Source organism: Enterobacteriaceae bacterium Kacie_13 (genome assembly GCA_013457415.1).
Taxonomy (GTDB): Bacteria; Pseudomonadota; Gammaproteobacteria; order Enterobacterales; family Enterobacteriaceae; genus Rahnella.
The window spans coordinates 3,113,238-3,574,610 of sequence record CP045665.1 but is presented as its reverse complement, the minus strand read 5'-3'; the positions used below and the strand labels follow the sequence as shown (position 1 = coordinate 3,574,610).

Genomic DNA, 461,373 nt, shown 5'->3' with positions numbered 1-461,373 from the left:
GAATTCGGTCACCCACAGCACGGCATCCAGCGCTCGCCGTCCGCGAAGGTGGCGCAGCTGCTTGAGTGCAGGTAAATCCAGCGCCTGCGCTTCGCCGCACCACAGCAGAACGGCGGCACTGCTTTCCTGCCAGCGCACCTGCGTCAGTCCGGGGGCGATTTTTTCCACCGCATCACGTTCGCCGGTCACCAGCAGCCAGGGCTGTTGGTGTTTCCACTTCCAGCCATAGCGGTGGCGCAGGGTAAAGCGCAGGGATTCAAAGGCTGAGACCCGCTCGTCGTCCTGTTTTTCCGGGGGACGGTTAAAGTCCAGCAGTTGCACGGCGAAGACGTAGCGGGCCAGCAGGAAATAGCTAAGCAGCATGACGCCGGTGCCCCACCAGGCGGTAGTGTACTCAACTGTCTCTTTGCTGGCATTTAGCCACAGCAGGCCGAGTGCCAGCGTAAGCAACACAACCAGCAGCGCGTGAAGACTCTTAATCATGAGGTTTTTGTTCCAGCAGGTGCCACTCAACATCCAGTTGTTTACGCCATAAACGCAGCGCCAGTGGGATGGAGAAACTCAGCAAGGCCGCGACAATCACCAGGCCGCCGCCCAGCCAGGGCAGCATGGCCATCTGTGTGTTGCGCTCAGCAGGCAGTAAAATCAGGGCCAGCATCACGGCAAAAATGCCGCCGAGATAGGCCAACGGGTAACGGGATATCGTATCGGGCGGAGCAGTAACCGGTTCGGCAGGCTGGGTGCTGAGCTGGATAAGGCTGATGGCCTCGTCGGTCTGTGCGGCTACCAGCTGGCCACGCTGGCCTAAATCACATCCCTGCGCTGCCAGACACAGGGCAAGCCAGAATGAGGCCGGACTTTTGGGGCCTAACAGCAGCGACAGGTCATGACGCCCCGGCGCGGGCAGCGCCACGTCGCTTTCATCCATCAACGCCAGCAGAGCGCCGCGTTCCCGGCTCTGTAGACCGGCGTCCCACAGATGGCTCAGACGTTTGGGATCAGTCTGACCGGTAGCCAGATAGCGCGGGAAATCGGCCTCAAGGTCGTGCGCCTGCGTCATCAGCGGGCGGAATAAAAAAACAGGGCGAAAAGGCGGCACTTTCACCACCGGACCGGCAGAGGTTTGGAAAAGCAGGGCGCTGCTGCAGGCGCTGGCGCGGCTTTTACCCTCCACCAGGTGCAGGGCGATCACCAGTCGCGGAACCTTAATGTCCTCATCACACCAGTCATGCAGCAGAGAGGCATCCGGAGCCACGCTCTGCCAGTGGATATTTTCCAGGTTAAGACGCTTATTGAGCTGACTGCTCCAATATTGTTCCACGACGGGAAGTGCCTGTTGTTCATCCGTATTGGCGTAAAACCATATTTCAATGCTGGGCAGGGAGCGTAAAGCGTTATGCAGAGGCGTCAGTGTTTGCGTGAGAATGCTTTTGAGCGGTGATTCACCGATCAACACCGGCTCCGTCAAAATGAGATTCGCTGGCTTAGCCGGTGCCTGTGGTGGCTGGCCTTCCAGACCCAGGGCGCGGCTGGCCACATCTGGCTCAGGCGTCAGGGCGTGAAAGGCGACCAAACGCAGTGAGCGGCGTCCCCAGTATTGCCAGTTGGCATACTTGCGGTCGATGAAAAGGTGTCGCCATTGTACCTGCCGACGGGATTGCAGCGTGCCGCTCAACACAAAGGTCATCACGGCTGACGACAGCAACATGGGCAATAATAACAGCCAGAACCAGAAGCGAGGATCCGCGTAACCCCGTTGCACCGGCCAGGTGAAAAACAGGCCAATAGCTGCAAGAGCGATGCAGATCGCAGGCACCGCCAGCCACCACCACCATGCGGGGAGTCGTGGCACGGCGTGACGAACCATCTCAGGGAGGCGCCAATTCATCACTGCGCCCCGGCGTTGGGTAATGTGGTGTGTAACGTGCAGCCACACTGCGCGGTGCAGCCATCCACAATCACCGCTTTGCTGTTCATTTTCCAGGTCGGGTGCCCCTGATTGACCGGCACCGTACCGTGCTGAGAACAATTCACTGTGTCACCGGCCAACATCACCGGTTTACCGTCAAATAGCGGACCAGAGGCCGAACTGACGTTGCCGCCGTGAGAATGGGGATCGCCTAAACGAATAACGCCGTGCATGAAATATCCTTCCCTGAATGTGTTATTTTTTGCGAAAACCGGCGATTGTCATATCCGGTAGTGAGTAGCCTGTTCTGTTCACTACCGTGGCTCTCCTGGGGCATCATGGATATCATTTTCCCTGCTCCGCTGGAGGCAATCCTAAATCGGGGTTACAGCGCATTTTGTCCCAACCGGTATAGTTTTTGACTGCTGGGACCTTAGTAGGTAAGCCCTGAAAATTCTTTCTATCAGCAAACGTTGATCGATATTCCTGAATTGCATTCAACGAAAGATAGTCTTTCCCCCACTTACCGCCATGAGTATTGGGTTCATCAAATGGCTTGGAGCTCATATAAATATCGCCCCATTTGGTCAGTAAAAAACCCTGATCGTTGATGACAGTAAAGGCGAGAATATCTTCATAATTTGGTGAGGTGTATTCGCCAGCCACCTGGGTAGCACCGAATCTATCTTTCCGAGCGGGAATTCGCTTACCAAATGGGTCTGCGCCACCGCCGGGAGAAAAACGTGCTCCCTCCCATGTCTGCCCATAGTCTTTGGATATGGTAAGGCTTTCGCTTTCGCCATATACAGGGATCACAATGTAGCGCTCTGAAGGATGGATAAACGTCTTGGTATAGATCCGATACCGGTCTGAATTTTCATAAATTATGGTATGGATATTTTTTTCCGTGTCGGTGTATGTAAGTCCCCCTTCACAGTTAAACCCGGTCAGTTCCAGATAACGGTGATCGTCAAAACGGTAGACCACCTGCGTAGGAGGTGATTTTGAAGCCGCATGGCAGGCACTAAGGACGTTGAAGGTAGAAAGCATCATCACTATTCTCATCAGTCTCACTTTCCCTGCTCCGCTGTAGGCAAGCCTAAATCAGGGTTACAGCGCATTTTGTCCCAACCGGTATAGTTTTTTACTACTGGGACCTTAGTAGGTAAGCCCTGAAAATTCTTTCTATCAGCAAACGTTGATCGGTATTCCTGAATTGCATTCAACGAAAGATAGTCTTTCCCCCACTTACCACCATGCGTATTGGATTCATTAAATGGCTTGGAGCTCATATAAATATCTCCCCATTTTGTCTGAATAAAACCTTGGTCGTTAACGACTGTCAGCGAGAGTACGTCTTCGTATATAGGATAAGTATCCTCACCAGCTACAACAGGAAGCCCGGAATCGGTTTTTCTTGCGGGAATACGTTTCCCGTAAGGATCAGCCCCTCCGCCTGGTGAATAACGCGCTCTTTCCCAAGTCTGTCCGTAATCTTTAGAAATAGTGAAAGTACTAAGATCTTCATATTCTGGGATGACGATATAACGCTCTGACGGATGAATATAAGTTTTGGTGTAGACCCGATAACCTGAGTAGCCATCGTAGACATCAGTATTAATATTCCTTTGGGGATCGATATATCTCAGACGACCTTCACAGTTAAACCCGGTCAGTTCCAGGTAGCGATGATCGTCAAAACGGTAAACCACCTGTGTAGGAGGCGATTTTGATGCCGCATGGCAGGCACTAAGGACGCTGAAGGTAGAAAGCATCATCACTATTCTCATCAGTCTCATTTTCCCTGCTCCGCTGGAGGCAAGCCTAAATCGGGGTTACAGCGCATTTTGTCCCAACCTGTGTAGTTTTTGACTGCTGGAACTTTGTTGGGAATGCCCTGGAAGTTTTTTCTGTTAGCGTCAATTGACCAGTGATCTGGCCCAGCAAAGGAGTTCCATGATGTATATTCCTTCCCCCATTTCCCACCGTGTCCGTCAGGGTCATAGGCGTCGAAAGGCTTGGAGCTCATATAAATATCGCCCCATTTGGTCTGTAAAAAACCCTGATCGTTGATGACAGTAAAAGAGATTACGTCTTCATACAGAGGCGAGGTATTTTCGCCTGCAACAACTTCCATTCCATATGCTGTTTTTCTGGCGGGGATTCGCTTACCGTAAGGGTCTGCGCCACCACCCGGTGAAAAACGCGCCCCCTCCCATGTTTTTCCATAATCTTTAGAAACAGTGAAAGTACTCTGATCTTCGTATTCGGGAATTACAATGTAGCGCTCCGAAGGATGAATGAATGTCTTGGTATAGACCCGGTAATTATCAGAGTTTTCATAAATTTGGGTATGGATGCTTTTTTCCGTGTCGGTGTATGTAAGTCCCCCTTCACAGTTAAAACCGGTCAGTTCCAGGTAACGATGATCGTCAAAACGGTAAACCACCTGTGTAGGAGGCGATTTTGATGCCGCATGGCAGGCACTAAGGACGGTGAAGGTAGAAAGCATCATCACTATTCTCATCAGTCTCATTTTCCCTGCTCCGCTGGAGGCAAGCCTAAATCGGGATTACAGCGCATTTTGTCCCAACCTGTGTAGTTTTTGACTGGGGGAACTTTGTTGGGAATGCCCTGGAAATTTTTTCTGTTAGCGTCAATTGACCAGTGATCTGGCCCAGCAAAGGAGTTCCATGATGTATATTCTTTCCCCCATTCCCCACCGTGTCCGTCAGGGTCATAGGCGTCGAAAGGCTTGGAGCTCATATAAATATCGCCCCATTTGGTCTGAATAAAACCTTGGTCGTTAACGACTGTCAGCGAGAGTACGTCTTCGTATATAGGATAAGTATCCTCACCAGCTACAACAGGAAGCCCGGAATCGGTTTTTCTTGCGGGAATACGTTTCCCGTAAGGATCAGCCCCTCCGCCTGGTGAATAACGCGCTCTTTCCCAAGTCTGTCCGTAATCTTTAGAAATAGTGAAAGTACTAAGATCTTCATATTCTGGGATGACGATATAACGCTCTGACGGATGAATATAAGTTTTGGTGTAGACCCGATAACCTGAGTAGCCATCGTAGACATCAGTATTAATATTCCTTTGGGGATCGATATATCTCAGACGACCTTCACAGTTAAACCCGGTCAGTTCTAGGTAACGGTGATCGTCAAAGCGGTAAACCACCTGCGTTGGCGGAGCAGAGGAATTGTTTGCGCTGTGTACACAAGCGGAAATACAGAACAGGCTGACTAATACCAAAAATCCATTTATCTTTTTCATAATATTTTCCTTAAACCAATGGCTTTGGCATAGCCCATTGCAGTTCAGTCACAGGCTCGCTGGTATCAGTACCAATTTGGCCGTAAATATCTTTTGGTGGTGTTTGCCGAGTTTTAGAAGGGGCGTAATCATTGACTACACCGAATTGCCCTTTTGGAGCACCGTGTTCTCTTTCTGGTTTATTCATAAGAGTTTTAAATTCAGGAGGTAATTGGCCATTCCGATAATAATTTGTGACTTCGACTAGTGGGTTTGCTGCCTGCCTCCAGTCTGCTCGCAACAGCAGCCCCTCCCAAATATCCTTATGCTCAAATGCCTGGCATTCCCCAATTGCCAGGTCGTACGCCATGGCTTTTTCAGGCACGTCTTTACTGGTCACAATGGATGAGTGCTGGCTGATTTGAATATCATTTTTGGCATTATTAACAGCCTCTTCTAACTCAGCATCGTTCATTCGTCGGGTGATCTCGACCTGGGTGGCTATCATGTTCCTCATTGGGCCCGTCGCCAGGGCTCGGATAGCCTCTATTTGATAAGCCTCGCTTAATACAGTCAGCTCTGCAGCATCAAAAGTATGCTGATCGCGAATGTAGCCGAGCCCTGCAGGGAGTGGACGGGTTTCATGTATAAATTGCTCGTTAGCCAGCGCCGTTTTTGCGACGTTAGGGTCTAGGCCACTGAGCCTGGTGCGGTAGGGGTCTGCGGGGATATTCGGGTTCTTTTTATGCTCTTCCGCATTATCTTGCCCACCCAGCTTGAACTGGAATGTAGCGGGTAAAATAGGTGCATCAACGGTGATGTTTTTGAAATCGTAGCTGGCATTCTTAGCGCCCATTTGCCCTGAATCACTCATTGCTTTAGAAAATTCAAAGCGTTCCCCGCTGTTGTGCCCGACGTAAACATCTTTGCAAAACACGCGCTGATTAAAGTTGGCACCCAGTTTTGCCCGCAATGGGTCAGAAATACCACTCCAGCCAAAGCCCTGAACTTGCTGCATGGAAACAATGGTGTCATTCGGGCAGAAGTAGTTGTAGACCTTACCGAAATTGTTCCGGCTATAGCGAGCATCACTCCATTGCGCTTTATTTGACAGACACAGACTATCTTTCAGCTTTTGCAGGTCATCAGCAACGTATTGCCCGTTTGGCGTATATTTCGGGTTGGTAGCCATCAGTTGGCAAAAGTTTATAAGCGTCTTTTCGCGCCCGGCCGTCGTTTGTTGATTACCCGGGCTCCAGCTTTCAATAACGCGAAAATCAGTGGAATAAGGTGAGTGATTCAAAATCACGCAATCAGCAGGATGTTCATCTGCCTCCTGAACCCACATATTAGCCAGCATGGTGATAATGGTGCCCTGGCTATGGGCAACAATATTAATTGTATCTGTTTTAGTTTTAGGGTTCGTTCGGATCGCTAGGATCAAATCAGCCAACCGTCTTGCCGCAAAAGCCTGATAGATACGATGCGGGTTGTCATAGATGGGATGGCTCCAGTCGCCGCTATTTGTGATATGGGTTCGTGAAACCCAGCCCGCCAGTCCCATCGTCCAACCCGTACCTCCCGGGCCGAACATGTCAGGGATGTTGGTCGTCGCATTGGCGAAAGTACCACCGCCTTTCGATTTGGCGGGGTCGAGCCAGTTAGCGTAATTATCAATCTTAGAGCTGTGATGGGCTTTTATTTTTTTTGCATCGTTTTCGACGAAAGAATCAAAAGGCAAATCTGCCTCATCCTTTTTATCTCTTAACTCAGCCCTATAACGCTTTTGATCCTCTTCCCAGACATCTTTTTCCACTGGTCGGTATCCCCAGTAGAAGGGAATGATGGGGGAACGGTTAGCCTGCGCAACGCAGGTCTGTTTATCCACAGAGCACTGTTGAGTAAACACGCTGCCGTCCGCATCAGAGATCTGAAACTCTTGCTCTTTCCAGCTATGGGGAAATAGATCTGTGCGGCCTAGTCTGGTATTCAGTCCCTTGCAAATACCCTCATCCTGATTTTGAAAAGCTTCACCAACATCGTTGACACCATGTACCAGAATAACAATGCACGGCAGCGGACGTTTTATCAGACAGTTTTGTTTGACCATCTCGCCTGCGGTGACTGGACGGCAAATATCCCCAACGGATAAAAATCCATCATTACGCAGGCTATCGCTTTGTGAATCACTCATTTTCATCGTCCTTTGATTAGCTCAATCGCTACATTTTCCAGTTCGTTCATCTGTAATAATGATGATTCACCGTTGGCATCCGTTATACCTTCAGTCGTGGAACCATCCTGGCGATGGACACGGAATTTTTGATTTTTCAATACCTGCGTTGGATCATCTTCTGCATGAAGACGGTACTGGATGGCATAATTGCCTTGCTTAAACGACGGCATTGCCTGACTCACGCTTTCGCCGCCTTGATATTCCAGAACCGGCGATTTTTGGGTAATTCGTGTCGGGGCGAGTTGCTCGATAATGCCGTCTTTAATACGGATGCCGGCGCCGCCGCACATCAGCAACAGCTCTTTCTTGGCGTTCAGCACAATGCGGCCGTTGGTACTGGTGATTTGCATATCTTCAAACGAAGTCAGCTCCATCTGGTCCTTTTGCGCCTGTATTTTTACCTTACCGGCGGCTGCGATCAGCTTGATGCCCAGCTTATTCACGAAGACGGAGAACATCTCACCGGCGGCAACAGAGAAACGGCGGAAGACGCTGAAGCTGGCATCCTGACCTGCGGTGGCCACCAGGTTTTTACCGGCAGTGTGTTGCAACGTTTTCGGCGTGGTATGCGCAATCCCTGCATCGCCATAAATCAGTACACCGGGCTGTGCCAGCCTGGTTAAATCTGTTTTCAGTTGCTCTTGTTCAGTGGTTTCAGCCGGAGAGGCCTGGGCCATATCGGCGGTTTGTTTCAGGGTTTTCGCCAGCACCAGCGCTTTTTCCAGTTGAGCAATGGCGGCATCCATATCTAACTGCTGGCCCTGGGCATTGTTTTTAGGCTCAGTGGACACCAAAATCCCTTTACCGCCTCGCACCGCAACGAAAGCGTCCGTGCGTAATTCCACCCCTTCGCCGCGCAGTTTTCTCTCTTTGTCGACCAGATGCCCCAGGCTGAGCTGGCTCTTACCCGAGTGAACCGTACTGAGCTTGATGTGCTCTTTACCGCGTGAGTCGTCCAGGCGCAGTTTATTTCCGCTGGGAGTTCTTATGACGTTGCGTTTGTAATTCGGCAACGCCACATGGTCAGGGTGCCGTGAGTCGTGCAACGCATAGGCGATATAAGGGCGGTCAACGTCGCCGTTCTCGAACGCAATCGCCACGCCGGTGGAATCCAGCAGCGGCATATGGAAGCCGTAGGTATCGCCGGAATAGGGCTTGGCTAAACGTAGCCAGCAGCTCTCAAACCCTTTCTGCCACTCGGTGCGGTCGAAGCCAAACTGGGCGCGGTATAAGCCGTCGGCATTGATGTGCGCATAGGGTTCATCAGGATGGGCGCTGGATATGCGGGCGGGCAGCGTGCCGGTGACGACGGGCCACGGAAGCAAAGCAGGGCGGTAGGCATGTTGCGTATTGCGTGGTACAGCAGTGAAAGTGATGACATAGGCCGTGTCGCGGGCGACGTTTTTAGACTCGGTGGAAACAATCAGCAGGCCGTCCGGCGCTTCCGGCCAGTCCTTACCCGGCGTAGTGATCACCATGCCGGGGCGCAGCGTCATGCAGTTCGATTTGCCCTCAAAGGTGATTTGCTCGGTGAGGTAGCGCTCCTGACGGCGTCTGGCATACCACATGCCCTGTCCGGGTTCGGTGCTGTATTCCTTACCGGGTTCAGGATAATACTCACCCCAGCGATAATCTTCGGCCACCAGGGCCGGATAGTCAGGATTGGTCGCAGCGACCGCCTTCATATCGCTTTGCGCCGCCGGAAAGTAGTCGTCGTTGACCATCACCGTTTTCGGGATGGATTTACGGCTGACCGACATCTCCCAGACCGATTCCAGCCCGCCGTCGAACAGGCCTGCCGGATGACGGTACGGGATGGCGAGTGTTTCAGGCCAGGCATACGAATGGTCGGCCAGCACCATCACGTCACAGTTATTCTCTTCGTCATATTCAAAGAAATACGAGATGCCGCTGTCGGCCAGTCGGCGGGCGATATGGGCGTACTCGCTTTCGCCGAACTGCATCATGAATTTCTTCAGCGGGTACTGATCATTGAGCGCAAAGCGGAAATCCAGCCGGTCCATGTTGTAACGCAGGAAGGTGTTTTCGGTCATGCTGATCACCGAATCGTTCTGGTAAATCGCGTTATTGGTCCCCTGATTTAAGCGCGTCAGACGGTGTTCGAGCGTGGCGACGTAGCGGGTTTCATCGGCAGAGGTGCCGCACTGGCTAAACTGAGTAATGACACCGGGAAGAACGCGCGGTGTGACCGACTCGTAGGGCTTGCCGTCGGGGTACATCAGGAACAGCGCGGAATAGTTGATGATGTGCTGGGCGGGAATGTCTTTCACCGTGCTGGTGAACTCAATCTCATAACGCAGAATGTCGCTGATGGCCTCGGTCCCTGAGAATTTGAGTACCGAAATATCGACACCAGGCTGTTGAGATTCAAGCTTGGTCAACCGCAGCTGATAGTGGTTGTGGATCGGCAATTTACTGCCGGCAAGAATGTATTCCTGAATGCCCATCGTTTAATTCCTTTTGAACGTTAATCCTGATTTACACCGCAATTACCATTACGTAGCGACATCAGCTCGAAACCGGTTGCTTGTATCAGTTGCCCTTCAGGCAGTCACTCAGACGATTATTTAAATAGGTCAGCTACTTTTCAATAGCAATTACAAATGCAATATCTGTAATTAATTGGCATGGTAAAGGTGTTAATGCATGAGTTCGCTGAACAGCAGTTGTATTCAGAACATACATAAACTAACCCCGAAGCCTTTTGAACCAATGCAGCAGAAAGTACCATAAATCAAAGGGGCATTAAAATAGGGTATGTCATCTAAAGGTGTCACTGAATTATTAGTAAGTTCGGGTCGGTATTTTATTAAGATAATTCCTGTGAATGTATTACTAAGATATTTTGTGGGAAAATTCTTAGTAATTAAGTGTGGGGTGGTCGTTTATATCGCTCATTCTTCACCAGCGGCCGATGCCTTAAGTACTCTTTAGTGCTTCATGTTCAATTTCCCCTTTGTAGGAATTATCCTTTTATTACACTTTGGAGAGATTTTAGAGCCGTGTTCCGGATTTACTGAGCAAACTTAAACGATAGGGTTACCGTACTCCTGTTTATCACTTCTGTGCAGTACAAACGATTATCGCAGCGGGGACAGATTTTCAGTCCGTTGAACTCGTAGTTGCACATTACGCAAAGTTAACGTTGCGGCTTTGGGGCACCCAAACCAGAAAAATCGTTCCGTACCGTTGTCTGAGCAGTGTACTCGAATGAGGTTGGCAGGGGCGTCGTTAGAAAGGGTGAGGATGTGAGTAAATGGGGGCATCGCTCCAATGTATTGATATCACCGTGTTCAAGGTCATGCTCGAAAAAGCGGCCTTCCGTGTGAGTGATACGAAATCTCAGAGGGTTTAAGCATTCAGGGCAATAACAGCGCTGCTGTCTTTGCAGGGGAAATATTTCTGCTCTGACCCAAGTACCGTCAGTCTGTGCCAACGGGCTGGATACCTTTGGTGAGGTACGTGTCCCGCATAAAGGTGACGTGGTTGGCCGGGTGACAGAGGGGGCATATGAAGTTTTGAACGTGTTGAAGAGCAGCGCGAAGCCATGCAATGCCTGAATCTGTCCGCACCGGCTCGCCAGGCCTTCGCGCATGCGGTTCTCAACTATCGATACGGTGAAGAACACCACCCCGTCACCGAGTCTCAGCTTCTGACCGCTCGCCGCTGGGAGGACCGGCAAGATGACTTGTGGACCACCTATCAGCGTATCCAGGAAAACATGCTCAAAGGCGGTCTGAGTGGCCGAACCGCTGCCGGTAAACGTGCTCACACACGAGCGGTAAAGGGTATTGATGGTGATATTAAACTTAATCGCGCCTTGTGGGTGATGGCCGAAAACATGCTGCAACTCTCTTCTTAAAGCCCTCGTAACAATGCCCTTTCACTCAGTAATGGATTGATCGTTTTCACCGATCGGTACGATCGGATTGATCTGTACAACCAATTATCTTTTTGTTTCACCTGCCGATAAGATCGCCACGGGTCATTGAGTATTGCAAGTGCTTGTCTCATCAGGATTTTGCACTCGCATACACCCCGCCGACACCAGGCAATATCACAGGGGAGGTCAGGTTGGCCTGGCTTTCGCTGTTCACTCCAAAGTCATGTAAATGACGTAAATCCTCATTATTTCGATCCCTGTCGGAAGGACTTTCTTTGCACATTTTTTGAGATGACGGAATGAATAACGAAAAGAAAATCAGCCACGACATAACGTTTAATCACAACCTGCCAAACCGTGACCAACCGATACGTATCCTGGTGATAAAACTCCGTCACTTTGGCGACGTATTATTGACCACGCCGTTAATCAATACGTTAAAGGCAAATTACCCACAGGCCCTGATTGACGTACTGGTCTATGAAGGCACAGAGGTGATGCTGGCGGGAAATAAGGCGGTTTATCTCACTTATACCGTCGACCGGGCGCTGAAGAAACAAGGCCTAAAGAGACAATACCGGGGAGAGAAAGCGCTGCTGAGCAGTCTGGGTACCGGGCATTACGATCTGATCCTTAATCTGTCGGACCAATGGCGTGCGGCATTTTACTGTTACAGGCTTAAACCCACGTTTAGCATTGGCTTTCGTTATCCCAGACGTAATAACCGTTTATGGCGGTTCTGCCACTCGGCGCTGGTTGATACTGACCTGCAGCCATCGCGCCATACCGTGATGAATAACCTCAGTATTCTTGAGCTGCTCGCGTTACCTGTCATATGCACTGACGTCACGATGTCATACCGACGAATGGATATCGATCACCTTGAATTACTCTGCCGAAAAAGACCACTGACCGACTATATCGTTATCCAGCCGACCGCCCGTTGGGCTTTCAAAAACTGGTCAATAACCTCCTATAGTCAGCTAATTGACCACCTGATGCAGCGTGGAGAAAAGATAGTGATAACCGGCGGGCGTTCTGAAGAGGAAATCAGCAGTATCCGGCAAATTCTAAACGGATGCCTTTACCCTGAGGAGATTATCAATCTGGCGGGTAAGCTGGATATGCCTGAGCTGGCGGTGTTGATTGACCGTGCCAAATTGTTTATCGGCGTGGATTCTGCACCGATGCACATGGCCGCCGCGCTGCAAACGCCCTCTGTCGTACTGTTCGGTCCCAGCAATCTCAAACAGTGGCACCCCTGGCAGGCTCCGCACACCCTGATATGGGCGGGGAATTATCGTCCTCTGCCTTCCCCCGATGACATTAATACCGATACGTCCGAACGCTATCTCGATGCGATCCCGGTCGCCGATGTCATTACTGCCGTTGTGCGGCGTCTGGGCGCGGTTCAACGCCCAGCTATAGCGAACAAATCTCACCACTTTTCACCTGAAATGAGTCAATCATGACCCCACTTGTACCCATTCTTGAATCTCAATTCGGACACGACCGCGCCGGCAGACTGTTTGGTCTGACGGCATTTTTATTGGGCGTGTCGTTACCGGTTTCGAACCCTCTGATGAACCTTGCTTTTGGGTTGGTTCTGCTGTGTGTTTTATGGCGGTGGGATCGACAAAACGTGAAGGCGCTAATCAAGCATCCGCTGGTGTGGTTGCCAGCCCTGATGTTTACGCTGCTGGCATTATCTCTCTTTATACAGCCTCATGCCTATGGCACTGAGATGCTGGGTAAGTACAAAAAGCTGTTATTTGTCCTGCCTCTGGCGCTGTTTTTTCTGCAGGTACCCGCAGCCATAAACAGATCCGTGAACGGATTTTTACTGGCCAATGCAGTGATACTTCTGGTGAGTCTCGCAATGGGTATTTTTCATCTGCAGATAGGCCATTTAAATCCTCTAAACCCCACCGTCTTTAAGCTGCACATTACCCAAAACTTCTTCATGGCGCTGGCGGCGCTGCTTTGGCTGTCGCGAGCTTTTGCTCATCGAGGCATGAAGCGCTGGGGTTATGCCACTCTTGTTGCCCTGGCCAGCTATGACGTCCTGTTTCTGGTACTGGGCCGCACCGGCTATGTCGCGCTGGTCGTTGGGCTGGGCGCATGGCTGCTCTTATCTTTGGGGCTACGCCATCGTCTGGCCGTGATGGCTTTAGGGTTGGGCGTGATTTGCGTACTGGCCTTTGTCCCTAACCGGGCGACGGAAAGGGTCGCACTGGGTGTGGCAGAAATACACGACTGTCTGGTGCTGGCTGATGGAGATGCTTTTGATTCCTGCAAAACATCGATGGGGCAGCGCACGGCCTTTGTTGAGGAATCTCTAAGGTTGATTAAGCAAGCGCCGTGGTTGGGTAATGGGGCGGGAAGCTTCTGGTACGGCAATCCCGAGACCGGTTACAACGTCAATAATCCACACAATCAGTACCTGTTGGAGACGGTGCAATCTGGTTTGGTGGGGCTTGCTCTGTTCTTGCTCTGGATGCTGTATTGCTATCGCGAATCCTGGCGACAGCCGGTACCGGTTCGTAATCTGATGGTCGCAATACTGAGTGCCTATATGGCCTGCCATCTATTCAACTCCTTCTTACTGGACTCCGCCGAAGGCCATCTGTTTATGGTGATTGCCGCCATGCTGGCTGCTAAAGCCATTGGAGCAAAGGCGAATAATTACCCATAAATATTGAAGCAATATAAATCCATTTCATCGAGCGAGGGGCTTCACGGCCTCTCGCTTTTTTATTAGTTGGCATAAACGAATTTCATCCGAGCTGCCTTCTTGGTTTAACTCTTTTGCTTACAGATACGGAAAACACATTATGCAGGCAGAACCCGAAGTATTAACTGACCCTACTGAACTTATCTGCTCGACCAATATCGAGCGGATCGTCACGGGCCGTAACGCCGCGCTGGCACAGACTGAAGCCCTTATCTTCCAGCTTGAAGGCATCTCGGCAACCACCAGCAGCATTGGCGGGGGATTACAAAACTAACAGTCCGTGTAGTTTTGGAAAGAAGATCATCATCAACAATCTGGTGACTCACAATCGCTGGGGCTTCAGTCTGAGCGGTGGCTGGCGACGAGATCAATTGGCCGATTTGGAACGGATGCTGTTTCTGCTGGATAGAAAACCGATCCCTGATAATCGGGGCGACATAAGTACCCGGCTGATGGAACATGTCAGTTTACAGAAAGCATCGCATGTCTACGAGGACGACTACTTTAGTATTCGTTACTTTCAGAAAGGCACGGGGCATATCACCTTTAAAAGACCGGACTTGGTTGATAAGATGAATGACATAGTGGCGAAACATTTTCCTTCCATGCTTCCTTCTCGCACCTAAGTTTGAATCTCTGATTTGCTATGAAATGAGATCGAGGGTACAAATGAGGGTATAAGATTTATCAAATCTAAATTAATTTATATTTATCATGTAAATAACACAATGCATCGATTCCGGTAGTCGCACCATTTCTGCTTTAAGATTCCATCCTGATCAAAAAATCAACTCGTCTCTCACCTCAGATTTCTGTCTATTGTTGTTCCTGTTTTCCCATCAAAATATCGGCTTGGGCAAATCACCTTAACCTCGACGCCAGTCTCCTTTGCAATGATCAATTCACCTTCAAGTCAGGCGATCGCTCCCGTACGTTGCCTGTCTCCCAATCTCCCTTAAACCCATTTGTCCTTCTGTCACTCAATGGCACAATAAGTTAACGATCATTAAATAAATTGCTTGCGCAAACTTCCTACAGTCTCTATTATTTGTTTATCAAACGTTAATTAATAAATAACGTTGACCCGAAACCGGGGTTGCTCAAGCAGGTGACCCACACAAAATTGACTGACAGGACAAAACATCATGAAAACTATCGCAATGACAATCGCCGCTCTGACACTGGCTAGCGCTTCTTTCTCTACTCTGGCAGCAACTGAAGTTCAGTCCGCTCCGGCCGGTCAGCAGACCATCGGTGTGGTAAGCGCAACGTCTAATGGTGATCTTTCAGGTCTGCAATCAGAACTGAATGCGAAAGCAGCTCAGGCGGGTGCAAGTTCATACCGCATCATCGGTGCTTCCGGTAACAACCAGATGTACGGTACGGCTGAGCTGTATAAATAAGCTCAAATGAGTGATTCGAAGAAGTAAGCAGAAGAGGCGGCGATTGCCGCCTTTTTCGTTTTTAGCGGTATTTATGGAAGTAATTGTTTTGGATCTTGCGGTTGATATAGCCGTGAAGTCCGCTGCCGGATTTTGCCATGGCCTTCATCAGGGTCACATCTGTCTGCCCAGGCCGGACGGCGTTATAAATGTAATGCCAGCCATCTTTAAACTTCAGTGTGATTGAATCTTCCGTTATTGCGAAAGCGACGATACCTGAATTTCCTCCCCGATTTTGGTACCTTTCCATATCATCCCTCCCAAATTTATGAAGTCGTTAAGACAAAATTATCATAGTCCTAAAGCGGGTGCGGGTATGTGAGATGAGGTGACTTTTGAAATGTGCTCACTTTTTCCGGTAATGAAATTTCCAAACAAGGTCTGTTATGAACAAACAGTTTCTTCTGATGAGTGCATTAGTGTTGGCTGGTTGCGCGGGTGCTCAGTCAGAACCGGTAAAATCTCTGCCCGTCGGCATGGCAAATCCTGCGGCGGTGTATTGTTATGAAAAAGGCGGGACGTCGGTGCGCGTCCAAACGTCGCAGGGCGAGCGGTCGGATTGTGTTCTGCCGGGCGGGGAGCGTATCGACGAGTGGGATTTATATCGCAGAGATCATAAGTAATTTTTCATTTGGTTTGCGCCATCAATTTGTAGCGTCAGTGGAATATATTGCATAAAAAAGGCCCGCCGTTTCCGGCAGGCCTTTTGTTTATCTTAAAGACGGGTTTTTTACTTCACGCACTTCGCGCAGGTGCTGGCATGGATCTGTTCGAAGAAGTCGTTACCTTTATCATCAACCAGAATGAACGCAGGGAAATCTTCTACTTCGATTTTCCAGATCGCTTCCATGCCTAACTCTGGGTATTCCACGCATTCCAGACTCTTGATACTTTGCTGCGCCAGAACCGCTGCCGGGCCACCGATGCTGCCCAGATAGAAGCCGCCATGTTTTTGGCACGCGTCAGTTACCTGTTTGCTGCGGTTACCTTTTGCCAGCATGATCATGCTGCCGCCGTTAGCCTGGAGCTGATCCACATAGGAATCCATGCGGCCAGCGGTGGTTGGTCCGAGAGAACCGGAGGCATAACCTTCTGGCGTTTTCGCAGGTCCTGCGTAGTAGATCGGGTGATCTTTAATGTACTGCGGCAAGCCTTCGCCGTTATCCAGACGCTCTTTCAGTTTAGCGTGAGCAATATCGCGACCAACAATGATGGTACCGGTCAGGGAAAGACGGGTTGATACCGGATACTCAGACAACTGCGCGAGAATTTCAGGCATCGGACGGTTCAGATCCACCTTCACCACCCCGGCTTCGCCTTGCTGACGCAACGCTTGCGGAATGTACTGGCCCGGATTGTCTTCCAGTTTTTCGATCCAAATGCCGTCGCGGTTGATTTTGGCTTTGATGTTACGGTCTGCGGAGCAGGAAACGCCCATGCCGACCGGGCATGATGCGCCGTGACGTGGCAGGCGTACGACGCGGATGTCGTGTGCAAAGTATTTGCCGCCGAACTGTGCGCCCAGGCCGAGATTATTCGCTTCGACCAGCAACTCTTGTTCCAGATTCACATCGCGGAAAGCCTGACCGTGCTCGTTGCCTTCGGTTGGCAGGCCATCGTAGTAATGTGTGGAGGCCAGTTTAACGGTTTTCAGCGTCGCTTCAGCGGAAGTCCCACCGATCACAAATGCAATATGGTATGGAGGGCAGGCTGCGGTACCGAGCGTGCGCATTTTCTCCACCAGATAGCCTTTCAGCTTCGCCGGAGTGATCAGCGCCTTGGTTTCCTGATACAGATAGGTTTTGTTTGCAGAACCGCCGCCTTTAGCGATACACAGGAATTTGTACTCGTCGCCATCGACACTATAGAGGTCGATTTGCGCCGGCAGGTTGGTGCCGGTGTTCACTTCTTTATACATATCCAGCGCGGCATTCTGTGAGTAGCGCAGGTTGTCTTCGATGAAGGTGTTATAGACGCCTTTCGACAGGCTGGCTTCATCGCCGCCGCCGGTCCAGACGCGCTGGCCTTTTTTACCCATGATGATCGCGGTGCCGGTGTCCTGACAGGTCGGCAGAATGCCTTTTGCGGCGATCTCAGAGTTCCTCAGGAATTGCAGCGCGACGTATTTGTCGTTTTCGCTCGATTCCGGATCGTGAAGAATGGAAGCCACCTGCTGCTGATGCGCAGGGCGCAGCATGAATGAGGCATCGTGGAAGGCATGCTGTGCCAGCAGGGTGAGCGCTTCAGGTTCAACTTTTAACACTTCCTGGCCGTCAAAGTTGCTTACGCAAACATGATCTTTGGTCAGCAGGTAGTATTCGGTCGTGTCTTTGGTTACGGGGAACGGGTCTTGATAATGGAATGGTTTGTTCGACATTGTTTTCTCACTTTATCCGTTATTGCCGCCACTAGCAGGACTTCTCGTTTCGGGTGTATCAGGGACAAATCGGGCGACGTTTATATGCTTTCTCTATGTTGCCAGCCTTATACACGGGCTGGCAACGTGGTTTATATGTTTTCTTCCAGTAAATGCTCTGTTAATGCTTTGTGGGGTGTTTTATCGCCCGTATCAGAACATCATCATCATCCACGGGTAACCAATCAGCAGCAGCGCGGCGAGGAAAATCGCACCGAAGATGGTGCCCAGACGCCAGTAGTCTTTGGTTGGCAGATAGCCGCTGCCGTAGTAAATCGGGCTCGGGCCGGTACCGTATGGCGTGATGATCCCCATGATCCCCAGTGACGTCACCATCAGCAGGCAGAATACCTGCATGTTAATGCCCGGAATGGCAGCACCGATGGTCAGCATAGCCGGTAACAGCGCGGTGGTGTGCGCCGTGGTGCTGGCGAACAGGTAGTGCAGCAGATAAAACGCCAGCAGCAGCACGATAGTCGCGGTACCCGGAGAGATGCCGCCCATGGTGGCCGCGCCTTCTTTGCCCAGCCAGGCGATGAAGCCGGTGCGGGACAGGCCGTCAGCCAGTGCGACCAGCGTGGCGAACCAGGCGAAGGTGTTCCAGGCTGGTTTATTGCTGGTGATATCGTTCCAGTTCAGAACGCCGGTCCACAACATCAGCACGACAACTAACAGTGCTGCCATCGCCGGTTCGATAAAGCTGGCGGCAAAAATCCACATGGCGAGTGCACAACATACGAAGACCAGCAGCAGGATTTCGTGACGGGACATTCTGCCCAGTTTGGCCAGCTCAGCGGTCGCCCAGCGCGGCACTTCATCATTAATTTTTACTTCCGGCGGATAAAACCAGTATGCCAGCAGCGGCATGGTCAGCAGCAACAGCAAACCGACTGGCAGGAAGGCGAAGAACCACGTACCCCAGGAAATGTTGATCCCGGTGATGCTGTTCACGATGCCCAGCGCCAGCAGGTTAGGGGCCAGAGCGGACAGGAACATAGAGCTGGTGATACACGCGGCGGTGATCGCTACCCACATCAGGTATGAACCGATTTTACGGGCGCTCGGGTCATTCGGTTTGGAGCCGTAGAGCGGCGGCAGGTTGGCGATGATCGGGTAGATCGTGCCACCACTACGCGCGGTGTTAGACGGGGTGAACGGCGCCAGCAGTAAATCGGCAAAGGTGATGGCATAACCCAGCGTCAGGCTGCGGCGGCCAAGATATTTCACCAGAATCAGCGCCAGACGGCGGCCGAACTGGGTCTTATCGTAGCCTGCGGCAAACATGAATGCGCCGAAGATGAGCCAGACCGTTGAGTTGCCGAAGCCGCTCACTGCCCATTTAAAGGACTGCGCCGCCATTTTGAATTTAGGGTCAGCGAGTTCCGCCGGGCTGAACAGCAACCACTGGCTGAATAATGCGATGACCACGACGCCGGTCAGGCCAATAACGGCACCCGGTAAAGGTTCGAAGATAAGGCCCACGATCACGCCGACAAAGATGGCAAAGAAGTGCCATGCATGCGGTTCTAAACCGTTGGGGACGGGAGCGAGTAACAACAACACTGCAACCAGCACAGGTAAGAACATGAGAAGAAGGCGGTTTTTCTTGCCCCCTGCCGGTTTGTTCGCCTGCGGTGTAACCGTAGTTTTTGAGATATCTGTCATTTTATTTGTCTACAAGTAGTTGAGAATAGGTTTGTTGATACATAGGTAAGATGATTATGCTTTTTTTAGTTACTCAAGTTTCTTTAGTTATTTAATGGTGGCATTTAAATTGCTCCATTATTGTTATTTGAGTTTAATTACTCTCATTCCCCTTAATGGGGAGATTATGTTTATATAATGCGTTTTTCGTAGTTATTACTGTTGATCTCGATCAAGAAAATACGGAGCTATGTAAATTTAAGAAAAGTATTGAGAGTCGATGTGGGCTTTATTTTAGCTGTGTTTATTCCTGCTGCGGAACAGGGGTATTTCCCGCATCTAAACCAGGTGAAAAAAGGAGTAGTGAAACGGCTTTTGAAATGCCCCTTCAGACTGCATCAAACCACTAAAGCCAGACGCTGTGAGCGTTGTCCTGACGCCAGTTACCCTCGTCTGAATGTAATACTACGGCTTTAAATTACAGGTGAAATGGTTCTTAATTTAAATTAATGTGATCGTTTAATAACATGGTTAACATTAATTTAATAATGCGGGTATTCTATTAATGGATAAATAGTTAATAAACTAACGTTACACCTTTTGAAAGTAAAGATATCGTTATATTACTCCTATGACATCGGCCACAAATAAAATTAATAAAACAAATCCGATAACGAATTCACAGATTATTAAATATTTTCTAAATTTGGAGCTGGATATTATGAGCCATAACCCGCAATTATTAAGCCCGTTCACTCTGCCAAATGGCACCGTGCTGAAAAACCGTGTGCTGATGGCACCGATGACCACCTGTACCGGTTTTTACGACGGCACCGTCACCAGCGAACTGGTGGAGTACTACCGCGCACGTGCAGGCAGCATCGGCACTGTGATCGTCGAGTGCTGCTTTATCGATGACAAAGGGCTGGCGTTCCCCGGTGCGATTGGCATCGATAACGACAGCAAAATTGACGGTCTGGCAAAAATCGCCGACGCCGTGAAATCTCAGGGTTCTAAAGCGGTGTTGCAGATTTATCACGGCGGCCGCATGAGTGAACCCAAACTGATTGGCGGCCAGACGCCGGTCGCACCAAGCGCACTGGCCGCGCCGCGTGAGGGTGCGGCAACGCCGGTCGCGCTGACCGCAGAAGAAGTAGACGGCATGATCGCCAAATTCGGCGAAGGCGTGCGCCGTGCCATTGAAGCGGGTTTCGACGGCGTGGAAATCCACGGCGCTAACACGTACCTTATCCAGCAGTTCTTCTCACCGAACTCCAACCAGCGCGACGACAAATGGGGCGGCAGCCGCGAAAACCGCGCCCGTTTCCCGCTGGCCATTCTCGATATCACTCACAGCATGGCGCAGAAGTACGCCGATTCTTCTTTCATCATTGGATACCGATTCTCGCCGGAAGAGCTGGAAGAGCCAGGCATTCGTTTCGCCGATACGATGTATCTGCTGGAGCAGCTGGCGGCGCGCGGTCTGGATTATCTGCATTTCTCGCTGGGATACTCGCTGCGTCCTTCTATTGTCGATACCACTGATCCGACGCCGCTTATCGACAAATACGTCACGATGCGTTCAGAAACGCTGGCGAAAATCCCGGTGATGGGCGTAGGCGGTATCGTTAATAGAGCCGACGCCGAACTGGCGATGTCCCACGGTTACGACATGATTGCCATCGGGAAAGCGTGCATCGCCTATCCCGACTGGACTGACCGCATTGCTAACGATCAGAAACTCGAACTGTTCATCGACAGCACCCAACGCGAAGCGCTGACCATCCCTGAACCGCTGTGGCGCTTCTCGCTGGTGGACGCGATGATCCGCGATATGAGTATGAGCTCGAAAAAATTTAAAGCCGGCGTGTTCCGGGAAAAAGTGCAGGATCCGGTCAATGAGCTGGCGATTAACGTCAGCCTGGAAACCGACCGTATTACTGATATCGAACTGCAAGCGGAGAGTGACGTTGACGTCGAGTTCACCACCAGTTTCGACATCATCCGTACGCGTATTCTCGATGCTAACAGCCCGCACGTTGATGCGGTAACCGGTGCGACCGAGCAGAGTGAAGCGGTGAAAAAAGCCGTCTCCAAAGCCATCGCCAAATCCTGCAAAGCGCAGTTGCTGGAAGAGGGCGGCAGTCTGTCTGAGCCGCAACGTTATGACGTTGTGGTGGTTGGCAGCGGGGGCGCTGGTCTGGCTGCGGCGATACAGGCATGTGATGAAGGGGCGAAAGTGTTGATCGTGGAAAAAATGTCCACTATTGGCGGTAATACTATCAAAGCCTCTGTTGGCATGAACGCTGCGGATACCCGTTATCAGAAACTAAAAGGCATCGAAGACAGTAAAGAGTTGTTCTATCAGGAAACCCTGAAAGGCGGCCAGTTCAAGAACAACACCGTGCTGCTCAAAGAGTTCGTCGAGCGCGCCCCGCAGGCAGTTGAATGGCTGGCTGAGCACAACATTGAGCTGAGCGACATCACCATCACCGGCGGCATGAGCATCGACCGCACACACCGTCCGGCAGATCGCAGCGCCGTCGGCGGCTTCCTGATAAGCGGTCTGGTGAAGAATCTCAACAAGCGTAATATCGACGTGATGCTCGATACGTCCGTCACCGAAATCCGTTATCACGACGGCGCGGTGCAGGGCGTGGAGTTGCTCAACGACGATAATGATGTGCTGATCGTTAATGCCAAAAGCGTCATTGTGGCAACCGGCGGTTTCAGCGCCAACAGTGAAATGGTGGTGAAATATCGCCCTGAGCTGGATGGCTTCGTGACCACCAACCATAAAGGTGCGACCGGCAGCGGCATCGCGATTTTGCAGAAAATAGGCGCAGGCGCTGTGGATATGGGCGAAATCCAGATCCACCCGACCGTGGAGCAAACCACCTCCTACCTGATTTCCGAAGCCATTCGTGGCGGCGGTGCGATTCTGGTCAGCCAGGCGGGCAAGCGTTTCTTTAATGAAATGGAAACCCGCGACAAAGTGTCGGCAAACATTATCGGCCTGCCGGAGAAATTTGCTTATGTTGTGTTTGACGAGCAGATTCGCCTGAACAACAAAGCAGCGGATGAATACATCGCACGCGGTTTTGTTATCAGTGCTGCATCACCGATGGAACTGGCGGCGAAGCTGGAGATGGAACATCACGCGCTGCTCGCCACGCTGGAAAGTTATAATGTGGCCGTAGATAAACAGGACGACGCCGAGTTTGGCCGTAAAACTGCGCTGCGCCATCCGATCAATCAGGGGCCGTTCTACGCGATCCGCATTGCGCCGGGCGTGCATCACACCATGGGCGGCGTGACGATCAACACCGATACCTGTGTACTGGACACCAACGAGCAGGTCATCCGCGGGGCGTTTGCGGCGGGTGAAGTGGCGGGCGGGATCCACGGTGCGAACCGCATCGGCGGGAATGCCGTTGCAGATATCATCATCTTCGGTATTCTGGCGGGACGTAATGCCGCCATTCACGCACTGCGGTAACGGCTAACAACCTGCGTCGCGCCCTGTGGCGCAGGTTTTCACTTCTTCAGTTCAGGTATTATCTATGACGCCAGACGCCCGTGTTTATGCTTATTCCGCTGTTTTGATGGGTTCCCCCATTCTTCTCAAGCTGTTTGAACATAATGAGGGTCTGGCGTCCCGCGTTTTCCGGCTTATCAAACAGCAGGAAAATATCTTTACGGTGAACCGGCACGATTCCGAGGTCATGGCAGTCAACCATGCGGCGGGCAGCCATGCGGTGGCCGTCAGCCAGCCGGTGTTTAATCTCATCCGCTGCGCGAAAGCTGTCAGTGAGTCGCCGGACAGCAGTTTCAATTTCACCATCGGCCCGCTGGTCAAACGCTGGAAAATCGGCTTTAGCGGTAACAGCGTGCCCGATGCAGATGATCTCCAGGCGCTTCTCCCGCTGACAAACCCTCATGACGTCATTCTCGACGAATCCACGCGCTCGGTTCTCCTACAAAAAGCCGGAATGGAAATTGATCTCGGGGCGATAGCCAAGGGCTATATTGCCGATGTGGTGCGGGATTTTCTGATGCAGGAAAAGGTGGAGAATGCGCTGATCAATCTAGGCGGGAATGTGCAGACGCTGGGCGCAGGCGGGGAAGGGGCATGGGCCATCGGTCTGAAGACGCCATTTTCGGCACCGGATGCGCTGATCGGAGTGATTAATGTGAACGGCAAATCGGTGGTGACGTCCGGCATTTACGAACGTTATTTCGAATGCGAGGGCCGCCGCTACCACCACATTCTCGATCCAAAAACCGGCTACCCGCTGGATAATGAACTGCTCAGCGTCACCGTTATTTCTGATGATTCAATCGACGGCGACATCTACACCACGCTGCTGTACGGCATGGGCGTTGAAAAAAGCCTGCGGTACCTGCGGGATATCCCGGATATCGAGGCCATTTTCGTCACCAAAGATCAGCAGGTGATTTTCTCCTCACAGCGTCAGTTTAGCTTCACGTTGCTGGATAACGCTTTCCGCCCGGTTTACTGACAGTACTGTTTCAGCAATGAATAATGCTCCGCCTGCAAACGGTAACGGTACACCGGTCGTCCGGTCACGCCGTAGTGAATACTGGTGAACAAAATGTGGCTGTCTGCCAGCCAGATCAGGTATTTACGGCAGGAGACGCGCGAGATATTCACCGAGTGCGCCAGCTCATCCGTTGAGAATTCCGTATCAGGATGGGCATCAATCCACAGGCACAGCGTGCGCAGCGTCTGCGGCGTCAGGCCTTTGGGCAGTTTTTTGGTGTCCGCTGTCGCCTGATTGTTACCGTGAATTAACCGGTCAACGTCCGACTGCTCGTAATATTGCTGATTATCCATTAGCGCTTTCTTTTGTTTCCAGCCGGTCAGCGCCTCTTCAAAGCGGGAGAACTGGAACGGTTTGATCAGATAATCCACCACGCCATAGTTGAGTGATTTCTTGATGGTTTTAGCGTCTGCCGCAGATGAAATCACAATCACATCCACCGGACGTCTGGCATTTCGCAGCTCCGGCAGCAAATCCAGCCCGTTATCCTGCTGCATATAGACATCCAGCAGGATCAGGTCGATCGGCAACTGAGTATTCAGCACCATGTCTTTTGCCTGCTGTAACGTCGAAGCCGTTCCGCAGCACGTAAACCCGGCAATCTGGCCCACGTAGCAGCGGTTGAGCTCTGCGACCATGGCGTCATCATCGACTACCAGCACATTGATCATGCAGTTTTCCTCTCACCATCCCACGGAAGTTGAACAAAAAATTGAGTATAAACGTCAGGTTCAGACTCAACGGCAATCGTTCCGCCCAGGTTTTCTAATTGTTGTTTTGCCAGGAATAACCCGACTCCGCGATCAAAGCCTTTCGACGAGACCCCTTTCTCAAAAATAGCCTCAAGGTCATCAGGCGGGATACCGGGACCATCATCGCTGACCACGCAGGCCAGCCAGCCATTCTGATAATGCAGTAACACGCTTACTTCACCGGCCGGTTGTTCCGCCAGCGCATCCAGCGCATTCTCAATCAGATTACCGAGCACGGTAATCAGCGCGGCTACCTGGTTCTCATTAGCGTTATCGGGCAGGAAACTGTCATCGCTGAGCGTCAACAGATGGCGCGTATCCGAAGCGCGGTTAATCTTGCTTAACAGAAAGCCCGCAATCACCGGTGATTTGATTTTCAACAGCAAGGAGCCAATTTCTGCCTGATAGTTATTGGCCGTTTTGAGAATGTAATCTTCAAGCTGCGCATAGCTTTTCATGTGCAGCAATCCAAGGATCACATGCAGCTTATTCATGAATTCGTGTGAGCGTTCACGTAACGAATCGGCGTAGTTTACCATGCCGCTCAGACGCTGCATCAACTGGCTGACCTCGGTCTTATCCCTGAAGGTACAGATTGCCCCAATAATCACGCCATTGCTGCGCACCGGTACGGTATTACTCAGCAGATAACGGCCTTTAAAGTTGATCTCTTCGTCGCGGCGTGGAATGCCGGTGCGTAAGACGTCGCACAGCGCCAGCAGCAGCGGCTGAGATTCACGGTTATCCTCCGGGCGGGTGCTTAACTGCGTGCCGGTTTCCAGAAACATCTGCCGGGCTTCCTGATTGATGAGCGTGACCTGCGCGCTGTCATCAATGGCAATCACCCCTTCCTTGATCGACTGCAACATCGCCTGACGCTGTTCAAACAGCGTCGAGATCTCATAAGGTTCCAGCCCGAAGAGAATGCGTTTGAGCATTTTCACTAAAATCCAGGTACCCAGTCCACCGACCATCATGCCGAACAAAACCGTCCACAAAATGCTCCAGCGACTTTTATCGATCTGCTCGGTCACTTTCACCAGTGAGATGCCGATCGCCACCACACCAATCTGATGATGATCCTCATCATAGATGGGCGTGAACACCCGCAGCGCTTTATCCAGCGTGCCTTTATTGATCGAGACGTTCTCTTTGCCGAGCAGCGCCGGATCGATATCGTTGCCGATAAAGTGATGGCTTATTACGTCCGCGTTTGGATGTGAATAACGGATGCCGTCCATATTGGTCACAACCACGAACAGCAGATCGTTACGTTTTTGTACCGCGCTGGCGATGGGCTGAATAATGCCGCTGTCGGGGGGCAGAGCGAGCGCGTGTTTGATTTCAGGCAAATCCGCCAGCGTGCGCGCCACGGCCAGCGCCTTATCTTTCACGCCGTCGCGGGTGGTGTCACTGACCTGAACGAAATACAGCAGATGCACCACCAGCAGAACCGAAATGATCACGGCGCTGATCATCAGGCTGACAGATGTGCTGAGTTTCATGGGGTGCTTACGCACGGGATGCGGCGAGTCGCTCATTGAAGCCCCGTTAACCATAATTGATGGCTTATGGTCTATGTTTGCGTCCCCGGCGTCTACCCCAATGCGGCATTTATCCCACTGCTTTGACATCCTTTTTCGCTATTGCTTTCACGTTTATCTGTTCACGCGCGAATGTGATACTTTGAACCAGCATATTGCCGGTGAGCGACTTGCTCCGGCAGGAATTCAGATCAGCACAGAGGGTTTATGGCAGTCATTTCCCGAGAGATTATTGAGCAGGCGAAAATCTGGCGCAGGGATTTCCACACCCGCCCCGAACTTGGCCTGAAAGAATACGGCACTGCCAAAACTATCAGCGAACTGTTGTCGTCGTTCGGCCTTGAAGTCCATACCGGGATTGCTGAGACCGGGATTGTCGCGACGCTTCGTAACGGCGAAGGCCCGTCGATGGGACTGCGTGCAGACATCGACGCGCTGCCGATTCAGGAACTCAATGAGTTTGACCACATCTCCCAACACCCCGGCCTGATGCACGCCTGCGGGCACGACGGCCATACCGCCATTCTGCTCGGCGTGGCACGTCATCTGAGTGAGAATCGCCACTTCCACGGTACCGTCCACTTCATCTTCCAGCCTGCGGAAGAGAACGTCGGCGGCGGCGAGATGATGGTCAAAGAAGGGCTCTTTGAGCGCTTCCCGATGCAGGCCGTTTACGCGCTGCACAACTGGCCTGGTCTGCCGGTCGGCGAAATTGCGGTCAGTCAGGGCCCGATGATGGCCTCGCAGGATAATTTCTACATCACACTCACCGGAAAGGGCTGCCACGCGGCGATGCCTGAACTGGGCGCGGATCCGGTGGTGGCGGGCGCACAGTTGATCCTATCGTTACAAAGCCTGATTTCCCGCCGCCTGTCGCCGCTGGAACAGACGGTCATCAGCCTCACGCAATTGCAGGCGGGCGAAGCGATTAACGTCATTCCTGAAACGCTGCACATGTCCGGTACATTGCGCTGCCTGAGCCGGACGACGCGGGAAACGTGCTGGCGGCTGATTGAAGAATACGTTCAGGCCGTACCGCAGCCGTACGGTGTGAAAGGCGAGGTGCGCTGGGAGTTTGGGTATCCGGTGACGCAAAACCATCCGGCGCAGGCGGTGATTTTGCGTGATGCAGCAGAGAATGCTCCGGGGATCACGCAGGTGCATTTCAACAATGCGCCATCAATGGCTGCCGAGGATTTTGCCTATCTGCTCGAAGCCTGCCCTGGCGCATATTTCTGGCTGGGAGCCGATGGCGCCACGCCTTCCGCTTCGCTGCACAGCTCGCGCTATGATTTTAATGACGATATCATTGCGCTGGGCATCGGCGTGTTGACCACGCTGGTAGAACGAGAACTAAAACCCTGATTCACCTGCTTAAGGCGAGCGAAAAAAAAGCCAGATGCAATACGTGTCTGGCCTTTTCAATTACGCTTACAATTGGGGAGCGGGGCAAGTCTTTATAACTCCGCCAGTTCCTGCGCGATATTCATGATTTTATATTGATGTTTACTTATTTCGCTACGGGCTATTTTTTCTTCCATCTGCTGGATGAAATAAAGGATGTCATCCGACTGGGTGACATCCGGCAGATCGGTAATTTTATAATCCCACCATTCAATCGCCTGAAGGCGGTCGATGATTGCTGGCGCAAAGCGGTATTTAATGATCTTAGCCGGAATACCGCCGACGATGGCGTAAGGCGGTACATCAGCGGTGACTACCGCATTGGCCGCAATAATGGCGCCATTCCCAATGGTGATGCCGCCTTTTAATACGGCGTGTTCCCCCACCCAGACATCATGACCTAATGCCGTCGCGGGTGGCATATAATCGAAGCCCGCAATGTTCAGCGTTTCCCCAAATTGCTCCTGCGCCACTTTCGAGAAGAAATCATGATACGTCAGCGGACTGGTAGTAAACCGGTGTATGGGATGTTGCGGCCCCATAACCCGCACGCCTGCCGCCAGGCTGCAAAATCGGCCGGTTTTGAGGTTATTAGGTAATTTACTGCACGCGTAAGAATACGCGCCCATCGAACAGAAACTTTTTCGCGGCATGGAGGCATATTCTTCCACCCAGACATCGGCGGTAAATTTTAACTTTTCCCCTTTTTTAAAAAGGAATAGATTTCTCTTTTTATATATCCCTTTCACCATTTCAGGGAATTTAAGATGGACCTTATGTTGTAAACAATAATCCTCATGTTTTTGAGTCCATCGAAACTGAACGGGGTACTTCATTCCTTATTCCTCAAAAGTTAGACGCCGTCTTTATATTTTCTTGTCAAAATTCTAGCATAAAACAGTCATAAAAATCTGAGAGCGGCGGGAATAACCTGGGGAACGCGAAGAAATAAAGCTAAAGCCCCGGAGGATAAGGTCCGGGGCTGTGATGAACGTTTTAGGCAGGCGGCCTGATCAACCCTGAAATGCCCGACCACGACCGCCAGCCCGGTGGCCTGTTTCTGCAAGGCTGAGGCCGCGCTGGAGGATCCCTGAACCCTCTGAGCCTTCTGTTGCACCATGCCGTCGAGCTGTGCTGGATGTCAGCGCATTAACGGAGGTTTATAGAGATCAAATCTTCCTTCCTGCTATTTCTGCGCGGCGTGCTTGAACAGAACGGCGTCGATACCCGGTTTGTGGCGATAAATGACACCGTGCCTTCCGGGATGAGCGTCGCGCTGATGGATGCAGAAGGGGGATTACGGCGCGGTTGCTTTTTTGATCAGCTTGCCTGTCCGTCTTCAGGAATTTTCTTCTTATCCACATGTCCCAGAGACCGTTCCGGGAAACAGATATCGCGCACCCGTTGTTTTAGCGCCGCCGCCTCCGGGAAACCTCCATCACGCTTGCGTTCCCAGATCAGTTCGTCATCGACTTTGATTTCATAAATTCCCCCGGTGCCCGGCACCAGCGTCACCGATGCCAGATCGGTGCTGAACGAGTTCAGCAGCTCCTGCGCTATCCACGCCGCGCGCAGCAGCCAGTTGCACTGAGAACAATACGTGATGGTAATGGCCGGAAGTTTTTCCATGGTATGACCCTTTTAAGATGGTTTTATCGATGTATTACAAAGCAGATCAGGTGCTGAAAATAACATGATATCAGGCGGTTTACTGCATCTTGCCGGCATCTGCAGTGCCTTAGAGAGCACCGATTGAATTATCCCAAAACGGGGAAAATACTCTACTCACCCCACAGGTTAATCCTCCGGCGGCACTTTGATTGTCGCGTCATTACACTCACTCAGGAAATATTATGTCTGCACTTTTCACGCCGTTTTCGCTGGCGTCTTTAATCATCCACAGGCTGTTGCCCGCCAGAATGTCGCCTTTCAGGTTACTGATGCGGTCGGCGAACATCGTCATATCGCTGGCTGAATAGAGCAGGCCGCTGTTGGTGATGGCGCCGCGGCTTATCAGGCTGACGTCGCCGCCGGATTGCAAACTGCCGTTGTCGCTCTGGATGGTGCTGCCCGCGTTAATCATGAACGCGCCGTTACCACCGGTGAGGGTGGCCTGATTACTAAAACTGCCGGTGCTGCTGAGCGCGACACTTTGTCCCTGCACCGTACCGTTTTGCGTGAAACTGCCGGTGGTACTGGCCTGGAGAGTGTTGCCCGCCGCCAGCGTGCCTTTGGCAGCTATCAGCCCGTCAATCGTGGCCTCGTTATGGTGTAGAACGATGTCGCCATCGCTGGTGAGCACACTGTTTTGCGTGCTGGTAAAAAGGGCTGAGTTGAGCGATATGCTCTGCGCCCCGTTTGCTTCACCCTCTATACGGAGGGAGCTGGCCGTAAGATCCAGTTTCTGTCCGGCCAGCAGTTGCCCACCCTGGTTGAGATGCAGGGAGTTGCCCGTGAAAGTTAGGTCTTGCTGAGCGCTGAGGGTGCCGCTCAGATCAGTATTTTGTGCTGAAATCGCCAACACACCGCCGGACAGTGCCTGCCCGGTGTTATTGAAGATATCCAGATTGAGGGAAAGGTTGCCCTGCGTCTGGATATCTCCGTGATTACTGAGTTGCTTACCGCTGAACGTAGCGTTGCGGTTCGCGGTAATTTTTCCCTGTTGGGTGAAAGTGGAACTGGTGAGCTGCACATCCTGTCCGGCGGTCAGTTGTCCGTGCCACTGGCCGTCCTGACCCGATGTCAGTTGAGTGCCGACGGTCTGTATCAGGCCGCCGCTGGTGACGCTGAGATTACCGTTGCTGGCCAGCGTGGCGTTTTGCAGTTGCATATCACCGATGCTGCTGAGCGTCATCGACTGCGCATGATGGTTGCCAGCAAGCTGCATTTCCTGCGCATTTGCCACCAGTGCGCCGGCAGCTGCGCTGTTGCGCAGCGCCATTTTGCCGCTGGCATCGAGCTGCATATCGCCCTGACGCGCTGGAGAGGAAGGTGACTTTCTGACTGACCGGCGCGTAGTAGCTGCCAGATAGCGACCATTTGGAGAACTCCGCTTTGGGGGCGTCTTCAGGTTTATGCCGATCGTCTTCTGCGCCTAGCCATGGCACGCCCCGGCTGAACGTTGGGTTCAGCGTGGACAATCCGCCCAACATTTTCTGGCTGTGGTTGATGCCCACGTTGAGGTTGCTGAGTTTTCGGCTGCTGCTGGCCAGTGGCGCATCGTTGAGGTAGTTGCGCCCCAGGTTGCGGCTGATGCCTGCTGAGAGGGCAGTTTTGATGTCACCCTTGCGAAACAAAACTCGCGAAAGGTTCATGCGGTGTGTTTGGGAATCACCGGTGGAGCGCCAGCCAAATTCCTGAGAATTCACGGTGCTGAGATAATCGCTATAGCTGTAACTGTAATTGAGCAGCCAGTAGCCATAGGGCAGGCTTACACCAGCCTGCAGACTGCGGGCATCGTGGCTGCTGGAGAAATCGCTGCTTTGCGCGCCGCTGACGAACCACTGATCGGCGATCCCCAACAGATTATTTGCGGTCAGCGAACCGTTCACCTGGCCTGTGCCGGTGCTTTTTTGTCCGCTGTTATCAAACCCGATTCCGGCGCTAAGAGGAAACTCCGGCGTTGCAGTGAGATTAACGATGGAGTAACCGGGCTGTGCGGCGGGGAGAATTTCGATTTGCACCGGCGTCTGGCGCAGGCGGTTGATCTGCTCCATGCCTTGCTCAATATCGCGCAAGTTAAGGATCTTGCCTTTCAGGCCGGGGAACGCCATCGCCAAAATACGATTGCTGCGTTTATCTAACTGAATTTCATCAAGCTTGTCTTCCATTACCATAATATTCAGTTCCCCCCGGGAAAGATCCTGCTCGGGGAGAAAGGCCCGGCTGGTGATATACCCGCGTTCGATAGATGTATCTGATATTTCCTGAACCAGTAAGGTGACTTTTTGAATACCTAAACACTTTCCAATAAAGGGTTTCGTTAACGCCTGTTGATTACTGGCTGATAAATGTGTGGCCTGATGAATATTGATGGTGGAAATAGTAAAGCACGGCTGATCGCCAGAATCGGTGGGTGCGGGTGGCGGCTCCGAAATAGTCTGACCTTTTTCCAGTTCATCACGCTGAATTTGCTGCTGTTGCAATAGATCTCTTTGTTGTTGCTCAATACTTTCCCTGTCTGCCGGGCTGAGCAACGCCGCGTGTATCGGAAGTACCGCCAGGAAAAGACCGCAGCAGGCGAATTTAATATTCACTGCAAATATCCTTATTTACCAATCCATTTATTTTAGTTATGTAGTGATTCACTAATACTGACTTTATATCAGTTAAGTTTTTTTTACACAAAAGCTGTTTTCTTAAAAATAGAGAAAATCCTATTTTTATTTCTAATAAACAGAAAGTATTGAAGAGTTGAATGTATATACAAAATTTATAATTAAAACTAATTATTCAGCTAAGTAAGTTATTAGAGGCGTGATAAATAATTATACGCCACAGACAGACGGGCAGTTCCCGCCGTCGCCGCCTCTTTTCCTTCCAATCCTTTCCAAATCAACGCAAAATCTCTCTCCTCAACCGGCGATAACAAGGGATGCGAGCGTGAATTCAGGTTTGATGGTGTTACACGGTAATCACTCAGAAGCGCTGAGGGATGTGCTGATCACGTGGATGGCGGCGCATCCGCTCCCGCCGCTGGAAAATGAAGTGATTCTGGTGCAAAGCAACGGTATCAATCAGTGGCTGAAACTGGCGCTGGCGCGTGATCCTGACGAAGGCGGCTGCGGTATTGCGGCGGCGCTGGACATCAAACTGCCCGCACGTTTCTTCTGGCAGGTATATCGCGCTGTGCTCGGCAAAGAGCAGGTGCCGGAATCCTCACCGTTCGACCGCCCGCTGCTGACCTGGCGGCTAATTCGCCTTTTGCCTCAGTTACTCACCGAACCGGTTTTTGCGCCGCTGGCGCGTTTCTTAAAAGACGACGGCGACATGCGTAAACTTCACCAGCTGGCGCAGCGTCTGGCGGATTTGTTCGATCAGTATCAGGTGTACCGCGCCGACTGGCTGGAAGACTGGGGCAACGGGCAGGATGTGCTGCGCACCAGCCGTCAGGGCAGTGAGCCGCTGCCGGAAAACCTGCTGTGGCAACCGCAACTGTGGCGCGCGCTGCTGGCCGATGTTGATGAAAACGAACGCAACACCAGCCGTGCCGCACTGCATCAGCGTTTTCTGCAACATGCGCTGACTATCCCGGAAAATGAGCGCCCGGCCGGTCTGCCTGCACGGCTGATCGTCTTTGGCATCTCTTCACTGCCGCAACAATCTCTCGAAGTGCTGGCGGTTCTTGGCCGCTGGACCCACATCTTTATGTGCGTACATAACCCTTGTGAGCATGACTGGAGCGATATCATCGCCGATAAAGATCTGCTGCGTGCTGAACGCATCCGCCAGCTGCGCAAGCCGGGCATGCCGCAGGTGATTGCCGAAGATGAACTTCACCAGCATGCCCATCCGCTGCTGGCGGCATGGGGCAAACAGGGGCGTGATTACATCGGCCTGCTCAATGAATACGACAATCACGAATCCTATGCTGCGCAGCTCGCGCCGGTGATCCCGCGCATCGATCTCTTCACCTCGAACGGTACCGATACGCTTTTACACCAGTTGCAGGAAGATATTTTGCAGCTACGCCCGCTGGCGGAAACCAAAGATCACTGGCCCCTGCTGGATGTGCAGGATGATTCCCTGCGTTTTTACATTACTCACAGCGCCCAGCGCGAAGTGGAAGTACTGCACGACAGGCTGCTGGCCGCGCTGGCAGCGGACCCGACGCTGAAGGCACGCGACATTATCGTGATGGTGCCGGACATCAACGGCTATGCGCCGCATATTCAGGCGGTATTTGGCCTGATGGGGCGCAGCGATCCGCGCTATATCCCGTTCACCGTCGCCGATCAGGGGCCACGTCAAAATAACTCGCTGCTGGGTGCACTGGAACGACTGCTGAATTTGCCGCAGTCGCGGTTAGCGGTCAGCGATTTGCTGGATTTGCTCGACGTGCCGTCGGTGCGCGAGCGGTTTGGTATCGAAGAAGAACAGTTACCACTGCTGCACCGCTGGATAAGCGCCGCCAACGTACGCTGGGGGCTGCATGCTGAACAACGTCAGAGCCTCGGGCTGCCGCTGTCGCCGGAGCAAAACAGCTGGTTCTTCGGCCTGCAACGGATGCTGCTGGGCTATGCCGTCGGCAGCGGTGATGCGTGGGCGAATATCGAACCGCTGGATGAAATCGGCGGGTTGGACGCGGCACTGATTGGCCCGCTGTCGCATCTTTTAAACTGCCTTGATGAAACCTGGCGTCAGCTGTGCGAACCGGCTGCGCCGCCGGTGTGGGGCGAACGCCTGCGCGACATCCTTTCACAGTATTTTGCTGAAGATGATGGTGAAGATGGTTTTATTCTGGTGCGTCTGCATACCGAACTTGAAACCTGGCTGGAAGCCTGCGAAAGCGTGGATTTGCAGGCCGAACTCCCGCTTTCAGTGGTACGCGAACACTGGCTGGCGCAGTTCGACCAGTCCGGCCTGACGCAGCCGTTCTTTGGCGGCGCGGTCACGTTTGCCACGCTGATGCCGATGCGCGCCATTCCGTTCCGCCACGTTTATCTGCTCGGCATGAATGACGGCGATTATCCGCGTAACCGCGTGCCGATGGATTTCGACCTGATGGGACGCGATTACCGTCCGGGTGATCGCTCACGCCGCGAAGATGACCGCTATCTGTTCCTTGAGGCGTTGCTTTCTGCGCGCGAGCGTCTGCACATCAGCTGGGTTGGCCGCAGCATTCATGATAACTCTGAGCGGCCACCGTCAGTGCTGGTGGCACAGCTGCGCGACCATCTGGCGGCAGGCTGGAAACTCAACGACGGCAAAGATTTACTGCACGCGCTGACCGTCGAACATCGTTTGCAACCGTTCAATCGTGATTACTTCACGAAAGACGGCGCACTGTTCAGCTATGCCCACGAATGGCGCGCCGGGCTGGACGCCAGCGCGCTGTTGACGGCATTCGCACCGCTTGAACCGCTGGAACAGGAAGGTGCGCTGACGCTGCGTCAGTTGTCGGATTTCCTGCTCGATCCGGTACGCAGTTTCTTCCGCCAGCGGCTGAACATCTATTTTGAGATAGATGATCCGGGGAGCGAAGATCAGGAGCCTTTCGATGTGAATACGCTGGAAAACTGGCGTTTGCAAGACGAACTGATCCGTGCGCAGAAGCGGGCGCTGGAGGCAGGCGTTTCGCGTCAGGACGTCTTGCGCCAGCAGCTGGATCGCATTGAACGGCGGGGGGAACTGGCTCCGGGCGAATTTGCGGCGGTGCTCAGTGAGGATCTTGCCGAACCGATGGACAAACTTTTCGCCAGCTATCAGCAGGTGCTTGAGGCGTGGCCACTGGCATTGGGCAACGAAGCACTGTCGACTGATATCGGCGGGGTGAATGTCTCCGACTGGCTCGGCGATCTGCGGACGAACCACAACGGGGAGCGTGCGCGTGTGGTGCTCGAAAGCGGTGGTCTGATGACCAAAGAGCGCAGCTACCGGTTCGACAAACTGCTGCCTTACTGGGTGGCGCATTTGGCCGGGCACCTGAACGGTCACCCGATGCACAGCATTATCGTCAGTAAAAATGGCACCGCTGAACTGCCGCCGCTGGAGGTTGCACAGGCTGAAGCGCTGTGGCAAACGTTGGTCGAAGCCTGGCAGCAGGGGCAATTACGACCTCTGCCGCTGGCCGTGAAAACGGCGTTCGTCTGGCTGAAAAAGGATGGCAATGAACATAGTGCCCTGGACAGCGATGCGTGGTTTGCGGCGCGGGATGCTTATGAAAATCACGATCCGGCCAACATGAAATTCGGTGATCGCGACAGCAACCGTTATCTGGCACGCGCATGGCCAGATTTCGTGACGCTCTGGTCCGACGGTGAATTCGCCCGGCTTGCGGGTTCACTGCTGGCACCGCTTCTTAATCATCTTTCCCGCAGTAAGAAAGGAGGCAAGGAATGATGGATCGCACTGTGCCCTCGGCCCTGAATGTGCTGAATTTTCCGCTGACCGGCAGCCGCCTGATTGAAGCCAGCGCCGGTACCGGGAAAACCTTTACCATTGCCGCAATGTATGTGCGGCTGGTGCTCGGCCATGGCGGCGACAACGCTTTCAGTCGTCCGCTGACGCCGCCTGAAATTCTGGTGGTAACCTTCACCGATGCTGCCACCAAAGAGCTGCGCGACCGTATCCGTGCGCGTCTGTCGCAGGCAGCGGAATACTTTTTAGATTTTGGTGGCGCAGCCTCAGGCGGCGACGATTTCTTGCAAACGCTGCGTGCTGAATATTCGCCCGAACAGTGGCCAGGCTGTTCACGCAAGCTGCAACTGGCGGCGGAATGGATGGACGAATCGGCGGTCTCCACCATCCACGGATGGTGTAACCGCATGCTCGGCGAGCACGCGTTCGACAGTGACAGCCTGTTTACCCAGACATTAGAAACCGATCAAACCGAACTGCTGATGGAGGTGGTACGCGACTACTGGCGCAGCTTCTATTTCGCGTTGCCGGAATCCGATATCCGCACGCTGCGCGCAGAGTGGCGGACGCCGGAAGAGTTGCACAGCAAGGTTGCGCCGCTGCTGGAATATGCCGAAGAACTGGGTTGCGACGAAACACCCGCTAAGGTCTTCGAAACGGTCAGCCAGCAGAAAGCGGCAGAGCTGGCGGCGCTGAAACAGGGCTGGCCGGAGTGGACGCAGGAACTACGCACTCTTCTCGAAGGCGCGGTGGCGGCGAAAGCGGTGGATGGTAAAAAGATTCAGGCGCGGTTCTTCAATCCGTGGCTGGAGAAACTGTACACCTGGGCGACGACGGATGAGATCAAACCGGATTTAAACAAAGGCTGGGAGCGGCTTACACGCGCTGGCCTTGAGGAATGCTGGAAGCAGGGCGAGCCGCCCGCGCATCCGGCGCTGACCGCCATGGAAACCCTCAAAGCGCGGCTGGAAAATCTGCCGGATGCCCGCAGCGGTTTGCTTCAACACGCCTGCCGCTGGATAGAAAACCGCTTCGACGCCGAACAGAAAAAGCGTGCCCAGATGGGTTTCAATGATTTGCTGACCCGTCTTGATGCCGCGCTGCGCAGCGACAATGGTGAACGACTGGCGGAGATTATCCGCACTCAGTTCCCGGTAGCGATGATCGACGAATTTCAGGATACAGATCCGCTGCAATATCGCATTTTCGACACCGTTTACCGCGTGGCGCAAAACTCGCCGCAGCAAGGGCTGATCCTGATCGGCGATCCAAAACAGGCGATTTATGCCTTCCGTGGCGCTGACATTTATACCTATCTGCGCGCCCGCCGCGACACCGGCGGACGCCACTACACACTGGCGACTAATTTCCGTTCTACACGCGGGATGGTGGCTGCGGTTAATGAAGTCTTCGGGCTTGCAGAAAATCGTAAATCCGGCGAGGGCGCTTTTCTGTTCCGCCGGGGCGATGAGAATCAGGTGCCGTTCTTGCTGGTGGAAGCCAAAGGGCGCGCCGATACGCTGGTGATTGACGACGCCGAAGCAGCCGCCATGACATTGTGGTATCCGGAAAATCAGGCTGAAGCGCTGCCGAAAACGCAGTACATCCAGGTGATGTCCGACGGCTGTGCGACGGAAATCGTTCGCCTGCTTCGTCTCGGGCAGCAGGGTTTTGCCGGTTTCGGCCAGCCTGGTGAAATGCTGGAACCGGTAATGCCGGGTGATATCGCGGTGCTGGTGAATACCGGCCGTGAAGCCGCGGCTGTCCGTACTGCGCTGTACAAACGTGGCGTGCGCAGCGTTTATCTGTCTGACAAAGAATCAATATTTCAAAGTGCGCAGGCGGGCGAACTGCAGTACTGGCTGGCGGCCTGTGCTGCGCCGGAAAACGATCGTTTGCTACGCGCCGCGCTCGGCACGCCGTCGCTCAATTTAAGCTGGGAAGCGCTCGACAGCCTGAATCAGGACGAGCAGGAGTGGGATCGCTACGTTCGCCAGTTCCAGGAGTACCGTATTTGCTGGCGCAAACAGGGTATTCTGCCAATGCTACGCCGCCTGATGTGGGAGTTCGATGTGCCGCGTCGCCTGCTTGGACGCGGCGATGAACGCGCGCTGACCGATCTGCTGCATCTTTCCGAACTGCTGCAACAGGCCAGCGTGCAGCTCGACGGCGAGCACGCGCTGATCCGCTATCTGGCGGAACAGTGTCAGGATGAACATCAGGGCGGGGATGCGCGTAAGTTGCGGCTGGAAAGCGATGCCGAACTGGTGAAAGTAGTGACGGTGCATAAATCAAAAGGGCTGGAATATCCGCTGGTGTTCCTGCCGTTTGCCTGCGCCTTCCGCGCGGTAAAAAAACAGGACTCTCCGCTGAAATGGCACACGCCGGAGGGTGAGCTGGAAGTGGCATTAAGCGCTACCGACGATCAGCTGGCTCTCGCCGACCGCGAACGGCTGGGCGAAGATCTGCGTAAGTTTTACGTCGCCCTTACCCGCTCGCGTTACGCGTTGTGGCTCGGCATGGCACCGCTGAAAGAGTTTGAAAAGAGTGCTCCCGGCTACCTTATCCATGGAGGAGACGCTATCGAGGCCGACGCGCTGCCTGCCAGTTTACAGGCGCTGGAAACGGCGAATATCCGTGCATGGCCGCTGCCTGTACCGGACGGCGCGGTGTTCCGTAATGAACAGGCGCTGCCTGCGCTTGGTCCGCGCCCGCCGCTGCGCACGCACAAAGCACCGCGCTGGTGGGTCTCGAGTTTCTCCGGCCTGCAAATTGCACCCGCTGGCACCTATATCGCCCCTGAAGTGGTGACGCGGGAGCCGCCGGTTGAAATCGAAAGCGCCGCGCAGGATACCTATCTTGAAAACAAGAACTTAGAGACGACAGGGCTGGAGGATATCGAACCGCCGGCAAACTTGTCTCAGCCGATGACCGGCGCGGATCTGTATGCGTTTCCGCGTGGCCCGGCACCGGGTAATTTCCTGCACGGTTTGCTGGAATGGGCGGGGGACGAAGGATTTGCCGCACTGGCGGCGGAGCCGGAAAAAATCACCGATCAGGTAGCCCGGCGCTGTAATACGCGCGGCTGGGAGAAATGGATTGCACCCCTGACCGCATGGCTGACTTCCCTGCTGACGCAGCCGTTACCGCTGCCGGGCAGGGATGCGTTTACGCTGGCCGGACTGCCGCCTTATCAGGTGGAGATGGAGTTCTGGTTCTCGCTGACGCAGGTATCGACCCGCCGCCTTGATAAGCTGGTATCGCAATACACGCTGGACGGTGCAGAACGCGCACCGTTACTGGCGGAAGATCTTAACGGAATGCTGAAAGGTTTTATCGATCTGGTGTTTGAACACGACGGACGTTATTACGTGCTCGACTACAAATCCAACTGGCTGGGTGGCGACGCCAGCGGCTATGACCATGCATCTATGACACAGTCGATGTTGGATCACCGCTACGATCTGCAATTTACACTGTACCTGTTCGCGCTGCATCGCCTGCTGAAATCCCGTCTGGCGGATTACGATTACGACCGTCATATCGGTGGCGCGGTGTATTTATTCCTGCGCGGCAGCCATGCGGCCGGTAACGGCGTCTGCGTGCAGCGACCGGATAAAGCTTTAATGGATGAACTCGACCTGCTGTTTAGCGGCAATCAGGAGAAACGCGCATGAAAATCAACAGCCGTGAAGATATCACGCACCTGCTGGCAAGCTGGGTCGGGTGCGGCTGGCTGCGGGAGCTGGATCGTGCACTGGTCACGTTTCTGGCGAAAGCGTCACCGGACGCGCATCCGCTGCTTCTGCTGGCGACGGCGCTGACCAGCTATCAGCTCGGTCGCGGCCATGTGTGTCTGGATTTGCAGGCTACCCTTGCCGACAGCGCCTTTTCGCTTTCGCTGCCGCCGGAGGGTGATCATGCTGACGGCGCGGTGATCCGCCCGGCGGCAGTGTTGGAAAATCTCAGCCTGACGGAATGGATGGCGGCGCTGGTGCATCCGCAACTGGTGGGCAACGGAATGGGAAATTCACCGCTGGTGCTTATTGGTCACCGCCTTTATCTGCGCCGTTACTGGCAGTATGAACAGGACGTGCGCGGGGCGATTGAACAACGTCTGGCGCGCAGTCAGCCGGACGCATTGCCGGTGGCACCTCTGCGCGCAACGCTCGATGCGTTGTTTCCTGCTACGGGCAATACCGGTCAGGCTAACTGGCAGAAACTGGCCTGTGCGCTGGCGGCGGGCAGTGCGTTCAGCATTGTGACCGGCGGCCCCGGCACCGGCAAAACCACCACCGTGGTACGCCTGCTGGCGTTGCTGCAAGCGCTGGCGCTGGAAGACAATGGCCAGCCCCTGCGTATCCGTCTGGCGGCACCGACCGGTAAGGCGGCGGCGCGGCTCAATGAATCAATTGCCGGTGCAGTCTCTGTACTGGATCTCACCGCGCTCGGCAACGGCGATGACGTGCGCGACAGCATTAATACTGACGTGGTGACGCTGCACCGCCTGCTCGGCAGCCGTCCGGACACGCGGCACTTCCGCCATCATCCCGGCAATCCGCTGATGCTCGATGTGCTGGTGGTCGACGAAGCATCGATGGTCGATCTGGAAATGATGGCCGCGCTGCTGGCAGCGTTGCCGGAGCAGGCGCGCCTGATTCTGCTCGGCGATAAAGATCAGCTGGCGTCGGTGGAAGCGGGCGCGTTGCTGAGCGAACTGTGCCAGCGTGCGGCGGGGGGGCATTATCTGCCGCAAACCCGTGACTGGCTGGAAAGCGTGACCGGGGAGAACATCCCGGAGGCATTGGTCGATGCACACGGAACGGCGATGGATCAGGCGGTGGTGATGTTGCGTCACAGCTACCGTTTCGATGCGCAAAGCGGCATAGGACGACTGGCGGAAGCGGTCAACGAAGGTGACGTCAAAGCGCTGAAGCAGGTGTGGAAGCAGGGTTACGGCGATCTGGCGCAGCTGACGCTCAGCGCAGCCGACGATCTGGCGCTGCGCGACTGGGTGGTTAATGGTGCAGCCGGGCAGTTTCCTGCCGACACGGCGCGCAACAGCGTCCCGCCGCCGGTTGGTTATCGCCATTATCTGACCGTGGTGAAAAATGAGCGGCCGGAAATTCACGAAACGATCGACGCCTTCAACCGCTGGGCAACCAAAGTGCTGCTGGCCTACAGCCAGTTCCAGCTGCTGTGCGCCTTACGCGGCGGGCGGTGGGGCGTTGAAGGGCTGAATCTGCGTATCGCGGAAATTTTATGGAAAGAAGGGCTGCTGGAGGCTGCGGCAGGCTGGTATCCGGGGCGTCCGGTGCTGGTGACGCGCAATGATTACGGCCAGCGGCTGATGAACGGCGATATCGGAATTACGTTGCAAATCCCACAAACACTGGCGGATGGATCGACGGTGTGGGTATCGCGCGTGGCCTTTCTGGCTGGCGACGGCACTCAGAGTATCCGCTGGGTGATGCCAGGCCGGTTGCAGGCGGTGGAAACCGTGTTCGCAATGACGGTGCATAAATCGCAGGGGTCGGAATTCACCCATACCGCGTTGTTGCTGCCGGAAAATCTCAGTCCTATCCTCACCCGTGAACTGATTTACACCGGCATTACCCGTGCACGTCACTGGTTCAGTTTAGGCTGTGTCGGAGGAATGAATGCGGTGCTGCCTGACGCGGTACAGCGCAGGGTATTGCGGGCCAGCGGATTGATTGAAACCCTGTGATCGCCAGAACGGCCGGATCAGTAATCGTACTGAGGGATGCGGGAGGTTTTAACGGGGGGCCGGGTTTTGGAACCGGGCACTTTGGTGGCTTTGAGCGGATCCCCGGCGACAAATTCCAGCGTCGGAGAATAGTAAAAGGGCAGCCAGCCGCCGTAGCCATTCTCCCACTCCCAGCGAACCGGGCAGGGCCACAGAATGTCTTCGTACATAATGTAATAGGTCCATCGCCCGTGGGGACGACGCGGTTTTGGGGTCTTCATAGGGGCGTCAACTTAACTCAAAATAGTATCGCTAACAATATCAGCTCAACCCCAAATCATGGCCGCCCAGCGGAGTAACAGCAGGCCGCCGCAGATGCACAGCAACACGACGACCATCTTCCAGTGTTTACTCATCATCCTTTTGGTGACCATCGGATCCTCCCTGTATTGAGCTTAGGTGTTATTAAATCCACGTTAACCGGTGATGTGCCGGTCAACGTAGTGAACAACATGTTCCTTTAATTCGGGAACGGTCTGATCGGCGAGCCACTCGAAAGCCACCAGTAGTAAGGCCGTTGCGGCAAGTACAGTCAAAATTATAGCGGCTTTCTTTTGGGCTTCCATGGATCTCATCGTCTTTGCATTGCCTGTTTTTTACTCTATCAGAAAGTGCTGACTCTGAGGAGGTTTCAGGCGTTTGGTTCTGAAAGGGTTTAGGAAATTATACCCGCTCAGACGATGCGAAACTTTGATCCTGTCCCTCCGCGACCGGATCCTTAGGATTTTCTGCATATCGCGCACCCGGCTTAAAACCGTGACGTTTCGCGCACCAGGCGATAATCAGCGCGGCCAGCAACAGAATCAGCATCGCCCACGGGAAAATGCCGATCCCGGCGGTATTAAGCAGAATGCCGCCGGATAAGCCGCCGCCCGCAATCGCCAGATTCCACGACACCACAACCAGCGATTGCGCCATATCGCCCTGTTCGCCGGTAGCGTCTGCGATGGCTGTTTGCAGTAACGTCGCCGCGCCGCCGAAAGTCAGCCCCCAGATGGCGACGCACAGCGTAACCATCAGCGGCGAATGGCCGTCGAGTGCCAGCCCGAGGGAAATCAGCGCAAACAGCGCAAGGCTGGCCAGCAGGGTTTTCCGCAGGCGTTTATCCACCTGCATACCGGTGAAACCGATACCCGCCAGGGCGCCGATGCCGAATACCAGCAGGATCTGATCGGCACGTTCTGCAAGACCGGAGAGGGCAAGGAACGGCACAATGTAGGTATAAAGCAGATTGTGCGTCAGCATCCACAATAAGATCACTGCCAGTATGCTGCGCACGCCCGGCATCATTATCACGTGACGCAGCGACTGACGCTGTCCGGCCGCCTGTCCAGGATAATCTGGGACTTTGCGTATCACCCATACGACCAGCACCAACGTAATAGCGGACATGACGCCAAACGCCATTCGCCAGCCGAGCAAGGTGCCCATCCAGGTGCCGAGCGGTACGCCGACGGACAGCGCCACCGGCGCACCGAGCATCGCCACCGACAGCGCGCGCCCCTGCTGATGCACCGGCACCATGCGTCTCGCGTAGCCTGCCAGTAATCCCCATGCCAGACCGGCAGCCGCACCGGCCATCCAGCGGGCAAACAGCGTCAGGAGATAATTTGTCGAAAAGGTGGTGAGGGTATTAAACACCAGAAAACCGAGGATTGCCGTCAGCAGCGCCGTGCGGCGGTTCCAGCCGCGTGTCACCGCCGCCAGCGGAATGACTGCCATCAGCGAACCCGCGGCGTAAAGGGTGATTAGCTGCCCGGCCATTGCCTGGGAAACGTTAAGTCCCTCGGCAATCTGCGGCAATAACCCGGCGGGCAGCGTTTCGGTCATGATGCCGATAAAACCGGTCATCGCCATCGCCAGCAGGGCGGAAAACGGCAACGGCGAGGCGGACTGGGGTGAATTCATAGTGATTTCTCAATGAAAGAATGTGTCGGGTAACAATAGAGATCTCCCTGGTGCGGAAAAAGTAGGGTAGATTTCCAGAGTATGCGGACGTTGGTGTCCGTAATTGGAGGTGGCGGTGGAAAGTCTGAGCAGTCTGAATGTGTTTGTGCATGTCGCTGAAACCCGCAGTTTCGTCGCGGCAGGGCGGATACTGGGCGTGTCGGCATCGGCGGTGGGTAAAAGCATCGCGCGGATGGAAACCAAGCTGAAGGTGCGTCTTTTTCACCGCAGCACCCGCAGCGTCACGCTGACGGCGGAAGGTGCCCTGTTTCTTGAACGCAGTCGCAGGATTGTCGCGGAGCTGGAAGCTGCGGAAAGCGAGTTGTCGCAGCTGTCGGAAAGCCCGCGAGGCCGACTGCGCATGAGTCTGCCGCTGGTCAGCACGCTGCTGCTGCCGGTGCTCGGTGAGTTTATGCGTCGCTATCCGGACATCGAACTGGATCTGGACTTCACCGATCGAGTGGTCGATGTGGTGGAAGAGGGGTTTGATGCGGTGGTGCGCACCGGGCAGATGGTGGATTCACGGCTGTCGATGCGTAAGCTTGGCACGTTTCATCATTTGCTGGTCGGCTCTCCGGCCTACTTTGCCGGGCACGGTACGCCGCGTGAACCGCAGGATTTACTGACGCATCGCTGCCTGCATTTTCGTTATCCCAACAGCGGTAAACTGGAGCCGTGGCCGATTCCGGCGCATGTGGATGTCGCACTGCCAGTGTCAATGGTATGCAATAACATAGAAACGCGTCTTTGTTTTTCGGTGCAGGGGCTGGGCATCACCTGCCTGCCGGATTTCAGCGTTCGCAAGGAACTGGCACGTGGGCAACTGGTGACCGTACTGGACGAGCATATCAGTCGCAGCGCAGATTTTTATATCCTGTGGCCATCGGGCGGTTATATGACGCCTAAGCTTCGGGTATTTATCGATTTTATCAGCGAAAGACTGTTCCCGGAAAAGGCGGAGCTGGCGCTGGTGTGCCCGAATATATAGAGGGCATCTGAAGGGGGAAAACAAAAAGGCTCACCGTGTTTATGAGCCTTTTGTCGTTATCACCAATTAACGGCTGCCCGGCAGCAGCGACTCGGTGCATTTGAAGACGTCTTCCCGGAATTTGCGTGAGGCCTCATCCAGATCCGTCTGATTAGCGACATCTGCGCGGTTGGCTTCCAGCGCCTGATTGACGGCTACGGTGAAGGCATTTTCCTGGCTGGCATTGAGCACGTTACCCACGCTGCCGAATAACAGGCGCATCGCGGAAATTTGTACCAGAAGTTCACGGTTTACGCGCTCAAGCTGATCGACGCGTTTGGCAAGAATTTCGTCACTCATCGGTATCTCCTTAGTTAAGTGCCGCACACCATAACAAAAGCGCCGCCATGAAAAAACCGCCTTGCGACGGTCTGAACGTTCGGGTGGTGGTTTAGCGTACCATTTGCTGCATCTGGCGGCTGAGCTGCATCAGCTGGGCGTTCAGTGGTACCAGCTGTTGCTGGATCGCGTTGTATTTATCCAGCTGTTTCTGGCTGGCAAATTGCAGCCGGTTGCCGGTAATGGTGACGTTTTTCCCCTGACTTTTGATAAAGTCGGCTTTGGCGACGATAAGATTCAATACCTGCGGCAGCAGATCAAAAACCTGTTCGGTGATTTCAGACGGTTTCACCACCGTTTTCTCGTAAGCCTGATCGTAAACCTTTTTCAGATCATCCGGTTGCTTCAGCGCCGCGCGCTGGGTATCCGCCTGCGTTCTCAGCGTGATAATTTTCTCTTTCCAGTTCAGGCTGCTGTCGGCCATCTTCTTCAGATCATCACGCTGTTCGACCAGCGCATTGACGCTGTTGACGCCGTTCATACCGGCAAATACCGGCACCAGCGAGGAATCCAGCTCCGTGTTCATCTGGTGATGGAACCCGGTGATGATCGCGTAATCTTTGCTGTAATCGCCGAACTGTTTTTTCTCTGCTTCAGACAGCTGCGGCACGGCCAGCACCTGTTTGTCGAGAATGCGCGACTGGAGGAAATCCATAAACGCTTTGCGCTGTGCAGGCTCTTTATCACCACAGCCACTGACGGCAAAAATCATCATCAGTAGCATCAATGGCATCAGGAAAGTGCGGTTGAAATGAGAGGTTCTGATCGCGTATTGCATAGATTCCTTGCTCCTTTTGCTCCATATTCAGAAGATTAACCTTAGCGTAAAAAGCCGAAATTTTAACTAGAAAGCCGCGCTTATCTTAGTTAACGTCACGAAAGCACACACGTAACTCCCTCTTCAGGAAATGTATGATTTTGAACGGTAAGCGATTTTCCACACACCGCACGCTCGGCATACTGGCAATTTTGACACTCGCCGGGTGTACATCGAATAAGAAAAATGATGCGCCGGTGAAAAATCCGCAGGACACCAGGGCGGAGATAGTGCGGCTGATGCCTTCCACTGCGCCGGATCGCAAGGGCTGGGCGACGGACATTGCCGCCGCGTTTTCAGCGCAGGGCATCGCGCCGACCACCGAGAATATCTGCTCGGTGCTGGCGGTAGCGCAGCAGGAATCTAACTTCAACGCAGACGCGCCGGTGCCAGGGCTTGGAAAAATTGCCTGGAAAGAGATCGACCGCCGGGCAGATGCGGTTCATGTACCGAATTTCCTGGTACACACCGCACTGCTGCTGAAATCGCCGAATGGTAAATCCTACAGCGAGCGGCTGGATAACGTGAAAACTGAGAAGCAGCTGAGCGCGATTTTCGATGATTTTATCGATATGGTGCCGATGGGGCAGAAGTTGTTTGGCAATCTGAACCCGGTGCATACTGGCGGCCCGATGCAGGTCAGCATCGCGTTTGCCGAGCAGAATGCCAAAGGCTATCCATATCCGGTGGACGGCTCGATACGTAATGAAGTGTTCAGCCGTCGCGGCGGCGTGTATTTCGGCGTGAAACATCTGCTGGGTTATCCGGCGAATTACTCTCAGCCGCTGTACCGCTTCGCGGACTTCAATGCGGGCTGGTATGCCAGCCGCAACGCCGCGTTCCAGAGTGCGGTCAGTAAGGCCTCGGGCATTCCGCTGGCGCTGGATGGTGACCTCATCAACTACGGCACCGATAAACCGGGTAGCACCGAGCTGGCGGTACGTACCCTGAGCAAACGTCTGGATATCAGCCATTCGGCTATCCGCAAGGCGCTGGAGAAGGGCGAACAGCTGGAGTTCGAAGACACTAAACTCTATAAACAGGTGTTTACGCTGGCGGATAAAACTACCGGGAAGCGTCAGCCACGCGAGATGCTACCGGGGATCACACTGGAAAGTCCGAAGATAACCCGCACGCTGACCACCGCATGGTTCGCCAAACGGGTCGACGGACGCCGCGCCGATTGCGTTAAAAGAGCCACGGCGCGCTGAGATTCATTCCTGTCACGGTGAGAATCGTCTTAATGCCTGTCTGAATCCGGCAGGCTTAATTCTTTTTTAATCAGGCTACAGCCGCCGCCCTGCGTGCCCTGCGGGTTATTCCATTAACAAATATAAAGGCGATAAACAGAATTGCGTTGAAATAAAGGCTTGCTTAATAAATCCTGCTGTGTGTAAATAGCGTCAACGGTTTGTGGTTAAGACCTATTTATGTAAGACATTTAGTAAAGCAGTTCCTGGTTCAAGTGATATAGCAAATCCTTTCTCCGACGAATTTCCTTCTCTGATGCATCCATAAGTATTTCAAATAAAAACAGACCTATATTGCCCTATGGCATCATAAAATAAAAAAGAAGGTATTTCCTATGTCTACTAAAATGACTGGTTTAGTAAAATGGTTCGACGCTGGTAAAGGTTTCGGTTTCATTAGCCCTGCAGACGGCAGCAAAGATGTGTTCGTACACTTCTCTGCAATCCAGAGCAATGATTTCAAAACCCTGGACGAAGGTCAGAACGTAGAGTTCACCATCGAACAAGGCCAGAAAGGCCCTTCAGCGGGTAACGTTGTCGTTCTGTAATGTCGCCTGATATTGAAGGCAAATCACCTGCAATAGCGAAGATGGGTTAAACCCGGAGCAGACAGGAATCGTTGTTTCAATATCGACATTATGAACCACAAAAATAAACCCTGGCCAACGCCGGGGTTTATTATTTAAAAGCTTCCAGAATTATTTCGGGAGCCACAACAGAAAAGCCGGTTTCTTTTTCTCGCCATTTTTATCGAAATGAAAATAGATAATCAGGAAATAAAAAACTCAGCCGTTTTTTCTGTTGTGATAAGGCCGCGCTCAGGCCGCGTAATGTAGGAGTGTACGATGGACGCTTACGCCACAATATGACGGCCGGGAAAGCACCGGCAAATTCCCTTCATACTTCGAGCTGCAGATTCGTTGACTGCACTCAGTCACCCGAATTTGAGTAAGCTCACCGGGATCCCTTCCCTTGCCGCCTTCCTGCAACTCGAATTGTTTTGGGAATTGGCTTACGCATAGAAAACAAACTCAAAAAAAAGCCAAAAAAAAGCCCGCACGCGGCGGGCAAATAACAGGGTTCTACAGGGGTATTACACAGGGACATCACACAACATTTGATGGACTTACGATACCAAATGCTGTGTATGGTTTTGTCATCGCCCGGTAAGGTTACTCCAGCAGATGTAAGGCTTATTTGTCTGCGTAATGACCAATGAGCTGATCGATTTTGGCGTCAGCCATCGCAATTCCCTTCTTAATCAACGACTCCGAACCGATGCTTGCCAGCAAAATAACGACGGCAACCACCAGTAATCCCTTGTACGTCATGTTTCTTCTCTCAGTGAGTGTGAGGCCGAGTGCTGGTTTTCAGGCAGGCATTATGCGGCGATACCTTGTGTATCGCCACGGGTTCAGAATACAGATATCGTTATACAGCGAGATGGCCGACGGTGAAGTACGTCACCAGACCGACGATGATCAGCAGCGCTATGGCCGCAGCGGTATAAAGTATGATGCGCTTTGGGCTGTAAAATGCCATAGATATGTCCTTATCGAAAAGGGCGGAGCGGCGTCAGACGTTACAAAAGCTCCATCATTAGCGCCATCGCGTAGCCAATTGCTACGGAACCTCCGGCCATGATTAACCAAAATGCAGTTGCTTTCATTTCACACTCCTTGTGTCGGGACGGCGTGTCCCATCGATCGGTTTCAAAGTGTAATTATACCAAACATATAAACTACATGGATAATTATGTGCTCTTATTTTAAGCACTTCATCTGAAAAAGACCCGCCGGAAACTGTGAAGCGCCTCGCTAATCCGTTCAAAAAGAGTCACACCCTTTAATTATCGGTTGTGCTTATGCACATCACCCAATGTATTGATAATCTGAATTAATTGTTGTCGTGAGTCTTTGCGAATGATCAAACATTGGGCGAGTGCACAATGGCAATTCACCGTGTTCGCTTCTTTAGTAGTGTTGCAGTTGTTCATTATTTCAACGCTAAGGGAACACCATGAACGGTCATGAAAACAAAGCGGTAAGAAGTGCAAACCGCAAATTCTTTGCCCGCACCATTCCGATGCTTATCCTGATGTTGATTATTAATCAAATCGATCGCACCAACGTCGGTTTTATCAAACACAGTCTGGAAACGGATGTTGGTATCAGCACCGCCGCATTCGGTTTTGGCGCCGGTCTGTTTTTCGTCGGTTACGCGTTGTTCGAAATCCCCAGCAATATGCTGATGGATAAGTACGGCGCCCGCGTCTGGCTGACCCGCATTATGATCACCTGGGGCGCGGTGGTCTTTGCAATGGGCTTCGTCACTACGCCGATGCAGTTTTACGTGCTGCGGTTTTTACTCGGCGTTGCCGAAGCGGGATTCTTTCCGGGGATCTTGTTCTATTTCCGTAAATGGGTGCCTAACGTCTATCGCGGGCGTGCCACGGCGCTGATCCTCACCGGTTCGGCGGCGGCCTATCTGTTATCTGGCCCGGTCACTGGCGGATTGCTGGAATTGCATGATTTTATGGGATTGCCGGGCTGGCAGTGGGTCCTGTTTATCGAAGGCGCACTGTCAGTATTCGTTGGGATCGTCGCCGCCTTTTTTCTGGTTTCTAAGCCAGAGGAAGCCAAATGGCTGACCGTCGAAGAAAAGCAGGCCCTGAGTACCGCGCTGATGGAAGAGGCGAGTTCGCGTGATGTTCATACGCAGGGACAGTCACGCTGGAAACTTATCACCGACGGTAAAATGGCCTATCTGTGCTTTCTGTTCTTTGTCATGTGCATGACCGGCTACACGCTGGTGTTCTGGCAGCCGGAAATCATCGGGCGCATTCCGGGGTTGTCGCCTTTACAGATCGGCCTGCTGAATTCGGTACCCTGGATTTGCGCGATTATCGCCATCAATATCCTTGGCCGCGTCAGCGACCGGTTCCGCGGTAACAGGGAAACCATTCTGGCGCTGGCGCTGATTGTCGCCGCCATCGGCACCTGTTTGTGTACGCTCGGTGGCCCGTGGTTTGGTCTTTTCGCACTGTGTGTGGTGTGCATCGGTACGAAATCCAGCGCAGTGCTGTTCTGGCCTATCCCGCAAAGTCAGCTGCCGTCTTCTATCGTCGCGCCGGGCATTGCGCTGATCAACTCCCTCGGCAATCTCGGCGGTTTCTTCGCGCCAGCGGTATTTGGCTATCTGCAACAGACTACCGGCAGCACGACTGCCGGACTGTATATCCTTAGCGGCGTGTCCGTCTTTGCTGCCATCACGCTGTTTTTCACTAAAACTAACCGCACGCCAACCCAACCTGAATATCACGCCCCGCAGGGACTGGAGCCAAAACGCCATGTCTGATACACCTAAAATTGTCGAAATGCAGGTCATCCCGGTCGCCGGTTACGACAGCATGTTGCTCAACATCGCCGGTGCGCATAATTGTTATTTCACACGCATTCTGCTCGTGCTTAAAGACAGCGAAGGGCACACCGGCGTTGGCGAGTCGCCCGCGACCGGCGTCGTGCTGAAGATCCTTAATGAGGCGATCCCGCATATTGTCGGTCAGGAGATCGGCAAAATGAATCAGCTGGTCAGCGATCTGCATAAACGCGATCTGGAAGAAAACCGCACGCCGCAGCCAGTGCTGCCGGGCTTTCGTCCGTGGGATCTTGAGCGGCACCACAACGCGGTTGCCGTGCTTGAAACGGCGCTGCTGGATCTGATGGGGCAACATCTCAACCAGCCGGTCGCGCAGCTGCTCGGACCGGGCAAACAGCGCGATGAAGTGCCGGTGCTGGGTTATCTGTTTTATATCGCCGACCGGCAGAAAACCGATCTCGCCTACCAGGAAGGGAAAGCGCAGCAGGGGCAGCATCCGTGGTATCACCTGCGACATCAGGAAGCGATGACGCACGAGAAAGTCGTTCAGCTGGCTGAAGCCGCGCAGGATAAATACGGTTTTAAGGATTTCAAACTCAAGGGCGGCGTGCTGGCAGGTGAGGTGGAGATCGATACCGTGCGGGCCCTGAAACAACGTTTTCCACAGGCGCGGATCACTGTCGATCCGAATGCGTCATGGTCGCTGGATCAGGCGATTTCGTTGTGTAAAAACATGCACGGGATTTTGTCTTACGTCGAAGACCCCTGTGGCGCGGAACAGGGATTTTCCGGCAGGGAAACGCTGGCGGAGTTTAAGCGCGCCACCGGATTACCGGTCGCAACCAATATGATCGCCAATGACTGGCGGCAGATGAGCCATGCGTTACAGCTTAACGCTATTGATATTCCGCTGGCAGATCCACATTACTGGTCGATGCGCGGTGCGAATACCATCGGGACGTTATGTAATGCGTGGGGGCTGACGCTCGGCTGCCATTCCAACAATCACTTTGATGTGTCGCTGGCCATGCTGGCACATCTTGGTGCCGCCGCGCCCGGTGACATCACGCCGTTTGACACGCACTGGATCTGGCAGGAAGGGCAGCATCTGACCAAAAATCCGCTGCAAATCAAGGACGGTAAGCTGGCGCTTAACGAACTGCCGGGGCTGGGTGTAGAGCTGGATATGGACGCGGTCGGTATTGCCCATCAGCGCTACAACAATTTGACGCAAAAAGACCGCAATGATGCGATCGCGATGCAGTATCTGATACAGGGATGGAAATTTGACGGTAAGCGCGCGACGCTGGTGCGCTGACTACAGGTAATCGCTACCGGAGGTCAGCGTGCTGTGCGCGCTGGCATCGAGGGTGGTAGACGGCATAGTGCTGCTTTCGCTGGCTTTGCGGCTCAGCTCGGAGGCGACTTCCTGTGCGCTGGAAGGGTAGGCGACGGCGAAACTGTTAAAAGCGGTAAGGTTGAGCATCAGGCTGAAAAGAGCGAGGGTGGTGCGTTTCATGGTCGGGTGTCCGGTGTATTCACATCTGGTCATAAGTGTTGCGCGAACCAGTCACTGAACGAATATGCTTTACTCATAAGAAACGGGAGCTAATTACGCTCCCGTTCATCATTTGTGATGTGCTCAAGTGCTGGTTTACACGTGCTGGAGCGTATTATGACCTGCTTCTGATTTATTCGGTAAGCGAATCGTGGCAGAAAGAACTAATGACACCATCAATAATACGGTGATGATGCTGAAGGTCACCGCGAAACCACCGAACAGCGAAGCCACCAGAGAAGCGAAGATGCTGCCGATACCGAAACCGAGATACAGCAGACCGTAGTTTTTGGTCATGTTGTTCAGGCCGAAGAAATCGCTGACCAGTGACGGATAGACAGTGATAGTCCCGCCGAAGCTGAAGGCGACACAGGCCACCGAGATGAAGAACATGGTTTCATTCATATGGGTGAACAACATCATGCTCATCCCGGCCAGAGAGACAATCTGCGCGATAGAAATCACACGGATACGCTGCATTTTGTCAGACAGTACGCCGAGCACCAGACGACCACTCAGGTTAGCAATTGCGATGACGGTCACGGCGTTGGCTGCGGTCAGTGCGTCGAGTTTCACCAGACTTTGTCCGATATCCTTCGCCACACCAATCACGTACAAGCCGCTCATGCAGGCAGTCAGGAACATCAGCGCCAGCATCCAGTATTGTGGTGCGCGAACCGCTTCGGCCAGCGTGAATTCGCGGCTGTCTTTGCTGTTATCGTTCAGAGAGTTCTCTTCGCGAGTCACATCGGCTGTTTCCTGTTTCGGCGCATCTTTCATCATCAGCGCACCGGTAATTACCATCACCATCGCCACGCCGCCCCAGATCATGAAGGTATTTTGCAAACCTTCCGTCGCCAGCAGATGACCGCAAACGAATTTGAACAGCAGGCTGCCCAGACCGTACGCACCAATAGCGCAGGCGGAGATCATTCCTTTACGCTCAGGGAACCATTTTACACAGTTGGAGAGCGTCAGCAGATAACCTGCACCGTCCGCCAGACCAACCAGCACACCGGCGCTGATATACAGCATGATCACATTGTCGGAATGTGCAGTCAGGAAGAACCCGGCAGCCATCAGTACACCGGCGGCGATGGTGACGTTGCGTACGCCGAAACGTTCCTGCAGTTTTCCGGCGACTGAAGAAGAGATAGCCAGACACAGACTCAGGATCCCGAAGGTGAGTGCGACGCGGCTGACCGGCTCGCCCAGTTTTTCAGAAAGCTGACCGTTGAACAGACTCCAGGTGTACACGGATCCCAGCGCGAGCTGAGTCAGAATAGTACCTGCCAGAGTCAGCCAGCGGGTACGGTTGTAGTTCGGCATGCCAGATTTGTCACTCATAGTGGGTTCTCCCGAGCGAAGTAGATTCAATTAACTGTGGCTATGATAGTCCCCGCGAATATGCGCGGTTCATTTAGGGCGTGAGATGCATGAGTTGCGGAATGAAATGCATTGATGGGGGTATGAGTCGCCATTTTTGGGCTAAAAACGTCTTGAAATTCGACTTAAAACGCCTCTGCAGCCCTTGCGGGACGCGGGTTTTAGTTGATCTGGATCACTGATCGGTTATTTAGTTTTTTGGGGCAGGGGCGTTTGGGAGAAAAGGGGCGAAAATTTGCCCCTGTTATTCGGAACAATTTGAGGGGGATCACACCCCTTGCGCATTCAGCGCCGTGTTGATTGCGGCGGCCACACCGGTCGGATTTTCCCACATCATCGAATGGCCAGCCTGGGGGACAACGGCGGTGTGAATGCCGTGCTGCGGCAGAACCGCGACGTCGGGCTCCGGCAGGGAAAACTCGCCGAATAATACGGTGGCGGGCATTTCAAGCTGATAAAGCTGCTCACGCCACGATGTTGCCTGGCCATTCACCAGCCCGACGGCCTGACGGTGGATTGCCAACGGTGAGGCCACCGCCATCGAACCTGCCCATATTTGATCATTACCCCGTAACGCGATTTCAATCAGACGCGCATGTCCCTCCGTCAGATACTCTTCTTCCTTATATTTTGCGACGGCACGGCTGAACGTGCCGCCACCGGCATCCAGATTCGGCTCGGCGACGATCAGTCGCTGGATGAGATCCGGACGCTGAGACGCGACCATAATCGCAATGCTGCCGCCCATGCTGTGGCCGATGAGATTTACCTGTGGCACGCCGAGATTTTCCAGCCAGGCGATTATGCAGTCAGCGTGAGCCTGCAGGCTGTAGCTGAAATCCTGTGGCTTGTCGCTGAAACCAGAACCGGCTAAATCGAGCAGGAAGGAACGTCGCGGGCGCAGTGATGCATCGGTCGCCACACGGGGAAAATCGCAGGATGATGCACAACCCAGACCGTGTATAAATACAAGCGGAATACCAAGCCCTGATAAATCGTGGAAACGCAGATGGAAGTCCGCTCCGGGTACTTTGAAAGATTTCATCTCAATCCTTTGTTTTTATAAGAGAGTAATGTGCGGATTATAAGCAGGTTTTTTCTTTAGTACTGTATAAAAAACGAGTTATCGGAGAGGTGTTTTCCAACCCATTATTTATGAGAAGTAATTTGGCTTAAGACATTCTGCATATGAATATTTCTTTCGCAGGCTCTTCCTGGCTGCCGGGCAAGTGATAGCATGGCGTTCTTACTCACTTTATGGATGTATCTGATGGTCAGGTTAGGTGGTTGGGTAGCGGTGATGTTGGCGCTGGCGTCATTTTCAGCATCGGCTGTTACGCAGTATCAATGTGTTTTAACCCATCATACGCAATCCGATGATGGCAGCGATGTATCTGAAATCGTGAATAAAAACGCAGCGGTTTATGATGCGGGTAATACGTTCAGCTTTTCACCGGATGGTAGCAAACTGATCACCAGTCCTGAACTGACCGACATTATTGGCAAAGATAATCAGCCGATGAAAGCGGGTGCACAGGATAACCTGATGTATATCCACACGAAAGACAGCTTTGTGGTCGCTACCCAGACGGAAGGCTATGTCTACGGGGATTGCAAACTCAACACCGCCAAATAACTGGCACGCACTTTTAGTCGCAGGTGCGTTGGTTGGATCCGCCACGCACTGCGCTATATCTGCAATAAGCCTGCAATAAATAGAAACACTCCTGCTACTTCATTAGCACACTTCTTATAGTCGCCTGTTGCAGGGCGGGCTATCCTTTCGCACTTTTCCAGACTCCACTCTTTTTCATTTCGCCCGCTTTAAGAAGCAGACAATAAAGGTAGTTGCCCGCTTATGGCCTTACTTAACGACGAAATCCGCGACCATACCGCCGAGTCCGTCCTTTTCGTCCGCCGCGCCGTGATTGCATTTATGGTCGTGTTTCTGTTGTCCGCCGTTCTGGTGCTTAATCTGTATCATTTACAGGTGGGAATGCATGATTTTTATCAGACCCGCTCAAATCAGAACGACATCAAAATGCTGCCGATTGCCCCCAGCCGCGGTCTTATCATGGATCGCAACGGCGTGGTGCTGGCGCAAAATATTACGCTATATCAGTTGCAAATGATCCCCGGCAAAGTCCCAAATTTACAGGCAACGCTTAATGCGCTTAAGCCGATTGTTGACCTGACTCAGGACGATCTCGACAGCTTCCATGACGCGATGATCCACGGGCGTCGCTTTGCGCAGATTCCGCTCAAGCTGGCGCTGACCGATGTGGAGGTCGCACGCTTCTCGGTAAATCAGTTTAATTTCCCCGGCGTGTCGATAAGTACCTATCAGCAACGGCGTTATCCTTACGGCGCGGAGCTGGCGCACGTGGTGGGTTACGTATCTAAGATTAACGATAAAGATGAAAAGCGACTCGATGCCGAGGGGATTTCCGAGAACTACGCGGCAGATCATGATATCGGTAAGCAGGGCGTTGAAAAGTACTACGAAAGTATTTTGCATGGTCGCACCGGTTATCAGGAAGTAGAGGTCGATAATCACGGCCACGTGGTGCGTCTGCTGAAAGAAGTCCCGCCGCAGGCGGGGCAGAATATTTATCTGACGCTGGATCTCGGTTTGCAGCAGTACATCGAGAAGGTGCTGAAAGGCCAGCGTGCGGCGGTGGTAGTGATGGATCCGCGCGACGGTGGCATTAAGGCAATGGTATCGAGCCCGAGTTATGACCCGAATCCGTTTGTGAACGGCATCTCCAGTAAAGAGTACAGCGCGCTGCTGAAGAATCCGGATCTGCCGCTGATCAACCGCGTGACACAAGGGTTGTATCCGCCAGCTTCTACGGTAAAACCGTTTATGGCGACATCGGCGTTGTTCGAAGGGGTCATCACACCACAAACCACTTTCTTCGGCGCGCCGACCTGGACGCTGCCGGGCACGCAGCGACATTACCGCGACTGGCTGAAAACCGGCCACGGTATGCTCAATGTTACCAAAGCCATCGAAGAATCTGCCGATACCTTCTTCTATCAGGTGGCGTTTGAAATGGGCATCGACCGTATTCACACCTGGCTGAGCAAATTCGGCTACGGCAAATCTACCGGCATCGATCTGGACGAGCAGTACAACGGTGTCCTGCCAAGCCGTGAATGGAAAATGAAGGTACATAAGAAAGGCTGGTATCAGGGCGATACGGTATCGGTCGGTATCGGGCAGGGTTATTGGGTGGCGACGCCGATTCAGATGGTGCGGGCGCTGAGTGCGCTGGTGAATAACGGTAAGCTCGAAACGCCGCATCTGCTGTATTCGTCAAAAAGCGGCAAAACGACCACGCCGTATAAAATGCCGCCGACACAGCAAATTGCCGATCCGACATCACCTGTCTGGGGCATCGTCAAAAATGGTATGTTCGGCATGGCGAATTTGCCTAACGGCACCGGCTACAAGTTGTTCCACACTGCGCCTTATCAGATAGCAGCGAAATCAGGGACATCTCAGGTATTCAGCCTGCGTGAGAATCAAATCTATAACGCGAAAATGACGCCAGTTCGCCTGCGTGACCATATCTTCTATACCGCGTTCGCGCCGTATAAACATCCTTCGGTGGTGATGGCGTTGATCCTGGAAAACGGCGGAGGCGATGGCGTTGTCGCCGGGCCGACGGCGCGTGCGATCCTCGATCATATTTTTATTCCGCAACAGGCCACTCAGTGCGATCCGGCCAAAGCGGATAATCCGATCGATTGCGAACAGCCCGTGCCGACGCCAAACTCACTGGGCTTCAGCGAACATTGATCATTTTTATGTCGACTTTTTCACCGGGATTTAGGGGTTAAGTGCACTTTACGGACTTCTCTGAATTCATGGTTCGAGCGCTGATGTGGCGGGGTTCTCCCCGCTTTTCAGCGTGAAGATATTGCTTAAGTAATAAAATTCTTAGTTCAAACTGACTTGTTCAGCATCTACCATCCTCCTCGTGGTTGTATTATTTGCTATTGTTTTGATGAAGCTTTTAAATAAACAACACATGCTAAACAGGATGATGTCTTTATTTTCAGAACATCCGCAATACGTATTTTTGTACTTATTTTGAACCCGGGAAATCTGCTTCGCGTTTGTGTCATCTGTTTTTGTGATGAAAAGCGGAGCATGAAAAATGAGGTCTGTGAATGAAAACGCCAGAAATCCCTACTGACGAGGCGAAGCGCATCCACGCGTTGCGTGCCTACAATCTGCTCGATACCCCGCCGGAAGAACGTTTTGATCGCCTGACCCGTCTCGCTCGAAGATTGTTTGACGTGCCTATCGCGCTGGTGTCGCTGGTAGACGTCAACCGTCAGTGGTTTAAATCCTGCCAGGGGCTGGCGGTTACCGAAACATCGCGAGATGTTTCTTTCTGCGCTCACGCGATTCTGGAAAACGATGTCATGCTGGTGCCCAACACCCTTTGCGACGAACGTTTTTACGATAATCCGTTGGTCACCGGCGATCCTGGTATTCGTTTTTACGCCGGATGCCCGCTGGTTGTTCCCAACGGCAGTTCACTGGGCACTTTGTGCCTGATCGACGTGAAACCACGTGAGATGGGCGATGATGAACGCCAGTTGCTGCGCGACTTAGCCAAAATGGCCGAGCAGGAAATTGGTGCGCTGCAAATGGCGACGATGGATGAACTGACGCTGGTGGCGAATCGTCGTGGATTCGAAGCGCAGGCGCAGCAGACGCTGAATGCGTGCCAGCGTCTGGGCTTGCCGGCCACTATGCTCTTTTTCGATATGAATGATTTTAAAGTGATTAATGATAAATTCGGGCACGCCGAAGGCGACCGGGCGCTGACCGTGTTCGCCGGTATCCTCAGCGGATTGCTGCGCGAAACTGACGTGGTCGGGCGTCTTGGCGGCGATGAGTTTGTTGCGCTGTTGACCAACGTCAGCCATCTTGAAGCGTCGGAAATCATGCAGCGGCTGCACGAAGCGGTGGTCGCGTGGAATTTGCAGGAACAGCGCGGCTACAACATTAAATTTAGCGTTGGGCAAATAGAGTATGACGCGGCGAAACATGCCTCCGTCCACAGCCTGCTGGAAGACTCCGATCAGGCGATGTACAGTCAGAAGCAGCTCATTAAACGCGCGGTGATTAGCCACTGATTTGTTATTGTCATAATATGACGACAAGTGCCTGAATGAGTGTCTCTATTTGGAGACATTTATCGCATTGATTTTAAATGAATTTAATGAAATATGTTCGGGGTGTTGGTTTTTGGCGACACTCTGGGGGTTATTTCAGCGGTTTATCGAGGTTGCAGGCGGAACAATAAAATCACATTTAAATAAAAAATGATAAATTTCAGTGCTATATGTTTTTTATTTAAATGTTGGCATGTATCATGCTAGTATCATGTCAGTTGCTCATTCACCTGATTATGATTGGCTCACGCGAAAGCGTTGATATGCTCATAATGCCCGAATGACGCCTAAGAAACGGTGCCTATCGTTCACCAGACCGATAATCGTTGCGCAAGCACGTTATCAAGCATCGAACGACACGTTGAGTGAGGCACCACCTCTTCCGGTTTGCAGAACATCGGAGTCGATGTTCTGCAATACCACCCCCTCTGTTATCTCCTGTATCTTCTGTTTTTAGCCTTCTCAAAACCTTAAAGACGATTCGCTGCCACACTGGCTGTTCAAACCGTTGTCAGCTAGCATGACTTCATCTGTTGAAAATGAGATGAATGCGTTGAAAAGAGGACGTTTATTCCCCGGTTCCTTACGCCAGCTGGTATTGATGGCTTTCCTGTTAGTCCTGCTGCCTTTACTGGTGCTGGCTTATCAGGCCTATGACAGTCTGGACCAGCTCAGTCGTCAGGCGGCGCGGATCAACCGCACTACGCTAAGCGATGCCCGTCGAAGCGAAGCCATGTCCAGCATCGCGCTGGAAATGGAGCGCAGTTACCGTCAGTACTGTGTCCTCGACGATCCGACGCTTTCCCGCCTTTACCAGAATCAACGCAAACAATATTCGCAATTACTGGATGCCCACTCTTCCGTTTTGCCGGATTTACGTTATTACCAGACGCTGCGCACGTTGCTGACCCAATTGACTTCTCCTGTTTGCCGCAATAACTCGCCGGACGACGATTCCTCAGCGCGGCTGGAAAACTTCTCGCGCACGAACGCTGAAATGGTACAGGCCACCCGTGAAGTGGTGTTTTCACGCGGTTTACAGTTACAGCGAGAAATTGCCGAGCGCGGCCAGTTTTTTGGCTGGCAGGCGCTGGTGCTGTTCCTGCTCAGTGGTGCGCTGGTAGTGCTGTTTACCCGCATGATTATCGGTCCGGTGAAAGGCGTTGAACGCATGATCAACCGGCTGGGCGAGGGGCGAAATCTTGGGGATGTCTCGCGTTTTAAAGGCCCGCGGGAAATTCGCTCGTTGGTACAGCGCATCGTCTGGTTGAGCGAACGACTGGCTTGGCTGGAATCGCAACGTCATGAATTCCTGCGCCACATCTCTCATGAGCTGAAAACACCGCTTGCCAGTATGCGCGAAGGCACCGAACTGCTTGCCGACGAAGTGGCCGGGCCATTGACGCCGGATCAGAAAGAAGTGGTGGCTATCTTAAATAACAGCAGTCGCCATCTTCAGACGCTTATCGAACAATTGCTCGATTACAACCGTAAGCTCGCGGATGCGCCAACGCTCAGCGTGAATGTCGATCTTAAAGCGCTGGTCACCGACGTGGTGGCGGCCAACAGTCTGCCTGCGCGGGCTAAGAAGATCCGCAGTGAAGTGATTATTGATGCGCCACAGTGTCTGGCAGAACCGACGCTGCTGCGCCGGGTGCTGGATAATCTCTACTCCAATGCGGTGCACTACGGAGCCGAATCCGGTACTATTTGGGTGCGCAGCCGGTATGGTGAAGGGCGGGTGATTATCGAGGTGGCGAACTCCGGAGCCCCGATCCCCGACGCCGAGCGCGCGATGATTTTTGAACCTTTTTATCAGGGTAGCCAGCAGAGAAAAGGGGCTGTAAAAGGCAGCGGTCTCGGGTTAAGCATTGCTCAGGACTGTATTCGCCGCATGCATGGAGAGCTGCAACTGGTTGCCGTTGAGGATGCGGACGTTTGTTTCCGTATCGAATTGCCCCTGACGGCTGAGAAGAATAAATAATGACGATATTTGCTGGCGGGTGCGGCCAATGAGCGCATTCACCTTACTGATTAAATCCATTCGCCGATTTTTGTCGATCGCTACCGCGCTGGTACTGGCGGGATGCGTGCAGCACACTGCTGATAATCGCTATTATCAGCAAGTTTCCAGTCATGTTGTTCCTGAAAGCAAAGTGACTGATTTTCGTATTGCGCCCTGTGAGACCCTCTGGGCGCTGGACGATGACGATGCGCTGACCAACTCCCTCTACTGGTTGCGTGCAATGGATTGTGCCGATCGCATGAGCGATGCGCAGGCGCGTTTTCAGGCGCAGCAGATTTCCGCCGCCAGTTGGGATCAGATCTTCAAACAGAGCATCCTGCTATCCAGTACTGAGCCTGATCTTGCGCAGCGCCGTGCCTTGTTGAACAAAGTCAGCCAGAATCGCGGACAGATGCCGGGAGCAATCCGCCCGCTGGTGCAGCTGTGGCGCGAGCGTCAGAATTTGCAGGTGGTACTGGGGGACGAAAAAGCGCGGAATCTCCGCCAGCAGTCAGTAAATGAAGAAAAACTTCAGGTCATGACTTCACAACAGCAGACGCTGGAAAACAGTCTGGCTGATACGCGTCGTAAGCTTGAGAACCTGACCGATATCGAACGTCAGCTCTCCTCGCGCAAACAAATTCAGGGCGACTTACCCGATAACGATCCCGCTACGCTGGCGAAACCGGCTTCTGAATCCTCCGTGAAACCGGCTGAGACTTACACGCCCCCTAAGGATCCGAACGCAAAATGACGCTACGAAAAGCTGCCAGTTTATTGCTGGTCGATGACGATCCCAGCCTGTTAAAGCTGCTGGGCATGCGACTGACCAGTGAAGGTTTCCGTGTCACTACTGCCGAAAGCGGTGCCGAGGCGTTGCGCGTGCTGCACCGTGAACGTATCGATCTGGTGCTGAGTGATTTGCGCATGGATGAAATGGACGGCATGGCGCTGTTCGCGGAGATCCAAAAATTCCAACCGGGTATGCCGGTGATCATTCTTACCGCCCACGGCTCGATCCCGGACGCGGTCGCCGCCACGCAGCAGGGCGTATTCAGTTTCCTCACCAAACCCGTCGATCGCGATGCACTCTATAAAGCCATCGATGAAGCGTTAGCGCAGTCCAGCCCATCGGCCGATGAAAGCTGGCGTGAAGCGATCGTCACCCGCAGCCCGATTATGTTACGCCTGCTGGAACAGGCCAACATGGTCGCGCAGTCTGACGTCAGCGTGCTGATCAACGGCCAGAGCGGCACCGGTAAAGAAGTGCTGGCGCAGGCGATCCACGGTGCCAGCCCGCGCGGCAAGAAAGCGTTTATCGCCATCAACTGTGGTGCACTGCCGGAACAACTGTTGGAATCCGAACTGTTCGGCCATGCTAAAGGTGCATTTACCGGCGCGGTTAGCAGCCGGGAGGGGCTTTTTCAGGCGGCAACCGGCGGAACGTTATTTCTCGATGAAATCGGCGACATGCCGCTGTCATTGCAGGTTAAACTGCTGCGCGTCTTGCAGGAGCGCAAGGTGCGCCCGCTCGGTAGCAATCATGATATTGATGTCGATGTGCGGATTATTTCCGCCACTCACCGTGATTTGCCGAAAGCGATGGAGAAAGGGGAATTTCGCGAAGACCTGTTCTATCGTCTGAATGTCGTCAGTCTGAAATTGCCGACGTTAAGTGAAAGGGCGGAAGATATCCCGCTGCTCGCCAATCATTTGCTGCGGATCTCGGCGCAGCGGCACAAGCCGTTTGTGCGCAGTTTTTCTACCGATGCGCTGAGACGTCTGATGGCGGCCAGCTGGCCGGGGAACGTGCGTCAGCTGGTGAACGTGATTGAGCAATGTGTCGCACTTACCTCTGCGCCGGTGATCAGCGAAGCGCTCGTTCAACAGGCGCTTGAAGGTGAAAACACCGCGCTGCCGACATTTGCCGATGCGCGTAATCAGTTCGAGCTGAATTATTTGCGTAAGCTTTTACAGATAACCAAAGGCAACGTCACGCAGGCGGCGCGTATTGCCGGGCGTAACCGTACCGAGTTCTATAAATTGCTGTCGCGCCACGAACTGGAAGCGACCGATTTTAAAGAGTAAAGACTGTAAAGAATATCAGCGCCATCGGGTACATTCCCGCCCCTGAACTATGATACCTTTAGCCCCTTCGTGTGCCATGCGCCCGCGAAGCCAGATTGTGAACCATGCTGCCGCTCAGGAAGGCGGAGAGCAAACGAATGATTATAAGGGTCCGCCATGAAAAAGATTGATGCGATTATCAAGCCATTCAAACTCGACGACGTCCGTGAAGCACTGGCAGAAGTCGGGATTACCGGGATGACCGTTACCGAAGTGAAAGGGTTTGGCCGTCAGAAAGGTCACACTGAGCTGTACCGTGGTGCTGAATACATGGTCGATTTCCTGCCAAAAGTAAAAATCGAAATTGTTGTGGCTGACGACATCGTGGATACCTGTGTGGAAACTATCATGACGACCGCTCAGACCGGTAAAATCGGCGACGGTAAAATCTTCGTGTTCGACGTAGCGCGCGTGGTACGTATCCGTACCGGCGAACAGGATGAAGAAGCGATCTGATCCGCTGTGCGGTGCAGAACGAAAAAAGGCTGACATCGCGTCAGCCTTTTTGCTTTAAAGCCTTTCAAAGTCAGATCACTTTATGCGGGCCGAAGCACTCATAGTGAATTCTGTCTTCGCTTATGTTCATCGCCAGCAACTGTTTCGCAGCAAACTGCATAAAGCCGACTGGGCCGCACAAGTAAAAATTCATCGACGGCTCGCTCAGTTGCGCGCTGACTTTGCTTAAATCCATCAGCCCCTGATACTGGAAATCTTCGCCCGCAAGATCACTTTCGTGTGGCTGGTTATACCAGACATAGCTTTCCAGCAGCGGCAGTCGCGCCTGGGCATTTTTCACTTCACCGGCAAAGGCGTGAACGGCGCCGTTTTCGGCAGCATGTAGCCACTGCACCGGGGCGGTGTGGCCACGCAGCGCCAGCGTATTGAGCATTCCCAGCATCGGTGTCTGGCCGACACCGGCGGAAATCAGCGCGACCGGCGTGGTTTCGCTGACGTCCAAAAAGAAATCACCGTGCGGCGCGGCGAGGTGAATGGTGTCACCAGGCTGTGCGTGGTTATGCAGAAAGTTCGACACCGCGCCCTGATCTTCACGTTTCACCGCGATGCGATAGGTTTTGCTGTTGGGTGCCTGCGTCAGGGAATACTGACGAATTTCCTGATTCTCCAGCGAGGCGTCGCGGATATACACCGCCAGATATTGTCCCGGCTGGAAGTCCGCTACCGGCTGGCCATCGACCGGTTCGAGCAGGAAAGAGGTGATCAGGCTGCTTTGCGCTAGTTTCTCGGCGATACGGAATTCACGGGTGCCGCTCCAGCCCCCGGTTTTCTCCGCGCTGTCCTGATAGATTTCGGCTTCACGGTTGATGAACACGTTCGCCAGCACGCCGTAGGCTTTGCCCCACGCATCCAGAACTTCCTGACCCGGACTGAACATTTCATCGAGCGTCGCCAGCAGGTGTGTGCCGACAATGTTGTACTGTTCCGGGCGGATTGTGAAACTGGTGTGCTTTTGCGCAATACGTTCAACCGCAGGCAGCAACGCCGCGAGATTTTCGATGTTGGCGGCATAAGCACAGATGGCGTCAAACAGCGCCTGACGCTGATCGCCGTTGCGCTGATTGCTCATGTTGAAGATATCTTTCAACTCGGGATTGTGGGCAAACATGCGGTCATAGAAGTGCGCGGTGAGCTTCGGGCCAGTCGCGGCGAGCAAAGGAATGGTGGATTTAACGGTTGCGATAGTTTGACTGTCAAGCATGGTGAACTCCGTGTCTTTTTAATTGAATGCAATAACATGTATTTTAAATGCATCTTATGTAAACCCACAATTTTTGTAAACACCCCTAAAGGGGTAGGGCTATTATCAGGTGAGGGATGGCTCACAAAGCTGAAATTTGTACATGTTCAGGTGAATAAAACTCCCTTGATTATGGACAGAGGTTCGCAGATCAAAGCCTTGCTGTATCTGGAGCCAATCGTTTGCTTAAAAACCTTAAACTGACCCTATCCGAAGGTCGCTTAAACATTTACACTGTGGCGCAGAACCCGCAAGGGGCGTTTATTTTTAGTTTGTTGAGTCAGGAGATGCGGATGTTAAAGCGTGAAATGAACATTGCCGATTATGATGCTGAGCTGTGGGCAGCAATGGAAAAAGAAGTTGTTCGTCAGGAAGAACATATCGAGCTGATTGCGTCAGAAAACTATACCAGCCCGCGCGTTATGCAGGCTCAGGGCTCGCAGCTGACCAACAAATATGCCGAAGGCTACCCTGGCAAACGTTATTACGGTGGCTGTGAGTACGTCGACATCGTTGAACAACTGGCTATCGACCGTGCAAAAGAATTGTTCGGTGCTGATTTCGCTAACGTTCAGCCACACTCCGGCTCACAGGCGAACTTCGCGGTTTACACTGCGCTGTTGCAACCGGGCGACACCATTCTGGGGATGAACCTTGGTCACGGCGGTCACCTGACGCACGGCTCACCGGCTAACCTGTCCGGTAAACTGTACAACGTGGTGCCTTACGGTATCGACGAAAGTGGCGATATTGACTACGAAGATGTGAAACGTCAGGCCGAAGCACACAAACCAAAAATGATCATCGGCGGCTTCTCCGCGTTCTCCGGTATCGTTGACTGGGCCAAACTACGTGAAATCGCTGACAGCATTGGCGCCTACTTATTCGTCGACATGGCACACGTTGCTGGCCTTATCGCCGCAGGCGTTTACCCTAATCCGCTTCCGCACGCGCACATCGTCACCACAACCACACACAAAACGCTGGCTGGCCCACGCGGTGGTTTGATACTCGCGAAAGGCGGCAGCGAAGAGTTCTACAAAAAACTGAACTCCGCTGTCTTCCCTGGTGGTCAGGGCGGCCCGCTGATGCACGTGATTGCCGGTAAAGCGGTAGCACTGAAAGAAGCGATGGAACCCGAGTTCAAAGTGTACCAACAACAGGTGGCGAAAAACGCACAGGCGATGGTCGCTGTGGTTCTGGAACGTGGTTATAAAGTGGTTTCCGGCGGTACGCACAATCACTTGTTCCTGATGGATCTGGTTGACAAAAACCTGACGGGTAAAGAAGCTGATGCCGCTCTGGGGCGCGCCAACATCACCGTGAACAAAAACAGCGTGCCAAACGATCCGAAAAGCCCGTTTGTGACCTCTGGCGTACGTATCGGTACCCCGGCTGTGACACGTCGCGGTTTCAAAGAAGCTGAAGTCCGTGAACTGGCTGGCTGGATCTGTGACGTGCTGGACAACGTGAACGATGAAGCTACTATCGAACGCGTGAAAAACAAAGTTCTCGACATCTGTGCACGCTTCCCGGTTTACGCATAATATTGCGGTAACCGTCAGGTGCTAAAACCCGCTCCGGCGGGTTTTTTTATACGTATGAATCAGAATTTGTGAGCTGGCATACATTCTTTTGTTATGAAGAGGTTTGCGGATTGCTAGCGATTGTGAGCTCTGTCAAAGTATTGGCCTCACACCGGAGGATCTATGGAATTGCGTTCCACACGCTGGCTGTCACTCAGTTATTTCACCTATTTTTTCAGTTACGGTATTTTTCTTCCCTTCTGGGGGTTATGGCTTAAAGGCGAGGGGATTTCTTCCGAAAATATTGGCCTGCTGCTCGGCGCAGGATTAGTCGCACGCTTCCTTGGTACGTTAATCATTTCTCCTTCTATTAAAGACCCTTCTCATTTAGTCACCGGGCTGCGCATCCTGGCATTACTCACACTGGCCTTCGCCGTTGGCTTCTGGTTCGGCAATGGCTGGGCGTGGCTGATGATCAACATTGCTGGTTTCAGCCTGTTCTTCGGGCCGCTGGTGCCGCTGACCGATGCGCTGGCGGGCACGCTGCAACGTCAGATCAACATGGATTACGGCAAAGTGCGCGTCTGGGGCTCGATTGCGTTTGTAATAGGCTCAGCGCTGACCGGCAAACTGGTGGAGGTCTACGGGCATAATGCGATTTTGTACACGCTGACCGCCGGTGTGGCGGCGATGCTGCTCGGTATGTTATTGCGTCCGAGCGTGAAGCCGGTGGGGGAACCGCGTCAGAGCGGCACACCGACCATCACCTGGAAAGCGCTGCTCGGCGAAACGCCGGTCTGGCGATTCCTGTTATGCGTCACGCTGTTGCAGGGCGCTCACGCGGCCTATTACGGCTTCAGCGCCATCTACTGGCAGGACGTCGGGTATTCATCGACGACTATCGGCTATTTATGGTCGCTGGGTGTGGTGGCGGAAGTGCTGGTCTTTACCTTCAGCAAACAGCTGTTCAGCCGCTGGTCAGCGCGCGATTTGCTGTTGCTGTCGGCGATATGTGGTGTGGCGCGCTGGGGGCTGATGGGCGAATTTACCGCGCTGCCATGGCTGATTGTGATTCAAATCCTGCACTGTGGCACATTCACCGTCTGTCATCTGGCGGGAATGCGCTTTATCGCAGCGCGTCCGCGCGATCAGGTGATCCGTCTCCAGTCGGTGTATTCTGCGCTGGCAATGGGCGGCGGGGTGGCGATTATGACGATGGTATCCGGCTTCCTGTTTGAACATCTGCATGCCGGATTGTTCTGGGTGATGGCGATTCTGGCTGTTCCTGCTATCTTCCTGCGCCCGAACGTCACGCCTTCTGCATCGGTAACACCTGTCAGTTAAGGCGCTTCGAGCAGCGATCGGATACGTTTTCGCTGCTCTTTCGCCAGCGGCAGTTGGGTGTGAATGACCAGCGGATCCGCATCGGTACTCCGGGTGGCATAGGGCGTAACGATCATCGCCACGCCGCTCGGGGCACCGAATTTATAGAAATCCGCCAGCGTCTGATATTTGATATTCAGTGGCAGAAGGGTAGCTTCGCGGATTTGCTGTTCGACCGCTTCTTCCAGCGCCGGATTGTTGTGGGTCAGCAGCAAAATCTGTTTTTCCTGCAACGCATTGCCCTGCATCAGCCACGCGCCAAAAGTGATCGCCACCAGCCCGATTTCATCTTCTGAAAGCTGGATCAAATACTCCTGCTCAAACCCTTCCAGCGCTTCGCGTGTGGTGCGTACCAGACGCGGATACATGCGGTTTACTTCTTCCTGCATCAGATTGTCGATGCCAATCCCGAAATGACAGCGTTCGATCGCTGGTCCGAGATGGGCGAACAGCTGGCCGACCAGACCTTCGTAGCTGCTGAATTTCATGCCTGCAACATCCTGAAAGCGGGCCACCAGATTTTCGATTTGCAACAGCAAACGTTGGTCTTCGGTCGAGCCTGAACTCTGGTAGCTGTGCGTCTTCAGCATGCGTAACATCAGCGTGAAAAACTCACACTCGTTGTCATCCAGCAGTCCGTGACTAAGGGCTTGCAGTTGCATAAAAAGTTCACGTGCCGCCGGATACTCCGCTTTTTCGCGCAGCCAGCGACGCTGTTGTTCAGTGAAACGTAGGCCGCCGGACAGCGCGCTTTGCCATGCCCCGTTTTGCCACAGACAGTATTGCAAGCAGAGGCGTATCAGCTGGCAATCGTGTTCACTCAGCCCTTTCGGCAATAACGAGGCGCAATCTTCGATCATCACACCGAGAATATCGGTGCGCAGCACCACCTTTGGGCAGGGCTGGCCTTCGAACGCAATATGTAACCAGGGAAGAAAATGGCGAGGCACAAAGTCCGGGGAAATGCGCAGTGTGCGTCGTAAACCCTGGAACAGACACAGGCGCTGAGCGAGAGTGTCGCCCTGAATGCGGCACTCTTTTTCACTGTATTGCAGTACGTCCAGATGGTGTATCCGCTGGATCTCGCAGGTAACTTCCGCCAGATCGTCCCACGTCGTGCGCAGATCGACCCGGTTAATTTCGCTGATAATCTCCAGTTGCACAGCCGTCAGCGGCGCGTACAGCATCAGCAACACGTGGCAGCGACGTTGCGAGGCGGAAAGCGCGGGGGCGGGTTGTGGATCCAGAGTCATATCACCTTCTGTAATGGTGTCACTTGAAATTATTAGTCAAGCATAGCAAACCGCCCGCCCGCGACAGGCCGTGGTCACCGGGTTTTACTCCGGCTTACAACTCAGATCACAGATATTTTTGACGACCGCTTAATTGCACAGCAAAATACTGTTACTAAGTAACAATTTAATGATGCTTTACAGGAGAGTGACGTTGCAAAAAACCAGGGAGAGGCGGTCAGGACGCAATATGAGCTGGCTTGCGCTGGCGCTTTTTTGCCTGTCGGGCGCGGCGTCAGCGCATCCGCACAGCTTTATTGATATGCAGACCACGCTGGTGGCTGACGAGACGTCATTAACCGGCCTGAAAATGGTCTGGACGATGGATGAAATCACCTCTGCGGATTTGCTGTATGACGCGCAAAATGCCAAAACCGGTTCGGATATCTGGAAGAAGCTGGCGGCAGAAGTCATGGCACGCGTACTCAGTCAGCATTACTTCACCAACTTTTATCGCGAAGGAAAACCGGTGAAATATCTGGATTTACCGAGCGAGTATCAGCTTTCCCGCAAAGGCGATCAGGCGGTGCTTGAGTTTGTTCTGCCACTCGCCCGGCCTCAGCTACTGACCGGAAAACCGATGGAGTTTATGACGTTTGATCCCTCCTATTTTGTCGACATGACCTATAAAGATAAAACCGCGCTGCACATGCCGCCTGCTCTGGAAAAGCGCTGCACCCTGGCGCTGTTTACGCCCAAGCCAAATGCGTCGCTGCAAAGCTACGCGCTGTCGCTCGATAAAGCTGATGCGCCGCCAGAAAGCATGGATCTCGGTCAGCAGTTCGCTCAGAAGGTCACGCTGGAATGTCATTAATCTCAACGCCGTCGAAAACGGCTACCTGGCGCGATCTGTGGCCGCTGGCAGTCTTTCTTATTTTGCTGGCGGCAGGCGCTTTTCTGCTGATGCACTATTGGCCGCGCATTTTGCTCAGCAGCATTATGTGGCAGCGGGATTTGCATCAGGAGCTGGCGGGGTTATTGCGCCAGGTAAAAGAGAATCCGATGCGGGCGGGCATGACACTGGCGGGCTTTAGTCTGATTTACGGCATTGTCCACGCCATCGGCCCGGGGCATGGAAAAATCGTCATCACCACCTATCTCGCCACGCATCCTTCACGCCTGAAAAGTAGTCTGAAACTGACCTTCGCCTCAGCCATTGTACAGGGGCTGGTAGCGATATTGCTGGTCAGTGTGGTGCTCGGTGTGTTGCAGCTCTCTTCCCGTCAGCTGCATCAGAGCAGTTTCTGGATGGAGCAGGGGAGTTTCATTCTGGTGATCATGCTCGGTCTTTTACTCTGCTGGCGGGCACTGAAACGCGTTAATCAGACAATGAAAAGTCTGCGTCCTGTGCCCGCCATGAAGATTCGTAGTATTTCACTGCCGGGGGCACAGCCGCATGTACATGACGACCATTGCGGTTGTGGGCATCAGCATGTGCCGAGTGATAAACAGTTGCAGGCGGGCGGCGATTTACGCACGCAAATCGCGATCGTGCTGGCTATGGGGTTGCGACCTTGTTCGGGTGCGATCATGGTGCTGTTGTTTGCCAAGGTGATCGGCGTGTACAGCTGGGGGGTGATTTCTGCCATCGCGATGGCTATCGGCACCTCGCTGACGGTGTCCCTTATCGGCGTGTTGGTATTTTACAGCCGGGCGCTGGCGGTGAGGTTGAGTACCCGCCGGACGCCAGCTGTCTGGCAGCGCATCGCCTGGTCACTGCTTGCCTTAGGCGGCGGGATTGTGCTGCTGGTGGTCGGCATTCTGTTGTACAGCACGGCGGGCGGAGAGGCTTCATCGGGGCTGGGCGGCCCGTTCGGTCGCTAAAAAAGGCATAAAAAAAGGACGCCCGCAATGGACGTCCGTTTTTTAACTGATAAGCAGCGGAATTAACGCTTCAGCGCTTCGCTCAGTTCTTCGCGCATGGTATTGAGAATACCTTTAACAACGCGCGGGTTACCGGCAACAATGTTGCCAGAAGAGTAATGGTTATGACCGCCAACGAAGTCAGTCACCACGCCGCCTGATTCACGAACCAGCAGCTCGCCACCGGCGAAATCCCATGGCTTCAGTGCCACTTCGAAGAAACCGTCAACGCGGCCAGCGGCGACATACGCCAGATCCAGTGCAGCAGAACCGGTGCGACGGAAATCTGCACATTCGGTGAACAGTTTGCCAATCACATTGATGTAGCTTTTTGCGTGTTGTTTGGCTTTGAACGGGAAGCCGGTCGCCAGAATGGTGCCGTCGAGGTCTTTGGCGTTGGTGCCGCGCAGACGATAACCGTTCAGCTGTGCGCCCTGACCGCGGGTTGCGGTGAACAGTTCGTTACGCATTGGGTCATAAACTACCGCAACTTCAGTGCGGCCTTTGATGCGCACGGCGATAGAGACAGCGAAATGTGGGAAGCGTTTAACGAAGTTGGTGGTGCCATCCAGCGGGTCGATAATCCATTGTACATCTTTGTCTTCGCCTTCCAGTTCGCCACACTCTTCACTAATGATGGTGTGTTTTGGATAGGATTTGCGAATGACGTCGATAATCATGTGCTCGGCTTCGCGGTCTACATTGGTAACAAAATCATTGGTACCTTTTTGAGTCGCTTCTACAGAATCTGGCGTTTCGTAATGTTTGGCAATCAGGTTACCGGCCTTGCGCGCAGCGCGCACGGCGATGGTGAGCATCGGATGCATGGATATCTTCCAACTAGGATGTTAAAGAACGGGAATACGGGAAACGGCGCGCAGTATAGCAGGGGTTCTGAAAATTAACTACCGTTGTGATAGGCTGTTGTGATTTTCCGCCACGCTCAGAGTTTGTATGCTGCCCAATATCCGTATTGTATTAGTTGAAACCTCCCACACTGGCAATATGGGCTCTACCGCCCGTGCCATGAAAACCATGGGATTATCCAGCCTGTATCTGGTTAATCCGCTGGTAAAACCTGACTCTCAGGCCATCTCTTTGTCTGCCGGTGCCAGTGATGTGATCGGGAATGCGAAGATCGTTGATACGCTGGACGAAGCCCTGGCGGGCTGCAGTCTGGTGATCGGCACCAGCGCCCGTTCGCGTACATTGCCGTGGCCGATGCTCGAACCGCGTGAATGCGGCGAGCACAGCGCCATCGCGGCCCAAACTGCGCCAGTCGCACTGGTGTTTGGTCGTGAACGCGTTGGTCTGACCAACGAAGAGCTGCAAAAGTGTAACTACCACGTCTGCATCCCGGCGAACCCTGAATACAGCTCGCTGAATCTGGCGATGGCTGTGCAGATCATTGCGTATGAAGTGCGCGTGGCACACCTTGCTTTACTGGAAGCTGCGAAGCCGCAGGTAGAGTATGAAGAGTCACCCTATCCGCTGGTCGATGACCTCGAGCGTTTCTATCAGCATCTGGAGCATACGCTGCTGGAAACCGGTTTTATTCGACAGGCGCACCCCGGTCAGGTAATGAGCAAATTACGTCGATTATTTACCCGTGCGCGACCTGAATCTCAGGAGTTAAACATCCTGCGCGGTATCCTGACGTCGATCGAAAAGACTAAGAACGGCAAAGAATAAGCCTCATTTTTTGATAATAAAGGCTATTTTTAGCCTTATTATCATGTGGTTGAGAGTATTCTTCTACATCGTTCTTACAGCTCTGTAATACTTGAGTAAATTACTAGGTTAAATAGTTGACTGTTTTACTCGGGAATGGCAGACTCATTTGCATGTTCCGAACCATCATATTTTAAGTAATTCAACACAGGTAACCATGCTATGAGACTGACATCCAAAGGCCGTTATGCCGTGACCGCTATGCTCGACGTAGCGCTGCATTCACAGGAAGGACCGGTACCACTGGCTGACATTTCTGAGCGCCAGGGCATCTCCCTTTCTTATCTGGAGCAGCTGTTCTCGCGTCTGCGTAAAAACGGTCTGGTTGCCAGCGTTCGTGGTCCGGGCGGTGGTTATCTGTTAGGTAAAGATTCAGCAGATATCGCCGTTGGCGCAGTCATCACGGCCGTTGACGAATCTGTTGACGCAACCCGTTGTCAGGGTAAAGAAGGGTGCCAGAACGGCGAACGCTGTCTGACTCACACCCTGTGGCGTGATCTGAGCGAGCGCATCAGCGGCTTCCTCAACAACATCACGCTGGCAGAGCTGGTCAATAACCAGGAAATCCTGGAAGTGGCCGACCGTCAGAACGGTGAAGTCCGTCGTCAGCCAAATGGCCGTCAGATGGAAACGATCAATGTGAACCTCAGAGCCTAATCACCGTCATCCTTCGAGCTGCCTCGGCGTTGGCTGCCTGCGATTACCCGGTCACATACTTGCGTATGCTCCAGGGGATCCGCTTAGTCGCCGCCTTGATGCAACCCGAATGATTTAGGAAATACTGCGCTCAGTGACATTTTAAAGCCCACGGGAAGTTAATTTCCGCGGGCTTTTTTCATTTACTGACGCCAATTCTTACCGATTAGTGCCCGCAAAACGTCATTTCCCTTTTAACAATCCGCGAAGCCGTTTTAAACTGGCTGTCGTTTTTAATTCTTTCGTTCGATAACGAACGCGCAGTCCGGAGCTTGCCTGCCATGAAATTACCTATCTATCTCGATTATTCCGCCACCACGCCGGTCGATCCGCGTGTTGCGCAGATGATGATGCAGTGTCTGACACTGGACGGTACTTTCGGCAATCCGGCCTCCCGCTCGCACCGCTTTGGCTGGCAGGCGGAAGAGGCAGTGGACGTGGCGCGTAATCAGATAGCTGATCTGATCAATGCCGATCCGCGTGAAATTGTCTTTACCTCTGGCGCGACAGAATCTGACAATCTGGCTATCAAAGGCGCAGCCCATGCGCAGCGTGTGAAAGGCAATCACATCATCACCAGCCAGACCGAGCACAAAGCGGTGCTCGATACCTGCATTCAGCTCGAAAGCGAAGGTTTCGAGGTCACCTATCTGGCTCCGCGTGAAGACGGTGTGATCACGCCAGCGGCGGTTGAAGCGGCGATGCGTCCGGACACGATTCTGGTGTCGATCATGCAGGTGAACAATGAAATCGGTGTAATTCAGGACATCGCTACTCTCGGCGAACTGTGCCGCAGTAGGGGTGTTTTGTTCCATGTCGATGCGACGCAGAGCGTAGGCAAAATTGCCATCGATCTCGGTGAGTTGCCGGTCGATCTGATGTCATTCTCTGCGCATAAAATTTATGGTCCGAAAGGTATCGGCGCGCTGTACGTGCGCCGCAAACCGAAAGTGCGTATCGACGCGCAAATTCACGGCGGTGGCCACGAGCGCGGAATGCGATCCGGCACGCTGCCGGTGCATCAAATTGTCGGCATGGGTGAAGCGTATCGCATTGCCAAAGAAGAAATGACCGCCGAAGTGGCGCGTCTGACTTTACTGCGGGATCGTCTGTGGAAGGGCATTCAGCAGCTGGATCAGGTTCATCTCAATGGATCGCCACAACATGCGGCACCCAACATTCTCAATGTCAGCTTTGCCGCCGTGGAAGGGGAATCTCTGATCATGGCGCTGAAAGATCTGGCGGTGTCCTCCGGCTCGGCTTGTACCTCCGCCAGTCTTGAACCTTCCTACGTTTTGCGTGCCATAGGATTGAGTGAAGAGCTGGCACACGGTTCCATCCGTTTCTCGCTGGGGCGCTGGACCACCGAAGAAGAAATTGATTATGCAATTGCGCTGGTGGTGAAATCAGTCCGCCGCCTGCGTGAGCTGCCACCCGTTTATACGAAATGAAGTCCCCCCTATAAAAGGGCGATTTACCTGTCATCATTGAAGATAAAAACAATCAGGAGTGCTGTTATGAGTTCCGAAGTAACGACCAATGAAGCCATGCCCGTGTTCCTTTCCACTCAGCCCGCCGACGCGCGCTGGGGTGACAAAGCCACATTGAGTACCGATTCTGCGGGCATGACCATTCATCTGAATGGCGGCGACGCGCTGACGGCAATCTCCCGCGCGGCACGTCGTATCGACGGTCAGGGTGTTAAAAATGTCAAACTGGCCGGTGAAGGCTGGGATCTTGAAAACAGCTGGGCATTCTGGCAGGGTTTCCGTGGCCCGAAAGGCACCCGTCACGTTGAATGGGCCGAATTATCAGAAGAAGACGCGAACACGCTAAAACAGCGCCTGAAAATCATCGACTGGGTGCGTAACACCATCAACACCCCCGCAGAAGATTTATCTCCGGAGCAGCTGGCGACCCGTGCTGTGGATCTGATGTGTGAATTTGGTAACGACAAAGTCAGCTACCGCATCACCAAAGGTGAAGATCTTCGTCAGCAAAATTATAACGGTCTGCACATTGTTGGCCGTGGTTCAGACCGCGCCCCGGTTCTGCTGGCGCTGGATTACAACCCGAGCGGCGATGCTGAAGCGCCGGTTTATGCCTGCCTGGTCGGCAAAGGCATCACTTTCGATACCGGCGGTTACAGCCTCAAACCGAGCGGTTCAATGGATTCCATGAAAGCCGACATGGGCGGCGCAGCCACCCTGACCGGTGCGCTGGCGCTGGCTGCAGCCAACGGCCTCAACAAACGCGTGAAGCTATATCTGTGCTGCGCGGACAACATGGTCAGTGGCAATGCGCTGAAACTGGGCGATATCATTCGCTATCGTAATGGCAAAACCGTTGAAGTGATGAACACCGACGCTGAAGGTCGCCTTGTGCTGGCCGATGGCCTGATCGACGCCTCTGCGCAAAATCCTGAACTGCTGATCGACGCGGCAACGCTGACCGGTGCGGCAAAAACGGCGCTCGGAAACGATTACCACGCGCTGTTCAGCTTCGACGATGCGCTGGCTGGCGAACTGCTGGCAAGCGCCAAAGCAGAACACGAACCGTTCTGGCGTCTGCCGCTGGAAGAGTTCCACCGTTCACACCTTCCGTCAAACTTTGCGGAGCTCAACAATATCGCCGGTCCTTCTCACACCGCGGGTGCGAGCACCGCTGCCGCGTTCTTGTCTCACTTTGTGACAGATTACAAAAAAGGCTGGTTGCATATCGACTGTTCCGCCACTTACCGTAAAAGTGCGGCTGACCAGTGGTCTGCCGGCGCCACCGGTCTGGGCGTGCGTACTGTCGCCAACCTGCTGTTAGCAAAAGCTAAATAAATACCCGTCATACTTCGAGCTGCAGATGCGTTGGCTGCGTTCAGTCATCCGAATCACTTACTTGAGTAAGCTCATCGGGATCCGTTCACTTGCCGCCTTCCTGCAACTCGAATTATTTTGGGTATTAGGCAATGTTTCACAACGGGGCGCTCATGGGCGCCCCGTTTTATACCTTTACCGGAGTAAAAAACCATGAGTGTCCCACACGATCATCTCCCTGCCGGTAGCGCAGCGACGAACGGTGAAAACGAACTGGAGCGTCTTCTCCGTCTGTCCGTGACCGCTGCCGCCTGGCGTCCGGCGTTTTACCAGACGCTGCTGGATTCCACCGTGTTTGTTCTGGGCGATGCCGGTCAGGATAATGCGGAAAAACAGGGCAGTGTGGCGATCACTGCAGGCAGCGAACTGAATATCCTGCACTGGGAAAAACAGGACGGTAGTTCGATCATTCCTTTCTTTTCTTCAGTCGACGTTCTGGAAAAAGCCAGCGCAGGCGAAAGCCCGGATGAGCAGGCCTTTGTGGCACTTCCTGCCCGTGTGCTGTTTGAAATGACGCAGGGTGAAGAGTTGTTTCTGAATCCAAAATCTGAATACGGTAAAGAGTTTTACCCAAGCGAAGTCACGCTGCTGCTGAACAACGGCGGCCTGAATGCGCCGTCGGAACTGGTGCTCGATAAAGAAAGCCAGCTTCTGATAGGCCAGCCGGAAGAGTATCCGTCAGCAATGATCGACGCGCTGACGACGTTGTTCACGCAAAAAAAACCGGTCCGCCGGGCGTTCATGGCGCTTATCCACGACAAAACCGTCGACGAGCAGCCGAACTTGTTAATTGGGGTTGAAGCTGACGGTGACGAGCAGGAAATTGAAGCGCTGATCCGTGAAGCGGGAAATGTAGCCGCCGAAACATCACCAGACGACCGTCCTGTGGATTTCTGTATTGTTTCCGAAAAGGAACGCGGTATCAGCCATTATCTGATAAGCCATACGCAACCGTTCTATCAGCGTAAGTGGGGAAGCTGGCTACGTAACATCATTCCTTCGTCCGGGCAGGCGTAAACGGTAAGGGGATCTCTGCGTTAATCCCCTTATTGTCCCCGTTTTGTTTAAGGGGATTAGGCAGTTTGTTCATGATCGTGAATCAATGCCGCATTTTTTTAATTAAATGTTGTGATTCGGGTAGGCAATCTTAACTTCGCTCCCTATAATCACCGCCATTTTACGGCAGGTATAACATTAAATTAACCCGCCCTACCTATAAAAGTCAGACTGAGGTTTTCCATGACTATCCAACGTACTTTCTCCATCATCAAGCCAAACTCCGTTGCTAACAATGATATCGGCGCAATCTACGCACGTTTCGAACGCGCAGGTTTCTCCATCATTGCTTCTAAAATGCTGAAACTGACCAAAGAGCAGGCTGAAGGTTTCTACGCTGAGCACAAAGGTCGTCCATTCTTTGACGGTCTGGTTGAGTTCATGACTTCTGGCCCTATCGTTGTGCAGGTTCTGGAAGGCGAAAACGCAGTTCAGCGTAACCGTGACATCATGGGGGCAACTAACCCTGAAAATGCTCTGGCCGGTACCCTGCGTGCAGACTTCGCTGACAGCTTCACTGCCAACGCCGTTCACGGTTCTGATGCAGTAGAATCTGCACAACGCGAAATCGCTTACTTCTTCGACGAAAGCGAAATCTGCCCGCGTTAAGATTTTCGGGCTTCATTGCCGGAAGACAGGCCGCATATTCGCAAGAATTTTGTCTGCGTCGCCTTCCAAACATGGCAACTCTGCCCTAAAATTTGTACAATGTTGCGCCCCGAATGAGCCAGCCTCTTCGGGGCGCAATTTATTGCAGGCCACCTGATTGCCGCTTATGCGCGCAGACAGTGCAGGTTCTGCACTTCCCTGGCGCCATAACGTGTAACAACGAGGCCATATTTCATTATGTTAGAATCAACAACTCCCGAGCAAATCGTGTCTGAAACCTTCCCTATTTCTGCAGAGGAAGTGAAAACTGTTGCTCCTGCTGCCGCAAAAATTAACCTTCTTGATCTTAACCGCAAACAAATGCGTGAGTTCTTCATCAACATGGGCGAGAAACCGTTCCGTGCTGATCAGGTCATGAAGTGGATGTATCACTATTGCAGCGATGATTTCGAGCAAATGACCGATATCAATAAACCGCTGCGTGACAAGCTGGCGCGCGTGGCTGAAATCCGCGCTCCGGAAGTCGCTTCCGAACAACGTTCTACCGATGGCACCATCAAATGGGCGATTCAGGTCGGCGGGCAACTGGTCGAAACCGTGTATATCCCGGACGGCGACCGCGCCACGCTCTGCGTCTCCTCACAGGTCGGCTGCGCGCTGGAATGTACTTTCTGTTCCACGGCGCAACAGGGCTTTAACCGTAATCTACGCGTGTCCGAGATCATCGGTCAGGTGTGGCGTGCGGCCAAAATTATTGGTGCTGCCAAAGTCACAGGCACTCGTCCCATCACGAATGTAGTTATGATGGGCATGGGCGAGCCCTTGCTGAACCTGACAAACGTCGTTCCGGCGATGGAAATCATGCTGGATGACTTCGGGTTTGGTCTGTCTAAACGCCGCGTGACGCTGTCTACCTCTGGCGTAGTGCCTGCGCTGGATAAGCTGGGCGACATGATTGACGTTGCATTGGCTATCTCCCTGCACGCGCCGAACGACACAATCCGCGATGAGATCGTGCCGATTAACCGCAAGTACAATATCGATACGTTCCTGGCTGCCGTTGAACGCTACATCAGTAAGTCCAACGCCAACCAGGGCCGCGTGACCATTGAGTACGTTATGCTCGACCATATCAACGATGGCACCGAGCACGCGCATGAGCTGGCTGAGCGTCTGAAAAATACGCCGTGTAAAATCAACCTGATCCCGTGGAACCCGTTCCCTGGCGCGCCGTATGGCCGCAGCTCAAACAGCCGTATCGATCGTTTCTCTAAAGTGCTGATGGAGTATGGTTTTACCGTCATCGTGCGTAAAACCCGTGGTGATGATATTGATGCTGCCTGTGGCCAGTTGGCCGGTGACGTCATTGACCGCACAAAACGTACGTTGAAGAAAAAAATGGCGGCTGAGCAGCAGATTTCCGTTAAAGCTGTGTAATCGTCAGAAGGTCAGCGCAGGGCGTGGAGGTATCACTCAAAGCCCTGTGTTTTATTGTCGGTGGCAGAATAAAGGGAATTAAGCATGGCAATGAATGGCAGTATTAAAATACTGATAGCTGCCGGTTTGGCAGCTTCTCTGTTGACGGGGTGTTCAAGCTCTTCGAAAGAGACGCAGGTAGCAACCGGCGCATCACAGACGCGTCTTGAACTGGGAATGGCGTATCTTTCTCAGGGGAATATGGATGCGGCAAAACAGAATCTGCAAAAAGCCGTGGACAGTGCGCCGGATGATTATCGTACTCAGTTGGGTATGGCACTTTTCGAGCAAAAAACCGGCGATCAGAAAGCTGCTGAAAGCCGCTACCAGCAAGCGCTGAAGCTGGCTCCGCAAAATGGAACCGTCTTAAATAATTACGGTGCGTTTTTGTGTAGTTTAGGGCAGTATGTACCGGCACAACAGCAGTTTAGCGCCGCTGCCAATGCGCCTGATTACGGTCAGGTTGCAGACAGTCTCGAAAATGCAGGCTACTGTTTTCTGAAGGCAAATCAGAATGAGGAAGCGCGAGTGTTACTGAGCCGGGCATTAAAAACCGATCCCGATAAAGGCGCACCCTTGCTGACAGAGGCAACCAAAGAATTTGAAGAAGGGAATCGTGCTCAGGCGAAACTTCTACTGGATATCTACCAGCATGTTCTGCCAGCCACGGCTGACAGCATTATGTTACAAATTCGATTCGCTGCGTTAGCGGGCAATCCGGATAGCGTTCAACGCTTCGGTAAGCAGCTTGCGCGAAGTTATCCACAATCCAAACAGTACCAGCAGTTCTTAGCTAATGAATACTGAAGCCTCCCAAGAAAATAAAGTTAAATTGACCGCAGGCCAACGTCTGGGTCAGGCACGTGAAGAGTTAGGGCTCAGCCATCAGGCCGTTGCAGAACGCCTATGTCTGAAAGTCTCTACGATTCGCCAAATTGAAGAAGATGCGACGCCGGCCGATCTCGCGCCGACTTTCCTGCGTGGTTATCTTCGTTCCTATGCCAAACTGGTTCATATCCCGGAAGAAGAACTCTTAAACCTGATTGGTAAGCAAGCCCCGATTAAAGTGCCGAAAGTCGCTTCTATGCAGGGTTTCTCTCTCGGCAAGTCTCGCAAAAAGCGCGATGGCTGGCTGATGGGCTTTACCTGGCTGGTGGTGTTTGTGGTGATTGGCCTGACCGGTGCATGGTGGTGGCAAAACCATCAGGCGCAGCAGGAAGAAATCGCGACAATGGCCGATCAGTCTACGGCTCAACTGAATCAGGATAACGGCCAGGGGCAAACTATTCCTCTGGGCGGTGGTGACAACGCTAATTCTGCACCGACGACAGAAGACACTTCTTCTGCGCCAGACGCAGCAGCGACGACACCACAATCACAGAACTCAATTCCTTTGAACACGGCGCAAACGCCAACGGATAACAGCGCACCGGCTTCCTCCGGAACGCCTGCAGCACAAGTACCTGCTGCGGTATCCACCAGCCAGCCCGCAACGGCTGAGAATGGTCTGCCAACCGGTGATGCACAAACTGCTACCGCAGGTGCGGATCCACAAGCTGTCGCGTTGACATTCAAAGCCGACTGCTGGTTACAGATCGATGACGCATCAGGTAAAACCCTGTTCAGTGGCATCAAAAAAGGCGGCGAAACCCTGAGTGTGAAGGGAACTGCACCTTATAAGCTGAAAATCGGCGCACCGGGTGCAGTGGATATTCAATTCCAGGGCAAGCCGGTTGATTTAAGTCGTTTTGTAAAATCAAGCCGTGTTGCGCGCCTGACTATCGCTGCCGAGTAATCGGCAGCTTGTCGGACTATTGCAACGATGGAGAGTGAAGTAATGCATAACCAAGCACCCATTACCCGTCGCAAATCAACCCGGATTTATGTCGGCAAGGTGCCTGTAGGTGACGGTGCGCCGATTGCTGTGCAATCGATGACCAACACCCGCACCACAGATGTCGCGGCGACGGTCGCCCAGATAAAATCACTGGAACGCGTGGGTGTCGATATTGTCCGCGTTTCTGTGCCTACCATGGATGCCGCCGAGGCGTTCAAGCTTATCAAGCAACAGGTAAATGTTCCGCTCGTTGCTGATATCCATTTTGACTACCGTATCGCGCTGAAAGTGGCGGAGTACGGGGTTGATTGCCTGCGCATTAATCCAGGCAACATCGGTAATGAATCGCGCATCCGCTCCGTGGTGGACTGCGCCCGTCACTACAATATTCCTATCCGCATCGGTGTGAACGGTGGCTCTCTGGAAAAAGATATCCAGGAAAAGTTCGGCGAACCTACGCCGGAAGCGCTACTGGAATCTGCGATGCGTCATGTCGATATTCTCGACAGACTTAACTTTGATCAGTTCAAAGTCAGCGTAAAAGCCTCTGACGTGTTTCTTGCCGTCGAGTCTTATCGTCTGCTGGCGAAGCGTATCGATCAGCCTCTGCATCTGGGTATCACGGAAGCGGGCGGTCTGCGTGCCGGTTCGGTCAAATCCGCTATCGGCCTCGGCTTGCTGCTGTCTGAAGGTATCGGCGATACGCTGCGTATCTCGCTGGCCGCCGATCCGGTCGAAGAAGTGAAGGTCGGCTTTGATATTCTGAAATCGTTGCGCATCCGTTCTCGTGGGATCAACTTTATTGCCTGTCCGACCTGTTCGCGTCAGGAGTTTGATGTCATCGGCACCGTCAATGCGCTAGAACAGCGTCTCGAAGATTTGATCACGCCTATGGATGTTTCCATCATCGGTTGCGTGGTGAACGGTCCGGGCGAAGCGCTGGTTTCCACTATTGGCGTCACTGGCGGCCATAACAAAAGTGGTTTCTACGAAGACGGCGTTCGTCAAAGAGATCGTTTTGATAACGAACAGATGATCGACCAATTAGAAGCAAAGATCCGCGCCAAAGCGGCGATCATGGATGCGAGTAAACGTATCGTTATCAATCATCTTGAAAAGTAACATCGGTTGCGGGCTATTTTTATACCCCACTAATTCGAGCCGCTTCCAGGCGGCTTGAAGAATGACGGGTATAAGCCTGCATTATATTGAACCCGACTGGGGTGATGGCGTCTGTGCGTTGAACCGCAGGCCACAAACCCCCTATAATCGGGTTCATTTTTTATAAAACGATAGAGAACTGACGTGGCAAAGAATATCCAGGCCATTCGCGGCATGAACGACTACCTGCCGGAAGACACGGCGCTGTGGCAACGTATCGAAGGTACTTTGAAACAGGTACTCGGCGGTTACGGCTACAGTGAAATCCGTATGCCGATTGTAGAGCAGACCCCATTGTTTAAACGCGCGATCGGTGAAGTGACCGATGTCGTCGAAAAAGAAATGTACACCTTTGAGGATCGCAACGGTGAAAGCCTGACGCTGCGCCCTGAAGGTACAGCTGGCTGTGTGCGCGCCGGTATCGAACATGGTCTGCTGTACAATCAGGAACAACGTCTGTGGTACATCGGTCCGATGTTCCGCTACGAGCGCCCGCAAAAAGGACGCTATCGTCAGTTTAATCAGCTGGGTGTCGAAGTCTTCGGTCTGCAAGGCCCCGATATTGATGCGGAGCTGATCCTGCTGAGCGCTCGCTGGTGGCGTGCGCTGGGCATTTCCGAGCACGTAACGCTGGAACTGAATTCTATCGGTTCACTGGAAGCCCGCGCGAACTATCGCGATGCACTGGTAGCCTTCCTTGAGCAGCATAAAGACAAGCTGGATGAAGACTGCAAACGCCGGATGTACAGCAATCCGCTGCGTGTTCTGGATTCCAAAAATCCTGAAATTCAGACGTTATTGAACGACGCACCAGAGCTCGGTGACTATCTTGATGATGAATCAAGAGAACACTTTGCAGGTCTGTGTGAACTTTTAGAGCAGTCTGGTATCCCATATACGATTAATCAGCGACTTGTGCGCGGTCTGGATTATTACAACCGCACCGTGTTTGAATGGGTCACCAGCAGCCTGGGTTCACAAGGCACCGTGTGTGCCGGTGGCCGTTACGACGGGCTGGTTGAACAATTAGGCGGACGTGCAACACCTGCAGTTGGTTTCGCGATGGGGCTGGAGCGTCTGGTATTACTGGTTCAGGCTGTAAATCCGGACTTTAAAGCGCCTGCGACGGTGGATGCTTATGTCATTTCTTCTGGTGCGGGTACACAAGGTGCAGCCATGAAACTGGCTGAAACATTGCGTGATGCCATGCCGGAACTGAAAGTGATGACGAATTACGGTGGTGGCAACTTCAAGAAGCAATTCGCCCGTGCTGATAAATGGGGGGCGCGCGTTGCCCTGGTATTAGGCGAAGATGAAGTGGCTAATCAGCAGGTTGTGGTCAAAGACCTGCAAACTGGAACGCAAGAAACGCTGACGCACAGTGAAGTCGCTGAGCGTCTGGCTTCGATGTTGGGTTAAGGAGAAGGACACTGTGGAAGTCTATACCACTGAGAATGAACAGGTTGATGCTGTGCGTCGCTTCTTTGCCGAAAATGGTAAAGCGCTGGCCATTGGCGTTGTTCTGGGTATTGTAGCCCTGGGCGGCTGGCGTTTCTGGCAGAGCCATCAGGACTCTGCCCTGACGGAAGCTTCTGCGTCTTTCCAGAAAGCAAATCAGGCAATGACCAGCAATAATGCGCAAGGCGTGGCCGAGCTCGAGAAGTTTGGTCAGAGCAATGACAACAATTACGGTGTATTTGCCGCTCTGCAACTGGCCGATCACTTTGTCGAAACGAAAGATTTCGCCAATGCTGAAAAGCAGTTAACGCAGGCACAAGGTCAGGCTAAAGAAGACAATTTACGTTCGCTGGTGAATTTACGTCTCGCGCGTGTCCAGATGCAGCAAGGCAAATTTGATGATGCACTCAAAACGTTAGACGGCGTGAAGGGTGAAGGCTGGACTGCAATGCAGCAAGGCATCCGTGGTGATGTTCTGCTCGCAAAAGGCGATGCGAAGGGAGCTCGTGATGCCTTCAGCAAAGGTCTGGAATCTAAACCCTCTCAAACGCTGCAAACAATGCTGCGTATGAAATTGAACAACTTAGCCAGCTAAGGGGAACCCCGATGCAATTGCGTAAAACACTCTTGGTAGGATGGGTTTCTGTTGCCCTGCTGAGTGGCTGTTCATTGTTTAACAGCGAAGAAGATGTCGTCAAAATGTCTCCGTTGCCAAAAGTTGAAAATCAATTTACTCCGACGAAAGTCTGGAGCAAATCTGTAGGCGATGGCGTAGGCGATTTTTACTCCCACCTGCGTCCGGCCTGGCAGGACAGTACCATTTACGCAGCCGACCGTTTCGGCATCGTCAAAGCACTGGATGCTGACAGCGGTAAAGAAAAATGGAGTGTTAACCTGTCTGAAAAAACCGGTTTCTTCTCCAGTAATCGTTCAGCACAACTGTCTGGCGGCCTGACTGTTTCCGGTGGCCATGTGTATGTCGGCAGTGAGAAAGCAGTGGTTTACGCACTGAACACTGAAGACGGTACTGTGGCGTGGCAGACCAAAGTGGCGGGCGAAGCACTGTCCCGTCCTGTGGTCAGCGATGGATTAGTGCTGGTGCATACCGGCAACGGGATGCTGCAGGGTTTAAGCGAGTCTGACGGTACTGTCCAGTGGACCGCTAACCTCGATATGCCAACGCTGTCTCTGCGCGGTGAATCTGCGCCAGCGGTTGCCTTCGGTGCAGCCATTGTCGGCGGTGATAATGGCCGCGTCAGCGCTGTGCTGATGAAAGAAGGTCAGCTGATCTGGCAGCAACGAATTTCACAAACCACCGGGACGACTGAAATCGACCGTCTGAGTGATGTAGATACCACACCGGTTATCGTTGATGGCGTTGTGTATGCGCTGGCTTACAACGGCAATCTGGTGGCGATGGATCTGCGTTCTGGTCAGGTGATGTGGAAACGCGATGTCGGTTCTGTGAATGACATCATTGTTGATTCAGGCCGTATTTATATGGTCGATCAGGATGACCGTGTGATGGCGCTGGATACCCAGGGCGGCGTGAGCCTGTGGCGTCAAAGTGATCTGTTGCATCGCAATCTTACCGCGCCAGTACTGTATAATGGGTATATCGTGGTCGGTGATTCCGAAGGTTATCTGCACTGGATCAACACTACAGACGGTCGTTTTGTCGCTCAGCAGAAAGTCGATAGCGATGGCTTCCTGAGCGCGCCGATTGTGGCAAGCGACAAGCTGGTGGTACAGGCGAAAGGTGGCGAAGTTTACTCCTTTACCCGCTAATATCGCGCCCGGCGTCTGGCCCTGAGATCGTTTGATCACGGGCTTAAAAACGGCTCCTGAATTGCTCAGGGGCCGTTTCGTATTCTGAAAACCGTGCAATTTGAAATTTGAGTTGCGCTGTAACAAATTGAATTATAGCTGTTTGTCCTAATTGTGAAGACAACAGACTATTTGCGTTTAGCTATAAATAAAAACTCTGAGGCTTCAAAATGATACCTGTCGTTGCGCTTGTTGGGCGCCCGAATGTGGGTAAATCCACTTTATTTAACCGTCTGACCAAAACGCGTGACGCGCTGGTTGCGGATTTCCCGGGGCTAACGCGTGACCGCAAGTATGGTCGTGCTGAGATTGAGGGTAATGAATTCATCATCGTGGATACCGGTGGTATCGACGGTACCGAAGACGGTGTTGAAACCCGTATGGCTGGCCAGTCACTTCTGGCTATCGAGGAAGCGGATATCGTCCTGTTCATGGTCGATGCGCGCGCGGGCCTGATGCCTGCCGATCAGGGCATTGCCCAGCACCTTCGCAGCCGCGAAAAAGCGACTTTCCTGGTGGCGAACAAAACGGACGGTATTGACCCCGACAGTGCCGTTGGTGATTTCTACTCACTCGGTTTAGGCGAAGTCTACCCGATCGCAGCCTCGCATGGCCGTGGTGTGGCGCAGCTGATTGAGCACGTACTGGTGCCTTTCGTTGGTGCTAAACCTGAAGAAGTTGAACTGACCGAAGAAGAGGCGAACGCCGCTTACTGGGCAGAGCAGGAAGCCACTGGTGATGAAATCCCTGAAGATGAAGAAGACGATTTCGATCCGCAATCTTTGCCAATCAAACTGGCTATCGTCGGGCGTCCGAACGTAGGTAAGTCCACACTGACTAACCGCATTCTGGGCGAAGAGCGCGTCGTGGTTTACGACATGCCGGGCACCACCCGCGACAGTATTTATATCCCGATGGTGCGCGACGAACGTGAATACGTTTTAATCGACACCGCCGGTGTGCGTAAGCGCGGTAAAGTCACTGAAACCGTTGAGAAATTCTCCGTCATCAAAACCCTGAAGGCGATTGAAGACGCGAACGTCGTAATGCTGGTCATTGATGCCCGCGACGGTATTTCCGATCAGGACCTTTCACTGTTGGGCTTCATCCTCAATAGTGGGCGCTCACTGCTGATTGTGGTGAACAAGTGGGATGGCATGACGGAAGAAGCGCGTGCTCAGGTGAAAGATCAGCTCGATCTGCGCCTCGGCTTTGTCGACTTCGCGCGTATCCACTTCATCTCTGCCCTGCACGGCAGCGGCGTGGGTAACCTGTTCGAATCCGTGATTGAAGCCTACACCTGCGCAACCACGCGCGTCAGCACTTCCATGCTGACCCGTATCATGCAGATGGCCGCTGACGATCACCAGCCACCGCTGGTAAATGGTCGCCGTGTGAAGCTGAAATATGCCCACGCCGGCGGTTATAACCCGCCTATCGTCGTGATCCACGGTAATCAGGTGAAAGATCTGGCTGATTCCTACAAACGCTATCTTATGAACTACTTCCGTCGTTCACTGAAGGTGATGGGGACACCGATCCGCATCCAGTTCAAAGAGGGCGAGAACCCGTATGAAGGTAAGAAAAACACGCTGTCGCCACACCAGCAGCGTAAGCGCAGACGCCTCCTGCAGCACCTGAAAAACAAATCCTAAAAATTAATGGGGTGCATGAAAATGTACCCCATTTTTTTGTCTCACTTTTGTGCGAGGAGCTTGCTGGATGTTTTGGCAGACCTGGAGTTTTGCATTTGGCGTCACTGTGCCTAATTTATTGATTTTGTTGTTGGGCATGGTACTGCGCCGCACTGGCCTGATGGACGATAGTTTTAACGAGAAAGCCAGCCGGTTAGTTTTCAATATTGCATTACCTTGCCTGCTCTTTTTCAGCGTGGCGCAGGGGCATGACTCTTCAGGCTCCAATCTGCCGCTGGCTATTTATGGTGGCGTCGCGACGGTCGTTTCCTTCCTGCTGCTGGAACTGGTGGCGCTGAAGCTGGTGAAAGATCCGCGTGAGCGTGGCATTTTTGTTCAGGGAGGATTTCGCGCGAATACCGGTATTGCGGGTCTGGCTTACGCCTCGCTGGCATTTGGCAGTGAAGGGATTGCGCTCGGTTCGATGTATCTGGCAGTGACGGTGATTCTGTTTAACGTCCTGTCGGTGATCACGCTGACCCGCAGTCTGAAAGGCGGGCAGGGGAAACGTATCGGTATAAAGCCGATTTTATATGGCGTGGTAACCAATCCGCTAATCATCGGTTTGGTGCTCGGGCTGGCCTTCCAGTACAGCCATTTGCCGATGCCGGATACAATTGCCAGCACCGGCGCGTTTATCTCAGGTATGGCGCTGCCGCTGGCGATGCTATGTGCCGGTGCCAGTCTTGACTGGCGGGCAATGTTTCGCAGTTCTCACGTCGCGGCGTGGTCATCGGCTTCGCGCGTGGCGTTCGTCCCTGCGCTGATGACCCTCGGTGCCTGGGCCTTTGGTTTTCGCGGTGCGGCACTCGGCGTTATCTTTCTGTTTTCCTGCACACCGACGGCGGCGGGCAGTTACGTCATGACCCGCGCGATGGGAGGCAACGCGACGCTGGCGGCGAACATTATTGCTGTCACCACGCTGGGATCATTTTTCACCACCGCGCTCGGCCTGTATTTATTACGGACGCTGGGCGTTATTTAGAGGAGAAGCAATATGGATGCACATTGTCCGGTTTGCGACGAGCCGATGAGCTGGGTAAGCGGTCACTTTCGCTGTGACACATGTAATACTGAGTATCAGCAAACAGTATTATGCCCGGATTGTCAGCAACCATTGCAGCAACTGAAAGCCTGCGGTGCGGTCGATTTTATCTGCCAACACGGGCATGGGATGATTTCTAAAAAGCGGGTGATATTTACGTACTCGCCTTACTCAGAAGAGTGATCGTCAGGCTGGGCCTGTTTCCATAAATTCACCAGTTCTTCCGGCGCTTCACTTTCCGGAATGATCACCACCAGACTGGCCGAATGCTCAGCTGACGCGAAGTAAATCTCGATGCGGAAATAGCGCTGGTCTCCATGACCAGCGTTTTCTTTTTCCTGCGCATAGGGCAACGCCTGGTTGATAAGTTGGCAAAGCTGCTGCCGCTTATCATCACTCATGCCCGAAAGCTCCACCCTCCGTGGCCCGCTGAGTTTAGGGATAAACGCGATACCCCCTTCACGGTAAATCTCGATAACCGCACTACTTTCCAGCGAATCTAAAGGTTTCATTTACATCACTCCGACCTGCTCCCAGGCTTCACGGACGGCCTGCGCGACGGCGGCATCAAACCGTTTTTCGGCATGCGAAACCGTCAGTTGGGCGAACGTCACAAAGTCTGCGTTTTTAGGCAACGATTTATCACACACGGTATCGTACCAGGCATAGCCCGCGCGTTCCCAGGCGTTGCCGCCCAGTTTGGTCGCGGCCAGATAAAAGGCCCGGTTCGGGATCCCGGAATTGATGTGAACACCGCCGTTGTCATCGCGCGTATTTACGTAGCTGCTCATGTCGGCAGGCTGCGGATCCTTGCCAAGAAGCGGATCGTCATACGCTGTGCCGGGGTGCGACATTGATCGCAGGCCCGTGCCGTGAATGCCTTTGGCCAGCAAGCCCTCACCGATGATCCAGTCCGCTTTATCGGCAGTTTGTTTCAGGTGAAACTGTTTGACCAGCGAACCAAACACGTCAGACAGCGATTCGTTCAGTGCGCCGGATTGGCCATTATATTCCAGCCCGGTTTCGCTTTCTGTGACGCCGTGTGAAAGCTCATGGCCGACTACGTCAATGGCAATCGTGAACCGGTTGAAGATCTCGCCGTCACCATCACCAAACACCATCTGCTGGCCGTTCCAGAAGGCATTTTGATAACCTTTGTCGTAATGAACGGTGCCGAGCAGCGCCAGACCTTTTCCGTCGAGAGAATTACGCTGGTACGCCTGCCAGAAAAAATCATAGGTGACGCCAAGATAATCATAGGCCTCATCCACGGAAACATCCCCGTTACTTTTCTGTCCCTCTTTACGCACCGATTCCCCCGGCAGCTTCGTGGTATTTTTCGCGTCATAAATATCACGTTCTGCCTGTCCTGCTTTGGCTGTGGCTGTTTTTTGCGGTTTGGCGTAGGCCTGCGCCATCAGGGTATTCACATGCACCAGCGTTTGACGGGCGCATTCCCGCTGAGGTTCTGAGCCGTGTTCGATAATGCGGTTGAGCATATAGGGCGGAATGACGCTGTTGTAACGCCTGGCTGAACTGTGATTCATCGTGAATCTCCTTATCAAGGATCACCCGCAGGTGAAAGAAAAGTGTTCTGAATGTTTGATACTGAAAAGTGGCTAATGAATAGTCGTCATAAATCAGTATAGAACCGCGCCGCGTTCTGCCTGCCGAAGATGAGATTTATCTGTCCTGCTGTTTTTCATACAAATCACGGATCATAAGATTTGTTGATCATACAGTTGATGCACGCGAGGCGTGATTGCGCGGCCGGAGGCTTTTCGCACCGAATCCCGCACCACCAGTTTCCCCTGTAAAAGCTGATTAGTGCAGGGCGCGTCAGGGCGCAGCATACGTCTTTGTAACAGCGCGATGGCTTCGGTTCCCAATTCATCACGCGGTACGTGGACGGCGGTCAGCTGAACGTCGTGGATTTCCGCCAGATTAAAACCGTCGGTACTGAGCACGCTGATATCGCCCGGCACCGAGAAGCCTTTCTTGCTGAGCGCCGCCACGACACCGGACGCCATAAAATCGCCGCCCGCCAAAATCGCCGTTGGCAGCGGTTCACCCGCCGGCAAGGCATCAAGATAGTGGATCATTGCCTGTTCGCTTTCCTGCGCGCCGAAGCCCGAAGTATTTAGCAGGTTAACGCTGTCGCTGAAGGTCTGATGATGACGGGCGAACGCCTGTCTGATGCCGCTCAGACGCAGCTCCATGGTATGACGACGCAGACATTGCAGCGTCACGATATGTTGATGCCCCTGTGCGAACAGATAATCGCAGGCGAAATCGCCCATGGTCTGATGATCGGGGCTGACACTGTCGTGGCGCATAAACCGGTCATGGCAGTTCACCAGCACGCAGGGTTTGCCCATTTCGGCTGCGAGCTGATGGATATGTGGGTCGTCGATACCAACCAGCAGCGCGGCTTCGGTCAGCGGGTCGGTCATTTTGGCGATAAAGAGCGCGGCGTCGGCGTTCTCTTCTTCCATCGCGCAATAGCGTACACGTACTTCATGATGGGCGGTCGCCGCCAGAATCCCCTGAACCACTTTGTAATAGAAAATATCGCTGCGAACATCGAAGGCGCGGGCCGGGGCGAAAATCATGATGTTATTGAGCATCAGGCGTCCGGTGGAAAGCCCGGTAAAAATACCCTGCGATTTGGCACATTCCATCACCCGCGCGCGGGCCCTGATGCTGGTATTATTTTTCCCCGCCAGAACCCGCGAAACGGTGCTGATCGACAGCCCCGTCTGGTCAGCAATTTGCTGGATATTTAACTTTCCTTTCAAACTGTGATCTCCTTCAAAATCGCCTGTGCAAAATTTTTCACCTCAGAAGATGAGCGGCGAATAAGCATTTGCCCGCAGTGATACTGCCTTGCAGTTATAGCGTGAAAGCTTTTGCAAAAAATCACGTTTCGCTCACAGAACCGTCTGCCTACTCTGCCGAAGTACCTTACATAACACATCATCTGCGGCACTGGCCGACGGATGGGAGAACAGGCATGACAATTCAAATCAGCACTGAGAAGACTGCGGTTACAGGGCGCAGGAAAATAAAAGCGTTACGCTGGTGGATGCTGGCGCTGTTTTTGCTCGGCGTGACGGTCAACTACATCACCCGCAACTCGTTGGGATTACTGGCTGCGGAACTTAAAACCAGCCTGAACATGACCACAGAACAATATTCTTATATCGTCGCGGCATTTCAGGCGGCATACACCATTTTTCAGCCGCTGTGCGGCTGGCTGATCGACGTGATCGGCCTGAAGCTCGGTTTCCTGATCTGTGCTTCGGTATGGGCGGTGGTGTGTATGCTGCACGCCGGTGCCGGAAGCTGGATCCAGCTGGCGATTTTGCGCTTCTTTATGGGCAGCGCCGAAGCGGCGGCGACACCGGCCAACGCCAAAGCGATTTCCGACTGGTTCCCGCGTAAGGAGCGTCCGGTCGCCGCAGGCTGGGCGGGCGTGGGTTTCTCGATTGGCGCAATGCTGGCACCGCCGATCATTCTGGTGGCACATCTTTCCTTCGGCTGGCGCGGGGCGTTCCTGTTCTGCGGCGTGCTCTCCATGCTGTGGGTTTTGCTGTGGTGGAAGTTCTACCATTCGCCGGAAACCCATCCAAACCTGAGCAAAGATGAACTGGCGCTGATCCGTCAGGATAATGAACCGCAGCAAACGCGTCTGCCGTTCATTCAGTCGCTGAAAATCGTCTGCAAAAATAAAAAATTCTACGGTATCGCCATTCCGGCTTTTCTGGCTGAACCTGCGTGGGCGGTGTTCAGCTTCTGGGTTCCGCTGTATCTCGCCAACGAACGTGGCATGGATTTAAAACACATCGTGATGTTCGCCTGGCTGCCGTTCCTGGCTGCCGATCTCGGCAGTATCGCCAGCGGTTATCTCACCACGCTTTATCGTAAAGTCTTTGGCTGCACCCGTATTAACTCCATTGTCGCCAGCTCCGTCACCGGCGCATTCATGATGCTGTCGCTGGCGCTGGTGGCGCTCACGCAAAGCCCGTACGCGGCGATTGCGCTTATTTCCATCGGTGGTTTTGGTCATCAGGTGATTTCCTGCATGTTGAGCGCCGTGGTGGTTGAGACTTTCGACAAAAATCAGGTAGCGACGGTAAATGGAATGCGCGGCTCTTCCGCGTGGATCGCCAGTTTTCTTTTTTCTCTGCTGATCGGCGCCGTTGCCGACACTATTGGTTTTAATCCGCTGTTTATCGCGATGGGATTTTTTGATTTGATCGGAGCGGTCTTCCTGATTGCTTTGATCGCTGAACGCCGCAATCCGGCAAAAAGGGAGCATGTATGAAGACGTTGAAATACTGGGAGCTGGCCGGACAAAACGACGCAGGGGTGGAACTGCGTGTTGAAGGTAAGCATCTGTTTTGTCTGCGGGTGCTGGAGCACGGCTTAATCCGTGTGTTTATTCAGCGCAACGGCAAGCTGGCACTGGATCGCACCTGGAGTATCGCGCCGCAAAATGATGTGCCCTGGGAAGGGCGCGACCGTCTGAGTAACGAAGGTTTCTCGCTGCCGGGATATCAGCTGTCCCACGGTGAAAACACCCTGACCGTGACGACCGAAGCGTTGCGCGTGACCGTCCACCAGCCACTGTGGCTGGAGTGGGAATATAAAAACGCGACGGGTGACTGGTTGCCGCTAGTCAGCGATCGTAAAACCGGTGCCTATATGCTCTCGGTAAAAGGCGACGCCTCGGCGCACTATCAGCGGCGTGAGGCGCAGGACGGCGTTTACGGTCTGGGCGAAAAAGCCGGAGATCTCAACCGCAGCGGCCGTCGGTTCGAAATGCGCAATCTGGATGCAATGGGATATAACGCCGCCAGCACCGATCCGTTGTACAAACATATTCCGTTTACGATGACCCGTCGTAATGACGTCAGTTTTGGTCTGTTCTACGACAATCTCAGCAATGTCTGGCTGGATCTCGGCAAGGAGCTGGATAATTACCATCTGCCTTATCGTCGTTTCAGCGCCGAAGCGGGCGATCTCGATTACTACCTCTTTATCGGCCCGACCTCGCTGGAGGTCACCAAAAAACTGGTCAAACTGACCGGTAAAACGATGTTCGGCCCGAAATGGAGCCTGGGTTACAGCGGCTCGACGATGTATTACACCGATGCGCCTGACGCCCAGCAGCAGCTGATGAAGTTCATCACGCTGTGCCAGCAACACGAGATCCCATGCGATTCGTTCCAGCTGTCGTCGGGTTATACGTCGATTGGTAACAAACGCTACGTCTTCAACTGGAACTACGACAAAGTGCCACAGCCGGAAGTGATGTCGCAGGCATTTCTCGACGCAGGGATCCGTCTGGCGGCTAACATCAAACCCTGTCTCTTGCAGGATCACCCGCAGTACCAGCAGGTGGCGGAGCAGGGGCTGTTTATCCGCGACAGCGAAAACAATGTGCCGGAGCGCTCGGTATTCTGGGATGACGAAGGCTCGCACCTCGATTTCACGCATCCGGGTGCGGTGCGCTGGTGGCAGAAAGGTGTCACGCAGCAGTTGCTGGAAAAAGGTATCGGCTCGACCTGGAATGACAACAACGAATACGAAGTCTGGGACAGCGACGCGCGCTGCCACGGATTCGGTAAATCCATCGCCATCAAACATATTCGTCCGGTGATGCCGTTGCTGATGATGCGGGCGTCGTTTGAAGCGCAGCAAAGCTTCGCGCCGGAGACCCGTCCGTATCTGATTTCACGCTCCGGCTGTGCGGGCATGCAGCGCTACGTACAAACGTGGAGCGGCGATAATCGCACCAGCTGGCAGACCCTGCGCTACAACACGCGTATGGGCATCGGCATGAGCCTATCCGGGCTGTACAACGTCGGGCACGACGTTGGCGGGTTCTCCGGTGATAAACCCGATGCCGAACTGTTTGTGCGCTGGGTGCAAAACGGCGTGATGCATCCGCGGTTTACCATTCACTCCTGGAATGACGATCACACCGTCAACGAGCCGTGGATGTACCCTCATGTTACGCCGCTCATCCGCGATGCCATCCGTCTGCGCTACCGTCTGCTGCCCTATTTCTACACTTTGCTGTGGCAGGCGCACGCAGATGATGAACCGATGCTCAGACCAACCTTCCTCGATCACGAGCAGGATAAAAAAACCTTCGCCGAAACCGACGATTTCCTGATGGGCCGGGATTTACTGGTCGCCAGCGTCGTTGAGGAAGGGCAGCGCGAGCGCGCAGTCTATCTTCCGAACAACGGCATCGGCTGGTGTGATTTCTACACCGGAGAATGGTACGCAGGCGGCCAGACGATCATCCGCGATGCGCCGCTCGATCGCCTGCCGCTGCTGGTTCGCGCCGGTGCTGCATTACCGCAGTCTGCCCGTCTGGCATCCGTGGACAGCAACAAGGACATGACCCGCGAGCTGCACGTTTATCCGGCACCGGGTGAGGTGAAATCGAAGGGCATGATGTTCGAGGATGACGGCGAAAGCCACCGCTGGCAGCAAAATCAGGCGTTGTGGCTCAACTGGGAGATTGTCAGCAGCGCGCAACGCGTCGATATCACCATCACTCAGCGCGGTGAATTCAGACCCGCGTGGAGAACCCTGGACATCGTGCTGCCAGAAGGTGAATTGCGTGAAGTGTGGGTGAACGGGGAACGGACAAAAAGTTACTCTCTCTGAGTATAAATTTAGGGGCCTGATTCAGGCCCCTTTCACAGCCCGTTTACGCGCCTTCTTTTCTACCACGATCGATTTCACTTCGCTTTCAATCCAGCCATCGGCCAGCCGTGTTTTCAGCGTATCGCCCGGCGCGGTCTGGCTGGTTTTCTTCAGCAATGCGCCCTGTGACGTAGTCGTCACGCTGTAACCGCGTGCCAGCGTCGCCAGCGGGCTGACGCCTTCGAGCTGCGCGCAGGCTTTGCCGAAACGTTCACGGTGTTCACCCAACTGCTCAGACATCGCCTGTTGCAGACGGTACTGCAACTGCTGAACCCGTTGTTGTGCGCGGTGAATGCGCGGCTGTGGCTGCTGTTGTGTCAGGCGCTGTTGCAGGCGGTCGGTGCGGCGCAGCATCTGGCGCAGCTGATTTTGCATCGCTTCATCCAGACGGCGGCGCAGTTTGAACAGCGCCGTCTGCTGGCGCGCCAGCCGCAAATGGGGATGCTGCTGTTGCAGACGGTGGTTAAGACGGCTAAAGCGCTGCGCGAGTTGAGCGAGGTAATAGTCCATCGCCATTTCCAGACGCTGCTGCTGTGACTGAATCTGACGCAGCAGTTCCAGCTGATTGCGGCTGATAAGTTCTGCGGCAGCAGAAGGCGTCGGTGCGCGCAAATCCGCAACAAAATCGGCAATGGTGACGTCGGTTTCATGGCCGACGGCGCTGACTATCGGAATGCGGCTGGCGAAAATCGCCCGCGCCACGCGTTCGTCGTTAAAGCTCCATAAATCTTCCAGCGAACCGCCGCCGCGCCCGACGATCAGCACATCGACCTCATCACGGCTATTCGCCAGCTGAATCGCCCGGACGATTTGCATTGGCGCATCCACCCCCTGAACTGAGGTGGGATAGATAATCACCGGGAGTGATGGATCGCGACGCTTTAATACGTTTAAAACATCGTGCAACGCCGCACCGCTGGCGGAGGTGATCACCCCGACGCATTTCGCAGGTGAGGGCAGCGCTTGCTTGAACTGGGTATCGAACAGACCTTCAGCCGCCAGTTGCTGTTTGAGCAAATCGAATTTTTGCTGCAACAGACCATCGCCGGCTTCCTGCATACTTTCGGCAATCAGCTGATAATCGCCGCGTGGTTCATATAGCGTAATGGTTGCGCGAACTAAAACCTGCTGGCCGTTTTGCGGGCGGAATGTAGTGCGGCGATTGGTATTGCGAAACATGGCGCATTTGACCTGCGCGCGGTCATCTTTGAGCGTGAAATACCAGTGGCCGGAAGAAGGCTGAGAGAAATTTGAGATCTCACCGGAGAGCCAGACCTGACCCATTTCGTTTTCCAGCAACTGTCGGACCGTCTGATTCAGGCGGCTTACGGTAAAAATAGGAGGCGAAGAAGGTAGCGACATGTGATCCAGATCAAATTCAAAAACAGAGACTTAATCGAACGATACTACATGCCCGCAAAAGGTAATCAAGAAGTTTTTGAAATAGTTCTGGTCGGAATGCCTACTCACCTGTATACTCCCGCTGCAATATTTTATCTTTTCCGCATCCACCTTGGTGAGATATTGCCCATGCTACGTATCGCAAAAGAAGCACTAACGTTCGACGACGTTCTCCTTGTTCCAGCCCACTCCACAGTTCTGCCCAATACTGCCGATCTCGGTACTCAACTGACCGCTAAAATCCGTCTGAATATTCCTATGCTGTCCGCAGCCATGGATACCGTGACTGAAGCGAATCTGGCGATTGCTCTGGCGCAGGAAGGCGGCCTCGGATTCATCCACAAGAACATGTCTATTGAGCGTCAGGCGGAAGAAGTCCGTCGCGTGAAGAAGCATGAAAGCGGCGTTGTTGCTGACCCTAAAACGGTTACGCCACAAACCACTCTGCGTCAGGTTAAAGAACTCACTGAAATTAACGGTTTTGCCGGTTATCCGGTCGTGACCGAAGAGAACGAACTGGTCGGTATTATTACCGGTCGTGACGTGCGCTTCGTGACCGATCTGGAACAGCCTGTCACTGCAGTCATGACGCCGAAAGAACGTCTGGTTACCGTGAAAGAAGGCGAAGCCCGCGAAGTCGTGCTGCAGAAAATGCACGAAAAACGCGTAGAGAAAGCGCTGGTAGTTGACGCGCAGTTCCATCTCCTCGGTATGATCACCGTCAAAGACTTCCAGAAAGCCGAACGTAAACCTAACGCATGTAAGGATGAGCAGGGCAGCCTGCGCGTTGGTGCTGCAGTTGGCGCAGGTGCTGGCAACGAAGAACGTATCGACGCACTGGTTGCGGCGGGCGTAGACGTCCTGCTGATCGACTCCTCTCATGGCCACTCCGAAGGCGTTCTGGAACGTATCCGCGCTACCCGTGCAAAATACCCTGATCTGCAAATCATCGGCGGTAACGTCGCGACGGGCGCAGGTGCTCTGGCACTGGCGAAAGCTGGCGTGAGCGCGGTGAAAGTCGGTATCGGTCCAGGCTCAATCTGTACCACGCGTATTGTGACCGGCGTGGGCGTTCCACAGATCACTGCCGTTTCTGACGCGGTTGAAGCGCTGGAAGGCACCGGTATTCCGGTCATTGCCGACGGCGGTATTCGCTTCTCAGGCGACATCGCTAAAGCTATCGCTGCTGGCGCAAGCTGCGTGATGGTCGGCGGGATGCTGGCTGGGACTGAAGAATCTCCGGGCGAAATCGAACTGTATCAGGGCCGCTCGTTCAAATCCTACCGTGGTATGGGCTCGCTGGGCGCGATGTCCAAAGGCTCTTCAGACCGTTACTTCCAGACAGATAACGCCGCTGACAAACTGGTGCCGGAAGGTATCGAAGGTCGCGTTGCCTACAAAGGCCGTTTGAAAGAGATTGTTCACCAGCAAATGGGCGGTCTGCGCTCCTGTATGGGTCTGACCGGTTGTGCTACCATTGACGACCTCCGCACCAAGGCTGAGTTTGTTCGTATCAGCGGTGCCGGGATTCAGGAAAGCCACGTACATGACGTGACCATTACCAAAGAGTCACCGAACTACCGCATGGGTTCTTAATCCCATAGTCGCTGCTGCGCGTCGGCGAGCCGGCGTTGGAAGCTGGCTCAAAATGCTCATTTACGTCATGTAAACTGCGCTTTTTCGCCAGCTTCCGCCTTGCCTCACCTTAGCTCGCGAGCGCCTGGATCGAGTCACTACACATTTATCCCCAGCCCGATATTTCCGGGCTGATTAATATTCCGTTTTAACGCTTTTATTGCTTTCTGGAAAACGCCCCTCATGAGCGAAAATATTCACAAGCACCGTATCCTTATCCTCGATTTCGGCTCCCAGTACACTCAACTTGTTGCACGCCGCGTGCGCGAACTCGGTGTCTATTGCGAACTCTGGGCCTGGGACGTAACCGAAGCCCAAATCCGCGAATTCAACCCGAACGGGATCATCCTGTCCGGTGGCCCGGAAAGTACCACCGAGCATGACAGCCCGCGTGCGCCAGACTACGTCTTCACGGCCGGTGTGCCGGTTCTGGGCGTGTGCTACGGCATGCAAACCATGGCAATGCAGTTAGGCGGCCATGTTGAAGGTTCTAACGAACGCGAATTTGGTTATGCACAGGTTGAAGTTCAGACTGAAAGCGCGCTGATCCGCGACATTCAGGACGCACTGAGCGAAAACAGCAAGCCACTGCTCGACGTCTGGATGAGCCACGGCGATAAAGTAACGGCTATTCCGTCTGACTTTGTCACCGTTGCCAGCACCGATACCTGTCCATTTGCCATTATGGCGAATGAAGAAAAACGCTTCTACGGCGTACAGTTCCACCCGGAAGTGACGCATACCCGTCAGGGCCTGCGCATTCTTGAACGTTTCGTAATGGACATCTGCCAGTGCGAAGCGTTGTGGACCCCGGCTAAAATCATCGAAGACGCCATTGAGCGCCTGCGCGTACAGATTGGCGACGATCATGTGATCCTCGGCCTGTCCGGTGGTGTTGACTCCTCCGTGACTGCGATGCTGCTACACCGCGCTATCGGCAACCGTCTGACCTGTGTCTTTGTCGATAACGGTTTACTGCGTCTGAATGAAGCCGGTCAGGTGCTGGAAATGTTCGGTGACCGTTTCGGTCTGAACATCGTCCACGTGGCAGCGGAAGAGCGTTTTCTGTCCGCGCTGGCGGGTGTTGATGAGCCGGAAGCGAAACGTAAAATCATTGGCCGCGTGTTTGTTGAAGTCTTCGATGAAGAAGCCTGCAAGCAGGATGCGGTCAAATGGCTGGCGCAGGGCACCATCTATCCTGACGTGATCGAATCCGCTGCCTCTGCCACTGGCAAAGCGCACGTGATCAAATCCCACCACAACGTGGGCGGTCTGCCTAAAGAAATGAAACTCGGTCTGGTCGAGCCACTGAAAGAGTTGTTCAAAGACGAAGTGCGTAAAATTGGTCTGGAACTCGGCCTGCCATACGACATGCTGTACCGTCACCCATTCCCAGGGCCAGGTCTGGGCGTGCGTGTGCTGGGCGAAGTGAAGAAAGAATACTGCGACCTGCTGCGTCGTGCGGATGCTATCTTCATCGAAGAACTGCACAAAGCCGACCTTTACAACAAAGTCAGCCAGGCGTTCACCGTCTTCCTGCCAGTTCGCTCCGTCGGCGTGATGGGCGATGGCCGCAAATATGACTGGGTGGTTTCTCTGCGTGCAGTAGAAACCATCGACTTCATGACCGCGCACTGGGCGCACCTGCCGTACGATTTCCTCGGCCGCTGCTCCAACCGCATCATCAACGAAGTCGACGGTATTTCCCGCGTGGTGTATGACATCAGCGGCAAGCCACCGGCGACGATTGAGTGGGAATAAGTTACAGAGAGATCTAAATCTGTGCTCTGTAAAAACGCCAGTGCGATCGAAAGATCCACTGGCGTTTTTTTATCACTGCATTAGCCAGGCAGCGCCGGTGGCTTTTATTTCTTTTTCTAACTCGCTACCGCGAGTGGCAAAAACGCGTTTGACCGGGAAACCACTTTTTTCCAGCATGTAGGCCAGCGCCGCATATTCACGTGGATATTTCGCCGCGACAGCGCGATCAATATCGACCGGCCCCATCGGGAAAGTGAAGCTCGCCATATCGTAGATGCTTTGGCGGCGCAGCAGTTTCCAGAGACCGTCACGCTTTTCTACCAAATCATAAAAACGGTTATGCCCGACACACCCCACGTTGAGCTTGACGTTCTCGCCGATGATCATGGCATTGGTCTCGACAATCGCTTTCGTCGCCGCCTGATTGAACGTCACCACAGGTGTGCCGATCAGGTGTTTCGTCCGGGCGTCTGACGCGCCCATTTTCATTGAACCATCAATAAATTCACTGGCCAATCCTTCAAACCAGGTGATTTCAATGGTGCCATCAGGATGAAAAAGCTCACGAAGCGCATCCCACTGACCCAGATCACGATGGATCCAGCCGGTCATCAGGTCGGTTATTTGCAGACGATCTTCAAGATAATGTTGCATGGCAAAGTCCTTAAGCAGAAGGCACCTCGTGTGCCGATGGAGCAGAGCATCCTCTTTAACGTTGATAAATTCCAATGTGTTAATATGAATAATCTATCATTTTAAATGATTAATGAGATTGCGATGGAATTACGTCATCTGAGGTATTTTTTGGCGGTTGCCGAAGAGAAGCATTTTGGCCGGGCCGCCGAGAGACTGCACATTGTGCAACCGGCTCTGAGTATGCAGATTCGGGCGCTGGAAGAGGAGCTCGGAGGGCCGCTGTTTGTGCGCACCAGCCGTCGGGTAGAGCTGACTGATGCGGGCCACTTATTGCTCGCCCAGGCGCGCAATACGCTCGCTCAGGTTGAACATGCCAAATTAACGGTCCAGCGCGCTATACGTGGCGAGCTGGGAAGCATACGGGTAGGGTTTGCCGGTAACGCGGTGTTTAGCGGTAAGCTGATGCGTGATCTGCGCGCCTTTCACAAAGCGTATCCCGAGGTGGAATTGATCGTACGGGAACTTCCCCCGCAGCTACAGGCAGACGCGATTCTGGCAGGGCAGTTAGATATTGGTTATGCCCCCGATCACGCTAAATTACACGATCGGGCGCTGGTGTCTGAACGAATCGGTAACTGGGAGAGACGGGTGGCGATGGCTGATGATCATCCTCTGGCCAAAATCCCGCGCCTCAAAGTGGCGATGCTTGCGACAGAACCACTGATTTTCTACGATGCACATGATGCGGATGAATATTTGCTTCACAGGCTGATCGAAATGTTGGGGCATCCGCCGAATATCGCTCATCGTACATCCAGTACCCTGAGTGTTCTGGCACTGGCGGCGGCCGGACTGGGTATTGCGTTAGTGCCTGAGCCTTTAGAGCAGATGCGCATACCGGGACTGGTTTACCGCGTACTGGATGAACCCGATCTGGCCGCCAACCTGATGCTGGTCAGCCGCGCCGGAGAAACCAATGGCGCAGCCTGTACCTTTCTGGCGATGGCGCGAGTGATAAAAGATACCGGGTTAATTTCTCAGGAAGCGCCAGAGAAATAAAAAGGCAGCCATCGGGCTGCCTCTCAAAATACTCACTTAGGTGTCAGGTTCAGTTGGCCTGGAATAACTTTGTGTCGTTTGCCAGACTATCGACCACGACTTTCAGATCATTTGCGGTAACTTTTTGGGTGTCGTTGGACACTTGTTTGCCGAAGCCTTTACGTACCACTTTGAAGACGGGTTTACCCGTGCTGGAGTCGATCAGTTCGCCTTCGAAATACACTTCGGTATCACGGGTACGATGGCCGGTCGCTGTTTCAGTGCCTGCAATCACCAGTGCAACTGGGATCACCTCATAGAATTGCAGACCTTCGGCTGACGTATTCACACCAGTGATGGCACCTTTGAAGATAAGCGTGCGCGGGCCTGCATGGTCGGTCAGCTGCAGACGCTCACCCATGGCCGGTTTCAGGCGACTGTTGGCGTAGTCCAGAACACCCTGCAGTGTTTCCTTACTGATTTGAGGGGTAGGTTGTGGTTCCGGAAAGAATTTGATCGGCTCAAACATCAGGTAAGAATAGTTTGATGTTTTAAAAGAAGGATCAATCCAGCGCAACACAGGCGTGCCTGACGCAGTTTTGGTTTCTTTAAGATTGGAGTAATCACCAAGGAAACCAGAAAATTTTTCGCTCTGAGTGACATGACTGGTACAGCCAGCTAAGAGCAGGGCACCGGTCACAAGTGCAGCCTGCAGCAGTTTTATTTTTTTCATTCGGACCCTCAAAAGTTTAAAGAAGACAACGTATGTATAGCACCGCTGGGGAATTTAACCTCTTAACAACAAAGAAAAATTGATGGAGAACAGAATATTGATATTTGTGAGATGAACTCCTGATAATTCACTTTCATCTCATTTCTTCGATGAATGAAAAAGATAATACTCACCTTTCGGGCTATCCCCCGTGGCGACTACAGTCCAGCCCTTTGATAAATAGAATCCCACCGATTTTTTACTCTTTACTAAACATTTCAGCGAACCGGTGCGGGTGAAGATTTTTTCTGCTGCATACAGTAATGCGCTGCCAGCGCCCGTCCCCTGAAATTGGGGATCGATAAACAAGTTATGCAGAAAATTCTCCTGAGTGAAAATGGAGGCGAAGCCGAGCACATGGCCATCGCGCTCGGCCACCAGAATCGTTTCGCCGATCACGGCGCGGTCAAAATCTTCCAGCTTGTAGTCAGCGTCTTCCAGCCACGTCCAGGTGTCTTTACGTGCGGCCAGATACAGCGTGCGTAAAAAAGGGCGATCGGCTTCTTCGTAAGGGCGAATGTGAAGTGGTGATACCAAAGAGTGAACCCCCTCAAAGATTGTGTGGATATTGTCGACTATAGTGCGCGTCTCACTTAATGATACTGCCAGCGACTATGTATGAGTTCAATTTGGTTTTGTTGCTGTTGCAGCAAATGTGCGTTTATTTAGTTATCGCGTACTTACTCAGTAAAACCCCGCTGTTTATTCCGCTGATGCACGTTACCGTTCGGTTGCCGCACAAACTGTTGTGCTATTTCATGTTCTCGATGTTCTGCATCATGGGCACCTATTTTGGTCTGCATATTCAGGACTCTATCGCCAATACCCGCGCGATCGGTGCGGTACTCGGCGGTTTACTGGGCGGGCCGGTGGTTGGTGTGCTGGTCGGGTTGACCGGCGGATTGCACCGGTATTCTCTGGGCGGAATGACGGCGCTGAGTTGCATGATCTCGACGGTGATGGAAGGACTGCTCGGCGGTATCGTACACCGCGTGCTGATGCGGCGGGGGCGTATCGACCGGTTATTTAATCCGCTGACCGTCGCAGGTGTTACGCTTTTTGCCGAAGTGCTGCAGATGGCGATCATTCTGATGGTCGCCCGTCCCTATGACGAAGCACTGCGGCTGGTGAAAAGTATTGCCACGCCGATGATGGTGACCAATACCATTGGCGCGGCGATGTTCATGCGGATTCTGCTCGACCGGCGGGCGATGTTCGAACGCTACACCACGGCGTTCAGCGCCCGCGCACTGAATATTGCGGCCTGTACCGAGGGCGTGTTGCGGCAGGGGTTTAATCAGGAAAATACGTCGCGGGTAGCGCAGATTATTTATCAGGAGCTGGATATCGGCGCGGTGGCGATCACCGATCGCGAGAAGCTGCTGGCGTTTGTCGGGATCGGCGATGATCACCATCTGCCGGGCTCGCCGATTTTGTCTGAACATTCACACCACGCTATTGAACACAACGAGGTGGTCTACGCTGACGGCAATGAAGTGCCGTATCGCTGCACGCAAAGTCCGTCCTGTAAGCTAGGGTCGACGTTGGTGATCCCGCTGCGCGGCGAGAATCAGGAGGTGATCGGCACGATCAAATTGTACGAAGCCCGCAATAGGCTGTTCAGTTCGATCAACCGCACGCTGGGTGAAGGGATTGCCAGTTTACTGTCGGCGCAGATCCTCGCCGGACAGTATGAGCGCCACAAGCAACTGCTGATCCAGTCGGAAATCAAACTGTTGCACGCACAGGTGAACCCTCACTTTCTGTTTAACGCGCTCAATACCCTGGTGGCGGTGATTCGTCGCGACAGCCAGCAGGCGGGCGAGCTGGTGCAGCATCTTTCTACCTTCTTTCGTAAAAATCTTAAAAGGCCACAGGAAGTGGTGACGCTGGCCGATGAAATCGAGCATGTGGAAGCCTATCTGCATATCGAACGCGCGCGGTTCAGCGACCGACTCAGCGTGACATTTGATTTCCCGGTCGTGCTGCAACAGCTGTTTTTACCGGCTTTTACGCTGCAACCGCTGGTCGAAAATGCTATCAAGCACGGGACGTCGCAATTGCTGGGCGCCGGGCACATCCGGCTTTCTGCCATTGAAGAGGGGGATTGTCTGGTGCTGACCGTCGAGGATAATGCCGGGCTGTATGTGCCGTCAGCTTGCGGAAATGGTCTGGGAATGAGTCTGGTCGATCGCCGCCTGCGCGGACGTTATGGCGATGAATTTGGTTTGCATGTGGAATGCGAGCCGGAACAGTTTACCCGCGTCATTTTACGGTTACCGTTAAGGAGTCAGCATGCTGAAAATATTGATTGTTGATGACGAGCCGCTGGCGCGTGAAAACCTGCGTTTTTTGTTACAGGATGAAGCGGATGTCAGCGTAATCGGCGAATGTGAAAACGCGGTGGAAGCGCTGGGTGCAATCAACCGGCTGCAACCGGACGTGGTGTTTCTCGATATCCATATGCCGCGTATCAGCGGGCTGGAGCTGGTCGGGATGATTGATCCGCAGCGCATGCCACACATTGTATTTCTCACTGCGTATGACGAGTATGCATTACAGGCGTTCGAAGAGAACGTGTTTGATTATCTGCTCAAGCCGGTACAGGCATCGCGGCTGGAGAAAACCCTTAGCCGCCTGCGCAAGCATCTGCCGGAACAAAATATCACTGCGCTGATGGCCGGCGAACCGGATCTGGCGCTGATCCCCTGCTGCGGCCAGAACCGCATTTATCTGCTTTCTTTCGAAGAGGTGATTTTTGTCAGTTCGCGGGTCAGCGGAGTTTTCGTAAACCGCGCCGACGGCAGTGAGTGTTTTACTGAACTGACGCTGCGCACGCTGGAAAATCGTACGCAACTGCTGCGTTGCCACCGGCAGTTTTTGATCAACATAAGCCATCTGCGGGAAATTCGTTTTGACGACAACGGACTGGCGGAGCTGGTGATGAAAAACGAGGTGCGCGTACCGGTCAGCCGTCGTTATCTGAAATCCCTGAAAGCTCAACTCGGGCTCTGAGCCATGCCGTTCACCCCTGCGTTTTTGCCGCTTAAATCACTATACCGCCGCTGACCTAAACAGCAGGCGCGCGTTAAATCCTGCTCTGCTACGTTGCACCGGATTATTCCTTATCCGGAGAACAATAAGATGCAACACGCACTGACTTTTGTCATCGCGACTCTGTGTATCCTGACCATCTGTTACCGGCTTTACGGCGTGTTTTTCGTCCGTAAAGTGCTGAAAGCCGATGATGCTCAGGTCACGCCGTCGCATTTACTGGAAGACGGGAAAGACTACGTCCCGACGAAAAAATGGGTCAACTTTGGCAGCCACTTCGCGGCTATTGCGGCGGCGGGGCCACTGGTCGGCCCTGTACTGGCGGCGCAGTACGGTTATCTGCCTGGCATGTTATGGCTGCTGATCGGTTGCGTGGTCGGCGGCGCGGTACACGATACCGTGGTGTTATTTGCCTCAATGAAACACCGGGGTAAGTCCCTGTCGGAAGTCGCTAAGCGTGAACTCGGGCCGGTAGCAGGCTGGTGTACCGGTCTGGCGATGTTATTTATCATCACTATTACCATGGCCGGTTTGTCGATGGTGGTAGTACATGCCCTTGAGCGTAACCCGTGGGGAACGTTTGCCGTCTTCATGACCATTCCGGTGGCGATTTGCGTCGGCCTTTGGGAACGTCTGACCGGCAGCATGAAAGCCGCTTCGTGGGTAGGCATTATTGCGATTATGGCCTGCGTGGTGATCGGGCCGTATATTCAGGCCTCGGCGTTTGGCGAATGGCTCAGTCTGCGCGCCTCTACCGTCAGCCTTGTCTTACCGATTTATGCGTTCTTCGCGACCGCTCTACCGGTGTGGATGTTACTGACGCCGCGCGGTTATCTCTCCAGCTTCATGAAAATCGGCGTGTTCGGTGCGCTGATCGTCGGCGTGGTGTTCATCAACCCGGAAATTCAGTTCCCGGCGATAACGCAGTTTATCCACGGCGGCGGCCCGGTGCTGGCCGGTCCGGTCTGGCCGTTTATCTCGATCACTATCGCCTGTGGCGCAATATCCGGTTTCCACGCATTTATCGGTTCCGGCACAACGCCGAAGCAGATAGACAAATGGAGTGACATCTTGCCCGTCGGTTTTGGGGCGATGCTAGCGGAGTGCGTGGTCGGCGTAATGGCGCTGATTGCTGCCACCGCGCTGCATCCGGCGGATTATTTTGCGATTAACTCAGCGCCGGAAGTGTTTGCCGGTCTGGGCATGCAGGTGGTGAATCTGCCGACGCTTAGCCAGGAAATCGGCTTAGATCTCAGCGGGCGCACCGGTGGTGCGGTGACGCTGGCGGTGGGCATGGCGGATATCTTCACCCGCATTCCGTGGTTCAGCCATTTATCCTCCTATTTCTTCCAGTTCGTGGTGATGTTCGAGGCGGTATTCATCCTGACGGCGGTCGATTCCGGCACCCGCGTAGCGCGCTATCTGTTGCAGGATTTCTTCGGCGACCTGTGGGCACCGCTGAAACGCACAGACTGGTGGCCGGGCGCGGTGGCATGCAGTATTGTCGCCTGCCTGCTGTGGGGATATCTTCTGAACTCCGGTGATATCAACTCGGTCTGGGCGCTGTTTGGCGTCTCCAACCAGCTGATGGCTTCAATCGGACTGATGATCGGCGCGACCATTATTCTGCGTCTGGCGGATAAACGCCGCTACATGCTGACCTGTCTGATCCCGCTGGCGTACCTGTATGTCACCGTGAACTACGCAGCGTACTGGATGGTGGCTCATGTCTATTTCAATTCGGCGGCCAAAGGCTTCAACATGTTCAACGGTACGATTTCCATCATTATGGTCGCGCTCGGTGCGGTGATTATGGTGGCATCAATCCTGCGATGGATAACACTGTGGCAGGCGCGCAGTGAAGGCGGCGTGGTCGAGGACGTGGCGGCGACGATGTAAATCACCGATGTCTGATAAGTCCTGTCAATGGTCAGGGCTTTTTAGTATCAATTGCTGATTGATCTTCCCGCCGTCCGCACCAATAATGCTCCCTTGACTCGGGGTGCCGCTCTTGCAAAAGAAAGGCTGAGATTTTACCCGTATTACCTGATCTGGATTATGCCAGCGTAGGGAAGTCAGGTATCTCTCCCGATGCCGCCTTCCTGAAAGCCGGTTGGGAGACTTATGAACGTCCGACCTTCCGTATTTCCCGGTGCGATTGCCGCCGGTTCTTTGCAACAACTCCGCCATTCATCACCGCTGGTCCATTGCCTGACCAACGACGTGGTGCAATCTTTTACTGCCAATGTTTTGTTAGCGCTGGGTGCGTCTCCGGCGATGGTGGTTGATCCTGCCGAAGCGGCGCAGTTTAGCGCCATTGCTGATGCCTTACTGGTCAACGTCGGTACGCTGACGCATCCTCACGCCAATGCAATGCTGGCGGCTATTCAGGCGGCGAATCAGGCCGGAAAACCCTGGGTGCTGGATCCGGTGGCCGTTGGTGGCCTGCACTGGCGCACCGAATTTTGTCTCGACATCATCAAACTCAATCCCTCTGCCATTCGCGGCAACGCCTCTGAAATCCGCGCACTCAGCGGTCTGAATGCGTCTGGCCGCGGTGTTGACAGCGGTGATGACTCTCTTTCTGCCTTGCCCGCGGCCCGGCAGCTGGCGCGTGAAACCGGTGCGATTGTCGCTGTCACCGGTGAGAAAGATTATGTGACCGACGGCGATCGCTGTTGGTCGGTACCGGGCGGCCATCCTATGATGACCCGCGTGGTCGGTACCGGCTGTGCGCTGTCGGCGGTGGTGGCTGCTTTCATTTCGTTGCCGGGCGACCGGCTGGATAACGTCGCGGCAGCCTGTCGTGTTATGTCCTGTGCCGGTGAACGCGCCTGCGTAACGGTGAAAGGGCCGGGCAGCTTTACGCCAGAGTTCCTCGATAATTTGTACTTAATGAACGCAGAGTGGTTAACCGGGGAGGCGCGGCTATGAAGCGAATTAATGCGCTGACCATTGCAGGCACTGATCCGAGCGGCGGTGCCGGGATCCAGGCCGATCTCAAAACGTTCTCCGCGCTCGGTGCTTACGGCACCAGCGCGATCACCGCACTGGTGGCACAAAACACTCGCGGTGTTCAGTCGGTTTATAATATCGACCCGGGATTTGTGGCGGCGCAACTGGATTCGGTGCTCAGCGACGTCCGCATCGACAGCACGAAAATCGGTATGCTGGCAAACAGCCAAATTGTGGAAGCGGTCGCGGAGCGGCTTCGGCATTATCAGCCGCCGTTTGTGGTGCTCGATACCGTCATGCTGGCGAAAAGTGGCGATCCATTATTACTGCCGGAAGCGGTCGATGCGGTACGCCAGTTGCTGATCCCGCAGGTGTCGATCATAACGCCTAACCTGCCAGAAGCCGCAGCGTTGCTCGAATGTGCGATAGCGACCAGCGAAGTGGAAATGCGTGAGCAGGGTGAAGCCTTACTGGCAATGGGCTGTGGCGCGGTGTTGATGAAGGGCGGCCATCTGAGTGATGAAGAAAGTCCTGACTGGCTGTTTATGGCGAGTTCCCGTGAGCGTTTTACCGCGCCGCGTGTCAATACCCGCCACACTCACGGAACCGGCTGCACGTTGTCTGCTGCGCTGGCAGCACTGCGCCCGCGTCATAACAACTGGGCGGATACCGTGCGCGAAGCCAAGGCGTATCTGCAACAGGCACTGATGCAGGCCGATTCTTTGGAAGTCGGCCACGGCATCGGCCCGGTGCATCATTTTCATCGCTGGTGGTAGGGCGTTATTGAAATAGATCAGGCACGGCGTTGAGTTTCTCCTAGCGCCTGCTCAGCCTGATGAAACATCGCCAGCGCCCGTTGTAAATGCACGGCGTCGAACGGATTAAGCGGATAGAATTTCTCGTCTTTACGCGGGCGCAGCATCACGCGGATTTTATTGGCTGACATCCTTTCATAGAGATAGCTGGCGATGTCCTGATTCTCTTCATCCTTCCAGGACAGAACCAGTGCAGCATGCTCACCACTGCGACGGCCAATAAACTGTTCGTTCAGCCACAGACCTTCCAGATCGCCATCATTTTGTAATTTTTTGCCGTCAAACCATGGCGAATCTGCCAGCATCCACAGCGACTGTGGTGTGATCTCTTCATGCAGCAGTCGCCACATAGGACGGTTATTGTCCATCTGCCAGCAGGCCATACCAAGATAATCATTCAGCTCGCGCCAGTCATTTTCCAGCCGCTCTTTCAGTTCGGGATCCTGCACGTGCATAAATTGTTGCAGACCGCTGGCCTGTTCGCCCAGCTTGTTATAGGCGACCACTGTCATAGTGCGCGGTGTACGGCGGAAAGTGACCCACAGCAGAATTTTGGGGATACGAAAAGTAATGGCCTGGATGGTCAGCTTGTAACGATTACCGCGAGACATTACCAGTCCGTTCGCGGTACCGCGTTTGTCCTGATAATTACGCACCAGTACCACGCTGTTCTGGCCCATCCATCCGGTGAGGTAATGTTCTTTCTCACTTTCCGCCACGTCGAGATCGCGGGCGATCTGGCTGATTTTTTCTTCATCCAGCTGGGCGAGGGACAGTGACTCTTCGGCACTGTAAAAGCTTTTCTTCAGGGCGGCAGTAGCAGACATAAAAATTTCCACGGTATCGATGTGGTTTACAGCTTACCTGAAGTTGTCATACAAATTTTAGGGTTAACCCGCAAAATTAACCTAAAAGAATTTCAGGGCAGAATGAGTCGGGATAATGCCTTTTACTCAGCATCAAACCAGTCGCTGTTTTGCTCAGCAATCGGCGTGATGGTAGAAATCATTTCCTGCAAATGAATGCGGATGGCTTTTTCAGCAGCGTCCGGGTCATGCGCTTTCAGAGCGTCGAAAATGGCATAGTGTTGCGCGATAAGGTTTTCCGGCGGGGAGACTTTGCTGAGTGTGAGGAACCGCACGCGATCCATGGTCGCTTTAATGTGTTCAACGGTTTCCCAGGCCAGACGACAGTCGATGATCTGCGCAATCGTGCGGTGGAAATCATCATCGAGCAGCAGAAACTCCTGCGTTTGCTGGCTTTTTGCCGCAAGCCGCTGACGCTCAAGATTGTGTTCCAGCAGCGCCAGATCTTTCTCAGTGGCGACCATAGCAGCACGACGAACCACGGCGGTCTCAACGGCTTCGCGGATGAAACGGCCATCGGCGACGCGCTTGGATGAAATCTTCATCACATACGTACCGCGCTGCGGTAAGACCTGAACCAGTCCGGCTTCGGCCAGCTTGATAAAGGCTTCGCGAACCGGCTGGCGAGACACGTTAAAGCGTGTGGAAATCTCTTTCTCCGACAGGAATGCCCCCGGCGCAATGGCACAGGTGACGATGTCCTGACGCAAGGTGCGGTAAATCTGCTGATTCACCGGCACATTACTGAGAAATTCAAAGGCGTCTGTCATGGGCAAAAGTTGTCTTCAGAGTCGGGAGTTCACAATACTAACATGAGTTTTCTCAGGATTTTGAGATTGTTAGCGCAAGGATTCGACAGAGATTTGGGATATTCCATACAAACTAATCCGAATTGATATGCTCGCGGCAGTAAAGCTTTTTATAGGCTGCCGGGGTGATGCCCAGCAGCTTGCGAAACACCCGACGGAAATAGGCTGCATCGTTAAAACCGGTAAGCCGTGCGACATCGGCGACGTTACCGGTATTGGCCAGCAGCAGTTTCTCGGCAGCGGCGACACGGTGTTTATTCAGTGCGTCGGTCAGGGTCATCTGAAACGTCAGACGAAACACGCGTCCGAGATAATCAGCATTGCAGTGCAGCCTTTCCGCCAGCGCCGAAGCCCCCAGCGGCAGATGAAACTGGGTGGTGATGAGTTGCCGCGCCTTGTACGCCAGTGCAACGCCCGGCCCGCCGGGTTCCACATTTTCTGGCCACGCGCGGGCGACTTCCTGCAATAGTAAAATCAGATACAGCGCCAGCGAATGTCCATCTCTTTCCTGCTCATATAAAAATAGTCTGAATAACGTTAAAAGTGTTTCACGATCCCTGACTTTGCAATGCTGTGGAATATTCAGCTGTAAAGAGGGATTATTTTGCCGTGAATCAATTAACGTGCGGTTGCTCTCAATATCGAAGTGCAGCCAGTAAAATTTTAATTCAGGGTCAAACGTCGTTAACCCTTTATGTTCCCTGCCGGGGAATAAAAGCAAACTTTCCCCCTCACGCAGATCAAAGCGCGTATTTTCTTCCTGCAATGACAGGCCGCCACTTACTACATAAATCAGTTCATGCGAGTTGAGCCTGCGTGTCGGATGTGTGCCGATTCCACGTGAAATAAACAACCCGCCGTTTTGCACGTTAACCGGGTAATTCACAGAAAATGAAAACACATCAGTCATTTATAAGGCACTCTGGCAGCAGGTGAAGCATGACTGTAGCACAGGGCGCAGTAGCTGCCCGTATTGCCGGAAGACGTTTTGATCTGCTTCACAGATTTTATGTGTGAGTCGGAATTGTCCCGTTTAACTACTTTATCCTCCTCTTGTTGGCGTCTGACTCCCGTGCCAGATTAAATGTGTACCCTATAAAAAACGGGCTGATATAAAGCAGAATCTTTATATCACTGTATTCCTGACGGCTTATTTATACACATATAAAAGCGAGAAAATAAAATGCCAACAGATTCTCTAAATACCGGCTCAGTACTGGTGAAAGGCGCGGAGGGAATAATTTCTGCGAACGCTAAACTTTCTGTCAGTGAGAAAATAGGTTATGGATTAGGGGATGCCGGTGGCACGATCATTACCTGCCTGATCACCAGCTTCCTGACCTTTTTTTATACCGATGTATTCGGCCTGACGCCGGCGATTGTCGGCACATTATTTATTTCCCTGCGCGTCATTGATGCAATTTCCGATCCGTTGATGGGCATTCTGGCCGACCGTACACAAAGCCGCTGGGGACGTTTTCGTCCGTGGCAGTTGTGGATCGCGCTGCCGATCGGCGTGGTCGGTTTTCTGACGTTCACCGTGCCAGGTGTCAGCGGTGACGCCAAAATTGCATACGCCTTTTTCACCTATTTTCTGCTCTCAGTTTCTTACACCGCAATTAACGTGCCGTATTGCGCGCTGATCAACACCATGACCACCGATCATCGCGAGGTGATTTCCTGCCAGTCATGGCGCTTTGTGTTGTGCGGCGTGGCAGGCTTTATGGTCTCCGTCGGTTTGCCGTGGCTGGTGCAGATTTTCGGCAAAGGCGATGCAGCGCTCGGGTATCAGCAGGGCGTGGGTTTGTTGTGCGCCATCGCTGTGGTGATGTTCCTGTGGTGCTTCTTTACGGTTCGTGAACGCCTGCCGCTGGCGTTGCTCGGCCAGTTCAGTATTCGTCAGCACATTCGCGGGATGCTGAAAAACGATCAACTGCTGCTGATATTGCTGATGTCCTTCCTGCTGATCAACGTGTTCAATCTGCGCGGCGGCGGCTACATGTATTTCATCACTTATGTGCTGAAAGGCACAGCGGGATACGCCTCGATGTTCTTCGGTATGGTGACGCTGGCATCGATTCTGGGGGCGGTGATCGTCAATCAGCTGACCAAAATGATCGACAGCGTCCGTCTCTACATGATCACCAATCTGGTGCTGGCGGTCTTTTCCCTGCTGCTGTGGTTTGTGCCGGTGGGGGAACCATTCCAGACGCTGTGGCTGGGTATAATTTTTGTGCATTGCGTGATCCTCGGATTCACGCTGCCGCTGCACTTTTCCATCATGGCGTTCGCCGACGACTACGGGCACTGGAAAAACGGTATCCGTTCTTCGGGCATGAACTTCGCCTTCAATTTGTTCTTCATCAAGCTGGCCTGGGCGTCAAGTGCCGGGATCATCAGCCTGGTATTCATCCTGGTTTCTTATCAGGCCGGTGCAGACCACCAGACACCGACCTCGCTCGGCGGCATCACGTTGCTTGAAACGCTGCTGCCTGCGGCGATGCATCTGCTGCTGGCGGGGACACTGATGTTCTGCAAGCTCGATAACAAATTGCTGACGCAGATGTCGCATGATCTGGCAGCCAAAATTTAATTACGTTCATTATTTCAGGAGGTTGTATGTCATTTTCTCCGGTTGACTCTTTAGAAGTACCGTTGCAAAAAGTGAATATTTCCGATGCGTTCTGGCTGGAATACCAGCGCCTGGTGAAGGATGTGGTAGTGCCGTATCAGTGGAAAGCGCTGAATGATGATGTGACAGACGCCGAGCCGAGCCATGCGATAGAGAATTTCAGAATTGCCGCCGGGCAGAGTGAAGGGGAGTTCTATGGCATGGTGTTTCAAGACAGCGATGTTGCTAAATGGCTGGAGGCGGTCGGGTATTTGCTGGCAAAAACGCCGGATGCTGAACTGGAAAAAACCGCTGATGCGGTCATTGATCTGGTCGGCGCGGTGCAACAACCTGATGGTTATCTCAATACCTATTTCACTGTCAAAGAACCGCAGCAGCGCTGGACGAATCTGGCAGAGTGCCACGAGCTTTACTGTGCCGGGCACTTGATCGAAGCGGGTGTCGCGTATACACAGGCGACTGGCAAAACCCGTTTGCTGGATATTGTGTGCAAGCTGGCGGACCACATTGCACAGGTGTTTGGCCCCGGTGAGCAGCAGTTGCACGGTTATCCCGGTCATCCGGAAATCGAACTGGCGCTGATGCGTTTATATGAAGCTACCGGTGAAACCCGTTATCTCGAACTAACGCGTTTCTTCGTTGAACAACGTGGTGCAGAGCCGCATTTCTACGATATTGAATACGAAAAACGCGGTAAAACGTCACACTGGAATACTTACGGCCCTGCGTGGATGGTGAAAGACAAAGCCTACAGTCAGGCGCATTTGCCGATAGCGTTACAGACTACGGCTATCGGCCACGCGGTGCGATTTGTGTATCTGTACGCCGGTGTGGCGCATCTGGCGCGGCTGAGTCAGGATCAGGAAAAACGTGAAGTCTGCCAGCAGCTGTGGGAAAACATGACCCAACGGCAGATGTATATCACCGGATCGATTGGCTCGCAAAGCAGCGGCGAAGCGTTTTCATCAGATTACGATTTACCGAACGACACGGCGTATACCGAAACTTGTGCCTCGATCGGTCTGATGATGTTTGCTAACCGCATGCTGCAGATGGAGGCCGACAGTCGTTACAGCGACGTAATGGAGCGCGCGCTTTACAACACCGTGCTGGCCGGTATGGCGCTTGATGGCAAACATTTCTTCTACGTCAATCCACTGGAAGTGCATCCGAAAAGTATTCCGTTCAACCATATTTACGATCACGTCAAACCTGTGCGTCAGCGCTGGTTCGGCTGCGCCTGCTGCCCGCCGAATATCGCGCGGTTGCTGGCATCTCTGGGGCATTATATTTATACCCAGAGACCGGACGGCGTGGACATCAATCTGTATATCGGCAGCGATGTGGAAGCGACGGTCAATGGTAAACCGCTACGGCTTAAACAGTCCGGCGGCTATCCGTGGGCCGAACGGGTGCTGATTGAGGTCAGTACCGATGAGCCGCTGGAAGCCACACTGGCGCTGCGTTTACCGGACTGGTGCGCCAGCCCGCAGGTGATGCTGAATGGCAAACCTCTGGAGCTGGCCAGCCTGACCCGACGCGGCTATTTGCGGCTGACGCAGGAATGGCAGCAGGGCGATCGCATTGAAATGACATTACCGATGCCGGTGACGCGTGTGAAGGGGAATGCGTTGCTGCGCCATGTCGCCGGAAAGGTGGCCATTCAGCGCGGCCCGCTGGTGTATTGTCTCGAACAGGCTGATAACGGCAGTGAACTGCACAACCTCCGGCTGCCAAACGGCGCGCATTTCCGGTTGATCGCCGGAAGCGGACTGTTTGCCGGTAAAACGCTGCTGCAAACTCACGGGGAACGGCGTGTATCGGCTCAGGCCGGTGAGCAGCCGCTTTACCGCTTCAATCCACCCCTCGAAGAGCGCGTACCGCAAACGATGACCTTCGTGCCGTACTTTACCTGGGCAAACCGCGTGGAAGGGGAAATGCGTGTTTGGATCGATGAAGTGTAGAAAAATAGGCGTTCCGATAAAAGCAAACCCGGCGCAGGTGGCCGGGATTGTCATTTTTATATTCGAGTTATGAGTTATGAGAGAGTTTTGTTTCGACTGAATGCTTTGGGGGCTTAATTACAAAAAATACGAGAATGGCGCCCAGCGCCGCGACGCCGCCTGCGAGCATAAAGGCGCTGTCGAAACGGCCAGTATTCTGCACGATAAAGCCAGTGACGACCGGTCCGATAATTCCGGAGACGCTGCCGACCAGATGAATGAATCCGCTGGTGCCACCGACACGGGATTTATGCACGACATCCTGAATAATCGCCCAGTAAATTGCTCCTGTGGTGTACAGGAAGAAAATAGAAACTGACATCAGCACTACTGCGGGCACCACGCTGGTCACGATACCGGCGAGCGCGACGCAGACTGCTGCGGCTAACAAGCTGACCACCAGGATAATTTTACGCGACAGTAATAGGCGGCCGGTAATATTAAAGATCTTATCGGAAATATAACCGCCTAATGCCAGACCGACGAAGCCGACGATCCATGGAATGACGGTAGTTAAACTCATTTCTTTAATATTTAGTCCATGTGCCTGAACCAAATACGCCGGGAACCAGCTCAGGAAGAAGAATAAAATATAGTTGTAGCTGAAGAAGGCGAAAGCCGTGACCAGAATAATAGGCTGTTTTAAATAGTAACCCAGACCATGCGCCGCCTGCGCCAGATCTTCTTCTGCACTTAAATGCTCATTTTTCATGGCATCCACCAAGCGCAATTCTTCGGGGGAGACGCGTTTACTTTTCAGCGGATTATCGGCCACGGTGAAGAACCACACCGCCATCCATACAATACCTATCGCGGCAATGACCATAAATGCCGGACGCCAGCCAAATGAAATAGCCAGATACCCGACGATTGGCCCGGCCACGGCGCCGCCGAGCGGCGAACCGGCGCTGAGAAGCCCCATAGCAGTGGCAGCCTGTTTCTTCGGAAACCAGCCGTTAATCATCTTATTTGCCGAGGCGCATATCGGCCCTTCGGCCATACCGAATAATACCCGCAGAATAAGCATGGAATAAAAGCCGGTTGCGATGGCTGTCATCCCGCAGAATAAAGACCACAGTCCGACGGCTAACCCCATAACGATCGTCGGGCCGAATTTATCTACTGCTAAACCGCCGAGGAAGTTAAATATTGCGTAACCAAAGAAGAAACTGCCAAATATCAGACCGAACTGTTCGGGATTAATGGTCAGTTCTTTTTCAATCATCGGGACAGTAATCGACAGCGCGACGCGGTCGAGGTAATTGATCATGTACACCATAAACAGCAGGAATACGATAATCCAGCGCAGATTCTTAAACATAGGTAAGTGCTCCACTTGGTGTCGTTTTAATAGTGTTGCGTTATTTGTAGGTTGAATCTCAGGTACTCAGTGGCAGGAAGGATGGCGTGCATCCTTCCTGAATTTCCAAAGCTTATAAATTTTGAAACATCAGAACGTCAGTAATACTTTGCAGCAGGCACGCTGATCCTTTTCAAACAGCGTCAGGGCGGCTTCCACCTGACCGGCGGGCATCCAGTGCGTCACCAGTTTTTCCGGCGCGATTTTCCCTTGCTCCATCCATTCAATCACCTGCGGGAAACGATGGCTGTTCAGACGCGATGAGAACAACGAAATTTCTTTACTGGTGATACTTTGCTGCGTGAAGGCGCTAGGTTCGCCTGAGAACCCCATCATGCCGATGCGTGCCGCCGGTGACGCCAGCAAAATGGCCTCCTGCAAAATCGCCGGATGGCAGGCAGCATCGACAATCAGCGTCGGCAGAATACCTTCCGCAGAGAGCACGTCAGCCACGCTGCGTTCAGTATTGTTGATGGTCCAGTCCGCGCCGCTTTCCTGCGCCATCTGTAACCGTTCTTCGATGCGATCAGTAACAATCACTTTTTTCACACCGTAAACACCTTTCAGCACCTGAATCACCGTCAGCCCCATCGGGCCTGCGCCGTAAACCAGCGCGGTGTCCTGCGGCGTCGGTTTTAAGAACGCGGTAATGTTCGCCGCGATCGTAAAGGGTTCGACCATACTGGCGAGTTTGTCAGGGATCGCCGCGGGCACAACATAAGCATTTTTCGCCGGTGCGCAGGCGTAATCGCTGAAGCCGCCGTCGCGGTGTACGCCGATCACCTGCAACTGGGTACAGACGTTGGGGCGACCGATGGAGCAGGGATAACAGTGTCCGCAGCTGACCACCGGATCGATAACCACGCGTTCGCCGATGCGTGATGTTTCGACGCCTTCTCCGACACTGTCGATATGGCCGAAGAACTCATGGCCTATCACGCGCGGATATTTTGCGAAAGGATTGTGGCCGTGATAAATGTGGACATCCGAGCCGCAGATCCCTGCATAACTCACCCGAACTCGTACCTCACCGGCGGCAGGTACCGGCAAGGCACGTTGCTCGATCACCAGTTTTCCCGGTTCTTGTATAACGACGCTGTTCATTATTCGCTCCCTTACCAGTTCCACAAAGTACCGTCTTCCAGACGGGCCACCGGCAAATACGCCGGTTCATACGGATATTTCGCTGCCAGTTTTTCGTCGAACTCGATACCCAGCCCCGGTTTTTCGCCCGGATGCATATAACCATTATCAAACGTCCAGTTATGTGGGAAGACTTCCAGCATCTGCTCGGAATAGCCCATGTATTCCTGCACGCCAAAGTTTGGTACCCACAGGTCGAAGTGCAGGGCGGCCGCCATGCACACCGGCGAGAGATCCGATGGCCCGTGCGAGCCGGTGCGCACCTGATACAAAGAGGCAAAATCGGCGATCCGGCGCATACCGGTAATGCCGCCCGCATGGGTGATGGTGGTACGGATATAATCGATCAGCTGTTCTTCGATGAGTTGTTTGCAATCCCAGATGCTATTGAACACTTCGCCGACCGCAATTGGGGTTACGGTATGCTGGCGGATCAAACGGAAGCATTCCTGATTCTCCGCCGGAGTCGGATCCTCCATCCAGAACAGGCGATAGTCTTCGATGCTTTTACCGAAGCGCGCGGCTTCGACAGGCGTCAGGCGGTGATGCATGTCATGCAGAAGATGTTCGTCAAAACCGAATTTATTACGCACGGCCTCAAACAGCTTTGGCGTGAAATCGAGGTATTTCTCCGTCGACCACAGTTGTTCTTCCGGCCAGTTCCCTTTGGTCGCCGGTTCGTAGGCCAGTCCTTTGCCTTTCGACATCCCATAAGTGGTTTTCATGCCCGGCACACCGCACTGCGCGCGGATCGCCTTAAAGCCAAGTTCTTTGTGTTTGGCGTAATCATCCAGCACTTCATCTACCGAATGGCCGGTGGTGTGACAGTAAACCATTACCCCGGTACGTGATGCGCCGCCAAGCAGTTGGTATAACGGCATATTGGCAGCTTTAGCTTTGATGTCCCACAACGCCGTGTCCACCGCCGAAATCGCTGACATGGTGACCGGCCCGCGACGCCAGTAAGCCCCTTTGTAGAAGAACTGCCAGATATCCTCAATCTGGTGTGCATCGCGCCCGATAAGCTGCGGGCAGACGTGGTCTTTAAGGTAGGAGGCAACAGGCAGCTCGCGGCCATTGAGCGTGGCATCACCGATGCCGGTCAGACCGCTGTCAGTGGTGATTTTCAACGTAACAAAATTGCGACCTGGGCAAGTAACAAAGACTTCAGCATTCACGATTTTCATCGGTTATGACCTTCTGCAGTAAAGTTGGATGCATTTCCTTTGGCTATAAATACGCCAGATGCCAACTACCATACAAGTATGTATATTGGTTTTTGCCGGAGAGGATCACACTTTGTTGCGTGAAAGTTATCCAAAGATAAGGGGGAAGGCGAAGGGGAAACGCAGACAATGCGTTTAGATGAGCCGGAAATTAACCTCAGAATGTCTTAAAAAAAGCCTCCGGTTGGGAGGCTTAGTGCAGGTCAGTCACGTTTTACGTGTTTTTCGATGAGCCTCATGCAAATCTCAAGGGTTTTTAGTTTCTCTTCACGGTTACGGTCAAAATCCTTTTGTGTCGGGCGTCTTGTGGTATTTCGTTGTAATAACATAGTGGCCTCTTCCATTTGTGTGAGTCGACTTAATTAGCTCGCTTTTTGAACTAATTAAAAGTCGATCATACGCTTTTTGATGTGATGTAGTGAAGGCGTTGAAATAAATTATTTCAGGTTTTTTATCCCTGATAAATTTCTCAATTGCATCCGTTAACCCACCAAAAAATCTTAAATAGTTCGCCCGCGATATGATTTTTTGAGGGAACAACTTATCGAATACCGTCTTGCCATTACGTTCATCAGAGGGGATTTCATCCCATGCGGTGTCATAGAAAGTGATGATATGGCCATGAACATCTTCACAAGATTGTCTGATTATTTTCGCCATTATCTGAAAACTATCCTCAGCGGCACTGGAAAAATGCAGGAAAAGAATACGGAAAATTTTTATCTTTTCATGTGGCAGCGCGAAGCGGACATCGTAAAAACTAATATCAGAAAGATGACAACTATTTATAACCTGATGATATTTCATAAGATGAAGGCTTGATTTTTATAGGTGCCGTTTTTATATCACCGCTTTTTAACACTTGAAATTGGCACTTTCTTACTCAGGACGACGCCTTCCAAAATAATTTTGGATTGCATTACCTGATGCAAATCTTAGGAACTCACCTCTCAAAATGACAAAGCCCGCAGAGGTGCGGGCCGTATGAACTGGTTGGGAATCTACCCCAGCAACTCGCAATGAGGTGGCAGGCGACACTCAATGATGTCGGCCAGAACTTCGATGCGGAAGTGTTTACCGGTCAGTGGTTCGCCATCGAGGTTGAAGGTCATATCATGCGGCGCGGTGATTTCCAGCCACGGGAGATGAGCCGAGACGATATTTTTGTTTTCTTCGTTATTAAGCAGGCTGCGCAGGAATGAGGGCAGCAGCTCTTCGGAGGTCAGCAGACGCAGTTGCAGCAGGCCATCATTGATTAGCGCTTCCGGACAGATTTGCTGTCCGCCACCGGCCTGGCGACCGTTACCGATGCCAATGACCAGCGCATCGCCTTCCCAGCTGAAATCCGGGCCTTTGATTTCGCAGCGGTCGGCCTTCAGTGTATCAAGACGTAAAAGTCCGTGGATAAAATACGAGACGCCGCCGAGCGCCGCTTTGAGTTTTTCCGGCGTTTCTGTGGTGATGCGCGTACCAAATCCGCCGGTCGCCATATTGATGAAGTAGTGCTTATCATTCACCCTGGCAAGATCGATCGCTTCTGCCCGGCCCTTTATCGCCAGCAGCAACGCCTGTTCCGGGGCAAGCGGAATACTACAAGCGGTTGCAAAGTCATTGGCCGTTCCCAGCGGGACAATACCCAGAACCGGGCGCGGCTCCTGAAGCTGAGCCAAGGCTCCGGCGATTTCATTGATGGTGCCGTCGCCACCACCGGCAATGACGGTGTCACAGCCAAGCGTAACGGCTTCTGAGACATAGCGTGCGGCATCGCCGTATTCCCAGGTGACGCGGACGGCCAGCTCCACCCCTTCTTTGCGCAGCGCACCGACGGCCACACGCAACTCCTCATTGCCTGCGCCTTTTCCATTCAAAATCAGCAATGCTGTGGTCATGTATGCTCCTTTTCTTTATACATAACTACCATAAATGAAAATGCTCATACTTGGCTATCAGATAAATGATTGAAAAAAGCACCGCATGAATAAAATCATTGGAGTTAGATATATTCAATAAGACTATTATGTTTTTGTGAAACATTATTTTTATTAATAGACAGAAATGAATAATGATTATTTTAACCGAGGGAATATTTGAATGGGTTGATTACAAAAAGAAAAGCCAGCTCAAGGGAGATTGAGCCGGCCAAGGAGGTGGTTCCTAGTGTAGTCCGTTGCTTTATTTTGCATTCGAAGTAAATTGCGAATGCATATTATCCAACCCCAAAAGGAATAGATGTGATCCGTTTCTTATTTTCAACAAAAGCCTATTTGGCGTGCGGATTGCGCGTGTCAGTTTCTTGCAGATTGCGCAACAAGATGGCGAACTCGAGACTGATATCGTCCGGCAGCGCGGCGTAGACAATGTGACCGTTACCAGGCGCGACGTCAGTCGGTTGACCTTTCTTGTTTCGCAGCGCTTCAAGCCGGAACTGAATATTGCCCTGCGGCGTCATCATTTCTACGCTGTCGCCGACGCTGAATTTATTTTTTACGTCAATCTCAGCCCAGCCATCCACACGGTTGCCGGTGAACTCACCGACAAACTGCTGACGGTCGCTGACTGAGAAACCGTACTCGTACGTCTGCTGGGCATCATGCGTATGGCGGCGCAGGAAACCTTCGGTATAACCTCGGTGTGCCAGGCCTTCGAGCGTGGTCAGTAAGGTTGGATCGAAAGGTTTACCGGCAACGGCATCGTCAATGGCGCGACGATACACCTGCGCGGTGCGCGCACAGTAGTAGAAGGATTTGGTGCGGCCTTCAATTTTCAGTGAGTGAACGCCCATTTTTGTGAGGCTCTCGACATGCTGAATGGCGCGCAAATCTTTGGAATTCATAATGTAGGTGCCGTGTTCATCTTCGAACGCACTCATGTATTCGCCCGGACGCAGCGCTTCTTCCAGCATGAACACTTTGTCCGTCGGCTGGCCGATGCCCAGCGTCGGTTCGACAGCCTCGACCTGCTGCACCGGTATCGGTTCGTGCTGATGCACAATGCTGCCGATATCGTTCTCTTTGCCTTCCTGTACTTTGTATTCCCAACGGCAGGCGTTGGTGCAGGTACCCTGATTGGGGTCACGTTTGTTGATGTAACCGGAAAGCAGGCAGCGGCCGGAATAGGCCATGCATAGGGCGCCATGGACGAAGATTTCGAGTTCCATATCCGGCACCTGGGCGCGGATTTCGGCGATCTCTTCGAGCGACAATTCACGTGACAAAATTACCCGCGTCAGCCCCATTTGCTTCCAGAACTTCACCGTCGCCCAGTTCACCGCATTGGCCTGCACTGACAGATGAATATCCATCTGCGGGAATGCTTCGCGCACCATCATGATAAGCCCCGGATCGGACATGATCAGTGCGTCCGGCCCCATGTCTATAACCGGTTGCAGATCACGCAGAAACGTTTTCAGCTTGGCGTTGTGCGGCGCGATATTGACCACCACGTAGAATTTTTTACCCAAGGCATGGGCTTCGTTAATGCCTATTTCCAGATTCTGGTGGTTAAATTCGTTATTACGCACGCGCAGGCTGTAACGGGGTTGTCCGGCGTACACCGCATCTGCGCCGTAAGCGAAGGCATACCGCATATTTTTCAGCGAACCGGCAGGGGAGAGCAGTTCAGGAACAAATGAATCGGGGGTCAACATAGTCAATCTCAGTCTGATCACAAGTCAGGGCCGTCCCGGATGCGGGGCGACGAAAGGCCAGAATTGTAACGTCTGGGTTGAGTAAAAGCAGCCGGTTAGTGTGGGTATTTGGGGTTTTACGGGTTCAGATCAATTTTTGGCTTCTGAGGTTGTCGCAAAGAATACGACAACCTCAGTCAAAGGGATCAGGCAGGTTGCTGAGTGGAATCGCGGATATCGGCCGTTGCCCCATTTTTAACCACCGACTGCACGCCTTTTCTGGCCGCGTTTTCGGTGGTGTACATTTCACTGACGCCAATCACCTGATGATTTTTGGCTTTCAGCACAAAATAAAATTGCCCGTCTTTTGACGGTTTTATCTCGTATTGTTCTTCATGTGGCGCGTTATTTTGCACAGACGTAATGCCATTTTCTGCCGACGCTTTACTGGCATACATTTCACTGGTGAGAATAATCTCTCCGTTCCCGGCCTTCAGGTTAAAGTGAAACTGTCCATTCTTCGCTTTTTTCAGATCATAGTGACCAGTCGCCATAAAGGTTATCTCCAGCAAGGGGGTTATTTTCCACAGCTAAGTGTAGTTAAAGGAGAATCTTTCGCGGCGATAAGGGGAAGTTATGGCATGAAATGTGAACTGGCCGACAGACTTTCAGCAACTTTACAAAACTGAACGGTCGGCCCGGAAAGAACGGCTAGCGCGTCAGGCGAGGTGGCAGGGCTCCGCTTCCCAGCGGTAGCCGACGCCGTAGACGGCGCGGATGAAGGCTTTCTCGCCGTCCAGCGACTCCAGCTTTCGGCGCAGGTTTTTGATATGACTGTCGATGGTGCGGTCGGTGACCACCCGGTAGTCATCGTAGAGATTATTGAGCAGCACTTCGCGGGTAAACACGTAGCCCGGCTTTACCGACAGGGTTTTCAGCAGGCGGAATTCTGCCGGCGTCAGTTCAAGTTCATGCCCCTGGAACGAAGCCTGAAAGCGTGCTTCATCGATATGCAGGCCGTGGTTTTTGGTAATGCTTTCGTCCGGGCGCACGCAGCGGCGCAGGATCACTTTGACGCGCGCCACCACTTCACGCGGGCTGTACGGTTTACAGATGTAATCATCCGCCCCGATTTCGAGCCCCAGCAGGCGATCAATCTCTTCGGTTTTTGCCGTTACCATCATGATCGGCACGTCAGAAAACTGGCGGATATCACGACAGATCGACAGGCCGCTGCTGCCCGGCAGCATCAGATCGAGCAAAATCATCGCGGGCGGGCTGGCTTTGACCTGTGTGACCACGTCGTGGCCGTCAGGCAGCCATTGGGTGATATAACCTGCCGCATCGAGGTAATCGATCAGCAACTGAGCGAGTTTCGGCTCATCTTCTACAATCAAAATTTTCAACGGCGCGGAGCCGGTTGTTACGTAATCGTTCATCAGATTCTCGACCCATGTGGAACAGAAAGCGGCAGGACGACAGTGATACGCACGCCGCCTGCGGGAGAGTGGCTGGCGCTTATCTGCCCACCGTGTGCTTCGACGATATTCTGACAAATCGCCAGACCTAAACCAGAGCCGCCGCTGGCGCGGTTGCGCGAGCCTTCGGTGCGATAAAAGCGCTCAAAAATGCGCATCAGCTGTTCATCACTGATACCGGGCGCGCTGTCCTGAAATGTCAGTATCAGCGATTTCTCGCGGATTTCTCCCAGAATTTCCAGTCCGCCGTGGGGATCAGTATAGCGCAGGCTGTTTTCCATCAAATTATTGAAAAGCTGCGACAGGCGCTGCGGATCGCCGAACACCTGCGCGCTTTCCGGCAATTTGCTGGTCAGCGTTAACTGCTTGCTGTGGAAGCGATCGCGTGAACCGGCTTCCGCCAGCTGCACCAGATGTACGACGTCGGTGTCGACTTTACGGTACGCCAGCGCACCGGCATCGGAAAGGGAAAGCTGGTGCAAATCATCCACCAGCTTGGTGAGGATTGAGACTTCCGACTGCAATGATTCCAGTGAGCCAAGCGTCATTTTACGCACGCCATCCTGCATGGCTTCCAGCTCACCGCGCAGTACCGCCAACGGGGTGCGCAGCTCGTGGGAGATATCGGCCATAAACGCTCGCCGCATCTGCTCGTTTTTTTCCAGCGTCATCGCCAGCTGGTTGAAATCCTGCGCCAGTTTCCCCAGTTCATCTTCGCTGTCGACTTCCACGCGAGTGCTGAAATCTCCGGCGGCCAGCTGATGGGTGCCCTTGACCAGCCGTTTGACCGGCGCGAGCATACCGCGCGATAACAGCCAGGTGACGGCGGCGGCCAGTAGCGCAGTAAAAGCGACAATCATCCAGCTGGTGCGGCTTTGCTGGCGCTCGAAGTTGATGTCGGCATCGCGCGTCAGGCGTTCAGCCGGGGTCGAAATCACCGAACCGATTACTACGCCATTAACGGTCATCACGCGGCGCGGTCCCTGCAAATCAGGCGGCACCGGCTGATCGTATCCGCCAATCCGGCGATCGTGACTGTCGAGGATCCAAAATTTTGTGCGCCATCCCTGCGGCGGCATACGCGGGCTGCTGTTTTGTTCAAAGGAACGCATCAGCTGATAGATCAGACGGTCATTGGTTTCTAAAAACTCCCAGCTGCCGTGCTGTTTGTATTGTTCCTGCAACGTGTCGGCCAGCAGCTCGACGCGCTGTTCGTTACTCTGGCGGATGTAATCAATAAAGCCGCGCTCGAAGCTCATCCGCACGCCCCAGTTCATGGTGATTAACACCAGCGCACAGGTGCAGAAGATGGCCATGAACAGTTTGACGGTAATTCCTAGTTTCATGATTTTCTCATTGGATCGGGAGAGCTGGCCGCAGCGCGACGACGGTCAATAAGGGCATTTTTCTGGGCATCCGCCGGCACGCGCGAAAAGACCCAGGCGGGCAGGGCGATAATCACCGCCATCGCCATATAGCAGTACAGAAACGCGGTATGCATCGCGCCGCTGCCGACGTTCACCTGCTGTTGCGCAAACACGCCGATGAGGATACCTGCGACGCTGACGCCCAGACTCATCGACAGCTGCATGATCATCGACAGCAAACTGTTGCCGCTGCTGGCAAGGCGCGGCGGCAAGTCTTTCAGCGTCAGGGTATTCATCGACGAGAAGCGCAGCGAATTCACCATCCCCTGGAAGAACAGCACAATCGGGATCATCCACACAGCGCCATAAATCGCCACCAGCGGGAAGATAAATGTAATCAGTGCCAGCAACAGCGTGGCGGTTACCAGCGCAGAACGGTAGCCGAGCTGATTGACCAGCCGGACCACCACGCGCTTCATTCCCATGCTCCCGAGCACCATCGGGATCATCATCAGCCCGGCGTGAAAGGGGGTGAAGCCCATGCCGAGTTGCAGAAAGACCGGCGTCATAAACGGCAACATACCGCTGCCGATGCGACCCAGAAAACTGCCGGTCAGGCCGATTTTAAAGGTCGGCGTATGAAACAGGCGCAGGGAGAACAGGGCGGATAGATTACCGCGCGCATGCATCCAGTAGAGGCCGAGTGCGCCAAATCCAACCACGACCAGCAGCAGTAATTTCAGCGGCGTCAGTCCAAGCCCCCGGCTGCCGTCCAGCGCCAGCGTCAGTGTCGCCATACACACCGCCAGCATGATAAACCCGCTGATATCAAAGCGGCGTGTCTGCATTTTGTAATTCGGCATGATCATTAATGTGGCAATACAACCGGCAATGCCGACCGGCAGGTTGATCAAAAAAATCCAGTGCCAGCTGGCGTACTCCACCAGAAAACCGCCGAGCGCCGGGCCGAGCAGCGGACCGACCTGACCGGGCAAAGTCACCATGGTCATGGCCGCCATATATTCACTGCGCGGTACAATTTTCAGCACCGTCAGCCGCCCGACCGGCACCATCATCGCGCCGCCAATCCCCTGAACCACGCGGGACATCACCAGCTCACGCAGGCTGTCAGATTGAGCACAAAGCAGGGAACCCAACGTGAACAGTACAATGGCCGAGAAGAAGACCCATTTGACGCCGACTTTATCCGCCAGCCAGCCACTGGCGGGCAGCATCACCGCCACGGTCAGCACATAAGCCACCACTACCGAATGCATGTGCAGAGGGTTTTCACCGAGGCTATGGGCCATCGATGGCAACGCAGTATTGACGATGGTGGTATCCAGCGCCTGCATAAAAAAGCCAAACGCGACGATCCACAACTGCCAGCGCACAGAAGGCGGCAGTGGTTCGCAGGGCGGTAAAGTCTCGGTATTTTCAGATTTCATCGGGTTATCGCATCAGCACAATCATTGTCGCGGCTTGCAGACGGTCATCCGTCATCAGACCAGACTCACAGTGTAGCCAGAATGCTCCGGCAGAAAATGGAGGAAATAAGGAGAGTCCTTCTCATTCCTCTCAACATTTTTGAAATTACTTATGACAAAAAGGTCGGGCATTAAGCCACTCATTTTATATCAAAATGCTAAGGTTAACCCTGAATCACAAACCGTTCGCACGCGAAGCATGTGTAAATTGACCGTTAAAGGGAGAGAGTGATGAGTAAAAGAGAATTAGGCCGTTCAGGTATTCAGGTGCCAGTGCTGACTTTTGGTGGCAATGTGTTTGGCTGGACAGTCGATCAGCCCGCCTCTTTCAGTCTGCTCGATGCGTTGCTGGATCATAACCTGAATTTTATCGATACCGCCGATGTGTACTCCCGCTGGGTCGATGGCAATCAGGGCGGTGAATCTGAAACAATTATCGGCAACTGGCTGAAGAAAACCGGAAAGCGCGACCAGATTGTTCTGGCGACCAAAGTGGGTAAACCGATGGGCGAAGGCAAAGTCGGCCTGTCGCCACGTTATATCAGAGAGGCGGTGGAGGCGTCGCTGAAACGACTGCAAACGGATTACATCGATCTCTATCAGTCCCATGATGACGATGCAGATACCCCGCTGGCGGAATCGCTGGCCGCGTTTGATGCGTTGATCAAAGAAGGTAAAGTACGCGCCATCGGGGCCTCGAACTACAGCGCGTCGCGCCTGGCCGAAGCGCTGACAGTCAGCAAGGATAACGGGCTGGCACGTTATGAAACGCTGCAACCGCTGTACAACCTGTATGACCGCAAAGTGTATGAAGAAGCGCTGGAAAAAGTCGTCACGGAACACGGCGTTGGTGTCATCAACTTTTATGGGCTGGCGAGTGGTTTCCTGACCGGGAAATACCGGACTAAGGCTGATGCCAGCAAAAGTAAGCGTGGCGAAAGTGTGATTGAGCGTTATCTCGACGAACGCGGTTTGAAAGTGCTGAAAGGGCTGGATCAGGTAGCTGAAAAGCACGGCGTACAGCCGGGGCAGGTGGCGTTAGCATGGCAGATTGCCCGTCCGAGCATCACTTCTCCGATTGTCAGTGCGACCTCTTTGCAACAGCTCAATGAACTGGCGCAAGCCGTGACGCTGAAACTGGATGACGCTGATATTCAGACCCTGAATGACGCCAGCGCCTGGGAATAACGTCGTTTGGAAAATAAAAAACCGCCATGAGAAATCAGGCGGTTTTTTATTTAGTGCTGAAGTGTCGGCAATGTGACGATTAACGGAACAATGTTTGTGCCCAGCGCGCCAGACCAGCGGTAACTGAGCCAAAGTCATTGCCCCCGACCAGCGGAATACCCGGCAACTGCGCCTGTAACGCGGCACGCAGGAGGGGGGAACGCGCGCTGCCGCCAGTCAGATAAATCACGTCTGGCTTAATGTCGCTGCTTGCCAGCGCCAGATTCACCTGTTCCTGAATTCGTTCCAGCGGTTGTGCGATAGCGTCGCTCAATTGTTGCTGGCTGATGGTTTCTGCCAGGCCAGACTCGATGAAGTCCATCGCTGCGGTGACGCTTTCGCGTTCGGAGAGCGCTATTTTGCTCTCTTCCGCCGCGCGCACCAGACGATAGCTCAGACGCTGTTGCTGAACTTTCAGCAGGCGTTTAATGAGATCCGGCTGTGCGGCATCGCGGATTAAATCGCGCAACATACGGCCATTGGCGACGCTGTAGAAATCGATCTGAGCAGGCACATCGTTAGTTGCGACCGCATTCCAGTAAGGGAGTGCCGGAATAGCGATACCCTTTTGGGTTTCGCTGCCCATACCGAACTGTGGCGTCAGCTGTTTGAACGCTGTCATGATATCCAGATCATTACCGCCCACGCGGCAACCACTGTGGCCGAGCAGGCTGTTCTGACGCTCTGCTTTATCGCGCCACTGCGGGCCCATCAGCAATACCGAGCAGTCAGTGGTACCGCCGCCGATATCCACCACCAGCACGGTTTTCTCGTCAGTCAGCGTTGCTTCAAAATCTAGCCCTGCTGCTACTGGTTCGAACTGGAAAGCGATATCGCGAAAACCGGCACGTTCTGCAGCACGTTGCAAAATGCCCTGCGCCTGACGGTTGGCGTCATCCCCACCCATGCCCTGGAAGTTGATCGGGCGACCAATAACGGTCTGCTCGATGGATTGCTGTAACACAGATTCTGCCTGACGTTTGATGTGGAACATCATCGCGCAGACCAGATCTTCGAACAGAGCAATCTGCTGTGGCTTCAGGCCGTTTGCACCCAGGAAAGATTTCGGTGAGCGGACAAAGTACACCTCCTCTGGATCTTCCATATAGGTGGCGAGCGCCTGCAATCCAAACTGTACGCTGTTGGCATTAACCGGAATATCTTCCTCGCGGTTAAAGCTGATACTGCGACGCAGCAGTGCCAGATTTTCATCACTGCCCGTCGGAACTTGTCCGTGGCGGTTCAGCCATTCGCTGACTGCTTCGCGAGTCGGCGCACAAAGCATGGAGGGTAAATAAGGATCGTTATTTTCTAACGCCAGCAGGTGGGCGTTATTGTCGCGCATCACCGCAACTGAGCAATTCGCTGTACCGTAGTCAAATCCAATAAACATCACTGATCCCCATGCCAAAGAAGGGGCGGGACTTTACCGGAGTGAGGGACTTAGAGCAAGACCAAAACGGAGGGATTCTGACCCTTGAAACGCAAGGTGTTTGCGGTGATACCCCCCCCCCAGCCCTCCCCTTTGCAGGGAAGGGAGCAGACCCGGCCGGTTTTGAATTTGCTCTTCCCCTTGTGACAGGGGGAGGCCGGGAGAGGGTATGTCAGACGACGAGATTACTTCAGCAACGCCTGCGCTTTCGCGACAACGTTATCTACAGTAAAGCCGAACTCTTTGAAGAGCTGTTCCGCTGGAGCAGACTCGCCGAAGCTCGTCATGCCGACTACACCGCCTTTGAGGCCAACGTATTTGTACCAGTAATCCGCGATACCGGCTTCCACTGCCAGACGGGCAGTGACGTCTTGCGGCAGTACAGATTCACGATAGGCCGTGTCCTGTTTGTCGTAAACGTCAGTCGACGGCATGGAAACCACGCGCACTTTAGTGCCGCCTGCGGCCAGTTTATCGGCGGCCTCGACGGTGATACCCACTTCAGAACCGGTGGCGATCAGAATCACGTCGGGTATACCTTCGCAATCTTTCAGCACGTAACCGCCGCGCGCCACATTTGCCACCTGTTCCGCGGTACGCGGCTGTTGGGTCAGGTTCTGACGAGAGAAGATCAGTGCGGAAGGACCGTCGTTACGCTCAATGGCGTATTTCCAGGCGATTGCAGATTCAACCTGATCCGCCGGACGCCACAGGCTCATGTTTGGTGTCACGCGCAGGCTGGCCATTTGCTCGACCGGCTGGTGCGTCGGACCGTCTTCGCCAAGGCCGATCGAGTCATGGGTGTAGACGAACACATTACGGATCTTCATTAGTGCCGCCATACGCACCGCATTACGGGCGTATTCGACGAACATCAGGAAGGTCGCCGAGTACGGCAGGAATCCGCCGTGCAGTGCGATACCGTTGGAAATGGCAGTCATGCCGAACTCACGCACGCCATAGTGGATGTAGTTACCGGCTAAGTCATCGCCCAGCGATTTAGAGCCGGACCACATGGTCAGGTTACTTGGCGCAAGGTCAGCAGAACCGCCGAGGAATTCAGGCAGGATTTTACCGAACTCTTCCAGTGTGTTTTGCGAGGCTTTACGGCTGGCAATGTTGGCAGGTTTCGCCTGTAAACCTTCGATGAATTTCTGTGCGTCGGCTTCCCAGTTCTCTGGCAGCTCACCGCTCACGCGGCGCGTAAACTCTTTCGCCAGAGAAGGATAAGCGCTGGCGTAAGCTGCGAACTTATCATCCCAGGCTTTTTCTTTCGCTTTACCCGCTTCTTTGGCATCCCAGGCGGCATAAATATCCTGCGGAATTTCAAAGGCAGGATAGTTCCAGCCGAGCGCCTTACGGGTTGCAGCTACTTCATCCACGCCCAGAGCAGCACCGTGCGCATCGTGCGTACCGGCTTTATTTGGCGAGCCGAAACCGATGACGGTTTTACACAGCAGCAGGGAAGGACGGTCAGTGACTTTGTGGGATTCTTCGATCGCCGCTTTGATGGCGTCAGAGTCCTGACCATCAACACCGCGAATTACATGCCAGCCATAGGCTTCGAAACGTTTGGCCGTGTCATCGGTGAACCAGCCTTCAACGTGGCCGTCGATGGAGATCCCGTTGTCGTCATAAAACGCAGTCAGTTTGCCGAGTTTCATGGTGCCAGCCAGCGAGCAGGCTTCGTGGGAAATCCCTTCCATCATGCAACCGTCACCCATAAAAGCGTAGGTATGGTGGTTGACGATATCGTGGCCTTCCCGGTTGAACTGCGCGGCAAGCGTGCGTTCGGCAATTGCAAAACCGACGGCGTTGGCGATGCCCTGACCCAACGGGCCGGTAGTCGTTTCAACCCCTGGCGTATAGCCGTACTCCGGGTGGCCCGGCGTTTTGGAGTGCAGCTGGCGGAAGTTCTCCAACTCTTTCATCGGCAGGTCATAGCCGGTGAGATGCAGCAGGCTGTAAATCAGCATCGAGCCGTGACCGTTGGACAACACAAAGCGGTCGCGGTCGGCCCAGTGCGGGTTGGTCGGGTTGTGATTCATGTAATCGCGCCACAGAACTTCAGCGATATCCGCCATCCCCATTGGTGCGCCGGGATGGCCGGAATTCGCTTTCTGCACCGCATCCATGCTTAAGGCACGGATAGCATTCGCTAGCTCTCTACGAGAAGGCATATTTTTCTCCGGTGAATGGCCGCGCCCGCAGGCGGCAGCCATTGGAATATCAGTGGGTAAAATTACAGTTGAGCAGACAGTACATCTTCGAGTTTCTTCTGATCGACGGCGAACTGTCGGATACCTTCGGCCAGTTTATCAACGGCCATGGCATCCTGATGATGTTCCCAGAGGAATTCGGCCTGAGTCAGCGGCACTGGCTTTTTGCTGCCTGTGGCGGATGAAGGTTGCAGTTTGCGCTCAACCGGCGCGTCGCTGGCTTTTAGCTCTTCAAGCAGGTTGGGTGAAATGGTCAGGCGGTCACAACCGGCCAGCGCCAGAATCTGTTCCACTTTACGGAAACTCGCACCCATGATGACGGTCTCGTAACCCTGCGCTTTATAGTACTTGTAGATCTCACGAACGGATTTCACGCCCGGATCTTTTTCCACGTCATACGTCGCATTTGGCTCTTTGGCTTTGTACCAGTCATAGATACGGCCAACGAACGGGGAGATCAGATACACACCGGCTTCGGCGCAGGCGCGAGCCTGAGCAAAGGAGAACAGCAGTGTCAGGTTACAGTTGATGCCTTCTTTTTCCAGCTGTTCAGCGGCTTTGATACCTTCCCAGGTGGAAGCCAGTTTGATCAGGATGCGGGATTTATCGATCCCCTGCTCCTGATACAGGTCAATCAGTTTACGCGCCTTAGCCAGGCATTTTTCGCTGTCAAAGGACATACGCGCATCGACTTCGGTCGAGATGCGACCGGGGACGCTTTTCAGAATTTCGACACCAATATTCACCGCCAGTTTGTCCGTGGCGTTGATCACCTGATCTTCTTTGCTGCCGCCTTGTTTGCGGGCATATTCGAGCGCGTCTTTAATCAGGTTTTGATACTGCGGCAGGTCGGCGGCTTTGAGAATTAAGGATGGATTGGTGGTGGCATCCTGCGGTTCGAAATGACGGATGGATTCAATATCACCGCTGTCGGCCACGACAGTCGTTAGCTTTTTGAGGGCGTCTAACTGGTTCATTTCAACATCTCCTTAGCAATAAAAATGACTCGAGAAGAGAAGCGTTCGTCTCTTTTCACAGGGCTACTACCCTGCATCATTCTGTTAACAATTTGAATGCGCTTTCTCTGATTGTTGTAATGGGTCAGAGCAATGGAAAAGCAAAAGCCTACGCAAGGCTGAACTTTCAACCTGTGTTGCGCAAGAGGGAACTTTAAGCGTAGTCGAAATTTGCGAGACGTCTTCCGCGAACGAAAAGTAATCAATGTAACGCGCAAGTTTGGGTCGCGCTTCACCCTCTGTCGTGGCAGGTTATCTATACTGTTGTGCGGGAAAACTGAAAGCGTTGGTGAACCAAATGTTGCGGTTTTCCCGGTCTGTACCCCTACAAAAAATAAGAAACACAAAAAGGACCCTACGATGGACGAACAACTGAAACAAAGTGCGCTCGATTTCCACGAATTCCCGGTGCCCGGGAAAATTCAGGTTTCACCTACCAAACCGCTCGCCACGCAGCGCGATCTGGCGCTGGCGTACTCTCCCGGTGTGGCGGCCCCTTGTCTTGAAATTCAAAAAGACCCGCTGGCGGCCTATAAATACACCGCTAAGGGCAATCTGGTGGCAGTGATTTCCAACGGCACGGCGGTGCTCGGCCTGGGCAATATCGGGGCACTGGCGGGTAAGCCGGTGATGGAAGGCAAGGGCGTGCTGTTTAAGAAATTCGCCGGTATCGACGTGTTTGATATCGAAATAGACGAGCTTGATCCGGACAAACTGATCGACGTGATCGCCGCGCTTGAGCCGACGTTCGGCGGCATCAATCTGGAAGACATCAAAGCGCCCGAATGTTTCTACATTGAGAAAAAACTGCGCGAACGTATGAACATTCCGGTGTTCCATGACGATCAGCACGGCACCGCGATTATTTGTACCGCTGCGGTGCTGAACGGCCTGCGCGTGGTTGGGAAAAATATTTCCGATGTGCGGCTGGTGGTGTCAGGCGCGGGGGCTTCGGCTATTGCCTGCCTCAATTTGCTGGTGGCGCTGGGGCTGAAACGCCACAACATCACGGCCTGCGATTCTCGCGGTGTGATTTATCAGGGGCGCGAAGAGAATATGGCCGAAACTAAAGCGGCCTATGCCATTGAGGATAACGGACAGCGCACACTGGCTGATGCGATCCCGCAGGCGGATATCTTCCTTGGCTGTTCCGGGCCGGGCGTACTGACGCAGGACATGGTGAAAACCATGGCCAAAGATCCGCTGATTCTGGCGCTCGCCAATCCTGAACCGGAAATTCTGCCGCCGCTGGCCAAAGCTGTGCGCCCGGATGCGATTATCTGTACCGGCCGGTCGGATTATCCGAATCAGGTGAATAACGTGCTGTGCTTCCCGTTCATTTTCCGCGGGGCGCTGGACGTTGGCGCGACCACCATCAATGAGGAAATGAAGCTGGCCTGCGTGCATGCGATCGCCGACCTGGCGATGGCCGAACAAAGCGATGTGGTGGCTTCGGCGTATGGGGAAGAGGAGCTGTCTTTTGGGCCTGAGTACATCATTCCTAAGCCCTTCGATCCGCGGCTTATCGTGAAAATCGCCCCGGCAGTCGCAAAAGCGGCGATGGATTCCGGCGTGGCGACGCGGCCCATCGCTGATTTCGATGCCTACGTCGAGAAGTTGTCTGAGTTCGTCTACAAAACCAATCTGTTCATGAAACCGATTTTCTCGCAGGCTAAAAAAGACGCTAAACGCGTGGTAATGGCCGAAGGAGAGGAGGAGCGCGTGTTGCAGGCGACGCAGGAGCTGATTTCCCTCGGGCTGGCGAAACCGATTCTGGTCGGAAGGCCGAGCGTCATTGAAATGCGCATCAAAAAACTCGGTCTGCAACTGGAAGCGGGCAGGGATTTCGAAGTGGTGAACAACGAATCCGATCCGCGCTTTAACGAGTATTGGCGCGAATATTATGAGCGCATGAAGCGCCGTGGCGTCTCACAGGAGCAGGCGCGGCGGGCGGTGATCGGTAACCCGACCCTGATTGCCGCCATCATGCTATTACGCGGCGAAGCCGATGCGATGATTTGCGGTACTGTCGGCACTTACCATGAACATTATGACATTGTCGAAAACGTGTTCGGTTTCCGCGAAGGCACACACGTTGCAGGGGCGATGAATGCGTTGCTGCTGCCGAGCGGGAACACCTTTATCGCCGATACCTATGTCAATGACGATCCGACGGCGGAACAGCTGGCGGAAATCACGTTGATGGCGGCAGAAACGGTGCGACGGTTTGGTATTGAACCGAAAGTTGCGCTGTTATCGCATTCCAGTTTTGGTACTTCGGACAGTCCGGCGGCGCTGAAAATGCGCAAAACCCTGGAACTGGTGAACGCCCGCGAGCCGGATCTGGAAATCGACGGAGAGATGCACGGCGATGCCGCACTGGTGGAAAGCATCCGCCAGGACATCATGCCAGACAGTCCGCTGAAAGGGGCTGCCAATATCCTGATTATGCCAAACATGGAGTCGGCGCGTATCAGTTATAACCTGCTGCGGGTTTCCAGTTCAGAAGGGGTGACCGTTGGGCCGGTGCTGATGGGGGTGTCGAAACCGGTGCATATTCTGACGCCAATTGCCTCGGTCAGACGCATTGTAAATATGGTGGCATTGGCGGTGGTCGAGGCGCAAACCGAGCCACTATAAGTTTTGTTAAATAAGCAAAAGGGCATCCCGCAGGAAGCCAATCAGATTACTAAGTCCAATCACCGCAGTTGAAGACAGGAAGAAGAGTAAAGCGTCCGCGCCATGGATGGCGCGGTGCGAGCCATCAGGGATAATTTCACGGCGTCTTTACGATCTGCCTGTTTTCACCGCTGCTGACAGTTTCTTATCTGACTCAAACATCATTACGTCAATATTTCACTTCGCCGATCCGCTCAAGCGCATCGACGATCAGATCCCAGAAACGCTGATGATCGAGTTTCACTGCGACCTGCGTATGGCAGTCAGGCGGCGGTGGGGCGCGGAAATCGGCAACGGTCATGCCCAGCGTCAGCGTGCCGGTTAACTCGATATCTACCGGCACTTTGCGCACCGTCATCACGTTCGGATCAATCACATAAGCCACGGCGCAGGGGTCATGCACCGGCGGAGAATCAAAACCTTGACGGTCTTTGTAGCTCAGGCCGAAGAAATCGAGCAGCTCGCCTACGAATTTTGCCGGTTGCGTACCGACTGCAGCGATGCGTGCCGCGACTTCCGGCGTCGCCAGTGCCTGATGGGTTAAATCCAGCCCGACCATGGTCAGTGGCCATTTTTCGTTGAAGACGATGTGCGCGGCCTCCGGGTCAATTTTGATATTGAACTCCGCTACTGCGCTCCAGTTACCAACGTGATAACCACCGCCCATCAGCACCACTTCTTTGACGCGCTCGGCAATGCGCGGCTCTTTGCGAACTGCCATCGCAATATTGGTCAAACCGCCGGTTGGCACCAGCGTGATGGTTTTCGGCGGATGCGACATGATCAAATCAATGATCAGATCGATGGCGTGAACCGGTTCGAGGCTAATGGCTGCTTGCGGTAGCACCGGACCGTCAAGGCCAGAATCCCCATGGATTTCGTCGGCGATTTCCACCTGACGCACCAGCGGGCGGGTTGCTCCCGCGGCAAATGGCACTCCGGTAAGATTGATGACCCGCGCCACTGCGAGGGCGTTGCGGGTAACTTTTTCCAGCGTTTGATTACCGACCACCGTGGTGACGGCAAGCAGCTCGATCTCCGGATTACCGTGCGCCAGTAACATTGCAATGGCGTCATCGTGCCCCGGATCGCAATCGAGGATGATCTTTTTGACCATTTTTTATTCCTTTAATGTGTAGGGTAAATCGGTTTGCCTGACCGGATTTAGCGTTTGGCCTGTTGCAGCCATTTATCCAGTTCATTGGCGAATTGCTGACGGTCGCGCTGATTGAGCGCAGGTGGTCCGCCGGTCTGCACGCCGCTGGCGCGCATGGTGTCCATAAAATCACGCATGTTCAGGCGCTCTTTAATAGTCTCCGTTGTGTAACGTTCGCCACGCGGATTGAGCGCGACGCCGCCTTTCTCGATGACTTCGGCTGCCAGCGGGATATCGGCGGTGATCACTAAATCTCCCTGTTCAGTACGCCGAACTATTTCATTATCGGCGACGTCAAAACCGGCCTCCACGCGCAGCGTGCGCAGGAATTTGGACGGCGGTGTACGGATGATTTGGTTCGCGACCAGCGTCACCATCATGCCTGTTCGTTCGGCGGCACGGAAAAGAACCTCTTTTATAACGTTCGGACAGGCATCGGCATCGACCCAAATTTGCATTATCGTTGCTCTCCGTCAGCCAGCCAGTCGCGTACCGGCAGGAAATCGGTGTACAGCGCGGCTTCCGGGCTTCCTGCTTTTGGCTGATAACCGTATTCCCAGCGCACCAGCGGTGGCATCGACATCAGAATCGATTCCGTGCGGCCACCGGTTTGCAGGCCAAACAGCGTGCCACGATCCCATACCAGATTGAATTCCACGTAACGGCCACGGCGGTAGAGCTGGAACTGGCGTTCGCGTTCGCCCCACGGCAGCGCTTTGCGTTTTTCGACAATCGGCAGATAAGCGTCGGTAAAGCCGGTGCCCACTGCCTGCATGAAGTCGAAGCACGTTGAGAAATCCGGGGTGTTCAGATCGTCGAAGAACAGGCCGCCGATACCGCGTGCCTCGTTACGATGTTTGATAAAGAAGTAGTCGTCGCACCACTTTTTGTATTTCGGATAAACGTCATCACCAAACGGCTGGCAAAGCTGCTGTGCCGTCATGTGCCAGTGGCGTGCGTCTTCTTCAAATCCGTAGTAAGGCGTGAGGTCAAATCCACCGCCGAACCACCACACTGGCGCTTCACCGTCTTTTTCAGCCATGAAAAAACGCACGTTGGCATGACTGGTTGGCACGTAAGGATTCAGCGGATGAATGACCAGCGAAACGCCCATCGCCTGGAAGCTGCGTCCTGCCAACTCCGGTCTGTGGGCAGTGGCTGAGGCCGGAAGCGTGGCGCCCGATACATGCGAAAAGTTGACGCCCGCCTGCTCGAAGACTGCGCCGTGGGTTAACACCCGGCTCTGGCCACCACCGCCTTCTTCGCGCACCCACTGATCTTCGGCGAACTGGCCCAGACCGTCGGCGGCAGCCAGTTGCTCAGTGATGTGCTCCTGTAATTTGAGCAGGAAGGTTTTAACTTGCTGGATGTCGGGAATCGATTGGCTCACGGGCAAACTCGCAGACGTTGACTGAAAAGACATTCAGCGCCTTGCGGGCGCTGAATCAAAGAAAAGTGAACGATATTATATACCCAAAATCATTCAAGTTGCAGGAAGGCGGCAAAGGAGCGAATCCCATGAGCTAACTTATGTCAGTGATTCGGGTGAGGGAGAGCAGCCAACGCACCTGAAGCTTGAAGGATGAAGGATGAAGGATGAAGGTTATCGGGGTTTGCGTTCGTTGGCATCGAAATAACTGAAGAAATTGATAATGCCCTGCGAAATCGCCTGCGCTATTTCTTTACGGAATGCCGTGGTGCTCAGCAACTGCTCTTCCTGATGGTTTGTGATGAACGAGGTTTCCACCAGAATTGACGGGATCGACGGTGATTTCAGCACCGCGAACGCCGCCTGTTCAGTCTGCTGGCTGTGCAGGTGGTGGATTGGGCGGATGCGGTCAAGTACGTGGTGGCCGAGCGTCAGGCTGTTTTTGATGGTATCGGTTTGCACCAGATCGAATAAAACCTGTTGCAGGTAATTATTGTCTTCTTTGGCATACTTCGCCCCGGCAACCAGATCGGCGTCGTTCTCTTTTTTCGACATATATCGCGCCATCGCGCTGCTGGCTCCGCGATTGGAGAGTGCAAACACCGAGGCACCGGATGCGCTCGGGCTGGTGTAGCCATCGGCGTGAATCGATACAAACAGATCCGCCTGATGCTGATGTGCCAGCTCGACGCGCTGATACAGCGGAATAAAATGATCGGAATCGCGGGTCAGTTTGACTTCGATGTGGCTCTGCTCACCGAGTATTGCGCGCACGTAATTGGCGATTTCCAGCACTACGTGTTTCTCTTCAGACCCTTCGTGGCCGACTGCCCCGGAATCAATCCCGCCGTGGCCGGGGTCGATCATCACCAGTTTTTTAGAGCCGGGCGGCTTGGGTGCCGGAGCCGATTTGGTGATGTGTTCCTGCTGCGCGGCGCTGGCGGAGCGGGAACCAAAAGCCGCAATGGCTAAACCCAGGCCGGACAACAGAAGCTGGCGGCGGGTAGCGGCGGCAGGCAGAGGCTGGAAATGCAGAAATTTGTTCAGAGGGTTTAACATCAGTCCATTACCGTCAGAATAAGTGCAGAATGCCCTATGTTATAGAGTATCTTTTTTATAGTTTCGATCTGAGAACTATTACTTTTTATGAATTTTGTGTCGCGAATGAATATTTTGCCGCGCAAATATTTCTCAAATTAATGATTAACTCGCTGTTGGGCAGTGAAAATGACCAGACAGATGTGGTTATTAAATGCACAATTTTCTATTTTGATGTTGCGTATCAAGCAGATCGCGCGATAATTACATCATCCCTTTATTACCCGTGGCGACAGTGATGGAAATTCGCGTATACCGTCAAGAAGATTTCGAAGAAGTACTGACCTTATGGGAACGCTGCGATCTGCTGCGTCCGTGGAATGATCCGGAACTGGATATTGAGCGCAAAATTAACCACAGCCCGGAGTTTTTCCTGGTGGCGGAAGTTGGCGGAGAAGTGGTCGGCACGCTGATGGGGGGCTACGATGGCCATCGCGGTTCAGCGGGTTATCTCGGCGTTCATCCTGACTATCGCGGGCGCGGTATTGCCAATGCGCTGGTCAACCGTCTGGAAAAGAAGCTTATCGCGCGCGGCTGTCCGAAAATCAATTTGATGGTGCGCGCTGAAAACGATGCGGTCGTCAGTATGTATGAAAAGCTCGGCTATGAGATTTCAGATACGTTGTTGCTGGGTAAACGGCTGATTGAAGATCAGGAATACTGATCTCCTCGCGCATACAATAAAAAGCCCCGACAGGTGCAGGTGATTCACCGTCGGGGCTTTTTTTACGTCAGGGCATAACCGGCGAGATTATTTGATCACTTTTACGCTTTTGACGTCTACTTCCACAGAGTTCCAGTCTTTATCGACTTTACCTTCGATGCGGATTTTATCTTTTGGCGACACGTCCTGTCCCTGCCAGCGTTTGCCATCAATCTCTACGTTGAGGGTGCCGGTACTGTCGCGGAAAATATATTTGTCATGGTCGATGCGCTGATCGATAAAACCTTCCAGCATCACCCATTGATCGTCTTTCATGGTTTGCGCATCTTTCACCGTGCTCAGTGCGGTTGTTCCGGTGAATCCGCCCTGCGGTGCGGCCTGAGGTTGAGCTTCCTGCGCTGAAGGACCGTTAAAGCCGCCGGTCTGTTGTGCAAAGGCCGTCGCTGAACAAAGTGCGATGAGGGTTGCCAGAGTGATCTTCTTCATCATAATAGGTCTTCCTTAATTAACTGTTTCTGGTGAGTGTCAGCAACTATGGCATCTTTTGATGGGTTGCTGCGTTGAGAACCATTAAAACAGAGTGTTCTTAACGGTTTCTTAAGCTGCCATGATTATTGTTTAATTTCCCTTAATGTGCAGGAATGTTGTCCTCTTTTATGAACCCGGATGATTATAACGACCACGGTATGTTGCGATTGCCGCTGTGGTTCTGGACGATTTTAATTTTACAGGCGCGAACCTGGTTACTGTTTGTGATGGCAGGCGCGTCGCGTCAGCAGGGCAGTGATTTGCTGGCGCTCTTCTACCCTGATACCCGTAGTTTCTGGTCGGGCATTTTGCTCGGCCTGCCGCCCGCGTTGATTTTTTTGCTCAGCGGCCGCCGTCATGTATTTCCGCGTATCTGGCAGGCCGGTTACTGGTTATTGCTGGCGGGCATGTTTGTGACGTTCGCGTTGCAGGCACTCGCGCTGTGGCAAAGTACGGATATGATTTCCGGTGTCGATATCGTTCTGGCGCTGCTCGATGCTGCCGCGCTGGCATACTGGCTGCTGAGCCGCCGTCTGCGAGCCTGTTTCGATGCGGGGCAACGTCTGGTGTGATGCTTTTGAACTTTTACGCTAAGAAAGCACTCGAACTGGCGCTGATTTCGTAAAGCTATAAAACAGCTAAATATCCCATTTTTATGCTGCCGGTTTATCCGTCAGGCCGCACCGGCCAACGGGAACGGGCCGTCAAGGAGTGTACTGAATGACTGTTCGCATACAGGTTCGCCCGCTGTTGCTGGCGCTGCCTCTGATCCTCACCGGCTGTTCGTCAATGTCACACATGTCGATGCCGAGCGTGTCCTGGTCATCTTTCAATCCGCTTAACTGGTTTGGTAGTAGTCTGACCGTGTCCGACAAGGGTGTCGGTGAAATCACCGCCAGTACGCCCCTGACCGAAGAAGCCATTAAAGATGCGCTGGACGGTGACTATACCCTGCGCAGCGGCATGTCGATGAGCAATGGCAAAATGCTGAGCTTCTATCAGGCGATGAATGATAAAGACGTGAAAATGTCGTTAAGCGGCGAGCCTAAGGGCACCGTGCAGCGCGTTGACGTGGTAGATCCTAAAGTCGAAAGTGAATGGGGCGTGAAAATCGGTACGCCGTTTAGCGATCTCTACACTAAAGCCTTTGATGTTTGCGTGAAAGGTGAGAGTGACGATGCCCAAAACATCGAGTGTAAAGCGCCGCAAAGTACGCACGTTACCTACGTGTTCAGCGGTATCTGGCACGGCCCGGATTCTCTGATGCCTGCGGATGATTCGCTCAAAGACTGGAAAGTCAGCAAAATTATCTGGCGCGCTCATCCCGCGGCCGCAGCTGCGCAATAAAACCTGAAATTTGCCTCACTAAATCCTCAATGCCTTGCCTTCGCGCAAGGCATTTTTGTTGACATCCGGTATGATATCGCCGGTCAAATTAACGAGGATGAAAACATGACTCAGGTTCAGAGCGGCATCTTGCCCGAACATTGCCGTTTCGCCATTTACATTGAAGCGAAAGCTCAGGGCGACCTGGATGCGCTCCGGCAGGGCTGCCGGACATTTGTTGCTGCGCTCGAAGAGTTGCAGCAAAAGTTTCCTGATCAACATCTCGGCGCGGTGGTGGCATTTGGTCACGATGTCTGGCGCGACCTTTCCTGCAATCAGGGCGCGGATGAGCTGAAATCTTTCGTGCCGCTCGGCAAAGGGCTGGCACCGGCTACGCAGCGCGATATGTTGCTGCATATTCAGTCCTTGCGCCATGACGTTAACTTTGCGCTGGCGCAGGCGGCGCTAAAAGCCTTTGGGACATCCATTGTGGTGGAAGAGGAAACTCACGGTTTTCGTGCAATCGAAGAGCGCGATCTCAGTGGTTTTGTCGATGGTACAGAAAATCCGAAAGCCGAAGCCCGTGCGCAGGTGGCGATCATTCCTGAAGGTAGCGTTGATGCCGGTGGCAGCTACGTGATGGTTCAGCGCTGGAAACATAATCTGGTGCAGTGGGAACGCTTCTCCGTGCAACAGCAGGAAGAAGTGATTGGCCGCACCAAACTGACCGACGAAGAACTGGATTCAGAAACTCGTCCTGATACTTCACACGTCAGTCGCGTTGATCTGAAAGAAGAGGGCAAAGGCCTGAAAATTCTGCGCCAGAGCCTGCCGTACGGCACCGCCAGCGGCGAGCACGGTTTATACTTCATCAGCTATTGTGCGCGGTTGTGGAACATCGAGAAACAACTGCTGAGCATGTTTGGCGATCTGGATGGTAAACGCGACGCTATGTTGCGCTTCACCCGTCCGGTGACCGGTAGCTATTATTTCGCGCCTTCTCTGACCCGTCTGTTAGCGCTGTAAACTCTCTGTGCGCGTCCTTTCCGGGCGCGCTGTTTTCTCTTCATCCTCTTCCCACGTCTTATTTCTTCTCCGATTGTTAATGCCTTATAGCTTTTCATGCTTGAAAATCACCAAATGGTATATAAAACCGTTACAGCCTGACCCTCAGTTATAAATACACTGTGTGATATTGAGCGGCATTTATCAGCGTCGCATATCGGTTCACTCACCTAAGGCTAAGCATGAAAACTATCGGGTTTGCAGAAACGGGGTTGGGTAAAGCGTGGTTTACAGGCAACGTGCTGAAAGGTTCCGTGATGGCGATATTGCTGGCGAGTGGCACTGCCTCCGCCACCGAATTGCTGAACAGCTCTTATGATGTTTCGCGCGAGCTGTTTGCCGCGCTGAATCCGCCGTTCCAGAAACAGTGGGCCGAGCAAAATAACGGCGATAAACTCGAGATCAAACAGTCACACGCCGGTTCATCTAAACAGGCGCTGGCCATTTTGCAGGGCCTGAAGGCCGACGTGGTCACTTACAATCAGGTGACAGACGTGCAGATCCTCCACGACCGTGGCGATTTAATCCCTGTCGACTGGCAAACCCGTCTCCCGAACAACAGCTCGCCGTTCTATTCCACTATGGCGTTCCTGGTACGTAAGGACAATCCGAAGAACATTCACAGCTGGGATGATTTAACCCGTGCTGATGTGAAGCTGGTTTTCCCGAATCCAAAAACTTCCGGTAACGGGCGTTATACCTATCTGGCCGCGTGGGGTGCTTTCAATCTTGAAGATAAGAAAGATACCGCAAAGACACGCGCCAAAATGGCGAACTTCCTGAAAAACGTTCAGGTCTTTGATACGGGCGGTCGTGGCGCGACTACGACGTTTGTAGAACGTGGTCTGGGCGATGTGTTGATAAGCTTCGAATCCGAAGTGAATAACATCCGCAAACAGTACGGTGACGATAAATACGAAGTGATTGTCCCGCCGGTCGATATCCTGGCTGAATTCCCGGTGGCGTGGGTCGATAAAAATATCGAGAAAAATGGCACTGAAAAAGCGGCCAAAGATTACCTGAATTACCTGTGGAGCCCTCAGGCGCAGAAAATAATCACCAGTTTTAACTACCGCGTGTATGACAAAACGGCGATGGCAGCGGCCAAAGGGCAGTTTCCGGACACCCAACTCTTCAAAGTGGAAGATCAGTTTGGCAGCTGGAAACAGGTCATGGACACTCATTTTAGTACCGGCGGTGAGCTGGATAAACTGTTAGAGCAAGGTCACAAGTAATGTTGTTGTCGAGCAAACGCGTATTACCCGGATTCACCCTGAGTCTCGGCAGCAGCCTGCTGTTCGTGTGCCTGGTGCTGCTCTTACCTCTGAGCGCGCTGGTGATGCAGCTGTCCCAAATGACGCTGTCGCAATATTGGGATGTGATAACCAACGGTCAGGTCGTCGCCGCGTACAAAGTGACGCTGCTGGCGGCGGGCGTCGCCAGCCTTTTCAACTGTGTGTTCGGCATGTTGATGGCCTGGATCCTGACCCGTTATGAATTTCCCGGCAAAAGCCTGATCGACGGCCTGATGGATCTGCCATTTGCTTTGCCGACAGCGGTGGCCGGGCTGACGCTCGCAGGGCTGTTCTCCACTACCGGTTTTTACGGCCAGTGGCTCGCGCATTTTGATATCAAAGTCTCTTACACCTGGCTCGGTATCGCGGTGGCAATGGCATTTACCAGCATCCCGTTTGTGGTACGAACCGTGCAGCCGGTGCTGGAGGAATTAGGCCCGGAATATGAAGAAGCGGCTGAAACGCTGGGCGCATCGCGCTGGCAGAGTTTCCGTCGCGTGGTATTGCCGGAAGTGATGCCTTCACTGATGGCCGGCACGGCCCTGTCATTTACCCGCAGCCTCGGCGAATTCGGCGCGGTGATTTTCATCGCCGGTAATATCGCATGGAAAACCGAAGTGACATCGCTGATGATTTTCATCCGCCTGCAGGAATTTGATTATCCGGCGGCCAGCGCCATTGCCTCAGTAATCCTCGCGGCGTCGCTGATTCTGCTGTTCGCCATTAATACGTTACAGAGCCGCTACGGCCGTCGTCTGGGAGGCCAATAATGTCTGATATTCCGGCTTTTGCAGGCGAGTCCCGCGAGCGTATCGACTGGGTGAAATGGGCGCTGATCGGCACCGGCGTGCTGATTTGTATTCTGCTGCTGGTGATCCCGATGATCAGCATTTTTGTACTGGCGTTGTCCGACGGTATTGCTGCGGTGTGGAAGAATCTGTCGGATTCCGACATGTTGCACTCCATCTGGCTGACTGTACTGATGGCACTTATTACCGTGCCGGTGAATCTGATTTTCGGCACGTTGCTGGCCTGGCTGGTCGCACGCTTTAACTTCCCCGGCCGCCAGCTACTGCTGACGCTCATCGACATCCCGTTTGCGGTTTCACCGGTGGTCGCCGGTTTACTGTATCTGCTGTTCTACGGTACCAACGGGCCGCTGGGTGGCTGGCTGGACGCGCACAATATTCAGTTCATGTTCGCCTGGCCGGGCATGGTCATGGTGACGGTTTTCGTCACCTGTCCTTTTGTTATTCGTGAGCTGGTGCCCGTGATGCTGAGCCAGGGCAGCCATGAAGATGAAGCGGCGGTATTACTCGGCGCCTCAGGCTGGCAGATGTTCCGCCGCGTGACGTTACCGAATATTCGCTGGGCACTGCTGTACGGTGTGGTGTTGACTAACGCCCGTGCTATCGGTGAATTTGGCGCTGTCTCGGTGGTATCTGGGTCGATTCGCGGCGAAACCTATACGCTGCCATTACAAGTTGAATTACTGCATCAGGACTACAACACCGCTGGCGCGTTTACTGCCGCCGCGCTGCTGACCCTGATGGCCATCGTTACACTGTTTTTGAAAAGCGGCCTGCAATGGCGTCTGAAGCGCCACAACGACCGTCTTGAGCGGGAGGAAAGTCATGAGCATTGAAATTAACGGTATCAATAAATATTTTGGCCGCACGAAAGTGCTCAATGATATCTCGCTCGATATTGCTTCCGGAGAGATGGTGGCGCTGCTTGGGCCTTCCGGCTCAGGGAAAACCACGCTGCTGCGCATTATTGCAGGGCTGGAAAATCAGAGCGCCGGGCACCTGAGCTTCCACGGCAAAGACGTCACGCGTCTTCATGCCCGCGATCGTCAGGTCGGGTTTGTGTTCCAGCATTACGCGCTGTTTCGCCATATGACGGTGTTCGACAACATTGCGTTTGGTCTGACGGTGCTGCCGCGTCGTGAGCGTCCGAATGCCGAGGCTATCAGGCAAAAAGTCACCAAATTACTGGAGATGGTGCAGCTGGCACATCTTGCTAACCGTTATCCTGCGCAGCTTTCTGGCGGCCAGAAACAGCGTGTCGCACTGGCGCGTGCGCTCGCCGTTGAACCACAAATACTGCTGCTCGATGAGCCTTTCGGCGCCCTGGATGCGCAGGTGCGCAAAGAATTGCGCCGCTGGCTGCGCCAACTGCATGAAGAACTGAAATTCACCAGCGTTTTCGTAACGCACGATCAGGAAGAAGCGATGGAAGTTGCTGACCGTGTGGTGGTGATGAGTCAAGGTAATATCGAACAGGTCGGGGCTCCGGAAGAAATCTGGCGCGAACCGGCGACCCGTTTCGTACTCGAATTTATGGGTGAAGTGAATAAAATCAGCGGTGACATCCGCGGTTCGCAGCTGTACGTCGGCGCGCATCATTGGCCGCTGGAAAACCCGCCGCTGCATCAGGGGCCGGTCGACCTGTTTCTGCGCCCATGGGAGATGGAAATCACCCCGCAAAGTAATGCGCGCTGCCCGTTGCCGGTAAAAGTGCTGGAAGTCAGTCCGCGCGGGCACTTCTGGCAACTGATCGTGCAGGCCGAAGGTTGGCATAACGAACCGCTGGCGGTGGTGCTCTCACAAACTCATGGTGCCAGTACGCCGCAGCGCGGTGATCGCTTCTATGTCGGTGGCCTCAATGGACGCTTATATGCCGGCTGTCAACAGCTGCAACCCGTTGCGTTAGCGAAGAGCGCCTGATAATTGGATGTTTTTGGGCCGGAAGTAGCAAAACGCTCCTTTCGGTTCACTGCTGTAATCCTCTGTTTAACTCCGTTTTTGTGGTAATTTCTCCGACATCTTGTTTGTTCACTTCGAGTAAAAAATGAAAGCTAGGGTATTCTATGCAAAGAACTGAATACCTCTTTTAAACCTGTAAATTAAGAACCCACTAAATTCTAAAACACCCCAAAATAGGTAGTAAATCCATGTGAGGTACGTTATTAATGGATAATGAGAATGAGTAATAAAACTGACTAATTAACATGCGACTTAATATCCATTTTGATGAATAAATGGGGGTTTTAATTAGCATTAAAACAAGAATTTGCAAGTTTTGTTGTAATATTCCTACTGATTGGTGAGTGAGTTTTAAATTATTGATTTATATCGTTTTTTAATTAAGTTTTAATTGAATTTGGAAATATAAAATAAGTTTGTAATTATTATTTAATAGCTTTTTTGTATGGTTATGTTTTTTAAATAAGTCATAATTATGAGTATAGAATAGTGTTGCTATATTAAAAATAGCTCTCTATACTGCGGTCAATAAATCGGGTTACCTGTTTATGAATTGAAAAGATTTCTAATCTGACAAATGTCAGGGAGCCGTCATGGATGGGGTTAGTATGAATAAGATATTTTCTTTAACGGCACTGTGCTTTATGGTTTTCGCTTCTGCAGGTTGTAGCAACAAGTTGTTGCCCGTGCAGCAGCAGGTGAAGCCAGGGCGTGAAGCGTGCAATAAAGAATTTGTGGCTTTAGGTAAGCTTGATCCAAATGCCTATGCGTTATACACAAAACAATTTGCTGAAATTAATAAGTCTTATGCCACCTTCAAAGCGCAAGGGGATAATCTTAATAAAGATGCAAAAGAAGTCCTTGGTCTTGAAATTGATGCCAAACTTCAACTTGTTTGCGCAAGAGTGAAAAATTCCGCATTCCAGAATATGCAAAAAAGATCAGTTGAATTAAATGCCCTATAATGTTGATATTTTAATTAAAAGAAGTAATTTTGATAAAGTATATATCGGTATTTAACTTCGTGCTTTATGATGCGTTTTATTGTGAGTGCATCCCTTGTGGTTAAGTCGAATTCATCTGCAAAAACATTATCAATATGCTCTGCCACCTTTATTATTGCTGCATATATGATGCTGTTTTTTACGAGTGTTGTTAGTGTTGTTAGTGTTGTTAGTATGGAAGCCTAGAGTTTGTTCCTTGCATAATACAGGTAAGCATTTAATTTATCTCCTAATGAATATTAGCAGGTCGGGTAAATGCTGGGTGGATTTCTTTCGGAATTACTTACTGATATTTATATGGAAATACAACGGGTAGTAATCTCTTTTAAATCTTTTAAATTATGGAAAATATAATGAATAACATTGTTAACAAAATGAAATCTAAAGCAAAAAACACTCTTACCCTGAAAAAGCAACGTGGTATGAGCTTACTGGAAGTTATCATCGTACTGGGCATTATCGGTACTATGGCTGCAGCAGTTGTTATCCTGGCACAGCGTGCATTTACAAGCCAGGATATTACTGATCTGGTTGATAACACTAACTCCGTACGTGTCGCAGCTGGTAACGCCTATCACGATGTCGGTATTTATCCGGAGAAAGCAGGCACTGCACTGTCACTTACCCCATCAACAATTGAAACAAGTAAAGGCGAAACTGCGCCTATGGTTGCGACACTGGTGCAGTTGGGTCAGGTTAGCGCGACAGAAATTAAAAACGGCATGTCTGGTGACTACTTCATGATGCAGGGTGTGAAACTGACGGCTGATGCAGAAGATGGTTCAACTAAAGGTTTCGTATTGGCATTGAATGGTCTGGATGCAGGTTCATGCCGTAGCATACTGACTCAGGTTGGTAACACCTGGGACTTCGTCCAGGTTGCTACAGCTGCAGCTGGTGCAGATCCAACCCTTCCTACGTCACTGGATGGTGATGTTGCAATCACAGCTACCGGTGGTGGCCCAACTGGTGTTATGAAAAGCCTGGCAGCAGCCGGTGGTGTAACAATTTCGCCTGATGCAGCCGCTCAAGCTTGTTCTGATAATGATAACAACGCCGTAATTCTGGGCAGCAAATAAGTAATATCTCCCCTCCCTTCCGGGAGGGGAATTTTAAATCGTGTTTAAAAGGCGGTAATCAGGTGCGAAAGGGAAATTCTGGTTTTTCACTTCTGGAAATAATTATCGTTCTAGCACTGATAGGTATGATGCTTGTAATGCTGGCAAATTATAAGAAGAAACAAATAGATGAAACAAGTCGTCAGATAACTGCTAACGCTATTGTACAAGAAATGTATGGTTTACTGAAGTTTGTTAATGAAGATGAAGTTGCGATGGATAATTCGCCCAACACATTAACTAACCCATTATATACTAAGGATAAAGGCAGCATTGACTCCTACAAGAATGTTTATTATAAACGTGTGAGCAATGCAGGGCTACTGGATACCATGCAGGCATCGGATTATCTTTCTTGGAAAGGTTCGAACTCCAAACGTGCATATTTTACGAGTAAAAGTTGCGATGGAACAACGGCCGACCCGACTAAAGGTCAGGTAAATAGAAACTTTGAAGTTGATTATATACGTTGTAAATTACCCAATATTGCTCTTGTAGGAAATATGCAACTTGAGCGGGTTGATTTAGTAGGCAGCGCTACTGAAGCGCTTGCAATTGATCGTGTTGACTATACGGTGAAATTTGTTCCCGATCGGAAAACTGATTATCTTTATTTTGAAAATTTTAAACCAGCTTTTGATAAGGCATTAGAAAATTATAAATTAACCTATAAACAAGCTGTTGTTCTTGCCAGACCTAAAGGATCTGCGGATAAGGATTGGGTTGTAGTCATCGTCAACAAAGCGGGTAATAAAAGTGCTATAGATTTTGGCGATGTCGCTAACCATACGGGCGATTTGGCTAATCCGCAAGGGCATGACTATGCTATCCGATTCAGTTTTGAAACTGGTATTGGTAAATATGCAAAATCTGATGGCTCTGTTGGTGTAGATAAGCAATGTTGGAATATTAACAAAAGAATGACAGGTCCTTGTATCGAGGCTGATGACTCAGACCATTTGGCTATCTACAGTGGAAGCGGTAGTACTACAAATAAACCAGGCTTATGTTGGGATTCCAAATCGAATAAAAGCCTGCCTTGTTTATCGGTATCGGAAGGAGATAGTACTGGCACCAATGGTGATGATCAGACTATGCACCTGACGACTGAAAAAGATAACAAAACGGTCACTGGAACCTTGATGGCAAACATTATTGTTGAAAATACCGGTAATGTTGATGCTAAAGGTGCCCCCGAATTACTAACCGTGCCCGTGGTTGAATATCGCGCCTTTGGGAATGATTTTTCAGATGCTAAAAAAGACAATGATTACGTAGGTAATGTTGGCAGCGAAAAAGGGACAATGAAAGTGAATGTCCAGAAATGCCCTACTGCACCAGGGGGGCGGAAAATGTATCCAAGGCTGGTAGCCGCGATTTCCTCTGTCTCTGCAGATGTCGGTGAGGACTCGGATAGCAAAGAGAGTGAAAGTAACTTTTCGAATTTGGCACAAAACCGTACCAGTTTAGGTGCAGTAGGCCGGTTAGCCGGCGTAGCCCTACAGGTAAATTTGAATAGTGAAACCACAAACTGGACCGTAAGTGCCACCTCGGCACTTTACGATAACCTGACAGGTGCAGGTATTAACCTGATTAACTCACAATCGGTATCTGTGGTGTTGACGTCATGGTGCAGTACGACTAAACAGTAATTTTTGTAAGCACGGCTGAATGATTCAGCTCTATATGAGAATAAAGTATCCAGGAATATTTATGAACAAAAGGGACGCAAGGATGATGCAAAAAGCGATGGGTTACTGCCTGCTGATGTTTTCGGTATCTGCTGCTGCATCTGAGGCTGGTTTCACTGAAGCGCAAAATCGCGATCCCTTTAGTGAATCCCGGAGCAGTGATGATAAGACAGAATACCCGTCGGTATTGACAGCACCAGATTTTGAAGCGTCAGTAACCAGTGTTAAGCCACAGGTTAAACCAGCGGCAGTTGCTGCTGCTCCGAAGATGACACCTAATACGTTACGTACTCCGGTACAACCGGTTATGTCAACCGGTACTTCTCCAGTACAGAGATATGCATCTGCAGTCTCCAGTTATCCCACGCGGGCGCTGGTTCTGCATGAAAATATTTTACTGAGTCAGGGCTTAAATCAGTGGGCTAAAGATTCAGGTTACAAAATGCTGTGGAATAGTAATAAAGATTACATGATTTACAGCACCATCACCTATACCGGTGCAACGACTGATGACGTACTGGGTGATCTCGGCAAATTATTCGCCTCTGAGAATTATGGTTTGGTCATAAAATTGTACCAAAAAAATAAAGTTCTACTTGTTGACGAGCAATAATAAGCGAAATGAATAAAATGATTATGAAAAATAAAATTGGAATCTTATCGCTGCTTTTCATCATGCAAGGCTGCACGACAATTGACCAAAAATACAACCCTGATACTCTTACTGACAGTAAAGAAGGAAAAGTTACCACTACGGATGATGTAAAAACACGTCCATACCAAAAGTTTGACGGTGCTTTTTTGGGCAAGCAAGTTGACTATAATGCTAAGACCCAGGAGTTGCTGGCCAAAAAGGTAAATATTCAATCCTATGAGCAAATGGATTTGAATACTTTAATGAGCGCGGTTGCCGAACAAACCGGGATCAGTTTCCGTCTGGATTATGCAATGCCGGGTTCCGGCACGGCCAAAATTGACGAAACTAATGATCCAAGAAAGGATACCCGTAGTGTCAATTTTAACGGTAACTTCGAAGAGTTTATGCGTTATATTTCAGCGTTGTATGACGTTACCGCAAAACTGGATGACAACAACGTATTAAAATTAAGTCTGTACAACTCATATATTATTAAAATGGATTTCTATGGGGGAGATACTAAGTCTGAATCCAGTCTCGATATTGCCGGGAATGCCTCTACGTCGAGTGGTGGTTTGAAAGGTAAGGTTGAAACGAAATTCGATTCATCCTATTGGGATGATGTTGATGATATGGCGCAGAAGTATATCTCCAGTGGGGTTTATACAATTTTTAAAGATGCCTCTATCTTGACGTTTGCAGGTCGCCCTTCAGAATATAATGCCTTAAACGAAGTACTTAAGAAATATCAGGTAGATAATAATAAGCAATTCGTCATTACTTATAAAATCTATACCCTGGATAAGAGTAAAATAAAGGAGTTAGGCGCAGGTGCAACAATGCAGTATAAGAGTGGTGGTACGACATTCAATATCGACACCAATAAAGTCCTGACTAATATGGATGGTGGGATGTCCTTTGGCCGTAATTTCTATGCGGGATCTGGTCACACCCTAAATGTGAGCGCACAGATGGATGCGCTGTATGAAATCACTGGTAATAAAGTGATTCAGAGTGGCTCCTTTGTTACGCGTAACGGAATATCAATTCCGCTAAACATGACGCAGACGCAGAATTATGTATCCGGTCGTACTAAAACGACAAACGATTTGACTTCGACTGAGGACACCTCAATTGAAACTTCAGAACTGGTAACCGGCACCAGTTTTATTATCACGCCACGTGTGCAAACCGATGGCCGCATTGAAGTAGTTAGTGGTTTCACTAAGCGGTATTTGAATGAAATGCAGACGTTTGATTCAGTCCAGTTGCCTAAAACAACGACGACTGAAATGTATAATACAACGATGGTTTCAGCTGGCAGTATGTTGATGGTAGGGAAGTATGAAGCACAAGAATCAAGCGATGGCCATAGCTACGTTATGTTAGGTGCTGATGCGACAAATAATGAGTCAAGTGTGACAGTAGTTACTGTAGTAGGTATTGATTATTACCGTGCGCCAACTTCCGCGAAGTGATTTGTCATGATTAAATATCTGTCCGATAATAATTTATTGACTGGTTTGATCTGGGAACCAGAGAATATCGGCCATATGGGTAGAAATTACCAGGTATGGATTAACAAAATTCGCCGCACCCATGGTCAACTGGTTTATACCACACAAGATGGTGGATTACTAAAAGGATATTCAGAAAGGCGTTCGTCTGATTTTGAACCCTTCGCAATTCATGTTAAAAATGAATATGGAGATGGTGTTTATTTCTTCAATGATGGCAAAGATGGTGAGGATGTTTACTATCTTATCATTAGTAACGACCGGATAATAAGCGGGAGCGATAAAGTTGTAAAAAAGAGTTTTTTTGACTCACTGATGCTGGACATAAAGGAAAGTGTTTATTCCGGCCTCGAAATAAAGGAGTTGAAAGAGCAATGGATAGAAAGTATTGCGCTAGTATGTCATCAAAGGCAATCTATTATAAAAAGAAAGCAAAAACTATTTGTTATCGGCGTCGCTGTTGTTGGCATATTTTTGCTGGTATTAATGGCAATATTACTTAATATGATGCTCTCTTAGGTGGTTTTATGAACAAGGGATTGTATTTTTGGAAGTCTAGTTTTGTTCCAAACAAAAAACAAGGAATTATGCTGGGGATTATACTTGTTATCATTCTGGCGGCTACTGCTGGTTGGTATTTTTTAGTCTATACGCCACATAAAAAACACGATCTGGAATTGCAGAATAAAAAAACTGCCTTAGAGCAACAAATTAAACAAGTCAGTACCTTTTACGAAGATCAGTTGAAGGGGGGGAGCATAGATCGCTTTTCTTTGCTGCTTAATGAAATGTACAAAAGCCGACTGGTATTAGGTTTAACCGGTTATAATGAGATTGGTTTCTCATGTAAAACCGATAACTGCACATTTAGTTATGTGATCAAACCTTCTCATGTATTTAATGTACAGAAAAAGATATTTTGGGGTAAGAGCTATTCATCGAGTTTTTCTAATAAGGGTATTAGCTTTTCTGGTATACCTGCAAAGCTGAATGATAATATTGTGTTGCAACATTATAGTAAAGGTAAAAATATCGACGCTGCCGACTGTGGTCAGGTGTTAAGTTATATATATGCTTTCAATTCAATTAATAAAAAATCGGATCAGATTACGATAGTAAAACCTCCTGCATCTTCAGTTCTTGATGTTGAAGAAAAAATTAAAGGCAATACAAAATATTATGGTCTGCTTTTTGGTAGTTGGACTGTAAAAGCCAAGGATGACATTGTTCATTTAATGAGTTTGTTTGAACGTCAGGCTTTCAGAGACAGTTTTATTATTAAAGGCATTGAATTCAAATCGAAAGAAGTGAAGATTTCAGGAGGCTTTGTATGCAAAAGTGGAAATTAATTTTATCGGCTCTATTGGCGTTGAGTTTTGTATCGCAGGTCGCTGATGCAGAAGATAACGTGCCAGCTAATGCTGCCTCTGCAAAGAGTCCTCAGCCAGAGGCTTTACCGACTCCAGTTCAGGATCATATGATTGAAATGATGCAGGATGATTTTTCTTTTGAAAATCAGAAACGCGTCTTATCAAATGAACTGGAGTTGGAACAACTCCGTGCGGCTATCCAAAAAGCGAAGGGGATCAGTACGCCTGTTGCTGAGCCGGTTATTGCCGCAACAACACAAGCCGGCGAAGCTGCGCCTGAATCTGCACCTGATGAAAATAAAATGGAAGAAGCAGTCGCTTTGCCAAAAGTGTTGCTTGTCTCTGAGATCGCCGGTATTTCCCGCGTTGCGGTTTCAGACAACGATGTGGTGAAGTTAGTTAAAATCAATGAAAAGTTTACCATGAATGGGCATCAGTTCCTGGTATATAACACTGGGCAAAATATGCCTTCTGTTAAGGAAGTGACTCAGTGAATCTAGATTTTCTTTATCTGACAAACGAATCCGTTACAGCGGGATCGTGGCGTTTTGTTGAGTATGAAGAAGATCTTATTACTGGCACTATCAACGATAATGAGTACTTACTCACCAGACTAACTTTGCTTGAGAAATTACCCACGTTAGAAAGCGATCTGTACAGATTAAATTCTTTTTATGGATGTAATGTCTGTGGTGTTGCAATTATCGTTGAGGATGATTATTACCGAATTCTAGAACAAACATCGGTTAATAAGAAAAAATTAAACCTTAATGATAACAGCGATATTCAGAACTCATTAGAAAGTATTCTCTTGAGTGCTGTTAACTTAGGTGCCAGTGATCTACATATTACTCGCAATGATAATATTGCCCAAATTGAACTTCGTGTAAATGGTGTGCTCAGTACTTTTATGCAAATGAAAGCTGATAAATGCGATGAGCTGGTTTTTGTACTCTATAATGTCGAGGCTAATACAAAAGATACCACCTGGAACCGGGCTATCCCACAAAGTGCAAATATATTATATACACTGGCCAACAGAAATTATCGCTTTCGTTATGCTCATTTCCCTATTTTTGGTGAAACAGCAGGTTGTTACCATGCTGTATTACGTATCATCCCATCAGGAATACAGAAAGCCGCTGTCGCCAGTTTAGATAAGCTGGGCGTCTCTGACGATGAACTTGCTGATTTGAAGAAAATTCTTAGCAACCCATACGGTGCTTATATTATTGCCGGTACCACCGGGTCAGGTAAGTCTACGACGCTTAAAAATTTGATGGAATGGTTACAGATCAACCGTTATGACGACAAAGGTTGTTTTTTAACGGTCGAAGACCCGGTTGAATATCAAATCTATGGCGCTAAGCAGAGTTCTGTACTCAATGCGGATGGTGGTGGTTTCCATATGGCGATCAAATCAGCGCTGCGCCGTGACCCGGATGTACTGATGGTGGGGGAAATTCGTGACACCATTTCAGCCAATGCTTTAGCGGGAGCCGTTGAAAGTGGTCACTACTGTTTTACTACTGTCCATGCGGGCAATATTGTTTCACTTTTACAGCGTCTGTCAGCTTTAGGTATTACCAGTGATAAGCTTTCTACGCCGGGTTTTGTGGCCGGTTTACAGTGTCAAAAATTGGTTCCAGTTCTTTGCAATAGTTGTAAGACAAGCAAGGATATTCAAATCCTGGGTAAAACATTCACTGTATATGTCCGTCATCATGCCGGGTGTTCTAAATGTAAAGATACAGGGATTTCTGGTCGTCAGCTTGTCCTCGAATATATGCGTCCCGGATATGACGAACTGGAAGCGATTGCTAAACAGGAGTGGCTGCGCGTTTATACAATCTGGCGAGCTAAAAGAAAAACCATGCCTTCAATGAGCGAAGGATTTGAAATCAAAGAAAAGGTGATGGCAAAGGTGATTGCTGGGAACGTCTGCACGTCATGGTTTGACATGGAATTCGGCGAGCTGGAAAGCAGTGATCTGGAGGTGATTCTTGAAAAAATTTAGTAAAGCTAACCGGCTCTATTTATATCAGTTTTGTGCCGATATGATTAATGCTGATCTTCCTTTGTATGAGTCTTTATTGAAGTTGCAAACAGAGGGCAAAGTATTATTAGGAAAATCTTTCAGCGTAAAATTGCAGGTTCTGATTTCAAAAATGAAAGTGGGTATTTCAATCTCATCTGTCTTTCAGGGGTTGATTCCACAGGATGAATTGAGTGTCATACATGCGTCAGAACGCAGCGGCGGTCTGGCTGACGGTTTTCTTACTTTGGTGAGTATCATTAACTATAACGAGTTGTTGAGAAAACAACTCGTTTCTGCAGTGACTTTTCCTCTTATTATGATGGTCATTGCATTAATAGTGATCACTGGGTATGCCCTAAAAGTATTCCCGGCTTTTGAAAAGGTCGTGCCGGTTTCCCATTGGCCACAAATAACCCAAATGTTGTTCGCTTTTGGCAACGCGTTGTATCACGGGCTATGGCTTATGATTTTACTGGGTGCGATAGGGGTATTCTTTTGTCTACGTTTTCTTATGGGAAACCTGACCGGATTATTAAGAAATAAATATTTAGACAGAGTATTGCCTTTTTCTACCTTTAAGCAGATTGCTGCTTCGGTCTTTTTGAATAACTTAGCCAGAATGTTAAAAAATAACATCCCAATTAATGACAGCCTGAATATTATATCCTTGAACTCAAACCGTTGGCAGAAATATCACGTTAACATGATGCTAAGTAAAATGACATCGGGTGCGAATTACGGTGATTCATTAAATACCGGTCTGTTTGGGGCCGAAGAGTTACTTAATATAACACTTTACTCTAGCTTACCCTCATTTAACGAAGTGCTGACTGCAGTTTCCGAGAGATCCAGAACTAAGATCCAGGAATACATAAAAAAAATATCGGGCTTGTTAAAGTCTTTGTCAACGCTAATTCTCGGTGGTTGTGTGATCTGGGTATTCCTTGCACTTTATGCCCTGACCGATGCGCTATCGAAAATGTCACAATATTAATTTTCTATAAGGATATAATTATGAAATCAAAATGTTATCTATATAACAAAGCTATTATTGCAACAACAATAGTATCCCTCTTTCTGACGGGTACTGCTTATGCAGGTAAAGTTAAATCTGATCCTGATCCTGAACCTAAGAGCGGTAGTTTTAAATATGTGGCACCCTTAGGTGGCGGGGATAACCAATGCCCTGGCCCCTATGAATCTATGGCAATAACTTTTGTAAATGAAACTGATGCACTCACTGAAAATCATGGGTCTGCAATGGTTTATAACGTGTTTTATGCTGTAAATGATCAACGTAAATACACAGGTGATCATGCGTATGTTGAACAGGATCAAAATGTTTTTCCGACAGAAAGCCCAAGTTTTCCTGATCCTAATGCTGCAACATTCGTTTCTAGTTGGAAGTCTTACGGTCCAATTGATGGCGTTTATGTTAATCCAACTAACACCCAGCAGAAACCGATTCATGATGGTCTGGATATGGGGTCTCATTTAAGAGAAGTATCATTACTGAACAGTAAAACAAATGAGCTTAGATCTCGTGGTGTATTGAAGGGTGATGAGTCGCTGAAGGTAATGACCGCCTATGCTTTGCGAAGCAATTTCATGGACTGGATTAATCCTGGTAATAATAATGTTACTATTCGACTTCCTGTAAGAAGCTATAAAGCACTAATAATTACTGCGCGGTCAACAAACCCTGTTGAGGCAAAAAAAGTAAATAAAGATGCTTGGAGTGATGGCCAAATTACCCCTTTTTCAGACCAATCAATTTACTTTGACGCTACCCAATCTTCCGCTGAAAATGGTTCAGTGATGAATGTTACGGAGGCTTCACGAGGTGGGTATCATTTTGCTTTGAAAACATTTCCGGCCAGCTCAACATTAAACCTCAGAGCCATAGACGAAATAGTATTTACTTCCGCGGGCCATGGTACTGACAAAAGTACTTCTAATACTGGAGCGACTACCGGTGACCCTGAAAGTGGATGGAAAAACAGTGACATTGAGGTAAAATACCTTAAAGATAAAACCACCGGCAACCCTATTAATTGTAATTAAGTAAGTTTTTATTTCAGGAGTTTGCATGGCTGAGTTTATATTATTTTCCAGTTATCCATTACTGGCTTTGGTCGTCGGGTTAGTTATTGGGAGTTTCCTTAATGTAGTGATTTATCGTCTGCCATTAATGATGATTCCCCTGCCGGAGGATGAACAGGAAATTGGTGCACCGGTCAATCTCTGGTGGCCACCTTCACATTGTCCGCAATGTGAAAAATCTGTTCTGAAACGGGATAATATACCGGTAATCAGCTGGCTGCTATTGAAAGGCAAGTGCCGGTTCTGCCATGCAAACATATCTGTGCAATACCTGATCACCGAGGCGGTGGTCGGGTTGTGGTTTGCGCTGATGTCACTTTATCTGGTGCCTCAGATCAGCGTGACAGCATTTGTTTTCAGTATGGCTTTCTTTTGCATTCTATATTGCCTGGCGGCTATCGATGTCAAAACTCTTTATTTGCCTGACCCTTTGGTATTCCTTTTGCTTTGGGGGGGCATTGTGGCTTCGGTTTTTGGAATCATTCCAGTAAAACCCCAGCAGTCTGTTCTTGCTGTCATTGTTTCCTGGGCCATCATGTACGGTGTAATGGAAATCTATAAAAAGGTTCGTCATCAGGATGGTTTAGGCTACGGCGATGTCAAACTTTATGCGGCAGTTTCCGCCTGGTTGGGGTTGGATTTACTACCAGAACTCATTTTAATTTCAGCTGTGCTGGGCGGATTCTTCTATCTGACTGCCTGGGCGTATTATGAAAAGATACTGCGTGTTTCTCAAAGCCCGCTGATTAAAGAGAATAAGTATATTCCTTTTGGCCCGGCGATTGCTCTGGCTGCCCTGATCCTTTTTCATATTAGCGTCGTGCAATAATGAAGGTCTGGCTGCTGTGTGTATGGGCGCTTTTGGTCGGTTCTTTGCCAGCCTATGGAAGCACTCAGGCCGATAATAACAGCGGTGTTTCACCGCTGCGCTTTAGCCAGCAGTTGTCGTTTGCTTCTCCGCTGGAGATCCCTTTGCGTATTACGTCTGGGTTTGGCCGTCGTTTTCACCCGGTTACAGCCCATTTTGCGCCGCATAATGGTTCGGATTTTTCGGCTCCGCCTTATAGCAAAGTGATGACGATTGAAGATGGCGTGGTGACTAAAATAGCCAGTGATCCTATTTCGGGCCGCTATATCGTCATTACCCATAAAAATGGCTGGGTGAGTGAATACTTACATTTAAATGCATTCAATGTTCATACCGACCAACGGGTACGAAAAGGGGATGTCATTGCCCTGTCCGGGGCTACGGGGAGAACTACCGGGCCTCATTTGCACCTTGAAATAAATTACCGGGGTCAGCTGCTGGACCCAACGCTAGTGCTCAATTCGCCTGCGTCAATGAATGAGCATTCTCAGATGCGATGGGTGAAAAATTCGCCCGACTCTGACAGCGTAAAAATCCCCAAGATTGCCCGCATTATTTTTGTCACCCAGCATGCGGGAAAACCTCGCATTGGTGTGAAAAAGGGTAAGAAGCTTATTTTTGCCAAACCGGGTGATAAAGTTTTCAATGAATTCAAAGTGGTATCCAATGGGTCTCGTTATAGCCTGCAAAAGCTTGATGGCAGATAAGAAACGAGACCTCTCACGCCCGGGTACGCCTGCACGACAACCGTTTGCCAATCACTCTTCCTGCTGTTAATTTCATTCCTATCGCAGATTTAAAGCGACCTGATGGTCGCTTTTTTTATGTCTGCGCCCCGGTATTCTGCGTTTTATTCTTTCCAATAACTCCCGGCTATAAGGCAATCACAGTGAGTACGCTCGAACATTATATCGGTAATACCCCTCTGGTGAAGTTACAGCGCCTGACCTACGGTCTGGACAGCGAAATTTGGGTCAAACTTGAAGGCAATAACCCGGCCGGATCGGTGAAAGATCGTGCCGCCCTGTTCATGATTGAGCAGGCGGAAAAGCGTGGGGAAATTCGTCCGGGCGATACGCTGATTGAAGCGACCAGCGGGAATACGGGTATTGCGCTGGCGATGATTGCTGCGCTGAAAGGCTACAAACTGAAATTGCTGATGCCGGAAAATATGAGCCTTGAACGTCAGGCATCAATGCGTGCATACGGCGCAGAACTGCTATTGGTTAGCCGCGCACAGGGTATGGAAGGCGCACGGGATCTGGCGCTGAACATGGAAAAGCAGGGGCAGGGCAAAGTGCTGGATCAGTTCAACAACCCGGACAATCCACTCGCGCATTTCACCACCACTGGCCCGGAAATCTGGCAGCAGACTCAAGGACGTATCACACATTTTGTATCCAGTATGGGCACGACGGGCACCATCACCGGCGTCAGCCGCTATTTGCGCAGCCAGAGTACGGATGTCACCATCGTCGGCCTGCAACCTTCTGAGGGCAGCAGTATTCCGGGTATTCGCCGCTGGCCGCAGGAATATTTGCCGGGCATTTTCAAACCTGAACTGGTCGATGAAGTGATGGACATGGGCCAGACCGAGGCCGAAGATACCATGCGCGCGCTGGCACGTGAGGAAGGAATTTTCTGCGGCGTCAGCTCCGGCGGTGCCGTGGCGGGTGCATTACGTGTGGCAAAAAGCCACCCCGGAAGCGTTGTCGTTGCGATCGTCTGTGACCGTGGTGACCGCTATCTGTCGACTGGCGTTTTCGATCTCTGATCCTATATTCATCAGTAGAATGTAAAATTAGAGTAAAAGCGGCTGCGCATTGCAGGCTTAGTGGTAAAAATGACCAAAATTTTAGCCAGGCGGAAAAATAATGAAAATTTTGTTAGTCGATGACGATCTCGAGTTAGGCACCATGCTCAGTGAATACCTGATTGCCGAAGGCTTTGATGCCTCGCTGGTGTTGACGGGGAAAGCGGGTGTGGAAGGTGCGATGTCTGGCGAATATACCGCGATGATCCTTGATATTATGTTGCCGGACATGAGCGGTATTGATGTGCTGCGTCAGGTGCGCAAAAACAGCCGCCTGCCGATCATTATGCTGACCGCGAAAGGCGACAATATCGATCGCGTCATCGGTCTGGAAATGGGCGCAGATGATTACATGCCTAAGCCGTGCTATCCGCGTGAACTGGTGGCCCGTCTGCGTGCGGTGCTGCGCCGCGTGGAAGAACAACAGGAATCGCATTCAGATTCCTCATCGGTCAACTACGGCGACCTGACGCTAAATCCGGCTACCCGCAGCAGCGAATGGCGCGGAATACCTTTTGATCTGACCGCCTCCGAGTTCAATCTGCTCGAGTTGCTGTTACGTTCCCCGGAACGCGTGGTGTCGAAAGACGAGCTGTCGGAGAAAGGTCTGGGGCGTCCGCGTGAAGCTTACGACCGCAGTATCGATGTGCATATCAGTAACATCCGTCAGAAACTGGGGTCACTGGATGGTGGCGATATTTTGACTATTGAGACGGTGCGTAGTATTGGCTACCGGATCCGATAAGCGTATGCGCGGAAGGTTGTTCTGGAAAATCCTCTTAGGATTTTGGTTTACCTTTGTTGCCATCACCCAGGGCCTCTGGGTGGTATTTGCCTTTTATAATCCTCATGAACCGCCGGAAAGCGGCATCGCGCGGCGTTTCGTAAAGTTGCAAATCAACTCTGCTGTCTCAATGCTGCACACCGGTGGAATGCCCGCGCTCAATGACATGATGGCCAACTGGCCGGACAGCGACCGCAAACTTTTCTCGGTAACGCCTTCACTGCTGCCCGCGCAAGGCAATACCGTGCAGGATCTGGAACCGGGTAAAATCCCGAATGAAGTGGTGGAATTTGTGCAGGCACCGGACGGGCAAGGGTATCGCCTGCGCTACGACGTTCAGGGACTAATGCACGAATACCGGCCACGGCGGCACAAAGACTTGCTGAATATCCCCCCGCCGCTGTTGTGGCTGGGTGGCCTGGGTGGATTATTATTCAGTGCGGTGCTGGCGTGGAATCTGACGCGCCCGATGCTGCAAATGCGTAAAGCATTTGGACGGGTGGCGCAGGGCGATCTGTCTGTACGGCTGTTTTCCAGCATGGGTAAGCGTCATGACGAGCTTTCTGAAGTGGCGCGTGATTTCGACGCCATGGCCGAGCGTTTACAAGTGCTGGTGAAAGCGCGCGAAGAACTACTGCATGATGTCTCGCATGAGCTGCGTTCGCCGCTGGCACGCTTGCAGCTGGCGATCGGGCTGGCCCGGCAGAATCCGTCGAACGTTGAAACATCACTCAGCCGCATCGAGCATGAAGCCGGGCGCCTGGATAAGATGATCGGCGAACTGCTCGCGCTTTCACGAACCGAAAGCAGCGAAATACCGGACGAAGAATATTTCGACCTGTTTGGGCTGGTCGAAGCGGTAGTTAACGATGCGCGTTATGAAGCGCAATTGCCCGGTGTGGAAATCGCCATGCATCCTGAAATACCGGATGACGCGGATTACACAGTGAAAGGTAACGCGGAGCTCATGCGTCGTGCGGTCGATAACGTGGTGCGTAACGCGCTGCGCTTCTCGGCGCGCGGGCAAACTATTACTGTTTCACTGGCGCATTTCGAAGATTACTTGCAGATTGAAGTGGCCGATCAGGGGCCGGGCGTGGAAGAGGATAAGCTATCGAGCATCTTCGACCCGTTTGTGCGCGTGAAGTCGCCGTTGTCAGGCAAAGGTTACGGTCTGGGGCTGGCGATCACCCGTAAAGTGATGGTCGCACACGATGGCAAAGTGGATGCCCGTAATGCGCAGCCGCACGGGCTGGTGATCACTCTGCAGGTTCCCCACTGGAAGATTCAGTAGCGATCCTCTGAATTCAGGCAATAAAAAACGGCGCATTAGCGCCGTTTTTCTTTATCGCTGAGCGAATTACTTCTTGATACGGATGATTGGGGTTTCGCCCACAGTCACGCTACCAGTCAGTTTAATCAGCTCTTTGATCTCGTCCATGTTAGAGATGACAACCGGAGTCAGGGTAGACTTCGCTTTCTCTTCCAGCAGAGCCAGATCAAACTCGATAATCAAATCACCTTTCTTCACACGTTGGCCTTCTTCAGCGATGCGTTTGAAGCCTTCGCCTTTCAGTTCCACCGTATCGATACCGAAGTGAACAAACAGTTCGATGCCACTGTCGGATTCGATTGAGAAAGCATGGTTAGTTTCAAAGATTTTACCGATAGTGCCGTCAACCGGAGCAACCATTTTGTTGCCAGTTGGTTTGATTGCAATACCGTCGCCGACGATTTTCTCAGCGAAAACAACGTCTGGCACATCTTCAATGTTGACAATTTCACCAGAGATTGGCGCTACGATTTCAATAGTGCCAACGTCTTTTTTATCATCAGAAACCAATGATTTCAGTTTATCGAACAAACCCATGATCTTCTCCTAAGCAATAATTTGGGCAGCTTTACAGCATCGCGCAATTAGCAGAGTGTTTTTTCTTCAATGAACTTGTTAACCAGGTTCATCAACTCTTGCGCCGTAGGTTGAGCCAGAGCCTCATCTGCCAGCGCTTTCACATCTTCGAAGTTTGTATTGCGAATAATTTTCTTGATGCGTGGAATTGAGATAGCACTCATGCTGAACTCGTCTAATCCCATGCCCAATAGAAGAAGTGTAGCACGTTCGTCACCGGCTAGCTCGCCACACATCCCTGTCCATTTACCGGCGGCATGAGATGCGTCAATAACTTGCTTGATTAAGCCAAGTACAGACGGAGACATTGGGTTGTAAAGATGAGAGATCAGCTCGTTACCGCGATCCACAGCCAAAGTATACTGGGTAAGATCGTTTGTACCAATACTGAAGAAATCGACTTCTTTTGCCAGATGGTGAGCAATCACGGCGGCTGCCGGAGTTTCAACCATCACGCCAACTTCGATAGTTTCATCGAATGCCTGGCCTTTCTCGCGCAGCTGAGCTTTCAACAGTTCGAGTTCTGCTTTCAGTTCACGCACTTCTTCAACAGAAATGATCATCGGGAACATGATACGCAGTTTGCCGAAAGCAGAAGCACGCAGGATACCCTTCAGCTGATCATGAAGAATTTCTTTACGGTCCAGACAGATACGGATTGCGCGCCAGCCCAGGAACGGGTTTTCTTCTTTTGGCAGGTTCATGTACGGCAGGTCTTTATCACCGCCAATGTCCATGGTACGCACGATAACCGCTTGTGAACCCATCGCTTCAGCAACGGCTTTATAAGCCTGGAATTGCTCTTCTTCGGTAGGCAGGCTGTCACGATCCATGAACAGGAATTCGGTACGATACAGACCAACACCTTCAGCGCCATTGCGCTCTGCACCGGCGACGTCGCGCACGGTACCAATGTTGGCACAGACTTCAACCTGGTGACCATCCAGCGTAATGGCCGGTAAGTCTTTCAGTTTAGTCAGTTCGTCTTTTTCAGAGATGTACTGGTTCTGAACCGCTTTCAGCTCGTCAATAATATCGGCTGTCGGGTTGACGTAGATTTTATTGTTTACGGCGTCGAGGATCAGATAGTCATCATTTTTGACTTGTTTGGTCACGTCGCTGGTACCCACGATAGCAGGCAGTTCCAGTGAGCGGGCCATGATTGAGGTGTGGGACGTACGTCCACCCAAATCAGTAATGAAGCCGAGCACCTTGTTCAGGTTCAGCTGTGCTGTTTCTGAAGGCGTCAGATCGGTCGCTACCAGAATCACTTCGTCCTGGATGGAGCTCAGATCAACAATTGCCATGTCCAGAATGTTGCGCAGAAGACGTTTACCGATATCACGCACGTCAGCCGCACGTTCTTTCAGGTATTCATCATCAAGCTCTTCCAGGGCCTTCGCCTGGCCTTCAATGACTGAGAAAGCGGCTGCGTCAGCAGAGGCATGCTCGTCTTTGATGAGGGCTATGATTTCCTGCTCAAGCTCTTCGTCTTCCAACAACATGATGTGGCCTTCGAAGATGGCTTCTTTCTCTTCACCGAAGGTCTCACCGGCTTTGGTCTTGATCACTTCCAACTGGGCGGACGCTTTCGCACGGCCAGTGAGGAAACGTTCAACTTCCTGATCAACGTGATCGGGAGAGATTTTTTTCCGGTTGATGACAATTTCATCTTCTTTCAACAGAAGTGCTTTGCCGAAAGCGATACCGGGAGATACTAAAATGCCTGAAATCATAACCCTACCTTTCTCTTGACTGGTTTAAACGATATAAGAGCGGCTTGTTGTTACTCGAGCTCTGCCATCAGTTTTACCAAGTGTTCAACGGCTTTCTGCTCGTCTTCACCTTCAGCTGAGAGGGTCACAACGGTACCTTGGGTCAGGCCCAAAGTTTGCAGTTTAAACAGACTTTTAGCACTGGCGCTTTTACCGTTTGAAGTCACGGTAATGTCAGAAGTGAAACCTTTCGCTTCTTTCACGAATTGTGCCGCAGGGCGAGTGTGCAGACCATTTGGTGCAGTGATAGTAACTTCTTGCTGGAACATTGTTGTTTCCCCAACTTATTAAAGTAATGTTGTGGAGCTAAAGTTTAGCGTATTGGCTTCACTTTGGCCTGAGAGATTCGCGCCTGACTATGGTTCAGGGGCTGGTTCTGATGCAACAGAAAAGAGAAAATACCGCACTCTGCGATAAAACTCTTTGCCCTAGATCTAGGCTTTCCTGTTCTCCCCCCATTATGCCGTCTTTTTCCCTCATGTAACAAATCGGTAAATCGATTCAGCGGGAGGCGGGATGGAAGTGATTAATTTCGCGCACCGAAATAATTGTCCGGTTAAATACTAAAACTGGCGGGTAAAATCAATGACAGAGTGGTGTAAAGTTTGACGTAGCCCACAAAAAAGCACCCCTTAAGGTGCTTTTTTGAGCGTTTTTAGCGATGTAGCATTATTGTTGCAATTCTTTTTCAGTGAATAAATCAGCAAACAATGCGGTACTCAGATAGCGTTCACCGGAAGACGGTAAAATCACGACGATGGTTTTATCAGCAAAGTCCGCTTCTTCGGACAATTTAACCGCAGCGGCTACTGCGGCACCGGAAGAAATCCCGGCCAGAATCCCTTCTTCTTCCATCAGACGGCGCGCCATTTGAATGGATTCGTCATTTGTGATCAATGTCACACGGTCCAGCAGTTCTAAATCAAGGTTGCCCGGAATAAAACCGGCACCGATGCCCTGAATTTTATGCGGGCCTGGTTTCACTTCGTCGCCGTTCAGCGTCTGGGTGATAACAGGGGAGTCGGTAGGCTCAACGGCCACCAGCGTCACGCTGCTTTTTTTGCTTTTCAGATACCGGCCCGCCCCGGTGATGGTGCCGCCGGTACCAACGCCTGCGATTAGCACATCCACATCGCCGTCGGTGTCTTCCCAGATTTCAGGACCGGTGGTTTGTTCGTGGATAGCCGGGTTCGCCGGATTGCTGAACTGCTGAAGAATTAAATAACGTTGCGGATCGCTGGCCTGAATTTCTTCAGCTTTGGCAATCGCGCCTTTCATGCCTTTCGCGCCTTCAGTCAACACCAGATTGGCGCCGAGGGCTTTGAGCAGTTTGCGGCGTTCAACGCTCATGGTTTCCGGCATGGTCAGCGTTAGCTTGTAACCGCGCGCCGCAGCGACGTATGCCAGCGCGATGCCGGTGTTGCCGCTGGTCGGTTCAACCAGTTCGATATCTTTGGTCAGAATGCCGCGTTTTTCGGCATCCCAAATCATGTTGGCACCGATACGGCACTTCACGCTGAAGCTCGGGTTACGCGACTCGACCTTAGCCAGGATGCGACCATTACCGATGCGGTTCAGGCGAACCAGTGGCGTATGGCCGATTGTTAATGAATTGTCTTCATAGATCTTGCTCATAACCCGTCCTTTAACTGTATGAAATATCCACGGTGGGAAGCTTTCAACACTCTGAAATTAGTGGGAATCAGAAAAGCATACGCGAACGGCTTTTCCAGTGAAGTAAGCTTTTGGTATTTGCTATATCGATAGGTTATTAAGAAATAAGTTTGAGGAGCAAAAGTCAAGTTAAGTCAACAGCCGCATCATACGGCTGTTGCGAGAAAAGGCTATAAAAACAAGTGCTGACGGCGATTAGCCACGCGTCGGGTTGATGTCGAGATTATTTCTGACGTACACCGAACGGTAGCGATCGCACCACATTGCCGTCGCGCCACACACTGCAACCGGAAGGATCACCAGATTCAGCACCGGGATCATCGTAAACAGGCTGACCAGTGCACCGAACTGCATATTGTCGATGCGGTTTTTACCCAGCGACCGGCGCATGTCGGCAAAACTGACTTTGTGATTGTCGAAAGGATAGTCGCAGTATTGAATCACGACCATCCAGGCGCTGAACAGAAACCAGAGCACCGGTGCGGCGGTCTGTCCAATCACCGGAATGAAGTACAGTGCAAACAGCACCAACGCGCGCGGGATGTAATACGCCAGCTTCTGCCATTCGCGTTTCATGATGCGCGGCAGATCTTTCATGATGTCCCAGATGCCGGTATCCGGTGGCGCTTTTCCGGTCAGCCGCGCTTCGAGCTGTTCCGAAAGCAATCCGCTGAACGGGGCGGCGATCAGGTTGGCAATCGTGCTGAAAAAATAGCTGAATACCAGAACCACGGAAATCACCGCGACCGGCCAGATCAGATAATCCAGCCAGCTCAGCCAGCCGGGCACGCGGCTCATCATCGCTGGGATCCATTCCCCGAGCTTTGTGAACAGCCACCAAAAGGCCCCCCCCATCAGAATTACATTGACCGCGAGGGGTAAAATCACAAAACGTCGTATCCCGGATAAGGAAATGAGCGTCCAGCCCTGTTTGAAATAATGCACGCCGTTGTGGTCAGCAGCGTTTTGCGATGAAGTCATAAAAGAAATTTTCTCTCTGAGTTGAATGACATGGACTATCATATCGGTATGATTTTCCACTGGCTAGCCGCCTGTTGGCTGAAAAAACAGCAAAAAAAGGTGCAACTATGATGTTTATTACCAGAAAGTAGTGTCCAGACTTGCACTTATCTACGTGGGCAAATAGAGTTAAACATGTATATGTTTGCCGTGGTGGCAATGAATTAGAACAACAGAGATAGCAATGATGCAGGATTTGCGTCTGATATTAATCGTTGTTGGCGCGATCGCCATAATAGCGTTGTTATTGCACGGTTTGTGGACCAGCCGTAAAGAACGCTCTTCGCTGTTTCGCGATCGTCCAGCTAAACGTATGAAAAAAGAACGGGACCCGTCTCCGTCTGACGATTTTGTCGATGGAGTGGGAGAGGTGCGCGTGCGTCCTGCTCATTCTCAGGACGAGCCGACTTTTGGTCAGTATGATGAACCAGAACAGTCTGCACCGCCACGTCAGCCGCAGGTACCCCCTGCGCAGCCAGCGCCTGTTGCACGTCCGCAGCAGCCTGCTCAGCCCCAACATCATGCCGTGCAGGAAGATCCGCTGTTAAGTGGCTATTCCGCCGCTGAACCTGAAACCGGATCCCGCCGCGAACCTGCGGTTGATTTCGCCCCTTCAGCGCCAGCAAGAACGCAGGCGCCGGTTCCTCCGCAGGATATTCATGCGGATGCGGCCCCTGCGGCAAAAGCAGAGCCTCAGCCTTCACCTTTTGCCCCTGCTGAGCCAGAAGTGCCAGCAGAAAAAGCAAAACTGAAAGAGACGGTTTTGGTGCTGCATGTTGCAGCGCATCAGGGTGGTGTTATCGGCGGTGAAGTGTTGCTCAACAGCGTGCTTCAGTCCGGTTTCCAGTTTGGTGCCATGAATATTTTCCATCGTCACGTCAGCCCTGCGGGCAGTGGCCCTGTGTTGTTCAGTCTGGCAAATATGGTCAAACCGGGTTCCTTCGACCCTGACAATATGTCCGACTTCTCTACGCCGGGGATTACGTTGTTCATGATGGTGCCTTGCTACGGCGACGCGCATCAGAACTTCAAACTGCTGCTGCAGTCTGCACAACGTATTGCTGATGATGTCGGTGCAATGGTGCTCGACGATGAGCGTCGTATGATTACGCCGCAGAAGCTCGAAACCTATAAAGCGCGGATCCGTGAGGTCCTCGAGGCGACTGCCTGACTCAGGCAGTTGTGACATCCCCCTTTTCAAGACCCCCGCTTGCGGGGGTTTTTTATCTCCACGGTGAGTCATGGCCACTATCGAAGAACAAATCAATCATTTACGCAGTCAGCTGCGCCATCACGAGTATCAATATCACGTTCTGGATGCACCTGAAGTGCCCGATGCTGAATACGATCGTCTGATGCGTGAGCTGCGTGAGCTGGAAACCGCACATCCTGAGCTGGTCACCGCCGATTCCCCGACCCAGCGCGTGGGAGCCGCACCGCTGTCCGAATTCGGGCAGGTGAAGCATCAGGTACCCATGCTATCGCTGGACAACGTATTTGATGAAGACAGCTATCTGGCGTTCTACAAGCGCGTTCAGGATCGGCTGAAAACCGCTGAGCCGCTGACGTTCTGCTGTGAGCTGAAGCTCGACGGTTTAGCGGTCAGTCTGCTGTACGAAAACGGGGAACTGGTGCAGGCTGCGACGCGCGGTGACGGCACGACCGGCGAGAACATTACCGCCAATGTGCGCACCATCCGTGCGATCCCGCTGCGTTTACAAGGCGACAATATTCCGGCGCGACTCGAAGTGCGTGGCGAAGTGTTTATGCCGCAACCGGGCTTTGAAGCGATGAATGAAGAAGCGCGTCGTACCGGTGGCAAAGTATTTGCTAATCCGCGCAACGCCGCTGCCGGTTCATTGCGTCAGCTCGATCCGCGTATTACCGCCAAACGTCCGCTGACTTTCTTTTGCTACGGGATCGGTGTGCTGGACGGCGGCGAATTACCGCGCAGCCATTTTGCACGTCTGCAACAGCTGAAAGCCTGGGGATTACCGGTCAGCGAACGCGTTCGCGTCTGCACCGGCAGTGAAGATGTACTGGCATTTTACCGTCAGGTGGAAGCCGATCGTCCGACGCTTGGTTTTGATATCGACGGCGTGGTAGTGAAAATTGACTCGCTGGATATACAGGAAACGCTGGGCTTCGTGGCGCGTGCGCCGCGCTGGGCGACAGCATTTAAATTTCCTGCGCAGGAGCAAATCACGCTGGTGAAAGACGTCGAGTTTCAGGTTGGCCGCACTGGTGCGATTACGCCGGTGGCACGCCTGGAGCCCGTGCTGGTCGCCGGTGTGATGGTCAGCAATGCGACCCTGCATAATGCTGATGAGATAGAACGCCTCGGTCTGCGCATTGGCGACACAGTGATTGTCCGTCGTGCCGGTGACGTGATCCCGCAGGTAGTCGGCGTGGTCATGGATGAACGACCGGAGAATGCCCGTGAAGTGGTGTTCCCGACGCATTGTCCGGTATGTAATTCCGACGTTGAACGCGTGGAGGGCGAAGCGGTGGCCCGCTGTACCGGCGGTCTCATCTGCGGCGCGCAGCGCAAGGAGGCACTGAAGCATTTCGTTTCTCGCCGCGCGCTGGACGTCGATGGCATGGGTGATAAAATTATCGATCAGCTGGTTGAGAAAGAATACGTCAAGAATCCGGCGGATCTGTTCCGTCTGACCGCAGGAAAACTGACTGGTCTGGATCGCATGGGGCCGAAATCGGCACAGAACGTAGTGAATGCGCTGGAAAAAGCTAAAGAAACTACGCTTGCCCGTTTCCTGTATGCGCTCGGTATTCGTGAAGTAGGCGAAGCGACGGCGGCCAATCTGGCGGCGCACTACGGTTCTGTGGAGGCGCTGAAAGCGGCAGATATTGATTCTCTTAAAACCGTGCCTGACGTCGGTGACGTGGTGGCGAAGCACGTGGTGAATTTCCTGTCGGAAGAGCATAACCAGCAGGTGATCGACGAGCTTCTCAGCCCGGAAATCAACATTCACTGGCCGGAAGTGCAGGTGATTGTACCGGAAGAAATCGACAGCCCGTTCTCCGGTAAAACCGTGGTGCTGACCGGTTCTCTTTCTGTCCTGTCGCGCGATGAAGCTAAAGATCGTCTGACGGCGCTCGGGGCGAAAGTTTCCGGCAGCGTGTCGAAGAAAACAGATCTGGTGATAGCCGGAGAAGCGGCGGGTTCTAAACTGGCGAAAGCGCAGGAGTTGGGGATTGCCGTTATCGACGAAGCGGAGATGATCCGCCTGCTGGGTGAATAAGCGATGGAAAAAGAAGATCTGATCCAAATCGCCAACATGGTGATGCCCTTTGGGAAATATGCCGGACGGGTGCTGATTGACTTGCCGGAAGAATATCTGCTGTGGTTCGCCCGCAAGGATGAATTTCCGCAGGGCAAACTCGGAGAACTGATGCAACTGACGCTGACTATTAAAAGCGAAGGGCTGCAAAGTCTGATTAACCCGCTGCGTCGCAACGGGCCGGGTTTAGGCGGCACTGACGATTAACGTCAGACTGCATAATGAAGAAAGGCGCTAATACCAGCGCCTTTCCTGTTTTTACGACTCTGTCATGGGCACTTCTTTCAGCGCTTTCTCCTTCTGTTTCTTCTGATACCTTTTCGCCAGCACCGCACACGTCATGAGCTGAACCTGATGGAAAATCATCAGCGGCAGCACCATCATGCCAATCGCACTGACCGGGAACAGAATATTTGCCATCGGAATGCCATTTGCCAGACTTTTCTTCGAACCGCAGAACACAATGGTGATTTCATCAGGTTTGCTGAACCCCATCCAGCGCGCCATGTAAGTATTGATCACCAGAATAAAGGCCAGCAGCACCAGACTGAACACCACGATAAACAGCAGCGAACCGATGCCCACCTGATGCCAGATCCCCTGCGTCACTGCTTCACTGAAGGCGGAATACACCACCAGCAGGATCGACGTCTGATCGGTTTTACCAATCATTTTGCGGTGACGCTCGACGAACCCGCCAATCAGAGGACGCAGCAGATGCCCGGCAATAAACGGCACCAGCAGTTGCAGGACGATATGCCCGACCTGCTCTAAACCATTACCCGTTGTGCCCTGCACGTGCATCAGCAGGCTGACCAGCAGCGGTGACACAAAAATCCCCAACAGGCTTGACGCCGAGGCGCTGCACACAGCTGCTGCAACGTTCCCACCAGCCAGGGATGTGAAGGCGATTGCCGACTGTACGGTCGCAGGCAAAATACACAGATAGACGAAACCGCTGTAAATCTGCGGGCTGACGTCCACCGGATGCCACCACTGAAACAGCAGGCCGAGCACCGGGAACAAAATGAACGTGCTAAACATTACCCAAAGATGCAGCCGCCAGTTATTGCTGCCCTGGAAAATCGCCTCGCGGGACAGTTTGGCACCGTGCATAAAGAACAGCAGGCCAATGGCGAAAATGGTCAGGTTATTAAAAAACGCAACGAACAAGCCGCTGGCCGGGAAAAATGTCGCTAGCAAGACGACGGCGATGAGTGTCAGGGTAAAGCGATCGGGTAAAAAGCGCATAACATGTCTCGAAGAGTTATTTCTGAATGCGGCTATTTTGTGCCTTTGTGGTACAATTAAAAAATTGATTTATTTAATCCATTGATGCGAAAAATTCATGAATTATTCACTAAGACAGCTTCGCGTATTTGTCGCCGTTTCGTGTCACGGCAGCTTCAGCCGCGCAGGTGAGGCCATTGGCCTGAGTCAGTCGGCGGTCAGCCACAGTATGAAAGAGCTTGAAGTGGAGATGGGCGTAAGGTTGCTCGATCGCACTACGCGTGAAGTGGCGCTGACCGATGCCGGGCGTCGTCTGGCAAACCGCGTGGAACCGCTGCTGGATGAACTGCACGCCATGCTGCTCGATACCCGCAGTTTCGGCACGCAGTACAATGGCCGCGTGCGAATTGCGTCCAGCCAGACCATTTCTGCTCAACTGATGCCACAATGCATTGCCAGCGGTGAAAGGCTTTATCCTGATATCCGCATTTTATTACGCGATCAGGCGCAGCAGCTGGTGCTCAACAGCGTGCGTAATGCCGAAGTGGATTTCGGCATTGTGATCGATCCCGGTGAGAATACCGATCTCGACTGCGAGCCGGTGTTGCATGAGCCTTTTTTGCTGATGTGCCGGGAAGATCATCCGTTTGCCAGCCAGACGTCGGTGAAGTGGCAGGCCTTAAACGGGTGCAAACTGGTGTTACAGGATTACGCCTCGGGCAGCCGCATACTCATTGATAAAGCGCTGAAATCACAGGGGGTGAAGGCGGAAGTCGTCCAGGAAATCGGGCATACGGCCACGCTGTTCCCGATGGTGGAAGCGGGGATTGGCATCAGCGTATTTCCGGCGCTGGCGTTGCCTGTACCCCAAGGCAGCAGGCTGGCGATCAGGCCGCTCGAACCGGAAATCAACCGCGTGCTGATGCTGGCGAAGCGCAAGAACCGGTCGCTGTCGCCTGCGGCACAGGCCATCTGGCAGGTGGTGAAAGATCAGGCATTAATACTGAGTGAAAACCGCAGCCAGCAGGGCGCGTTCAAACCCTGACACCATGCCGGCTGTTTCATGCTGAACGTTGGTTAGACGTAAATATCAATTGCATTGGTGTCGGTCGGCTTGTTCACGCCTTCCTCTTTGTTGATGTCAGTGGCCGCTTCGGCTTTTTGCTGTTTTTCCAGCGCTTTCTCCGCCTGCTGCTGCTGGATCTGTGCAATCTGTTGTTGCAGCATTTCGATCTGCTGCTGTAACAGTTCCTGCTGTTGTTTCACGTCTTCTGAGTCGCCGCCTGAACTGCTCAGATTCTTAACCTGTTCGGTCAGTTTCTGGATCTGTTTAGTCAACTGTGCAATCTGGCTGCTGCTGCCCGCATCACTGCTTGAAGACGAACTCACTGCACTGCCGGTGGCACTGATAGTGCTCATAATAGCCTCGCTTAGTGTGAATAAAATTTTGCACGTAAGGGTGCTTAAGCGTTATCGGCGGCGATTGGCCCGGCTTTATTGATTTTGCAGTTTCCTTACGTTTTAACGTGCTCCCTGCACTTCAAGCTTTGGCCACAGCGCCAGCCAGCCCTTGCTGCTGACACGTTCGGCAAATACCGCCGGGATCGCGTGGCGCGGATTCGGCGTGATAGTGAAGTGGAACAAACTTTCCAGCCCGAGCGGGGCGTTCAGTTCTATCTGCCCGTCTGCATTTATTCGCGCGCCAATCGCTGTTTCCACTTCTACCCAGTAACTGATGGCCTGCGCGCTGGAAGCGTAAGGTGCGTGGCCGTGCCGTTCATGCATTCGTGCCTGATTCTTCACCGACCACGGCAGGTCGGGCGCAGCTGCCTGCAATCGCTGCTCTATACGCGCATCAGCCTGTGCTGAACACTCTTCTGGATTGAAATACACTACGTCGATGTCGTTGAGCGGCGTGGCGCGCGAATAGCCGTGCAGCCGGTCCCACACCAGATTGCGTACAAATCCCGCCGCCAGCCAGCCATCGTTCAGCCCCAGTTTTTGCACTTCCATCAGCGCCCGCAGATGCAGCGGTTCTTCGCTGAGCCAGATGATAATTTGCTGCTCCATGTCTTTCATGCACTGTTCTCCACAGGAATGGGATCTCATTGTAGCCATATTTGATGACAGCGCGGCAACGCACCGTTTCGGATTTTGCTGCCACACCGACGCGCCAAAATGAAGCAAACCGACCAGCGGAAGGGTGTCAGGCCGCGTTAATGCTGGATCTGCTAAGTGGTACAGCCTTTGCAGGATGTGATATGCCGCAGAAAAATCGGGCAGAACTGCGACTTTTCTCTTCCAACAAAATTGAGTCATCACCGGGCAGGGGATCACACATGCAAACCACGAAAGTCACTCCCGTTTTAAAGCGGACGTTGGGCAGTTTTAAACTTTGGGGCATCGCCGTCGGGCTGGTCATTTCCGGTGAGTATTTTGGCTGGAGCTATGGCTGGGCGCAGGCTGGCACACTGGGCTTTCTTATCACCGCGCTGGTGATTGCCGCCATGTACTGCGCCTTTATTTTCAGCTTTACCGAACTCACTACGTCAATTCCCCATGCGGGCGGGCCTTTTGCCTACGCCTATCGGGCATTCGGGCCGACAGGAGGATTCGTCGCCGGATTTGCCACGCTGGTGGAGTTTGTTTTTGCACCACCGGCGATTGCGATGGCCATCGGTGCCTATCTCAACGTGCAGTTTCCTTCCATCGAACCGAAATGGGTGGCGGTCGGCGCGTATATTGTTTTCATGGTACTGAACATTCTCGGCGTCAGCATTGCCGCGACGTTTGAACTGCTGGTGACGCTGCTGGCGATTTTTGAACTGCTGGTATTTATGGGGGTGGTCGCGCCTGGCTTCCAGATGTCGAACTTCATGCACGGCGGCTGGGCGGGCAGCGATACCTTCAGCCCGGCGGCGTTTTCCGGCATCTTTGCGGCGATCCCATTCGCCATCTGGTTCTTTCTGGCTATCGAAGGCGCGTCGATGGCCGCTGAGGAAGCCAAAGATCCGCAGCGAACCATCCCGAAAGCCTTTATCGGCGGGATCCTGACACTCACCGTGCTGGCACTCGGCGTGATGCTGTTTGCCGGAGGAGTAGGCGACTGGACCAAATTGTCAAATATCAACGATCCATTACCGCAGGCGATGAAACTCATTGTTGGCAGCAACAGCGGCTGGTTGCATATGCTGGTGTGGCTGGGGCTGTTCGGGCTGATTGCGTCTTTCCACGGCATCATCATGGGCTATTCTCGTCAGATATTTGCGCTGGCGCGTGCAGGGTATCTGCCCAAACGTCTGGCGAAGGTGAATGCACGTTTCCAGACTCCGCATCTGGGCATTATCGCCGGTGGCGTGGTAGGTATTGCGGCGATTTTTTCGGATTCACTGATCGTGATTGGCGGGCAGCCGCTGACCGCCAATATTGTGACCATGTCGGTGTTTGGTGCGATTGTGATGTATATCATTTCGATGGCTGCACTGTTCAAACTGCGCCGCAGCGAGCCAAATCTGATCAGGCCATTCCGTGCGCCGCTCTATCCTTTTGCACCGGCGCTGGCTTTGGTGCTGGCGGTGGTGTGCCTGGGGGCTATGATCTATTACAACACACTGCTGTTTTTGATCTTCGCCGCCATGATGCTACTTGCCTACGCGTGGTTCCTGCTGACACATCAGGCGCGCACCGACGCGGCGGAAGACCCGCAGTTACGTGGACTGCGACCGGCATCGGCCAAAATCGGCAAATAACCCGGTTTGCTAAGGAGCGTTATGTTTCAAACCACATTGAGCCACCGCAGCTACCGGTTTAAGGATTTACGTGAGCTGATGGCAAAAGCATCCCCCGCGCGGTCGGGGGATTATCTTGCTGAAGTGGCGGCGACCAGCGCAGAAGAGCGCATGGCGGCTAAAATGGCGCTGGCAGAGGTTCCGCTGAAAACTTTCCTGCAACAGCTGCTGGTGCCGTATGAGCATGACGAAGTCACGCGGCTGATTGTCGATACCCACGATGTGGCGGCGTTTGCCGCGATTTCACACCTCACTGTGGGGGATTTTCGCGACTGGCTGCTGAGCGAAAAAACGGACAGCGCAGTGCTGGCTGCGGTCGCGTGGGGGATAACACCGGAAATGGCGGCGGCGGTCAGCAAGCTGATGCGCAATCAGGACTTGATTCTGGTTGCCAGGAAATGCCGGGTGATCACTCAATTTCGCAATACTATCGGGTTGCCGGGGCACATGAGCGTGCGTCTGCAACCTAATCATCCGACTGACAATTTGCAGGGTATCGCCGCCAGTATGCTCGATGGCCTGCTCTACGGCTCCGGTGACGCGGTCATCGGCATTAACCCTGCCAGCGACAGTCTGCCGCTGCTGGAGAATCTCAATTACATGCTCGATGACATCATCACACGCTTTGAAATCCCTACGCAGTCCTGCGTACTGACGCACGTCACGAACACCATCAAGCTGGTGGAACGGGGTGCGCCGGTCGATCTGGTGTTTCAGTCGATCGCGGGGACGCAAGCCGCCAACAGCGGTTTCGGCATCAATCTGGCATTGTTGGAAGAGGCACAGCAGGCAGCGCTGAGCCTTAAACGCGGCACGCTCGGCGACAATGTGATGTATTTCGAAACCGGGCAGGGGAGCTGTCTGTCTGCCAATGCGCATTTCGGGGTCGATCAGCAAACCTGCGAAGCACGAGCTTACGCCATTGCCCGACGATTCTCGCCGTTGCTTATCAATACGGTGGTCGGGTTTATCGGGCCTGAATACCTGTATGACGGCAAGCAAATCATCCGCGCCGGGCTGGAGGACCATTTCTGCGGAAAATTACTGGGCGTGCCGCTGGGCTGCGATGTGTGCTACACCAACCACGCCGAAGCCGACCAGGATGATATGGACACGCTGCTGACGTTGCTGGGCACTGCCGGGCTGACGTTCCTGATTGGCGTGCCGGGCGCGGATGACATCATGCTGAACTATCAGAGCACGTCTTTTCACGATGCGCTGTATATCCGTGAATTACTCGGGCTGAAACATGCCCCGGAATTTGCCGTCTGGCTGGAGAAAATGAAAATCATTGATCCGCAGGGTGCACTGCAGGATGCCCGCGCGTCGCATCCGTTACTGCGTCAGTTACCACAATTAAGCTGAGGAAAGCCTGTGACTGATAAAGACAAAGGGTTGTCGCCGCTGGTCCACAACAATCCGTGGGAAACGCTGCGGCAGTTTACCGCAGCGCGCATTGCGCTGGGGCGAACGGGTTCGAGTCTGCCGACGGATGAGCTGCTGCGTTTTGGCTTAGCCCATGCGCAGGCGCGTGACGCCGTGCATCAGCCTTTCGACAGTGACGCGCTGGAAACTGAACTTCATCAGCTTGGGCTGGAAACGCTGACCGTCACCAGCGCTGCGCCCGACAGGACAACTTACCTGTGCCGTCCGGACCTGGGGCGCAAACTTTCCGAAGAAAGCCGTCATTCACTGCAAAGCCTGGCGCTTAAGGCGTCTGATATCGTGCTGGTCGTCGCTGACGGATTATCTTCCAAAGCCGTTCATCGTCAGGCTGTGCCACTGATCAAAGCGCTGCTGCCCTATTTAACGACGCTCGGACTGACATTAGGGCCGGTGGTTCTGGCGCATCAGTCGCGGGTGGCACTGGGGGATGACATTGCGCAGGTGATGAACGCAAAGGCGGTCGCGATTTTGATTGGCGAACGTCCCGGATTGTCGTCACCCGACAGTTTAGGCATTTACATGACATGGGGGCCGCATACCAAAAGGCTGGAGTCGGAGCGTAATTGTATTTCAAACGTACGCCCGGAAGGGCTGGACTACCCGCAAGCTGCATTTAAACTTGCCTGGCTGCTGGAGCAATCTTTCCTGCGGCAGTTGTCAGGTGTGAATTTGAAAGACGAAAGTGATAATCCGGCGTTGCACAATAAAGTGGTGCCGATGTTTGAGCTGGGGTAGAGGAGGGAATATGGTCGAACCAGCGGCTGGTTCGCCTCCATCACGGGGTGACTCCGGATTTCACATACGAGAAAAGCGCCAAAAGGCGCTTTTCTCTCTTCTTTATTAATAAAGAGTGGTGGGCCGTGCTGGATTGATTCGGCCTTCGGCCTCACCCTGCGGGCAACGCTGGCGCGTTGTCGTCTCGCTTCGCTCGGCTCGAACCAGCGGCTGGTTCGCCTCCATCACGGGGTGACTCCGGATTTCACATACGAAAAAAGCGCCAAAAGGCGCTTTTCTCTGAATTGGTGGGCCGTGCTGGATTGATTCGGCCTTCGGCCTCACCCTGTGGGCAACGCTGGCGCGTTGTCGTCTCGCTTCGCTCGGCTCGAACCAGCAGCTGGTTCGCCTCCATCACGGGGTGACTCCGGATTTCACATACGAAAAAAGCGCCAAAAGGCGCTTTTCTCTGAATTGGTGGGCCGTGCTGGATTCGAACCAGCGACCAATTGATTAAAAGTCAACTGCTCTACCAACTGAGCTAACGGCCCGCAGAAGTGGTGGGCGATGACGGGTTCGAACCGCCGACCCCCTCCGTGTAAAGGAGATGCTCTACCAACTGAGCTAATCGCCCACTTCTGGGTACTCCACAACGTAAGTCAGAAACTGCTGAGAAATGGTGGGCGATGACGGGTTCGAACCGCCGACCCCCTCCGTGTAAAGGAGATGCTCTACCAACTGAGCTAATCGCCCATTTCTCATTCCTGCTTACTATCACAACGCGTCCACTCTAAGAGTGGTGGGCGATGACGGGTTCGAACCGCCGACCCCCTCCGTGTAAAGGAGATGCTCTACCAACTGAGCTAATCGCCCCCGTCGTGATGGAGTCGCATTATAGGGATACTTGAAATTACGTCAACGCTTTTTAAAAACAAAAATGATCGTTCGGCTTATTTTTAGACAACATGACGTGTTTCTCGCCCGCGTAGTCGATTCTTTACGCATTCATGGTCTTAAACCGATCGGCTTACCCTGTATCGGCGTTGAGGATTCAGGGCAGAGTGGTAGAATGTCAGCCACTTTTTGTTAATTGATAGCAGCGTTTCGTAGCGTTGCATGATTAAGGTTGCACCCGGATGAAAATCAAAACCCGTTTTGCCCCAAGCCCGACCGGCTACCTGCACGTCGGCGGCGCCCGTACCGCACTCTATTCCTGGCTCTTTGCCCGCAACCTTGGCGGTGAGTTCGTGCTGCGTATCGAAGACACCGATCTCGAGCGTTCCACTCAGGAAGCGATCGACGCGATTATGGATGGCATGAACTGGCTGAATCTGGACTGGGATGAAGGCCCGTATTTCCAGACCAAACGTTTTGACCGCTATAACAGCGTGATCGACGAAATGTTGGAAAACGGTACCGCGTATAAATGTTACTGCTCTAAAGAACGTCTGGAAGAGCTGCGTGAGCACCAGATGGCGAATAATGAGAAACCTCGTTATGACGGTCGCTGCCGCGACAGCCACGAACATCACGCCGCGGATGAGCCGTGCGTAGTGCGTTTCCGTAATCCGCAGGAAGGCTCTGTTATCTTTGATGACCAGATCCGTGGGCCGATTGAATTTAGTAACGACGAGCTGGACGACCTGATCATCCGCCGCACCGACGGTTCTCCTACTTATAACTTCTGCGTCGTGGTCGATGACTGGGATATGGAAATCACCCACGTTATCCGTGGCGAAGACCATATCAACAACACCCCGCGTCAGATCAACATCCTGAAAGCGCTGGGCGCACCGGTACCGGTTTACGCGCACGTTTCCATGATTCTGGGTGATGATGGCAAAAAACTGTCCAAGCGTCATGGTGCGGTCGGCGTGATGCAGTATCGCGATGATGGTTATCTGCCGGAAGCGCTGCTGAACTATCTGGTGCGTCTGGGCTGGTCTCATGGCGATCAGGAAATCTTCAGCCGCGACGAAATGAAAGCACTGTTCTCACTGGAAAACGTCAGCAAGTCAGCTAGTGCGTTTAATACTGAAAAACTGCAATGGCTGAACCATCACTATATTAACTCGATGGATCCGCAATATGTCGCGACGCACCTGCTTTGGCACGTAGAGCAGGCCGGTATCGAAACCCGCAACGGCCCGCAGCTGTTTGAAATCGTTACCCTGCTGGGAGAACGTTGCAAGACGCTGAAAGAAATGGCGGAATCCTGCCGTTACTTCTACGAAGATTTTGCAGAGTTTGATGCCGATGCGGCGAAGAAACACCTGCGTCCGGTTGCCCGTCAGCCGCTGGAAGTGGTTCGCGCTAAACTGGCTGCCATCACTGACTGGACGGCTGAAAACATTCACCACGCTATTCAGGGCACGGCGGATGAGCTGGAAGTGGGGATGGGTAAAGTCGGTATGCCACTGCGCGTAGCCGTGACCGGCGCGGGTCAGTCTCCGGGTGTGGACGTCACCGTTCACGCTATCGGTCAGAGCCGTGTGCTAGCGCGTATCGATATGGCGCTGGCCTTTATTGCTGAGCGTGAAACGCAACAGCAGTAATTCCATCGTTCAGATGTAAAAAAAGCCAGCCGGTTTCCCGCGCTGGCTTTTTTATTACGTCAAAAGTAGGGATTAACGTTGTTCGGTCGCAGGCGCAGCCACAGTAGGGCGGTAGGCCAGGAAGTACATCAGACCAACAAAGCCCGCACCGCCGACGGCGTTGCCGAGAAATACTGCAACGAAATTCGGGAAATACTGCGACCAGCTTAGTGCACCGGCAAAAATGGCGGCAGGAATGATGAACATATTTGCTACCACGTGCTGGAAACCGATCGCTACGAATGCCATCACCGGGAACCACATCCCGATCACTTTGCCGCCCATCTCTTTACTGGCGAAAGCCAGCCAGATCGCCAGACATACAAGCCAGTTACAGCCAATGCCGGAAATAAACGCGTGCATAAAGTCGGCGTTAACTTTGGCGGTCGCAGTGGCGACGGTTTTGCTCAGGAAAGCGCCTTCTGTCAGCCCTAGTACATGGCCAAAGAAATACGCTACGGCCAGGCTGCCCAGCAGGTTAGCCAACGTGACCCAGAACCAGTTACGCAGCACGGCGAAAAGGCTTATCTGACGGGCGAACCAGGCGATAGGTAAGGTCATCATGTTACCGGTCAGCAGTTCTCCCCCTGCTAAGACGGTCAGAATAATGCCCACGGGGAATACGGCTGCCCCCAGCAGGTTACTGAAAGAACCCCAGGATGCAGGTAACGTCCCTATTACGTGCAGATCCAGCAGGAAACCGGTGGCGATGAATGCGCCCGCCAGGAAACCCAAAATTAACAAATTCAACACGGACGAATGGCTTTTATTAACGCCCGCCGTAACAGCGATGGATGCGATTTCTTTAGGTGAATACAAGGACATGAGATTGCTCGAAGTAATGGATTATGATTATTGCGCGAGCAGTCTATTCGCAGATTTCTCTCAAAACAAGGCGATTTTAATAGTCTGCTAACATCTCATTAATCATTAATTCCTGTTTGTTAAGGAAATGTGCAGGCGGATCATAAAGCTAGTCACACTGCGGGCTGGCGGGGTGATCGCAAAACAATGCATCCTGCTGATTATTTGCTTCAGGACAGAGGGACTTTTCCAGCAAAATGGGGTATTTGGCGGCTTTTTCAGCGCTTAGTTGCAGAAACAGATTTAGCCGTTGACAGGGTAGACACGGTTTCATATCATGCGCCCCGTTCACCGGTTTTTACTGGTTTGAATTGGGGGTATAGCTCAGCTGGGAGAGCGCTTGCATGGCATGCAAGAGGTCAGCGGTTCGATCCCGCTTATCTCCACCAACTTCCTTTCCAGAGTAAGTTGGTCGTTTCCTGAAAAATGGAAACGGGGATGTAAAAGTAAAGTGATTAAAGAAGTACCTCGTGTGGGGGTATAGCTCAGCTGGGAGAGCGCTTGCATGGCATGCAAGAGGTCAGCGGTTCGATCCCGCTTATCTCCACCAAATATTAAAGAAACCCGCTTCGGCGGGTTTTTTGCTTTCTTCGGTTACCCCTTTCCCCTTGCTTTTCTCCCGATATTTACCCAATTCCAGGCGTGAAAAAAGGCGCCGAAGCGCCTTTTTTGTCGTTCTGTCGTTCGCTTACTTACGCCAGTACCAGACCCGCGATAGAAGCAGACAACACGCTCACCAGCGTTGAGCCGTACAGCAGTTTCAGACCAAAGCGAGAAACTACGTTGCCCTGATGTTCGTTCAGGCCTTTGATAGCCCCTGCCACGATACCAATCGAGGAGAAGTTAGCGAAGGACACCAGGAATACCGACAAGATACCGACGCTGCGTGGTGACAAATCAGCAGCAACTTTCTGCAGATCCAGCATGGCAACGAACTCATTGGAAACCAGCTTGGTGGCCATCATGCTGCCAACCTGCAAGGCTTCGTGGCTTGGTACGCCCATCATCCATGCAAACGGATAGAAGACATAACCCAGCACGCCCTGGAAGGTGATACCGAATACCACGTCGAACAGCGCATTCAGGCAGGAAATCAGTGCGATGAAACCAATCAACATGGCAGCAACGATGATGGCCACTTTGAAGCCGGCGAGGATATATTCACCCAGCATTTCAAAGAAGCTCTGGCCCTGATGCGTGTTACCGATCTGCAGGTCTTCTTCCGAATCAACTTTATAAGGGTTGATAAGCGACAGTACGATGAAGGTACTGAACATGTTGAGCACCAGCGCAGCCACAACGAAGCGCGGTTCCAGCATGGTCATGTAAGCACCCACGATCGACATAGAAACCGTCGACATCGCCGTAGCGGCCATGGTGTACATACGTTTTTCTGACATTTTGCCCAGAATATCTTTATACGCGATAAAGTTTTCTGACTGACCCAAAATCAGGGAACTGATGGCGTTGAAAGACTCCAGTTTTCCCATGCCATTAATTTTCGACAGTACCGTACCGATGATACGGATGACGAAAGGCAGTACGCGAATGTGTTGTAAAATACCGATCAGTGCAGAAATAAACACGATCGGACACAAGACTTTCAAGAAGAAGAACGCTAATCCCTTATCGCTCATGCCCCCAAATACGAAGCCGGTTCCTTCCGCAGCGAATCCTAATAATTTCTCAAACATATCTGAGAAGCCTTTCACAAAACCTAAACCAATAGATGAGTTCAGGAAGAAGTAGGCTAATAGGACTTCGATCACTAACAGCTGAACGATGAACCGTAAACGAATACTTTTACGGTCACGGCTCACCAGTAAAGCGAGTACTGCGACAACGGCCAACGCTAATACAAAGTGCAAAATGTTAGACATGGGTGCTCCAAATTAGAGGCAGGCTATATTTCGACGGACATTCTATGTAACGCGTACATTTAAAACGTGAAGTCGCTTGCAAATATAGAAATTGCAGACATGAATTGCAACAAATCCCATTCCACCACACAAAAAATCAAGATGTTAAGAAAAATAGGCACAGTTTGCTTTCTTGTGCTAGCTTTATCATGTCCCGTAATGCGTTCTAAATCTGGTCAAACAGCCTCTGTTTTAGGAAAGCGCGCGCGTCCGGATTGAGAAAGCCGGGCGGGCGAATAACCACACAGTTATCACGTCGTCGCTTACTGCCTATCAGAATCATCGCTCAAATTTATCTAAATGCACTTGATAATCATTATCATTTAGACGATATTTGTGTAAGCGTAATAATTGTAGGGGTTAACACATTATGTTGAACAGCCGGACCGAGTCTTCAGGCCGCGCATCCAGAAAGATGAAGCTTTCGCTGATGGGACCGGCCTTTATTGCCGCTATCGGTTACATCGATCCGGGTAACTTTGCGACAAACATCCAGGCCGGTGCCTCTTACGGCTACCAGCTGCTTTGGGTCGTCGTCTGGGCCAACGTCATGGCGATGTTGATCCAGCTTCTTTCAGCCAAGCTCGGCATCGCCACCGGCAAAAACCTGGCTGAACATATTCGTGACCGCTTCCCGCGTCCTGCCGTCTGGGCTTACTGGGTACAGGCAGAAATCATCGCGATGGCCACTGATCTGGCGGAATTTATCGGTGCCGCTATTGGCTTCAAATTACTGCTCGGCGTGTCGCTGTTTCAGGGCGCGGTACTGACCGGTATTGCCACTTTTATTATTCTTGCTCTGCAAAAACGTGGACAAAAACCTCTGGAACTGGTGATCGCCGGACTCCTGCTGTTTGTCGCGGCGGCTTATATTGTCGAACTGTTCTTCTCGCAGCCGAGCATGGTGGCGCTGGGGAAAGGGATGTTAATTCCGGCGCTGCCGACCAGTGATTCCGTGTATCTGGCCGCCGGTGTACTGGGTGCGACAATTATGCCCCACGTCATCTATCTGCACTCTTCGCTGACTCAGCGCGGGGGCAAGGCGTCGAAAGCGCAACGCTATTCTGCCACCAAGCTGGATGTCGGGATCGCCATGACCATCGCCGGTTTCGTGAATCTGGCGATGATGGCGACCGCCGCCGCGGCTTTCCACTTTAGCGGCCACAGCGGTATCAGCGAGCTCGATGAGGCTTATCTGACGCTGCAACCTTTGCTCGGCCACGCCGCCGCCACAACATTTGGCTTGAGTCTGGTCGCCGCCGGATTGTCTTCTACCGTCGTCGGGACATTGGCTGGGCAGGTGGTGATGCAGGGCTTCGTGAAGTTCTACATTCCTATTTGGGTACGTCGCGTCGTCACTATGATGCCATCCTTTATCGTGATCCTGATGGGGCTGGACGCCACACGCATTCTGGTGATGAGCCAGGTGCTGCTGAGTTTCGGGATTGCGCTGGCGCTGTTACCGCTGTTGGCGTTTACCGGCAACCGCAGCCTGATGGGCGAGATGACTAACACCAGAACCGTGCAATGGGCGGGGCGGCTTATCGTGCTGATTGTCGTCAGCCTTAACCTCTATTTGTTGATCGGCATGCTGAAATAACCTCAGTAACGTAGCAATAAAAAAACGGGACAGCGCAAACTGTCCCGTTTTTTTATCTCAAATCTTTGTTGATTAACGGCGGTGATCGCCGTGTCCCCGGTGATCATCATGTCTGTCGTGCCCGCGGTCCGGGCCTCTGCCATGACCCCGGTCCGGCCCGCGACCATGATTATCATAATGCGGACGCCCGTAGTAACGCGGTGGAGGCGGGCGATGATGTGAACGGTTATCCCACCAGCCGCGATCGCGCCAGCGACCGCCATCCCAGTAATAGCCGCGATGGCTGCGTTCGCCGTAGTAACGCCCGCGGTGATTGTTCCACCAGCCGGCATCACGCCAGTCATACCCATCCCAGTAATAACCGCGACGGTCGCGGTCACCGATATTGATTGAAAGACCCGGAGTATTCAGGCTAAAGCTGCTGGCCTGCACAGCGGGAGCTGCGGCGGGAAGCAGTGCAAACAATAATGTACCGAACAGTAAAGGCTTAATCATAATGCCCCCAGATTCCTTATAATTTATGCTGACAGTTATAAGGCGAAGGCATCATCTATTCTATTGGTCGCAATCCTGTTTTGATTGATTTACGCGCCTTAACGAAATCCTTACTGAGTCTCCATAAAAGCGCGTTTTTTACTCATGGGCGTAAGCGTTTACACTAAAATAGCTTCAATCGCCGCCAACTCTTCCTGCGTGAAATGACGGTTAGCGACCATGCCCACGGCGTCATCAATCTGACTGGTTTTACTGGCACCAATCAGCACGGAGGTCACACGGTCGCCACGCAGCACCCACGCCAGCGCCATCTGCGAGAGCTTCTGCCCGCGCGCCTGAGCGATGTCATTCAGCTTGCGGACTTTCGCCAGTTTTTCTTCGGTAAGCTGATCCGTAGTAAGGAATTTACTGCCGCTGGCGGCGCGTGAATCCTCAGGGATACCGGCCAGATAACGGTCGGTGAGCACGCCACCCGCCAGCGGGGAGAAGGCGATTGAACCGACGCCATTGTCAGCCAGCGTCTCCAGCAATTCAGCTTCCACCCAACGCTCGAACATTGAATATTTCGGCTGATGGATCAGGCACGGTGTACCGAGCTGTTTGAGGATTCCAAACGCTTCTTTGGCGCGGTCGGCCGGATAGTTGGAAAGCCCGACGTACAGCGCTTTACCCTGACGGACGATCAAATCCAGCGCGGCCATGGTTTCTTCCAGTGGCGTATCGGGATCCGGGCGGTGATGATAGAAGATATCCACATAGTCCAGACCCATGCGTTTGAGGCTCTGGTTCAGGCTGGCGACCAGATACTTTTTGGAGCCCCAGTCACCGTAAGGGCCATCCCACATGGTGTAACCGGCTTTAGAGGAGATGATCAGCTCGTCGCGATACGGCAGCAAATCTTCCTGCAAAATACGGCCAAAATGTTGTTCTGCTGAACCCGGCGGTGGCCCGTAGTTGTTGGCGAGGTCGAAGTGGGTGATCCCGTGGTCAAAAGCATGGCGGATAAGCTTGCGGCCATTCTCGAAATGCGCGTTATCGCCGAAGTTGTGCCACAGGCCAAGGGATACGGCGGGCAGCTTCAGCCCGCTATGGCCGCAGCGACGATATTCCATCTTTTCGTAACGATTTTGACTGGCAAGATACGGCATAAGAACCTTTCTGATTGAGGTAGAAATAAGGTAAGGATGAGGTAAATGCCGTTTTAGTGTATGCGTTTTCACTGGCAATTCCAGCTACTCCGATCACAACCAGAACAATCCTTACTTTCAGTGACCGTTGAAAAGTAGGGTTATTCTGCCCGTCTATTACTTTTACTGCTGAACCTGCTTCCCTGCCAGATCTCAGTGCAATGCTGTAACTCTGCGTTGCCACGATTTATTTCGGATAATAAATATCCTATTCACTGTTTTAGCGTAATACTTAAACTAGTGGGATTAACTGTTTGTATTCTATTTAACAGAGGATCGTCATGGATAATTTATACACCGTAGGTGACTATCTCTTAGACCGTTTATCGTTCAGCGGTATCTCCGAACTGTTTGGCGTGCCGGGCGATTACAATCTGCAATTCCTCGACAGCGTGATCAGCCATCAACAAATTACCTGGGTCGGCTGCACCAACGAGCTCAATGCGGCCTATGGCGCTGACGGCTACGCGCGCACCAGGGGCATCGCCGCGCTGCTGACCACCTTTGGCGTCGGCGAACTCAGCGCGCTAAACGGCATTGCGGGCAGTTATGCCGAATATGTCCCGGTGATCCACATTGTGGGCGCGCCGCCACTCTCTGCACAGCGCAAAGGCGAATTACTGCATCACACGCTCGGCGACGGTGATTTCAGCCATTTCATGCGCATGTCGCAACCCGTGAGCGTAGCAATGGGCGCGCTGACGCCGGAAAATGCGCTGGCTGAAATCGACCGCGTCATTGAAGAGGTCATTTATACTTCTCGCCCCGGCTATCTGCTGTTGCCGAGCGACGTCGCCGCCATGCCGGTTGCCACGCGGGCGCATGCCGCCCCTGCACGGCAACCGGCGTTCTCGGCATCGTCGCTGGAAGCATTCGTGGCCGCCGCCGATGCCCAACTTCGCCGCGCCGGACGCGTTGCCCTGCTGGCGGATTTTCTGGCCGACCGCTTTGATGTAAAAGCCGCGCTGGAGCAATGGATGGAAGAAGTGCCGCTGGCGCATTCAACGCTGCTGATGGGCAAGGGATTGTTCAACGAACAGCAGCCAAATTTCGCCGGTACCTATTCAGGCGCGGCCAGCGCCACTTCCACCAAAGAGGCGATTGAAGGCGCTGACGTGGTGATTACCGTTGGCGTAAAATTCACTGACACCATCACCGCCGGTTTTACCCAGCAGCTTCCCGCCGAAAAATGTATCGATCTTCAGCCGTTTTCCGCCCGCGTCGGTAATCAGATTTTCCACCAGTTGCCGATCTCCAAAACCGTCAGCGTACTGCACCGGCTGACGGCTGAACTCGCTTCACTGTGGCTACCGTATGCCGTGAAACGCACCACGCTTCCTCAACCACCAGATGACAGTCTTGATCAGTACGCCTTCTGGCAGCAGATTCAGGCGTTCCTCCAGCCGGGCGATGTGCTGGTCGCCGAGCAAGGGACATCCTGTTTCGGCGCGGCGGCGCTGACGTTGCCCCACGACTGCCAGTTTGTCGTGCAGCCGTTGTGGGGGTCGATCGGTTTTACGCTGCCCGCCGCGTTTGGCGTGCAGATCGCGGTACCGGATCGCCGCGTGGTGCTTCTGATCGGCGACGGCTCGGCACAGCTGACGCTTCAGGGCCTGGGTGCGGCGATCCGTTACGGACTGCCGCCGGTGATTTTCGTCATCAATAATGAAGGCTACACGGTGGAAAGGGCGATCCACGGTGAAACGCAGCGTTATAACGATATCGCGCAGTGGAACTGGACGCAGTTCCCGGCGGCGTTTGGCGGTAAAGAGGTGTTCAGCGCACGGGCAGATTCCCCGCAGGCGCTGAAAGCGGCGATTGAACAGGCCAGCGCCAAAAGACGGATGGCGTGGATTGAGGTGATTTTGCCGAAAATGGACATCCCCGAACTGCTCGACTCCGTCACCAAATCGCTGGCGAAGCGTAACTCAGGGCAGTAATTCCGCGTCCGGCGGCGGCGGGTCAATCAGCTGGTCGATGAACCAGCTTCCCGCCGGGCCGGGCTGATTATTCTTGCTCCACACCGCATCCACCGAAATCTTCTTCGGCCAGCCGCGCAGGGGAAGCGCGACCAGCTTGTCATGCCCGAACTGCTGCACCAGCCAGTGCGGCAGCGTCGCCCAGCCAAATCCTTGTTCCGCCATTTCCAGCAACATCAGATAACTTGGCGCAGACCAGATCTGTCCCTGTGCGCGCGGCATTTCCCGGCGGCTGTAGGGTTGCAGACACAGCTCGCGAAAGGTGTGTAACTGCTCGGGTTGCAACTGTGGGATCTTCGCCAGCGGGTGCACTTTGCTGCAAAAAATCGACATGTCCGTCTGTTCCGGCAGGCGCGCCACGCCGATATCCGGCGGATAACTCGCCTGAACTTCAACCATGCCAATATGAGCACGGCCCGACTGCAACAGGTCAATGACGTCCTGGTCTTCCGCTATCTGGCATTCGAATTCGATATCCGGGTAACGCCGTTCAAACCGACGGAGCAGCGCTTCATGATGGGTAGGCTGATACGTATCTGAAAGTACAAACGTCAGCCGCGTTTCCACCTGCGTGGATAACCGCACCGCCAGTTCGTCGAGGCGTTCACTGGCGGCAAGAATCGCCTGAACATGGCTCAGTACGCGCTGCCCGGCGGGTGTCAGCACCGGATGGCGGCTTTGGCGGTCAAACAGTGTCACCCCTAAGTCCACTTCCAGATTAGCAATGGCGGTGCTGACGGTGGACTGGCTTTTGCGCAGCTTTCTGGCGGCGGCGGAAAAAGATCCGGTGTCGGCGGCTTCTACAAAGGCCATCAGGGCTTCCGGCGAATAGCGCATAGTAGTCTCCTTAATATTGATCTATCTAGTTTATCGATACTTTCTATCTTTTACCTATCTCATTTTTTGATGATAATGCCCCCCTGTGACAACCGTCACTCATCAACATTCAGGAATCAGGCAGGTTTTTATGTCTAAGCAAACACGGAATATCTCTCAGAAAACCTTCGGCGAGCGCATTTTTCATGCGGTGGGCTTCGAAACGCTGGCTGTGCTGATCTCAGCCCCGGCGGCGGCATGGTTGTTAAATAAACCGGTCTGGGAAATGGGCGCACTGGCAATCATGTTGTCGACAACGGCGATGGTGTGGAATATTGTCTACAACAGCATTTTTGACCGGTTCTGGCCCGTATCCCGCGTGGTGCGGACATTTAAAATCCGCGTGGCTCACGCGTTGGGCTTTGAAGGCGGCTTTATCCTTATTGGCCTGCCAATTGCCGCGTTGTGGCTGGGCATCAGCCTGCTGGACGCCTTCATGCTGGAAATCGGGTTCTTCCTGTTCTTCCTGCCGTACACCGTGGCGTACAACTGGCTCTATGACACGCTGCGTCATCGCTGGATTAGCCGTCGTCAGACAATACAGGATTGCCCCGCGAAGCACTGATCACCGCATTGACGCGACACCGCAAGGCCCGCAGACATTTCCTTTGTTTGCGGGCTTTTTGTCGGTTATGGTTTTGCACTTCACACAAATTCTGGGGCGAATATGAAAACGTTAGGGCTGATTGGCGGCATGAGCTGGGAATCTACCGTGCCGTATTACCGAATGATCAATGAACACGTAAAGCAGCAGCTCGGCGGTTTACACTCGGCCAAATTGTTTCTCTACAGCGTCGATTTCTATGAAATTGAAAAACTGCAAATGGCCGGAAACTGGCAGCAGGCGGGCGAAATCCTCGGCAATGCGGCGAATGCGCTGGCGCGCGCCGGGGCAGAGGTCATTGTGGTGTGTACCAATACCATGCACAAAGTGGCGGACGATATTGAACGCATCGGCGGCCTGCCATTACTGCATATCGCTGATGCGACGGCAGAAAAAATTAAGGGGCAGGGACTGCGAAAAATCGGCCTGCTTGGTACCCGCTTCACCATGGAACAGGATTTCTATCGCGGGCGTTTGCAGGATATTCATCAGATTGAGGTTTTGACGCCGGATGAAGCCGACCGCGCAATTGTCCATCGGATCATCTACGAAGAACTGTGTCTGGGGATCATTAATGATGCGTCACGGGAAGAATACCGGCGGATAATTAACAAACTGGAACAGCAGGGCATCGAAGGCATTATTCTCGGCTGTACTGAAATCACCCTGCTGGTCGGTGCCCCAGACGCCAGTGTGCCGGTCTTTGACACCACCGCCATCCATGCGCTGGCAGCGGCGGAGTTCTCTCTTAAAGACGGTGTTTAAGCTTTATGACTCAGAATCCGGCGGCTGACGACGTAGCTGCTGTTTCGCTACCAGCATCAGCGGTTTACCTGCCAGCATCAGCCAGGCTGGCAGCATCACGATGCACAGTAGCGGCAATAATTTCAGCCCCGGCACTACGGCGGCGGCCATAAACAAACTGAGCCAGCCGTCGCGCGTCACCACCAGCACCATGCCCATCACGGCGCAGGAAACCGTCACCGCAGCCGGTACATCTGGCGCGTACTGATGCAGCATCAGGCCGAGCGAAACGCCAACAAATACCGCCGGGAAAATGCGTCCGCCGCGAAAACCGCAGGCTGCCGCCACCACTAAGGCTGCGAGTTTGGTCAGGGTGATCGCCAGCAGCGGCCCCATCTCAAACAACTGGTTGGAGTGCGCCAGTTCTTTCATTTCATCCAGCCCTTTGAACAGCGTGATCTCCCCGCCGATCAACGCCAGCAGGCCGAGCACGAATCCGCCGATCCCCAGTTTCAGCACCGGATTGTGTAGGGTGTTAAACAGCCGGTGAACGTGTGGGAACAGCCAGACGGCGATCATCCCCAGCGCAACGGCAATGAGCACCACTATCGAACCGCTGAAAATATCGATCAAATGAGAGCCGTTATACGGTGGAATACTCAGGGAAAAATCCGGCTCGAAGAACTGATCGGTGGTGATCGCCCCTGCGCCTGCCGCGACCAGCGGAGCGAACAGGCGATCCCATAGCGGAACATCTTTATTGGTGGCGAGTGTCTGCGAGAAAATCAGTGCCGCAGCCACTGGCGTACCAAACAGCGCACCGATAGTCCCGGACGCCGCCAGGATCACCCAGTCGGTGGTCGGGACTTTCGGCATAAACCGCGCACCAAAGGCGGCGGCCAGCGCGATATTGATCACGGTAATCGGATATTCTGGGCCGAGGCTGACACCTCCTGCTAAACCGAGCATCAGCGCCAGCGCCAGACCGGGTAAGGCATTGACTGCGACGGGTGCGCCGATCAGTGATTCTGCTGCCGGATCCGGCCCGGCGTGTCCTGGCATATACTTTATCAGTGCACCGACGCCGATACCGGTCAATGTCAGCATGAACAACGTCCAGCTGGCAGACTGAGTATTTACGTGCAGAACGGCAGGAATGTGCTGCCACAGTAAGGCTTGCAGCGCACCGGCAATCATCATGACCGCCACCAGAATCAGGCTCGATAACACGCCGATAATGAGAGCAGGCAGTGCAAAAGCCAGCATGATTCTGGCGCGGGGATGAAACATGCAAATATTTCCTTATAGTTATACTTATCTGATAGTTCCGATGAATTTTAGCGCGTTCGGATAGCGGACCTTCGACATTATTTTGTGTGACATGCCGCATAAATGTGCGTTGGTTCAAAACAGCGTTGCAGCGTATAGCAAATACGGCTATTTTGCCCACACGATTTATTCAGCACTTTTACCTTGTATAGCCTTGTTAGCAGGCTTTAGCCAGTCGCATTAATCGATGAGTACCGCTTACATCGTGGCGTCTTGCAGCGTACTCTCTGGCCCAGCCGTTTTGACGCGGGTGCGCAGTATAACTACATTATTTTCGTGGAGAATAACATGACCAAATACTCCCTGGTGGGCGATGTCGGGGGCACTAACTGCCGTCTGGCGCTTTGCGCTTTAGACAGCGGCGAAATTTCACAGTCACAAACCTTTTCCGGGCTCGATTACGACAGCCTCGAAGCGGCGGTGCGTGAGTATCTCTCGCAGCAGCATCAGGAGGTTGAGGATGCGTGTATTGCCATTGCCTGTCCGATCACCGGTGACTGGGTGGCGATGACCAACCATACGTGGGCGTTCTCCATTGCCGAAATGAAAAAAAGCCTTGGCCTGCAGCATCTGGAAGTCATCAACGACTTCACCGCCGTGTCGATGGCGATCCCGATGTTGAAAGAACAAGATTTGTTGCAGTTCGGCGGTAAGAAAGCGCAGGACGGCAAACCCGCGGTGATTTACGGGGCGGGTACCGGTCTTGGTGTTGCGCACCTGATCCACGCCAATAAACAGTGGGTTAGCCTGCCTGGCGAAGGCGGCCATGTGGATTTTGCACCGAACAGCGAAGAGGAAGACATCATTCTCGAACAGCTTCGTACCGAAATGGGTCACGTTTCTGCCGAGCGCATTCTCTCCGGTCCGGGATTGGTGAATCTGTACCGCGCAATTGTGAAATCCGATAACCGCGTGCCGGAAAACTTCAAACCAAAAGACGTGACCGAGCTGGCGTTGTCCGATGAAAACGTCGACTGTCGCCGCGCGCTGTCGCTGTTTTGTGTGATCATGGGGCGTTTCGGTGGCAATCTGGCGCTGAACATGGGCACGTTCGGCGGCGTGTACATTGCAGGAGGCATCGTCCCGCGCTTCCTGGAGTTCTTTAAAGCCTCCGGCTTCCGCGCGGCGTTTGAAGACAAAGGTCGTTTCAAAGATTACCTGATGGATATTCCTGTCTTCCTGATCACTCACGATCAGCCAGGGTTATTGGGTGCAGGTGCCTACTTGCGCCAGTCGATGGGTATGACCATCTGATTTTAAGCCTCCCCTGCGAAGGGGAGGAAATCATATTAAAACCGCATTAACTGCCTGAACTCTTTTACTTTGCTGCGGCTCACCGGCACTTCAAAATCCAGATCGCTCAACCGCAAAATGTAGGTGTTGTTAAACCACGGCACTATCTCGCGGATCTTCGACAAATTCACACAATACGACCGGTGGCAGCGGAAAAAATGCTCTTCCGGCAGGCGGTTGCACAACTCCGTGATATTCATCGGCATGGTGAATTCTTCTTTGCGGGTATACACCTGCGTCACCTTTTCTTGCGCGGCAGCGTAATAAATATCGTTGATGTCAGTGACGATAATGCGTTCGTCTTTGATAAGATTGATGCTGTGGCTCACGCGGATGGCATTGCCCTGAGCCGGGTGAACATCTTCTGGCTTATTTACGCTCTGTTTATCCCGTGCAAAATGCGATTCCAGCTTTTGCAGCATGGTCACAATGCGTGACTCGTGATACGGCTTAAGAATGTAGTCAAACGCCTCTATTTCAAAGGCTTCGGCAGCATGTTCTTTATAGGCTGTGATAAACACGATGTAAGGCTTGTGGACAAATTTACTGATGTTTTGCGCCAGTAATACACCGTCGAGGGAAGGGATGCTGATATCGAGAAAAATAGCATCCACTTCATGAGATTGCAGATATTTAAGCACGTCCAGCCCGTCGTCAAACGTGGCTTCAATTTTGATGCTGCTGTGCGTATTGATGAGATAACTCAGCTCTTCCTGAGCCAGCACCTCATCTTCGACGATAATAGCTTTCATGGAATTATCCCCTGTACGAACGCCCGAAAAGCGGGCGTGAGTAAAATGTGAATATTGCTTCCCTTAACGTGGTCAGGCTATATCGCTCTCGAGGGCTGCCGTGACTTTTGCCGGGGATTGAGTGATCAGAAACGAAATATCGGTGCCGGGTTCGAGGCGGCGGATAACCAGCCCCTGACCATACAGTAAAGAGACGCGGTGATGCACATTCAGCAGGCCGATTTTATTGCCCGGCATTTCATTGCGCGCCACGCGGTCAATGGTTTCCTGATTAATTCCGTGGCCAGTGTCTTTCACCGAAACCCAGATACCCTTTGCATGGTGCTTCACTGAAATTACCACCACGCCTTTACCGCTGCACTTTTGGATGCCATGCACAATGGCGTTTTCCACCAGCGGCTGGATCAGCAGGCTGGGAATTTTCACCGAAATATCATCATCAATATCGTAGATTACCGTCAGTTTGCTGCCAAAACGCGCCTGTTCGATGGCGATGTAATCCTGCACCTGATGCAGCTCCTTGCGCAGGTCGATCAGCTCATCGTTCAGCTCAAGGTTGTAGCGCAAATAACGGGAGAGATTGATCACCAGCTGGCGCGCGACATCCGGTTTGGCACGGATCGATGAGGAAATCGCGTTAAGCGCATTAAACAGGAAGTGCGGATTGATCTTGCTCTGCAACGCACGCATTTCGGCTTTATTGGCCATTTCGCGCAGCTGTTCGGTGCGGGACACTTCCATCTGCGTCGACATAATCTGCGACAGCCCGATTGCCATGACTTTCAGCGAATAAGTGATGCGGTGCGGATCGCAATAATAGATTTTCAGTGAGCCGGTGACTTCGCCTTTTTCCCACAGCGGAATGATAATCAGCGAATGGATCTGCGGCGTGCGGTGCATTTCGTCGTTGTTTCTGACCGTGATTTCCCCGCTTTCCAGCGTGGCTTTGGTCATGTCGCTCAGTGTTTCATGGCCGATATTGTATTCTTCCGCGCCCACACCGACGTACGCCAGAATGTTTTTATTGTCGGTGATCGCTACGGCATCGGCATCGATATCATCGCGGATAATCCGGCAGATGTTGGCTAACGCGTTGGCATTGATATCGCGAAAATACGGCAACGTCTTATTGGCGATATCCAGTGCCAGCCTGGCCTGCCGGGCGGCGATCACCTCTTTTTCATCCTCGACGCTTTGCACCAGCAGTACGATAAGTCCGATGGAACTGGCACCAAGGATCAGTGGCGCGGCGATGTTCATCACGATATCCAGCCCGAGTGAAAACGGGCGCGCCATCAGCAGGATCAGCACCATGGTCAGCGTTTCGCACATCATGCCGGCGAGGATCCCTATCTTCCAGTGCAGCGCTTTTTTGACTTTCTTATTGATGTAGCCTGAGAGGAAACCGGCGGTAATGCTGGTGATCAGACAAGGAATGGAGGTCGGACCGTGAATGTCGATAAGAAAACGGTGCGTGCCGGAAATCACCCCAGTAATAATTCCCACCCAGGGGCCGAACAGGATCCCGCCGGACATAATGGCGATGGTTCGCACGTTAATCAGCGAGCCTTCGACGTTGATGCCTGAGAGCGTACCGAAAATAGCAAACAGCGAGAAAATCGTCGTGACCGCCGTCAGCTCAAGCGCCGTGTGGTTTTCGTTTTCTTTGTGCAGCAGTTTGCGAAACAGCGGGGTGCGCGTGAGGAAGAACAGGCAGATCAGCATCAGCGCTGCGCGGTCAAAGACCGCCAGCAGCATATCAAACATGTGTTGCATGGCAGGTTCTCTGCGCGACATTGTATAATCACGCTAAATTAATTCGTGGTTTATTATATGTAAAAGGCCCGTGATTAACCACCGGACAGACCCTCCGCAGTCTGTTATGGCACGATAAAATCAGGGATAGTTAACAGACAGCAAGGGAGTTTTGGACATGATTTCTTTATCCACCTCAAGGCTGGTAATGCAGCCGCTTCAGGTCGACGACTGGGCTTTTTTCCTGCGGTTGTATCAGACCCCTGACGTCATGCGTTTTATCGGTAATCTCGAAACCCCCGCGCAGATCCACAGCCGCTTTGAACAGCGTCTGGGTAACTGGGATCGTTATTGCGATTTCTGGCTGTGTTTACTGATCCGCGAAAAAGAGACCGGCGCTGCCGTCGGCCTGACCGGATTCTTCCCCGACTGGAGACCTTATCAGCAGGCGGAGGTCGGGTTTATTCTGGCACCGGAACACCAGGGCAAAGGTTATGCGGTGGAATCCCTGCGCGAAGTGCTGAACTTTGCCTTCGAACACTGCGATTTCCACCGCTTACAGGCCAACGTGCTGGAAGGTAATCACGCTTCACGCCGTGTACTGGAGAAATGTGGTTTTCAGATGGAAGGGCTGCTGCGCGACAGCTACCGCATCGGGGAAGCGTGGAAGAACGACTGGCTGCTGGGGCTGCTGAAAAGCGATCCGCGTCCTTAGTTAAAAAAATGTTGCTCACTCTCTCGACAGTTTTTTGCGACTGCGATATGTTCGTGGAAGGCCGCAAAGCGGCCAGCGTCGCTCGGACGGTCCGGGCGCTTACGTATCCTCGAGGAATTTATGGCTGACTCACGTTCACCACGTCGTTTTTCACGCATTGATCGTCTTCCCCCTTATGTATTCAACATCACCGCTGAGCTGAAAATGGCTGCGCGTCATCGCGGCGAAGACATTATCGATTTCAGTATGGGTAACCCCGACGGCCCGACGCCACCACACATCGTGGAAAAACTGGTGCAGGTTGCCCAGCGTGAAGACACTCACGGTTATTCGACCTCGCGCGGTATCCCGCGTCTGCGCCGCGCCATCTCTCGCTGGTACGCGGATCGCTATCAGGTGGAGATTGATCCGGAAAGCGAAGCCATCGTCACCATCGGTTCGAAAGAAGGTCTGGCGCATCTGATGCTGGCCACGCTGGATCACGGTGACACCGTGCTGGTGCCGAATCCAAGTTATCCCATCCACATCTACGGTGCGGTGATAGCCGGTGCGCAGGTGCGCTCCGTGCCGCTGGCCGAAGGAGTGGATTTCTTCGCTGAGCTGGAAAAAGCTATCCGCGAAACCATTCCGCGCCCGAAAATGATGATCCTCGGTTTCCCCTCTAACCCGACGGCGCAGTGCGTGGAACTTGATTTCTTCGAACGCGTCGTTGCGCTGGCGAAACAGTACGACGTGCTGGTGATCCACGATCTGGCCTATGCCGATATCGTCTATGACGGCTGGAAAGCACCGTCGATCATGCAGGTGCCGGGCGCAAAAGATATCGCGGTGGAATTCTTCACGCTGTCGAAAAGCTACAACATGGCGGGCTGGCGTATCGGCTTTATGGTGGGTAACCCTGAGCTGGTCAGTGCGCTGGCGCGTATCAAAAGTTATCACGATTACGGCACCTTCACGCCGTTGCAGGTTGCAGCAATTGCCGCACTGGAAGGCGATCAGCAGTGCGTGAAAGACATCGCCGAGCAATACCGTCAGCGTCGTAACGTGCTGGTGCGCGGTCTGCACGAAGCGGGCTGGATGGTGGAAAACCCGAAAGCGTCGATGTACGTCTGGGCGAAAATTCCTCCGGCGTATGCGCATCTGGGATCTCTGGAGTTTGCCAAACGTCTGCTGGCGGATGCCAAAGTTTGTGTTTCCCCGGGCATCGGATTTGGAGATTATGGCGATACCCATGTGCGCTTTGCGCTGATCGAAAACCAGGACAGGATCCGTCAGGCAATTCGCGGTATCAAAGCGATGTTCCGCGCCGACGGTTTGCTGCCTGCGAAGAAAGCGGCGGGTGAATCACCGGTGGAACAGGATCCGGCGCTCAATCCGTAATTCAATAGTTCTTCATAAAACCGGGCTTGTCCCGGTTTTTTTATCTTTTGTTTTCATAAAGTCTGCATGATTACCCCTTATACTCACTGCGATAACCCTGTTGATATTGTGTTGACCCGCCCAGGAAATGACCTATGAAAACCCGTTATTCGCTGTCTCAGATTAGCCTGCACTGGGCGACGTTGCTGATGATTATCCTGACCTACGCCGCGATGCTTACCCGCGATTATTTCCCGGAAGATAATCAGCCCCTGGTAAAGCTGCTGCACTTCAACTTTGGGATTTGCGTCTGGCTGCTGATGTTTGCGCGTATTTTTCTGCGCACCCGCCACGCCACTCCGCCGGTCACGCCACCGCTGCCGCGCTGGCAACATGCTGCTTCGCACGCCGTTCATGGCATTTTGTATTTGCTGTTTTTGTCGTTACCGGTGCTGGGCGTGCTGACGCTGGAGTTTGGCGGGCGGGAGTGGTTTTTGCTGGGCTGGCAGGTGCCGCAGTTCGTGACGCCGGATCCTGACACGCGCAGCGCAGTGAAAGCGACCCATGAGTTTTTGGCGAACTGCGGTTATTACCTGATTGGCTTACATGCGTTGGCGGCGATTTATCATCATTACGTTCGTAAGGACGATACGCTGTTACGTATGACGCCTTGATTTTGGTAAACCGAGATTTTGATGAACTGACCATATTATGTCCCGGCAATCAGAGTGACTGCCGGGACATAACATAAAAGATTACTCGTTTTCGCTGCTGTAATGGACTACCCGACGTTTGCCCTGAATCTGCACATCTGCCCATCTGCGCTGTACCGGTTTCACTTCCCCGTTGCGCAGCGCCTGAATCAGCCCGTCTTTATCTTTGTCATCGTAAAGATACAGTTCGCCAGCCTGCTGCCATTTTCCTGCCTGTTTGGCGTAAATACGGCAGCTGATGGAAACGGTATTGAGCGTGTTACACAGGAAAATTTCTTTCTGTTTGTCATTATTTAGCTCGAGCGTATTGAGGATGCATGCACCCTGCAGTCCGAGGCAATCGCGCAGCGTGCTGGTGTATTTCTCCAGCTCCGGCAGGCTGTTCCACCAGGCATCCTCAGGTGAAACTGAGCCCTTCGCCAGCTGAAACATTTTCTTCGCATTTTCCGGACGATAATTTTTTGCCGCCTGAGCGGCATCTTCCACACCGTAAGACCCCCAGCGCGAAGTCTGAGAAATCGTGTTTTTCAAGATTGTCATCAGGCGCGGATCGGTCATAAACGCCGGGTTTTGCTGTAGCGCTATCAGCGCCTCATTTCCACGCCGGCCGGTATCGAAGCGCAGCATTCGCAAATCGAGATCTTTTGCCTGCGTTTTTCCTTCGTCCAGACGGGCGATCTGATTATTCACGCTGATGCGATAGGGGTCGAGCAACGGGCTGTTCACGGCGATCACCAGCACTACTATCAGCAGCGACAGCGGTTTGTTGAACTGCGTGATGTGCGGCAACCAGTCGGGGCGTTTATCGATAACGGACAGGCTGTAGCAAATTGAAGCCACCAGCGTTACGCCGATGGTCAGCACCGCCCACAGGCGCTGCGGCGTCCAACCGTACTGCGCGATGCGCAGCCCGGTCGCGTACATCGCCAGTGCGGCATACACCGGCAGCAACAGGATAGCGGCATTTACCATCAGGCGGATGATGTGTGGATACGGCTTCACCGCGCTGTCCGTTTCGCGCACTACGTTAACCAGTATCAGAATGCTCATCGCCATCACGGTCAGCAGACTGGCTGCCGACCAGGCGGTCGACAGGGCTTTCAGACCGGTAAACGGCAGGGCGCAAAGGAAGATCAACGCCACGAACGCCACCAGCGGCAGCAGACATTTCAGGATAAGGCGGATGATGTTTTTGGTGACATTCATCAATGATGGCTGCGTGCGACAGCTGATGATACTGATCCCGAGTAATACCCCGTAAACCAGCCACATAAACAGTGGCGTGTCGAAAAACAGCTCGTGGAAATAGTCAATGCCGATCAACCGGAACAGCGCGCTGCACAGAGCCAGCACGCCGACGGTCAGCTGCATCAGCAGCAGGGTGAGCATCAGGCACAGGGTATTTTGCGAATAGCAGGCCGCCAGATTGGCATAGCGGTAGCGCGTCTGGGAAGTGAAAGACTGCACCTGCAACCACGGCAACACAAAATAGATAAGTACGATCAGTGAAAGGTAAAAAGGCAGGAGCAGCGAATCTGCAGGCGTTGCCATGCTGTTGCTTTTTACCCATGCCGACATGCCCGCGAGCAACAGCGTAAGCACTGCGATACAGCCCCAAAAACGACGGTCATTCAGTCGCACCACAGATAAAGAAATCAGTACCGGTAATGTAAATGCCATCGTCTGGCCGTAAATATTATGGCTCAGGGATTCGAGCGCGGGGGACGCGTGGTATGAAAGGAAGAAATACAGCAAGAGCCCCTGGAGTACGCAAATCGCGAGGATCAATGCGCGGGCGGCAGAGGGAACAGGTGGCATAACGCTGCCTGCGCGGGTGAACTGAGGCATCCGTGACTCTCCAAGATGTAAGGGCAAGTAAATGAAAAAGTGCTGTCAGTGTAATGGGTTCCGCGAAGGAGTGCAGAAAACTCTTTAATCTGGCCCGGCTGTCATTTTGTGAGCAGGGTCGCATAACTGGCAAATTCAGCGACAGTCACTAGGCTTGAGGTTGGGGGAGAGAATTCGAGGTGAAAATGACAGAACAACAATTGAAAGATAAACGCATCGACGTTGTGAAGAATTTTTACGCCAAACTGGATCAGGCAGATGCTTCCTTACTAGATCTTTTTGCGGAAGACGTACAGCTGTTTTTTCCTAAGTTTGGCACCGCGCAGGGTAAATCTTCACTGGGAGAATTAGGTAAGCGTTTCGCGCTGGAGATAGACAAAATCCAGCACATTCAGGATGCGTTCCGGTTTGTCTGTGATGGCGATACCCTCGTGCTGGAAGGCCAGATGCGCGGGGTGATGCAAAACGGCGATCGCTGGCCGACGTCGCAAACCGGCAGTCATCATTTTTGTACGGTGTTTGAGTTTGACGCGCTACTGATTAAGCGGGTAAGCATTTATCTCGATCCTGACTTCAATCTTGAGGATAAAAAACGTGTCAATAATTACCGGCAGGTGGTGAAAACTGAGGAAAATAAAGCCTGACGTTAAAAAAGGAAAGATAGCCGCCTCAACCAGCGGCTATCTTTCGCCAACTGCCTCCCATCAGGATTCGGCAGGGACAATAGTGTTTTTATAGCGTTGAAGGATCGGCGAATTGATATCTGAAGGATTCTGCAACTGCCACAGATTACGATCGATACCGTCATTGACCAGATAAATGACCCCGGATTCAATGGCCGACATCAGGCATAGCATTACTGGCTCGTTGGTGGTATAGCCCAGCTCGCCTTCCAGCAGACGCTGATAGTCGATAAAGCGGAACACCCCGGCCTGCACTTCATATGACAATATCGTCTTACTGGTATTAACTGACGACAGAACTTCCCCGGTATTGACGTCGACAGCACGCAGGTTCACGGCTATCTGGTCCAACTGGTATTGCGTGCTGGCGCCGATCCCGAAGTACCGCGCACCAATCCCGCCTGATTTCACATTACTCTCATAACCGATGATTGAGCCTTCAATCAAAATGTTCGCCGCCACCAGCGAGGAGAGCGGCCGCTGGTTGTTGATGGCGACGCTGCCATTTTCCTGCGCGGCGCGGATAATCTTGCGTTCGTTGAGCAGGTTTTGTAGCCCCTGACGTTCCAGCGGGATAAACCATTTCGAATCTTTCAGCGCGGAGACCAGCATCGCCGTGGCGCTCTGCGGCACCGCCGTCGAGAAGTTACTCGCCGGGTACGGTTTAAACTGCCCGGTTTCATCCTGAATGTTGTAGACAGAGACAAAGATCCGGCCCTGTGGTGCAGGGAGGTGTGTCAGGTCGGCGTAGCTGGGCGCACGCGGTAATAATGTCGGTCTGGCGGCTTCTTTAGGTGCAGCTGTGAGGCACCCGCTCAACACAAAAACTGCGATGAGTAATAAATAATTGCGCATGATCTGATTCCCATTTTTCCCTTCTTATTTCGATTTTATATCGAATTATTTTGGGGATTTTGTTCGTCGGTATTAGTTTGTCGTTGAAGACAAACCCTGAACCTGAATGGTGGATACCTTGCCGGTCTGGCGATCGGTAACATTCATCACCAACTGCCCGTCGGTATTCTGGATATCGACTATAAAGTCCTGCGTCACCAGTCGCCCCGGTTTGCCCTGATTGATGTTGCCCATCAGGCTGCCAAGCAGTTGCGACTGGATCGATGACGTAAAGTTATCCAGCGCAGAGGTGCCGGACGACCCAAAGTCATAGCTGTCAGGGTCTTTATAGGAGTTCTGCGCCTGCGCCTCGTTGAGTAAAAACGAGCCGTTATTCGGGTTACCGCCAAAATTCGGATTTACAAACTGGAAGACCATATTGCCGCCCCAGGAAAGTGGGGACGCCGTCAGCAACGCCAGCAGCATCACCGAGCGGGGGACTGAAACTGGAATATTCACGATGCTCTCCTTACAAGAGGCTGTGCATTAAAATTCATCATGGGCAAGATCCCCGGTGCCAAGTAACGCCTTGTCTAACTGGCGACGTGAAAGCGCCTCGGTGACGCCATCTATGGCGGTGTCGACGTCCTTATTAAAATTGCGACGGTTTGGGAACAACAGCGTCTGATAGAGCGTGTCCTGGCCTATTTTGATGCTGATCCAACTGCCCCAGCGCGCGCTGGGTCTTTCGGAAATAGTGATGGTTTCCGGATAGTTTCGGTCCCACTTATCGGTAAAACCGCGATAAAAATCATGGCCGACCGAGGTGACCGTATGGTCGGTAATCAGGCCGGGATCTTTCACATCTGCTGCCTGAACATGCAGGCAGGAGGCGCAGAGCAGCGCCAGCCACAGCCAGAAGGTCTTCCTGCAAAGTGTCATGATGTCAGCGCTTGAGATTGTCGTTGGCCCAGGACGCCGCCTGAGTGCGGTTTTTAACTGAGATTTTTCTAAATAAATTATAGAGATGCGTTTTAACAGTGTTTTCACTGATAAACAGCAACCGGGCGATTTCAGTGTTCGAGGCACCGACGCGTAATTTATTGAGGATCTCTTTTTCGCGATGGGTCAGTCCGGTGTCCTCAGAATTAAGGTGACGAAAGGCACCGGACTGGTTGATCAGATAGCTGGCGAAGCCCTGCGAGAAGTAGCACTCTCCGCGGATCACGCTTTTAATCCCTTCAACCAGATTGTTTTCATCGGTCGAGAGGTAAAACACAGCACTGATCCGGGGCCAGGTTTCAATTTCCCGAAAATGATATTCGTCAGGCGTATTTAATAATAATAACTTCACGCTATCGTGATAATGATGTAATGCTGATTGCCACTGATCAATTGTGCGACGATCGGCTTCCATCATATCGAAGAGAATTAACGTTTGATGAAGATATTGATCCTCCAGGGATTTATGAATGTTGTGAAGTCGCGTATTGACACAAAGTTGCTGTTTCAATTGTTGCAATAAAGCACTTGCCTGCAATGACGGTTTTGTCACTAATAAAAGGATATTATTATTGATCGCCGTTTCATTAAGCATAATCAAACCCTGCCCTGATTTTTTATCGTCACGGCCTGCTGCTATCTGATATAGGGAGGCAGTAAATAGGCCGATAACTTATTTTGCTAAATCTATAGCTGGTTGTTTGCTGTGTATATCTAAAAATGGAAAATAAACACAACCTGGCGCACATAATAATTCAGGTCGTTTCATGTGCGGTACAGACTCAATTTAGCGTTTGGTCTCTCTTACGCAAGGCTCATTTGTGTTTCAAAATGTAACGTAAAATGTATAAAGCTTTCCTAATGTATTGGGAATATTTTCTATGAGCCGATTAAATTAAACTTAAGTAATGAGGTTTACATAATCTTAACGTTTGCCTTTGTTAAACCTGTGTTTTTGACGTTACGATAGCCATAATCATTCTCCGTAAACAGCAATACACTGCATGTTTCTTCTTTAATAACGCAAATATTGGTCCTCCTAATGATCGATTTAACTTAGGTGGTGTAGGGGAGAGCCTCGCTATGCAGGGTTAAAAAGGCAAGAAATGGCGGTATGGCGGGGTTCTGGCCTCAATTATAAGCAACGGAATTGTGGCGCAGATCGCTTTATTTGAAAAGGGAACGTTCCCGAAGCATTAAGATTAGCTGCATTTGTGTGATTAATTAAACGACTCTTTTCCGTTACTTTAGGATTAATGCCATACAGCAGATTAGCAATATTGACCTTTAGCCGGAATCGACTGGTCAATCCGCATGAGACAGGGCAACTCATACTTTTTGATGAACTGTAAAATTAAAATACGCCGTGCGGGTGAGTTCCTTATTTCTCGTAAACTCCATAATCAATTCGTCAACAGCAATAAAACCGGTGAGTAATATACGGGTCTCCGGCTTTAATACAGGGTGACGAAATGAAAAAGACTTTATTGACCCTGGCGTTACTTTCAGCATCCTGGGTCGTTCACGCACAACAATATGATATGGCTTTTCCAGAGATAAACTCCGGTAGCGCCGAGCAATATTATAACGGTGCGGGGAATTCATCAGGGAATGCATCAATGATTTATCAGAACGGTAATAGTAATACAGCCTACAGCAATCAAACGGGGAATGGCAGTTCCAGCATTATCCGGCAGTCGGGCTCAGACAATACCGCACTGATAAAACAAAGAGGTAATGGAAATAACGCGGATATTTCTCAAAGCGGCAGCGATAACTTTGCCTATATATCGCAAACCGGCGGCGGGAATTCATCCATTACGCAACAAAATTTTGGCAATACGGCTTACATTCTGCAAAAAGGCCGGAGTGTGACTGAGATTCGCCAGAATGGTACGAACCAGACCAGCGGTGTTGTACAAAACTCGTCAGGAATGGCGATTAGAGTGACACAGCATTAAAAAACATACGTTCTTATGACATCCGATATTTAACTAATGGGGTAGCATCATGAAACTTTGGAAAATTGTGGCAGTCTCCGCTTTAGTCGTCAGTGGCAGTGCATTCGCAACCGGTAACAATCATGGCGGTGGTGGCGGTCCTTCTACTCCTCCATCAACAGTGCCGACGTTTACGGCCACACAGTGGAATTCTGAAATTCAGATTTACCAGCAGGGTACCGCAAACCTCGCGAATGCGACTCAGACCGGTGCTCAAAAATCGCTGACTGCGATTAATCAGGATGGCTACAGAAACAGTGCCGGTACCAATCAGACCGGTGATGGCAGCCTGATCAGCGTGGTTCAGAAAGGTGACTATAACAATACTAACGTGGCGCAAAGCGCTAACGGCAGTAAAGTTCTGGTCTCCCAGAATGGTTCCGGTAACTATGCGCAGGCTTCTCAGGGCGCCAATGGTTCTCTGACCAGCATCACTCAGGTTGGTACTGCTAACCTGGCGTATGCGTCTCAAAACTAATTCGCTTTCTCCCTATACGGAGTGAGTTAAAAACAGGGCACTAGCCCTGTTTTTTTTCGACTGTTTTAACGATGTGTCTGAGGATAAAAATATGCACTTACTCCTGATCGCTGCCGTCATGTCAAACCAGCTTTGGTTCGATACTCACAGCGATGCACAAAGTTACGTAGTGACACCGATGGTCAGTCTCACTAAAGCCTGTGCCTGTCAGGTGGCGGTGTCGGTCTCGCAGGAAGGCGGCGGCGGAAACAGTACCAGTCGCCAGAGCAGCAACGTCAACCTTTCTGCCAATCAGCCTCAGCCACTGGGGCGTATGCGTTTTTCGGTACCGCCGGGTAGCAAAACGCAAATCATGATTACGGTCACTGACGGCGGCACGTTACGTCTGGAAAAACAGATCACGTTACCGGGTGACGCCTAACGGTGTCAGACCGGCAGATTATCGTAACCTTTACGACGATAATTCAGGGCCGAAATACCCCAGAAAACCACGAAGATGGCCACGGCGGCGTAACCGACGCTGCCCATATTATCGTTCAGCCTTTCAACTATCGACCACGCTCCACCTTGTAGTTCCAGTTTATCGGCTATCAGCCCCAGCGCTTCCAGCCCGCCAATAAACAGTGCAATCACCACGCTGGTAGCGGTAATGGTCATATTGTAATAAAGCTTGCGAACCGGTTTGTCGAACGCCCAGCCGTAGGCACCGACCATCACAAAATTATCGAGTGAATCAATCAGCGCCATGCCGCTGGCGAACAGCGCTGGAAACACCATGATGCTCCATACCGACATCCCGGACGACGCGCCTGCGGCTGAAATCCCCAGCAGACCAATTTCCGTGGCGGTATCAAAACCCAGCCCGAACAAAAACCCTACCAGATACATCTGCCAGCTCTTATTCACCATATTGAAAGCGAAGCTGAACAGTCTGCTCATCACTCCGCCCTGAATTTGCTGTAACTCCTCTTTATCTGTGAAGGTCTGACCCTGTTTCACCTGCTGAAAACGGCGATAGACATCGCGCAGGATCAACGCATTCAGCAGCGCCATCATCAGCAAAAACAGCGCCGAGACCAGCGTGCCGATGGTGCTGCCATAATCATGCAGCCAGCCGATTTTATTGCCAAATACCAGCGATGTGGCGGCAATTGCCACGCAGGCCAGCACCACAATGCTCGAATGGCCAAGGGAGAAAAACGCTCCAACCGCTACCGGACGCTGGCCTTGCTGCATCAGTTTGCGGGTAACGTTATCGATAGCCGCAATGTGATCGGCATCCACAGCGTGCCGCAGGCCATAACCGTAGGCCAGCAGTGCCGCCGCAATCAACGCTGCACTGTGGCGAAAGGCCGCCAGCGCCCAGCCCCAGGCCAGCAGATTGACGGCTATCAGCCCTATAAAAAGCCAAAAGGCGCGGCGATGAGTATGAAAAAACTCGCGGTTAATCATGGGGATCCTTATTTATTATTCAGCCTGATGAGAAACTGATTGAAGACGGGCACAGGCGATAACCGCCTGACCCAGCGCCAGCCCGCCGTCCCCTGCCGGATAGCCGAGAGGCATCAGTACGTGCAGGGGGGCCAGCGCGTCGTATAAACGCTGGCGCAGCAAGCGGTTATGCAGCACGCCACCGCCGAGCGCGACCGTGCGGGTGCCGGTTTTCGTACAGTGATAGCGGGCGAGGGCAGCAAAGCCCTGTGCCAGCGCGTCATGAAAGGCAAAAGCCCGCTCCGCCGGTGTCGCCTGCCAGCCGAGCCACTGTTGCCAGAAGACCGCCAAATCGAGAAAGGTGCCCTTGTCTGTATGAAGCAGCGGCAGGGTGACCGGATGTTTTACGCCATACCCCCGCCGCGCCAGCGCTTCAAGGCGGCAGGCGGCTTCGCCCTCCCAGCTGAGTTTTTCCGGCGCGCAGCCGAGGACGGCCGCAACGGCGTCGAATAAGCGCCCACAGGATGAGGCCAGCGGTGAATTAATCCCGGCTGCGATCGCCTTTGACAGCGGCTGCCACGGATGCGTCAGCAGCGCCTGTGCTTCGGGAAGGTGTTCCCAGCCGGGTACGAACGCCACCCACTGAGCGAGCAGATTACGCCAGGGTTCCCGCGCAGCGCGGTCGCCGCCGGGCAGTGCCACCGCAGGTAATCCGCCCAGATGTTCACAATGCAAATAATTCACGTTCAGGCATTCACCTCCCCACATTTCACCCCGCTGACCATATCCCAGACCGTCAAGCGCCAGACCAATCACGTTTCCGCCGTTCAGCGGCCAGCGATGCTCAGCCAGACAGGCGGCGATATGCGCGTGGTGATGAAGAACGTCTATTATCCGAGTTCCGGGGCGGTCTGCCTGAGCATGACTGACGTAAGCGGGATGCGCATCGCGCGCAATAACCGCCGGCGTACAGGCATAGAGATGCTGAAAATGTTCCTTCGCCTGTTGATGTTGTAGTGCAATGTCTTGATGCGCCAGCGAACCAAAGTGTGCACTAAGCACTGCCTGACCGCCGCGCACCAGACAAAAGGTATTTTTGAGGTCGCCCCCCAGCGCGAGTAATGGCGGCGGCGCGATAAAACCCGGCGGCAGCGACAAAGCATCGGGCACATAACCTCTGGCGCGGCGTAGTATTTCTGTGCCCTGCGGCGTCAGGCGCACCAGCGAATCATCAGCGCGCTGGACGATATCGCGGTTGTGCAGCAGCCACAGATCGGCGATACCGTCGAGCTGGCTCAGCGCGTCCGCATTAGTTAATGCCGGGGCGCTGTCTGCGGCATTCCCCGAGGTCATCACCAGTGGCGTCTGGCAAGCCTGCATCAGCAAATGGTGCAGCGGCGTAAACGGCAGCATCAGGCCGACTTCATCGAGCTCCGGCGCAATGGCCGCGCACAGGGGTGACATCGCACTCTGCGGCGTCAGCACAATTGGCGCGGCGGGCGACTGCAACACCTCCCGCAGCGCAAACTGAGGGCTTTCGTCGCTGCAACGTGCCAGCCAGATGATGTCCGGCAGCATAACGGCCAGCGGTTTAGTCGGACGATGTTTCCGCTCACGCAATCGCATCACGGCGGCTTGTTGTGTGGCGTCACAGGCCAGATGAAAACCGCCGAGCCCTTTGATAGCGATGATTTTTCCGGCGCGCAGCGCACTTACCGCCTGCTCAATGGCCGCCTGACCCTGAGCCAAAATATCGCCATTTTGCTGCGTGATGGAGACCTGCGGACCGCAGTGTGCGCAGGCTACTGGCTGCGCATGAAAGCGCCGGTCAGCCGGATTTTGATATTCCTGCTGACACGCCGGGCAGAGTGGGAAATCCGCCATGCTGGTAGAAGGGCGGTCGTAAGGCATCGCGCGGATCAGCGTAAAACGCGGGCCGCAGTGAGTGCAGTTGGTAAAGGCGTAGCCAAAGCGACGATTGCCGGGCTGATTCATGTCTTTCAGGCATTCCGGGCAGGTCGCGGCGTCGGGCACTACCTGAGTATCCATCTGCGTTTTGCGACTGCCGGTAATAGTGAAATCTTGCGGCGGAGTCTGCCAGTCGAAAGGGGCGAGAGTCATGCTGTCGATGCGCGCCAGTGGCGGACAGTCACGCTGTAACTGTTCGACAAAAATATCGATATTGACGGGCTGAAGCAGTCTGATTTCCACGCCCGCACTGTCGTTACAGACTTCACCACGAAGCCGTAAACGATCAGCCAGTTGCCAGATAAAAGGCCGGAAACCGACGCCCTGAACCTTGCCGCTGATGCGGATGAGTAAAGAATCAGACATAATATTTCTCTGAAAAGGAGGAGGAGCGTCTTCCTCTGTAAAAAAGAAGACGCTAAATCAACTACACCTCAACTACCGGGATGACATCTTCGACAGCGCTGCGCAGGCGCGCTTTCATATCGCTGTAGGTTTGCTGGGCATAGTTTTCTGCCCAGCGTTGATCGGCGATTTGCTCGACGTTGACCGCGCAGTATTTGGTTTCCGGCGTTTTAGATATCGGATCCAGATTTTCCTGCGTCAGTTCATTACAGGCGCCAATCCACCACTGATAGGTCATGTAAACCGCGCCGATGTTGATGCGCTCATTGAAGTTAGCGCGGGAAATGACTTTGCCACGGCGTGAGGCAACCCAGACCAGTTGCTGATCGCGGATGCCCAGCGCCTGCGCATCCTGTGGATGCATTTGCACAAAACCCGGTTCGTCAGCCAGCGTTTGCAGGGCGGCGCAGTTACCGGTCATTGAGCGGCAGGAGTAGTGGCCGACTTCGCGCACGGTACAGAGCACCAGCGGATAATCGCCGTCCGGCACTTCCGCCGGTGCGCGCCACGGTGCGGCAAACAGCTGGCCCTTGCCGGTTGGCGTATCGAAGTGATTGTCCTGATACAGGTACTGTGTTCCGGGACTTTCCAGCGTGGTACACGGCCACTGTACATGCCCTAGCGTGCCCATTTTTTCGTAGGTTGCGCCGTAGAACAGCGGGCACAGCTCGCGCATTTCGTCCCAGATTTCCTGGTTGTCGTTGTAGTGCATCGGATAACCGAGTTCAGTCGCCAGCAGGCTGATGATTTCCCAGTCGCGCTTTACGTTGTACTTCGGCTCGATGGCTTTCTCGAAACGCTGGAAGCCACGATCCGCGCAGGAGAATACGCCACCATGCTCACCCCATGAGGTGGCAGGCAGGATCACATCGGCCTGTTCAGCGGTTTTAGTCATGAAGATATCCTGCACCACCACAAATTCCAGCGCCTCAAAGCCTTTGCGTACCAGACTCAAGTCCGCTTCGGTCTGCAAAGGATCTTCGCCCATGATGTAGTAAGCTTTAACGTGGCCTTCCAGCGCCAGATGCGGGATTTCAGTGATGCGATGACCGATTTCCGGATCCATCTGGTTTACGTCGATCCCCCAGGCATCGGCGAATTTCGCACGCACTTTCGGATCAGTGACCGACTGGTAACCGGGGAATTCGTTGGGCAGTACGCCCATATCACAGGCACCCTGCACGTTGTTCTGCCCACGCACCGGCCCGACGCCGACGTTGGCGCGACCCAGATTACCGGTCAGTAACGCCAGACCGGCCAGACCTTTCACCACGTCAACCGCCTGACCAAACTGTGTCACGCCCATACCCCACATGATGGTGGCAGAAGGTGCGGCGGCGTAGGTGCGCATTGCCTGACGGATTTGCTGAGCGGATACCCCGGTCTGCTCCGCTACCGCTTCCGGCGAATAATTCGCGACGTTTTTGCGGTACTCCTCGAAGCCCTCGGTGTATTTGGCGACATAGTCGTGGTCGTACAGATTTTCTTCGATCAGCACATAGGCAAATGCATTCACCAGCGCCATGTTGCAGCCGTTGGTGATTTGCAGATGCTGATCGGCGATGCGGGCGGTTTCGATGCGGCGCGGATCGCAGACAATGATTTGCGCACCTTTCTCTTTAGCTTTGATCACACGGCGGGCGACGATCGGGTGCGAATCAGCACAGTTATAGCCGATCACCAGCAGACATTTCGAATTCTCAATATCGCCGATGGAATTACTCATCGCGCCGTTGCCGAGTGTGGCCTGCAAACCGGCCACCGACGGGCCATGGCACACGCGTGCGCAGCAGTCGACATTGTTGGTGCCAATCACTGCACGGGCGAATTTTTGCATCACATAGTTGGTTTCATTGCCGGTACCACGGGAGGAACCGGTATGCATAATTGAGCGTGGGCCGTGTTTTTGTTTGATCTCTTTCAGGCGCTGCGCGGTGTAACGGATGGCTTCATCCCAGCTGACAGCCTCGAATTTGCCGCCTTTCTGCCGGCGAATTAACGGCTGCGTCAGGCGCGGGGTCAGCAATTTAGTGTCGTTGAGGAAATCCCAGCCGTAGTAACCTTTCAGGCAAAGCTCGCCCTGATTAGTCACGCCATTGGCGGCTTCTGCGCGGATAATTTTGCCGTTATCCACAATCAGATTCATTTTGCATCCCGCCCCACAGTATGGGCAGACAGTGGTGACTTTTTTCATGTTCTTCCTTCCTCTATCCGAGGTTAAAACAGCAGGGGGGAGGTGCTATCGAGCGCAGCGCGGCGGCGTTTTTCTGCGTTCATTTCCTGTAAATGATTGCGATCAATGGCATAAAGCGCCTTGGTCGGGCAGATCTCCATACAAGCCGGACCGCCAGCGCGGGCATGGCACAGGTCGCATTTGTGCGCTTCGGCTTTGTCAGAGGTGGCAGTCATGGCCGCACCGTTTTGGCGGAAGATCGGTTTGGTGACCACCTCCATCGCGCCGTAAGGGCAGGCGACGACGCAGGTTTTGCAGCCGATGCAGCGTTCCTGCATCACCTGAACGCGGTCGCCGACGCGGCTGATGGCGCCGTTAGGACAGACATTGGCGCAGGGTGCATCTTCACACTGGCGGCACATCACGGCGGTGCTCAGATTGACGCCTTTGATCACATGTAAACGCGGCGCAAACGTGGCGGCGTTGAGCAGGGAGATATCCTGCGATTCACTGTGAGCCATGACGCAGGCAATTTCACAGGTACGGCAGCCGATACATTTTTTAGGGTCGGCGATAATAAACCGGTTCATCTTCAACTCTCCTGATTCCGGATTTTCTTATGAAGCCGGATGACACCGGCCTGACGACATTGCTGCTCTGGCTATACATAAACCGTGCCAGTTCCGGCGATTAATTTTTACGGTTTTTATTCAAAGCGTTAGCGGTGCTGGCTTTGGCAGTGACGAAATCCGGCGCTGACGTCATGTCGGGTTCGTCACTGCCTCGACAGTTGTGTCGAAAGCCGACGTCAGGCTATTTCCGCTTGATAAGGCGCGATGCCCAGCCCGGTTTCCAGTCGGGGTAAGCGCTGATGCAAGCGGTTAACCGCCTGTTCCACCACCGGACTCATCGGGTAATAAAACGCCACGACGTCCGGCTGGATGCCGACAAAGGTGATTTGCGCAATGTCTTCGCGCAGTTGCTGAATAAGGAACGTCAGCGGCAAGTTATGGGTAGTCATCATGAACATTTCGCCAATGTCATTTTCATTGATGATGCGCATCTCACCGGGCGTCAGCCCCATGTCGGTGGCGTCGACGATCACCAGGTGCTCCGGATGCAGCTCGCGCAAAAAACCGATGTCGTTTTCTGGCGCAGCGCCGCCGTCCACCACCGTCCAGTCGCTCAGCGGTTGTTCAGCACAAATTTCTGCCAGCCGCGGGCCAGCGCCGTCGTCACCCATCATGCTGTTACCGACGCACAGCAGCGCGAAGCGGGATAGGCGGGAAGAGGACTCAGGCATCGTATCTCCTGACCATCAGATACATAGCGGGGTCGTTTTCGATTTGCTCAAGCAGAGCAATAAGCGCATCGCTCCAGCCCTGCTGTTGCGTGTTCATCTTTTCGCGGGCATCGCGCAGCGCCAGCGCCAGACAATGGGTGTGGGTACTGTCGATGTTGATTTCGCCAAAACGTTGCACACCGGACAGTTTGCGGCGTGCTTCACTGTTTTGTGGCAGGCAATCTATCCACTGCCGGTAGCCATTGAGCGGGCATTCGAGGCGGGACTTCAGGCAGTCGATCACCCCAAGGTGATGGCCGATCGCCAGACTGTAATAAATAACCTCCTGCACTTTTTGCGAGCTGCGTTTTTGTGCGCTTTTTTCATCGACAAACTTGCTGCTCAGTGAATAGAAAATCACTTTGTCTTTCTCTGTTTGCACACCCGCCGGGGTCTGGTGCCGGGCGTAACGCTGGTCGTTAGCGGAGTTCATCACAGGCGGACCTCCCCGCGCAGCACCTGCTGATAAATCTGTTGCAGGTTGCCGACGATTTCGTTGAGGCGCATATCGCCTCGTTCCTCAAGATATGCCGACACGCGCTCCTCTACGGGTTGCAGGCCGGGGGCGGCAACCAGTTGCATGAACTGGTCGGCAATCTGGCGGCCATAGCGGTAACCGGCCATGCGCCGCGCTTCGCGGTCGAGCAATACGCGCAACGGCTGTGGCAAATCCGGGTGCAATAATGCCGCAGGCAGGGTCGCTTGTTCATCGTGCTGCTGGCCTTTGATTTTCTGATCGAGCAGACCGAGCGCCATCGCAAACCCATAAATTGTGGCGGCGGGCGTCGGCGGGCAACCAGGAATATAGACGTCCACGGGCACGATTTTGTCGGTGCCGCCCCACACGCAATACAGATCGTGGAAAATACCGCCGCTATTGCCACAGGCACCGTAAGAAATACAAATTTTCGGATCCGGCGCCGACTCCCACGCACGCAGCGCAGGTATGCGCATCGCCCGTGTCACCGCGCCGGTGAACAGCAGAATGTCGGCGTGACGCGGAGATGGCACCACTTTTATCCCAAAGCGTTCTGCATCGAACAGCGGCGATATCGCAGCGAAGATCTCGATTTCACAACCGTTGCAGCCGCCGCAGTCCACGCGATACACGTAGGCGGAGCGGCGGATGCTGGTGAGCAGGGTGGATTTCAGTTTGGCGATGCTTTCGTCAAGCGTGACGGGCACCGGCAGGCCATTTTCGTCACGCGGGCCAATCAGTGTCTGGCTCATGGCTGCGCCTCCGTGGTCATATGACGGCCGATATCAATCCGGTCGGTGGATGAAAGACAGTGCAGCTTTTTGCAGGCAGGACAGGTTTCATACTGCGCCCGGCGGTCAGCGATTTGTCTGTCGCTCAGCGCCCCATTTTCCTGTAGCAGGCTGAGCGCGAAGTCGATTTCCTTTTGCACGGCGTAAGGTTTGCCGCATTCACGGCATTGGCAAACCGGGAAATCAGCAGTTTCGTATAAGTCTTCTTTGCGCCACACCGCCAGCTCGAACTCCTGTGAAAGTTTGATGGCTGCCGTCGGGCAGACTTCCTCACAGCGGGCGCAGAAAATGCAACGCCCTAAAAACAGCGACCAGCGGATACTTTCACCGTCTTGCGCCGTGGTCATTGTCAGCGCATTGGATGGACAGGCGTTGGCGCATGCACCGCAGGCGATACACTGTTGCGCGGTGTACTGCGGTTTGCCGCGAAAATTCGGGGCCAGATCCAGCGGTGTGAACGGATAACCCACCGTCGCCTTACCGGTTTTCAGGACTTTTTTAATCAGTTTCAGCATGATTGGGCGGCTCCTTAAAGCGGCGAGTTTTTACGTTCAATGCCGTAACGTTCGATCTCTTTGTAAGGCACGACGATGGTCGTTTTCTTACGCACATCCACCACCGTCATGCGGTCGGTGCACGAATAACATGGATCGAGACTGCCGATAATGAGTGGCGCATCAGACACCGTGTTGCCACGCAGCATGTAGCGCAGCGTCGGCCAGTTGGCGTAGGTTGCCGCCCGGCAGCGCCAGCGGAAGAGTTTCTGGTTATCGCCGGTCATGCTCCAGTGAATGTCGTCGCCGCGTGGCGCTTCGGCAAAGCCCAGTGCAAAGCGGTGCGGAATGTAGTTAAAGCCTTCCACCGCCAGCGGTCCACCCGGCAGGCTTTGCAGGCCGAACTCGATCATATTCAGGGAATTGAACACTTCGTGTATGCGCACTTTCAGGCGGGAATACACGTCGTTGCCGGTTTCGCTGCAAATTTCAAACGGCAGTTTGGCGTAACCTGCGTAAGGATGATCCTGGCGCATATCGCGGCGATGGCCGCTGCCGCGCACCATCGGACCGACGTTGCTGAAATCACGCGCAACCTGGGGATCAAGAAGACCGACGCCGACGCTGCGTTGTTCGGTATTCGGCGTGCTGAGCAGAATGTCGACCAGCTCAAGCAGGTCACGGCGCATGCTGCCCGCCAGCGCGATAGTGGCTATCATGTCATCTTTGAGAATGTCACGACGCATACCGCCGATCAGATTCATACCGTAGGTTTTGCGCGCGCCGGTAAGGATTTCGGCCATTTTCATGGATTGCTCACGTACGCGGAAAAACTGCATGAAGCCGGAGTCAAACCCGACGAAATGGCAGGCCAGCCCGAGGTTCAGCAGGTGGCTGTGCAGGCGTTCCACCTCCAGCAAAATTGAGCGGATCATCTGTGCACGTTCCGGCACCACAATCCCCATCGCGTTTTCAACCGACGAGGTGTAGGCGACGCTGTGCGTAAAGCCGCAAATGCCGCAGACGCGATCGGAAAGGAACGTCACTTCGTTGTAGCCCATACGGGTTTCTGCCAGCTTTTCCATGCCGCGATGCACGTAAAACAGGCGGTAATCGGCGTCGATAATATCTTCGCCATCGACAAACAGACGGAAATGTCCGGGCTCGTCAGAAGTGACGTGCAGCGGGCCAATCGGCACGATTTTGCTGCCTTCTTTAGCTTCGGAAATAAACGGATAGGTTTCTTCGTCGGTGGTCGGCGCAGGACGCTGGCGATAATCCATGGCATCTTTACGCAGCGGATATAAATCGTCAGGCCAGTCATCGGGCAGTACCAGACGGCGTTCGTCGGGTAATCCGACCGGACGCAGGCCATACATATCGCGCACTTCGCGCTCGCCCCAAACGGCGGCGGGGACGCGCGGTGTCACGGAAGGGAACTCCAGCGAAATCGGGTCCACTTCGGCGCGAACCGTTATCCAGCACTTCACGCCTTGCTCCATCGAAAGCACGTAATACAGCGCGTAGTTGCCACACAGTGTGCGTTCGTCATTACCGAACAACACCGACAGCCAGCCGCCCTGTTGGTAATAGAGCCACTCGACCACTTCTGGCAGAGCATGCAGTTTAATGGTCACCGTCGCCTGGGTGTCGGTTTGCCATTCGCTGCCTAAAATCGCCGACGGAAATTGTTTCGCCAGCGCCGCCAGATAATGCTTACCGACCGGATTTTGGTTTAATGCGGTATTGAAATCACTCATTACAAAGCCTCTTCCCGCCGCAGCGGAACAAGAAAAATGTCAGGTCAGCCTGCGACCAGCCAGGAAACCAGCGCCAGAAACGCCAGCCCGAAGCCCGCCCAGGTCGTGCGGGAAGTTTTAAGAAAGCGCAGACGGGCAACGCTGTTTTCGATCAGCGCGATGACAAAAACGGCAACCAGCAGTTTCAGCAGGCATAGCGCAACGGCGATGAGCAGCGTCAGCGGCGTCAGGTTTTCCGCCATCCCAAACGGGAAAAACAGGCCGAGGAACAGTTGCAATACCACCAGCTGCTTCAGGCTGATCCCCATTTTCAGCACGCCCAGCGCCGCGCCGGAATATTCGGTCAGTGGCCCTTCCTGTAACTCCTGCTCGGCTTCCGCCATATCAAACGGCAGTTTGCCCATTTCGATATAAGTGGCGAAAGCGCAGGCCAGACCCGCCAGAATCAGTGTTAGAGAAGAGGAGACCGGCCAGTGCCGCACGCAGTCAGCAATCGCGCCGAGGGAGGTTGAACCGGCAACCAGCGCCGCGACCCACAGGCCGAGCAGCAAAATCGGCTCGACCAGCACGCCGAGCACCGCTTCGCGGCTGGCGCCGATACCGGTGAACGGACTGCCGGTATCCAGACCGGCGATGGCAAACACAAAGCGCACGATGGCGAAGAGGTAAATGACAGTGATCAGGTCACCTGCCGCACCCATCGGCGATGCCAGCGTCACCATCGGCAGGGCAGTGGTGATGACCAGCAGACCGCCGGTCAACAAATACGGCATACTGCGAAATGCCGCGCCGGACGCCGCCGGAGCGACACTTTGCCTTTTTAGTAATTTGGCGATGTCGCGGTATTCCTGTAACACCCCCGGTCCCTGACGGTTGTGCATTTTGGCGCGCATCACGCGGCTGAATCCGGCAAACAGCGGTGCGGCAGCCAGCAGCGCAATGGCCTGAATCAGCGCCAGCGGCCACAGCGCATTACTCATCAAAACGGGAAAATTCATAGTCAGTTCCTCAGGCGAAAGCCACGACCAGCAACACGGCAAGTTCGATGAAAGCCAGACGGCGGCAGAAAGCACCGAGCCAGCCCTGATGCAGCGCGGCTACCAGTGCGGCAGGCGTAGCGCGCTGACGCAGACGGTACAGCGGTGCAAACATCACGCGCAGCGGCTGGGCAAAACCGGTAGCCGTCACCACCATGTCAGACGAATGCCCGTAGCCGCAGGCCCAGGCGTCGCCGCGCAAGCGGTTCGGCAGACGGGTACCGCGCAGCAGGCTGGCGATAAGCCACGGCAACAACGGCATACCCAAAAGCAGCAGGGCAATCATTGGCGCAGAGACGGCCGAAGTGCCGGTCACCGCGGCGTCCTGACGGGCAAACGGCATGAGCGGCGCGTTCAGCACCGAAGCCGCCACGGCGGAGAAATGTGGAATAAGCCACGGCGACGCGATGCCAAAAATCACGCACAGCAGGGCCAGCAACATAGTGGCGAGCGTCATCGGCAGCGGTGCCGGTGTGGCATCGGCGGCAGCCTGACTGCGCGGTGCGCCAAGGAAGGTCACACCGAACACTTTGGCGATACACATCAGCGCCAGCGCACCGGTCAGTGCCAGCCCGACCGCCAGCAGTGGCCCAAGCAGACGAGTGATAAACACATGACTGCCGCTCAGCTGGAACAGCGACTGATACAGCAACCATTCACTGGCGAAGCCGTTCAGCGGCGGCAGTGCCGCCATCGACATCAGCGCAATCAGCATCGCCACGGCGGTCCACGGCATCAGGCGCGCCATCCCGCCAAGTTTTTCCATATCCTTGATGCCGGTCTGCATTTCGATTTCACCGGCACCTAGGAACAGCGCAGTTTTGAACAGGCCGTGGTTTAAGAGATGGAACAAACCGGCCAGCAGCGCGAGAGATGCCAACACCGGCAGATTCAGCGCCACGCCGACCATCGCACCGCCGACGCCGAGCAGGATAATCCCGACATTTTCCAGCGTGTGATAGGCCAGCAGGCGGCGGATATCGTGCTCCATCAAGGCGTACAATCCGCCAATAAACGCGGTCAGGATCGCCAGAAGCAATACCATCAGGCCCCACCAGAGTGGCGGTGCACCGAGCAGATCCAGACCGACTTTTATGACGCCCATGATGCCAATTTTCATCAGAGCGGAAGAGAACAGCGCCGCTGCGTGGGCCGGTGCGCTGGAATGCGACTGCGGCACCCAGCCGTGCAATGGAATGATCCCGGCGTATAGCCCGAAACCGATCAACGCCAACAGGAAGGCGAGGGATTTCATGTCTGTGGTGAAATCTGTATGGCGCAGCACGTCAAAATTCACACTGCCGCTGGTGTGATGTAGCAGCGCAAAGGCCAGGATCAGGCACAGCGTGCCGAGACGACCGGAGAGGAACTGATTCAGCCCAGCACGACGACTTTTCACATCGGCGGTTTGCACTATCAGGAAGTAAGCACACAACGCCGCCAGCTCCATCATCAGAATCAGCTCAGTCGCATTGGCTGAAACCGCCGCTGCTGTCAGCGCCGCCAGCAGCAGATTGCACAAGAGACCGGTGTGCGCGCGTTTGCGGTTGTTCACTCCTTTAAGCCACGCGCAGGCATACAGGCTGCAAAACAGCGCCGGAACAGACATTGCCAGCAGCAACAGGCCGTTGAGCGGGCTGAATTCGGCAGCAAAATGAAGTACCGGCAGGGTGACGTTCTGAGCGGGCCCGCTGTGCAAAATCTGGAGCGCGGCCAGGATGACTGCCAGTGATGCCAGCATGCTGCCCGCCCCGGAGATCAGACTGCTCAGACGAGCGGACGCCGCCACCAGCCAGCTCACCACGCCGCTTAGCAACCAGAGCATCAATGCCAGCGCCAGCAGCGAGGCGGGCGATAAAGCCAACAGAAGGGTCATGATTTTGCCTCCTCGTCAGGGGCGGTGAACAGGGTCATTTCGACAGGAAGATCCGCCGGGAAAACGTTCATAGCGTTCAGGCGTTTTTGCTGGCTGGCGCGCTCTGAAAGACCGGCGGTAACCAGAGTGATTGCCTGCGTCGGGCAGGTGGTAATGCACGCCGGGCCGTCAGGGCTGAAGCTGCACAGATCGCACTTCACCGCCACGGCGCGAATGCCTGGCACGCAGTCGAGAAAGGGGCTGACGGCGCGCGGTGCTCGCGGAGCTGGCAAAGCTTTTGAGGTGTTGCAGTCGCGCGGGATATCCACGGGCGTACTGCCGGAAAAGGTGATTGCGCCAAACGGGCAGGCGATGCCGCACAGCTTGCAACTGACACACAGACTTTCATTGAGATGAATGGCGTCATTTTCACGGATAATGGCATTGACGGGACATACCTGCGCGCAGGGGGCATCTTCACACTGGTGGCACATTACCGGCGCGGAATCCAGACGGTTACGCATCACCTGCAAACGTGGTGCAGACTGTAGGCCGTAGCGCTGATGTTCCTGCGAACAGCTGGCCATACAGGTATTACAGCCGATGCAGAGCTTCGGATCGGCTATCACATATTGATTCATGGCAACGGCAGTGCGGCTCATGAAGTCTCCTCTCTATTTCGTCAAAGATGACGAAATCGGCACTTAAAATGACATTTCGACACTTATGTCAGAATGAATTCCATTAACCCAACGGCAATTCAGCGAGGTTTAAATTATTTTTCGCCAGGCCGTAAAAATGTATTCAGGCGAAGCGTTAATCCTGAATTAATAATTTCTCTAATTGCGGTAAAACGGGCTGATTGTTATGCAGAGAGTCAAACAGGCACTGATAAATAGCGGAAATTTTATTCAGATAATGTTCCTGCACGGCACTTTTATCGCGGATATCCACGGTACCGTCGAGCTGCCCGTCTTCACTCAGTTTCGCGTGGGCAAATGCTTTGAAATTCGGCTCTTCGCTGGAGGGGGACATATTCAGGCTGTAGATCACGTCCTGACTGTAAAAGTCGTCGCTAAGATGAATGCTGACTGAGAAATGGTTAAACAGCGTGAAGCGGATATCCTGTTCTTCGCTACAGGTAAATTCATGATTTATTTTCTTATTCGACGTAGTGATCGCCTGAATCAGGCTGTTCTGATAGGTGTGCCACTGCGATTTCAGGTGATTATTTTTGCTGGCTATGTAATCCGCTTTGCTGGTCAGTTCGCTGAGAGTGCTCATGGTGTTTACCCGTTATTAAGTTCTGTATGGGTGCCATTTCGAAATGTCAGATGACGACGAAAATACGGCGCATAAGGCTCTATTGGCATAAAGCGTGCCAGTTACGAGAATTTTGATTTAACAGATTAAAAATCAATAAGTTGATGAAGTAATGGTTTTTGATCAGCTTCTGCTCGCGCAGGAATGACATGTCGATGACACCTTATTTCGACATATATGACGGGACATATTTTTATTCTCATATACCCGAATTCAATTTGCTCTAAAAACTCTGGCATTAATATTGCAGACACCACTCATCACTTTCCAATAAGAGCGGAAATCATGCACGAAATAACCCTGTGCCAGAATGCCGTGGAAATCATGCAGGAATTTGGTCGGCAAAATAATGCGCGCCGGATTACCGCCGTGTGGATGGAAGTTGGCGCATTTTCCTGCGTCGAGCCGGAAGCACTGACATTCTGCTTTGAACTGGCCTGCCGCGAAACGCTGGCAGAAGGCTGCGAGCTTCATCTCGCGACGCCCGCAGCAGTGAGCTGGTGCCACGACTGCCAGCGGGATATCCGCTTACTCAGCCCCAGCGTGCTGCTCTGCCCGCAGTGCGGTGGCCGCAACGTACGGGTTACTGCTGCCGATGGCATGAAAATCAAACGTATTGAAATCGAATAACGGGCACGAAGTGCCTGGGGAGAAAACTATGTGCAGTACCTGTGGTTGTGCCGGCGGCGAGCTTCGGATTGAAGGCGTCAGCAGCAAACATACTCATCATCACTCTTCTGAAAATCATCATCACTCTTCTGAAAACGCTTCCCCACATTCTCATTCCCACACTCACGATCATTCCCACGGGCTGCCGTTCGCGCCGCGTCGCCTGATCGATATCGAAATGGACGTGCTGGCGAAAAATAACCATATTGCCGCTCATAACCGCGAGCATTTTGCGCAGGCGTCGATTCTGGCGCTGAATCTGGTCTCCAGCCCCGGCTCCGGTAAAACGACGTTGCTGACCAGCACACTCACCCGGCTGGCCTCGCAGTTTGACTGCGCGGTGGTGGAGGGCGATCAGCAAACTACCAACGATGCCGATCGCATCCGTGCGACGGGCGTTCCGGCAATTCAGGTTAATACCGGCAAAGGCTGCCATCTTGATGCGCAGATGGTTCACGATGCCGTGCATCAGCTGGCACCGAAAAATAACAGCCTGCTGTTTATCGAAAATGTCGGCAATCTGGTGTGTCCGGCCAGCTTCGACCTTGGCGAACGTCATAAAGTGGCGGTACTTTCTGTCACTGAAGGCGAAGACAAGCCGCTGAAATACCCACATATGTTCGCTGCGTCGCGGCTGATGATCCTCAATAAAATCGATCTGCTGCCTTACGTCACTTTTGACGTCGACACCTGCATCGCCAATGCGCGTCAGGTGAATCCAGAAATTGAAGTTATTCAGCTTTCCGCTACGACAGGCGAGGGCATGGAACAGTGGCTGGCGTGGCTGGAGCAGCAACGATGTGCATAGGCATTCCGGGACAAATTGTCGCGCTGCACGAGTGCCAGCCCGATCATGCCTGGGCAGAAGTGTGCGGAATGCGTCGCGAAGTGAATATCGCGCTGGTGTGTGAAGGGCAACGTGACGCGCTGATCGGCTGTTGGGTATTAATCCACGTCGGTTTTGCGCTAAGCAAACTGGATGAACAGGAAGCATTGGATACGCTGGCAGCGTTGCATGAAATGGAAGAAGTGGAAGCTGACGTCGCGCTGTTCCTTGGTAAAGGAGAGGCAAGATAATGCGGTTTGTCGATGAATTTCGAGATCCCAAACTCGCCAAAACGCTGATCGAACGTCTGTATCAACGGGCGGCGCAGTTGCCTTACACCGCCGAAAAACCGATGCAGATTATGGAAGTCTGCGGCGGTCATACGCACGCTATCTTCAAATTCGGGCTGGATAAACTGCTGCCGCCGCAGCTGGAGTTTATCCACGGGCCGGGCTGCCCGGTATGCGTTTTACCGATGGGCCGGATCGACGCCTGTTGTGAAATCGCTGCCCATCCGCAGGTGATTTTCTGTACCTTCGGCGATGCGCTGCGTGTGCCCGGCAAGCGGGGCTCGCTGTTGCAGGCGCGCGAACGCGGCGCGGATGTGCGCGTGGTGTATTCGCCGCTCGATGCGTTGAAACTGGCGCGTGAAAATCCGCAGCGTAGCGTAGTATTTTTCGCCCTCGGTTTTGAAACCACGCTGCCGGTGACCGCCGTGACGCTGCAACAGGCGCGCCGCGAAGGACTGAGCAATTTCAGTGTTTTCTGCCAGCACATCAGCCTGATCCCAACGTTGCGCAGCCTGCTGCAACAGGACGACGTGCGTATCGATGCGTTTCTGGCGCCCGGGCACGTCAGCATGGTGATCGGCACCTCGCCTTATCACTTCATTAATGAACAATTTGGCAAACCGCTGGTGATAAGCGGCTTCGAGCCGCTGGATATGTTACAGAGCGTTTTGATGCTGGTGGAACAAGTTTGCGAGGCATCGTGTAAAACCGAAAACCAATACCGTCGGGTGGTACCGGAAGAGGGTAACCTGCTGGCACAGGAGGCGATGCGGGAGGTGTTTGTGCTTTCCGGCAGCAGCGAATGGCGCGGTCTGGGGCTGATTGAGAACTCCGGGATAAAACTCACCGCCGCCTATGAGGCTTTCGATGCCGAACGGCGTTTTAATCCGCAGGCGCAGTCGGTCGCCGATGATCCTCGCGCACGCTGTGGCGAAGTGCTGACCGGGCGATGCAAGCCGTATCAGTGCCCGCTGTTCGGCGTCGGTTGCACACCGCACAATGCATTCGGCGCGCTGATGGTGTCTTCCGAAGGTGCCTGCGCGGCGTGGTATCAGTACCGCCACCAGGAAGCTCAACATGTGCAAATTGAAGATAATCAGAAGGTGGCAGGATGAGCGTGGATAATGAAGTGGTGACAATGGCGCACGGCAGCGGTGGGCGGGCCATGCAACAGATGATCGAACGGATGTTTTTGGCCGCATTTGATAATCCCTGGCTCAATGAACGGGAAGACGGCGCGCGTATAGGCCTCGCGGATCTCAGTCGTCAGGGCGACCGTCTGGCGTTCACCACTGACAGCTATGTCATCGATCCGATTTTCTTCCCCGGCGGCAATATCGGTAAACTGGCGGTGTGCGGTACGGCTAACGATCTGGCGGTCAGCGGCGCAACACCGGCTTATCTTTCGTGCGGATTTATTCTGGAAGAAGGTTTACCGCTGGGCGATTTACAGGAAATCGTTAGCACCATGGCACAGACAGCTCTGGAAGCGGGCATCGCGATTGTCACCGGCGATACCAAAGTGGTGCAGCGCGGCGCGGCCGACAAAATCTTCATCAATACTGCCGGGATCGGCGTGATACCTACCGCGGTGAAGTGGGCGGCAAAATCTGTTCAGGCCGGTGACAAAGTGATCGTCAGCGGTACGCTTGGTGACCACGGTGCAGCAATTCTAAATCTTCGCGAACAGCTGGGGATGGATCTGGGGGTGCAAAGCGATTGCGCCGTGCTGGCACCGATGATTGCGCCACTGCGTATGCTGGCCGGTGTCCATGCCCTGCGCGATGCCACGCGCGGCGGCGTGAACGCCATCCTGCATGAATTCAGTGATGCCAGCGGTTTCGGGATTTGCATCGACGAAAATGCCCTACCGGTCAAAGAGGCAGTACGCGGGATCTGTGAGCTGCTCGGGCTGGAGCCGTTGAATTTTGCCAACGAAGGCAAACTGGTGGTGGTGGTGGCCCCGCAGGCAGAAGCCGCTGTGCTGAAAATCCTGCGCGAGCATCCTTTAGGGACTGATGCTGCAACAATCGGCGAAGTGACTGAACATCCGCAGGTCTGTTTGCGCGGTGCATTCGGCGTGGTCAGGCAACTGATGTTGCCTCATGCGGAGCCATTACCCCGTATTTGTTGATCTCATCAGGGAGTGGTCTGCCACGAAAGGGGTAGAATTTTGCCTATCGCCCCTTCGATGAAATTCCTGCTACTACACCTCTTTTTAAAAAAGGTATCCAGAGCCAACGTTATGCAGAGTGGAACAATGAGCATCACAAAACATAAAGGATTACTGGAACTGACGCGCACGTTGCTGCTGCAACAGAACATGACATCGCTGCTGGAAACCCTGACGCAAGTGGTGCAAAGTGCCGGTATTGCTGAGGCCGTGACGCTGGTGTTGTTCGATAAAGACAGCGACCGCGTCAGTTTTTACGGGATCGACCCGCATCATCAGCCGGTCAGCTATGAAGATGAAACCCTGCTGGCCACAGGGCCGGTGCATACTCTGCTGACTCACCCGAAAACGCAGGTCTGGCGCAGTGAGGCGTTGAACCTGCGTTATCCGCAGATGGCGGCTCTGAACCTCTATCCGGCGTTTACCGATTATTGTTTGGTGCCGTTGCTGGCCTCTTCCGGCCTGCTCGGCGGCTGTGAGTTTACCCGTCAGCACGAACATCCGTTCAGCGATGAAGATAAAGCCGGTTTACACGAACTCTGCATGCTGGCTGCCATAGCCGTTGAACAAATTCAGCTGCGTGAAAATGCGCTGTTTCAGCAATCTCTGTTGCGCCACGAACGCGACGACTTTCGTATTCTGGTGGATATCACCAATGCCGTGCTTTCTAAATTAGATCTCGACGAGCTGACCGGCGAAATAGCCAAAACCATCCATCATTTCTTCCACATCAACGCCATCAGCATTGTGTTGTGCGATGCCGAAAAAGAGAGCGAACAGGCGAGCGTTTACGCTACGCATTACGTGCAGACGCACGTTGCAGAACGCGAACAGTCGCGCATGGCGCTTGCCGGAACGCTGGAACAGCAGGTGATGAAAAGCGGCGAGATGTTGCTGACCAACGTGCGACCAGATAACGAACTGGAAAGCGAAGAAAGCACGCTGTTCCATCTTCTGTGGCGCGAGCAGACCAAAACACTGTGCATTCTGCCGTTACGTTTCGGCCATAAAACGCTGGGCGTGCTTAAGCTGGCGCAGTGTCAGCCAGACAATTTCAACTCTGCCAATTTGCGGGTGTTGCAGCAAATCGCTGAACGTATCGCCATAGCAGTGGATAACGCACTGGCTTATCAGGAAATCAAAAGTCTGAAGGAAAAACTGCAACACGAAAATCTTTACCTGACCGAACAGATCAACAGCAATAATCCGGATTTTAGCGATATTGTCGGGCGCAGCCAGAGCATGTCAGCGGTACTGAAACAGGTGGAGATCGTAGCGAAAAGCGACTGCTCGGTGCTGATCCTCGGGGAAACCGGTACCGGCAAAGAGTTGATCGCCCGGGCTATCCACAATCTCGGTGACCGCCGTGACCAGCGAATGGTGAAAATGAACTGTGCCGCAATGCCTGCCGGGCTGATGGAAAGCGATCTTTTCGGCCATGAAAAAGGCTCATTTACCGGTGCGACCGCGCAGCGGATGGGGCGTTTCGAACTGGCTGACAAAGGAACACTGTTCCTTGATGAGGTGGGTGAAATTCCGCTCGAGCTGCAACCCAAACTGCTGCGGATCCTGCAGGAACAAGAGTTCGAGCGGGTGGGCGGCAATAAACTGATTTCAGTTAATGTACGCATGATCGCCGCCACCAATCGCGATTTACAGCAGATGGTTGCTGACAAAGAATTCCGCAGCGATCTGTTTTACCGGTTGAACGTATTCCCGATAATTATTCCGCCGCTGCGTGAGCGTCCGGAAGATATCCCGCAGCTGGTAAAGTTCCTCACCTATAAAATCGCCAAGCGGATGAAGCGCACCATTGACAGTATTCCGGCGGAAACCTTGCGCCTGCTGAGCCGTATGCCATGGCCGGGTAACGTGCGCGAACTGGAAAACGTCATCGAACGCGCCGTCCTGCTGACGCGCGGCACAGTGCTGGATCTGCAATTGCCTGAGCTGAACTATCCGCAAACTACCTTGCCGGTAGTCGCTCCGCTGGTGAGGCCAGAACCCGAAGCTCCGCTCAGTGAAGATGATGAACGTGAGCGCATTATCGCAGTACTGAATGAAACCAACGGCGTCGTCGCGGGTCCGCGCGGTGCAGCACAACGGCTTGGACTTAAGCGTACGACACTGCTCTCACGAATGAAAAAGTTGGGGATAGCAGCGCGGTAATCTTTATTTAAAACATAAAACGGATCCTGGCCCTGATTTAATTCAGGGCTGTTGATTTTTACGTAACCTGAAACATTTCTCCATGGCTAAATGACCAGTCTTCCGGTTGCGTAAAGCTCACGACAATCATCACATCGGCTGGTGAGATCCCAAGCGTAGCGTGAAGATTTTCGGCCAGATGGCGGTACAACTCTTGCTTCTGATACGAGTTGCGCGGTTTGCCTGCGGTGATGTGAAACAGCAAAAAATCCTCAGAACGCAAACTATCTTTACCTGCTAAATAACCAGGATGAATGACTCTCTGACTGTGACTGGCGGGTTCGAACAGCTGAAAACAGTCATCCTTTGGTACGGAAAAGGTATACACCAGCACGTTTTGCAGTACGTCAGATATCGCGGCCTGCCACTCGTCCATACGGTGTGCAGGCAGTGAAATTCGGGTAAACGGCATAAAATAACCTCTTTTTATTCTTCACTCAGGGCAGAGAAACGGGTGAGCGCGGAGGCCGCAGCAGGCCATCCTGCATAAAACGCCAGATGGGTGATCAGTTCGCTGATTTCGCTGTGCGTGACGCCGTTTTTCACCGCCAGATTCAGATGGAACGGCAACTGCTCAGCACGATTGAGTGCCACCAGGGCAGCAACGGTGATCAGACTGCGGTCGCGCTGTGACAGTTCGCCTCTGTTCCACAGATCGCCAAACAATACCTGTTCGGTCACTTCTGCCAGCTTTGGTGTCAGGCGCACCATGTTTTCGGGCGGCTTCAGGGGAAAAGGAATTTTGCTCATATCAGGCTCCTTTGTGGGTGTGAAAGGGAGCATAAGTCGTTATGATTGTCCGTAAAATCGAAAATATCAGCAGTATTGATCCGATAAAACAGGATGATGGATATGGCGAAAAGACCGGTAACGTTTGATGCCGAGGCCCTGCGCAGTTTTGTCACCGGCATCGAGCTTGGCAGTTTTGCGCTGGCAGCTGACCGGCTCGGGCGTTCGACGTCGGCGGTCAGCGCTCAGCTGAAAAAACTCGAGCAGCAGGCGGGAACGGAGCTGGTGCAGAAGTCAGGGCGGCATCTGATGCCCACTGAACGCGGTGAAGTGATGCTAAGCTATGCGCGGCGGATCCTCAGCCTCAATGACGAGGCCAGTGCTGCACTGCTGGCGAGCGCGCTGGACGGTAACCTGAATGTGGGTATGCAGGAAGATTTCGGCGAAACGCTGTTACCGGCGATCCTCGGCACCTTTACCCGCGCGCATCCGCAGGTACAGGTTTCTGCCAGCATTACCCGTAACCGGCAGCTGCTTGATGGCATTCGTCACAACGAATTCGATCTGGCCGTATGCTGGCAGGCGGGCGAGGCGCCGCTTTTCCCGTCAAGCCAGCCCCTCGGACGCGTGCCTTTACGCTGGATCGGCCCGGATAATTTCCCGCTGAACCACTATCTGGCGAGCGAAGTGCCCTTGCCACTGCTGGTGTTTGAAGCACCATGCCTGATGCGCAGTGCGGCAACGGCGGCGCTGGATCGCGCTGGAATTTCCTGGCGTATTGCTTTTACCAGCCGCAGCCTGAGTGGGATCTGGGCAGCGATGTCGGCAGGTCTGGGCGTGACGTTGCGTACTGATTTCGGAAAGCCTGATTCATTGCAGATCCTGGAAGAACTGCCTGCGGCCGGGGATATCGGCATCAGCCTCCATCAGAGCGAAGCGCCGCCGGGTGAGGCCGCGGCGCATCTGAAAGAGGCAATTATCGATTTTTTCACCGCGACGACGTTCACCGTGAATAAGTGAGTGGCGAGGTTTACTTTTTTGCCGGCTGCTGGCGATAGTGCGCCAAACGTTCGCGGAAGTACGTGCGCAGATGTTCCGGTTGTTCCATCTCCACCTGCTCAGCATTGACCGGCAGGTTGTTGCGCTCACGTACCGCGACAGTCCCGGCAGCCAGTCCGGCGCTCACTTTATCCATTTCTTCTTTACTCAGACCTGCGAGAGTGTTGTTCATAGGGTCTCCTTTATTCTCAGTCAGCATTCGTCACATAAGCTCTATTTTAGCGCAGTTCCGGTCAGCGCTTTTAGCATTCCGTCTGCGCTGTATTTTTCCAGAATGGCCACATCAACTTTCGGTGGGATCGCCATAATGAAATCAGGCATTCTTTCGATATCGTCCTCACCCCAAATAAATACCCGGTCAGGATGATAAAAAGCATGTTTTTTTATCGATACATTATTAGTGATGAGCTTTTTATTAAATGCCATCGCCTCCAGCGCGCGCAGCGTTAATCCGGTTTGATCTGGTTTATTCATTTCCAGAACAAGAGATGATGTTTTGAGCTTCCCGATGTTCTGCTTATAAGTCAGTTTTTTATTAATACAGGCAGAAGGATAATCCGGATTTTTATCGTCGCTCCCAACCAGATAGAAATCAGGGGAACAATGATTTTTCTGCAAGACTGGAACCAGCTCTCGGATCAGTTCTGCACGATAGTTTGTGTAACCACCCACGTAGAAACAGGTTGATTGTGAGGCTACATTTTCTGGTTTTTCAAGTTGTGCATGAATTTCACTCAGGGTGAAGGGTAAAAACTGTTCTACATAGGAAAGATTATATTTAAGACAATCTTCCGGGTCGAAACTGTATATGACGTCGAAAACAGAATTCACTCTGTCGAGATAATTTTCATCATCAGAAAGTAATTTCAGGCGCTGTCTTTTGGATGTCAGAGCAGCAACGGAATCTCGCAGCACTAATATTTTTTTGCAGCGCAAGGGGGCAATCAAATCCAGCATCAGGAAGGCGCTGTAAGCATTACAAATAATAATGTCGTTATCAGCAACGTGCCTGAATTTTATCGCGATTTGCAGTTTTCGATGCCAGCGTTTAAGCGTTTTTCCCGGCAGTAATTTTTGCACAGATTTAAAGTGCTGTTTGACGCGATAAATCTCAACGACGTTGAAGTCTTTTTTGAGGGCGGAGGTCATCATTCTTTCGTATTCTGAGTTCCATTCAATAAAATGTATTTTCATCGTATCCCTCAGACAGTTGCTCATTTCATCCCCTTTTATCCCGCAGTTTAGCATTTCTCCTGGCTAAAAGGAGGGCGAAGACTCTGATTCTTCTGTCTGTAATTTCACAACTTGTTTACAAAATCACCAAAATCAGGTCATTATTCAGGCTTCTTTTGCACAGAGTGGAGCCTGACGATGACGCGAATGACAGCCAAAGACTTTCCTCCTGAACTCCTTGAATACTTTGATTTCTACGTGCATGGCAAAATGACTAAGCGGGAATTTCTCGATCTTTCTGCCAAATTTGTGGTCGGCGGACTTTCAGCAGCGGCGCTCACCACGCTGATGACGCCTAACTACGCTTATGCCGAACAGGTGGAGTTTACCGATCCGGACATTGTGGCGGAGTACATCCAGTATCCCTCGCCACAGGGGCACGGCAGCGTGCGTGGATATCTGGTGCGCCCGGCGAAAGCGACCGGTAAGGTGCCGGGCGTGGTGGTAGTGCATGAAAATCGCGGACTGAATCCTTATATTGAAGACGTGGCGCGCCGCGTGGCAAAGGCCGGATTTATTGCACTGGCGCCGGACGGGCTGAGCTCCGTCGGTGGTTATCCTGGCAATGATGAAAAGGGGCGCGAGCTGCAAAAAAGCGTCGACCCGACCAAACTCATGAACGACTTTTTTGCCGCAATTGAATTCCTGATGCACCACGAAACGGCGACTGGTAAAGTCGGGATCACCGGTTTCTGCTACGGTGGCGGCGTGGCGAACGCCTCGGCAGTGGCCTATCCTGAGCTGGCTGCGGCTGCACCTTTCTACGGTCGTCAGCCGAAAATTGAAGACGTACCGCGCATCAAAGCACCGTTATTACTGCATTATGCCGAGCTGGATAAGCCGATTACGGAAGGCTGGCCTGCCTATAAAGCGGCGCTCAAAGCTAACAATAAAGTGTATGAAGGGTATGTGTATCCCGGCGTCAATCACGGGTTCCATAACGATTCCACTCCGCGTTATGACAAAGCGGCAGCGGATCTGGCGTGGGACAGAACAGTGGCGTGGTTTAACAAATATCTGGTGTAGAGAGCATTTTAAACGAAAAGGGCAGGAGTTAATCCCGCCCTTTTTGCATTTTGCGAACCGGTTATGACTTCAGTTTGTCATCAAAATCCGATGCGTCGTGACGCTCTTCGAGTTGCTCATCCGCCTCGCCCCAGGTGCGGTTGACGATACGCCCGCGTTTCACCGCCGGACGGCTGGCGACTTCATCGGCCCAGCGCTGGAAATGCTTATACGAAGCGATGTCGAGGAACTCGCCTGATTCATACAGGCCACCTTTGGCCAGACTGCCGTACCAGGTGAAAATAGCGATGTCGGCGATAGTGTATTCTTCACCCGCGATATAACGATGATCCGCAAGTTGCCTGTCGAGTACGTCAAGTTGCCGTTTGGCTTCCATCGTAAAGCGGTTGATGGCGTATTCAATTTTCACCGGCGCGTAATGGTAGAAATGCCCGAAGCCGCCGCCAAGATAAGGCGCGGAGCCTTGCAGCCAGAACAGCCAGTTAAGGGTTTCGGTGCGGCCCGCGAGATCTTTTGGCAGGAACTTGCCAAATTTTTCTGCCAGATACAGCAGGATGTTGCCGGATTCAAACACGCGGATCGGCGGGGTGGCGGAATTATCGAGCAGGGCAGGGATTTTGGAGTTGGGGTTTACATCCACAAAGCCGCTGGAGAATTGATCGCCTTCGTTGATGCGAATGATAAAAGCGTCATATTCCGCGCCGCTGATGCCCAGTGCCAGTAACTCCTCCAGCAGGATCGTCACTTTCTGGCCATTCGGTGTGCCAAGAGAATAAAGCTGAAGCGGGTGCTTACCTACCGGCAGCGTCTTCTCATGCGTCGGACCGGCGACAGGTCGGTTGATGTTCGAGAACTTACTGACTTCGTCTTTATTCCACGTCCAGACTTTCGGTGGTTGATAGTTATCTGACATTGAAAGCTCCACATCGGTTTTTGAGGATAAGACAAAAAGTCTAGCAGGAGAACCGGCTGCGTGATGCTGAGAATGTGCCCTGCGCGAGGCAGGGCATTTGGCGCGTTAATCCTGCATTAAAGCGCTGCGTCCGCCGTCCATGACGATAGTTGTACCGGCAATGAATCCGGCGGCAGGGCTGGCTAAATACAAACACAATTCGCCGACTTCTTCAGAGGTGCCAATGCGGCCGACGGGATGTTTGGCGATGGTCTCCTGACGCGATTTTTCGCCGTCTTCATGTGAATCAAACCACACCTGATTGCCGGCGGTGTCAATAAAACCGGGCGCGATGCCGACGGAGCGGATAGCTGGGCCCCATTCAATGGTCAGGCTTTGCACCAGTGAAAGCAGCGCACGCTTGGTGATGTTGTACGGCGCACAACCCGGCATGGTCGAGAATGCGTGGTTGGAAGTCATAATCAGAATGACACCTTTGGATTTTTCCAGCAGTGAACGGCAGCATTTCGCCATATACCAGTGTGACCGCAAATTCAGATCCAGATTGTGATGCCAGTCTTCCAGCTCACAGTCGATGCCTTTAAACACATTTTTACCGGCGTTAGACACCAGCACGTCGAGGCGACCAAAGCGGGATTCCACCAGATTAATAAAGTCAGCGATAGCCTCGGTTTGAGTGATATCGACGGAGTAGTAGAAGAATTGATCGGGATAACGTTTGGTGAGCTCCTGAGCATGAGGCGCATGCTTTGGCGAGGAAAATGCGCAACCGATGACGATATCACCCTGATTTAAAAAGGTCTGTGCGATGGCGTGGCCAATGCCCTGACTGGCACCGGTGACAATCACGACGCGCGGTGTTCTGGTCGAAGTAGTCATCATTTATCCTTAAATTAGTGAGAAAGCGGTGATAAAAGCGTCGATCATCTGATGGTCTTCTGCGGTCAGTGTCCAGCCCGGATGGCGGCAGTAATCTGTCGCGATGATCCTGCGTTTTTGCAGAATGGTTTTTTCCACCTGAATAATGTATTCACAGTGTGTCATCCAGCGCTGGATCCACGGCAGCAACCGCTGATGGAGTGCGCGTGCTTCAGCCTGTTTCCCTTCCTGCCACAATCGGTAAATCCGTACATAAATCTCGCTGAACGAGCAACCCGGCATTACGCCTTTGCCGCCCACGTCGAGCATCTGCAACATGTATAAACCGGCATAACCGTTGAGGACGCTGGCCTGCGGTGCGCGTTGCAGGAAGTCACGGGTGTAATCAACCGGCGGGTTACACTCGATTTTGAATACCGCATGCGGGTAGCGCGTGGCAACGTGACTGAGCTGCTCCGGCGTAATTGCCAGACCTGTTTCGCCCGGTGCGTACTGCACCATCACCGGGATTTCTACTGCGTCCAGTACCGAATAAATATGATGAGCAATTGCATCTGCATCGGGTTGCAGGAAAAACGGTGGCAGCAGCATCAGCGCATCAGCGCCGCGCTTCTGATAATCCTGCGCTCGTTTCACGGCCACTTCGGTGCTGTGGTCAGTCACGGAAATCGCACGGAATATGCCGCTGCCGCTGAGATCGGTGAGGAACCGGTCAGCGAGTTGCAGACGTTCGTTGTCGTCGAGCTTAGGGAATTCGCTGGCGATGCCAAATAACGTCAGCCCCTGAATGCCGGTTGCCGCCAGATGCTCCAGTAACCGGCTAAAACTGACGAAATCGGGCTCGCCCCGTGCGGTAAAGGGCATCGCTACAATCGGGTTGACGCCGTAAATATCTGATGAGCTATACATAATTACTCCTCATCACGGTCAGCTAAGACTGCGCCCTGTGCTGCCGGTAATGCCCAGCGGCGGTATAAACGCAGGAATCCGCGCGGTACTTGTTTTTCAACCGGCACCCAATGTTTGCGGCGTTCCGTCAATATTTCCGCGCTGACGTTGAGCGTCAGTTCGCGGGCGGGAATATTGATGGTGATGATGTCGCCATTTTCGACCAGCGCGAGGTCACCGCCGTCGCTGGCTTCCGGTGAAATATGGCCGACAAACAGACCGCGGTTGGAGCCGGAGAAGCGGCCATCGGTGATAAGCGCGCAACTGTCAGACAGTCCCATGCCTTCGAGGCACTTCATGGGTTTGTACATTTCCGGCATTCCCGGGCCGCCTTTTGGCCCTTCGTAACGCAGAACCAGCGTGCTGCCCGGCGGAATTTCACCGGAAAGAATGGCATCCACCGATTCCTGCTCGCTGTTAAAGACAATCGCAGGGCCGCTGAAAATCATCAGATCTTCTGGCACAGCGGCCGGTTTGACCACGCAGCCCAGCGGCGAGAGGTTGCCGTGCAGCACTGCGACGCCCGCTTCGTTGCGCACCGGAATAGCCAGGGTATGAATCACATCCGGACGCGTTGTTTTTGGATTCTGCGCCAGCCATTCGCCTTTAGTCTGGCCGCTGACGGTTAGCGCATTCAGGGACATCAGCGCACTGATTTCTTTCTCGACCGCTGTGACGCCACCCGCTTCCCAGAAGTCGATCATGTCGTGTTCAGACGCCGGATACAGCGCCGATACCAGCGGGACATGGTGACTCAGTTTGTCAAAATCCAGCAAAGGCAGATGGCCAAGTTCAGCTTCGTAATGAATCGCCTGTAAATGCAGAATGGCGTTGGTTGAGCCGCCGGTAGCCAGCAGATAAATCATGGCGTTGCGGATGGATTCCGGCGTGATGATCTGGCGCGCATTGACACCGCGTTTCACCAGATCAACGGCGGTTTGTCCGGTGCGGTAGGCGCATTCACGACGTTCCTGCGAAATGGCGGGCAGCATGGCGCTGCCCGGTAAACTCATTCCAAGGACTTCGGCGATACTGCACATGGTATTGGCGGTACCGTACATGGTGCATGAGCCGGGGCCGGGCTCGGCGATATCTTCGATGTGGCGGAATTCGGCCTCATCAATTTCACCGCGTTTTTTCCAGCCGATGGCTTCGGTGACGATATTCCCGTCCCAGTCTTTCCCATGATATCTGGCCGGGTACATCGGCCCGCCGTTCACCAGAATCGCGGGGATATCCAGGCGTGCGGCGGCCATCAGCATGGCAGGCACAATTTTGTCGCAAGAGCCAAGCATCACCATGCCGTCGAAACGGTGAGCGCGCATCATGACCTCAATCGAGCTGGCAATCACTTCACGGGCGGCCAGAATATAGCGCATACCCAGATGGCCTTCGGCAATGCCGTCGCAGGGGGCGATGGTGCCGAAAACCATGCCAACGCCGCCAGCTTCGTCGATGCCTTTCAGAACTTCGGCAGTCAGATCGTTGAGGTTAGCGTGCCCGGCGGTGGCGTTGGTGTAACTGTTCACCACTGCAATCACCGGACGGCGCAATTGCTCGTCGGTATGCCCCATTGATTTATACAGCGCACGTTTCAGCGCGCCGTCGTCTCCGCTTAAAACCGGATTAAAATGGTCGCCGCAGGTTCCGCATCCATTACCACATCCACTCATAAACTGCCTCTTCTTAATGTTGGTTCATCGTCAGTTTCAGCCTGTTTTTCCGGGCTATGACGGGGGTTTACCAGCCGGGCTGGCAGTAAAAATATCAGGGGAGCACACAGCAGCAGGAACGCGGCGAGGATATACAGGCCGGTATTAGTGCTGCCGGTGTTGTCTTTCAGCCAGCCAAGAACGGTCGGGCCAAAGAATCCGGCCAGATTGCCCACGGAGTTCACCAAAGCAATCCCCGCAGCGGCGGCGGTGCCTGACAGCAGCGTGCCGGGCAGACTGATATAGGTTGGGATTAGCGCCAGCGTTCCGGACATTGCGAGGCAAATCCAGGCCATCATCCAGACCGTAGAACCGCTGCACCAGGCACTGAGCGACAGACCGACGGCACCAATAATCGCCGGTATGGCGATGTGCCAGCGGCGTTCGCGGTGCAAATCCGAATGACGACTGTTCCACACCATAAAGACTGCACCGAAGACATACGGCAGGGCGGCCAGCAGACCAATGTGGAAGTCATCGCTGACGCCGGAAGATTTGATAATCGACGGCAGCCAGAAATTGATGCCGTAGTAGCCGATGTTAAAGCTGAAGAAAATCAGTGCCAGCAGCCAGACATAGCCGTTGCGGAACATTAATTTCAGGCTTTGCGGTGGTTTGCCCGCGTTGGCAATCAGGCTGCGCTGGCGGTCGGTTTCCAGATCGGTTGCCACAATCTTTTTTTCTTCGTCTGTCAGCCAGCGGGCTGATTTAACGTCGTTATCGAGAAATTTCAGGACCACAAATGCCAGCAGGAAAGAGGGAATGGCTTCGACCAGAAACAGCCATTGCCAGTTGTGCAGGCCATCGACGCCTTCAAAAGCCTTGAGGATAAAGCCGGACAGCGGGCTGCCCACAATGGTGGAAAGCGGGGTGACCAGAATGAATAACCCCAGCGTGCGCGCCGAACGCCATGACGGGAACCACAGTGTCAGATAGAACACGATGCCGGGGAAGAAACCGGCTTCGGCCACGCCGAGCAGAAAACGCAGCACGTAAAACTGAGTGGGTGTTTTTACGAAGATCATCGCTGCGGATAAGACGGCCCAGCTGATCATGATGCGCGCAATCCAGAAACGCGGACCGAAACGCTGCATCATCAGGTTGCTCGGCAGTTCAAACAGGAAATAGCCGATGAAAAAAATCCCCGCACCGAGGCCGTAAACCGTATCGCTGAAATTCAGCGCATCCTGCATGTGCAGTTTGGCAAAGCCGATATTGACGCGATCCAGATAAGCAAAGAAATAACACAGGATCAAAAAGGGGATCAGGCGGCGGGTAATCTTGCTATAGACCGCACTGACCTTACTTTCAGATTTTAAAGATGCCATTTTTCTGACCTCTTAATATCCCCTCCGGGTGGAGGGGAAAGGTTAATCAGCGTGAGCTGCCAATGCTTCTCAGCGGTAAGCCGGACATCAGATTTTTTTCGATGTTTTCCAGCGAGATATTTTTGGTCTCAGGGACGAACAGCAGGGTGAGGATGATGCACAGGACATTCAGAGCCGCGTAGAGCCAGAAGGTGCCCGCGCTGCCGATGGTGTCTATCAGCGTCAGGAAAGTCGCGCCTATGATCATGTTGGCAATCCAGTTCGCCATCGTGGAGCAGGTGACGCCGAAATCGCGGCCGCCCAGCGGTTGGATCTCTGAACACAGCACCCAGATAAGCGGTCCCGCGCTCATTGCAAAACCGGTGATGAAGATCAGCAGCAGTGTGACGGCGGTGTATTGCTGGGTCAGGCTGGTGATGCCGACGAAGAACATGTAGCCCATCAGCGCCATGCACACGGCCATAACGCTGAAGCCCAGTTTAAGGATCGGCTTACGGCCCCAGCGGTCTACCAGACCGATGGCAATAAAGGTCGCCAGTACGTTGGTTAAACCGGCGATAACCGTTCCCCACATCTGTTGTTGCGTGGAGGCGAAACCAGCGATGGCGAAAATTTTAGGTGCGTAATACATGATGACGGTCATGCCCGTGAACTGCTGCATGAACTGCAACAGCACGCCGAGATACGTGGTGCGACGAAAATGGGCGTTGGCGCGAAACAACTGCCAGCCGCGCTGTTTTACCTGCACGCTCTCACGAATGGCTTCGAGCTCGGTATGCGCTTCCGCTTGGGTGGAACGCAGCAGGAGGAGCACTTTCTGTGCCAGCGCATGTTTGTTTTTCATCATCAGCCAGCGCGGACTTTCCGGCAGGGTCAGGACGCCGGCAAATAAAATCAGCGCAGGGAAAGTGATAATACCCAGCATCCAGCGCCAGTTACCGCTGCTGCTGAACGCGGTATCCGACAGAAAGGCTGCCAGAATGCCGATGGTGATCATCAGCTGATACAGGGAAATCATGCTGCCGCGAATGTGTTCCGGGGCGATTTCCGACAAATACAGCGGCGCGACAAAAGAGGCTACACCGACGGCGGCCCCGAGCAGGAAACGCGAGACGATCAACATCTGGAGATCGGGAGCGAACGCGCAGCCGATGGAACCGGCGATAAACAAGGCCGCGCCGATCAGCAACGTTTTCTTACGGCCAATGCGGGAACACAGCGGGCCGCTGCACAGTGCGCCAAGTGCGGCACCGAGCATCATCACGCTGACCACTAATTCCTGCTGATGGCTGCTCAGCCCGAACTCTTTTGCCAGGAACGGCAAAGCGCCGGCGATGACGCCCATATCCAGCCCGAAGAGCAGACCTGCCAGTGCGGCTAAAAAACACACCAGCAAGGTTTGCCGGTTAGTGTGGGGAACAGGCTGCAGTATTGCGTGCGTAGTCATAAGGTAACCTCTGAGGTAAATTTTTGTTTTTATTAGGGTTAAAGTTTAAACAGCGTGACGTGCTTTCCGGCGGACGATGTCCTGTAGCGCAACAGCGCGCCATCGGTGGCTGAGGTTTTTTTCAACCCATCAGTCGCCGATGTCACGTACAGATCCTGTAAATCCGCACCGCCAAATGCGCAGCTGGTCGGCTGGACTACGGGGACGGGCAGGGTCATCAGGAATGTCGGGGCATACTCATTGAGCTGATAAGCCGCCAGACAGGAGTCACCCCAACGGGCGTTGATCAGTATTCCGTTGTTCGTCAGGGTTGAGCCGTCGGCAAAAATGTCTTCTGCCAACGGCCATGCGCGCAGTGTTGGTGCGCTCATGACGTTCGCCGGGCTTTGGTACCAACAGTGCGCGAAGGTATCCGTGAACCAGGCATGTCCGTTGTGCCAGACCAGTGTGTTGGGGACATGCTGGCCGCCGAGCATTTTGACCGGCTGGGTATCGCCGGTCGCAAAGCGATACCAGCCGCCCAGTGCGGATTTCGCCGTGACGTCCATCGTGCTAAACCACAACGCACCATCAGGTGCGACAGCCGCTTCGTTTGGCCGGGTGGCGTGGGTTTCCGGCCAGCCGCAAAGTGGGGAATGTGAGCGTTTCGCGTAGTCATACAGCATCACGCCCTGAGCGGTGATCAGAAGAAAGTGCTCCGGTAATTCGGTCAGCAGCGCGGCGCTGCAAATAAACGGCAACTCGCGGATTTCAATCCTGCCATCCTGTTCTGGCCAGTAACGCAGCAGCCTGCGCTGCACAATATCCACCCACAGAAGTGACCGGGAGCGGTAGCACCAGACCGGCGTTTCACCAAGCGTGGCGCGGTAATCGCCGATAACCGCCGGATCATTGAGTGTCATTTTATGAGTGCCTGTTGCCATGCGGCCTGATAGGCCAGTGCGCGTTCCCGCAGGGCGGTAAGCGTAATGCCCGGCTGATATATGCCACCGCCGAGGCCAAAACCGTTTGCCCCTGATTGCAGGTAGCTGCGCATTTGCACAGCATCAGCGCCGATCCCTCCTACCGGCAGGCAGACGGCGTCAGCAGGCAGAACAGCGCGCATGGCTTTGGTTACTGCGGGGGTGACGAGTTCGGCGGGGAATAATTTCAATGCGCTGGCGCCGGCACGGAGTGCGGAGAATGCTTCGCCGGGTGTCGAAATGCCCGGCAGACTGAGCAGACCGAGCTCACCACTGGCGCGGATCACCGAAGGCTCCGCATTCGGTGAAATAATCAGTTGTCCGCCTGCCACTGCCACCTGATGTACCTGTTGCTCCGTCAGCACCGTACCTGCGCCGACAAAACCCTTATCGCCGACGATTTGCACCATGACAGCGATCGATTCCAGCGGACGAGGACTGTTGAGCGGCACTTCCAGATAGGTAAATCCACAGTCGAGCAACGTCTGTGCGACGCTTGCTGCTTCTTCCGGCGTGATGCCGCGCAAAATGGCGATCAGCGGCAACGTGCATTGCTGCCAGCGTTCGGCAAATTTCTGATAGTTCATGCGAGTTCTCCGTTCAGGCACTGATAGATCTGGGCCATACCGTGGATGAAACAGTCGTTGCCATCGGCAGGGTGTAATGTGATACCGAGCAGGCTGGCGGCGCGGATATAGCGGGCAGTTAACGCCGGTGATCCGACGATCCACGCCTGTCTCTGCGTCAGCGCCCTTAATTCCGCGCCAATCAGTAAACCGGACAGGTAGCTGGCGATCTGTGGGGGTGTCAGCGTGCCGTCCAGTCGTAAGGTGCGTGCGGAAAATAGCGCGTTACTGAGATGTGGTGCGTTATGGGAATTTGTGACGCCCAGGCTGAAGGCGCTAATGTCATCTGTTGCTTCAGGGAGATCGCGTCCCAGCAGGGAATGATTGAGCATCACGGCATACATCTCGCCGGTCATAAAAGTGCTGAATCGCTGGATCTGCCCGTGGTGCATTTCGGCGTGCTTGCTGTGCGTGCCGGGCAGGATCACCCAGTGTCTGCCTTGTGCAAAGAGCTGCGGGTGGCGCGCCGTCAGCCCGACTAACTGAACTTCCTCGCCGCGCATCACATCCGGCAATCCGAATGCGTTATCACCCCTGACACCCGCGATAATCTGGCACAGACTTCCCCAGGGGGTTTTTACTTCAGCGACATGTTGTGCCAGTTGCTGGCAACCGGCGGGTATTGCGACATAGGGAACTTCCTGCCACCCCTGCTGCGAACCGACCATGCCGGCCATCAGCAACGGTAATTGTGGAAACTGATCCAGCCAGAGTTGGATCAAAGGTTGCAAGGCGGCGGCAAATTGTCGGTCGGGGACGTTCAGTAAACCGCACGCTGCACTGATTTCATCAACACATTGGTTTTCATTCATCAGGAACGCGCGAAAATTTGAGGTTCCCCAGTCGATGGCTATCCAGTGTTTTGTCATAAGAGATCACTCTTGAGTTACAACTATTGCTTTCTTGTATGACAAGAATGATGGGGACAAAATGACCTTAGATCTGTGAGGGAGATCGAAAGTCAGTTAATTAGAGGGGAAAAAAGAATCAAAAAAAGTGCTGATACTGTTCCGGAATATCACGCCAGATGTGTTTATGCGCTGCGCTCAATAGAATATGGCGCATACATTGACGCGCTGAATCTACCTGTTTCAGGCGGATCGCTTCCAGTAGCTCACGGTGCTGCTGAACGGCTTCCACCGTCAGCTGAAGATCGTCTTCAAGGGTTTGCTTAAATGATAAGAGCATCGCGGCCGACAGTGCGTTACCGACGGATGAAAGGAAAGGGTTATGACAGGCCCTGAGCACGGCGGTATGAAAAGCCAGATCGCCACGCTCGAATTCGCTGGCGGAATTATTCTGCTGGCCAGATTGCATGGTGTTCAGTGCATCTTCAATGGCAGCCAGATCGTGGCCGTTGGCATGAAGTGCCGCCATTGCCGCAACATCTGGCTCGAAAATCAGGCGCGTCAGCATCAGTTGCTCAACCAGTTCGGATTCAATTCCGACATCTTCCAGCCATGACAGCACTTCGGCATCGAGAAAACTCCACTGCTCGCGCGGAGTCACCGTACTGCGGCGTTTGGCCTGGATCAGCAACATGCCTTTTGCGCCCAGAACCTGAAGCGCGTTACGCACCGAAGTGCGGGATGCTTCATACTGCAGCGCCAGTTCATTCTCTCCCGGAATCGGCATACCGACGGCCAGTTCGCCGCGGATAATACGCAACGCTAAATCGCGGGTAATGGACTCGGAAACAGAAGACGTCGGCTTGTTCATGAAGGATCCGGTTGTAAAGTCAGGCAGTGCAATAAATCACTGTAATTGCGTTATATTACACTGCATTTCTTCATAGCCCAACCGGCTGCGGATAAAGCCCTTTGCGCTTCCATTTCACATCGGCCACCGACTGACCCGTATGAATTTTCCCCTGTAAAAGCAGATTGAATTTCGCACCCGACGCCCGCATCAGACGGCTTTGCAGGATGTAGACGGCTTCTGTCCCCAGTTCGCGGCAGGGCAGATGGACGGCGGTAAAATCCATCGGGTAAAGATTTTTCATTCCATGCGCGAAATCCATACTCATCACCGAAATATCCTCCGGCACCCGAATGCCGTGTTCCCTCAGGACTTCTAGCGTCGCCTGCGCTATCGGGTCGCCGCCGCAGATAATCGCCGAAGGCAGTGTTTCACGCTTATTCTCCCTGAGGTACCTGTCGATAATTTCCCTTGCCTGCTCTTTACCGTTGCCTTTATTGACCAACAGATGCGTGGCCTCGTCGAACGGAATGTGGTATTCGAGACAGGCACGTTTGAAACCGTCCAGCCGCTGCATCATGGTTTCCCTTCGCAGATCGGTGAACAGTAAAACCGGCCGATGGCCACGCACAAACAGATAATTAGCGGCACTGTAGCCGAGGGAATAGTGATCGGCCGACACACAATCGAGGCGCATTTCGTTGTCCCGGGCGTTGATCATTACCACCGGTTTATTCGATTCGGCTGCCAGCCGGTAGAGCATCACGTCGTCGATGCCGATGATAATAATGCCATCCACGTCTGACTGATTAAGCGCCTGCATAAAGTTGGCGATATCCGGTTCGTTGACCGCCAGTGCGCATTTTCGGACGTGGATATCAAAACGGGTGACCTCAGCCGTTATTTCCTGAATAGCTTCGTAATAGTAGAGATCTTCATGAGGAGAGAATGCCGCCGGGGGGGCGCAAATTAACAGAGTGTTCATTAACAACCGGCTGGCCGGAATGTCGCGTAAAATACCCATATTTCTTGCATGGGTAAATACTTTCTCTTTTGCCTGCGGGCTGACATTCGCTTTGCCTGCTAATACCCTGGAAACGGTACTGGGAGAAAGCCCCGTTAACTCGGCTATTTGCCTGATTTTTAATTTTCCTGTCATTTTGTGATCAACACCTCATTAGCTTATGGACTTATTGCCACAGTTAACTGTCTGTAATTCTTCGGCTATTCTCCATCATAGCAAATCCAAAACGCCGCGCTGCAAATCCTGTCACAAATACCGGTTGTTAGAAAAAAATGTCATTACTATTCTCAATTTAATTCGCGTTAGAAAAGAAACAAAGCATTTATCCGCGCCGTATTTAATGACGTATTAATTAAAATCGTCATTGAATCAGCAAGGTGACGGCTACCCGTCGGTCTGAAATCAGGAATGAAATAATGTTAAAAATAGCCATCATTGGTACCGGTAATATTTCACATAACCATATTCAGGGATATTTAACGTTTGCTGACCGTTGTCAGATTGTCGCACTGGTCGATATTTACCCCGAGAAAGCAGAGGAGAAAAAACGGCATTACGGCCTCGCCGCGGCGAAGGTGTATGCCAGTCATCAGGACATTCTCAATAATCCTGATATCGACGTGTTTGATATCTGCACGCCGCCGTACGTGCACGCGGAAATTTCCATAGATGCGCTGAAATCCGGCAAGCACGTATTGTGCGAGAAGCCGATGGCGGCATCGTTGCAGGAATGCGATGCAATGATTCTGGCGGCGAAAGAGAGTGGAAAAACGCTGTCGATTATCGCGCAGAACCGCTTTACCGATGCCTTCTGGCGGTTGAAAAAAGTTATCGATTCAGGTGAGGCTGGCAAAGTCTGTCATGCGCAGGTGGATTCCTTCTGGTGGCGCGGTCACTCCTATTATGATTTGTGGTGGCGCGGCACCTGGGAAAAAGAAGCGGGTGGATGCACGCTCAATCATGCGGTTCACCATATTGATGCCATACAGTGGATGCTCGGTTTTCCGTCCGAAGTGGTCTCGATGATCACCAATACCGCACATGATAACGCCGAAGTGGAAGATCTCTCGGCGGCGATTTTCAAATATGACTCCGGCGCGCTGACCCAGCTGACCGCCTCGGTGGTGCATCACGGCGAAGATCAGAAGATAGTGATTCAGGGTGAGAAGGCGCGGATATCCGCGCCATGGGACAAATTCGCCAGTATTTCCGCACCCAACGGATTCCCCATCGACGCACGTGATACCGCACGTGAAAGCCGCCTCGACGATGTGTATCAGTCGATCCCAAAACTGACCTATACGCTGCACACCGGCCAGATCGATAATTTCCTCACTGCGCTCGAAACCAACACGCCGCCGCTGATCGACGGCGTTCAGGGTAAGCGATCTCTGGAACTTATCGCCGCAATTTATAAATCTGCCATCACCCGCAGCATCGTGACGCTGCCGATTTTGCCGTCGGATCCGTTCTACCAGACTGGTGGGCTGGTGTCGGTGGCACCGCACTTTTATGAGAAATCCGCATCAGTGGAAAACTTCGCTAATGAAAAGGCGATCCCGCTCGGTAAAAACATGGATAAGGGAGTCTGAAAATGAGTAACAAAGACGGTATGCCAGAAAATGGAATGAATCATGCGCCGGTGGGTAAACCTCAGCCGGTGGTGAAGCCGGGCGAATTCGTGATAGCCGCTGCGGCGCTGGACCACGGGCATATTTACGGCATGTGCAACGGGCTTATTGAAGCGGGTGCCAGCCTGAAATGGGTTTACGATCCGGATCCTGAAAAGGTGCAAAAATTTGTCAGCCAGTATCCGCAGGTGTTGGTGGCTGATTCGCTGGAAACGATCCTTGAGGATAAAGAAGTACAGCTGGTAGCGGGTGCCGGGATCCCTTGTGAACGTTGCGCGCTGGGCCTGAAAGTGATGGATGCCGGGAAAGATTATTTCGTCGATAAAGCGCCGCTGACAACGCTTGAGCAACTGGCTGCCGCGAAAGCCAAAGTCGCGGCAACGGGGCGAAAATATGCGGTGTATTACAGCGAACGGCTGCACGTGGAGAGCGCGGTATTTGCCGGACAGCTGGTGCAGGAAGGAGCGATCGGGCGTGTTGTGCAGACGCTCGGTACCGGGCCACATCGTGAGGGCGAAGGCCGCCCGGACTGGTTCTATGAAAAGAAAAAGTTCGGCGGGATCCTGTGTGATATCGGCAGCCATCAGATAGAACAGTTTCTGTTTTATACCGGTAACAGCAATGCGCGCGTGGTCGCGGCGCAGGCGCTTAATTTCAATCATCCGCAGTCCCCGTGCTTTGAAGATTTTGGCGACGCGATGCTCGAAGGTGACAACGGCGCGCGCGGTTATTTCCGCTGCGACTGGTTCACGCCACAAGGGCTGAGCACCTGGGGTGACGGGCGACTGACGTTGCTGGGCACCGAAGGTTATATCGAGATCCGCAAATATGTCGATCTGACGCGCGGGGAACAGGACGTGGTGTATCTGGTGAATCAGCGCGGCGAGTTTCGCTATCCGGTTTCAGGCACCGTTGGCTTTCCGTTCTTCGGTGAACTGATCCTTGATTGTCTGCATCGCACTGAAAAAGCCATGACGCAGGAACATGCGTTCAAAGCCGCAGAGTTGTGTGTACGGGCGCAGATGCTGGCGAATCAGTCGAAGTAATTCGGGAGGCGCACCATGAAAATCACTAATGCGGCCATCATCGGCTGCGGGGCGATCCACACCTGCCACGCACAGGCTATCCGGCAAAACCCGGCCAGCCGATTGCTGGCTATCGCTGAGTGTGACGCAGGTATTGGACTGGCGCTGGCGCAGCAATATCAGTGCGATTTTTACACAGAGTATCGTGAAATGCTGCGCGATCCGCACATCGAGGTTGTGCATATCTGCCTGCCACATCATCTTCATCAGGAGGCGATCCTCGCCGCACTGGCGGCCGGAAAGCACGTTTTCACTGAGAAACCGGTTGCGCTCAACACCACCGAAGTGAAAGCGATCCGGCAGGCCCAGAGCCGTTCCGGGAGGCTGCTTGGCGTGTGTTATCAGAACCGGCTGAATCCGTCGAGTCAGAAAATCCACGCGCTGCTGGCAAGTGGTGTTCTCGGCAACATGCTGAGTATTAAAGCGGTGCTGACATGGTCGCGCGGAGGGGCTTATTACACTGACAGCCCGTGGCGCGGGCGCTTCGCCACTGAAGGCGGCAGCCTGCTTATCAATCAGGCGATTCATACGCTTGATCTGATGCAGTGGTTCGGCGGCGGCATTCACGCGCTGAAAGGCGTGGTGGACAGCCATTTTCTGACTGACGTGACCGAAAACGAAGACACCGCCATGGCCAGCATGAAACTGGCGAACGGCGCACGCGGCCTGTTTTATGCCAGCAACGGGCACAGCACCGATTCACCGCTGTTGCTGGAAATCCACTGCGAGAAAGGGCTGCTGCAACTGCACCACAACGCACTGTGGCTGATTGAAGGAGAAACCAGAACGCTGCTGGTGAACGATCTCAGTCCGGCGGGGAATACTAAAAGTTACTGGGGCGACAGCCATCGTCAGGCAATTATCAATTTCACGCATTCTGTGCAATCTCCTGAAGATAAAAACTATACCTCTCTGTCTGATGCGGAAATTTCTTTAAATATGGTGGAGGCGATTTATCGATCCTCACAATTAAGACAATGGATAACGCTTGAATAAATAACGTTAATAATAACCCTACATTCACAGGATAATAAAAATGAAGCCTACTGAACGCAGAGTCGGTTACGGCACGGCCATAGGATATGGCGTGACGGATTTATTTGGTGGCGGGGCATTCGCCGTGATCGGTACCTGGCTGTTATTCTTTTACACCACCTATTGCGGATTATCTGTTTTAGAAGCGGGATCGATATTTGCTATCGCGCGCGTGATCGACGCCATATTAAGTCCCATCATGGGATACATCACCGATAATTTCGCCAATACCTGGCTTGGGAAAAAATTTGGCCGTCGTCGCTTTTTCCTGCTGATAAGTGCCCCGATGATGTTCCTGTATGCGCTGGTCTGGGTGACCGACATGAACTACTGGTATTATCTTGGCACCTACCTGTCTATCGAACTGCTTTCCGCCATGGTACTGGTCCCGTGGGAGACACTTTCATCGGAGATGACTAACCGCTTCAGTGAGCGTACCCGCCTTTCCGGTGTGCGCATGATCTGCTCCCAGCTCGGCAGCCTGCTGGCGGTGTCGATCCCCGGCATCATTATGCAGTTCACCGGTAAAGATAATCCGATGACCTATACCTATACCGGTATTATTTTCGCCTGTATTTTTTGCCTCGCAGTATTTACCACCTGGATGTGTACCTGGGAAGCCAAAGATGTGCGTGAAGAGTTTGAACCGGAAGCGCTCGGCGCACGCAGCGGCAATCTCTGGCACCACTTAAAAAGTCTGGTTTTAGATCTCCTTTCGTCATTTAAAATACGCATGTTCCGCCAGCACATTATTATCTATATCTTTTCATTTACCGCTCTGGATGTTTTCAGTGCCGTATTTACTTATTATGTGGTGTACGGATTACGCCTTGATGCGTCGGCAGTATCCGGATATTTAACGGTTGCTGCACTGGCATCGGTGCCTTCGACCTTTGGTTTTATGATGTTGCTCGAAAAACTAAATATGACGCCATCGGGTGCGCTACGTCTGGCATATGGCATTATTTTTTGCGTGCTGGCTTTTTTATTCTATGTCTACGTTACTGAAATGCCGGTATCGGTTCTCTTGTTCTCAGCCATATTTGCCGTATTCGGATTTGCACGCGCCGGGCTGTATTATATTCCGTGGAACATTTACAGCTTTATTCCCGACGTGGATGAGATAGTCACCAAAAAACGCCGCGAAGGGATCTTCGCCGGTGTCATGGTGCTGACGCGCAAAAGCACCGTCGCGCTGGCGATAATGCTGATCGGCATCGTATTGCAGGAGAGTGGTTTCGTTAAAGGGCAGGGCGTGCAGCCTGACAGTGCGCTGGATGCCATCATTGGGCTACTGATCTTCGCCACCGCTGCATTGCTGGCGGTCAGTTTCTACATGACTTTTAAATTCAAACTGACGCGTGAAACACACAAAATGTTGATTCAGGAAGTTGCACGCCTGAAGCTGGGGGGAAATCTTCAGGACTGTACGCCAGAATGCCAGAAAGTTATCAAGGACCTGACCGGCTATGATTATCAGCAAGTGTGGGGCGCAAGCGCGGCCCACAAAACGGTTCGCAGCGAAGTCGCCGCAGGATAGCGACGAGAAAAGCGGGCAGTCTCGCTGCCCGCGTTGAAGCGTATTACTGCACAGGCAAGGTCTGATTTCCTTCACCTAAGGCGCGCTGCATAAAGACCGTATCCAGCCAGCGTCCATGTTTGAAACCCACCGAGTGCAACGTGCCCGTAACGCGAAATCCGGCAGCCAGATGCAGGCCAATCGAGGCGTTATTTTCGCTGTCGCCGACGTTGGCGATCAGTTGCCGGTAGCCGTGGGTTTCCGCCCAGTCTATCGCGCGGCGAATTAACGCTTTCCCTGCACCGCGTTTCTGAAAATTGGGATCGATATAAATCGAATCCTCCAGCGTATGGCGGTAAGCAAAGCGCTCGCGGTAACGTCCGAGATAGCAGTAACCTTTTACTTCCCCGTCCTCCAGCACGACCAGCCAGAGTAACCCGGCGTCTTTAATCTTCTTCAGGCGTGCGGACATTTCTTCCTCGCCCGGCGGCTGCGTTTCGAACGACGCTGTTCCGTGAATAACGTGCCAGGCATAAATTTTGTGCATCGCGGGAACATGCTGTTCATCCGCTTCTATAATTTCCATTCCTACAGCTCCGTGGAGGGGACGCGAGAGAACTACTTTTTCCGAAAACAGGCCATAAAGGCAAATTGTTTCTGGTGGATATAAGTAAAACGTATGGATGGCTTTTGCTGATTTTAAATGATGGCGCCGCGCAATTGCGTAATTCACATTATTTCAGTTATATGCTTTTTTCTTCTTATCGATACTTATTCGTTTTTTAAACCGCCGCAGGCATCCTGCTATAGTCATTTCTTTGGCCATTAATGCCTATTTTTTAAGGATAAAAAGTGAAACTGACGACCTCTTATTTCCGGACCGGCGCGGCGGTCTTGCTGGTGGGTTTACTGCTGGCGGGCTGTGATCAAAAAAGCAGTGATACGAAGCATATCAAGGTGGGTGTGATTAACGGTGCCGAGCAGGACGTTGCGGAAGTGGCGAAAAAAGTCGCCAAAGAAAAATACGGTCTCGACGTGGAACTGGTCGGGTTCAGCGGTTCTCTGCTGCCTAATGACGCTACCGATCACGGCGAACTGGATGCGAATGTCTTCCAGCATCGCCCGTTCCTCGAGCAGGATAATAAAGCGCATAACTATCATCTGGTGGCCGTGGGCAATACGTTTGTCTTCCCGATGGGCGGATATTCCAAAAAAATTAAAACTGTCGATGAGCTGAAAGACGGTGCAACCATCGCAATTCCTAATGACCCGACCAATCTGGGCCGCGCGCTCTTGCTTTTGCAAAAAGAAAAACTGATCACGCTGAAAGAGGGGAAAGGCTTGCTGCCGACGGCGCTGGATATTACTGAGAATCCTCATCATTTGAATATTATGGAGCTGGAAGGTGCGCAATTGCCGCGCGTGCTGGACGATCCGAAAGTCGATGTGGCGATCATCAGCACTACTTACATTCAGCAGACCGGATTATCGCCGGTGCATGACAGCGTATTTATTGAAGATAAAAACTCGCCTTACGTGAATATTCTGGTCGCGCGGGAAGACAATAAAGATGCAGAGAATGTGAAAGACTTTTTGAAATCTTATCAGTCGCCGGAAGTGGCAAAAGCGGCGGAGAAAATCTTTAACGGTGGGGCAGTGCCGGGCTGGTGATAAGGGGATAAAAGTGCCTGACAGGGGTTTTCGCCGTCTGTCAGGCCACAGCGTTACATCATTAACGTCGGTTTATTTATGCTGTTTCGCAAATTCTTCTTTCGCTTTCTTCAATTGCTGCTGGAATGCATCGTTGGTGTGCAGCGTGGCCACCACTGCGGAGCCGACGATACGTGCGGCATCCACATCGCTCTGCCAGTGATATCCGCAAATCACACGACTCTGCCCTAAATCATAACCGCGCTGAAGGATCTGATCCTGACGTTGCGGATTGATTTCGGTCAGCACCAGCGCGGTCGCCCAGCCAATAGAGGTGTGGCCGGAAGGATAAGATCCATTCTTCGACAGCTTATCCTGCTCGGTAGTGTTGCAGGTCGGGACGCCGTAAAACGCAAACGGACGAATACGCATGTACTTCTCTTTGGCAGAGCGCGTCGCCAGATCGCCGGCGTCTTCAATCATATTGGTCAGAAGCTTATGCAGCTCCGGCGTATCTTTTGCCGTGATCGGTGAACCGAACGCACCGGAGAAGGCATTCGCCACGCCGCCACCGCTCAGGTTTGCATCTTCAGCCGCCTGCTTACCCCGTTCGGTGGATCGCAGCAGACGGCCCTGTTCATACATCGCCTGATCGTTCAAAAATGCAATGCTGCCCACGGCCGGAGGCGGCGGAAGCAGAGTCAGACTGTTGATGGCCTGATCATTTTTCAGATAATAAAGGTCTGGTTTGGTGGTCGCATCGTTGCCGGCAAGGGCGAATGCATTGACAGAGAAAAGGCTGGCGAGGCAAAAAGTGGTCAAAGTCTTCATTAAAAGTTTCCTTACTTACATCTCAGATTTTATTACGAACTCATTTCCGTAACATTTCTTAACATGTGCAAGTAAAACAAATTTCTTGCAGAAAAGTTTGCGCGAGGTCTCAGATTTGGGAATTTGTGTGGGGAGCTTTTTAATTAAGCCATTCAGCTACGCCACCGTGTCTTGAACAGGTTCCACGATGATGCTGGCTGAAACTGTACGTACCGTCCCTGCACTTGGCGGATGCGCCATCAGGGGCATTTCCCGACCGGGTATGGGAAGGACTGTGAACATCCTGACCATCGGAGTTTATGTAATCTCCTTGCTCAATAAGTTCATTGTCCTGCGGGAGTGACGGGTGTGCTGTTTTGCGAGAGCCGTGTTGAATAAAAGTGCCACTGCAAAAAAGAATATTCCGGGAAAGCGCATGGTTTTACTGCATCCTTGAGATGAGTTCTTTTGTCCAGGGGAGGTAGCGACGAGAGTACTCTCAATACCCATACAAACAATGCTGATATTTATCCAGTGTCCGGATGTTCGATTACGACGTGATGAATAAGAGAATTAATGACAGACGAAGAGGATCAACAGGGAGTCAGTGTATTCGTCGAGACAGCGGAGAAATTTAAAAGGAAGTTGCAACGTTATGGTGTCCCCTACAGGAATCGAATCCATCTTTAAAATGTTGATAATAAATTAGCTGTCTGGTTAATTACTGCCACGTAAAATCACAGATCTCATCAATCGTTCATGAGTAGCCCCAGTTTAAGTCTGACGAGAATAGAACACGGGAATCATTACGCTATTGTTCACACGAACCAAGTCACAGAGTAAAAAGTTCTGTTAGCGCACAATAAAGCCAACAACATGCTGCAAAAAAGAAGTCGCTGCAATTTTGATGTGATCTTTGATTTCGTTTGCCGGGTGCCAATGGCTCAAAACAACGTTTCATGTCATTACTTGACTCACTAACCTGTGTAAAATCAGAATTAACCCAATATCGTTGAGATCTCTGCTATGGCTGGCGTTAACAAAACTCATCTGACCGAAACTGACATCATCACAAAATTCATCCTGCCTGCGATTCAAGAGGCGGGTTGGGATGTGATGACGCAGATTCGCCAGGAAGTAAAACTTCGCGATGGGAAAGTCGTGGTGCGCGGAAAACTGGCGGCACGCCTGACGGTGAAGTCCGCTGATATTGTGCTTTACCATAAGCCGGGATTACCACTCGCAGTGATAGAAGCGAAAGCCAATAAGCATGAGATCGGCAAAGGTATGCAGCAAGGGTTGGATTACGCTCGTCTGCTTGATGTGCCTTTTGTGTTTGCTTCCAACGGCGACGGTTTTATTTTTCACGACAAAACCAATCCCTCACAACTCGAATCAGAAATATCACTTGCCGATTTCCCGACACCGCAACAGCTTTGGGAAAAATATTGCGTCTGGAAAGGATTTACCGCTGAGCAGTTACCGGTCATTAGTCAGGATTATTACGATGACAGCACCGGTAAATCCCCGCGTTATTACCAGTTGCAGGCGATTAACAAAACCATAGCCGCTGTTTCAGCCGGGCAAAAACGCGTGCTTCTGGTGATGGCCACAGGCACCGGTAAAACCTATACCGCCTTCCAGATAATCTGGCGGTTGTGGAAAGCGAAAAATAAGAAACGCATTTTGTTCCTTGCCGACCGCAATATCCTCGTCGACCAATCCAAAAATAATGACTTTCAGCCTTTCGGCACAGCAATGGCAAAAGTCACCGGAAGAAATATCGACCCGGCGTATGAAATTCAGCTGGCGCTTTATCAGGCCATTACCGGGCCGGAAGAACATCAGAAAGCTTACAAACAGGTCGCTCCTGATTTCTTCGATTTGATTGTCATTGACGAATGCCATCGCGGCAGCGCGTCGGAAGACAGCGCCTGGCGCGAAATTCTTGATTATTTCAGCAGCGCCACGCAGATCGGCCTGACGGCAACCCCGAAAGAAACTGACGAAGTGTCCAATACCGATTACTTCGGCGAACCGGTTTATACCTATTCGCTTAAAGAAGGGATTGAAGACGGCTTTCTCGCGCCTTATAAAGTGGTGCGCGTGGATATCGACGTCGATTTGCAAGGCTGGCGTCCTACTATCGGGCAGATGGATAAGAACGGTGAGCTGGTGGATGACCGCATCTATAACCAGAAAGATTTTGACCGTACGCTGGTGATTGATGAACGCACGCAACTGGTGGCACAGACCATCACCGATTATTTAAAACGCACTAATCCGATGGATAAAACCATCGTCTTCTGCAACGACATCGATCATGCAGAACGCATGCGCAGGGCGCTGGTGAATCTGAATCCAGAGCAGGTCGCCAAGAATGAAAAGTATGTGATGAAAATTACCGGTGACGACGATATCGGCAAGGCGCAGCTGGATAACTTCATCAATCCGAAAAAACCGTATCCGGTTATCGCCACCACCTCCGAGCTGATGAGTACCGGTGTCGATGCCCAAACCTGCAAGCTGGTGGTACTGGACCAAAACATTCAGTCCATGACCAAATTCAAACAGATCATCGGGCGCGGTACGCGTATCAACGAGAAATTCGGCAAACTGTGGTTCACCATTCTCGACTTCAAAAAAGCCACCGAACTGTTTGCCGATGAACGCTTTGATGGCGTGCCGGAAAAAGTGATCCGCACCACGCCAGAGGACATCTCAGATCCGGATTCTGAGTTTGATGAAATGCTGGAAGATGAATCTACGGATGAAACACCGCTTCCTGATGTCTTCGCAGCACACGAAACACCTGGGGAATATAACGTTACACCCGATCCGGATTTTGCGCCTTTTGAAGAAGATGAAGAGCGTCCAATCCGTAAATTCTATGTGAACGGCGTGCCGGTGAAAGTCCTGGCAAAACGCGTTCAGTATTACGATGCGGACGGAAAACTGGTCACCGAATCCTTCCAGGATTACACCCGCAAAACCCTGCTGAAAGACAAAGACTACGCATCGCTTGATGATTTTACCCGTAAGTGGCAGTCTGCCACCCGCAAACAGGTGATCATTGATGAACTGAAGGAACTGGGTATTTTGTGGGAAGTGCTGGCGGAAGAGGTGGGTAAAGATCTCGACCCGTTTGATCTGCTCTGCCACGTCGTTTACGGTCAGCCACCGCTGACGCGTCGTGAACGCGCGGACAACGTGCGTAAGCGTAATTACTTCACCAAATATTCCGCGCCTGCACAGAACGTCCTGAATACGCTGCTGGACAAATATGCCGATCAGGGTGTGCACGAAATTGAAGATATTCAGGTGCTAAAACTGAAACCTTTCGATACCCTTGGCCGCCCGTTAGAAATCATCAAAAACAGCTTTGGCGATAAAAAATCCTATGAGAACGCCGTGAACGAACTGGAAAACGAAATCTACCAGCCGTCGCCACGCTCCGCCTGATTGCACGACACTTTTCTGCCACCGGGAGCTAAGGCTTCCGGTGGCATCATTTTTTGAAGTATGGAAACCACTATGTCTATTAGCTCCGTCATTAAATCCCTGCAGGACATCATGCGTAAAGACGCGGGTGTCGATGGTGATGCTCAACGTCTTGGTCAGCTTTCATGGCTGCTGTTCCTGAAGATTTTCGATACACAGGAAGAAGAGCTGGAACTGGAGCAGGATGATTATCGTCTGCCGATCCCGCAGCGTTATCTGTGGCGCACCTGGGCGGCTAATAATGAAGGGATCACCGGCGATGCGTTGATGGAGTTTGTTAACGACGACCTGTTCCCGGCACTGAAAAACCTGACTGCGCCGCTCGATATTAATCCGCGCGGTTTTGTGGTGAAGCAGGCCTTCAGTGATGCCTACAACTACATGAAAAACGGTACGTTGCTGCGTCAGGTGATCAATAAACTGAATGAAATTGATTTCAGCAACAGCAATGAACGCCACCTGTTTGGGGATATCTACGAACAGATCCTGCGTGATTTACAAAGCGCCGGTAACGCCGGTGAGTTCTATACCCCGCGCGCCGTAACACGTTTTATGGTCAACCGTATCGACCCGAAACTGGGCGAATCGATTATGGACCCGGCCTGCGGTACCGGCGGTTTTCTGGCCTGTGCCTTTGACCACGTCAAAGAGCATTACGTCAACACCACCGAAGACCATCAGATACTGCAAAAGCAGATTTTCGGCGTCGAAAAAAAGCAGCTTCCACATCTGTTGTGTACCACCAACATGCTGCTGCACGGCATTGAAGTACCGGTGCAAATCCGCCACGACAACACGCTGAACAAACCGCTCTCCTCATGGGATGAGCAGCTTGACGTGATTGTCACCAACCCGCCGTTTGGTGGCACCGAAGAAGATGGCATTGAGAAGAACTTCCCGGCCGAGATGCAGACCCGCGAAACTGCCGATCTGTTCCTGCAACTGATCGTCGAAGTGCTGGCTGATAAAGGCCGCGCCGCCGTGGTGCTGCCGGACGGCACCTTATTTGGTGAAGGTGTAAAAACCAAAATCAAAAAGATGCTGACCGAAGAGTGTAACTTGCACACCATCGTGCGCCTGCCGAACGGCGTGTTTAGCCCGTACACCGGCATTAAAACCAATATCCTGTTCTTCACCAAAGGCCAGCCGACCAAAGACATCTGGTTCTACGAACATCCGTACCCGGCAGGCGTGAAGAACTACAACAAAACCCGCCCGATGAAGTTCGAAGAATTTCAGACTGAAATCGACTGGTGGGGCGATGAAGCCGACGGCTTTGCCAGCCGCGAAGAGAGCCATCAGGCCTGGAAAGTGGGCATCGACGAGATCATTACCCGCAACTTCAACCTCGACATTAAAAATCCGTATCAGGGCGAAACCATCAGCCATGATCCGGATGAATTGTTGAGCCAGTATCAGCAACAGCAAACAGAAATCAGCGAACTGCGCAATCAGCTGCGCGACATCCTCGGTGCTGCGTTGGCCGGTAAAGGAGCGAACTGATGGCTGTCGAACAAATGATCACCCAACATATCGATACCTGGACGTCTGCCCTGCGCACCCGTTCCACCGCCGGGCGCGGTACATCAGGCAAGATTGACCTGTACGGCATCAAAAAATTGCGTGAACTGATCCTCGAACTGGCCGTGCGCGGCAAGCTGGTGCTGCAGGATCCGAATGATGAACCGGCTTCTGAATTACTGAAGCAGATTGCAAAAGAAAGAGATGAACTAGTTAAGAGTAAAGTGATTAGAAAGCCTAAAACACTTGAAAAAATTACAAACTCCAAAATACCCTTTGAATTACCGGATGGTTGGGAATGGTGTTATTTAAATGACATAGGTAATTGGGGGGCTGGTTCTACGCCAAGCCGCTCTAATTCAGAATATTATAATGGTAATATTCCGTGGTTTAAATCAGGCGAGCTTTCCTCAGATTTCATTTCGGATTCAGAGGAGACAGTCACAGAATTGGCTTTGCAAGAATGTTCACTCCGAGATAATAATATCGGTGATGTATTAATTGCGATGTATGGAGCTACAATTGGTAAGACATCGATCCTAAATGTTCGCGGTACTACTAATCAGGCAGTATGTGCTTGTACCCCATATAGTGGAATTTCGAATGTCTATTTATTAACTCTTTTAAAAGCTTACAAGCGGATTTTTATAGGCATGGGCGCTGGTGGAGCTCAACCGAATATCTCAAGAGAAAAACTTATTGCCACAGTGTTTGCACTTCCGCCTAAAGCTGAACAAAACCGAATTATCTGCAAAGTTCACGAACTCATGTCCCTCTGCGATCAACTTGAACAGCAATCCCTGACCAGTCTGGATGCGCATTATCAGTTGGTTGAAACGCTGCTGGCAACGCTTACCGCCAGCCAAAATGCCGAAGAACTCGCCGAGAACTGGGCGCGAATCAGCCAGTATTTCGACACGCTGTTTACCACTGAAGCCAGTATCGACGCACTTAAGCAAACCATTCTGCAACTGGCAGTGATGGGCAAACTGGTGCCGCAAGATCCGAACGATGAACCCGCCTCTGAACTGCTTAAACGTATTGAGCAGGAAAAAGCGCAGTTGGTGAAAGAAGGGAAAATTAAAAAACAAAAACCTTTGCCGCCAATTAGTGAGGATGAAAAGCCGTTTGAGTTGCCGGTGGGGTGGGAGTGGTGCCGGTTTGAAGATATTGTCGATATACAAAGTGGCATTACCAAAGGGCGAAAATTGCAGGGCAGGAAATTAGTCACAGTTCCATATCTTAGTGTTGCAAATGTCCAACGTGGTTATATTGACATCAGCGTTGTAAAAACCACAGAAATCCCGCTTGAAGAAATGGAAAAATACAAAGTTTACAACAGTGACTTATTAATTACTGAAGGTGGAGATTGGGATAAAGTTGGTCGAACAGCGATTTGGATTGAAAATGACATGTCATATATGGCACACCAAAACCATGTGTTTAAAGCTCGTAAAATCTTGCCAGAACAGGATGTAGTTTGGCTTTCAAATTTTCTCAATGGCCCATTTGCTAGAGAGTATTTTTCAGGCTCAAGCAAACAAACGACTAATCTTGCCTCAATCAATAAAACTCAATTAAGAGGTTGTTTGATCGCCGTCCCTCCTAAAGAAGAAAAAGAAAGGATTGTTGCCAAATTCAATGACCTATTACTTATCAGTGACACTCTCAAGTCTCGCCTGCAATCTGCTCAGCAAACCCAGCTCCACCTGGCGGATGCACTCACTGACGCAGCATTAAACTAAGGAACAGACGATGCCGGTTCATCATGCTATCTGGCGGGTGGGGGACAATCCTCAGCCGCTGACCATCAGCAAACTGGTCAGTGAGCAGTTGCTCGAGAGGATGATCTTAAATGATCCTACCATCCTCTCTGACCAGTGGATGATTATCGGGCATCAGGAAAATACGCTCGATAAAGGGCGTATAGATTTGCTGGCGATTGCGCCGGATGCCTCGCTGATATTAATTGAGCTTAAACGCGACCGTACACCGCGTGAAGTGGTGGCGCAGGCGCTGGATTACGCTTCGTGGGTGGATGATTTAACAGCAGACCGTTTGTCACAGATTTATGAGAAATTCTCCGGTGGCGGCAATCTGGGCGAAGCGTTTAAGCAACGTTTCAATACCGAGCTGGAAGAAGAGTCCATCAACCAGTCGCACCAAATCATCATTGTGGCTGCCGAGCTGGATCCGTCGACTGAACGCATCGTGGATTATCTCAGTAAGAATGGTATCTCTATTAACGTTCTGTTCTTTAAGGTGTTCCAGCACGGCGAAGAACAGTTCCTAAGCCGTGCCTGGCTTATTGACCCAAGCGAAACGCAAACCAACGCCGTACAAGCTACTGCTGGGGCAAGTGCCAAAGTGAAGGAGCCCTGGAATGGTGAGTTCTATGTTTCGTTTGGTGACCCAAACAGCCGTAACTGGGAAGAGGCCCGCCGCTATGGGTTTATCAGCGCGGGTGGCGGAAGCTGGTACAGCCAGACCTTAAAACAGCTTCAGCCGGGTGATCGTGTTTGGGTAAAAATCCCGGCAACGGGTTATGTAGGCGTCGGCATTGTGCAGAGCGCCGTTGAACCTGCCAATAGTTTTACGCTCAACACTGAAGACGGCGAAAAACTCGCGATTGACGTGCTTAAGCATGGCGAACTGTATCGCCAGAATGCCGATGATCCCGATAAATCAGAGTATTTTGTCCCGGTGAAATGGCTTGAAACCCGCAGCGAACATGAAGCGGTGAATGAGGTTGGATTCTTCGGTAACCAAAACACCGTCTGCAAACCTACTACGCCAAAATGGCGACATACTGTTGATAGGCTTAAACGTATTTTTTTATGCTGGGATACTGAACGGGTATAGTAAGAGAGGCTGGAATGATGTCTGTTCCCGCAAAAATTGGCCATCGCACAAATTCTCAGAAAAGTGGTCTCCACTGAGCGGCAATTGTGAACTGATTATGATGGCTACCTAATTTTGGTCGATAAAATGATTGCGGCTTCCGGTGTCGAGCAATGTCCTGATGACCTTAACGAACTGGATACCAGGCTAAGTCATCTCTTTTTTGCGTTGACGGGGAAGCAATATTCACTGTCGATTCTGTTCGCTTTTCCGTTTCTAGTAGTTTTTCGTTGGAGATTGAACCGGATTTTTTCAGGCTGATATTTTTCCCGTTGGTACAGGCAGCATTTCAGTCACTGACTGGGAAGTCGTTAATCAATCGGGTGGGCGGCAACGACTTTTACGTTGAGCGATTCAGTCGTGGTGGTGGATCTTCAGGTTTTGTTGCTTCCCTGTTTTGGCTTAATGAGTTCATCCCACAACTGCAACAGCGTTTAACCTGGCAGCAAACTATTTGGTCGATTTCACCGCGTTCCTTTTGATGCTTTTTTTAATAGGTATCGGGCGTTGTTTTGCTACCTTTCATGGAACTATTTCATCACCTCAAATTTGCAGTGGTTGATGAAAATGTTTAAATCGATCTGGGGGAAGTATGACTACAGCAGAATTAGGGCAGTTAAGGGTATTGCAGAAACTAACGAGCTTTGGGGCCAGAAATGCCATCGTCCAGAAAAAAGGCAACAGATCATTCATCACATTTGATGCCCCAAGTGGTAAAACGTATAAAGTCACAACCAGAGCGAAAACTTCAGGGACCTGGCAAACCTCAACAAACTATGCTGCCCATTGTACCCTTGATAAAAATGACAATGAGTTTTGGGTATTTATCGATCTTGGTCGAAAACCGAATAGTTTCTATATCACGCCATTATCTTGGATCAGGAATGATATTTATGAGGCATATAGGGATTATCTGGAGAAACACGGTGGACACCGTGCGCAAAATGATGAGTCGACTCATCATGCTATTTCAGTAAAACGCATCACTGACTGGAAAGATGCGTGGGGAATGATGGGACTAAGTCTATAAAATTTTGCTAAGCGTTCGCGCAATGATGCTGTGATGTCATGAAGAGATATGAAAGCTATTTAAAACTTAAGTTTGCTGAGAGGCTTGGTATTGCTGGGTTTTTGAAGTGGCGTGAAATGACTTAATGGTGTCCCCTACAGGAATCGAACCTGTAACTAGCCCTTAGGAGGGGCTTGTTATATCCGTTTAACTAAGGAGACACGGGCGCCTGTGGAAAGCGCCCGCGTAGTATACTCGTTTTTCTCTCAATAATAAGGCGTTAGCCTGCCGTTTGGTCGTTTCCTCGCCAGTCTGTCCCTTTTGCTGGTTTTTAAGGCTTCGCGGCCTCTTTCTTTGCGGCTTCCTGTTCCGCCTTTTTGGCTTTGGCTTTCTTCTGGTTGCTCATGTCGTTGCGGATCTGCGCGTGGCTTATCAGCGCGAAGATGAAGGTCCCGCCGGCGATGTTGCCCGCCAGCGTTGGCAGGGCGAATGGCCAGATGAATTCATACCAGGGGATCGCGCCGGAGAAGACCAGATACAGGACTTCCACCGAGCCGACCACGATGTGCGTCAGGTCACCGATCGCCACCATGTACGTCATCAGCATAATTACCCACAGTTTGGCCGTGCCGGCAGAGGGGATCATCCAGACCATTGTGGCGATGAGCCACCCGGAAACCATGCCGCCGACGAACATCGCTCCCGGCCCTTTCTCCATGATCTCCATGCTGATGGTGCGAAATGCTTCGTCGGTGTCCTTATCGAAGAAGGGCACCAGATGGAACGCCAACGCCGCAATGCCGCAGCCGATGATGTTCCCGCCTAGCACCAACCCCCACAACCGCAGGAGAAGCGCGATATTTTTACCGGTCAGTTTCTGCATCACCGGCAGTACGGCGGTGACGGTGTTTTCGGTAAACAGTTGCTGGCGCGCCATAATGACAATTATGAACCCAACGGTATAACCGATGTTCTCGATGAAAAATCGTTCCGGCGTGTCGGGCAGACGGGCGTGCAGGATGCCTTTGGCCATCAATGATGCGCTGATCGAAAGCCCGGCGGCGATGGCCGACCACAGCAAGGCCTGTCCGTCGCGCTCAAGCTCCTTCTCGCCTTCCATGCGGATAACTTCATGTACCGCCGCGGCTTTGGAGGGTAAATTCTCCTCGCCGGTCTCGATCTCTTTGCCCTGTGAATGCTCGTCGCTGTCGACGTCGCTGGTATCCTGCTTTTTCATTTCTTCGTGCATGGGTATTCCTTCGGTGTGCCGCAAGGCGGCTTTTAAAGTGTTCACGGATAAGCATAGGCGAGGCGTGGGATTTATGAAGAGGTATACGGAAAAGTTACAAATCATTAACCCATGAACCTTATGGGTCATTTTGTGGAATGTATGCTGGATTTCAGGGATTTCAGCCATGTAAACTGTGGCACCTTGCGCTGCGTCGCCTCTGACGCCTGTGATATGATGCGCACTTGTGAAAAATAAGAGACATCCTCATGTTTGAAGCCCTAAATCTGAGTTGCGTTCGCGATGAGCGAACCTTGTTCAGTGGCTTAAGTTTCACCATCGAACCGGGTGAAATGGTGCAGATTGAGGGCCGCAACGGGGCCGGTAAAACCAGCTTACTGCGCATTCTCGCCGGGCTTTCCTCACCTGACGCTGGCGACGTTCGCTGGCAGGGCGTGAGCACCCGCCGCCAGCGAGACGTATTTCATCAGCAGCTTCTGTATCTCGGACACCAGCCCGGCGTAAAGTCAGTGCTTACTGCGTTTGAAAACCTTGCCTTCTATCAGTCGGTGAACTGCCAGTCTGCGAACCGCAAAAATGATGGCAATGCTATCTATCAGGCGCTGGAACATGTCGGATTGCTGGGGTATGAGGATGTCACTGTCGCGCAGATGTCCGCCGGGCAGCAGCGCAGGGTGGCACTGGCGCGGTTGTGGTTGAGCGATGCGCCGCTGTGGATCCTCGACGAACCGCTGACCGCGATAGATAAAGAAGGCGTGGCAACCTTGATCGCGCTCTTTGAACAGCATTCGCAGAAGGGCGGTATGGTGCTGCTGACCACGCATCAGGATTTGCAGGGCGTTAACCACGACGTGAGAAAACTCCGTCTGACCAGCGAAACGCTGGCGTGACGCACGAAGGAAAGAGACGGAATGTTTACTAAAGTTCTGCGGCGCGAACTGAAAATCGCCTTCCGCAAAAGCGCCGAAATTATTAACCCGCTGTGGTTTTTCCTGATTGTCATTACCCTGTTTCCGTTAGGTATTGGCCCGGAACCTAAATTACTGGCACGCATTGCACCGGGGATTGTCTGGGTTGCCGCGCTGTTGTCTTCGCTGCTGGCGCTGGAAAGGTTGTTTCGCGATGACTATCTCGACGGCACGCTCGAGCAACTGCTGTTACTGCCTTCACCGCTGGCGCTCACGGTTCTGGGTAAAGTGTGTGCTCACTGGGTGGTGACCGGTTTGCCGCTGCTTGTTCTCTCGCCGCTCATCGCCTTACTGCTTTCACTGGATTTTGAAACGTGGAAAGCCGTGGCGCTGACGATTCTGTTAGGCACGCCGACGCTGAGTTTTATTGGTGCGATTGGTGTGGCGCTGACCGTCGGGCTGCGCAAGGGCGGCGTGCTGCTGAGCCTGCTGGTGCTGCCGTTATATATTCCCGTGCTGATTTTTGCCACCGGCGCGATTGATGCAGCCTCGATGTCGATGCCCATTGGCGGCTATCTGGCGATCCTGGGCGCGATGTTGGCGGGCAGTGCGACATTAGCCCCCTTTGCCACGGCGGCGGCGTTAAGAGTGAGCGTCCACTGACAAATGTGTCAGTTCGCCGTACGGAGCGGAACTATTTTACCTGCCGTTACAATACGGAAGAAAAATCGCAACCTTTGACTAACATCACATTTCTCTATGCGTAAAAATAGAGAGATTGCTAAGTAAGTGCGGAAGACCTGAATCTGACCGCGCAAGAGTCCCATGAGGCTCCACGGCAACCCACACAGTGACATTTTAGAGTGAGCAACGATAACAATGTGGAAATGGTTACATCAACTCGCAAGGCCTGAACGGCTTTACCACGTTTGCGGGCGGTTTATTCCGTGGCTCGGGCTTCTCGGTCTCGCCTGTCTGCTGATTGGCTGGGTATGGGGATTTGGCTACGCGCCGCCTGATTACCAGCAGGGTAACAGTTACCGGATTATGTATATCCACGTCCCGGCGGCGATCTGGTCGATGGGTATTTACAGCGCGATGGCGGTCGCGGCATTTATCGGCCTGATATGGCAGATGAAAATGTCTGATCTGGCGGTGGCCGCGATGGCTCCGGTTGGTGCTGTGTTCACCTTTATCGCACTTGTCACTGGCTCTGCATGGGGCAAACCGATGTGGGGAACCTGGTGGGTGTGGGACGCGCGTCTGACGTCCGAACTGGTGTTGCTGTTTCTGTATCTTGGCGTAATCGCACTGTATAACGCGTTTGATGACCGCCGTCTGGCCGGTCGCGCAGCCGGTATTCTGGTGCTGGTCGGCGTGGTAAACATTCCCATCATTCATTACTCCGTACAGTGGTGGAATACACTGCATCAGGGCTCGACCAACATGCAGCAAACCATCGACCCAAGTATGCGTTACCCGCTACGCTGGGCGATTTTCGGTTATCTGTTCTTCTTTATTACCCTGACACTGATGCGTTTACGTAACCTGATCCTCATTCAGGAGCGTCTGCGTCCGTGGGTGGCTGGCCTGCTGAATAAGGAGCGCCGCGGATGAGTCCTGCATTCTCAAGCTGGCACGATTTCTTTGCGATGGGCGGCTATGCATTTTACGTCTGGCTCTCAGTGGCAGCGACCCTGATTTCGCTGCTCGCGCTGGTGGCGCACACATTTTTGCAGCATCGTCAGATCCTCGGTGAAGTCCGCCGTCGTCAGGCGCGCGAAAAACGCATTATTCAGTCTCAGTCTAAAAAACAGCAAGGCGCACAGACGTCAGCGCTGGAACCGGACACCTCCCCGGAGAAGTTATTGTGAATCCACGTCGTAAAAAGCGCCTGACGCTGGCGCTGCTGGTTCTGGCCGGTCTCGGCCTGAGCATCACGCTGGTGATGTATGCGCTGCGCTCTAATATTGATTTGTTCTATACCCCGAGTGAAATTCTGCAAGGCAAAGGCGAAAACCACGAAATGCCGGAAGTCGGTCAACGGCTGCGTATCGGCGGGATGGTGATGCCTGGTTCGGTGAAACGTGACCCGAAAAGTTTGCAGGTGAGTTTTAAAATTTACGATGCGCGCGGCGCGATTGCGGTGACCTACAACGGTATTTTGCCTGACCTGTTCCGTGAAGGGCAGGGCGTGGTAGCACAAGGCGTGATGGAGCCGGGCAACGTGGTCAACGCCATTCAGGTGCTGGCGAAACACGATGAAAAATATGTGCCGCCGGAAGTTGCCGACGCCATGAAAGAAAACCACAAAGGACCGGCGTCGGCCTACGTGGGCAATGATAAAGGAAACGATCGCTCATGATGCCGGAACTGGGAACATTTGCACTTTGTCTGGCGTTAGGTCTGGCGGTGTTACTGAGTATTTATCCGCAGTGGGGCGCCGCGAGGCAGGACAGCCGGATGATGGCGATGGCGCGCCCGCTGGCTTACGGCATGTTCGCCTGCATCGTGCTGGCGTTCATTATTCTGGTCCACGCTTTTGTAGTGAATGATTTTACCGTCGCCTACGTAGCTAACAATTCCAATACTCACTTGCCGGTGTATTACCGCGTGGCGGCAACGTGGGGCGCACACGAAGGTTCCTTACTGCTGTGGGTGTTGTTGCTGAGTTGCTGGACGCTTGCCGTTGCACTCTTCAGTCGCCAGATGCCGCAGGACGCCATCGCGCGCGTGCTTGCGGTAATGGGCATGATCACCGGCGGTTTTCTGCTGTTTATCCTGTTGACCTCCAATCCATTTATCCGCTCTTTGCCGAATTTCCCGGTTGATGGCAGTGACCTGAACCCGGTCTTGCAGGACATTGGCCTGATTTTCCATCCGCCATTGCTGTACATGGGATACGTCGGTTTCTCCGTCGCCTTCGCGTTTGCGATTGCCTCGCTGATGGCCGGACGGCTCGATACCGCATGGGCGCGCTGGTCGCGTCCGTGGACGCAGGCCGCGTGGGTATTTCTTACCATCGGCATCGTGCTCGGTTCGGCATGGGCGTATTACGAATTAGGCTGGGGCGGCTGGTGGTTCTGGGATCCGGTTGAAAACGCCTCCTTTATGCCGTGGCTGGCGGGAACGGCGCTAATCCACTCCCTCGCCGTGACCGAAAAACGCGGCACGTTCAAAGCCTGGACGGTACTGCTGGCGATCACCGCTTTCTCGCTGTGCCTGCTCGGAACGTTCCTGGTGCGCTCAGGCGTACTGGTGTCAGTTCACTCGTTTGCCTCTGATCCGGCGCGCGGCATGTTTATTCTGGCGTATTTAGTGATCGTCATCGGCGGTTCGCTGCTGCTTTACGCCATTAAAGGAAACTCAGTGCGTGCGCCGAGCCGCCACGAATTACATTCGCGCGAAAGCTATTTGCTCAGCAACAACGTGCTGCTGGTTGCAGCGATGCTGGTGGTGTTGCTCGGTACGCTGCTGCCGCTAATCCATAAGCAACTGGGCATGGGCAGCATTTCCATCGGCGAACCTTTCTTCAATACGATGTTTACCTGGCTGATGGCACCGCTGGCGCTGCTGCTAGGTATCGGTCCGCTGGTGCGCTGGCGTCGCGATGAGCCGAGTAAGCTGTGGCGACGTCTTGGCGTGGCGCTGGTGGTGACGTTATTCCTGTCGATCGCTTTGCCGTGGTTGTTGCAGGACAAAATTGTCGGAATGACCGTTGTGGGCCTGCTGATGTCAGTGTGGGTGATTGTGCTGACGCTGATGGAATTACATGAGCGTGCCACGCATCGCCATACTTTCTGGCGCGGCCTGACCAAACTGTCACGCAGCCATTGGGGCATGGTGCTCGGGCATCTTGGCGTGGCAGTGACGGTAATCGGTATCGCGTTTAGCCAGAATTACAGCGTAGAGCGTGATGTGCGTATGAAAGCCGGTGATACGGTAGATATCCATGATTATCACTTTATCTTCCGTGACGTTCGCGATATTACCGGCCCGAACTACACCGGTGGTGAAGCCAATATCGACGTTGAGCAGAACGGCAAAAAAATCACCACGCTGCATGCCGAAAAACGCTTCTACAGCGTGGCGCGCAGTATGATGACCGAAGCGGCTATCGACGGCAATCTGGCGCGTGACCTGTATGCGGCATTGGGCGAAGAGATGGATGACGGCTCGTGGGCGGTGCGTCTTTACTACAAACCGTTCGTGCGCTGGATCTGGCTGGGCGGCATCTTTATGGCGGTTGGCGGCGTGTTCTGTATTCTCGATCCGCGCTACCGGATGAGTAAAAAACTCAAGAAACAAGGTAAAGCGGAGGCTGAAGTATGAACCGTAAACTCCTCTTTATTCCACTAGTCTTGTTTCTGGCGTTAGCTGCTGTGTTTTTGGCGAATTTGCTTGGCAACGCCAACGGTGACGATCCAACGCTGCTCGAATCCGCTCTGATCGGCAAACCGGTGCCGGTGTTTAAACTCGAATCACTGGCCGAGGCCGGGAAAACCTACGATCAGTCTGTGCTCCGTGATGGCAAACCGCTGCTGCTCAACGTCTGGGCGACGTGGTGCCCGACCTGCCGCGCCGAGCATGATTATCTGAATACCCTGGCTGCAAAAGGTGTGCGCGTGGTCGGGCTCAATTATAAAGACGATCGCCAGAAAGCAGTGAACTGGCTGAACACGCTGGGCAATCCTTACATGCTGAGTTTATACGACGGCGACGGCATGCTTGGGTTAGATCTCGGGGTGTACGGTGCGCCGGAAACCTTCCTGATCGACGGGCAGGGCATCATTCGCTATCGCCATGCCGGTGACTTAAATGAGAAAGTCTGGCAGACCGAAGTCTTACCGCTGTACAAGAAATACGGAGGTGGCGCATGAGACTGGTTTCATCACTGCCTGCGTTATTACTCGGCATGTTGCTGAGCGTCAGCGCATTTGCCGCTATCGACACTTACCAGTTCAAGTCGCCGGAGCAGGAACAAGCATACCGTGACATCACCGCGCAGCTGCGTTGTCCGAAATGCCAGAACACCAATATTGCGGCGTCGGATTCAATTATCGCCGCCGACATGCGTACTAAGGTATTTCAGCTGCTCAATGACGGGCAAAATCGCCAGCAAATCGTCGCCTATATGGTGGCACGCTACGGCAATTTCGTGACCTACGAACCGCCGGTTACGCCATCCACCCTGATTCTTTGGCTGGGGCCGGTGCTGGTGGTGATTATCGGCGGCGGGATGATTTTCATGCGTTCGCGACGGGGGTCTGTAAACACCAAAACCGCCGCAGAAGAAATGCCAGAACAAGAAAAACAGCGCCTGGCGCAGTTACTTAAAGACAGCGACAGGAAAGGATCATGAGTATTTTTTGGCTGTGTATTGGGGTGATGCTGGTTATCGCGCTGGCGCTGTTTATCGTACCTGTGATCCGTGGTGACCGCAGCGAACACACGTCGCGGGATGCGCTGAACAAGGCGTTTTATCATCACCGCCTGAGTGAGCTGGAAGAAGACGAAGCGCAGGGTGTGGTGGATGAGCGTCCGGCACATATTCAGGAATTGCAGGAAAACTTGCTGACCGATATACCGGCCGGGAAAACGCCCGCGCCCGCGCAGCCGATTGGCCGCTGGACGCTGGTGCCTGGCGCGATTTTGCTGGTGGTTATCACGCTCGGCGTTTATCTCTACGCCGGTGGCCTGGGGCAGGTCAGCGCGTGGAATCAGGTAATGGAACGTATGCCTGATCTGCGCCAGCGCATTGCCAGCGACAAGGGCGCGCCGCTGACGGCAATGGATGTGCAAGATTTAGGTCTGGGGTTGCGCACCGATTTACAGGCCGATCCGAAAAATGTGCAGGACTGGGTGATGTTGGGCCGCGTCGGCATGGCGCTCAATAATGGCGCGACGGCAACGCAGGCTTATGCTCATGCGTACTCGCTTTCACCGGACGATGTGGCGGTAAAACTCGGTTATGCCGAAGTGCTAACCCGCTCAGCGGATCCGCAGGATAACCTTACCGGCGGAAATCTTCTGCGCGGTATGCTGGAAAAATCTCAGGGCGACCTGCGTGTATTAAGCCTGCTGGCCTATAATGAATATGAACAGGGGCACTATTCGCAAGCGATTGGCGCGTGGGAAGTTATGCTGAAAATCCTTCCCGCAGGTGATAAGCGCGTTGAGATGGTCCAGGCCAGTATTGAACAGGCGAAACAGAAGTCCGGTGCCGATCAGGCCAGACTGGCGGTAAATGTTTCGCTTTCAGAGGATGCAGCTAAGAAAATCCCGCAGGATGGCACGGTCTTTATCTCCGTGACAGATGGCAGCAGTCCGGTGCCGGTTGCAGTGAAAAAGTTGCCGCTGAGCCGCTTCCCGCTGGCGATTACAGTCGATAACAGCAACGCAATGATGCCGGAACGCTTGCTTTCTTCGCTGCAAAAATTAAAAGTACGCGTTCGTATTTCACGAAATGGTCTGGCAACACCAGCCACCGGTGACTGGTACGGCGACAGTCCGCTGACAGATTTTGCCGGTAACGGTCAGGTCAGCATTGAGATTAATCAGCAGGTTCCGTAATCAGAGAGCCGAAGATCAATAACAGGGAGATATCCATGAACTTACGCCTGACTGGGCTGGCGTTTGCATCAGTTGTGCTGGTCGGTTGTGCTGGCACGTCCGGATCCTCGGACAGTGAACCGCAGGGACGGTCTGATCCGCTGGAAGGTTTCAACCGGACGATGTTCAACTTCAACTATAACTACGTTGATCCGTACGTTCTGCGTCCGGTCGCCGTTGCATGGCGTGATTACGTGCCGCAACCGGCGCGAAACGGCACCAGCAACTTTATGAGCAACTTAGACGAACCGGCCAGCATGGTGAACTCCCTGCTGAAAGGCGATCCGTACCGTGCGGCGATCCACTTCAACCGCTTCTTCCTCAATACCTTGCTGGGGATGGGCGGCCTGATTGATGTGGCTTCAATGGCGAATCCGAAACTGGCGCGCGAAGAACCGCAGGGCTTTGGCAGTACGCTTGGCCATTACGGCGTCGGTTACGGCCCGTACGTACAGTTACCGGCGTATGGTAGTTTCACCGTGCGTGACGAGGGCGGCGATTTTGTCGATACCCTGTATCCAATGTTGAGCTACCTGACCTTCTGGATGTCAGCAGGTAAGTGGGCGCTTCAGGGCATCGAAACCCGTGCTGAACTGCTCGATTCCGACGGTATTCTGCGTAACTCTTCCGATCCTTACCTGATGGTGCGTGAAGCTTATTTCCAGCGTCACGACTTCCTGGCCAAGGGCGGTCAGTTGACGCCGCAGGTGAACCCGAATGCGGCACTGATTCAGGGCGATCTGAAAGATATCGATTCCGAGTAATATCGGGAACGTTATTTATATAGAAAGATGAAAGCAAAAAAAAAGCGCCTCGCGGCGCTTTTTTCATTTCTGTGAAAGTTATCAGAAGCTGTAGTTAAAGTTCGCGCCGTACAGCATGGCGGTGCCTTTAGCCTGGAACTCATATTTCGGTGCGCCTGCAGCCACTTGTTCGCTGATATTAACGGTCTGCCCGTGCATATAGGAAACACCGACATCCACTGACGCATCTTTATTAAACGCGTAAGTTGTACCCGCTGAAACCCAGAAACGGTCCTGATCCGGAATAGAGATGGTGCGGTTATCCGCTGGAACCGGGCTGTCATCGAATGCCACACCGGTACGGAAGGTCCAGTTCTCATCGTAGTAATAAGTTGTACCGAGCGCGATGCGGTATGCATCGTGATAGCCTTCGTCTTTCTGGAACAGTGTCTGGCCGTTGGAGCCGGTCGCTTTAAGTTCCTGGAACTGACTCCAGCTGGTGTAGGCCAGGCTGTAGTGAACAGCCCATTTCGGCGCAACGCGGTTATAACCGGAGACTTCCCACATTTCCGGCAGATTCAGGGTCAGTGAGCCAGGAACGGTGTGACCGCCGGTGCCACCCAGTTGCTGAGGGATACCGTTGCGGTATTCGCCATCGAAATCAATTTTAACTTCTGAACGGTAGGTGAAACCGTAGCGGTTGTTTTCATCGACTTCATACAAGATACCGGCGTTCCAGCCGTAGCCCCATTCGTTGCCTTTAAGCTTCGCCGCTTCGGTATCTTCAGCAATCAGGCCGCCGGTTTTCAGCGGTGCAAGTTCACCGGCGGTGCGGCGAATTTTGGCTTTGGCATACACGGCATCAAAGCCCACGCCGAAGCTGAAGTGTTCGTTAAAACGATAAGCCGCGCTAATGTTGTTATTGATGGTCATCAGATCGGTTTCGCCACCGATAGGACCCGCAGGATAATTATCGTTAAACTCTGTCGCCAGGCCGTAGTTGGAGGTGGCTGACGCACCGAGTGCCCACTGATCGTTTAGCGGCATAATAAAGTGGATGTTCGGAACCCACTGGTTCGGTGCGATGTTGCCCGCGTCTGTGCTGGCCCCGGTGACAGGGGATTTACCGGTTACGCTTACGTCCGGGTCAACGTAAACTGCGCCGATAGAAAATGCCGGGCGATCAAACATCGTCATGGTGGCCGGGTTACGGCTGCCGGAGGCCGCGGTGTCCGCAATCGCGCCTTCACCAGAGAAGGAGCGACCTAAACCCGCAGCGGTATATTCGTTGAGCTGAAAACCTGCCGCGTATACGTTGGAAGAAACAATTGCCACTGCAGCTGCCAGAGCTGATTTTTTTAACAGGTTTTTCTGGTTCATGACCAAAACCTCAATTTTATGTTTTTTATCAAACAATGTTACACAAAGTAACAATGAGCGCGGGATTGTAGGGTCCGTTATCAGTCTGACAAATCAGACCAGTGAGCGAAGTATAGGTCTGACCTGTGGTGTAGTTGCAATAATGTTTCATTGATATTTCTTATTTGATGCAAGAAATTGGATCCACTTAACAAAAAACCAACAATAAAAGTTCAATTTAGAAACGCTAAAGTGAGAAGAGAGACTTAATTTTAATCTGTTGTTCATGAAAATGTGATGCAGATCACTTTAAACACACATAAAAAGTAAGTGCTAGTCGAAGCGGAAGGGGTGGCGTAAAATACCCACGGAAAATAAATCTTAAATTCGCAAAAAGGCCAGACGGTGGACGTTGCCGTTGATGCCGGGGAGAAAATTATGTCTGACGTAACCATGTCCTCTAAATCCACCCAACCTCTGCACTCCATCAACAAATGTGGCGCCGAAGAAACCGCAGCCTGCTGTTGTGTTGATGTGGGCACTATCATGGACAACACCGACTGCACCGCGACTTACAGCCATGTTTTCGAAACTGAAGCACAGGCTAAAGAGATGTTGCAGGCACTGACTGAACGCGCCCGCGGCGTTGAATCCGAACCGTGTGAGATAACCAGCCGCATGGAGAAAGTAGAAGGGGGCGTCGAGCTCAATATCGACTTCACTTTCTCCTGTCAGGCCGAGACGATGATCTTCCAGCTGGCCCTGAGATAATCTCTCTTATGTGTTTCAAATACCGCTGCCTGTACGCAGCGGTTTTTTTTTCTGTATTTTTCCCCGCCTGCATTCCTTCTCATTCTATTTTCAGAAAAATTTGCTGTTGCTCGCACTTCAGCGGCTTTCGCTTTGCCAAATGTAAATACATGGTTAAAACTGAGTTATCAGGTCAGACCTCTTAAGACCCTCTTACTCAGGAGCTTGTATGAATAACGTCATTCCACTGGTCACGCGTGAAGGCGATCGCATTGCGATTGTCGATGGTTTACGCACGCCATTCGCGAAACAGGCTACCGCTTACCACGGTATTCCCGCCGTGGACCTGGGCAAAATGGTGGTCAGCGAATTGCTGGCAAAAAGTGGGATCGACCCGAAAGTCATCGACCAGCTGGTGTTCGGCCAGGTGGTACAGATGCCGGAAGCGCCAAATATCGCGCGCGAAATCGTGCTCGGCACTGGCATGAATGTGTCGACGGATGCCTACAGCGTCTCACGCGCCTGCGCCACCAGCTTTCAGGCAGTAGCGAACGTCGCAGAAAGTATTCTCAGCGGCACCGTGAGCGTTGGGATCGCCGGTGGCGCGGATTCATCCTCGGTGTTGCCGATTGGCGTCAGCAAGCGTCTCGCCCGCACGCTGGTGGACGTCAGTAAAGCCCGCACGCTCTCGCAACGCCTTTCTTTATTCAGCAAACTCAAACTACGCGACCTGATGCCGGTGCCCCCGGCAGTGGCGGAATATTCGACCGGCCTGCGTATGGGCGATACCGCCGAGCAGATGGCAAAAAGTCACGGTATTACGCGTGAACAGCAGGACGAACTGGCGCACCGCTCGCATACCCTGGCAGCGCAGGCATGGGAGCAGGGTTACCTGAACAGTCAGGTGATGACAGCACAGATCCCGCCTTACCGCGAGGCGCTGCAAAAGGACAACAACATCCGCCTGAATTCAGACATCGCGCAGTACGCGAAGCTTCGTCCGGCATTTGATCGCAAACACGGCACGGTGACAGCGGCCACCAGTACGCCGCTGACCGACGGTGCGGCAGCGGTTTTGATGATGAGCGAGTCCCGAGCACGTGAACTCGGCTTGCAGCCGCTCGGGTATCTGAAAAGTTTTGCTTTTGCCGCCATCGACGTCTGGGAAGATATGTTGCTCGGGCCTGCTTATGCCACGCCTGTCGCTCTCGATCGCGCCGGGTTGACCTTTGCTGACCTCGATTTGATCGACATGCACGAAGCCTTTGCGGCGCAGACTTTGGCTAACATTAAGATGCTGGGCAGTGAACAGTTTGCCCGTGAAAAGCTGGGTCGCAGTGAGGCCGTCGGCCAAATCGACTGGGATAAATTCAACGTACTGGGCGGATCGCTGGCCTACGGGCATCCGTTTGCAGCGACTGGCGCTCGAATGATCACCCAAACGCTGCATGAATTGCGCCGCCGTGGCGGAAAATACGGGCTGACGACGGCCTGCGCCGCCGGTGGTCTGGGCGCGGCAATGATTCTGGAGGCGGCACAATGAGGGACAATATGGAAAATCCAACCACAACACCGGATTCCGCGTTTTCACTGATGTTTACAACGGAACATATCGGCATTATCACCATTGATGTCCCCGGTGAAAAAGTGAATACCTTAAAGGCTGAATTTGCTGAACAAATTTCCTCTATTTTGCATAAAGCGCAGCAGTATCCGAATCTGAAAGGTCTGGTGCTGATTTCTGGCAAACCTGACTCCTTTATTGCCGGTGCCGACATTACGATGATTGCCGGATGTAAAACCGCCGCAGAGGCCAGCCAGCTGGCATTGAAAGGACAGACGGTAATGTCGCAAATTGCCTCGTTCCCGGTACCTGTTGTGGCGGCTATTCACGGTGCCTGTCTGGGCGGCGGTCTTGAGCTGGCACTGGCGTGTCATGCCCGTATTTGTTCACTGGACGATAAAACCCAACTCGGTCTGCCGGAAGTACAGCTCGGCCTGCTTCCGGGGTCCGGTGGTACGCAGCGTCTTCCGCGCCTGATCGGCGCACCGAAAGCGCTTGAGCTGATGCTGACTGGCCGCAGCCTGCGGGCGAAACAGGCACTGAAGCTGGGGCTGGTGGATGATGCCGTGCCGTATTCGATCCTGTTGCAGACCGCGCTGGAGCGCGTCGCCAAAGGTCGCAAGGCGCGCCCGCCGCTGCCCTGGCAGGCCCGACTGGCGGGCGGTCCGCTCGGCAAAAGTCTGTTATTTCATTTTGTGCGCAAGCAAACGCGCGCAAAAACCCACGGTAATTATCCGGCCACCGAAAAAATTATGGATGTGGTAAAAATCGGGTTGGATCAGGGCAGTGGCAACGGTTATCAGGCGGAGGCCAACGCGTTCGGAGAACTGGTGATGACGCCAGAATCTGCCGCGCTGCGCGGATTATTCTTCGCTTCCACCGCCCTTAAAAAAGAAAAGGGTGCGGATGCGAAACCGCTGCCGGTTCGCCGCGTGGGCATTCTTGGCGGCGGGCTGATGGGAGGGGGGATCGCCAACGTCACTGCGACCCGTGCCGGACTGCCGGTGCGAATTAAAGACGTCAGTCCTGAAGGTATCCGCCATGCACTGAAATACAGCTGGGATTTGCTGGACAAGAAAGTCCGCAGCCGCAGACTGACCCGCAACGAACAGCAGCGCCAGATGATGCTGATCTCCGGTACCACCGATTACAGCGGCTTTGCGCAGGTGGATCTGGTCGTCGAAGCGGTATTCGAAGACTTAACCCTCAAACAGAGCATGGTGGCGGAGATCGAGAAAAACGCCGCGTCGCGCACTATTTTTGCCTCAAATACCTCTTCTTTACCGATTCATCAGATTGCCGCGCAGGCCACACGCCCGGAGCAGGTCATCGGTCTGCACTATTTCAGCCCGGTGGATAAAATGCCATTGGTGGAAGTGATCCCGCACGCAGGAACCAGCGCCCAGACTATTTCCACTACGGTTGCGCTGGCGAAGAAACAGGGAAAAACGGCGATTGTAGTCGGTGACAGCGCCGGATTTTTCGTAAACCGTGTTCTTGCGCCCTACATCAACGAAGCGGCTCGCTGTTTGCTGGCCGGTGAACCCATCGATCACATTGACCAGGCGCTGGTGAATTTTGGCTTTCCGGTCGGGCCGATTCAGTTGCTGGATGAAGTGGGGATTGACGTTGGCACCAAAATCAGTCCGATACTGGTGGACGCTTTTGGACAACGCTTTGCTGCGCCTGCCGGGTTTGACGCGGTGCTGAAAGACGATCGCAAAGGCCGGAAAAACGGTAAAGGTTTCTATCTCTACGGGCAAAAAGGGCGGGGGGCGAAGAAAAAGCAGGTCGATCCGGCGGTCTATCGCCTACTGAACGTCACGCCGAAAGCGCAGCAGTCAGAAACAGAGCTGGCGCAGCGTTGCGTGATGCTGATGCTCAACGAGGCGGTGCGGTGTCTGGATGAAAAAGTCATCCGCAGCGCGCGCGATGGTGATCTGGGTGCGGTGTTTGGCATCGGTTTCCCACCGTTTCGCGGTGGCCCGTTCCGCTATATCGATACGCTGGGCGCAGACAACGTGGTGAAAACGCTGCAGCAGCTGGCGCAACGTTACGGTGAGCATTTCACGCCCTGTGAAGGTTTGTTGCGCCGCGCACAGAGCCGGGAGGTGTTCTATCCGCAAGGGGAAGTGAAGGAAATTGCTGACGTAGTGTGACTTCCATCACTGCGTGGTAATCATTTTCGCGAGAATCTGGAACAGATCCTGCTTGCGGCCATACTTAAGCCTGCGGGATCTTTTTTATGGTGAGGTCTGTTTGTACAATAACAAACCCAAACGATTGATCTACAACTCGAGCGGTTAAAATTTCGCCGTAATGATTTACATGCGGTAGGGGTTGGTGTAAAAAACAGCGTTTTCTTTACGCGAACTTTCAGGCAAAATGCCCGACCGCTGATGCTGACCATGCAAAGCATGTGGGCTCGGTGGGTTAAGTGGATGTACTGCCTTTCAGCTTTTTTACCGTTAACACGACGATGAAAAAACGCTGGGCAATGGGTGATACAGCACGCAAAGCGTTTCTGTATAGCGCTATTTTTGTTAACAAAAGCGGTGCAATATGCAAGTTGTAATTATGCGTCACGGTGATGCAGTTCTTGAAGCTGCAAGCGACTCGGTTCGCCCATTGAGCGAATGCGGATGTGACGAATCAGTACATATGGCAGCCTGGCTGAATGGCCGTGGCGTTAAAATTGACCATGTTCTGGTCAGTCCGTACCTGCGTGCACAGCAGACGCTTGATAAAGTGCGGCAAAACCTGTCACTGCCTGATAACGTTGAAATCGATACTCTGAAAGAACTGACACCGGGCGGTGATCCTGCTCTGGTGGCCAGCGAGCTGCAACATCTTGCGCTGACTGGCGCGAAAGCCGTGCTGGTGGTGTCTCATCTGCCGCTGGTGGGTTATCTGATTGCCGAGCTGTGTCCAGGCATGTGCCCACCGATGTTTGCCACTTCCGCGATGGCCAGTGTGGAGCTCAATGGTGAAACCGGGCAAGGCAGCTTTGACTGGCAATTTAGTCCGTGTCAGGTCATGGCAAAGGTCTAATTTTTCCGGGACGGGAAGATTAAACAAAAGAAAGGCACAGCGCGTACATACTCGCTGTGCCTTTCTGCTTTGTGCTTTTGGAAATGGCGGTTAACTGATTTTGTCGTCCAGCTCGATAAGTACCAGCAGCGATGCTGTGCCGCCGAACTCTTTAGGCGCCTGATGAAAAGCTTCGACATCAGGATGCTGCGCCAGCCACAGCGGCGTTTGCTGCTTGAGGATATGCTTGCCGTGGCCGTGCATCACGCAGGCGCAATGCACATGTTCACGTCGGCAGGCTGCGATTAGCGCGCCCAGTTCCTGCTTGGCCTCCATCTGTGTTAACCCGTGTAAATCGAGAAACAGCTCGGGAGAGTAATCCCCGCGGCGCAATTTTTTCAGTTCAAAATGGCTGACGTCAGGCCTCACATGACGCACCGGACCTTCCTCCTGCAACATCGGCTGGAATTCGTCAGAAAAATAGTAACTCGCATCTACCTGCTCCTGAATCAGCTTTTTGGGCGACAGTTGCATGGCCTTTTTTCGCGGCGGGCGGTGAGTAATAGTGTCATTTTTCAGGCGCTTGACGCCCGGCACAGCGTCGCGAAATATTGCTGCTTCTTCCGGGCTGAGCAGGTGCTTTTTCTTCATCTTCTGGTCGTCTTTTTCGCACAATGCGGACAGTGTACCTGCGGGGACCCTGTGGTTTAAAGAAAACTCAGGGTTAAATTCTTCGAGACACCGCGCAAGTGCGTTGAGTAGCTGCTGATTTGTGGCGGGCTTCGTGGCAAACTATGCGGCAAATTATGGGTTAAACGTCTGTTAAAAACCCGTGCACTGCCTGGAGAATAAAATTGGACAAAATTTTCGTCGACGAAGCTGTCAGTGAACTTCATACCATTCAGGATATGTTGCGCTGGACCGTCAGCCGCCTGAACGCGGCCAATGTCTATTACGGTCACGGCACCGATAACCCGTGGGACGAAGCAGTGCAGCTGGTGTTACCAAGCGTGTTTTTGCCGCTGGATATTCCAGAAGATATGCACACGGCGCGCCTGACCTCCAGTGAGCGTCATCGTATCGTTGAACGTGTGATCCGTCGCGTCAACGAGCGTGTACCGGTGGCCTATCTGACCAACAAAGCCTGGTTCTGCGACATGGAGTTTTATGTCGATGAACGCGTGCTGGTGCCGCGTTCACCAATCGGTGAACTGATCACCAACCGGTTCTCCGGCATTTTGCACAAGCAGCCTGAGCATATTCTTGACATGTGTACTGGCAGCGGCTGTATTGCGATTGCCTGTGCCTATGCGTTCCCGGAGACTGAAGTTGATGCCGTGGATATCTCTGCGGACGCGCTGGCCGTGGCTGAGCGCAATATCGACACGCACGGGATCGAGAACTGGGTCACGCCGATCCGCTCTGACTTGTTCCGCGAACTGCCGCCACTGCAATACGACCTGATCGTCACGAATCCGCCGTATGTGGATGAAGAAGATATGTCTGATTTGCCGCAAGAATACCGTCATGAACCCGTGCTCGGTCTGGCTTCCGGCACAGACGGTCTGAAGCTGACCCGCCGCATTCTCTCCTGTGCGCCGGATTATCTGACCGACGACGGCGTGCTGATTTGTGAAGTAGGCAACAGCATGGTACATCTGATGGAACAATATCCGGAGATCCCGTTTACCTGGCTGGAGTTTGAAAACGGCGGTGATGGCGTCTTTATGTTGACCAAACAGCAGCTTGTAGAATGTGCCGGGTACTTCACCGGCTACCGCGATTAAGACATTTCATGGCCGGTATATCACCGGCCATTCCAGAATCGAAACATCAACATAATGGTTAAGGAGCCGTGATGGCAGGGAACAGTATTGGGCAGTTTTTCCGCGTCACCACGTTTGGCGAATCCCACGGTGTAGCATTGGGCTGTATTATCGACGGCGTGCCGCCGGGAATTTCGCTGACCGAAGCAGACCTGCAACACGATCTCGACCGACGTCGTCCGGGCACCTCGCGTTACACCACGCAGCGCCGTGAAGCCGATGAAGTGAAAATCCTGTCCGGCGTATTTGAAGGCGTGACCACCGGTACCAGCATTGGTCTGATCATCCAGAATACCGATCAGCGCTCGCAGGATTACAGTGCTATCAAAGACGTGTTCCGTCCGGGGCACGCAGATTACACCTACGAACAGAAATACGGCGTGCGTGATTATCGCGGCGGTGGCCGTTCATCAGCCCGCGAAACGGCGATGCGAGTGGCCGCAGGCGCGGTGGCCAAGAAGTATTTGCTGGAAAAATTCGGCGTTACAGTACGCGGTTATATGTCCCAGATGGGCGATATCACCTGCGAGCTGAAAGACTGGGATCTGGTCGAAACCAACCCGTTCTTCTGCCCGGATGAAAGTAAGCTGGAAGCGCTGGACGAACTGATGCGCGCGCTGAAAAAAGAAGGTGATTCGATTGGTGCCAAAATCACCGTCGTGGCGGATCACGTGCCGGTCGGCCTTGGCGAGCCGGTATTTGACCGTCTGGATGCCGATCTGGCGCATGCGCTGATGAGCATCAATGCGGTGAAAGGCGTTGAGATCGGGGACGGTTTTGCAGTGGTCGCCAAACGCGGCAGCGAGAATCGTGACGAAATCACACCGAATGGTTTCGAAAGCAACCACGCAGGTGGCATTCTCGGCGGGATCAGCAGTGGTCAGCCGGTGATTGCGCATCTGGCACTGAAACCGACCTCCAGCATCACCGTGCCGGGGCGTACCATCAACCGCGAAGGCGAGCAGGTCGAGATGATTACCAAAGGCCGTCACGATCCTTGCGTTGGCATCCGGGCGGTGCCGATTGCCGAAGCAATGATGGCAATTGTGCTGATGGATCATTTACTGCGACAGCGCGCTCAGAACGGCGACGTCCATTCCACCGTGCCACGCTGGTAAGCCTTTGATGAAATCCTTACGTAAAATCCCTGCGTTGAAAACCGCCTGCGCCAGTCTTCTGGCGCTCGCGCTCTGCGCACCTGCCATGGCGGCAACACCTTGGCAGAAAATTACTCAACCGATTTCCGGCACCCCACAAGCCGTGGGTGGCTATGCCAACGGTTGTCAGATTGGCGCGCAGCCGCTGCCGCTCAATTCACCGGATTATCAGGTGATGCGCACCGATCAGCGCCGTTATTTCGGCCAGCCGGATTTGCTGGCCTTTATCACCCGTCTTGGTACGCAGGCGCGTGAAAAAGGTCTCGGCACCATGCTGGTCGGTGATATGGCGATGCCTGCTGGCGGGCGTTTCAGCAGCGGTCACGCCAGCCATCAGTCCGGGCTGGATGTGGATATCTGGCTGCAACTGCCGCGTCAGCGCTGGAGCGAGCAAATGCTGCTTAAACCGCAGCCGATCGATCTGGTCAGTGCTAACGGTAAAAACGTGGTACCGAGCCAATGGCAGCCGCGCATTGAAACGCTGATCAAAATGGCTGCGCAGGATAAAGAAGTGGTGCGGATTTTTGTCAATCCAGCCATCAAACAGCAGCTATGTCTGGATGCCGGAACCGACCGTGAATGGCTGCATAAAGTGCGGCCATGGTTTGGTCATCGCGCCCATATGCATGTTCGTCTGAGCTGTCCGGCCGGGAGTCTGGAATGTGAAAATCAGGCGCCGCCTCCGCCGGGTGATGGCTGTGGTGCCGAGCTGCAAAGCTGGTTCCTGCCGCCGAAACCGGGTAGCGGGTCAGTCAAAAGCGAACCACCTCCGTTGCCGCCGACCTGTCAGGCGCTGCTGGACAAACACGTTCTTTAATCATGTATGAATACTTCAATAATTCTTCGCCACACAGAACGGGACTGATAGAAAAATGGACTGGTTAATTGTTGCCCCCTGGGTAGTAGGCGTTCTGTTTTTAGTCGCTGTGGTGGCAGGTTTTATTGATTCAATCGCAGGCGGCGGTGGCCTTATCAGCCTGCCTGCGCTACTGGCTGCCGGGGTTTCTCCGGCGCAGGCCATCGCGACCAACAAGCTTTCTGCTGTGGGCGGTTCGTTCTCCGCCAGCCTGTACTTTGTGCGGCGCGGCGTGGTCAATCTTAACGATCAGAAGCTGAATATCGCCTGCACCTTTGTGGGGGCGGTACTGGGCGCGATTTTAATTCAGCGGTTGCAGGCCGATATGCTACGACAGGTATTGCCGTTGCTGATTATTTGCATTGGGCTGTATTTCCTGCTGACGCCAAAACTGGGTGAAAGCGATCGTCAGCGTCGCCTGACAGCCTTGCCGTATGCGCTGGTCGGTGGCGGTTGCGTCGGGTTTTATGACGGCTTTTTTGGCCCCGGCGCAGGTTCATTCTATGCTTTAGGCTTTGTAACCTTATGCGGGTTTAACCTCGCAAAAGCCACGGCACATGCCAAAGTCCTGAACTTTACCTCTAACTTCGGCGGCCTGCTGTTTTTTATCCTGGGCGGAAAAGTGGTGTGGGGATTGGGTTTCGTGATGATGACCGGGCAGTTTATCGGTGCGCGACTCGGTGCGAGAATGGTGCTGAGCAAAGGCCAGAAGATGATTCGCCCGATGGTGGTTGCAGTGTCCGTCGTGATGAGCTGCAAGTTGATCTATGACAATCACGGTGCGCAGATCCATCAGTGGCTGAGCCTGCATTTATAATCCTTCAGGCAAGCCAGATATCGTTCTCCGGCTTGCCCGAGGTCATAAAATTACGCGATTAAACAGGGTTATATTGTCGCCCCTGATCTTACTTACAGAGTTTCACAGCAAATATGTCAGATTCGACCGCAACACATAACTACCATCAATTGATCGACATTTTTGATTCCTGTTTCTTTGAGGAATTCAACGTGCGCCTGATCAAAGGTGACGACGAACCGATCTACCTGCCCGCCGATGAAGTTGAGCCGTTTAACCGCATTGTGTTTGCTCATGGTTATTACGCCAGCGGAATGCATGAAATCTCCCACTGGTGCGTCGCCGGTGCCGAACGTCATAAACTGGTGGATTTCGGCTACTGGTATTGCCCGGACGGTCGCGATGCGCAGACGCAAAGCGAGTTCGAAAAAGTGGAAATCAAACCGCAATCTTATGAGTGGCTGTTCTGTGCGGCGGCGGGCTTCGCTTTCAATGTCAGCTGTGACAACCTGAGCGGCGATTGTGAGCCAGACCGCGTTGGATTCCAGAACAAAGTGCGCGAAGAAGTATTGCGCATGCTGGATCAGGGGATTCCTCCAAGACCTTTGCGCTTTATTAAAGCGTTACAATCGTTTTACAATACCGCCCCTTTGACGCCTGCAGACTTCCCTGCGTTGCAGCCGCTGTAATAATAAAACTGAGTTCCAGATACGAGAGGAAGAGTAATGATCGCAGAATTTGAAACGCGGATTTTAACGCTGATTGATGACATGGTCGAAAGCGCCAGCGACGACGAACTGTTTGCAAGCGGTTATCTGCGTGGTCATCTGACTGTTGCTGTCGCAGAAGCGGAAGAAAACGGTGAACACACCCCAGAAGCGTTGAAAATTCTTGTTCAGGAAGGTCTGGATAAAGCTATCCGCGCCGGTGAATTATCACCACGCGATCAAGCGTTGGTGCAGGGTATGTGGGAAAATCTTTATCAGGCATCTCTCCCTCAGTAATCTCTTCAGTTAAAAAAAGCGCAGTTCCGGTTTTTCCGGCTGCGCTTTTTTATTGCCTGAAGGAGCTGAATCAGTGCGATTCGACCGGGCGGCCTTTCAATAATTTTCTCACCCACATACGGTTCGGGTTCAGTGCCGCCAGCGTTTCGCTGTCCAGCGGCAGCGGCTCACCAGCAATCTGCGCGGCCAGCACTTCGGCACCTAGTGGGGCGGAGCTCAGGCCACGCGAGCCGAGTGCGCCAAACAGAAACAGATTCTCATGCACCGGCGCAGGTGCAACAGGGCGATGGCGTTTGACGTCGAGATCCAGCGCCTTGTAGCTTTCCAACAGTGCATCGTAATCGGAAACCGAACCGATCATCGGCAGGTGATCGCGGGTTGCGCAGCGCACGCCGTTACGGGCTTCCCCCTTGCTGACGTCAACATCGTGCGGCCACCGTTGTTCCGGCAGGCAGTCAATCAGGCGCTGACGGTTTTGCTGCTGATCGTCGGCGCGGTAATCCGTACATTTATCCGCACGATGATAGCTGGCGCCGATGCAGTGATGCTGATTGAGCGGATTGACCGGTGTCAGATAGCCGTCATAACACAGGACCTGTTTGAGCTTGCTCAGTTCAGGCGTGGTCGGAATATGCGACACCTGACCGCTGACCGCATAAACCGGCAGCTTCTCGCTCTGGGCGAAATCCGTGATATCCGCACCATTTGCCAGCACGATGGCCTGATGAACGGCTTCGTGGCCATCGGCGAAGGTCAGCGTCCATTGTGAACCTGTAACCTGACACAAGTTCGTCGCCCGATGGCGGTAATGCACGGTTAAGCCTTGCGTTTGTGCAAGCGAAATCAACGACGCCGTCAGCTCAGCCGGACACAGCCATGCACCCAGCGGGTACGTGACGCCACCGCTGCCACAGGGCACACCGCACAATGCCTCCGCTTCCGCTTCCGTCAGTGATTTCGCCAGACCTTCAGGCCAGCCGCCATTTAAGATCCCGTCGATCTTCCCCTGACTTTTTCCGTCGTAGCCCAATTGCGTAACACCTGACCACTGATGATCAAAAGGCACGTCCAGCTTTTCCAGCTGCGCATACTGACGGCGGGCGAAGGTGAAAGCATGAGCGAAGAAGCGTTCCAGCGTATCGCCGCGCCCGTTGAGCAATGGATATACCGCGCCCTGACGGTTGCCCGATGCGCCGAGCGCCGGTTTTTCATCGGCACAGTAGAGTGTTACCGCATAGCCACGACGCAATAACGCCAGCGCCAGCACCGCGCTGGCGACGCCGCCGCCTAAAATCGCAAGCTCTGTTGCATTTTGTGCCGCCGGGCGCAAATACCACGGTGCAGGATGAGGAACATCAATTTTTGAAGGTAAAACGCCGGATAACATATGGCGCTTTTCACCGAACCCAGGCACTTTTTCGATCTCAAAGCCTGCTTCCTGCAAACCCCGGCGGACAATTCCGGCCACGGTAAAGGTCGCGAATGTACCCTGAGGACGGGTCATCTTCGCCATGGCATTGAAGAGATCGGGTGTCCACATGTCCGGATTTTTCGACGGTGCAAAGCCGTCAAGGAACCATGCATCCACCTGCTGATTCATACTGGTGTCACATGCCGGAAGCAGGGTAGTCACGTCGCCAAACCACAGGTCAAGCGTAATGCGCCCGCCAGCTAATAGCAGGCGATGGCAACCGGCGAACGGCATTGGCCATTGTCCGCAAAGCTCGGCGGAATATGCAGCCAGTTCCGGCCATTGTGCGTGGGCAGCAGCGAGATCCTGAGCGGACAGTGGGAATTTTTCGTAGCTGATGAAATGCAGCCGTTTAAGCGTAGCGTCGGGGTGTTCATTGTGAAAAGCCTCGAAGGTTTGCCACAACGTCAGGAAATTCAGTCCGGTACCGAATCCCGTTTCTGCAATGATGCAAAGCGGGCGAGGGTGATCGGCAAAACGGGCCGGGAAATGGTTGCCATTCAGGAAGACATGACGCGTTTCCAGTAAGCCGTCCTGGTTGGAAAAGTAGACGTCATCAAAATGTCGGGAAACAGGTGTACCCTGTTCGTTCCAGCTTAATTCAGCGGGTGTGATCGGGTTATGGCTCACGTGAAACTCTCTCAGTTCAAGGCGATGCCGGAGTTTACGCCTGCGTTTGACCCCGCGCAAATTTACCACGATTTACACAACGAATTGCTGATCGGACTTGTTCGGCGTACAACTGTACGCTAGAGTGCGTGACGAAATCCCGAATAGTTATTAATAGTACAAGAGGTATTAAATGAAACGTGCAGTGATTACTGGCCTGGGTATCATCTCGAGCATCGGTAACAACAAGCAGGAAGTTCTTGCATCTCTGCAAGAGGGTCGCTCTGGGATCACCTTCTCGCAAGAGCTGAAAGATGCCGGCATGCGTAGTCACGTCTGGGGTGATGTCAAATTAGACACCGCGGGCCTTATCGATCGTAAGATTGTGCGTTTCATGAGTGATGCCTCGATCTACGCTTATCTTTCTATGCAACAGGCGATTGAAGATTCCGGTCTGACTCCTGAAATGGTTTCCAACGACCGTACTGGCCTGATCGCCGGTTCCGGCGGCGGTTCACCACGCAATCAGGTTGCGGGTTCCGACGGTATGCGTGCTAAAGGCCTGAAAGGCGTGGGTCCATACATGGTGACCAAAGCGATGGCGTCCGGTGTGTCTGCCTGTCTGGCAACCCCGTTCAAAATTCGCGGTGTTAACTATTCCATCAGCTCTGCCTGCGCAACCTCTGCTCACTGCATCGGTAACGCGGTTGAGATGATCCAGCTGGGCAAACAGGACGTAGTCTTTGCCGGTGGCGGCGAAGAGCTGTGCTGGGAAATGGCCTGTGAATTCGATGCCATGGGCGCGTTGTCTACCAAGTACAACGACACCCCTGAAAAAGCCTCCCGTACTTACGATCAGCAACGTGACGGTTTCGTCATTGCTGGCGGTGGCGGTATGGTTGTCGTCGAGGAGTTGGAACATGCTCTGGCACGTGGTGCACACATCTACGCAGAAATCGTTGGCTACGGCGCAACCTCTGACGGCGCAGACATGGTGGCTCCATCCGGTGAAGGCGCAGTGCGTTGCATGAAAATGGCAATGAACGGCGTGGACACTCCAATCGACTACGTTAACGTGCACGGTACTTCTACTCCGGTCGGCGACGTGAAAGAACTGGGTGCCATTCGTGAAGTCTTCGGTGATAAAACACCGGCGCTGTCTTCTACTAAAGCCATGACCGGTCACTCTCTGGGTGCCGCTGGCGTACAGGAAGCGATTTACACCCTGCTGATGGCTGAGCACGGCTTCATTGCACCAAGCATCAACATCGAAGATCTCGATGAGAAAGCAGAAGGCATGGATATCATCACTAAACCGACTCAGCGCGAGCTGACGACGGTGATGTCCAACAGCTTCGGCTTCGGCGGTACTAACGCCACACTGGTCATGCGTAAGCTGAAAAACGACAAATAATTCCTGTCATTAACGTCAGATAAAAGCCTGCTTACGAGCGGGCTTTTTTACGTCTTTGATTTATCCCTCCTGTTATCCATCAACAATTCAGGTACAATTTCGCCGCTTCTTATTTTCACCTTGTTGACATAATGCTTTCACTCAGACAAATCAATCATCGACATCTGCGCTTCCCGGCATGGCTTGGGATCCTGGCGATACTGATGTTGTTTATTGCACCGGTGGTTTCTAAATCGCTGGTGGCTGAGGGTGCGCAGCATGTGATGATGTCCGGCATGGTGATGTCCGATATGGACATGCCTGACGATGAAATGGCTGGCATGGACATGTCAGACCATAATGCCTCTGCGGGGCATTGCCAGAAGCCAACCTGCCAGTCGCCAGTGCAGGACATCGCCAAAATGATGATGTTCGGTGACATGAGTGATGCCGCCTGCGGCTATTGCGTGTTGCTGGTGCATTTGCCGATGCTCGATTTGCAGGCCATGCCGATACTGTGGTCGCTGGACTTTGCCGGTCGCGCGCCCCCGCCTTCAGTCATTCAACGTCTTTCCCCGTCACAGTTCTATACCGATTCACAGCCCCGCGCGCCGCCTGTCATCTCCTGAAGTCACTTTTCTCCTTAAAAAAATATCGTCATAACGGCGCTTAACCTGCGTAGCCGTTATACATCTGCTATGGAAAATTCAGGAAATTTGATTGATGAGCCAGCCTGCTGTTTCTCACAAAATGACGGTCAAAGCCGCATCCCTGGCGCTGCTTAAGCGCATTCATTTTTATATCGGCCTGTTCGTCGGCCCGTTTATTTTTATTGCCGCGCTGACCGGTACGCTTTACGTTCTCACGCCTCAGTTTGAAAATTATCTGTACGCCGATGCGCTGTTCACATCGTCGAAAGGCGAGCCACAGCCGTTATCGCGCCAGATTGATGCCGCCATCAATGTGGCGGGAGAGAACCCGAAAATTTACGCCGTCCGCCCCGCGCCACAGGCCGGTGATACGACGCGGGTGATGTTTTCCGATCCGCAATTAGGTGCTTCCAAAAGCCGCGCAATCTTTATCGACCCGGCCACGCTGGCGGTGAAAGGGGATATGACGGTGTACGGCACCAGCGGTATTCTGCCGTTTCGTACGTGGCTGGATGATTTGCACCGTGGCCTGCTGTTGGGTGACGCAGGGCGGATTTACAGCGAGCTTGCGGCATCCTGGTTGTGGGTGGCAGCCATTGGCGGTGTGATCCTGTGGCTGATCGGACGCCGGAAAACCCGCACGCCGCGCAAACTCAGCGAGAAAGTCGAAAAGCAACAACGCAGTCGCCGCTGGCACAGCACGCTGGGACTGGTGCTGATGGCCGGGCTGTTATTCTTCTCCGCCACCGGTCTGACATGGTCCCAGTGGGCAGGGGACAACATTGGTGTGCTGCGCGCCTACATGGGCTGGCTGACTCCTGCGGTCAACACAAATCTGGACGCGCAGGTGGTTGCCGCACCTGCGGACGAACACGCTGATCATCATGCCGCGATGGCGGACATGCCTGATATGCCGGGCATGGATATGTCAACGCATGTGATGCCCGAGGCACCAACAGCCGTGCCGGTCATGCCGCACACTTTTGATACGGTGGTTGAGGCAGCACGGGCATCTGGGATTGAGGCGAACAAGATCGAAATTCGCCCGGCTTACACGCCCGGTAAAGCCTGGACGGTAACCGAAGTCGATCGCAGCTGGCCGACGCAAGTCGATGCCGTTTCTGTTGATCCGGCAACGATGCGGATTGTCGATCACGTTTATTTTGCCGATTTCCCGCTGCTGGCGAAACTCACCCGCTGGGGCGTGGATGCCCATATGGGCATTCTGTTTGGCTTGTGGAATCAGGTGATTTTGGCGGTGTTCGGTACAGGCCTTTGCGTGATGATTGCCTGGGGGTATCGTCTGTGGTGGTTGCGCAGAAACGTGAATATTGACGGAGTTAACCCGGCAGTCACGCTGATGCAGACGTGGAAATCCGTGCCTTTACGTCTGCAATGTCCGATATTTCTGATCACACTGGCGCTGGCGATTTCCCTGCCCGTGATGGGTATCAGTCTGGTAATCTTCCTGCTAATTGATATCGCCCGATGGGCACGTTCTGAGCGCGTGTTGCAGACTGCCCGTAGCTGAAACTCTTCTTAACCTGCCTGACCGGCGGCTCAATCTCTTTGCGCCGCCGGTTTTAGTGTCATTCCTCTGAATCTCCCTGTCTAAATTTTACTTATCATCCTGATAAACAGACTTTTATATTTATTATGATTAATCATTTATTTAAATTATCTCGCTATTATTAACGCCCCTCATAAATCTCTACTAGTCTTATCTTTGCATCAGAAAAGTCCTAAGTCCGTCTTTAATTTATTCAATATTTCCTTTGAAAATTAATGTATTACTTTTTGTAGGGGTTAGTTCATGGCTATTGAATCAGACGATCATAAAGTAGGGTTAATTCCGGTCACCCTGATGGTGTCCGGGAATATTATGGGCTCGGGGGTTTTTCTTTTGCCGGCAAATCTTGCCTCCACCGGCGGGGTCGCTATTTACGGCTGGCTGGTGACTATTATCGGCGCGCTGGCGCTGTCGATGGTGTACGCCAAAATGTCCTCTCTGGATGACAGCGCAGGTGGTTCATACGCCTACGCGCGAAGAGCGTTTGGCCCTTATCTCGGTTATCAAACCAACCTGCTTTACTGGCTGGCTTGCTGGGTCGGTAATATCGCGATGGTGGTGATCGGCGTCGGCTATCTCAGTTATTTCTTCCCTATTTTAAAAGAACCTCTGGTGCTGACCTTCACCTGCGTTGCAGTGCTTTGGCTGTTCGTCATCCTGAACATTGTCGGGGCGAAGATGATCACCCGCGTTCAGGCCGTCGCGACGGTGCTGGCGCTGATCCCGATACTGGCGATTGCCATTTTCGGTTGGTTCTGGTTCAAAAGTGATACCTACATGGAGGCCTGGAACGTCAGCGGGAAAGGCACATTCGGTGCTATCCAAAGCACGCTGAGCGTGACGCTGTGGTCGTTCATCGGTGTAGAAAGCGCCTCGGTCGCCGCTGCGGTGGTGAAGAATCCGAAACGCAACGTGCCAATTGCCACCATCGGCGGTGTGCTGATCGCTGCCGTCTGTTATGTACTTTCCACCACTGCCATCATGGGAATGATCCCCAATGCCGCGCTGCGGCTTTCCACGTCTCCCTTCGGTGATGCCGCACGGATGGCGATGGGCGAGACGGCAGGAGCGATAGTGACCTTCTGTGCGGCGGCCGGTTGTCTGGGATCGCTGGGCGGCTGGACGTTGCTGGCCAGCCAGACGGCGAAAGCAGCAGCCGATGACGGGCTATTCCCGCCGATATTCGCCAAGGTCAACAAAGAAGGCGTACCGGTCAAAGGACTTATCGTGCTCGGCATTCTGATGACCATCTTCCAGATTTCCACCATATCTCCCGACGCCACGGCGCAGTTCGCGCTGGTTTCCTCAGTTTCGGTCATTTTCACCTTAGTGCCGTACCTTTATACCTGCGCCGCGCTGATGCTGGTCGGTCATGGGCATCTGGGCAACCGCAGCGGCATGTACAGCTTCATCGTGCTGATTGCCTTTGTGTACTGCATTTGGGCCGTGGTCGGCTCCGGCGCAGAAGAGGTAATGTGGTCATTTATCGCGCTGATGGTAATCACCGCGATGTATAGCTTTAACTATAACCGTCGTCATAAAAACCCATACCCATTGGGTAAACCTCTTGAAATGGACTGACCGTTTTTAACTTCCGGATATTTTGAAATTCCAGACGAAAAGGAAAGGTTATGATCGATTTAAGTCGCCATAAAAAACGTAAAGTGCTGGTGGTCGACAGCAACATTACCGATGTGAATACCGCCAATGGGCGCGCTGTGCGGGAGCTGATTGAAGCGCTCGAAGATACCAATCTGACGGTGATCCCCGCTGTCACCTTTGAAGACGGCATTGCGACCATCACGTCAGATGCGTCTATCTGCTGTGTATTTGTTGACTGGACCTCCGGTGGCAATGACAGCGCCTCGCACAGTCAGGCATTTACGCTGTTGCAGGAGATCCGCCGTCGCAATAAAGGCGTGCCTGTGCTGCTGATGGCTGAACACTCCTGTATCGACACTTTGACGCTCGACACCATGAAAATGGTTAACGAATTTGTGTGGATGCATGAAGATACTGCCGAATTTATCGCTGCGCGCTCGGTGGCGCTGATAGACAAATATTACGATCAGCTGCTGCCGCCGTTCACCAAAGCACTGTTTAACTACACCAAATATTCACCGGAATATTCATGGGCTGCCCCCGGCCATCAGGGCGGCGTCGCGTTCACTAAAACCGCAGTGGGACGCGAGTTTCTCGATTTTTTTGGTGAAAACCTTTTCCGCACCGATACCGGTATTGAGCGCGGTGCGCTGGGTTCATTGCTCGATCACAGCGGACCGATTAAAGAGTCAGAAACCTATGCAGCACGGGTCTTCGGCTCGCACCAGAGCTACTCGGTGCTCAACGGCACTTCCGGTTCTAACCGCGCGATCATGACGGCGGTAGTCGGCGAAGGTCAGTTTGCGCTGTGCGACCGCAACTGCCATAAATCGATCGAGCAGGGACTGGTGATGACTGGCGGTATACCGGTCTTCTTCATTCCGACGCGTAACCGTTTTGGCATCATCGGCCCGATCCCAAAATCACAGTTTATGGCGGAGTCCATTCAGCAGAAGATCGATGAACATCCGCTGAAAAAACTCGCCTCGGACCCTAAACCGATTTATGCAGTGGTCACCAACTGTACCTACGACGGTATGTGCTATAACGCGAAACAGGCGCAGGATCTGCTGGCAAAAAGCGTCGATAACATTCACTTCGATGAAGCCTGGTATGCTTACGCGCGCTTTAATCCGTTCTACCGTGACCGTTACGCCATGCGCGGCAACCCGGCGGATCATGACCCTGAAGGTCCGACTGTTTTCGCCACGCACTCCACGCACAAGCTGCTGGCCGCGCTGTCGCAGGCGTCTTACATTCACATCCGTAACGGTAAAAAACCGGTGGAGCATTCCCGCTTCAATGAGTCCTATATGTTGCAGGCCACGACCTCGCCGCTGTATGCCATTATTGCCGCCAATGAAGTGGGTGCGGCGATGATGGACGGCAAGCAGGGCGAATCGCTGACGCAGGAAGTCATCAACGAAGCGGTCGATTTCCGTATGGCACTGGCCAAAGTACATGCGGCGTTCTCCGCTCAGGGCGAATGGTTCTTCTCGCCGTGGAATGCGCCTGATGTGGTGGATGTGAAAACCGGTAAAAAAATCCCGTTCATTAATGCCTCCAAAGAACAACTGACCACTGACCCGAGCTGCTGGGTGCTGAGGCCGGGGGAAAGCTGGCACGGTTTCGATCAGCTTGACGACGACTGGTGCATGCTTGATCCGATCAAGGCCGGCATCCTTGCACCGGGCATGGGTGATGATGGCAAGATGCTGGAAAACGGCATTCCTGCGGCGATGGTCACTGCTTTCCTTTCTCAGCACGGCATCGTGCCTTCGCGGACCACCGATTTCATGGTGCTGTGTTTGTTCTCCGTCGGCGTCACCAAGGGGAAGTGGGGGACGCTCATCAACGTGTTGCTGGAGTTCAAGCAACATTACGACGACAACAGCCCGCTGACGCTGTGTCTGCCGGATTTGGCGTCCGCCAATGCCGCCCGTTATGCCGGTATGGGCCTGAAGGATCTCTGCGACGAAATGTTCACCTACATGAAAACCAGTCAGATGGACAAACTCCAGTCCGAAGCTTTCGGCAAAATTCCGACGCCGGTCAAGCTGCCGCGCGCTGCGTTTCAGGATCACATGGCCGGACGCTGTGAACACCTGACGCTGGATAAGCTGGCCGGGCGTGTCTCCGCGGTGGGGGTGATCCCTTATCCTCCGGGCATTCCTATCGTAATGCCTGGCGAAAGCTTTGGTGCCAAAAACGATCCGTGGCTCAGTTATATCCGCAGCATTGCGCAGTGGGGCGAGAAATTCCCCGGCTTCGAAAAAGAACTCGAAGGCGCAGAGTTTAAGGACGGCCAGTACTACATCTGGGTGCTGAAAAACTAGCGGCGAGTCTGCCTCCTCGTTTTATATTCTGCAAGATGAAAACGGGCGCAAATGAAAGGATTGCGGCGCATCTCGCAATCCGCCGACGGGGTTCTGTATGAGCCCCGTTTTTATTGCGCGACATCGCGGAGAATGAGGAATTGCGCTGGCAGGGAGGAATTTCTTCGGGTAACGTCAGCGCATCAGATAACCGGCTTATTAATGCAGAAAACTTATGTTCAAAACAGTCGCTGGCACATTACTTAAACCTTTCTTACGCGATCGATTTCTGCATCTTTTAGTGCTGTTTGGCATTGTGCTGACCTGCTTTCAGCCCGCCAAAATTGTGCAATTTCCGCAGTTTGTTGACTGGGACACCATCGTTACGCTGTTAGGTCTGCTGATGTTGACCAAAGGTGTGGAGGTCAGCGGCTATTTCGATTTTGTCGGCCGTAAGATGATTAACGCTATTGACAACGAACGCTGGCTGGCGCTGTTTTTGGTGATGGCGGCGGCGGTGCTTTCCACCTTTATGACCAACGATGTCGCGCTATTCATTGTGATCCCGCTGACCATTACACTAAAAAAACTGACGTCGCTACCGGTCACCCGGCTGATCATTTTCGAAGCGCTCGCGGTGAATGCAGGATCCTTGCTGACGCCGATCGGGAATCCGCAAAATATCCTGTTATGGAATAAGTCCGGTCTGTCGTTCCTGCATTTTATTGCTCAGATGGCACCGCTGGCGGTAATTACGCTGGCCGCATTGCTGCTGGTCACCTGGTTCTGCTTCCCGTCGCACAGCCTGAAAAAGCTGGAGAGTAAAGAAGGCTATCCCTTCCAGAAACGTCTGCTGTTCAGTTCCGTACTACTGTATATAGCGTTTATTGTTAGTGTGGATCTGGGGCTGGCGATCTACGGCTTAATGGCGGTTATTCTGTGCTTTATCTGGCTGGCGCGACAGGTGCTGCTGCGCATCGACTGGCCGCTGATTTTGGTCTTCATTGTGATGTTTATCGATGTGCGACTGATTGTCGGATTGGATATATTACAACCCGCCTTTGCGCATATTGTTGGTCTGCCGGATTACGGACATTACCTGCTCAGCATCGGACTTTCTCAGGTGATCAGTAACGTGCCGGCGACCATCCTGATGATCAACTATTTGCCTTCGGGCGCGCTGCTGGCCTACGCCGTGAATGCCGGTGGTTTCGGTCTGGCGATTGGTTCGCTGGCCAACCTGATTGCTTTGCGCATGGCAAATGACAAAAAAATCTGGCTTAAATTCCACGCCTACTCATTCCCGTTCCTGCTGTTTAGCGGGCTGGCAGGCTGGTTTTTGTTACCGCTGGTGGCGTAGTAAGCTGCACGTTGAGAGATGCTAACCGGTTGACAGCGGAGGTAATTTCTACAGGTGTCAGGGCGGAAAACCCTAACAGCCAGCCGTCCTGATGCTGAGCGCACACTCCTGACGCATCGAAAAATAAGGGCGACAGGCGCGGCGTTTCTACCCCGGCCTGCGCTGCGAGTGCGCTGTAATGCGCTTCCTGCCCGGCGGGTAAGTGGGCGGCAAGCTGTAAACCGCCGGCGGCAACCTGCGGGGTGAGCCAGCTAATTTTTTGATTAATCTGGTCCAGCAGATGATCGCGACGGCTCTGATACAGCTGACGGGAAAAACGCAGGTGAGCGGCGAAATGCCCGGCGTTAATGAATTCAGCGGTCACCGCCTGCATCATCTGAGAAGAGTGTCCGTCGCTGACGGTGCGCAGAGTGACCATCGGCGCAACCAGTGCCGGAGGCAAAACGGCATAAGCCAGACGCAGCGAAGGAAACAGTACTTTCGAAAAGGTGCCGAGATAAATCACCTGCTGATGTTTATCCAGCCCCTGCATTGCCGGAAGCGGTCGTCCGTCGTAGTGCAATTCGCTGTCGTAATCGTCTTCGATGATCCAACTGGTGTGGCGTTTTGCATAATCGAGCAATTGCAGGCGGCGTGGCAAACTCAGGCTGACGCCGGTTGGGTAATGATGCGACGGTGTCAGATAGATGAGGCGTGGAACAGGATAATCCGCCGTCGGGTTCATTCCTTCCTCATCGACCGGGATAGCGTAACTGTCTGCACCGGCGCTGGAAAAGGCATTGCGTGCGCCCAGATAGCCAGGCTGTTCCAGCCAGACCCTATCAGCAGGGTCGATAAGCAGCATCGCCAGTAGTTGGAGTGCCTGCTGCGAGCTGGTGGTAATCATAATTTGCCCGGCAGTGCAGACGACACCCCGGGACTGTTGCAGATAACTGGCAATAGCTTCACGCAAGGGTAAATAGCCCTGCGGATCACCATAGCCCAGCAGGTGCTCGCCGTGAATGCGTAGCGCTTTAGCGGTTAGCTGTTTCCACGTTTTCAACGGAAAAGCGCGTAAATCTGGTGAACCTGCCGCAAAGGCTGTGGGAAGCTGTGGATCCCGGCATCCGCCGGTCGCGATAATTTTTTGCCCACGGACAGACAGCCTTGAGAGGCCAGCCGGAGTCGTGGCGTTTTTACGTGGTGGAGCGGGGCGGGGAAGTGACATACTGACAAACGTACCCTTGCCGGTGTGGCGTTGCAGATAACCTTCGGCTTCTGTCTGCGCATACGCCGCTTCCACGGTGATACGCGACACTTTCAAATCAGTAGCCAGCATGCGTGAGGATGGTAGCCTTTGCCCGGCAGTCAGTGCGCCGGTGTTAATTGCTTTGCGCAATGCGGCACACAACCGTTCACGCAGGCCGGTGGTTGCAGCGGCATCCTGCGTACCTGCATTTTCGAACAGCGTAATCAAAGCAGAAGGCTGAGCCTGGCTGGACATAATGGGTCTCATCATTGGTAAATAATTGGTATCAATAATAAGACCAAAAGCAGCGATGATGGAACGGCTTTCAACAGAGAAAATTTCACAGGAGAAGTTATGTCGCATTCATCTTATGTTCTGGCTTTGGCACCGCCGTCCCCGGACGTCAGCGCCGCGTATTTACACTCGAAACTGAGCTTTTATACCGATGCGGCCGACGTGGCGGCGGATCTGCAAAATGGCGTGACCAGCATCGTGGTTATTGATACCCGTTCTGCTGAATATTATGTGCGCGGACATGTGCCGGGCGCGGTGAATTTTCCGCATAAACTGATGACGGCAGAAAGCACGCGGGAACTGAGTAGAGACGTGGTTTACGTAACGTACTGTGACGGGATTGGCTGTAATGGCTCGACCCAGGGAGCGTACAAGCTGGCAAAGCTGGGATATCATGTGAAGGAAATGATTGGCGGGCTGGATTTTTGGATCCGAGATAAACATCCATTGGCAATGGGCGAAGAACGGGGAAACTATTCCCTGAACCTCGCTCCTGAAGATTGCGGTTGTGCCTGAGCCGGTGCTTAAAACAGCGCCCAAAGCAGAAGCACGACCACCACAAAGGCGATAAACAGCAGGGGTTTTCCGCCGAGTGCCTGCATAGAAGGCGGCAGCATTGCGACAAACGGATTCATTATCGGCTGCGGATCTGTTCGCGTCGTCGTAGTGAAGTGATCATCAATCTCTTCGCTGCGCGGCGTGCGATCCACTCGCTGGCTGAACAGTACGCCAATCAGGTCATTCACCTGCACAGGTGTCAGCGGAGTAGACAAGGTGGCACTGAAACGGTTTTCCACATATTCGGTAAGCTGACGGATTTCCTGAGTGCTGGCAGGCTGCTTGAGCACGCTCAGCAGGGTAGTCAGCGTCGGCGGCGTGGTCTGCTGGCTGAGCGACGCTTTAACCTGCATAAACTGGCTGAGTAACTGGAAGTGTTTCGCCGGAATAGAATCCCCGACTTTAACGCCCACCAGCGTAAACAGCTCCTGCCACACTTTGACCGGCGCTTCGCCAGTGGCCGCGCTGAGACGCGTAACCAGCTGTTGCAGGTTGTTGTGTTCGGCAGGCAGCAACGGGCGATCGGTGATCGGGGTCTGCTGCGGTTGCGGAATATTCATCTGGCGCGTCTGGATCAAATCCAGCACCTGTTGCAGCTGCGGGTGGGTCAGCTGGCTCAATACGGTGTGGCCAAAATTCTGGCGGATAAAGTCGCTGACGGCCTGACGGTTATTGCCCTGCGGCAATAGTTCGGTCAGTTGCAACATTAGCTGGCGCGAGGCGTGGCTGTCCTGCGCCTGCGTCAGTTTCCCCTGAAGCAGGGTCTGCGCCTGAGGAAATTGTGATGACGTGATTTCTGCGCCGTGCGGCAAAGAAAGATCGTGACGCAGGTTGGCCCAGATCTCTGCCGATTTTATCGGGGTCAACGCCATCAGCTTGACGATCAGCTTCTCCAGCGTGGTTCGCTGCGCCGGGGTTAACGGCAGTTCGCCACCCGATTGAGCAGGAACGGTCTGACCCTGAGGCTGTGTTCTGTTGTCGCCAACCGGCATGCCCGGGCCGCTCAAAGGTTGCATATCACCGTCCTTCGCTGGAAATTAAATCGTCGCTTGATTGGAAAAGCGCGGCGCAAGAGCGCAGAAGCGCCTCATCATACCTGCAAAGTTTATTAATCAACACCGCGAATGGCAGGCCAATTAAGATTCTTAGGAATATTATTTATCAAAATGGACGTTAAAAACGTTCGGCGGGGCGCGAAAGCGAAAAATGAGTCACTGCCCGCCACGTTTGCGTAGAGAGCAGTGAGATTTTTAGACGTTATTTTTGAGGAAGTTCAGCGGTGCGGTTAAACAGCGGCCTACGCAAACGTTGGGCGATTACCACCCCGGCCAGCGTAATGCCGCCGCCTATAATATGGTAACTGTGCAGCTGTTCGTGCAGGAACAGCACCGCGATAATAGCGGTGAAGATCGGCGACAGGTTCATGAAAATAGACGCTTTGTTAGCACCGAGGCGGATAACGCCCTGGATCCACAAAAACGGCGCAATGATCGAAGCCGGGATCCCTGCGAACAACACCAGCGGAATATTATGTACGGTCAGGCTGACGTCGCTCGCCAGCAGGAAGTTTGGTAACAGCAACAGCACACCAAAAATGATCTGCACGTACAGCGACTGCCAGTTAGGCAGCGGGATCGCCCAGCGTTTGGTTAGTACGCCATACAGCGCATAGGACGCCGACGCCGCAAACATCATCAGCTCACCTTTGCCAATCCCGTGTTGCAGCAGTTGCGCCGGGTCGCCAGCGCTGACCAGCCACACCAGCCCGGTGAACGAAATCACACAGCCCAGCGCGATACCTACGGTTGGCATCACACTCAGCAGGAACAGGCTTATTACCACCGTCAGCAGTGGGATAAGTGAGTTCAGGATCCCCATAAACAGCGCGCTAACGCTGTGCGCGGCGTAATACGCCAGGCTCTGATACAAGACCATGCCCAGCAGACCGAGGATCAACAGCTTCCACCAGTATTGCTTCACCGCCTGCAGATTGCGCAGTACGCCCGGCAAAATAAACGGGGTCAGCGTCAGTAAGGCCAGCAGCCAGCGGTAGAAAGAGATCGCTGCGGGATCAATGGCGGTCGCGGACACCTTGCTGACCACAGCATTAAGCGACCAAATCAACACGGCCAGCAGCGGAAAAAGTACATTCATTGCAAATCATCCCTAAGTAAATCGTTACGTAAGTGTACGATTGTCTTATTTGTTATATATAACGATAATCAGACAATCCTTCACGTAATTCAGACAACCTGTGCCGCCACAGACAAAAGGTTTTTATGCCGACTCGCCGGACATCATCTCCCCCGCGCTACTATCCACCGTTACCGGAAAAGACCCCGACAACGCTGTTATTTCGTGGTGAAATTATTGAAGGGAATTCAGAATATGTGCGGCATTCACATCCGTGGAGCCAGATTATCTGCGTGAAGTCCGGTGTTCTTGCGATGCTGGTCGCCGGCCAGCGCTATCTGGCACCGCGTGAGTTTGCCGTCTGGCTGCCAGCGGGTACAGAGCATTCAAGTTATAACCGTAAGACCACAAGGTTTTGCGCTATTGATATCGCACCGGAAATGGATCAAAACCTCCCTCCTGCGCCGTGCCTGCTTACGCCCACGGCGATTTTTAATGCCATCGCTGACGACTGTTTTTCGCGAAAGCTGAATGAGCCGGAGACCGAGGCCGATCTGCGCATGTGCCGCGTGTTGCTCGATCAAATCAGTCTGGCACCGCGTCAGAATACTTACCTCCCCACCTCGGAAGATAAACTGTTGTCGCAGGTGCTGAGTGGTTTGGAAAAGAATCCGGCGGACAGCACTCCGCTGGCGCAGTGGGCAGCGAAAATTTACACCACCGAGCGCACGCTTTCGCGCCGATGCCAGCAGGAACTGGGCATGAGCTTTGCTGAATGGCGTCAGCGGCTGCGTTTTTTACACGCCATCTCGCTGCTCGAGCAGGGCAAAAATGTGCAGGACGTCGCGCATGAAGTGGGCTACAGCTCGTCGTCGGCGTTTATCACCATGTTTCAGCAGATTTCCGGCACCACGCCGCAGCGTTTTCGTAACGACAGGTAAAGTTGTGCCCTGAAAGTTGGGATCGGCGCGGTGAACGTGGCAAAATCCCATTCTTCTTCATTTTCTATTCTTTCCTAGGCCATGCTGCCGGAGACAAACGTGAAAATCCTGGTTGATGAAAATATGCCTTACGCCGTCGAGTTGTTCAGCCGGCTGGGTACTGTACAGGCCGTTCCCGGCCGTCCGATCCCACAGGATGCCCTGAATGATGCCGACGCGCTGATGGTACGTTCTGTGACAAAGGTGAATGAAAGTTTGCTGACGGGAAAACCGGTGAAATTTGTCGGCACCGCCACGGCGGGTACCGACCACGTTGATGACGCGTGGCTGGCGACGCAGGGCATTGGCTTTTCCGCCGCGCCGGGCTGCAATGCGATTGCCGTCGTTGAGTACGTTTTCTCCTCCCTGCTGATTATTGCCCAGCGCGATGGTTTCCAGCTGCGTGACAAAACCGTGGGCATCATCGGCGTCGGTAATGTGGGTTCGCGCCTCAATGCCCGCCTCGAGGCGCTGGGTATCCGCACGCTGTTATGCGATCCGCCTCGCGCCGATCGCGGCGATAGCGGTGAGTTCTGGCCGCTGGAAAAACTGGTCGCTGAAGCTGATATTCTGACGTTCCACACGCCGCTGAATATGTCCGGCCCTTATGCCACTCATCATCTGGTGGACGCTGGTTTGCTGGCGCGTCTGCCGGCTGACCGTATTATGATCAACGCCTGTCGTGGCGAGGTGGTGGATAACGCCGCATTGCTTGACGCGCTGAACGGCAGCAAAAAACTCACTGCTGTGCTGGACGTCTGGGAGCCGGAGCCTGATTTGTCACTGGCCCTGCTCGATAAAGTGGCTATCGGTACCGCGCATATCGCAGGCTATAGCCTGGAAGGCAAGGCGCGCGGCACCACCCAGGTGTTTGAGGCATTCAGTCAGTTTATCGGTCAGCCACAAACCGTTGAGCTGGCCTCGCTGTTACCGCCGCCAGAATTTGCTGAAGTCACGCTGCGCGGTGCACTGAGTGAAGCCAAACTGCTGCGACTTATTCACTTAGTGTATGATGTGCGCCGCGATGACCGGCCTTTGCGCCGTGTGGCCGGAAAACCGGGCGAGTTCGACAAGCTGCGTAAGTTCTATGAAGAGCGTCGTGAGTGGTCATCATTGCGGGTGATCTGTGACGATCCGGCAACTGCAGATGTGCTGAAAAAGCTGGGCTTTAACAGCGTGACGGACTGAGCCTTAACGCGCCCTTAAGCTTTTCCACATACAGTGATGTGATAACGATTTCGAAAGCAGGGCGGTGATCATTCATCGCCCCTTTGTATTTTGCACTTTTATTTCTGGAGAAAACCAACATGTCTGAAGGCTGGAATATTGCGCTGCTTGGCGCAACGGGCGCAGTCGGTGATGCGTTACTGGATTTACTGGCCGAGCGTCAGTTCCCGGTTGGTGAGCTCTTCCCGCTGGCGAGTGAGCGTAGCGCAGGTCAGACCGTCCGCTTTAATGGCAAAAGCCTGCGCGTACAGCTGGCGTCTGAATTTGACTGGTCACAGGTTCAACTGGCGTTCTTTGTCGCGGGCAGCGAAGCCTCTGCGCTGTATGCTGAAGAAGCCGCCAATCAGGGCTGCCTGGTGATCGACAGCAGCGGCCTGTTCTCGCTGGAGCACGACATTCCGTTGGTGGTGCCGGGTGTTAACCCAGATGCGCTGTCTCATTATCGCAACCGCAATATCGTCGCCGTGGCTGACAGCCTGACCAGTCAGTTGCTGACCGCAATCAAACCGCTGACCGAACAGGCGGGTTTATCGCGTTTGCACGTGACCTCTCTGCTGTCCGTTTCCGCACTGGGTAAGGTTGCGGTGGATGATTTAGCCGGGCAAAGTGCGCGCCTGCTGAACGGCATTCCGGCCGAAGAGGGCGGTCTTTTCAGTAAGCAGCTGGCGTTCAATCTGTTGCCGCTGGTAAGCGATGAAGAAGGCAGCGTACTACAGGAACGTCGTCTGGTGGATCAGGTGCGTAAAGTGTTGCAGGACGACGGCTTGCCTATTTCTGTCAGCTGCGTGCAGTCACCGGTGTTCTACGGGCACGCGCAGGTTGTGCATCTGGAAGGTTTGCGTCCATTGTCTGCAGAAGAAGCGCGCACGGAACTGGAACGTATCGACGATATTTCCCTGAGCGACGAAGACGATTTTCCGACTCAGGTGAGCGATGCGTCCGGCAACGCCAATCTGAGTATCGGTTGTCTGCGTAACGATTACGGCGTGCCTGAGTTATTGCAGTTCTGGTCAGTGGCGGATAACGTGCGTTTTGGCGGTGCTCTGATGGCGGTGGAAACCGCAGAAAAACTGATCAATGAATACTGGTACTGATTATGTCCGACGACGTTATTGCTGATGTCAGTGCTGCTCCCGCCGTGGGGCGCATTGCGTTAGGTATTGAGTACAACGGCAGCGCTTATTACGGCTGGCAACGTCAGCAGGGTGCGGCGAGTGTTCAGGAATGTCTGGAGAAATCGCTTAGCCGTGTGGCTGATACGCCAATTGTAGTGTTCTGCGCCGGTCGCACCGATGCGGGCGTCAGTGCCACCGGTCAGGTGGTGCATTTTGATACGCCGGTGATGCGTAATGACGCGGCATGGACGATGGGCGTGAATACCCATCTGCCAAAAGACATTGCTGTGCGCTGGTGTGCGAACGTAGGGGAAGATTTCCACGCGCGTTTCAGTGCCACTGCCCGTCGTTATCGCTACGTTATCTACAATCATCGCTACCGTTCGGCAATTTTGCATACCGGCGTGACGCACGTACACATGCCGCTGGATGTGGAAAAAATGCAGCTGGCTGGTCAGGCGTTGCTGGGCGAGAACGATTTCACGTCGTTTCGTGCATCGCAGTGCCAGTCACGCACGCCGTGGCGCTACATGATGCATCTGAATGTCACACGTCACGGCAATTATGTCGTGGTGGATATTAAGGCTAACGCGTTTGTGCATCACATGGTGCGTAACATTGTTGGCAGTCTGGTGGAAATTGGTGCGGGGAATCAGCCGGTGAACTGGATGGCCGAACTGCTGGCGGCGAAAGATCGCAATCTGGCGGCGGCGACCGGAAAAGCGGAAGGGCTGTATCTGGTCTGTGTGGATTACCCCGAGAAATTTGCATTACCTCAGGTGAATATGGGGCCGCTGTTCTTAGAAGACTAAGAACCTCTGATGGTGTAAAAAAGGACGGAAAATCAAATGGGTTTTATCCAGTTTGTGATTGATTTTATTCTACATATTGATGTGCATTTGGCGGAGCTGGTTGCGCAGTATGGCGCCTGGGTTTACGGGATTTTGTTCCTGATCCTGTTTTGCGAAACCGGGCTGGTGGTGACACCTTTCCTGCCGGGGGATTCATTGCTGTTCGTCGCGGGTGCGCTGGCCGCGTTGCCGACCAATGATCTTAATGTGCATCTGATGGTGTTTCTGATGGCGATTGCTGCCATTGTGGGGGACGCCGTAAACTACACCATCGGGCGGGTCTTTGGGGAGCGCCTGTTCAGCAACCCAAATTCGAAGATTTTCCGTCGCAGTTATTTAGACAAGACGCATAAGTTTTACGAGAAACATGGCGGTAAAACGATTATTCTTGCGCGCTTCGTGCCGATCGTCCGGACATTTGCGCCGTTTGTTGCCGGCATGGGACATATGTCTTATCGCCATTTCGCGGCGTATAACGTGATTGGTGCGCTAATTTGGGTGCTGCTGTTTACTTACGCAGGCTACCTTTTCGGTGATCTCCCGATTGTTCAGGAAAATCTGAAATTACTGATCGTCGGCATCATCGTGGTTTCGATCCTCCCAGGTGTGATTGAAATCTGGCGGCACAAACGTGCGGCGGCGAAAGAGAAACGTCATCAGGGTTAATCCCGTGACGATTTTATGAATTAACAGGATATTGACGGTCATTAAACCCGCAGACTCACCAGTTTTTTATCCACAGTCTCTGGCTGTTATGGTTTAATGAGCGACAATTTATGGTCTGTTCCTGCGAACAACCCTTCTGTGATGCGGCGTGTGAGTTTTTTTATCACCCCGCAGACAGACGTTTTTGGGTAGGTTTCAGGGGACTTGTTACAGCATGAACAGCGGACTGGCTTCGGCCGGGTTCAAACAGAAAGGTTATCGATGAGCTGGATTGAACGAATTCTTAGTAAGAGCACTGACTCGCAAACCCGTAAGGCAAGCATTCCTGAGGGCGTCTGGACTAAATGTGACAGCTGCGGACAGGTACTTTACCGCGCCGAGCTCGAGCGTAACCTCATGGTTTGCCCTAAGTGTGACCACCATATGCGTATGTCTGCGCGTATGCGTCTGTCCTCTTTCATGGACGAGGGGAGTGAGGTTGAATTAGGTAGCGAGCTTGAGCCTAAAGATGTTCTGAAGTTTAAAGATTCCAAAAAATACAAAGATCGTCTGGTGGCTGCGCAGAAAGAAACCAACGAAAAAGACGCCATGGTTGTCATGAAAGGTACGCTGTTTGGTATGCCGATTGTGGTCGCGTCGTTTGAGTTTGCTTTCATGGGCGGTTCCATGGCCTCTGTGGTAGGCGCACGTTTCGTGCGTGCTGTAGAACAGGCAATGGAAGATAACTGCCCGCTGGTGTGTTTCTCAGCCAGTGGCGGCGCACGTATGCAGGAAGCGCTGATGTCGCTGATGCAGATGGCGAAAACCAGTGCGGCGTTGGCAAAATTACAGGAACGCGGTTTACCGTACATTTCTGTACTGACTGATCCGACCATGGGCGGTGTTTCAGCCAGCCTCGCGATGCTGGGTGATATCAACGTGGCTGAGCCAAAAGCCCTGATTGGTTTTGCCGGCCCGCGAGTTATCGAGCAAACCGTTCGTGAAAAACTGCCTGCTGGTTTCCAGCGCAGCGAGTTCCTGATCGAAAAAGGCGCGATCGACATGATCGTCCGTCGTCCGGATTTGCGTGCCAAATTAGGCAGCGTTCTGGCGAAACTGACCGGGCAACCGGAGCCAAAAGTGGCCGAGGTTCCGGCTGCTGTCAACGGTTCTGCCGATGACCATCAGGATGCCTGATCGATCTGAGTAAAAGCCGGTCAGTTGTTCAGGGCGGCCACTCATTGTTGTGCCGCCCAAACTGTCGCCGTCAAGCTGTTATCGCTCAGGACTGGCAGGCCGTGCTTTTACTCTGTTAGTGGTATCTGACAAAGAGGGCATTGCCTGCTGTCTCAGTCTGGTGATGTTGTGTCGAAGCGAACCTGAACAGGTTGAACTGGCTCATGCAAAATCAACATATCCCTCAAGCCACGTCGCCCCTTGCCACGTGGCTTTATTATCTCGAACACCTCCATTCTCAGGCGATTGAACTGGGCCTTACGCGGGTCAGCGCGGTTGCTGCTAAACTCGATTTGCTGACGCCAGCACCGCTGGTCTTTACCGTCGCGGGCACCAATGGTAAAGGCACCACCTGCGCCACACTCGAATCGATTCTGATGGCCGCCGGTTATCGTGTCGGCGTTTACAGTTCCCCTCATCTTGTGCGTTATACCGAGCGCGTACGCATTCAGGGTGAAGAGCTACCGGAAGCGACGCACTGTGAGTCTTTTGCGCTGCTGGAAGCCGGTCGCGGTGATATCTCACTGACCTATTTCGAATACAGCACGCTTTCTGCGTTGCATCTGTTCAGGCAGGCGAAGCTTGACGTGGTTATCCTTGAAGTGGGACTGGGAGGGCGCCTGGATGCCACAAATATCGTGGATGCCTCGGTGTCGGTCGTCACCAGCATTGCGCTCGATCACACCGACTGGCTGGGTTCCGATCGTGGAAGCATTGGCCGCGAAAAGGCCGGTATTTTCCGTGCGGGCAAACCTGCAGTCGTCGGTGAGCCGGATATGCCGCAGTCGATTGCCGACGTCGCGCAGGAAAAACAGTCTGATTTGTACCGTCGTGATACGAACTGGCATTTTACCGCCAGTGATGAGAGCTGGCGGTGGGCGGCGCTGCACAACGGCGCAGAAACCGGTGCGCTGGAAAATCTGCCGTTGCCGAACGTTCCGCTGGCGAATGCCGCCACGGCGCTGGCAGCATTGCATTATTCGCCGCTGGATATTCCGGCTGATGCCATACGCACGGGATTGCAACGTGCCGCGCTGCCGGGGCGTTTCCAGACTGTGAGCGAATCGCCACGCCTGATCCTTGACGTTGCGCACAATCCTCATGCAGCGGCTTATCTGGCCGGGCGTCTGGCGCAGTTGCCGCGTCAGAACGGGAAAATCCGGGCGGTGGTGGGCATGTTGTCAGATAAAGATATTGCCGGTACGCTGGCATGCCTGTCGCCTCTGGTCGATGTCTGGTATTGCGCACCGCTCGAAGGTCCGCGCGGCGCCAGTGCAAAAGAGCTGACGGCGCACCTGCCTTCGGCGAGTGAGTTTGCGGATGTCGGATCAGCCTGGAAACAGGCTATGGAGGAGGCGGCTCCTGAGGATATTGTGATCGTCTGCGGTTCGTTTCATACCGTCGCTCACGTAATGGATGCTTTAGATACGGGGAAAACCAGTGGCAAGTAAGTTTCAAAATCGTCTGGTCGGGACGGTCATTCTGGTGGCGCTGGGCGTCATCATTTTGCCCGGTTTACTCGACGGCAAGAAAAAACATTACGAAGACGAATTTGCGTCTATTCCATTGGTGCCAAAAGCAGGTGATGTTGAAGAACAGGACTCTGTGCCGCCGGTGACCCAGTCGCTGCCTGCGCAGGCGCCGGAAGGTGCCAATCAGGCGATGAGTGGCGCGCCTGAAGAGGACCATTCTGCGAACAATACTACGGCTGCCAATCGCGGCGCGGTCGCACCAGGCAACACCACGGTAGAAACGCCGCCGTCGACAACATTGCCTGAGCAGAAGAAGGCCGTGTCGCCAACGCGGACCGAAACGGCTAAGCAGAAGCCGGTTGAGCAAAAACCGGTAGTGCAAAAACCGATAGTGCAAAAACCGAAAACCATCGAACCTAAACCAATGGTTGAAGCGCCGCCGGTGGTTAAACAGAAACCGGTTGAACAGCCGAAGCCGGTCGAACAGACTAAACCTGTCGAGCAGCCAAAAGCGGTCGAACAGCCGAAGACTACGCCAGAAGAAAAAGCACCGGCGGGTCAGTCTTACGTCGTGCAGCTGGGCGCATTGAAAAATGCTGCCAAAGCCAATGAGATTGTCGCGAATCTGCGCTTGTCAGGTTTCCGTGCGTACACCGTCCCTTCCACTCCGGTACAGGGGCAAATCACACGGTTGTACGTCGGTCCGGATGCGTCGAAGCAAAAACTGGAAGCGTCATTGCCACAATTGCAACAGTTGAGTGGACTGGGTGGGCAGGTTCGCGCTTACAGCGCGCACTGATCTTGCGTCCATGACGCTGCAGCTGCGTTCGCCGCATTCAGGAACCCGAATTACTTACTAATGTAAGCTCATCGGGTTCCTGCCTTGCTGCAACGCCAATGACTGGGTTCAGGCAATAATAATTACCACGGAGGGCACAAGCGATTTGTGCCCTTTTTCTATAGAATAGGCACGCTGATTTTTTATAGGTTTATGCTGCGATTGAGGTTTTTTTAATCGCTATTATTAATTTGTCTGACCGGCAGATTTCCCCTACGCAAACGTTTTCTTTTTCTGTTAGAATTCGCAGCGATTTGGATGCCGGGGTAGACATGACTGGATTAGACACTGGAATAGTTAATGGTCTGGATTGATTACGTCATCATTGCGGTTATCGGATTTTCTGCCTTAGTCAGTTTGATTCGTGGCTTTGTTCGTGAGGCTTTATCGTTGGTAACCTGGGCTTGTGCCTTCTTCGTTGCCAGCCATTATTATCCTTACCTCGCCATCTACTTCACGCGTTTCGAAGATGAGTTAGTTCGAAACGGGATCGCAATTGCCATCTTGTTCATCGCGACGTTGATCGTAGGTGCAATTGTCAACTATGTGATTGGTTCGCTGGTGGAAAGAACCGGGTTGTCCGGCACTGACAGGGTGTTAGGTGTGTGCTTTGGCGCACTGCGCGGTGTGTTGATTGTCTCCGCGATGCTGTTCTTCCTGGATACTTTTACCGGTTTCTCACAAAGTGAAGACTGGAAGCAATCTCAGTTGATCCCACAGTTCAGTTATATCATCAGGTGGTTCTTTGACTACCTGCAGAGCACGTCGAGTTTCTTGCCAAAACATCTTTAGTTTTGGCAGCGCTGAAGAGGAAAAGACAACATGTGCGGTATTGTCGGTATCGCCGGTTTCATGCCGGTAAACCAGTCGATTTATGACGCGTTAACGGTGTTACAACACCGTGGGCAGGATGCCGCAGGCATCGTCACCATTGACGCCAATAATAACTTCCGTTTACGGAAAGCGAATGGCCTGGTGAAGGATGTTTTCGAAGCCCGCCATATGCTTCGCTTGCAAGGCAACATGGGCATCGGCCATGTTCGCTACCCAACGGCTGGCAGTTCCAGCGCTTCAGAAGCTCAACCTTTTTACGTCAACTCTCCGTTTGGCATCACCCTGGCCCATAACGGTAACCTGACGAATGCCCATGAACTGAGAAGTAACCTGTTCGAAGGCCAGCGCCGCCACGTCAACACGACTTCCGATTCTGAAGTCCTGCTGAATATCCTGGCCAGCGAGCTGGATCGTTTCCAACATTATCCGCTGGAAGCTGACAACATTTTTGCCGCCGTCGCGGCTGTGAACCTGAAAATCCGTGGCGCGTATGCCTGCGTGGCGATGATCATCGGCCACGGCATGCTGGCGTTCCGTGACCCGCACGGCATCCGCCCGCTGGTGATCGGCAAACGTACGCTGGAAGGTGGGCGTAACGAGTACATGGTGGCGTCTGAGAGCGTGGCGTTAGATACGCTGGGCTTTGAGTTCCTGCGCGATGTTGCGCCGGGCGAAGCGGTGTACATCACCGAAAAAGGCCAGCTGTTCACCCGCATGTGTGCTGAGAATCCGCAGTACAACCCATGCCTGTTCGAGTATGTGTATTTCGCGCGTCCTGACTCGTTCATCGACAAAATTTCCGTCTACAGCGCCCGTGTACGCATGGGTGAAAAGTTGGGCGCGAAGATTGCCCGTGAATGGGAAGATCTGGATATCGACGTGGTGATTCCAATCCCGGAAACCTCTTGCGATATCGCGCTGGAAATCGCGCGCATCCTGAATAAACCGTACCGGCAGGGTTTTGTGAAAAACCGCTACGTAGGCCGTACGTTTATCATGCCGGGTCAGCAGGAGCGTCGTAAATCCGTTCGTCGCAAACTGAACGCTAACCGCGCAGAGTTCCGTGATAAGAACGTATTGCTGGTCGATGACTCCATCGTGCGCGGCACCACCTCTCAGCAGATTGTAGAGATGGCGCGTGAAGCGGGCGCGAGACGTGTTTATCTGGCCTCTGCGGCACCGGAAATCCGTTTCCCGAACGTGTACGGCATCGATATGCCCAGCGCCAACGAACTGATTGCACACGGTCGTGAAGTCAGCGAAATCAATCAGATTATCGGTGCAGATGCGCTCATCTTCCAGGATCTCAGCGATTTGATCGCCGCAGTAAAAGAAGATAACAGCGATATCGAGAAGTTTGAGTGTTCGGTGTTTGACGGTATTTACGTCACCAAAGACGTTGACCAGAATTACCTGGAATATCTCGAAGCCCTGCGCAACGACGACGCTCAGGCGTTACGTGGCCAGCAGGAAGCTGAAAACCTCGAGATGCACAACGAAGGCTGATTAGCCGGTTGCTGACATCCGTTGAAGCGCGCCCCTCCGGTGAACAGCCGGGCGGGCGCGTTTTTTTATGTCTGAATTTATGTCAGTATTAGCATCATCGGGTCCGGTAACATTTTTCTAAGGCAGTTTTCATGAAACGACTTATTGTCGGCATTTCAGGCGCCAGCGGCGCAATTTATGGCGTCCGGTTATTGCAGGTGCTGCAAAACGTGCCCGATATTGAAACTCATCTGGTGATGAGCAATGCCGCACGGCAAACGCTGACCCTGGAAACCGATCTGACGTTGCGTGATGTTCAGGCACTGGCCAATGTAGTGCATGATTCCCGTGATATCGCCGCCAGTATTTCTTCCGGCTCATATAAAACCACCGGAATGGTGATTTTGCCGTGTTCGATTAAAACGCTGTCCGGCATTGTGAACAGTTACACCGATGGTTTACTTACCCGCGCTGCCGATGTGGTACTCAAAGAAAGCCGTCGTCTGGTGCTTTGCGTTCGCGAAACTCCGCTGCATCTCGGGCACCTGCGACTGATGACCCAGGCAGCCGAGCTGGGGGCGATCATCATGCCACCGGTCCCGGCGTTCTATCATCGCCCGGAATCGGTTGACGATATCATTAATCAGACCGTCAACCGCGTGATTGACCAGTTTGATATTGAACTGCCACAGGACTTATTTGTTCGATGGCAGGGCAGCCACTGAGTTTTTCCCACCGCTTACGCACTCATTTCTAGCATTTCACTAACATTGCACCAACAGTGATCACAAATTGATTCATTGCGGTGCAGCGCCAGGCAACCCTTACGCTATCCTTTACTCAGACCTCTGAATACTTTCAACTTCCTGATGATTTTTTGACCGGTTTTCGCTCTCTTTACAAGGAAATTGGCCTTACTGAGAAACGGCATGAAAAGTGCATGAGAGAATCTGGCAAAAAAGCCATTTGCATCGTTCAGCAAACTATAAAAAGACGTTCATTCACGCACACGCAACCACAACAGATGAATAATCACTGAGGCTAATGTATGAAAAAGTTGTTCAAGGTTCTTCCGCTGGTTCTGGTCTTAGCCAGTGCTGGCAGTGCATTTGCTGCCGCGCCTAAAGCAATTAATATCGGCACCGATCCGACTTATGCCCCATTTGAATCAAAAGACTCCAGTGGCAAGCTGGTTGGTTTTGATATCGATCTCGCTAACGAAATGTGTAAGCGTGCGGCCATCAAATGTACGTACGTTGAAAGTGATTTCGATGCGCTAATCCCGTCTCTGAAAGCCAAAAAAATTGATGCGATCATTTCCTCACTGTCCATCACTGAAAAGCGTCAGCAGGAAATTGATTTCACTGAGAAACTGTACGCTGCCAACGCCCGTCTGATCGCACCTAAAGGCTCTAAAGTGTTGCCTGAACTGGATGCGCTGAAAGGTAAAAACGTTGGCGTATTGCAGGGTTCCACTCAGGAAGCCTATGCCAACGCAATGTGGCAGCCAAAAGGTATCAACGTGGTGGCTTACCAGAACCAGGATCTGATTTATGCGGATCTGGCATCTGGCCGTCTCGACGCGGCATTCCAGGATGAAGTGGCAGGCAGCGAAGGCTTCCTGAAACAGTCAGCTGGCAAGGACTACGCGTTCGCAGGTCCCTCCGTGAAAGACGATAAATTCTTCGGTGTGGGTACTGGTATGGGTCTGCGTAAGACCGACACCGACCTGAAAGCTGCGCTTAACAAGGCGTTTGACAGCATGCGTAAAGACGGGACTTACGACAAGCTGGCGAAGAAATACTTCGACTTTGACGTATACGGCGGCTAATTATCCGCTGTGTGATGTGCCACAGGGGGCGGTACGTCGCTCCCTGAGGTTCTGACGCGGGCGCTGTCTGGTCTGCGGCGGGATCCATTGAGACAGGAAAAAACCATGCTGTATGGGTATTCCCAGGTAATCATCCAGGGCACGTTGGTGACACTGGAACTGGCGATTTCGTCAGTTGTTTTAGCGCTGGTGATAGGGCTTATCGGGGCCGGTGGGAAACTGTCAAAGAGCCGGGTTATCTCTGGTTTCTTTGGTTGTTACACCACGCTTATCCGCGGCGTACCTGATCTGGTATTGATGTTATTAATTTTTTACGGCTTGCAGATTGCGCTCAACAGCGTGACAGAATCACTTGGATTTACCCAAATTGATATCGACCCGATGAGCGCCGGTATCATCACGCTCGGTTTTATCTATGGTGCATATTTCACCGAGACCTTCCGTGGCGCGTTTATGGCCGTTCCCCGTGGACAGATCGAAGCGGCGACCGCCTTTGGTTTCTCAGGCTCACAGATTTTCCGCCGTATACTCTTTCCGGCCATGATGCGCTTCGCACTGCCCGGTATCGGTAATAACTGGCAGGTGATTTTAAAAGCCACTGCGCTGGTGTCTTTGCTAGGCCTCAATGATGTCGTTAAAGCCACGCAGCTGGCAGGCAAGGGCACATATCAGCCGTTTTACTTTGCGATTGTCGCGGGTGTGGTTTATCTGATTTTTACCACGCTGTCGAACGGCGTGCTGTTATGGCTTGATCGCCGCTATTCGCTGGGTGTGAAGAGGGCTGAGCTATGATCGATATTCTTCAACAATATGGCTGGTCGCTGCTCTATAGCGATGGCTACCGGTTTACCGGTCTGGCAATTACGTTGTGGCTGCTCATCAGTTCTGTGGTGATTGGCGGCCTGCTGGCCGTGCCGATGGCCGTGGGCCGCGTCTCTTCCAATAAATTTATCCGTTATCCTATCTGGCTTTATACCTACATCTTTCGCGGCACGCCGCTGTACGTTCAGCTGCTGGTGTTTTACTCCGGGATGTACAGTCTGGAGATCGTGCGCGGAACCGACTTTCTGAACGCGTTCTTTCGCAGCGGTCTGAACTGTACAATTCTGGCGTTAACGCTCAATACCTGTGCGTATACCACCGAGATTTTCGCCGGGGCTATCCGTTCGGTGCCGCACGGTGAAATCGAAGCGGCTAACGCTTACGGATTTTCGCGCTTCAAACTCTATACCTGCATTATTTTGCCTTCGGCGCTGCGCACGGCACTGCCTGCTTACAGTAACGAAGTCATCCTGATGCTGCACTCTACCGCGCTGGCCTTTACCGCCACTGTGCCGGACGTGTTGAAGATTGCCCGTGATATTAATTCGGCAACCTATCAGCCGTTTTACGCCTTCGGCATCGCGGCGGTGATATATCTTTGTGTTTCTTTTGTTCTGATTGGTCTGTTCCGCAAGGCGGAAAAACGCTGGCTGGCGCACGTTAAGCCTCAGGCCGCTCATTAAAAAAAGCCAACTATCGACACCATTGCGGGAAACGTTATGTCAGAAAACAAATTAGCCGTTCTCGATTTACACAAACGCTACGGCGACCACGAAGTGCTAAAAGGCGTGTCGCTCATGGCTAACGCCGGGGATGTGATCAGCATTATCGGATCATCTGGTTCCGGTAAAAGTACCTTTTTACGCTGTATCAACTTTCTCGAAAAACCGAGCGAAGGGTCGATCAGCGTCAATAATCAGGACATCCGAATGGTGCGCGACACCGACGGCCAGCTTAAAGTCTTTGATAAGAAGCAGCTGCAACTATTGCGCACCAAATTGACGATGGTGTTTCAGCATTTCAATCTGTGGAGTCACATGACAGTGCTGGAAAACGTCATGGAAGCGCCGGTGCAGGTGCTGGGGCTGAGCAAAACGCAAGCGCGCGAACGTGCCGTGAAGTATCTCGATAAAGTGGGGATTGATGCGCGTGCGCAGGGCAAATATCCGGTGAACTTGTCCGGAGGCCAGCAGCAGCGTGTCTCAATCGCCCGTGCGCTGGCGATGGAGCCTGAAGTGCTGTTATTCGATGAACCGACCTCTGCGCTCGACCCGGAGCTGGTAGGCGAAGTGCTGCGCATCATGCAGAAACTGGCGGAAGAGGGAAAAACCATGGTTGTGGTCACCCACGAAATGGAATTTGCCCGTCATGTCTCAAATCACGTGATTTTCCTGCACAAAGGTGTGATTGAAGAGCAGGGCAATCCGGCGGAAGTCTTCAGCAATCCGAAAAGCACGCGCCTGCAACAGTTTCTGTCGGGTGCGCTGAAGTAAAATTACCCTTTATAAAAGGAGGTGAAAACAGGCAGAAGAGTAAAGTGTCCGCGCCATCAGGGATGATTTTACGGCGTCTTTACGATCTGCCTGTTTTCACCGGTGCTGGCAATTTATCATCAGTCTCAAACCGCCATTAATACACCGGGTGTTTTTTTCGTCGGTCTGCCGGTTTAACCTTTTGCGGCCAGCAGGCACAGCTGCACGGTCAGCTCGTAAGATTTCACGAACGAACTCACTGGCAGGAATTCATACTTCGAGTGAAAATTATGTGCGCCGGTAAAGTAGTTCGGCGTCAGCAGGCCTTTGGCTGACAGTGCCGCACCGTCGGTGCCGCCGCGCATCGGGATCACTTTCGGTTCAACACCGATCTCTTTCAGCCCGGCAAAAATCAGATCAATCGCCCGGCGATCTTGGCCGATCGCACTGCTGATATTGCTGTAAGTATCGCTGATATCCACCGAGACTTTGGCCGTCGGATACTGAGCGGCAATGGTCTTCGCCACATCCTGAATTTTCTGCTTACGCGCTGCAAAGCTGGCGCTGTCGAAATCACGGATTGACGCTTTCAACTGCGCACCCTGTTGCGAAGCGCTCATGCCGTTGAACCAGACGTAACCTTCGCGACCTTCAGTATTTTCCGGTGTTTCTGCACGGTCAAAATGGCTGATGAAATCCTGCGCCATCAGCAGCGGATTGACCAGTACGCCTTTGGCCGACATCGGGTGCGCCGTCACGCCGGTAAAGTCGATTTCCACAGCTGCCGCATTGAAGTTCTCGTACACCACTTCGCCCAGTTCACAGCAGTCGATGGTGTAGGCGAAATCTACGTCGAACCGGGCCAGATCCAGTGCTTTTGCGCCGCGCAGGCCGATTTCTTCATCTGGTACAAACGCTACCACGATATCGCCGTATTCCTGTTCTGCCTTCAGATTCTCCAGCACTGTCATCACCACGGTCACGGCGGCTTTGTTATCGGCGCCCAGCACGCTGGTGCCGTCGCTGAAAATGATCTCTTCGCCCTTATACGGCAAAATTTCCGGGCGCTCAGCCGGACGCAGCCAGATGTCTTTTTCCTTGTTCAGGCAGAGATCGTCGCCGGTGAAACGCAGCGTCTGCGGGTGAATATCAGCGCTCAGACCGACATCGACGGTATCAATATGCGTGATAAAACCAATGCGCGGGCCGCCCGGTTTAGTACCGCGCTTGACCGCCGTGACGGTCGCATATTCATCGATCTGAATGTTTTCTAAGCCGAGCTGATGTAGCTCATCGGCCAGCAGACGCGCCATATCATGCTGACCCGGCGTGCTTGGTAACGTGTTCACACTGGCGTCACTTTGTGACGTCACGGAGAGATAGCGGTAGAAACGTTCGGTAAGCTGTTTTGCGATAGTTGTCGACATCTTGACCTCTGAATGATCGCCAATGGGTTTACTTGTTATAAGATTTTCATATATAACAAAGTATTACTAGTTGTTATTCAGATGTTAATCTGTTTTTGCTTTGGGTTCCATGATGAAGAACTTTTAAACACTCTCCGGACAGGGAAAAAAGAGAAAAAAATGAAACACAACATCCTCAAAATAAGCACAGGGTTACTGGCTTTAGCAATCACCGGCGGTGTATCCGCCAAAACGCTGGTTTATTGTTCTGAAGGTTCACCGGAGCAATTCAACCCGCAACTTTACACCTCTGGAACCTCGGTGGACGCCAGCGCGGTGCCGATTTATAACCGTTTGGTGGATTTCAAAACCGGCACAACTGAGCTGGTGCCGAGCCTGGCGGAAAGCTGGGACGTCAGCCCGGACGGTAAAACCTACACTTTCCACCTGCGCAAGGGGGTGAAATTCCAGAGCAGTAAGCTGTTCAAGCCAAGCCGTGATTTCAACGCCGACGACGTGATTTTCTCGTTCATGCGCCAGAAAGACGAAAACAATCCGTATCATAAAGTCTCCGGTGGCACCTACCTGAACTTCGACAGCCTGAAGCTGGGCGATTTGATAGGCAGTATTGATAAGGTCGATGACTACACGGTGCGCTTCAATCTGACCCGCCCGGAAGCGCCGTTCGTCGCCGATCTGGCCTGGTATTTCGCGTCTATCCTCTCGGCAGAATATGCCGATCAGATGTTGAAAGCCGGTACACCGGAAAAGCTCGATCTGAACCCGGTAGGCACCGGTCCGTTCGAACTGGTTCAGTACCAGAAAGACACGCGTCTGCTGTATAAAGCCTTCCCGGAATACTGGCAGGGCAAATCTAAAATCGATCGTCTGGTGTACACCATCACGCCGGATGCCTCAATGCGTCTCGCAAAACTGGAAAAAAATGAATGTCAGGTGATGCCGTTCCCAAATCCGGCAGATCTCGACCGTATGCGCGCCAATAAAGACATTAATCTGATGAGCAAATCGGGCCTGAATACCGGTTTCCTGTCCTTCAATACCCAGAAGCCACCGCTGGATAACGTGAAAGTGCGTCAGGCACTGAGTATGGCCATCAATAAGCCGCAAATCATCGAGGCGGTATTCCGCGGCACCGGCACGGCGGCGAAAACGCTGTTGCCGACCGGCGTCTGGGGTTACAACGACAAGGTGACGGATTACGATTATTCACCGGAAAAAGCCAAAGCTTTACTGGCGGAAGCGGGTATGCCGAACGGTTTCGACATCGACCTGTGGGCGATGCCAGTCCAGCGCCCTTACAACCCGAACGCTCGCCGTATGGCAGAGATGATTCAGTCTGACTGGGCGAAGATTGGCGTGAAAGCGCACATCGTCAGCTACGAGTGGGGTGAGTACCAGACGCGGATCCGCAATGGCGAGCACATGGCCGCGCTGATGGGCTGGACCACCGCTAACGGCGACCCGGATAACTTCTTTGGCCCGTTGTTTACCTGTAACGCAGCGAAGGGCGGCTCTAACTCGGCCAAGTGGTGTTACGCACCGTTTGATCAGTTGATCACCGAGGCCAAAGAAACCACCGATCATGCCAAACGCGTCGCGCTATACGAGCAGGCGCAACAGATGATGCACGATCAGGCTCCTGCGGTGATGATTGCGCACTCGACAATATTCGAACCAGTTCGCAAAGAAGTGAGCGGGTATGAGATTGACCCGTTTGGTAAACATGTGTTTTATCAGGTGGATGTGAAGGAATAAGGCTATACCGAGCCTTGGTGCCCTTTTAAGGGCATCAATCAACACTTCTTAAAGATAAAACCACTCTGCTTTTGAATTTAAGATTGTGCGGGCGATTCAGACATCTTGCTGAACGGAGCGGCCTGGAGACCAAAGGCTCCAGGACCGAGAGAAGGCACCGCGCAGCGGCAAGATGTCCAGCCTGTCGCGGTGATACCTGAAACAAAGCCAGCAAGCGAAGCGCTTGTTGAAAAAGCGAGGAGGAATCCAAAGGAGGAAAAGCACTTTCCTCCTTTGGGCGGTTTCGGCGCTGAAAGAGAAGTGATCGCAGTCGTTGAGAAACCGAAACATTCTCGATCTGTTTTTGAAAAGCGTCAGTACAGCGCAATTGTCCCGCTGCTCAACCGAAACTTTCTCGCTCCGGCTGAGCAGGGGTCTGTAAGCCTCTTCACTTCAACAAATCCTCCAGCGCTTCCTTCAATTCCTGATGTGTAAACTCAAAGCCGGCGGCTTCCAGCCGTTTAGGCACAGCCCGCTGGCCACCGAGTACCAGCACCGACGATTCGCCCATCAGCAATCTTACTACGCCCGCAGGAGCCCGCATAAACGCCGGACGGTGCAGAACTTCGCCGAGCAGGGCGCTGAACTGTTCATTACGCGCCGGATACGGCGAGACCATATTGAACGGGCCGGTGAGGGTTTCATGCATCAGCAGGAAAATGATGCCGCTGACCATGTCGTCGATGTGGATCCACGGCATGTATTGCTGACCATCGCCTATCGGGCCGCCGAGACCTGCACGGAAAGGCAGAGTGATTTTCGCCAGCGCCCCGCCTTTGGCTGCCAATACGATGCCGGTTCTCAGCAGACACACGCGCGTGCGCGGGCTTTCTGCCGTCAGCGCCAGCGCTTCCCAACGGGCGCAAAGCTGCCAGGTAAACTGCTTATTAGGCGGTTCATCCTCCGGGACCAACGCCTGTCCCTGATCGCCGTAATAACCCACTGCTGAACCTGAAATAAAGACTGACGGTGGCGTCTGACTGGCGTTGATGAGCTGCGCCAGTTTTTCGGTTAACTGCCAGCGGCTCTCGCAAAGTTTGGCTTTGTACTCTTTAGTCCAGCGCTTATCGGCAATCGGCTCGCCTGCAAGATTGATCACTGCATCGAAACCATCAAGGGACGTTTTACCGTCCAGCGTTTCCCAGAGCTGAACCTGTGAACCCAGTATTTTTGCTGCGCGTTCGGGAGCTCGGGTGAGGGCAGTAATCTGATGAGATTGCTCGACAAGTCTCTCCGTGAGCCTGCGGCCAATAAGCCCGGTAGCGCCGGTTATCAGGATTTTCATATCAGGTTCCTTAACTGTCTGAATACGCGAATGAACTGTTTGTAATCATAGTTGAGTCGCCGCGCTTAACGCGCGATATGGAGCACAATTAATGGAAATTATTTACAGCGGGATTTTAAAAGAAGAACCCCCGGCAGACACCGGGGACCGAGCGGTTATTGATTGTTGATGCGGGTAGTATCGGCCAGTGCGTAGGCTTTTTGCGTCGCCGGACGGGCTTTGACGCGCTCGAACCAGTTACGCACCGCCGGATACTCCGCCAGATCAATGCGCTGGCGCTCATGTGCCACAATCCACGGGTAAGTCGCAATATCTGCAATACTGTAATTGTCACCAGCGATGTAGGCATTTTTGGTCAGCTGGGTGTTGAGCACGCCGTACAGACGTTTGGTTTCATGCTGATAACGCTCAATGGCGTAGGGCACAGGCTGCGGCGCGTAATGGGTGAAGTGATGGTTCTGTCCGAGCATCGGGCCCAGTCCGGCCACCTGCCATGTCAGCCACTCAAGCGTGGTGGTGCGTTCGCGCAGTTCTTTACTGAGGAATTTGCCGGTTTTTTCCGCCAGATACTGCAAGATTGCGCCGGATTCAAATATGCCGATGGGAGCACCGTTGTCTACCGGAAGGCTGTCAACAATGGCCGGGATTTTATTGTTAGGCGAGATGGCCAGAAACTCGGGTTTAAACTGCTCGCCTGCGCTGATATCAATTCGGTGAAGGCGGTAGGGCAATCCGGCTTCTTCCAAAAAGAGGGTAATTTTGTGGCCGTTCGGTGTGGGTGCGTAATAAAGATCAATCATATTGCCTCCTGCGTTATGTTAATCACTCTGCGGGACGGGATACGCCAATGTGGAATCGTTAATCACACGTTTTTAAAGTGATTGACTAGGGTATCATAACGCTGATGAATACCGGCCTGCGTCAGACCTTTGTCGGAGTTGTCTTATGGCGATTTTGGGGGGGTAACATAACTTTTACCTGTCACCAACGCATCCATTGCTATTGAAGCCATATGGCAGACCCAGATAGAATCTCCGGACATTGTCGACGTGTTGCACCAATCACTGCGCACAGACCCATTGCGCACAGACCAGCGCTTAAAACAGAAGGTTTCAGCGGATGTCAGAACAAGAGCAAAACATCAGTACGGAAGAATGGGTTGATATCGTCAACGAAGACAACGAGGTCATTGCCCAGGCCAGCCGACAACAAATGCGTGCTCAGGTCCTGCGTCACCGTGCCAGCTACATTGTGGTTCATGACGGAATGGGAAATATTTTGGTTCAGCGCCGTACAGATACTAAGGACTTCTATCCGGGCTGGCTGGATGCGACGGCGGGTGGAGTGGTGCAAAGTGGCGAAAATATTCTTGATTCAGCCCGCCGTGAAGCGGAAGAAGAACTGGGAATTGCCGGTGTGCCGTTTGCCGAACATGGGCAGTTTTACTTTGAAGAAGAGAACAAATGCCGCGTGTGGGGCGCGCTGTTCAGCTGCGTATCTCACGGCCCGTTCGCGCTACAGGAAGAAGAGATTGATTCGGTGCGCTGGATGACGCCTGAAGAAATCACTGCGCGCTGTGACGAATTCACACCGGATTCTCTGAAAGCCCTGTCGCTGTGGATGACGCGCAATAATGAGAAAGAACACGGTAAGCCGCTAACCCGTGAAACTGCTGCACCGGTTGAAACGCAAGACGTTGAAACAGCTGAAGTGGGTGATGTGGAAAAAAATCAGAGTCCTTCCGCCTGATAAAACGGGCGATATCACGTCGCCCGCTGCTTTTCCGCCCGCGTCTTAACAGCTGTCCCGCTTACACAATGACGAAGCGATCGCCACCTCTTCCCACTCTTCATCATGAATTCTTGCCAACAATGCCTGCGCCGCCCGCGTGCCAATTTCTTTATGTGGAATGGCAATGGTGGTCAGTGGCGGCTGGCAGACTTTACTCACGTCTGCATTGCCAAACCCGACAACCGCCAGACTGTCCGGTACCTTGATACGCCTGCGCTGGCATTCATACAACGCACCGCACGCCAGATCGTCTGAAACGCACACCAGTGCATCGATCTCCGGCCACGCCAGCAGAAACTCCGGCAGTTGCTGAGCGCCGGTAGAGAAGCTGGCGGGCTCGGCGGCGTTGATCACCCGATGTGGCGACATATGCGCTTTCAGCATCGCTTTGCGCCAGCCCTGCAAATGTTGCTGGAAAATCCACTGCTCCTGATTAGCGCACAGCATGCCGATGTTCTGGTATCCCTTCGCGACCACCGTCTGCGTGAGCTGAAACATCGCTTCGACGTAATCAATGCCAATATTCATATCGATGGGCGAATCGGTCAGCGCGCCAATTTCCAGCACAGGAATAGTCAGATTATCAAGCCACTGCCGCACGTTGGCCGAGTGCTCGACGGAGAGCAAAATCGCCGCGGCCAGATTGTATGACAGCAGCGTTTCCAGCAGCTTTTCTTCGCGTTCTATACGGTGCTGGGATTCAGCCAGCATTATCTGATAACCGGCGGGTTGGAGGACTTTTTGCAGCCCGGCAAACATCTCGGCACAGCCCGGTTCGGACAGGCTTGGTACAATCATTGCGATGGTGTAAGAAGAGGCGGAGGCCAGTGAACTCGCTGCCTGATTGGGTAAATACCCCAACTGGCTGACAGCTTCTTCGATCTTTTCACGCAGCTTATCCGAGACTTGTTCTGGCGTGCGCAATGCGCGGGAGACGGTCATGCTACCCACGCCCGCAAGCTGCGCCACATCAGCCAGCGTTACCCTCCCGGTACTGCGTCTTTTCTTGTTAATGGACATTCACAATCCTGACTCCTACACCCGCAGGTATAGCGAAAAAAGCAAGCCGCAGCAGGGTGATACCTGAAGGTTCCACGGCAGAATTGGGTAAATTATCGGTGATTTCCCGACAAAGTATACCGTTATTTGTGCGAACTGCGGTCTGGCGATACCGGAGTGTGACTATTTTTGATAGCGCTATCACAGTTCCCAATGATAGAAGTTTGGTAGCGCTATCTTTGCGAGATGTATCACAGATGTTAACGCTACCGGTGAGTAGAGTCAGGGCGTTGGTGTTGTCTGGGGGAATTCGGCACACCCGCTCATAAAAAAATAAACCGGAGCTATACCTATGCTGAATGATTGGCTGACGTCTGACAGGATTCAGATCAGAACAGATATCACGGACTGGCGGCAGGCAGTGGAAGTCAGCGCTGAACCACTGTTAGAAGATGGCACTATCACCCCTGACTACCTGACAGCAATATTTGCCCAGCGGGAAAAGTTGGGCCCGTATTTCGTTCTGGCACCGGGGATTGCGATGCCGCATGCCCGACCGGAAGAGGGTGCAAAAGGGTTAGGACTGTCGCTGCTCACGTTGCCACGCGGCGTGAAATTTAATTCCGAAGATAATGATCCGGTATATACGGTAGTGATGTTATCGGCACCGGATAAACACAGTCATATCGAGTTAATCTCTGAACTGGCGGAGTTATTCTCCAGCGATGAAGAGATGCAGAAAATACATCAGGCAATAGATATTAAAACCATTCAGGATGTCCTCGCGAAATTCTGACCCTAAACTCTTCGTTAATGGAATGACGTTAATTCATCACGGAAGTAGCGACGAGTAATGACATCAGAAAATATTCTGATGCGTGAACCTACAAACTTTTAAAAACACAGGTGAATAAGATGAAAATCATGGCGATTTGCGGTTCCGGTTTAGGCAGTAGTTTTATGGTCGAAATGAATATCAAAAAAGTGCTGAAAAAATTAAATATTCAGGCTGACGTTGAGCATTCTGATTTATCGTCAGCCATCCCCGGTGAGGCCGATTTGTTCGTGATGGCCAAGGATATCGCTGCCAGTGCCAACATCCCTGAAAATCAGCTGGTTGTCATTACCAATATTGTGGATATTAACGAGCTGGAAACAAAATTAGTCGCACATTTTGAAAAGCATCCGGTGTCCTGACGGTCACTAAACCCTACATATAAAACTAATAAAGTATGAGGTGGATATGTTTATCCAGGAAACGCTCAAGTTTGTGGTTGATATATTAAAAGTCCCGGCTGTTCTGGTGGGGCTCATCGCATTAATCGGCCTGGTCGCACAAAAGAAAAATTTTTCTGATGTGGTAAAAGGCACGGTGAAAACAATACTGGGTTTTCTCGTTTTAGCAGGCGGTGCGACGGTATTAGTCGGCTCGTTAAATCCGTTAGGCGGAATGTTCGAGCACGCCTTTAATATTCAGGGGATTATTCCAAATAACGAAGCGATTGTTTCTATCGCGATGGAAAAATTCGGTGCACCAACCGCCTTAATTATGGCCTTCGGTATGGTCGCGAACCTTATCGTGGCACGTTTCACCCGCCTCAAATATGTCTTCCTGACTGGGCACCACACGTTCTACATGGCCTGTATGATCAGCGTCATTCTGACCGTCGCCGGTTTTGAGGGCGTGGCGCTGGTCTTCACCGGCTCCCTGACGCTCGGTCTTATCATGGCGTTCTTCCCGGCACTGGCGCAGCGTTATATGCGTAAAATCACCGGCAACGATGATATCGCCTTCGGCCATTTTGGCACCATCGGCTATGTGCTTTCCGGCTGGATCGGCAGTAAGGTCGGTAAAGGTTCACGCTCTACCGAGGAGATGAATCTGCCAAAAAACCTCAGCTTCCTGCGCGACAGCTCCATCTCCATCTCGCTGACCATGATCATTATTTATCTGATTATGGCGGTCTTCGCCGGACAGATTTTCGTTGAAGCCACTTACAGCGCAGGCCAGAACTATCTGGTGTACTCCATCATCATGGCAATTACCTTTGCGGCGGGTGTGTTCATCATCCTGCAAGGTGTACGCCTGATTCTGGCTGAAATCGTTCCTGCGTTCGTCGGTTTCTCCGAGCGACTGGTGCCAAACGCCCGTCCGGCGCTGGACTGTCCGGTAGTGTATCCGTATGCACCAAATGCGGTATTGATCGGCTTCTTATTCAGCTTCCTCGGCGGTCTGGTTGGCCTGTTCCTGCTTGGACAGATGCACATGGTACTGATCCTGCCAGGCGTGGTACCGCACTTCTTCACCGGTGCCACCGCGGGTGTATTCGGTAACGCCACTGGCGGACGTCGCGGAGCGATGTTCGGTGCCTTTGCCAACGGTGTGCTGATCACCTTCCTGCCGGTTCTGTTGCTGCCGGTGCTCGGTGCCCTGGGCTTTGCCAACGCCACATTCTCTGACGCGGACTTCGGTGTCATCGGTATCCTGCTGGGTAATCTGGCTCGCTTCATGTCGAAAGAAGCCATTATGGCGCTGATTGTCGGGATCTTCGCCGTCCTCGTCGCTTACAACTATCTCGGTAAAAAACCTGCTGCGGCGAAAGCCGTCAGCGAAGAGTAATTCAGTCACTCATTACGTCTCTTATCACCATCCGGGAAACACCGTCCAGACCTGTCAGAAATGACAGGTCTGGATAAGTGCTCACTAAAATAAGGACCCAACAAGATGAAAGATGTCCACGAGGTTCGTGATCTGGCCCGTCATATCCGCATCGAGACGCTGAAAATGCTGACCGGTCTGGGATTCGGGCATTATGGCGGCAGTATGTCAGTGGTGGAAACGCTGGCGGTGTTATACGGCGATGTCATGCGAATTGACCCGAAAAAACCTGACTGGCAGGAGCGCGATTATTTTGTGCTCTCCAAAGGCCATGCCGGTCCGGCGTTGTACGCCACGCTGGCGCTCAAAGGGTATTTCCCGGTCAGCGAACTGAAAACGCTGAACGAAAATGGCACCAAATTGCCCAGCCATCCCGATCGTCTGCGCACTATTGGCGTTGATGCGACCACCGGTTCGCTCGGGCAGGGCGTGTCTATTGCCGCTGGTATGGCGCTCTCCCATAAGCTGGCCGGTCGTACCAACCGCGTGTTCTGCATTCTCGGCGACGGCGAACTGAACGAGGGCCAGTGCTGGGAAGCCTTCCAGTTTATCGCGCACCACAATTTGCATAATCTGACGCTGTTTATCGATTACAACAAACAACAGCTCGACGGCATGCTCGATGAAGTGATCAAACCTTTCGATCTGGCTGGTAAATTCAGCGCTTTTGGCTTTGATGTGCAAACGATCAAAGGTGACGATGTGGTCGCAATCAGCAATGCAGTCACGCCCGTGCGTCAGGGCGAGCAGCGTCCGCTGGTGGTGATCCTCGACAGCATTAAAGGGCAGGGCGTGACCTATCTGGAGCAACTGGCGAATTCCCACCATTTGCGCTTAACGCCGGATGTGAAACTGGAAATTGAAAACGCGATCGCTGAGCTGGAGGCCACCCATGTTTGAAGTCTCTCTGGAATTACAAAAAGACGCGGTGGAAATGCGTAAGGTTTACGCCAATACCGTGCGCGAAAAGATTGTTGAGAACACGCCGATCATCGCGCTGGAAGCAGATCTGATGAGTTCGATGGCGATGGATGGCGTGCATAAAGACCATCCTTCCCATGTCATTAACTGCGGCATCATGGAAGCCAACGTGATCGGCGTGGCTGCGGGGCTATCACTCACCGGCCGCGTGCCTTTTGTGCATACCTTTACCGCCTTTGCCAGCCGCCGCTGCTTCGATCAGCTGTTTATGTCGTTGGATTACCAGAAGAATAACGTCAAAATCATTGCCTCTGATGCTGGCGTCAGCGCCTGTCACAACGGCGGCACGCATATGTCTTTCGAAGACATGGGTATTGTGCGCGGGTTGGCGAACTCGGTAGTGATGGAAGTGACCGACGCGGTGATGTTCCGCGATATTCTGTTGCAGCTGATGGATCTGAAAGGGTTCTACTGGGTACGGACAATCCGTAAACAGGCGACGCAAATTTATCAGGAAGGTTCAACCTTCAGCATTGGCAAAGCGAATGTGCTGCGCGACGGGAGCGACGTGACGCTGATTGCCAACGGCATCATGGTCGCGGAAGCGCTGAAAGCGGCAGAAATGCTGGAGCGCGAAGGCGTGAGCGCGGCAGTTATCGACATGTTTACGCTCAAACCTATCGATAAAGACGTCATCATTAAGTACGCCGCCAAAACCGGTAAAATCGTTACCTGCGAAAACCACAGTATTCACAACGGCCTGGGTTCAGCGGTAGCGGAAGTGCTGGTGGAAAACCATCCGGTGCCGATGCGCCGCGTGGGTGTGAAGGAGCGTTATGGTCAGGTCGGAACGCAGGAGTTTTTACAGCAGGAGTACGGGCTGACCGCCGAACATATTCTCGAGGCGGCAAAGCAGTTGCTGTGAGCGAAAAGTGAGGAAATCTGAAGGTAAAAACGCCGACGTGATGTCGGCGTTTTACTGTCTTATATACTGTTATTCGGGCGTAAAATAATTCAGGGAATTATTTTGCAGCCTCTTCTGCCTGAGCAGACTGAATCGCAGTCAGTGCCACGGTGTAGACGATATCGTCAACCAGTGCGCCACGGGACAAGTCATTAACTGGTTTGCGCATACCCTGCAGCATCGGCCCAATAGAGACCAGATCCGCAGAACGCTGTACCGCTTTGTAGGTGGTGTTACCCGTGTTCAGATCCGGGAAGATGAATACCGTCGCCTGACCTGCAACCGGTGAGTTTGGTGCTTTTGACAGAGCAACGTCAGCCATGATCGCGGCATCGTATTGCAGAGGGCCATCGATGATCAGGTCTGGACGTTTTTCCTGTGCCAGACGGGTCGCTTCACGCACTTTCTCAACGTCGCTGCCTGCGCCGGAGTTACCGGTTGAGTAGGAGATCATCGCCACACGTGGTTCGATACCGAACGCCGCTGCGGAATCCGCAGACTGGATCGCGATTTCAGAAAGTTGTTCAGCCGTTGGATCCGGGTTGATCGCGCAGTCACCGTAAACCAGAACCTGATCAGGCAGCAGCATGAAGAACACGGAAGACACCAGCGAGCTGCCCGGTGCGGTTTTGATCAGCTGCAACGGTGGGCGGATGGTGTTAGCGGTGGTGTGAACAGCACCGGAAACCAGACCGTCAACCTTGCCTTGTTCCAGCATCAGGGTGCCGAGAACCACGTTATCTTCCAGCTGTTCGCGCGCAACCACTTCGGTCATGCCTTTGCTTTTACGCAGTTCAACCAGACGTGCCACATACTCTTCGCGCACGGCAACCGGATCGATGATTTCGATGCCTGCACCCAGAATCACGCCCTGAGCCGCTGCGACGCGTTTGATCTCATCCGGATTACCCAGCAATACGCATTCTGCGATACCACGTTCAGCGCAAAGTGCTGCCGCTTTCACGGTACGCGGCTCGTCGCCTTCCGGCAGGACGATACGTTTACCGGCTTTACGCGCCAGTTCGGTCAGCTGATAACGGAATGCTGGCGGAGACAGACGACGTGAACGCTCGGAGTGCGCGCTCAGGGAGTCGATCCAGTCTGCGTTGATGTGAGAAGCCACGTATTGTTGCAGTTTCTCAACGCGCTGATGGTCGTCCGCAGGGACTTCCAGATTGAAGCTTTGCAGGCTCAGGGAGGTCTGCCAGGTGTTGGTATCTACCATAAATACAGGCAGGCCAGTCTGGAAAGCACGTTCGCAGAGGCTGTTAATACGTTCGTCGATTTCGTAGCCACCGGTCAGCAGGATAGCGCCGATTTCCACGCCGTTCATTGCCGCCAGACAGGCTGAAACCAGTACGTCTGGGCGGTCAGCGGAGGTCACCAGCAGTGAACCCGGACGGAAGTGTTCCAGCATGTGCGGAATGCTGCGTGCACAGAAGGTCACGGATTTCACACGACGGGTTTGCACGTCGCCTTCGTTGATGATGCGGGCATTCAGGTGTTTCGCCATGTCGATTGCGCGGGTGGCAATCAGCTCAAAGCTCCATGGAATGCAGCCCAGCACCGGCAGCGGGCTGTTGGCGAATAGCTGAGTCGGGTCGATGTTCGCCACGCTGGCTTTATTGGAATCATCGAAGATTTCAGAAAGGTCCGGACGTGTACGGCCCTGATCGTCAACAGGTGCGTTCAGTTTGTTAATGATAACGCCGGTGATGTTGGTATTTTTGCTGCCGCCGAAGCTGGAACGAGCCAATTCAATACGTTCTTTCAGCTGCGCAGGAGAATCGTTACCCAGCGCCAGAACGAAGACGATTTCTGCGTTCAGGGTTTTGGCGATTTCATAGTTCAGCGCGTTGGCAAACTGGTGTTTACGCGTAGGAACCAGACCTTCAACCAGCACCACTTCTGCATCTTTGGTGTTTTCGTGATAACGCGCGATGATTTCTTCCATCAGCACGTCTTGCTGGTTTGAACTCAGCAGCGCTTCAACGTGGCTCATTTTCAGCGGTTCTGCTGCGGTCACGGAAGAATTGGCGCGAATGATGGTGGTAGTTTGATCGGGTGCATCACCGCCGGCACGTGGTTGTGCGATCGGTTTGAAGATGCTCAGGCTGACGCCTTTTTGTTCCATTGCACGGATCACACCGAGGCTGACGCTGGTCAGACCAACGCTGGTACCTGTGGGGATCAACATAATTGTACGGGACACGGCTAAACCTCTTTAACGTTTGCCAGGCAGAGACGGTCGCAGGTTTGTGCAGAGGAGATAATGATCAGCATGAGCGCGATGATTATCCTGCGCGGTGCGTCCAAACGGGCGGCGTTTGCCTTGAGTTAAAAAATCACTGCCAGCAATCGCTGGCAGTGCTGAATCGGATTATGCAGTCAGACGCGCGGCGTCTTGCGCAATCACCAGCTCTTCATTGGTTGGGATAACCAGAGCGGTGCGGGTGCCTTCTTTATTGATGGCACCGGATTTGCCAAAGCGTGCTGCAAGGTTGCGTTCGTGGTCAACTTCAAAACCTAACAGGCCCAGTTTTCCAAGTGACAGTTCGCGCACCATGGCTGCGTTTTCGCCGATACCGCCGGTGAAGACTACCGCGTCCAGACGACCTTCCATCAGTGAGGTATAGCTACCGATGTATTTCGCCAGACGGTGGCAGAATACGTCCATTGCACGTTTGGCATCAGGTTTGGTGGTGTAGTTGTCTTCAACGTAACGACAGTCGCTGGTGACTTCGGTCAGGCCCAGCAGGCCAGATTCTTTGGTCAGCATTTTGTTGATTTGATCAACGGTCATGCCCAGAGAGTCATGCAGGTGGAAGATGATCGCCGGGTCGATGTCACCGCTGCGGGTGCCCATCACCAGACCTTCCAGCGGGGTCAGACCCATGGAAGTATCGACGCATTTACCGTTACGGATTGCGCTGACGGAACCGCCGTTACCCAGATGGCAAGTGATCAGGTTCACTTCTTCCACTGGTTTGTTCAGCATTTTCGCGGCTTCCTGGGTCACATAGAAGTGGCTGGTGCCGTGTGCGCCATAACGACGAACGTGGTGATCGCGGTACAGGCTGTACGGGAGGGCGTACAGGTAAGATTCTTCTGGCATGGTCTGATGGAAAGCGGTGTCGAAAACGGCAACGTTTTTGTCAGCCAGTTTAGGGAAAGATTTCAGCGCTTCGTCGATACCGATCAGGTGAGCCGGGTTGTGCAGCGGTGCAAACGGGATGGATTCTTTGATACCTTCGATAACAGCATCGTTGATCAGCATTGATTTGGTCAGCTTTTCGCCGCCATGAACGATGCGGTGGCCGATTGCAACCAGCTCTGCGGACAGCTCAGGTTTTTTGCTCAGGATGTTGTTAACGATGAATTTCAGCGCTTCGCTGTGTGCGGCACCCGCACCCAACGCAGCTTCTTCTTTGCCACCGTCCATTTTCCACTTAATGCGCGCTTCCGGCAGGTGGAAACATTCGGCTAAACCTGAAATGTGCTCTTCGCCGTTCACAGCATCAATGATTGCGAACTTAAGGGAAGAACTACCACAGTTAAGAACCAGTACAAGCTTACTCGACATGGAAGTACCTATTTATTGTTGGTGCTGTTTAAGGAAAAAAACAATACACATGGTTAATAAATCGTCAGTCTGACATCAAGCGTAGCGCATAATGGCGGTGACAATTATGATTAACATCATGCCAGAGAGCCAAAGCAGGCATGATAATGAAAAAGCTAAAGAATCGCAGGACGCTGGTTTTATCTGTGCGTGTAAATCGCCGAAAAGTATTGGCGCAGTGCACAAAATGTCTCTGTTTTACGTCTTTAGAATGTTATCTGTTAGTGAAAACACTAACAAAAAATACAATTAGTAATTACAAAACACCTCAGCCCGAGGCACTATGCTTAATGATGAGGGTGTAAATGCTGCGACAGGATACCGGCACGTTTCAGCAAAAACAAAATATATTTTATCGTGGTAAACTCCAGTTTGTGTTTTACAAATATTTTTTAATTATTACACGTGAAGTTGAGGTGCAATTATGACGAGTAAGCCAACAGGCTCTGTAAGCTGGTTCCAGGTATTCCAGCGTGGGCAGCATTATATGAAAACATGGCCGTCTGATAAGCGCCTGGCTCCGGTCTTTCCGGAAAATCGCATTTCCACAGCGACCCGTTTTGCGGTCCGCTTTATGCCACCTGTCGCGATCTTCACACTGACCTGGCAGATTGCGCTCGGCGGTCAGCTCGGCCCGGCCGTCGCCACGGCGATATTTGCCTGTAGTTTGCCGATGCAGGGACTGTGGTGGCTCGGTCGCCGTTCACTGACGCCGTTGCCGCCCACGTTGCTGAGCTGGTTCCACGATGTTCGCAATAAGCTCGCCGAAGCGGGTCAGGCTCTCGCCCCTGTGGAAGGTACGCCGACCTATCAGGCACTCGCAGACGTCCTTAAGCGTGCGTTCAAGCAGCTCGATAAAACCTTTCTCGACGATCTTTAAGACCGTTTCTCTGCGCTTACGTTCTCAGCTTCTTGATTGTTAAGCTTCGCTGCATTGCATATTGACCGGAGGAAAGTCTCCTCCGGTGATTATTTCACATGAGATCCAGACCCAAATCAAAGAATGGTGTGCTTGCGATTTCGCATAAGTTTGCGCTATGCCATGCTTTGCTCATTATGCAGACATGAGGATTTTCACGATGGAAATGACTAACGCGCAACGCCTGATCTTGTCGAATCAATACAAAATGATGACCATGCTGGATCCCGATAATGCTGAACGCTATCGCCGTTTGCAAACGGTGATTGAGCGCGGTTTCGGCTTGCAAATGCGCGAGCTGGACAGGGATTTCGGTGAACTGCCGGAAGAAACCTGCCGCACAGTGATTAACATTATGGAAATGCACCATGCGATGCAGGTGTCATGGACCAATCTGAAAGACACCCAAGGTTTGGATCGCCGCCGTATCGATTTCCTCGGCTTCGATGCTGCAACGGAATCCCGCTATTTAAGCTATGTCCGCTTTATGGTGAACACCGAAGGACGTTACACTGACTTCGATGCTGGCACACACGGGTTTAACTCACAGACCAAAATGTGGGATAAATACCAGCGCATGTTGACGGTCTGGCAATTGTGCCCACGTCAGTATCATCTGAGCGCCGTTGAGATAGCGCAAATTATTAATGCCTGATTTGAATTAACTAAAGAGGAATTACCTGTGGAGTGTAAAGGTTTCTTGTTCGACCTTGATGGAACGTTAGTGGATTCATTACCAGCAGTTGAGCGTGCATGGGTTAACTGGGCGCTCAGTTGGGGAGTCAGCCCGCAAGACGTTCTGGCCTTTATTCATGGCAAACAGGCGATCACCTCTTTACGTCATTTCATGGCCGGTGAAAGCGAGGAGAAGATTCAGCAAGAGTTTCTGAAGCTGGAACAAATCGAAGCCACCGACACCGAAGGCGTTTCCGCGCTGCCGGGCGCACACTTATTACTGAGCGAACTGAATCGTCAGAACATTCCCTGGGCGATTGTCACATCTGGCTCAATGCCGGTTGCCAGTGCCCGCCATGCCGCGGCGCATTTGCCTGCGCCGGAAGTGTTCATCACCGCCGAGCAGGTTAAACACGGTAAACCCCAGCCTGATGCCTATTTACTTGGCGCAGAACGTTTAGGTCTGGCACCGCAGGAGTGTGTGGTAGTAGAAGATGCCGCGGCGGGCGTAATGGCCGGTCTGGCGGCAGGCTGCAAAGTGATTGCGGTAAATGCGCCCGACGATACGCCGGGGATTGAGAATGTCGATTTCGAACTCACCACGCTGGAAGTTCTGCTGGTGAACAGTACTGCGCAGGGCGTTACAGTCAGCCTGCGTTAAGCCAGAAAAGTACAGTTTCAACGGTTTACTTGATATAGACCTCGCTCCGGCGGGGTTTTTTTATGCCATTCTAAATCCCATTTTCAGTCTTCCATCTCAACGCAAAAGGAGTTTGTTTTGACCGGTGAATTAATTTGGGTTGTGGTACTGCTGCTGATTGCCATGGTGCTGTTCGCGCGTAATACGCTGCGCATGGATATCGTCGCTTTGCTGGTCATTATTGCCTTTGTGCTGAGCGGTACGCTGACGCTTAACGAAGCGCTGGCCGGATTTAGCGATCCGAACGTGATTTTGATCGCTGCTTTGTTTGTTGTCGGTCACGGGCTGGTGCGAACTGGCGTGGCGTATCAGGTGGGCGACTGGCTGATGAAGGTCGCCGGTCACAGCGAAATCCGTATGCTGATTTTGCTGATGCTGACGGTCGCCGGGCTGGGCGCGTTTATGAGTTCTACCGGCGTTGTTGCGATATTTATTCCGGTGGTGATTAGCGTTTCTGCCCGTATGAAAACCTCACCAGCGCGGCTGATGATGCCGCTGAGTTTTGCCGGGCTTATCAGCGGTATGATGACGCTGGTCGCCACGCCGCCAAACATGGTGGTGAACAGCGAGCTGTTGCGGGAAGGATTTGACGGTTTTGGCTTCTTCGGCGTCACGCCGGTGGGACTGGTGGTGCTTGTTATGGGCATCGGATATATGCTGATCGCCCGTCGATGGTTGTCTGCAGAAGAGGCCTCGCAGGATAAACAGCGCTGGAAGCGGCGTACCTTCCGCGATCTGATCCGCGATTATCAGCTTAATGGCCGTGCGCGCAGAATGACTATCCGCCCCGGCTCGCCATTGGTCGGGCGCACGCTGGACGATTTACATCTGCGCTCCCGTTATGGCGCCAACGTGGTCGGGATCGAGCGTTGGCGTAAGTTCCGCCGTGTGATGGTCAGTGCTACCGGTAATACAGAATTGTGTGCACGTGACGTGCTTCTTCTGGATATGACCGACCCTGAGATTTCTATCCGGCAAATGTGCACCGATGAAATGCTGGAGCCGATGGTGCTGCGCGGCGAATATTTCTCCGAGCAGTCGCGCGACGTCGGGATGGCGGAAGTCTCGTTAATTCCTGACTCTGAACTGCTGGGCAAAACACTGCGCGACGTAGCATTCCGTTCCACTTATGGTCTGAATGTGGTGGGCATACGCCGTCAGGGTGAAGCGCTGCCGGGCAAACTGGTCGATGAGGAATTGCAGCTCGGTGACATGCTGCTGGTGATTGGCGACTGGAAATTGATCCGCCAGCTTCAGCAGCAGATGCATGATTTTATAGTGCTCAGCCTGCCTGCCGAAGTGGATGACGTGGCGCCCGCACTCAGTCAGGCACCTCATGCACTGTTCTGTCTGGCGCTGATGGTCGCGCTGATGTTAACTGACGACGTGTCGAACGCGATTGCGGCGATTATCGCCTGTCTGCTGATGGGCAAATTTCGCTGTATCACAATGGAAGGTGCGTACCGGGCGATTCACTGGCCGAGTCTGCTGCTGATCGTCGGGATGATGCCGTTCGCGCTGGCGCTGCAAAAAACCGGCGGCGTGGCGCTGATTGTCGAAGGTCTGATGCAGGTGAGTGGCGGTTATGGCCCGTACATGATGCTGCTGAGTCTGTTTATCCTTTGCGCCACCATCGGGCTGTTTATTTCCAATACAGCGACGGCGGTATTGATGGCGCCGATCGCTATCGCGGCGGCGCATCAGATGGGCGTGTCACCTTACCCGTTCACGATGATCATCGCCATTGCGGCTTCGGCGGCATTTATGACGCCGGTGTCATCTCCGGTGAATACGCTGGTGATGGTGCCGGGGAATTACCGCTTTGGCGATTTCCTGCGTATCGGGGTGCCTTTCACGCTGCTGGTGATGGCCGTCAGCGTGTTTCTGGTACCGGTGCTCTATCCGTTCTGATTAAAGAACGTGCCATTCGCTCATCGCTCTGACCGCACATTCCGGTCAGAGCGATTCGTCGAGGCTGATTTCATCCAGAGATAGGCTGAAGCTCGGTACGAAGATTTCCATAAAGTAATCCATTTCCGGGCTTTTACGGTCAGCCAGTGTTTTTTCCAGACGCGCTTTGGCCAGCGTGAATTCGTTGTTACCTGCTGATAACTCTTCCAGACATTTCAGATAGGCGCACAGCGCATCCGCCTGTTTCACAGTCAGCTTTTCGTCATCGCTGTAGTAATGTTCGTCGATCAGCGGACGGAAATCTTCCTGCAATTCTTCCGGCAGCATCTCAATCAGCTTTTGCTGAGCAATCTTCTCGATCTTTTTGTATTCATGCGCGATTTGCGGATTGTAATACTTGATAGGTGTCGGCATGTCGCCGGTCAGCACTTCGCTGGCATCGTGATACATAGCGAGCAGGGCGACGCGTTCGACGTTCAGGTTGCCATCAAATTTGCGGTTTTTAATCACGGCCAGTGCGTGAGCCACGAAGGCGACCTGCAAGCTATGCTCGGAGACGTTTTCGGTGCGTACATTACGCATCAGCGGCCAGCGGCTAATCAGTTTCAGGCGGGAAAGATGGGCGAAGAAATGGCTCTGATTCATGGCACTCTCATTAATAACGGCAAATGAGTGTTCATTGTGAGGAGTGTAACGGCAATCGGCAAGTGTGATCAGCAAGATAAAGCAGGGCGCAGAAATCTGCGCCCGAGGGAATTACTGACGGTAGGTTTCAAGGAACCGGCCGAGCTTATTGATTGCCATTTCCAGCTCATCGACGCGCGGCAACGTCACGATACGGACGTGATCAGGATAGGGCCAGTTGAACGCCGAGCCCTGAACCAGCAGAACTTTTTGCTGCAACAGCAAATCCAGCACCAGTTTCTGGTCGTCATGAATATTAAAACGCTTGGCGTCGATACGAGGGAACATATACAGCGCGCCTTTCGGTTTCACGCAAGAGACGCCGGGGATCTGGTTGATCAGTTCCCACGCGCGGTCACGCTGTTCCACCAGCCGACCGCCTGGCTGAATGAATTCATTAATGCTCTGATAACCGCCCAGCGCAGTCTGAATCGCGTGCTGCATCGGCACGTTGGCACAAAGGCGCATCGAAGCCAGCATTTCCAGCCCTTCGATGTAACCTTTGGCGTGTTTCTTCGGCCCGTTCAACACCATCCAGCCCTGACGGAAACCTGCAACGCGATAGGTCTTCGACAGCCCGTTAAAAGTGACGGTCAGCAAGTCCGGTGCCAGCGACGCAATGGAGATGTGCTGGGCTTCGTCGTACAGGATCTTGTCGTAGATTTCGTCGGCGAAAATAATCAGATTGTGTTCGCGTGCGATATCCACGATCTGCATCAGCAACTCTCTGCTGTACACAGCGCCGGTCGGGTTATTCGGGTTGATGATGACGATACCACGGGTGCGCGGAGTGATTTTGTCGCGAATATCGGCGATATCCGGGAACCAGTCGGCGCCTTCATCACAAAGATAGTGCACCGCATTACCGCCGGAGAGGGAAACTGCCGCAGTCCATAACGGATAATCGGGAGCGGGTACCAGCATTTCATCACCGGTATTAAGTAACGCTTGCATTGACTGAACGATCAGCTCCGACACGCCGTTACCGATGTAAATATCTTCAACCGTCATGTCACGCATATCGCGCGCCTGATAGTGCTGCATGATGGCTTTACGTGCGGAAAACAGGCCTTTGGAGTCACAGTACCCTTGCGCGGTCGGCAGGTTGCGGATGACGTCTACCAGAATTTCATCAGGTGCATCAAAACCGAATGGTGCAGGGTTGCCGATGTTCAGTTTGAGGACTTTGTTACCTTCTTCTTCAAGACGTTTTGCTTCTTTGAGCACCGGGCCGCGAATGTCGTAGCAGACGTTGTCCAGTTTGCGGGATTTTTCAATCGGTGACATGTAAATGGGAGCCTTTTGCAGTAAAGCCTGTTCTTCCCTGGCGCACAGCGCCGTAGAACAGAGCGAAGCGGCCAATTTACTCTCCGGACTCGGGCATGAGAAGGGCTGCGCACCGTTTTGGTGAAAAACAGTAGGAAAAGCGCAGGGGGTGGGGATTTCTGTTTCGTTTTGGGTTTTGAATTGGTTTGTTAATTTGATAATTAAGTGATTTATAGTTTTAAATTCTGTCAATGCTCGATTTGTAACCTAAAAATTCCCTGTTTTGACTGCCTGACCGGTATAAACCTAGCGCGAGTCTGTAGGTAATTTGAACAGTACATCACCAAAACTTACCAAACCTCGATAAATTCTGAAAAAAAATGGCCCGATTTTGAGATCCGGGAACAAATCATGAAGAGGAATTTGTTTTATTTGGCTAATGATTATTAATAACCGCTGGATGAATGATCATAAGATAAGTCTGTCGGCGTATGTATTTTGTTAGGTTTTATAAATGCGTTCTTTACGTATATTTAATCAATTGGCTATAAAGAATTTTGGCGGGTTGTAGAAAAATCTTAATGTCAGTTAAACTGATTTTTTGCAGAGAATAATGGATATCCTCGTGAGTTAATGAATTTGTTGAACTATATTTTAATATTCTCCGGGTTAATAATTAATTATGCTTATGATTCTTGGTGCTGCAATGGCGCTCAATCGCAGGCGGCAGCAGGGAAGTTGGCAGAAAGGATGTCTGTTAAATAGTCAAAATGGACTATTCTTTTTTATTAAGATTATCTAATCATTTACCCTTTGTGTGGAATTCCCGCACCTGCATTTAAGGGGATGAAAAGAGCTTTGATGAAAATTTTCATGCACAAATATTTCTCAATTTTGCTTATCAAATGAGTGAGTATCTGACATATCTGGTATTCTGCTTATTGCGGGTACTTTGACGCATCATCAGGGTAGCTTGTTATTAGATTCTATAAAGCGAAGAAAAACTATGACAAATGCAAATCGTCCAATCCTCAATCTCGACCTTGACCTGTTGAGGACATTTGTAGCTGTAGCGGATTTAAATACGTTCGCTGCAGCAGCTGCTGCCGTGTGTCGTACTCAGTCGGCGGTCAGTCAACAAATGCAACGTCTCGAACAACTCGTTGGAAAAGAACTGTTTGCCAGACATGGACGCAATAAATTATTAACTGAACACGGCATTCAGTTATTGGGGTATGCACGGAAAATTCTTCGTTTTAACGATGAAGCCTGCACCTCTTTGATGTACAGCAATGTCCAGGGCGGGATCACCATCGGTGCATCCGATGATACTGCCGACACTATTTTGCCTTTCCTGCTCAGTCGCGTGACGTCTGTTTACCCCAAATTGTCTATCGATGTGCGGGTAAAACGCAGTCCGTTTATGTTATCCATGCTGGAAAGCGAAGAAATCGATCTGGCCATCACCACGATGACGGGCACCGACCATCCGCATATCGTACTGAGAACCTCGCCGACGCTGTGGTATTGCTCAGCTGACTTTGCCTATCCGTCCGGTGACAGTGTGCCCCTGGTGGTGCTGGATGAGCCAAGTCCTTACCGTCAGATGGCAACGGAGTATCTGAATCAGGCGGGCATCCCGTGGCGCATCGCATATGTGGCATCTACGTTATCAGCGATTCGCGCCGCCGTTCGTGCCGGGCTTGGCGTGACTGCACGACCTATCGAAATGATGAGCCCTGAATTGCGTGTGTTGGGTGAACAGGATGGCTTACCACGTCTTCCTGATACACAATACGTTTTGTATAAAAATGCCCGTTGCACCAATGAACTTGCCATGGCCATTTTCAACGCGGTTGAGCAGGGGAATGACCCTTATTCTCTTAGCGCCTACGGTCCTCGTCCGGTTGTTGATGACGATCAGGAGCTGGTGGCTGATTCTAAAAGCTAATACATTTAGCCGGCTTTACTTTCCGCCCATTGTCTTAAAGGGCGGAGGTAAAGGCATCTACTCCTTTTGGGTAGTTAAACCTCTCCTTTTAGTAGTTCTATTTAAAATTTTCTTTCAAAGCCATTTTTTTCTGTGTTAAGCCAACTCATCCCACGCCATGACTGTTCTTCTCTGCAATTGCCACGTCACTAAATCACGTAAATATCGATGTTTTTTCACGTAAAGAAAAAGCATTATTTTTTTGTGTAATTCGCTTGCCGTTTTCCGTAATTCAACAAAACTTGTTAAAAGTATGACTTTTTTGCTGTCGAAATTGACAGAACTCTGACCTGGATCAAAAAAATAACCCTAATAAGAGAGTGGAAGCGCTGTCTATTCCTGCGACAATAGGAAAGTGAGAAAGATGTCATAACTCCCGTCACAGGCTCATGCTTTATCACGGTATTTAACTGACACGATTTAGCTTAAGTGTCGTCGCATCATATGTTAATTAAATGATAAGCATGTAAACTAATGTGGAGATACTTTTGTCAAAGTTGACAAAAGGTTATAGAAAAGGGTAAAAAGCCCACAACAAATCACTGGCTTAATGCCTTATTGAGCCGTGACCTGTGTGGTTATTAATCCTTCCCTTGAATCGATGTGGTACGCAAACTGCCGATCCCATAGAGCAGATGCAGAGTGCCACTTTTGATGAGTAAGCAATGAGTATGTCAACAGCCACTGAAGTCATCGCTCAACACTGGGCGTTCGCCGTTTTTCTTGTCGTTGCCGTTGGGCTTTGTTGCCTGATGTTACTGGGCGCCGCGTTCCTTGGCGGGAGAGCCAGAGCACGCTACAAAAACACGCCTTTTGAATCAGGTATCGCCTCGGTGGGTACTGCCCGCCTGCGTCTTTCCGCAAAGTTCTACCTGGTCGCCATGTTTTTCGTCATTTTTGACGTTGAAGCCCTGTATTTGTACGCATGGTCAACGTCTATTCGCGAAAGCGGCTGGACCGGATTCGTAGAAGCCACCATTTTCATTTTGGTACTGCTGGCTGGTTTGTTTTATCTGGTGCGGATTGGCGCGCTGGACTGGACACCAACACGTTCGAAAGGACCTGTTAAACCAAGCCCGGCAATTAATACCAACAGTCACCCTCAGTAAGTCATAGCGAGGCAATAAGATGGAATATACGCTCACCCGCGTAGACCCGGACGGTGAGAACGACCGTTACCCCCTGCAAAATCAGGAGGTCGTCGGCGATCCTCTTCAGGAGCAGGTTAAGCGCAGCGTTTTCATGGGAAACCTTCAGGAATCACTGCACGGCATGGTGAACTGGGGACGCAAAAACTCCCTCTGGCCTTACAACTTCGGCCTTTCCTGTTGCTACGTCGAAATGGTGACGTCATTCACTGCGGTGCATGACGTTGCGCGTTTTGGTGCAGAAGTTCTGCGTGCATCGCCGCGTCAGGCTGATTTCATGGTGGTGGCAGGAACCTGCTTTACCAAAATGGCCCCGGTAATACAACGCTTGTACGACCAGATGCTCGAGCCGAAATGGGTGATTTCGATGGGCGCCTGCGCGAACTCAGGCGGCATGTACGATATTTATTCAGTGGTGCAGGGTGTGGATAAGTTCCTGCCCGTCGATGTGTATATCCCGGGGTGCCCGCCGCGTCCTGAGGCTTACATGCAGGCGCTATTGCTGCTGCAGGAATCTATCGGTAAAGAACGCCGCCCATTGTCATGGGTTGTCGGTGATCAGGGTGTTTACCGCGCGAATATGCAGTCTGAAAAAGAGCGTAAACGTGCTGAACGCATAGCCGTGACAAATCTGCGTTCGCCGGACGAGATTTAACACTGCGGTCTGAGAGTCAACCCTGAGGGGTGGTGAACCCCCTTACGGCATAAATGACCATTTAGTGTGGTGAAAAAAATATGACAGATTTGACGACGCAAAATACCGCCCTGCCAGCATGGCATACCCGTGATCATCTTGATGATCCGGTGATTGGCGAGTTGCGTAACCGTTTTGGGCCTGAGGCCTTTACTGTTCAGCCGACCCGTACCGGAATTCCCGTGGTGTGGTTCAAGCGTGAACAGATCCTGGAAGCGATTACCTTTTTACGAAAACAGCCAAAACCTTACGTCATGCTTTTCGATCTGCATGGTGTTGATGAGCGTTTACGTACCCACCGCGACGGTTTACCGGCCGCGGATTTTTCCGTTTTCTACCACCTGATCTCCGTCGAGCGTAACCGCGACATCATGCTTAAGGTGGCACTGGCTGAAAACGATCTCCACGTTCCGACCCTGACCAAAGTGTTCCCGAATGCTAACTGGTATGAGCGCGAAACCTGGGAAATGTTTGGCATTACCTTTGATGGCCACCCGCACCTGACGCGCATTATGATGCCGCAGACGTGGGAAGGGCACCCTTTGCGTAAAGACTACCCGGCACGCGCCACCGAGTTCGATCCTTATGAGCTGACCAAGCAAAAAGAAGAACTCGAGATGGAAGCGCTGACCTTCAAGCCTGAAGACTGGGGAATGAAGCGCGGCACCGAAAATGAGGACTTCATGTTCCTCAACCTCGGACCTAACCACCCGTCAGCACACGGTGCGTTCCGCATCATTTTACAGTTGGATGGCGAAGAAATTGTCGACTGTGTACCGGACGTCGGTTATCACCACCGCGGCGCTGAAAAGATGGGCGAACGCCAGTCATGGCACAGCTACATTCCGTACACTGACCGTATCGAATACCTTGGCGGTTGCGTTAACGAAATGCCTTACGTGCTGGCTGTTGAAAAACTGGCTGGTATCGTCGTGCCGGATCGCGTTAACACCATCCGTGTGATGCTGTCTGAACTGTTCCGTATCAACAGCCACCTGCTGTACATCTCTACGTTTATTCAGGACGTGGGCGCGATGACGCCAGTGTTCTTCGCCTTTACCGATCGTCAGAAAATTTACGATCTGGTGGAAGCGATCACTGGTTTCCGTATGCACCCGGCCTGGTTCCGAATCGGTGGCGTTGCACACGACCTGCCGAAAGGCTGGGATCGTCTGCTGCGTGAGTTCCTTGACTGGATGCCAGCCCGTCTGGATTCCTACGTCAAGGCGGCGCTGAAAAACACCATTCTGATTGGACGTTCCAAAGGCGTAGCGGCGTACAACGCCGATGATGCGCTGGCATGGGGCACTACCGGTGCTGGCCTGCGTGCGACCGGAATCGACTTCGATGTGCGTAAATGGCGTCCTTATTCAGGTTACGAAAACTTTGATTTTGAAGTGCCGGTCGGCGATGGCGTCAGTGACTGCTATTCCCGCGTGATGCTGAAAGTGGAAGAGCTTCGTCAGAGCCTGCGCATTCTGGAACAGTGCTACAAAAACATGCCGGAAGGCCCGTTCAAGGCGGATCATCCGCTGACCACGCCGCCACCGAAAGAGCGTACGCTGCAACACATCGAAACCCTGATCACACACTTCCTGCAAGTGTCGTGGGGTCCGATTATGCCTGCGCAAGAATCTTTCCAGATGGTTGAAGCGACCAAAGGGATCAACAGCTACTACCTGACCAGTGACGGCAGCACCATGAGTTACCGCACACGTGTCCGTACGCCAAGCTTCCCGCATTTGCAGCAGATCCCGTCCGTAATCCGTGGCAGCCTGGTATCCGACCTGATCGTATATCTGGGCAGTATCGATTTTGTAATGTCAGATGTGGACCGCTAACGATGACAGATATCAATAAAGACTCAGGTGTTCAGTACATCAACATCAGCGAACCGGTGGTGACTCCGGTGTTTGAGCTGAGTGATGCTGAACGCGAAGCGATTGAACACGAGAAACATCACTACGAAGATGCCCGTGCGGCCTCCATCGAAGCGTTGAAGATCGTGCAAAAAGCGCGTGGCTGGGTGCCTGACGGCGCTATCTACGCGATCTCCGATGTTCTGGGCATTCCTGCCAGCGACGTGGAAGGTGTGGCAACGTTTTACAGCCAAATTTTCCGCCAGCCGGTGGGGCGTCATGTGATCCGTTACTGCGACAGCGTGGTGTGCCACATCACTGGTTATCAGGGGATCCAGGCTGCTCTGGAACAACAGTTGCACATCAAGCCGGGCGAAACGACCGAAGACGGACGTTTTACTCTGCTGCCGACCTGTTGCCTTGGCAACTGTGACAAAGGCCCGTCGATGATGATCGACGAGGACACGCACAGCCGCCTGACACCAGAAGCTATCGGCCAGCTACTGGAGCGCTATGTATGACAATCAACGGTTATACGCCAAGACACATTGAACGCACGCCGGAAATGCATCCGCTGACATGGCGTATGCGTGATGATGAGCAGCCGGTCTGGCTCGACGAATACCGCAGTAAAAACGGTTACGTCGGCGCAGAAAAGGCGCTCAAAAGCATGGCGCAGGACGAAATAGTCAATCTGGTGAAAGACGCTGGCCTGAAAGGGCGCGGCGGCGCAGGTTTCTCCACCGGTCTGAAGTGGAGCCTGATGCCAAAAGACGAAAGCATGAACATCCGCTATCTGCTGTGTAACGCCGATGAGATGGAACCCGGTACGTACAAAGACCGCATGCTGATGGAGCAAATGCCGCATCTGCTGGTGGAAGGTATGTTGATCTCCGCGTTCGCGCTGAAATCTTACCGTGGCTACATCTTCCTGCGTGGCGAATACATTGAAGCTGCTGTGAATCTGCGTCGCGCGATTGCAGAAGCCACAGAAGCGGGCCTGCTGGGTAAAAATATCCTCGGTACCGGTTTTGACTTCGAACTGATCGTCCACACCGGTGCGGGTCGTTATATCTGCGGTGAAGAAACTGCATTGATTAACTCGCTCGAAGGCCGCCGCGCTAACCCGCGTTCCAAGCCACCGTTCCCGGCCTCTGCCGGTGCGTGGGGGAAACCGACCTGTGTGAACAACGTCGAAACCCTGTGCAACGTGCCTGCCATTCTGGAGCACGGCGTGGACTGGTACAAAGGCATGTCAGCGGGCAAAAGCGAAGATGCCGGTACAAAACTGATGGGCTTCTCTGGCCGGGTGAAAAATCCGGGCGTTTGGGAACTGCCTTTCGGCACAACTGCACGTGAAATTCTTGAAGACTATGCCGGCGGTATGCGTGATGGCCTGAAATTCAAAGCCTGGCAACCGGGCGGCGCAGGGACTGACTTCCTGACCGCCGATCATCTGGATCTGCCGATGGATTTCGCCAGTATCGGCAAAGCCGGTAGTCGTCTGGGCACTGCGCTGGCGATGGCCGTTGATCACGAGATTGGCATGGTGCCGCTGGTACGTAACCTGGAAGAGTTCTTCGCCCGCGAATCTTGTGGCTGGTGTACGCCGTGCCGCGATGGTTTGCCGTGGAGTGTGAAGATCCTGCGCGCACTGGAGCGTGGCGAAGGCCAGCCGGGAGATATCGAAACTCTCGAACAGCTTTGCCGCCAACTGGGTCCGGGCAAAACCTTCTGCGCACACGCGCCGGGTGCCGTGGAGCCATTGCAGAGTGCGATTAAATATTTCCGGGAAGAGTTCGAGGCGGGCATCGCCAAACAGCATTACAGCAACGCGCGGGCGATTGGCGGTATTCAGCCAAACAACCTGCTGAAACAGCGCTGGTAGTGAAGGCAACAGGCAGCGGACGTGAGCCCGCTGTGCGCGAAATCCCAAAACAAGGGACGCGCTGTCGATTGATAGACGCCAACCCGGCAAGAATTTTTGATTAACGCCCGCCGTCAGGTGGGCCACGTGGAAGCATGCTGACTATGGCTACGATTCATGTAGACGGCAAAGAATACGATGTAGACGGAGCGGACAACCTGTTACAGGCTTGCCTCTCTCTTGGCCTCGATATTCCTTATTTTTGCTGGCATCCGGCGCTGGGAAGCGTCGGCGCTTGCCGCCAATGTGCGGTTAAGCAATACCAAAACGCGGAAGACACGCGCGGTCGTCTGGTGATGTCATGTATGACACCAGCGTCCGATGGCACCTTCATTTCCATCGACGACGGCGAAGCGAAAGAGTTTCGTGAGAGCGTTGTGGAATGGTTGATGACCAACCACCCGCACGACTGCCCGGTATGTGAGGAAGGCGGTAACTGTCACCTGCAGGATATGACAGTGATGACCGGCCACAGTATGCGCCGTTACCGCTTCACCAAGCGTACCCATAACAATCAGGATCTTGGCCCGTTCATCTCTCACGAAATGAACCGCTGTATCGCCTGCTACCGTTGTGTCCGTTATTACAAGGATTACGCGGACGGCACCGACCTGGGTGTATATGGCGCGCACGACAACGTCTACTTCGGTCGCCCGGAAGATGGCCCGCTGGAAAGCGAGTTCTCCGGTAACCTGGTAGAAGTCTGTCCGACCGGCGTATTTACCGATAAGACCCACTCCGAACGCTACAACCGTAAATGGGACATGCAGTTTGCGCCAAGCATCTGTCAGCAATGTTCCGTTGGCTGTAACACCAGCCCAGGCGAGCGTTATGGCGAACTGCGTCGTATCGAAAACCGTTACAACGGTACCGTGAACCACTACTTCCTTTGTGACCGTGGTCGTTTCGGTTATGGCTACGTCAACCTGAAAGATCGTCCTAAGAAGCCTTTGCAGTTACGTGGCAACGACTGGATCGAACTGAACGCTGAACAGGCGATGCAGGGCGCGGCAGATATTCTCCGTCAGGCCAAGAAAACCATCGGTATCGGTTCTCCGCGTGCCAGCCTTGAAAGTAACTTTGCACTGCGTGAACTGGTGGGAGCCGAAAACTTCTACACCGGAATTAACGCCGCAGAGCAGGGTCGTCTGCAATTGATGCTCAACGTATTGCGTAATAGCGGTGTTCACACACCGGCGTTGCGCGAAATCGAAGATTACGATGCGGTCCTGGTGCTTGGCGAAGACCTGACGCAGACCGGCGCACGTATTGCGCTGTCAGTGCGTCAGGCAGTGAAAGGTAAAGCGCGCGCAATGGCCGCAGCCCAGCGCGTGGCTGACTGGCAAATCGCCGCGGTGCAAAACATCGGTCAGCATGCCAAACATCCGCTGTTTATTACCAACGTAGACAACACCAAACTCGACGATATCGCGGCTTACAATTACCGTGCGCCGGTTGATGAGCAGGCCCGTTTTGGCTTTGCCATCGCCCATGCGCTGGATAATTCAGCGCCAGCGGTTAGCGATCTGGCCGATGGCCTGAACAAGAAAATCGACGTGATCGTGCAGGCACTGACCGGTGCGCGCAAGCCACTGATCATCACCGGTTCCAATGCAGGTTCTGACGCAATCATTGAAGCGGCTGCCAACATCGCCAAAGCACTGAAAGTAGCAGGCAGCGATGTCGGTATTACTTTTGTGGCATCGGCGGCCAACAGTATCGGCCTGTCGATGATTGGCGGCGGATCGCTTGATGCAGCCCTTGAGTTACTGACTCAGGGTGACGCAGACAGTGCCATCGTGATGGAAAACGATCTTTACCGTCAGGCGCCGGAAGCCAAAGTCGATGCCGCGTTAGCCAATGTGCAGAACCTTCTGGTTGTTGACCATCAGCGCACGCGCATTATGGATAAAGCAACCCTGATCCTGCCTGCGGCGAGTTTCGCAGAAAGTGACGGCACGCTGGTAAATCAGGAAGGCCGCGCTCAGCGCTTCTTCCAGGTTTATGACCCGGCTTACTACGACACCACCGTTGCGATGCTGGAAAGCTGGCGCTGGATGCACTCGCTGCATTCTACCGTCAACAACCGTCACGTGGACTGGACGCAGCTTGATCATGTAATTGAAGCCTGCGTTGAGGCACTGCCGCAGCTCAAAGGCATGGTTGAAGCCGCACCAAACGCCAGCTTCCGCATTCGTGGACAAAAACTGGCACGTTCTCCGAACCGTTCAAGCGGACGTACGGCGATGCGCGCAAACATCAGCGTACATGAGCCTCGTCAGCCGCAAGATAAAGACACCATGTTTGCCTTCTCTATGGAAGGGAACAATAGCCCGACAGCCAACCGTAATCAGGTGCCATTCGCCTGGGCGCCAGGCTGGAACTCACCGCAAGCCTGGAACAAATTCCAGAGCGAAGTTGGCGGCAGTCTTCGCCACGGTGATCCGGGCGTGCGTCTTATCGAAGCAGGAGAGGGTAGTCTCGACTACTTCACCACGATTCCTGCTGTCTTCACCGCGACCGAAGGGAACTGGCGTATCGCGCCTTATTACCATCTGTTCGGCAGTGAAGAGATGACGCAGCGTTCTGCTGTCATTCAGCAACGTATGCCTGCTCCTTATGTGATGGTTAACCCGGCCGATGCCGCTCAGTTAGGCGTAAATGCTGGTTCTCAGGTGGAATTCACCTGCGCCGGCCAGTTGCTGAAACTGCCGGTGCGTCTGAGTGAAACCCTGAACCAGGGCCAGCTTGGCCTGCCGTTGGGCCTGCCGGGCATTCCACCGATTCTGGTTGGCACCACGGTTGAAAATCTGCGGGAGGCAGCACAATGAGCTGGTTTACACCTGTCGTGATCGATTCGCTGATCGCTATTCTGAAAGCCATCGTGATCCTGCTGGTCGTAGTGACCTGCGGGGCCTTCATGAGCTTCGGGGAGCGTCGCCTGCTTGGTCTGTTCCAGAACCGTTACGGACCAAACCGTGTCGGCTGGGGCGGATCCCTGCAGCTGGTTGCCGACATGATCAAGATGTTTTTCAAGGAAGACTGGGTACCTAAATTCACCGACAAAGCCATCTTTACACTGGCCCCGATGATTGCATTTACGTCCCTGCTAATTTCCTTTGCGATCGTTCCGGTCAGTCCGACCTGGTTCGCCGCCGATCTGAACATCGGTATTTTGTTCTTCCTGATGATGGCCGGTCTGACCGTCTATGCTGTGCTGTTTGCTGGCTGGTCCAGTAACAACAAATATTCGTTGCTGGGTGCGATGCGTGCATCCGCCCAGACGCTCAGCTACGAAGTGTTCCTCGGTCTGTCGCTGATGGGCGTCGTGGCGCAGGCAGGTTCTTTCAACCTGCAAGACATCGTCAACTCTCAGGCACACATGTGGAATATCATTCCGCAGTTCTTCGGCTTCGTGACCTTTGCGATTGCCGGCGTGGCCGTGTGTCACCGTCACCCGTTTGACCAGCCGGAAGCTGAGCAGGAACTTGCCGATGGTTACCACATTGAATATTCCGGGATGAAATTCGGTCTGTTCTTTGTGGGCGAATACATCGGTATCGTGACCGTTTCCGCGCTTATCGTCACCTTGTTCTTCGGTGGCTGGCAGGGGCCGTTCCTTTATCCGGTTATCTGGTTTGCACTGAAAACGGCGTTCTTCATGGTGATGTTCATTTTGATCCGTGCTGCTTTACCGCGTCCCCGCTACGACCAGGTGATGTCATTTGGCTGGAAAGTTTGCCTGCCACTGACCTTGCTTAATCTGCTGGCGACCGCTGCGGTCATCTTGTACAACGCGCAATAAGGGGTGATGAAACCATGACATTGAAAGACTTAGTGGTCGGGTTCGGGACCCAGGTTCGTAGCTTGTGGATGATAGGCTTGCATGCCTTCGCCAAGCGCGAAACCCAGATGTACCCGGAAGTACCGGTCAATCCACCTCCGCGTTACCGTGGTCGTATCGTGCTGACGCGCGACCCCGACGGTGAAGAGCGCTGCGTTGCCTGTAACCTGTGCGCGGTAGCCTGTCCGGTAGGCTGTATTTCTCTGCAAAAAGCAGAACATAAAGACGGCCGCTGGTATCCGGAATTCTTCCGCATCAACTTCTCACGCTGCATTTTCTGCGGTCTGTGTGAAGAAGCTTGCCCGACAACAGCAATTCAGCTGACGCCGGACTTCGAAATGGGTGAATTTAAGCGCCAGGATCTGGTGTACGAAAAAGAAGATTTGTTGATCTCTGGACCGGGTAAGTATCCGGAATATAACTTCTACCGGATGTCCGGTATGGCCGTTGACGGCAAGCCGAAAGGCGATGCAGAAAACGAAGCCAAACCGATCAACGTCAAAGGTCTGTTGCCTTAAGGAGCCGCAAGCATGGAATTTGCATTTTATATTGCAGCCCTGGTGGCCGTGTTGGCGACATTGCGTGTTATCACGCACACCAACCCGGTACATGCACTGCTGTATCTGATCGTCTCTTTGCTGGCAATTGCTGCGGTGTTCTTCTCACTCGGCGCGTATTTTGCCGGTGCACTTGAGATCATCGTTTATGCCGGGGCCATCATGGTGCTGTTCGTGTTCGTAGTGATGATGCTGAACCTTGGCAACGTCCAGGAACAGGAACGCGCATGGTTACAGCCTTCGACCTGGATCGGACCGTCGATTCTGGCCGTGGTGTTACTGGGCGTGATGATCGCTTCTATCGTTGGTCTGCACGATCACGGTATCAAAGGCGACATGGTTGACGCGAAAGCGGTCGGTATCGCGCTGTTTGGTCCTTACGTTCTGGCGGTTGAGCTGGCTTCAATGCTGCTGCTGGCCGGTCTGGTTGTTGCGTTCCACATTGGTCGTGAACATAAAGCGGGTGAAGTCTTTGGTGATGCACCGGCCACGACGGAAATGGCAAAAAGAAAATCGGAGGAGAGAGCATGATCCCTCTACAACATGGCCTGATCCTGGCCGCGATCCTCTTTGTGTTGGGGCTGACCGGACTGCTTGTCCGTCGTAACCTGCTGTTTATGTTGATCAGTCTCGAAGTGATGATCAACGCAGCGGCGCTGGCGTTCATTGTGGCAGGAAGCTATTGGGGTCAGGCAGACGGTCAGGTGATGTACATTCTGGCAATCAGCCTGGCTGCGGCGGAGGCCAGTATTGGTCTGGCGTTGCTGCTGCAACTGTATCGCCGTCGCCACACCCTGAATATTGATACTGTCAGTGAGATGCGCGGATGAACTTACTCTATTTAACTATTCTGTTCCCGCTGATTGGCTTCCTGTTATTGGCCTTCTCACGCGGTCGCTGGTCTGAAAATACGTCGGCTACGGTTGGCGTGGGTTCGATTGGTCTGGCAGCACTGACCACCGTATATGTGGGCATCAACTTCCTCAGCCAGAAAGCGGCGGGTGTTGAAGTCTTCAACCAGACATTGTGGAACTGGATGCAGGTCGGGGATTTCAACATCTCCGCAACGCTGACCCTCGACGGTTTGTCGATGACCATGCTCTCCGTGGTCACCGGCGTCGGTTTCTTCATCCACATGTTCGCATCCTGGTACATGCGCGGTGAAGAGGGGTACTCACGCTTCTTCGCTTACACCAACCTGTTTATCGCCAGCATGGTGATTTTGGTACTGGCAGACAACTTACTGCTGATGTACCTCGGTTGGGAAGGTGTGGGCCTGTGCAGTTACCTGCTGATCGGTTTCTACTACACCAATCCGGCGAACGGCGCGGCAGCGATGAAAGCCTTCATCGTGACGCGTGTGGGTGACGTATTCCTGGCGTTCGCACTGTTCATCCTGTACCGCGAGCTGGGTACGCTGAACATTCGTGAACTGATGGTGCTGGCACCGCAGAAACTGGCGGTAGGCGATACGGCAATTACCTGGGCAACCCTGATGTTACTGGGTGGTGCTGTGGGTAAATCCGCACAGCTGCCGCTACAGACCTGGCTGGCAGACGCCATGGCCGGCCCGACACCCGTTTCCGCACTGATCCATGCCGCGACCATGGTCACCGCCGGTGTTTATCTGATTGCACGTACTCACGGCCTGTTCCTGATGGCGCCTGACGTCCTGCATCTGGTGGGCATTATCGGGGCTGTCACGCTGGTACTGGCTGGCTTCGCCGCGCTGGTGCAGACCGACATCAAACGCGTACTTGCTTACTCAACCATGAGCCAGATTGGTTACATGTTCCTGGCATTGGGCGTTCAGGCGTGGGATGCCGCGATTTTCCACCTGATGACGCACGCGTTCTTTAAAGCACTGTTGTTCCTTTCTTCCGGTTCGGTCATTTTGGCCTGCCACCACGAACAGAACATCTTCAAGATGGGTGGATTGCGTAAATCCATTCCGCTGGTGTACGTCTGCTTCCTGGTCGGTGGCGCGGCGTTGTCTGCCTTGCCAATCATCACCGCGGGCTTCTTCAGTAAAGATGAAATCCTCGCCGGTGCGCTGGCTAACGGTCATCTCAATCTGATGATTGCCGGTCTTGTCGGTGCGTTTATGACCTCGCTGTACACCTTCCGCATGATCTTCATCGTGTTCCACGGCGAAGAAAAGATCAAAGCTCATGCGGGTAAAGGCATCACTCACCACCTGCCGCTGCTGGTATTACTGGTTCTGTCCACCTTCATTGGCGCAATGATTGTCCCGCCACTGAAAGGCGTACTGCCGGAAACCACTGAGCTGGCGCATGGCAGCGTGCTGACCCTGGAAATCACGTCAGGCGTGATTGCGATTGCCGGTATTCTGCTGGCGGCGGCCTTGTATCTGGGTAAACGCTCGCTGGTCAACAGCATCGCGAAAAGCGCGCCGGGTCGTTTCTTCACGACCTGGTGGTTCCACGCCTGGGGCTTTGACTGGCTGTACGACATGATTTTCGTGAAACCCTATCTGGCTATCGCGAAACTCCTGCAGCGTGACCCGCTGAACTCGATGATGAATCTGCCTGCGATTTTCACCCGTCTGGGTAACCGCGGTCTGACCCTCAGTGAGAACGGTATGGTTCGCTGGTACGTCGCGTCAATGGGGCTGGGTGCAGTGGTTGTACTTGCACTGCTGCTGGTGATTTAAGCCTGTCTTACGGGTGTCATTATCAATGCCGGTTTGTCTGTCTGACGGCCGGCAAGTGAAATAGCCTACGGGCATAAAAGAAGGGAACGACACGCCATGCTATTACCTTGGCTAATATTTATCCCCTTTATCGGCGGGCTGCTGTGCTGGCAGACTGAGCGCTTTGGGAGCAAAGTACCGCGCTGGATCGCGTTGATTGCGATGGGGCTGACGCTGGCTCTTTCCGTGCAATTGTGGTTGCAGGGAGGATACTCATTAACATCACCTGCGGGCATTCCACAGTGGCAATCCGAGTTCTCGGTGCCGTGGATCCCTCGCTTTGGTATCAGCTTCCATCTGGCGCTGGACGGTTTGTCCCTGCTGATGGTTGTACTGACCGGTTTGCTCGGCGTACTGGCGATCCTCTGTTCGTGGCGTGAAATCCAGAAGTATCAGGGTTTCTTCCACCTGAACCTGCTGTGGATCCTCGGCGGTGTTATCGGCGTGTTCCTTGCCATCGACTTGTTCCTATTCTTCTTCTTCTGGGAAATGATGTTGGTGCCGATGTACTTCCTGATTGCTCTGTGGGGTCACAAGGCGTCAGACGGTAAAACGCGTATCAGCGCAGCAACCAAGTTCTTCATCTATACGCAGTCCAGCGGCCTGGTCATGCTGATTGCAATCCTGGGTCTGGTGTTCGTGCATTACAACGCGACCGGTATCTGGACATTCAACTATGCCGACCTGCTGAAAACGCCGATGTCGAATAATGTTGAATATCTGCTGATGCTGGGCTTCTTCATCGCCTTTGCGGTGAAAATGCCGGTAGTACCGTTACACGGCTGGCTGCCAGATGCGCACAGTCAGGCACCGACCGCCGGTTCCGTCGACTTAGCGGGTATCTTGCTGAAAACCGCTGCTTACGGGATGTTGCGTTTCTGTCTGCCGCTGTTCCCGGAAGCGTCACACCAGTTTGCCCCGATTGCTATGTGGCTGGGTGTGATAGGTATCTTCTACGGTGCGTGGATGGCCTTCGCGCAGACCGATATCAAACGTCTCATTGCCTACACCTCTGTCTCGCACATGGGCTTCGTGCTGATTGCTATTTATACCGGCAGCCAGCTGGCATATCAGGGCGCAGTGATTCAGATGATTGCACACGGTCTGTCCGCAGCCGGTATGTTCATCATCTGTGGTCAGCTATATGAACGTCTGCATACCCGTGATATGCGTCAGATGGGCGGACTGTGGGGACGCATAAAATACCTGCCAGCGTTATCACTGTTCTTTGCCGTGGCGACCTTAGGGATGCCGGGTACCGGTAACTTTGTGGGTGAATTCATGATCCTGTTTGGCAGCTTCCCGATTGTACCGGTGATCACTGTCATCTCGACCTTCGGTCTGGTCTTTGCCTCGGTCTATTCCCTGGTGATGATGCAACGCGCTTACTACGGTAAAGCGAAGTCTGACCAGCCGCTGCCAGGCATGACCGCACGCGAATTGTCGATCATTCTGTTACTGGTGGTATTGCTGGTGGCGCTGGGCTTCTACCCGCAGCCAATCCTTGATACTTCAAGTGCAGCGATGACCAACATTCAACACTGGTTCGGATCATCAGTTTCCACTATTTCAACGACAAGGCCGTAACTCGCCATGACATTTACACTTCAAAATCTGATCGCACTATTACCGCTGATGATCGTCGGATTGACGGTGGTGGTGGTGATGCTGTCCATTGCGTGGCGACGCGACCATTTTCTTAATGCCACACTGACAGTCATCGGGCTGAACGTTGCCTTACTTTCCCTTTACTACGTCGGGCAGGTCGGGCCGCAGGATGTCACGCCGCTGCTGCGCGTTGACGGCTATTCGATGTTCTACATCGGGCTGGTACTGCTGGCGAGTCTGGCCACCAGTACATTTGCGTATCCATGGCTGGTCGGTTATCCGGACAACCGCGAAGAGTTCTATCTGTTAGTGCTCATCGCGGCCATGGGCGGCATTCTGCTGGCATGTTCTAACCATCTGGCGTCAATGTTCCTCGGAATCGAACTGATTTCCCTGCCATTGTTTGGCCTTATTGGTTACGCCTACCGTCAGAAACGCTCGCTGGAAGCAGCCATCAAATACATGCTGTTGTCCGCTGCTGCGTCATCTTTCCTGCTGTTTGGTATGGCGTTGCTGTACGCACAGTCTGGTGATTTGTCCTTCGCGGCGCTGGGTAAAAATCTGGCCGATGGCGTGATGCTGCACCAGCCGCTGTTGCTGGCCGGTCTGGGGATGATGATTGTAGGTCTGGGCTTCAAACTGTCACTGGTTCCTTTCCACCTGTGGACCCCCGATGTGTATCAGGGCGCGCCTGCTCCGGTGTCGACCTTCCTGGCCACTGCCAGCAAGATCGCTATCTTTGCCGTGGTCATGCGTTTATTCCTGTACGCACCAGTGGCCGACAGCGAAGCGATTCGCATTGTGCTGGGTATTATCGCCTTCTGCTCGATTTTGGTCGGTAACATCATGGCGATTAGCCAGAGCAACATTAAACGTCTGCTCGGTTACTCCTCCATCGCACACCTCGGCTATCTGCTGGTGGCGCTGATTGCGGTGCAAACCCATCAGCTGTCGATGGAAACCGTCGGTGTATATCTGGCTGGTTATCTGTTCAGCAGCCTCGGCGCGTTCGGCGTGGTCAGCCTGATGTCCAGCCCGTACAAAGGCCCGGATGCAGAATCGCTGTTCTCCTACCGTGGGTTGTTCTGGCACAAGCCGATCCTGTCTGCGGTAATGACCGTGATGATGTTGTCACTGGCCGGTATCCCGATGACCCTTGGCTTTATCGGTAAGTTCTACGTGATTGCGACCGGCGTGACCGCGCATCTGTGGTGGCTGACCGGTGCGGTGGTAGTGGGTTCGGCGATTGGTCTTTACTACTACCTGCGCGTTACCGTCAGCCTGTACCTCAGTGCGCCGGAAACGCTGGTCCGTGATACCCCGAATAACTGGGCATTAACGGCAGGCGGCGTGGTGGTATTGATCTCCGCAATTCTGGTGTTGTTGCTGGGTATCTTCCCGCAACCGCTGATTACGCTGGTACAGATGGCACAACCCATGCTCTGACCGGCAGGTTAAGAATGATGAAGCCGCTCAACTGAGCGGCTTTTTTTTAATCAAAATGATTGGCTATTGTGATGTAAGTCACATTTATATGTACGTTCAGCATTAAATTGCATTCAATTTGTGATCTCGCCCATTCCATTCTTCCCGTCAATGCGTACACTGCGCGCTTGTCCAAATTTGCGCAGGTTTTAAACTATGAATGTTTTAGTGATGATAGCGATCACCACCGGGATCCTCTCCGGGATATGGGGCTGGGTGGCAATCAGCCTTGGTCTGATCGGCTGGGCAGGGTTCCTCGGCTGCACGGCGTATTTTGCCTGCCCGCAGGGCGGCCTGCGCGGACTGGCTATCAGTACACTGACCTGCATGAGCGGCGTCTTCTGGGCTGTGGTTATCATCGCAGGTAGCGCCATTCGTCCAGAGTGGAGCATTCTGGGTTACATGCTGACTGGCGTCGTGGCATTCCTGATGTGCATTCAGGCAAGGCAGCAGTGGCTGGCGTTCGTACCGGGTACATTTATAGGTGCCTGTGCGACTTTTGCGGCCCAGGGCGACTGGCGTTTGGTGGTTGTATCGTTACTGGTCGGACTGGTTTTCGGATACGCGATGAAAAACAGCGGATTATGGCTGGCGAAACAGCGCGAGAAGCAGCAGCTGGCTGCGAAAAATACACACGCGCTCAGCCAGGTAAAAGGCTCGGAAGGTTCTTAAAACCCCGTTTTTATGGAAGTTTATGTGTAATCTCACAGGCATTTCATCCCGATCTGCGCTAGGGTTAAAGGCAAGTGAACGATCACATCATAAGGAGATAACCATGGCTGACCAATTTGAAGCACAGCAGAATTCGTTAGATGACGATTTACGCATGCTGACTGAAACGCTGGAAGAAGTGCTGAAATCTTCCGGTGATAAAGCTGACGATAAATACGTTGAAATCAAGACGCGTGCGGAAGACGCACTGAAAGACATCAAATCCCGTCTTGATCCGAAAGCTCGCTCATACTGCCGTAAAGCCCGTGACGTTGCCGAGCAAACGGACAGCTATGTGCGTGAAAATCCATGGCACGGCGTAGGTGTCGGCGCTGCGGTAGGTTTAGTTGTTGGCCTGTTGCTGCGTCGCTAAATAGCAGACTGATGAACAGAGAGCACTGTGTAAAAACAGTACTGGAGGGCAGTTTATGGCTGCCCTTGTTTTTTTAGCTTTTTGCCACTTTGATAATCCTTTTTTCTCCTCCTATACTCCTTCCTATCTAACGCTACTCACTACAGCTTGATCTGTCGCATATTTTCATTTTTCGTAACGCCGCATAATTCATCCGTAATTGATCCAACCTGTTTTTTGATCCAGAAGGGTATTTCTGCCCGCCACAAAACATCCGGTATGGCCCGAGGTAGCGGTGAAACAAATCTCAGCAATCATTGACCAGCTTGATACAGCGTTCGCAGGCGAATGGCCTGACGCTCCGGGTATTCGGCAGCTCAGTTATTCCCTGCAAAAACAGCCTGATACAGGCCTGCTTGAGTGGTTGTCGGCGCAAACCTGTTACCCGAAATTCTACTGGCAACAGCGCGACGGCCACGAAGAAGCCGCCGTCTGCGGTGATGCCTGTTCTTTCGGCGATATGCAGCAGGCTCAGGAATTTATCCGCCAGCATCAGGACATTCCCGATCTGCACGTCTGGGGTTTGAATGCCTTCAACGGTGCTGACTCTTCTGACGTCCCCGCCAATGCGCTATTTTTACCCCGCATCGAACTCTGTCGGCGCGGTAATACCTACTGGTTGCGCTGTACGCTGTTCAGCGCGGTTTCGCTGCGCGAAGAAGCGCGCCGCACACGATTGTTCCTCCGTTCGTTGGTCGCGAGCCACGCGTTACCGCCGATCACCTCCCGCGTCCTTCAGCACCTGCATTTACCCGCTGAGCCGCAGTGGAATCAGCTGATTACCCGCGCACTGGAAAGTATCGAACAGCAAAAGTTCGACAAAGTCGTACTGGCACGCAAAACCACTTTAACGCTTAGTCAGCCGCTGAATGCCTGCGCGTTCCTCGCCGCAAGCCGCACTGTGAATCATCATTGTTATCATTTTATGCTGGCTTTCACGCCGCAACAGGCGTTTCTTGGTTCCAGCCCGGAACGTCTTTTCCTGCGCGACCACACTGAGCTTTTTACCGAAGCGCTGGCGGGCACGGTAGCTAATCATTCTGATAATCAGAAAGCCCATGAACTCGGCGAATGGCTGCTCAGCGACGGCAAAAATCAGCGTGAAAATCTGTTGGTCGTTGATGATATCTGCCAGCGTTTGCAGGGTGGGGCGCACTCTCTGGATGTCATGCCCGCTGAAATCCTGCGTCTGCGCAAGGTGCAGCATCTGCGCCGCAGCATTCACGGTGAACTGACCGGTGCAGACGATGCAGGATGTTTGCAACGTCTGCAACCCACCGCCGCCGTGGCCGGATTACCGCGTCAGGCGGCGCGCAACTTCATCGCCGAGCATGAACCTTTTGATCGTCAGTGGTACGCCGGTTCTGCCGGATATCTGAGCACTGAACAAAGCGAGTTCACAGTCGCGCTTCGATCGGCTGTAGTGAAAGGACATCATCTGGAACTCTTCGCTGGCGCAGGTATTGTCGCCGGTTCCGATGCTGCCCAGGAATGGCAGGAGATCGAAAATAAAGCCGCAGGATTGCGGACTTTGCTGGAAGAACACTACACGCCTGTCGTTCAGGCCGGATAATCCGTTGCCGGGAGAGTCATTCATGTCCGTTGCCGTCTTCAATCGCCGCTGGGCGACGCTGATCCTTGAGTCGCTGACCCGCCATCAGGTAAAGCACGTCTGCATTGCGCCGGGTTCGCGTTCAACCGCACTGACGCTCGCAGCGGCAGCGCATCCGCATCTCATCTGCCACACCCATTTTGACGAACGCGGCCTCGGTCATCTGGCGCTGGGTCTGGCGAAAGCCAGCGGCACGCCGGTGGCGGTGATAGTGACCTCTGGCACTGCGGTGGCCAACCTCTATCCGGCTCTGATCGAAGCCAGTCTGACGGGCGAAAAATTGATCCTGCTGACCGCCGACCGTCCGCCGGAACTGATTGACTGCGGCGCGAATCAGGCCATCCGTCAGCCTGGCATGTTCTCCGGCTATCCGGTACAGGCGCTGGATCTTCCGCGTCCTACTCCTGAAATCAGCGCACGCTGGCTGGTTTCGGCCATCGATAACGCGCTGGCTCAGCAGACGCACGGCGCTGTCCACATTAATTGTCCGTTCGCCGAACCGCTTTATGGCGAGGATACCGGCGAGCATACCGACTGGATGGAACAGCTCGGCGACTGGTGGCAGGGGCATCTGCCGTGGCTGAGTTTCGCGCCGGTGCAACATTCCCCCGCACAGTCCGACTGGTTCTCATGGCGGCAGAAACGCGGCGTTATTCTCGCCGGACGGCTTTCCGCGTATGAAAGTGAATTGCTGGTGCAGTGGGCAGATCAGCTCGGCTGGCCGCTTATCAGTGACGTGCAGGCGGCGACCGGCAATCCGCTGCCGTGCGCCGATTTATGGCTGGTGTCGCCGCAGGCAAAAAGCGTGCTTGAGCGCGCACAGCTGGTGGTGCAGTTCGGCGGCGGTCTGACCGGTAAACGGCTGTTGCAATGGCAGGCAGCCTGTCAGCCAGAAGAGTACTGGCTGGTTGATGTGATGCCGGGGCGTCTGGATCCGGCGCAACATCGTGGTCGTCGTATTCAGACCCCGGTCTCGGAGTTTCTGCTTCAGCATCCGGCGCAGCATCAGCCCGACTGGGCGCCTGAGCTGGATGAGTGCGCCGCGCGTGCGCGTCACGCCGTGGAATTGCATCTCGCAGGGACATTCGGTGAAGCCGTCGCTGCGTGGCAGTTACCGTCTTTGTTACCGGATCATGGTCAGCTGTTTCTCGGTAACAGCCTGATCGTCCGGCTGGTGGATGCTTTTGCGCAGTTGCCCGCCGGGTATCCGATTTTCGCCAATCGTGGCGCCAGTGGTATCGACGGCCTGCTTTCCACCGCCGCGGGCGTCCAGCGAGCCACCTGCAAACCCACTCTGGTACTGCTCGGCGATATTTCCGCACTTTATGATTTGAACGCGCTGGCGCTGATGCGTCAGTGCTCTGCGCCGACGGTGATCGTCGTGGTGAACAACAACGGCGGGCAGATTTTTGCTCTGCTACCAACGCCGGAGGCTGAGCGTCAGCGTTTTTACTGCATGCCGCAAAACGTTGATTTTCAGCATGCGGCGGCGATGTTCGGGCTCGATTACGCCAGCCCGACGTCCATGACTGAGCTGCACGATGCGGTGACGCAATGCTGGCAGCACGGCGGTGTAAAACTTGTCGAGTTGAAAGTGAATGAAACCGATGGTGCGGAATGTCTGCGCAGCCTGGTCAACGAGGTCAGCCTGTCATGACGCTGGCTTGCACGCGCCTGAATCCCGACGCGAAAGGGCGTCCGTGGCTGATTTTTCTGCACGGTCTGCTCGGCAGCGCGGATGACTGGCAGCCGCTGTTAGCACAGCTTTCCGGCTGGCCTTGCCTGCTGGTAGATTTACCGGGGCATGGTCGTTCGGCAGAGTTTACCGCCGCTGGATTCGCCGATGTCAGCCAGCTGTTAACCGATACGTTGCAGCAACAGGGGATTACCGCCTACTGGCTGATCGGCTATTCGCTTGGCGGACGCATCAGCCTGTATCACGCATGTCAGGGCGACACCGCAGGGCTAATGGGCGTACTGGTGGAAGGTGCCCATCCGGGGCTGACCTGTCAGGCCGAGCGCGCGCAGCGCCGTCATCACGACCAGCAATGGGCAACGCGTTTCGTGCAGTTGCCGTGGAAGCAGGCGCTCAACGGCTGGTACCGCCAGCCAATATTTGCCCGCCTGACCGATGCGCAGCGCCAAATGCTGGTTCTGCTGCGTGAAAGAAATAATCCTCACACCGTCGCCGCCATGCTTGGGGCCACTTCGTTGTCGGTTCAGCCAGATTTACGTCAGAAGCTGCATCAGCTTTCCCTGCCGCTGGCGTGGCTGTGTGGCAGCGCCGATACCAAATTTATTACTCTCGCGCAGCAGTCGGGTTTCGAACTGCGCACCATCGCCAATGCCGGGCATAACGCCCATCGTGAAAATCCGACGGAATTTGCCCGTCAGGCGCTGGCATTCATTACTTCACCTGTCTTAAAGGAAGTTGAGCATGATTTATCCTGATGAAAAAGTACTGTACGCGCCGATCGAATGGCGTGATTGCACCGGTGACTTTGAAGATATTCGCTATCACAAATCCACCGATGGCATCGCTAAAATCACCATCAATCGTCCTCAGGTACGCAACGCCTTTCGTCCGCTGACGGTGAAAGAAATGATCCGCGCGCTGGATGACGCCCGCTATGACGAAGGTATCGGCGTTATCGTGTTGACCGGTGAAGGCGATAAAGCCTTCTGTGCCGGCGGCGATCAGAAAGTACGCGGCGACTACGGCGGCTATCAGGATGCCAGCGGCGTGCATCATCTCAACGTGCTGGATTTCCAGCGACAGATCCGCACTTGTCCTAAACCTGTTGTCGCGATGGTCGCTGGCTATTCCATCGGTGGCGGTCACGTTCTGCACATGATGTGCGACCTGACTATTGCGGCAGATAACGCCATCTTTGGTCAGACCGGCCCGAAAGTCGGCTCGTTCGATGGCGGCTGGGGCGCATCTTATATGGCACGCATCGTTGGCCAGAAAAAAGCCCGCGAAATCTGGTTCCTGTGCCGTCAGTACGATGCTGCCGCTGCGCTGGATATGGGGCTGGTCAACACCGTGGTTCCGCTGGTGGATCTGGAAAAAGAAACTGTGCGCTGGTGTCGTGAGATGCTGGAAAACAGCCCGATGGCACTGCGTTGCCTGAAAGCGGCACTGAATGCTGACTGCGACGGTCAGGCCGGTTTGCAGGAGCTGGCGGGTAACGCCACGATGTTGTTCTACATGACCGACGAAGGTCAGGAAGGCCGCAACGCATTTGTTGAAAAACGCCAGCCGGACTTCAGCAAATTTAAGCGGAATCCATAATGCGCCGCGCCACGGTGTACCGGTACAGCCTGCCGATGGAGGCGGGCGTGGTGTTGCGCAATCAGCGACTGAAAACCCGCGACGGGCTGCTGGTTTCACTGTGGCAGCACGATAAAACCGGCTGGGGCGAAATTGCGCCGCTGCCGGGTTTCAGCACGGAAGATGTCACTCAGGCACTGGATGCCGTGCAGCATGGTGTGAGTCAGTGGATCAAAGGCGCATCTCTGGCGGCAGTGGCTTCCGCGTTCAGCGCTTTGCCGTCGGTGGCATTCGGACTGAGCTGTGCCGATGCTGAGTTGCGCGGTGAGCTGCCTGACGCGCTGAGCACCCGCTGTGCGCCACTGTGTCACGGCGATCCGAACGAACTGTATGCACGTCTGGGGGCGTTGCCGGGTGAGAAGCTGGCGAAAGTGAAAGTCGGATTGTACGAATCGGTCGGCGACGGACTGAACGTCAGTATGCTGCTGGAAGCGCTGCCGGACCTGCGTTTGCGCCTCGACGCCAACCGCAGCTGGACGCTGGCGAAATCCGAAGGATTTGCCCGCCACGTCGCGCCAGACCTGCGTTCGCGCATCGTCTTTATCGAGGAGCCCTGCCAGACCCGCGAGCAGTCCCGTGAGTTCGCCCGTGCTAGCGGCATTGCGATTGCGTGGGACGAAAGCGTGCGTGAGGCCGGTTTTACCGTGCAGGCCGAACCGGGGCTGGCGGCGATTATCATCAAACCGACCCTGACCGGTAGCCTGAACCGCTGCCGTCAGTTGATTTCTCAGGCGCACGCCGCAGGGCTGGAGGCTGTCATCAGCTCTTCTATCGAATCCAGTCTCGGGCTGACGCAGCTGGCGCGCATCGCACAATGGCTGACACCGGATGCCGTACCGGGGCTTGATACGCTGGATCTCATGCAGGCGCAGCTGATTCGTCGCTGGCCGGATTCTGTATTACCGGTGATTGCCGAACAGGATCTGGAGGTAGTGTGGCAGAGCCAATAATGTTGGATTGGCCGTGGCGCGTATGGGCGACGCGTTCACCGTTCGCCGTTGCCATTAAAGCAGGGGAAATCAGCTGGTGCTGGCGTGATTTACGGCACCGCATTGATTCACTGGCGGGCGGTTTTATTCAGCAAGGTGTGCGTGAAGGTTCAGGCGTAGTGCTGCGCAGTAAAAATACCCCCGACGCGTTGCTCTGTTATCTGGCGCTTTTGCAAGCCGGTGCGCGGTTACTACCTCTGAATCCGCAGCTGCCGCAAACCCTTTGTGACGAACTGCTGCCACAGCTGAATATCGATTTTGTGGTCGATCTTACCGATGCGCCTTTATCCCTTACTATCCCTTTGTTATCGCTTCAGCATGCTTTTTCAGAGCCTGTCGCTCACTGGCAGCCGGCGCGCATCGCTACTCTGACGCTGACTTCAGGCTCGAGCGGTTTACCGAAGGCAGCGGCGCACAGCGTAGCCGCACACCTGTCGAGCGCGCAGGGCGTACTGGGGCTTATCCCCTTCATGCAGGCTGACCGCTGGCTGCTTTCGCTGCCGTTGTTCCATGTTTCGGGGCAGGGGATTATCTGGCGCTGGCTATCTGCCGGTGCCACGCTGGTCGTCGCCGACGGGCAGTCGTTTGATGACGCGCTGGCGGAATGCAGTCATGCGTCACTGGTGCCGACTCAGCTCTGGCGTCTGCTCAAAAACCCGTCGCTGCCTGAAAAACTGAAAGACGTGCTGCTCGGTGGCGCGCAGATCCCGCCGGAATTATCCGCCCAGGCGGAACGCGTCGGGATCCGCTGCTGGTGCGGATATGGCATGACTGAAACAGCATCCACCGTGACGGCAAAACGCGCGGACGGTTCTGCCGGGGTCGGGCAACCGCTGAGCGGGAAAGACGTCATCATCGTCGATCAGGAAGTCCTGATCCGCAGTGACAGTCTGGCCTGCGGTTACTGGAAAAATGGCGCACTGACGCCGGTAGTCAGTGCCGATGGCTGGCTGCATACCCGCGACCGGGGAGAGTGGCGTAACGGCGAACTGCTGATCGCGGGGCGGCTGGATAATCTCTTTTTCAGCGGCGGGGAAGGGATACAACCGGAAGATATCGAAAAAGTGCTGGTGAGCCATCCGCAGATTACTCAGGCGTTTGTGGTGCCTGTCGACGATGAGCAATTTGGCCAGAGGCCGGTTGCGGTGCTCGAAGCCCAGGCAGGGCTGTTATTTGAAGAACTCAATCTCTGGCTGGGCAGCAAGATACCGCGCTTTCAGTTGCCGGTGGCGTATCATTCGCTGCCGGAATCGCTGGCGCAGGGCGGGATTAAAATTTCGCGGGCCAGTGTCCGTCAGTGGATAGACATGCTGACGTAATTCCCGCATTTGTCAGGAAAAAAAAGGGCCGCGCATTGCGGCCCTCGTCATTGATGTCACGCAGACGTCAGTCTTTCAGTGCTTTTTCAACACCCGCGCCATACGCCGGGCAGACTTTATAGAACAGCGCCACCTGACGTGCCTGCGTGTCCGGCGAAGCATGTTTAAGCTCACCCGCGATGCGGCCAAACATGCGCTGATGTTCTTCATCAGACAGCAGGTTGAACAGCAAACGTGGCTGAGTGAAGTAATCGTCATCTTCGCGGTGATTCCAGTGATCGGCCGCGCCTTCGACAGACAATGGCGGTTCGCTGAAGTCAGGTTGTTCCTGGAACAGACCCGCGCTGTTTGGCTCGTAGGTCACGCCGTTACCGCTGTTGCCGTCAACGCGCATTGCGCCGTCGCGATGATAGTTATGGAACGGACATTTCGGTGCGTTCACCGGGATCTGGTGATGGTTCACGCCCAGACGGTAGCGGTGCGCATCGCCATAAGAGAACAATCGGCCCTGCAACATACGGTCAGGGGAGAAACCGATGCCGGGAACCACATTCGCCGGGCTCATGGCTACCTGTTCTACTTCCGCAAAGTAGTTTTCCGGATTGCGGTTCAATTCAAACTCACCGACTTCGATCAGCGGGTAATCGCTGTGCAGCCAGACTTTTGTCAGGTCAAACGGGTTGTACGGCAGTTTTGAGGCGTCCGCTTCCGGCATAACTTGCACGAAAAGTTTCCAGCGCGGAAAATCGCCGCGTTCGATGGCGTCATACAGGTCGCGCTGTGAACTTTCGCGGTCGGTGCCGACTAGTTTTTCGGCTTCATCGTCCATCAGGTTTTCAATACCCTGCTGGCAGCGGAAATGGAATTTCACCCAGAAACGCTCATTTTCTGCGTTGATAAAGCTAAAGGTGTGGCTGCCGAAACCGTGAATGTGACGGTAAGACGTTGGCAGACCGCGGTCGCTGACGTCAATGGTCAGCTGATGCAGGGCTTCCGGAAGATGCGAGAAGAAATCCCATTTATACGCAGGGTTACGCAGATTTGTGCGCGGGTCGCGTTTTACGACGTGGTTCAGATCGGGGAATTTCAGCGGATCACGCAGGTAAAATATCGGTGTATTGTTGCCAACTAAATCCCAGTTGCCTTGCTCGGTGTAGAATTTCATGGAGAAACCGCGGATGTCGCGTTCTGCATCGGCTGCACCACGCTCACCGGCGACGGTGGAGAAGCGGACAAACATCTCGGTTTGCTTGCCGATTTCAGAGAAGAGTTTAGCGCGGGTGTAATGGGTGATGTCGTGAGTCACAGTGAAGGTACCGTAGGCACCGGAACCTTTTGCATGCATACGACGTTCAGGAATGACTTCACGATCAAAGTGGGCCAGTTTTTCGAGAAACCAGACATCCTGGAGTAAAAGCGGTCCGCGTCGGCCTGCGGTAATGACATTATTATTGTCGACGACGGGTGCGCCGGCTGCGGTGGTCAGTCCTTTCTTTTCCATAACCATCATTTCCTTGTATTACGTAGATCGGGTGTGAAATGCGTGATCAACAATCACTTTTAACAGCAAATTTTCTGCATCCTGGCATGTGTTTACCTTTCCATGGGAAAATTCACCTTAGCGGCTAGTGTGTACCCATACGTTGATCAGGGGCAAATAGGAGGGGCTTATTGTTCTGATTAAGAAAATAGGAATAGTGAATATAAATGCGTTTCTTTACATTTTATTTGCAGGCTAAGGGATTTTTAAACTTCTGAAAGATGTCACCTTTCGGCAAATTAATTTAGACTGCGCACTTAATATTTCCCCACTGTTATATGAATGTTCAGGAATGATGATGAAAAAAATTATTGTAGCGGGCACAGCCCTTGGCATGCTGCTGACGGCAACGTCTGCGAGCGCTATCAGCGTGAACGGTGAAGTTGGCGAGCACTACACTCATCTGGGCGCCGGTTTCGGCACCACCACTCCAGGTCTTGCGCTGACCGGTGATTACACCCATAACGACGATGACGGCGACGTGGCAGGTCTGGGGCTGGGCTACAACATTCCACTGGGGCCTTTCATGGCGACCGTCGGCGGTAAAGGCCTGTACACCAATCCGAAAGACGGTGATGAAGGTTACGCAGCGGCCGTCGGCGGCGGACTGCAACTCCCAATCGCCAAAATGTTCACCCTGTACGGTGACTACTACTATTCCCCGGATTCACTTTCGAGCGGCATCGGCAACTATAAAGAAGCCAACGCGGGCGTGCGTCTGACCGCTATTCCATTAGTGACCGTGAGCGTGGGTTACCGCTACATGGCGCTGGACGGCAAAGACGGCAACCGCGATAACATCGTGGCCGATGGCGCGTACGTTGGCGGCGCTGTCAATTTCTAAATCCCGTTCTGAATCAGAAAGCCTGCTCAGCAGGCTTTTTTTTCGGCTGTACTATCACTTTGTGCCTATGCGATTGTGTTTCGGCGTCAGCCTTTCTACAGTGGAAGGACAAAACGAGAGGAGAAAGTGATGCTTAGGGTTGAGATGCTCAGTACCGGCGAGGAAGTTCTACACGGTCAAATTGTGGATTCAAACGCCGCCTGGCTGGCCAGTTATCTGTTCGACCAGGGCCTGCCGATGACCAGCCGTGAAACGGTGGGTGACAGTCTGGACGAACTGGTCAGCGTGATGAAAGAGCGCAGTCATATCGCCGATGTGCTGATCGTCAACGGCGGGTTAGGTCCGACCACTGACGATCTTAGCGCCCAGGCGGCGGCCATGGCCTGTGGCGTTGAACTGACAGAGGATGCCGGATGGATCGCCACCATGCAGGCATTCTTCAACGAGCGTGGCCGCCCTATGGCCGAGTCTAACCGCAAACAGGCGCAAATCCCGGCGAATGCCGAGTTGCTGGACAATCCGGTCGGCACCGCCTGCGGTTTCAGCGTCAGGCTCAATCGTTGCCAGATTTTCTTCACGCCGGGCGTCCCTTCTGAATTCAAAGTGATGGTGGAACAGCAAATCGTTCCACGCCTGCGTAAGCAGTTTCCAGCGCTGGAAGCCCCGCTGTGTTTGCGTCTGACGACTTTTGGGCGTGGCGAAAGCGATCTGGCGACCGAGCTGGATAAAATCGAGATGCCCGAAGGCGTGGTGATGGGCTACCGCTCGTCGTCGCCAATCATCGAACTGAAAGTCACCGGCCCGCGTTCTCAGGAAGGGGTGATGCATTCGATTTTCGAGCGTGTGCGCGAAGTGGCGGGAGAGAGCACCATCTTCGAAGGTTTTGGCAGCCTGCCTGAGCGTCTTGCCGAACGTCTGCTGACGCAAAATCTGCGTCTTGCGGTCAGTGAAAGTTACACCGGAGGTTTGCTGAACTGGCGTCTGCAAAGTGCTGGCGTCCCGTTGGCTGACGGCGAGCTCCTGCCGCGAAGCGACGATGCCTCACCGGAGAAATCCCTCGAAAACTTACTGGCGCGGGCGCAGACGCTGGCCGACACCAGCGGTGCACAGCTGGCGCTGGCCGTCGGGGCATTATCAGGTGACCGGCTCAGTCTGGCACTGCATACGCCATCAGGAACCAGCGGATTAACGATTCGTTACACCGCGACGCGGCATGGGCTGGCGTTAAGGCAGGAGACTATCGCGATGGTGGGAATGGATATGCTGCGGCGGTATCTGAACGGGTGGGAGCCGGTAGCGGACTATCCTTGGCTCGACCGAGTCGAGAAAGTCTGGTGATTATTTAAGGTCAAGACCTTGGGCTGCCGCCCAAACTGGCCCAAAGGACGCGTAAACGCGCGCCCTCTGGACTCCCGCGTTTTTTAAAACACGTGCCATGCAACCCGGCTCTGTTTCAGAGGCAGCAGCTATTGCCGCAAAATCCCGCCGCTGCGCGGTGCCCTCCGTTCGGGTTACAACCCGCGCAAAATCGCGCGGTTTTCCACCTCTCCTCCGGCGCGATTTTTGAACGCGGCCAGAGCTTTTTAGGTCACAGCTTGACCGGCTCGGATCACATGAAAAGCAAAAGACTTTGCTTAATATTCAATTGGTTTTGATTTTAAAAATGGTGGGATGGCGCGATAAAAAAATCCTGCTGAACGGAGCGGCTTCGAGACCTTAGGCTCGAAGACCGAGAGAAGGCACCGCGCAGCGGCAGGGTTTTGCGCCACGTGCGGAAGTACCAGAACATGTCCATCGTTCCAGCGAAAGCGTGTTTAAAAAAACGCGGGAGTCCAGAGGGAGAAGGTTTATTCTCCCTCTGGTCGGTGTGGGCCGACGCCCACGACCTTGAAGTTGGTTTTGAAGTGGTTGTTAAAGCAGTTCGCAACATCGGGCTGTGGGCCAAAACCCACTAAAACTCAATCTCAATATCCCCGACCGGCATACAACAACACGGCAAAATCTCGCCGTCAGAGATGAACGCTAAGGGTTTTTCACTGTACTCCACCGCACCGCTAACCAGCCGCATGCGGCACGATCCGCAATAGCCTTCACGACACTGATACTCGACGTCAACATCATGATGTTCAAACACTTCCAGCAGATTGCGATGGTGGCTTTCGCACACCAGCTGTCTGCCACCGGCTGAAAGTGTGATGGTTCTGTCCGTCATTTAAAGCTCGAAATCACTCAGGTCATCGGCGTGAACTTCTGAATCGATCTGACCGACCAGATAGGAACTCACTTCCACTTCCTGCGGAGCGACCTGTACGTTGTCAGAAACCAGCCACGCGTTGATCCACGGGATCGGGTTCGAGCGAGTTTTGAACGGCGCGGTCAGGCCAACGGCTTGCATGCGGATGTTAGTGATGTACTCAACGTACTGGCACAAAATGTCTTTGTTCAGGCCGATCATCGAACCGTCTTTGAACAGATATTCTGCCCAGTCTTTCTCCTGCTGTGCTGCCAGCACGAACAAATCGTGACATTCCTGCTCGCACTCTTTGGCGATCTCAACCATTTCCGGGTCATCCTGACCTGAGCGCAGCAGGTTCAGCGCGTGCTGGGTGCCGGTCAGATGCAGGGCTTCGTCACGGGCGATCATCTTAATAATTTTCGCGTTGCCTTCCATCAGTTCACGCTCGGCGAACGCAAAGGAGCAGGCAAAGCTGACGTAGAAACGCACGGCTTCCAGTGCGTTCACGCTCATCAGACAGATGTAGAGTTTTTTCTTCAGTTCACGCAGATTCACCACGACGGTTTTGCCGTTCACCGTATGCGTGCCTTCGCCCAGCAGGTGGTAATAGCTGGTCATTTCAATCAGCGTATCGTAATAGCCGGAGATGTCTTTCGCGCGCTTGAGGATTTCTTCGTTGGTGACGATATCGTCAAACACAATCGCCGGATCGTTCACGATGTTACGGATGATGTGCGTGTATGAGCGCGAGTGGATAGTTTCTGAAAACGCCCAGGTTTCGACCCAGGTTTCCAGTTCAGGAATCGAAATCAGCGGCAGCAGCGCGACGTTCGGGCTACGTCCCTGAATGGAGTCGAGCAGCGTCTGGTATTTCAGGTTACTAAGGAAGATATGCTTTTCGTGATCCGGCAGGGCCTGAAAATCGATACGGTCGCGGGAAACGTCGATCTCTTCCGGACGCCAGAAGAAGGACAGCTGCTTTTCGATCAGCTTCTCAAAAATCTCATGTTTTTGCTGGTCGAAACGCGCAACGTTAACTGACTGCCCAAAGAACATTGGCTCAAGGAGCTGATCGTTTTTATTCTGCGAAAAAGTACTGTAAGCCATAACTTCTCTTCCTCAAATACTCGGCAAAAACCCCCTGACGGGGGTTTTGTATAATATTATTTAATTAAAACAGATGATTAAATTTTGCAGGCGCCGCTTTCGCAGTCATCAGCCACGTCGGCTTTCATGTCTTCCTGTACATCGTCAGCACCATCGCGGGTGTTCTGATAATACAAGGTCTTGACGCCGAATTTGTAGGCTGTCAGCAAATCTTTCAGCAACTGTTTCATCGGCACTTTGCTGTTCGGGAAGCGTGACGGATCATAGTTGGTGTTCGACGAAATCGCCTGGTCGATGAATTTTTGCATCACGCCTACCAGTTGCAGGTAACCGTCGTTGTTCGGCATATCCCACAGCAGCTCGTACTGATCTTTCAGACGCTCATACTCTGGCACCACCTGACGCAGGATCCCGTCTTTCGACGCTTTGATACTGATGTGACCGCGCGGTGGTTCGATGCCGTTGGTGGCGTTGGAGATCTGCGAAGAGGTCTCAGAAGGCATCAGCGCGGACAGCGTGGAGTTACGCAGGCCGTGTGTTTTGATGTCTTCGCGCAGTTTATCCCAGTTAAGATGCAGAGGTTCATTGCAAATCGCATCCAGATCTTTCTTGTAGGTATCCACCGGCATGATGCCTTGTGAATAGGTGGTTTCATTGAACCACTGACATGCACCTTGCTCTTTCGCCAGCTCGTTGGAGGCTTTCAGCAGGTAATACTGAATCGCTTCGAACGTCTTGTGCGTCAGGTTGTTGGCACTGCCGTCGGAATAACGCACGCCATTTTTCGCCAGATAGTACGCATAGTTAATTACGCCGATACCCAGGGTACGACGGCCCATTGCGCCACGTTTAGCCGCTTTGATTGGATAATCCTGATAATCGAGCAGGGCATCGAGTGCGCGAACGGCCAGCACCGCCAGCTCTTCCAGGTCATCGAGGCTTTCGATAGCGCCAAGATTGAAGGCAGACAGCGTACACAGCGCGATTTCGCCGTTTTCGTCGTTGACGTCATCCAGCGGTTTGGTTGGCAGTGCAATTTCCAGACACAGGTTGGACTGGCGAACCGGCGCGATAGCAGGATCAAATGGGCTGTGCGTATTGCAGTGGTCAACGTGCTGAATGTAGATACGGCCGGTGGATGCGCGTTCCTGCATCATCAGTGAGAACAGCTCAACCGCTTTCACTTTCTGCTTACGGATGCTCGGATCCTGCTCGTATTTCTCGTACAGACGCTCGAATTCATCCTGATCGGCGAAGAACGCATCGTACAGGCCAGGCACATCAGATGGGCTGAACAGCGTAATGTCGCCGCCTTTCACCAGACGCTGATACATCAGTTTATTGATCTGCACGCCGTAGTCCATATGACGGACGCGGTTGCCTTCAACACCACGGTTGTTTTTCAGCACCAGCAGGCTTTCTACTTCCAGATGCCACATCGGGTAGAACAATGTCGCTGCGCCACCACGAACGCCGCCCTGAGAGCAGGATTTCACTGCGGTCTGGAAATGTTTGTAGAACGGGATACAACCGGTGTGGAACGCTTCACCGCCGCGGATCGGGCTGCCCAGCGCACGGATGCGACCGGCGTTGATACCGATACCGGCACGTTGGGAAACATATTTCACAATGGCGCTGGACGTCGCGTTGATAGAGTCCAGGCTGTCGCCACATTCGATCAGCACACAGGAGCTGAACTGACGGGTTGGAGTACGCACGCCAGACATGATTGGCGTAGGCAGAGAAATTTTGAACGTGGAAATCGCGTCGTAAAAACGTTTGATATAGTCCAGACGGGTTTCACGCGGATAGCCGGAGAACAGGCAGGCTGCAACCAGAATATAGAGGAACTGCGCGCTCTCGTAGATATCGCCAGTCACACGGTTCTGCGCCAGATATTTCCCTTCCAGCTGTTTTACAGCAGCGTAAGAGAAATTCATATCACGCCAGTGGTCAATAAAACTGTCCATCTGCTCGAACTCTTCAGCCGTGTAGTCTTCCAGCAGATGTTTGTCGTATTTGCCCATTTCAACCATGCGGGTCACCTGATCAAGCAGCTTCGGCGGCTCGAACTGACCGTAAGCTTTTTTACGCAGATGGAAAATCGCCAGACGCGCGGCCAGATATTGGTAATCCGGGGCATCTTTGGAAATCAGGTCCGCTGCGGCTTTGATGATCGTTTCATGGATATCGGCAGTTTTGATACCGTCGTAGAACTGGATGTGTGAACGAAGTTCTACTTGAGAAACTGATACGTTTTGAAGACCTTCCGCTGCCCAATCAATGACACGGTGGATTTTATCAAGGTTGATGCGTTCTGTGCGGCCATCACGTTTAGTTACAAGCAGACTTTGGTTCATTCGGGGCGATACCTCAAAGGTTTATAAGGGGTCTGACCTGACCGTGAAAAACACCACGGCAGCACCACTCTATTCTAGTGTGCTGGTCAGGATATAAACACAATATATTGTGGGTTTGTTATTTTCTGATGACAAGATAGTGACTGAACGGCCCTTTGGCAAGTGAACAAAACGCCCAGATTTGTGGATAACTTGGGGAGAAATTTACGTGCCAAGGCTGAGAAGTCCGTCGTTGCTGGCGCGACAAACCTGTCAATATCTGAGATACGATTTTCTTATATTTTTACTAAAGGTGATCGACTGCCGGTTTATTAAACGTTAGAAAAAAACGCTATATTGATCTGGATAACTATTCTAAAAAATCATGTTACCGGGTCCGGTTTCACCAACGCCCTAAAAACTAAGGTTTAAGTAAAACAGGCGGCGGGGAAGGTGATTAAAATTTCGCTTAAGTTCGCCCGGAAGGCATCTTCCGGGCTTGACGTTCGGGGCATTTAGAGCAGGTCAGAGTACTGTGCTTTCTTCCGACTGGGTGTGAACCATGTAATTGACGTCTACATTCGGCCCGAGTTTAAAATGGTCGGTCAGCGGGTTGTAATGCAGGCCCAGAATGTGACGCTCGGACAGTGAGGTGCGGTCGATCATGCCAAGCAACTCTGACGGTTTGATGAATTTTTTGATGTCGTGCGTGCCCTTCGGCACCATCTTCAGCACATATTCCGCACCGAAAATGGCCATCAGCCAGGCTTTGTTATTGCGGTTGATGGTAGAGAAGAACACATGGCCGCCTGGTTTGACCAGACGCGCGCAGGCAGCAACGACGGATGCCGGATCCGGCACATGTTCGAGCATTTCCATGCAGGTGACCACATCGTATTGCTGGGGATGCGCATCGGCGTGTGCCTCAACGGTTTCCTGTACGTAATCCACTTTCACGCCGCTTTCCAGCGCATGCAGACGTGCTACCTGTAACGGTTCGCCGCCCATGTCCAGCCCGGTCACTTTTGCCCCGGCGACGGCCATGCTTTCACTGAGAATGCCGCCGCCGCAGCCGACATCGAGAACGTTCTTCCCGAACAGGCCATCGGCACGCTCCAGAATGTAATTCAGGCGCAGCGGATTAATACGGTGCAGCGGTTTGAATTCGCCTTCCAGATCCCACCAGCGCGAGGCGACTGCCTCAAACTTGGCAATTTCTTCGTGATCGATGTTCTGTGGCGCAGCGGAAGCCGAAGTGGATGATGTGGTTGTCATGAGCGTGATGAACTCCTTATATCTTGATGTGGCCGATTATACCTATTTCGTCTGCTTTGGTTCAGATTTGTCGTTATGGCGAATCTTTATACGAAATGGGGCGCTTTGCGCAAAGGTTTGAAACCCGTTGGATAATAGTAGGCAAAAGGGGGCGGTTGTTTTCCACGTTTGGCTGGTTTGTGGTATAGTTTTACACCTTTGCGCTATATATGCCTACGTGGGCAGCGGCCATGAATAATCAGTAGAGGGATAGCAGCTCCATGAGCGACCTTGCCAGAGAAATCACACCGATTAACATCGAAGAAGAGCTGAAAAACTCTTATTTGGATTATGCGATGTCCGTGATTGTCGGACGTGCGCTACCAGATGTGCGTGATGGTTTGAAACCGGTGCACCGCCGCGTACTTTTCGCAATGAACGTCCTCGGTAACGACTGGAATAAAGCCTACAAAAAATCGGCCCGTGTGGTCGGTGACGTTATCGGTAAATATCACCCACACGGTGATACCGCGGTTTATGACACCATTGTCCGTATGGCTCAGCCTTTCTCACTTCGCTACATGCTGGTGGACGGGCAGGGTAACTTCGGTTCAGTGGATGGCGACTCCGCCGCAGCCATGCGTTATACCGAAATTCGCATGTCAAAAATTGCTCACGAATTGCTGGCTGACTTAGAAAAAGACACCGTCGATTTCGTGCCGAACTATGATGGCACGGAGCAAATTCCTGCTGTTATGCCAACCCGTATTCCTAACCTGCTGGTCAACGGCTCGTCAGGTATCGCGGTCGGTATGGCGACCAACATTCCGCCGCATAACCTCACTGAGGTTATCAACGGCTGTCTGGCCTTCATTGAAGATGAGAACATCAGCATTGAAGGGCTGATGGAACACATTCCGGGGCCAGATTTCCCGACCGCGGCGATCATCAATGGTCGTCGTGGTATCGAAGAAGCTTACCGTACCGGCCGTGGCAAGATTTCGATCCGTGCCCGCGCTGAAGTGGAAGCGGACGCTAAAACCGGTCGCGAAACCATCATCGTTCACGAGATCCCGTATCAGGTGAACAAAGCCCGTCTGATCGAAAAGATCGCCGAGCTGGTGAAAGAAAAACGCGTTGAAGGCATCAGTGCGCTGCGCGATGAGTCCGATAAAGACGGTATGCGTATCGTCATCGAAATCAAACGCGATGCCGTCGGTGAAGTGGTTCTTAACAACCTGTACTCACTGACCCAGTTGCAGACCTCTTTCGGTATCAACATGGTGGCTTTACACCGTGGTCAGCCGAAAATTTTGGGTCTGAAAGAGATTTTGTCCGCGTTTGTTCGCCACCGCCGTGAAGTGGTAACACGTCGTACGATTTTCGAACTGCGTAAAGCCCGCGACCGTGCTCATATCCTCGAAGCGCTGGCGATCGCGCTGGCTAACATCGATCCTATCATTGAGCTGATCCGTGCTGCACAATCTCCGGCCGAAGCGAAAGCGGGCCTGATTGCGCGTTCATGGGATCTGGGCAACGTTGCGGCGATGCTGGCAAGTGCCGGTGATGATGCTGCGCGCCCTGAATGGCTGGAGCCAGAGTTCGGTATTCATGAAGGTAAATACTTCCTGACCGAGCAACAGGCACAGGCCATTTTGGATCTGCGTCTGCAAAAACTGACCGGCCTTGAGCATGAAAAACTGCTCGATGAGTACAAAGAGCTGCTGGTGCAGATCGCCGAGCTGATGTACATCCTGTCCAACCCGGATCGTCTGATGGAAGTCATTCGTGAAGAGCTGGAAGCGATCCGCGATCAGTACAACGATCCGCGTCGTACCGAAATCACGGCGAACTCGTCTGACATCAACATCGAAGACCTGATCAATCAGGAAGACGTTGTGGTGACCTTGTCGCATCAGGGCTACGTGAAGTATCAGCCTCTGACCGATTACGAAGCGCAGCGTCGCGGCGGTAAAGGGAAATCAGCAGCCCGTATTAAAGAAGAAGACTTCATCGACCGTTTGCTGGTGGCCAACACCCACGACACCATTCTGATGTTCTCAAGTCGCGGACGTCTGTACTGGATGAAAGTCTATCAGTTGCCGGAAGCCAGCCGCGGTGCCCGTGGTCGTCCTATCGTCAACCTGTTACCGCTCGAGCCGAACGAACGTATCACCGCCATTCTTCCAGTACGCGAGTACGAAGAAGGCCGTCATGTGTTCATGGCAACGGCAAGCGGTACTGTGAAGAAAACCGCACTGACCGATTTCAGTCGTCCGCGCAGTGCCGGCATCATCGCCATCAACCTCAATGAGGGGGATGAGCTGATTGGTGTTGACCTGACCGACGGTACAAACGAAGTCATGCTGTTCTCTGCGGCAGGTAAAGTGGTGCGCTTCTCCGAAGAAGCGGTGCGTTCAATGGGCCGTACGGCGACCGGTGTTCGCGGTATCCGTCTGGGTGAAGGCGACAGCGTCGTCTCCCTGATCATTCCACGCGGCGACGGCTGTATCCTGACCGTGACGCAGAATGGTTTCGGTAAACGTACAGAATCTGCCGAATATCCAACCAAATCTCGTGCAACGCAGGGCGTTATCTCAATCAAAGTGAGCGAGCGTAATGGTCCGGTGGTGGGTGCGATTCAGGTGGATGAAGCGGATCAGATCATGATGATCACCGATGCCGGTACGCTGGTGCGTACTCGCGTGTCCGAAGTGAGTACCGTTGGTCGTAACACCCAGGGTGTTACGCTGATCCGTACCGCAGAGCTTGAGCACGTGGTGGGTCTGCAACGTGTGGCAGAACCGGTAGAAGATGAAGAACTGGATGGCGTTGCCACCGAAGCAGGTGAACTGGAAGCGGCACAAGCTGCCGATTTGCCAGACGAAGCAGAAAGTGAAGACGATCAGCCAGCAGACGACGAAGAAGAATAAATTTTCTTAGTCACCTGAAACTAAGGCATAACATGGCAACGTGTTATGCCTTTTTTATTTTTACGCCTCACCTATATTTATATTCGTTAAGCGAATGACAATAACCTGAAATATATAATTTACTTTCCCCCTAAAGTTTTGGTTTTAATAATTCATGCTTTTGGTTGCAGGTTTATTATTTCCTGCTCGCAATTTAATTAAATCCTTATATTGTTACTCACGCCAAACATGGAGTGAATAACGTCTTATCCCCTATAAGACGAATCAATAAGGATGCCATTAAATGGAATTCCGCAATCTGACGCCCTTTGCGGCGATGCAGTTCCGGATGCGTGACCGGGAAGATAATGAAAATTACGTTATCGTGATGAAAGCAGGTTACCGGCTGGAGCCGGATGACCGGGGTGGGTATCGCGTCCGGGTACGGGATGACGACGCGGTGGCACTTAACATTAAGGATGATTATCTGGGCGCGGTTAATATATCGTCGGTTATTGAAGAAAGTGACCTCTCGCCATTTAAACCCGTCTGCGATGTCATTATTACCGGCAGTGCCTGTGCAACTCAATCCGTTCCTGTTTTAAGTCAAAGCATCAGCGCCATCCTTAATAATTCCAGTGGCGCTGCTCTTTTAGAAAAGAAATTAAATATAACCGGAAAGCGTTATTTCCAAAAAAATGAAATAACAGACGCATGGTCAATAACCCAGCCTGAACCCTTTTTGCGTCAGCCGGTTATTTGGGAGGCGTCGTTCGGCGGCGAATGCCAAATATTTGAAACGGAAGACGGCGCGGATGCTGTGCCGAAATCCGATTGCCTGACCGATATTCAGAAAGCCGGTCACCCGGATCCAGAACATCCACCGCTGGCGCATCAGGTCTGCGAGGCTAATCCGCTCGGCAAAGGATTCATCACGCCCTGGTACTCGCGGGCGAAACGCCCCGACCGGTATCCCGCACCGCAAATCACCGATCCCCGTCATCCGTTCACCGCTGAGGATTTCACCTCTCTGGTCGCCGGTCATGCGGACTTAAAAGCGCCACAGTTTCAGCCCGCCGGACTCGGGTTTACAGGCCGCGCCTGGTTGCCGCGCTGCCAAAAATCCGGCACCTACGACGAGGCGTGGCTTAAAGAGCGTCACCCCGGTCTGCCCGGTGATTTTGATTTTCACTACTGGAACGCCGCGCCGTCCGACCAGCAAATTCCTTATCCGAAACTGCCGCTTCATTTTGCTTTGCAAGGGTTCTCCCCAGCGGGAGAAATACGCTTCTCGCTCCCCGGCCATGAGGCGTTTGTTCTGCTGCGTATGGATGACGGGTTGCTGATCCCTCATCCGATGAATCTCGACACGCTGCACGTCGACGCCGACAACCTCGAGGTCACGGCCTGCTGGCGCTTTTTGTTGCCCGTTGACGCGCCGGTTCGGGTGATCGAAGCCCGCTACGAGACAGAGCCGGAAAAACTGCTGGAAAAACTGTTCGGGTTTTCAATGCCGGAACATTCAACAAACAGGGAGGTGTCCAGTCATGGCTGAGAATTATATGGCGCGTAAAGACAGTCAGTGGTCGGTGGTGTGTTTGTCGCCCGACGTGTGTTTTACGCCGGTCGGTCCCATCACCCTCCCGGTGCCTTATCAGGTGACGGCGAGCCTGGGTGACGCCGTGCAGGAAGTCAAACATGTGAAGGCCAACGGCTGTCCGGTGGTTGTGCTTAATCAAAGCTTTATCCCAAGCACGCAGGGCGATGAGTCGGGTGTGGCGAAAGGGGTGCAAAGCGGCACCGTCGGTGCGAAGTGCGAGCCGATGGAGCACAGCAAAACCGTGCGCGTGGGCGGCAAACCCATACTGCGCCACGGCGATAAATTCTGGATGAACGATAAAAACACCCTCGGAGTCATCGTCGGGCAGCCGCCGTCAGCCAACCTTACCGTGGAAGAAATCATTCCGGCGGCGAAGGCGCAAACACCGGAGGAAGAGGGATCGGCTGATAAAAATGACGGGAAGCTGCCTGACAGCGCCTGGTTCGGCGCCTATCTGGCGGCGGGAGCCATTCGCAACGGCAGCCCGGAGTCTTACGAAGCGACAGCGCAATCGGCGGGAGCGGATACCCTGAAGGGGTTTCAAAAAGCCATGGAGAATCAGCATCTCTATCTTGCCGCCGCCATTGTCATCGGTGGCGCTTTCAGTGGGAAAAAAGGCGGCAAACGGGCGTCCGTGATCCCAAAAAGAAATGACGTATCTCCCGCTAACGCCTATCCGCCACGGCCAGCACCGGCCGGCGACGGCGGTAAGGTCAAATTAAAAACCGACGGCAACGGCAAAGCGACGACCAGCAAACACGGCGAGCCCACGGTTTCCGATAAAAAAGAGGGTGATTTTGGCAGTACCTGTGGCCTTGCGGGGGAACCCGTTGACGTCGCTACCGGCGACTTCCTGCAAAATTTGCAGGTCATCGACCTGCCCGGCACGCTTCCGCTGACCCTCAGTCGCGTCTATCGCTCCCGCGCCCGTGCGCGGGGCATCTTCGGCAACAAATGGGCGGATAACTGGTCTCAGTTCCTCCGTCTGGATGATAAAGAAATCCATTTCACCACGGAGGAAGGCTCGGTCCTCAGCTATTTTTCTTCTGCTGAAAAAGACAAGGTGGAAGGGATAAACCTGCATCAGGCGCACCTGCGTCTGCACGGCACCCGCAGCGGCACTCTGTTTGTTTTCAATGCGCTGACTCAGCAGACGCTGTGCTTTGCTCCTCAGCCCGGCGCGCACCGCAGGCTTTCCTCCCTGTGCGATCGCGCGGGGAACCGTATCGACTTCATTTATCATCACGACCGGCTTTCTGCGCTGACGCACAGCGACGGCTACCGCCTTGAACTGGAGTGGCGGGAGGAGCAGCTGGTTTCAATCACACGTTCGGACACGCAGGCGCGTCACTGGCTGGTGAGGTGTGCCTACAGCGACGGCGGCCTGCTTGCCGACTGTGAGACCTTTCAGTTCACGCATCTGTTCCATGAGTACGACGCCAATGGCTTTATGATCCGCTGGCGCGACACCGATAAAACAAACGTCAGCTATCAGTATGATGTTAAAGGCCGCGTCACGGCCACGAGGGCGGAAGGCGGCTACTATCAAGACCGCTTTGTCTACGACGACGTCAACCGCGTCACAACCTATCTCGACGGCGAAGGCGGCAGGACGCTTTACGCCTACAACGTCTTCGGGCAGGTGACGCGCACAACCGACCCGCTTGGCCGCGTGACGCAAACCCGCTGGGACCGGGGGAATAAAATCGCCGAAACCGACCCGCTCGGGCGGGAAACCCGCTATCGCCATAACCCGTCCGGGCTGATAACCCAGGTGCAGCACGCGGGCGGCGACGTCACACACTATCACTACGACAGGCACGGGCAGGTCATCAGGCTTATCCAGCCTGACGGCGGCGAATGGCTGTTCAGCCGCAGCGAGCAGGGGAACATACTCAGCCAGACCGATCCGCAGGGGCACGTTCAGCGTTTTGAATACAATACGCGCGGGCAGCCGACCGCCGATATCCGGCCCGACGGCGCGACGCAGCGCTACATCTGGAATGCGTATCATCAGCTCAGCCAGCTGATTTCCCCGGATGAAGCGACGACGCACCTTTCTCATGACAGCTTTGGCCGGCTGCTATGTGTCACCGATGCGCTGGGGCAGACCACCCGGTTTACCCTCAGCACGGAGCACGCCGGTCTGCAGGGGAGCGCGACGGCGGTTCATCTGCCGGACGGCGTGGTGCAGCGCAGAAGCTACGACGGTGAAAAACGCCAGGCCACCGTGACCGACGGCGAAGGCAAAACGACCGGTTATGCCTACGGCGCGTTTGATCTGCTGCATACGCTGACCCGACCCGACGGCCAGACGCTGCAATTTGGCTACGATTCGCTCACCAGGCTGAATCAGGTGACGAACGCCGCAGGTGAGGTCTGGCGCTACGAGCGAGACGCCGCCGGGCAGGTAATCCGCGAAACCGACTTCGGCGGGCGCGTCACTGAGTACGGCTACGACGGAGCCGGACGCCGGGTTCTGGCGCGGCATGCGGATCACCGCGTGGTGTGCTGGCACTGGTCGGTGCGCGATGAGCTCCTGAGTGAGGACGTCTGGCAGGAAGAGGAGACGCAGTGCGCGCGGGTGGCAACGACGGCCTATGCGTACGACGCGCTGGGAAGAATGACGCGGGCGCAGAACAGCGATGCGGTGGTGGAGTTTGAATACGACGCAGCCGGTCATCGGGTGTGCGAGCGCATCAACGGTCGGGAAGTGGTCCACGGGTGGGATGAACAGGCACAGCGTACGCTCTCACGCTGCGCCGGTGGGCAGATGCTGACCTTTGATTACGACATCAGCGGCAGGCTGAATGCCTTACAGGCCGGTGAGTTTGCGCCGCTGCGGATGGAATATGACCGGCTGGGGCGTGAAAACCAGCGCCACAGCGCGGCCGGGTTTGCACAGGCGCAGGGCTATTCGCCGACCGGCATGCTGCTTGAACAGACGGCGGGACGGGAGGGAATCATCAACCGCCGCTGGGCGTACGACGGCGCCTATAACGTGCGGCGCATCGACGACGCCCGCTGGGGCACGTCGCACTATCACTACAACAGCAACGACCAGATAATCCACGCCGAACAGACCGGCGCACAGCCGCTGCTGGAGCTGTTCAGCTATGACGCTAACCTGAACATCCGCGAGCATCAGTGGCGGGGACGGGACTATGACGCTCTAACGGAACGGGTGAGTCAGATCCGGCAGTCCGGTCGGATCATCCGCCGGGGCAGTGACGAATACCGTTACGACAGCGCCGGGCGGCTGACCGAAAAGCGCACTGAAAAACCGGGCTTTCGCCCTGAAATCTGGCGCTACCGCTGGGACGCCCACGGTCAGATGCGAAGCCTCATCACCCCGCACGGCGAGCGATGGCGCTACGCCTATGACGCTTTCGGACGACGGATAAGCAAACGTCGCGAGGGCGACACGCGTGGCAAACCGGCGGGCTTTGATTTTTTATGGAGTGGCGACCAGCTCATTGAGGAAACGCCGGTGTACGCCGACGGCACGCCCGCCTACGAAGAAAGTATTCACTGGCTGTATGAACCGGGGGCACTTACCCCCGTCGCGCGCAGTGAAAAAGGCCGGCTGCATTATCTGGTCAGCGACCACATGGGCACCCCGCGCGAGCTGCTTACCGAACAAGGTGACGTGGCGTGGTCAAACCGGCTAAGTACGTGGGGTAAATCAACCCGTTATCACTTTGCCGCCAACGACGACGTCACCTGCAACCTGCGATTTGCGGGCCAGTACGCCGATGAAGAATCCGGGTTGCATTACAACCGTCACCGTTACTATGATAGTGACACGGGGCAGTATTTAAGTCCGGACCCGATAGGGTTGGAAGGTGGGCTGAATCCTTACGGGTATGTGCATAACCCGATGGGGTGGGTTGATCCGCTGGGGCTGGCTTGTTGTCCTTCAATAAACCGTCGAGAAGCATTAAATGAAACGAAGGATCTTGCCGGTATCCCTCGCTCTCAACAACCAGATAGGCAATGGGTTGTCGGAAATGATCCTAAACGCAGGGGACGGACGAATTATAAATACTCTGAAGATCAAGGTTCATATGGTCGGTATTATGAATATACTGATGCTCGTGGGCATAAAAGAGTAATTGCTGAGCATACATCTGATCCAAGGGCCCCCGGACCTCATACACATGCAGGACAACCAAAGCCTGGAGCAGATCCACGAACCTACGATTTTAAAGAAGGTAGGTATCAAAAGATCATTCATCCCTCAACAAATGACCATCATATTTATTATGAATAGTGAACTCGAAAAAAAATTATTGTTACTCAGAGCAAAAAAGTATGCTGCAGTAGTAGATGGTATTCGTGATATGACAATTTCTTTTTTGGAAAGAGATGAGTGTATCTGGCATAGAGAGAAATTAGCACAAATTAATTCTTACCATGGGCTTCCAAAGCTAAAATCATACACTCTTCCAGTAAATGAGAGTGATTTAATTAGCGATATCTCTAGTTTATTAATTACTAATAAAATTAATGACTGTTTTGTGTTCTTCGAGAATAATGTGAAAATTAAGTTTCATGTAATTGATTATTTTTTATTTATAAAAAGTTTTTTAAGTATAAATAAGACGTTTGATTTATCATTGGCATTTTTTCAACCAGATGGAGTATTGGTAGTTAGTGATGATGAGTATGAACTAAAAACTTTCTTTATTATCAAATAGCTAAAACTAATAGCTGGAAGGTCTCCCCGATCCTTTCGGCTATTTTTATGTATTTTGCTTGCTAAATCCTGATCCCCCTCAGCGCCGCTTTAGCGGCGTTCTTTATATTCTGATTATCCAGCTTAATATCCCGCAGTTGTTGATGCAGAATATCTTTCTCACGCTTCAGTTCATCCACTTCTGCGCTGTCTTTAATAATCACAATACAGCCATCAGTTAGAACGGCAGCGCCACAGCGCGGCCGGGTTTGCACAGGCGCAGGGCTATTCGCCGACCGGCATGCTGCTCGAACAGACGGCGGGACGCGAGGGAATCGTCAACCGCCGCTGGGCGTACGACGGCGCCTATAACGTGCGGCGCATCGACGACGCCCGCTGGGGCACGTCGCACTATCACTACAACAGCAACGACCAGATAATCCACGCCGAACAGACCGGCGCACAGCCGCTGCTGGAGCTGTTCAGCTATGACGCTAACCTGAACATCCGCGAGCATCAGTGGCGGGGACGGGACTATGACGCTCTAACGGAACGGGTGAGTCAGATCCGGCAGTCCGGTCGGATCATCCGCCGGGGCAGCGACGAATACCGTTACGACAGCGCCGGGCGGCTGACCGAAAAGCGCACTGAAAAACCGGGCTTTCGCCCTGAAATCTGGCGCCGTTATCACCTTGCCGCCAACGACGACGTCATCTGCAACCTGCGATTTGCGGGCCAGTACGCCGATGAAGAATCCGGGTTGCATTACAATTCGTCACCGTTACTATGATAGTGACACGGGGCAGTATTTAAGTCCGGACCCGATAGGGTTGGCGGGTGGGCTGAATCCTTACGGGTATGTGCATAACCCGATGGGGTGGGTTGATCCGCTGGGGCTGGCTTGTTGTGCATCATTCGAACAGGCAATGAATAAAGCTTTGGAATGGCTCGAAGCCAGAGGATTTAAAGCAGAAAGAGTTAATACTGGTAAATTTGGCGCTACGAAAGGTAAAGCTGTAGGTATGACGACTGCTGATGGAAAAACTGGTTTTAGAGTCGAATATGACGATAGAAGTGGAGCTCACATTAATGTATTTAGTGGCAAGGATAAGGGCGAACATTACCAATTTGATGCAACCGAGAAAACAACGACTAAACATCAAAATAGATATGATCACCCTTCAAAACCAAGGAGAGGAGAATGAATCTTGATGATGAAATTAAATTACTGATTGCAGACCTTTCTAATCCCCCTGAGATCATTGATGAATGGGAGCCAATTGCCGATTTTTTATCGGATACGTTTGAATGGGCGGGTTCAAAGATTGATTGGGGTAAAACGATTAATCATTCATATCATAAACTTACAAGTAATAAAGGTGTTTGGCCTGCTTTAGTGATCGCATTTATCAATAAGCATGATTTAGTCTGCAACTCAAAAGAAATATTTTACATAAATGACTCATCGTTAGATTTTGCTTTGAGAATTTCAGCGGAGCAGTTTAATAGTACATTAATTTTATTAATAAATAATGTCCCTCAACATCAATATTTTTTTGATACTGAAGCCAAGTGGTGTCTTTCTATTACTTCTGAAGGTTATGTGGATTTTGGTTTTTCTAATATGACTAAGTAGTCTTTTAGCCGGGGTAGTCCCGGCTATCTTTAGATCCAATGCTAACATTGATAAACTATGAAGATATTCCGCCAACCGCGCCTTAATATTCTTATTCGCCTGCTGCATTTCCCGCTGTTGCAGGCAAATCGACTCTTTTTCATGCTTCACTTGGGCCACTTCTTTACTGTCAAGAGCCAGACAAAAACAGCCCCCGGTTATTTTTATTCTGGTATTTCTACCGTTATCCATACTTGAGTTATGTAAAAATTTATCCTTAAGAATATTCGCGGAGTTTCTATTATCGCCTGGGTTAATGCGTACACAGAAAATACAGTAAAGTGGCGCTAAATCATTTCGTCTTAATAAAAGCGGAGAAAGTGGCACCGCCGCCTGTGATGCAAGTATTCACGGGTTGTATGAACCGGGGCAGGGTGGCGATCAGGTTCATCGAGGTATGCACCTGGCATTACATGGTTGGTCGCTTAAACGCCTTGCGAAACATGCATCACCACACCTTATTGCTCATTTCTCAAACACACCGTCACCCTCCGCTTTTTAGAAAGTCCCTCAATAGTGTATTCTGATTCACATTCCGCTCACTGAGCCGTTACACCGATGGTTAATCCTTGAAATATCTTGCTTCGTTTCGAACAACGCTGAGAATCTCCCGCTACCTGTTCCGGGTGCTGGCGCTGATGCTGTGGACGTTAGGGGTGCTTCTGACCACCTTTTATGTGCTGAATATCTTCCACAATAAAGAGTCAGAGATCCGCGATGAGGACAACCTCAACTATGATCTGGCACAGAGCTACGTCAAAAATTCCAATGATGTGATGCGCAGTATTAAGTTCATGGCGGAAAAGCGTTTGAGCGATTCCATGAACGGGCTGGATATCATCAATGGGATGATCAGCAGCAAGAACACGCCGCCGTCCTACCTTTCCCTTTTCCCGGAGTCGGATTGCTCCCAGCTCAGCGACAGTTACCGTAACTCGCTGACGTCCCTGGGCAATATGATCCATTACTGGAAAGACAATTTTTCTGATGCCTATGACCTTAACCGCGTGTTCTTTATCAGCGGCGAAAACCTGTGTCTGGTGGATTTCGGCATCAGCAGCGAACCGTTTGAACGTGAAAGTCAGGATCAGCTGAAATCGCTGCATGAAAAAATTCTGCAATACCGTAACGGTAAAAATCAGGACAAAGAGAATAGCCTGTACTGGGTTTCGCAGTCCAATAACCGGGAGTCCGGTTATCTGTATGTGCTGACGCCGATTTATATCGGCAACAAACTGGAAGCGTTGATGGGCATCCAGCAGAATCTGCGTCTGGAAGACCTGGTCACGCCGAGCGCGCAACACACCAGCGTTACGCTGCTCGATGAGGACGATCAGCCGCTGCTGAGTCTTTCAGAAGGCGAGCGTTACACCGCTGCGCTGGGGAATTATCCGCAGGAAAGCTCGTACTTCGGCTACATGAATGGCTACAAAGACTTGATCTACAAAAAGCCGCTGTCGCCGTCTTCGCTGAGTGTGGTGTATTCCATGCCGTTCAATATTGTCATTGAACGGTTCAAGATCATGATATTCAACGCGGTGCTGCTCAATATCTTTTCCGGCCTGCTGCTGTTTATTCTGGCGTGGGTGTTTGAACGCAAGATGTTTTTGCCGGCCGAGCAGAACGCCTTCCGGCTGGAAGAGCACGAGCAGTTTAACCACAAAATTGTCGCGTCGGCGCCGGTGGGGATCTCGATTCTGCGTATCAGCGATGGCGTGAATATCCTGAGTAACGAGCTGGCGCATAACTACATCAGCATGCTGACGCAGGAAGACCGGCAGCGTATTACGCGCATCATCTGCGATCAGCAGGTGAATTTTGTCGACGTCATCACCAAGAATAACAACAACATCCAGCTGAGCTTCGTGCATTCCCGTTACCGCAACGAAGATGTGGCGATTTGTGTGTTGATCGACGTCAGTGCGCGCGTGCGGATGGAAGAGTCGTTGCAGGAGATGGCGAACGCCGCCGAGCAGGCCAGCCAGTCGAAATCGATGTTTCTGGCAACCGTCAGCCACGAATTACGCACGCCGCTGTATGGCATTATCGGTAATCTGGACTTACTGCAAACGCAGGAGCTGCCGCAGGGCGTGGATCGCCTGGTGACGGCGATGAATAACTCCTCGGCGTTGCTGCTTAAAATCATCAGTGACATTCTCGACTTCTCGAAAATCGAATCTGAACAACTGAAAATCGAGCCGCAGGAATTCTCCTGCCGGGAAGTGATCACCCACATTGCCGGTAACTATCTGCCGCTGGTGGTGAAAAAACGCCTCGGGCTGTACTGCTTTATCGAACATAATGTGCCGCTATCGTTCAATGGCGATCCGGTGCGCCTGCAACAGGTCATCTCGAATATTCTCAATAATGCGATTAAATTCACCGATACCGGTTGTATCGTGCTGAATGTCCGAACCTGCGGGAATTATCTGGAGTTCCAGGTACGCGATACCGGCGTCGGTATTCCGGAGCGCGAAATCACCCGTCTGTTCGATCCGTTCTTCCAGGTCGGTACCGGCGTGCAACGTCATTTCCAGGGCACCGGACTTGGGCTGGCGATCTGCGAAAAGCTGATCAACCTGATGGATGGTGATATTGACGTTGAATCCGAGCCGGGTCTTGGTAGCTCTTTCACCGTGCGTATTCCGCTTTACAGCGCGGTGTTCCCGTCTGACGAACCGCTGGATCACTGGCAGGATAAAATCGTCTGGCTGGACGTGCGCAATGCCTATCTCGAAAGCTACCTGATGCAGCTGCTGTGCCATCACGGTGCGAATATCCAGCGCTATGAACCTGAGCAGGTGACCGCCGCCGAAGACGTGCTGATCACCGATACACCGTTTATTCATATGGGTACGCTGCGCGCGCAGATTGAATTCTCGATAGACCATATCGGCCCGCCGGTGGAAACCCGTCCGGGATATTGGGTGCATGGCACCTCGACGCCGCTGGAAATCACCGCGCTGCTCAACCGGATTTATCAGATTGAGACGGCAGGGGATGAGGGCGGCCTGAACACCCCGGCGGCTGAAATTGCTATCGCGCAGGACTACAGCGATATCACCCTGCTGGTGGTCGATGACCATCCAATCAACCGCCGTCTGCTCGCCGATCAGCTGGGGACCATGGGTTACATCGTGGTGACCGCCAACGACGGGGTCGATGCGCTGGACGCCATGCGCGCCCACGAGATTGATATCGTGCTCAGCGATGTCAACATGCCGCGTCTTGACGGCTACGGCCTGACGCAAAAACTGCGCGAGCTGGGCCATATCCTGCCGGTGATCGGCGTGACCGCCAACGCATTGGCCGAGCAGCGTCAGCGCTGTCTGGAAGCGGGGATGGATAACTGTCTGTCGAAGCCGGTGACGCTGGAAACGCTGCGCGATACACTGAGCTATTACAGTGAGCGCGTGCGTAAAGGGATTTACAAGCGGGAAGACTAATACGGCGATTCGTCTAAGAGTCATCACCCAAAAGAAAAGGCACCCTCAGGGTGCCTTTTGTGTTTCTGCTGTAAGAGGGCGTTGCGAAACTTAGTCTTTGTCGACCGGCATGGAGCTGATGGAAGACAGGTAGTTCAGCAGTGCAATATCGTTTTCCACACCCAGTTTCATCATCGCTGATTTCTTCTGGCTGCTGATAGTTTTGATACTGCGGTTGAGTTTTTTAGCAATCTCAGTCACCAGGAAGCCTTCTGCAAACAGACGCAGAACTTCGCTTTCTTTTGGTGACAGGCGTTTGTCGCCGTAACCGTTGGCGCTGATTTTTTCCAACAGCTTAGCCACGCTGTCCGGCGTGAACTTCTTGCCTTTTTGCAAAGCGGCCAGGGCTTTTGGCAGATCCGTTGGCGCGCCCTGTTTGAGGACAATGCCTTCGATGTCCAAATCCAGCACCGAGCTCAGGATCGCCGGATTATTGTTCATGGTCAGAACAATGATCGACAACTGAGGATAGTGGCGCTTGATGTATTTGATAAGCGTAATCCCGTCGCCGAATTTATCGCCCGGCATAGACAGGTCAGTAATCAATACATGGGCGTCGAGTTTACTTAAGCTGTTGACCAGGGCCGTCGAGTCTTCAAACTCACCGACAACATTCACCCATTCGATTTGTTCAAGTGACTTACGAATGCCAAAAAGGACGATAGGATGATCATCAGCAATAATTACGTTCATAGTATTCATGTGATTAGCTACCTTGCTGGAGCAGTCTGGAAACAAAAGAATCAATAAGATTGATGGTTTCAGTAATCTGTAATGCATCGCCATCTGCGATGTACTGTTCTAACTCTTCACACATTTGCTTGCCCGGGGTCAGGTTCAGCATGGCGAACACTCCCTTAAGGCGGTGTGCAGTTTGGGAAAGTGATGTGAAATCACGACGTTGGTTTTCATTATACAGTTTCTCAAGATCTTCCGGTACTGTCTCGACAAAAAGCTGATAGTAATCGCTTGATTTTAACTGCTTTTCGTAATGGTCGAGAGAGTCTTCGCCGGGTTCTTCGGATGAAACACTGTCATCAGGAACAGCAAATTGCTGTTCAATTAACAGTAGGGTTGCGTCGATCAGCGCGCTGCTGATGTTGTAATTGACGCGAATATAATGCTTTTCCAGCGACTGGAAACCGGACTCATCGTCGGTCAGCAGCAGCGTAAATTTGTCACTATTCTGCGGATTATCCGTCAGCAGGACGTCGTATTCTCGCGTCAGTTGTCGCTCATCAGCCACGATACACACCGCGCCGTACGCATTCATTGTACGGGTCACAATGCCGCGCACTTCGTCAGAGGTGATGTCGAGTAACGCGGTGACATCCGTCAGCAGCTTCTCATGCTCGTCTTCCACTTCCTGCGTTTGCGGCCGTTGTTTCACCCGGACGGTATAACGTGTGCCGATGTTGAGTTTGCTGCGGATCTCCAGCTGGCCGCCGAGCTTTTTACACAGCTGGTTGCACAGGAAAAACGTCAGGCCGGAGCCGTGATTAAAGCGATCAACTAACGTCTGACTCAGGAAAGGATAATTCAGATTACTCAATTCTTCCTTCGAAATTCCGCTGCCGGTGTCAGTTATGTGGAATACCAGCTGATCCGGACGATCTTCGTCCTGTTCGCTGGTCAGTGTGACCTTGCCGAGCGACGTGGAGACGATGGCGTAATCAAGCAGCAACGAGAGAATTTTCTTCACAGCCTGCATATCGCCCACGAACATGGCTTCCGGCGCGATATTGAAATGATTCAGCAAACCGAGGCCTTTCTGGCTGAGGCGGGGCAGGGCCTCAAGCAGCAGTTCATCCACCATGGCGGATAACACATACGACTGGCTGGCTGGCTGCCAGTCCTGCGTTTCCAGGCGGGTGAGCAGGGTAATGTTATCCACCAGCGTCAGCGCGTTGCGCGATTCGACCTGCAATTTGCCCTGAAGCGTCTGGCGCCCACGCGGCTCTTCTTCTGCCACCAGCGATTCCACCAACCTGCTCAGCTCGTGCAACGGCTGATTCAGCTCGATCCCCAGATTGTGCAGCATCAGTTTGCGCGCCTGCAGGTTCTTCTCGAACTCACGTTTGGCCTGTTGTAGTGTGCGGTTCACCATCACTTCTTTGTCCTGATCGTGCAGCAGGAACAGATAGGTCTCCGGGGAAATCTGGCTGCGGATCATGCGGATTTCATACACTTCGTTGTTCACCGTGGCCTGAATTGCGCCATTGTGCTGCTCGGCCATATTGGCGATTTTATTCAGGCTCAGGTGCGGCAACAGCTGGTCGGCAATTTTATTACTGAGGATCACGCTGTGGTTGCTGAAGTTATAGACCAGCAGACCGAGGGGCAGCCCGGAGATGATTTCCTGATTCAGCGCCTGCTGCATATGCAGCTGTGCCGCCATATTTTCGCTCGGGCGGATGTACTGATGACGGATGAAGTAAATGCTGGTCATCGCCAGTCCGATCAGGAACAGATTGATGAGGATCAGCCAGAAGTTATTGCGCGACAGATCCACCACCAGACTGAACAGCGGCACGTGATAAGTCAGCGACAGCGGAGAGTTGCTGAGCGGTACGCTGAACACCAGCGACCAGCCCTGCACAGCAATGCTGCTGGTGGCGTTATCGTCGGTCGGATCGCCCTCATTTACTGCCGCCGTGCTGCCGTTGAGCTGGAAATTGTCCCGCGCCATATTCAGCGGGATAAGATCACTCATCGGCAAATCAAAGGCGATTACCGTCGCCAGGTGACCGGGATTATTGAACGTGGTGCGCAGCGTAAAGTTGTAATCGCTGTTCTGGCGTGATTTACGCAGGGCGGAGTAGCTTTCGCGTTCATCCAGCGTATTAGCCTGTTGCAACATTTCAGCACGGCGCGATTGCAGCGTACTGGTGAAATAGTTTTCTTTAAGACGGGAATCCTGTTCCTCGAGCGGCACCGTGGTCACCAGCACCATGCTATTATCCTGGCCGTTCAGATAATAGAGCGAATAGGGCAGCGTTTTGGCACCCCATTGTTCATCGAGGAAGGCCGAGATTTTCAGCGTCAGATCCAGCGTGGAGCTGTCATGCGTACCAAAAATCAGTGCATCGGTTTTCTTATGCGGCTTGGAGACATAGAACATGTCCTGACGCAGACGAATTTCCTGCGCAGAGACCACATCCGGCGGCAGCGGCTGACCGGTGAAGTTATCGTAAATCTGATATGTCATGTAGCGATACTTATCAATACGTTTTTGCAACTGATCGGCGGTGGTTTGCACCGTACGCAGTTTATCGTTCAGATAAGCATTGGTGTAGTTATACCCATAAAGGCCCAGCCCCAGTGCCAGCAGCAAAATGAACAACCAAAAGAAACGCGTGATGTTGGTTGAGGTCAGCGATAAATATTTACCTGACATGATGATGAGTCTTTTCCTTCATGAAAAAACACCTGACATTAAACAGACCGCACAGTTTATCAGAAACGATAAGTTTCAGTGATTGCGCATAGTCTTAATTATTTTTGGCCTCAATACATTAAGCCCAAAATTCTTTATGGATAGTCACAAAAATGATAAGTCATTTTGATGTGCATTCTTCGATGCTAATCCTTGATTTTCTTAATGATGATCACGATCAGCATTTATTTCGAAAATATAAAACCATTACAAATCAACGCATTGATAAAGTAAGCCTTCGCTAGGCCATGATTTCATTCACGTCAAACTTATGATTTTTAATTTTTCCATGAATAAAATTTATCATAAAGATAACATTTTTTTAATGCGATTAACTCAAATCATGCATATAACTTATGGAGTTTAGTGCAATAAAATTCCTAAACGACACAACAGAAACACATAAAAAGCATCACTAAAATCAACATTTGCACGTTTTGTAGTCTGTAGATTTCCCCATCACCAGTTGGAAGTTAATCCATTGCATTAATGGTCTTCTTGTTCGCTCGATAGTACCTCTCTGACGGGAGGGGCGGTTCGTGGCGGATTTGAGTAACAACTGGTCTCAGACAGGGGTACAACATGGCTCAGAACGGCGGCGTAGTTATTGATGTTCTTACTCGTAAAGATGGTGCAGTAATCTCTCAGATTTCTGATGCCAGTCAGGACGTTACCCTCAACCAGATGAGCATCGTGCGCGTTCACGCAACGCGCGATGCGGTTACCAGCTACCAACGCGTGGGTAATGATCTGGTTATCCACATGAAAGACGGCCGTACGGTGCGTTACCACAGCTTTTTCGATACCGATGGTAAAGGCCACCACAGCGAGCTGATTTTCGACGACGGTGTGCATCCGATTGAACACGCCGCCTTTGTCGATACCGGCGCGACCGCAGGCGCGGTCACCGTTGTCCCTGCGTATGAAACTATCCCCGATGTCGGTGTCTTACTGCTCGACTCTTCTAACTTTGACCCTGCCATTCTCGGTGCTGTCCTCGGCGTTGTCGCGCTCGGCGCAGGCATTGCTATTGCCGCTGGCGGCGGCGGTGGTGGCGGTGGGGGCAGCAGTAACAATGGCGGGAGTAATGGAGGCAATAACGGCGGTAATAACGGCGGTAATAACGGCGGTAATAATGGCGGCAATAACGGCGGTAATAACGGGGGGGACAACGGCGGAACAGGGGGAGATAATGGTGGCAACAACGGCGGCAACAACGGCGGAAATACCGGTCAGGCAGCGAGTCTGACACTGGGTGCTTTTGCCGGTGACAACATCCTTAATGCGGCCGAAGCGCGCCTCGAACAAATCTTCTCAGGTACGGCGGGAAATGTTGCTGCAGGCCAGACCATCACGCTGACTGTCAACGGTAAAAGCTATACCAGTACGGTAGGTGCAGACGGCAAATGGGACATTAATCTGCCCTCTGCTGATTTGGACAATCTGGCAGACGGCACCTATGTCCTGTCCGTGACCGTAACCGGCACCGACGGTAAATCAGTCACTCAGGGGATCACTGTTGTTGTGGACAGAACGCCGCCGGTGGTCACTGTCGAACCGATTGCCACCGATAATATCCTCGATAGTAATGAGCATCAGCAACCGCTGACCGTGAACGGTACAGCCTCAATTTCCGAAGCCGGACGCACGATAGTCGTTACTCTGGGCGGCGTTGAATACAACGCAGTCGTTGGCGCGGACGGCACGTGGTCGGTCACCATTCCGGCCAATGCGGTACAGGCACTGACCAATGGCGAATATACACTCACCGCCTCGCTCACCGATGCGGCCGGAAACCAGACCTCCACGCCTGCTGAATTTGTGGTAGACGACAACGCCGGTATTCTGACCATCAACCCTGTTTCCGGTGATGGCCAGCTGAATGCTGTCGAAGCGCAGTCTCCGCTGGTGATTTCCGGCAACGCCACCAACGTGCCGGAAGGCTCGATTATCACCGTGACCTTAAATGGCCAGACATACACCGGCACGACGGGCGCAAATGGTGCCTGGAGTGTGAACATTCCGGCAGACGCTTTGCAGGCGCTGACCGATGGCACAACAACGCTCACCGTCAGCACCACAGATGCCGACGGCAATCCGATCTCAACCAAAACCGATTTTAACGTGGCCGTGCATCCGGGCGAACTGACCCTGGTTCCGCCGTTTGGTGATGGCACGCTCAACGCTCAGGAGTCCGGCACCGAACAGACGCTCACCGGGAATACCGGCCTGAAAGGCGAGGGGCAAACCGTCAGTGTGGTCATTGGCGGACAAACCTATACCGGCACCGTGGCGGCAGACGGAACTTACAGTGTGAGCCTTCCGGTCGCCGCGCTGGGGGCATTATCTCAGGGGAGCAACGCGGTGGTCATCAACGTCACTGACACCGCCGGTAACCACACCACCCTGAATACGACAGTCTCTGTCGATACAGTTGCGCCAACCCTGACCGTGAACCCGCTGGCGGGAGACGGGCAGATCAGTCTGGCGGAAGCCGCAGGCGCGCTGACTCTCTCGGGAACGGCGTCAGTTAGCGAGGCCGGTCAGACCGTCACACTTACCGTCGGTGGACTCAGCTTTGTCGCCGTCGTTGGCGAAAATGGCGTCTGGAGTACCACTATCCCGGCAGGCGCGCTCAGCGGCCTGAATGGTGATTTCACCGTCACTGCAACCCTGTCCGATACCGCAGGTAACACCACCACCAATACCAGTTCAATTCACGTTGCTGCCGATGCAACGCTTCAGCCAGCAATCACCGTCGATACATTTGCTAACGATAACGCTGTCGATGGTGCAGAAGTCAAAACTGCTCAGATTCTCAGTGGTACTACGACCCGCGTGGAAGCCGGACAAATTGTCACGATTACCCTCAATGGCCATCAGTATCAGGCCGAAGTACAGGCCAGCGGCAAATGGAGCGTGATCATTCCGGCTGCTGACATGGTGACACTGACTGACGGCTCACAAACCATCACCGTCAGCGTTGCTGATAAAACCGGCAACCCGGCGACCGGCAGCGAAGATTTCACCGTGACCCGCACCGACGAAGGCATCGCGATTGACCCCGTCACCGGCGATAACGTGATTAATGCCGTCGAAACCGCAGCGGGGATCACCATCAGCGGTACCACTTACGGCGTCGACGTCGGCGCCCAGGTGACTGTCAAATTTGGCGCACTCACTCGTTATGCGCTGGTGGGCGCCGATGGCAAATGGAGTCTGTTGATCAGTTCCTCTGATATTGCCGGGATCGACACCTCGACCACTTCGTTATCCGCGACGGTTGTCGGCACCAATGGTGATGTCTTAACTAACAGTGTCAATGTCGGGATCGACAACGTTGATCCTACACCGACGTTGAATACACCGTTTGGCGACAGCTTCCTCAATCTCACCGAAGCAGCAGCCGGGCAAACACTCAGCGGTACCACCGGTAAAAGCGGCGAAGGCCAGACGGTGACTGTGACGCTCGGCGGGCATACCTACACGGCGACTGTCGCTGCGGATGGCAACTGGACGGTTAATCTGCCAGCGGCAGATTTGCAGGCACTGCCTCAGGGGCCACTGCAAATTTCTGTCACGGCAACCGACACGGCGGGAAATACCGCAACCATTTCCTCCACGGCAAACGCGGACTTCACTGCGCCGGTCCTGACCGTCAATCCGGTCGCGGGCGATGGTTATGTGAATATTGCCGAGGCAGCCGGGCCGATTGCTATCACCGGTACCGCGTCACTTTCCGAAGCTGGCCGCACGGTATCTGTGACGCTCAATGGCGAAACCTATACCGGCACTGTGCAGCCGAACGGTCAGTGGAGTATTACCGTTCCGGCGGGCGCGTTGTCAGCGGTTGCGGACGGTCAATATCCGCTGAGTGTTGAACTTTCGGACGCGGCAGGCAACAGCACTACCGTCACCTCAAACGTTCAGCTCGATGGCAATCCGGCGACGGCACCGACACTGACGCTCAATACCTTTGCGGGCAACAACGTGGTGGATGGCGCAGAACAGCAGACGGCGCAAATCCTCAGCGGCACGACCACCCAGGTTGAAGCCGGCCAGATAGTCACTATCACGCTTAATAATGTGACCTACACCGCCACCGTGCAGGCGGGCGGAAACTGGAGTGTCAGCATTCCTTCGGCTGACCTGCTGGCGCTGCAAAACGGTTCCCTGACGCTGACGGCGACCGTCAGTGACAAAGCGGGCAATCCGGCGATCGGCACTACAAATATCACCGTCGATGACACCCTGAGCGGTCTGTCAGTCGAACCTTTGACCGGCGATAACCTGCTCAATGCCACCGAAGCGGCGGCGGGCGTGACGCTTAACGGCACCTCGACCAACGTACCGGTCAACGGCATTGTTACTATTACGCTCAACGGCAAAACCTACACTGCTACCGTGGGCGTCGGCGGTGGCTGGAGCGTTCAGCTTCCGGCGGGCGATCTGGCTTTACTGTCTGACGGTACGCATACCCTCAACGTGTCAGCGACCGATGCGGAGGGCAATCCGGTCAGCAGCAGCCTTAATTTTGATGCGATCACCCACAACCTGCCTTCTGTTACGCTGAACACGCCATTTGGTGATGGTCAGTTAAATGCAGCAGAAGCGGGCAATGCACAAACCCTGAGCGGTTCAACCGGCGTCAGCGGTGCCGGGCAAACCGTGACTGTCACGCTGGGCGGTAAAGATTATCAGGCGACAGTCGGCGCTGATGGCAGTTGGAGTGTAAGCATACCGTCAGCCGATCTCGGCGCGCTTAATCAGGGTGATGCACCCGTTCAGGTGGTCGCGAAAGATGAAGTGGGTAACGAAAGCCAGATCAACGCCAATGTCACTGTTGATACGGTCGCGCCGGTGGTCACGGTGGATCCGGTCGCCGTTGATGGCACCATTAACAACGCCGAAGCTGCCGCATTAATTCCTGTCACCGGGACTGCGGGTACGACGGAAGCGGGGCGGGCGGTGACCCTGACCATTGCCGGACAAACCTACACCGGCACCGTTTTGGCTGACGGTAGCTGGACGGTGAACATTCCTGCCAATGCATTGATTAACGTGGCGAACGGTTCTTATACCCTCACCGCCAGCGTCTCTGACGCGGCAGGTAATACCGGCAGTGCCAGCGAAACGGTCACCGTCACAGCGGATCCGGCGCAGTTGCCGACCATCAGCGTGGATGTCTTTGCGGGTAATAACGTGGTGGACTCGGCTGAAAATCAGGTTGTGCAGACCCTGAGCGGTACGACGTCCCACGTCGAAGCGGGTCAGATAGTCACTGTCACTATCGGGCCATTGAGTTATCAGGCTGTTGTGCAGGCCAGCGGTGCATGGAGCGTCAGCATTCCGGCAAATGCGCTGGAAAATGGCAACCTGACCGTCAACGTTTCGGTGAGCGATAAAGCCGGTAATCCGGCGACTGGCTCATCAGACTTCCTGGTCGATACCACGCTCGGCGGCATTGCCATCAATACCATCGCCGGTGACAACAAAATTAATGCTGACGAAGCGGCACTGGGCGTTGTCATCAGCGGGACGACCGCAGACGTGCCGCAAGGTACCACGGTCACCATTAAACTGGGCGGCATCACCTACACCACCACCACGGACGTTAACGGTAACTGGACATACACCGTTCCGGCGGCGGACATTGCCAATCTGGCCGACGGTACCAGTCACGTTATTGTCTCGACGGTGACCACTGCCAGCGGCACCGTGACCAGCCAGCAGGACGTTGGTATTTACACCACGCTGCCGGAACCGACTCTGAATACGCCGTTTGGTGATGGGCTGTTGGGGACCACCGAAGCTACCACCGATCAGACCCTGACCGGTAAAACTGGCCTGACCGGTGATGGTCAGACTGTCACCGTAGTAATTAACGGCGTTCCTTACACCGGTACCGTGGCGACGGACGGTTCATGGACCGTGACAGTGCCTTCCGCTGACTTGCAGAACCTGCCAGCCACGGATAACCCAATCATCGTGACCGTGACGGACGCCGCCGGTAATAGCAGCACGCTGACTGGCAACGTGAATGTTGATTTCACAGCGCCAACGCTGCTTCTCAATCCGGTCGCGACCGATGGCGTGATTAACACCGCTGAAGCCGCAAGCGGTCTGACGCTTAGCGGGACGGCGTCACCGGAGGATGCGGGACAAACGGTCATACTGACTTTCAATAACCAGACGTACACCGCGCTGGTGCAGGGTAACGGCACCTGGAGCACCAGTATTCCTGGCGGAACGCTGACCGGTGTGGCCGACGGTGCTTACACCCTGACTGCGACCCTGAAAGATGCGGCGGGCAACAGCACCACCACGACCGGACAGGTCACGCTGGATCAGACCGGACCGGTACTGACCATTACCCCAGTCGGCGGTGACGGTTTGGTGAGTGCGGCGGAAGTGACGTCGGGTATTACGCTCAGCGGCACCACATCGACTGACGAAGCCGGTCAGACGGTGACCATCAGCTTCAACAATAAATTCTTTACGGCGCTGGTCCTTGCGGATGGCTCGTGGAGCACCACCGTGCCTTCCACGGCGCTGGCCGGACTCCCGGCAGGCAGCTATACCGTGTCGGCGCTGATCAATGATCCATCCGGTAACCCGACAACCACCACCAGCCAGATAACGCTCGATCTCACTGCGCCAGCCCTGACGGTGAATCCGCTGACCGGTGACGGACGTGTGAATGCCATTGAAGCGGCATCCGCCATTCAGGTCACCGGTTCAACCGATGCCGCCGAAGCCGGACGCACTGTTACAGTGACCATTGCGGGGCTCAATTATACCGCAACGGTTCAGGCAGACGGAGCCTGGACGGCGACTATCCCGGCCGGTGTGCTGGCAAACGTTGTTAACGGTTCTTATCCGCTGACCGCTTCCTTGTCTGATGCCGCCGGTAATATTGCCAGTGTCAGTGAAAACGTCAGTCTGGCTGCCAATCCGGCAGCACAGCCAGCCATCGACATCAACGACTTCGCGGGCAACAACCTTCTGGATGCGGCAGAAAGTCAGGTGGCGCAGACCCTGAGCGGCACAACCACCAACGTGGAAGCCGGTCAGATTGTGAATATCACGATTGGCGATGTCATCTTCACTGCCACCGTGCTCGCGAGCGGCGCCTGGAGTGTGTCCGTCCCGGCGGCAACGTTGAGTGCTCTGGTTAATGGCTCAGTCACCATCAATGTCTCCGTCAGCGATCTGGCGGGCAATCCGGCCAGCGCCACTGAAGACTTCACCGTGGATACCACGCTCGGCGGTGTTGGGATCAATACCATCGCGGGTGACAACAAAATCAACGCTGATGAAGCGGCGGGCGGCGTGATTGTCAGCGGTACCACTTCTGACGTGCCTGCGGGAACCGACGTGCGCATTGTCATCGGTACGATTGACGTCACCGTGCAGACCGCAGCCGACGGTACCTGGACTTATACCCTGACCCCAGCGCAGGTAGCGACCTTGCCGGAAGGCACCTCGGCGGTTGTTGTGACGACCGTTACCACCGCCAATGGCCCGGTTTCCAGCGAACAACCGCTGGGTATTTATACTACGCTGCCAGTGCCGACCCTTGAACCGGCCTTTGGTGACGGACGTCTGAGCACAGCCGAAGCGGCTACTGCCCAGACGCTCACCGGTACCACAGGTCTGACCGGTGACGGCCAGACAGTAACCGTCACTATTGGCGGACAGGATTACACCGGCACCGTTGCCACAGACGGTACCTGGACCGTCTCCATCCCGTCTGATGCGCTCAAAGCACTGCCTGTGGATACGGACAATATTCTGGTCACCATAACGGATGCGGCGGGTAACAGCGGTACCGTCAACGGTTCAGTCGCCGTGGACTTCACCGCGCCGACGCTGAGTGTTGCTCTGGTGACCGGCGATAACGCGATCAATGCGACTGAAATTCTCGGTGCGGTCGAACTGAGTGGTACGGCGAGCCCGGAGGATGCAGGACAATTCGTTCAGTTGACGTTCAACAACGTGACTTACACGGCCCAGGTGCAGGGCGATGGTTCATGGACGACGAGCATTCCTGCCGGTAGCCTGACCGGATTGCAGGACGGCAGCTATATCCTCAATGCCAGCCTGACGGATCTGGCGGGTAACACCACTACTGTGCCTGTCACCATCGCGATTGCGACCACCTTACCGACACCGTCCATTACCGCGCCGTTTGGTGATGGTTATCTCAATGCGCATGAGTCTGACAGTGATCAGATCATCAACGGCAACACAGGCGCGACCGGACCGGGGCAAACCGTTTCCGTCACCTTTGCCGGTGCCACCTACAACACCACGGCGGATGCGCAGGGACAGTGGTCGATCACTATTCCTTCCACCGCGCTGGAAAACCTCACCGACAACACCTTGCCTATGGTGGTCACCGCCACCGATGCGGCGGGCAACTCCGGCACGGCTACCAATCAGATAACCGTAGACTTCACCGCGCCGGATCTCACCATTGGCACCGTAGCCGGTGACAACATCATTAACGCGGCTGAAGCCCTGCAACCGGTGGTGATCAGCGGAACCTCAGACGTCGCAGATGCCGGACAACCGGTGTCGGTGGTGCTAAGTTTCAACGGAGTGACCTACACCGCGCTGGTTCAAACCGACGGCAGCTGGAGCTTTACGCTACCGGGCAATGTCGTGCAGCAACTCGCTGATGGTCCTTACTCATTAACCGCCACCCTCACGGATGCGGCGGGTAACGTGACCACCGAAACGCGCGACTTCACGGTTGATGCCGCCAGGGCCACTCTGCCTGTGCTGACCATCACCCATGTCGCGGGCGATGATTACATCAACGCAGCGGAAAAAACCAACGGTTTCACTATCACCGGTACCTCGACCAATATTGAAGCTAACCAGCCGGTGAATGTGCTGTTCAATGGCGTCAGTTATGCAACCACCGTGGGGGCTGATGGCTCATGGACAGTGAACATTCCGGCCTCAGCGCTGACGGCAATTTCCGATGGACCTCTTGCTGTAACCGCGAGCTCGCTCGATACCTCAGGCAACCCGGCGAGTGCGACCCATAATGCGACCGTGATTGCGCAGGCTGGTGACCTGCCGACCGTGACCATCAATACCGTTTCCGGCGATGACGTTGTTAATTCGCAGGAGCACAACCAGCCGTTGACCATCAGCGGTACTACTACTCACGTACCGACCGGTAATATCATCACCGTCACGTTGAATAACGTTACCTATTCGCCGGTGGTGCAGTCAGACGGCTCGTGGAGTGTCACGCTTACCGTTGCACAAACTCAGGCATTACCGGAAGGCAACAATCCGATCACTGCCGGGGCGACAGATATCGCCGGTAACCCGGCCAGTGCAACGCATGATATTTCCGTTCACACGACACCAACGCTGCTGACCGTTGATGTTGATACCGGGCTCGATAACATCCTCAATGCTGCGGAAGTGCTGACCGGTTTGCCGGTGAGCGGCACCACGGAAGCCAACACTACCGTCACGGTGAAACTCAACGGCATCACTTACACCACCGTTTCTGATAACGACGGCAACTGGAATGTCACTATTCCTGCGCTTGACCTGCGGGGTATTACTACCGACGGGCTGAAAACGGTCGACGTCAGCGTCACGGGTGCCGATGGCAATACCAACACGGTGACGGATGATTTCACGCTGGCGATTAACACTTTGCCAACGCTGACGCTTGGGCCAGTGGCGACAGACAATATTCTCAATATTGCTGAATCGGCGGCAGGCTTTATCGTCACCGGAACGGCGACCAATCTGCCGGATGGCACGGCGATCGTTCTCACTATTGGCGGCGTGACGATCCCGGGCATCGTGTCCGGCAACACGTGGACGGCGACCGTCGGTGCCGGGCAGCTTGATGTGCTGCTCGGTTCAGCGGCGGATATTTCCGTGACAGCGGTGGACGCCGTGACCGGCAATACCGCTTCTGCCAGCGGCAGCCTGACGGTTGACCTGACGCCGGTGCCTGTTCCGGTGATTACACCTCCGTTTGGCGACGGCGCACTCAACGCCGTTGAAGCGGCAGTCGATCAAATCATTAGCGGCACCACCGGTATCACGGATGTGAAATCAGTGGTCGTCACCGTGGGTACTACCCAGATAACCGCGACGGTGAATCCGGACGGCTCATGGTCTGCGACCATTCCAGCTGAAGTGCTTTCTGCCTTGCCTGATAACGTTACAGGTACACCGGTTTCTGTGGTGGTCACGGACGTGGGCGGTAACACCAATACCACATCGATTAATGTGCCGACTATCGTCAACGATCTGCCACTGGCGACTGTGACGGACAGTTTTGGCGGTCTTATCAACTACGCAGAAGCGCAGGCGGGCGGGACGCTGAGCGGGCTGACGGGTTCACTGACTGCGGGGCAGACAGTGGTGGTGAACATTAACGGCACCAATTACACCACGGCCACGGTGGATGAGGGGGCGGGGACCTGGACTTTGGATCTGCCAGCCGCCCTCCTGACGACCTTACCCAATGGCAACTGGACGGTCACCGTCACAGTGACTGATGCGGTGGGTAACAGCAGCTCTCAGAGTGAAATTCTCGGCGTACAGATCACTCTGCCAGCGGCACCGGTTATCAATCAGCTGTTTGGCGACAGCGTCCTGAACTTCGCAGAAGCCGCGACAGCGCAGACGATCACTGGCGCTACAGGGATTACCGGTAATTTGCAGAGCGTTCAGGTGACAATCGCCGGGATCACCGGCAGTCCGTTTACCGTGACGCCAGCCGCTGACGGCACGTGGAGCCTGGAATTGTCCCCGTTACAACTGGCGCAGTTTGGCACTACAGGCGAACACACCATTACGGCGACGGTCACGGATCAGTACGGCAATACCAGTCTGGCGACGAGCTCCACCTTCACCGCTGATGTTACGCAGCTGACGCCAACCATCAACGATAGTTTCGGCTCCGTGCTGAACATTGCTGAAGCGGCAGGTGTGGTGACTATTGGCGGGTTATCAGGGGCGCTGGGTAACCAGAATGTGACGCTGACCGTTGATGTGGGCGGCAAAACCTATCCGGCCACCGTGATACCAGCAACGGGTGAATGGACGGTCAGTATTCCGGCAGGCGTGTTCAGCTCGCTGACCGGAACAGATCATACTTTCATCGTTAACGTCACCGATGCCAACGGTAATACCGGCAGCAGTACCCTCAGCTTCATCACCGACTTCACGCCACCGGTTATCACAATTGCGAACGTGTTTACCGACGGATATCTGAATGCGAGTGAACTGGCGGCGGGCGCGGTGATCACCGGTACTTCTGATGCGCCATTCGGCAGCACGGTCTCTGTCAATATTGGCGCAGCCGGTCCTTTTACCACCACCGTTGACGCAGTCGGCAACTGGACGCTGACGCTGAACAATGCTCAGCTCGCTACGGTTGCCCAGGGCAGTCTGGGCATCACCGCGACCGTCAGTGACGAGAACGGTAACCCAGGTGCGGCAACCGGCAGCGTGATCGTCGCCTCTTCCGGCGCGGGTCTGCCAGCCATTGACATCAATACCTTTGTCGGCGGCGACGGCCTGAATTATACCGAGAGTCTTTCACCGCAAATCTTGTCAGGTACCACCAGCAATATTGCGGTTGGATCGACGGTCACTATTAGTATTCCAGGTGTGACGGGTCCGCTGACGGCAATCGTCGCAACCGGCGGAATATGGTCGCTGACGCTAACACCAGCGCAGCTCCAGCTAATTACTAACAACAGCACCATCAGCGTTTCTGTCACGGATGTCGCTGGCAACATTGCGACTGACACTCTACCGAACTTTACGGTCGATCTCACTGTGCCACCGCTGCCATCCATTTCCCTTAACGTGGTCGCAGGTGATAACTACATCAATCTTGCTGAACACAACACCGGCACCATCACCCTTTCCGGTGCCGCTGCCGGGCTTGGCGTTATTCCGGGCGTCACAGCGGTTGCTGTTCTTGTGGGGGTAACGCCGGTTGCAGCTACCGTTCAGGCCGATGGGACATGGACCGTAAATGTGCCAGCCAGTTTATTTACCGATGGTAGCAGCACGGTTATCACAGCAACGGTGCTTACTGCGACAGCGAGCCAGACCGTGCTTACCGATCTGACACCGCCGGTGCTGACACCAGGCAACATCAGCGCAGACAACAACGTGCTCAATGCCACGGAAGCGGCGGCAAATCAGGCCATCAGCGGAACCGCGGACACCGGTGATGTTGGGCGTACCGTCACCATTACCATGAACGGCAAAACCTACACTGCCGTAGTGCAGGCTGGTGGCGGCTGGAGTGTCGGGGTACCGGCGTCGGACTGGAATGCACTGGGACAGGGCGATAACAGTTACACTGCTTCGCTCACCGATCTGGCCGGTAACAATACCACCGTCACGCACAACTTCACGGTCGATACCGTGGGCGCGTTGCTGACGCTGGGCGTGACCACCGGCGGGGGCGATCTGGTCGATAACGTCCTGAGCCTGACCGAAGCCTTACTGGGCACCGTGATCGGCGGAACGTCAACTGCGGAAGCAGGCTCACTGGTGACGGTGAAAGTGGCCGGTATCACGGTGGGAACGGTGGCGGTTCAGGGCGATGGCACCTGGAAACTGACGCTGTTGCCGTCTGATTTCGAAGGGCTGGCTATCGGCGACGGCACACATCTGGTTTCCGCGTCAGTTGCTGACACGGCGGGCAACACCACGAATGTGAATCTGGGTCTGAATCTCCAGTTCAATCAGCTTCTGGATGTCAACCTGCTGACCGGTCTGCCGGTACTTAACGGCGCGGCGCTGCTGGTCAATCAGGTACTGAGCGGCTCCAGTACCGATGCCGGTGCAGGATCCACCGTCAACGTCAAACTGGGCGATACCGTGCTGGCGAGTTCTGTTGTCGGCGCAGACGGCAACTGGAATCTGGCGCTGCTGCCAAACGTCTTGCAGGGGCTGTTGCAGGGGAATAATGCCCTGACGCTGTCAATAACCGATCAGTACGGCAACGTGCATTCCGAACCGCTGAATATTCAGGTGGCTTCCCTTGCACCGGTGATTGATACCGTCGGCGGTCTGCTGGCAGGCACCACCAGCCTGCTCAATACCACCACGACCGCTGTTGAACAGGTGGTCAGCGGCACCACGACTGCGGTCAACGGCACACTGGCCACCCTGAAAATTGGCGGCCTGACATTCACCGGTAATGTGGTCAACGGCGTGTTCTCCATCGCCGTACCGGCACATGCGCTGGACACATTAGCGGACGGCGTGGTGCCGGTAGTGCTTTCCGTGGCGGATGCCGCGGGCAACATTACCACCCAGACGCTGGGTAATCTGACCGTGGTGGTGAATAATCTGCCGCAAATTGTGCTGGATCCACTGTTTGGTGATGGCCTGCTTAATGCAGCAGATTTACTGCTGAATCAGGTAGTCACCGGCACCGTGAAAAACGTTGCGGCGGGTTCGACCGTGGCGGTTACCGTGGGTAACAACCCGGCGATTAACGCCACGGTGGACGCCAGCGGTCACTTCTCGGTCACTGTACCTAACAATTTGCTGACGAATCTGCTTAACGGATTGCTGGATGTGAAGGTGGACGTGAACGCCACCAACGGTAATACCAGCACGCTTTCCACGTCGGCGACCGTCAATATCACCGCACCAACCCTTACCCTCAACACGCCATTTACCGATGGCCTGCTGAGTGCGGCGGATGCGCTGTTGTCCCAGACAATCTCTGGGGTAGCGGGCGGCGTGGCGACAGGCTCTACCGTCAGCGTGGTGGTGAACGGCAAAACCTATCTCGGGACGACCACCAACGCGGCGGGTAATTTCAGCATTACGCTGCAACCGGGCGACCTTAGTCTGTTGGGCGATGGCACACTGAACATCAGCGCGTCGGTCGCCAATGCCGTGGGCAACGTGAGTACTGTGGGCACCACGGCGAACGTGATTATTCACGCCTTACCGAAAGTTGTACTCGACCCGCTGTTTGGCGGCGACGGCATCCTCAATCTGGCTGAATCCCTGTTGTCTCCGGTGATCAGCGGAACCATCGTGAATGGCCGTGTGGGGGAAATCGTCACCATCAGTCTGGGCGTGGTAAACCTGACTGCCACGGTCGGCGCTGACGGTAAATTCAGCGCTGCCTTGAGTGCCGGCAATCTGACCAGTCTGCTTGACGGCAATCTGACGCTGGGCGTCACCGTCACCGACACCGTCGGTAATACCGCCACCGCCTCCGCTGGCGTTACCGTCGGCATTCACAACTTACCGAGCATTGTGCTTAACCCTATCTTCGGCGATGGCATTCTGAACGTGGTTGATTTGCTGACACCGCAAACTATCAGCGGTGTGGCGAATAATGTGGCGCAGGGCGCGCAGGTCAGCATCACGTTAGGAGGCAAATCCTATCTGGCGACCGTCGGAGCGGGCGGGGTATTCAGCGTAGCAATACCCACGCTGGATCTCGGCGCATTGCTCAACGGTACACTGAACGTTGCGGCGAGTGTTGTGGATGCGGCCGGTAACCCGGCAACGCAAACCGGGCTGCTGAACGTCATCGCGCAGGCTTTGCCAACCATCACCCTGGACAGCATTTTCGGCGACGGTTTACTGAACGCTGCCGATGCACTGTTAACCCAGACTATCACCGGCCATACCACCAATGCGGTGGGTTCTACCGTCACCTTAACCGTTGGTACGTCCACGGTCACGGCGCTGGTAAAAGCTGACGGGACGTTCTCCGCCAACGTTGGCGCGTCGATTCTTGGCGCACTGACAGACGGCGTGCTGAATATCGGTGCTTCCCTGACCAATGCCGCAGGCCATACCACTACCGGTTCGGGTTCGGCGTCGGTCGGATTGCATCTGCCGACGATCACCATCCCGTTGCCATCCCTGTTTGGCGGCGATGGTTTCCTTAACCTCAGTGAAGCCAGCAGCAGCGAAACCGTCAGCGGCACTACCAGCGCGGCGAACGGCAGTCTGGTGTCCGTGACGGTTGGTGGCATTACGCATACCGGTACGGTCACCAACGGTGCCTGGAACGTGGCGTTTACATCGGCAGAACTGAAAGGCATTGCTGACGGCGCAACACAGGTCGGGGTCTCGATTACCGACCTGCTCGGCAACGTGAGCAACACGACTCAGCCGCTGACGGTGAAAACCCATGCGTTGCCGGTCGCATCTCTCGATGCACTCGGCTCGCTGACCGGTTTGCTGGGTGGCATTCTGGGCTCGGGACTGACACTCACGGGGAAGAGCCGCAACATCGGCGCAGGCGGCGTGGTACTGGTGACCTTGCTGGGGAATACGCTGTCCGGGATCGTGCAGGCCGACGGTACATGGACGGTGAAATTCAGCAGTGCGGTGTTCAATGCCTTCAGCATTCTTAACCTCCCGGCGCTGCTGGCGGCACTGACCGGCGATATCGTCGAGCTGCGCGCAACAGATGTGGCCGGTAACGGGTTCGACGTTCATGTCGGATTGTCCAGTGGTTCGACGCTACCGCCGGATACACAGGCCGCGCAGGTTAGTCTGCTCTCCACGACTGATGACACCCATACGCTGGCGGCGGCAAGTATCACTGCCGATTCGACGTCCACCACCGATACCACGCATGCCGCGAGCACGCTGGTCTCTGCGCTGGCGACGACGGAGACCACCACCAATACGGCTTCCGCGACGGAAACTACCGCCCACGCTGACACGGTGTTCTCCATCGGCGGTGTGGCGATCGACCTGACCGCCACCAACGGTGAGGCTATCGGCGGCGCGGGCAACGACACCATCTCCGTGCATACGCTGGACTTCGGTCTGATCGACGGCGGTGCGGGTACCGATACCTTGCTGCTGGCGGGTACCAATCAGCATCTGGATCTGACGTTGCTTGGGCTGAAAGTGGAACATATCGAGATTTTCGATCTGGGCAACTCCGGCACCAACAGCATCTCTCTTAACCTGCATGAAGCGCTGACGGTGAAAGATAATCCGACCGATGAAGTGGTGATTAAAGGGGGCGAGGGGAGTCTGGTGAATCTGCAAATGGGCACCGACGGCGCATGGACGGAAACCGGGCAACGCACGGTAGATGGCCTGACCTTCGACGTTTATCACAATGCGTCAATGGACGCGTCCAATACGTTGGGAGACGTACTGGTGCAGCACGGTTTACACGTTCAACAAAACTAAGGCTTTGGCGCCTCCCCCTTTGCAGGGGGAGGCGTTAATCCATCTATCGGCGTAATTAAGTGGTGTCGGTAATGAAAAATAAGACAGTGAAACGGCGAGCAGCCGTGTTGTTGGGCACTTTGTGCCTGACGGCTTTAACAGGGAACTACGGGGTATGGGCGGCGGATAAACAGCCGGAATTTAACTGGCAGGCGGCACCGACGGAAGAAATGCGCGCCAGCCTGTCGTTACGTGATGCGATTTTGCGTGCGTTCGCGCGCAATCCGCAAATTGCCGAAGCGGCGGCGCAAATTCGCGTCGGCAACGGCAATCTTGATGAAGCCAAAAGTGCGTGGTATCCGCAGATTTCTCTTCAGGGAACCGCGGGTAAATCGCACCAGACCGATTCGGCGGGCAGCCTGAGCAATAACGCCTCTGCCGGGATCCAGCTCAGTCAGCTGCTGTACGACTTTGGTCGCACCGGCGGCAGTATCGATCAGCAGGAATACCTGTCTGACTCCTATCGTTATTCCCTCTACAGCACCATGACCGACGTCGCGCTTAGCACGATGCAGGCCTATCTGTCGGTCAAACGCTATCAGGCACTTAGCCTTGCGGCCCGTGACAATATTGTTTCTATCGAACGTGTGAAAGACACCGCCAGACTGCGTGCCGATGCCGGGCTGAGTTCGCAGTCCGACGTCTTGCAGGCCGAAACCCGCATCGCCGGGATGCGCGCCACTGTTGAACAGTATCGCGCCCAGCAGCGCTCGGCGCAGGCGCAGCTGACGGTGCTGACCGGCGTGGTCTCCGATAATTTGCCGGATCTGCCGCAAAGTCTGCTCGATCAGAAAGTCACTCTCGACAAAATCCCCTATGAGAACAGTACGCTGGTGCGTGCGGCGCAGGCCAAACAGCAGGCGGCGATCCAGCTGGTAAATCAGACCGAGGCGCAGCACTGGCCGACGCTGAAAATTCAGGCCGGTCGCACCCGTTACGAAAATACCGGGGGTGGCGGTTCTTACTGGGACGATCAGGTGCAGCTGGCGGTGGATGCGCCGGTGTATCAGGGCGGCGCGGTGAGCGCCAAAGTGCGGGCGGCGGAAGGCCAGCGTCAGGCGGCGCAGGCGGATGTGGAAAAAGCCAAGCTCGATATCAACCAGAAAGCCTCGACCGCCTACGCCGACATGATAGGCGGACAGCAGCGTCAGGTGGCGGGCGAAGAACAGTACGCCAGCGCCACGCACACCCGCAGCGTGTATCAGGACGAATACAAACTCAGCAAACGCAGCCTGAACGATTTACTCAGCGTCGAACAAGACGTTTTTCAGGCTGACACCATGCGCATCGGCGCGCTGTATGACGGATGGGATGCCACGGTGCGCTACGCCGCGGCGGTGGACAATCTGGTCGATATGTTAGGCATCGACCGCCAGAAACAAACCGGTGACACCATTCCGTCGCTGTAAATCTGAAACAGGACGGGAATGACCCAGAAGCATTCGATAACGAGGTTGAAATGAGCAATGAAACAGCAACACCTTTGTCGATAGACGTCTGGATAAGCGCCATGGGGCGCGTGGCCGAATCCTTCGGTAAGCCAGCCGATCCGCTTTATCTTCGCCAGCAAATGCGCTGGTTCGAACATCAGCCGCTGCGCCGTCAGCTCGATCGGCTCAGCGGCCTGATGGGTTTACAAGTCGGCATGGTCAGCTGGAGTCAGGTGCGCTGGCGCCAGGAAGTGCTGCCCGCCGTGGTCACCCTCGAACAGGGCGGCATCGCGGTGCTGGAAAACCTGCACGATGACGGCACGGTCGATTACTGGCTAAGCGACGGTGGTGATTTACTGCGGTCGATGGAGCTGGCGACGATGCTTGAACAAAGCACAGGCCCGGTCTTCTTAGTCGGCGTGGCACCGCGCGGGCGCGATCAGCGCATCGACCAGTTCGTGCAGCCGCACCGTAAACACTGGTTCTGGGAAAACTTCCGTGGTTCAGGGCGGAAAATCGCTGAAATCTCACTGGCCTCAATCATCGGTAACGTGCTGGCGCTGGCCGGAATTCTGTTCTCGATGCAGGTTTACGATCGCGTCATTCCGGCGCAATCCTTCCCGACGTTGTGGGTGTTGTTTTTCGGCGTAGTACTGGCGGCGGGACTGGAATACATCATCCGCCTGATGCGCACGCTGGTGTCTGATCTGATGGGTAAACGCATCGACCTCAAAGTTTCCTCGCTGTTTTTTGTGCGGGCGATGAACATCAAAAATGACGACCGGCCAAAATCCACCGGTTCCTTTATCTCTCAGCTGCGCGAAATCGATCAGGTGCGCGAACTGCTGACCTCGACAACCGTCAGCGCTGCCGCCGACATGCCGTTCGTGCTGCTGTTCCTCGCCATTATGTTCTTTATTGGCGGCCCGCTGGTGATCATCCCGCTGCTGGCTATCCCGCTGATTGTGATCCCCGGCATTCTGATCCAGTGGCCGATGGCGAAACTGGCGAAAGAGGGGATGCGGGAGAGCGCGCTGCGTAACGCGGTGCTCGTAGAGACCATCGAAGGCATCGAAGACATCAAAGCGTTACAGGCCGAGGCCTATTTTCAGCGTCAGTGGGAACAGACGCACGAAGTGAGTGCGGCGGTCGGCATGAAGCAACGCCTTTGGGGCGCACGCCTGACCGGCTGGGCCTCGACGGTGCAGCAGCTGACCTACGGCGGCATGCTAGTGTTTGGCGTCTATCTGGTGCTGAGCGGCGATATCACCACCGGTACACTGGTCGCCAGCAGCATGTTGTCATCGCGCACCATCGCGCCGCTGATGCAGCTGACCATGGTGTTCTCCCGCTGGCAGCACGCCAAAAGCGCCATGCACGGGCTGGATGAATTGCTGAAAAAACCGATCGACCGTCCGGCAGATGCCGAACTGTCGCACTGCCCGACGCTGAGCGGCCACTTCAATGTGCGCAATCTGCAATACACCTACGATAAAGAGAATGCGCCGAACGTGCTTGGCATCGGCCAGCTGGAGATTAAACCGGGCGAGCGCGTGGCGATCCTCGGCAAAGTAGGCGCGGGGAAATCCACGCTGCTGAAACTTCTCTCCGGGCAGGCCAGCCCGTCGCAGGGAAAAATCCTGATCGACGGTGTGGACATGACCAAAGTCGAACCGGCCGATATCCGCCGCCAGCTGGGTTATCTGTCGCAGGATTCGCGCCTGTTCTTCGGCACGCTGCGCCAGAACCTGATGCTCGGTTATCCGCACGCTACCGATCAGGAGATGTTGCAGGCACTGCGTATCAGCGGTGCGCTGTCGATGGTGCAGGCTGACGCCTCCAGCCTCGATAAAATTATCAATGAAGGCGGGCGCGGGCTCTCCGGCGGCCAGCGGCAAATGGTAATGCTGAGCCGTATGATCCTGCGTAATCCGCAGGTAGTGCTGATGGATGAACCGACGGCCTCGATGGATGAAGCGCTGGAAGAGTACGTCATCCGCCAGCTGCATACATGGCTGGTGGGGCGGACGTTCATCGTGGTGACGCACCGTCCGGCGCTGCTCAAGCTGGTGGACAGAATCGTGGTCATGGACAACGGCCGCGTAGTGGCCGACGGGCCGCGCGACAAAATACTGGCGACCGCCGCCAGCAATACGCCTGCACCTGCCGTTGCGGCAGCCACCGACAACCGACAAGGCGCAGCCTGAGCTGCTGAGGACACCGCATGGCACATTTAACATTACACGATGAGCTGGAAGCTGAAGGGCGCAAAGTCTCATGGATCATCTGGGCCTCGCTCGCCAGCCTGCTGATTTTCTTCGTCTGGGCGCGGTTCGCGGTGCTCGATGAAGTGACGGTCGGCACCGGCAAAGTCACGCCATCGAGCAAGGCACAGCAGATCGACTCCCTCGACGGTGGCGTGATATTAAAACTGCTGGTGCAGGAGGGGTCGGTGGTCAATCGCGGACAGCTGCTGGCGCAGCTCGACCCGACCCGCTCGCAGTCTAACTTCGGCGAGGCGGCATCGCGGGTGCGCACACTGCGCGCCTCTTCCGAACGCCTGAGCGCTGAACTGACCGGTGCACCGCTTAAATTCAGCCCGGAAACCATGAAATCGCCGGAGCTGGTGGCGCGTGAACGCCAGCTCTATTTATCGCGCAAGCAGAACCGCGATGAAACGGTCAGCAACCTTCAGCAGTCGCTAAAACTGGTGAACGACGAAATTAATATGACGCAGCCGCTGGTGGCCAAAGGCGCGGCGGGGCAGGTGGAAGTGATTCGCCTGAAACGTCAGGCCAGCGAACTGCGCGGAAAAATCGACGATGCGATTAACCAGTATGCCGTGCGTGCGCGCGAGGAGCAGGTGAAAAACAACGCCGATCTGGATGCGGAAATGCAGGTAATGGCCGGGAAGGAAGATCAGGTGACGCGTTCGGAGCTGTATTCGCCGGTGCACGGTATCGTTAAAGACATTCAGGTGTCCACCGTCGGCGGCGTGTTACAGCCGGGCGGCAAGCTGATGGAAATCGTCCCGATCGAAGACCAGTTGCTGATCGAAACCCGCATCAACCCGCGCGATATCGCCTATATCCGTCCGGGATTACCTGCCACGGTGAAAATCTCTGCCTACGATTCATCGATTTATGGCGATCTTGAGGGCAAAGTTGAAGGTGTATCGCCCGATACCCTGCAGGATGAAGTGAAACGCGATCAGTACTATTACCGCGTTTATGTGCGTACCGATAAAGCTTTCCTGACCAACAAAGCCGGTCGCCAGTTCCCTATCGTACCGGGGATGGTGGCCAACGTGGATATCAAAACGGGCCAGAAAAGCGTGCTGGATTATCTGATTAAGCCGTTGAATAAGGTGAAGGAATCACTGAGGGAGCGTTGAAACCTGCTGTTGAGCGGGATCTGGTTTGGGAAGTTAACTCCCTCCCCTGCGAAGGGGAGGGGTGGGGTGGGGTATTAAGGTCAATCCAGATAGGCAGACCAGATCACGTACCTCAACAAATTTGTTGCCAGCAATACCCCCTCCCAACCTCCCCCCTCCGCAGGGGGAGGAGCAAAGCAAACCAACTCAGTAACTTCTTTAAAAAGGGTGAGATAGCGCGGTCTTTTACTTCACACTCACATCAATATCACCAAAGTATTTCTTCGACAGCGTTTTCACGGTGCCTTCCTGCTTCACTTTCGCGATGGCTTTATCGAGTTTTTCTTTAGTAGCGGTGTCACCTTTGCGCAGGCCGAAGGCGATGCCGCTGCCGAGGATTTTATCGTCACGCACGGCCTCTCCGACAAATCCGAAATCTTTACCGTCCGGACGCGAGAGGAAACCGGTCTGACCGGCTGGTGCGAGGACTAAGGTACCGTCGAGGCGGCCAGAGGAGAGATCCAGATAGACCTGGTTTTGATCCTGATACGACACCACATCGACGCCTTTCGGTGCCCAGTGCGCCTGTGCGTAGCTTTCCTGAATCGAACCCTGCAACACGCCGATATGTTTACCTTTCAGCGACGCCACGTCAGGCAGCAGGCCGGAATCTTTTTTGGCGATCAGTTTGCTGGGGACGCGGTAGATAACGTCGGTGAAATCAATCGCCTGACGGCGTTTCTCGGTGACGTTCATCGCCGAGTTAATAGCGTCAAATTTACGCGCCTGCAATCCCGCAATCAGGCTGTCGAATGAGGTATCAACCCAGTCGCATTTCAGGCTGGCGGCGGCGCAGACGGCGTTGCCCAGATCGATATCAAAACCCTGCAATTCGCCGGTGGCACTTTTAGATTCAAACGGCGGGTACTGCGCTTCCAGACCAAACTTCAGCGCAGAACCGTCGGCCAGTGCGGAAAAGGAGGCTACGGCACAACCTAACAGTAATGCGATTTTCAACTTTTTCATTATTCACAATTCCCCAGCGTGATGGTGATAAATGCAAGGCTCAGACGCGACACAGACGGCGGGCGCCCTCGTACAGCGTGTCGTTATCTTTCGCGAAACTCAGGCGGATAAGCCCGGTAGGTTTGTTATTGCTGTAAAACGCCGACAGCGGAATGGTGGCTATCTGATGATCACGGATCAGGCTCAGCACAAATTCGTCGTCGGAGAGCGGGCTGAAATGGCTAAAACGCGCCAGCATAAAGAAGCTGCCACGGCTTGGCAGTAATTCAAAGCGGGATTCGCTGAGCGCATCGGCCAGTAAATCACGTTTTTGTTGATAAAAATCCGCCAGACCGAGATAACTCTGCGGATCGGCCATCGCTTCAGCAAAGGCGACCTGCATCGGCGTGTCGGCGGAGAACATCATAAACTGGTGCACTTTGCGGATTTCACTCATCAGTTCAGCGGGCGCGAGGCAATAGCCGACGCGCCAGCCGGTGACGTGATAGGTTTTGCCGAAAGAAGACACAATCACGCTGCGCTCGGCCAGTTGCGGATGGCAGGCCATGCTTTCATGGCGCTCGCCGTCGAACACCACATGTTCATACACTTCATCGGATAAAATCACGATGTCTGTGTCTTTGGTCAGCGCGGTCAGGCGTTCGATATCAAAATCAGTAAAAATCGCGCCGGTCGGGTTGTGCGGACTGTTGATGATGATCATCCGCGTGTGGCTGTTAATGGCACTCGCCACCTGATCCCAGTCGATGCTGAAATCATCCATCGAAAGCGCAATCGCCACCGGCTTTGCGCCCTGCAAACGGACAATCGGCGCGTAGCTGTCAAACGACGGTTCGAAGTAAATCACCTCATCGCCCGCATGTACCAGCGCGCTGATGGCGGAATACAGCCCTTCGCTGGCGCTGGCCATCACGGTAACTTCGGCATCGGCGTCGTAATGGCAGCCGTAGAGCGCGTCAACTTTGGCTGACAGCGCATGGCGCAGTGCCGCCACGCCACTCATTGGCGCGTACTGGTTATGACCTTCGCGCATGGCTTTGGTCACGCTGTCGATAAGCGACGGCTGACAGGAGAAATTCGGTGCGCCCTGTGACAAATTCAGGGCATTGTGCTCAGCGCTCAGCTGGCCAATCACGGTGAAAATCGTGGTGCCGACGTCGGGTAATTTAGACTGCGGTAACAGTGCGCTTTTCATAGCAGGCTTCCCAATAAATCAGGCCACACGGCCATAAGAGGGTTAAAACGGGTGTTCAACGATTAAGCAACAGTTCCCCTGTGCCGACAATAGAAAATTTGTCATACTAGGCATGATCTGCGGTCATGGCTTAATGACGATTTAACCGAGGTGAATGTGACCCTTTCTTCCGAGTTGTCCCATCTGAATGCCCTGAATTTACCGTCACTCAACGTGCTGAAAACCTTTGCCGTGGTGGCGCAGACGCTCAATCTGACGCACGCCGCGACGCTGCTGCACATCACGCAGGGCGCGGTCAGCCGGCAGATAACCGGGCTGGAAGTGTCGCTCGGTTATCCGTTGTTTTTACGCCAGGCGCGCGGACTGACGCTGACCCCGCGCGGCGCACAGCTGTTGCCGCCGGTACAACAGGCGCTGGCGCTGATGGGCGAGGCGCTCAAACGCGTCGGTTCACACCCGGACACGCTGCGTATTAAATGCCCGACCTGTTCGATGCGCTGGTTGTTGCCGAGGGTTATCCAGTTGCAAAATGACCGCCCTGATATGCGCATCGAACTGACGGCATCCATCGCCCACGGTGTCGATTTCAGCAATGAGCATTTTGATGCGGCGGTGATTTTCGGGCGGCCGCCGGAATCCCAGCGACGTGCTCACCATTTGTTTGATGAAGTGCTGACGCCGGTGTGTACGCCAGACTTTCTGCCGCGTCACAACGGGCGAACGGACGTAGGTGAGCTGGCGGATAAAACCCTGCTGCACCCGACGCGGGATCGTCGTGACTGGCTGATGTGGTTACGTGAAGAGGGCGTGCAAAGTCTGCCTTCGGCCAAATCACAGCATTTTGACACGCTGGATCTGGCGATTAACTCGGCGTTGCAAGGTTATGGCGTGGCGATTGGCGATCTGACACTGATCGAAGATGATTTACAGGCGGGAAGGGTGATTGCGCCATTCCCGCTGTGCGTGGCGAGCGGCGCGGCGTACACATTGCTGTACCCGGAAAATCCGACGCCCGCGCTGACGGTGGCGATTGACTATCTCACCGAAGAAGCGCGGCTCAGCCGTGAAAAGCTGAGCGCGCTGCTTTCGACGTCACACCGTCTGGTCAGCGCGGTGTAACGACGGCGCGAATCAGTATAACGCAGCCAGCGCACTGGCAATCGCGCCGGTCAGCTGGCTAAGCTCTGCGGGCGAAATGATGTACGGCGGCATCAGGTAAATCAGCTTACCGAACGGACGGATCCACACGCCTTCGGCAACAAAGTGTTTTTGCAACTGCGCCATGTTCACCGGTTCGCGCATTTCTACCACACCTATCGCGCCGAGCACGCGCACATCCACCACCGCCGGGTGTTCCGCCAGCGGCTCCAGTTCGGTTTTCAACTGTTTTTCGATGCTAAACACCTGCGCCTGCCAGCGGTTCTCTGACAACAATCGCAGGCTGGCGTCGGCAACAGCACAGGCCAGCGGATTGCCCATAAAAGTCGGGCCGTGCATGAAACATCCCGCTTCGCCGTTGCTGATGACTTCCGCTACGTGGCGGGTGGTCAGGGTGGCCGAAAGCGTCATGTAGCCGCCGGTCAGCGCCTTCCCGAGGCAGAGAATATCCGGCGAAATTCCCGCGTGATCGCAGGCAAACAGCTTGCCGGTGCGGCCAAATCCGGTGGCGATCTCATCGGCAATCAGCAGCACGCCGAAGGTATCGCACAGCGCACGCACCCGCTTCAGATAAGTTGGATGATAAATTCGCATGCCGCCCGCCCCCTGCACCACGGGTTCTAAAATCACGGCGGCGATTTTGCGATGATTCTCTTCCAGCAGGCGGGCGAACGGCGCGATATCCTCATCATCCCATTCCCCGCCAAAACGGCTTTGCGGCGCATCGGCAAACAGATGCTGCGGCAGATAACCCTGATACAAACTGTGCATAGAATTTTGCGGATCACACACCGACATCGCACCGAACGTGTCGCCGTGATAGCCGTTGCGCAGCGTCAGCAGCGTCTGACGTTTCTCACCGCGCGCCTGCCAGTACTGCATCGCCATTTTCAGCGCGACCTCCACCGCGACCGATCCGGAATCCGCCAGAAACACGCATTCCAGCCCGGCAGGGGTCATCTCCACCAGACGACGTGACAGCGCAATGGCCGAGGGATGAGTGATCCCGCCGAACATCACGTGCGACATTTTGCCGATCTGTTCGATCGCCGCCTGATTCAGCTGCGGGTGGTTGTAACCGTGGATCGCTGCCCACCACGACGACATGCCGTCCACCAGCTGGCGGCCATCGGCGAGTTGCAACATCACGCCAGACGCCGATTCAACCGCATACGCGGGCAGCGGTTTGGTCATGGAGGTGTAGGGATGCCAGACATGGCGCTGGTCGAACTCGAGATCGGCGGGGTTCATAAAAGATTCCTGCGGGTGCAAAGTTGTAAACTAAAAAATATAATTATCGTTGACCGTAAACTAAAACGAATCGAGAATGGTTGACAGTATACCGACCATAAAAACGTTCACGAAACATTTATTTTGGAGTCGTCGCGATGACCACCCGCACCCAATGGACGCTTGAGAAAACTCAGGCACTGTTTAACAAACCTTTCCTTGAGCTGATGTTTGAAGCTCAGCAGATCCACCGTCAGCACTTCGATCCGCGTCAGGTACAGGTCAGCACGCTGTTGTCGATCAAAACCGGTGCCTGCCCGGAAGACTGCAAATACTGCCCGCAAAGTTCCCGTTATAAAACCGGTCTGGAATCCGAACGTCTGATGGAAGTTGAACAGGTGCTGGAATCGGCGCGTCAGGCGAAAGCCGCCGGTTCAACCCGTTTCTGCATGGGGGCGGCGTGGAAAAACCCGCATGACCGTGATATGCCCTACCTCGAGCAGATGGTGCAGGGCGTAAAAGAGATGGGCATGGAAACCTGCATGACGCTCGGCTCGCTGAACACCACCCAAGCGCAGCGTCTGGCCTCAGCGGGGCTGGATTTCTACAACCATAATCTCGATACGTCACCGGAATTTTACGGCAGCATCATCACCACGCGCAGCTATCAGGAACGTCTGGATACGCTGGCGGAAGTGCGCGGTGCGGGCATCAAAGTGTGCTCCGGCGGTATTGTGGGTCTGGGCGAAACCGTCAAAGATCGCGCCGGTTTACTGATGCAGCTGGCGAACCTGCCGGTGGTGCCGGAAAGCGTGCCAATCAACATGCTGGTGAAGGTCAAAGGCACGCCGCTGGCCGATAACGACGACGTCGATCCCTTCGACTTTATCCGTACTATCGCCGTCGCGCGCATCATGATGCCGCAATCTTACGTGCGCCTCTCCGCAGGCCGCGAGCAGATGAGCGAGCAGACGCAGGCGATGTGCTTTATGGCTGGTGCCAACTCCATCTTCTACGGCTGCAAACTGCTGACCACGCCAAACCCGGCGGAAGACAAAGATCTGATCCTGTTCGGTAAACTCGGTCTGAATCCGCAGGTTTTCGAAACGGAAATGGGTGATAACCAGCAGCAGGCCGCGCTGGCCGAACAGCTGGTTCACGCCGATACGCCGCAATTCTACAACGCCGCTGTCTGAACGATGAGCTGGCAAACGCGGATCGATGCCGCGATTTCCGCCCGCAAACAGGCCGCCGCTTTCCGCGTACGTCAGCCGAACCGGGGCGGCAGCGCGCGCTTTCTGACGCAAGGCGAGCGGCGTTACCTGAATTTCTCGGGTAACGATTATCTCGGCCTGAGTCAGGACGCTGAGGTGATCGCCGCGTGGCAGCAGGGCGCGCAGAAATATGGCACGGGCAGCGGTGGTTCCGGGCACGTCACCGGGTACAGCGATGCGCATGCCGGGTTTGAAGAACAACTGGCCGCGTGGCAGGGGTATCCGCGCGCGCTGCTGTTTATCTCAGGCTTTGCGGCGAATCAGGCGATCCTGGCGGCGCTGATGCAAAGCGAAGACCGCGTGCTGGCGGATAAACTCAGTCACGCATCTTTACTGGAAGCCGCCGCACACGCGCCTTCACAGCTGCGGCGGTTTCATCACAATCAGCCGGATTCTCTGGCGCGCTTGCTGGAAAAACCGGTGGCCGGTGAAACGCTGGTGGTGACCGAAGGCGTATTCAGCATGGACGGCGATGCCGCACCACTTGCCGAACTGCATCATTTATCGCAGGCGCACGGTAGCTGGCTGATGGTCGATGATGCCCACGGCGTCGGGGTGATGGGTGAGCAGGGGCGCGGCAGTTGCTGGCAGCAGGGCGTTCGACCGGAGCTGCTGGTGGTGACCTTTGGCAAAGCGTTCGGATGCAGCGGAGCGGCGGTGTTGTGCGACGAGGCAACGGCCGATTATCTGTTGCAGTTTGCCCGCCATCTGATTTACAGCACCGCGATGCCCGCCGCGCAAGTCTGTGCGTTACAAGCCTCGCTGGCGCGGATCCAGCAAGACAACGGCCTGCGTGATAAACTGGCAGCCAATATTGCCCGTTTTCGCGCGGGTGCCGCCGGATTGCCTTATCGGCTGACCGGTTCGCAGACCGCGATCCAGCCGGTTATCGTGGGCGAAAATCAGCCCGCGCTGGATCTGGCGGCAAATTTGCGCGAGCGCGGGTTGTGGGTCAGCGCTATCCGTCCACCGACGGTGCCGTCGGGCAGCGCGCGGTTGCGTATTACCCTGACGGCGGCGCACAGGCCGGAAGATATCGATTTTTTGCTGGAGTCCCTTCATGGGTGCAGTCACTGAATTAGTGAATAAACAAGCGGTGGCCGACGCGTTCAGTCGTGCTGCTATCAGTTATGAAAATGCCGCACAGTTGCAGCGTGAGGTCGGGGAGGAATTACTCTCTCTTGCCGCGCCGTACCTGAAGATGTATGCGCTGGACGGCGTAAAAAATACCGTGGTGGATGCGGGCTGTGGCACCGGCTATTTCAGTCGCCACTGGCGGGCGCAGGGCAATCATATCATCGCGCTGGATCTCTCCGAAGGCATGTTAACGCGTGCCCGCGAGCTGGATTCCGCCGACGAATATGTACCCGGTGATATTGAGCGTCTGCCGTTTGCCGACAACTCCGTCGACATCTGTTTCAGCAATCTGGCCGTGCAGTGGTGCAATGCCTTGCCGCGTGCGCTGGAAGAGATGCACCGCGTCACCCGCAATGGCGGGCTGGTAATTTTCTCCACGCTGGCGGAAGGTTCGCTCAACGAGCTGGCCGCCGCCTGGATGAAGGTTGACGGGCGTCGCCATGTGAACAAATTCCTGACGCCGGACAAAATTGCCGAAGCCTGCGCGCCGTATCGCCACGAAGTCACTTTCAGTGATCACATCGCCGAATTCCCCGATGTGATGTCGCTGATGCGGTCTCTGAAAGGCATCGGTGCGACGCACATCAAAAATGGCCGCATCGGCGGGCTGGGCGGGCGCGAGCGCCTGCAATTGCTGGAAAAACATTACGTCCGCCGCGACGGCATCCTGCCGCTAAACTACCGGATGGTCTACGGCATTTTGCAGGTGGAAGAGCTGATCCCACGCTAATAAACTCCTCCCCCTCGCAGGGGAGGGAGCCAAACCAACACCAGGCACTTAATTACTATAAAAATGAAAAAATACTTTATTACCGGCACCGACACCGAAGTCGGTAAAACCGTCGCGACCACTGCATTTTTACAGGCCGCTGCGCGCGCCGGGCATACCACCGCCGGATACAAACCGGTGGCATCCGGCAGTGAAATGACCGCCGAAGGGCCGCGCAACAGCGATGCGCTGGCGTTGCAGGCGTTCAGTACTGTCGGGTTGCGCTATGACGAAGTGAATCCGTGTACGTTTATCGAACCCACCTCGCCGCACATCGTCAGTGAGCTGGAAAAGCGCCCGATCGATCCGGCGGTATTATCGGCAGGGCTGCGACATCTCGAACCGCTGGCGGACTGGGTGGTGGTAGAAGGCGCGGGCGGCTGGTATACGCCCCTTACCGCAGATTACACCTTTGCTGACTGGGTGATGGCCGAACAGTTGCCGGTTGTGCTGGTGGTGGGGATGCGTCTTGGCTGCATCAATCACGCTGTGCTGACCGCACAGGCTATCGCGCAGAGTGGTTTACAGCTTGCGGGATGGATTGCCAACGACGTTCAGGAGACGGGGAAGCATCATCAGGCCTACATGGCTACGCTCACGCGTATGTTGCCTGCGCCACTGCTGGGCGAGATCCCGTACCTGAGTGTCGGTTTGGATGTCAATCTGGGACAATATCTCGATCTCGGACGCCTGAGTCACTGAAACGGTTAAAAACAGATATCAGAACGTCAGGTAATTTTTAATCAACGTATCGTCAAGCTGCGCCAGTGTGCCCTGCGCGACATTACGCCCGCCGTCCACCAGACAGAACCGGTCTGCGACGCTGCGGATAAACGGCAGTTTATGGCCGACCAGCAGCAGCGTCAGGCCGAGATCGCGATTCAGACGGTGAATAATGTTCCCCATATTCGCCGCCATCGCCGGGCTGGTGTGCTCTGTCGGCTCGTCGAGAATCAGCAGTTCTGGCTGCTGAACCAGCGCCCGGCTGATCGCCAGCTGCTGTTGCTGGCTCTCATCGAGCTCACCCGCTTTGCGTGAACCCATCTCCTTAAGTACCGGAAAAAGGTCGTACACCTGCTCAGGTACACGACGTGTCCTATTCCGGCTGGACATCATGGCGATTTGCAGATTTTCATCGACACTCATTTGCGAAAATATTTGTCGTCCTTGCGGCACGTAGCCAATCCCCATCTGCGCCCGGCTTTCTACCGGCAAATTGAGCAAACTTTGCGGTTCTTCATTGGCGGACTGCCAGAAAATCGCGCCGCTTTTGACCGGAAGATGCCCCATGATGCAGTTAATGAGCGTCGTTTTACCGACGCCGTTTCGCCCGATCAAACCGGTGCATTGCCCGCGGTAAAGTTCGAGACTGATATCCCACAGAATGTGTTTTTGACCGTAATACTGATTAACCGATTTTACACTTAACATCAGACCTCCCTCGCTCACGGAGCGTTCCGCTGAACATAATTTTGACGGCCACTGTCATTTTTCTGACATTTTTATTCCACTGTTCGCGCTTTATGCAGGGGAATGCTTCATAAAATCTCTTACAGCATGGAATTTGCAACTCTCAGGCCAAGTTTTATAAAGTGCGATAAAAAGAGAAGTTACCAGGCTGTTAACGGTATGGCGGGGAGGGATTTAGGATTATTCATAAGCATTGCTCAGGTTTTGACGTCGTTCACAGTGCATATGGAGAATAGTGCTGCACTTTGCCAGTGCCGGTCTCACTGATTTTGGTGCAGAGGATCCGACACGGGAATGTTCAGAGATCCTTTAGATCGACACTTTTGATTTTTGCAAGGAACATCCACCCTGAAATCTAGGCAAAATAGGCATAAATAAGGAGATAAAAAAGATAAAAAATAACTAAAAAAAACCACTCAGGCGTTCCAAAAGCCCGAATGATGTTTTTTACTAACTCCCGCTGTATGCGGCGTGCTGTGAGTTATCCACTATTCCTGTGGATAACCTTGTGCATGAGAGTGAGAAAAGATGCTACAGACGAGACGGGACGCGGGTTGCGCTCGGTTTGCCCGAATTCGCGGCTTTTTAACGATATCCTTTTTAATCAATTGGTTAGTTAAAAGCAATATGGCCGCAATTCGTTCGCAAAGACAGTGTCAATTTTCGTCAACCTGTGGTCAGTAAGTTAACGGAGGATAAATTTTGGGGATAAATGTCACCTGATGGTGAAAAATGCGTTTTGCCGATAACCTAAAAAAGTGCAGGTATGGCAAAAGGTTAAGCACTGAGTAATGAATAGTCATTGGAGGCTGGTTTTATATACAGTAATATAGTGGCGGTAAAAATCAGCAGTGGCAAAAAACGCGGAGTCTTCCATACTGATCCTCCGCCCCAGGTCCTGTTTTTTGCCAATGGTCTTTTGCGTTTTTTTCTTCAGTCAGGTAGCCCGTCATGAGTAAAGTGTTCAAACTGCATTCCGAATTTAAACCGTCAGGCGATCAGCCTGAGGCGATCCGTCGTCTGGAAGAAGGGCTGGAGAACGGTCTGGCACATCAGACATTGCTCGGGGTGACCGGCTCTGGCAAAACCTTTACTGTGGCCAACGTCATTGCTGACCTCAACCGTCCGACGATGGTGCTGGCGCCCAACAAAACGCTGGCGGCGCAGTTGTACGGCGAAATGAAAGAGTTCTTCCCGGAAAACGCCGTTGAATACTTTGTTTCTTACTACGATTACTACCAGCCTGAGGCGTATGTCCCAAGCTCGGACACTTTTATCGAAAAAGATGCCTCGGTGAACGAACACATCGAGCAGATGCGTCTTTCTGCCACGAAAGCCCTGCTGGAACGCCGCGATGTGATCGTGGTGGCCTCGGTATCGGCGATTTACGGTCTGGGCGATCCGGATCTGTATCTCAAAATGATGTTGCACCTGACCAAGGGCATGATCATCGATCAGCGTTCGATCCTGCGCCGTCTGGCCGAACTGCAATACGCCCGCAACGATCAGGCCTTCCAGCGCAGTACGTTCCGTGTGCGCGGCGAAGTGATTGACGTCTTCCCGGCGGAATCTGACGATCTGGCGGTACGCATTGAGCTGTTTGACCAGGAAGTCGAGCGGCTGTCGCTGTTCGATCCACTGACCGGCCAGGTTCAACATGAAGTGCCACGTTTCACCATCTACCCGAAAACGCACTACGTCACTCCACGTGAACGTATCGTGCAGGCGATGGAAGACATCAAGGTGGAACTTGCCGACCGGCGTAAAGTGCTGCTGGACAATAACAAACTGCTGGAAGAGCAACGCATCAGCCAGCGCACGCAGTTTGATCTCGAAATGATGAACGAGCTGGGCTATTGCTCCGGCATCGAAAACTATTCACGCTACCTGTCAGGACGCGGTCCGGGCCAGCCGCCGCCAACGCTGTTTGACTATCTGCCTGCCGACGGACTGCTGATTGTCGATGAATCCCACGTCACTATTCCGCAAATCGGCGGGATGTACAAAGGTGACCGCTCGCGTAAAGAAACGCTGGTGGAATACGGCTTCCGTTTGCCCTCTGCGCTTGATAACCGTCCGATGCGCTTTGAGGAATTCGAAGCCGCCGCGCCGCAAAGTATTTACGTATCTGCTACGCCGGGCACCTATGAGATGGAAAAATCCGGTGGCGATGTGGTGGAGCAGGTTGTGCGTCCTACAGGTCTGCTCGATCCACTGATCGAAGTGCGTCCGGTGACCACGCAGGTTGATGATTTGTTGTCAGAGATCCGCAAACGCGTTGCTATCAACGAGCGTGTACTGGTCACCACGCTGACCAAACGTATGGCTGAGGATTTGACCGAGTATCTGGAAGAACACGGCGAGAAGGTGCGTTACCTTCACTCTGACATCGATACCGTGGAGCGCGTAGAGATCATCCGTGATTTACGTCTCGGCGAATTCGACGTGCTGGTCGGCATCAACTTGCTGAGGGAAGGACTGGATATGCCGGAAGTGTCGCTGGTGGCAATTCTGGATGCTGACAAAGAAGGCTTCCTGCGTTCTGAACGCTCGCTTATTCAGACCATTGGCCGTGCAGCTCGTAACCTCAACGGCAAAGCAATTTTGTACGGTGACCGGATAACCAAATCCATGGCGAAAGCTATCGAGGAAACCGAGCGCCGCCGGGCTAAACAGGAACAGTACAACCTCGATAACGGCATCACGCCGATGGGGCTGAACAAAAAGATTTCCGATATTCTGCAACTCGGTCAGCCGAAGACCAAAAAGAACAAAGACAAGCGAGATGCCGAAGCGGCGCAGACCTTCAAATCGCTTACGCCAAAAGCCCTGGAGCAGCGAATCAAGGAGCTGGAAAGCAAGATGTATGCGCATGCGCAGAATCTGGAGTTCGAAGAGGCAGCCAATACGCGCGACGAACTGCACGCCCTGCGCGAACAGTTTATCGCAGTGTCGTAATCCCGCAGGCGTGCGGTGTCAGTAGCGAACAAAAGTGCTAGACTGCGCGCCCTGAATTTTGTTGAGTGAGCTTGCTGATGACTGATACACCACAAAACCCTGGCGCGGCGAAAGATCCGCTGCACGGCGTCACGCTGGAAAAACTGCTGACAACGCTGGTGGACAACTTCGGCTGGCCGGCACTGACTTCACAGGTGAACATCAACTGTTTCAAAAGCGATCCGAGCGTAAAATCCAGCCTGAAATTCCTGCGCCGCACGCCCTGGGCGCGCAAGGAAGTCGAAACGTTGTATCTGGATTTCATTGAAGGCCATCTTCGCCCGGACATGAGCCGCAGCAAACGCCGCACGCCGCTGTCTGAAGTCAAAGCGCAAAAGCCAAAAGTGAGTACGGCCAAACCGACGGCCGACAGCCCGTGGAACAATCATCCGTTGACCAAAAAACAGGACAATCACTCCTGATAAATTCATTGTTATCAGGAGTGAAAAAGCCCCGCATTGTGTAAAGTTATGCGAGGCTTTTTTCATTCTCGGTTTTGATTATTGAGGGAAAGGATCGTGGCAGAGCAAAACGTACTGATTGTTGTAGATATGCAAAATGGCGTGTTTGAATCCGAACGGTTTGATCGTGCCGGACGGGCCAGCCTTATCAATCAACTGATCGACCGGGCAGGGCGCGTCATCTTCATTCAGCATGCCGAAGGGGAGATGACCGAAGGCAGCGCGCTGTGGGATATTTTGCCGGAGCTGCATCGCCCGCCGGATGCGATCTCAGTGACCAAAATTGCCTGTGACTCTTTTTATCGCACCGGACTGGAAGATGTGCTGAAAGAACTGAACGCCACACGCTTCACAATTTGCGGCTGCGCTACCGATTACTGCGTCGACACCACCCTTAAAGTCGCGGCCAGCAAAGGCTACGCGGTAACCGTGGCGTCGGATGCCCATACTACCGGCAACCGCACACACGTAACTGCGCAGCAGCTTATTGCCCATCACAACGAAGTCTGGGAAGGACTGTCAGTGCCGGGCAATCCTGTGACGGTGAAAACCACGGCGCAGATTTTGGCCTACTGGCAGTAAATAACGCCACACAAATATGACAAAGGCCGCATAGTGCGGCCTTTGTCATGTGAAGCAGAACGTTACTTCATCTTTTGCAGCGCTTCTTCCAGCGCCATGCGCAACATTTCGCGGTCATGACGGTACGGAATATCTCTGGCTTCCAGCGGGCCCTGAATAATCAGATGTTCATTGGCACAGTTACCCACCAGCACTTTCGGGCCTACGATGGCAGCATCGGCGCGGCGGCCAATGCGTTTCTCGATCATGTCCAGCTTGTTATCCAGCGTCAGCGAGGCGGCGGCGACGCTCAGTTCCTTCCCCAGATTGCCAATGTAGACAATGTGCGCGCGACTGCGGCGCAGGGCAGTGGTGAGATCATTCATCAGCAACAGCGGCATCAGGCTGGTGTAGAAACTGCCAGGGCCTATGAGGATCAGATTGGCTTCGGCAATCGCCTGAATCGCTTCGCGGGTGGCAGGCACCTGCGGCTCCAGCAGCAGTTCACGCGGGATTTTTTGCAGCTTATCGACGTTCACCTCGCCATGAACGCGTACCCCGTCCGCATCAATCGCGGTGAGATCCACCGGATCTTCGGACATCGGGATCAGCTCAGCGTCCACTTTCAGCAGGCTGCGCACCAGATTAATGGCTTCCAGCGGCCGCACGGTCAGGTGATCCAGAGCTCGCAACATCAGGTTGCCGAGGTTGTGTCCGTCAAGTTCCCCCTGACCGGTGAAGCGATACTCAAACATCGCCGAGGCCAGACTGGGTTCGGTGATCAGCTGGTTCAGGCAGTTGCGCATATCACCCCACGCGATGCCGCCCACCGAACGGCGGATGCGTCCGGTCGAACCGCCGTTATCTGTCGTTGTCACGATGCCGGTCAGACGCGGCCCCAACGAAGAGAGCGAAGACATCACGCGGCCAAGCCCGTGGCCTCCGCCGAGTGCCACCACCCGATCGAGGTCAGCGAGAGTACGATTGCGCATAAGTTTCCTTGTAAGACGGGGGGCACGGGAGGCTTAAGTTTATTCGGGGATTTTACCTAATTTTGCAACAGGATGTTATCAATTAGCCGTTCTGAAACCGTTTTTCTACATCGCCGCTTTTATCGTTGAAAATGCAGCATTTTGCATCGAAAAATCGTTATATATCAAAATGCATAACGAAAAACCACCTTGGCGATCCGGACTTTGCGGCGTTAGAATATACGTCGTTACCCGAATTCATGGTTTCTGCAAAGAAAGAAATGAATCAACTCCTAGCCTTTGCCCCTAAGTTGCTTTCTGACGATAGTCCCACAGAAACAATATGGTGCTCTGGCCGTGACGAACGTCACCAGGGTGCATGGCAGAAATGCCCGCATCTCCCGTATTTGGAAAGGTGTAAAGGTGCTTCAACTTACTGATGCTTTTGCCCGCAAGTTTTATTACTTGCGGCTGTCGATCACCGACGTGTGCAATTTTCGTTGCACCTATTGTCTGCCGGATGGCTACAAGCCGCACGGACACAGCAATAAAAGCTTTCTCTCGCTCGATGAAATCCGTCGGGTCAGCCGCGCGTTCGCTCAGTTAGGAACGGAAAAAGTGCGCCTGACCGGTGGCGAACCGTCGCTGCGACGCGACTTCTGCGAGATCATCGCCGCCGTGCGCGAAAATCCCTCCATTAACACGCTGGCGGTGACCACCAATGGTTATCGCATGGCGCGTGATATCAGCAAATGGCGCGATGCCGGGCTGACCAATATCAACGTCAGTGTCGACAGCCTCGATGCCCGCCAGTTTCATGCCATCACCGGGCAGGACAAATTCCGTGAAGTCATGGACGGCATTGATGCGGCCTTTGACGCCGGTTTCAGCAAAGTGAAAGTCAATACCGTGCTGATGCGCGACGTGAATCACGCCAGCCTCGGCACGTTCCTCGACTGGATCAAAACTCGTCCGATTCAGCTGCGTTTCATCGAACTGATGGAAACCGGCGACGGCGGCGATCTGTTCCGCAAACATCACGTCTCTGGCGACGTGTTGCGCGAGCAGCTGGTGCGTCAGGGCTGGCAGTTGCAGACTCGTTCGCGCAGCGACGGTCCCGCACAGGTGTTCAGTCATCCGGATTATCTCGGAGAAATCGGCCTGATCATGCCTTATGAAAAAGACTTCTGCGCCAGTTGTAACCGCCTGCGCGTCTCTGCTACCGGCAATCTGCATTTGTGTCTGTTCGGTGAGCAGGGGATCCCTTTGCGCGATTTACTGGCTGACGATATGCAGCAGGAAGACCTGATGGAGCGCATACAGGGCGGCCTCAGCCGTAAAAAACAGACTCACTTCCTGCATGAAGGCAATACCGGTATTACTCAGAACCTGTCGTTTATCGGCGGCTGAATCCGGCACCAAATCGTTTAAGGAGCAAACTGATGAGCAAAGCCAGCAAAGAATTTTTGCCGTTATCCGTGGCTGTTATGACGGTGTCCGAGCGCCGTAACGACGCAGATGACACCTCCGGGCATTACCTGAAAGAAGCGGCGACCGAAGCAGGGCACCACGTTGTCGCGCAGCAAATCGTGAAAGAGAACATCTACAGTATCCGTGCCGTGGTGTCTGCGTGGATTGCTGATGAAAAAATTCAGGCGATTTTGATTAATGGCGGTACCGGTTTTAACGCCGGTAATAACACGCCGGAAGCCCTCAAACCGTTGTTTGACCGTGAAATCGAAGGCTTCGGTGAACTGTTTCGCATGGTGTCGTTTGAAGATATCGGTACCTCGACCATTCAGTCTCGTGCCATTGCAGGCATCGCCAATCAGACCGTGATTTTTGCCATGCCAGGTTCAACCCGCGCCTGTCAGACGGCCTGGGATAACATCATTGAAGCCCAGCTCGACGCCCGTCAGGGGCCGTGCAATTTCACTCCACATTTGAAGAAATAAGAATGTCACAACTCACTCATATCAATGCTTCCGGCGATGCCCACATGGTGGACGTCTCTGGCAAAGCTGAAACCGTTCGTGAAGCCCGCGCCGAAGCCTTTGTCGAAATGGCTGAAAGTACGCTGGCGATGATCATCGGCGGTAATCATCATAAAGGTGACGTGTTTGCCACTGCGCGCATTGCTGGTATTCAGGCTGCGAAGAAAACCTGGGATCTGATCCCACTGTGCCATCCGCTGCTGCTGACCAAAGTAGAAGTGAATCTGGAAGCGCAGCCTGAGCATAACCGCGTGCGCATCGAATCCCGCTGTCGTCTGAGCGGTAAAACCGGCGTCGAAATGGAAGCGCTGACGGCTGCATCCGTCGCCGCGCTGACGATTTACGATATGTGCAAAGCGGTGCAGAAAGACATGGTGATCGGCCCGATCCGCCTGCTGGAAAAAAGTGGCGGGAAATCCGGTGATTTTAAGGTGGAAGCATGATCGAGATTTTGTTCTTCGCGCAGGTGCGTGAAATTATTGGCACCTCAGCACTGCAACTGCAGGCAGAATTCCCAACCGTTGATTGTCTGCGCAACGCATTGATGGCGCGCGGTGACCGCTGGGCGCTGGCGCTGGAATCCGGCAAATTGCTGGTGGCAGTGAACCAAACGCTGACCAATATGGCGCATCCGCTGAAAGCGGGTGATGAAGTGGCGTTCTTCCCGCCGGTCACCGGAGGCTGAGATGGATCAGACCAAAATTATTGTCGATGCTGCGCCGTTTCGCGTTGGCGATGAATACCACTGGCTGGCGCAGTCCGATGCGGACGGCGCTGTGGTGACCTTTACAGGCAAAGTGCGCAATCACAATCTGGGTAATCACGTCAGCGCGTTAACGCTGGAGCATTATCCGGGGATGACCGAGAAAGCGCTGGCGGAAATTGTCGCTGACGCCCGTACCCGCTGGCCGCTGCAACGAGTTTCGGTTTATCACCGCGTCGGACCGATGTATCCGGGCGATGAAATTGTGTTTGTAGGCGTCACCAGCGCGCATCGCGGAATGGCATTTGAAGCGACTGAATTCATTATGGATCACCTGAAAACCCGTGCGCCTTTCTGGAAGCGTGAAGCGACGGAAGAGGGCGACCGCTGGGTTGACGCCCGTGACAGCGATAAAGACGCGGCGGCGCGCTGGTAAATCGCAGTTCAACCACACGCAAGCCCCCATGCTTTTCGCATTATCTGTGATACGCTTAGAATATCGGGAGGCTGTTTTGGCCTCATTTTTCCTCCATGCAAAAGGGTAATCATCATGGATCGATATCCACGTAGTAACGGTTCAATTGTTGAACGCGCGAATACCGGCATTCAGGCCTACATGGCGCAAGTCTATGGCTGGATGTTCTGTGGTTTGCTGCTGACCGCATTTGTGGCCTGGTATGCATCCGGTTCTGAGAAAATCATGAGTTTTGTTTTCTCAAGCCAGATTACGTTCTTCGGTTTGATCATCGCGCAGCTGGCCCTGGTCTTCGTGATTTCCGGCATGGTGAATCGCCTGAGCGGCACGGTGGCAACCGGTCTGTTCATGCTCTATTCGGCGCTGACCGGTCTGACGCTTTCCAGCATTTTCCTCGTTTACACCGGCGACTCTATTTTCGGGACGTTCATCGTAGCAGCCGGTATGTTCGGTGCGATGAGTGTTTACGGTTACGTGACCAAGCGTGATTTAACCGGCATCGGCAGCATGTTGTTCATGGCGTTGATCGGTCTGGTGTTGGCCTCACTGGTGAACATGTGGCTGAAAAGCTCCGGCCTGGCGAACATCATTTCTTACGCAGGCGTGTTGATCTTCGTTGGTCTGACCGCGTATGACACTCAGAAGCTGAAAAACATGGGTGCGCAGCTGTCAGCGGATGACCGCGATAACTTCCGCAAATACTCAATTGTGGGCGCACTGACGTTGTATCTGGACTTCATCAACCTGTTCCTGATGCTGTTACGCATTTTCGGTAATCGTCGTTAAGGTTTTTGATTGCACATTTAAGAGGGGCGCTGAAAAGCGCCCTTTTTTTATGCCATTGCCGGGCATAGGGCGGGTTTTAAACGCTAATTCAATGTCCAGACCTTGAATTCAGTTTGAGCTTTGAAGCCGCTATTGCAGCGGCCTGCTGCAAGCCAATCCCTACGGGATCCTGACTCTCCCCGTCGGTACCTGCCGGAAACTCCACCATACCTGTACCGTGTTAAACAACACCAGTATCGCCGTGACGATAAACACCCAGCGGAATCCCAGCACCGCAGAGGCACTTGAGCCTATCAATGGACCGATGACATTCCCCAGATACATGAATGACTGGTTATAACCGAAGATCCTGCCGGTGACCTGATCGCTGCTGTATTTCACCAGCAGCGCCTGTACGGCAGGCATCAGCGCGCCGTCTCCAAAGCCGAGCATAAACCGCAGTATGCCGAGCTGGGTCGGGGTGTTGATGAGAGCCATCAGACAGAACAGGATGAAGCAAAAGACCAGCGCGGCGATGAGGATACGGTGTGCGCCGATGCGATCGCCGAGCTTGCCCAGTTTCGGCGCAGCCATGAGGGCGGAAACGCCGGGCACGGCGGCGATAACACCGCTGATAAAGGCGATATTACTGGTGTCCGAGGAGAGTTCGCGGATAAACAACGTGAGGATCGGGCTGATGGAGCCGTTGGCGAGCTGAATCATCATGGTCGTCACGAAGAGGCTGACGATAAGCCACGGATAGGGTAGCGTGGTGAAAACGGCTTTTCCGCTGAGCCGGTTGGCTTTGGTGACCGGCACCACGCGCTCTTTAATCAGGAATAACGTAATGAGGAAGCTGATAAACAACATGCCGCTGGTGACGAAAAACACCGTGCGCAGGCCGAGGTGATCGGCCATAAAACCGCCGAGCAGCGGGCCGATAATTACGCCGGACACCTGACCGGTAGAGAGCGTACCGAGCGCCCAGCCGCTTTTATCCCGTGGTACCTGCGAAGCGACCAGCGCCATGGCGTTCGGGATATAACCGGAGGTCAGGCCCATCAGCGTACGCAGAATGAACAGCTGCCAGACGTTGGTGGCAAAGCCCTGCAACATCATGACGATCGCCATGCCCAGCGCCGCGCGCAGCAGCATCAGTTTGCGGCCTTTGCGATCCGCGAGGCTGCCCCATAATGGCGCGACGATGGCGGAAACCAGAAATGTGCCGCTGAAGACCAGACCGGACCACAAACTCAGGGATGCGTGATCGGTGACGCCCAGCTGTTCGATATAAAGAGGTAAAAAAGGCAGGATTTGACTCATCGCCATGCCGGTGAAAAAACACCCCAGCCAGACGGAGATTAAATTGATTTTCCAGGTTTCCATGTCGCTGCGGTATGGCCTTAATGGAGTGAAGGGGGAGCTGCCGCAAGCATAGCAAGCGAATCCATAGAGTGGGACGCAAAAAGTGGGAACGTATTGATCCGGTTTATAATTGATTATCCTGTATCAAGGTTTTGGACTATGACGGCAGAATATCCGGTCACAATTTTTCGCCCGCGTCTGTGATTGTCATCACTGCTTACAGAGCAACGGGAGATAATTTCACGCGTAGCGGCGTTCTGTGCTATTATGGCCCCAACTGGCGCACTGCAGTTTGTGCCGAATCCTCGTGGTAATGCCTCATTTGCCTCGTCTGATCATCCACTCTTGAAACTGCACCGAACCCCGTTCGGGTTAGAGTGGACTGGAGCTTTTCCTTATATGTCATTTGATTCCCTCGGCTTAAGTGCCGAAATTTTGCGTGCTGTTGAAGAACAGGGCTATCGCGAACCTACGCCTATCCAACGTCAGGCAATCCCTGTTGTGTTAGAAGGTCGTGACCTGATGGCGAGCGCGCAGACCGGTACCGGTAAAACCGCTGGTTTTACCCTGCCGCTGCTGAATATGCTCAGCCATACCAATGCGCAATTCAAAGGACGTCGCCCGGTTCGTGCGCTGATCCTGACCCCAACCCGTGAACTTGCGGCACAAATCGGCGAAAACGTTCAGGCGTACAGCAAGTACCTGACCTTACGTTCGATGGTGGTGTTTGGTGGTGTGAGCATCAATCCGCAGATGCTGAAACTGCGCGGTGGTGTGGATGTGCTGATCGCAACGCCTGGCCGTTTGCTGGATCTCGAACACCAGCGCGCTGTTGATTTATCGCAGGTAGAAATTTTAGTGCTTGATGAAGCCGACCGCATGCTGGACATGGGCTTCATTCACGACATCCGTCGCGTGCTGGCAAAACTGCCTGCCAAGCGTCAGAACCTGCTGTTCTCCGCGACCTTCTCTGATGAGATCAAAGGTCTGGCGAGCAAGCTGCTGACCAACCCGGCTTCAGTTGAAGTCGCGCGTCGCAACACAGCGTCCGAACAAATTGATCAGACCGTTCACTTTGTTGATAAAAAACGCAAAAGAGAACTGCTGTCTCAGATGATCGGCGAAGGCGACTGGAAGCAGGTGCTGGTGTTTACCCGAACTAAACACGGCGCGAACCATCTGGCTGAGCAGCTGAATAAAGACGGCATCACTGCCGCCGCTATTCACGGTAATAAAAGTCAGGGTGCGCGTACCCGTGCACTGGCAGATTTCAAAGATGGCGGCGTTCGCGTACTGGTTGCAACCGATATTGCCGCGCGCGGTCTGGATATCGATATGCTGCCGCACGTCGTGAACTACGAGCTTCCCAATGTACCGGAAGATTACGTTCACCGCATCGGCCGTACTGGCCGTGCAGAAGCAACCGGTGAAGCGGTTTCTCTGGTATGTGTGGATGAACACAAACTGCTGCGTGACATCGAGCGTTTGCTGAAGCGTGAAATTCCACGCGTTGCACTGCCGGGTTACGAGCCAGATCCAAGCATCAAAGCAGAGCCTATCATCAATGGTCGTCAGGGCAGCGGTGGCGGCGGTGGTCGTGGCGCTCCACGTCAGGGCCAGCGTTCGGGCGCACCGCGCTCAGGTGCTCCACGTTCAGGCGCACCGCGTCCGGGCGGCAGCAGCGCACGCAGCGGAACGTCTGAAAACCGTGGCTCCGGTGAAAACCGTCCAGCCCGCGCGCGTCCTGCCCATGCAGGCCAGCGTCGCAGCGGTCCTGCGGGCAGCGGCAACAAGTAAGCTCCCACAGTCCCAGACTTAACCGCCTTTACCGGCGGTTTTTTTTCGCCCAATTTTTACGGCCCCAGGCTGATGACATAAGCGCAGCGGCGCGCGCCTTGCAAAATGTGCTCGGTACGCTCTACGCGGGCATCCAGCACATTACTGAACACATCACGTTCCGCACGGCAGAAGCCCTGACAGGTCGCCGCCGCCGCACAAATCGGACAGTGATTTTCTACCAGCAGATAGCTGCCATCTTCCTGTACTTTCCAGTCGGCCATATAACCCTCGCGGGTGCGGATTTCCGTCAGCCGTCGCAGTCGTTCTTCCAGCGAATCCGCCCCGGCCATCGCCTGACGGTAACTTTCCAGCGTCTGGGTTTCCCGTGACATGATGAGCTGTTCCAGCGCCGAATCCCCCAAAGATGTGCGGATCAGCTGTAAGAGCTGTACAGTCAGATCGGCGTGCGCGTCGGGGAAGTGCGCGTGGCCCTGCGCGGTAAGCTGCCAGAACTGCGCCGGACGTCCGACGCCCTGCGAAACGGATTTGGCTTCCACCAGACCTTCTTTCGCCAGTTTCACAAACTGCTGACGCGCCGCCTCGCCGGTGGTGCCCAGCAGATGACCGGCGTCGCTGGCCTGCAATTCCCCGCGGGTTTTGAGCAACGTCAGAATGCGCTCAGCGACGCTTTGTCTGACGTCATGGTTATTTTCCAAGTCATTGCTTGACATATTGCCTCGCCGGGTTCTAGATTACGTAAAACATATTCCAAGTTATTTCTTGTTTTAATCATACCATAACCACAACGTGCTTCAATGTGCGAAAAGAACAAACCAAAGGGATGCAGAGAAATGTCGGAAAGTCAGAGCGGGTGGAAGGATTTATTCAGCGCGGAAAACCGGGGAAGTGCGATCACCCTGAGTGCCGGTGTCGCGCTTTATGCCACTAACAGTTACATCGTAATCACGATTTTGCCCTCCGTAGTGCAGGATATCGGCGGACTGGCGTGGTATGCCTGGAACACCACGCTGTACGTGGTGTGCTCGATTCTTGGCTCTGCGCTCTCTGCACGGCTGATGCGCAGCGCCGGACCGCGCGGCAGTTATCTCACCGCCGCAGCCATCTTTATTGCCGGTGCCGCCATTTGTACCGCCGCACCGAGTATGCCGGTGCTGCTGCTCGGGCGGGCGTTGCAGGGGCTGGGTGGCGGATTCCTGTTTGCGCTGTCCTACGCGATGATCAATCTGCTGTTTAAAGAGTCGCTCTGGCCGCGAGCGATGGCGCTGATTTCGGCGATGTGGGGCATCGCGACGCTGGTCGGTCCGGCGGTCGGCGGTGTCTTCGCGGAGCTGCACGCATGGCGCTGGGCATTCGGTTTACTTCTGCCGGTCACTGCATTCTTCTGCTTCTGGGTCTGGCGACTGCTGCCGAAATCCCAGCGTGACAAGCAGCCGGAAGAGCCGCTGCCGTTGATGCAACTGGCGCTGCTGACCGGTGCGGTGCTGGTGGTCTCGGCCGGGAGTTTGTCCACCTCTGGTCTTATCAATCTGCTCGGTTTTGTGATTGCCGTAGTGATGATGCTGATTTTACGTCATCGCGAATTTACCGCCGATGTACGCTTACTGCCGCGTAATGCGCTGCGCACTTCATCGCCGCTTTACGGTTTATATCTGGTGATGACGTTGCTAATTATCGGCCTTGGCTGTGAGCTGTTTGTTCCTTATCTGCTGCAACATTTGCACGGCCAGACGCCGCTGGCCGCGGGTTACATCACCGCCGCCGCCGCTGCGGGCTGGACGCTCAGTGAAGTTGCCAGCTCAGGCTGGACGGGCCGTCGCGCCGATAATGCCATTGTCTTCGGGCCGTTGATCCTCACCGCCGGTCTGCTGTTGCTGCTGTTTACAGTGCCGGTGGCTTTCGGGATGCCGTGGCTAAACATCAGCGGCGTAGTGGTCGGACTGACGCTGGCCGGTTTCGGTATCGGCCTTGGCTGGCCGCATCTGCTGACCCGCGTGCTGCAACAGGCACCGGAGGAAGACCGCGAAAAAGCAGGTGCATCGATAACCGTTGTCCAGTCCTTTGCCGCCGCGCTGGGTGCCGCTTTAGCGGGCACCGTGGCGAACTTTGCCGGTGTGAATCAGGGGGATGCCGGTGCATCAAGCGCCGCGTTCTGGATGTTCCTGCTGTTCGCCATCCCGGCCTTCCTGGCCATGTGGATTGCGTGGCGTTCGGTGAAAGCGCGGCAGTCGCTGCGCACCATGGAAAAACCATTAAGCCGTGATTTGTCACAGGGGTAATTGCCGGATGACGGGCCTTGCGGTACTCTTGCGCGTCATTTTTAAGGGTTGAACTGCAATGCGCGTATTACTGGCTCCGATGGAAGGTGTACTTGATCCCCTGGTTCGTGAACTTCTGACCGAAGTGAACGACTATGATTTGTGCATCACTGAGTTTGTGCGTGTGGTCGATCAACTGCTGCCCGCCAAAGTTTTCCACCGCCTGTGCCCCGAATTACATCACGACAGCCGCACGCCTTCCGGAACGCGAGTTCGCGTGCAGCTGCTCGGGCAATATCCCGAATGGCTGGCTGAGAATGCCGCCCGTGCCGTCGAACTGGGTTCTTACGGTGTCGATCTCAACTGCGGTTGTCCGTCGAAAATGGTCAACGGCAGCGGCGGTGGCGCAACGTTACTCAAAGATCCGGAGCTGATTTATCAGGGAGCCAAAGCCATGCGCGCCGCGGTGCCAGCGCATCTGCCGGTGACGGTGAAAGTCCGTCTCGGCTGGGATTCTCTCGATCGCAGTTTTGAGATTGCCGATGCGGTGCAACAGGCCGGCGCAACCGAGCTGGCCGTGCATGGCCGCACTAAAGACGACGGCTATAAAGCGGAGCGGATTAACTGGCAGGCGATTGGGGAAATTCGTCAGCGTCTGAGCATTCCGGTGATAGCCAACGGTGAAATCTGGGATTACGCCAGTGCGCAAGCCTGTATGCAAATTACCGGGTGTGACGCGGTGATGCTCGGACGCGGCGCGCTGAATATTCCCAATCTCAGCCGGATGGTGAAGTACAACGCGCCGCGAATGCCGTGGCCGGATGTGATGACCCTTTTGCAAAAATACACCCGCCTCGAAAAGCAGGGCGATACCGGTTTGTATCACGTCGCCCGCATTAAACAGTGGCTGGGCTATTTGCGTAAAGAGTACGCCGAAGCGACAGAGTTATTTACTGAAGTGCGCGTGTTGAATACGTCGAAGGACATCGCCGAACGCATCAACCGGTGATTTCCTTCCCTGACTTCTCCACGCGGCAACGCTTAAAAATGGAGAAGTATCATGGAAAACAACGATATCGGCCTGAGCCACATTGCCTTTGCTGTCAAAGACCTCGATGCCAGCATCGCGTTTTACCAGCAATTTGCCAGCATGAAAGTCATCCACCGGCGCGGAGAGCGAGGCACGAGCGCCAGACCCGTCGCATGGCTGAGTGACATGACCCGTCACTTCGCTATCGTTCTGGCGGAAGACCCTGATTCTAAAGACACCCAACTCGGCCCGTTCGGTCACCTCGGCGTGGCCTGCGCCTCGAAAGAAGCGATGGATGCCAAACTGGCCGAAGCACGCGCGGCAGGCGTTTTGCGTCAGGAACCGACGGATTCCGGCGCGCCGGTCGGCTACTGGGCTTTTCTCGATGACCCCGACGGCAATACACTTGAACTTTCGTACGGGCAGGAGATCGGTTATCTGATTGAAAATCAATAACATTAATTGGTAGATCTGCAGGGGAGCTTATTAAGCTTCCCTTTTTTTATCCTTTTGTAATGCCTTCATCTGTTCGCCCTTACAGCCGTCAGCTCAAACCGGCGCTGTAAATCTCTGAGGGGTATCTTCCATCGTCAGGCAAGTGCTCGCTTACTCGCCAAACCCGAGTCTGCGGGGCTTGCGTGACAGACTTTGTGACAAATACACATGCAAATTGCGAGTGCTAAGACTATTCACCTAACTTATAATTCGGCGGCTGTTTCGACATGAATTTATGACAACTTTCTTAAATACAGAGCAATGCATGTGAAAATTCGTCTTTTAGTTCTGAGCTTACTCGCGTTAAACACCGGCATGTTGTCTGCCCCCGCCGCCTTTGCTGCAAAGCAAGAGCAGGCTGTCGCCCCGATTGTTCAAATTGCTTCCGGCAGTGCTATGGTGGTAGATCTTAAGAGCCACGAAGTAATTTATTCCCGAAATCCCGATGAGGTGAGGCCGATTGCCTCCCTGACCAAACTGATGACCGCCATGGTAACGCTGGATGCGAAATTGCCGCTGGATGAAGTCATTAATATCGATATCAGCAATACGCCTGAAATGCGCGGTGTGTTCTCCCGTGTAAAACTCAACAGTGAAATTACCCGCCGTCAGATGATCCAGCTGGCGCTGATGTCTTCAGAAAATCGTGCGGCGGCCAGTCTGGCTGCGCATTATCCGGGCGGATATTCTGCTTTCATTAATGCTATGAATGCGAAAGCTAAATCTCTGGGGATGACGCATACCCGGTACGTCGAACCGACCGGTTTGTCGCCGCGTAACGTTTCGACGGCGCGTGACTTAACCCGTCTGCTGCTGGCCTCACAGCGTTATCCGCTGATTGGCGAACTGAGCACTACGTCGGAGAAAACCGCCGTGTTCAGCCATCCTGCTTACGCCTTGCCGTTTAGAAATACCAACCATCTGATCATGAACCCGTCGTGGAGCATTCAGTTGACCAAGACCGGCTACACTGATGACGCCGGGCACTGTCTGGCGATGCGCACCACTATCAACGGCAAACCGGTGACATTGGTTGTTATGGACGCCTTTGGGAAATTCACCGCCTTTGCGGATGCCAACCGTCTGCGCACCTGGATGGAAACTGGCAAAACCGTGCCTGTTCCGCAGATTGCGAAAAACTACCGTAAACAGAAAGATCAGCAGAAGTCGCAGCCGAGCGTAGAAGAGGCACAGGACTAGTTCGCGCTCCGATATAAAAACGAAAAAAGTCCGGCGCAGAGGCCGGACTTTTTCGTTTATGCAGGGACAGTTTTCGGACGCGACAATCAGAAAATCAGTTTAAATACCCCTGTCAGGGTTAGTAAGCCGACAATAAAGATAATGGCGATAATCCACAGAATAATTTTCATGTTTTTTCCTTAATTCACTCTTAGCCTTCACCGGCCCGCGCTGCTAAGCCAATGATATTTCACCTTGAGTATAGACACTCTTGTGATTTTCGCCTGCCGTAACCGGTCGTTACAGGGGAATGGACCTTCTTCACGCCGGATGAAGTCAACCCGATTGAAACCCTGGCCGTCCGCAGCATCACTGAATTGCTTTTACCGATAAACTGGAATCGTAACATGGCCACGTAACTGGCTATTTTATTTGATATTTATTGGTTTGGCCAATGTAAGTTTCCCAGGTATTGATACATAAACATTCGTGCTTTAAACGAGTAATAAATTGATTTGAGGTGGGTTTTTGTACAGTGCACACTGCCTGCGGAATAAGGATATCTGAACAGGAATTTACGTGAAGGATAACAAAGCATGTACCCACTCAGAACACTGGAAATCTCGTCCGTCAATCCGATGCTCCATCTGCCTGGCGTGCCAGCCTGTCCGGAAGAACCTAAGGGAAAAATGCGAAGGAGAAAGTTAATGCAAAACCAGATCAATAATATCGAAAAACAAGTGATTCAAAATAGCGAGGAAATAGCAGGTCTCAATATCAGAATGGGGAAGGTGGAGCAACAGGTGAGCAAGCTGACTGACGTCGTCACTGACACCAATCTGCGCGTGGGTAAGCTGGAACTGCAGGTATGTCATATCAAGGAGGTAGTAACGGAACTGAATGATCGTGTGGAGGCGAGTTTTGAAAAAATCGATCAGCGCTTTGATAAGATAGACCTGCGCTTTGAAAAGATAGACCAACGTTTCGTCAGAATGGATGAAAGACTCAGTGCAATTGATGTCACTCTTGCCAGGAACCACGCTATGTTTGCGGAAAACATAGCAACGCAGCATCAGAATTTTAGTCGAATAATCCAGTGGAATGTCAGTCTTATGCTCGTACTGGTGGGGGTCACCTTTACCGCCGCCCGCTTTATCCATTAATCCATCAGATACGTCCCTGATACAGTCAATCCCTTTGCGCAGGGGATTGGCTGTATCAGCAGAGTGTTCAATAACGGCTATAATATAAGCAAGTCGCCACCTTCTCTGTGCCCCTGCAAGACATGATATCCGGGCATTACCGAAGGCTTATCTTCGCACGCCGCAGGCGGCTTTCGGCGTACAAGGGGGTGTTTCATGGTTAATCATGTCTGGGGGCTGATGTCCCATCCCGGTCCCGAACTGCAACAAATCCAGCGTGAACGGGAAACCGTTTCACATGTGTATTCTCACCATGTGCTGCTGATGGCACTTATCCCGGTTGTCTGTTCCTTTATCGGTACAACTCAGCTTGGCTGGAATTTCGGTGACGGACAGAAACTGCTGGTTTCCATGTTCACCGCGTCTTATATCGCCGTTATTTTTTATGTTTTGATGTTAGGCGCTGTCGCCCTGATGGGGCGGATTATCTACTGGATGGCGCGTCGCTATGACAGCCGCCCGACACTCAACAGCTGTATCGTGTTCGCCGGCTACGTTGCCACACCGATGTTTCTCAGCGGGATTGTCGCGCTGTATCCGATGGTCTGGTTATGCCTGTTCGTCGGGATTATTGGTTTGTGCTACAGCGGCTATCTGCTGTATCTCGGCATTCCAAACTTCCTCAATATTGACCGCCGTGAAGGCTTCCTGTTTTCCAGTTCAACGCTGGCGATGGGGGTTCTGGTTCTCGAATTATTGCTCGCGCTGACGGTATTAATGTGGGGTTATGGAACGAAGTTGTTTTAATCACTGACTGATCTCAGCCCCAACTCTCTCCTGTGAAGGGGAGCGTTGGGGGTTTCAAATTACTTCTGTTTTAACCGTGTTTCCGGTCATCCAGCTTTCGAATTACTCCTGCCAATTCTTCAGTTTACTGGTTTTGCCAATCCCCGGATTGAAGCTGTTAGTCGGATCGGCCTGCCGGTAGAACTCCTTCAGATGAGGCTTCGCCAGATATAGATGCCCGACGTTGTGCTCGGCGGGATATTCCGCGCCTTTGGCATCAAGCAGTTCCAACATCCGGTGTTTCAGTGCTTTGCTGTCCGCGCCTTTTTTGACGATGTAATCCTGATGGAAAACGTGACACATGAAATGCCCGTAATAGAGTTTTGCCACCAGCTGATTGTCTATGTCCTCCGGCAAGGTTTCAAACCAGTCGCGGTCGTTGCGGCGCAGCGCGATGTCCAGCGCCAGAATATCTTCCACCTCTTTTTCATGTACAGCGTGATAACGCACGGCAGCACCGGCTGCGGCAAAGCGGTGCAGGAACGCTTTCTTGCCTTCGTCGGCGGAACAGATAAAGAAATCACCCTGACCGTCGCTGAAGAAACGGGTCAGGAAGTTGCGTGCCTCATCGATGCCCGGACCGGACATTTTCAGCAACAGATGATGTTCAAAGCGGTCGCGGTACTGCTTCATGCGCGGCGGGAGATGATTGGGGAGGGCTTTGCTCAGGCACTGCATCACGCGGTCGCTGAAGTTTTTCGGCAGGAAAGGGACTTTGCTGATGTGCGCGTCAAACTTGCCCTTGGCGGTAAACATGTCCGGCATTTTGTCGGTGCCGAGTTTGTCGATCATCATGAACGTGTCTTTGCCGTAGACCTCGGTGATATCGAAAATATCGCGATGCATATATTCACCTGCCACCGGCAGATTGGCGAAGTCACGCAGGATCTGTCGGCGCAGCTCGGTGAGGACGGCGGTGTCGTTGGTGCCGATATAAAATACCTGCTGCTGGGTTTCTGCCGGGAAGGTATCCAGACGTACCGCAAAGACCGCCAGCTTTCCGGCACAGCCTGACGCCTCAAACAACCGGCGCTCATCGGCGTTAAAGCGTGATGGCGTATCGGCATCCACTTCGCGCACGCGTTCTGCATAATCATGATCGGACGCCAGCCGCTGATCGTGCTGAATATCGGCTTCATGATAGTCGGCTCTTTCCAGGCGGTTAAGGATCTCTTCCGGCGTGTCGCCCAGATTAATGCCCAGATGATTGATCAGCTGCAGTTCGCCGTGCTCATTGATCTGTGCATAAAGCGCCATTTCGGTATACGCGGGGCCGCGCTTAACCAATGAACCCCCTGAGTTATTGCAGATCCCGCCGACGACAGAAGCACCAATGCAGGACGAGCCGATCACCGAGTGCGGTTCGCGGTTATAAGGCTTGAGCATTTTTTCCAGCTTATAGAGCGTGCTGCCGGGGAAACCCACTACCTGATGGCCGCCGTCGAGCAACTGGATTTGATCGAGCTTCAGCGTGCTGAAAATCACAATATCACGGTCGTAATCCTCGCCGCTGGGCGTTGAACCTTCGGTCAGCCCGGTATTGGCGGCCTGCATAATGACAATTTTATCGGCGGCGATGCAGGCTTTCAGGAGTTGCCACTGTTGCAGCAACGTCTGCGGGAAAACCACCGCCAGCGCTTTGCCTCCGCCGGAGCGAAAGCCTTTACGGTAGCGCTCGGTGTTGCTGTCTCCTGTGAGAACATGGCGGCTGCCGGCAATCTCTTTCAATGCGGCGATGAGTGTCTGATTATCCATTTCATCTTCCTTTTTTGACGTGATGCGCATTTGGCACCCCTCCAATCATAGACTTAATCTCGTCTTTTTTTGTCACGCGCTGTCCATTAAATCGTCATTGATGTGTCATAAAACTCGCGCTTAATGAACGCCAGATAATGAAAGCAACCGAGAGACAGCAACATGGCGCAGGCACAACTTAAGCTGGCACAGGCTGAATATCCTCAGGCCGGGCCGCAGCATCTGAACAAAGTACTCGACGTCAAAGGCCTGGTGAAATCCTACAAATCCGGTCAGCGCGTCCTGAATGACATTAATTTTGATCTCCATGCCGGTGAATTTGTCGCGGTCATTGGCCGTTCCGGCGCGGGGAAATCCACGCTCTTGCACGTCCTCAACGGTACTATCCCGTTAACAGACGGTAGCGTGGTGTGTCATTACGAAAACGGTGAACAGCAGGAACTGGCGGGACTGACCGGTAAAGCGCTGCGCCGCTGGCGTTCCGGTTGCGGCATGATTTTTCAGGATTTCTGTCTGGTACCGCGTCTTGATGTGCTGACCAACGTGCTTCTCGGGCGACTCAGCCATACTTCCACCTTCAAATCTTTCTTTAACCAGTTCGACGATGAAGACCGCGCCCGGGCGATTTCACTGCTCGAATGGCTGCATATGTTGCCGCATGCTTTGCAGCGTGCTGAAAACCTTTCCGGCGGTCAGATGCAGCGCGTGGCGATTTGCCGTGCGCTGATGCAAAACCCAAAAATTCTGCTGGCCGATGAGCCGGTCGCCTCGCTCGATCCGAAAAATACCCTGCGTATCATGAATGCGCTCAAGAAAGTCAGCGAAGAAAATATCGCGGTAATGGTGAATTTGCATTCAGTCGAACTGGTGAAAGATTATTGCACCCGCGTCATTGGCATTGCCAAAGGGCAGATTATTTTCGATGGTCATCCGGATCAGTTAACTGATGGCATTCTGCATCAGTTATACGGTGAAGAGCACGAAGCAGTGAACAGTTAAAATATAACGTTATTATTTTTGCAGTCCTTATTTCTACTTTCTCTCAATCTACACAAGGTCACCATTACATGAAGAAGTTATTACGTCTGGCAGTCTTTGTAGCAGGTTCTTTTACCGCAATGCACAGCATGGCAGAAGATGCGCCGAAAGAATTAAATTTAGGTATTCTGGGCGGCCAGAATGCCACTCAGCAAATTGGTGATAATCAGTGCGTCAAAGATTTCTTCGATAAAGAATTAAATGTGGATACCAAACTGCGTAATTCCTCAGATTACTCAGGTGTTATCCAGGGTTTATTAGGCAAGAAAGTTGATATGGTATTAAGCATGTCGCCTTCGTCTTTCGCCTCTGTCTATATCAATAACCCGAAAGCCGTAGACCTGGTCGGTATTGTTATCGACGATGCGGATAAATCACGTGGTTATCATTCTGTTGTTGTCGTTAAAGCCGACAGCCCGTACCAGAAACTGTCTGACCTGAAAGGCAAATCATTCGGCTTCGCTGACCCGGATTCCACTTCCGGTTACCTGATCCCGAACCAGACTTTCAAGAAAGAATTTGGCGGCACCACCGACAACAAATATAACAACTTCTTCTCCAGCGTGACCTTCTCCGGCGGCCATGAGCAGGATATCCTGGGCGTGTTGAACGGCCAGTTTGAAGGCGCGGTAACCTGGGCTTCGATGATCGGCGATCGCGAAACGGGTTATACCTCGGGGGCATTCAACCGCATGATCCGCATGGACCACCCGGATCTGATGAAGAAAATCCGTATCATCTGGGAATCTCCGCTGATCCCTAACGGCCCGGTTTTAGTGCGCAGCGATCTGCCGCCAGCCTTTAAAGCTAAACTGGTGTCTGCCATTAAGAAACTGGACAAAGAAGACCACGCCTGCTTCGTGAAAGCAGTCGGTGGTAAACAGCATATCGGTGAAACGTCACTGGCGGAATATCAGCAGATTATCGATATGAAGCGCGAACTGACGAAAGGCGGTCGTTAAGCCTGACCTCCCCCTTCGCAGGGGGAGGAATAATGATTATCTGCAACCGGAAATATTATTTTGAATAAAGACTTCAATCGTTATTATCAACAGATACGCGGTAAGCAAAAGCGGGAAGCGCTGATCTGGTCCGGGATTATGCTGATCTTATATCTGTGGTCAGGTAATGTTTCTGAACTGAATCTTAAAACCATTATTATCTCCGCACCGAGTTTCTTAGATTATATTCGCGAAACAGTGCCGGTATTGCACTGGTCTTTATTATTCGCCGACGGACATACAGAAGGTTCATTCGCTTACTGGGGTTACAGGCTGAATATTCAGCTGCCGCTGATTTGGGAAACTATTCAGCTGGCGCTTTCCTCGACGATTTTATCCACCGCGCTGGCTGTGCTGCTGGCATTTCTCGCGGCCAATAATACCGATTCGCCAAAATGGCTGAAATTCAGTATCCGCACCTTTGTCGCGTTCCTGCGCACCATGCCGGAACTGGCCTGGGCGGTAATGTGTGTAATGGCGTTTGGTGTCGGTGCGATCCCGGGCTTTATCGCGCTGACGTTACACACCGTCGGCAGCCTCACTAAGCTGTTCTACGAATCCATTGAAACTGCCTCGGACAAACCTGTCCGTGGTCTGCGCGCCTGCGGTGCAGGGCGTTTACAGCGGATGCGTTTTGCCATGTGGCCGCAGGTTAAACCGATTTTTTTATCATACAGCTTCATGCGTCTGGAAATTAATTTCCGCCAGTCGACCATCCTCGGGCTGGTGGGTGCCGGTGGCATCGGGCAGGAGCTGATGACCTCAATTAAACTTGACCGTTATGACCAGGTCAGCATGACGTTACTGCTGATTATCCTGGTGGTGTCGGCGATGGATTATCTTTCAGGCAAACTGCGCAAACGCGTGGTGGAGGGCACTTTCTGATGTTAACTGATGCACTCGAACCTCATGTTGTGAACAGTCTGAAGCAGCAACACGCGCACCTGTTTGCCGCGCAGCGCCGCTATCTGCGATATCTTATGATACTGGCCATTGGCATCGCCCTGTATTACGTTTATTTCTTCAGCTATTTCGGCATTCCATGGCATGAAATGGTGCGCGGCACCCGCGAAGTCGGGCGCTATTTTCTGCGGATGTTTGTGTGGCACAACGTGTCCGAATGGCCGTTCAAGTACTACTTTTCGCAGATTGCCATTACGCTGGCGATCGTATTTGCCGGCACTATTACCGCCTCTTTCCTTGCGCTGCCGCTGTCTTTTCTTGCTGCGCGAAATGTGATGTCAACGCCGTTGCTGAAACCCGTTTCTCTGATTATCCGTCGTCTTCTCGACGTTCTGCGTGGGCTGGATATGGCGATCTGGGGGCTGATTTTTGTCCGCGCCGTCGGTATGGGGCCGCTGGCTGGCGTGCTGGCGATTGTGATGCAAGATTTAGGGCTGCTCGGCAAGTTGTTTGCTGAAGGGCATGAAGCCGTTGAGCGCTCACCGAGTCGCGGCTTGCGGGCGCTGGGGGCATCTGCGCTGCAAACCCATCGCTTCGGTATTTTCACGCAATCCTTCCCGACATTTCTCGCGCTTTCGCTGTATCAGATTGAGTCCAATACCCGTTCAGCCGCTGTGCTCGGTTTTGTCGGCGCGGGAGGGATTGGTCTGGTGTATGCCGAGAATATGCGTCTGTGGAACTGGGATGTCGTGATGTTTATCACGCTGATTCTGGTGGTGATTGTGATGACCATGGATAAGATCTCCGCGATGCTGCGGGCAAAATATATTCATGGCGAAGAAATTGATTTGTTCGAGCCGGAAGAACGGAAATCGAAAACACCGGTCGAGCTCTACAGGCCGTAGCGAAAACGAAGTGAAAAAAGGCGGCGTCTATCGGATGCCGCCTTTTTGTTATCAGCAAGTCTGGTTATTAATCGTCAAAAAACCAGTAACCCTGATTCACCAGTTCGGTGAGCACGGCGATGAATTCCGGATCCTGCAACGCATTTCCCAGCTCTTTTTTGCCGATAAGGGTGTAACGGCACAGTGCATCCGCGGCGATTGTATTTTCGGTCTCCAGCGCTTCGCTGTTGACGAAGAAACGGTCGCCGACGTTTAAAACGCGCAGGCCGCTCAGACGCGTCAGGCTGTCGCCCTGCATCAGTGCATCGACGATTTCATGGGCTTCAAACGGCGGCTCGGCAGGCGCGATATCCAGTTCATGACGCGGCGTGGTGGCGAAACGCCCAAACCATTGTTTGAACTCTTCCGGTTCATTGATGAGCGCGTGCATCATGTTGCGTACGCGCTCAAGCTCATACTCCTCCACTTTGCCAACGTGATCGCGAAGCGTCAGATCCGGGTCGCTGTAGTGGTCACCGCCCAGATCGTTTTCTAAAGCATAATCCGCAAAGCTGCTGATGAAATCACGGGTATTCGGACCACGGAAACCGACGGAATAGTTCATCGCTGTTTCATGAGTAAAACCGTCGTGCGGGAAGCCCGGCGGAATATACAGAATGTCGCCTGGCTCGAGATCCTCGTCGATGATGGGAGTGAACGGTTCAACGTGCAGTAACGCCGGATGCGGGCAGAACTGCTTCAAAGGCAATTTATCACCGACGCGCCAGCGACGGCTGCCCATTCCCTGAATGATAAACACATCGTACTGGTCGATATGTGGACCGACACCGCCGCCCGGCACGGAATAGGAGATCATCAGGTCATCAAGACGCCAGTCCGGCAGTACACGGAACGGGCGAACCAGTTCGGCAGACGGTGCATGCCAGTGGTTAACTGCCTGAGCCAGCAGTGACCAGCCGGTTTCACCAAGATTATCGAAATGTTCAAAAGGTCCGTTGCTCGCCTGCCACAGGCCGTTCGCATGGCTGACCAGACGGCTGTCCACTTCGGGTTCCATCGCAAGGCCCGCTAACTCATCCGCAGTGATCGGATCAACAAAATTTGTGAACGCTTTTTTAATGATAACAGGTTGTTTCTGCCAGTATTTTTCTAGAAACGCTGGCCAGTCGAGATTGAGTTCATACGCCATGTGATTCACCAGTGGGAAGACAAACGGCCTCGATTATAGAGAGGGACGCAGGCATACCGCTTTGTTGTGAATCAAGGGATCACGAAAGACAGGCAAGGGAAGAAGAATTCCCTCTCCGGGCGGAGAGGGAGGTACCACGGGAGAGGTTAAGACTTAGCGGCCAGCACGACCAGTTTTTGGTTCACGAATTCTTTGATCCCCAAATCTGACAGCTCACGTCCGAAACCGGAGCGTTTAACACCACCAAATGGCAGCTCGGCGGCGGTATCGGTCGGTGAATTGACATACACCATGCCGGTTTCTATCTGACTCGCTAGCTTACGGGCGCGGTTCATATCTTTGGTAAATACCGAACCACCGAGGCCGTAATGTGAGTCATTGGCAAGTTTCACCAGTTCCTCATCATTTTTCACCACGTAAACCTGCGCGACCGGGCCAAAGAACTCTTCGAAATAGGCCGGATTATCGCGGGTAATGTGGGTCAGGATCGTCGGTTCAAAGAAATTACCCGGATTGTCTGAGACTTTCTTGCCGCCGAAGTGCAGTTTGGCGCCGTGTTTCACGGCTTCGTCAACCTGCTTGCTCAGCGTTTTCACCGCATCGGCAGAGGACAACGGCCCCAGCGTAGTGGACTTATCCAGCGGATCGCCCATCTTAAGCGCCCTGAAGTGTTCGGTGAATTTTTTCAGGAATTCATCGGCCACTTTTTCATGAATGATGAAACGTTTGGCGGCAGTACACACCTGACCTGCGTTGGAGACTCGCGCCTGCGCACCGGCTTTCGCGGCTTTGTCGATATCCGCATCGTCCAGGACCGCAAACACGTCGTTCCCGCCGAGTTCCAGCGTGGATTTTTTCAGCTTACCGGCGGCGCGGGCAGCAACGATCGCACCGGCTTTTTCTGAACCGGTCAGCGCGACACCCTGAACGCGGTCATCATCAATGATGGAGGCTACCTGATCCTGCGAAATAAACAGGTTGGTATACGCGCCTTTTGGTGCGCCGGCTTCGGCAACCAGCTTCTCGAAGGTTTCCGCACAGTGCGGCACGATGCTGGCATGTTTTACAATCACGCTGTTACCGGAAGCCAGATTTGGCGCCAGTACACGCATCAGCTGGTAGAACGGGAAGTTCCACGGCTCAACGGCCATTATCACGCCAATCGGATGGTGTTCCACCCAGGCTTCACCAAGGTCTGACTTATAAGGCACAGGTTTGAGGAATTCTTCTGCTTTCTCGGCGTAGAATTTCGCAATATCGGCGCAAATCTGCACTTCACCGCGGCTTTGTTCGATAAGTTTACCCATTTCGACACTGACCACTTTCGCCAGTTCATCGACGCGTGACGACATAATATCTGAGAGTTTATGCAGCACTTTCACACGCTGCTGAATATCACCTTGCGCCCAGTCTGATTTATACAGGGCATGTGCGGTCGCCAGCGCTTCCTCAACCTGCTTGTCGTTGTGGGTCTGGTATTCTTTAATGAGTTTGTTGTTGAACGGATTTATTGTTTGATATGGCATGTGTTGCTCCTTGTTTTGTGGCGCGCCGCTTTTCAAAATCAGCCGCGCGTTGGAATTGAGGTGCGTACGCCTTACTGCGTTTTGTTTCCGCTGTCTCATTCGAACAATAAGCATAGTCGATAAAATGTGAAGTCTGTCGCACAGACACCTTCCGCAACACAGTCTTTTGGCGAAATTTTATCATCCGCGCACAGGCCGCAGGGCGCGCGGGCTGTGGCCTGTCTCTGAGATTAATCGTCTTTACGTAACTTTTCGCGCGCGGGCGATTTTCTTTCCCAATGTTTTGTTTCAGCAAGCGATTGATAAATGCAGCAGTCACTTTTATGCTGGCTTTCCTTCTTTTCCGACACTGAGAAACTCATGAAACTTGATGCGATTCCGTTTTGCACGACGGACTGGAGTGAGGTCACGCCGACTCAACATCCGGGCGATGTGGGGATGGCGCTGTGGCGTACCCAAAAGTTTGGCGATATCCGCGTGCGCATTGTGGAGTATTCCGCCGGTTATGAAGCGGATCACTGGTGCAGCAAAGGCCACGTGCTGTTTTGCATGGAAGGGGAATTGCATACGCGTCTGGAGGACGGGCGTACTTTTACGCTTTCGCCGGGGATGAGTTATCAGGTAGCGGACAACGCCGAAGCGCATCGATCATCGACGCCGGTGGGCGCGAAATTATTTGTCGTCGACTAGATCTCTTGTTAACAGAAATATTTCGCCACCAGCCGTCACGCTGGTGGCAAGGAGCAGCAGGTGAGTAAATTACGGGTAGGCATTATTTTTGGCGGTAAATCAGCAGAACATGAAGTGTCGTTGCAGTCGGCGAAAAATATCGTCGATGCCATAGATAAACAGCGGTTCGATGTCACGCTGTTAGGCATCGATAAAAAAGGGGAATGGCACATTAATGATGCCAGCAACTACCTGATCAATGCTGAGAATCCGTCGCTGATTGCCCTGAACCGCTCGAATAATCAGGTCGCGCTAATCCCTGGCCAGACCGAAAATCAGCTGATCGAGACCCACAGCGCCAGCGCATTGTCGCAGGTGGACGTCATTTTCCCGATTGTGCACGGTACGCTCGGCGAAGATGGCTCACTGCAAGGCCTGCTGCGTATGGCTAATATCGCGTTTGTCGGCTCCGGCGTACTCGGCTCGGCGGTCAGCATGGATAAAGACGTCACCAAGCGTTTACTGCGCGACGCGGGTTTGTCGGTGGCGCCCTTCGTCTGCCTGACCCGCACTAATCGTCAGAAAAACACCTTTGCAGACGTCTCACAAAAACTCGGCACTCCGCTGTTTATCAAGCCTGCTAATCAGGGCTCTTCGGTTGGCGTCAGCAAAGTGAGCGACGAAGCGGCTTACCAGCGTGCGCTGGATGAAGCGTTCAGTTTCGATCATAAAGTGCTGGTGGAATCGGCGATCAAAGGCCGTGAAATTGAATGTGCAGTACTGGGCAACGACAATCCGCAGGCCAGCGTGTGTGGCGAGGTGATCCTGCATGATGAGTTTTATTCTTACGAGACCAAGTACATCAACGAATCTGGCGCATCGATTGCGGTGCCGGCGGATTTGCCGCAGGAAACGCACGACCGCATCCGTGCAATCGCACTTCAGGCATTTCAGGTTCTGGAATGTCGCGGTATGGCGCGCGTCGATGTGTTTCTGACCGAGCAGGGCGACGTGGTGATAAACGAAATCAACACATTACCAGGCTTCACCAACATCAGTATGTATCCGAAATTGTGGGCAGCCAGCGGCCTGAGTTACAGCTCTCTCATCACCCGCCTGATTGAACTGGCGCTGGAGCAGTATCAGCAGGATAACCAGCTGAAAAGCTCGGCGAACTGATTGGGTTCAGATGAATGAAAGGCAGGGAGTGATCCCTGCCTTTTTTATTCCATTACCAGCGATAACGCCAAAGAACCACCGCCACACCCATCAGGCTCATAAGGGAAACTCCGTACAGGGCTATCGCTGCACCCAGATTCTGCGCCAGTAAACCGGCGAGTCCTGTCGCAACTGCGGCGATTAGCACTTGTCCCCGCCAGGCCATTGCGCTGGCCGTTGCCACCTGACCGCCGGGGAAATATCGCAGCACACTGAAAGTGCCCAGAGCGAACACGATATTGGAAGCCAGATGCGCGCTGAATACTAACGTCAGCCCGATACTCGGCCAGTTTGCGAACAGGGGCAACAGAAAGTAGCATCCGAGAAAAATACCAAGGCATAACAACAATCGCCAGTTACTCCCAGAATAATGCCGGAGCTTGTCAGCGCTGAGCATTAGCGGGCCGCAAAGTTGTCCGAGACTGCGTGCAAAGAGCAGTGGCAGTGCCAAACCGGGCGCGGCGTCGGGTCGGATTTCCTGAGCCAGCGCCGGTAAAAGTGCCATTGCCGGAGAGCCCACGGCGGCGAGTGCTGGTAAAAGCAGAATGCTGCGCCGTTGCAAAGGCGATAAATTCTGCCAGCGCAGTTTTTCGTCCCCCGGTTGAGCATCATCTGGCTGATGCAAAGTTTTAAAAACGGCGGTAGTGCATAAAAGTAATCCGGCGGATGTTGCAAAACTCAACGCATCTATTGCGAGCAAACTCAGGGGGGAAAGGACATCAAACAGCAAAACGCCTGCGCCGGTACCCAGTAAAACCTGTGAGGCAAAAATTAGCGTTTCCATTGCGGTGGCGGCGGGCAGTTCGTCAGGGCGTAATCCGCGTTTAAATATCAGCGTCAGAGCGGGATAACTCATTCCGTTAAATAACGCTTCTGCTGATTGCACGGCCAGTAATGCCGGAATGTTATGCGAAAGAAGACCGTACAGCGGCATGGCCAGCGCCAGCAGGCCGAGCACTTCGGTAAGGATAAGGATTTTCATTGGGGACATTTTCCGGCATAAGGTTTCCCCCCACAGACTGCCCAGAAAACCTGGGAGCATCGCCAGCATGTAGGCAAGAGTCAGTGTCGCTGGTGAGGCGCTCCAGCGTAACAGTTGACCAAAAACGACCACCTGCGTCAGGCCATTTCCCAGAGACGACAAAATAAACGCACAGCCCAGCAGCCGCAGCCAGCGATGACTTCGCAATGCGCGTAAAAGCGCAATAAGTAACGTGTTCATGAAGAGAGATTCTCATCTTAAATAACAGAAACCCCGCATTGCACACAGGCAACAGGGAGAAAGAAAACTGTCAGTGATGAGGATCATTACATTGGGAAAGGGGCTTTTTTAGAAAGAGAAGACAAAAATGTAGCATAAACAGAAGAGGTTGCGAGAGTTTGTCGATGTTTTTCTAAACAGCAGACACGAAAAAGGCGGCAAACGCCGCCTCTTCTGCTTACTGCTTAATTCACCAACTGGGCTTATTTGTACAGCTCAGCAGTACCGTACAGATGGTTGTCACCGGAAGCACCGATAATGCGGTAAGAACTTGCACCGGCTTCGCTGGCTTTTGCACTCAGTTTATTTTGCAGACTGGTCAGGCTGTTACCTGAGGTCGCGCTTACCACACCGATAGCTTGCTGACCGGCTGGTGCAGACTGAACTTCTGTCGCGGCCAGGGTCGAGAATGAAGCGGTTGCCAGTGCGAGAGCGGCGAGAGTCATAGTAATTTTTTTCATGATAATTTCCTCAATTCGTGGTTTTAAGCTTTGCCAGGCGTTGTCATCAACGTTCATTTAATGTGCAAAGCTGTCTTCTGTCCGATTGAACATTTAATTTATTAATTGATAAGTTAAATGCTGTTTACCCTTGTTGCGATGATCCTGCGTGCTTATTTATACAACTCGGCAGTACCGTACAGATGGTTGTCACCGGAAGCACCGATAATGCGGTATGAACTTGCACCAGCTTCGCTGGCTTTAGCATTTAGCTTGTTTTGCAGGCTGGTCAGGTTATTGCCGGAGGTGGCGCTTACCACACCGATAGCTTGCTGACCGGCTGGTGCAGACTGAACTTCGGTTGCAGCCAGTGTTGAAAATGATGCGGTAGCAAGGGCGATTGCGGCTAATGTCATAGTGATGTTTTTCATGAAGTATTCCTTTTAATTCTGTTTATCAGCAGATGATTTTTAGGTCCGACGTTATTTGTTAACGTTCGATAATTAAATCTTAGACCTGGATCACATTCTGTGCAACTAATTTATTTACTAATCGTTAACTAATTATGCGGAACAATTCGCTAACGCATTCTTCATTCTTATTTGTACAGCTCAGCCGTACCGTAAAGATGGTTTTCACCGGAAGCACCGATGATGCGATATGAGCTTGCACCGGCTTCTGTTGCTTTGGCATTCAGTTTTGACTGCAAAGTGCTCAGGCTGCCGTTTGAAGAAGCACTGATGGTACCGACAACTTGCTGGCCTGCGGGGGCGGACTGAACTTCAGTCGCAGCCAGAGTAGAGAAAGATGCGGTAGCGAGTGTCAGTGCTGCGACGGTCATTGCGATGGTTTTCATAATGTCTGATCCTGTTCGTTCATTTTTTTCGGGGCGTCTGATACTGAAGCCTCAGTTTTCGGGTGAACGTTATTTATTAGTTAACGTTCGATAAGTTAATGTTAGAGGTTGGCTACGGTTTGTGCAAGATGTTTTTTTAATGGGCGTTAACTTATTGTGCTGTGACGTGAGTCACATGAAAGTAGGTGTTTGTTTTGATTTTGTTAATTTTGTGTTTTTAAAATGATTCGCTCTAACTGATGAAACATCCCTTATCCAATTTTGTGCTGAATGAATCTTTAATGATCGCTAAGTTAATGATTGGTTCTGACCGGCGGGGATGTTAAAACTGGGGCATCTTCTTAACGGATAAAGAGAAGAGGGTGTGGCGTTAAAAGATAAGGCGGCCAGAGCCGCCCTATCGTTATTCCTGCGCTGACATTCTTCCGTCAGTCAGCCGGTCTTCCTTAGTAGTAGATGGAAGCGGGCTGATGACCCGAGGTTGAAGGTGCAGGTGGCTGAGTCGGAGACGTCGGGATACGGCCTTGTGAAACTTTTTTACTCACATAGGTACCGGGTTTACAGAAATTGCTGTCCCCGGTCACATTGACCATAGCCACTTCCTGACTCAGTAAAGGCATCATGATAACCTGCTGTGCGGCAACATTGGCAACCGGGACAGCGGTTAAAGCCAGAACTGCAAGAAGGATTTTAAGATTACTCATGATGTTACGTCCTGGGTTTGTACCGTGTAAAAACGCCTGTAGCTTGTGCAGCTTTGCGGGTTTGAGTGATTTTGTTATCGCTCGATAATTAAATGATAATCTCCGCTGGACTTATGCGCAACTATTTTTAATAATGATCGTTAAGTTATTTTGTCATGAAAACTTATCTCATGAAAACTTATAACGAAAAGTTTAAACAACCATAATCACAATGGTGATGGAAGGAGGGTGTATGAGCACTGAACAGACGGCTTTGGTCCGGAAAAGTCGCGGTCGCCCAAAACAGTTCGACCGAGGAACTGCTCTGAGCAAGGCCTTGAATTTATTCTGGCGCCACGGCTATGAGGCCACGTCATTAGCGGATTTGGTCGAAGCCACAGGTGCCAAGGCTCCCACGCTGTATGCTGAATTCGGTAACAAAGAAGGTTTATTTCGCGCCGCCGTTGAACATTATCTGACTAACTTTTACGAAAAGAGCTCATGTTTACTGAGTAAAACAGATTTGTCCGTTGAGGAAACCATCGGCCAGTACCTGCGTGCTATCGCAGAGCTGTTTACTGACTGCGACACGCCAAGCGGCTGCTTTATGATAAGCGCCTCTTCCGGGATGTCCTCATCCTCTGCGGATATTGCAGAAATGCTGCGTGCACGCCATCTCTCTCAGGAGCGTTCGCTGTTCGAGTTCTTTGAGAAAAGAAAACAGTCTGGGGAACTCACGTCTGTCACTGACAGCGCACTGCTGGCGAAATACCTCGCCTGCACCATTCAGGGCTTCTCGGTTCAGGCACGTGACGGTGCGACCGCCGCCGAGCTGAATCAGCTGATTGATGTCGTATTGAAAATCTGGCCGCAGCTGAGCAAAGCAACGGTTGTCAGCACTGCTGCACACTGACGGATGTTGAGCATCAAATCCTTGTTAAGACGTAAAATTGAACGCCAGGTGCTGAGTATTTCGGGCCTGGCGTTAGGCGGTATAGACTTTGATAAACCGGCAGGTAACCCGGGTCTGTTTGGGCCGGAAAGCGTGACCTGGCGGGTTCATGGCGATTTTACTTCCATGCTGTGCGGCGGCGTCAGTGCGTTGCTGTTGCAGATGCTTCACCCGCTGGCGCTCGCCGGTGTCTGGGATCACTCCTCATTTCGCGAAGACATGCTGGGCCGTCTGCGGCGCACCAGCCAGTTCGTTTCCGGCACCACTTTTGCGCCAACAGGCGACGCTAATGCTTTAATCGACAAAGTAAAATCCATTCATTTACGGGTGACCGGTACCGATGCGCACGGCACGCCTTATGCCGCGAGCGATCCGGACTTACTGGTCTGGGTGCATGTCACCGAAGCCTACAGTTTTCTAAAATCCCATCTGCGTTACCGTAACCCGGCCCTGAGTCTGACGGATCAAAACCGCTATTATCAGGAATTCGCACGGGTGGCGGAAAGTCTTGGTTCGGCCAAAGTGCCGGACAGCGTATCAGCGGTCGACGCTTATTTACAGGCGATGCGCCCGCAGCTGCGCTGTGACGATCGGACACAGGAAGTGGTGAGATTGTTGCAGAACGCGCCCGCGCCCAGCCATCTGGCGAAACCGGCAGGCAGCCTGCTGATTCAGGCGGGAGTCGATCTTCTGCCTGACTGGGCGTCGAAACAGCTGGGGATTTCCCTTTCCCCGTTGAAACGCAATTCTGTCCGTTTTGGTACTCGTTACATCGCGCGCTTATTGCGCTGGGCGGTACGTAACGGCTCATGGCACCGCGCCATGCGACGGATGGGACGTTTATGATTCAGTTAAAGATGCGGGTAAACGCCCGGTCCTATCGGTAAACCGAGCAGATACCAGCCGACCAGCATCAGCAACCACACCACGAAAAATACAATCGGATACGGTAAAACCAGCGAATAATAGGTGCCAAGCTTCGCCTCCTTGTTGTACCGCTGGAGGAAACCGAGGAATAACGGCACAAACGGCGACATAGGAGCCAGCGGGATAACCGAGGAATCGGCGACGCGAAAAACAATCTGCGCGAACGCCGGATGGAAGCCGAGCAGCATAAACATCGGCACGAAAATCGGCGCGAGGATCGACCAGATCGCCGAGCCGCTGGCGATAAACATGCACAGTAATGCCGACAGAAAAATCAGTCCGAGAAACGCCGGAATTCCGGTCATACCAAGATTTTCCAGCACGTCCGTCAGGCCGATTGCCATAAATTTCCCCATATTGCTCCAGTTAAAAAACGCTACAAACTGGGAGAGCGGAAAAATCATTACGATAAAGCCGGCCATCGATTTCATCGGGTCGACCAGTAAATCCGGTACGTCGCTGGCGCTGCGGATCTGTTTGGTCACCATGCCGTAAGGCACGGAAATCACGAAGAAGAACAAAATGATCAGCGGCACAATGCCCTGAATAAAAGGTGAAGGGATAATGCCGCCGGTTTTTGGATTACGCAGCAGCGCGGCTTCCGGCACCACCAGCAATGCCACCAGCCCGATGAACACCAGCGCCGCAATACCGCTCGCCATCAGTCCGCGGTTTTGCAACGGTGTCAGTTTTTTCATCTCTTCGTTGCGCTCGCCGCGGTACACCGGCAGGCGCGGTTCTACGAATTTATCGGTGAGGACGGCTCCGACGATAGTCAGCAAAATCACTGACGCGGCCATAAAGTACCAGTTGTCGATCACGCTCACCTGCACCGCCGGATTGATCGCTTTCGCCGCTTCGGTACTCAGGCCTGACAGCAGCACATCGGTCGTCACAATCAGCAAATTAGCCGTGAATCCGCAGCCGACGCCGGCGATGGCTGCCAGCAAACCGGCGACCGGATGACGCCCGACCGCCAGAAAAATCAGCGCGCCCAGCGGCGGCATCACCACCAGTGCCGCGTCGGATGAAATATGGCTGAAGAACGCGATAAAAATCACCATGTAGCTGGCGTAGCGGGCGCTGACCTTCGACGCCATTTTGTACATCAGGCTTTGCAACAGCCCGACGCGCTCCGCCAGACCCGCGCCAATTACCAGTGCCAGAATCGACCCCAGTGGCGTAAAACCGCTGAAGTTCTTAATGACGTTCGGCAGAATCCACTGGATCCCTTCCGCGCTTAGCAGATTTTTAACGTGAATGATTTCGCCGTTGCTGGGGTTCACCGCCGTAATATTCAGCCATGAAATCAACGCATTGGCGATCATCAGCACCGCAATCAGATAAACAAACAGTAAAAATGGATTAGGAATTTTATTCCCTACACGCTCAACCCACTGAAGAAATCCCCCCGGGCTTTGGCCGCTTTCCTGTGCATCTACACTCATCGTTGTACCCTCTGTTGTGTTGACTTTTTTTATATTTATTCCGCTCACCCGCGCCGGAACGGGGCGCGGATGAGCGGTGGACTTACCAACGCTTTATTTCAACGGCGAAGGTTTTACTCCAGCCGGGATAGGGCAGTGATAGGGGCGACGGACGCGCAACGCGTCGCGCTCTTTCTGGCACGCGGCGAGCAAATCCGGCTGAGTGAACAGGGCGATGGCGGTGGAGGACATCACTTTGGCTGCCAGACACATGCCTTTGTGGGCAATGGACGTGCGCCCCTGGGAAACGATCTGCCAGGTGTGCAGCGGCGATCCGACCGCAAAGCACGGGCTGAAACATTGCGCCGTCGGCACCAGCCAGCTCACATCGCCGACATCCGTTGAGCCGTACAAGATATTGTTGTTCGGCGCGTAAGGAGCAACGGCATCAGTTAGGGCCGAGGTACGCAGCGTTTCGGCGAACGTCATGCCTTCCGCGCCGCTGGTACGGGAGATGTTCAGCAGATTGTTATCAATGTCCTGCTCAGTCAGCGTGGCATGAATCGAGGCCGCAAACGTCCGCTCTTCGTCGGTATATTGCGGCGTGCCGAAAGCCTGCACGTACTGATACATGGCGCTTTCCAGCGTGCGGTTCGGTACATAATTGGAACAGGCTTTATCGAAGCGCATTGACATGGTGGTGCCGGTCATCAGCGCTGCGCCTTTGGCGATATCCACCACGCGGTCGAAAATCGCCTGCGCCTGATCCCTCTGCGGCGCGCGCACCAGATACAAAACTTCGGCATCGGCCTGCACCACGTTCGGCGAAATACCGCCAGCGTTGGTGATGGCGTAATGTAACCGCGCTTCCTGAATGATGTGCTCACGCAGGAAGTTAGCGCCGGTGTTCATCAGCGTCAGGGCATCCAGCGCGCTGCGTCCCAGATGCGGTGCGGCAGCGGCGTGTGAGGACACGCCTTTAAAGCTGAACGATGCCTGGATGTTCGCCAGCGTCTGGTTGCTGAACATGCCGCTGTAGGTTTCCGGGTGCCACGTCAGCGCGGCATCAACGTCATCAAACAGGCCTTCGCGCGCCATAAAGGTTTTGCCGGAACCGCCTTCTTCGCCCGGACAGCCGTAAAAGCGCACCGTCCCATGAAGGTTCTCGCGCTCCATCCAGGCTTTTACCGCCAGTGCGCCGCCGAGTGCTGCGGTGCCGAGCAGGTTATGACCGCAGCCATGGCCATTGCCGTTTTCCACCAGCGGAACCGGGGTGTCGCATCCGGCTTTCTGGCTAAGCCCGGCCAGCGCATCGAATTCGCCGAGCAGGGCGATTACCGGTTTACCGCTGCCGAAACTGGCGATAAATGCTGTTTCCATGCCGCCGACGCCGCGCGCTAGCGAAAAACCGCTGGCTTCAAGTTTGTCGGCCAGTAAGGCTGAGGAAACGGATTCAGCGAAGCGAGTTTCAGGGGTGTCCCAGATGGCATCACTGATTTCGGCAAGCCGGGGCTGCTGGTTATCGATAAAGTCATTGATGAAATTAACGATATGTTGATTTGCCATCATTTTTCTCCTTCGAATTCAGCGATGTTTAACGCCAGCGCGGCCAGCGTTTTGATGCCCTGCGCCATCACTTTTTCATCGAAATCGAACAGTTCATTGTGATGACCCGCGCTAAGGTCGGTGCCGAAAATCACATAGGAGGCTTCGCCGCCGCGCGCCTTGACGCGTTCCATCATGTAGGTGGCATCTTCGGAACCCGCCGCGCCTTCCTGACGGTCGATGATTACCTCGAATTCCCCCATTTTTTCCGCCTGACGGTGGATGTATTCCACCCATGCCGGTGTTGGTGTGCTGCTCTGCGCTGCACCCATCAGTTTGATGTCAAACTTCACCTGATGCATTTCTGCGGCGCCGGAAATCACTTTCAGCGCCTGCTGATAGATGAACTCATTGACCTCATTGGTTGAGCCGCGCGTTTCGACTTTCATCATCGCGCCGGAGGCGATCACATTTCGGCCAGTACCGGCTTGTAAAACGCCGACGTTGACTCGCGAACTGCCGCCGCTGTGGCGCGGGATGGCGTGCAAACCAAGCGTCGCCTGCGCCGCGGCCAGCAGAGCGTTACGGCCTTCTTCCGGCTTGCCACCCGCATGGGATGCCACACCGGTGAATTGCACGTCCAGTTTGGTGGTTGCCATAAAGGTGTCATTGCCGCAAACAATGTGATTTGCCGGAACGCCGGTGCCGATGTGTACCGCCGTAAAGAAATCCACGTCATCGACCACGCCCGCTGCGACCATCGATTTGGCACCGCGCGTACCTTCTTCTGCGGGCTGGAAAATCAGTTTGATTGTGCCGCACAAATGGTCGCGCATTTTCATCAGCACTTCCGCCAGACCCAGCCCGATGGTGGTGTGCCCGTCGTGGCCGCAGGCGTGCATCATGCCGTTATTGGTTGAGGCAAATCCTTCGCGGAACGGGCGATGTTCTTCTTTGAGTACTTCGAATAAATCCAGCGCGTCCATGTCCACACGAAACCCCATCACCGGGCCGGGTCGGCCGGTTTCCAGCGTGGCAACAATGCCGGTGAAACCGCCGGAGAAATGTGGCATCCAGCGGGCAATCGCTCCCTGCTCCAGCGCACGCTGTTCCTGTTCGGCCAGCACTGCCTCAGAGGGCAGCCCCATCCGTGAACCGGCGTCGATCACGTCTTTACCGAGTTTCAGGGCGTAACCCAGTTTTTCCAGCCGGTCAGCGACCAGCGTAGACGTTCGGAATTCCAGCCAGCCGGATTCGGCATATTTATGCAGGTCACGACGTTGTTGTTGCAGGGCAGGGAACAGATTTTCAACGTGTTCAGAAATCTCATTTACCATCACGGACTCTCTTTTCTACAGATATACAGGCTTTCTGCGGGGAAGCAGAAAGGAGGAAACCTAAATCTGAAAGGGGCTCGGCCGGCCTTATATGATTTTCAATGTACATAAAGCAATCAGGGCATATAAGATGCCAAAATCTTCTTAGTGATAATCAGGGGTTATCAAAGAGACTTATGCCATCACAAATAAAAATGCATCAGCTGCGGGCATTCGTGTCCGTGGCCCGACATGGCAGTATTCGCGCGGCCAGCAGGGTGATGGCTTTGTCGCAGCCTGCGCTGACCAAATCGATTAAAGAGCTGGAAGAGAGTCTTGGCGCAAGATTGTTCGTCCGCCGCCGTCAGGGGGTGACCTTAACTGACTGTGGTGATGCGTTTTTTAAGCGTGCCAGCCTGATTCTCGAAGAGTTGCGCGTGGCGCAAGAGGATATTGCCCAGCGCCTTGGCGCCACCAGCGGCAGGGTAAATATTGGCGTGGGTGCCAGCATCGCGCGCACTATCATGCCGGAGGTGATCGACCGTTTTCACCGCGAATTTCCCAATGTGAAGGTGCGTATCGCAGAAGGTCAGCTGGTATCGATGATCCCTGAGCTACGCCAGGGAGAGCTGGATTTCACAGTGAACACCTATTATCAGGGCCCCTTTGATAACGAACTGTTATATGAAAAGCTTATGGATAAAGAGTATCGGGTTGTCGCCAGGCGCGGACACCCGATGCAAAATGCGCGCTCCATGCAGGAACTGTTGCAGTGCGACTGGACGATGCCAACACCACGTGGCAGCTATTACAAATTGCTCAGTGAAGTGTTCAGCGACATGGACGCCGAGCCTGACATCAGCGTGATCTGCGAGACGTTTATGTCCTGCACCAGTCTGATTGCCAAAACGGATTTTCTCAGCGTGTTATCCGTCGATGTCATTAACGATCCGGTCATCGGCCAAAGTCTGGTGGCGCTCGATCTCGACCTGCCGCTGCCCACGGCCACCTTCTATCTCATTCAGCGACGTGATACCACGCTGACGCCGATGGCTGCATATTTGGCGCAGCTGTTCCGGCTGTATTGCCGATAAAGGTGTCGTTTTGCTAAAAAAGCGCGCGTTTTGATGATTTATCGGGGATTTTTGGGAATATTGCCCGTTATCGTACTTGCTTATACGTTCTACACTGGCCATCACAGGGAATAATAAGCTTCCTAATGTTGCCGAGGTCATATGCGCCAGTCCGATATTGTTGCTGAAGTCAGCAACGACAAACAAACCCTGACCGCGCTGGTCGAGCAGGACAACCGCGTGGTGTATTTCTACATATTCGCCCGTGAGGATTTGCGCGACCGTTTTCCGAAAATGCGTGCCTGCTGGGTGCGCAATTTGGTGCCTGCACCGTTGCACGATGACACCGATGCGATGGAACATGGTATCTCGCCGATGCTGGCTGCGCCGTATTGCCGCAATCTGGAAGGCGAGGCGCCGCTGGATCCGTCGCAGATTCAGATCTTATGGAACGAAAGCGATGACGGCGCGGCGTTGTGGTATCAGGGCTTGCTGCTGGCGGTCATTCCCGGCTGGAGTTTGTATATCGACCACTCGGTGTGTTATTCCGCCGGATGCATCAAAGAGAATCCGCTGACCTTCCCGTTGGGCTCTGCTTCAACCAACACGCAGTGCGAACTGGCGGAAAAGACGCGTCTGTTCTGGCGCGACTGGCAAAATGAATTCAGCAATCCGTGGCCGAAAATTCAGCGCAGTCTGCTGGAATCGTATGAAGACCGTTACGGCCCGTCGTTGAAGTATTATCTGATCAATCAGGGCAACTGGCCGCCGATGGCGATTTCCCAGCATGAAGATGAAGAGAATTATTACTTCTTCACCGTCGGCATGAGTATCCGCCCAATGCCGCAAATCGACATTATTTTCAATGATGAAGCCGACAAACATCGTCGTATCGAACTGGCTTTTTCCGTCGGCAAGGAATACGTCAGTGAGGAGCACGCCGTACAGATGGCGAGTGCGCTTTCCGGTTATGCGCAGGTGCCCTGGACCACCCTGAGCTGGCTGGGTGAAGGCCACACGCTGATGTCCCCGATGGCCCCGCTGGGCTTTGAAGGCCATGTGATTTCTTCCGCCCTGTGCGGTCCCGCCGATAAAATGCGTCTGCCGAAGGTGTATGGAGATCGGGTGAATCAGTTTTGGGTATCACCGGTCTTCAGCAGTGAACTGGCATTTTCTCAGGCCAAACCCAACGGCGGCATCGAGCTGGTGGCGGCGCTGATTGAGAATGGCGTGGGGTATGTGTTTGCGCCGCGTGGCGCGGTGGTGTGATGCGGGTGCCGCGCACTGGCGGCTTTTAAAGCCAACCGGGAATTTTTCGGTTTCTCGGTTGCGTATACCGCTCAATGCGTTTTTCAAATATGACCGGGAATTTTTCGGTTTCTCAATTTCAGTGATCGCATGACTTTCTGCGCCGAAACCGACCAAGAGAGGGAAGTGCTTTCCCTCTCTTGGATCTCTCCCCGCTTTTTAAAACACGCGCTATCGCCATGGCGATGGACATGTTCTGTAACTTCCGCAGGTGGCGCAAAATCCTGCCGCTGCGCGGTCCCTTCTCTCGGTCCTGAAGCCTCAGGTCTTCAGGCCGCTCCGTTCAGCAGGATTTTTGATCGCGCCATCTCCCCTTTTAAAAAATAAGAAAAGAAAATTGGCAAAAACGTATTTGGTTTTTTGAAATGATCCGAGTGGGCGAAGTTGTGGCCTAAAAGTGTCTGGCCGCGTTCAAAAACCACGCCGTAGGGAGAGGTGAAAAACCGCGCGTTTTTTGGCGCGGGTTGTAACCCGACCGGAGGGCACCGCAAAGCGGCGGGATTTTGCGGCAATAACAGAAGTCCCTGAAACATAGCCGGTATGCATGGCACATGTTTTAAAGAGCCCGGGATTCTCAAGGGTGGTGGCGATAGACCACCCTTGAGGCCGGTTTGGGCGGCAGCCCAAGGTCTTGACCTTGAGGCCGGTTTGGGCGGCAGCCCAAGGTCTTGACCTTGAGGCCGGTTTGGGCGGCAGCCCAAGGTCTTGATCTTGAGGCCGGTTTGGGCGGCAGCCCAAGGTCTTGATCTTGAGGCCGGTTTGGGCGGCAGCCCAAGGTCTTGATCTTGAGGCCGGTTTGGGCGGCAGCCCAAGGTCTTGACCTTGATTTTCAAAGCCGCCTTTTAATGCCCAGCCTGGGCACTAAAATCCTCTGCATCCACATCATACCCCGATGGTTCCCACCTAATTGCGGTCAGCACAATCAGCCCGGCCAGCGGTGCCAGCGCGATCACCCAAAATACTCCTGTTCCCAGCGCAGCGGATAAAACAGGGAACAGGAACAGTGATACGGTGGAAGAACTGCGCATCAGCGTCTGGTTGAAACCAACACCCATGCCGCGCAGCGACGTTGGATAGCTCAGCGACGCGAATGTCATGGTGTGCGAGCCCGGACCAAAGCCCTGACCGAACAAGAATAGCGCCAGCATCGCAATGGAGATTGCTGCTTCACCGCCATCTGCCGGGCGGCCCACTACGGCCAGACCGATCATCGCGATGAGCTGGCAGGCGTATCCGGCGTAAGTCATCTTCCATGCGCCGAATTTAGACACGTAGCGTACCGCAATCAGCCCGCCGACGAAGGCGAAGCACAGGTTCAGACTGAGGGAGAACAGGATCGTACTGATCATCGACTGCTGAAGGAAACTCGACAGGATCACCGGCAGCCCGAATGCTACGGCATTATAGGCAAATGACGACGCCACGGCGGTGACGGTCGCCAGCACGGTGCGGCGCAGATAGACGCCCTGCAGCAGCGTGCCATAGTTGCGCCATGCGGCTTTACGCACTTTCACCTGCGGCGTTTTATCAGCATCGTCTGCGACCACGGCATTGATGTTGTAAGACTTACGCAAAATCGCCGCTGCGCCCTGTAAATCCCCCTGATTGGCAGCCCATACCGGGGATTCATTCATATAACGATGGCGGATAGCGATAATCAGAATCGCCGGTACCGCACCGAAACCGAGGATCAGGCGCCACAGCCAGTCGGTGTGCGTGGCGGGCAGTACGGCGTACAGCAGCAGAACCAGCAAATATGAAACGCTGATCGCCGCATACCACGTCGGGCACCACATCGCCACGCGGGACGCCTTATTCCCGCGCCCCTGAAGTTTGGAAAACTCGGCCAGAAATGCCATCGCCACCGGCAGGTCGATCCCGACGCCCAGTCCCATCACAAACCGTGACCCGCCGAGCACCCATTCGTTCGGGGCAAATGCACACGCCAGTGCGGCGACCACGAAGAAGAACATATCGGCCATGAATACGCGGTAACGGCCAATTTTGTCGGTCAGATAACCGCCCAGCAACGCCCCGACGATCGCCCCGAAGGTGATCGCTGATGCGACAAACCCTGCGCCTGAAGGTGACAGCCCGAACTGGCGGGTAATATCTTTCATCCCGAAGGCCAGTGCACCGAGGTCATAGGCGTCGAGGAAAACGCCTCCCAATGCAATGGCGATCACGACACGCGCGTCGCTGAGTTTGGCAGCGCCGCGGTTCACCAACTGAGTAATATCGCAGGCGGAACGAATCACCACCGGTTGATCAGACGCCGCATCCGCCGCGCTGTAGCTCCCCGAAGACGCAGCATTTGAAGCCGCAATAGAGTCAGACATTATTTTGTTTACGCTTTTTGACAAAAAAACCAGCATAGAGGCGACGTGATGCCCGTCACAAGTCCTGATTCGCTGAGAAATCAAATCAAATGGCTATAACTTAAAACGAAGTGATCTAAGGCTGTTTGTAATTTGCTCCTGCACCGTTGCCAGCATTATCCATTTCCCAGATTAGCTCCGCACATATCCGTATTTCCCATCCTGCGCATCTCCTGCTTTTATAGCTGACCATCAGACTTCTTACCTAAAATTGAACTATCCTTGTTAGCACGCTGTTTTCACTGATGAAAGCGAGTTTGAAAGACTGTCGCCAGGCGACATAAATCGAAAAAAATCAAAAAGAGGACTGATCATGACTGCATTAACAGGGCGTATGCGGGGACTGACCGCAGCAATGCTGGCGCTGTCGGCGATGAGCTTCACCGCGCACGCGGCGGATGACACAGTACGCGTCGGCTCGAAAATTGATACCGAAGGCTCGTTGCTCGGTAATATCATCATTCAGGTGCTGGAAGCCAACGGCATCAAGACCACCAATAAACTGCAACTGGGGACGACCAAGGTCGTGCGCGGGGCGATCACCGCCGGTGAGATTGATGTCTATCCGGAATACACCGGTAACGGCGCGTTCTTCTTCTCTGACGACAAAGATCCCGCGTGGAAAAATGCACAGGCCGGTTTTGATAAAGTCAAAAAGCTGGATTACGACCAGAATAAAATCGTCTGGCTCGATCCTTCCCCGGCGAATAACACCTGGACTATCGCGGTGCGTAACGACGTAGCCAGCGCCCATGGGCTGAAATCCCTTGCCGATTTGGGCAAATACATCAGCAGCGGCGGTGATTTCAAACTGGCGGCATCGGCTGAATTTATCGAGCGCCCGGATGCTTTACCGGCGTTTGAAAATGCCTACGGCTTTAAGCTGAATCAGGCACAGTTACTGTCACTGGCGGGCGGTGATACGGCAGTGACCATCAAAGCAGCGGCGGAGAAAACCTCCGGTGTGAATGCGGCGATGGCGTATGGCACCGACGGTCCTGTCGCAGCGCTCGGCCTGCAAACGCTGGAAGATCCAAAAGGTGTTCAGCCGATTTACGCGCCTGCGCCAATCATTCGTGAAGCGGCATTGAAAGCGCATCCGAACATTCCAGCGCTGCTCAAGCCGGTCTTTGCATCGCTGGATACTAAAACGCTGCAAACGCTGAATGCGAAAATCGCGGTCGGCGGGCAGGATGCGAAGAAAGTCGCGGCGAAGTATTTGCAGGAAAAGGGTTTCGTTAAAAAATAATCGGGCAGTGACGCCCTGAGCACGATCTTCGGATCGTGCTCACCGGACTCAGGTACTGTTTTGACTCATCACTCATTTGTCAAAAACCGC

Annotated in this window: 390 protein-coding genes, 7 tRNA genes, 2 other RNA genes, 8 pseudogenes and 2 riboswitches (2 of these 409 running past the window's edge); of the genes and pseudogenes, 247 read left to right on the top strand and 160 right to left on the bottom strand. The window is 53.3% G+C overall.

The window, feature by feature from the left end:
- The 9 genes from GE278_16260 to vgrG form a co-directional block, all read right to left on the bottom strand.
- Positions 1–483, bottom strand: partial view of a type VI secretion protein VasK gene (locus tag GE278_16260; GenBank protein ID QLK62233.1) — the 5' portion only. 2,886 nt of this gene lie to the left of the window's left edge; the window shows 483 of its 3,369 coding nt (coding positions 1–483); its start codon is at positions 481–483; its stop codon lies beyond the left edge, outside the window.
- Entirely contained in the window at positions 476–1,888 is a 1,413-nt protein-coding gene (locus tag GE278_16255) for a hypothetical protein (GenBank protein ID QLK62232.1), read from the bottom strand. Before GE278_16255 ends, GE278_16260 begins: the two co-directional genes overlap by 8 nt.
- Positions 1,888–2,142, bottom strand: a complete 255-nt coding sequence (locus tag GE278_16250; GenBank protein ID QLK62231.1) for a PAAR domain-containing protein — start codon at positions 2,140–2,142, stop codon at positions 1,888–1,890. The genes GE278_16255 and GE278_16250 overlap by 1 nt, the downstream gene beginning before the upstream one ends.
- Positions 2,143–2,254: 112 nt before the next feature.
- Positions 2,255–2,974, bottom strand: coding sequence for a hypothetical protein (locus GE278_16245; GenBank protein QLK62230.1), 720 nt, complete (start codon positions 2,972–2,974; stop codon positions 2,255–2,257).
- Between the two features lie 5 nt (positions 2,975–2,979).
- The gene (locus GE278_16240; GenBank protein QLK62229.1) at positions 2,980–3,708 is read right to left on the bottom strand and encodes a hypothetical protein; all 729 of its coding nucleotides are present in this window, start codon (positions 3,706–3,708) and stop codon (positions 2,980–2,982) included.
- Positions 3,705–4,445: a hypothetical protein gene (locus GE278_16235; GenBank protein ID QLK62228.1), complete on the bottom strand. Its 741-nt coding sequence runs from the start codon at positions 4,443–4,445 to the stop codon at positions 3,705–3,707. Before GE278_16235 ends, GE278_16240 begins: the two co-directional genes overlap by 4 nt.
- The gene (locus GE278_16230) at positions 4,442–5,191 is read right to left on the bottom strand and encodes a hypothetical protein (GenBank protein ID QLK62227.1); all 750 of its coding nucleotides are present in this window, start codon (positions 5,189–5,191) and stop codon (positions 4,442–4,444) included. The genes GE278_16235 and GE278_16230 overlap by 4 nt, the downstream gene beginning before the upstream one ends.
- 10 nt (positions 5,192–5,201) lie before the next feature.
- Entirely contained in the window at positions 5,202–7,364 is a 2,163-nt protein-coding gene (locus GE278_16225; GenBank protein QLK62226.1) for a DUF3274 domain-containing protein, read from the bottom strand.
- A gap of 2 nt (positions 7,365–7,366) precedes the next feature.
- Positions 7,367–9,874 carry a type VI secretion system tip protein VgrG gene (vgrG, locus tag GE278_16220; protein ID QLK62225.1) on the bottom strand — a complete coding sequence of 836 codons (2,508 nt, stop codon included), beginning with the start codon at positions 9,872–9,874 and terminating at the stop codon, positions 7,367–7,369.
- 1,035 nt (positions 9,875–10,909) lie between these two features.
- On the opposite strand from vgrG, the pseudogene GE278_16215 reads away from it, so the two are divergent.
- The 4 genes and pseudogenes from GE278_16215 to GE278_16200 all read left to right on the top strand — a co-directional run bounded on the left by GE278_16215 (position 10,910) and on the right by GE278_16200 (position 14,670).
- A pseudogene (locus GE278_16215) lies at positions 10,910–11,289 on the top strand (DUF932 domain-containing protein).
- A gap of 320 nt (positions 11,290–11,609) precedes the next feature.
- The gene (gene rfaQ, locus GE278_16210; GenBank protein QLK62224.1) at positions 11,610–12,782 is read left to right on the top strand and encodes a putative lipopolysaccharide heptosyltransferase III; all 1,173 of its coding nucleotides are present in this window, start codon (positions 11,610–11,612) and stop codon (positions 12,780–12,782) included.
- Positions 12,779–14,005 carry an O-antigen ligase family protein gene (locus tag GE278_16205; GenBank protein QLK62223.1) on the top strand — a complete coding sequence of 409 codons (1,227 nt, stop codon included), beginning with the start codon at positions 12,779–12,781 and terminating at the stop codon, positions 14,003–14,005. The genes rfaQ and GE278_16205 overlap by 4 nt, the downstream gene beginning before the upstream one ends.
- Before the next feature lie 139 nt (positions 14,006–14,144).
- A pseudogene (locus tag GE278_16200) lies at positions 14,145–14,670 on the top strand (DUF4942 domain-containing protein).
- Positions 14,671–14,843: 173 nt separating this feature from the next.
- On the opposite strand, the gene GE278_16195 reads toward GE278_16200, so the two are convergent.
- Entirely contained in the window at positions 14,844–14,945 is a 102-nt protein-coding gene (locus GE278_16195; GenBank protein QLK62222.1) for a hypothetical protein, read from the bottom strand.
- A gap of 244 nt (positions 14,946–15,189) precedes the next feature.
- Between GE278_16195 and GE278_16190 the strand changes: the two genes are divergently transcribed.
- Complete coding sequence (locus GE278_16190; GenBank protein QLK62221.1) at positions 15,190–15,447, top strand: DUF1471 domain-containing protein; 258 nt, start codon at positions 15,190–15,192, stop codon at positions 15,445–15,447.
- 61 nt (positions 15,448–15,508) lie between these two features.
- Here GE278_16190 and GE278_16185 read toward each other — a convergent pair whose 3' ends face one another.
- The gene (locus tag GE278_16185; GenBank protein ID QLK62220.1) at positions 15,509–15,736 is read right to left on the bottom strand and encodes a hypothetical protein; all 228 of its coding nucleotides are present in this window, start codon (positions 15,734–15,736) and stop codon (positions 15,509–15,511) included.
- A 136-nt stretch (positions 15,737–15,872) separates the two neighbouring features.
- On the opposite strand from GE278_16185, the gene GE278_16180 reads away from it, so the two are divergent.
- Complete coding sequence (locus GE278_16180; GenBank protein ID QLK62219.1) at positions 15,873–16,109, top strand: DUF333 domain-containing protein; 237 nt, start codon at positions 15,873–15,875, stop codon at positions 16,107–16,109.
- Between the two features lie 107 nt (positions 16,110–16,216).
- Here the strand turns inward: GE278_16180 and GE278_16175 are convergent, their stop codons facing one another.
- Positions 16,217–17,863, bottom strand: a complete 1,647-nt coding sequence (locus GE278_16175; GenBank protein ID QLK62218.1) for a class I fumarate hydratase — start codon at positions 17,861–17,863, stop codon at positions 16,217–16,219.
- Between the two features lie 192 nt (positions 17,864–18,055).
- Entirely contained in the window at positions 18,056–19,567 is a 1,512-nt protein-coding gene (locus GE278_16170; GenBank protein QLK62217.1) for a DASS family sodium-coupled anion symporter, read from the bottom strand.
- A gap of 700 nt (positions 19,568–20,267) precedes the next feature.
- Between GE278_16170 and GE278_16165 the strand changes: the two genes are divergently transcribed.
- Positions 20,268–23,045: a flavocytochrome c gene (locus tag GE278_16165; GenBank protein QLK62216.1), complete on the top strand. Its 2,778-nt coding sequence runs from the start codon at positions 20,268–20,270 to the stop codon at positions 23,043–23,045.
- Between the two features lie 64 nt (positions 23,046–23,109).
- Positions 23,110–24,069: an FAD:protein FMN transferase gene (locus GE278_16160; protein QLK62215.1), complete on the top strand. Its 960-nt coding sequence runs from the start codon at positions 23,110–23,112 to the stop codon at positions 24,067–24,069.
- Here GE278_16160 and dcuR read toward each other — a convergent pair.
- Together dcuR and dcuS are read right to left on the bottom strand one after the other, a co-directional pair.
- Positions 24,063–24,782: a two-component system response regulator DcuR gene (gene dcuR, locus GE278_16155; GenBank protein QLK62214.1), complete on the bottom strand. Its 720-nt coding sequence runs from the start codon at positions 24,780–24,782 to the stop codon at positions 24,063–24,065. The genes GE278_16160 and dcuR overlap by 7 nt on opposite strands.
- Entirely contained in the window at positions 24,779–26,404 is a 1,626-nt protein-coding gene (gene dcuS, locus GE278_16150) for a two-component system sensor histidine kinase DcuS (GenBank protein QLK62213.1), read from the bottom strand. The genes dcuR and dcuS overlap by 4 nt, the downstream gene beginning before the upstream one ends.
- Positions 26,405–26,614: 210 nt before the next feature.
- Here dcuS and GE278_16145 point away from each other — a divergent pair, with 210 nt between their 5' ends.
- Positions 26,615–27,772, top strand: coding sequence for an amidohydrolase (locus GE278_16145; GenBank protein QLK62212.1), 1,158 nt, complete (start codon positions 26,615–26,617; stop codon positions 27,770–27,772).
- Between the two features lie 92 nt (positions 27,773–27,864).
- Here the strand turns inward: GE278_16145 and GE278_16140 are convergent, their stop codons facing one another.
- Positions 27,865–28,647, bottom strand: coding sequence for an antibiotic acetyltransferase (locus GE278_16140; protein QLK62211.1), 783 nt, complete (start codon positions 28,645–28,647; stop codon positions 27,865–27,867).
- A gap of 353 nt (positions 28,648–29,000) precedes the next feature.
- On the opposite strand from GE278_16140, the pseudogene GE278_16135 reads away from it, so the two are divergent.
- Positions 29,001–29,105, top strand: a pseudogene (locus tag GE278_16135) (ribokinase).
- A gap of 26 nt (positions 29,106–29,131) precedes the next feature.
- Here GE278_16135 and GE278_16130 read toward each other — a convergent pair.
- The 3 genes from GE278_16130 to GE278_16120 all read right to left on the bottom strand — a co-directional run bounded on the left by GE278_16130 (position 29,132) and on the right by GE278_16120 (position 32,067).
- Entirely contained in the window at positions 29,132–29,440 is a 309-nt protein-coding gene (locus GE278_16130) for a SelT/SelW/SelH family protein (GenBank protein QLK62210.1), read from the bottom strand.
- A 208-nt stretch (positions 29,441–29,648) separates the two neighbouring features.
- On the bottom strand, positions 29,649–30,776 hold the full coding sequence (locus GE278_16125; GenBank protein ID QLK62209.1) for a hypothetical protein: 1,128 nt from the start codon (positions 30,774–30,776) through the stop codon (positions 29,649–29,651).
- On the bottom strand, positions 30,643–32,067 hold the full coding sequence (locus GE278_16120) for a ShlB/FhaC/HecB family hemolysin secretion/activation protein (GenBank protein ID QLK62208.1): 1,425 nt from the start codon (positions 32,065–32,067) through the stop codon (positions 30,643–30,645). Before GE278_16120 ends, GE278_16125 begins: the two co-directional genes overlap by 134 nt.
- A 346-nt stretch (positions 32,068–32,413) precedes the next feature.
- Between GE278_16120 and recC the strand changes: the two genes are divergently transcribed.
- The 3 genes from recC to recD are packed head-to-tail and all read left to right on the top strand — an operon-like array spanning position 32,414 to position 41,618.
- Positions 32,414–35,872, top strand: coding sequence for an exodeoxyribonuclease V subunit gamma (recC, locus tag GE278_16115; protein ID QLK62207.1), 3,459 nt, complete (start codon positions 32,414–32,416; stop codon positions 35,870–35,872).
- A complete protein-coding gene (gene recB / locus GE278_16110) occupies positions 35,869–39,567 on the top strand; it encodes an exodeoxyribonuclease V subunit beta (GenBank protein ID QLK62206.1) in 3,699 nt (1,232 codons plus the stop codon). Before recC ends, recB begins: the two co-directional genes overlap by 4 nt.
- The gene (gene recD, locus GE278_16105) at positions 39,564–41,618 is read left to right on the top strand and encodes an exodeoxyribonuclease V subunit alpha (GenBank protein QLK62205.1); all 2,055 of its coding nucleotides are present in this window, start codon (positions 39,564–39,566) and stop codon (positions 41,616–41,618) included. Before recB ends, recD begins: the two co-directional genes overlap by 4 nt.
- Before the next feature lie 17 nt (positions 41,619–41,635).
- Here recD and GE278_16100 read toward each other — a convergent pair whose 3' ends face one another.
- The 3 genes from GE278_16100 to GE278_16090 all read right to left on the bottom strand — a co-directional run bounded on the left by GE278_16100 (position 41,636) and on the right by GE278_16090 (position 43,565).
- Complete coding sequence (locus tag GE278_16100; protein QLK62204.1) at positions 41,636–41,878, bottom strand: hypothetical protein; 243 nt, start codon at positions 41,876–41,878, stop codon at positions 41,636–41,638.
- 45 nt (positions 41,879–41,923) lie between these two features.
- Positions 41,924–42,031 (bottom strand): hypothetical protein, encoded by a 108-nt coding sequence (locus GE278_16095; protein ID QLK62203.1) that lies wholly within the window; start codon positions 42,029–42,031, stop codon positions 41,924–41,926.
- 289 nt (positions 42,032–42,320) lie between these two features.
- The gene (locus GE278_16090) at positions 42,321–43,565 is read right to left on the bottom strand and encodes an MFS transporter (GenBank protein QLK62202.1); all 1,245 of its coding nucleotides are present in this window, start codon (positions 43,563–43,565) and stop codon (positions 42,321–42,323) included.
- Between the two features lie 115 nt (positions 43,566–43,680).
- Here GE278_16090 and GE278_16085 point away from each other — a divergent pair, with 115 nt between their 5' ends.
- Complete coding sequence (locus GE278_16085; GenBank protein QLK62201.1) at positions 43,681–44,592, top strand: LysR family transcriptional regulator; 912 nt, start codon at positions 43,681–43,683, stop codon at positions 44,590–44,592.
- A 66-nt stretch (positions 44,593–44,658) separates the two neighbouring features.
- On the opposite strand, the gene GE278_16080 is transcribed toward GE278_16085, so the two are convergent.
- The gene (locus tag GE278_16080) at positions 44,659–44,931 is read right to left on the bottom strand and encodes a hypothetical protein (protein ID QLK62200.1); all 273 of its coding nucleotides are present in this window, start codon (positions 44,929–44,931) and stop codon (positions 44,659–44,661) included.
- A gap of 91 nt (positions 44,932–45,022) precedes the next feature.
- Positions 45,023–45,748, bottom strand: a complete 726-nt coding sequence (locus GE278_16075) for a DUF3053 family protein (protein ID QLK62199.1) — start codon at positions 45,746–45,748, stop codon at positions 45,023–45,025.
- 134 nt (positions 45,749–45,882) lie between these two features.
- On the opposite strand from GE278_16075, the gene GE278_16070 reads away from it, so the two are divergent.
- From GE278_16070 to gudD, 4 genes are all read left to right on the top strand, one after another.
- On the top strand, positions 45,883–46,998 hold the full coding sequence (locus GE278_16070) for a DUF1615 family protein (protein ID QLK62198.1): 1,116 nt from the start codon (positions 45,883–45,885) through the stop codon (positions 46,996–46,998).
- A 374-nt stretch (positions 46,999–47,372) separates the two neighbouring features.
- Positions 47,373–47,585: an RNA chaperone/antiterminator CspA gene (cspA, locus tag GE278_16065; GenBank protein ID QLK62197.1), complete on the top strand. Its 213-nt coding sequence runs from the start codon at positions 47,373–47,375 to the stop codon at positions 47,583–47,585.
- 1,471 nt (positions 47,586–49,056) lie between these two features.
- The gene (locus GE278_16060) at positions 49,057–50,394 is read left to right on the top strand and encodes an MFS transporter (protein ID QLK62196.1); all 1,338 of its coding nucleotides are present in this window, start codon (positions 49,057–49,059) and stop codon (positions 50,392–50,394) included.
- Complete coding sequence (gene gudD, locus GE278_16055; protein QLK62195.1) at positions 50,387–51,733, top strand: glucarate dehydratase; 1,347 nt, start codon at positions 50,387–50,389, stop codon at positions 51,731–51,733. The genes GE278_16060 and gudD overlap by 8 nt, the downstream gene beginning before the upstream one ends.
- Here gudD and GE278_16050 read toward each other — a convergent pair whose 3' ends face one another.
- From GE278_16050 to GE278_16040, 3 genes are all read right to left on the bottom strand, one after another.
- The gene (locus tag GE278_16050) at positions 51,734–51,934 is read right to left on the bottom strand and encodes a hypothetical protein (protein QLK63317.1); all 201 of its coding nucleotides are present in this window, start codon (positions 51,932–51,934) and stop codon (positions 51,734–51,736) included.
- 135 nt (positions 51,935–52,069) lie between these two features.
- Entirely contained in the window at positions 52,070–53,320 is a 1,251-nt protein-coding gene (locus GE278_16045; GenBank protein ID QLK62194.1) for an oxalate/formate antiport family MFS transporter, read from the bottom strand.
- Positions 53,321–53,627: 307 nt separating this feature from the next.
- Positions 53,628–54,404 (bottom strand): alpha/beta fold hydrolase, encoded by a 777-nt coding sequence (locus tag GE278_16040; protein QLK62193.1) that lies wholly within the window; start codon positions 54,402–54,404, stop codon positions 53,628–53,630.
- Positions 54,405–54,629: 225 nt separating this feature from the next.
- Here GE278_16040 and GE278_16035 point away from each other — a divergent pair, with 225 nt between their 5' ends.
- From GE278_16035 to glnB, 7 genes are all read left to right on the top strand, one after another.
- The gene (locus GE278_16035) at positions 54,630–54,995 is read left to right on the top strand and encodes a hypothetical protein (GenBank protein QLK63316.1); all 366 of its coding nucleotides are present in this window, start codon (positions 54,630–54,632) and stop codon (positions 54,993–54,995) included.
- A 222-nt stretch (positions 54,996–55,217) separates the two neighbouring features.
- The gene (mrdA, locus tag GE278_16030) at positions 55,218–57,164 is read left to right on the top strand and encodes a penicillin-binding protein 2 (GenBank protein ID QLK62192.1); all 1,947 of its coding nucleotides are present in this window, start codon (positions 55,218–55,220) and stop codon (positions 57,162–57,164) included.
- A 374-nt stretch (positions 57,165–57,538) separates the two neighbouring features.
- Positions 57,539–58,516, top strand: a complete 978-nt coding sequence (locus GE278_16025; protein QLK62191.1) for a diguanylate cyclase — start codon at positions 57,539–57,541, stop codon at positions 58,514–58,516.
- A 583-nt stretch (positions 58,517–59,099) separates the two neighbouring features.
- Positions 59,100–60,539 carry a HAMP domain-containing protein gene (locus tag GE278_16020; protein QLK62190.1) on the top strand — a complete coding sequence of 480 codons (1,440 nt, stop codon included), beginning with the start codon at positions 59,100–59,102 and terminating at the stop codon, positions 60,537–60,539.
- A 28-nt stretch (positions 60,540–60,567) separates the two neighbouring features.
- The gene (qseG, locus tag GE278_16015) at positions 60,568–61,314 is read left to right on the top strand and encodes a two-component system QseEF-associated lipoprotein QseG (GenBank protein ID QLK62189.1); all 747 of its coding nucleotides are present in this window, start codon (positions 60,568–60,570) and stop codon (positions 61,312–61,314) included.
- A complete protein-coding gene (gene glrR / locus GE278_16010) occupies positions 61,311–62,648 on the top strand; it encodes a two-component system response regulator GlrR (protein ID QLK62188.1) in 1,338 nt (445 codons plus the stop codon). Before qseG ends, glrR begins: the two co-directional genes overlap by 4 nt.
- Before the next feature lie 156 nt (positions 62,649–62,804).
- Complete coding sequence (gene glnB, locus GE278_16005) at positions 62,805–63,143, top strand: nitrogen regulatory protein P-II (protein QLK62187.1); 339 nt, start codon at positions 62,805–62,807, stop codon at positions 63,141–63,143.
- Positions 63,144–63,213: 70 nt separating this feature from the next.
- Here glnB and hmpA read toward each other — a convergent pair whose 3' ends face one another.
- A complete protein-coding gene (gene hmpA / locus GE278_16000; protein ID QLK62186.1) occupies positions 63,214–64,404 on the bottom strand; it encodes an NO-inducible flavohemoprotein in 1,191 nt (396 codons plus the stop codon).
- Between the two features lie 332 nt (positions 64,405–64,736).
- Between hmpA and GE278_15995 the strand changes: the two genes are divergently transcribed.
- Entirely contained in the window at positions 64,737–65,990 is a 1,254-nt protein-coding gene (locus tag GE278_15995) for an aminotransferase class I/II-fold pyridoxal phosphate-dependent enzyme (protein ID QLK62185.1), read from the top strand.
- 162 nt (positions 65,991–66,152) lie between these two features.
- Positions 66,153–67,313: a 3-phenylpropionate MFS transporter gene (locus GE278_15990; protein QLK62184.1), complete on the top strand. Its 1,161-nt coding sequence runs from the start codon at positions 66,153–66,155 to the stop codon at positions 67,311–67,313.
- Here GE278_15990 and csiE read toward each other — a convergent pair.
- Positions 67,310–68,605: a stationary phase inducible protein CsiE gene (csiE, locus tag GE278_15985; GenBank protein ID QLK62183.1), complete on the bottom strand. Its 1,296-nt coding sequence runs from the start codon at positions 68,603–68,605 to the stop codon at positions 67,310–67,312. The genes GE278_15990 and csiE overlap by 4 nt on opposite strands.
- 229 nt (positions 68,606–68,834) lie before the next feature.
- On the opposite strand from csiE, the gene GE278_15980 reads away from it, so the two are divergent.
- Together GE278_15980 and GE278_15975 are read left to right on the top strand one after the other, a co-directional pair.
- The gene (locus GE278_15980; protein ID QLK62182.1) at positions 68,835–69,458 is read left to right on the top strand and encodes a DUF1007 family protein; all 624 of its coding nucleotides are present in this window, start codon (positions 68,835–68,837) and stop codon (positions 69,456–69,458) included.
- Positions 69,449–70,468 (top strand): nickel transporter, encoded by a 1,020-nt coding sequence (locus GE278_15975; protein ID QLK62181.1) that lies wholly within the window; start codon positions 69,449–69,451, stop codon positions 70,466–70,468. The genes GE278_15980 and GE278_15975 overlap by 10 nt, the downstream gene beginning before the upstream one ends.
- 62 nt (positions 70,469–70,530) lie before the next feature.
- On the opposite strand, the gene suhB is transcribed toward GE278_15975, so the two are convergent.
- Positions 70,531–71,334: an inositol-1-monophosphatase gene (gene suhB / locus GE278_15970; protein ID QLK62180.1), complete on the bottom strand. Its 804-nt coding sequence runs from the start codon at positions 71,332–71,334 to the stop codon at positions 70,531–70,533.
- 127 nt (positions 71,335–71,461) lie between these two features.
- On the opposite strand from suhB, the gene trmJ reads away from it, so the two are divergent.
- The 16 genes from trmJ (at position 71,462) to GE278_15890 (ending at position 88,147) form a co-directional block, all read left to right on the top strand.
- Positions 71,462–72,199 carry a tRNA (cytosine(32)/uridine(32)-2'-O)-methyltransferase TrmJ gene (trmJ, locus tag GE278_15965; protein QLK62179.1) on the top strand — a complete coding sequence of 246 codons (738 nt, stop codon included), beginning with the start codon at positions 71,462–71,464 and terminating at the stop codon, positions 72,197–72,199.
- Positions 72,200–72,400: 201 nt separating this feature from the next.
- Positions 72,401–72,895 carry a Fe-S cluster assembly transcriptional regulator IscR gene (iscR, locus tag GE278_15960; protein QLK62178.1) on the top strand — a complete coding sequence of 165 codons (495 nt, stop codon included), beginning with the start codon at positions 72,401–72,403 and terminating at the stop codon, positions 72,893–72,895.
- A 320-nt stretch (positions 72,896–73,215) separates the two neighbouring features.
- Positions 73,216–74,385: an IscS subfamily cysteine desulfurase gene (locus GE278_15955; protein ID QLK62177.1), complete on the top strand. Its 1,170-nt coding sequence runs from the start codon at positions 73,216–73,218 to the stop codon at positions 74,383–74,385.
- A gap of 66 nt (positions 74,386–74,451) precedes the next feature.
- Positions 74,452–75,762, top strand: a complete 1,311-nt coding sequence (gene pepB, locus GE278_15950) for an aminopeptidase PepB (protein ID QLK62176.1) — start codon at positions 74,452–74,454, stop codon at positions 75,760–75,762.
- Between the two features lie 192 nt (positions 75,763–75,954).
- A complete protein-coding gene (gene sseB / locus GE278_15945; protein ID QLK62175.1) occupies positions 75,955–76,818 on the top strand; it encodes an enhanced serine sensitivity protein SseB in 864 nt (287 codons plus the stop codon).
- 222 nt (positions 76,819–77,040) lie between these two features.
- The gene (locus GE278_15940; GenBank protein QLK62174.1) at positions 77,041–77,466 is read left to right on the top strand and encodes a nucleoside-diphosphate kinase; all 426 of its coding nucleotides are present in this window, start codon (positions 77,041–77,043) and stop codon (positions 77,464–77,466) included.
- A 237-nt stretch (positions 77,467–77,703) separates the two neighbouring features.
- Positions 77,704–78,903, top strand: a complete 1,200-nt coding sequence (trmG/rlmN, locus tag GE278_15935) for a bifunctional tRNA (adenosine(37)-C2)-methyltransferase TrmG/ribosomal RNA large subunit methyltransferase RlmN (protein ID QLK62173.1) — start codon at positions 77,704–77,706, stop codon at positions 78,901–78,903.
- Between the two features lie 84 nt (positions 78,904–78,987).
- Positions 78,988–79,749, top strand: coding sequence for a type IV pilus biogenesis/stability protein PilW (gene pilW / locus GE278_15930; GenBank protein ID QLK62172.1), 762 nt, complete (start codon positions 78,988–78,990; stop codon positions 79,747–79,749).
- Positions 79,739–80,737 carry a cytoskeleton protein RodZ gene (gene rodZ / locus GE278_15925; protein QLK62171.1) on the top strand — a complete coding sequence of 333 codons (999 nt, stop codon included), beginning with the start codon at positions 79,739–79,741 and terminating at the stop codon, positions 80,735–80,737. The genes pilW and rodZ overlap by 11 nt, the downstream gene beginning before the upstream one ends.
- Before the next feature lie 42 nt (positions 80,738–80,779).
- Positions 80,780–81,901, top strand: a complete 1,122-nt coding sequence (gene ispG, locus GE278_15920; protein QLK62170.1) for a flavodoxin-dependent (E)-4-hydroxy-3-methylbut-2-enyl-diphosphate synthase — start codon at positions 80,780–80,782, stop codon at positions 81,899–81,901.
- A 183-nt stretch (positions 81,902–82,084) separates the two neighbouring features.
- Positions 82,085–83,359, top strand: coding sequence for a histidine--tRNA ligase (hisS, locus tag GE278_15915; GenBank protein QLK62169.1), 1,275 nt, complete (start codon positions 82,085–82,087; stop codon positions 83,357–83,359).
- A gap of 13 nt (positions 83,360–83,372) precedes the next feature.
- Complete coding sequence (locus GE278_15910; GenBank protein QLK62168.1) at positions 83,373–83,993, top strand: tetratricopeptide repeat protein; 621 nt, start codon at positions 83,373–83,375, stop codon at positions 83,991–83,993.
- A gap of 11 nt (positions 83,994–84,004) precedes the next feature.
- Positions 84,005–85,186, top strand: coding sequence for an outer membrane protein assembly factor BamB (gene bamB, locus GE278_15905; protein ID QLK62167.1), 1,182 nt, complete (start codon positions 84,005–84,007; stop codon positions 85,184–85,186).
- A 209-nt stretch (positions 85,187–85,395) separates the two neighbouring features.
- Entirely contained in the window at positions 85,396–86,880 is a 1,485-nt protein-coding gene (gene der / locus GE278_15900; protein ID QLK62166.1) for a ribosome biogenesis GTPase Der, read from the top strand.
- Positions 86,881–86,947: 67 nt separating this feature from the next.
- Positions 86,948–87,904 (top strand): AEC family transporter, encoded by a 957-nt coding sequence (locus GE278_15895; protein ID QLK62165.1) that lies wholly within the window; start codon positions 86,948–86,950, stop codon positions 87,902–87,904.
- Positions 87,905–87,916: 12 nt separating this feature from the next.
- Positions 87,917–88,147 (top strand): primosomal protein N' (replication factor Y) - superfamily II helicase, encoded by a 231-nt coding sequence (locus tag GE278_15890; GenBank protein QLK62164.1) that lies wholly within the window; start codon positions 87,917–87,919, stop codon positions 88,145–88,147.
- Here GE278_15890 and GE278_15885 read toward each other — a convergent pair.
- The 3 genes from GE278_15885 to GE278_15875 form a co-directional block, all read right to left on the bottom strand.
- Positions 88,132–88,476 carry a hypothetical protein gene (locus GE278_15885; protein ID QLK62163.1) on the bottom strand — a complete coding sequence of 115 codons (345 nt, stop codon included), beginning with the start codon at positions 88,474–88,476 and terminating at the stop codon, positions 88,132–88,134. The genes GE278_15890 and GE278_15885 overlap by 16 nt on opposite strands.
- On the bottom strand, positions 88,477–89,511 hold the full coding sequence (locus GE278_15880) for a peptidase M4 family protein (GenBank protein QLK62162.1): 1,035 nt from the start codon (positions 89,509–89,511) through the stop codon (positions 88,477–88,479). It lies immediately after the preceding gene.
- 171 nt (positions 89,512–89,682) lie between these two features.
- On the bottom strand, positions 89,683–90,762 hold the full coding sequence (locus GE278_15875; GenBank protein ID QLK62161.1) for a LacI family DNA-binding transcriptional regulator: 1,080 nt from the start codon (positions 90,760–90,762) through the stop codon (positions 89,683–89,685).
- 145 nt (positions 90,763–90,907) lie between these two features.
- On the opposite strand from GE278_15875, the pseudogene GE278_15870 reads away from it, so the two are divergent.
- The 3 genes and pseudogenes from GE278_15870 to GE278_15860 all read left to right on the top strand — a co-directional run bounded on the left by GE278_15870 (position 90,908) and on the right by GE278_15860 (position 94,651).
- Positions 90,908–91,000, top strand: a pseudogene (locus tag GE278_15870) (hypothetical protein).
- Positions 90,978–92,291, top strand: a complete 1,314-nt coding sequence (locus GE278_15865) for an MFS transporter (protein QLK62160.1) — start codon at positions 90,978–90,980, stop codon at positions 92,289–92,291. The pseudogene GE278_15870 and the gene GE278_15865 overlap by 23 nt, the downstream one beginning before the upstream one ends.
- Positions 92,288–94,651 (top strand): DUF5110 domain-containing protein, encoded by a 2,364-nt coding sequence (locus tag GE278_15860; GenBank protein QLK62159.1) that lies wholly within the window; start codon positions 92,288–92,290, stop codon positions 94,649–94,651. The genes GE278_15865 and GE278_15860 overlap by 4 nt, the downstream gene beginning before the upstream one ends.
- 21 nt (positions 94,652–94,672) lie before the next feature.
- Here the strand turns inward: GE278_15860 and xseA are convergent, their stop codons facing one another.
- Positions 94,673–96,052, bottom strand: a complete 1,380-nt coding sequence (xseA, locus tag GE278_15855; GenBank protein QLK62158.1) for an exodeoxyribonuclease VII large subunit — start codon at positions 96,050–96,052, stop codon at positions 94,673–94,675.
- Positions 96,053–96,220: 168 nt separating this feature from the next.
- On the opposite strand from xseA, the gene guaB reads away from it, so the two are divergent.
- The gene (gene guaB / locus GE278_15850; GenBank protein QLK62157.1) at positions 96,221–97,687 is read left to right on the top strand and encodes an IMP dehydrogenase; all 1,467 of its coding nucleotides are present in this window, start codon (positions 96,221–96,223) and stop codon (positions 97,685–97,687) included.
- Between the two features lie 222 nt (positions 97,688–97,909).
- Complete coding sequence (gene guaA / locus GE278_15845) at positions 97,910–99,487, top strand: glutamine-hydrolyzing GMP synthase (GenBank protein ID QLK62156.1); 1,578 nt, start codon at positions 97,910–97,912, stop codon at positions 99,485–99,487.
- Positions 99,488–99,559: 72 nt separating this feature from the next.
- On the opposite strand, the gene GE278_15840 is transcribed toward guaA, so the two are convergent.
- Positions 99,560–100,141, bottom strand: a complete 582-nt coding sequence (locus GE278_15840) for a nuclear transport factor 2 family protein (protein QLK62155.1) — start codon at positions 100,139–100,141, stop codon at positions 99,560–99,562.
- Positions 100,142–100,264: 123 nt separating this feature from the next.
- On the opposite strand from GE278_15840, the gene GE278_15835 reads away from it, so the two are divergent.
- Positions 100,265–101,182 (top strand): LysR family transcriptional regulator, encoded by a 918-nt coding sequence (locus tag GE278_15835; protein ID QLK62154.1) that lies wholly within the window; start codon positions 100,265–100,267, stop codon positions 101,180–101,182.
- A 49-nt stretch (positions 101,183–101,231) separates the two neighbouring features.
- Here the strand turns inward: GE278_15835 and GE278_15830 are convergent, their stop codons facing one another.
- Together GE278_15830 and GE278_15825 are read right to left on the bottom strand one after the other, a co-directional pair.
- Complete coding sequence (locus tag GE278_15830) at positions 101,232–101,894, bottom strand: DUF3313 family protein (protein ID QLK62153.1); 663 nt, start codon at positions 101,892–101,894, stop codon at positions 101,232–101,234.
- A gap of 138 nt (positions 101,895–102,032) precedes the next feature.
- On the bottom strand, positions 102,033–102,470 hold the full coding sequence (locus tag GE278_15825; protein QLK62152.1) for a GNAT family N-acetyltransferase: 438 nt from the start codon (positions 102,468–102,470) through the stop codon (positions 102,033–102,035).
- A gap of 77 nt (positions 102,471–102,547) precedes the next feature.
- Between GE278_15825 and GE278_15820 the strand changes: the two genes are divergently transcribed.
- The 5 genes from GE278_15820 (at position 102,548) to thiD (ending at position 108,718) form a co-directional block, all read left to right on the top strand.
- Entirely contained in the window at positions 102,548–104,251 is a 1,704-nt protein-coding gene (locus tag GE278_15820) for a sensor histidine kinase (GenBank protein ID QLK62151.1), read from the top strand.
- Positions 104,229–104,948: a two-component system response regulator BtsR gene (yehT, locus tag GE278_15815; protein ID QLK62150.1), complete on the top strand. Its 720-nt coding sequence runs from the start codon at positions 104,229–104,231 to the stop codon at positions 104,946–104,948. The genes GE278_15820 and yehT overlap by 23 nt, the downstream gene beginning before the upstream one ends.
- 129 nt (positions 104,949–105,077) lie before the next feature.
- Positions 105,078–106,886, top strand: a complete 1,809-nt coding sequence (locus tag GE278_15810) for a carbon starvation protein A (GenBank protein ID QLK62149.1) — start codon at positions 105,078–105,080, stop codon at positions 106,884–106,886.
- An 89-nt stretch (positions 106,887–106,975) separates the two neighbouring features.
- Positions 106,976–107,077, top strand: a riboswitch (TPP riboswitch).
- Positions 107,078–107,111: 34 nt separating this feature from the next.
- Positions 107,112–107,921: a hydroxyethylthiazole kinase gene (thiM, locus tag GE278_15805; protein QLK62148.1), complete on the top strand. Its 810-nt coding sequence runs from the start codon at positions 107,112–107,114 to the stop codon at positions 107,919–107,921.
- Positions 107,918–108,718 (top strand): bifunctional hydroxymethylpyrimidine kinase/phosphomethylpyrimidine kinase, encoded by an 801-nt coding sequence (gene thiD / locus GE278_15800; GenBank protein QLK62147.1) that lies wholly within the window; start codon positions 107,918–107,920, stop codon positions 108,716–108,718. The genes thiM and thiD overlap by 4 nt, the downstream gene beginning before the upstream one ends.
- Positions 108,719–108,735: 17 nt before the next feature.
- Here thiD and GE278_15795 read toward each other — a convergent pair whose 3' ends face one another.
- The 3 genes from GE278_15795 to GE278_15785 all read right to left on the bottom strand — a co-directional run bounded on the left by GE278_15795 (position 108,736) and on the right by GE278_15785 (position 111,342).
- Positions 108,736–109,584 (bottom strand): hypothetical protein, encoded by an 849-nt coding sequence (locus GE278_15795; protein QLK62146.1) that lies wholly within the window; start codon positions 109,582–109,584, stop codon positions 108,736–108,738.
- Between the two features lie 122 nt (positions 109,585–109,706).
- Positions 109,707–110,393 carry an FCD domain-containing protein gene (locus tag GE278_15790; protein QLK62145.1) on the bottom strand — a complete coding sequence of 229 codons (687 nt, stop codon included), beginning with the start codon at positions 110,391–110,393 and terminating at the stop codon, positions 109,707–109,709.
- Between the two features lie 112 nt (positions 110,394–110,505).
- Complete coding sequence (locus GE278_15785) at positions 110,506–111,342, bottom strand: helix-turn-helix domain-containing protein (protein QLK62144.1); 837 nt, start codon at positions 111,340–111,342, stop codon at positions 110,506–110,508.
- Between the two features lie 273 nt (positions 111,343–111,615).
- Here GE278_15785 and GE278_15780 point away from each other — a divergent pair, with 273 nt between their 5' ends.
- Both GE278_15780 and GE278_15775 read left to right on the top strand, forming a co-directional pair.
- On the top strand, positions 111,616–113,025 hold the full coding sequence (locus GE278_15780; GenBank protein ID QLK62143.1) for an MFS transporter: 1,410 nt from the start codon (positions 111,616–111,618) through the stop codon (positions 113,023–113,025).
- 26 nt (positions 113,026–113,051) lie between these two features.
- Entirely contained in the window at positions 113,052–115,028 is a 1,977-nt protein-coding gene (locus GE278_15775) for a glycoside hydrolase family 127 protein (GenBank protein QLK62142.1), read from the top strand.
- Positions 115,029–115,095: 67 nt separating this feature from the next.
- Here GE278_15775 and GE278_15770 read toward each other — a convergent pair whose 3' ends face one another.
- From GE278_15770 to GE278_15725, 10 genes are all read right to left on the bottom strand, one after another.
- Positions 115,096–116,388: an MFS transporter gene (locus GE278_15770; protein ID QLK62141.1), complete on the bottom strand. Its 1,293-nt coding sequence runs from the start codon at positions 116,386–116,388 to the stop codon at positions 115,096–115,098.
- A 129-nt stretch (positions 116,389–116,517) separates the two neighbouring features.
- A complete protein-coding gene (locus tag GE278_15765) occupies positions 116,518–117,531 on the bottom strand; it encodes a Zn-dependent oxidoreductase (protein ID QLK62140.1) in 1,014 nt (337 codons plus the stop codon).
- 11 nt (positions 117,532–117,542) lie between these two features.
- Positions 117,543–118,757, bottom strand: a complete 1,215-nt coding sequence (locus GE278_15760) for a D-galactonate dehydratase family protein (protein ID QLK62139.1) — start codon at positions 118,755–118,757, stop codon at positions 117,543–117,545.
- A 318-nt stretch (positions 118,758–119,075) separates the two neighbouring features.
- Positions 119,076–119,603 (bottom strand): hypothetical protein, encoded by a 528-nt coding sequence (locus GE278_15755; GenBank protein QLK62138.1) that lies wholly within the window; start codon positions 119,601–119,603, stop codon positions 119,076–119,078.
- Positions 119,604–119,797: 194 nt separating this feature from the next.
- Entirely contained in the window at positions 119,798–120,685 is an 888-nt protein-coding gene (gene yegS, locus GE278_15750) for a lipid kinase YegS (GenBank protein ID QLK62137.1), read from the bottom strand.
- Between the two features lie 371 nt (positions 120,686–121,056).
- The gene (locus GE278_15745; GenBank protein QLK62136.1) at positions 121,057–122,442 is read right to left on the bottom strand and encodes a tRNA 5-hydroxyuridine modification protein YegQ; all 1,386 of its coding nucleotides are present in this window, start codon (positions 122,440–122,442) and stop codon (positions 121,057–121,059) included.
- Positions 122,443–122,627: 185 nt separating this feature from the next.
- Complete coding sequence (locus tag GE278_15740; GenBank protein ID QLK62135.1) at positions 122,628–122,975, bottom strand: DUF1508 domain-containing protein; 348 nt, start codon at positions 122,973–122,975, stop codon at positions 122,628–122,630.
- A 165-nt stretch (positions 122,976–123,140) separates the two neighbouring features.
- Entirely contained in the window at positions 123,141–123,860 is a 720-nt protein-coding gene (gene baeR / locus GE278_15735; protein ID QLK62134.1) for a two-component system response regulator BaeR, read from the bottom strand.
- Positions 123,860–125,245 carry a two-component system sensor histidine kinase BaeS gene (gene baeS / locus GE278_15730; protein ID QLK62133.1) on the bottom strand — a complete coding sequence of 462 codons (1,386 nt, stop codon included), beginning with the start codon at positions 125,243–125,245 and terminating at the stop codon, positions 123,860–123,862. The genes baeR and baeS overlap by 1 nt, the downstream gene beginning before the upstream one ends.
- On the bottom strand, positions 125,242–126,714 hold the full coding sequence (locus tag GE278_15725) for an MFS transporter (GenBank protein QLK62132.1): 1,473 nt from the start codon (positions 126,712–126,714) through the stop codon (positions 125,242–125,244). Before GE278_15725 ends, baeS begins: the two co-directional genes overlap by 4 nt.
- A gap of 270 nt (positions 126,715–126,984) precedes the next feature.
- Between GE278_15725 and GE278_15720 the strand changes: the two genes are divergently transcribed.
- Complete coding sequence (locus GE278_15720; protein ID QLK62131.1) at positions 126,985–127,941, top strand: aldo/keto reductase; 957 nt, start codon at positions 126,985–126,987, stop codon at positions 127,939–127,941.
- Positions 127,942–128,020: 79 nt separating this feature from the next.
- On the opposite strand, the gene yegD is transcribed toward GE278_15720, so the two are convergent.
- The 3 genes from yegD to tal all read right to left on the bottom strand — a co-directional run bounded on the left by yegD (position 128,021) and on the right by tal (position 132,608).
- A complete protein-coding gene (gene yegD, locus GE278_15715) occupies positions 128,021–129,373 on the bottom strand; it encodes a molecular chaperone (protein ID QLK62130.1) in 1,353 nt (450 codons plus the stop codon).
- A gap of 224 nt (positions 129,374–129,597) precedes the next feature.
- The gene (gene tkt / locus GE278_15710) at positions 129,598–131,592 is read right to left on the bottom strand and encodes a transketolase (GenBank protein ID QLK62129.1); all 1,995 of its coding nucleotides are present in this window, start codon (positions 131,590–131,592) and stop codon (positions 129,598–129,600) included.
- 62 nt (positions 131,593–131,654) lie between these two features.
- A complete protein-coding gene (gene tal / locus GE278_15705) occupies positions 131,655–132,608 on the bottom strand; it encodes a transaldolase (protein QLK62128.1) in 954 nt (317 codons plus the stop codon).
- A gap of 399 nt (positions 132,609–133,007) precedes the next feature.
- Here tal and GE278_15700 point away from each other — a divergent pair, with 399 nt between their 5' ends.
- Positions 133,008–135,287 carry an NADP-dependent oxaloacetate-decarboxylating malate dehydrogenase gene (locus GE278_15700; GenBank protein ID QLK62127.1) on the top strand — a complete coding sequence of 760 codons (2,280 nt, stop codon included), beginning with the start codon at positions 133,008–133,010 and terminating at the stop codon, positions 135,285–135,287.
- A gap of 208 nt (positions 135,288–135,495) precedes the next feature.
- On the opposite strand, the gene rihB is transcribed toward GE278_15700, so the two are convergent.
- The 4 genes from rihB to amiA all read right to left on the bottom strand — a co-directional run bounded on the left by rihB (position 135,496) and on the right by amiA (position 138,970).
- The gene (gene rihB / locus GE278_15695; protein ID QLK62126.1) at positions 135,496–136,443 is read right to left on the bottom strand and encodes a ribonucleoside hydrolase; all 948 of its coding nucleotides are present in this window, start codon (positions 136,441–136,443) and stop codon (positions 135,496–135,498) included.
- 47 nt (positions 136,444–136,490) lie between these two features.
- Positions 136,491–136,940, bottom strand: a complete 450-nt coding sequence (locus GE278_15690) for a YaiI/YqxD family protein (GenBank protein QLK62125.1) — start codon at positions 136,938–136,940, stop codon at positions 136,491–136,493.
- Positions 136,940–137,905, bottom strand: a complete 966-nt coding sequence (gene hemF, locus GE278_15685) for an oxygen-dependent coproporphyrinogen oxidase (GenBank protein QLK62124.1) — start codon at positions 137,903–137,905, stop codon at positions 136,940–136,942. Before hemF ends, GE278_15690 begins: the two co-directional genes overlap by 1 nt.
- A gap of 180 nt (positions 137,906–138,085) precedes the next feature.
- Positions 138,086–138,970 (bottom strand): N-acetylmuramoyl-L-alanine amidase AmiA, encoded by an 885-nt coding sequence (gene amiA / locus GE278_15680; protein ID QLK62123.1) that lies wholly within the window; start codon positions 138,968–138,970, stop codon positions 138,086–138,088.
- Positions 138,971–139,247: 277 nt separating this feature from the next.
- Between amiA and GE278_15675 the strand changes: the two genes are divergently transcribed.
- Positions 139,248–139,673, top strand: coding sequence for a GNAT family acetyltransferase (locus tag GE278_15675; GenBank protein QLK62122.1), 426 nt, complete (start codon positions 139,248–139,250; stop codon positions 139,671–139,673).
- Between the two features lie 87 nt (positions 139,674–139,760).
- Here the strand turns inward: GE278_15675 and GE278_15670 are convergent, their stop codons facing one another.
- The gene (locus tag GE278_15670; protein QLK62121.1) at positions 139,761–140,162 is read right to left on the bottom strand and encodes a YgiW/YdeI family stress tolerance OB fold protein; all 402 of its coding nucleotides are present in this window, start codon (positions 140,160–140,162) and stop codon (positions 139,761–139,763) included.
- Between the two features lie 167 nt (positions 140,163–140,329).
- Between GE278_15670 and GE278_15665 the strand changes: the two genes are divergently transcribed.
- The 23 genes from GE278_15665 to GE278_15555 all read left to right on the top strand — a co-directional run bounded on the left by GE278_15665 (position 140,330) and on the right by GE278_15555 (position 162,892).
- Positions 140,330–140,773: a DUF2919 family protein gene (locus GE278_15665; GenBank protein QLK62120.1), complete on the top strand. Its 444-nt coding sequence runs from the start codon at positions 140,330–140,332 to the stop codon at positions 140,771–140,773.
- Between the two features lie 148 nt (positions 140,774–140,921).
- Positions 140,922–141,548 (top strand): RpoE-regulated lipoprotein, encoded by a 627-nt coding sequence (locus tag GE278_15660; protein ID QLK62119.1) that lies wholly within the window; start codon positions 140,922–140,924, stop codon positions 141,546–141,548.
- A 105-nt stretch (positions 141,549–141,653) separates the two neighbouring features.
- A complete protein-coding gene (locus GE278_15655; GenBank protein QLK62118.1) occupies positions 141,654–142,553 on the top strand; it encodes a Dyp-type peroxidase in 900 nt (299 codons plus the stop codon).
- A 296-nt stretch (positions 142,554–142,849) separates the two neighbouring features.
- Positions 142,850–143,827 (top strand): sulfate ABC transporter substrate-binding protein, encoded by a 978-nt coding sequence (locus GE278_15650; protein QLK63315.1) that lies wholly within the window; start codon positions 142,850–142,852, stop codon positions 143,825–143,827.
- Positions 143,827–144,657: a sulfate/thiosulfate ABC transporter permease CysT gene (cysT, locus tag GE278_15645; protein QLK62117.1), complete on the top strand. Its 831-nt coding sequence runs from the start codon at positions 143,827–143,829 to the stop codon at positions 144,655–144,657. The genes GE278_15650 and cysT overlap by 1 nt, the downstream gene beginning before the upstream one ends.
- Positions 144,657–145,532: a sulfate/thiosulfate ABC transporter permease CysW gene (gene cysW, locus GE278_15640; protein QLK62116.1), complete on the top strand. Its 876-nt coding sequence runs from the start codon at positions 144,657–144,659 to the stop codon at positions 145,530–145,532. Before cysT ends, cysW begins: the two co-directional genes overlap by 1 nt.
- On the top strand, positions 145,522–146,616 hold the full coding sequence (gene cysA / locus GE278_15635; GenBank protein QLK62115.1) for a sulfate/thiosulfate ABC transporter ATP-binding protein CysA: 1,095 nt from the start codon (positions 145,522–145,524) through the stop codon (positions 146,614–146,616). Before cysW ends, cysA begins: the two co-directional genes overlap by 11 nt.
- Before the next feature lie 647 nt (positions 146,617–147,263).
- Entirely contained in the window at positions 147,264–147,620 is a 357-nt protein-coding gene (locus GE278_15630) for a hypothetical protein (protein QLK62114.1), read from the top strand.
- A 392-nt stretch (positions 147,621–148,012) separates the two neighbouring features.
- Positions 148,013–148,738 carry a type IV pilus major pilin gene (locus GE278_15625; GenBank protein QLK62113.1) on the top strand — a complete coding sequence of 242 codons (726 nt, stop codon included), beginning with the start codon at positions 148,013–148,015 and terminating at the stop codon, positions 148,736–148,738.
- Positions 148,735–150,429 carry a prepilin-type N-terminal cleavage/methylation domain-containing protein gene (locus GE278_15620; protein QLK62112.1) on the top strand — a complete coding sequence of 565 codons (1,695 nt, stop codon included), beginning with the start codon at positions 148,735–148,737 and terminating at the stop codon, positions 150,427–150,429. The genes GE278_15625 and GE278_15620 overlap by 4 nt, the downstream gene beginning before the upstream one ends.
- A 346-nt stretch (positions 150,430–150,775) precedes the next feature.
- Complete coding sequence (locus GE278_15615; protein ID QLK63314.1) at positions 150,776–151,081, top strand: pilus assembly protein; 306 nt, start codon at positions 150,776–150,778, stop codon at positions 151,079–151,081.
- 23 nt (positions 151,082–151,104) lie between these two features.
- Positions 151,105–152,583 (top strand): type II and III secretion system protein, encoded by a 1,479-nt coding sequence (locus tag GE278_15610; protein QLK62111.1) that lies wholly within the window; start codon positions 151,105–151,107, stop codon positions 152,581–152,583.
- A gap of 6 nt (positions 152,584–152,589) precedes the next feature.
- Complete coding sequence (locus GE278_15605) at positions 152,590–153,141, top strand: pilus assembly protein (GenBank protein ID QLK62110.1); 552 nt, start codon at positions 152,590–152,592, stop codon at positions 153,139–153,141.
- A gap of 8 nt (positions 153,142–153,149) precedes the next feature.
- A complete protein-coding gene (locus tag GE278_15600; GenBank protein ID QLK62109.1) occupies positions 153,150–153,971 on the top strand; it encodes a hypothetical protein in 822 nt (273 codons plus the stop codon).
- A complete protein-coding gene (locus tag GE278_15595) occupies positions 153,953–154,486 on the top strand; it encodes a hypothetical protein (GenBank protein QLK62108.1) in 534 nt (177 codons plus the stop codon). Before GE278_15600 ends, GE278_15595 begins: the two co-directional genes overlap by 19 nt.
- Entirely contained in the window at positions 154,483–156,009 is a 1,527-nt protein-coding gene (locus GE278_15590; protein QLK62107.1) for a pilus assembly protein, read from the top strand. Before GE278_15595 ends, GE278_15590 begins: the two co-directional genes overlap by 4 nt.
- Entirely contained in the window at positions 155,996–157,024 is a 1,029-nt protein-coding gene (locus tag GE278_15585; protein QLK62106.1) for a type II secretion protein F, read from the top strand. Before GE278_15590 ends, GE278_15585 begins: the two co-directional genes overlap by 14 nt.
- Before the next feature lie 20 nt (positions 157,025–157,044).
- Positions 157,045–158,094, top strand: a complete 1,050-nt coding sequence (locus tag GE278_15580; protein ID QLK62105.1) for a hypothetical protein — start codon at positions 157,045–157,047, stop codon at positions 158,092–158,094.
- Positions 158,095–158,119: 25 nt separating this feature from the next.
- Positions 158,120–158,962 carry a prepilin peptidase gene (locus tag GE278_15575; protein ID QLK62104.1) on the top strand — a complete coding sequence of 281 codons (843 nt, stop codon included), beginning with the start codon at positions 158,120–158,122 and terminating at the stop codon, positions 158,960–158,962.
- Positions 158,962–159,708 carry a peptidoglycan DD-metalloendopeptidase family protein gene (locus tag GE278_15570; GenBank protein QLK62103.1) on the top strand — a complete coding sequence of 249 codons (747 nt, stop codon included), beginning with the start codon at positions 158,962–158,964 and terminating at the stop codon, positions 159,706–159,708. The genes GE278_15575 and GE278_15570 overlap by 1 nt, the downstream gene beginning before the upstream one ends.
- Before the next feature lie 182 nt (positions 159,709–159,890).
- A complete protein-coding gene (gene cysM / locus GE278_15565; GenBank protein QLK62102.1) occupies positions 159,891–160,775 on the top strand; it encodes a cysteine synthase CysM in 885 nt (294 codons plus the stop codon).
- A 100-nt stretch (positions 160,776–160,875) separates the two neighbouring features.
- Positions 160,876–161,559, top strand: a complete 684-nt coding sequence (locus tag GE278_15560) for a response regulator (GenBank protein ID QLK62101.1) — start codon at positions 160,876–160,878, stop codon at positions 161,557–161,559.
- Positions 161,540–162,892 carry a HAMP domain-containing protein gene (locus GE278_15555; GenBank protein QLK62100.1) on the top strand — a complete coding sequence of 451 codons (1,353 nt, stop codon included), beginning with the start codon at positions 161,540–161,542 and terminating at the stop codon, positions 162,890–162,892. Before GE278_15560 ends, GE278_15555 begins: the two co-directional genes overlap by 20 nt.
- A 66-nt stretch (positions 162,893–162,958) precedes the next feature.
- Here the strand turns inward: GE278_15555 and GE278_15550 are convergent, their stop codons facing one another.
- The 5 genes from GE278_15550 to cysZ form a co-directional block, all read right to left on the bottom strand.
- On the bottom strand, positions 162,959–163,468 hold the full coding sequence (locus GE278_15550; protein ID QLK62099.1) for a PTS glucose transporter subunit IIA: 510 nt from the start codon (positions 163,466–163,468) through the stop codon (positions 162,959–162,961).
- A gap of 47 nt (positions 163,469–163,515) precedes the next feature.
- Complete coding sequence (ptsI, locus tag GE278_15545; protein QLK62098.1) at positions 163,516–165,243, bottom strand: phosphoenolpyruvate-protein phosphotransferase PtsI; 1,728 nt, start codon at positions 165,241–165,243, stop codon at positions 163,516–163,518.
- A 50-nt stretch (positions 165,244–165,293) separates the two neighbouring features.
- Entirely contained in the window at positions 165,294–165,551 is a 258-nt protein-coding gene (gene ptsH, locus GE278_15540; GenBank protein ID QLK62097.1) for a phosphocarrier protein Hpr, read from the bottom strand.
- Between the two features lie 400 nt (positions 165,552–165,951).
- Positions 165,952–166,917: a cysteine synthase A gene (gene cysK, locus GE278_15535; GenBank protein QLK62096.1), complete on the bottom strand. Its 966-nt coding sequence runs from the start codon at positions 166,915–166,917 to the stop codon at positions 165,952–165,954.
- A gap of 234 nt (positions 166,918–167,151) precedes the next feature.
- Entirely contained in the window at positions 167,152–167,937 is a 786-nt protein-coding gene (gene cysZ, locus GE278_15530; protein ID QLK62095.1) for a sulfate transporter CysZ, read from the bottom strand.
- A gap of 223 nt (positions 167,938–168,160) precedes the next feature.
- Here cysZ and zipA point away from each other — a divergent pair, with 223 nt between their 5' ends.
- The 3 genes from zipA (at position 168,161) to GE278_15515 (ending at position 171,485) form a co-directional block, all read left to right on the top strand.
- Positions 168,161–169,147 carry a cell division protein ZipA gene (gene zipA / locus GE278_15525; protein ID QLK62094.1) on the top strand — a complete coding sequence of 329 codons (987 nt, stop codon included), beginning with the start codon at positions 168,161–168,163 and terminating at the stop codon, positions 169,145–169,147.
- A gap of 70 nt (positions 169,148–169,217) precedes the next feature.
- Positions 169,218–171,239, top strand: a complete 2,022-nt coding sequence (gene ligA / locus GE278_15520) for an NAD-dependent DNA ligase LigA (GenBank protein QLK62093.1) — start codon at positions 169,218–169,220, stop codon at positions 171,237–171,239.
- A 3-nt stretch (positions 171,240–171,242) separates the two neighbouring features.
- Positions 171,243–171,485: a cytoplasmic protein gene (locus GE278_15515; GenBank protein ID QLK62092.1), complete on the top strand. Its 243-nt coding sequence runs from the start codon at positions 171,243–171,245 to the stop codon at positions 171,483–171,485.
- Between the two features lie 51 nt (positions 171,486–171,536).
- Here the strand turns inward: GE278_15515 and GE278_15510 are convergent, their stop codons facing one another.
- Positions 171,537–172,529: a bile acid:sodium symporter gene (locus GE278_15510; GenBank protein ID QLK62091.1), complete on the bottom strand. Its 993-nt coding sequence runs from the start codon at positions 172,527–172,529 to the stop codon at positions 171,537–171,539.
- A 97-nt stretch (positions 172,530–172,626) separates the two neighbouring features.
- Here GE278_15510 and GE278_15505 point away from each other — a divergent pair, with 97 nt between their 5' ends.
- Positions 172,627–173,553, top strand: a complete 927-nt coding sequence (locus GE278_15505) for a LysR family transcriptional regulator (GenBank protein ID QLK62090.1) — start codon at positions 172,627–172,629, stop codon at positions 173,551–173,553.
- 32 nt (positions 173,554–173,585) lie between these two features.
- Here the strand turns inward: GE278_15505 and GE278_15500 are convergent, their stop codons facing one another.
- Positions 173,586–173,927 (bottom strand): FlxA protein, encoded by a 342-nt coding sequence (locus GE278_15500; protein ID QLK62089.1) that lies wholly within the window; start codon positions 173,925–173,927, stop codon positions 173,586–173,588.
- Between the two features lie 102 nt (positions 173,928–174,029).
- A complete protein-coding gene (locus tag GE278_15495; protein ID QLK62088.1) occupies positions 174,030–174,587 on the bottom strand; it encodes a nitrate reductase in 558 nt (185 codons plus the stop codon).
- 260 nt (positions 174,588–174,847) lie between these two features.
- On the opposite strand from GE278_15495, the gene eat reads away from it, so the two are divergent.
- Genes eat through eutC form a run of 3 tightly spaced genes read left to right on the top strand, consistent with a single transcriptional unit; the run spans position 174,848 to position 178,477 of the window.
- Positions 174,848–176,257, top strand: a complete 1,410-nt coding sequence (gene eat, locus GE278_15490; GenBank protein QLK62087.1) for an ethanolamine permease — start codon at positions 174,848–174,850, stop codon at positions 176,255–176,257.
- Positions 176,258–176,278: 21 nt separating this feature from the next.
- Positions 176,279–177,661, top strand: coding sequence for an ethanolamine ammonia-lyase subunit EutB (gene eutB / locus GE278_15485; GenBank protein QLK62086.1), 1,383 nt, complete (start codon positions 176,279–176,281; stop codon positions 177,659–177,661).
- A gap of 30 nt (positions 177,662–177,691) precedes the next feature.
- The gene (gene eutC / locus GE278_15480; GenBank protein QLK63313.1) at positions 177,692–178,477 is read left to right on the top strand and encodes an ethanolamine ammonia-lyase subunit EutC; all 786 of its coding nucleotides are present in this window, start codon (positions 177,692–177,694) and stop codon (positions 178,475–178,477) included.
- A gap of 116 nt (positions 178,478–178,593) precedes the next feature.
- On the opposite strand, the gene GE278_15475 is transcribed toward eutC, so the two are convergent.
- The 6 genes from GE278_15475 to GE278_15450 form a co-directional block, all read right to left on the bottom strand.
- A non-coding RNA gene (locus GE278_15475) (RtT sRNA) lies at positions 178,594–178,719 on the bottom strand.
- 43 nt (positions 178,720–178,762) lie between these two features.
- Positions 178,763–178,888: non-coding RNA, RtT sRNA (locus GE278_15470), on the bottom strand.
- A gap of 43 nt (positions 178,889–178,931) precedes the next feature.
- Positions 178,932–179,007: transfer RNA gene (locus GE278_15465), tRNA-Lys, on the bottom strand.
- 7 nt (positions 179,008–179,014) lie between these two features.
- Positions 179,015–179,090, bottom strand: a tRNA-Val gene (locus GE278_15460).
- A gap of 43 nt (positions 179,091–179,133) precedes the next feature.
- Positions 179,134–179,209: transfer RNA gene (locus GE278_15455), tRNA-Val, on the bottom strand.
- 44 nt (positions 179,210–179,253) lie between these two features.
- Positions 179,254–179,329 (bottom strand) — tRNA-Val (locus tag GE278_15450).
- A 263-nt stretch (positions 179,330–179,592) separates the two neighbouring features.
- Here GE278_15450 and gltX point away from each other — a divergent pair.
- Positions 179,593–181,011, top strand: a complete 1,419-nt coding sequence (gene gltX, locus GE278_15445) for a glutamate--tRNA ligase (protein ID QLK62085.1) — start codon at positions 179,593–179,595, stop codon at positions 181,009–181,011.
- Between the two features lie 72 nt (positions 181,012–181,083).
- Here the strand turns inward: gltX and GE278_15440 are convergent, their stop codons facing one another.
- A complete protein-coding gene (locus GE278_15440; protein ID QLK62084.1) occupies positions 181,084–181,875 on the bottom strand; it encodes a formate/nitrite transporter in 792 nt (263 codons plus the stop codon).
- Positions 181,876–182,119: 244 nt separating this feature from the next.
- A pseudogene (locus GE278_15435) lies at positions 182,120–182,188 on the bottom strand (Fur family transcriptional regulator).
- A 39-nt stretch (positions 182,189–182,227) separates the two neighbouring features.
- Here GE278_15435 and GE278_15430 point away from each other — a divergent pair.
- Both GE278_15430 and GE278_15425 read left to right on the top strand, forming a co-directional pair.
- Positions 182,228–182,303, top strand: a tRNA-Ala gene (locus GE278_15430).
- Between the two features lie 85 nt (positions 182,304–182,388).
- Positions 182,389–182,464: transfer RNA gene (locus GE278_15425), tRNA-Ala, on the top strand.
- Positions 182,465–182,606: 142 nt separating this feature from the next.
- On the opposite strand, the gene GE278_15420 is transcribed toward GE278_15425, so the two are convergent.
- A complete protein-coding gene (locus tag GE278_15420; GenBank protein ID QLK62083.1) occupies positions 182,607–183,794 on the bottom strand; it encodes a NupC/NupG family nucleoside CNT transporter in 1,188 nt (395 codons plus the stop codon).
- A 409-nt stretch (positions 183,795–184,203) separates the two neighbouring features.
- On the opposite strand from GE278_15420, the gene mntH reads away from it, so the two are divergent.
- Positions 184,204–185,433, top strand: coding sequence for an Mn(2+) uptake NRAMP transporter MntH (gene mntH / locus GE278_15415; GenBank protein ID QLK62082.1), 1,230 nt, complete (start codon positions 184,204–184,206; stop codon positions 185,431–185,433).
- A gap of 72 nt (positions 185,434–185,505) precedes the next feature.
- Here the strand turns inward: mntH and GE278_15410 are convergent, their stop codons facing one another.
- Both GE278_15410 and mgrA read right to left on the bottom strand, forming a co-directional pair.
- Positions 185,506–185,928 (bottom strand): DUF2502 domain-containing protein, encoded by a 423-nt coding sequence (locus tag GE278_15410; GenBank protein QLK62081.1) that lies wholly within the window; start codon positions 185,926–185,928, stop codon positions 185,506–185,508.
- A gap of 158 nt (positions 185,929–186,086) precedes the next feature.
- Positions 186,087–187,076 (bottom strand): L-glyceraldehyde 3-phosphate reductase, encoded by a 990-nt coding sequence (gene mgrA / locus GE278_15405; GenBank protein ID QLK62080.1) that lies wholly within the window; start codon positions 187,074–187,076, stop codon positions 186,087–186,089.
- Between the two features lie 320 nt (positions 187,077–187,396).
- Between mgrA and GE278_15400 the strand changes: the two genes are divergently transcribed.
- A complete protein-coding gene (locus tag GE278_15400) occupies positions 187,397–189,055 on the top strand; it encodes an indolepyruvate decarboxylase (protein QLK62079.1) in 1,659 nt (552 codons plus the stop codon).
- Here GE278_15400 and GE278_15395 read toward each other — a convergent pair.
- The gene (locus tag GE278_15395) at positions 189,044–189,931 is read right to left on the bottom strand and encodes a LysR family transcriptional regulator (protein QLK62078.1); all 888 of its coding nucleotides are present in this window, start codon (positions 189,929–189,931) and stop codon (positions 189,044–189,046) included. The genes GE278_15400 and GE278_15395 overlap by 12 nt on opposite strands.
- 130 nt (positions 189,932–190,061) lie before the next feature.
- Here GE278_15395 and GE278_15390 point away from each other — a divergent pair, with 130 nt between their 5' ends.
- Positions 190,062–190,535: a multidrug/biocide efflux PACE transporter gene (locus tag GE278_15390; GenBank protein ID QLK62077.1), complete on the top strand. Its 474-nt coding sequence runs from the start codon at positions 190,062–190,064 to the stop codon at positions 190,533–190,535.
- A gap of 102 nt (positions 190,536–190,637) precedes the next feature.
- Positions 190,638–191,339: an amino acid racemase gene (locus GE278_15385; protein QLK62076.1), complete on the top strand. Its 702-nt coding sequence runs from the start codon at positions 190,638–190,640 to the stop codon at positions 191,337–191,339.
- Positions 191,340–191,342: 3 nt separating this feature from the next.
- On the opposite strand, the gene GE278_15380 is transcribed toward GE278_15385, so the two are convergent.
- On the bottom strand, positions 191,343–192,608 hold the full coding sequence (locus GE278_15380; GenBank protein QLK62075.1) for an ion channel protein: 1,266 nt from the start codon (positions 192,606–192,608) through the stop codon (positions 191,343–191,345).
- A 327-nt stretch (positions 192,609–192,935) separates the two neighbouring features.
- On the opposite strand from GE278_15380, the gene GE278_15375 reads away from it, so the two are divergent.
- Entirely contained in the window at positions 192,936–193,901 is a 966-nt protein-coding gene (locus GE278_15375; GenBank protein ID QLK62074.1) for a glucokinase, read from the top strand.
- A gap of 35 nt (positions 193,902–193,936) precedes the next feature.
- Here GE278_15375 and GE278_15370 read toward each other — a convergent pair whose 3' ends face one another.
- Together GE278_15370 and GE278_15365 are read right to left on the bottom strand one after the other, a co-directional pair.
- On the bottom strand, positions 193,937–194,692 hold the full coding sequence (locus GE278_15370; protein QLK62073.1) for a response regulator: 756 nt from the start codon (positions 194,690–194,692) through the stop codon (positions 193,937–193,939).
- A gap of 72 nt (positions 194,693–194,764) precedes the next feature.
- Positions 194,765–196,468: a sensor histidine kinase gene (locus tag GE278_15365; protein QLK62072.1), complete on the bottom strand. Its 1,704-nt coding sequence runs from the start codon at positions 196,466–196,468 to the stop codon at positions 194,765–194,767.
- Positions 196,469–196,625: 157 nt separating this feature from the next.
- On the opposite strand from GE278_15365, the gene GE278_15360 reads away from it, so the two are divergent.
- The 3 genes from GE278_15360 to GE278_15350 all read left to right on the top strand — a co-directional run bounded on the left by GE278_15360 (position 196,626) and on the right by GE278_15350 (position 199,195).
- Positions 196,626–197,162 (top strand): GNAT family N-acetyltransferase, encoded by a 537-nt coding sequence (locus GE278_15360; protein ID QLK62071.1) that lies wholly within the window; start codon positions 196,626–196,628, stop codon positions 197,160–197,162.
- A 120-nt stretch (positions 197,163–197,282) separates the two neighbouring features.
- Positions 197,283–198,542 carry an alanine transaminase gene (locus GE278_15355; protein ID QLK62070.1) on the top strand — a complete coding sequence of 420 codons (1,260 nt, stop codon included), beginning with the start codon at positions 197,283–197,285 and terminating at the stop codon, positions 198,540–198,542.
- A gap of 134 nt (positions 198,543–198,676) precedes the next feature.
- The gene (locus GE278_15350) at positions 198,677–199,195 is read left to right on the top strand and encodes a cytochrome b (protein QLK62069.1); all 519 of its coding nucleotides are present in this window, start codon (positions 198,677–198,679) and stop codon (positions 199,193–199,195) included.
- A gap of 81 nt (positions 199,196–199,276) precedes the next feature.
- On the opposite strand, the gene GE278_15345 is transcribed toward GE278_15350, so the two are convergent.
- Entirely contained in the window at positions 199,277–201,082 is a 1,806-nt protein-coding gene (locus tag GE278_15345) for a DUF4153 domain-containing protein (protein ID QLK62068.1), read from the bottom strand.
- A gap of 185 nt (positions 201,083–201,267) precedes the next feature.
- Between GE278_15345 and GE278_15340 the strand changes: the two genes are divergently transcribed.
- Positions 201,268–201,726 (top strand): ketosteroid isomerase, encoded by a 459-nt coding sequence (locus GE278_15340; GenBank protein ID QLK62067.1) that lies wholly within the window; start codon positions 201,268–201,270, stop codon positions 201,724–201,726.
- 60 nt (positions 201,727–201,786) lie between these two features.
- On the opposite strand, the gene csgG is transcribed toward GE278_15340, so the two are convergent.
- From csgG to csgD, 4 genes are all read right to left on the bottom strand, one after another.
- Complete coding sequence (gene csgG / locus GE278_15335; protein ID QLK62066.1) at positions 201,787–202,620, bottom strand: curli production assembly/transport protein CsgG; 834 nt, start codon at positions 202,618–202,620, stop codon at positions 201,787–201,789.
- A 72-nt stretch (positions 202,621–202,692) separates the two neighbouring features.
- Positions 202,693–203,085, bottom strand: a complete 393-nt coding sequence (gene csgF / locus GE278_15330; GenBank protein ID QLK63312.1) for a curli production assembly/transport protein CsgF — start codon at positions 203,083–203,085, stop codon at positions 202,693–202,695.
- A 60-nt stretch (positions 203,086–203,145) separates the two neighbouring features.
- Positions 203,146–203,541 (bottom strand): curli production assembly/transport protein CsgE, encoded by a 396-nt coding sequence (gene csgE, locus GE278_15325; protein QLK62065.1) that lies wholly within the window; start codon positions 203,539–203,541, stop codon positions 203,146–203,148.
- Positions 203,542–203,545: 4 nt separating this feature from the next.
- Positions 203,546–204,196, bottom strand: a complete 651-nt coding sequence (gene csgD, locus GE278_15320; GenBank protein QLK62064.1) for a transcriptional regulator CsgD — start codon at positions 204,194–204,196, stop codon at positions 203,546–203,548.
- An 877-nt stretch (positions 204,197–205,073) separates the two neighbouring features.
- Between csgD and GE278_15315 the strand changes: the two genes are divergently transcribed.
- From GE278_15315 to GE278_15305, 3 genes are all read left to right on the top strand, one after another.
- Positions 205,074–205,562, top strand: coding sequence for a curlin (locus GE278_15315; protein ID QLK62063.1), 489 nt, complete (start codon positions 205,074–205,076; stop codon positions 205,560–205,562).
- Between the two features lie 49 nt (positions 205,563–205,611).
- On the top strand, positions 205,612–206,079 hold the full coding sequence (locus GE278_15310; protein ID QLK62062.1) for a curlin: 468 nt from the start codon (positions 205,612–205,614) through the stop codon (positions 206,077–206,079).
- Positions 206,080–206,170: 91 nt separating this feature from the next.
- A complete protein-coding gene (locus GE278_15305) occupies positions 206,171–206,500 on the top strand; it encodes an aggregative fimbriae synthesis protein (GenBank protein ID QLK62061.1) in 330 nt (109 codons plus the stop codon).
- Between the two features lie 5 nt (positions 206,501–206,505).
- Here the strand turns inward: GE278_15305 and GE278_15300 are convergent, their stop codons facing one another.
- The 13 genes from GE278_15300 to hycA all read right to left on the bottom strand — a co-directional run bounded on the left by GE278_15300 (position 206,506) and on the right by hycA (position 221,097).
- Positions 206,506–207,531: a HoxN/HupN/NixA family nickel/cobalt transporter gene (locus GE278_15300; protein ID QLK62060.1), complete on the bottom strand. Its 1,026-nt coding sequence runs from the start codon at positions 207,529–207,531 to the stop codon at positions 206,506–206,508.
- A 15-nt stretch (positions 207,532–207,546) separates the two neighbouring features.
- Positions 207,547–209,844, bottom strand: coding sequence for a carbamoyltransferase HypF (hypF, locus tag GE278_15295; protein ID QLK62059.1), 2,298 nt, complete (start codon positions 209,842–209,844; stop codon positions 207,547–207,549).
- 61 nt (positions 209,845–209,905) lie between these two features.
- On the bottom strand, positions 209,906–212,077 hold the full coding sequence (locus GE278_15290) for a formate dehydrogenase subunit alpha (protein QLK62058.1): 2,172 nt from the start codon (positions 212,075–212,077) through the stop codon (positions 209,906–209,908).
- 23 nt (positions 212,078–212,100) lie between these two features.
- Positions 212,101–212,646 (bottom strand): electron transport protein HydN, encoded by a 546-nt coding sequence (gene hydN, locus GE278_15285; GenBank protein ID QLK62057.1) that lies wholly within the window; start codon positions 212,644–212,646, stop codon positions 212,101–212,103.
- A gap of 218 nt (positions 212,647–212,864) precedes the next feature.
- Positions 212,865–213,359, bottom strand: a complete 495-nt coding sequence (gene hycI / locus GE278_15280; GenBank protein ID QLK62056.1) for a hydrogenase maturation peptidase HycI — start codon at positions 213,357–213,359, stop codon at positions 212,865–212,867.
- Positions 213,352–213,831, bottom strand: a complete 480-nt coding sequence (gene hycH, locus GE278_15275) for a formate hydrogenlyase maturation protein HycH (protein QLK63311.1) — start codon at positions 213,829–213,831, stop codon at positions 213,352–213,354. The genes hycI and hycH overlap by 8 nt, the downstream gene beginning before the upstream one ends.
- Entirely contained in the window at positions 213,831–214,628 is a 798-nt protein-coding gene (gene nuoB / locus GE278_15270) for an NADH-quinone oxidoreductase subunit NuoB (GenBank protein QLK62055.1), read from the bottom strand. Before nuoB ends, hycH begins: the two co-directional genes overlap by 1 nt.
- Entirely contained in the window at positions 214,625–215,182 is a 558-nt protein-coding gene (locus tag GE278_15265; protein ID QLK62054.1) for a 4Fe-4S dicluster domain-containing protein, read from the bottom strand. The genes nuoB and GE278_15265 overlap by 4 nt, the downstream gene beginning before the upstream one ends.
- Before the next feature lie 14 nt (positions 215,183–215,196).
- Positions 215,197–216,921, bottom strand: a complete 1,725-nt coding sequence (gene hycE, locus GE278_15260) for a hydrogenase large subunit (GenBank protein ID QLK62053.1) — start codon at positions 216,919–216,921, stop codon at positions 215,197–215,199.
- 44 nt (positions 216,922–216,965) lie between these two features.
- Positions 216,966–217,919, bottom strand: a complete 954-nt coding sequence (locus GE278_15255) for a hydrogenase 3 membrane subunit (GenBank protein QLK62052.1) — start codon at positions 217,917–217,919, stop codon at positions 216,966–216,968.
- A 10-nt stretch (positions 217,920–217,929) separates the two neighbouring features.
- Positions 217,930–219,834: a proton-conducting membrane transporter gene (locus GE278_15250; GenBank protein QLK62051.1), complete on the bottom strand. Its 1,905-nt coding sequence runs from the start codon at positions 219,832–219,834 to the stop codon at positions 217,930–217,932.
- Positions 219,831–220,454 (bottom strand): 4Fe-4S dicluster domain-containing protein, encoded by a 624-nt coding sequence (locus GE278_15245; protein QLK63310.1) that lies wholly within the window; start codon positions 220,452–220,454, stop codon positions 219,831–219,833. The genes GE278_15250 and GE278_15245 overlap by 4 nt, the downstream gene beginning before the upstream one ends.
- Before the next feature lie 175 nt (positions 220,455–220,629).
- Positions 220,630–221,097, bottom strand: coding sequence for a formate hydrogenlyase regulator HycA (hycA, locus tag GE278_15240; GenBank protein ID QLK62050.1), 468 nt, complete (start codon positions 221,095–221,097; stop codon positions 220,630–220,632).
- A 324-nt stretch (positions 221,098–221,421) separates the two neighbouring features.
- Here hycA and hypA point away from each other — a divergent pair, with 324 nt between their 5' ends.
- The 6 genes from hypA (at position 221,422) to flhA (ending at position 227,263) form a co-directional block, all read left to right on the top strand.
- Positions 221,422–221,766 carry a hydrogenase maturation nickel metallochaperone HypA gene (gene hypA / locus GE278_15235; GenBank protein QLK62049.1) on the top strand — a complete coding sequence of 115 codons (345 nt, stop codon included), beginning with the start codon at positions 221,422–221,424 and terminating at the stop codon, positions 221,764–221,766.
- Between the two features lie 28 nt (positions 221,767–221,794).
- The gene (gene hypB / locus GE278_15230; protein QLK62048.1) at positions 221,795–222,613 is read left to right on the top strand and encodes a hydrogenase nickel incorporation protein HypB; all 819 of its coding nucleotides are present in this window, start codon (positions 221,795–221,797) and stop codon (positions 222,611–222,613) included.
- Entirely contained in the window at positions 222,604–222,882 is a 279-nt protein-coding gene (gene hypC / locus GE278_15225) for a HypC/HybG/HupF family hydrogenase formation chaperone (GenBank protein ID QLK62047.1), read from the top strand. The genes hypB and hypC overlap by 10 nt, the downstream gene beginning before the upstream one ends.
- Positions 222,882–224,036 carry a hydrogenase formation protein HypD gene (gene hypD / locus GE278_15220; GenBank protein ID QLK62046.1) on the top strand — a complete coding sequence of 385 codons (1,155 nt, stop codon included), beginning with the start codon at positions 222,882–222,884 and terminating at the stop codon, positions 224,034–224,036. The genes hypC and hypD overlap by 1 nt, the downstream gene beginning before the upstream one ends.
- Complete coding sequence (hypE, locus tag GE278_15215) at positions 224,033–225,055, top strand: hydrogenase expression/formation protein HypE (protein QLK62045.1); 1,023 nt, start codon at positions 224,033–224,035, stop codon at positions 225,053–225,055. Before hypD ends, hypE begins: the two co-directional genes overlap by 4 nt.
- A 111-nt stretch (positions 225,056–225,166) precedes the next feature.
- Complete coding sequence (flhA, locus tag GE278_15210) at positions 225,167–227,263, top strand: formate hydrogenlyase transcriptional activator FlhA (protein ID QLK62044.1); 2,097 nt, start codon at positions 225,167–225,169, stop codon at positions 227,261–227,263.
- 58 nt (positions 227,264–227,321) lie between these two features.
- Here the strand turns inward: flhA and GE278_15205 are convergent, their stop codons facing one another.
- Both GE278_15205 and GE278_15200 read right to left on the bottom strand, forming a co-directional pair.
- Positions 227,322–227,714 (bottom strand): tautomerase family protein, encoded by a 393-nt coding sequence (locus tag GE278_15205; GenBank protein ID QLK62043.1) that lies wholly within the window; start codon positions 227,712–227,714, stop codon positions 227,322–227,324.
- Between the two features lie 14 nt (positions 227,715–227,728).
- Positions 227,729–228,052 (bottom strand): carboxymuconolactone decarboxylase family protein, encoded by a 324-nt coding sequence (locus GE278_15200; protein ID QLK62042.1) that lies wholly within the window; start codon positions 228,050–228,052, stop codon positions 227,729–227,731.
- A 102-nt stretch (positions 228,053–228,154) separates the two neighbouring features.
- Here GE278_15200 and GE278_15195 point away from each other — a divergent pair, with 102 nt between their 5' ends.
- Complete coding sequence (locus tag GE278_15195) at positions 228,155–229,051, top strand: LysR family transcriptional regulator (GenBank protein ID QLK62041.1); 897 nt, start codon at positions 228,155–228,157, stop codon at positions 229,049–229,051.
- A 10-nt stretch (positions 229,052–229,061) separates the two neighbouring features.
- Here GE278_15195 and GE278_15190 read toward each other — a convergent pair whose 3' ends face one another.
- On the bottom strand, positions 229,062–229,262 hold the full coding sequence (locus tag GE278_15190; protein QLK62040.1) for a DNA polymerase II: 201 nt from the start codon (positions 229,260–229,262) through the stop codon (positions 229,062–229,064).
- A gap of 41 nt (positions 229,263–229,303) precedes the next feature.
- Positions 229,304–230,308, bottom strand: coding sequence for a hypothetical protein (locus GE278_15185; GenBank protein ID QLK62039.1), 1,005 nt, complete (start codon positions 230,306–230,308; stop codon positions 229,304–229,306).
- Positions 230,309–230,461: 153 nt separating this feature from the next.
- Here GE278_15185 and GE278_15180 point away from each other — a divergent pair, with 153 nt between their 5' ends.
- On the top strand, positions 230,462–231,349 hold the full coding sequence (locus GE278_15180) for a dienelactone hydrolase family protein (GenBank protein ID QLK62038.1): 888 nt from the start codon (positions 230,462–230,464) through the stop codon (positions 231,347–231,349).
- 61 nt (positions 231,350–231,410) lie between these two features.
- Here GE278_15180 and yghU read toward each other — a convergent pair whose 3' ends face one another.
- From yghU to GE278_15125, 11 genes are all read right to left on the bottom strand, one after another.
- Complete coding sequence (yghU, locus tag GE278_15175; GenBank protein ID QLK62037.1) at positions 231,411–232,262, bottom strand: glutathione-dependent disulfide-bond oxidoreductase; 852 nt, start codon at positions 232,260–232,262, stop codon at positions 231,411–231,413.
- A 105-nt stretch (positions 232,263–232,367) separates the two neighbouring features.
- Positions 232,368–233,141, bottom strand: coding sequence for an SDR family oxidoreductase (locus GE278_15170; GenBank protein QLK63309.1), 774 nt, complete (start codon positions 233,139–233,141; stop codon positions 232,368–232,370).
- Between the two features lie 9 nt (positions 233,142–233,150).
- Positions 233,151–234,050: a dihydrodipicolinate synthase family protein gene (locus tag GE278_15165; protein QLK62036.1), complete on the bottom strand. Its 900-nt coding sequence runs from the start codon at positions 234,048–234,050 to the stop codon at positions 233,151–233,153.
- A 2-nt stretch (positions 234,051–234,052) separates the two neighbouring features.
- Positions 234,053–235,762 (bottom strand): dihydroxy-acid dehydratase, encoded by a 1,710-nt coding sequence (ilvD, locus tag GE278_15160; protein ID QLK62035.1) that lies wholly within the window; start codon positions 235,760–235,762, stop codon positions 234,053–234,055.
- Complete coding sequence (locus GE278_15155) at positions 235,759–237,129, bottom strand: MFS transporter (GenBank protein QLK62034.1); 1,371 nt, start codon at positions 237,127–237,129, stop codon at positions 235,759–235,761. Before GE278_15155 ends, ilvD begins: the two co-directional genes overlap by 4 nt.
- A gap of 46 nt (positions 237,130–237,175) precedes the next feature.
- Positions 237,176–238,576 carry a sugar porter family MFS transporter gene (locus tag GE278_15150; protein ID QLK62033.1) on the bottom strand — a complete coding sequence of 467 codons (1,401 nt, stop codon included), beginning with the start codon at positions 238,574–238,576 and terminating at the stop codon, positions 237,176–237,178.
- A 38-nt stretch (positions 238,577–238,614) separates the two neighbouring features.
- The gene (locus GE278_15145) at positions 238,615–239,478 is read right to left on the bottom strand and encodes an SMP-30/gluconolactonase/LRE family protein (GenBank protein QLK62032.1); all 864 of its coding nucleotides are present in this window, start codon (positions 239,476–239,478) and stop codon (positions 238,615–238,617) included.
- Positions 239,475–240,125, bottom strand: a complete 651-nt coding sequence (locus GE278_15140) for a 2-dehydro-3-deoxy-6-phosphogalactonate aldolase (protein ID QLK62031.1) — start codon at positions 240,123–240,125, stop codon at positions 239,475–239,477. The genes GE278_15145 and GE278_15140 overlap by 4 nt, the downstream gene beginning before the upstream one ends.
- Complete coding sequence (locus tag GE278_15135; GenBank protein ID QLK62030.1) at positions 240,122–241,033, bottom strand: 2-dehydro-3-deoxygalactonokinase; 912 nt, start codon at positions 241,031–241,033, stop codon at positions 240,122–240,124. The genes GE278_15140 and GE278_15135 overlap by 4 nt, the downstream gene beginning before the upstream one ends.
- 118 nt (positions 241,034–241,151) lie before the next feature.
- Positions 241,152–241,883, bottom strand: a complete 732-nt coding sequence (locus GE278_15130) for an FCD domain-containing protein (protein QLK62029.1) — start codon at positions 241,881–241,883, stop codon at positions 241,152–241,154.
- A gap of 70 nt (positions 241,884–241,953) precedes the next feature.
- Entirely contained in the window at positions 241,954–243,021 is a 1,068-nt protein-coding gene (locus tag GE278_15125) for a substrate-binding domain-containing protein (GenBank protein QLK62028.1), read from the bottom strand.
- Between the two features lie 281 nt (positions 243,022–243,302).
- On the opposite strand from GE278_15125, the gene GE278_15120 reads away from it, so the two are divergent.
- From GE278_15120 to GE278_15105, 4 genes are read left to right on the top strand one after another with little or no spacing between them, the layout of a single operon-like run.
- Positions 243,303–244,478, top strand: a complete 1,176-nt coding sequence (locus tag GE278_15120; protein ID QLK62027.1) for a gfo/Idh/MocA family oxidoreductase — start codon at positions 243,303–243,305, stop codon at positions 244,476–244,478.
- Positions 244,479–244,480: 2 nt separating this feature from the next.
- Complete coding sequence (locus GE278_15115) at positions 244,481–245,563, top strand: gfo/Idh/MocA family oxidoreductase (protein QLK62026.1); 1,083 nt, start codon at positions 244,481–244,483, stop codon at positions 245,561–245,563.
- 15 nt (positions 245,564–245,578) lie between these two features.
- On the top strand, positions 245,579–246,598 hold the full coding sequence (locus tag GE278_15110; protein QLK62025.1) for a gfo/Idh/MocA family oxidoreductase: 1,020 nt from the start codon (positions 245,579–245,581) through the stop codon (positions 246,596–246,598).
- A 40-nt stretch (positions 246,599–246,638) separates the two neighbouring features.
- A complete protein-coding gene (locus GE278_15105) occupies positions 246,639–248,177 on the top strand; it encodes an MFS transporter (protein QLK62024.1) in 1,539 nt (512 codons plus the stop codon).
- A gap of 43 nt (positions 248,178–248,220) precedes the next feature.
- On the opposite strand, the gene GE278_15100 is transcribed toward GE278_15105, so the two are convergent.
- Positions 248,221–248,742, bottom strand: a complete 522-nt coding sequence (locus GE278_15100) for a GNAT family N-acetyltransferase (protein QLK62023.1) — start codon at positions 248,740–248,742, stop codon at positions 248,221–248,223.
- Between the two features lie 266 nt (positions 248,743–249,008).
- Here GE278_15100 and nlpA point away from each other — a divergent pair, with 266 nt between their 5' ends.
- Positions 249,009–249,827, top strand: a complete 819-nt coding sequence (nlpA, locus tag GE278_15095) for a lipoprotein NlpA (protein ID QLK62022.1) — start codon at positions 249,009–249,011, stop codon at positions 249,825–249,827.
- A gap of 72 nt (positions 249,828–249,899) precedes the next feature.
- Here nlpA and GE278_15090 read toward each other — a convergent pair whose 3' ends face one another.
- Entirely contained in the window at positions 249,900–250,637 is a 738-nt protein-coding gene (locus tag GE278_15090; GenBank protein ID QLK62021.1) for a phosphatase PAP2 family protein, read from the bottom strand.
- Positions 250,638–250,776: 139 nt separating this feature from the next.
- Positions 250,777–251,037 carry a DUF3761 domain-containing protein gene (locus tag GE278_15085; protein ID QLK63308.1) on the bottom strand — a complete coding sequence of 87 codons (261 nt, stop codon included), beginning with the start codon at positions 251,035–251,037 and terminating at the stop codon, positions 250,777–250,779.
- Between the two features lie 605 nt (positions 251,038–251,642).
- Between GE278_15085 and GE278_15080 the strand changes: the two genes are divergently transcribed.
- From GE278_15080 to GE278_15055, 6 genes and pseudogenes are all read left to right on the top strand, one after another.
- The gene (locus GE278_15080; GenBank protein QLK62020.1) at positions 251,643–254,078 is read left to right on the top strand and encodes a DEAD/DEAH box helicase; all 2,436 of its coding nucleotides are present in this window, start codon (positions 251,643–251,645) and stop codon (positions 254,076–254,078) included.
- A 72-nt stretch (positions 254,079–254,150) separates the two neighbouring features.
- Positions 254,151–255,620 (top strand): N-6 DNA methylase, encoded by a 1,470-nt coding sequence (locus GE278_15075; GenBank protein ID QLK62019.1) that lies wholly within the window; start codon positions 254,151–254,153, stop codon positions 255,618–255,620.
- 287 nt (positions 255,621–255,907) lie between these two features.
- Positions 255,908–256,865 (top strand): annotated as a pseudogene (locus tag GE278_15070) (hypothetical protein).
- Positions 256,736–257,383: a hypothetical protein gene (locus tag GE278_15065; GenBank protein ID QLK62018.1), complete on the top strand. Its 648-nt coding sequence runs from the start codon at positions 256,736–256,738 to the stop codon at positions 257,381–257,383. Before GE278_15070 ends, GE278_15065 begins: the two are co-directional and overlap by 130 nt.
- 10 nt (positions 257,384–257,393) lie before the next feature.
- A complete protein-coding gene (locus tag GE278_15060; protein ID QLK62017.1) occupies positions 257,394–258,500 on the top strand; it encodes a nuclease in 1,107 nt (368 codons plus the stop codon).
- Positions 258,501–259,131: 631 nt separating this feature from the next.
- Entirely contained in the window at positions 259,132–259,569 is a 438-nt protein-coding gene (locus GE278_15055; GenBank protein ID QLK62016.1) for a hypothetical protein, read from the top strand.
- A 125-nt stretch (positions 259,570–259,694) separates the two neighbouring features.
- On the opposite strand, the gene GE278_15050 is transcribed toward GE278_15055, so the two are convergent.
- Positions 259,695–259,769 (bottom strand) — tRNA-Arg (locus GE278_15050).
- A 110-nt stretch (positions 259,770–259,879) separates the two neighbouring features.
- Entirely contained in the window at positions 259,880–260,797 is a 918-nt protein-coding gene (locus tag GE278_15045; protein ID QLK62015.1) for a hypothetical protein, read from the bottom strand.
- Positions 260,798–261,045: 248 nt separating this feature from the next.
- Between GE278_15045 and ccmA the strand changes: the two genes are divergently transcribed.
- From ccmA to mlaA, 10 genes are all read left to right on the top strand, one after another.
- Positions 261,046–261,687 (top strand): cytochrome c biogenesis heme-transporting ATPase CcmA, encoded by a 642-nt coding sequence (ccmA, locus tag GE278_15040; GenBank protein QLK62014.1) that lies wholly within the window; start codon positions 261,046–261,048, stop codon positions 261,685–261,687.
- Positions 261,688–261,708: 21 nt separating this feature from the next.
- Positions 261,709–262,368 carry a heme exporter protein CcmB gene (gene ccmB / locus GE278_15035; protein ID QLK62013.1) on the top strand — a complete coding sequence of 220 codons (660 nt, stop codon included), beginning with the start codon at positions 261,709–261,711 and terminating at the stop codon, positions 262,366–262,368.
- A 216-nt stretch (positions 262,369–262,584) separates the two neighbouring features.
- Positions 262,585–263,322, top strand: a complete 738-nt coding sequence (locus GE278_15030) for a heme ABC transporter permease (GenBank protein ID QLK62012.1) — start codon at positions 262,585–262,587, stop codon at positions 263,320–263,322.
- Positions 263,319–263,579 (top strand): heme exporter protein CcmD, encoded by a 261-nt coding sequence (ccmD, locus tag GE278_15025; protein QLK62011.1) that lies wholly within the window; start codon positions 263,319–263,321, stop codon positions 263,577–263,579. The genes GE278_15030 and ccmD overlap by 4 nt, the downstream gene beginning before the upstream one ends.
- A complete protein-coding gene (ccmE, locus tag GE278_15020; protein ID QLK62010.1) occupies positions 263,576–264,070 on the top strand; it encodes a cytochrome c maturation protein CcmE in 495 nt (164 codons plus the stop codon). The genes ccmD and ccmE overlap by 4 nt, the downstream gene beginning before the upstream one ends.
- Complete coding sequence (locus tag GE278_15015; protein ID QLK62009.1) at positions 264,067–266,037, top strand: heme lyase CcmF/NrfE family subunit; 1,971 nt, start codon at positions 264,067–264,069, stop codon at positions 266,035–266,037. The genes ccmE and GE278_15015 overlap by 4 nt, the downstream gene beginning before the upstream one ends.
- Positions 266,034–266,585 (top strand): DsbE family thiol:disulfide interchange protein, encoded by a 552-nt coding sequence (locus GE278_15010; protein QLK62008.1) that lies wholly within the window; start codon positions 266,034–266,036, stop codon positions 266,583–266,585. Before GE278_15015 ends, GE278_15010 begins: the two co-directional genes overlap by 4 nt.
- Positions 266,582–267,067 carry a cytochrome c-type biogenesis protein CcmH gene (locus GE278_15005; protein ID QLK62007.1) on the top strand — a complete coding sequence of 162 codons (486 nt, stop codon included), beginning with the start codon at positions 266,582–266,584 and terminating at the stop codon, positions 267,065–267,067. Before GE278_15010 ends, GE278_15005 begins: the two co-directional genes overlap by 4 nt.
- Complete coding sequence (ccmI, locus tag GE278_15000) at positions 267,064–268,278, top strand: c-type cytochrome biogenesis protein CcmI (protein QLK62006.1); 1,215 nt, start codon at positions 267,064–267,066, stop codon at positions 268,276–268,278. Before GE278_15005 ends, ccmI begins: the two co-directional genes overlap by 4 nt.
- Before the next feature lie 35 nt (positions 268,279–268,313).
- Positions 268,314–269,081 carry a phospholipid-binding lipoprotein MlaA gene (gene mlaA / locus GE278_14995; GenBank protein ID QLK62005.1) on the top strand — a complete coding sequence of 256 codons (768 nt, stop codon included), beginning with the start codon at positions 268,314–268,316 and terminating at the stop codon, positions 269,079–269,081.
- Positions 269,082–269,162: 81 nt separating this feature from the next.
- On the opposite strand, the gene fadL is transcribed toward mlaA, so the two are convergent.
- On the bottom strand, positions 269,163–270,440 hold the full coding sequence (gene fadL, locus GE278_14990; protein QLK62004.1) for a long-chain fatty acid transporter FadL: 1,278 nt from the start codon (positions 270,438–270,440) through the stop codon (positions 269,163–269,165).
- Between the two features lie 417 nt (positions 270,441–270,857).
- On the opposite strand from fadL, the gene GE278_14985 reads away from it, so the two are divergent.
- The 4 genes from GE278_14985 (at position 270,858) to sixA (ending at position 275,784) form a co-directional block, all read left to right on the top strand.
- A complete protein-coding gene (locus GE278_14985; GenBank protein QLK62003.1) occupies positions 270,858–271,190 on the top strand; it encodes a DUF406 family protein in 333 nt (110 codons plus the stop codon).
- Between the two features lie 208 nt (positions 271,191–271,398).
- Positions 271,399–272,712: an acetyl-CoA C-acyltransferase FadI gene (gene fadI / locus GE278_14980; GenBank protein QLK62002.1), complete on the top strand. Its 1,314-nt coding sequence runs from the start codon at positions 271,399–271,401 to the stop codon at positions 272,710–272,712.
- Entirely contained in the window at positions 272,709–274,892 is a 2,184-nt protein-coding gene (gene fadJ, locus GE278_14975; protein QLK62001.1) for a fatty acid oxidation complex subunit alpha FadJ, read from the top strand. The genes fadI and fadJ overlap by 4 nt, the downstream gene beginning before the upstream one ends.
- A 403-nt stretch (positions 274,893–275,295) precedes the next feature.
- Positions 275,296–275,784: a phosphohistidine phosphatase SixA gene (sixA, locus tag GE278_14970; GenBank protein QLK62000.1), complete on the top strand. Its 489-nt coding sequence runs from the start codon at positions 275,296–275,298 to the stop codon at positions 275,782–275,784.
- A 90-nt stretch (positions 275,785–275,874) separates the two neighbouring features.
- Here sixA and smrB read toward each other — a convergent pair whose 3' ends face one another.
- Positions 275,875–276,414, bottom strand: a complete 540-nt coding sequence (smrB, locus tag GE278_14965) for an endonuclease SmrB (GenBank protein QLK61999.1) — start codon at positions 276,412–276,414, stop codon at positions 275,875–275,877.
- A 203-nt stretch (positions 276,415–276,617) separates the two neighbouring features.
- On the opposite strand from smrB, the gene prmB reads away from it, so the two are divergent.
- From prmB to GE278_14935, 6 genes are all read left to right on the top strand, one after another.
- Positions 276,618–277,550: a 50S ribosomal protein L3 N(5)-glutamine methyltransferase gene (gene prmB, locus GE278_14960; GenBank protein ID QLK61998.1), complete on the top strand. Its 933-nt coding sequence runs from the start codon at positions 276,618–276,620 to the stop codon at positions 277,548–277,550.
- 71 nt (positions 277,551–277,621) lie between these two features.
- On the top strand, positions 277,622–278,707 hold the full coding sequence (gene aroC, locus GE278_14955) for a chorismate synthase (GenBank protein ID QLK61997.1): 1,086 nt from the start codon (positions 277,622–277,624) through the stop codon (positions 278,705–278,707).
- Positions 278,708–278,792: 85 nt separating this feature from the next.
- Positions 278,793–279,563, top strand: coding sequence for a penicillin-insensitive murein endopeptidase (gene mepA / locus GE278_14950; GenBank protein QLK63307.1), 771 nt, complete (start codon positions 278,793–278,795; stop codon positions 279,561–279,563).
- A gap of 55 nt (positions 279,564–279,618) precedes the next feature.
- Positions 279,619–280,419 (top strand): TSUP family transporter, encoded by an 801-nt coding sequence (locus GE278_14945; GenBank protein ID QLK61996.1) that lies wholly within the window; start codon positions 279,619–279,621, stop codon positions 280,417–280,419.
- A gap of 113 nt (positions 280,420–280,532) precedes the next feature.
- Positions 280,533–281,087 (top strand): elongation factor P hydroxylase, encoded by a 555-nt coding sequence (locus GE278_14940; protein QLK61995.1) that lies wholly within the window; start codon positions 280,533–280,535, stop codon positions 281,085–281,087.
- 36 nt (positions 281,088–281,123) lie between these two features.
- On the top strand, positions 281,124–281,402 hold the full coding sequence (locus tag GE278_14935) for a YfcL family protein (protein ID QLK61994.1): 279 nt from the start codon (positions 281,124–281,126) through the stop codon (positions 281,400–281,402).
- A 70-nt stretch (positions 281,403–281,472) separates the two neighbouring features.
- Here the strand turns inward: GE278_14935 and mnmC are convergent, their stop codons facing one another.
- Positions 281,473–283,503, bottom strand: a complete 2,031-nt coding sequence (gene mnmC / locus GE278_14930) for a bifunctional tRNA (5-methylaminomethyl-2-thiouridine)(34)-methyltransferase MnmD/FAD-dependent 5-carboxymethylaminomethyl-2-thiouridine(34) oxidoreductase MnmC (GenBank protein QLK61993.1) — start codon at positions 283,501–283,503, stop codon at positions 281,473–281,475.
- A gap of 172 nt (positions 283,504–283,675) precedes the next feature.
- Here mnmC and fabB point away from each other — a divergent pair, with 172 nt between their 5' ends.
- From fabB to GE278_14900, 6 genes are all read left to right on the top strand, one after another.
- Complete coding sequence (gene fabB / locus GE278_14925) at positions 283,676–284,896, top strand: beta-ketoacyl-ACP synthase I (GenBank protein ID QLK61992.1); 1,221 nt, start codon at positions 283,676–283,678, stop codon at positions 284,894–284,896.
- Positions 284,897–285,027: 131 nt separating this feature from the next.
- Complete coding sequence (locus GE278_14920) at positions 285,028–285,504, top strand: DUF2946 domain-containing protein (GenBank protein ID QLK61991.1); 477 nt, start codon at positions 285,028–285,030, stop codon at positions 285,502–285,504.
- A 94-nt stretch (positions 285,505–285,598) separates the two neighbouring features.
- The gene (locus tag GE278_14915; protein QLK61990.1) at positions 285,599–287,056 is read left to right on the top strand and encodes a PepSY domain-containing protein; all 1,458 of its coding nucleotides are present in this window, start codon (positions 285,599–285,601) and stop codon (positions 287,054–287,056) included.
- A 282-nt stretch (positions 287,057–287,338) separates the two neighbouring features.
- The gene (gene adiC, locus GE278_14910) at positions 287,339–288,676 is read left to right on the top strand and encodes an arginine/agmatine antiporter (GenBank protein QLK61989.1); all 1,338 of its coding nucleotides are present in this window, start codon (positions 287,339–287,341) and stop codon (positions 288,674–288,676) included.
- A gap of 50 nt (positions 288,677–288,726) precedes the next feature.
- Positions 288,727–291,033 (top strand): arginine decarboxylase, encoded by a 2,307-nt coding sequence (locus GE278_14905; GenBank protein ID QLK61988.1) that lies wholly within the window; start codon positions 288,727–288,729, stop codon positions 291,031–291,033.
- A 214-nt stretch (positions 291,034–291,247) separates the two neighbouring features.
- Positions 291,248–292,372 carry an anion transporter gene (locus GE278_14900; GenBank protein QLK61987.1) on the top strand — a complete coding sequence of 375 codons (1,125 nt, stop codon included), beginning with the start codon at positions 291,248–291,250 and terminating at the stop codon, positions 292,370–292,372.
- Here GE278_14900 and GE278_14895 read toward each other — a convergent pair.
- Entirely contained in the window at positions 292,329–293,870 is a 1,542-nt protein-coding gene (locus tag GE278_14895) for an aminotransferase class I/II-fold pyridoxal phosphate-dependent enzyme (GenBank protein ID QLK63306.1), read from the bottom strand. The two genes, GE278_14900 and GE278_14895, sit on opposite strands and share 44 nt — an antisense overlap.
- Positions 293,871–293,954: 84 nt before the next feature.
- Between GE278_14895 and GE278_14890 the strand changes: the two genes are divergently transcribed.
- Positions 293,955–294,410 (top strand): rhodanese, encoded by a 456-nt coding sequence (locus GE278_14890; GenBank protein ID QLK61986.1) that lies wholly within the window; start codon positions 293,955–293,957, stop codon positions 294,408–294,410.
- 8 nt (positions 294,411–294,418) lie between these two features.
- On the opposite strand, the gene GE278_14885 is transcribed toward GE278_14890, so the two are convergent.
- Positions 294,419–295,468: a flagella biosynthesis regulator Flk gene (locus GE278_14885; GenBank protein ID QLK61985.1), complete on the bottom strand. Its 1,050-nt coding sequence runs from the start codon at positions 295,466–295,468 to the stop codon at positions 294,419–294,421.
- 241 nt (positions 295,469–295,709) lie between these two features.
- Complete coding sequence (locus GE278_14880) at positions 295,710–296,606, bottom strand: EamA family transporter (protein QLK61984.1); 897 nt, start codon at positions 296,604–296,606, stop codon at positions 295,710–295,712.
- A 125-nt stretch (positions 296,607–296,731) separates the two neighbouring features.
- Between GE278_14880 and GE278_14875 the strand changes: the two genes are divergently transcribed.
- The 15 genes from GE278_14875 (at position 296,732) to hisP (ending at position 311,414) form a co-directional block, all read left to right on the top strand.
- On the top strand, positions 296,732–297,526 hold the full coding sequence (locus GE278_14875; protein ID QLK61983.1) for a helix-turn-helix domain-containing protein: 795 nt from the start codon (positions 296,732–296,734) through the stop codon (positions 297,524–297,526).
- Between the two features lie 99 nt (positions 297,527–297,625).
- Positions 297,626–298,753: a 4-phosphoerythronate dehydrogenase PdxB gene (gene pdxB, locus GE278_14870; protein ID QLK61982.1), complete on the top strand. Its 1,128-nt coding sequence runs from the start codon at positions 297,626–297,628 to the stop codon at positions 298,751–298,753.
- Between the two features lie 119 nt (positions 298,754–298,872).
- Positions 298,873–299,886, top strand: coding sequence for an aspartate-semialdehyde dehydrogenase (locus tag GE278_14865; GenBank protein ID QLK61981.1), 1,014 nt, complete (start codon positions 298,873–298,875; stop codon positions 299,884–299,886).
- Between the two features lie 2 nt (positions 299,887–299,888).
- Positions 299,889–300,719: a tRNA pseudouridine(38-40) synthase TruA gene (gene truA, locus GE278_14860; protein QLK61980.1), complete on the top strand. Its 831-nt coding sequence runs from the start codon at positions 299,889–299,891 to the stop codon at positions 300,717–300,719.
- 36 nt (positions 300,720–300,755) lie between these two features.
- Entirely contained in the window at positions 300,756–301,424 is a 669-nt protein-coding gene (locus tag GE278_14855) for a DedA family protein (GenBank protein ID QLK61979.1), read from the top strand.
- 261 nt (positions 301,425–301,685) lie between these two features.
- Positions 301,686–302,600: an acetyl-CoA carboxylase, carboxyltransferase subunit beta gene (accD, locus tag GE278_14850; protein QLK61978.1), complete on the top strand. Its 915-nt coding sequence runs from the start codon at positions 301,686–301,688 to the stop codon at positions 302,598–302,600.
- Positions 302,601–302,803: 203 nt separating this feature from the next.
- Positions 302,804–304,090, top strand: a complete 1,287-nt coding sequence (gene folC, locus GE278_14845) for a bifunctional tetrahydrofolate synthase/dihydrofolate synthase (GenBank protein ID QLK61977.1) — start codon at positions 302,804–302,806, stop codon at positions 304,088–304,090.
- On the top strand, positions 304,080–304,910 hold the full coding sequence (gene dedD / locus GE278_14840) for a cell division protein DedD (GenBank protein ID QLK61976.1): 831 nt from the start codon (positions 304,080–304,082) through the stop codon (positions 304,908–304,910). Before folC ends, dedD begins: the two co-directional genes overlap by 11 nt.
- Positions 304,911–305,249: 339 nt before the next feature.
- Complete coding sequence (gene cvpA / locus GE278_14835; GenBank protein ID QLK61975.1) at positions 305,250–305,741, top strand: colicin V production protein; 492 nt, start codon at positions 305,250–305,252, stop codon at positions 305,739–305,741.
- A gap of 30 nt (positions 305,742–305,771) precedes the next feature.
- Positions 305,772–307,289: an amidophosphoribosyltransferase gene (gene purF / locus GE278_14830; GenBank protein QLK61974.1), complete on the top strand. Its 1,518-nt coding sequence runs from the start codon at positions 305,772–305,774 to the stop codon at positions 307,287–307,289.
- Positions 307,290–307,420: 131 nt separating this feature from the next.
- On the top strand, positions 307,421–307,993 hold the full coding sequence (locus tag GE278_14825) for a UbiX family flavin prenyltransferase (GenBank protein QLK61973.1): 573 nt from the start codon (positions 307,421–307,423) through the stop codon (positions 307,991–307,993).
- A 323-nt stretch (positions 307,994–308,316) separates the two neighbouring features.
- Positions 308,317–309,099, top strand: a complete 783-nt coding sequence (gene argT, locus GE278_14820; GenBank protein QLK61972.1) for a lysine/arginine/ornithine ABC transporter substrate-binding protein ArgT — start codon at positions 308,317–308,319, stop codon at positions 309,097–309,099.
- Between the two features lie 105 nt (positions 309,100–309,204).
- Complete coding sequence (locus tag GE278_14815; GenBank protein QLK61971.1) at positions 309,205–309,891, top strand: ABC transporter permease subunit; 687 nt, start codon at positions 309,205–309,207, stop codon at positions 309,889–309,891.
- Positions 309,888–310,604, top strand: coding sequence for an ABC transporter permease subunit (locus tag GE278_14810; protein QLK61970.1), 717 nt, complete (start codon positions 309,888–309,890; stop codon positions 310,602–310,604). Before GE278_14815 ends, GE278_14810 begins: the two co-directional genes overlap by 4 nt.
- A 36-nt stretch (positions 310,605–310,640) precedes the next feature.
- On the top strand, positions 310,641–311,414 hold the full coding sequence (gene hisP, locus GE278_14805; protein ID QLK61969.1) for a histidine ABC transporter ATP-binding protein HisP: 774 nt from the start codon (positions 310,641–310,643) through the stop codon (positions 311,412–311,414).
- Positions 311,415–311,587: 173 nt separating this feature from the next.
- Here the strand turns inward: hisP and pepT are convergent, their stop codons facing one another.
- The gene (gene pepT / locus GE278_14800) at positions 311,588–312,820 is read right to left on the bottom strand and encodes a peptidase T (GenBank protein QLK61968.1); all 1,233 of its coding nucleotides are present in this window, start codon (positions 312,818–312,820) and stop codon (positions 311,588–311,590) included.
- Positions 312,821–312,979: 159 nt separating this feature from the next.
- Between pepT and GE278_14795 the strand changes: the two genes are divergently transcribed.
- Positions 312,980–314,575 carry an ABC transporter substrate-binding protein gene (locus GE278_14795; GenBank protein ID QLK61967.1) on the top strand — a complete coding sequence of 532 codons (1,596 nt, stop codon included), beginning with the start codon at positions 312,980–312,982 and terminating at the stop codon, positions 314,573–314,575.
- 427 nt (positions 314,576–315,002) lie between these two features.
- Here the strand turns inward: GE278_14795 and GE278_14790 are convergent, their stop codons facing one another.
- Positions 315,003–315,899, bottom strand: a complete 897-nt coding sequence (locus GE278_14790) for a TIGR01777 family protein (GenBank protein ID QLK61966.1) — start codon at positions 315,897–315,899, stop codon at positions 315,003–315,005.
- A 155-nt stretch (positions 315,900–316,054) separates the two neighbouring features.
- On the bottom strand, positions 316,055–316,699 hold the full coding sequence (gene yfcG / locus GE278_14785; GenBank protein ID QLK61965.1) for a GSH-dependent disulfide bond oxidoreductase: 645 nt from the start codon (positions 316,697–316,699) through the stop codon (positions 316,055–316,057).
- A gap of 319 nt (positions 316,700–317,018) precedes the next feature.
- On the opposite strand from yfcG, the pseudogene yfcD reads away from it, so the two are divergent.
- Positions 317,019–317,564 (top strand): annotated as a pseudogene (yfcD, locus tag GE278_14780) (NUDIX hydrolase YfcD).
- A 129-nt stretch (positions 317,565–317,693) separates the two neighbouring features.
- On the opposite strand, the gene GE278_14775 reads toward yfcD, so the two are convergent.
- On the bottom strand, positions 317,694–318,710 hold the full coding sequence (locus tag GE278_14775) for a LacI family DNA-binding transcriptional regulator (protein ID QLK61964.1): 1,017 nt from the start codon (positions 318,708–318,710) through the stop codon (positions 317,694–317,696).
- 331 nt (positions 318,711–319,041) lie between these two features.
- Here GE278_14775 and GE278_14770 point away from each other — a divergent pair, with 331 nt between their 5' ends.
- The 5 genes from GE278_14770 (at position 319,042) to GE278_14750 (ending at position 323,194) form a co-directional block, all read left to right on the top strand.
- Entirely contained in the window at positions 319,042–319,485 is a 444-nt protein-coding gene (locus GE278_14770) for a PTS sugar transporter subunit IIA (GenBank protein ID QLK61963.1), read from the top strand.
- Positions 319,486–319,604: 119 nt separating this feature from the next.
- Entirely contained in the window at positions 319,605–319,886 is a 282-nt protein-coding gene (locus GE278_14765) for a PTS mannitol transporter subunit IIB (GenBank protein ID QLK61962.1), read from the top strand.
- Positions 319,887–319,932: 46 nt separating this feature from the next.
- Positions 319,933–321,309 carry a PTS ascorbate transporter subunit IIC gene (locus GE278_14760; protein QLK61961.1) on the top strand — a complete coding sequence of 459 codons (1,377 nt, stop codon included), beginning with the start codon at positions 319,933–319,935 and terminating at the stop codon, positions 321,307–321,309.
- Between the two features lie 105 nt (positions 321,310–321,414).
- A complete protein-coding gene (locus tag GE278_14755; protein ID QLK61960.1) occupies positions 321,415–322,248 on the top strand; it encodes a transketolase in 834 nt (277 codons plus the stop codon).
- Positions 322,241–323,194: a transketolase family protein gene (locus tag GE278_14750; protein QLK61959.1), complete on the top strand. Its 954-nt coding sequence runs from the start codon at positions 322,241–322,243 to the stop codon at positions 323,192–323,194. The genes GE278_14755 and GE278_14750 overlap by 8 nt, the downstream gene beginning before the upstream one ends.
- Positions 323,195–323,291: 97 nt before the next feature.
- Here the strand turns inward: GE278_14750 and GE278_14745 are convergent, their stop codons facing one another.
- Together GE278_14745 and GE278_14740 are read right to left on the bottom strand one after the other, a co-directional pair.
- Entirely contained in the window at positions 323,292–325,445 is a 2,154-nt protein-coding gene (locus GE278_14745; GenBank protein QLK61958.1) for a phosphate acetyltransferase, read from the bottom strand.
- A gap of 168 nt (positions 325,446–325,613) precedes the next feature.
- Positions 325,614–326,816 carry an acetate kinase gene (locus GE278_14740; GenBank protein ID QLK61957.1) on the bottom strand — a complete coding sequence of 401 codons (1,203 nt, stop codon included), beginning with the start codon at positions 326,814–326,816 and terminating at the stop codon, positions 325,614–325,616.
- A gap of 91 nt (positions 326,817–326,907) precedes the next feature.
- Here GE278_14740 and GE278_14735 point away from each other — a divergent pair, with 91 nt between their 5' ends.
- The 5 genes from GE278_14735 (at position 326,908) to GE278_14715 (ending at position 331,060) form a co-directional block, all read left to right on the top strand.
- Positions 326,908–327,108: a hypothetical protein gene (locus GE278_14735; GenBank protein QLK61956.1), complete on the top strand. Its 201-nt coding sequence runs from the start codon at positions 326,908–326,910 to the stop codon at positions 327,106–327,108.
- A 171-nt stretch (positions 327,109–327,279) separates the two neighbouring features.
- Positions 327,280–327,735 carry a DUF412 family protein gene (locus GE278_14730; GenBank protein ID QLK61955.1) on the top strand — a complete coding sequence of 152 codons (456 nt, stop codon included), beginning with the start codon at positions 327,280–327,282 and terminating at the stop codon, positions 327,733–327,735.
- A gap of 199 nt (positions 327,736–327,934) precedes the next feature.
- Positions 327,935–328,429, top strand: a complete 495-nt coding sequence (locus GE278_14725; protein ID QLK61954.1) for a YfbU family protein — start codon at positions 327,935–327,937, stop codon at positions 328,427–328,429.
- Positions 328,430–328,456: 27 nt separating this feature from the next.
- A complete protein-coding gene (locus GE278_14720; GenBank protein ID QLK61953.1) occupies positions 328,457–329,110 on the top strand; it encodes a sugar phosphatase in 654 nt (217 codons plus the stop codon).
- A 117-nt stretch (positions 329,111–329,227) separates the two neighbouring features.
- Positions 329,228–331,060: a TRAP transporter large permease subunit gene (locus GE278_14715; GenBank protein QLK61952.1), complete on the top strand. Its 1,833-nt coding sequence runs from the start codon at positions 329,228–329,230 to the stop codon at positions 331,058–331,060.
- A 45-nt stretch (positions 331,061–331,105) separates the two neighbouring features.
- On the opposite strand, the gene GE278_14710 is transcribed toward GE278_14715, so the two are convergent.
- Positions 331,106–331,705 carry a 5'-deoxynucleotidase gene (locus tag GE278_14710; GenBank protein QLK61951.1) on the bottom strand — a complete coding sequence of 200 codons (600 nt, stop codon included), beginning with the start codon at positions 331,703–331,705 and terminating at the stop codon, positions 331,106–331,108.
- Between the two features lie 111 nt (positions 331,706–331,816).
- A complete protein-coding gene (locus GE278_14705) occupies positions 331,817–333,031 on the bottom strand; it encodes an aminotransferase class I/II-fold pyridoxal phosphate-dependent enzyme (GenBank protein ID QLK61950.1) in 1,215 nt (404 codons plus the stop codon).
- A gap of 985 nt (positions 333,032–334,016) precedes the next feature.
- Here GE278_14705 and lrhA point away from each other — a divergent pair.
- The 22 genes from lrhA to menE all read left to right on the top strand — a co-directional run bounded on the left by lrhA (position 334,017) and on the right by menE (position 359,212).
- Entirely contained in the window at positions 334,017–334,961 is a 945-nt protein-coding gene (lrhA, locus tag GE278_14700; protein QLK61949.1) for a transcriptional regulator LrhA, read from the top strand.
- Positions 334,962–335,665: 704 nt separating this feature from the next.
- Positions 335,666–336,109: an NADH-quinone oxidoreductase subunit A gene (locus GE278_14695; GenBank protein ID QLK61948.1), complete on the top strand. Its 444-nt coding sequence runs from the start codon at positions 335,666–335,668 to the stop codon at positions 336,107–336,109.
- Positions 336,110–336,128: 19 nt separating this feature from the next.
- Positions 336,129–336,803, top strand: a complete 675-nt coding sequence (locus GE278_14690) for an NADH-quinone oxidoreductase subunit B (GenBank protein QLK61947.1) — start codon at positions 336,129–336,131, stop codon at positions 336,801–336,803.
- 80 nt (positions 336,804–336,883) lie between these two features.
- Complete coding sequence (nuoC, locus tag GE278_14685; protein ID QLK61946.1) at positions 336,884–338,683, top strand: NADH-quinone oxidoreductase subunit C/D; 1,800 nt, start codon at positions 336,884–336,886, stop codon at positions 338,681–338,683.
- 38 nt (positions 338,684–338,721) lie between these two features.
- Complete coding sequence (nuoE, locus tag GE278_14680; protein QLK63305.1) at positions 338,722–339,222, top strand: NADH-quinone oxidoreductase subunit NuoE; 501 nt, start codon at positions 338,722–338,724, stop codon at positions 339,220–339,222.
- The gene (gene nuoF, locus GE278_14675; protein QLK61945.1) at positions 339,219–340,589 is read left to right on the top strand and encodes an NADH-quinone oxidoreductase subunit NuoF; all 1,371 of its coding nucleotides are present in this window, start codon (positions 339,219–339,221) and stop codon (positions 340,587–340,589) included. The genes nuoE and nuoF overlap by 4 nt, the downstream gene beginning before the upstream one ends.
- A 143-nt stretch (positions 340,590–340,732) precedes the next feature.
- Positions 340,733–343,459, top strand: a complete 2,727-nt coding sequence (nuoG, locus tag GE278_14670) for an NADH-quinone oxidoreductase subunit NuoG (protein ID QLK61944.1) — start codon at positions 340,733–340,735, stop codon at positions 343,457–343,459.
- The gene (gene nuoH / locus GE278_14665; GenBank protein QLK61943.1) at positions 343,456–344,433 is read left to right on the top strand and encodes an NADH-quinone oxidoreductase subunit NuoH; all 978 of its coding nucleotides are present in this window, start codon (positions 343,456–343,458) and stop codon (positions 344,431–344,433) included. The genes nuoG and nuoH overlap by 4 nt, the downstream gene beginning before the upstream one ends.
- Positions 344,434–344,447: 14 nt before the next feature.
- Positions 344,448–344,990, top strand: a complete 543-nt coding sequence (gene nuoI, locus GE278_14660; protein QLK61942.1) for an NADH-quinone oxidoreductase subunit NuoI — start codon at positions 344,448–344,450, stop codon at positions 344,988–344,990.
- Positions 344,991–345,002: 12 nt separating this feature from the next.
- Positions 345,003–345,560 (top strand): NADH-quinone oxidoreductase subunit J, encoded by a 558-nt coding sequence (nuoJ, locus tag GE278_14655; GenBank protein ID QLK61941.1) that lies wholly within the window; start codon positions 345,003–345,005, stop codon positions 345,558–345,560.
- Positions 345,557–345,859 carry an NADH-quinone oxidoreductase subunit NuoK gene (gene nuoK / locus GE278_14650; GenBank protein QLK61940.1) on the top strand — a complete coding sequence of 101 codons (303 nt, stop codon included), beginning with the start codon at positions 345,557–345,559 and terminating at the stop codon, positions 345,857–345,859. Before nuoJ ends, nuoK begins: the two co-directional genes overlap by 4 nt.
- A complete protein-coding gene (gene nuoL / locus GE278_14645; GenBank protein QLK61939.1) occupies positions 345,856–347,703 on the top strand; it encodes an NADH-quinone oxidoreductase subunit L in 1,848 nt (615 codons plus the stop codon). The genes nuoK and nuoL overlap by 4 nt, the downstream gene beginning before the upstream one ends.
- A 96-nt stretch (positions 347,704–347,799) precedes the next feature.
- Entirely contained in the window at positions 347,800–349,329 is a 1,530-nt protein-coding gene (gene nuoM, locus GE278_14640) for an NADH-quinone oxidoreductase subunit M (GenBank protein QLK61938.1), read from the top strand.
- A gap of 6 nt (positions 349,330–349,335) precedes the next feature.
- The gene (nuoN, locus tag GE278_14635; protein QLK61937.1) at positions 349,336–350,796 is read left to right on the top strand and encodes an NADH-quinone oxidoreductase subunit NuoN; all 1,461 of its coding nucleotides are present in this window, start codon (positions 349,336–349,338) and stop codon (positions 350,794–350,796) included.
- A gap of 195 nt (positions 350,797–350,991) precedes the next feature.
- Positions 350,992–351,507 carry a DUF1097 domain-containing protein gene (locus tag GE278_14630; GenBank protein QLK61936.1) on the top strand — a complete coding sequence of 172 codons (516 nt, stop codon included), beginning with the start codon at positions 350,992–350,994 and terminating at the stop codon, positions 351,505–351,507.
- Between the two features lie 103 nt (positions 351,508–351,610).
- On the top strand, positions 351,611–351,919 hold the full coding sequence (locus GE278_14625; protein ID QLK61935.1) for a DUF883 family protein: 309 nt from the start codon (positions 351,611–351,613) through the stop codon (positions 351,917–351,919).
- A gap of 274 nt (positions 351,920–352,193) precedes the next feature.
- Complete coding sequence (gene menF / locus GE278_14620) at positions 352,194–353,531, top strand: isochorismate synthase MenF (GenBank protein QLK61934.1); 1,338 nt, start codon at positions 352,194–352,196, stop codon at positions 353,529–353,531.
- A 22-nt stretch (positions 353,532–353,553) separates the two neighbouring features.
- Positions 353,554–355,227 (top strand): 2-succinyl-5-enolpyruvyl-6-hydroxy-3-cyclohexene-1-carboxylic-acid synthase, encoded by a 1,674-nt coding sequence (menD, locus tag GE278_14615; protein QLK61933.1) that lies wholly within the window; start codon positions 353,554–353,556, stop codon positions 355,225–355,227.
- Positions 355,224–356,021, top strand: coding sequence for a 2-succinyl-6-hydroxy-2,4-cyclohexadiene-1-carboxylate synthase (menH, locus tag GE278_14610; GenBank protein ID QLK63304.1), 798 nt, complete (start codon positions 355,224–355,226; stop codon positions 356,019–356,021). The genes menD and menH overlap by 4 nt, the downstream gene beginning before the upstream one ends.
- Entirely contained in the window at positions 356,008–356,865 is an 858-nt protein-coding gene (menB, locus tag GE278_14605; protein ID QLK61932.1) for a 1,4-dihydroxy-2-naphthoyl-CoA synthase, read from the top strand. The genes menH and menB overlap by 14 nt, the downstream gene beginning before the upstream one ends.
- Positions 356,865–357,854, top strand: coding sequence for an o-succinylbenzoate synthase (gene menC / locus GE278_14600; protein ID QLK61931.1), 990 nt, complete (start codon positions 356,865–356,867; stop codon positions 357,852–357,854). The genes menB and menC overlap by 1 nt, the downstream gene beginning before the upstream one ends.
- Positions 357,839–359,212, top strand: coding sequence for an o-succinylbenzoate--CoA ligase (menE, locus tag GE278_14595; protein ID QLK61930.1), 1,374 nt, complete (start codon positions 357,839–357,841; stop codon positions 359,210–359,212). Before menC ends, menE begins: the two co-directional genes overlap by 16 nt.
- A 67-nt stretch (positions 359,213–359,279) precedes the next feature.
- Here the strand turns inward: menE and GE278_14590 are convergent, their stop codons facing one another.
- A complete protein-coding gene (locus GE278_14590) occupies positions 359,280–360,719 on the bottom strand; it encodes a catalase (GenBank protein QLK63303.1) in 1,440 nt (479 codons plus the stop codon).
- A 331-nt stretch (positions 360,720–361,050) separates the two neighbouring features.
- Between GE278_14590 and GE278_14585 the strand changes: the two genes are divergently transcribed.
- On the top strand, positions 361,051–361,596 hold the full coding sequence (locus tag GE278_14585; GenBank protein ID QLK61929.1) for a hypothetical protein: 546 nt from the start codon (positions 361,051–361,053) through the stop codon (positions 361,594–361,596).
- 129 nt (positions 361,597–361,725) lie between these two features.
- A complete protein-coding gene (locus tag GE278_14580) occupies positions 361,726–362,934 on the top strand; it encodes a nicotinamide mononucleotide deamidase-related protein YfaY (GenBank protein ID QLK61928.1) in 1,209 nt (402 codons plus the stop codon).
- Positions 362,935–363,547: 613 nt separating this feature from the next.
- On the opposite strand, the gene GE278_14575 is transcribed toward GE278_14580, so the two are convergent.
- From GE278_14575 to ubiG, 4 genes are all read right to left on the bottom strand, one after another.
- Positions 363,548–363,808 (bottom strand): 2Fe-2S ferredoxin-like protein, encoded by a 261-nt coding sequence (locus tag GE278_14575; protein QLK61927.1) that lies wholly within the window; start codon positions 363,806–363,808, stop codon positions 363,548–363,550.
- On the bottom strand, positions 363,809–364,939 hold the full coding sequence (gene nrdB / locus GE278_14570; GenBank protein ID QLK61926.1) for a ribonucleotide-diphosphate reductase subunit beta: 1,131 nt from the start codon (positions 364,937–364,939) through the stop codon (positions 363,809–363,811). It abuts the gene before it with no gap.
- 77 nt (positions 364,940–365,016) lie between these two features.
- A complete protein-coding gene (gene nrdA, locus GE278_14565; GenBank protein QLK61925.1) occupies positions 365,017–367,299 on the bottom strand; it encodes a ribonucleoside-diphosphate reductase subunit alpha in 2,283 nt (760 codons plus the stop codon).
- A 504-nt stretch (positions 367,300–367,803) separates the two neighbouring features.
- The gene (gene ubiG / locus GE278_14560) at positions 367,804–368,553 is read right to left on the bottom strand and encodes a bifunctional 2-polyprenyl-6-hydroxyphenol methylase/3-demethylubiquinol 3-O-methyltransferase UbiG (GenBank protein ID QLK61924.1); all 750 of its coding nucleotides are present in this window, start codon (positions 368,551–368,553) and stop codon (positions 367,804–367,806) included.
- Between the two features lie 260 nt (positions 368,554–368,813).
- On the opposite strand from ubiG, the gene gyrA reads away from it, so the two are divergent.
- The 7 genes and pseudogenes from gyrA (at position 368,814) to rcsC (ending at position 382,843) form a co-directional block, all read left to right on the top strand.
- Complete coding sequence (gene gyrA, locus GE278_14555; protein ID QLK61923.1) at positions 368,814–371,465, top strand: DNA topoisomerase (ATP-hydrolyzing) subunit A; 2,652 nt, start codon at positions 368,814–368,816, stop codon at positions 371,463–371,465.
- 283 nt (positions 371,466–371,748) lie between these two features.
- The gene (locus GE278_14550) at positions 371,749–372,999 is read left to right on the top strand and encodes a DUF2169 domain-containing protein (GenBank protein ID QLK61922.1); all 1,251 of its coding nucleotides are present in this window, start codon (positions 371,749–371,751) and stop codon (positions 372,997–372,999) included.
- Positions 372,992–377,317, top strand: coding sequence for a DUF4150 domain-containing protein (locus tag GE278_14545; protein QLK61921.1), 4,326 nt, complete (start codon positions 372,992–372,994; stop codon positions 377,315–377,317). The genes GE278_14550 and GE278_14545 overlap by 8 nt, the downstream gene beginning before the upstream one ends.
- Positions 377,310–377,744, top strand: a complete 435-nt coding sequence (locus GE278_14540; GenBank protein QLK61920.1) for a hypothetical protein — start codon at positions 377,310–377,312, stop codon at positions 377,742–377,744. The genes GE278_14545 and GE278_14540 overlap by 8 nt, the downstream gene beginning before the upstream one ends.
- A gap of 279 nt (positions 377,745–378,023) precedes the next feature.
- A pseudogene (locus tag GE278_14535) lies at positions 378,024–378,927 on the top strand (hypothetical protein).
- Positions 378,924–379,358 (top strand): type IV secretion protein Rhs, encoded by a 435-nt coding sequence (locus tag GE278_14530; GenBank protein QLK61919.1) that lies wholly within the window; start codon positions 378,924–378,926, stop codon positions 379,356–379,358. The pseudogene GE278_14535 and the gene GE278_14530 overlap by 4 nt, the downstream one beginning before the upstream one ends.
- Positions 379,359–379,966: 608 nt before the next feature.
- On the top strand, positions 379,967–382,843 hold the full coding sequence (gene rcsC, locus GE278_14525) for a two-component system sensor histidine kinase RcsC (protein ID QLK61918.1): 2,877 nt from the start codon (positions 379,967–379,969) through the stop codon (positions 382,841–382,843).
- Between the two features lie 90 nt (positions 382,844–382,933).
- On the opposite strand, the gene rcsB is transcribed toward rcsC, so the two are convergent.
- Complete coding sequence (rcsB, locus tag GE278_14520; GenBank protein ID QLK61917.1) at positions 382,934–383,584, bottom strand: transcriptional regulator RcsB; 651 nt, start codon at positions 383,582–383,584, stop codon at positions 382,934–382,936.
- A gap of 4 nt (positions 383,585–383,588) precedes the next feature.
- Entirely contained in the window at positions 383,589–386,279 is a 2,691-nt protein-coding gene (gene rcsD / locus GE278_14515) for a phosphotransferase RcsD (GenBank protein ID QLK61916.1), read from the bottom strand.
- 621 nt (positions 386,280–386,900) lie between these two features.
- Between rcsD and GE278_14510 the strand changes: the two genes are divergently transcribed.
- From GE278_14510 to GE278_14495, 4 genes are all read left to right on the top strand, one after another.
- Entirely contained in the window at positions 386,901–402,524 is a 15,624-nt protein-coding gene (locus GE278_14510) for an Ig-like domain-containing protein (GenBank protein ID QLK61915.1), read from the top strand.
- A gap of 71 nt (positions 402,525–402,595) precedes the next feature.
- Positions 402,596–403,972, top strand: a complete 1,377-nt coding sequence (locus tag GE278_14505) for a TolC family outer membrane protein (GenBank protein QLK61914.1) — start codon at positions 402,596–402,598, stop codon at positions 403,970–403,972.
- Positions 403,973–404,022: 50 nt separating this feature from the next.
- Positions 404,023–406,200 (top strand): type I secretion system permease/ATPase, encoded by a 2,178-nt coding sequence (locus GE278_14500; GenBank protein QLK61913.1) that lies wholly within the window; start codon positions 404,023–404,025, stop codon positions 406,198–406,200.
- A gap of 17 nt (positions 406,201–406,217) precedes the next feature.
- Positions 406,218–407,387, top strand: a complete 1,170-nt coding sequence (locus GE278_14495) for an HlyD family efflux transporter periplasmic adaptor subunit (protein QLK61912.1) — start codon at positions 406,218–406,220, stop codon at positions 407,385–407,387.
- A 225-nt stretch (positions 407,388–407,612) separates the two neighbouring features.
- On the opposite strand, the gene GE278_14490 is transcribed toward GE278_14495, so the two are convergent.
- Positions 407,613–408,392, bottom strand: a complete 780-nt coding sequence (locus GE278_14490; protein QLK61911.1) for a transporter substrate-binding domain-containing protein — start codon at positions 408,390–408,392, stop codon at positions 407,613–407,615.
- Between the two features lie 40 nt (positions 408,393–408,432).
- A complete protein-coding gene (locus GE278_14485) occupies positions 408,433–409,587 on the bottom strand; it encodes an aminotransferase class I/II-fold pyridoxal phosphate-dependent enzyme (protein ID QLK61910.1) in 1,155 nt (384 codons plus the stop codon).
- A 156-nt stretch (positions 409,588–409,743) separates the two neighbouring features.
- On the opposite strand from GE278_14485, the gene GE278_14480 reads away from it, so the two are divergent.
- Positions 409,744–410,706 (top strand): LysR family transcriptional regulator, encoded by a 963-nt coding sequence (locus tag GE278_14480; protein QLK61909.1) that lies wholly within the window; start codon positions 409,744–409,746, stop codon positions 410,704–410,706.
- Positions 410,707–410,718: 12 nt separating this feature from the next.
- Here the strand turns inward: GE278_14480 and bioA are convergent, their stop codons facing one another.
- Positions 410,719–411,996 (bottom strand): adenosylmethionine--8-amino-7-oxononanoate transaminase, encoded by a 1,278-nt coding sequence (gene bioA, locus GE278_14475; protein QLK61908.1) that lies wholly within the window; start codon positions 411,994–411,996, stop codon positions 410,719–410,721.
- Between the two features lie 137 nt (positions 411,997–412,133).
- Between bioA and bioB the strand changes: the two genes are divergently transcribed.
- The 4 genes from bioB (at position 412,134) to bioD (ending at position 415,857) form a co-directional block, all read left to right on the top strand.
- Positions 412,134–413,171 carry a biotin synthase BioB gene (gene bioB / locus GE278_14470; protein ID QLK61907.1) on the top strand — a complete coding sequence of 346 codons (1,038 nt, stop codon included), beginning with the start codon at positions 412,134–412,136 and terminating at the stop codon, positions 413,169–413,171.
- A gap of 3 nt (positions 413,172–413,174) precedes the next feature.
- Complete coding sequence (bioF, locus tag GE278_14465) at positions 413,175–414,326, top strand: 8-amino-7-oxononanoate synthase (GenBank protein QLK61906.1); 1,152 nt, start codon at positions 413,175–413,177, stop codon at positions 414,324–414,326.
- Positions 414,310–415,116: a malonyl-ACP O-methyltransferase BioC gene (gene bioC / locus GE278_14460; GenBank protein ID QLK61905.1), complete on the top strand. Its 807-nt coding sequence runs from the start codon at positions 414,310–414,312 to the stop codon at positions 415,114–415,116. Before bioF ends, bioC begins: the two co-directional genes overlap by 17 nt.
- A 63-nt stretch (positions 415,117–415,179) precedes the next feature.
- Complete coding sequence (gene bioD, locus GE278_14455; protein ID QLK61904.1) at positions 415,180–415,857, top strand: ATP-dependent dethiobiotin synthetase BioD; 678 nt, start codon at positions 415,180–415,182, stop codon at positions 415,855–415,857.
- Positions 415,858–415,875: 18 nt separating this feature from the next.
- Here bioD and GE278_14450 read toward each other — a convergent pair whose 3' ends face one another.
- Positions 415,876–416,586, bottom strand: a complete 711-nt coding sequence (locus tag GE278_14450; GenBank protein QLK61903.1) for an ATP-binding cassette domain-containing protein — start codon at positions 416,584–416,586, stop codon at positions 415,876–415,878.
- A 990-nt stretch (positions 416,587–417,576) separates the two neighbouring features.
- On the opposite strand from GE278_14450, the gene uvrB reads away from it, so the two are divergent.
- From uvrB to GE278_14435, 3 genes are all read left to right on the top strand, one after another.
- Positions 417,577–419,583 carry an excinuclease ABC subunit B gene (gene uvrB, locus GE278_14445; protein QLK61902.1) on the top strand — a complete coding sequence of 669 codons (2,007 nt, stop codon included), beginning with the start codon at positions 417,577–417,579 and terminating at the stop codon, positions 419,581–419,583.
- Positions 419,584–419,660: 77 nt separating this feature from the next.
- Positions 419,661–420,044 (top strand): DNA-binding protein VF530, encoded by a 384-nt coding sequence (locus GE278_14440; GenBank protein ID QLK61901.1) that lies wholly within the window; start codon positions 419,661–419,663, stop codon positions 420,042–420,044.
- Between the two features lie 96 nt (positions 420,045–420,140).
- Positions 420,141–420,665 carry an isochorismatase family protein gene (locus GE278_14435; protein QLK61900.1) on the top strand — a complete coding sequence of 175 codons (525 nt, stop codon included), beginning with the start codon at positions 420,141–420,143 and terminating at the stop codon, positions 420,663–420,665.
- A 62-nt stretch (positions 420,666–420,727) separates the two neighbouring features.
- On the opposite strand, the gene yvcK is transcribed toward GE278_14435, so the two are convergent.
- The gene (gene yvcK / locus GE278_14430; GenBank protein QLK61899.1) at positions 420,728–421,636 is read right to left on the bottom strand and encodes a uridine diphosphate-N-acetylglucosamine-binding protein YvcK; all 909 of its coding nucleotides are present in this window, start codon (positions 421,634–421,636) and stop codon (positions 420,728–420,730) included.
- Positions 421,637–421,893: 257 nt separating this feature from the next.
- Positions 421,894–422,049: riboswitch (molybdenum cofactor riboswitch) on the top strand.
- Between yvcK and moaA the strand changes: the two genes are divergently transcribed.
- The 6 genes from moaA to GE278_14400 all read left to right on the top strand — a co-directional run bounded on the left by moaA (position 422,039) and on the right by GE278_14400 (position 425,573).
- The gene (gene moaA, locus GE278_14425; protein ID QLK61898.1) at positions 422,039–423,025 is read left to right on the top strand and encodes a GTP 3',8-cyclase MoaA; all 987 of its coding nucleotides are present in this window, start codon (positions 422,039–422,041) and stop codon (positions 423,023–423,025) included. Its footprint overlaps the riboswitch before it by 11 nt.
- Before the next feature lie 32 nt (positions 423,026–423,057).
- Entirely contained in the window at positions 423,058–423,570 is a 513-nt protein-coding gene (gene moaB, locus GE278_14420) for a molybdenum cofactor biosynthesis protein B (GenBank protein QLK61897.1), read from the top strand.
- 2 nt (positions 423,571–423,572) lie between these two features.
- Positions 423,573–424,052, top strand: coding sequence for a cyclic pyranopterin monophosphate synthase MoaC (gene moaC / locus GE278_14415; protein QLK61896.1), 480 nt, complete (start codon positions 423,573–423,575; stop codon positions 424,050–424,052).
- A complete protein-coding gene (moaD, locus tag GE278_14410; GenBank protein ID QLK61895.1) occupies positions 424,049–424,294 on the top strand; it encodes a molybdopterin synthase sulfur carrier subunit in 246 nt (81 codons plus the stop codon). The genes moaC and moaD overlap by 4 nt, the downstream gene beginning before the upstream one ends.
- Position 424,295: 1 nt before the next feature.
- Complete coding sequence (gene moaE / locus GE278_14405; GenBank protein QLK61894.1) at positions 424,296–424,748, top strand: molybdopterin synthase catalytic subunit MoaE; 453 nt, start codon at positions 424,296–424,298, stop codon at positions 424,746–424,748.
- Positions 424,749–424,862: 114 nt separating this feature from the next.
- Positions 424,863–425,573, top strand: coding sequence for a BAX inhibitor (BI)-1/YccA family protein (locus GE278_14400; GenBank protein ID QLK61893.1), 711 nt, complete (start codon positions 424,863–424,865; stop codon positions 425,571–425,573).
- 159 nt (positions 425,574–425,732) lie between these two features.
- On the opposite strand, the gene GE278_14395 is transcribed toward GE278_14400, so the two are convergent.
- Positions 425,733–426,938, bottom strand: coding sequence for an MFS transporter (locus tag GE278_14395; protein QLK61892.1), 1,206 nt, complete (start codon positions 426,936–426,938; stop codon positions 425,733–425,735).
- Between the two features lie 378 nt (positions 426,939–427,316).
- Between GE278_14395 and rhlE the strand changes: the two genes are divergently transcribed.
- A complete protein-coding gene (gene rhlE / locus GE278_14390) occupies positions 427,317–428,714 on the top strand; it encodes an ATP-dependent RNA helicase RhlE (protein ID QLK61891.1) in 1,398 nt (465 codons plus the stop codon).
- A 56-nt stretch (positions 428,715–428,770) separates the two neighbouring features.
- Here rhlE and GE278_14385 read toward each other — a convergent pair whose 3' ends face one another.
- On the bottom strand, positions 428,771–429,427 hold the full coding sequence (locus GE278_14385) for a MarR family transcriptional regulator (GenBank protein ID QLK61890.1): 657 nt from the start codon (positions 429,425–429,427) through the stop codon (positions 428,771–428,773).
- 120 nt (positions 429,428–429,547) lie between these two features.
- On the opposite strand from GE278_14385, the gene GE278_14380 reads away from it, so the two are divergent.
- The 6 genes from GE278_14380 (at position 429,548) to GE278_14355 (ending at position 435,625) form a co-directional block, all read left to right on the top strand.
- Positions 429,548–430,993: an MFS transporter gene (locus GE278_14380; protein ID QLK61889.1), complete on the top strand. Its 1,446-nt coding sequence runs from the start codon at positions 429,548–429,550 to the stop codon at positions 430,991–430,993.
- 58 nt (positions 430,994–431,051) lie between these two features.
- Positions 431,052–431,981: a tRNA dihydrouridine(16) synthase DusC gene (dusC, locus tag GE278_14375; protein QLK61888.1), complete on the top strand. Its 930-nt coding sequence runs from the start codon at positions 431,052–431,054 to the stop codon at positions 431,979–431,981.
- 51 nt (positions 431,982–432,032) lie between these two features.
- Entirely contained in the window at positions 432,033–432,458 is a 426-nt protein-coding gene (locus GE278_14370) for a VOC family protein (protein ID QLK61887.1), read from the top strand.
- A 306-nt stretch (positions 432,459–432,764) separates the two neighbouring features.
- Positions 432,765–433,697 carry a D-alanyl-D-alanine endopeptidase gene (locus GE278_14365; protein QLK61886.1) on the top strand — a complete coding sequence of 311 codons (933 nt, stop codon included), beginning with the start codon at positions 432,765–432,767 and terminating at the stop codon, positions 433,695–433,697.
- A 617-nt stretch (positions 433,698–434,314) separates the two neighbouring features.
- Positions 434,315–434,839 carry a hypothetical protein gene (locus tag GE278_14360; protein ID QLK63302.1) on the top strand — a complete coding sequence of 175 codons (525 nt, stop codon included), beginning with the start codon at positions 434,315–434,317 and terminating at the stop codon, positions 434,837–434,839.
- A 195-nt stretch (positions 434,840–435,034) separates the two neighbouring features.
- Entirely contained in the window at positions 435,035–435,625 is a 591-nt protein-coding gene (locus tag GE278_14355; GenBank protein ID QLK61885.1) for a DUF1282 domain-containing protein, read from the top strand.
- A gap of 102 nt (positions 435,626–435,727) precedes the next feature.
- Here GE278_14355 and GE278_14350 read toward each other — a convergent pair whose 3' ends face one another.
- A complete protein-coding gene (locus tag GE278_14350; GenBank protein QLK61884.1) occupies positions 435,728–437,419 on the bottom strand; it encodes a D-lactate dehydrogenase in 1,692 nt (563 codons plus the stop codon).
- A gap of 162 nt (positions 437,420–437,581) precedes the next feature.
- On the opposite strand from GE278_14350, the gene phnC reads away from it, so the two are divergent.
- The 4 genes from phnC (at position 437,582) to phnE (GE278_14330) (ending at position 441,266) form a co-directional block, all read left to right on the top strand.
- Complete coding sequence (phnC, locus tag GE278_14345; GenBank protein QLK61883.1) at positions 437,582–438,418, top strand: phosphonate ABC transporter ATP-binding protein; 837 nt, start codon at positions 437,582–437,584, stop codon at positions 438,416–438,418.
- Between the two features lie 68 nt (positions 438,419–438,486).
- Positions 438,487–439,419 carry a phosphonate ABC transporter substrate-binding protein gene (phnD, locus tag GE278_14340; GenBank protein QLK61882.1) on the top strand — a complete coding sequence of 311 codons (933 nt, stop codon included), beginning with the start codon at positions 438,487–438,489 and terminating at the stop codon, positions 439,417–439,419.
- A 60-nt stretch (positions 439,420–439,479) separates the two neighbouring features.
- On the top strand, positions 439,480–440,343 hold the full coding sequence (phnE, locus tag GE278_14335) for a phosphonate ABC transporter, permease protein PhnE (protein QLK61881.1): 864 nt from the start codon (positions 439,480–439,482) through the stop codon (positions 440,341–440,343).
- A complete protein-coding gene (gene phnE / locus GE278_14330; protein QLK61880.1) occupies positions 440,343–441,266 on the top strand; it encodes a phosphonate ABC transporter, permease protein PhnE in 924 nt (307 codons plus the stop codon). The genes phnE (GE278_14335) and phnE (GE278_14330) overlap by 1 nt, the downstream gene beginning before the upstream one ends.
- Positions 441,267–441,333: 67 nt before the next feature.
- On the opposite strand, the gene GE278_14325 is transcribed toward phnE (GE278_14330), so the two are convergent.
- Together GE278_14325 and GE278_14320 are read right to left on the bottom strand one after the other, a co-directional pair.
- Positions 441,334–442,455 carry a cupin domain-containing protein gene (locus tag GE278_14325; protein ID QLK61879.1) on the bottom strand — a complete coding sequence of 374 codons (1,122 nt, stop codon included), beginning with the start codon at positions 442,453–442,455 and terminating at the stop codon, positions 441,334–441,336.
- A gap of 146 nt (positions 442,456–442,601) precedes the next feature.
- A complete protein-coding gene (locus GE278_14320) occupies positions 442,602–443,981 on the bottom strand; it encodes an aldehyde dehydrogenase family protein (GenBank protein QLK61878.1) in 1,380 nt (459 codons plus the stop codon).
- A 360-nt stretch (positions 443,982–444,341) separates the two neighbouring features.
- Here GE278_14320 and GE278_14315 point away from each other — a divergent pair, with 360 nt between their 5' ends.
- Positions 444,342–444,671 carry a hypothetical protein gene (locus GE278_14315; GenBank protein QLK61877.1) on the top strand — a complete coding sequence of 110 codons (330 nt, stop codon included), beginning with the start codon at positions 444,342–444,344 and terminating at the stop codon, positions 444,669–444,671.
- Positions 444,672–444,731: 60 nt separating this feature from the next.
- A complete protein-coding gene (ddlA, locus tag GE278_14310) occupies positions 444,732–445,829 on the top strand; it encodes a D-alanine--D-alanine ligase (GenBank protein ID QLK61876.1) in 1,098 nt (365 codons plus the stop codon).
- Positions 445,830–445,881: 52 nt separating this feature from the next.
- Here ddlA and GE278_14305 read toward each other — a convergent pair whose 3' ends face one another.
- From GE278_14305 to GE278_14285, 5 genes are all read right to left on the bottom strand, one after another.
- Positions 445,882–447,090, bottom strand: coding sequence for an MFS transporter (locus GE278_14305; GenBank protein QLK61875.1), 1,209 nt, complete (start codon positions 447,088–447,090; stop codon positions 445,882–445,884).
- Between the two features lie 242 nt (positions 447,091–447,332).
- Complete coding sequence (locus tag GE278_14300) at positions 447,333–447,590, bottom strand: DUF1471 domain-containing protein (GenBank protein ID QLK61874.1); 258 nt, start codon at positions 447,588–447,590, stop codon at positions 447,333–447,335.
- 152 nt (positions 447,591–447,742) lie between these two features.
- Positions 447,743–448,000 carry a DUF1471 domain-containing protein gene (locus GE278_14295; GenBank protein QLK61873.1) on the bottom strand — a complete coding sequence of 86 codons (258 nt, stop codon included), beginning with the start codon at positions 447,998–448,000 and terminating at the stop codon, positions 447,743–447,745.
- Positions 448,001–448,167: 167 nt separating this feature from the next.
- The gene (locus GE278_14290) at positions 448,168–448,425 is read right to left on the bottom strand and encodes a DUF1471 domain-containing protein (GenBank protein ID QLK61872.1); all 258 of its coding nucleotides are present in this window, start codon (positions 448,423–448,425) and stop codon (positions 448,168–448,170) included.
- A gap of 446 nt (positions 448,426–448,871) precedes the next feature.
- Positions 448,872–449,129 (bottom strand): hypothetical protein, encoded by a 258-nt coding sequence (locus GE278_14285; protein ID QLK61871.1) that lies wholly within the window; start codon positions 449,127–449,129, stop codon positions 448,872–448,874.
- Positions 449,130–449,361: 232 nt separating this feature from the next.
- On the opposite strand from GE278_14285, the gene GE278_14280 reads away from it, so the two are divergent.
- Both GE278_14280 and GE278_14275 read left to right on the top strand, forming a co-directional pair.
- A complete protein-coding gene (locus tag GE278_14280; protein QLK61870.1) occupies positions 449,362–450,021 on the top strand; it encodes a TetR family transcriptional regulator in 660 nt (219 codons plus the stop codon).
- A 3-nt stretch (positions 450,022–450,024) separates the two neighbouring features.
- Positions 450,025–450,906: a DUF2236 domain-containing protein gene (locus GE278_14275; GenBank protein ID QLK61869.1), complete on the top strand. Its 882-nt coding sequence runs from the start codon at positions 450,025–450,027 to the stop codon at positions 450,904–450,906.
- A gap of 5 nt (positions 450,907–450,911) precedes the next feature.
- On the opposite strand, the gene abgT is transcribed toward GE278_14275, so the two are convergent.
- From abgT to GE278_14260, 3 genes are all read right to left on the bottom strand, one after another.
- Positions 450,912–452,435, bottom strand: coding sequence for a p-aminobenzoyl-glutamate transporter (gene abgT, locus GE278_14270; protein QLK61868.1), 1,524 nt, complete (start codon positions 452,433–452,435; stop codon positions 450,912–450,914).
- A 93-nt stretch (positions 452,436–452,528) separates the two neighbouring features.
- A complete protein-coding gene (locus GE278_14265; GenBank protein QLK63301.1) occupies positions 452,529–453,980 on the bottom strand; it encodes an amidohydrolase in 1,452 nt (483 codons plus the stop codon).
- Positions 453,980–455,296, bottom strand: a complete 1,317-nt coding sequence (locus tag GE278_14260) for an amidohydrolase (protein QLK61867.1) — start codon at positions 455,294–455,296, stop codon at positions 453,980–453,982. The genes GE278_14265 and GE278_14260 overlap by 1 nt, the downstream gene beginning before the upstream one ends.
- Before the next feature lie 176 nt (positions 455,297–455,472).
- Here GE278_14260 and GE278_14255 point away from each other — a divergent pair, with 176 nt between their 5' ends.
- Together GE278_14255 and GE278_14250 are read left to right on the top strand one after the other, a co-directional pair.
- A complete protein-coding gene (locus GE278_14255) occupies positions 455,473–456,369 on the top strand; it encodes a LysR family transcriptional regulator (GenBank protein ID QLK61866.1) in 897 nt (298 codons plus the stop codon).
- Positions 456,370–456,510: 141 nt separating this feature from the next.
- Entirely contained in the window at positions 456,511–457,617 is a 1,107-nt protein-coding gene (locus GE278_14250; GenBank protein QLK61865.1) for a suppressor of fused domain protein, read from the top strand.
- A 308-nt stretch (positions 457,618–457,925) separates the two neighbouring features.
- Here the strand turns inward: GE278_14250 and GE278_14245 are convergent, their stop codons facing one another.
- Positions 457,926–458,189, bottom strand: a complete 264-nt coding sequence (locus GE278_14245) for a hypothetical protein (GenBank protein ID QLK61864.1) — start codon at positions 458,187–458,189, stop codon at positions 457,926–457,928.
- A gap of 309 nt (positions 458,190–458,498) precedes the next feature.
- A complete protein-coding gene (locus tag GE278_14240; protein ID QLK61863.1) occupies positions 458,499–459,995 on the bottom strand; it encodes an MFS transporter in 1,497 nt (498 codons plus the stop codon).
- Positions 459,996–460,347: 352 nt separating this feature from the next.
- Between GE278_14240 and GE278_14235 the strand changes: the two genes are divergently transcribed.
- Entirely contained in the window at positions 460,348–461,283 is a 936-nt protein-coding gene (locus GE278_14235; GenBank protein QLK61862.1) for an ABC transporter substrate-binding protein, read from the top strand.
- A gap of 60 nt (positions 461,284–461,343) precedes the next feature.
- Positions 461,344–461,373: the 5' end (the start) of an ABC transporter permease subunit gene (locus tag GE278_14230; GenBank protein ID QLK61861.1), read on the top strand. The gene runs 1,140 nt beyond the window's last position; only the first 30 of its 1,170 coding nucleotides appear in the window; its start codon is at positions 461,344–461,346; its stop codon lies beyond the right edge, outside the window.

Bases quoted from the DNA above. Each gene is read 5' to 3' on its own strand.
- gudD (QLK62195.1), top strand. From the start codon at position 50,387: ATGTCTGATACACCTAAAATTGTCGAAATGCAGGTCATCCCGGTCGCC.
- GE278_14625 (QLK61935.1), top strand. From the start codon at position 351,611: ATGGCTGACCAATTTGAAGCACAGCAGAATTCGTTAGATGACGATTTA.
- recB (QLK62206.1), top strand. From the start codon at position 35,869: ATGATGGATCGCACTGTGCCCTCGGCCCTGAATGTGCTGAATTTTCCG.
- GE278_14695 (QLK61948.1), top strand. From the start codon at position 335,666: ATGAGTATGTCAACAGCCACTGAAGTCATCGCTCAACACTGGGCGTTC.
- GE278_14370 (QLK61887.1), top strand. From the start codon at position 432,033: ATGGAAAACAACGATATCGGCCTGAGCCACATTGCCTTTGCTGTCAAA.
- nuoK (QLK61940.1), top strand. From the start codon at position 345,557: ATGATCCCTCTACAACATGGCCTGATCCTGGCCGCGATCCTCTTTGTG.
- GE278_15675 (QLK62122.1), top strand. From the start codon at position 139,248: ATGGAAATTCGCGTATACCGTCAAGAAGATTTCGAAGAAGTACTGACC.
- GE278_16160 (QLK62215.1), top strand. From the start codon at position 23,110: ATGACGCCAGACGCCCGTGTTTATGCTTATTCCGCTGTTTTGATGGGT.
- nuoH (QLK61943.1), top strand. From the start codon at position 343,456: ATGAGCTGGTTTACACCTGTCGTGATCGATTCGCTGATCGCTATTCTG.
- GE278_15310 (QLK62062.1), top strand. From the start codon at position 205,612: ATGAAACTTTGGAAAATTGTGGCAGTCTCCGCTTTAGTCGTCAGTGGC.
- bioD (QLK61904.1), top strand. From the start codon at position 415,180: ATGAAAAAATACTTTATTACCGGCACCGACACCGAAGTCGGTAAAACC.
- trmJ (QLK62179.1), top strand. From the start codon at position 71,462: ATGCTGCCCAATATCCGTATTGTATTAGTTGAAACCTCCCACACTGGC.
- yegS (QLK62137.1), bottom strand. From the start codon at position 120,685: ATGACCACAGCATTGCTGATTTTGAATGGAAAAGGCGCAGGCAATGAG.
- GE278_16070 (QLK62198.1), top strand. From the start codon at position 45,883: ATGATTTTGAACGGTAAGCGATTTTCCACACACCGCACGCTCGGCATA.
- GE278_14250 (QLK61865.1), top strand. From the start codon at position 456,511: ATGCGCCAGTCCGATATTGTTGCTGAAGTCAGCAACGACAAACAAACC.
- cysW (QLK62116.1), top strand. From the start codon at position 144,657: ATGTCTGATATTCCGGCTTTTGCAGGCGAGTCCCGCGAGCGTATCGAC.
- GE278_15010 (QLK62008.1), top strand. From the start codon at position 266,034: ATGAACCGTAAACTCCTCTTTATTCCACTAGTCTTGTTTCTGGCGTTA.
- GE278_14765 (QLK61962.1), top strand. From the start codon at position 319,605: ATGAAAATCATGGCGATTTGCGGTTCCGGTTTAGGCAGTAGTTTTATG.
- hypC (QLK62047.1), top strand. From the start codon at position 222,604: ATGTGCATAGGCATTCCGGGACAAATTGTCGCGCTGCACGAGTGCCAG.
- fadJ (QLK62001.1), top strand. From the start codon at position 272,709: ATGAGGGACAATATGGAAAATCCAACCACAACACCGGATTCCGCGTTT.
- GE278_15055 (QLK62016.1), top strand. From the start codon at position 259,132: ATGACTACAGCAGAATTAGGGCAGTTAAGGGTATTGCAGAAACTAACG.
- amiA (QLK62123.1), bottom strand. From the start codon at position 138,970: ATGTTAAACCCTCTGAACAAATTTCTGCATTTCCAGCCTCTGCCTGCC.
- GE278_15045 (QLK62015.1), bottom strand. From the start codon at position 260,797: ATGCACGAAGAAATGAAAAAGCAGGATACCAGCGACGTCGACAGCGAC.
- mepA (QLK63307.1), top strand. From the start codon at position 278,793: ATGGCGGCAACACCTTGGCAGAAAATTACTCAACCGATTTCCGGCACC.
- phnD (QLK61882.1), top strand. From the start codon at position 438,487: ATGAAGAAGTTATTACGTCTGGCAGTCTTTGTAGCAGGTTCTTTTACC.
- mgrA (QLK62080.1), bottom strand. From the start codon at position 187,076: ATGCCGTATCTTGCCAGTCAAAATCGTTACGAAAAGATGGAATATCGT.
- cysT (QLK62117.1), top strand. From the start codon at position 143,827: ATGTTGTTGTCGAGCAAACGCGTATTACCCGGATTCACCCTGAGTCTC.
- cvpA (QLK61975.1), top strand. From the start codon at position 305,250: ATGGTCTGGATTGATTACGTCATCATTGCGGTTATCGGATTTTCTGCC.
- phnC (QLK61883.1), top strand. From the start codon at position 437,582: ATGGCGCAGGCACAACTTAAGCTGGCACAGGCTGAATATCCTCAGGCC.
- glnB (QLK62187.1), top strand. From the start codon at position 62,805: ATGAAAAAGATTGATGCGATTATCAAGCCATTCAAACTCGACGACGTC.
- GE278_15840 (QLK62155.1), bottom strand. From the start codon at position 100,141: ATGCAACATTATCTTGAAGATCGTCTGCAAATAACCGACCTGATGACC.
- smrB (QLK61999.1), bottom strand. From the start codon at position 276,414: ATGAAGAAAAAGCACCTGCTCAGCCCGGAAGAAGCAGCAATATTTCGC.
- GE278_14895 (QLK63306.1), bottom strand. From the start codon at position 293,870: ATGATGAGACCCATTATGTCCAGCCAGGCTCAGCCTTCTGCTTTGATT.
- pepT (QLK61968.1), bottom strand. From the start codon at position 312,820: ATGTCGACAACTATCGCAAAACAGCTTACCGAACGTTTCTACCGCTAT.
- yghU (QLK62037.1), bottom strand. From the start codon at position 232,262: ATGTCAGATAACTATCAACCACCGAAAGTCTGGACGTGGAATAAAGAC.
- GE278_14770 (QLK61963.1), top strand. From the start codon at position 319,042: ATGCTGAATGATTGGCTGACGTCTGACAGGATTCAGATCAGAACAGAT.
- GE278_15365 (QLK62072.1), bottom strand. From the start codon at position 196,468: ATGCAACACATGTTTGATATGCTGCTGGCGGTCTTTGACCGCGCAGCG.
- GE278_15885 (QLK62163.1), bottom strand. From the start codon at position 88,476: ATGAAACCTTTAGATTCGCTGGAAAGTAGTGCGGTTATCGAGATTTAC.
- rodZ (QLK62171.1), top strand. From the start codon at position 79,739: ATGAATACTGAAGCCTCCCAAGAAAATAAAGTTAAATTGACCGCAGGC.
- GE278_14590 (QLK63303.1), bottom strand. From the start codon at position 360,719: ATGGTTATGGAAAAGAAAGGACTGACCACCGCAGCCGGCGCACCCGTC.
- baeR (QLK62134.1), bottom strand. From the start codon at position 123,860: ATGAACGATTACGTAACAACCGGCTCCGCGCCGTTGAAAATTTTGATT.
- nuoC (QLK61946.1), top strand. From the start codon at position 336,884: ATGACAGATTTGACGACGCAAAATACCGCCCTGCCAGCATGGCATACC.
- pepB (QLK62176.1), top strand. From the start codon at position 74,452: ATGAGTTCCGAAGTAACGACCAATGAAGCCATGCCCGTGTTCCTTTCC.
- GE278_16250 (QLK62231.1), bottom strand. From the start codon at position 2,142: ATGCACGGCGTTATTCGTTTAGGCGATCCCCATTCTCACGGCGGCAAC.
- GE278_15745 (QLK62136.1), bottom strand. From the start codon at position 122,442: ATGTTGACCCCCGATTCATTTGTTCCTGAACTGCTCTCCCCTGCCGGT.
- GE278_14580 (QLK61928.1), top strand. From the start codon at position 361,726: ATGCTTAGGGTTGAGATGCTCAGTACCGGCGAGGAAGTTCTACACGGT.
- sseB (QLK62175.1), top strand. From the start codon at position 75,955: ATGAGTGTCCCACACGATCATCTCCCTGCCGGTAGCGCAGCGACGAAC.
- GE278_15060 (QLK62017.1), top strand. From the start codon at position 257,394: ATGCCGGTTCATCATGCTATCTGGCGGGTGGGGGACAATCCTCAGCCG.
- GE278_14855 (QLK61979.1), top strand. From the start codon at position 300,756: ATGGGTTTTATCCAGTTTGTGATTGATTTTATTCTACATATTGATGTG.
- ligA (QLK62093.1), top strand. From the start codon at position 169,218: ATGGCCACTATCGAAGAACAAATCAATCATTTACGCAGTCAGCTGCGC.
- GE278_15105 (QLK62024.1), top strand. From the start codon at position 246,639: ATGAAGCCTACTGAACGCAGAGTCGGTTACGGCACGGCCATAGGATAT.
- GE278_16040 (QLK62193.1), bottom strand. From the start codon at position 54,404: ATGAAATCTTTCAAAGTACCCGGAGCGGACTTCCATCTGCGTTTCCAC.
- GE278_14915 (QLK61990.1), top strand. From the start codon at position 285,599: ATGAGCCAGCCTGCTGTTTCTCACAAAATGACGGTCAAAGCCGCATCC.
- bioC (QLK61905.1), top strand. From the start codon at position 414,310: ATGGGTGCAGTCACTGAATTAGTGAATAAACAAGCGGTGGCCGACGCG.
- tkt (QLK62129.1), bottom strand. From the start codon at position 131,592: ATGCCTTCTCGTAGAGAGCTAGCGAATGCTATCCGTGCCTTAAGCATG.
- hypA (QLK62049.1), top strand. From the start codon at position 221,422: ATGCACGAAATAACCCTGTGCCAGAATGCCGTGGAAATCATGCAGGAA.
- rcsD (QLK61916.1), bottom strand. From the start codon at position 386,279: ATGTCAGGTAAATATTTATCGCTGACCTCAACCAACATCACGCGTTTC.
- GE278_15605 (QLK62110.1), top strand. From the start codon at position 152,590: ATGATTAAATATCTGTCCGATAATAATTTATTGACTGGTTTGATCTGG.
- GE278_14755 (QLK61960.1), top strand. From the start codon at position 321,415: ATGAAAGATGTCCACGAGGTTCGTGATCTGGCCCGTCATATCCGCATC.
- rhlE (QLK61891.1), top strand. From the start codon at position 427,317: ATGTCATTTGATTCCCTCGGCTTAAGTGCCGAAATTTTGCGTGCTGTT.
- GE278_15955 (QLK62177.1), top strand. From the start codon at position 73,216: ATGAAATTACCTATCTATCTCGATTATTCCGCCACCACGCCGGTCGAT.
- fadI (QLK62002.1), top strand. From the start codon at position 271,399: ATGAATAACGTCATTCCACTGGTCACGCGTGAAGGCGATCGCATTGCG.
- GE278_14295 (QLK61873.1), bottom strand. From the start codon at position 448,000: ATGAAAAACATCACTATGACATTAGCCGCAATCGCCCTTGCTACCGCA.
- GE278_14630 (QLK61936.1), top strand. From the start codon at position 350,992: ATGAATGTTTTAGTGATGATAGCGATCACCACCGGGATCCTCTCCGGG.
- hemF (QLK62124.1), bottom strand. From the start codon at position 137,905: ATGTCTTTTCAGTCAACGTCTGCGAGTTTGCCCGTGAGCCAATCGATT.
- GE278_14825 (QLK61973.1), top strand. From the start codon at position 307,421: ATGAAACGACTTATTGTCGGCATTTCAGGCGCCAGCGGCGCAATTTAT.
- GE278_14810 (QLK61970.1), top strand. From the start codon at position 309,888: ATGATCGATATTCTTCAACAATATGGCTGGTCGCTGCTCTATAGCGAT.
- GE278_15830 (QLK62153.1), bottom strand. From the start codon at position 101,894: ATGAAAAAAATAAAACTGCTGCAGGCTGCACTTGTGACCGGTGCCCTG.
- GE278_14350 (QLK61884.1), bottom strand. From the start codon at position 437,419: ATGGATAATCAGACACTCATCGCCGCATTGAAAGAGATTGCCGGCAGC.
- guaA (QLK62156.1), top strand. From the start codon at position 97,910: ATGAGCGAAAATATTCACAAGCACCGTATCCTTATCCTCGATTTCGGC.
- GE278_16020 (QLK62190.1), top strand. From the start codon at position 59,100: ATGAATGCGTTGAAAAGAGGACGTTTATTCCCCGGTTCCTTACGCCAG.
- bioB (QLK61907.1), top strand. From the start codon at position 412,134: ATGACCACCCGCACCCAATGGACGCTTGAGAAAACTCAGGCACTGTTT.
- ptsH (QLK62097.1), bottom strand. From the start codon at position 165,551: ATGTTCCAGCAAGAAGTTACTATCACTGCACCAAATGGTCTGCACACT.
- GE278_15340 (QLK62067.1), top strand. From the start codon at position 201,268: ATGACAGAACAACAATTGAAAGATAAACGCATCGACGTTGTGAAGAAT.
- GE278_14385 (QLK61890.1), bottom strand. From the start codon at position 429,427: ATGTCAAGCAATGACTTGGAAAATAACCATGACGTCAGACAAAGCGTC.
- GE278_15575 (QLK62104.1), top strand. From the start codon at position 158,120: ATGGCTGAGTTTATATTATTTTCCAGTTATCCATTACTGGCTTTGGTC.
- GE278_14945 (QLK61996.1), top strand. From the start codon at position 279,619: ATGGACTGGTTAATTGTTGCCCCCTGGGTAGTAGGCGTTCTGTTTTTA.
- cysA (QLK62115.1), top strand. From the start codon at position 145,522: ATGAGCATTGAAATTAACGGTATCAATAAATATTTTGGCCGCACGAAA.
- GE278_15500 (QLK62089.1), bottom strand. From the start codon at position 173,927: ATGAGCACTATCAGTGCCACCGGCAGTGCAGTGAGTTCGTCTTCAAGC.
- GE278_14885 (QLK61985.1), bottom strand. From the start codon at position 295,468: ATGCAACCTTTGAGCGGCCCGGGCATGCCGGTTGGCGACAACAGAACA.
- GE278_16255 (QLK62232.1), bottom strand. From the start codon at position 1,888: ATGAATTGGCGCCTCCCTGAGATGGTTCGTCACGCCGTGCCACGACTC.
- GE278_14905 (QLK61988.1), top strand. From the start codon at position 288,727: ATGATCGATTTAAGTCGCCATAAAAAACGTAAAGTGCTGGTGGTCGAC.
- nuoI (QLK61942.1), top strand. From the start codon at position 344,448: ATGACATTGAAAGACTTAGTGGTCGGGTTCGGGACCCAGGTTCGTAGC.
- GE278_14875 (QLK61983.1), top strand. From the start codon at position 296,732: ATGCCGACTCGCCGGACATCATCTCCCCCGCGCTACTATCCACCGTTA.
- GE278_16245 (QLK62230.1), bottom strand. From the start codon at position 2,974: ATGAGAATAGTGATGATGCTTTCTACCTTCAACGTCCTTAGTGCCTGC.
- purF (QLK61974.1), top strand. From the start codon at position 305,772: ATGTGCGGTATTGTCGGTATCGCCGGTTTCATGCCGGTAAACCAGTCG.
- GE278_15650 (QLK63315.1), top strand. From the start codon at position 142,850: ATGGCGATATTGCTGGCGAGTGGCACTGCCTCCGCCACCGAATTGCTG.
- GE278_14240 (QLK61863.1), bottom strand. From the start codon at position 459,995: ATGTCTGACTCTATTGCGGCTTCAAATGCTGCGTCTTCGGGGAGCTAC.
- GE278_14305 (QLK61875.1), bottom strand. From the start codon at position 447,090: ATGAACACGTTACTTATTGCGCTTTTACGCGCATTGCGAAGTCATCGC.
- GE278_15795 (QLK62146.1), bottom strand. From the start codon at position 109,584: ATGTCTGCTACTGCCGCCCTGAAGAAAAGCTTTTACAGTGCCGAAGAG.
- GE278_15305 (QLK62061.1), top strand. From the start codon at position 206,171: ATGCACTTACTCCTGATCGCTGCCGTCATGTCAAACCAGCTTTGGTTC.
- nuoL (QLK61939.1), top strand. From the start codon at position 345,856: ATGAACTTACTCTATTTAACTATTCTGTTCCCGCTGATTGGCTTCCTG.
- GE278_15290 (QLK62058.1), bottom strand. From the start codon at position 212,077: ATGAAAAAAGTCACCACTGTCTGCCCATACTGTGGGGCGGGATGCAAA.
- GE278_15410 (QLK62081.1), bottom strand. From the start codon at position 185,928: ATGATTAAGCCTTTACTGTTCGGTACATTATTGTTTGCACTGCTTCCC.
- GE278_14725 (QLK61954.1), top strand. From the start codon at position 327,935: ATGGAAATGACTAACGCGCAACGCCTGATCTTGTCGAATCAATACAAA.
- hypE (QLK62045.1), top strand. From the start codon at position 224,033: ATGAGCGTGGATAATGAAGTGGTGACAATGGCGCACGGCAGCGGTGGG.
- fabB (QLK61992.1), top strand. From the start codon at position 283,676: ATGAAACGTGCAGTGATTACTGGCCTGGGTATCATCTCGAGCATCGGT.
- hycH (QLK63311.1), bottom strand. From the start codon at position 213,831: ATGAACTCCGCTAACGACCAGCGTTACGCCCGGCACCAGACCCCGGCG.
- rcsB (QLK61917.1), bottom strand. From the start codon at position 383,584: ATGAATACTATGAACGTAATTATTGCTGATGATCATCCTATCGTCCTT.
- bamB (QLK62167.1), top strand. From the start codon at position 84,005: ATGCAATTGCGTAAAACACTCTTGGTAGGATGGGTTTCTGTTGCCCTG.
- GE278_16140 (QLK62211.1), bottom strand. From the start codon at position 28,647: ATGAAGTACCCCGTTCAGTTTCGATGGACTCAAAAACATGAGGATTAT.
- mlaA (QLK62005.1), top strand. From the start codon at position 268,314: ATGAACTTACGCCTGACTGGGCTGGCGTTTGCATCAGTTGTGCTGGTC.
- GE278_15595 (QLK62108.1), top strand. From the start codon at position 153,953: ATGCAAAAGTGGAAATTAATTTTATCGGCTCTATTGGCGTTGAGTTTT.
- GE278_14235 (QLK61862.1), top strand. From the start codon at position 460,348: ATGACTGCATTAACAGGGCGTATGCGGGGACTGACCGCAGCAATGCTG.
- phnE (QLK61880.1), top strand. From the start codon at position 440,343: ATGTTAACTGATGCACTCGAACCTCATGTTGTGAACAGTCTGAAGCAG.
- GE278_15560 (QLK62101.1), top strand. From the start codon at position 160,876: ATGAAAATTTTGTTAGTCGATGACGATCTCGAGTTAGGCACCATGCTC.
- GE278_15380 (QLK62075.1), bottom strand. From the start codon at position 192,608: ATGTTTCATCCCCGCGCCAGAATCATGCTGGCTTTTGCACTGCCTGCT.
- qseG (QLK62189.1), top strand. From the start codon at position 60,568: ATGAGCGCATTCACCTTACTGATTAAATCCATTCGCCGATTTTTGTCG.
- GE278_15120 (QLK62027.1), top strand. From the start codon at position 243,303: ATGTTAAAAATAGCCATCATTGGTACCGGTAATATTTCACATAACCAT.
- GE278_14530 (QLK61919.1), top strand. From the start codon at position 378,924: ATGAATCTTGATGATGAAATTAAATTACTGATTGCAGACCTTTCTAAT.
- hycI (QLK62056.1), bottom strand. From the start codon at position 213,359: ATGCCTGAGTCCTCTTCCCGCCTATCCCGCTTCGCGCTGCTGTGCGTC.
- GE278_15250 (QLK62051.1), bottom strand. From the start codon at position 219,834: ATGACCCTTCTGTTGGCTTTATCGCCCGCCTCGCTGCTGGCGCTGGCA.
- GE278_15740 (QLK62135.1), bottom strand. From the start codon at position 122,975: ATGGCGACTGGTCACTATGATCTGAAAAAAGCGAAGAATGGACAGTTT.
- GE278_15790 (QLK62145.1), bottom strand. From the start codon at position 110,393: ATGACAGACGCCTTTGAATTTCTCAGTAATGTGCCGGTGAATCAGCAG.
- GE278_15155 (QLK62034.1), bottom strand. From the start codon at position 237,129: ATGGCATCTTTAAAATCTGAAAGTAAGGTCAGTGCGGTCTATAGCAAG.
- nuoM (QLK61938.1), top strand. From the start codon at position 347,800: ATGCTATTACCTTGGCTAATATTTATCCCCTTTATCGGCGGGCTGCTG.
- moaE (QLK61894.1), top strand. From the start codon at position 424,296: ATGGATCAGACCAAAATTATTGTCGATGCTGCGCCGTTTCGCGTTGGC.
- GE278_15995 (QLK62185.1), top strand. From the start codon at position 64,737: ATGTTAAAGCGTGAAATGAACATTGCCGATTATGATGCTGAGCTGTGG.
- csgF (QLK63312.1), bottom strand. From the start codon at position 203,085: ATGCTGCTGGCGTTGCTGACGGCGTCCCCACTTTCCTGGGGCGGCAAT.
- nuoF (QLK61945.1), top strand. From the start codon at position 339,219: ATGACAATCAACGGTTATACGCCAAGACACATTGAACGCACGCCGGAA.
- GE278_16095 (QLK62203.1), bottom strand. From the start codon at position 42,031: ATGGTCACCAAAAGGATGATGAGTAAACACTGGAAGATGGTCGTCGTG.
- hypB (QLK62048.1), top strand. From the start codon at position 221,795: ATGTGCAGTACCTGTGGTTGTGCCGGCGGCGAGCTTCGGATTGAAGGC.
- GE278_15015 (QLK62009.1), top strand. From the start codon at position 264,067: ATGATGCCGGAACTGGGAACATTTGCACTTTGTCTGGCGTTAGGTCTG.
- hypD (QLK62046.1), top strand. From the start codon at position 222,882: ATGCGGTTTGTCGATGAATTTCGAGATCCCAAACTCGCCAAAACGCTG.
- moaB (QLK61897.1), top strand. From the start codon at position 423,058: ATGAGCAAAGCCAGCAAAGAATTTTTGCCGTTATCCGTGGCTGTTATG.
- GE278_14865 (QLK61981.1), top strand. From the start codon at position 298,873: ATGTCTGAAGGCTGGAATATTGCGCTGCTTGGCGCAACGGGCGCAGTC.
- GE278_15940 (QLK62174.1), top strand. From the start codon at position 77,041: ATGACTATCCAACGTACTTTCTCCATCATCAAGCCAAACTCCGTTGCT.
- moaD (QLK61895.1), top strand. From the start codon at position 424,049: ATGATCGAGATTTTGTTCTTCGCGCAGGTGCGTGAAATTATTGGCACC.
- GE278_15980 (QLK62182.1), top strand. From the start codon at position 68,835: ATGAGCTGGCTTGCGCTGGCGCTTTTTTGCCTGTCGGGCGCGGCGTCA.
- GE278_15200 (QLK62042.1), bottom strand. From the start codon at position 228,052: ATGAGCAAAATTCCTTTTCCCCTGAAGCCGCCCGAAAACATGGTGCGC.
- GE278_15080 (QLK62020.1), top strand. From the start codon at position 251,643: ATGGCTGGCGTTAACAAAACTCATCTGACCGAAACTGACATCATCACA.
- dcuS (QLK62213.1), bottom strand. From the start codon at position 26,404: ATGAGCGACTCGCCGCATCCCGTGCGTAAGCACCCCATGAAACTCAGC.
- thiM (QLK62148.1), top strand. From the start codon at position 107,112: ATGAACGTCCGACCTTCCGTATTTCCCGGTGCGATTGCCGCCGGTTCT.
- GE278_14380 (QLK61889.1), top strand. From the start codon at position 429,548: ATGTCGGAAAGTCAGAGCGGGTGGAAGGATTTATTCAGCGCGGAAAAC.
- GE278_15350 (QLK62069.1), top strand. From the start codon at position 198,677: ATGAAAACCCGTTATTCGCTGTCTCAGATTAGCCTGCACTGGGCGACG.
- GE278_14730 (QLK61955.1), top strand. From the start codon at position 327,280: ATGACGAGTAAGCCAACAGGCTCTGTAAGCTGGTTCCAGGTATTCCAG.
- GE278_14325 (QLK61879.1), bottom strand. From the start codon at position 442,455: ATGGCGTATGAACTCAATCTCGACTGGCCAGCGTTTCTAGAAAAATAC.
- GE278_15130 (QLK62029.1), bottom strand. From the start codon at position 241,883: ATGAACAAGCCGACGTCTTCTGTTTCCGAGTCCATTACCCGCGATTTA.
- gyrA (QLK61923.1), top strand. From the start codon at position 368,814: ATGAGCGACCTTGCCAGAGAAATCACACCGATTAACATCGAAGAAGAG.
- gltX (QLK62085.1), top strand. From the start codon at position 179,593: ATGAAAATCAAAACCCGTTTTGCCCCAAGCCCGACCGGCTACCTGCAC.
- GE278_15150 (QLK62033.1), bottom strand. From the start codon at position 238,576: ATGACTACGCACGCAATACTGCAGCCTGTTCCCCACACTAACCGGCAA.
- GE278_16125 (QLK62209.1), bottom strand. From the start codon at position 30,776: ATGCAGCTCGATGCCAGCGGCAAAATGGCGCTGCGCAACAGCGCAGCT.
- GE278_16060 (QLK62196.1), top strand. From the start codon at position 49,057: ATGAACGGTCATGAAAACAAAGCGGTAAGAAGTGCAAACCGCAAATTC.
- GE278_16185 (QLK62220.1), bottom strand. From the start codon at position 15,736: ATGGAAAGGTACCAAAATCGGGGAGGAAATTCAGGTATCGTCGCTTTC.
- GE278_16025 (QLK62191.1), top strand. From the start codon at position 57,539: ATGAAAACGCCAGAAATCCCTACTGACGAGGCGAAGCGCATCCACGCG.
- folC (QLK61977.1), top strand. From the start codon at position 302,804: ATGCAAAATCAACATATCCCTCAAGCCACGTCGCCCCTTGCCACGTGG.
- bioA (QLK61908.1), bottom strand. From the start codon at position 411,996: ATGAACCCCGCCGATCTCGAGTTCGACCAGCGCCATGTCTGGCATCCC.
- GE278_15700 (QLK62127.1), top strand. From the start codon at position 133,008: ATGGACGAACAACTGAAACAAAGTGCGCTCGATTTCCACGAATTCCCG.
- GE278_15775 (QLK62142.1), top strand. From the start codon at position 113,052: ATGTCATTTTCTCCGGTTGACTCTTTAGAAGTACCGTTGCAAAAAGTG.
- GE278_15385 (QLK62076.1), top strand. From the start codon at position 190,638: ATGAAAACGTTAGGGCTGATTGGCGGCATGAGCTGGGAATCTACCGTG.
- GE278_15975 (QLK62181.1), top strand. From the start codon at position 69,449: ATGTCATTAATCTCAACGCCGTCGAAAACGGCTACCTGGCGCGATCTG.
- GE278_16145 (QLK62212.1), top strand. From the start codon at position 26,615: ATGGCAGTCATTTCCCGAGAGATTATTGAGCAGGCGAAAATCTGGCGC.
- ispG (QLK62170.1), top strand. From the start codon at position 80,780: ATGCATAACCAAGCACCCATTACCCGTCGCAAATCAACCCGGATTTAT.
- GE278_16130 (QLK62210.1), bottom strand. From the start codon at position 29,440: ATGGAAAAACTTCCGGCCATTACCATCACGTATTGTTCTCAGTGCAAC.
- GE278_15360 (QLK62071.1), top strand. From the start codon at position 196,626: ATGATTTCTTTATCCACCTCAAGGCTGGTAATGCAGCCGCTTCAGGTC.
- GE278_14290 (QLK61872.1), bottom strand. From the start codon at position 448,425: ATGAAAACCATCGCAATGACCGTCGCAGCACTGACACTCGCTACCGCA.
- GE278_15625 (QLK62113.1), top strand. From the start codon at position 148,013: ATGAATAACATTGTTAACAAAATGAAATCTAAAGCAAAAAACACTCTT.
- GE278_14710 (QLK61951.1), bottom strand. From the start codon at position 331,705: ATGAATCAGAGCCATTTCTTCGCCCATCTTTCCCGCCTGAAACTGATT.
- abgT (QLK61868.1), bottom strand. From the start codon at position 452,435: ATGAGTGTAGATGCACAGGAAAGCGGCCAAAGCCCGGGGGGATTTCTT.
- GE278_14750 (QLK61959.1), top strand. From the start codon at position 322,241: ATGTTTGAAGTCTCTCTGGAATTACAAAAAGACGCGGTGGAAATGCGT.
- GE278_16080 (QLK62200.1), bottom strand. From the start codon at position 44,931: ATGAGTGACGAAATTCTTGCCAAACGCGTCGATCAGCTTGAGCGCGTA.
- yfcG (QLK61965.1), bottom strand. From the start codon at position 316,699: ATGATTGATCTTTATTACGCACCCACACCGAACGGCCACAAAATTACC.
- GE278_15345 (QLK62068.1), bottom strand. From the start codon at position 201,082: ATGCCTCAGTTCACCCGCGCAGGCAGCGTTATGCCACCTGTTCCCTCT.
- yegD (QLK62130.1), bottom strand. From the start codon at position 129,373: ATGTTTATTGGATTTGACTACGGTACAGCGAATTGCTCAGTTGCGGTG.
- GE278_16230 (QLK62227.1), bottom strand. From the start codon at position 5,191: ATGAAAAAGATAAATGGATTTTTGGTATTAGTCAGCCTGTTCTGTATT.
- GE278_15115 (QLK62026.1), top strand. From the start codon at position 244,481: ATGAGTAACAAAGACGGTATGCCAGAAAATGGAATGAATCATGCGCCG.
- cysZ (QLK62095.1), bottom strand. From the start codon at position 167,937: ATGACTTCATCGCAAAACGCTGCTGACCACAACGGCGTGCATTATTTC.
- GE278_15265 (QLK62054.1), bottom strand. From the start codon at position 215,182: ATGCTGAAACTGATTAAAAAAGTCCTGAAAACCGGTAAGGCGACGGTG.
- GE278_14740 (QLK61957.1), bottom strand. From the start codon at position 326,816: ATGTCGAGTAAGCTTGTACTGGTTCTTAACTGTGGTAGTTCTTCCCTT.
- GE278_14985 (QLK62003.1), top strand. From the start codon at position 270,858: ATGTCTGACGTAACCATGTCCTCTAAATCCACCCAACCTCTGCACTCC.
- GE278_14245 (QLK61864.1), bottom strand. From the start codon at position 458,189: ATGTTTCAGGGACTTCTGTTATTGCCGCAAAATCCCGCCGCTTTGCGG.
- ubiG (QLK61924.1), bottom strand. From the start codon at position 368,553: ATGACAACCACATCATCCACTTCGGCTTCCGCTGCGCCACAGAACATC.
- GE278_15670 (QLK62121.1), bottom strand. From the start codon at position 140,162: ATGATGAAGAAGATCACTCTGGCAACCCTCATCGCACTTTGTTCAGCG.
- GE278_16205 (QLK62223.1), top strand. From the start codon at position 12,779: ATGACCCCACTTGTACCCATTCTTGAATCTCAATTCGGACACGACCGC.
- GE278_15610 (QLK62111.1), top strand. From the start codon at position 151,105: ATGAAAAATAAAATTGGAATCTTATCGCTGCTTTTCATCATGCAAGGC.
- GE278_15190 (QLK62040.1), bottom strand. From the start codon at position 229,262: ATGAACAACACTCTCGCAGGTCTGAGTAAAGAAGAAATGGATAAAGTG.
- menD (QLK61933.1), top strand. From the start codon at position 353,554: ATGTCCGTTGCCGTCTTCAATCGCCGCTGGGCGACGCTGATCCTTGAG.
- GE278_15255 (QLK62052.1), bottom strand. From the start codon at position 217,919: ATGAATTTTCCCGTTTTGATGAGTAATGCGCTGTGGCCGCTGGCGCTG.
- GE278_15720 (QLK62131.1), top strand. From the start codon at position 126,985: ATGAGTAAAAGAGAATTAGGCCGTTCAGGTATTCAGGTGCCAGTGCTG.
- GE278_15725 (QLK62132.1), bottom strand. From the start codon at position 126,714: ATGAAATCTGAAAATACCGAGACTTTACCGCCCTGCGAACCACTGCCG.
- GE278_14890 (QLK61986.1), top strand. From the start codon at position 293,955: ATGTCGCATTCATCTTATGTTCTGGCTTTGGCACCGCCGTCCCCGGAC.
- csiE (QLK62183.1), bottom strand. From the start codon at position 68,605: ATGACTCTGGATCCACAACCCGCCCCCGCGCTTTCCGCCTCGCAACGT.
- GE278_14540 (QLK61920.1), top strand. From the start codon at position 377,310: ATGAATAGTGAACTCGAAAAAAAATTATTGTTACTCAGAGCAAAAAAG.
- GE278_15075 (QLK62019.1), top strand. From the start codon at position 254,151: ATGTCTATTAGCTCCGTCATTAAATCCCTGCAGGACATCATGCGTAAA.
- GE278_15205 (QLK62043.1), bottom strand. From the start codon at position 227,714: ATGCCGTTTACCCGAATTTCACTGCCTGCACACCGTATGGACGAGTGG.
- rihB (QLK62126.1), bottom strand. From the start codon at position 136,443: ATGGTCAAAAAGATCATCCTCGATTGCGATCCGGGGCACGATGACGCC.
- GE278_14360 (QLK63302.1), top strand. From the start codon at position 434,315: ATGCTCCATCTGCCTGGCGTGCCAGCCTGTCCGGAAGAACCTAAGGGA.
- GE278_15615 (QLK63314.1), top strand. From the start codon at position 150,776: ATGTCAACCGGTACTTCTCCAGTACAGAGATATGCATCTGCAGTCTCC.
- GE278_16090 (QLK62202.1), bottom strand. From the start codon at position 43,565: ATGAATTCACCCCAGTCCGCCTCGCCGTTGCCGTTTTCCGCCCTGCTG.
- trmG/rlmN (QLK62173.1), top strand. From the start codon at position 77,704: ATGTTAGAATCAACAACTCCCGAGCAAATCGTGTCTGAAACCTTCCCT.
- menB (QLK61932.1), top strand. From the start codon at position 356,008: ATGATTTATCCTGATGAAAAAGTACTGTACGCGCCGATCGAATGGCGT.
- GE278_15005 (QLK62007.1), top strand. From the start codon at position 266,582: ATGAGACTGGTTTCATCACTGCCTGCGTTATTACTCGGCATGTTGCTG.
- GE278_15165 (QLK62036.1), bottom strand. From the start codon at position 234,050: ATGTATAGCTCATCAGATATTTACGGCGTCAACCCGATTGTAGCGATG.
- csgD (QLK62064.1), bottom strand. From the start codon at position 204,196: ATGCTTAATGAAACGGCGATCAATAATAATATCCTTTTATTAGTGACA.
- GE278_14440 (QLK61901.1), top strand. From the start codon at position 419,661: ATGACTGATACACCACAAAACCCTGGCGCGGCGAAAGATCCGCTGCAC.
- moaC (QLK61896.1), top strand. From the start codon at position 423,573: ATGTCACAACTCACTCATATCAATGCTTCCGGCGATGCCCACATGGTG.
- GE278_15125 (QLK62028.1), bottom strand. From the start codon at position 243,021: ATGACAGGAAAATTAAAAATCAGGCAAATAGCCGAGTTAACGGGGCTT.
- nuoG (QLK61944.1), top strand. From the start codon at position 340,733: ATGGCTACGATTCATGTAGACGGCAAAGAATACGATGTAGACGGAGCG.
- GE278_14400 (QLK61893.1), top strand. From the start codon at position 424,863: ATGGATCGATATCCACGTAGTAACGGTTCAATTGTTGAACGCGCGAAT.
- GE278_14900 (QLK61987.1), top strand. From the start codon at position 291,248: ATGTTCAAAACAGTCGCTGGCACATTACTTAAACCTTTCTTACGCGAT.
- GE278_14285 (QLK61871.1), bottom strand. From the start codon at position 449,129: ATGAGTAATCTTAAAATCCTTCTTGCAGTTCTGGCTTTAACCGCTGTC.
- vgrG (QLK62225.1), bottom strand. From the start codon at position 9,874: ATGGGCATTCAGGAATACATTCTTGCCGGCAGTAAATTGCCGATCCAC.
- GE278_16165 (QLK62216.1), top strand. From the start codon at position 20,268: ATGAGCCATAACCCGCAATTATTAAGCCCGTTCACTCTGCCAAATGGC.
- GE278_15315 (QLK62063.1), top strand. From the start codon at position 205,074: ATGAAAAAGACTTTATTGACCCTGGCGTTACTTTCAGCATCCTGGGTC.
- GE278_15440 (QLK62084.1), bottom strand. From the start codon at position 181,875: ATGTCCTTGTATTCACCTAAAGAAATCGCATCCATCGCTGTTACGGCG.
- nuoB (QLK62055.1), bottom strand. From the start codon at position 214,628: ATGAGCCAGACACTGATTGGCCCGCGTGACGAAAATGGCCTGCCGGTG.
- GE278_14260 (QLK61867.1), bottom strand. From the start codon at position 455,296: ATGGTAAATGAGATTTCTGAACACGTTGAAAATCTGTTCCCTGCCCTG.
- nrdA (QLK61925.1), bottom strand. From the start codon at position 367,299: ATGAACCAAAGTCTGCTTGTAACTAAACGTGATGGCCGCACAGAACGC.
- adiC (QLK61989.1), top strand. From the start codon at position 287,339: ATGGCTATTGAATCAGACGATCATAAAGTAGGGTTAATTCCGGTCACC.
- cysK (QLK62096.1), bottom strand. From the start codon at position 166,917: ATGAGCAAGATCTATGAAGACAATTCATTAACAATCGGCCATACGCCA.
- hycE (QLK62053.1), bottom strand. From the start codon at position 216,921: ATGAGTGATTTCAATACCGCATTAAACCAAAATCCGGTCGGTAAGCAT.
- GE278_14880 (QLK61984.1), bottom strand. From the start codon at position 296,606: ATGAATGTACTTTTTCCGCTGCTGGCCGTGTTGATTTGGTCGCTTAAT.
- GE278_15570 (QLK62103.1), top strand. From the start codon at position 158,962: ATGAAGGTCTGGCTGCTGTGTGTATGGGCGCTTTTGGTCGGTTCTTTG.
- lrhA (QLK61949.1), top strand. From the start codon at position 334,017: ATGACAAATGCAAATCGTCCAATCCTCAATCTCGACCTTGACCTGTTG.
- GE278_15110 (QLK62025.1), top strand. From the start codon at position 245,579: ATGAAAATCACTAATGCGGCCATCATCGGCTGCGGGGCGATCCACACC.
- nrdB (QLK61926.1), bottom strand. From the start codon at position 364,939: ATGGCTTACAGTACTTTTTCGCAGAATAAAAACGATCAGCTCCTTGAG.
- GE278_14320 (QLK61878.1), bottom strand. From the start codon at position 443,981: ATGCCATATCAAACAATAAATCCGTTCAACAACAAACTCATTAAAGAA.
- GE278_15550 (QLK62099.1), bottom strand. From the start codon at position 163,468: ATGGGTTTGTTCGATAAACTGAAATCATTGGTTTCTGATGATAAAAAA.
- GE278_15880 (QLK62162.1), bottom strand. From the start codon at position 89,511: ATGAATCACAGTTCAGCCAGGCGTTACAACAGCGTCATTCCGCCCTAT.
- GE278_14495 (QLK61912.1), top strand. From the start codon at position 406,218: ATGGCACATTTAACATTACACGATGAGCTGGAAGCTGAAGGGCGCAAA.
- GE278_14815 (QLK61971.1), top strand. From the start codon at position 309,205: ATGCTGTATGGGTATTCCCAGGTAATCATCCAGGGCACGTTGGTGACA.
- GE278_16190 (QLK62221.1), top strand. From the start codon at position 15,190: ATGAAAACTATCGCAATGACAATCGCCGCTCTGACACTGGCTAGCGCT.
- sixA (QLK62000.1), top strand. From the start codon at position 275,296: ATGCAAGTTGTAATTATGCGTCACGGTGATGCAGTTCTTGAAGCTGCA.
- glrR (QLK62188.1), top strand. From the start codon at position 61,311: ATGACGCTACGAAAAGCTGCCAGTTTATTGCTGGTCGATGACGATCCC.
- GE278_15690 (QLK62125.1), bottom strand. From the start codon at position 136,940: ATGCAAATTTGGGTCGATGCCGATGCCTGTCCGAACGTTATAAAAGAG.
- ilvD (QLK62035.1), bottom strand. From the start codon at position 235,762: ATGAGTGGATGTGGTAATGGATGCGGAACCTGCGGCGACCATTTTAAT.
- GE278_16240 (QLK62229.1), bottom strand. From the start codon at position 3,708: ATGAGACTGATGAGAATAGTGATGATGCTTTCTACCTTCAGCGTCCTT.
- GE278_15665 (QLK62120.1), top strand. From the start codon at position 140,330: ATGAACCCGGATGATTATAACGACCACGGTATGTTGCGATTGCCGCTG.
- GE278_15370 (QLK62073.1), bottom strand. From the start codon at position 194,692: ATGAAAGCTATTATCGTCGAAGATGAGGTGCTGGCTCAGGAAGAGCTG.
- GE278_14735 (QLK61956.1), top strand. From the start codon at position 326,908: ATGGCGGTGACAATTATGATTAACATCATGCCAGAGAGCCAAAGCAGG.
- GE278_14690 (QLK61947.1), top strand. From the start codon at position 336,129: ATGGAATATACGCTCACCCGCGTAGACCCGGACGGTGAGAACGACCGT.
- thiD (QLK62147.1), top strand. From the start codon at position 107,918: ATGAAGCGAATTAATGCGCTGACCATTGCAGGCACTGATCCGAGCGGC.
- GE278_15785 (QLK62144.1), bottom strand. From the start codon at position 111,342: ATGACTGATGTGTTTTCATTTTCTGTGAATTACCCGGTTAACGTGCAA.
- GE278_15170 (QLK63309.1), bottom strand. From the start codon at position 233,141: ATGACTACTTCGACCAGAACACCGCGCGTCGTGATTGTCACCGGTGCC.
- GE278_14255 (QLK61866.1), top strand. From the start codon at position 455,473: ATGCCATCACAAATAAAAATGCATCAGCTGCGGGCATTCGTGTCCGTG.
- GE278_14790 (QLK61966.1), bottom strand. From the start codon at position 315,899: ATGAAAATCCTGATAACCGGCGCTACCGGGCTTATTGGCCGCAGGCTC.
- nuoJ (QLK61941.1), top strand. From the start codon at position 345,003: ATGGAATTTGCATTTTATATTGCAGCCCTGGTGGCCGTGTTGGCGACA.
- GE278_15655 (QLK62118.1), top strand. From the start codon at position 141,654: ATGACTCAGGTTCAGAGCGGCATCTTGCCCGAACATTGCCGTTTCGCC.
- GE278_14395 (QLK61892.1), bottom strand. From the start codon at position 426,938: ATGGAAACCTGGAAAATCAATTTAATCTCCGTCTGGCTGGGGTGTTTT.
- GE278_15810 (QLK62149.1), top strand. From the start codon at position 105,078: ATGCAACACGCACTGACTTTTGTCATCGCGACTCTGTGTATCCTGACC.
- hmpA (QLK62186.1), bottom strand. From the start codon at position 64,404: ATGCTTGACAGTCAAACTATCGCAACCGTTAAATCCACCATTCCTTTG.
- GE278_16045 (QLK62194.1), bottom strand. From the start codon at position 53,320: ATGAGTGACAAATCTGGCATGCCGAACTACAACCGTACCCGCTGGCTG.
- GE278_15510 (QLK62091.1), bottom strand. From the start codon at position 172,529: ATGCGCTTTTTACCCGATCGCTTTACCCTGACACTCATCGCCGTCGTC.
- GE278_15890 (QLK62164.1), top strand. From the start codon at position 87,917: ATGGATGCACATTGTCCGGTTTGCGACGAGCCGATGAGCTGGGTAAGC.
- dcuR (QLK62214.1), bottom strand. From the start codon at position 24,782: ATGATCAATGTGCTGGTAGTCGATGATGACGCCATGGTCGCAGAGCTC.
- GE278_15895 (QLK62165.1), top strand. From the start codon at position 86,948: ATGTTTTGGCAGACCTGGAGTTTTGCATTTGGCGTCACTGTGCCTAAT.
- mrdA (QLK62192.1), top strand. From the start codon at position 55,218: ATGGCCTTACTTAACGACGAAATCCGCGACCATACCGCCGAGTCCGTC.
- aroC (QLK61997.1), top strand. From the start codon at position 277,622: ATGGCAGGGAACAGTATTGGGCAGTTTTTCCGCGTCACCACGTTTGGC.
- fadL (QLK62004.1), bottom strand. From the start codon at position 270,440: ATGAACCAGAAAAACCTGTTAAAAAAATCAGCTCTGGCAGCTGCAGTG.
- GE278_16235 (QLK62228.1), bottom strand. From the start codon at position 4,445: ATGAGACTGATGAGAATAGTGATGATGCTTTCTACCTTCACCGTCCTT.
- yehT (QLK62150.1), top strand. From the start codon at position 104,229: ATGCTGAAAATATTGATTGTTGATGACGAGCCGCTGGCGCGTGAAAAC.
- argT (QLK61972.1), top strand. From the start codon at position 308,317: ATGAAAAAGTTGTTCAAGGTTCTTCCGCTGGTTCTGGTCTTAGCCAGT.
- guaB (QLK62157.1), top strand. From the start codon at position 96,221: ATGCTACGTATCGCAAAAGAAGCACTAACGTTCGACGACGTTCTCCTT.
- csgE (QLK62065.1), bottom strand. From the start codon at position 203,541: ATGACACTTTGCAGGAAGACCTTCTGGCTGTGGCTGGCGCTGCTCTGC.
- bioF (QLK61906.1), top strand. From the start codon at position 413,175: ATGAGCTGGCAAACGCGGATCGATGCCGCGATTTCCGCCCGCAAACAG.
- pilW (QLK62172.1), top strand. From the start codon at position 78,988: ATGGCAATGAATGGCAGTATTAAAATACTGATAGCTGCCGGTTTGGCA.
- GE278_14775 (QLK61964.1), bottom strand. From the start codon at position 318,710: ATGTCCATTAACAAGAAAAGACGCAGTACCGGGAGGGTAACGCTGGCT.
- GE278_14505 (QLK61914.1), top strand. From the start codon at position 402,596: ATGAAAAATAAGACAGTGAAACGGCGAGCAGCCGTGTTGTTGGGCACT.
- GE278_14265 (QLK63301.1), bottom strand. From the start codon at position 453,980: ATGGCAAATCAACATATCGTTAATTTCATCAATGACTTTATCGATAAC.
- GE278_15505 (QLK62090.1), top strand. From the start codon at position 172,627: ATGAATTATTCACTAAGACAGCTTCGCGTATTTGTCGCCGTTTCGTGT.
- truA (QLK61980.1), top strand. From the start codon at position 299,889: ATGTCCGACGACGTTATTGCTGATGTCAGTGCTGCTCCCGCCGTGGGG.
- GE278_15375 (QLK62074.1), top strand. From the start codon at position 192,936: ATGACCAAATACTCCCTGGTGGGCGATGTCGGGGGCACTAACTGCCGT.
- GE278_16100 (QLK62204.1), bottom strand. From the start codon at position 41,878: ATGAAGACCCCAAAACCGCGTCGTCCCCACGGGCGATGGACCTATTAC.
- zipA (QLK62094.1), top strand. From the start codon at position 168,161: ATGATGCAGGATTTGCGTCTGATATTAATCGTTGTTGGCGCGATCGCC.
- GE278_16075 (QLK62199.1), bottom strand. From the start codon at position 45,748: ATGCAATACGCGATCAGAACCTCTCATTTCAACCGCACTTTCCTGATG.
- GE278_15195 (QLK62041.1), top strand. From the start codon at position 228,155: ATGGCGAAAAGACCGGTAACGTTTGATGCCGAGGCCCTGCGCAGTTTT.
- GE278_15140 (QLK62031.1), bottom strand. From the start codon at position 240,125: ATGAACTATCAGAAATTTGCCGAACGCTGGCAGCAATGCACGTTGCCG.
- GE278_15185 (QLK62039.1), bottom strand. From the start codon at position 230,308: ATGAGCAACTGTCTGAGGGATACGATGAAAATACATTTTATTGAATGG.
- nuoN (QLK61937.1), top strand. From the start codon at position 349,336: ATGACATTTACACTTCAAAATCTGATCGCACTATTACCGCTGATGATC.
- GE278_15100 (QLK62023.1), bottom strand. From the start codon at position 248,742: ATGGAAATTATAGAAGCGGATGAACAGCATGTTCCCGCGATGCACAAA.
- GE278_15835 (QLK62154.1), top strand. From the start codon at position 100,265: ATGGAATTACGTCATCTGAGGTATTTTTTGGCGGTTGCCGAAGAGAAG.
- GE278_15355 (QLK62070.1), top strand. From the start codon at position 197,283: ATGGCTGACTCACGTTCACCACGTCGTTTTTCACGCATTGATCGTCTT.
- GE278_15400 (QLK62079.1), top strand. From the start codon at position 187,397: ATGGATAATTTATACACCGTAGGTGACTATCTCTTAGACCGTTTATCG.
- hydN (QLK62057.1), bottom strand. From the start codon at position 212,646: ATGAACCGGTTTATTATCGCCGACCCTAAAAAATGTATCGGCTGCCGT.
- GE278_14450 (QLK61903.1), bottom strand. From the start codon at position 416,586: ATGTTAAGTGTAAAATCGGTTAATCAGTATTACGGTCAAAAACACATT.
- GE278_15145 (QLK62032.1), bottom strand. From the start codon at position 239,478: ATGACACTCAATGATCCGGCGGTTATCGGCGATTACCGCGCCACGCTT.
- GE278_14490 (QLK61911.1), bottom strand. From the start codon at position 408,392: ATGAAAAAGTTGAAAATCGCATTACTGTTAGGTTGTGCCGTAGCCTCC.
- GE278_16170 (QLK62217.1), bottom strand. From the start codon at position 19,567: ATGACAGATATCTCAAAAACTACGGTTACACCGCAGGCGAACAAACCG.
- flhA (QLK62044.1), top strand. From the start codon at position 225,167: ATGCAGAGTGGAACAATGAGCATCACAAAACATAAAGGATTACTGGAA.
- GE278_15990 (QLK62184.1), top strand. From the start codon at position 66,153: ATGGAATTGCGTTCCACACGCTGGCTGTCACTCAGTTATTTCACCTAT.
- GE278_16180 (QLK62219.1), top strand. From the start codon at position 15,873: ATGAACAAACAGTTTCTTCTGATGAGTGCATTAGTGTTGGCTGGTTGC.
- GE278_15495 (QLK62088.1), bottom strand. From the start codon at position 174,587: ATGAAAGACATGGAGCAGCAAATTATCATCTGGCTCAGCGAAGAACCG.
- GE278_15180 (QLK62038.1), top strand. From the start codon at position 230,462: ATGACGCGAATGACAGCCAAAGACTTTCCTCCTGAACTCCTTGAATAC.
- GE278_15300 (QLK62060.1), bottom strand. From the start codon at position 207,531: ATGATTAACCGCGAGTTTTTTCATACTCATCGCCGCGCCTTTTGGCTT.
- GE278_14550 (QLK61922.1), top strand. From the start codon at position 371,749: ATGGAATTCCGCAATCTGACGCCCTTTGCGGCGATGCAGTTCCGGATG.
- baeS (QLK62133.1), bottom strand. From the start codon at position 125,245: ATGAAACTAGGAATTACCGTCAAACTGTTCATGGCCATCTTCTGCACC.
- GE278_14920 (QLK61991.1), top strand. From the start codon at position 285,028: ATGCTTTCACTCAGACAAATCAATCATCGACATCTGCGCTTCCCGGCA.
- GE278_16050 (QLK63317.1), bottom strand. From the start codon at position 51,934: ATGAAACGCACCACCCTCGCTCTTTTCAGCCTGATGCTCAACCTTACC.
- GE278_15630 (QLK62114.1), top strand. From the start codon at position 147,264: ATGAATAAGATATTTTCTTTAACGGCACTGTGCTTTATGGTTTTCGCT.
- der (QLK62166.1), top strand. From the start codon at position 85,396: ATGATACCTGTCGTTGCGCTTGTTGGGCGCCCGAATGTGGGTAAATCC.
- GE278_15420 (QLK62083.1), bottom strand. From the start codon at position 183,794: ATGTCTAACATTTTGCACTTTGTATTAGCGTTGGCCGTTGTCGCAGTA.
- ccmD (QLK62011.1), top strand. From the start codon at position 263,319: ATGAGTCCTGCATTCTCAAGCTGGCACGATTTCTTTGCGATGGGCGGC.
- GE278_14575 (QLK61927.1), bottom strand. From the start codon at position 363,808: ATGACGGACAGAACCATCACACTTTCAGCCGGTGGCAGACAGCTGGTG.
- GE278_15395 (QLK62078.1), bottom strand. From the start codon at position 189,931: ATGCGCTATTCGCCGGAAGCCCTGATGGCCTTTGTAGAAGCCGCCGAC.
- rfaQ (QLK62224.1), top strand. From the start codon at position 11,610: ATGAATAACGAAAAGAAAATCAGCCACGACATAACGTTTAATCACAAC.
- ccmB (QLK62013.1), top strand. From the start codon at position 261,709: ATGTTTACTAAAGTTCTGCGGCGCGAACTGAAAATCGCCTTCCGCAAA.
- ccmI (QLK62006.1), top strand. From the start codon at position 267,064: ATGAGTATTTTTTGGCTGTGTATTGGGGTGATGCTGGTTATCGCGCTG.
- eat (QLK62087.1), top strand. From the start codon at position 174,848: ATGCAAACCACGAAAGTCACTCCCGTTTTAAAGCGGACGTTGGGCAGT.
- GE278_16175 (QLK62218.1), bottom strand. From the start codon at position 17,863: ATGTCGAACAAACCATTCCATTATCAAGACCCGTTCCCCGTAACCAAA.
- GE278_15090 (QLK62021.1), bottom strand. From the start codon at position 250,637: ATGAAGACTTTGACCACTTTTTGCCTCGCCAGCCTTTTCTCTGTCAAT.
- GE278_14585 (QLK61929.1), top strand. From the start codon at position 361,051: ATGAAAAAAATTATTGTAGCGGGCACAGCCCTTGGCATGCTGCTGACG.
- GE278_14760 (QLK61961.1), top strand. From the start codon at position 319,933: ATGTTTATCCAGGAAACGCTCAAGTTTGTGGTTGATATATTAAAAGTC.
- hisP (QLK61969.1), top strand. From the start codon at position 310,641: ATGTCAGAAAACAAATTAGCCGTTCTCGATTTACACAAACGCTACGGC.
- GE278_14300 (QLK61874.1), bottom strand. From the start codon at position 447,590: ATGAAAAAAATTACTATGACTCTCGCCGCTCTCGCACTGGCAACCGCT.
- GE278_15755 (QLK62138.1), bottom strand. From the start codon at position 119,603: ATGAAATATCATCAGGTTATAAATAGTTGTCATCTTTCTGATATTAGT.
- GE278_15600 (QLK62109.1), top strand. From the start codon at position 153,150: ATGAACAAGGGATTGTATTTTTGGAAGTCTAGTTTTGTTCCAAACAAA.
- GE278_14935 (QLK61994.1), top strand. From the start codon at position 281,124: ATGATCGCAGAATTTGAAACGCGGATTTTAACGCTGATTGATGACATG.
- GE278_15820 (QLK62151.1), top strand. From the start codon at position 102,548: ATGTATGAGTTCAATTTGGTTTTGTTGCTGTTGCAGCAAATGTGCGTT.
- GE278_14545 (QLK61921.1), top strand. From the start codon at position 372,992: ATGGCTGAGAATTATATGGCGCGTAAAGACAGTCAGTGGTCGGTGGTG.
- suhB (QLK62180.1), bottom strand. From the start codon at position 71,334: ATGCATCCGATGCTCACCATCGCCGTGCGCGCTGCGCGCAAGGCCGGT.
- GE278_14280 (QLK61870.1), top strand. From the start codon at position 449,362: ATGAGCACTGAACAGACGGCTTTGGTCCGGAAAAGTCGCGGTCGCCCA.
- recD (QLK62205.1), top strand. From the start codon at position 39,564: ATGAAAATCAACAGCCGTGAAGATATCACGCACCTGCTGGCAAGCTGG.
- mntH (QLK62082.1), top strand. From the start codon at position 184,204: ATGTTGAACAGCCGGACCGAGTCTTCAGGCCGCGCATCCAGAAAGATG.
- dusC (QLK61888.1), top strand. From the start codon at position 431,052: ATGCGCGTATTACTGGCTCCGATGGAAGGTGTACTTGATCCCCTGGTT.
- GE278_16225 (QLK62226.1), bottom strand. From the start codon at position 7,364: ATGAGTGATTCACAAAGCGATAGCCTGCGTAATGATGGATTTTTATCC.
- menC (QLK61931.1), top strand. From the start codon at position 356,865: ATGCGCCGCGCCACGGTGTACCGGTACAGCCTGCCGATGGAGGCGGGC.
- hypF (QLK62059.1), bottom strand. From the start codon at position 209,844: ATGTCTGATTCTTTACTCATCCGCATCAGCGGCAAGGTTCAGGGCGTC.
- GE278_15860 (QLK62159.1), top strand. From the start codon at position 92,288: ATGAAGACGTTGAAATACTGGGAGCTGGCCGGACAAAACGACGCAGGG.
- iscR (QLK62178.1), top strand. From the start codon at position 72,401: ATGAGACTGACATCCAAAGGCCGTTATGCCGTGACCGCTATGCTCGAC.
- tal (QLK62128.1), bottom strand. From the start codon at position 132,608: ATGAACCAGTTAGACGCCCTCAAAAAGCTAACGACTGTCGTGGCCGAC.
- GE278_15515 (QLK62092.1), top strand. From the start codon at position 171,243: ATGGAAAAAGAAGATCTGATCCAAATCGCCAACATGGTGATGCCCTTT.
- GE278_14500 (QLK61913.1), top strand. From the start codon at position 404,023: ATGAGCAATGAAACAGCAACACCTTTGTCGATAGACGTCTGGATAAGC.
- csgG (QLK62066.1), bottom strand. From the start codon at position 202,620: ATGCGCAATTATTTATTACTCATCGCAGTTTTTGTGTTGAGCGGGTGC.
- xseA (QLK62158.1), bottom strand. From the start codon at position 96,052: ATGTCGCTACCTTCTTCGCCTCCTATTTTTACCGTAAGCCGCCTGAAT.
- yvcK (QLK61899.1), bottom strand. From the start codon at position 421,636: ATGCGCAATCGTACTCTCGCTGACCTCGATCGGGTGGTGGCACTCGGC.
- GE278_16035 (QLK63316.1), top strand. From the start codon at position 54,630: ATGGTCAGGTTAGGTGGTTGGGTAGCGGTGATGTTGGCGCTGGCGTCA.
- menH (QLK63304.1), top strand. From the start codon at position 355,224: ATGACGCTGGCTTGCACGCGCCTGAATCCCGACGCGAAAGGGCGTCCG.
- GE278_15580 (QLK62105.1), top strand. From the start codon at position 157,045: ATGAAATCAAAATGTTATCTATATAACAAAGCTATTATTGCAACAACA.
- GE278_14485 (QLK61910.1), bottom strand. From the start codon at position 409,587: ATGAAAAGCGCACTGTTACCGCAGTCTAAATTACCCGACGTCGGCACC.
- GE278_15030 (QLK62012.1), top strand. From the start codon at position 262,585: ATGTGGAAATGGTTACATCAACTCGCAAGGCCTGAACGGCTTTACCAC.
- GE278_14355 (QLK61885.1), top strand. From the start codon at position 435,035: ATGGTTAATCATGTCTGGGGGCTGATGTCCCATCCCGGTCCCGAACTG.
- hycA (QLK62050.1), bottom strand. From the start codon at position 221,097: ATGAGCACTCTCAGCGAACTGACCAGCAAAGCGGATTACATAGCCAGC.
- GE278_14795 (QLK61967.1), top strand. From the start codon at position 312,980: ATGAAACACAACATCCTCAAAATAAGCACAGGGTTACTGGCTTTAGCA.
- GE278_15390 (QLK62077.1), top strand. From the start codon at position 190,062: ATGTCTAAGCAAACACGGAATATCTCTCAGAAAACCTTCGGCGAGCGC.
- GE278_15660 (QLK62119.1), top strand. From the start codon at position 140,922: ATGACTGTTCGCATACAGGTTCGCCCGCTGTTGCTGGCGCTGCCTCTG.
- GE278_14275 (QLK61869.1), top strand. From the start codon at position 450,025: ATGTTGAGCATCAAATCCTTGTTAAGACGTAAAATTGAACGCCAGGTG.
- uvrB (QLK61902.1), top strand. From the start codon at position 417,577: ATGAGTAAAGTGTTCAAACTGCATTCCGAATTTAAACCGTCAGGCGAT.
- GE278_15780 (QLK62143.1), top strand. From the start codon at position 111,616: ATGCCAACAGATTCTCTAAATACCGGCTCAGTACTGGTGAAAGGCGCG.
- GE278_15765 (QLK62140.1), bottom strand. From the start codon at position 117,531: ATGAACAGCGTCGTTATACAAGAACCGGGAAAACTGGTGATCGAGCAA.
- GE278_14940 (QLK61995.1), top strand. From the start codon at position 280,533: ATGTCAGATTCGACCGCAACACATAACTACCATCAATTGATCGACATT.
- cspA (QLK62197.1), top strand. From the start codon at position 47,373: ATGTCTACTAAAATGACTGGTTTAGTAAAATGGTTCGACGCTGGTAAA.
- accD (QLK61978.1), top strand. From the start codon at position 301,686: ATGAGCTGGATTGAACGAATTCTTAGTAAGAGCACTGACTCGCAAACC.
- eutB (QLK62086.1), top strand. From the start codon at position 176,279: ATGTTTCAAACCACATTGAGCCACCGCAGCTACCGGTTTAAGGATTTA.
- GE278_15135 (QLK62030.1), bottom strand. From the start codon at position 241,033: ATGACAAAACACTGGATAGCCATCGACTGGGGAACCTCAAATTTTCGC.
- ccmA (QLK62014.1), top strand. From the start codon at position 261,046: ATGTTTGAAGCCCTAAATCTGAGTTGCGTTCGCGATGAGCGAACCTTG.
- ptsI (QLK62098.1), bottom strand. From the start codon at position 165,243: ATGATTTCAGGCATTTTAGTATCTCCCGGTATCGCTTTCGGCAAAGCA.
- GE278_15865 (QLK62160.1), top strand. From the start codon at position 90,978: ATGACAATTCAAATCAGCACTGAGAAGACTGCGGTTACAGGGCGCAGG.
- GE278_15760 (QLK62139.1), bottom strand. From the start codon at position 118,757: ATGAAAATCGTGAATGCTGAAGTCTTTGTTACTTGCCCAGGTCGCAAT.
- GE278_14315 (QLK61877.1), top strand. From the start codon at position 444,342: ATGAAACTTGATGCGATTCCGTTTTGCACGACGGACTGGAGTGAGGTC.
- GE278_15245 (QLK63310.1), bottom strand. From the start codon at position 220,454: ATGAATCAATATGTGATAGCCGATCCGAAGCTCTGCATCGGCTGTAAT.
- GE278_14510 (QLK61915.1), top strand. From the start codon at position 386,901: ATGGCTCAGAACGGCGGCGTAGTTATTGATGTTCTTACTCGTAAAGAT.
- GE278_14705 (QLK61950.1), bottom strand. From the start codon at position 333,031: ATGTCACCGATTGAAAAATCCCGCAAACTGGACAACGTCTGCTACGAC.
- GE278_15770 (QLK62141.1), bottom strand. From the start codon at position 116,388: ATGTTTAAGAATCTGCGCTGGATTATCGTATTCCTGCTGTTTATGGTG.